This is a genomic window from Streptococcus sp. oral taxon 056 str. F0418, assembly GCF_000220065.1.
In the GTDB taxonomy this organism is placed as follows: domain Bacteria; phylum Bacillota; class Bacilli; order Lactobacillales; family Streptococcaceae; genus Streptococcus.
The window spans coordinates 1,317,672-1,779,044 of the sequence record NZ_AFQU01000001.1; the positions used below are offsets into that span (position 1 = coordinate 1,317,672).

General features: G+C 40.4%; 409 protein-coding genes, 1 tRNA gene, 1 other RNA gene and 25 pseudogenes (2 of these 436 running past the window's edge). 368 read left to right on the forward strand and 68 right to left on the reverse strand.

The annotated features are described in order from the left end of the window. Positions 1 to 842: the 5' portion of a sugar ABC transporter permease gene (locus HMPREF9182_RS06665; protein WP_009444032.1), read on the reverse strand. Its footprint begins 454 nt before the window's first position; 842 of the gene's 1,296 nt are visible here — the first part of the coding sequence; its start codon is at positions 840 to 842; its stop codon lies off the left edge, out of view. Positions 843 to 1,074: 232 nt separating this feature from the next. Then, positions 1,075 to 2,340: an extracellular solute-binding protein gene (locus HMPREF9182_RS06670; protein ID WP_009754333.1), complete on the reverse strand. Its 1,266-nt coding sequence runs from the start codon at positions 2,338 to 2,340 to the stop codon at positions 1,075 to 1,077. Between the two features lie 305 nt (positions 2,341 to 2,645). Here HMPREF9182_RS06670 and malQ point away from each other — a divergent pair, with 305 nt between their 5' ends. The 11 genes from malQ to HMPREF9182_RS06725 all read left to right on the forward strand — a co-directional run bounded on the left by malQ (position 2,646) and on the right by HMPREF9182_RS06725 (position 16,862). Beyond that, complete coding sequence (gene malQ, locus HMPREF9182_RS06675; protein WP_009754555.1) at positions 2,646 to 4,148, forward strand: 4-alpha-glucanotransferase; 1,503 nt, start codon at positions 2,646 to 2,648, stop codon at positions 4,146 to 4,148. Between the two features lie 34 nt (positions 4,149 to 4,182). Further along, positions 4,183 to 6,444 carry a glycogen/starch/alpha-glucan family phosphorylase gene (gene glgP / locus HMPREF9182_RS06680; RefSeq protein WP_009754769.1) on the forward strand — a complete coding sequence of 754 codons (2,262 nt, stop codon included), beginning with the start codon at positions 4,183 to 4,185 and terminating at the stop codon, positions 6,442 to 6,444. Between the two features lie 176 nt (positions 6,445 to 6,620). Then, on the forward strand, positions 6,621 to 7,373 hold the full coding sequence (locus HMPREF9182_RS06685) for an SDR family NAD(P)-dependent oxidoreductase (protein WP_009443736.1): 753 nt from the start codon (positions 6,621 to 6,623) through the stop codon (positions 7,371 to 7,373). Between the two features lie 54 nt (positions 7,374 to 7,427). Beyond that, on the forward strand, positions 7,428 to 8,384 hold the full coding sequence (locus HMPREF9182_RS06690; protein WP_009754736.1) for a 2-keto-3-deoxygluconate permease: 957 nt from the start codon (positions 7,428 to 7,430) through the stop codon (positions 8,382 to 8,384). A gap of 88 nt (positions 8,385 to 8,472) precedes the next feature. After that, positions 8,473 to 9,471, forward strand: coding sequence for a Holliday junction branch migration DNA helicase RuvB (ruvB, locus tag HMPREF9182_RS06695; RefSeq protein WP_009443085.1), 999 nt, complete (start codon positions 8,473 to 8,475; stop codon positions 9,469 to 9,471). An 11-nt stretch (positions 9,472 to 9,482) separates the two neighbouring features. Then, on the forward strand, positions 9,483 to 10,049 hold the full coding sequence (locus tag HMPREF9182_RS06700) for a nucleotidyltransferase family protein (RefSeq protein WP_009754359.1): 567 nt from the start codon (positions 9,483 to 9,485) through the stop codon (positions 10,047 to 10,049). A 245-nt stretch (positions 10,050 to 10,294) separates the two neighbouring features. Continuing rightward, positions 10,295 to 10,726: a low molecular weight protein-tyrosine-phosphatase gene (locus HMPREF9182_RS06705; RefSeq protein WP_009754398.1), complete on the forward strand. Its 432-nt coding sequence runs from the start codon at positions 10,295 to 10,297 to the stop codon at positions 10,724 to 10,726. Continuing rightward, positions 10,719 to 11,132 carry an MORN repeat-containing protein gene (locus tag HMPREF9182_RS06710; RefSeq protein ID WP_009443312.1) on the forward strand — a complete coding sequence of 138 codons (414 nt, stop codon included), beginning with the start codon at positions 10,719 to 10,721 and terminating at the stop codon, positions 11,130 to 11,132. The genes HMPREF9182_RS06705 and HMPREF9182_RS06710 overlap by 8 nt, the downstream gene beginning before the upstream one ends. Further along, positions 11,122 to 12,936, forward strand: a complete 1,815-nt coding sequence (locus tag HMPREF9182_RS06715) for an acyltransferase family protein (RefSeq protein WP_009754664.1) — start codon at positions 11,122 to 11,124, stop codon at positions 12,934 to 12,936. The genes HMPREF9182_RS06710 and HMPREF9182_RS06715 overlap by 11 nt, the downstream gene beginning before the upstream one ends. A gap of 326 nt (positions 12,937 to 13,262) precedes the next feature. Then, a complete protein-coding gene (adhE, locus tag HMPREF9182_RS06720) occupies positions 13,263 to 15,917 on the forward strand; it encodes a bifunctional acetaldehyde-CoA/alcohol dehydrogenase (protein WP_009754788.1) in 2,655 nt (884 codons plus the stop codon). 258 nt (positions 15,918 to 16,175) lie between these two features. After that, complete coding sequence (locus tag HMPREF9182_RS06725; RefSeq protein ID WP_009754653.1) at positions 16,176 to 16,862, forward strand: DUF6796 family protein; 687 nt, start codon at positions 16,176 to 16,178, stop codon at positions 16,860 to 16,862. Between the two features lie 345 nt (positions 16,863 to 17,207). On the opposite strand, the gene sthB is transcribed toward HMPREF9182_RS06725, so the two are convergent. Both sthB and sthA read right to left on the reverse strand, forming a co-directional pair. After that, positions 17,208 to 17,369, reverse strand: coding sequence for a class IIb bacteriocin STH2 (gene sthB / locus HMPREF9182_RS06730; protein ID WP_009443369.1), 162 nt, complete (start codon positions 17,367 to 17,369; stop codon positions 17,208 to 17,210). 141 nt (positions 17,370 to 17,510) lie between these two features. Continuing rightward, positions 17,511 to 17,684: a class IIb bacteriocin STH1 gene (gene sthA, locus HMPREF9182_RS06735; RefSeq protein ID WP_009754246.1), complete on the reverse strand. Its 174-nt coding sequence runs from the start codon at positions 17,682 to 17,684 to the stop codon at positions 17,511 to 17,513. A 439-nt stretch (positions 17,685 to 18,123) separates the two neighbouring features. On the opposite strand from sthA, the gene HMPREF9182_RS06740 reads away from it, so the two are divergent. The 9 genes from HMPREF9182_RS06740 to HMPREF9182_RS06780 all read left to right on the forward strand — a co-directional run bounded on the left by HMPREF9182_RS06740 (position 18,124) and on the right by HMPREF9182_RS06780 (position 26,406). Beyond that, a complete protein-coding gene (locus HMPREF9182_RS06740; protein WP_009443853.1) occupies positions 18,124 to 19,122 on the forward strand; it encodes an acetylxylan esterase in 999 nt (332 codons plus the stop codon). 240 nt (positions 19,123 to 19,362) lie between these two features. Then, complete coding sequence (locus HMPREF9182_RS06745) at positions 19,363 to 20,064, forward strand: N-acetylmannosamine-6-phosphate 2-epimerase (protein ID WP_009755111.1); 702 nt, start codon at positions 19,363 to 19,365, stop codon at positions 20,062 to 20,064. Between the two features lie 189 nt (positions 20,065 to 20,253). Beyond that, a complete protein-coding gene (locus HMPREF9182_RS06750; protein ID WP_009443646.1) occupies positions 20,254 to 21,576 on the forward strand; it encodes an ABC transporter substrate-binding protein in 1,323 nt (440 codons plus the stop codon). Between the two features lie 95 nt (positions 21,577 to 21,671). After that, complete coding sequence (locus tag HMPREF9182_RS06755) at positions 21,672 to 22,559, forward strand: carbohydrate ABC transporter permease (protein WP_009754489.1); 888 nt, start codon at positions 21,672 to 21,674, stop codon at positions 22,557 to 22,559. A gap of 28 nt (positions 22,560 to 22,587) precedes the next feature. After that, positions 22,588 to 23,403: a carbohydrate ABC transporter permease gene (locus HMPREF9182_RS06760; RefSeq protein WP_037602768.1), complete on the forward strand. Its 816-nt coding sequence runs from the start codon at positions 22,588 to 22,590 to the stop codon at positions 23,401 to 23,403. A 10-nt stretch (positions 23,404 to 23,413) separates the two neighbouring features. Then, on the forward strand, positions 23,414 to 23,866 hold the full coding sequence (locus HMPREF9182_RS06765) for a YhcH/YjgK/YiaL family protein (RefSeq protein WP_009443559.1): 453 nt from the start codon (positions 23,414 to 23,416) through the stop codon (positions 23,864 to 23,866). Positions 23,867 to 23,892: 26 nt separating this feature from the next. After that, complete coding sequence (locus HMPREF9182_RS06770; RefSeq protein ID WP_009755019.1) at positions 23,893 to 24,558, forward strand: DUF624 domain-containing protein; 666 nt, start codon at positions 23,893 to 23,895, stop codon at positions 24,556 to 24,558. 42 nt (positions 24,559 to 24,600) lie between these two features. Then, positions 24,601 to 25,488, forward strand: a complete 888-nt coding sequence (locus HMPREF9182_RS06775; protein WP_037602770.1) for an N-acetylneuraminate lyase — start codon at positions 24,601 to 24,603, stop codon at positions 25,486 to 25,488. A gap of 33 nt (positions 25,489 to 25,521) precedes the next feature. Beyond that, a complete protein-coding gene (locus tag HMPREF9182_RS06780; protein WP_009754236.1) occupies positions 25,522 to 26,406 on the forward strand; it encodes an ROK family protein in 885 nt (294 codons plus the stop codon). Positions 26,407 to 26,474: 68 nt separating this feature from the next. Here the strand turns inward: HMPREF9182_RS06780 and HMPREF9182_RS06785 are convergent, their stop codons facing one another. Beyond that, positions 26,475 to 27,326: a MurR/RpiR family transcriptional regulator gene (locus tag HMPREF9182_RS06785; protein ID WP_009754226.1), complete on the reverse strand. Its 852-nt coding sequence runs from the start codon at positions 27,324 to 27,326 to the stop codon at positions 26,475 to 26,477. A gap of 221 nt (positions 27,327 to 27,547) precedes the next feature. Here HMPREF9182_RS06785 and HMPREF9182_RS10975 point away from each other — a divergent pair, with 221 nt between their 5' ends. The 18 genes and pseudogenes from HMPREF9182_RS10975 (at position 27,548) to HMPREF9182_RS06875 (ending at position 50,528) form a co-directional block, all read left to right on the forward strand. Next, the gene (locus tag HMPREF9182_RS10975) at positions 27,548 to 27,748 is read left to right on the forward strand and encodes a hypothetical protein (RefSeq protein WP_009755078.1); all 201 of its coding nucleotides are present in this window, start codon (positions 27,548 to 27,550) and stop codon (positions 27,746 to 27,748) included. A 111-nt stretch (positions 27,749 to 27,859) separates the two neighbouring features. After that, positions 27,860 to 29,812: a V-type ATP synthase subunit I gene (locus tag HMPREF9182_RS06795; protein ID WP_009443892.1), complete on the forward strand. Its 1,953-nt coding sequence runs from the start codon at positions 27,860 to 27,862 to the stop codon at positions 29,810 to 29,812. 34 nt (positions 29,813 to 29,846) lie between these two features. Beyond that, complete coding sequence (locus HMPREF9182_RS06800) at positions 29,847 to 30,326, forward strand: V-type ATP synthase subunit K (protein ID WP_009754917.1); 480 nt, start codon at positions 29,847 to 29,849, stop codon at positions 30,324 to 30,326. A gap of 17 nt (positions 30,327 to 30,343) precedes the next feature. After that, positions 30,344 to 30,934, forward strand: coding sequence for a hypothetical protein (locus tag HMPREF9182_RS06805; RefSeq protein WP_009443358.1), 591 nt, complete (start codon positions 30,344 to 30,346; stop codon positions 30,932 to 30,934). 10 nt (positions 30,935 to 30,944) lie between these two features. After that, entirely contained in the window at positions 30,945 to 31,958 is a 1,014-nt protein-coding gene (locus HMPREF9182_RS06810) for a V-type ATPase subunit (RefSeq protein ID WP_009754727.1), read from the forward strand. Further along, complete coding sequence (locus HMPREF9182_RS06815) at positions 31,945 to 32,265, forward strand: V-type ATP synthase subunit F (protein ID WP_009443143.1); 321 nt, start codon at positions 31,945 to 31,947, stop codon at positions 32,263 to 32,265. The genes HMPREF9182_RS06810 and HMPREF9182_RS06815 overlap by 14 nt, the downstream gene beginning before the upstream one ends. 7 nt (positions 32,266 to 32,272) lie before the next feature. Beyond that, positions 32,273 to 32,968 carry a GNAT family N-acetyltransferase gene (locus HMPREF9182_RS06820; RefSeq protein ID WP_037602773.1) on the forward strand — a complete coding sequence of 232 codons (696 nt, stop codon included), beginning with the start codon at positions 32,273 to 32,275 and terminating at the stop codon, positions 32,966 to 32,968. A 165-nt stretch (positions 32,969 to 33,133) separates the two neighbouring features. Next, positions 33,134 to 34,924 carry a V-type ATP synthase subunit A gene (locus tag HMPREF9182_RS06825; protein WP_037603078.1) on the forward strand — a complete coding sequence of 597 codons (1,791 nt, stop codon included), beginning with the start codon at positions 33,134 to 33,136 and terminating at the stop codon, positions 34,922 to 34,924. Then, entirely contained in the window at positions 34,911 to 36,305 is a 1,395-nt protein-coding gene (locus HMPREF9182_RS06830; RefSeq protein WP_009444019.1) for a V-type ATP synthase subunit B, read from the forward strand. The genes HMPREF9182_RS06825 and HMPREF9182_RS06830 overlap by 14 nt, the downstream gene beginning before the upstream one ends. Next, positions 36,302 to 36,925 carry a V-type ATP synthase subunit D gene (locus HMPREF9182_RS06835; RefSeq protein WP_009754243.1) on the forward strand — a complete coding sequence of 208 codons (624 nt, stop codon included), beginning with the start codon at positions 36,302 to 36,304 and terminating at the stop codon, positions 36,923 to 36,925. The genes HMPREF9182_RS06830 and HMPREF9182_RS06835 overlap by 4 nt, the downstream gene beginning before the upstream one ends. Positions 36,926 to 37,579: 654 nt before the next feature. Continuing rightward, positions 37,580 to 39,063: pseudogene (gene thrC / locus HMPREF9182_RS06840) on the forward strand (threonine synthase). A 106-nt stretch (positions 39,064 to 39,169) separates the two neighbouring features. Further along, positions 39,170 to 40,447 (forward strand): MATE family efflux transporter, encoded by a 1,278-nt coding sequence (locus HMPREF9182_RS06845; protein WP_009443083.1) that lies wholly within the window; start codon positions 39,170 to 39,172, stop codon positions 40,445 to 40,447. Next, complete coding sequence (locus tag HMPREF9182_RS06850) at positions 40,444 to 41,058, forward strand: HAD-IA family hydrolase (protein ID WP_009754406.1); 615 nt, start codon at positions 40,444 to 40,446, stop codon at positions 41,056 to 41,058. Before HMPREF9182_RS06845 ends, HMPREF9182_RS06850 begins: the two co-directional genes overlap by 4 nt. Positions 41,059 to 41,284: 226 nt before the next feature. Continuing rightward, positions 41,285 to 44,862 (forward strand): annotated as a pseudogene (locus tag HMPREF9182_RS06855) (ATP-binding protein). 61 nt (positions 44,863 to 44,923) lie between these two features. Beyond that, positions 44,924 to 47,566: a DNA polymerase I gene (gene polA / locus HMPREF9182_RS06860; protein ID WP_009443791.1), complete on the forward strand. Its 2,643-nt coding sequence runs from the start codon at positions 44,924 to 44,926 to the stop codon at positions 47,564 to 47,566. 265 nt (positions 47,567 to 47,831) lie between these two features. Further along, positions 47,832 to 48,269 carry a CoA-binding protein gene (locus tag HMPREF9182_RS06865; RefSeq protein ID WP_009754880.1) on the forward strand — a complete coding sequence of 146 codons (438 nt, stop codon included), beginning with the start codon at positions 47,832 to 47,834 and terminating at the stop codon, positions 48,267 to 48,269. A 1-nt stretch (position 48,270) separates the two neighbouring features. Further along, complete coding sequence (locus HMPREF9182_RS06870; RefSeq protein WP_009443558.1) at positions 48,271 to 48,774, forward strand: kinase; 504 nt, start codon at positions 48,271 to 48,273, stop codon at positions 48,772 to 48,774. 287 nt (positions 48,775 to 49,061) lie between these two features. Beyond that, the gene (locus tag HMPREF9182_RS06875) at positions 49,062 to 50,528 is read left to right on the forward strand and encodes an alpha-L-fucosidase (protein WP_009443598.1); all 1,467 of its coding nucleotides are present in this window, start codon (positions 49,062 to 49,064) and stop codon (positions 50,526 to 50,528) included. Positions 50,529 to 50,552: 24 nt separating this feature from the next. Here the strand turns inward: HMPREF9182_RS06875 and HMPREF9182_RS06880 are convergent, their stop codons facing one another. Further along, complete coding sequence (locus HMPREF9182_RS06880; protein ID WP_009754708.1) at positions 50,553 to 51,392, reverse strand: DUF975 family protein; 840 nt, start codon at positions 51,390 to 51,392, stop codon at positions 50,553 to 50,555. Between the two features lie 139 nt (positions 51,393 to 51,531). Here HMPREF9182_RS06880 and tgt point away from each other — a divergent pair, with 139 nt between their 5' ends. From tgt to HMPREF9182_RS06925, 9 genes and pseudogenes are all read left to right on the forward strand, one after another. Next, the gene (gene tgt / locus HMPREF9182_RS06885) at positions 51,532 to 52,674 is read left to right on the forward strand and encodes a tRNA guanosine(34) transglycosylase Tgt (protein WP_008808170.1); all 1,143 of its coding nucleotides are present in this window, start codon (positions 51,532 to 51,534) and stop codon (positions 52,672 to 52,674) included. A gap of 24 nt (positions 52,675 to 52,698) precedes the next feature. Continuing rightward, complete coding sequence (locus HMPREF9182_RS06890) at positions 52,699 to 53,358, forward strand: uridine kinase family protein (protein ID WP_009754793.1); 660 nt, start codon at positions 52,699 to 52,701, stop codon at positions 53,356 to 53,358. 156 nt (positions 53,359 to 53,514) lie between these two features. Beyond that, on the forward strand, positions 53,515 to 53,982 hold the full coding sequence (gene tadA, locus HMPREF9182_RS06895; RefSeq protein WP_009444008.1) for a tRNA adenosine(34) deaminase TadA: 468 nt from the start codon (positions 53,515 to 53,517) through the stop codon (positions 53,980 to 53,982). A 12-nt stretch (positions 53,983 to 53,994) separates the two neighbouring features. After that, an RNA gene (ffs, locus tag HMPREF9182_RS09710) (signal recognition particle sRNA small type) lies at positions 53,995 to 54,092 on the forward strand. Positions 54,093 to 54,830: 738 nt separating this feature from the next. Beyond that, the gene (locus HMPREF9182_RS06905; protein ID WP_009443236.1) at positions 54,831 to 56,180 is read left to right on the forward strand and encodes a glucose-6-phosphate isomerase; all 1,350 of its coding nucleotides are present in this window, start codon (positions 54,831 to 54,833) and stop codon (positions 56,178 to 56,180) included. Between the two features lie 387 nt (positions 56,181 to 56,567). After that, positions 56,568 to 56,822, forward strand: a complete 255-nt coding sequence (locus HMPREF9182_RS09620; RefSeq protein ID WP_128080249.1) for a hypothetical protein — start codon at positions 56,568 to 56,570, stop codon at positions 56,820 to 56,822. Between the two features lie 168 nt (positions 56,823 to 56,990). After that, positions 56,991 to 57,901 (forward strand): annotated as a pseudogene (locus HMPREF9182_RS06915) (DMT family transporter). Positions 57,902 to 58,093: 192 nt separating this feature from the next. Beyond that, positions 58,094 to 58,633: a 5-formyltetrahydrofolate cyclo-ligase gene (locus tag HMPREF9182_RS06920; protein WP_009754381.1), complete on the forward strand. Its 540-nt coding sequence runs from the start codon at positions 58,094 to 58,096 to the stop codon at positions 58,631 to 58,633. Further along, a complete protein-coding gene (locus tag HMPREF9182_RS06925; RefSeq protein ID WP_009443154.1) occupies positions 58,617 to 59,300 on the forward strand; it encodes a rhomboid family protein in 684 nt (227 codons plus the stop codon). Before HMPREF9182_RS06920 ends, HMPREF9182_RS06925 begins: the two co-directional genes overlap by 17 nt. A 121-nt stretch (positions 59,301 to 59,421) precedes the next feature. On the opposite strand, the gene galU is transcribed toward HMPREF9182_RS06925, so the two are convergent. Then, the gene (gene galU / locus HMPREF9182_RS06930) at positions 59,422 to 60,321 is read right to left on the reverse strand and encodes a UTP--glucose-1-phosphate uridylyltransferase GalU (protein WP_009754458.1); all 900 of its coding nucleotides are present in this window, start codon (positions 60,319 to 60,321) and stop codon (positions 59,422 to 59,424) included. A 28-nt stretch (positions 60,322 to 60,349) separates the two neighbouring features. Further along, on the reverse strand, positions 60,350 to 61,366 hold the full coding sequence (locus tag HMPREF9182_RS06935) for an NAD(P)H-dependent glycerol-3-phosphate dehydrogenase (RefSeq protein ID WP_009443693.1): 1,017 nt from the start codon (positions 61,364 to 61,366) through the stop codon (positions 60,350 to 60,352). A gap of 183 nt (positions 61,367 to 61,549) precedes the next feature. Here HMPREF9182_RS06935 and HMPREF9182_RS06940 point away from each other — a divergent pair, with 183 nt between their 5' ends. From HMPREF9182_RS06940 to rsmA, 22 genes and pseudogenes are all read left to right on the forward strand, one after another. Further along, positions 61,550 to 63,256, forward strand: a complete 1,707-nt coding sequence (locus tag HMPREF9182_RS06940; RefSeq protein ID WP_009443871.1) for an ABC transporter ATP-binding protein — start codon at positions 61,550 to 61,552, stop codon at positions 63,254 to 63,256. Position 63,257: 1 nt separating this feature from the next. Beyond that, positions 63,258 to 63,396: pseudogene (locus HMPREF9182_RS11165) on the forward strand (ABC transporter ATP-binding protein); the annotation flags it as partial. Beyond that, positions 63,369 to 64,094, forward strand: a pseudogene (locus HMPREF9182_RS11170) (ABC transporter permease); the annotation flags it as partial. The pseudogenes HMPREF9182_RS11165 and HMPREF9182_RS11170, both read left to right, overlap by 28 nt. Positions 64,095 to 64,238: 144 nt before the next feature. Next, positions 64,239 to 65,027, forward strand: coding sequence for an ABC transporter ATP-binding protein (locus HMPREF9182_RS11175; RefSeq protein ID WP_441347891.1), 789 nt, complete (start codon positions 64,239 to 64,241; stop codon positions 65,025 to 65,027). Positions 65,028 to 65,199: 172 nt separating this feature from the next. Then, a complete protein-coding gene (locus HMPREF9182_RS06950; RefSeq protein ID WP_009754220.1) occupies positions 65,200 to 65,889 on the forward strand; it encodes a gamma-glutamyl-gamma-aminobutyrate hydrolase family protein in 690 nt (229 codons plus the stop codon). Positions 65,890 to 66,154: 265 nt separating this feature from the next. Further along, on the forward strand, positions 66,155 to 66,604 hold the full coding sequence (locus HMPREF9182_RS06955; RefSeq protein ID WP_009443182.1) for an 8-oxo-dGTP diphosphatase: 450 nt from the start codon (positions 66,155 to 66,157) through the stop codon (positions 66,602 to 66,604). An 85-nt stretch (positions 66,605 to 66,689) separates the two neighbouring features. After that, the gene (locus tag HMPREF9182_RS06960; protein WP_009443275.1) at positions 66,690 to 67,133 is read left to right on the forward strand and encodes a dUTP diphosphatase; all 444 of its coding nucleotides are present in this window, start codon (positions 66,690 to 66,692) and stop codon (positions 67,131 to 67,133) included. A gap of 1 nt (position 67,134) precedes the next feature. Further along, the gene (locus HMPREF9182_RS06965; protein ID WP_009754531.1) at positions 67,135 to 67,650 is read left to right on the forward strand and encodes a histidine phosphatase family protein; all 516 of its coding nucleotides are present in this window, start codon (positions 67,135 to 67,137) and stop codon (positions 67,648 to 67,650) included. 12 nt (positions 67,651 to 67,662) lie between these two features. After that, a complete protein-coding gene (radA, locus tag HMPREF9182_RS06970) occupies positions 67,663 to 69,024 on the forward strand; it encodes a DNA repair protein RadA (protein WP_080979193.1) in 1,362 nt (453 codons plus the stop codon). A gap of 119 nt (positions 69,025 to 69,143) precedes the next feature. Beyond that, on the forward strand, positions 69,144 to 69,854 hold the full coding sequence (locus tag HMPREF9182_RS06975; protein WP_009754753.1) for a TIGR00266 family protein: 711 nt from the start codon (positions 69,144 to 69,146) through the stop codon (positions 69,852 to 69,854). Positions 69,855 to 70,107: 253 nt separating this feature from the next. Then, a complete protein-coding gene (locus tag HMPREF9182_RS06980) occupies positions 70,108 to 70,593 on the forward strand; it encodes a GNAT family N-acetyltransferase (RefSeq protein WP_009443684.1) in 486 nt (161 codons plus the stop codon). Between the two features lie 304 nt (positions 70,594 to 70,897). Further along, positions 70,898 to 71,392: a beta-class carbonic anhydrase gene (locus HMPREF9182_RS06985; RefSeq protein ID WP_009754925.1), complete on the forward strand. Its 495-nt coding sequence runs from the start codon at positions 70,898 to 70,900 to the stop codon at positions 71,390 to 71,392. A 132-nt stretch (positions 71,393 to 71,524) separates the two neighbouring features. Then, positions 71,525 to 72,982, forward strand: coding sequence for a glutamate--tRNA ligase (gene gltX / locus HMPREF9182_RS06990; RefSeq protein ID WP_009754297.1), 1,458 nt, complete (start codon positions 71,525 to 71,527; stop codon positions 72,980 to 72,982). Between the two features lie 354 nt (positions 72,983 to 73,336). Then, the gene (rnpA, locus tag HMPREF9182_RS06995) at positions 73,337 to 73,696 is read left to right on the forward strand and encodes a ribonuclease P protein component (RefSeq protein WP_009754299.1); all 360 of its coding nucleotides are present in this window, start codon (positions 73,337 to 73,339) and stop codon (positions 73,694 to 73,696) included. Further along, positions 73,680 to 74,537 carry a YidC/Oxa1 family membrane protein insertase gene (locus HMPREF9182_RS07000; protein WP_037602781.1) on the forward strand — a complete coding sequence of 286 codons (858 nt, stop codon included), beginning with the start codon at positions 73,680 to 73,682 and terminating at the stop codon, positions 74,535 to 74,537. Before rnpA ends, HMPREF9182_RS07000 begins: the two co-directional genes overlap by 17 nt. Next, positions 74,510 to 75,475 (forward strand): RNA-binding cell elongation regulator Jag/EloR, encoded by a 966-nt coding sequence (gene jag / locus HMPREF9182_RS07005; RefSeq protein ID WP_037602783.1) that lies wholly within the window; start codon positions 74,510 to 74,512, stop codon positions 75,473 to 75,475. The genes HMPREF9182_RS07000 and jag overlap by 28 nt, the downstream gene beginning before the upstream one ends. An 88-nt stretch (positions 75,476 to 75,563) precedes the next feature. Then, positions 75,564 to 76,196, forward strand: a complete 633-nt coding sequence (locus HMPREF9182_RS07010; protein ID WP_009443650.1) for a hypothetical protein — start codon at positions 75,564 to 75,566, stop codon at positions 76,194 to 76,196. Positions 76,197 to 76,335: 139 nt separating this feature from the next. Continuing rightward, positions 76,336 to 76,470, forward strand: a complete 135-nt coding sequence (rpmH, locus tag HMPREF9182_RS07015; RefSeq protein WP_000831902.1) for a 50S ribosomal protein L34 — start codon at positions 76,336 to 76,338, stop codon at positions 76,468 to 76,470. Positions 76,471 to 76,570: 100 nt separating this feature from the next. After that, complete coding sequence (locus tag HMPREF9182_RS07020; RefSeq protein ID WP_009754248.1) at positions 76,571 to 77,341, forward strand: TatD family hydrolase; 771 nt, start codon at positions 76,571 to 76,573, stop codon at positions 77,339 to 77,341. Continuing rightward, the gene (rnmV, locus tag HMPREF9182_RS07025; RefSeq protein ID WP_037602784.1) at positions 77,313 to 77,903 is read left to right on the forward strand and encodes a ribonuclease M5; all 591 of its coding nucleotides are present in this window, start codon (positions 77,313 to 77,315) and stop codon (positions 77,901 to 77,903) included. The genes HMPREF9182_RS07020 and rnmV overlap by 29 nt, the downstream gene beginning before the upstream one ends. An 11-nt stretch (positions 77,904 to 77,914) precedes the next feature. Then, a complete protein-coding gene (locus HMPREF9182_RS07030) occupies positions 77,915 to 78,757 on the forward strand; it encodes an SDR family NAD(P)-dependent oxidoreductase (RefSeq protein ID WP_009754948.1) in 843 nt (280 codons plus the stop codon). 31 nt (positions 78,758 to 78,788) lie between these two features. Continuing rightward, the gene (gene rsmA / locus HMPREF9182_RS07035) at positions 78,789 to 79,661 is read left to right on the forward strand and encodes a 16S rRNA (adenine(1518)-N(6)/adenine(1519)-N(6))-dimethyltransferase RsmA (protein WP_009443350.1); all 873 of its coding nucleotides are present in this window, start codon (positions 78,789 to 78,791) and stop codon (positions 79,659 to 79,661) included. A 205-nt stretch (positions 79,662 to 79,866) separates the two neighbouring features. Here the strand turns inward: rsmA and HMPREF9182_RS07040 are convergent. Continuing rightward, a tRNA-Leu gene (locus HMPREF9182_RS07040) sits at positions 79,867 to 79,949 on the reverse strand. Positions 79,950 to 80,044: 95 nt separating this feature from the next. On the opposite strand from HMPREF9182_RS07040, the gene rsgA reads away from it, so the two are divergent. From rsgA to HMPREF9182_RS07175, 27 genes and pseudogenes are all read left to right on the forward strand, one after another. Continuing rightward, a complete protein-coding gene (rsgA, locus tag HMPREF9182_RS07045; RefSeq protein ID WP_009443686.1) occupies positions 80,045 to 80,920 on the forward strand; it encodes a ribosome small subunit-dependent GTPase A in 876 nt (291 codons plus the stop codon). A gap of 17 nt (positions 80,921 to 80,937) precedes the next feature. Continuing rightward, positions 80,938 to 81,597, forward strand: coding sequence for a ribulose-phosphate 3-epimerase (gene rpe / locus HMPREF9182_RS07050; protein ID WP_009443212.1), 660 nt, complete (start codon positions 80,938 to 80,940; stop codon positions 81,595 to 81,597). Continuing rightward, on the forward strand, positions 81,590 to 82,222 hold the full coding sequence (locus HMPREF9182_RS07055; protein WP_009754209.1) for a thiamine diphosphokinase: 633 nt from the start codon (positions 81,590 to 81,592) through the stop codon (positions 82,220 to 82,222). The genes rpe and HMPREF9182_RS07055 overlap by 8 nt, the downstream gene beginning before the upstream one ends. Before the next feature lies 1 nt (position 82,223). After that, positions 82,224 to 83,480, forward strand: a complete 1,257-nt coding sequence (locus HMPREF9182_RS07060; RefSeq protein WP_009755061.1) for a DNA recombination protein RmuC — start codon at positions 82,224 to 82,226, stop codon at positions 83,478 to 83,480. Beyond that, on the forward strand, positions 83,470 to 84,411 hold the full coding sequence (locus tag HMPREF9182_RS07065; protein WP_009443833.1) for a 3'-5' exoribonuclease YhaM family protein: 942 nt from the start codon (positions 83,470 to 83,472) through the stop codon (positions 84,409 to 84,411). Before HMPREF9182_RS07060 ends, HMPREF9182_RS07065 begins: the two co-directional genes overlap by 11 nt. A gap of 94 nt (positions 84,412 to 84,505) precedes the next feature. Further along, the gene (gene purR / locus HMPREF9182_RS07070) at positions 84,506 to 85,333 is read left to right on the forward strand and encodes a pur operon repressor (protein ID WP_009754268.1); all 828 of its coding nucleotides are present in this window, start codon (positions 84,506 to 84,508) and stop codon (positions 85,331 to 85,333) included. A gap of 9 nt (positions 85,334 to 85,342) precedes the next feature. After that, a complete protein-coding gene (locus HMPREF9182_RS07075; RefSeq protein WP_009443247.1) occupies positions 85,343 to 85,879 on the forward strand; it encodes a hypothetical protein in 537 nt (178 codons plus the stop codon). Between the two features lie 389 nt (positions 85,880 to 86,268). Beyond that, positions 86,269 to 86,682, forward strand: a complete 414-nt coding sequence (rpsL, locus tag HMPREF9182_RS07080) for a 30S ribosomal protein S12 (protein ID WP_008808225.1) — start codon at positions 86,269 to 86,271, stop codon at positions 86,680 to 86,682. Positions 86,683 to 86,701: 19 nt separating this feature from the next. Next, the gene (gene rpsG, locus HMPREF9182_RS07085) at positions 86,702 to 87,172 is read left to right on the forward strand and encodes a 30S ribosomal protein S7 (protein ID WP_009443075.1); all 471 of its coding nucleotides are present in this window, start codon (positions 86,702 to 86,704) and stop codon (positions 87,170 to 87,172) included. Positions 87,173 to 87,561: 389 nt separating this feature from the next. Continuing rightward, complete coding sequence (gene fusA / locus HMPREF9182_RS07090; RefSeq protein WP_009754780.1) at positions 87,562 to 89,643, forward strand: elongation factor G; 2,082 nt, start codon at positions 87,562 to 87,564, stop codon at positions 89,641 to 89,643. A 219-nt stretch (positions 89,644 to 89,862) separates the two neighbouring features. Then, positions 89,863 to 90,870 (forward strand): type I glyceraldehyde-3-phosphate dehydrogenase, encoded by a 1,008-nt coding sequence (gene gap, locus HMPREF9182_RS07095; protein ID WP_009443879.1) that lies wholly within the window; start codon positions 89,863 to 89,865, stop codon positions 90,868 to 90,870. A 230-nt stretch (positions 90,871 to 91,100) separates the two neighbouring features. Then, complete coding sequence (locus HMPREF9182_RS07100) at positions 91,101 to 92,603, forward strand: sugar ABC transporter ATP-binding protein (protein WP_009443569.1); 1,503 nt, start codon at positions 91,101 to 91,103, stop codon at positions 92,601 to 92,603. Then, positions 92,600 to 93,589 (forward strand): ABC transporter permease, encoded by a 990-nt coding sequence (locus tag HMPREF9182_RS07105; RefSeq protein ID WP_009443426.1) that lies wholly within the window; start codon positions 92,600 to 92,602, stop codon positions 93,587 to 93,589. Before HMPREF9182_RS07100 ends, HMPREF9182_RS07105 begins: the two co-directional genes overlap by 4 nt. A gap of 1 nt (position 93,590) precedes the next feature. Further along, complete coding sequence (locus HMPREF9182_RS07110; RefSeq protein WP_009754658.1) at positions 93,591 to 94,616, forward strand: ABC transporter permease; 1,026 nt, start codon at positions 93,591 to 93,593, stop codon at positions 94,614 to 94,616. A gap of 52 nt (positions 94,617 to 94,668) precedes the next feature. Further along, positions 94,669 to 95,778, forward strand: coding sequence for a substrate-binding domain-containing protein (locus tag HMPREF9182_RS07115; RefSeq protein WP_009755053.1), 1,110 nt, complete (start codon positions 94,669 to 94,671; stop codon positions 95,776 to 95,778). An 11-nt stretch (positions 95,779 to 95,789) separates the two neighbouring features. Further along, positions 95,790 to 96,671: a 3-hydroxy-5-phosphonooxypentane-2,4-dione thiolase gene (lsrF, locus tag HMPREF9182_RS07120; RefSeq protein ID WP_009443857.1), complete on the forward strand. Its 882-nt coding sequence runs from the start codon at positions 95,790 to 95,792 to the stop codon at positions 96,669 to 96,671. 119 nt (positions 96,672 to 96,790) lie between these two features. After that, positions 96,791 to 97,750, forward strand: a complete 960-nt coding sequence (locus HMPREF9182_RS07125; protein ID WP_009443257.1) for a sugar-binding transcriptional regulator — start codon at positions 96,791 to 96,793, stop codon at positions 97,748 to 97,750. Beyond that, a complete protein-coding gene (gene lsrK, locus HMPREF9182_RS07130) occupies positions 97,723 to 99,294 on the forward strand; it encodes an autoinducer-2 kinase (protein ID WP_009754270.1) in 1,572 nt (523 codons plus the stop codon). The genes HMPREF9182_RS07125 and lsrK overlap by 28 nt, the downstream gene beginning before the upstream one ends. A gap of 14 nt (positions 99,295 to 99,308) precedes the next feature. Continuing rightward, positions 99,309 to 99,656: a cupin domain-containing protein gene (locus tag HMPREF9182_RS07135; protein ID WP_009443157.1), complete on the forward strand. Its 348-nt coding sequence runs from the start codon at positions 99,309 to 99,311 to the stop codon at positions 99,654 to 99,656. Between the two features lie 180 nt (positions 99,657 to 99,836). Then, complete coding sequence (locus tag HMPREF9182_RS07140; protein ID WP_001096770.1) at positions 99,837 to 101,036, forward strand: phosphoglycerate kinase; 1,200 nt, start codon at positions 99,837 to 99,839, stop codon at positions 101,034 to 101,036. Between the two features lie 375 nt (positions 101,037 to 101,411). After that, a complete protein-coding gene (locus HMPREF9182_RS07145; RefSeq protein ID WP_009443366.1) occupies positions 101,412 to 101,939 on the forward strand; it encodes an FUSC family protein in 528 nt (175 codons plus the stop codon). Positions 101,940 to 102,059: 120 nt separating this feature from the next. Further along, positions 102,060 to 102,425, forward strand: a complete 366-nt coding sequence (locus tag HMPREF9182_RS07150; protein ID WP_009754624.1) for a MerR family transcriptional regulator — start codon at positions 102,060 to 102,062, stop codon at positions 102,423 to 102,425. Positions 102,426 to 102,455: 30 nt separating this feature from the next. Then, positions 102,456 to 103,801, forward strand: a pseudogene (gene glnA, locus HMPREF9182_RS07155) (type I glutamate--ammonia ligase). 55 nt (positions 103,802 to 103,856) lie between these two features. Then, positions 103,857 to 104,261, forward strand: coding sequence for a GNAT family N-acetyltransferase (locus HMPREF9182_RS07160; protein WP_009755015.1), 405 nt, complete (start codon positions 103,857 to 103,859; stop codon positions 104,259 to 104,261). A 105-nt stretch (positions 104,262 to 104,366) separates the two neighbouring features. Further along, positions 104,367 to 104,786, forward strand: coding sequence for a VOC family protein (locus HMPREF9182_RS07165; RefSeq protein WP_009443644.1), 420 nt, complete (start codon positions 104,367 to 104,369; stop codon positions 104,784 to 104,786). Next, positions 104,779 to 105,366, forward strand: coding sequence for a TetR/AcrR family transcriptional regulator (locus tag HMPREF9182_RS07170; RefSeq protein ID WP_009754684.1), 588 nt, complete (start codon positions 104,779 to 104,781; stop codon positions 105,364 to 105,366). Before HMPREF9182_RS07165 ends, HMPREF9182_RS07170 begins: the two co-directional genes overlap by 8 nt. Then, positions 105,350 to 106,123: a DNA alkylation repair protein gene (locus HMPREF9182_RS07175; RefSeq protein ID WP_009755060.1), complete on the forward strand. Its 774-nt coding sequence runs from the start codon at positions 105,350 to 105,352 to the stop codon at positions 106,121 to 106,123. The genes HMPREF9182_RS07170 and HMPREF9182_RS07175 overlap by 17 nt, the downstream gene beginning before the upstream one ends. On the opposite strand, the gene rnjA is transcribed toward HMPREF9182_RS07175, so the two are convergent. From rnjA to HMPREF9182_RS07190, 3 genes are all read right to left on the reverse strand, one after another. Further along, positions 106,120 to 107,802: a ribonuclease J1 gene (gene rnjA, locus HMPREF9182_RS07180; RefSeq protein ID WP_009443721.1), complete on the reverse strand. Its 1,683-nt coding sequence runs from the start codon at positions 107,800 to 107,802 to the stop codon at positions 106,120 to 106,122. The two genes, HMPREF9182_RS07175 and rnjA, sit on opposite strands and share 4 nt — an antisense overlap. Positions 107,803 to 107,805: 3 nt before the next feature. Beyond that, positions 107,806 to 108,036: a DNA-dependent RNA polymerase subunit epsilon gene (locus HMPREF9182_RS07185; protein WP_009443793.1), complete on the reverse strand. Its 231-nt coding sequence runs from the start codon at positions 108,034 to 108,036 to the stop codon at positions 107,806 to 107,808. Positions 108,037 to 108,268: 232 nt separating this feature from the next. Next, complete coding sequence (locus HMPREF9182_RS07190; protein ID WP_009754331.1) at positions 108,269 to 109,318, reverse strand: SDR family oxidoreductase; 1,050 nt, start codon at positions 109,316 to 109,318, stop codon at positions 108,269 to 108,271. A gap of 132 nt (positions 109,319 to 109,450) precedes the next feature. On the opposite strand from HMPREF9182_RS07190, the gene HMPREF9182_RS07195 reads away from it, so the two are divergent. The 12 genes and pseudogenes from HMPREF9182_RS07195 (at position 109,451) to HMPREF9182_RS07245 (ending at position 118,524) form a co-directional block, all read left to right on the forward strand. After that, positions 109,451 to 109,915: a MarR family winged helix-turn-helix transcriptional regulator gene (locus HMPREF9182_RS07195; RefSeq protein WP_009443070.1), complete on the forward strand. Its 465-nt coding sequence runs from the start codon at positions 109,451 to 109,453 to the stop codon at positions 109,913 to 109,915. Positions 109,916 to 109,924: 9 nt separating this feature from the next. Then, positions 109,925 to 110,611: a tRNA (adenosine(37)-N6)-threonylcarbamoyltransferase complex dimerization subunit type 1 TsaB gene (tsaB, locus tag HMPREF9182_RS07200; RefSeq protein ID WP_009754578.1), complete on the forward strand. Its 687-nt coding sequence runs from the start codon at positions 109,925 to 109,927 to the stop codon at positions 110,609 to 110,611. Continuing rightward, on the forward strand, positions 110,608 to 111,060 hold the full coding sequence (gene rimI, locus HMPREF9182_RS07205) for a ribosomal protein S18-alanine N-acetyltransferase (protein WP_009443378.1): 453 nt from the start codon (positions 110,608 to 110,610) through the stop codon (positions 111,058 to 111,060). Before tsaB ends, rimI begins: the two co-directional genes overlap by 4 nt. Continuing rightward, positions 111,050 to 112,060 carry a tRNA (adenosine(37)-N6)-threonylcarbamoyltransferase complex transferase subunit TsaD gene (gene tsaD, locus HMPREF9182_RS07210; protein ID WP_009443750.1) on the forward strand — a complete coding sequence of 337 codons (1,011 nt, stop codon included), beginning with the start codon at positions 111,050 to 111,052 and terminating at the stop codon, positions 112,058 to 112,060. The genes rimI and tsaD overlap by 11 nt, the downstream gene beginning before the upstream one ends. 9 nt (positions 112,061 to 112,069) lie before the next feature. Then, complete coding sequence (locus HMPREF9182_RS07215) at positions 112,070 to 112,765, forward strand: AzlC family ABC transporter permease (protein ID WP_009755116.1); 696 nt, start codon at positions 112,070 to 112,072, stop codon at positions 112,763 to 112,765. Then, the gene (locus HMPREF9182_RS07220; protein ID WP_009443692.1) at positions 112,755 to 113,087 is read left to right on the forward strand and encodes an AzlD domain-containing protein; all 333 of its coding nucleotides are present in this window, start codon (positions 112,755 to 112,757) and stop codon (positions 113,085 to 113,087) included. The genes HMPREF9182_RS07215 and HMPREF9182_RS07220 overlap by 11 nt, the downstream gene beginning before the upstream one ends. Positions 113,088 to 113,198: 111 nt before the next feature. After that, complete coding sequence (locus tag HMPREF9182_RS07225) at positions 113,199 to 113,945, forward strand: class I SAM-dependent methyltransferase (RefSeq protein ID WP_009754691.1); 747 nt, start codon at positions 113,199 to 113,201, stop codon at positions 113,943 to 113,945. Between the two features lie 119 nt (positions 113,946 to 114,064). Then, positions 114,065 to 114,607, forward strand: coding sequence for a PadR family transcriptional regulator (locus HMPREF9182_RS07230; protein WP_009443683.1), 543 nt, complete (start codon positions 114,065 to 114,067; stop codon positions 114,605 to 114,607). Positions 114,608 to 114,820: 213 nt separating this feature from the next. Further along, positions 114,821 to 115,993 (forward strand): MFS transporter, encoded by a 1,173-nt coding sequence (locus tag HMPREF9182_RS07235; RefSeq protein ID WP_009754792.1) that lies wholly within the window; start codon positions 114,821 to 114,823, stop codon positions 115,991 to 115,993. Positions 115,994 to 116,038: 45 nt separating this feature from the next. Continuing rightward, positions 116,039 to 117,267, forward strand: a pseudogene (locus HMPREF9182_RS07240) (P-loop domain-containing protein); the annotation flags it as partial. Then, positions 117,247 to 117,708 carry a hypothetical protein gene (locus HMPREF9182_RS11075; protein WP_369665119.1) on the forward strand — a complete coding sequence of 154 codons (462 nt, stop codon included), beginning with the start codon at positions 117,247 to 117,249 and terminating at the stop codon, positions 117,706 to 117,708. The pseudogene HMPREF9182_RS07240 and the gene HMPREF9182_RS11075, both read left to right, overlap by 21 nt. 75 nt (positions 117,709 to 117,783) lie before the next feature. Next, positions 117,784 to 118,524: a MerR family transcriptional regulator gene (locus tag HMPREF9182_RS07245; protein WP_009754283.1), complete on the forward strand. Its 741-nt coding sequence runs from the start codon at positions 117,784 to 117,786 to the stop codon at positions 118,522 to 118,524. A 64-nt stretch (positions 118,525 to 118,588) separates the two neighbouring features. Here HMPREF9182_RS07245 and HMPREF9182_RS07250 read toward each other — a convergent pair whose 3' ends face one another. Then, on the reverse strand, positions 118,589 to 119,764 hold the full coding sequence (locus HMPREF9182_RS07250; RefSeq protein ID WP_009444033.1) for an NAD(P)/FAD-dependent oxidoreductase: 1,176 nt from the start codon (positions 119,762 to 119,764) through the stop codon (positions 118,589 to 118,591). Between the two features lie 282 nt (positions 119,765 to 120,046). Between HMPREF9182_RS07250 and HMPREF9182_RS07255 the strand changes: the two genes are divergently transcribed. Both HMPREF9182_RS07255 and HMPREF9182_RS07260 read left to right on the forward strand, forming a co-directional pair. Then, positions 120,047 to 120,541 carry a DUF536 domain-containing protein gene (locus HMPREF9182_RS07255; protein WP_037602790.1) on the forward strand — a complete coding sequence of 165 codons (495 nt, stop codon included), beginning with the start codon at positions 120,047 to 120,049 and terminating at the stop codon, positions 120,539 to 120,541. 59 nt (positions 120,542 to 120,600) lie between these two features. Then, on the forward strand, positions 120,601 to 122,361 hold the full coding sequence (locus HMPREF9182_RS07260) for a glycerophosphoryl diester phosphodiesterase membrane domain-containing protein (protein WP_009443430.1): 1,761 nt from the start codon (positions 120,601 to 120,603) through the stop codon (positions 122,359 to 122,361). Between the two features lie 182 nt (positions 122,362 to 122,543). Here the strand turns inward: HMPREF9182_RS07260 and HMPREF9182_RS07265 are convergent, their stop codons facing one another. Beyond that, positions 122,544 to 122,843, reverse strand: a complete 300-nt coding sequence (locus HMPREF9182_RS07265) for a YbaB/EbfC family nucleoid-associated protein (RefSeq protein ID WP_009754466.1) — start codon at positions 122,841 to 122,843, stop codon at positions 122,544 to 122,546. Between the two features lie 52 nt (positions 122,844 to 122,895). Beyond that, positions 122,896 to 125,175 (reverse strand): Xaa-Pro dipeptidyl-peptidase, encoded by a 2,280-nt coding sequence (locus HMPREF9182_RS07270; protein ID WP_009443495.1) that lies wholly within the window; start codon positions 125,173 to 125,175, stop codon positions 122,896 to 122,898. A 103-nt stretch (positions 125,176 to 125,278) separates the two neighbouring features. Between HMPREF9182_RS07270 and gla the strand changes: the two genes are divergently transcribed. From gla to fni, 7 genes and pseudogenes are all read left to right on the forward strand, one after another. Continuing rightward, positions 125,279 to 126,130, forward strand: a complete 852-nt coding sequence (gene gla / locus HMPREF9182_RS07275; RefSeq protein ID WP_009754742.1) for an aquaglyceroporin Gla — start codon at positions 125,279 to 125,281, stop codon at positions 126,128 to 126,130. Between the two features lie 380 nt (positions 126,131 to 126,510). Continuing rightward, entirely contained in the window at positions 126,511 to 127,248 is a 738-nt protein-coding gene (locus HMPREF9182_RS07280; RefSeq protein WP_009443757.1) for a CppA N-terminal domain-containing protein, read from the forward strand. Further along, positions 127,245 to 128,179 (forward strand): annotated as a pseudogene (locus tag HMPREF9182_RS07285) (serine hydrolase domain-containing protein). The gene HMPREF9182_RS07280 and the pseudogene HMPREF9182_RS07285 overlap by 4 nt, the downstream one beginning before the upstream one ends. Positions 128,180 to 128,329: 150 nt before the next feature. Continuing rightward, positions 128,330 to 129,208, forward strand: a complete 879-nt coding sequence (mvk, locus tag HMPREF9182_RS07290) for a mevalonate kinase (RefSeq protein ID WP_009443208.1) — start codon at positions 128,330 to 128,332, stop codon at positions 129,206 to 129,208. Next, positions 129,190 to 130,137 (forward strand): diphosphomevalonate decarboxylase, encoded by a 948-nt coding sequence (mvaD, locus tag HMPREF9182_RS07295; protein WP_009754467.1) that lies wholly within the window; start codon positions 129,190 to 129,192, stop codon positions 130,135 to 130,137. Before mvk ends, mvaD begins: the two co-directional genes overlap by 19 nt. Further along, entirely contained in the window at positions 130,127 to 131,146 is a 1,020-nt protein-coding gene (locus HMPREF9182_RS07300; RefSeq protein ID WP_009443058.1) for a phosphomevalonate kinase, read from the forward strand. Before mvaD ends, HMPREF9182_RS07300 begins: the two co-directional genes overlap by 11 nt. After that, on the forward strand, positions 131,127 to 132,134 hold the full coding sequence (gene fni / locus HMPREF9182_RS07305) for a type 2 isopentenyl-diphosphate Delta-isomerase (protein WP_128080251.1): 1,008 nt from the start codon (positions 131,127 to 131,129) through the stop codon (positions 132,132 to 132,134). The genes HMPREF9182_RS07300 and fni overlap by 20 nt, the downstream gene beginning before the upstream one ends. Positions 132,135 to 132,173: 39 nt before the next feature. On the opposite strand, the gene HMPREF9182_RS07310 is transcribed toward fni, so the two are convergent. The 5 genes from HMPREF9182_RS07310 to pflB all read right to left on the reverse strand — a co-directional run bounded on the left by HMPREF9182_RS07310 (position 132,174) and on the right by pflB (position 138,476). Then, on the reverse strand, positions 132,174 to 133,448 hold the full coding sequence (locus HMPREF9182_RS07310) for a hydroxymethylglutaryl-CoA reductase, degradative (RefSeq protein ID WP_009443187.1): 1,275 nt from the start codon (positions 133,446 to 133,448) through the stop codon (positions 132,174 to 132,176). Then, entirely contained in the window at positions 133,445 to 134,623 is a 1,179-nt protein-coding gene (locus HMPREF9182_RS07315; protein ID WP_009443792.1) for a hydroxymethylglutaryl-CoA synthase, read from the reverse strand. Before HMPREF9182_RS07315 ends, HMPREF9182_RS07310 begins: the two co-directional genes overlap by 4 nt. A gap of 184 nt (positions 134,624 to 134,807) precedes the next feature. After that, positions 134,808 to 135,263 (reverse strand): threonine/serine exporter family protein, encoded by a 456-nt coding sequence (locus HMPREF9182_RS07320; RefSeq protein ID WP_009754668.1) that lies wholly within the window; start codon positions 135,261 to 135,263, stop codon positions 134,808 to 134,810. Between the two features lie 4 nt (positions 135,264 to 135,267). Next, positions 135,268 to 136,026, reverse strand: a complete 759-nt coding sequence (locus tag HMPREF9182_RS07325) for a threonine/serine exporter family protein (RefSeq protein WP_009443140.1) — start codon at positions 136,024 to 136,026, stop codon at positions 135,268 to 135,270. 134 nt (positions 136,027 to 136,160) lie between these two features. Then, positions 136,161 to 138,476: a formate C-acetyltransferase gene (gene pflB, locus HMPREF9182_RS07330; protein ID WP_009754851.1), complete on the reverse strand. Its 2,316-nt coding sequence runs from the start codon at positions 138,474 to 138,476 to the stop codon at positions 136,161 to 136,163. A gap of 241 nt (positions 138,477 to 138,717) precedes the next feature. Here pflB and dinB point away from each other — a divergent pair, with 241 nt between their 5' ends. The 3 genes from dinB to HMPREF9182_RS07345 all read left to right on the forward strand — a co-directional run bounded on the left by dinB (position 138,718) and on the right by HMPREF9182_RS07345 (position 141,051). Next, entirely contained in the window at positions 138,718 to 139,794 is a 1,077-nt protein-coding gene (dinB, locus tag HMPREF9182_RS07335; RefSeq protein WP_009443636.1) for a DNA polymerase IV, read from the forward strand. Between the two features lie 183 nt (positions 139,795 to 139,977). Further along, on the forward strand, positions 139,978 to 140,304 hold the full coding sequence (locus tag HMPREF9182_RS07340) for a hypothetical protein (RefSeq protein WP_009443858.1): 327 nt from the start codon (positions 139,978 to 139,980) through the stop codon (positions 140,302 to 140,304). Positions 140,305 to 140,406: 102 nt separating this feature from the next. Continuing rightward, positions 140,407 to 141,051: a TetR/AcrR family transcriptional regulator gene (locus HMPREF9182_RS07345; RefSeq protein ID WP_009754904.1), complete on the forward strand. Its 645-nt coding sequence runs from the start codon at positions 140,407 to 140,409 to the stop codon at positions 141,049 to 141,051. Positions 141,052 to 141,137: 86 nt separating this feature from the next. Here HMPREF9182_RS07345 and recD2 read toward each other — a convergent pair whose 3' ends face one another. The 3 genes and pseudogenes from recD2 to rnhC form a co-directional block, all read right to left on the reverse strand. After that, positions 141,138 to 143,507 carry an SF1B family DNA helicase RecD2 gene (gene recD2, locus HMPREF9182_RS07350; protein WP_009754249.1) on the reverse strand — a complete coding sequence of 790 codons (2,370 nt, stop codon included), beginning with the start codon at positions 143,505 to 143,507 and terminating at the stop codon, positions 141,138 to 141,140. A 75-nt stretch (positions 143,508 to 143,582) separates the two neighbouring features. Next, the gene (lepB, locus tag HMPREF9182_RS07355; RefSeq protein WP_009443397.1) at positions 143,583 to 144,185 is read right to left on the reverse strand and encodes a signal peptidase I; all 603 of its coding nucleotides are present in this window, start codon (positions 144,183 to 144,185) and stop codon (positions 143,583 to 143,585) included. Positions 144,186 to 144,188: 3 nt separating this feature from the next. Next, positions 144,189 to 145,078: pseudogene (gene rnhC / locus HMPREF9182_RS07360) on the reverse strand (ribonuclease HIII). A gap of 150 nt (positions 145,079 to 145,228) precedes the next feature. On the opposite strand from rnhC, the gene HMPREF9182_RS07365 reads away from it, so the two are divergent. The 6 genes from HMPREF9182_RS07365 (at position 145,229) to trxA (HMPREF9182_RS07390) (ending at position 151,401) form a co-directional block, all read left to right on the forward strand. Next, positions 145,229 to 145,534: a hypothetical protein gene (locus HMPREF9182_RS07365; protein ID WP_009443325.1), complete on the forward strand. Its 306-nt coding sequence runs from the start codon at positions 145,229 to 145,231 to the stop codon at positions 145,532 to 145,534. Beyond that, on the forward strand, positions 145,534 to 146,082 hold the full coding sequence (locus tag HMPREF9182_RS07370; protein ID WP_037603091.1) for a CvpA family protein: 549 nt from the start codon (positions 145,534 to 145,536) through the stop codon (positions 146,080 to 146,082). Before HMPREF9182_RS07365 ends, HMPREF9182_RS07370 begins: the two co-directional genes overlap by 1 nt. A gap of 54 nt (positions 146,083 to 146,136) precedes the next feature. Then, positions 146,137 to 148,470: an endonuclease MutS2 gene (locus HMPREF9182_RS07375; RefSeq protein ID WP_009443270.1), complete on the forward strand. Its 2,334-nt coding sequence runs from the start codon at positions 146,137 to 146,139 to the stop codon at positions 148,468 to 148,470. Positions 148,471 to 148,548: 78 nt separating this feature from the next. After that, positions 148,549 to 149,967: a C69 family dipeptidase gene (locus HMPREF9182_RS07380; RefSeq protein WP_009754836.1), complete on the forward strand. Its 1,419-nt coding sequence runs from the start codon at positions 148,549 to 148,551 to the stop codon at positions 149,965 to 149,967. A gap of 50 nt (positions 149,968 to 150,017) precedes the next feature. Beyond that, positions 150,018 to 150,803 (forward strand): hypothetical protein, encoded by a 786-nt coding sequence (locus HMPREF9182_RS07385; protein WP_009443828.1) that lies wholly within the window; start codon positions 150,018 to 150,020, stop codon positions 150,801 to 150,803. 283 nt (positions 150,804 to 151,086) lie between these two features. After that, positions 151,087 to 151,401, forward strand: coding sequence for a thioredoxin (gene trxA / locus HMPREF9182_RS07390; protein ID WP_009443623.1), 315 nt, complete (start codon positions 151,087 to 151,089; stop codon positions 151,399 to 151,401). Positions 151,402 to 151,707: 306 nt separating this feature from the next. On the opposite strand, the gene HMPREF9182_RS07395 is transcribed toward trxA (HMPREF9182_RS07390), so the two are convergent. Continuing rightward, positions 151,708 to 152,226: a DUF4865 family protein gene (locus tag HMPREF9182_RS07395; protein ID WP_009443933.1), complete on the reverse strand. Its 519-nt coding sequence runs from the start codon at positions 152,224 to 152,226 to the stop codon at positions 151,708 to 151,710. 108 nt (positions 152,227 to 152,334) lie between these two features. Between HMPREF9182_RS07395 and HMPREF9182_RS07400 the strand changes: the two genes are divergently transcribed. The 5 genes from HMPREF9182_RS07400 to HMPREF9182_RS07420 all read left to right on the forward strand — a co-directional run bounded on the left by HMPREF9182_RS07400 (position 152,335) and on the right by HMPREF9182_RS07420 (position 157,018). After that, positions 152,335 to 153,081 carry a LysR family transcriptional regulator gene (locus HMPREF9182_RS07400; protein WP_009755075.1) on the forward strand — a complete coding sequence of 249 codons (747 nt, stop codon included), beginning with the start codon at positions 152,335 to 152,337 and terminating at the stop codon, positions 153,079 to 153,081. Positions 153,082 to 153,180: 99 nt separating this feature from the next. Further along, positions 153,181 to 153,588 (forward strand): polyketide cyclase, encoded by a 408-nt coding sequence (locus tag HMPREF9182_RS07405; RefSeq protein ID WP_009443142.1) that lies wholly within the window; start codon positions 153,181 to 153,183, stop codon positions 153,586 to 153,588. 254 nt (positions 153,589 to 153,842) lie between these two features. Continuing rightward, entirely contained in the window at positions 153,843 to 155,282 is a 1,440-nt protein-coding gene (locus HMPREF9182_RS07410) for an APC family permease (RefSeq protein ID WP_009754425.1), read from the forward strand. A gap of 248 nt (positions 155,283 to 155,530) precedes the next feature. Continuing rightward, the gene (locus HMPREF9182_RS07415) at positions 155,531 to 156,370 is read left to right on the forward strand and encodes a mechanosensitive ion channel family protein (RefSeq protein WP_009754229.1); all 840 of its coding nucleotides are present in this window, start codon (positions 155,531 to 155,533) and stop codon (positions 156,368 to 156,370) included. A gap of 36 nt (positions 156,371 to 156,406) precedes the next feature. Continuing rightward, positions 156,407 to 157,018: a DUF4352 domain-containing protein gene (locus tag HMPREF9182_RS07420; RefSeq protein ID WP_009443422.1), complete on the forward strand. Its 612-nt coding sequence runs from the start codon at positions 156,407 to 156,409 to the stop codon at positions 157,016 to 157,018. A gap of 76 nt (positions 157,019 to 157,094) precedes the next feature. Here HMPREF9182_RS07420 and sstT read toward each other — a convergent pair whose 3' ends face one another. Beyond that, complete coding sequence (gene sstT, locus HMPREF9182_RS07425; RefSeq protein WP_009754524.1) at positions 157,095 to 158,312, reverse strand: serine/threonine transporter SstT; 1,218 nt, start codon at positions 158,310 to 158,312, stop codon at positions 157,095 to 157,097. A 759-nt stretch (positions 158,313 to 159,071) separates the two neighbouring features. On the opposite strand from sstT, the gene HMPREF9182_RS07430 reads away from it, so the two are divergent. Then, positions 159,072 to 159,974, forward strand: a complete 903-nt coding sequence (locus tag HMPREF9182_RS07430) for a DUF2268 domain-containing protein (RefSeq protein ID WP_009754882.1) — start codon at positions 159,072 to 159,074, stop codon at positions 159,972 to 159,974. Between the two features lie 62 nt (positions 159,975 to 160,036). After that, entirely contained in the window at positions 160,037 to 160,405 is a 369-nt protein-coding gene (locus HMPREF9182_RS07435) for an EXLDI protein (protein ID WP_009754889.1), read from the forward strand. Positions 160,406 to 160,455: 50 nt separating this feature from the next. Here HMPREF9182_RS07435 and HMPREF9182_RS07440 read toward each other — a convergent pair. From HMPREF9182_RS07440 to gdhA, 3 genes and pseudogenes are all read right to left on the reverse strand, one after another. Further along, positions 160,456 to 160,602: pseudogene (locus tag HMPREF9182_RS07440) on the reverse strand (NADP oxidoreductase); the annotation flags it as partial. An 18-nt stretch (positions 160,603 to 160,620) separates the two neighbouring features. Then, on the reverse strand, positions 160,621 to 161,106 hold the full coding sequence (locus HMPREF9182_RS07445) for a GNAT family N-acetyltransferase (protein ID WP_009754990.1): 486 nt from the start codon (positions 161,104 to 161,106) through the stop codon (positions 160,621 to 160,623). A 31-nt stretch (positions 161,107 to 161,137) separates the two neighbouring features. Further along, positions 161,138 to 162,484 carry an NADP-specific glutamate dehydrogenase gene (gene gdhA / locus HMPREF9182_RS07450; protein ID WP_009443958.1) on the reverse strand — a complete coding sequence of 449 codons (1,347 nt, stop codon included), beginning with the start codon at positions 162,482 to 162,484 and terminating at the stop codon, positions 161,138 to 161,140. Positions 162,485 to 162,717: 233 nt separating this feature from the next. Here gdhA and HMPREF9182_RS07455 point away from each other — a divergent pair, with 233 nt between their 5' ends. The 14 genes and pseudogenes from HMPREF9182_RS07455 (at position 162,718) to HMPREF9182_RS07515 (ending at position 177,631) form a co-directional block, all read left to right on the forward strand. Beyond that, positions 162,718 to 163,656, forward strand: coding sequence for a dihydroorotate oxidase (locus HMPREF9182_RS07455; protein WP_009443203.1), 939 nt, complete (start codon positions 162,718 to 162,720; stop codon positions 163,654 to 163,656). Positions 163,657 to 163,834: 178 nt separating this feature from the next. Next, positions 163,835 to 164,770 carry a peptide-methionine (R)-S-oxide reductase MsrB gene (gene msrB, locus HMPREF9182_RS07460; RefSeq protein ID WP_009754645.1) on the forward strand — a complete coding sequence of 312 codons (936 nt, stop codon included), beginning with the start codon at positions 163,835 to 163,837 and terminating at the stop codon, positions 164,768 to 164,770. Positions 164,771 to 164,895: 125 nt separating this feature from the next. Then, entirely contained in the window at positions 164,896 to 166,167 is a 1,272-nt protein-coding gene (locus HMPREF9182_RS07465) for a TRZ/ATZ family protein (RefSeq protein ID WP_009754703.1), read from the forward strand. A 294-nt stretch (positions 166,168 to 166,461) separates the two neighbouring features. Further along, positions 166,462 to 167,721: a CapA family protein gene (locus tag HMPREF9182_RS07470; protein WP_009443720.1), complete on the forward strand. Its 1,260-nt coding sequence runs from the start codon at positions 166,462 to 166,464 to the stop codon at positions 167,719 to 167,721. A 128-nt stretch (positions 167,722 to 167,849) separates the two neighbouring features. After that, positions 167,850 to 168,572, forward strand: coding sequence for a DUF554 domain-containing protein (locus HMPREF9182_RS07475; protein ID WP_009443715.1), 723 nt, complete (start codon positions 167,850 to 167,852; stop codon positions 168,570 to 168,572). A gap of 395 nt (positions 168,573 to 168,967) precedes the next feature. Further along, positions 168,968 to 170,617, forward strand: a complete 1,650-nt coding sequence (locus HMPREF9182_RS07480) for a MutS-related protein (RefSeq protein WP_009443930.1) — start codon at positions 168,968 to 168,970, stop codon at positions 170,615 to 170,617. Between the two features lie 18 nt (positions 170,618 to 170,635). After that, the gene (locus HMPREF9182_RS07485; RefSeq protein ID WP_009754450.1) at positions 170,636 to 171,463 is read left to right on the forward strand and encodes a Cof-type HAD-IIB family hydrolase; all 828 of its coding nucleotides are present in this window, start codon (positions 170,636 to 170,638) and stop codon (positions 171,461 to 171,463) included. 4 nt (positions 171,464 to 171,467) lie between these two features. After that, positions 171,468 to 172,100: an SGNH/GDSL hydrolase family protein gene (locus tag HMPREF9182_RS07490; RefSeq protein WP_009443632.1), complete on the forward strand. Its 633-nt coding sequence runs from the start codon at positions 171,468 to 171,470 to the stop codon at positions 172,098 to 172,100. 147 nt (positions 172,101 to 172,247) lie between these two features. Further along, on the forward strand, positions 172,248 to 172,643 hold the full coding sequence (locus HMPREF9182_RS07495; RefSeq protein ID WP_009754649.1) for a CopY/TcrY family copper transport repressor: 396 nt from the start codon (positions 172,248 to 172,250) through the stop codon (positions 172,641 to 172,643). Between the two features lie 18 nt (positions 172,644 to 172,661). Continuing rightward, the gene (locus tag HMPREF9182_RS07500) at positions 172,662 to 173,033 is read left to right on the forward strand and encodes a cupredoxin domain-containing protein (RefSeq protein ID WP_002901455.1); all 372 of its coding nucleotides are present in this window, start codon (positions 172,662 to 172,664) and stop codon (positions 173,031 to 173,033) included. 10 nt (positions 173,034 to 173,043) lie between these two features. Beyond that, positions 173,044 to 175,266, forward strand: coding sequence for a heavy metal translocating P-type ATPase (locus HMPREF9182_RS07505; protein ID WP_009443539.1), 2,223 nt, complete (start codon positions 173,044 to 173,046; stop codon positions 175,264 to 175,266). Between the two features lie 298 nt (positions 175,267 to 175,564). Continuing rightward, a pseudogene (locus HMPREF9182_RS10060) lies at positions 175,565 to 175,690 on the forward strand (family 1 glycosylhydrolase); the annotation flags it as partial. Positions 175,691 to 176,073: 383 nt separating this feature from the next. Beyond that, a complete protein-coding gene (locus HMPREF9182_RS07510) occupies positions 176,074 to 176,754 on the forward strand; it encodes a response regulator transcription factor (RefSeq protein WP_009754327.1) in 681 nt (226 codons plus the stop codon). Position 176,755: 1 nt separating this feature from the next. Next, the gene (locus HMPREF9182_RS07515; protein WP_009443809.1) at positions 176,756 to 177,631 is read left to right on the forward strand and encodes a sensor histidine kinase; all 876 of its coding nucleotides are present in this window, start codon (positions 176,756 to 176,758) and stop codon (positions 177,629 to 177,631) included. Positions 177,632 to 177,837: 206 nt separating this feature from the next. Here the strand turns inward: HMPREF9182_RS07515 and HMPREF9182_RS07520 are convergent, their stop codons facing one another. The 7 genes from HMPREF9182_RS07520 to HMPREF9182_RS07550 form a co-directional block, all read right to left on the reverse strand. Further along, positions 177,838 to 178,560, reverse strand: coding sequence for a lantibiotic ABC transporter permease (locus HMPREF9182_RS07520; protein WP_009754630.1), 723 nt, complete (start codon positions 178,558 to 178,560; stop codon positions 177,838 to 177,840). Next, positions 178,553 to 179,485, reverse strand: coding sequence for an ABC transporter ATP-binding protein (locus HMPREF9182_RS07525; RefSeq protein WP_009443118.1), 933 nt, complete (start codon positions 179,483 to 179,485; stop codon positions 178,553 to 178,555). The genes HMPREF9182_RS07520 and HMPREF9182_RS07525 overlap by 8 nt, the downstream gene beginning before the upstream one ends. Positions 179,486 to 179,629: 144 nt before the next feature. Beyond that, on the reverse strand, positions 179,630 to 180,325 hold the full coding sequence (locus HMPREF9182_RS07530) for an ABC transporter permease (RefSeq protein WP_009443603.1): 696 nt from the start codon (positions 180,323 to 180,325) through the stop codon (positions 179,630 to 179,632). A gap of 11 nt (positions 180,326 to 180,336) precedes the next feature. Continuing rightward, complete coding sequence (locus tag HMPREF9182_RS07535) at positions 180,337 to 181,245, reverse strand: ABC transporter ATP-binding protein (RefSeq protein ID WP_009754843.1); 909 nt, start codon at positions 181,243 to 181,245, stop codon at positions 180,337 to 180,339. A 142-nt stretch (positions 181,246 to 181,387) separates the two neighbouring features. Continuing rightward, positions 181,388 to 182,080: a lantibiotic ABC transporter permease gene (locus tag HMPREF9182_RS07540; protein WP_009444006.1), complete on the reverse strand. Its 693-nt coding sequence runs from the start codon at positions 182,078 to 182,080 to the stop codon at positions 181,388 to 181,390. A 37-nt stretch (positions 182,081 to 182,117) separates the two neighbouring features. Beyond that, positions 182,118 to 182,876, reverse strand: a complete 759-nt coding sequence (locus HMPREF9182_RS07545) for an ABC transporter permease (RefSeq protein WP_009754449.1) — start codon at positions 182,874 to 182,876, stop codon at positions 182,118 to 182,120. Positions 182,877 to 182,892: 16 nt separating this feature from the next. Beyond that, positions 182,893 to 183,801: an ATP-binding cassette domain-containing protein gene (locus HMPREF9182_RS07550; protein WP_009444013.1), complete on the reverse strand. Its 909-nt coding sequence runs from the start codon at positions 183,799 to 183,801 to the stop codon at positions 182,893 to 182,895. 268 nt (positions 183,802 to 184,069) lie between these two features. Here HMPREF9182_RS07550 and HMPREF9182_RS07555 point away from each other — a divergent pair, with 268 nt between their 5' ends. The 8 genes from HMPREF9182_RS07555 (at position 184,070) to HMPREF9182_RS07590 (ending at position 194,753) form a co-directional block, all read left to right on the forward strand. Further along, positions 184,070 to 186,037, forward strand: coding sequence for a PRD domain-containing protein (locus HMPREF9182_RS07555; protein WP_009755094.1), 1,968 nt, complete (start codon positions 184,070 to 184,072; stop codon positions 186,035 to 186,037). 12 nt (positions 186,038 to 186,049) lie between these two features. Then, positions 186,050 to 186,361 (forward strand): PTS sugar transporter subunit IIB, encoded by a 312-nt coding sequence (locus tag HMPREF9182_RS07560; protein ID WP_009443682.1) that lies wholly within the window; start codon positions 186,050 to 186,052, stop codon positions 186,359 to 186,361. A 1-nt stretch (position 186,362) separates the two neighbouring features. Then, on the forward strand, positions 186,363 to 186,692 hold the full coding sequence (locus HMPREF9182_RS07565; RefSeq protein WP_009754945.1) for a PTS lactose/cellobiose transporter subunit IIA: 330 nt from the start codon (positions 186,363 to 186,365) through the stop codon (positions 186,690 to 186,692). Positions 186,693 to 186,696: 4 nt separating this feature from the next. After that, positions 186,697 to 187,137, forward strand: a complete 441-nt coding sequence (locus HMPREF9182_RS09630; RefSeq protein WP_009443508.1) for a DUF3284 domain-containing protein — start codon at positions 186,697 to 186,699, stop codon at positions 187,135 to 187,137. Then, positions 187,137 to 188,504 (forward strand): PTS sugar transporter subunit IIC, encoded by a 1,368-nt coding sequence (locus HMPREF9182_RS07575; protein WP_009754875.1) that lies wholly within the window; start codon positions 187,137 to 187,139, stop codon positions 188,502 to 188,504. The genes HMPREF9182_RS09630 and HMPREF9182_RS07575 overlap by 1 nt, the downstream gene beginning before the upstream one ends. A gap of 275 nt (positions 188,505 to 188,779) precedes the next feature. Beyond that, on the forward strand, positions 188,780 to 191,029 hold the full coding sequence (gene metE, locus HMPREF9182_RS07580) for a 5-methyltetrahydropteroyltriglutamate--homocysteine S-methyltransferase (protein WP_009443313.1): 2,250 nt from the start codon (positions 188,780 to 188,782) through the stop codon (positions 191,027 to 191,029). Positions 191,030 to 191,099: 70 nt separating this feature from the next. Then, on the forward strand, positions 191,100 to 191,954 hold the full coding sequence (metF, locus tag HMPREF9182_RS07585; protein WP_009754575.1) for a methylenetetrahydrofolate reductase [NAD(P)H]: 855 nt from the start codon (positions 191,100 to 191,102) through the stop codon (positions 191,952 to 191,954). Between the two features lie 414 nt (positions 191,955 to 192,368). Further along, positions 192,369 to 194,753, forward strand: a complete 2,385-nt coding sequence (locus HMPREF9182_RS07590) for a phosphoketolase family protein (RefSeq protein ID WP_009754781.1) — start codon at positions 192,369 to 192,371, stop codon at positions 194,751 to 194,753. A 51-nt stretch (positions 194,754 to 194,804) separates the two neighbouring features. Here HMPREF9182_RS07590 and HMPREF9182_RS07595 read toward each other — a convergent pair whose 3' ends face one another. The 4 genes from HMPREF9182_RS07595 to def form a co-directional block, all read right to left on the reverse strand. Beyond that, the gene (locus HMPREF9182_RS07595) at positions 194,805 to 195,245 is read right to left on the reverse strand and encodes a hypothetical protein (protein ID WP_009443581.1); all 441 of its coding nucleotides are present in this window, start codon (positions 195,243 to 195,245) and stop codon (positions 194,805 to 194,807) included. Beyond that, on the reverse strand, positions 195,226 to 196,050 hold the full coding sequence (locus HMPREF9182_RS07600; RefSeq protein WP_009754864.1) for a phosphodiester glycosidase family protein: 825 nt from the start codon (positions 196,048 to 196,050) through the stop codon (positions 195,226 to 195,228). The genes HMPREF9182_RS07595 and HMPREF9182_RS07600 overlap by 20 nt, the downstream gene beginning before the upstream one ends. A 70-nt stretch (positions 196,051 to 196,120) precedes the next feature. Next, the gene (locus HMPREF9182_RS07605) at positions 196,121 to 197,170 is read right to left on the reverse strand and encodes a bifunctional glycosyltransferase family 2/GtrA family protein (RefSeq protein ID WP_128080252.1); all 1,050 of its coding nucleotides are present in this window, start codon (positions 197,168 to 197,170) and stop codon (positions 196,121 to 196,123) included. Positions 197,171 to 197,344: 174 nt separating this feature from the next. After that, the gene (gene def / locus HMPREF9182_RS07610) at positions 197,345 to 197,959 is read right to left on the reverse strand and encodes a peptide deformylase (RefSeq protein ID WP_009754969.1); all 615 of its coding nucleotides are present in this window, start codon (positions 197,957 to 197,959) and stop codon (positions 197,345 to 197,347) included. Positions 197,960 to 198,105: 146 nt separating this feature from the next. Between def and HMPREF9182_RS07615 the strand changes: the two are divergent. From HMPREF9182_RS07615 to rpsO, 4 genes and pseudogenes are all read left to right on the forward strand, one after another. Next, positions 198,106 to 199,262 (forward strand): annotated as a pseudogene (locus HMPREF9182_RS07615) (MFS transporter). After that, on the forward strand, positions 199,249 to 199,977 hold the full coding sequence (locus tag HMPREF9182_RS07620) for a pseudouridine synthase (RefSeq protein ID WP_009443104.1): 729 nt from the start codon (positions 199,249 to 199,251) through the stop codon (positions 199,975 to 199,977). The pseudogene HMPREF9182_RS07615 and the gene HMPREF9182_RS07620 overlap by 14 nt, the downstream one beginning before the upstream one ends. A 70-nt stretch (positions 199,978 to 200,047) precedes the next feature. Next, positions 200,048 to 200,779: a potassium channel family protein gene (locus tag HMPREF9182_RS07625; protein ID WP_009443577.1), complete on the forward strand. Its 732-nt coding sequence runs from the start codon at positions 200,048 to 200,050 to the stop codon at positions 200,777 to 200,779. Positions 200,780 to 200,904: 125 nt separating this feature from the next. Next, positions 200,905 to 201,174 (forward strand): 30S ribosomal protein S15, encoded by a 270-nt coding sequence (gene rpsO / locus HMPREF9182_RS07630; protein ID WP_001018251.1) that lies wholly within the window; start codon positions 200,905 to 200,907, stop codon positions 201,172 to 201,174. Between the two features lie 319 nt (positions 201,175 to 201,493). Here the strand turns inward: rpsO and HMPREF9182_RS07635 are convergent, their stop codons facing one another. Beyond that, the gene (locus HMPREF9182_RS07635; RefSeq protein ID WP_009444020.1) at positions 201,494 to 202,420 is read right to left on the reverse strand and encodes an alpha/beta hydrolase family protein; all 927 of its coding nucleotides are present in this window, start codon (positions 202,418 to 202,420) and stop codon (positions 201,494 to 201,496) included. A 191-nt stretch (positions 202,421 to 202,611) separates the two neighbouring features. On the opposite strand from HMPREF9182_RS07635, the gene HMPREF9182_RS07640 reads away from it, so the two are divergent. Together HMPREF9182_RS07640 and trxA (HMPREF9182_RS07645) are read left to right on the forward strand one after the other, a co-directional pair. Beyond that, positions 202,612 to 202,833: a DUF4649 family protein gene (locus tag HMPREF9182_RS07640; RefSeq protein WP_002899027.1), complete on the forward strand. Its 222-nt coding sequence runs from the start codon at positions 202,612 to 202,614 to the stop codon at positions 202,831 to 202,833. Positions 202,834 to 202,850: 17 nt separating this feature from the next. After that, positions 202,851 to 203,165 carry a thioredoxin gene (gene trxA, locus HMPREF9182_RS07645; protein WP_009443893.1) on the forward strand — a complete coding sequence of 105 codons (315 nt, stop codon included), beginning with the start codon at positions 202,851 to 202,853 and terminating at the stop codon, positions 203,163 to 203,165. A 226-nt stretch (positions 203,166 to 203,391) separates the two neighbouring features. Here the strand turns inward: trxA (HMPREF9182_RS07645) and pepF (HMPREF9182_RS07650) are convergent, their stop codons facing one another. Then, positions 203,392 to 205,188 carry an oligoendopeptidase F gene (gene pepF / locus HMPREF9182_RS07650; RefSeq protein WP_009754863.1) on the reverse strand — a complete coding sequence of 599 codons (1,797 nt, stop codon included), beginning with the start codon at positions 205,186 to 205,188 and terminating at the stop codon, positions 203,392 to 203,394. 609 nt (positions 205,189 to 205,797) lie between these two features. Between pepF (HMPREF9182_RS07650) and pnp the strand changes: the two genes are divergently transcribed. The 10 genes from pnp (at position 205,798) to HMPREF9182_RS07700 (ending at position 216,339) form a co-directional block, all read left to right on the forward strand. Next, entirely contained in the window at positions 205,798 to 207,996 is a 2,199-nt protein-coding gene (gene pnp / locus HMPREF9182_RS07655; RefSeq protein WP_009754625.1) for a polyribonucleotide nucleotidyltransferase, read from the forward strand. 95 nt (positions 207,997 to 208,091) lie between these two features. Continuing rightward, positions 208,092 to 208,709 carry a serine O-acetyltransferase gene (gene cysE / locus HMPREF9182_RS07660; RefSeq protein ID WP_009755071.1) on the forward strand — a complete coding sequence of 206 codons (618 nt, stop codon included), beginning with the start codon at positions 208,092 to 208,094 and terminating at the stop codon, positions 208,707 to 208,709. 54 nt (positions 208,710 to 208,763) lie between these two features. Then, positions 208,764 to 208,964, forward strand: a complete 201-nt coding sequence (locus tag HMPREF9182_RS07665) for a YdeI/OmpD-associated family protein (protein ID WP_009754428.1) — start codon at positions 208,764 to 208,766, stop codon at positions 208,962 to 208,964. Between the two features lie 13 nt (positions 208,965 to 208,977). Next, positions 208,978 to 209,742, forward strand: a complete 765-nt coding sequence (locus HMPREF9182_RS07670; RefSeq protein ID WP_009443425.1) for a nucleoside phosphorylase — start codon at positions 208,978 to 208,980, stop codon at positions 209,740 to 209,742. 8 nt (positions 209,743 to 209,750) lie between these two features. Beyond that, a complete protein-coding gene (locus HMPREF9182_RS07675) occupies positions 209,751 to 210,272 on the forward strand; it encodes a dihydrofolate reductase family protein (protein ID WP_000301974.1) in 522 nt (173 codons plus the stop codon). 17 nt (positions 210,273 to 210,289) lie between these two features. Beyond that, positions 210,290 to 211,633 (forward strand): cysteine--tRNA ligase, encoded by a 1,344-nt coding sequence (gene cysS, locus HMPREF9182_RS07680; protein WP_009443653.1) that lies wholly within the window; start codon positions 210,290 to 210,292, stop codon positions 211,631 to 211,633. After that, complete coding sequence (locus HMPREF9182_RS07685; protein WP_009443471.1) at positions 211,626 to 212,030, forward strand: Mini-ribonuclease 3; 405 nt, start codon at positions 211,626 to 211,628, stop codon at positions 212,028 to 212,030. The genes cysS and HMPREF9182_RS07685 overlap by 8 nt, the downstream gene beginning before the upstream one ends. Next, the gene (locus tag HMPREF9182_RS07690) at positions 212,017 to 212,892 is read left to right on the forward strand and encodes a helix-turn-helix domain-containing protein (RefSeq protein ID WP_009443183.1); all 876 of its coding nucleotides are present in this window, start codon (positions 212,017 to 212,019) and stop codon (positions 212,890 to 212,892) included. The genes HMPREF9182_RS07685 and HMPREF9182_RS07690 overlap by 14 nt, the downstream gene beginning before the upstream one ends. A gap of 108 nt (positions 212,893 to 213,000) precedes the next feature. Then, positions 213,001 to 214,131, forward strand: a complete 1,131-nt coding sequence (locus tag HMPREF9182_RS07695) for an ABC transporter ATP-binding protein (RefSeq protein WP_009754504.1) — start codon at positions 213,001 to 213,003, stop codon at positions 214,129 to 214,131. A gap of 360 nt (positions 214,132 to 214,491) precedes the next feature. After that, positions 214,492 to 216,339: an APC family permease gene (locus tag HMPREF9182_RS07700; protein ID WP_009754567.1), complete on the forward strand. Its 1,848-nt coding sequence runs from the start codon at positions 214,492 to 214,494 to the stop codon at positions 216,337 to 216,339. Positions 216,340 to 216,561: 222 nt separating this feature from the next. On the opposite strand, the gene HMPREF9182_RS07705 is transcribed toward HMPREF9182_RS07700, so the two are convergent. Continuing rightward, the gene (locus HMPREF9182_RS07705) at positions 216,562 to 217,527 is read right to left on the reverse strand and encodes an aromatic acid exporter family protein (protein WP_009443336.1); all 966 of its coding nucleotides are present in this window, start codon (positions 217,525 to 217,527) and stop codon (positions 216,562 to 216,564) included. Between the two features lie 144 nt (positions 217,528 to 217,671). Here HMPREF9182_RS07705 and rlmB point away from each other — a divergent pair, with 144 nt between their 5' ends. The 18 genes and pseudogenes from rlmB (at position 217,672) to HMPREF9182_RS07790 (ending at position 240,380) form a co-directional block, all read left to right on the forward strand. After that, on the forward strand, positions 217,672 to 218,400 hold the full coding sequence (rlmB, locus tag HMPREF9182_RS07710; protein ID WP_009755004.1) for a 23S rRNA (guanosine(2251)-2'-O)-methyltransferase RlmB: 729 nt from the start codon (positions 217,672 to 217,674) through the stop codon (positions 218,398 to 218,400). A 21-nt stretch (positions 218,401 to 218,421) separates the two neighbouring features. Continuing rightward, the gene (locus tag HMPREF9182_RS07715) at positions 218,422 to 219,285 is read left to right on the forward strand and encodes a DegV family protein (RefSeq protein WP_009443576.1); all 864 of its coding nucleotides are present in this window, start codon (positions 218,422 to 218,424) and stop codon (positions 219,283 to 219,285) included. 193 nt (positions 219,286 to 219,478) lie between these two features. Continuing rightward, positions 219,479 to 219,925, forward strand: a complete 447-nt coding sequence (gene rplM / locus HMPREF9182_RS07720) for a 50S ribosomal protein L13 (protein ID WP_009443163.1) — start codon at positions 219,479 to 219,481, stop codon at positions 219,923 to 219,925. A 19-nt stretch (positions 219,926 to 219,944) separates the two neighbouring features. Next, on the forward strand, positions 219,945 to 220,337 hold the full coding sequence (rpsI, locus tag HMPREF9182_RS07725; RefSeq protein WP_008808378.1) for a 30S ribosomal protein S9: 393 nt from the start codon (positions 219,945 to 219,947) through the stop codon (positions 220,335 to 220,337). A 360-nt stretch (positions 220,338 to 220,697) separates the two neighbouring features. After that, on the forward strand, positions 220,698 to 221,396 hold the full coding sequence (locus HMPREF9182_RS07730) for a class B sortase (protein ID WP_009754646.1): 699 nt from the start codon (positions 220,698 to 220,700) through the stop codon (positions 221,394 to 221,396). Continuing rightward, a complete protein-coding gene (locus HMPREF9182_RS07735) occupies positions 221,393 to 222,022 on the forward strand; it encodes a hypothetical protein (RefSeq protein ID WP_009755118.1) in 630 nt (209 codons plus the stop codon). The genes HMPREF9182_RS07730 and HMPREF9182_RS07735 overlap by 4 nt, the downstream gene beginning before the upstream one ends. Next, entirely contained in the window at positions 222,003 to 231,536 is a 9,534-nt protein-coding gene (locus tag HMPREF9182_RS07740) for a DUF6531 domain-containing protein (RefSeq protein ID WP_218015423.1), read from the forward strand. Before HMPREF9182_RS07735 ends, HMPREF9182_RS07740 begins: the two co-directional genes overlap by 20 nt. Continuing rightward, on the forward strand, positions 231,526 to 232,152 hold the full coding sequence (locus tag HMPREF9182_RS07745) for a hypothetical protein (RefSeq protein ID WP_009443442.1): 627 nt from the start codon (positions 231,526 to 231,528) through the stop codon (positions 232,150 to 232,152). Before HMPREF9182_RS07740 ends, HMPREF9182_RS07745 begins: the two co-directional genes overlap by 11 nt. A gap of 200 nt (positions 232,153 to 232,352) precedes the next feature. Then, the gene (locus HMPREF9182_RS10825) at positions 232,353 to 234,047 is read left to right on the forward strand and encodes an RHS repeat-associated core domain-containing protein (RefSeq protein WP_009754859.1); all 1,695 of its coding nucleotides are present in this window, start codon (positions 232,353 to 232,355) and stop codon (positions 234,045 to 234,047) included. Next, on the forward strand, positions 234,047 to 234,469 hold the full coding sequence (locus HMPREF9182_RS07755; protein WP_009443279.1) for a hypothetical protein: 423 nt from the start codon (positions 234,047 to 234,049) through the stop codon (positions 234,467 to 234,469). The genes HMPREF9182_RS10825 and HMPREF9182_RS07755 overlap by 1 nt, the downstream gene beginning before the upstream one ends. Positions 234,470 to 234,801: 332 nt before the next feature. Continuing rightward, entirely contained in the window at positions 234,802 to 236,991 is a 2,190-nt protein-coding gene (locus HMPREF9182_RS10980; protein ID WP_009754214.1) for an RHS repeat-associated core domain-containing protein, read from the forward strand. A 10-nt stretch (positions 236,992 to 237,001) separates the two neighbouring features. Beyond that, entirely contained in the window at positions 237,002 to 237,388 is a 387-nt protein-coding gene (locus HMPREF9182_RS07765; RefSeq protein ID WP_009443876.1) for a hypothetical protein, read from the forward strand. 60 nt (positions 237,389 to 237,448) lie between these two features. Continuing rightward, positions 237,449 to 237,748: a hypothetical protein gene (locus HMPREF9182_RS07770; RefSeq protein ID WP_009443286.1), complete on the forward strand. Its 300-nt coding sequence runs from the start codon at positions 237,449 to 237,451 to the stop codon at positions 237,746 to 237,748. A gap of 60 nt (positions 237,749 to 237,808) precedes the next feature. Then, complete coding sequence (locus tag HMPREF9182_RS07775; protein WP_009443659.1) at positions 237,809 to 238,303, forward strand: hypothetical protein; 495 nt, start codon at positions 237,809 to 237,811, stop codon at positions 238,301 to 238,303. After that, positions 238,290 to 238,670: a hypothetical protein gene (locus HMPREF9182_RS07780; RefSeq protein ID WP_009443654.1), complete on the forward strand. Its 381-nt coding sequence runs from the start codon at positions 238,290 to 238,292 to the stop codon at positions 238,668 to 238,670. The genes HMPREF9182_RS07775 and HMPREF9182_RS07780 overlap by 14 nt, the downstream gene beginning before the upstream one ends. A gap of 10 nt (positions 238,671 to 238,680) precedes the next feature. Then, positions 238,681 to 238,767, forward strand: coding sequence for a GH-E family nuclease (locus HMPREF9182_RS11080; RefSeq protein WP_083819067.1), 87 nt, complete (start codon positions 238,681 to 238,683; stop codon positions 238,765 to 238,767). A 7-nt stretch (positions 238,768 to 238,774) separates the two neighbouring features. Beyond that, positions 238,775 to 239,079, forward strand: a pseudogene (locus HMPREF9182_RS07785) (immunity protein Imm33 domain-containing protein). Positions 239,080 to 239,291: 212 nt separating this feature from the next. After that, positions 239,292 to 240,380, forward strand: coding sequence for an RHS repeat protein (locus HMPREF9182_RS07790; RefSeq protein ID WP_037602803.1), 1,089 nt, complete (start codon positions 239,292 to 239,294; stop codon positions 240,378 to 240,380). A 296-nt stretch (positions 240,381 to 240,676) separates the two neighbouring features. Here HMPREF9182_RS07790 and HMPREF9182_RS07795 read toward each other — a convergent pair whose 3' ends face one another. After that, positions 240,677 to 241,576: a tyrosine-type recombinase/integrase gene (locus HMPREF9182_RS07795; RefSeq protein ID WP_009755035.1), complete on the reverse strand. Its 900-nt coding sequence runs from the start codon at positions 241,574 to 241,576 to the stop codon at positions 240,677 to 240,679. 283 nt (positions 241,577 to 241,859) lie between these two features. On the opposite strand from HMPREF9182_RS07795, the gene pezA reads away from it, so the two are divergent. The 5 genes from pezA to HMPREF9182_RS07820 are packed head-to-tail and all read left to right on the forward strand — an operon-like array spanning position 241,860 to position 247,691. After that, positions 241,860 to 242,336 (forward strand): type II toxin-antitoxin system antitoxin PezA, encoded by a 477-nt coding sequence (gene pezA, locus HMPREF9182_RS07800; protein WP_009443065.1) that lies wholly within the window; start codon positions 241,860 to 241,862, stop codon positions 242,334 to 242,336. Then, complete coding sequence (gene pezT / locus HMPREF9182_RS07805) at positions 242,336 to 243,121, forward strand: type II toxin-antitoxin system toxin PezT (RefSeq protein ID WP_009754538.1); 786 nt, start codon at positions 242,336 to 242,338, stop codon at positions 243,119 to 243,121. Before pezA ends, pezT begins: the two co-directional genes overlap by 1 nt. Further along, on the forward strand, positions 243,111 to 245,150 hold the full coding sequence (locus HMPREF9182_RS07810; RefSeq protein ID WP_009443717.1) for an ATP-dependent nuclease: 2,040 nt from the start codon (positions 243,111 to 243,113) through the stop codon (positions 245,148 to 245,150). Before pezT ends, HMPREF9182_RS07810 begins: the two co-directional genes overlap by 11 nt. Then, the gene (locus tag HMPREF9182_RS07815; protein WP_009754750.1) at positions 245,132 to 247,057 is read left to right on the forward strand and encodes a UvrD-helicase domain-containing protein; all 1,926 of its coding nucleotides are present in this window, start codon (positions 245,132 to 245,134) and stop codon (positions 247,055 to 247,057) included. Before HMPREF9182_RS07810 ends, HMPREF9182_RS07815 begins: the two co-directional genes overlap by 19 nt. A 43-nt stretch (positions 247,058 to 247,100) precedes the next feature. Continuing rightward, positions 247,101 to 247,691: a hypothetical protein gene (locus HMPREF9182_RS07820; RefSeq protein ID WP_009444030.1), complete on the forward strand. Its 591-nt coding sequence runs from the start codon at positions 247,101 to 247,103 to the stop codon at positions 247,689 to 247,691. Between the two features lie 528 nt (positions 247,692 to 248,219). On the opposite strand, the pseudogene HMPREF9182_RS11085 reads toward HMPREF9182_RS07820, so the two are convergent. Next, positions 248,220 to 248,429: pseudogene (locus HMPREF9182_RS11085) on the reverse strand (site-specific integrase); the annotation flags it as partial. Positions 248,430 to 248,554: 125 nt separating this feature from the next. Here HMPREF9182_RS11085 and HMPREF9182_RS07830 point away from each other — a divergent pair. Further along, the gene (locus tag HMPREF9182_RS07830; RefSeq protein ID WP_009754835.1) at positions 248,555 to 249,067 is read left to right on the forward strand and encodes a GNAT family N-acetyltransferase; all 513 of its coding nucleotides are present in this window, start codon (positions 248,555 to 248,557) and stop codon (positions 249,065 to 249,067) included. 271 nt (positions 249,068 to 249,338) lie between these two features. Here HMPREF9182_RS07830 and HMPREF9182_RS07835 read toward each other — a convergent pair whose 3' ends face one another. After that, positions 249,339 to 250,178: a MerR family transcriptional regulator gene (locus tag HMPREF9182_RS07835; protein WP_009443730.1), complete on the reverse strand. Its 840-nt coding sequence runs from the start codon at positions 250,176 to 250,178 to the stop codon at positions 249,339 to 249,341. A gap of 87 nt (positions 250,179 to 250,265) precedes the next feature. Between HMPREF9182_RS07835 and HMPREF9182_RS07840 the strand changes: the two genes are divergently transcribed. The 29 genes from HMPREF9182_RS07840 to recG all read left to right on the forward strand — a co-directional run bounded on the left by HMPREF9182_RS07840 (position 250,266) and on the right by recG (position 288,724). Then, positions 250,266 to 251,300: an NAD(P)H-dependent amine dehydrogenase family protein gene (locus HMPREF9182_RS07840; protein WP_009443575.1), complete on the forward strand. Its 1,035-nt coding sequence runs from the start codon at positions 250,266 to 250,268 to the stop codon at positions 251,298 to 251,300. A 165-nt stretch (positions 251,301 to 251,465) separates the two neighbouring features. Further along, positions 251,466 to 251,732, forward strand: a complete 267-nt coding sequence (locus HMPREF9182_RS07845; RefSeq protein WP_009754642.1) for an ACT domain-containing protein — start codon at positions 251,466 to 251,468, stop codon at positions 251,730 to 251,732. 10 nt (positions 251,733 to 251,742) lie between these two features. Further along, positions 251,743 to 253,080: a PFL family protein gene (locus HMPREF9182_RS07850; protein ID WP_009443368.1), complete on the forward strand. Its 1,338-nt coding sequence runs from the start codon at positions 251,743 to 251,745 to the stop codon at positions 253,078 to 253,080. Positions 253,081 to 253,133: 53 nt separating this feature from the next. Beyond that, positions 253,134 to 253,826, forward strand: coding sequence for a histidine phosphatase family protein (locus HMPREF9182_RS07855; RefSeq protein WP_009754393.1), 693 nt, complete (start codon positions 253,134 to 253,136; stop codon positions 253,824 to 253,826). Between the two features lie 53 nt (positions 253,827 to 253,879). Continuing rightward, positions 253,880 to 254,575, forward strand: coding sequence for a histidine phosphatase family protein (locus tag HMPREF9182_RS07860; protein WP_037603108.1), 696 nt, complete (start codon positions 253,880 to 253,882; stop codon positions 254,573 to 254,575). Between the two features lie 134 nt (positions 254,576 to 254,709). Continuing rightward, positions 254,710 to 255,294 (forward strand): DUF3796 domain-containing protein, encoded by a 585-nt coding sequence (locus HMPREF9182_RS07865; protein WP_009443162.1) that lies wholly within the window; start codon positions 254,710 to 254,712, stop codon positions 255,292 to 255,294. Then, positions 255,294 to 255,506, forward strand: a complete 213-nt coding sequence (locus HMPREF9182_RS07870) for a helix-turn-helix transcriptional regulator (RefSeq protein ID WP_037602807.1) — start codon at positions 255,294 to 255,296, stop codon at positions 255,504 to 255,506. Before HMPREF9182_RS07865 ends, HMPREF9182_RS07870 begins: the two co-directional genes overlap by 1 nt. Positions 255,507 to 255,607: 101 nt before the next feature. Continuing rightward, a complete protein-coding gene (locus HMPREF9182_RS07875) occupies positions 255,608 to 255,931 on the forward strand; it encodes a PadR family transcriptional regulator (protein WP_009755062.1) in 324 nt (107 codons plus the stop codon). After that, positions 255,931 to 256,503, forward strand: coding sequence for a DUF2812 domain-containing protein (locus tag HMPREF9182_RS07880; RefSeq protein WP_009443301.1), 573 nt, complete (start codon positions 255,931 to 255,933; stop codon positions 256,501 to 256,503). The genes HMPREF9182_RS07875 and HMPREF9182_RS07880 overlap by 1 nt, the downstream gene beginning before the upstream one ends. 42 nt (positions 256,504 to 256,545) lie before the next feature. Beyond that, positions 256,546 to 257,385 (forward strand): ABC transporter ATP-binding protein, encoded by an 840-nt coding sequence (locus HMPREF9182_RS07885; protein ID WP_009754833.1) that lies wholly within the window; start codon positions 256,546 to 256,548, stop codon positions 257,383 to 257,385. After that, a complete protein-coding gene (locus HMPREF9182_RS07890; RefSeq protein ID WP_009754260.1) occupies positions 257,378 to 258,106 on the forward strand; it encodes an ABC transporter permease in 729 nt (242 codons plus the stop codon). The genes HMPREF9182_RS07885 and HMPREF9182_RS07890 overlap by 8 nt, the downstream gene beginning before the upstream one ends. 160 nt (positions 258,107 to 258,266) lie before the next feature. Then, positions 258,267 to 259,301, forward strand: coding sequence for a heat-inducible transcriptional repressor HrcA (hrcA, locus tag HMPREF9182_RS07895; protein ID WP_009443329.1), 1,035 nt, complete (start codon positions 258,267 to 258,269; stop codon positions 259,299 to 259,301). Between the two features lie 34 nt (positions 259,302 to 259,335). Next, a complete protein-coding gene (gene grpE, locus HMPREF9182_RS07900; protein WP_009443819.1) occupies positions 259,336 to 259,872 on the forward strand; it encodes a nucleotide exchange factor GrpE in 537 nt (178 codons plus the stop codon). A 447-nt stretch (positions 259,873 to 260,319) separates the two neighbouring features. Then, positions 260,320 to 262,143, forward strand: coding sequence for a molecular chaperone DnaK (gene dnaK, locus HMPREF9182_RS07905; RefSeq protein WP_009443097.1), 1,824 nt, complete (start codon positions 260,320 to 260,322; stop codon positions 262,141 to 262,143). 421 nt (positions 262,144 to 262,564) lie between these two features. After that, positions 262,565 to 263,197: a DJ-1/PfpI family protein gene (locus HMPREF9182_RS07910; protein WP_009755126.1), complete on the forward strand. Its 633-nt coding sequence runs from the start codon at positions 262,565 to 262,567 to the stop codon at positions 263,195 to 263,197. Positions 263,198 to 263,443: 246 nt separating this feature from the next. Further along, positions 263,444 to 264,574 carry a molecular chaperone DnaJ gene (gene dnaJ, locus HMPREF9182_RS07915; protein WP_009443867.1) on the forward strand — a complete coding sequence of 377 codons (1,131 nt, stop codon included), beginning with the start codon at positions 263,444 to 263,446 and terminating at the stop codon, positions 264,572 to 264,574. A 621-nt stretch (positions 264,575 to 265,195) separates the two neighbouring features. After that, positions 265,196 to 265,945, forward strand: a complete 750-nt coding sequence (truA, locus tag HMPREF9182_RS07925) for a tRNA pseudouridine(38-40) synthase TruA (RefSeq protein ID WP_009443490.1) — start codon at positions 265,196 to 265,198, stop codon at positions 265,943 to 265,945. 415 nt (positions 265,946 to 266,360) lie between these two features. Continuing rightward, on the forward strand, positions 266,361 to 272,201 hold the full coding sequence (locus HMPREF9182_RS07930) for an SIALI-17 repeat-containing surface protein (protein ID WP_009443582.1): 5,841 nt from the start codon (positions 266,361 to 266,363) through the stop codon (positions 272,199 to 272,201). 151 nt (positions 272,202 to 272,352) lie between these two features. Continuing rightward, positions 272,353 to 273,636 (forward strand): trigger factor, encoded by a 1,284-nt coding sequence (gene tig, locus HMPREF9182_RS07935; RefSeq protein WP_009443222.1) that lies wholly within the window; start codon positions 272,353 to 272,355, stop codon positions 273,634 to 273,636. A 157-nt stretch (positions 273,637 to 273,793) separates the two neighbouring features. Next, on the forward strand, positions 273,794 to 274,378 hold the full coding sequence (gene rpoE, locus HMPREF9182_RS07940) for a DNA-directed RNA polymerase subunit delta (RefSeq protein WP_009754494.1): 585 nt from the start codon (positions 273,794 to 273,796) through the stop codon (positions 274,376 to 274,378). 99 nt (positions 274,379 to 274,477) lie between these two features. Further along, positions 274,478 to 275,158: a B3/B4 domain-containing protein gene (locus HMPREF9182_RS07945; RefSeq protein WP_009443797.1), complete on the forward strand. Its 681-nt coding sequence runs from the start codon at positions 274,478 to 274,480 to the stop codon at positions 275,156 to 275,158. Between the two features lie 262 nt (positions 275,159 to 275,420). Beyond that, entirely contained in the window at positions 275,421 to 275,615 is a 195-nt protein-coding gene (locus HMPREF9182_RS07950; protein ID WP_009755083.1) for a hypothetical protein, read from the forward strand. A 491-nt stretch (positions 275,616 to 276,106) separates the two neighbouring features. Next, entirely contained in the window at positions 276,107 to 278,419 is a 2,313-nt protein-coding gene (locus HMPREF9182_RS09635) for a Spy0128 family protein (protein WP_083819056.1), read from the forward strand. After that, positions 278,416 to 281,265: a Cna B-type domain-containing protein gene (locus HMPREF9182_RS07955; protein ID WP_009443611.1), complete on the forward strand. Its 2,850-nt coding sequence runs from the start codon at positions 278,416 to 278,418 to the stop codon at positions 281,263 to 281,265. The genes HMPREF9182_RS09635 and HMPREF9182_RS07955 overlap by 4 nt, the downstream gene beginning before the upstream one ends. Positions 281,266 to 281,507: 242 nt before the next feature. After that, a complete protein-coding gene (secA, locus tag HMPREF9182_RS07960) occupies positions 281,508 to 284,021 on the forward strand; it encodes a preprotein translocase subunit SecA (protein WP_009754502.1) in 2,514 nt (837 codons plus the stop codon). Positions 284,022 to 284,048: 27 nt separating this feature from the next. Further along, a complete protein-coding gene (locus tag HMPREF9182_RS07965) occupies positions 284,049 to 285,080 on the forward strand; it encodes a 3-deoxy-7-phosphoheptulonate synthase (RefSeq protein ID WP_009443755.1) in 1,032 nt (343 codons plus the stop codon). A 115-nt stretch (positions 285,081 to 285,195) separates the two neighbouring features. Further along, a complete protein-coding gene (gene acpS, locus HMPREF9182_RS07970) occupies positions 285,196 to 285,558 on the forward strand; it encodes a holo-ACP synthase (protein WP_009755074.1) in 363 nt (120 codons plus the stop codon). Continuing rightward, complete coding sequence (gene alr / locus HMPREF9182_RS07975) at positions 285,548 to 286,654, forward strand: alanine racemase (protein WP_009443891.1); 1,107 nt, start codon at positions 285,548 to 285,550, stop codon at positions 286,652 to 286,654. The genes acpS and alr overlap by 11 nt, the downstream gene beginning before the upstream one ends. 54 nt (positions 286,655 to 286,708) lie before the next feature. Further along, positions 286,709 to 288,724: an ATP-dependent DNA helicase RecG gene (gene recG, locus HMPREF9182_RS07980; protein WP_009443282.1), complete on the forward strand. Its 2,016-nt coding sequence runs from the start codon at positions 286,709 to 286,711 to the stop codon at positions 288,722 to 288,724. Between the two features lie 432 nt (positions 288,725 to 289,156). On the opposite strand, the gene HMPREF9182_RS07985 is transcribed toward recG, so the two are convergent. Beyond that, the gene (locus HMPREF9182_RS07985) at positions 289,157 to 290,122 is read right to left on the reverse strand and encodes an asparaginase domain-containing protein (protein WP_037602814.1); all 966 of its coding nucleotides are present in this window, start codon (positions 290,120 to 290,122) and stop codon (positions 289,157 to 289,159) included. Between the two features lie 59 nt (positions 290,123 to 290,181). On the opposite strand from HMPREF9182_RS07985, the gene HMPREF9182_RS07990 reads away from it, so the two are divergent. Next, on the forward strand, positions 290,182 to 291,564 hold the full coding sequence (locus HMPREF9182_RS07990) for a Cof-type HAD-IIB family hydrolase (protein WP_009443476.1): 1,383 nt from the start codon (positions 290,182 to 290,184) through the stop codon (positions 291,562 to 291,564). Between the two features lie 131 nt (positions 291,565 to 291,695). Here the strand turns inward: HMPREF9182_RS07990 and HMPREF9182_RS07995 are convergent, their stop codons facing one another. Continuing rightward, entirely contained in the window at positions 291,696 to 292,148 is a 453-nt protein-coding gene (locus HMPREF9182_RS07995) for a universal stress protein (RefSeq protein ID WP_009754873.1), read from the reverse strand. A 285-nt stretch (positions 292,149 to 292,433) separates the two neighbouring features. On the opposite strand from HMPREF9182_RS07995, the gene HMPREF9182_RS08000 reads away from it, so the two are divergent. The 10 genes from HMPREF9182_RS08000 (at position 292,434) to HMPREF9182_RS08045 (ending at position 303,197) form a co-directional block, all read left to right on the forward strand. Continuing rightward, positions 292,434 to 293,648: a pyridoxal phosphate-dependent aminotransferase gene (locus HMPREF9182_RS08000; RefSeq protein WP_009443046.1), complete on the forward strand. Its 1,215-nt coding sequence runs from the start codon at positions 292,434 to 292,436 to the stop codon at positions 293,646 to 293,648. Positions 293,649 to 293,798: 150 nt separating this feature from the next. After that, entirely contained in the window at positions 293,799 to 294,587 is a 789-nt protein-coding gene (codY, locus tag HMPREF9182_RS08005) for a GTP-sensing pleiotropic transcriptional regulator CodY (RefSeq protein WP_009443579.1), read from the forward strand. Further along, complete coding sequence (locus HMPREF9182_RS08010; protein ID WP_037602817.1) at positions 294,587 to 295,144, forward strand: cysteine hydrolase family protein; 558 nt, start codon at positions 294,587 to 294,589, stop codon at positions 295,142 to 295,144. The genes codY and HMPREF9182_RS08010 overlap by 1 nt, the downstream gene beginning before the upstream one ends. A 287-nt stretch (positions 295,145 to 295,431) precedes the next feature. Continuing rightward, positions 295,432 to 297,168 carry an aspartate--tRNA ligase gene (aspS, locus tag HMPREF9182_RS08015; RefSeq protein ID WP_009443364.1) on the forward strand — a complete coding sequence of 579 codons (1,737 nt, stop codon included), beginning with the start codon at positions 295,432 to 295,434 and terminating at the stop codon, positions 297,166 to 297,168. Between the two features lie 203 nt (positions 297,169 to 297,371). Then, positions 297,372 to 297,674, forward strand: a complete 303-nt coding sequence (gatC, locus tag HMPREF9182_RS08020) for an Asp-tRNA(Asn)/Glu-tRNA(Gln) amidotransferase subunit GatC (protein ID WP_005591696.1) — start codon at positions 297,372 to 297,374, stop codon at positions 297,672 to 297,674. Continuing rightward, complete coding sequence (gene gatA / locus HMPREF9182_RS08025) at positions 297,674 to 299,140, forward strand: Asp-tRNA(Asn)/Glu-tRNA(Gln) amidotransferase subunit GatA (protein ID WP_009443160.1); 1,467 nt, start codon at positions 297,674 to 297,676, stop codon at positions 299,138 to 299,140. Before gatC ends, gatA begins: the two co-directional genes overlap by 1 nt. Then, positions 299,140 to 300,573, forward strand: a complete 1,434-nt coding sequence (gene gatB / locus HMPREF9182_RS08030; protein WP_009754339.1) for an Asp-tRNA(Asn)/Glu-tRNA(Gln) amidotransferase subunit GatB — start codon at positions 299,140 to 299,142, stop codon at positions 300,571 to 300,573. The genes gatA and gatB overlap by 1 nt, the downstream gene beginning before the upstream one ends. A gap of 85 nt (positions 300,574 to 300,658) precedes the next feature. Beyond that, positions 300,659 to 301,015 carry a hypothetical protein gene (locus HMPREF9182_RS08035; RefSeq protein WP_009443815.1) on the forward strand — a complete coding sequence of 119 codons (357 nt, stop codon included), beginning with the start codon at positions 300,659 to 300,661 and terminating at the stop codon, positions 301,013 to 301,015. A gap of 121 nt (positions 301,016 to 301,136) precedes the next feature. Then, complete coding sequence (locus HMPREF9182_RS08040) at positions 301,137 to 302,183, forward strand: 2,3-butanediol dehydrogenase (protein WP_009754707.1); 1,047 nt, start codon at positions 301,137 to 301,139, stop codon at positions 302,181 to 302,183. A 102-nt stretch (positions 302,184 to 302,285) separates the two neighbouring features. Continuing rightward, the gene (locus HMPREF9182_RS08045; protein ID WP_009443954.1) at positions 302,286 to 303,197 is read left to right on the forward strand and encodes a DMT family transporter; all 912 of its coding nucleotides are present in this window, start codon (positions 302,286 to 302,288) and stop codon (positions 303,195 to 303,197) included. Positions 303,198 to 303,391: 194 nt separating this feature from the next. Here the strand turns inward: HMPREF9182_RS08045 and HMPREF9182_RS08050 are convergent. Continuing rightward, a pseudogene (locus HMPREF9182_RS08050) lies at positions 303,392 to 304,017 on the reverse strand (TVP38/TMEM64 family protein). A gap of 196 nt (positions 304,018 to 304,213) precedes the next feature. Here HMPREF9182_RS08050 and HMPREF9182_RS08055 point away from each other — a divergent pair. From HMPREF9182_RS08055 to HMPREF9182_RS08220, 35 genes and pseudogenes are all read left to right on the forward strand, one after another. Continuing rightward, a pseudogene (locus tag HMPREF9182_RS08055) lies at positions 304,214 to 304,740 on the forward strand (YqeG family HAD IIIA-type phosphatase). A 2-nt stretch (positions 304,741 to 304,742) separates the two neighbouring features. Next, a complete protein-coding gene (gene yqeH, locus HMPREF9182_RS08060; RefSeq protein WP_009443084.1) occupies positions 304,743 to 305,849 on the forward strand; it encodes a ribosome biogenesis GTPase YqeH in 1,107 nt (368 codons plus the stop codon). A gap of 107 nt (positions 305,850 to 305,956) precedes the next feature. Continuing rightward, positions 305,957 to 306,268, forward strand: coding sequence for a ribosome assembly RNA-binding protein YhbY (gene yhbY, locus HMPREF9182_RS08065; RefSeq protein ID WP_002896287.1), 312 nt, complete (start codon positions 305,957 to 305,959; stop codon positions 306,266 to 306,268). 29 nt (positions 306,269 to 306,297) lie between these two features. After that, positions 306,298 to 306,930: a nicotinate-nucleotide adenylyltransferase gene (locus HMPREF9182_RS08070; protein WP_009443527.1), complete on the forward strand. Its 633-nt coding sequence runs from the start codon at positions 306,298 to 306,300 to the stop codon at positions 306,928 to 306,930. Beyond that, positions 306,927 to 307,529 (forward strand): bis(5'-nucleosyl)-tetraphosphatase (symmetrical) YqeK, encoded by a 603-nt coding sequence (yqeK, locus tag HMPREF9182_RS08075; RefSeq protein WP_009754546.1) that lies wholly within the window; start codon positions 306,927 to 306,929, stop codon positions 307,527 to 307,529. The genes HMPREF9182_RS08070 and yqeK overlap by 4 nt, the downstream gene beginning before the upstream one ends. Before the next feature lie 9 nt (positions 307,530 to 307,538). After that, positions 307,539 to 307,895, forward strand: a pseudogene (gene rsfS, locus HMPREF9182_RS08080) (ribosome silencing factor); the annotation flags it as partial. Positions 307,896 to 307,977: 82 nt separating this feature from the next. Beyond that, positions 307,978 to 308,712, forward strand: a complete 735-nt coding sequence (locus tag HMPREF9182_RS08085; protein ID WP_009754955.1) for a class I SAM-dependent DNA methyltransferase — start codon at positions 307,978 to 307,980, stop codon at positions 308,710 to 308,712. 38 nt (positions 308,713 to 308,750) lie between these two features. Next, positions 308,751 to 309,692: a hypothetical protein gene (locus tag HMPREF9182_RS08090; RefSeq protein ID WP_009443433.1), complete on the forward strand. Its 942-nt coding sequence runs from the start codon at positions 308,751 to 308,753 to the stop codon at positions 309,690 to 309,692. A gap of 21 nt (positions 309,693 to 309,713) precedes the next feature. Further along, positions 309,714 to 310,808: a nucleotidyltransferase gene (locus HMPREF9182_RS08095; protein WP_009754700.1), complete on the forward strand. Its 1,095-nt coding sequence runs from the start codon at positions 309,714 to 309,716 to the stop codon at positions 310,806 to 310,808. A 126-nt stretch (positions 310,809 to 310,934) separates the two neighbouring features. Beyond that, entirely contained in the window at positions 310,935 to 311,651 is a 717-nt protein-coding gene (locus tag HMPREF9182_RS08100; RefSeq protein WP_009443228.1) for a YebC/PmpR family DNA-binding transcriptional regulator, read from the forward strand. Positions 311,652 to 311,875: 224 nt separating this feature from the next. Beyond that, complete coding sequence (locus HMPREF9182_RS08105; RefSeq protein ID WP_009754511.1) at positions 311,876 to 312,991, forward strand: DUF5105 domain-containing protein; 1,116 nt, start codon at positions 311,876 to 311,878, stop codon at positions 312,989 to 312,991. Positions 312,992 to 313,136: 145 nt separating this feature from the next. Next, the gene (locus tag HMPREF9182_RS08110) at positions 313,137 to 314,270 is read left to right on the forward strand and encodes an amidohydrolase (protein WP_009754285.1); all 1,134 of its coding nucleotides are present in this window, start codon (positions 313,137 to 313,139) and stop codon (positions 314,268 to 314,270) included. 204 nt (positions 314,271 to 314,474) lie between these two features. Next, a complete protein-coding gene (locus HMPREF9182_RS08115) occupies positions 314,475 to 315,317 on the forward strand; it encodes an amino acid ABC transporter substrate-binding protein (protein ID WP_009443260.1) in 843 nt (280 codons plus the stop codon). A 25-nt stretch (positions 315,318 to 315,342) separates the two neighbouring features. Continuing rightward, the gene (locus tag HMPREF9182_RS08120) at positions 315,343 to 316,209 is read left to right on the forward strand and encodes a MetQ/NlpA family ABC transporter substrate-binding protein (protein ID WP_009754994.1); all 867 of its coding nucleotides are present in this window, start codon (positions 315,343 to 315,345) and stop codon (positions 316,207 to 316,209) included. A gap of 127 nt (positions 316,210 to 316,336) precedes the next feature. Next, on the forward strand, positions 316,337 to 317,710 hold the full coding sequence (locus HMPREF9182_RS08125; RefSeq protein ID WP_009443742.1) for a M20/M25/M40 family metallo-hydrolase: 1,374 nt from the start codon (positions 316,337 to 316,339) through the stop codon (positions 317,708 to 317,710). Continuing rightward, positions 317,703 to 318,767: a methionine ABC transporter ATP-binding protein gene (locus tag HMPREF9182_RS08130; RefSeq protein ID WP_009443595.1), complete on the forward strand. Its 1,065-nt coding sequence runs from the start codon at positions 317,703 to 317,705 to the stop codon at positions 318,765 to 318,767. The genes HMPREF9182_RS08125 and HMPREF9182_RS08130 overlap by 8 nt, the downstream gene beginning before the upstream one ends. A gap of 1 nt (position 318,768) precedes the next feature. Beyond that, positions 318,769 to 319,461: a methionine ABC transporter permease gene (locus HMPREF9182_RS08135; RefSeq protein ID WP_009443483.1), complete on the forward strand. Its 693-nt coding sequence runs from the start codon at positions 318,769 to 318,771 to the stop codon at positions 319,459 to 319,461. Between the two features lie 43 nt (positions 319,462 to 319,504). Beyond that, on the forward strand, positions 319,505 to 320,092 hold the full coding sequence (locus tag HMPREF9182_RS08140) for an MptD family putative ECF transporter S component (RefSeq protein ID WP_009754469.1): 588 nt from the start codon (positions 319,505 to 319,507) through the stop codon (positions 320,090 to 320,092). A gap of 188 nt (positions 320,093 to 320,280) precedes the next feature. Then, positions 320,281 to 321,129, forward strand: coding sequence for an SAM hydrolase/SAM-dependent halogenase family protein (locus tag HMPREF9182_RS08145; RefSeq protein WP_303659937.1), 849 nt, complete (start codon positions 320,281 to 320,283; stop codon positions 321,127 to 321,129). Between the two features lie 33 nt (positions 321,130 to 321,162). Then, positions 321,163 to 321,723, forward strand: coding sequence for an ECF-type riboflavin transporter substrate-binding protein (locus HMPREF9182_RS08150; RefSeq protein ID WP_009754213.1), 561 nt, complete (start codon positions 321,163 to 321,165; stop codon positions 321,721 to 321,723). Positions 321,724 to 321,860: 137 nt separating this feature from the next. After that, the gene (locus HMPREF9182_RS08155) at positions 321,861 to 322,067 is read left to right on the forward strand and encodes a hypothetical protein (RefSeq protein ID WP_009755001.1); all 207 of its coding nucleotides are present in this window, start codon (positions 321,861 to 321,863) and stop codon (positions 322,065 to 322,067) included. After that, entirely contained in the window at positions 322,051 to 322,245 is a 195-nt protein-coding gene (locus HMPREF9182_RS08160; protein WP_037602824.1) for a helix-turn-helix transcriptional regulator, read from the forward strand. Before HMPREF9182_RS08155 ends, HMPREF9182_RS08160 begins: the two co-directional genes overlap by 17 nt. 183 nt (positions 322,246 to 322,428) lie before the next feature. Beyond that, positions 322,429 to 322,920, forward strand: coding sequence for a DUF6773 family protein (locus HMPREF9182_RS08165; protein ID WP_009754633.1), 492 nt, complete (start codon positions 322,429 to 322,431; stop codon positions 322,918 to 322,920). Positions 322,921 to 323,310: 390 nt separating this feature from the next. After that, positions 323,311 to 324,045, forward strand: coding sequence for a CPBP family intramembrane glutamic endopeptidase (locus tag HMPREF9182_RS08170; RefSeq protein WP_037602828.1), 735 nt, complete (start codon positions 323,311 to 323,313; stop codon positions 324,043 to 324,045). Positions 324,046 to 324,186: 141 nt separating this feature from the next. After that, a complete protein-coding gene (gene trhO / locus HMPREF9182_RS08175; RefSeq protein WP_009754842.1) occupies positions 324,187 to 325,173 on the forward strand; it encodes an oxygen-dependent tRNA uridine(34) hydroxylase TrhO in 987 nt (328 codons plus the stop codon). Between the two features lie 15 nt (positions 325,174 to 325,188). Beyond that, positions 325,189 to 325,497, forward strand: coding sequence for a putative quinol monooxygenase (locus HMPREF9182_RS08180; protein WP_009443971.1), 309 nt, complete (start codon positions 325,189 to 325,191; stop codon positions 325,495 to 325,497). Between the two features lie 157 nt (positions 325,498 to 325,654). Then, positions 325,655 to 326,458: a helix-turn-helix transcriptional regulator gene (locus HMPREF9182_RS08185; protein ID WP_009755002.1), complete on the forward strand. Its 804-nt coding sequence runs from the start codon at positions 325,655 to 325,657 to the stop codon at positions 326,456 to 326,458. 56 nt (positions 326,459 to 326,514) lie between these two features. Further along, positions 326,515 to 326,928 (forward strand): VOC family protein, encoded by a 414-nt coding sequence (locus HMPREF9182_RS08190; RefSeq protein WP_002932455.1) that lies wholly within the window; start codon positions 326,515 to 326,517, stop codon positions 326,926 to 326,928. A 9-nt stretch (positions 326,929 to 326,937) separates the two neighbouring features. Continuing rightward, positions 326,938 to 327,297 carry a TfoX/Sxy family protein gene (locus tag HMPREF9182_RS08195; protein ID WP_009443131.1) on the forward strand — a complete coding sequence of 120 codons (360 nt, stop codon included), beginning with the start codon at positions 326,938 to 326,940 and terminating at the stop codon, positions 327,295 to 327,297. Positions 327,298 to 327,721: 424 nt separating this feature from the next. Further along, positions 327,722 to 328,330: a DJ-1/PfpI family protein gene (locus HMPREF9182_RS08200; RefSeq protein ID WP_009443454.1), complete on the forward strand. Its 609-nt coding sequence runs from the start codon at positions 327,722 to 327,724 to the stop codon at positions 328,328 to 328,330. A 302-nt stretch (positions 328,331 to 328,632) separates the two neighbouring features. Next, a complete protein-coding gene (locus HMPREF9182_RS08205) occupies positions 328,633 to 329,394 on the forward strand; it encodes a nucleoside phosphorylase (RefSeq protein ID WP_009754459.1) in 762 nt (253 codons plus the stop codon). A 10-nt stretch (positions 329,395 to 329,404) separates the two neighbouring features. Then, positions 329,405 to 330,256: pseudogene (locus tag HMPREF9182_RS11180) on the forward strand (DUF3744 domain-containing protein); the annotation flags it as partial. Positions 330,257 to 330,301: 45 nt separating this feature from the next. Next, positions 330,302 to 331,090 (forward strand): annotated as a pseudogene (locus HMPREF9182_RS11185) (energy-coupling factor ABC transporter ATP-binding protein); the annotation flags it as partial. Next, entirely contained in the window at positions 331,077 to 331,913 is an 837-nt protein-coding gene (locus tag HMPREF9182_RS08215; RefSeq protein WP_009754335.1) for an energy-coupling factor transporter transmembrane component T family protein, read from the forward strand. The pseudogene HMPREF9182_RS11185 and the gene HMPREF9182_RS08215, both read left to right, overlap by 14 nt. 8 nt (positions 331,914 to 331,921) lie before the next feature. Beyond that, positions 331,922 to 332,383, forward strand: coding sequence for a putative immunity protein (locus tag HMPREF9182_RS08220; protein ID WP_009444031.1), 462 nt, complete (start codon positions 331,922 to 331,924; stop codon positions 332,381 to 332,383). A 42-nt stretch (positions 332,384 to 332,425) separates the two neighbouring features. On the opposite strand, the gene rsmG is transcribed toward HMPREF9182_RS08220, so the two are convergent. From rsmG to HMPREF9182_RS08245, 5 genes are all read right to left on the reverse strand, one after another. Continuing rightward, positions 332,426 to 333,139, reverse strand: a complete 714-nt coding sequence (rsmG, locus tag HMPREF9182_RS08225; RefSeq protein ID WP_009754355.1) for a 16S rRNA (guanine(527)-N(7))-methyltransferase RsmG — start codon at positions 333,137 to 333,139, stop codon at positions 332,426 to 332,428. Positions 333,140 to 333,220: 81 nt separating this feature from the next. Next, positions 333,221 to 333,964, reverse strand: a complete 744-nt coding sequence (locus HMPREF9182_RS08230) for an ABC transporter ATP-binding protein (protein WP_009443719.1) — start codon at positions 333,962 to 333,964, stop codon at positions 333,221 to 333,223. Positions 333,965 to 333,974: 10 nt separating this feature from the next. Continuing rightward, positions 333,975 to 336,305 (reverse strand): FtsX-like permease family protein, encoded by a 2,331-nt coding sequence (locus tag HMPREF9182_RS08235; RefSeq protein ID WP_009754705.1) that lies wholly within the window; start codon positions 336,303 to 336,305, stop codon positions 333,975 to 333,977. Then, a complete protein-coding gene (locus HMPREF9182_RS08240; protein WP_009754554.1) occupies positions 336,280 to 337,569 on the reverse strand; it encodes an MFS transporter in 1,290 nt (429 codons plus the stop codon). The genes HMPREF9182_RS08235 and HMPREF9182_RS08240 overlap by 26 nt, the downstream gene beginning before the upstream one ends. 12 nt (positions 337,570 to 337,581) lie before the next feature. After that, a complete protein-coding gene (locus HMPREF9182_RS08245) occupies positions 337,582 to 338,184 on the reverse strand; it encodes a TetR/AcrR family transcriptional regulator (protein ID WP_009754841.1) in 603 nt (200 codons plus the stop codon). Between the two features lie 192 nt (positions 338,185 to 338,376). Here HMPREF9182_RS08245 and HMPREF9182_RS08250 point away from each other — a divergent pair, with 192 nt between their 5' ends. Continuing rightward, positions 338,377 to 338,946, forward strand: coding sequence for a LemA family protein (locus HMPREF9182_RS08250; protein WP_009443557.1), 570 nt, complete (start codon positions 338,377 to 338,379; stop codon positions 338,944 to 338,946). 1 nt (position 338,947) lies between these two features. After that, positions 338,948 to 339,841 (forward strand): zinc metalloprotease HtpX, encoded by an 894-nt coding sequence (gene htpX / locus HMPREF9182_RS08255; RefSeq protein ID WP_009754273.1) that lies wholly within the window; start codon positions 338,948 to 338,950, stop codon positions 339,839 to 339,841. A 191-nt stretch (positions 339,842 to 340,032) separates the two neighbouring features. Here htpX and HMPREF9182_RS08260 read toward each other — a convergent pair whose 3' ends face one another. Next, positions 340,033 to 341,256: an MFS transporter gene (locus HMPREF9182_RS08260; RefSeq protein WP_009443344.1), complete on the reverse strand. Its 1,224-nt coding sequence runs from the start codon at positions 341,254 to 341,256 to the stop codon at positions 340,033 to 340,035. 632 nt (positions 341,257 to 341,888) lie between these two features. Here HMPREF9182_RS08260 and HMPREF9182_RS08265 point away from each other — a divergent pair. The 5 genes from HMPREF9182_RS08265 (at position 341,889) to HMPREF9182_RS08285 (ending at position 347,966) form a co-directional block, all read left to right on the forward strand. Beyond that, entirely contained in the window at positions 341,889 to 342,419 is a 531-nt protein-coding gene (locus tag HMPREF9182_RS08265; protein WP_009754998.1) for a YceD family protein, read from the forward strand. 130 nt (positions 342,420 to 342,549) lie between these two features. Then, positions 342,550 to 343,974: an NADP-dependent phosphogluconate dehydrogenase gene (gene gndA / locus HMPREF9182_RS08270; protein WP_009443994.1), complete on the forward strand. Its 1,425-nt coding sequence runs from the start codon at positions 342,550 to 342,552 to the stop codon at positions 343,972 to 343,974. A gap of 8 nt (positions 343,975 to 343,982) precedes the next feature. Then, positions 343,983 to 344,672, forward strand: a complete 690-nt coding sequence (locus tag HMPREF9182_RS08275; protein WP_009443394.1) for a response regulator transcription factor — start codon at positions 343,983 to 343,985, stop codon at positions 344,670 to 344,672. 271 nt (positions 344,673 to 344,943) lie between these two features. Then, positions 344,944 to 347,133 (forward strand): PTS transporter subunit IIBC, encoded by a 2,190-nt coding sequence (locus HMPREF9182_RS08280; protein WP_009754424.1) that lies wholly within the window; start codon positions 344,944 to 344,946, stop codon positions 347,131 to 347,133. A 17-nt stretch (positions 347,134 to 347,150) separates the two neighbouring features. Then, positions 347,151 to 347,966 carry an endonuclease/exonuclease/phosphatase family protein gene (locus tag HMPREF9182_RS08285; RefSeq protein ID WP_009443741.1) on the forward strand — a complete coding sequence of 272 codons (816 nt, stop codon included), beginning with the start codon at positions 347,151 to 347,153 and terminating at the stop codon, positions 347,964 to 347,966. Between the two features lie 136 nt (positions 347,967 to 348,102). On the opposite strand, the gene HMPREF9182_RS08290 is transcribed toward HMPREF9182_RS08285, so the two are convergent. Next, entirely contained in the window at positions 348,103 to 348,579 is a 477-nt protein-coding gene (locus HMPREF9182_RS08290; RefSeq protein WP_255263267.1) for an excalibur calcium-binding domain-containing protein, read from the reverse strand. 254 nt (positions 348,580 to 348,833) lie between these two features. Between HMPREF9182_RS08290 and nrdR the strand changes: the two genes are divergently transcribed. The 13 genes and pseudogenes from nrdR to HMPREF9182_RS10985 all read left to right on the forward strand — a co-directional run. Further along, positions 348,834 to 349,307 (forward strand): transcriptional regulator NrdR, encoded by a 474-nt coding sequence (gene nrdR / locus HMPREF9182_RS08295; protein ID WP_009443770.1) that lies wholly within the window; start codon positions 348,834 to 348,836, stop codon positions 349,305 to 349,307. Further along, positions 349,308 to 350,462 carry a DnaD domain protein gene (locus HMPREF9182_RS08300; protein WP_009443565.1) on the forward strand — a complete coding sequence of 385 codons (1,155 nt, stop codon included), beginning with the start codon at positions 349,308 to 349,310 and terminating at the stop codon, positions 350,460 to 350,462. Continuing rightward, complete coding sequence (dnaI, locus tag HMPREF9182_RS08305) at positions 350,463 to 351,362, forward strand: primosomal protein DnaI (protein ID WP_009754832.1); 900 nt, start codon at positions 350,463 to 350,465, stop codon at positions 351,360 to 351,362. Further along, the gene (locus tag HMPREF9182_RS08310) at positions 351,359 to 352,075 is read left to right on the forward strand and encodes an NADPH-dependent oxidoreductase (RefSeq protein ID WP_009443844.1); all 717 of its coding nucleotides are present in this window, start codon (positions 351,359 to 351,361) and stop codon (positions 352,073 to 352,075) included. The genes dnaI and HMPREF9182_RS08310 overlap by 4 nt, the downstream gene beginning before the upstream one ends. 42 nt (positions 352,076 to 352,117) lie before the next feature. After that, entirely contained in the window at positions 352,118 to 353,428 is a 1,311-nt protein-coding gene (der, locus tag HMPREF9182_RS08315; RefSeq protein ID WP_009754915.1) for a ribosome biogenesis GTPase Der, read from the forward strand. Between the two features lie 186 nt (positions 353,429 to 353,614). Continuing rightward, positions 353,615 to 356,707, forward strand: a complete 3,093-nt coding sequence (locus HMPREF9182_RS08320; RefSeq protein WP_009755087.1) for a DEAD/DEAH box helicase — start codon at positions 353,615 to 353,617, stop codon at positions 356,705 to 356,707. Positions 356,708 to 356,758: 51 nt separating this feature from the next. Then, positions 356,759 to 357,409, forward strand: coding sequence for a hypothetical protein (locus HMPREF9182_RS08325; RefSeq protein ID WP_009443111.1), 651 nt, complete (start codon positions 356,759 to 356,761; stop codon positions 357,407 to 357,409). Between the two features lie 131 nt (positions 357,410 to 357,540). Beyond that, complete coding sequence (gene murC / locus HMPREF9182_RS08330) at positions 357,541 to 358,872, forward strand: UDP-N-acetylmuramate--L-alanine ligase (protein ID WP_009754508.1); 1,332 nt, start codon at positions 357,541 to 357,543, stop codon at positions 358,870 to 358,872. Between the two features lie 12 nt (positions 358,873 to 358,884). After that, entirely contained in the window at positions 358,885 to 359,382 is a 498-nt protein-coding gene (locus tag HMPREF9182_RS08335; protein WP_009443218.1) for a GNAT family N-acetyltransferase, read from the forward strand. A gap of 3 nt (positions 359,383 to 359,385) precedes the next feature. Beyond that, entirely contained in the window at positions 359,386 to 359,895 is a 510-nt protein-coding gene (locus HMPREF9182_RS08340) for a GNAT family N-acetyltransferase (RefSeq protein ID WP_009443622.1), read from the forward strand. 54 nt (positions 359,896 to 359,949) lie between these two features. Continuing rightward, entirely contained in the window at positions 359,950 to 361,575 is a 1,626-nt protein-coding gene (gene mltG / locus HMPREF9182_RS08345) for an endolytic transglycosylase MltG (RefSeq protein WP_037602832.1), read from the forward strand. A 93-nt stretch (positions 361,576 to 361,668) separates the two neighbouring features. Continuing rightward, entirely contained in the window at positions 361,669 to 362,151 is a 483-nt protein-coding gene (greA, locus tag HMPREF9182_RS08350; protein ID WP_009443744.1) for a transcription elongation factor GreA, read from the forward strand. Positions 362,152 to 362,455: 304 nt separating this feature from the next. Next, positions 362,456 to 362,686, forward strand: a pseudogene (locus HMPREF9182_RS10985) (IS5/IS1182 family transposase); the annotation flags it as partial. A 120-nt stretch (positions 362,687 to 362,806) separates the two neighbouring features. Here HMPREF9182_RS10985 and pbp3 read toward each other — a convergent pair. Further along, positions 362,807 to 364,048 (reverse strand): D-alanyl-D-alanine carboxypeptidase PBP3, encoded by a 1,242-nt coding sequence (gene pbp3 / locus HMPREF9182_RS08360; RefSeq protein ID WP_037602838.1) that lies wholly within the window; start codon positions 364,046 to 364,048, stop codon positions 362,807 to 362,809. Positions 364,049 to 364,309: 261 nt separating this feature from the next. On the opposite strand from pbp3, the gene HMPREF9182_RS08365 reads away from it, so the two are divergent. The 8 genes and pseudogenes from HMPREF9182_RS08365 (at position 364,310) to HMPREF9182_RS08400 (ending at position 377,707) form a co-directional block, all read left to right on the forward strand. Further along, positions 364,310 to 366,265, forward strand: coding sequence for a peptide ABC transporter substrate-binding protein (locus HMPREF9182_RS08365; protein ID WP_009754924.1), 1,956 nt, complete (start codon positions 364,310 to 364,312; stop codon positions 366,263 to 366,265). A 394-nt stretch (positions 366,266 to 366,659) separates the two neighbouring features. After that, positions 366,660 to 368,426 carry a peptide ABC transporter substrate-binding protein gene (locus tag HMPREF9182_RS08370; RefSeq protein WP_009443950.1) on the forward strand — a complete coding sequence of 589 codons (1,767 nt, stop codon included), beginning with the start codon at positions 366,660 to 366,662 and terminating at the stop codon, positions 368,424 to 368,426. Between the two features lie 348 nt (positions 368,427 to 368,774). After that, on the forward strand, positions 368,775 to 370,757 hold the full coding sequence (locus HMPREF9182_RS08375) for a peptide ABC transporter substrate-binding protein (RefSeq protein WP_009443916.1): 1,983 nt from the start codon (positions 368,775 to 368,777) through the stop codon (positions 370,755 to 370,757). Between the two features lie 476 nt (positions 370,758 to 371,233). Then, the gene (locus HMPREF9182_RS08380; protein ID WP_009754690.1) at positions 371,234 to 373,210 is read left to right on the forward strand and encodes a peptide ABC transporter substrate-binding protein; all 1,977 of its coding nucleotides are present in this window, start codon (positions 371,234 to 371,236) and stop codon (positions 373,208 to 373,210) included. Positions 373,211 to 373,275: 65 nt separating this feature from the next. Beyond that, positions 373,276 to 374,771 (forward strand): annotated as a pseudogene (locus HMPREF9182_RS08385) (ABC transporter permease). Further along, the gene (gene oppC, locus HMPREF9182_RS08390) at positions 374,771 to 375,697 is read left to right on the forward strand and encodes an oligopeptide ABC transporter permease OppC (protein WP_009443525.1); all 927 of its coding nucleotides are present in this window, start codon (positions 374,771 to 374,773) and stop codon (positions 375,695 to 375,697) included. The pseudogene HMPREF9182_RS08385 and the gene oppC overlap by 1 nt, the downstream one beginning before the upstream one ends. A gap of 8 nt (positions 375,698 to 375,705) precedes the next feature. Next, a complete protein-coding gene (locus HMPREF9182_RS08395; RefSeq protein WP_009754289.1) occupies positions 375,706 to 376,773 on the forward strand; it encodes an ABC transporter ATP-binding protein in 1,068 nt (355 codons plus the stop codon). Positions 376,774 to 376,783: 10 nt separating this feature from the next. After that, a complete protein-coding gene (locus HMPREF9182_RS08400) occupies positions 376,784 to 377,707 on the forward strand; it encodes an ATP-binding cassette domain-containing protein (protein WP_009754672.1) in 924 nt (307 codons plus the stop codon). Between the two features lie 99 nt (positions 377,708 to 377,806). Here the strand turns inward: HMPREF9182_RS08400 and HMPREF9182_RS09645 are convergent. Continuing rightward, a pseudogene (locus HMPREF9182_RS09645) lies at positions 377,807 to 378,879 on the reverse strand (transposase). Positions 378,880 to 379,056: 177 nt separating this feature from the next. On the opposite strand from HMPREF9182_RS09645, the pseudogene HMPREF9182_RS10995 reads away from it, so the two are divergent. The 10 genes and pseudogenes from HMPREF9182_RS10995 to HMPREF9182_RS08460 all read left to right on the forward strand — a co-directional run. Continuing rightward, a pseudogene (locus tag HMPREF9182_RS10995) lies at positions 379,057 to 380,074 on the forward strand (transposase); the annotation flags it as partial. Next, a pseudogene (gene tnpA, locus HMPREF9182_RS10105) lies at positions 380,059 to 380,371 on the forward strand (IS200/IS605 family transposase); the annotation flags it as partial. The pseudogenes HMPREF9182_RS10995 and tnpA, both read left to right, overlap by 16 nt. A 236-nt stretch (positions 380,372 to 380,607) precedes the next feature. Beyond that, on the forward strand, positions 380,608 to 380,886 hold the full coding sequence (locus tag HMPREF9182_RS08425) for an autorepressor SdpR family transcription factor (RefSeq protein WP_009443296.1): 279 nt from the start codon (positions 380,608 to 380,610) through the stop codon (positions 380,884 to 380,886). Beyond that, on the forward strand, positions 380,873 to 381,370 hold the full coding sequence (locus HMPREF9182_RS08430; protein WP_009754558.1) for a DUF1648 domain-containing protein: 498 nt from the start codon (positions 380,873 to 380,875) through the stop codon (positions 381,368 to 381,370). The genes HMPREF9182_RS08425 and HMPREF9182_RS08430 overlap by 14 nt, the downstream gene beginning before the upstream one ends. A 77-nt stretch (positions 381,371 to 381,447) precedes the next feature. Beyond that, on the forward strand, positions 381,448 to 382,131 hold the full coding sequence (locus tag HMPREF9182_RS08435; protein ID WP_009754765.1) for a Crp/Fnr family transcriptional regulator: 684 nt from the start codon (positions 381,448 to 381,450) through the stop codon (positions 382,129 to 382,131). Positions 382,132 to 382,553: 422 nt separating this feature from the next. Next, positions 382,554 to 383,783, forward strand: coding sequence for an arginine deiminase (gene arcA / locus HMPREF9182_RS08440; protein WP_009443773.1), 1,230 nt, complete (start codon positions 382,554 to 382,556; stop codon positions 383,781 to 383,783). A gap of 50 nt (positions 383,784 to 383,833) precedes the next feature. Further along, positions 383,834 to 384,850, forward strand: coding sequence for an ornithine carbamoyltransferase (argF, locus tag HMPREF9182_RS08445; RefSeq protein ID WP_008809518.1), 1,017 nt, complete (start codon positions 383,834 to 383,836; stop codon positions 384,848 to 384,850). 216 nt (positions 384,851 to 385,066) lie between these two features. After that, entirely contained in the window at positions 385,067 to 386,014 is a 948-nt protein-coding gene (gene arcC / locus HMPREF9182_RS08450; protein ID WP_009443711.1) for a carbamate kinase, read from the forward strand. Between the two features lie 184 nt (positions 386,015 to 386,198). Further along, entirely contained in the window at positions 386,199 to 387,683 is a 1,485-nt protein-coding gene (locus HMPREF9182_RS08455) for a YfcC family protein (RefSeq protein WP_037603123.1), read from the forward strand. Between the two features lie 17 nt (positions 387,684 to 387,700). Then, entirely contained in the window at positions 387,701 to 389,035 is a 1,335-nt protein-coding gene (locus HMPREF9182_RS08460) for a dipeptidase (RefSeq protein WP_009443963.1), read from the forward strand. Between the two features lie 68 nt (positions 389,036 to 389,103). Here the strand turns inward: HMPREF9182_RS08460 and HMPREF9182_RS08465 are convergent, their stop codons facing one another. Then, positions 389,104 to 389,574 (reverse strand): arginine repressor, encoded by a 471-nt coding sequence (locus HMPREF9182_RS08465; protein ID WP_009754549.1) that lies wholly within the window; start codon positions 389,572 to 389,574, stop codon positions 389,104 to 389,106. Positions 389,575 to 389,585: 11 nt separating this feature from the next. Beyond that, complete coding sequence (gene queA, locus HMPREF9182_RS08470) at positions 389,586 to 390,614, reverse strand: tRNA preQ1(34) S-adenosylmethionine ribosyltransferase-isomerase QueA (RefSeq protein ID WP_009754856.1); 1,029 nt, start codon at positions 390,612 to 390,614, stop codon at positions 389,586 to 389,588. 307 nt (positions 390,615 to 390,921) lie between these two features. Between queA and HMPREF9182_RS08475 the strand changes: the two genes are divergently transcribed. The 3 genes from HMPREF9182_RS08475 to HMPREF9182_RS08485 all read left to right on the forward strand — a co-directional run bounded on the left by HMPREF9182_RS08475 (position 390,922) and on the right by HMPREF9182_RS08485 (position 394,406). Continuing rightward, on the forward strand, positions 390,922 to 391,629 hold the full coding sequence (locus tag HMPREF9182_RS08475; RefSeq protein WP_037602843.1) for a glucosamine-6-phosphate deaminase: 708 nt from the start codon (positions 390,922 to 390,924) through the stop codon (positions 391,627 to 391,629). Positions 391,630 to 391,768: 139 nt separating this feature from the next. After that, complete coding sequence (locus HMPREF9182_RS08480; protein WP_009443269.1) at positions 391,769 to 393,148, forward strand: DUF1958 domain-containing protein; 1,380 nt, start codon at positions 391,769 to 391,771, stop codon at positions 393,146 to 393,148. 133 nt (positions 393,149 to 393,281) lie between these two features. Next, entirely contained in the window at positions 393,282 to 394,406 is a 1,125-nt protein-coding gene (locus HMPREF9182_RS08485) for an MFS transporter (protein ID WP_009754345.1), read from the forward strand. A 47-nt stretch (positions 394,407 to 394,453) separates the two neighbouring features. Here the strand turns inward: HMPREF9182_RS08485 and HMPREF9182_RS08490 are convergent, their stop codons facing one another. Then, positions 394,454 to 394,819: a hypothetical protein gene (locus HMPREF9182_RS08490; RefSeq protein WP_009444028.1), complete on the reverse strand. Its 366-nt coding sequence runs from the start codon at positions 394,817 to 394,819 to the stop codon at positions 394,454 to 394,456. A 197-nt stretch (positions 394,820 to 395,016) separates the two neighbouring features. Between HMPREF9182_RS08490 and HMPREF9182_RS08495 the strand changes: the two genes are divergently transcribed. The 7 genes from HMPREF9182_RS08495 to celB all read left to right on the forward strand — a co-directional run bounded on the left by HMPREF9182_RS08495 (position 395,017) and on the right by celB (position 401,471). After that, positions 395,017 to 396,450 carry a 6-phospho-beta-glucosidase gene (locus HMPREF9182_RS08495; RefSeq protein ID WP_009754756.1) on the forward strand — a complete coding sequence of 478 codons (1,434 nt, stop codon included), beginning with the start codon at positions 395,017 to 395,019 and terminating at the stop codon, positions 396,448 to 396,450. Positions 396,451 to 396,538: 88 nt separating this feature from the next. Then, a complete protein-coding gene (locus tag HMPREF9182_RS08500; RefSeq protein ID WP_009443379.1) occupies positions 396,539 to 396,778 on the forward strand; it encodes a SemiSWEET transporter in 240 nt (79 codons plus the stop codon). A 109-nt stretch (positions 396,779 to 396,887) separates the two neighbouring features. Beyond that, a complete protein-coding gene (locus HMPREF9182_RS08505) occupies positions 396,888 to 397,202 on the forward strand; it encodes a PTS cellobiose transporter subunit IIB (RefSeq protein ID WP_009754620.1) in 315 nt (104 codons plus the stop codon). 89 nt (positions 397,203 to 397,291) lie between these two features. After that, positions 397,292 to 399,244 carry a BglG family transcription antiterminator gene (locus tag HMPREF9182_RS08510; protein WP_050792357.1) on the forward strand — a complete coding sequence of 651 codons (1,953 nt, stop codon included), beginning with the start codon at positions 397,292 to 397,294 and terminating at the stop codon, positions 399,242 to 399,244. Between the two features lie 16 nt (positions 399,245 to 399,260). Then, complete coding sequence (locus tag HMPREF9182_RS08515) at positions 399,261 to 399,578, forward strand: PTS cellobiose transporter subunit IIA (protein WP_009754777.1); 318 nt, start codon at positions 399,261 to 399,263, stop codon at positions 399,576 to 399,578. Between the two features lie 31 nt (positions 399,579 to 399,609). Next, on the forward strand, positions 399,610 to 400,095 hold the full coding sequence (locus HMPREF9182_RS08520) for a hypothetical protein (RefSeq protein WP_009443681.1): 486 nt from the start codon (positions 399,610 to 399,612) through the stop codon (positions 400,093 to 400,095). Between the two features lie 20 nt (positions 400,096 to 400,115). After that, positions 400,116 to 401,471: a PTS cellobiose transporter subunit IIC gene (gene celB, locus HMPREF9182_RS08525; RefSeq protein ID WP_009754819.1), complete on the forward strand. Its 1,356-nt coding sequence runs from the start codon at positions 400,116 to 400,118 to the stop codon at positions 401,469 to 401,471. 68 nt (positions 401,472 to 401,539) lie between these two features. On the opposite strand, the pseudogene HMPREF9182_RS10110 reads toward celB, so the two are convergent. Further along, positions 401,540 to 402,174, reverse strand: a pseudogene (locus tag HMPREF9182_RS10110) (IS3 family transposase); the annotation flags it as partial. Between the two features lie 156 nt (positions 402,175 to 402,330). Here HMPREF9182_RS10110 and HMPREF9182_RS08530 point away from each other — a divergent pair. From HMPREF9182_RS08530 to HMPREF9182_RS11090, 7 genes are all read left to right on the forward strand, one after another. After that, complete coding sequence (locus HMPREF9182_RS08530; RefSeq protein ID WP_009444007.1) at positions 402,331 to 403,278, forward strand: competence protein CoiA; 948 nt, start codon at positions 402,331 to 402,333, stop codon at positions 403,276 to 403,278. Between the two features lie 35 nt (positions 403,279 to 403,313). Continuing rightward, positions 403,314 to 405,116, forward strand: a complete 1,803-nt coding sequence (pepF, locus tag HMPREF9182_RS08535; protein ID WP_009754216.1) for an oligoendopeptidase F — start codon at positions 403,314 to 403,316, stop codon at positions 405,114 to 405,116. A 1-nt stretch (position 405,117) separates the two neighbouring features. Continuing rightward, on the forward strand, positions 405,118 to 405,804 hold the full coding sequence (locus HMPREF9182_RS08540; RefSeq protein WP_009443216.1) for an O-methyltransferase: 687 nt from the start codon (positions 405,118 to 405,120) through the stop codon (positions 405,802 to 405,804). 194 nt (positions 405,805 to 405,998) lie between these two features. After that, entirely contained in the window at positions 405,999 to 406,946 is a 948-nt protein-coding gene (gene prsA / locus HMPREF9182_RS08545) for a peptidylprolyl isomerase PrsA (protein WP_009754510.1), read from the forward strand. A 235-nt stretch (positions 406,947 to 407,181) separates the two neighbouring features. Beyond that, positions 407,182 to 407,664 (forward strand): LURP-one-related/scramblase family protein, encoded by a 483-nt coding sequence (locus HMPREF9182_RS08550; protein WP_009754718.1) that lies wholly within the window; start codon positions 407,182 to 407,184, stop codon positions 407,662 to 407,664. 46 nt (positions 407,665 to 407,710) lie between these two features. Next, positions 407,711 to 410,329 (forward strand): alanine--tRNA ligase, encoded by a 2,619-nt coding sequence (alaS, locus tag HMPREF9182_RS08555; RefSeq protein ID WP_009754507.1) that lies wholly within the window; start codon positions 407,711 to 407,713, stop codon positions 410,327 to 410,329. Positions 410,330 to 410,656: 327 nt separating this feature from the next. Beyond that, the gene (locus HMPREF9182_RS11090; protein WP_009443271.1) at positions 410,657 to 410,851 is read left to right on the forward strand and encodes a hypothetical protein; all 195 of its coding nucleotides are present in this window, start codon (positions 410,657 to 410,659) and stop codon (positions 410,849 to 410,851) included. 372 nt (positions 410,852 to 411,223) lie between these two features. Here the strand turns inward: HMPREF9182_RS11090 and nrdF are convergent, their stop codons facing one another. The 3 genes from nrdF to nrdH all read right to left on the reverse strand — a co-directional run bounded on the left by nrdF (position 411,224) and on the right by nrdH (position 414,870). Then, positions 411,224 to 412,183, reverse strand: coding sequence for a class 1b ribonucleoside-diphosphate reductase subunit beta (gene nrdF / locus HMPREF9182_RS08570; RefSeq protein WP_009754416.1), 960 nt, complete (start codon positions 412,181 to 412,183; stop codon positions 411,224 to 411,226). Between the two features lie 166 nt (positions 412,184 to 412,349). Beyond that, a complete protein-coding gene (gene nrdE / locus HMPREF9182_RS08575; RefSeq protein ID WP_009443507.1) occupies positions 412,350 to 414,509 on the reverse strand; it encodes a class 1b ribonucleoside-diphosphate reductase subunit alpha in 2,160 nt (719 codons plus the stop codon). 142 nt (positions 414,510 to 414,651) lie between these two features. Next, entirely contained in the window at positions 414,652 to 414,870 is a 219-nt protein-coding gene (gene nrdH / locus HMPREF9182_RS08580; protein WP_009755113.1) for a glutaredoxin-like protein NrdH, read from the reverse strand. Between the two features lie 432 nt (positions 414,871 to 415,302). Here nrdH and HMPREF9182_RS08585 point away from each other — a divergent pair, with 432 nt between their 5' ends. The 16 genes from HMPREF9182_RS08585 to HMPREF9182_RS08660 all read left to right on the forward strand — a co-directional run bounded on the left by HMPREF9182_RS08585 (position 415,303) and on the right by HMPREF9182_RS08660 (position 433,197). Beyond that, positions 415,303 to 415,566 (forward strand): phosphocarrier protein HPr, encoded by a 264-nt coding sequence (locus HMPREF9182_RS08585; protein WP_006596636.1) that lies wholly within the window; start codon positions 415,303 to 415,305, stop codon positions 415,564 to 415,566. A gap of 1 nt (position 415,567) precedes the next feature. After that, on the forward strand, positions 415,568 to 417,301 hold the full coding sequence (gene ptsP, locus HMPREF9182_RS08590) for a phosphoenolpyruvate--protein phosphotransferase (RefSeq protein ID WP_009754680.1): 1,734 nt from the start codon (positions 415,568 to 415,570) through the stop codon (positions 417,299 to 417,301). A 261-nt stretch (positions 417,302 to 417,562) separates the two neighbouring features. After that, positions 417,563 to 419,464: a 1,4-alpha-glucan branching protein GlgB gene (glgB, locus tag HMPREF9182_RS08595; protein WP_009443940.1), complete on the forward strand. Its 1,902-nt coding sequence runs from the start codon at positions 417,563 to 417,565 to the stop codon at positions 419,462 to 419,464. Between the two features lie 184 nt (positions 419,465 to 419,648). Continuing rightward, positions 419,649 to 420,791 carry a glucose-1-phosphate adenylyltransferase gene (locus HMPREF9182_RS08600; protein ID WP_009443475.1) on the forward strand — a complete coding sequence of 381 codons (1,143 nt, stop codon included), beginning with the start codon at positions 419,649 to 419,651 and terminating at the stop codon, positions 420,789 to 420,791. Then, positions 420,781 to 421,920 (forward strand): glucose-1-phosphate adenylyltransferase subunit GlgD, encoded by a 1,140-nt coding sequence (gene glgD / locus HMPREF9182_RS08605; protein WP_009754521.1) that lies wholly within the window; start codon positions 420,781 to 420,783, stop codon positions 421,918 to 421,920. Before HMPREF9182_RS08600 ends, glgD begins: the two co-directional genes overlap by 11 nt. After that, positions 421,917 to 423,347, forward strand: a complete 1,431-nt coding sequence (glgA, locus tag HMPREF9182_RS08610) for a glycogen synthase GlgA (RefSeq protein WP_009754206.1) — start codon at positions 421,917 to 421,919, stop codon at positions 423,345 to 423,347. Before glgD ends, glgA begins: the two co-directional genes overlap by 4 nt. A gap of 215 nt (positions 423,348 to 423,562) precedes the next feature. Continuing rightward, positions 423,563 to 425,959, forward strand: coding sequence for a glycogen/starch/alpha-glucan phosphorylase (locus tag HMPREF9182_RS08615; protein WP_009754993.1), 2,397 nt, complete (start codon positions 423,563 to 423,565; stop codon positions 425,957 to 425,959). 142 nt (positions 425,960 to 426,101) lie between these two features. Then, positions 426,102 to 426,602 (forward strand): phosphatase PAP2 family protein, encoded by a 501-nt coding sequence (locus HMPREF9182_RS08620; protein ID WP_009443955.1) that lies wholly within the window; start codon positions 426,102 to 426,104, stop codon positions 426,600 to 426,602. Positions 426,603 to 426,907: 305 nt separating this feature from the next. After that, a complete protein-coding gene (locus tag HMPREF9182_RS08625) occupies positions 426,908 to 427,108 on the forward strand; it encodes a F0F1 ATP synthase subunit C (RefSeq protein ID WP_009443151.1) in 201 nt (66 codons plus the stop codon). Between the two features lie 35 nt (positions 427,109 to 427,143). After that, positions 427,144 to 427,860: a F0F1 ATP synthase subunit A gene (atpB, locus tag HMPREF9182_RS08630; protein ID WP_009754463.1), complete on the forward strand. Its 717-nt coding sequence runs from the start codon at positions 427,144 to 427,146 to the stop codon at positions 427,858 to 427,860. Positions 427,861 to 427,878: 18 nt separating this feature from the next. Further along, positions 427,879 to 428,373, forward strand: a complete 495-nt coding sequence (gene atpF / locus HMPREF9182_RS08635; RefSeq protein WP_009443413.1) for a F0F1 ATP synthase subunit B — start codon at positions 427,879 to 427,881, stop codon at positions 428,371 to 428,373. Next, positions 428,373 to 428,909, forward strand: a complete 537-nt coding sequence (locus HMPREF9182_RS08640; protein WP_009443551.1) for a F0F1 ATP synthase subunit delta — start codon at positions 428,373 to 428,375, stop codon at positions 428,907 to 428,909. Before atpF ends, HMPREF9182_RS08640 begins: the two co-directional genes overlap by 1 nt. A gap of 14 nt (positions 428,910 to 428,923) precedes the next feature. Further along, positions 428,924 to 430,429 carry a F0F1 ATP synthase subunit alpha gene (gene atpA, locus HMPREF9182_RS08645; RefSeq protein ID WP_009755021.1) on the forward strand — a complete coding sequence of 502 codons (1,506 nt, stop codon included), beginning with the start codon at positions 428,924 to 428,926 and terminating at the stop codon, positions 430,427 to 430,429. A 15-nt stretch (positions 430,430 to 430,444) separates the two neighbouring features. Next, a complete protein-coding gene (locus HMPREF9182_RS08650; protein WP_009443883.1) occupies positions 430,445 to 431,326 on the forward strand; it encodes a F0F1 ATP synthase subunit gamma in 882 nt (293 codons plus the stop codon). Positions 431,327 to 431,363: 37 nt separating this feature from the next. Further along, positions 431,364 to 432,770: a F0F1 ATP synthase subunit beta gene (gene atpD, locus HMPREF9182_RS08655; RefSeq protein WP_009443166.1), complete on the forward strand. Its 1,407-nt coding sequence runs from the start codon at positions 431,364 to 431,366 to the stop codon at positions 432,768 to 432,770. A gap of 7 nt (positions 432,771 to 432,777) precedes the next feature. Continuing rightward, complete coding sequence (locus HMPREF9182_RS08660; protein WP_111705876.1) at positions 432,778 to 433,197, forward strand: F0F1 ATP synthase subunit epsilon; 420 nt, start codon at positions 432,778 to 432,780, stop codon at positions 433,195 to 433,197. Between the two features lie 246 nt (positions 433,198 to 433,443). Here HMPREF9182_RS08660 and HMPREF9182_RS08665 read toward each other — a convergent pair whose 3' ends face one another. Then, on the reverse strand, positions 433,444 to 434,307 hold the full coding sequence (locus tag HMPREF9182_RS08665; RefSeq protein ID WP_009443937.1) for a YitT family protein: 864 nt from the start codon (positions 434,305 to 434,307) through the stop codon (positions 433,444 to 433,446). 194 nt (positions 434,308 to 434,501) lie between these two features. On the opposite strand from HMPREF9182_RS08665, the gene tmk reads away from it, so the two are divergent. The 7 genes from tmk to nth all read left to right on the forward strand — a co-directional run bounded on the left by tmk (position 434,502) and on the right by nth (position 438,724). Then, entirely contained in the window at positions 434,502 to 435,140 is a 639-nt protein-coding gene (tmk, locus tag HMPREF9182_RS08670) for a dTMP kinase (protein WP_009443907.1), read from the forward strand. Then, entirely contained in the window at positions 435,137 to 436,036 is a 900-nt protein-coding gene (locus tag HMPREF9182_RS08675) for a DNA polymerase III subunit delta' (RefSeq protein ID WP_009443094.1), read from the forward strand. Before tmk ends, HMPREF9182_RS08675 begins: the two co-directional genes overlap by 4 nt. Positions 436,037 to 436,047: 11 nt before the next feature. Next, positions 436,048 to 436,368, forward strand: coding sequence for a DNA replication initiation control protein YabA (gene yabA / locus HMPREF9182_RS08680; protein WP_009754367.1), 321 nt, complete (start codon positions 436,048 to 436,050; stop codon positions 436,366 to 436,368). A gap of 2 nt (positions 436,369 to 436,370) precedes the next feature. After that, positions 436,371 to 437,225 (forward strand): 16S rRNA (cytidine(1402)-2'-O)-methyltransferase, encoded by an 855-nt coding sequence (rsmI, locus tag HMPREF9182_RS08685; protein WP_009443500.1) that lies wholly within the window; start codon positions 436,371 to 436,373, stop codon positions 437,223 to 437,225. An 18-nt stretch (positions 437,226 to 437,243) separates the two neighbouring features. Next, positions 437,244 to 437,546: a YciI family protein gene (locus HMPREF9182_RS08690; protein ID WP_009443436.1), complete on the forward strand. Its 303-nt coding sequence runs from the start codon at positions 437,244 to 437,246 to the stop codon at positions 437,544 to 437,546. Positions 437,547 to 437,645: 99 nt separating this feature from the next. After that, positions 437,646 to 437,999: an arsenate reductase family protein gene (locus HMPREF9182_RS08695; protein ID WP_009754774.1), complete on the forward strand. Its 354-nt coding sequence runs from the start codon at positions 437,646 to 437,648 to the stop codon at positions 437,997 to 437,999. Between the two features lie 95 nt (positions 438,000 to 438,094). Then, entirely contained in the window at positions 438,095 to 438,724 is a 630-nt protein-coding gene (nth, locus tag HMPREF9182_RS08700) for an endonuclease III (protein WP_009443749.1), read from the forward strand. A gap of 180 nt (positions 438,725 to 438,904) precedes the next feature. Here nth and HMPREF9182_RS08705 read toward each other — a convergent pair whose 3' ends face one another. Further along, entirely contained in the window at positions 438,905 to 439,291 is a 387-nt protein-coding gene (locus HMPREF9182_RS08705; protein WP_009443465.1) for a bleomycin resistance protein, read from the reverse strand. Between the two features lie 11 nt (positions 439,292 to 439,302). Then, on the reverse strand, positions 439,303 to 440,130 hold the full coding sequence (locus HMPREF9182_RS08710; RefSeq protein ID WP_009754354.1) for an exodeoxyribonuclease III: 828 nt from the start codon (positions 440,128 to 440,130) through the stop codon (positions 439,303 to 439,305). 136 nt (positions 440,131 to 440,266) lie between these two features. Here HMPREF9182_RS08710 and HMPREF9182_RS08715 point away from each other — a divergent pair, with 136 nt between their 5' ends. The 12 genes from HMPREF9182_RS08715 (at position 440,267) to lacG (ending at position 452,095) form a co-directional block, all read left to right on the forward strand. Then, positions 440,267 to 440,722, forward strand: a complete 456-nt coding sequence (locus HMPREF9182_RS08715) for a DUF3290 family protein (protein ID WP_009443348.1) — start codon at positions 440,267 to 440,269, stop codon at positions 440,720 to 440,722. Next, on the forward strand, positions 440,719 to 441,351 hold the full coding sequence (locus tag HMPREF9182_RS08720) for a DUF421 domain-containing protein (RefSeq protein WP_002909170.1): 633 nt from the start codon (positions 440,719 to 440,721) through the stop codon (positions 441,349 to 441,351). The genes HMPREF9182_RS08715 and HMPREF9182_RS08720 overlap by 4 nt, the downstream gene beginning before the upstream one ends. Before the next feature lie 121 nt (positions 441,352 to 441,472). Then, positions 441,473 to 443,470 (forward strand): methionine--tRNA ligase, encoded by a 1,998-nt coding sequence (gene metG, locus HMPREF9182_RS08725; RefSeq protein WP_009754786.1) that lies wholly within the window; start codon positions 441,473 to 441,475, stop codon positions 443,468 to 443,470. Positions 443,471 to 443,647: 177 nt separating this feature from the next. Next, complete coding sequence (locus HMPREF9182_RS08730) at positions 443,648 to 444,403, forward strand: DeoR/GlpR family DNA-binding transcription regulator (protein WP_009754952.1); 756 nt, start codon at positions 443,648 to 443,650, stop codon at positions 444,401 to 444,403. 206 nt (positions 444,404 to 444,609) lie between these two features. Next, on the forward strand, positions 444,610 to 445,035 hold the full coding sequence (lacA, locus tag HMPREF9182_RS08735; protein WP_009443673.1) for a galactose-6-phosphate isomerase subunit LacA: 426 nt from the start codon (positions 444,610 to 444,612) through the stop codon (positions 445,033 to 445,035). A 16-nt stretch (positions 445,036 to 445,051) separates the two neighbouring features. Next, positions 445,052 to 445,567, forward strand: coding sequence for a galactose-6-phosphate isomerase subunit LacB (lacB, locus tag HMPREF9182_RS08740; protein ID WP_009754421.1), 516 nt, complete (start codon positions 445,052 to 445,054; stop codon positions 445,565 to 445,567). Positions 445,568 to 445,579: 12 nt separating this feature from the next. Next, the gene (locus tag HMPREF9182_RS08745) at positions 445,580 to 446,509 is read left to right on the forward strand and encodes a tagatose-6-phosphate kinase (protein WP_009443108.1); all 930 of its coding nucleotides are present in this window, start codon (positions 445,580 to 445,582) and stop codon (positions 446,507 to 446,509) included. A 3-nt stretch (positions 446,510 to 446,512) separates the two neighbouring features. Further along, entirely contained in the window at positions 446,513 to 447,493 is a 981-nt protein-coding gene (gene lacD / locus HMPREF9182_RS08750) for a tagatose-bisphosphate aldolase (RefSeq protein WP_009443381.1), read from the forward strand. A 197-nt stretch (positions 447,494 to 447,690) separates the two neighbouring features. After that, positions 447,691 to 448,524, forward strand: coding sequence for a PRD domain-containing protein (locus HMPREF9182_RS08755; protein WP_009443331.1), 834 nt, complete (start codon positions 447,691 to 447,693; stop codon positions 448,522 to 448,524). Positions 448,525 to 448,566: 42 nt separating this feature from the next. Then, a complete protein-coding gene (locus HMPREF9182_RS08760) occupies positions 448,567 to 448,884 on the forward strand; it encodes a PTS lactose/cellobiose transporter subunit IIA (RefSeq protein WP_009754858.1) in 318 nt (105 codons plus the stop codon). Beyond that, positions 448,884 to 450,590, forward strand: coding sequence for a lactose-specific PTS transporter subunit EIIC (locus HMPREF9182_RS08765; RefSeq protein ID WP_009443634.1), 1,707 nt, complete (start codon positions 448,884 to 448,886; stop codon positions 450,588 to 450,590). The genes HMPREF9182_RS08760 and HMPREF9182_RS08765 overlap by 1 nt, the downstream gene beginning before the upstream one ends. Positions 450,591 to 450,688: 98 nt before the next feature. Beyond that, positions 450,689 to 452,095 (forward strand): 6-phospho-beta-galactosidase, encoded by a 1,407-nt coding sequence (lacG, locus tag HMPREF9182_RS08770; protein WP_009755107.1) that lies wholly within the window; start codon positions 450,689 to 450,691, stop codon positions 452,093 to 452,095. Positions 452,096 to 452,274: 179 nt separating this feature from the next. Here lacG and HMPREF9182_RS08775 read toward each other — a convergent pair whose 3' ends face one another. Then, positions 452,275 to 453,459, reverse strand: a complete 1,185-nt coding sequence (locus HMPREF9182_RS08775; protein ID WP_037603131.1) for a DUF2974 domain-containing protein — start codon at positions 453,457 to 453,459, stop codon at positions 452,275 to 452,277. A gap of 97 nt (positions 453,460 to 453,556) precedes the next feature. Between HMPREF9182_RS08775 and HMPREF9182_RS08780 the strand changes: the two genes are divergently transcribed. The 8 genes from HMPREF9182_RS08780 to HMPREF9182_RS08815 all read left to right on the forward strand — a co-directional run. Further along, positions 453,557 to 454,243, forward strand: coding sequence for a response regulator transcription factor (locus HMPREF9182_RS08780; RefSeq protein ID WP_009755051.1), 687 nt, complete (start codon positions 453,557 to 453,559; stop codon positions 454,241 to 454,243). Beyond that, entirely contained in the window at positions 454,227 to 455,207 is a 981-nt protein-coding gene (locus HMPREF9182_RS08785; RefSeq protein WP_009754244.1) for a sensor histidine kinase, read from the forward strand. Before HMPREF9182_RS08780 ends, HMPREF9182_RS08785 begins: the two co-directional genes overlap by 17 nt. Before the next feature lie 8 nt (positions 455,208 to 455,215). Continuing rightward, positions 455,216 to 455,572 (forward strand): class Ib ribonucleoside-diphosphate reductase assembly flavoprotein NrdI, encoded by a 357-nt coding sequence (locus tag HMPREF9182_RS08790; protein WP_009443466.1) that lies wholly within the window; start codon positions 455,216 to 455,218, stop codon positions 455,570 to 455,572. Between the two features lie 319 nt (positions 455,573 to 455,891). Then, a complete protein-coding gene (locus tag HMPREF9182_RS08795) occupies positions 455,892 to 456,650 on the forward strand; it encodes a TraX family protein (protein WP_037603133.1) in 759 nt (252 codons plus the stop codon). Positions 456,651 to 456,881: 231 nt separating this feature from the next. After that, positions 456,882 to 457,661, forward strand: a complete 780-nt coding sequence (locus HMPREF9182_RS08800) for an ABC transporter ATP-binding protein (protein WP_009443351.1) — start codon at positions 456,882 to 456,884, stop codon at positions 457,659 to 457,661. After that, positions 457,642 to 459,642 carry an FtsX-like permease family protein gene (locus tag HMPREF9182_RS08805; protein WP_009443359.1) on the forward strand — a complete coding sequence of 667 codons (2,001 nt, stop codon included), beginning with the start codon at positions 457,642 to 457,644 and terminating at the stop codon, positions 459,640 to 459,642. The genes HMPREF9182_RS08800 and HMPREF9182_RS08805 overlap by 20 nt, the downstream gene beginning before the upstream one ends. Positions 459,643 to 459,822: 180 nt before the next feature. Further along, on the forward strand, positions 459,823 to 460,689 hold the full coding sequence (locus HMPREF9182_RS08810) for an ABC transporter ATP-binding protein (RefSeq protein ID WP_009443210.1): 867 nt from the start codon (positions 459,823 to 459,825) through the stop codon (positions 460,687 to 460,689). Continuing rightward, a protein-coding gene (locus HMPREF9182_RS08815; RefSeq protein WP_009754212.1) for an ABC transporter permease crosses the window boundary here: on the forward strand, positions 460,690 to 461,373 show its 5' portion. It continues 183 nt past the right edge of the window; only the first 684 of its 867 coding nucleotides appear in the window; its start codon is at positions 460,690 to 460,692; its stop codon lies beyond the right edge, outside the window. It begins immediately after the preceding gene.

Here is a 461,373-nt window from a genome sequence, read left to right on the forward strand (position 1 = left end):
GTTTTCCAAGGGATGAGGGTGTTATTCAAGAAAGGCAACACCTTGCTAAGTAAAGGAATAACTTGAGTGTTGATAGCACCAATACTGTCATTAAACATATTTGAGAAAGTCAAGATCGTAATGAAAGCTGGCACTGCCCAAGGAAGTAGGAAGATAACACCGAAGATGCGTTTTCCTTTGATAAAAGGCTGATTTGCAATGATAGCTGTGAAAATACCGATAACAATTTGTAAAGTAGAAGCACATAAAGCCCAAATAATAGTCCAAGATAAGACAGAACCAAAGGCTGAACGGAAAGTGCTGAGACTCCAAATATTGCTAAAGTTTGTCAAACCAACCCAGTCAAGCAATTTAGTTGGTGGCAAATGTTTGAAATCATAGTTTGTAAAAGCAATCAAAAGAGTGACCAATACAGGGAAAATGATAGCAAAAGTCATCGCCACATAAGAAGGAATGATGAGCAAGTATGGGAAACCATTCTCATAAATGCCGTGAACCATTTCTTTCAGAGTCGTATGAACTGGGATGCCATTATTCCAGCGTTTTGCAGTAGTGTGCGCATCTTTTAAGTTAAAAGCATAGAAAAGCAAATACACTAGTACAATAATCAAGTGGAATGCGCCACGAATCAGCATAAAGAGTGAGTTGTCGCGTCCACGCATTTCACCAAGTGAAATGAGATTGCTGAGCTCTAGAGAAGCAGTTGTAAAGAAATAGATAAGGAAGGCAAGTGTGACACCAAGGAAAATAACACCTTTGGCCTTCTGTTTATTGTAAATTTGTCCAAGACCTGGGATGAGGGATAGCAGTAAAGCTTTGCTTGGATTCTGTTGTCTAATCATGGTGGTCTCCTGAATAAGATATTAGGATATTAAGACGGCGTAGTAGCCCTTTAACCCGAGTTTAGTAGAATAAGATGCGAGGTGTTAAAAATATTGAAAGTAGACAATACAATGAATAGAACAATAAATAGTTGTCTTCTTTCAAGATTTTTAGGTCACCTTCAATCAATATGAAACCGCATTCTTTAATAGATAAGGGGCAGAGAAAATTCCCGCCCCAAACCGTCAGTCATTATTTGTCGCCGTATTTTTGAGCGATAGTATCTTTGATTAGTTTTACTGCGTCGTCAGCAGCAGTTTTAGCATCTTTTTTACCACTTACAGCATCGAACAACATTGTTTTAGCTGGATCCCAAACAGTACTCATTTCAGAGATGTTTGGCATTGGTTGAGCTGATTGGAATTGTTTAACAACTGCAGCTGTCAACTCATCGTTTTTACCAACTGCGTATTCACGAGCTTCTGTATTGGCAGGAACTTCGTTTGTAGTATCGTAAAATGCTTTTTGTTGATCTGTTGAAGTCAAGAAGTCAACGAATTTTTGAGCAACTTCTGGGTTTTTAGCACCAGTTGGGATAACCCAAGCTTTACCACCACCGAAGGCAGCGTATTCTTTTCCGTTTGGAAGAGTTGGGATAGTTGCTACACCGTAGTTGACTTTAGCTTCTTTCAAAGCAGATGCCTTCCAAGGGCCATCGATAATAGCAGCAGTTTTGCCTCCTTGGAATTGTGCTTGGATTAAGTTTCCAGCACCTTCAGTATCTTGCATACCTTTAGGCCATTTTGCATACCAAGTTTTAGCGTATTCGATACCTTTGATTGCGCCTTCGTTAGCAAGACCGATATCTTTAGGATCTTTACCACTGTCACCAAATACGTAACCACCGTTACCAGCTAGAAGTCCGTATGCATAGTAGAAGTTAGTCCAGTCAGCAAGGAATGCAGATGTTTTACCATCTTCACCAGCAAACGCATATTTGCTATCTTTTGCAAGTTCTTCCAATTCAGCAAAAGTAGTTGGAGCTTTTGAAACTAAATCTTTGTTGTAGTACATTACAAGTGTTTCGATAACAGCAGGAGCTCCGTAGACTTTTCCACCAGTTGTAACAAGTGATTCAGTTGTTTTGTCAGTTTTGCTACCTTTGCTAAGTTTTACTTCGTTTAATTGTCCATCAGTACCGAGGCTACCTACACGGTCATATGGCGCCATCAAAACGTCAGGAGCTTTACCAGATTGGTTGTCAAGTGAAAGGTTGTCCAATCCACCCATTTGGTCACCAGTTTTAATAGTGACTTTTGAACCAGTTTCTTTTTCAAAAGCTGCAGCAGCTTTCTCCATGTAAGCCTTGTACTGCTCTTCAACATAAACTGTAACGTTTTTATCACCAGACTCAGATGATTTAGTTGAAGAAGCCTTGCTACCACAAGCAGCTAAAATAAAGCTAGCTACAGCAACAGTACCCAATACAGCAGCACTTTTAAGAGCTTTGTTTTTCATGTTTATTCCTCCTAAGAATAAAAAAAGTAAAATTTATAGGAATACGATTGCGTAAAGCAAACGTTTTCTATAACTGAAATTTATTTTATCACAAAAAGTAACCGCTTGCAACAATTTCCTTTAAAATTTTTAAAAATTTTTTAAGAAACAGAGAAAATCTTTGATATATCAGTATTTTTCCAAAGCCTTATAAACTTTTTTCAAAAAACACTTGCACTCAAAAAAAAATAAGTTATAATCAACTCAACGCAAACGTTTTCATTGGATAAAAATGGAAATGTAAAAAATAATAGAGGTATATATAGATGAAAGAACGCCAAAGTGGTATTTTGATGCATATTTCTTCCTTGCCAGGAAAATATGGAATTGGATCTTTTGGACAAAGTGCTTACGATTTTGTTGATTTTTTGGTTCGGACTAAACAACGTTATTGGCAAATTTTGCCACTAGGAACAACGAGCTACGGAGATTCTCCTTACCAATCTTTCTCTGCATTTGCAGGAAACACACATTTTATTGATTTTGATCTTCTTATTAAAGAAGGATTGTTAGCAGAGGAAGATGTAACAGGATTAGACTTTGGCTCAGATAAAAAACGAGTTGACTATGCCAAAATTTTTAATGTGCGTCGTCCTTTATTGGAAAAAGCAGTTCAAAATTTCTTGCAACATGCAGATTTACAATCTTATCATGAGTTTGTAAAAGAGAACGCAAGTTGGTTGGATCTGTATGTTGAGTATATGGCTATTAAAGAGCATTTTGGTTTGGTTGCTTGGACTGAATGGTCAGATGAAGCAATTCGTTTGCGTAAGCCAGAAGCTTTGGCGGATTATCGTGAACGTTTAAGCAGCCAGATGGAATATCATCGCGTAACACAATATTTCTTCTTCCAGCAGTGGTTAGCACTTAAACAATATGCAAATGAGAACCATATCGAAATTGTTGGTGATATGCCAATCTATGTAGCTGCTGATAGTGCAGATGTTTGGGCGCAACCACATTTCTTTAAGACAGACGAAACTGGTAAGCCGACTTGTGTCGCAGGTTGCCCACCAGATGAATTTTCAGAGACAGGTCAGCTTTGGGGAAATCCAATCTATGATTGGGAAGCCATGGATAAAGATGGCTATACATGGTGGATTGATCGCTTACGTGAAAGCTTCAAAATTTATGATATAGTACGTATCGACCACTTCCGAGGCTTTGAATCTTACTGGGAAATTCCAGCAGGATCAGAGACTGCTGCCACAGGTAAGTGGGTTAAAGGGCCAGATTATGCTTTATTTAAAGCAGTTAAAGATGCGTTGGGCGATTTGAATATCATTGCTGAAGATCTAGGATTTATGACAGATGAAGTGATTGCTTTGCGTGAGCGTACAGGCTTCCCAGGAATGAAGATCTTACAATTCGCCTTTAATCCAGAAGATGAGAGTATTGATAGCCCACACTTGGCTCCACACAATTCTGTCATGTATACAGGAACGCATGATAATAATACGGTTGTTGGCTGGTATAGGGATGAAATTGATGATGCAACCCGTGAGTACTTAGCGCTTTATACAAACCGCAAAGAGTATGAAACAGTTCCCCACGCGATGCTTCGCACCATTTTTGCATCCGTTAGCTTTATGGCAATCGCAACGATGCAAGATTTATTGGAATTGAATGGTTCTGCACGTATGAACTTGCCTTCTACCATTGGAGGAAACTGGGAATGGCGGATGACAGAAGACGAATTGACAGAAGAAGTCGAGTCAGAATTACTCTCTTTAACAACAATCTATCGCCGTACCAATTCTAAGCTTTAATTTAAACCATAAAGGAAATTCTAAGGAGAAACAAATGTCAAACTTACAACAATATGTTCAAAATTCTTATCAAAAGAACATTGCAGACTGTAGCAATGAAGAGTTGTACACAGCTCTCTTGAACTACACAAAAGATTATAGCGCAACAAAACCAGTCAATGATTCTAAGAAAAAATTATATTACATTTCAGCGGAATTTTTGATTGGAAAACTCTTGTCAAATAACCTTATCAACTTGGGCTTGTATGAAGATGTTAAAAAAGAACTAGCAGCCGCAGGAAAAGATTTGATTGAGGTAGAAGAAGTCGAATTAGAACCTTCTCTCGGTAATGGGGGCTTGGGTCGTTTAGCTGCCTGCTTCCTTGATTCAATCGCAACTCTTGGTTTAAATGGAGACGGAGTGGGTCTGAACTACCACTTTGGTCTCTTCCAACAAGTTTTGAAAAACAATGAGCAAACAACGATTCCTAATTTCTGGCTTAGTGAGCAAAACTGGTTGGTAAAATCTACTCGTAGCTACCAAGTACCTTTTGCAAACTTCACACTGACTTCTACCTTGTATGACATCGATGTTCCAGGTTATAAGACAGAAAAGAAAAACCGTTTGCGCCTTTTTGATTTAGATTCTGTAGACTCTAGCTTGATTGAAGAAGGAATTGATTTCGACAAGACAGATATCGCTCGTAACTTGACCCTCTTCTTATATCCAGATGATAGTGACCGTCAAGGAGAATTGCTCCGTATTTTCCAACAGTATTTCATGGTATCAAATGCTGCGCAACTCCTGATCGATGAAGCTATTGAAAAAGGAAGCAATTTGCATGACCTTGCTGACTATGCAGTGGTACAAATCAATGATACTCACCCATCAATGGTTATTCCTGAATTGATCCGTCTCTTGACTGCACGTGGTATCGATTTTGATGAGGCAGTCTCAATCGTACGTAGCATGACTGCCTATACTAACCACACAATCCTTGCTGAAGCTCTTGAAAAATGGCCTCTTGAATTCTTGCAAGAAGTGGTTCCTCACTTGGTACCAATCATCGAAGAATTGGATCGTCGTGTGAAAGCTGAATACTCAGATCCAGCTGTCCAAATTATTGATGAGAGTGGACGTGTCCACATGGCTCATATGGATATCCATTATGGCTACAGTGTTAACGGTGTAGCTGCTCTCCACACTGAAATCTTGAAAAATTCAGAATTGAAAGCATTCTACGATATCTATCCAGAAAAGTTCAACAACAAAACAAACGGTATTACTTTCCGTCGTTGGCTCATGCATGCAAATCCACGTTTAGCTGCTTATATCGATGAGTTGTTAGGTCGCGGTTGGCACCATGAGGCTTCTGAACTTGAAGGTTTGCTTGAGTTTGTAGGAAATGCACAAGTTAAAGAAAAACTTGAAGGCATCAAAGCTCACAACAAACGTAAATTAGCTCGTCACTTGAAAGAGCATCAAGGGGTAGAAATTAATCCAAACTCTATCTTTGATATCCAAATTAAACGTCTCCACGAATACAAACGCCAACAAATGAACGCTTTGTATGTGATCCACAAATACCTTGACATCAAGGCTGGTAATATCCCTGCTCGTCCAATCACAGTCTTCTTTGGTGGTAAAGCAGCTCCTGCCTACACAATCGCTCAAGACATCATCCACTTAATCCTTTGCTTGTCAGAAGTGATTGCAAACGACCCAGCAGTAGCACCACACTTGCAAGTAGTGATGGTTGAAAACTACAACGTTACTGCGGCTAGCTTCCTTATCCCAGCATGTGATATCTCAGAACAAATCTCACTTGCCTCTAAAGAAGCTTCAGGTACTGGTAACATGAAGTTCATGTTGAACGGAGCTTTGACACTTGGTACTATGGACGGTGCCAATGTGGAAATCGCTGAGTTAGTTGGAGATGAAAATATCTACATCTTTGGTGAAGATTCAGAAACTGTTATCGATCTTTACGCGAAATCTGCTTATAAATCAAGCGAATTCTACGCTCGTCAAGAGATCAAACCATTGGTTGATTTCATCGTTAGCGATGCAGTGCTTGCAGTCGGAAATAAAGAGCGTTTAGAACGTCTTTACAATGAATTAATCAACAAAGACTGGTTCATGACTCTCCTTGACTTAGAAGACTATATCAAAGTGAAAGAACAAATGCTTGCTGACTACGAAAATCGCGATGCATGGTTGGATAAAGTGATTGTAAATATCGCCAAAGCTGGTTTCTTCTCAGCTGACCGTACCATTGCTCAGTACAATGATGAAGTATGGCATTTGGAAAAATAATCAAAAAAAGGCTGTAAATTCAGCCTTTTTTGATTCCTAAAATGAGATTTTCACTTGCGGATTGAAACTGATTGATTTATTTCTAAAAATTGTGGAAAAATTTACATTTTTTGCTTTCATTTTGAAAGTCAGAGTGCTATACTGAACGTGTAAAATAAAAGAAAGGATCTGATGATATGGATTTTTCAGGTAAAAAAGCGATTGTTACCGGTGGCGCAAATGGGATCGGTAAAGAAGTCGTTCGTGGTATTGTAGAAGGTGGCGGTTACGTCATTATTGCAGACATTAATCAGGAAGCAGCAGAACGTACGATTGCAGAGTTCGGTGCTGATCATACAAGCTTTACCTACATGGATTTGGGGAATCACGAGTCTATTGTAGAGGCGATGAACAAGATAATCGCAGAAGCTGGAAAGATTGATATTCTGGTTAACTGCGCAGGAGTCATCAGTGCGAAGCCGTTTGACCAGCTATCTTATGAAGAATGGGAACGAACCATTCGTATTAATCTTTCGGGTTGCTTCTCTACTATTAGCACGATTTTTCCGCATTTTATGGAGCAAAAAGGCGGACGTATCGTCAATGTATCATCCGTTGCCGCAAAGCTCGGTGGCGGCTTGTTGGGGACAGCGGCTTATGCTTCCTCTAAAGCGGGGCTCAATGGTCTAACCAAAGCTGTTGCTAAAGAAGGCGGGAAATATGGTATTGCTTGTAATGCAGTATGCCCATCCTTTACTCGCACTGATATGACGACAGTTTTATCAGAAGATCCTGAAAAGAGCCAACGTGTTATCAACATGATTCCACTTGGTCGCCGTGCGGAGCCTGTCGAAATCGCTCAAATGATCCTCTTCTTTGCGAGTGACTTGGCAAGCTTTGTATCAGGAGAAATAGGTGACTGTGACGGTGGTATCACACTGGATGGTTAAGGAAAGCCTTCTTTTGAACATTCTTATCAAGCATTGTTTAGTTATAGACAATACTTGAGGCTTTATAAGGAGAATCATTATGAAAATATTTGGAAAAAAATTAAAATTCCAGGTGATACCATCATTGTACCCATGTTTATAGGCTGTGTTATTAACACCTTCTTCCCACAAATGTTAAAAATCGGCGGCTTTACAACGGCAGTTGTACAAGGAGCGGGTCCTTTGGTTGGAGCTTTTCTTTTCTTCATTGGTGGAACCATCTCGCTTAAAAACACTCCTAAAGCAGTAGGTCGTGGGGCAGTGATTATTGCTTCAAAGATTGCTGTATCAGTGGTGTTGGGATTAATAGTGGCTAAGGTCTTCAATGATAATTTTTTAGGTTTGAGTGCTTTGGCTATTATAGGAGCTATGTCAGTGGCTAATAATGCCATGTATGCCGGTATCATAGAAGTGTATGGAAATGAGATCGATGCAGGTGCTGTGGGAATTACAACTTTAAGTGTCGGGCCTATGGTTACGATGGCCGCTCTTAGTAGTGCAGGCTTGGCAAATATTTCAATTTGGAGCCTTGTTGGAACGATTCTACCATTGGTTCTTGGGATTGCTCTAGGGAATGCTTTTCCTTACATGAAAAAAGCTCTGTCAAACGGGGTAACAGCCATCATCATTATTGTTGGCTTCTGCTTGGGAGCCAATATGAGCTTTGTACAAATTGTACAGGGTGGTTTACCAGGTATTTTGTTAGGTGTGATTACGACTTTAGTTGGTGGTTTCTTCGCTATTTTAGCCGATAAAGGAACAGGCGGCTCTGGGATTGCAGGTGCGGCGATTTCAAGTACAGCAGCCAGTGCTATTGCAACACCAGCTGCTTTATCTGCTGTAGATACATCCTTTAAGTCTGTAGAGGCGGCTGCGACAACGCAAATCACAGCATCTGTCATTGTCACAGCTATTTTGACACCACTCTTGACAGCTTGGGTTGCAAAACGTGTGAACTCAAAAAAACAGTAGTAAAATGTATAAAAAATCTTTGCTTTTTGATAGCAAAGATTTTTTGTTTGATAAAACCAAGATTTCATTATTTTGATATAATGGGAATATGAGTAGAATTTTAGATAATGAATTAATGAATGATGAGGAGATGGTGGAACGCACCCTCCGTCCACAATATTTACGAGAATATATTGGTCAAGATAAGGTTAAAGATCAATTGAAAATTTTTATAGAGGCAGCTAAGCTTCGTGATGAGGCATTGGATCACGCTCTATTATTTGGCCCTCCTGGACTGGGAAAGACGACCATGGCATTTGTGATTGCCAATGAATTGGGTGTGAATATCAAGCAGACTTCAGGACCAGTCATTGAAAAAGCAGGAGACCTAGTTGCCATTTTAAATGATTTAGAGCCAGGCGATGTCCTCTTTATCGATGAGATTCATCGTCTACCAATGGCGGTCGAGGAAGTGCTCTACAGTGCTATGGAAGATTTTTATATAGACATTATGATTGGTTCTGGTGATGCGAATCGCAGCGTACATTTGGACCTGCCTCCTTTTACCTTGATCGGTGCGACGACACGGGCGGGTATGCTGTCGAATCCTTTGCGAGCACGTTTTGGGATTACAGGTCATATGGAGTACTATGAAGTCGAGGATTTGACAGAAATCGTAGAACGGACGGCTGAGATTTTTGAGATGGATATTACCCATGAAGCTGCAAGAGAGCTTGCCCTTCGTAGCAGAGGAACCCCTCGAATCGCCAATCGATTATTGAAGCGTGTGCGTGATTATGCGCAAATTATGGGAAACGGCTTGATTGATGAGATGATTACGGATAAAGCTCTATCTATGTTAGATGTAGATGGTGAAGGACTAGATTATGTTGATCAGAAAATCCTACGCACTATGATTGAGATGTACGGAGGTGGTCCGATTGGTTTAGGGACTCTTTCTGTAAATATAGCTGAGGAACGCGAAACGGTTGAAGATATGTATGAACCTTATTTGATTCAAAAAGGGTTTATTATACGGACACGAACAGGACGGGTAGCGACACGTAAGGCTTATGAACATCTAGGCTATGAGTATATGGAAAAATGAATAGGAGCACGATGGACGAACGGACCATTCTGAAGTTTTTTAAAGCTAGTATTGATTTGATGAACATCTTAAGGATTATTCGTGATTTAAAATTAAAAGATTCATGGCTGGCTGCGGGTAGTGTTCGAAATTTCATTTGGAATATCCTATCTAATCAACCTGGCTTTGATCCCGATACAGATGTGGATGTGATTTTCTTTGATCCGACTGTTTCTTATGAAGCCACTGTACAGATAGAAGAAGACTTAAAGAAGCAATACCCACAGTACAAATGGGAAGTCAAAAATCAGGTCTATATGCATATCCATAGTCCTGGCACAAAGCCTTATACCAGCTCAAAAGACGCCATGAGCAAATACCCAGAGCGATGCACAGCCGTTGGTTTACGTTTATTAGAGGATGAAAAACTGGATTTATTTACGGCATATGGATTGGAAGGAATTATACGGTTTCAAGTATATCCAACACCGCATTTTTTAGAAAATAAAGAGCGGATGATTCTTTATACAGAACGATTGAAAAAGAAGGACTGGCATAGAAAATGGCCTCAGCTAACCTTTCATTTTCCAGAAAAATAAAAAACTAAAAGTACTTTAAGAAAATTTTAAGTTGATGGAGGTATACTATAGTCACAAGTTAAGGATGACTTAACTTGAACTCCTAAAACTTTTCTTTTTCATAATAATCTCCCTTTAGACCACCAAATTAGGTGGTCTTTTTACGTAAAAGTGGTCTCTTAAAAATAAAAAAAGCTAGCAATATTTTTAAAACTTCAAGACCTATTTGAGGTTGTTTTCTGTTATAATGAATAAGAGGTATTTCTATGAAAAAAGTAATGTTTGTGTGCCTGGGGAATATCTGTCGTAGCCCTATGGCAGAATTTGTAATGAAAAGTCTAACAGATGATTTTTATATCGAAAGCCGAGCAACATCTAATTGGGAGCATGGAAATCCAATTCATGAAGGGACTCAGAAGGCTTTAACGGATCATGCGATTGCGTATGACTTAGGAAAAACTTCTTTGCAGATTTCCGATAAAGATTTTGCAATATTTGACTATATTATCGGTATGGATGCGTCGAATGTAGCAGATTTGAAGAAAATTGCGCCTAAGAAATATCAAGACAAGATTTACCAATTTATGGATAAAAGTGTGCCAGATCCTTGGTACACAGGTGATTTTGAAGAGACTTATCGGCTAGTTCAGATAGGATGTAAGCACTGGCTGGAACGTTTGGAAGTTGAAAATGGATAAATTAAAAGAATTATACACTCGCTATCAGAATTATATCACACGAACTAATTTGGAATTAGTAGCTATAACTGTCATTGCTTTATCAGCAATTCTAGTTTTCACCTCTAATATTCCGAGTCATGGAATTTTAACATTGGATAAAGGAGCTATCAAATACGATGGTAGTTTAGTTCGTGGGAAAATGGATGGTCAAGGAAGCCTGACATTTAAAAATGGCGATCAATATAAAGGGAATTTCAAAAATGGACTGTTTGATGGTGAAGGAACCTTTACCTCCAAGAGTGGTTGGAAGTATGAAGGAGAATTTAAAAAGGGTCAAGCAGATGGTCAGGGAACTCTGACAACTGAGCAAAAAGTTGTCTATAAAGGAAAGTTTAAGCAAGGAATTTATCAAAATGCGCATTAAATGGTTTTCATTGGTGAGGATTGTAGGCTTATCTCTAGTCTTACTATATCATTTCTTTCAAGGAGTATTTCCTGGAGGGTTTATTGGTGTGGACGTTTTCTTTGCCTTTTCTGGTTTTTTGATTACATCGCTCTTGATTGATGAGTTTGCTAGAAGCCAAGAAATCGATATAAAAGGCTTTTTAATGAGGCGATTTTATCGAATTTTCCCACCTTTGGTGTTTATGATTTTGATAACCTTACCTTTCACGCTTTTTATTCGCAAGGACTTTGTGGCCAGTATCGGAACACAGATTGCGGGGGCATTAGGTTTTGTAACTAATTTCTATGAGATGCTATCAGGTGGTAACTATGAAAGCCAATTTATTCCGCATCTGTTTGTGCATACATGGAGTTTAGCTCTTGAAGTGCACTATTATATCTTATGGGCAATAGCGGTTTACTTCTTAGCGAAAAAAAGTCGGACTGTTGGCCAATTTCGAGGAATGATTTTCCTAGTTTCAACGGGAGTCTTCTTATTTAGCTTTTTGTCTATGTTTATTAGTGGTTTTTTCACTAAAAATTTCTCTCTAATTTACTTTTCTAGTTGGACACATATTTTCCCATTTTTTGCTGGGACAGCTCTAGCAACTATTTCTGGTGTGAAAAATGTTGGTGCTAACTTTAAGAAGCTAGAAAAATCATGGAGCTTGCAACAAACACTGGGAATGATAGTCGGTAGTTTTGTGGTGCTATTGCTACTAGGTTTCTTGCTCCGCTTTGATAATATCTTCACCTATTTAGTCGGATTCTTGCTTGCAACGATTGCAGCTCTTATCATGATTTTAGGTGCACGTGTTTTGCATGCAAAGACTCCTCAGCTAGAGGAGCCCATTTGGGTGACATTCATTGCAGATACTAGCTACGGAGTTTATCTTTTTCACTGGCCTTTTTATATCATTTTTAGCCAATTGGTGGGAAATATCTTTGCAGTGTTGATCACAACTATACTCTCTTTTGCCTTTGCTGCAGTCTCTTTTTATATATTAGAGCCTGTGTTAGCTGGGAAAAAGCAAGATTTATTTGGTATTCAGATGGATGTAAAATCCATTGCACGGCCTATTTTTTATAGTTTAATCCCTTTGGCTATCATTTGCTTCTTGATTACGGTTACGGCTCCAAAAGTGGGAGCTTTCGAAGAAGATTTAATGATCAATGCGCTCCATCAAGCAGATAGCAAATTACAGCTAACACGTAGTCAAGCTGATCAAACAACGGCAACGGACTATAATGTTGCGTCGGGAACGACTTTAATTGGTGATTCTGTTGCCTTGCGAGCGAATGAATGGCTGCAAGAGGCTATTCCTGGCATCCAATTAGATGCAGTAGTGAGCCGTAATTTAGAGTCAGGATTAGAGGTTTATCAGACTGATATCTCAAATAGAGTTTTATTACAAAACGTGGTCTTAGCTCTGGGAACCAACACAGTATCTAACTATGAGGAAGCTTTGAATAAGCTTGTCGAGCAACTGCCTAAAGGTCACCGATTGATTTTAGTAACACCGTATGATGGACGTGTTGTAGGAGATGCTAATAGCGATCTGATGAAAACACGCCAATACCAGATAGATTTGGCTAAGAAATATGATTATGTTTATGTTGCTGACTGGTATCAAACAGCAATGGATAACCCTGCTATTTGGTATGGGACAGACTACGTTCACTTTGGTGTAGATGCGACAAGTATAGCAGAAGGCGGTAGGCTGTATGCACAAACCATCAAAACAGCTTTAGAAGAAGCTGACAAAGGACCTGTAAAACCTTGATATTATCTATAAAGGCCCGAATATCGGGTTCTTTATAGGGTGCATATGTAAGCGCTTTCTAGAAAAACTAATCTATTTCAGGTAAAATATGTAAGCAAAGTATGTGAAATAAAATAAATTCAAAAAAATATTTCACAAAGTAAGTTGAAAAATGCTGTTCTAGAGAAATATTGATAAAAAATTCACAAAATAGAACGAAAAAGTTTGTGAAATGTTGTTGAAAGTGTTTACAAACATGGAGAAAAAGGTTATAATAAACTTGTGAAATAATTAACAAAGACTAGAAATCTTCGTCTAATCTTTAAATAAAACCCTTGGAGGATTATATGGTTGATAAGAAGAAAACAGCAGAACAAGAAGACAAGGTCTTAGCTGCAGAAAAACACGTTGATGAGCTCGTTCAAAAAGCTTTGGTTGCTCTGGAAGAAATGAGAAAATTAGACCAGGAGCAAGTAGACTATATTGTGGCGAAGGCCTCTGTTGCGGCACTTGATGCTCATGGCGAGCTAGCTTTGCATGCTCTTGAAGAAACGGGTCGAGGTGTATTTGAAGACAAAGCAACTAAAAACCTGTTTGCCTGTGAACACGTTGTAAATAACATGCGACATACTAAGACAGTTGGGATTATCGAGGAAGACGATGTAACTGGATTAACTTTAATTGCGGAGCCAGTAGGAGTTGTTTGTGGGATTACACCGACAACGAATCCAACTTCAACTGCAATTTTCAAAGCTTTGATTTCATTGAAGACACGTAATCCAATTGTCTTTGCTTTCCATCCATCTGCTCAAGAATCTTCTGCACATGCCGCTCAAATTGTACGGGATGCTGCTATTGCAGCTGGGGCGCCTGAAAACTGTGTGCAGTGGATTACTCAGCCATCAATGGAAGCGACTTCTGCACTTATGAACCATGAAGGGATTGCAACAATCCTTGCGACAGGTGGGAATGCCATGGTGAAGGCTGCTTATTCATGTGGTAAGCCAGCTCTTGGGGTTGGAGCAGGAAACGTACCAGCTTACGTTGAAAAATCAGCGAATATCCGCCAAGCAGCACACGATATCGTGATGTCTAAATCATTTGATAACGGAATGGTCTGTGCGTCTGAACAAGCTGTGATTATTGATAAAGAAATCTATGACGAGTTTGTCGCAGAGTTTAAATCTTACCATACTTACTTTGTAAATAAAAAAGAAAAAGCCTTGCTTGAGGAGTTCTGCTTCGGTGTGAAAGCTAACAGTAAAAACTGTTCTGGAGCTAAATTAAACGCAGCAATTGTAGGGAAACCAGCGACTTGGATTGCAGAACAAGCTGGATTTACAGTTCCAGAGGGGACAAATATTCTTGCAGCAGAGTGTAAAGAAGTCGGTGAAAATGAACCATTGACTCGTGAAAAACTTTCACCAGTGATCGCCGTACTAAAATCAGATTCTCGTGAAGACGGTATCAATAAAGCGCGCCAAATGGTAGAATTTAATGGTCTTGGTCACTCGGCAGCTATCCACACTGCAGACGAAGAATTGACGAAAGAATTTGGCAAAGCGGTCAAAGCGATTCGGGTTATTTGTAATTCACCATCTACTTTTGGTGGTATCGGGGATGTTTATAATGCCTTCTTACCATCACTGACACTGGGCTGTGGCTCTTATGGTCACAACTCTGTCGGTGATAATGTTAGTGCTATTAATCTCTTGAATATCAAAAAAGTAGGAAGACGTAGAAATAATATGCAATGGTTTAAAGTCCCTTCAAAAACATACTTCGAGCGTGACTCTATTCAGTATCTACAAAAATGTCGTGATGTTGAGCGTGTCATGATTGTTACTGACCATTCAATGGTTGAGCTTGGTTTCCTTGATCGCATTATTGAGCAACTGGATTTGCGTCGTAATAAGGTGACATACCAAATCTTTGCAGATGTAGAGCCAGATCCAGATATTACAACGGTTTATCGTGGTACAGAGCTTATGCGTGCATTTAAGCCAGATACGATTATTGCGCTTGGTGGTGGTTCTCCAATGGATGCTGCAAAGGTAATGTGGCTCTTCTATGAACAACCACAAGTCGACTTCCATGATTTAGTTCAAAAATTTATGGACATTCGGAAACGTGCTTTTAAATTCCCAGAACTTGGAAAGAAAACGAAATTTATCGGTATTCCAACAACATCTGGTACAGGTTCAGAAGTAACACCATTTGCGGTTATCTCTGATAAAGCAAACAACCGCAAGTATCCGATTGCTGATTACTCATTGACGCCAACAGTGGCAATTGTAGACCCTGCATTGGTGATGACCGTCCCAGGATTTATCGCAGCGGATACAGGAATGGATGTTTTGACACATGCTACAGAAGCGTATGTGTCACAAATGGCAAATGACTATACTGATGGTCTTGCTCTTCAAGCGATTAAATTAGTCTTTGAACACCTTGAAAGTTCTGTAAAAAATGCAGACTTCACTTCTCGTGAAAAACTGCATAACGCTTCTACAATGGCAGGTATGGCTTTTGCGAATGCTTTCTTAGGTATTTCTCACTCAATGGCTCATAAGATTGGTGCACAATTCCACACGGTTCACGGTCGTACGAATGCTATCTTGCTTCCATATGTTATTCGCTACAATGGTACACGACCAGCGAAGACAGCTACATGGCCTAAGTATAACTACTACCGTGCAGATGAAAAATATCAAGATATTGCTAAAATGCTTGGTCTTCCAGCTTCAACGCCAGAGGAAGGTGTGGAGTCTTATGCGAAAGCAGTCTATGAACTTGGAGAACGTGTTGGAATCCAAATGAACTTCAAAGCTCAAGGAATCGATGAAAAAGAATGGAAAAAACATTCTCGTGAATTGGCCTTCCTTGCTTATGAAGATCAATGTTCGCCTGCTAACCCACGTCTACCAATGGTTGATCATATGCAAGAAATCATCGAAGATTCTTACTATGGTTACAAAGAACGTCCAGGACGTCGGAAATAGATATATCGGCTGAAGGAATGAAGAACTTCTTGCTAAAAGTATAAAATCAGCTATCCCTCGCTCGAATGAGTGAGGGATTTTTGCAGATGGAATAGTGAAAATGTAGCTGGAAGTGGCAATAAGATAGAATATAGTCTGAATGCTTTTGATATTTTGATGATGAGTGCTTGTAAGATATTCTTTTATAAGCTATCATTTGTTTGTTTTTGAGCTTTATTTTATGCTAAGATAAGAGTAGAATGCGAAAAGGAGTATAGTATGGTATTATTATCGATATGTACCGGTTTGGTAAGTGGTATCTGCTGGCTCGTTGGAGATGTTTTATTGGTTGGCTTTGAAGTAGATCAGAAACGCTATAGTCAGTTTACTAAAGGAAGCTTGATTGGTAACAAGGAGTTGGCGATGCTGATGTTATCTGCTTCTAAAAAACGACTGCGTTGGGGTGCCTTGCTAGCTAATTTCTCTATTCCTTTGATGTTAGCTGGACTTTATAGTCTTTTTATGCTGGCTCATCTATCCATGTGGAATGGGTTGGCGATTTTATTTTTGGGGATTGGTTTTGTTTTGTCACCAGTGGCTCATGTTGCTTTTTACTATGTGGGGATTATTAGCAAGGCAGCTTATGAGCAGAGTGAGGGAAAGTCTTGTTCAGTTTCAAATGCAAAGCTTATTAATGAAGTAGTGTTGTTTTTGGATACAACTTGGCGTGTAGCTGTTGGGGTGACAGCTTTGGGCTGGCTGGTTTATTCTTTTCTCATCTTCACAAATCAGACTATTTTGCCATCTTATCTGGGAATTTTAACCCCCTTATTTGGTAGTTTGTGGGTGATTTTACTTGTTGAAAAGCTGAAAATAGGACGCCCATATCTGAATGGTGCTGCTTTCAATGTAGCTTTAACCATCTTTTTTATCCTTGTTTTGTGGTATTATCTTTATCCGCTTTAATGAACGTTAAAAGTCAGATCAGGCTTGATTCTTATTGGTAAATGTAAACGAAATTGTATTTGAATGTGACCTAGCGGTAGTTTATTATATACTTTTATATGTAGCGGTATTGCATAAGCTTTGACTAGTATGCTGAGGTAATACAAAAAGAGGCTGGGACAAAAGTCCTAGCCTCTCAATTGTCTTTGGATTGTCGAGCAAGACGCAGTGGTTGAGTGGGCTCTACTACGCTGATTTCATCAGCTTTTACAGCCCAACTCAACTGTGCGGAGGTGGGACGACGAAATCGAATTCTAACGAGTTACCGATTTCTGTCCCACTCTCATTTGTATCATGTGTCTTTTGTTAACCAAATAGACGTGCAAGTGTGTATCCACCGAAGAAACCACCGCCTAATCCGGCAACAATTCCTACTCCAATTAGAAATGGTGCAATTCCTCCAGCCGTATTTTCAAGTTCTTGTTCTGTTAAAGGTTGTAGAGATGTTGTATTGTCAAATTTAGTCATCATGTTCTCCATTCTTTTTAGTTAAAATGATTTAGACCGACGATAATACCTGCAAAAAATCCTAAAATCAAGGCAAGTGTAAAGGCAATCGCGTATCTATATTCGTAAACTTCTTTTAAAAATTGATTTTTCATCGTGAGTTTATTTTCTATTTACACGATTTAGACCTACAGCAATTCCTCCTGAGAAGCCTGCAGCAGTAGCAGCGCCCCAGATTGCCCAGATGGCTACGGGGATAACCCCTCCTTCTACATTCATCAATTCATTTTCAGTAAGGGCGAGGTAGTGATTTTCAAGTGTTGTCATATTTTCCATTGTATATTCTCCTTTTTATATAAGCTATAGATTTTAAAGATGGTAGGCATGAAACTAGTTTTAGGACTAGCGATTGAACTTTATGTGATCTTCTGTTTAGAGGATAATTAGTGGAAATCTGGAAGATCGTCGATTTCCTGAAGGGGCTTGGCGTTTAAAGAACCACAGAAAAGGAACAGCCATACCGCCACTCGTATTTTCTAACTCATGCTTTGTTAGAGATGTGAAAGACTTCATTTGCTTCTCCAATCTATTAATATTTGAAAGATAGAAGGCAGAAAATGATCATAAGGTCACCTGCTCCTCTAATTCAGTTTATGAAGCAATTTTGCTTACACTTAATTATTCGTAAGTTATTTAAAAAAAGAAAAATTTTAAAAAAATCAACTTGAAAATGTAAGCCTTATCATTTATACTATAAAAAACAGGAGGACTAGGAATGAAAAATCCACAATTACTAGCAGAGGCGAAGGATTATTTGGGACGTGATGAAATTCCCAGAGATTTTGATGCCTTTTGGGATAGGGAGCTAAGAAATCTGAAGCTACCTAAAGACTATCGCTTGATAGAAAAGGACTTTCGCATAGGAAGTGTGGCTTGCTACGAAATTGTCTTTGGTGGAACCAATAATGGTCAGGTCTATGCACGAATGGTTCTGCCAAAAGATGAAAAGAAGATACCGGTTATCTTCCATTTCCATGGTTATATGGCGCGTTGTTGGGATTGGGCTGATATGCTCCCATATGCAGCTGCAGGCTACGGGGTAGTCTCCATGGATGTGCGGGGGCAGTCTGGTTATTCAGTGGATGGAAGAGGACTGGTCCGAGGGAATACAGTTAAAGGCCAGATTATCCGTGGAGCGGTTGAAGGGCCGGACAACCTGTTTTTCAAGGATGTCTACTTAGATATTTATAGCTTAATTGAGATTGTAGCGGGCCTAGACTGTATAGATGGAGAGAATTTATGCAGCTATGGTGGTTCTCAAGGTGGTGCCTTGGCATTGGTAGCGGCTGCTCTGAATCCTCGAATTAAAAAAACAGTTGCCCTCTATCCTTTCTTGTCTGATTTTAGGAGGGTTTTAGAAATCGGAAATACCAGTGAAGCTTATGATGAGCTCTTCCGTTATTTTAAGTTTCATGATCCATTTCATGAAACCGAAGACCAGATTATGGAGACTCTTTCTTATATAGATGTGAAAAATATGGCTCATCGCATAAAAGGGAAGGTAGATATGGTAATTGGGCTGGAGGATACAGTTTGCTATCCCATCACACAGTTTGCGATTTACAACAGGCTGTCGGGTGAAAGAGCCTGTCACTTAATGCCAGAATACGATCATGAAGCATTGAATGTTTATGTCAGCGATTGTGTCTTAAACTGGTTATGTGGAACCAATATTTCGCACGAATCTATGCTAACTTTTTCTCCAGAAGACTAGAGATTTGTAGCAACAACTGTAATAGATAGCGATGATACTAAAGAAAGCGAAGTAGATTCTTTGCTTTTTTCTTTTGAAAAAATTTTTTGAGCTCTGAAACTACTTTCAGAGTTTTGAATAAAAATTGAAAAGTGGGAAACTAAATTCTAAATACCAGAATTTATTGAAAGCGCTTTAAAAATTATATATAATGACATTATAAAACAAACGGATCATTATTAGAAAAAGAGGAGATTGCCTATGGCACAGATTTCCAAAGAGGATCTAATCAAACAGATTAGAGATGGAATCATCGTATCCTGTCAGGCCTTACCGCATGAACCACTGTATACAGAAGCGGGCGGAGTAATTCCACTATTGGTTAAGGCTGCTGAGCAGGGCGGTGCAGTTGGTATACGAGCCAATAGTGTTCGGGATATTCGAGAGATAAAAGAGGTGACCTCTCTGCCCATTATCGGGATTATCAAGAGAGACTATCCACCGCAAGAACCTTTTATAACAGCTACCATGAAAGAAGTGGATGAACTAGCAGAATTAGATATCGAAGTCATTGCGCTGGATTGTACCAGAAGAGAACGTTTTGACGGTTTGACTATCGAGGAGTTCATCAAGGAAGTCAAGAAAAAATATCCGAGCCAGTTGTTGATGGCAGACATTAGTACTTTTGAAGAGGGAGTTGCTGCAGCTGAAGCGGGGGTTGATTTTATTGGAACCACCTTATCAGGCTATACTTCGTATAGTCCAAAAGTAGACGGTCCTGACTTTGAGCTCATCAAGAATCTCTGTGATGTAGGGTTGGACGTCATTGCGGAAGGGAAGATTCACTATCCTGCTGATGCCAAAGCGATTCATGACTTAGGAGTTCGTGGAATTGTAGTTGGCGGAGCGATTACTCGTCCTAAAGAAATCACAGAACGCTTTGTAGCAGCGGTGAGGAAATAAATATGTCTCAAACTAAAATAAACTGACTGACTTTATTTTAGACTGAATGAAAAGAATCCAAAGAAGGAGTGATATAGGGGTTTAGAATTAGAAAAGATTAAATTTAAAATCATTCATCTTCCAACTAATGAGGTAGGTAGAAAAAATAGCCTACAAGACTTAGACTGAAAATTTTAAGGAGAAAAACAAATGAAAATGAAGAAAATACTTTGTTCATTAGTAGCAGGAGCAGCTATACTTACTTTAGCAGCTTGTGGAAATAGTGGTGGTAGCTCAGATAAGGCTGCTAGCTCTGGCGATAAATCAGGAAAAACAGAGATTACCTGGTGGGCTTTCCCAGTATTCACTCAAGAAAAGGCAAGCGATGGTGTAGGAACTTATGAAAAATCTATTATTGAAGCTTTTGAAAAAGCAAATCCAGACATCCATGTAAACCTTGAAACAATTGATTTCAAATCTGGTCCAGAAAAAATCACCACAGCTATTGAAGCAGGAACTGCACCAGATGTTTTATTTGATGCACCAGGTCGGATTATTCAATATGGTAAGAATGGTAAGCTAGCAGATCTAAATGATCTATTTACAGATGACTTTGTCAAAGACGTAAATAATGATAATATCATTCAAGCTAGCAAGGCCGGTGATAAAGCCTATATGTATCCAATTAGTTCGGCTCCTTTCTACATGGCAATGAATAAGAAAATGTTAGAAGAAGCTGGTGTAGCTAATTTGGTTAAAGAAGGCTGGACTACTGAAGATTTTGAGAAAGTCCTTAAAGCGTTGAAAGAAAAAGGCTTTACTCCTGGTTCACTATTCAGTAACGGTCAAGGGGGAGACCAAGGAACTCGCGCCTTCATTGCTAATCTTTATGGTGGTTCTGTAACAGATGCAAAAGTAACTAAATATACAACTGATGATCCTAAATTTGTTAAAGGGCTTGAAAAGGCAGTTAGCTGGATCAATGATGGATTAATGATGAATGGTTCTCAATACGATGGTGGGGCTGATATCCAAAACTTTGCCAACGGTCAAACTTCTTACACAGTTCTTTGGGCACCAGCACAAAATGGTATTCAAGCGAAATTGCTGGAAGCAAGCAAAGTAGATGTAGTAGAAGTACCATTCCCATCAGACTCTGGTAAACCAGCTTTAGAATATTTAGTAAATGGTTTTGCAGTATTTAACAACAAAGATGATAAGAAAGTGGCAGCTGCTAAGAAATTTATCCAATTCATTGCAGATGACAAAGAGTGGGGGCCTAAGAACGTAGTTCGTACAGGAGCATTCCCAGTTCGCTCTTCATTTGGCAAACTGTACGACGACAAACGTATGGAAACAATTAGTGGCTGGACACAATACTACTCACCTTACTACAACACTATTGATGGTTTTGCAGAAATGAGAACACTTTGGTTCCCAATGTTGCAATCTGTATCTAATGGAGATGAAAAAGTTGAACCTGCTTTGAAGACATTTACTGAAAAAGCAAATCAGACTATTAGTAAAAAATAAGTAAGTTCTATATCTGCCCCTTTTTCTGTTGTCAGTCTAGTCAAAATAGGAAAAGGGGTATTTTTATCAAAAATATTAAAAGAGGGGGTTTCATTGTGAAAATAAATAAAATCAGAATGAAAGAAACCTTGGTATCGTATGCATTCTTGGCACCAGTTCTATTTTTCTTCATTATATTTGTTCTGGCGCCGATGCTTATGGGATTTGTAACCAGTTTCTTCAACTATACAATGACGTCATTTACATTTGTAGGATTTGACAATTACAGCCGTATGTTGAATGATCCAGTTTTTATTAAGTCATTGATTAATACGGTTATTATTGTAATTGGTTCGGTGCCAATTGTAGTACTATTTTCTTTGTTTGTAGCTTCGCAAACTTATCAAATGAACGCAATTTCTCGTTCCTTCTATCGTTTCGTCTTCTTCCTACCGGTAGTTACAGGTAGTGTGGCGGTAACAGTAGTCTGGAAATGGATTTATGATCCCCTATCTGGGATTCTGAACTTTGTCTTGAAGTCAGGTCATGTGATCAATCAAAATATTTCTTGGCTGGGAGATAAACATTGGGCGCTGTTGGCGATAATCATCATCCTTTTGACTACTTCAGTTGGTCAGCCGATTATTCTTTATATCGCCGCTATGGGAAATATTGACAATTCTTTGGTGGAAGCGGCGCGTGTAGACGGAGCTACAGAACTGCAAGTGTTTTGGAAGATTAAATGGCCTAGCCTTTTACCTACGACACTTTACATCGCTATTATTACAACCATCAATTCATTCCAGTGTTTTGCCTTGATTCAGCTCCTGACATCAGGTGGGCCAAACTACTCAACTAGTACACTCATGTACTACCTGTATGAAAAAGCCTTCAAGCTATCTGAATATGGCTATGCTAATACAATGGGAGTGTTCTTGGCGGTCATGATTGCCCTCATCAGCTTTGCTCAATTCAAGATTCTTGGAAATGACGTAGAATACTAGAAAGGAGAATCAATATGGAAACTAAAAAATTACAGCTTTTAAAGTTCTATCATCTGTTGTTTTGGCATTGTTGACGATTCTTTTTGTATTCCCTTTCTATTGGATTTTGACAGGAGCTTTTAAGTCTCAGCCTGATACGATTATGATTCCGCCTCAGTGGTGGCCATCTATGCCAACTATGGAAAACTTCCAGCAACTGATGGTTCAAAACCCAGCCTTGCAATGGATGTGGAATAGTGTCTTCATTTCACTAGCAACCATGCTCTTGGTTTGTGCAACTTCCTCTTTGGCAGGCTATGTCTTGGCTAAGAAACGGTTCTACGGACAGCGGATTCTCTTTGCTATCTTCATTGCAGCCATGGCTTTGCCTAAGCAGGTAGTGCTGGTGCCCTTGGTACGGATTGTTAACTTCATGGGAATTCACGATACCTTGGCTGCGGTTATCTTGCCTTTAGTTGGTTGGCCATTCGGGGTTTTCCTTATGAAGCAGTTTAGTGAAAATATTCCAACGGAACTTCTTGAGTCTGCTAAAATTGACGGTTGTGGAGAAATTCGGACCTTCTGGAGTGTTGCCTTCCCAATTGTCAAACCAGGGTTTGCTGCTTTGGCAATCTTCACCTTTATCAATACTTGGAATGACTATTTTATGCAGTTAGTCATGCTGACTTCACGTCAAAATCTAACAATCTCGCTTGGGGTTGCGACTATGCAGGCTGAGATGGCAACTAACTATGGTCTTATCATGGCTGGTGCAGCTTTAGCAGCAGTGCCAATCGTTACCGTCTTCTTAGTCTTTCAAAAATCCTTTACTCAGGGAATCACAATGGGAGCTGTCAAGGGTTAGGAAGTGGCATATGTTTTTTGATCAATTAGAGAATCTCCCTCGTTATCAAGGGGTACATAAAAATATTGATACGGCCATTGAATATCTTATGACTCATGATTTATCTAGTTTGGATTTGGGGCGCTACGATGTAGACGAGGATAGAGTTTTCTTCTTTCTGCAAGAAAACACACTCTGTCAGGAACAAGCTAATAGCTTTGAATTTCATGCCCGATATTTAGATTTGCATTTTCTCTTAGCCGGTCATGAGATGATTCAGTATGGCTGTCAAGAGAAGGAAGTTTTAGAAGCTTACGACGAGGAACGGGATATTGGCTTTGTAGCTTGTGACCAAGCTTATCCTTTGCTTTTAGACGGTGTTAATTTTGCCGCATTTTTGACTGGTGAAGCTCATCAGCCTAATCAATTTGCTGGTCAAGAAGAAATAGTAAAAAAATGTGTATTCAAGATCTTATTAGACTAAAGAGTAGAAAATAGAGAGGTCTAGCGATGAAAAAGAAAGGTTCTCAGTTAATAAAATCCATTTTTGATACAGATAATTTCTTTATGCAAATCTGTGAAAAAATTCTTGATTTGGTAACAGTGAACCTCCTTTTTCTAGTATCCTGTCTGCCAATACTAACCCTTGGCATAGCCAAAATGAGTCTCTATCAAACCTTGTTTGAAATCAAGAAATCTCGGCGAGTTAGAGTGGCATCGACCTATATGAAAGCATTTCGTGCAAATGCTAAGTTGGGATTGAAGCTGGGGTTATTAGAACTTGCGATTGTAGGGATTAGTCTCTTTGATTTATTACTCTTCTGGGGACAAGTGGCTCTTCCTTTTCAAGTATTAAAGGCAGTTTGCTTGGGATTTATTATCTTTACAGAACTGATTGCTCTAGGTCTTTATCCTTTGGCGGGACATTTTGACATGAGTTTAAAGGATAGTCTACAAACAAGTCTAATAGTGGTTAGTTTAAATTTCCCTTGGTTCTTTTTGATGATGGCTATCATGATAGCGATTATCATTGTGGTTTATAGTTCTGGTTTTGTTTTATTGCTAGGCTGGACGGTTTTCGTCTTTCTTGGCTTTGCAGGGTTAGGATTTCTACAAATTGGAATTTTAGAAAAGATTTTTGGGAAATATGAAAATGAGAAGTTTATAAAAGAGTAAATTGGAGAATAAGATGAAAAATTTAAAAAATATGAAGGTGTCATTCCGGCTTTTTACGCCTGCTATGACGAGGAAGGTAAAATCAGTCCAGAGAGGACTCGCGCTTTAGTGGAATATTTCATCGCCAAGGGCGTGCAAGGTCTTTATGTCAACGGTTCTTCGGGCGAGTGTATCTATCTGAGTGTAGAAGACCGAAAACAGGTTCTAGAAGAAGTGATGAAAGTTGCTAAGGGGCGTCTGACTATCATTGCTCATGTGGCTTGCAATAATACTAAAGACAGTGTGGAGCTGGCTCGTCATGCCGAAAGTTTGGGTGTGGATGCCATTGCAGCTATTCCGCCAATTTATTTCCGTTTGCCAGAGTATTCGGTTGCCCAATATTGGAATGACATCAGTGCGGCAGCGCCTAATACTGATTTCGTGATTTACAATATTCCTCAACTGGCTGGTGTAGCCTTGACTCCTAGCCTTTATAAGGAAATGCTCAAGAATGAGCGCGTGATTGGTGTGAAGAACTCTTCAATGCCGGTGCAGGATATTCAGACCTTTGTAGCTCTTGGGGGAGAAGATCATGTAGTCTTTAATGGTCCAGATGAGCAATTCTTAGGTGGCCGTCTCATGGGTGCTGCAGCCGGTATCGGTGGTACATACGGAGCTATGCCAGAACTCTTTCTCAAACTCAATCAACTGATTGCTGACAAGGAATTGGAACGTGCTAAAGAGTTGCAATATGCGATTAATGCCATCATCGGAAAATTAACCAGCGCCCACGGCAATATGTACGCTGTTATTAAGGGTGTTTTGGAAATTAACGAAGACTTGACCATCGGATCTGTCCGCTCTCCTCTGACACCAGTGCAAGAAAGTGATTGGCCAATTGTGGAAGAAGCTGCTCAGTTGATTAGACAAACCAAGGAGCAATTTTTATAAGCAACAGGATAAACACTAGAGAGAAGGTGTGCTATGAAAAACTATGTTGCTATTGATATTGGTGGTACCAATATCAAGTATGGCTTAATCGACGAGGCAGAAACCTTGGTGGAAGCACATGAAATGCCGACGGAGGCCCACAAAGGCGGTCCGGGAATTATGCAAAAGGTTGAAAGCATTGTTGCAGGCTATTTAGAAAAAGGACCTCTGGCTGGGATTTGTATTTCTTCGGCTGGCATGGTGGATCCAGACAAGGGTGAAATTTTCTATGCTGGGCCGCAGATTCCGAATTACGCTGGGACCCAGTTCAAAAAAGTGCTGGAAGAAAACTTTTCCCTGCCTTGTGAGATTGAAAATGATGTCAACTGTGCTGGTCTGGCGGAGGCTATGTCGGGCAGTGGCAAGGGAGCCCAGATTGCCCTTTGTTTGACAATCGGTACAGGTATTGGAGGTTGTCTGGTCGTAGATGGTCAGGTCTTCCATGGCTTTAGTAACTCTGCCTGTGAGGTCGGTTACCTGCATCTACCGGACGGAGCCTTTCAGGATGTGGCATCTACAACTGCTTTGGTCAATTACGTGGCTGAGCTACACGGAGAAGACGCAGAGCATTGGAATGGCCGTCGGATTTTCAAAGAAGCGACTGAGGGCAATAAACTCTGTATTGAGGGCATCGATCGTATGGTTGGCTATCTGGGTCAAGGAATTGCTAATATCTGCTATGTCGTTAATCCGGAAGTTGTTATTCTAGGAGGCGGCATTATGGGCCAAGAAGCTATTCTTAGGCCACGTATTCAGGCGGCTTTGCAGGAAGCTTTAGTCCCAAGCATTGCTGACAAAACCGAACTGGCCTTTGCTCATCATCAAAATACTGCGGGTATGTTTGGCGCTTATTATCATTTCAAGAATAGGCAAAATTAAAAGACCGAGGCAAATATTTGTCTCGGTTTTATTTTATATATGCTCCTTAATGAAGTTTTTGAAAAACTTTATCTTTTGTTGGTATTTCGGCGATAGTATCCATTTAATTTTTGATTTTCCCAAAAGCTATTAAAGATTTTTTCTTTCTTTTCCCGATTAATTTCCAGGAAGAAGGCGTAGATAAGATCAATCATTAACAACATGGGGAATTGCGCAGAGATTCGCAGGATAAACTCAGGATTATTCTGAATGGCAACAGCAACGACTTCGGTAAAATCTTCTTTAAATTTTTCAGGTAGTCCCGTTATCAGAACCGTTTTTGCTCCCATATTTTTAGCATCTATCAAGCTATCAATGATGGATTGAGTCTGTCCAGAGAGAGAAAATCCAATCACTAGACAATTTTCATCCAGAATACTAGTTGTCCAAGCAAAACCGTCTTGATCAGTCAGAGCTTCGCAAACGACCCCTAGTCTCATAAAGCGTAGCTTCATATCGCGTGCTACTAAGCCTGAGCTTCCAGTCCCAAAGAAGTAAACGCGATCTGCTTTTTCGATTAAGGAAGCGACTCTCTGAAGTTTTTCTTCATCGATCATCTCTTCTGTTTGAATTCGAATTTGTGTGTAATTTCGTAAGACTCGTCGTGATAAATCGTGATGTGGAGGAGTAAATTCTTCCTTTTTTTCTGAGATCTGTTGTTGATATTGAAATTTAAACTCTCGGTAGCCTATAAATCCGCATTTTTTAGCGAAACGAGTCAAGGCAGCTTGGGAAATATGCAGATGCTGACTAACCCGGAATGAAGATAAATCGTCTGAAATGTTTTGAGATTTCAAGAAATATTGAGCAATTTCCTTTTCTAAGTCAGTCATTTTGTCAAGATTATTTTCGATGATTTCTAAAACGTGTTTTTTATCCATTGATCCCCCTAAAAACAAAAAGAAAGCGCTCTATATGTTTATATTATAACATATTTGATGCGAATTAGTTGTATATTTTTAGTGGAAGAAAAAGGACTTTTAAGGTTTGTGTCGAAAGATAAATAATTAGAACAATCCATGAAAAGACTATGACGAATAAAGGGCAAATGTGCTATAATTTACACAAGTAGAACTTACAGCCCAAAGGAGATGATAGGGTTATGGAAAATACTACACTAGAAAAAATGCAAGAAATCGAGCAGGCGGCAGAAGAAGTGCTATCTGAATATGATAACCAAATAACAATGCTTCGAGATCAGCAGGAAGAAAAGCTGAAAAGTTTGAGTTTAGCCTATGATCAAGAGACAGCTGCCACTGTTCAGAGTTTGATAGAAAAGAAAAAAAGGAGATTGAAAGCTTAGAGCAAGATGTAGCTGTGACGATTCAAAAGAACCAGGAAAAAGTGGAAGCTGCACTAACAGATAAAAAAGCGGATTTAGTGCAAGCCATCGTAGATAAGGTGGTAAAGAGATATGGCCATTAGTGTAATGCAGCATTTGTCTTTGATTTTACCAAAAGAGCTGTTAGATCCACTTCTTTTTTATCTACAGGATCTGCAAATAGTACAGCTGAACGATTTACATCAAGAAAAAGATTGGCAGTCGGCTTTTGAGCGGTCCTTGGTTGGACGATCGGATGAAACTTTGACTTTACAAGAGTTAAAGAAGCGTCAGGAGCTGATAGAGAGGTTAATAGTAGATTTAGAGGCATTTGTACCTAAAAAAAAGTTATTTGAGAAGCTGTCAGAAAAGCCAATGGAGTTGTTTTTGTCGGATATAGAGAAAAAGGGAGCTGAGTGCGATGAGGAGTCTCTGGTCCAAAGTATTCGGCATCAGCTACAAACTTTAAGCCAACTACAAGATCAACTTGAAACGAACCAGTTAGAATATGAGGCCCTAGAAAAATGGGAAAATTTGGATATTACACCGTCAACTCTTCAGCAATTTAGGCATATTCGGGGGCTAGTAGGTGTTATTCCTAATCAAGCAGATGATTCGTGGCGAGTAGCTCTAGAAAATTACCCTGATTTAGACTATCAGGAAATATTTGTAAGGGACACAGAACGTGGTCTGGTACTCCTTTATCGTGGAGGTCAGTACGAGCAAATTCATCCTTTTTTACAAGATTTACAATTTAAGCAATTCGACTATGAGTATCCTGAATTACCGAGAGAGCGCTTAGCGATGCTCCAGCATGATATGAACGAGCAGATGGAGCGTATAGCTACTCTTAAAGCAAGTTTAGTCGCGTCAAAATCGCAACTTGATCAGTTGAAAATCCAGTTGGACTATATTTGTAATCTGTATTCTCGTCAAGAAATGAAATGCCAACTGGCTAGTACAAAATATCTTGTAGCCTTGGAAGGTTGGATCGAGAGAGATCAAGTTTCAGTTTTGGAGGCCTGCTTGAAGGAGCAGTTTGGCCAGAGTATTCTCATTCTGACGAGAGAGATCAGGTCAGATGAAGAATATAGAGTCCCAACTAAGCTCAAAAACAATGCCTTAGTTGAACCTTTTGAGCTGGTGACAGCGATGTATTCTCTGCCTAAATATGGCGACAAAGACCCCACACCTCTTGTATCCTTGTTTTATTTCATCTTCTTTGGCATGATGGTGGCAGATATTGGATATGGCCTATTGCTTTTTGTAGCAACCAGCCTAGCCCTGCGCTTCTTTTATGTCAAACCAGATTTGGCGAAGAGTCTTCGCTTTTTCCGACTGCTAGGAGTTGCGGTTATGATTTGGGGGTTGGTGTATGGTTCCTTTTTAGGATTTGAACTCCCCTTTGCCTTGATTAGCACCAGTACAGATATTATGACGATTTTAGTAATATCGGTGATTTTCGGGTTTATGACGATTTTAGCTGGCCTTTGGCTGAGTGGAACTAAGAACCTGCGTTTGAAAGATTATGGAGAGGCCTATAACAGTGGCTTTGCTTGGATTTTGATTTTGTTGGGGCTGCTTTTCATAGTCTTAGGAAAACTCTTTCCTGCCTTGGCTATCTTAGCTCCGATCGGTCAATGGCTAGCCATCTTAAATGCACTTGGTATTCTAGTAGTGTCGGTGGTCACGAGTAAGAAAATCACAGGTTTGATTGCCGGTTTGTTTAATCTCTATAATATTAGCAGCTATGTAGGAGATCTGGTTAGTTTTACTCGACTGATGGCCTTGGGGTTGGCTGGAGCGAGCATGGGCTCAGCTTTTAATTTGATCGTCAGTCTTTTCCCGCCTATCGGACGTTATACGGTTGGGATTGTGACCTTCGTCCTATTACATCTGGTCAACATGTCCCTGGCTTTTCTATCAGGCTATGTCCACAGTGCTCGTCTGATTTTTGTGGAATTCTTTGGTAAATTTTATGATGGCGGTGGCAAAGCTTTCACACCCCTAAAACCAGAAGAAAAATATATCAAACATAAAAAATAAGCATTCTATATGACTAGAAATGGAGTAACTATTTATGGAATCATTAGCATCATACTTTGGAACCTACGGTGGTTCTTTCTTCGCCTCACTTGGAATCGCTCTAGCTGTCTTTTTAAGTGGCATGGGCTCAGCCTTAGGAGTTGGATCAACTGGTCAGGCAGCGGCAGCTCTTTTGAAAGAACAACCTGAGAAGTTCGTAAATGCCCTTATCTTACAACTCTTACCTGGTACACAGGGACTCTATGGTTTTGCGATTGGCATGATGATTTTTATTAAAATCAAGCCTGAAATGGCCTTGCAGCACGGAGTTGCCCTCTTTTTAGCTTCTCTTCCTGTGGCTATTGTAGGGTTCTTTTCTGCTAAACATCAAGGCCGAGTAGCTACGGCGGGTATGCAGATTCTGGCTAAGCGCCCAGAAGAAAATACCAAGGGCATCATCTTGGCTGTTATGGTTGAGACTTACGCTATCCTAGCTTTCGTTGTCTCTTTGATGATGGTAAATGGTGTACAGTAAGCGTCAAGGAGGCCATTATGGGAAGTCATTCTGAACTCAGGACTTCTGTCTTGAAGCAGGCCCACGAAAAGGGGTGTCTGCTCTTGGCCGAGGCTACTGAGAAAATAGAACAGGAAGCCAAGGAACGTGAGGCTCAGCTGGTTCGGCAAAAACTTAGCCAGCGGGAGCAGCAGCTGAAAGAAATCAGCCGGCGCAGTCAGCGCGATATTCAGCAGCTGGAAAATCAAAAGCGCCAGTCTACTCTGGTCATCAAGCAGCGGGTTCTCAGAGAGCTTTTTGAGGAAGCCTATGCTCAGATGGCAGCTTGGTCACCAGCTGAAGAAGAGCATTTTCTGAAGAGTGTCCTGGCTAAATACCCAGAGAAAGAGTTGGCACTGACTTTCGGTGCTCTATCAGCTGAGAAATTTAGCTCCAGCCAGTTAGAAGACTTGAAAAAATCCTTTCCGCAAGTACACTTTTCAGACCAGTTTATAGCCGATCAGGCAGGCTTTGTGCTGAGCCAAGGTCGGGTGGATGATAGTTATCTCTATCGTGACTTGCTGGACTCTGTCTGGCAGGAGGAAAGCTACCGTCTGGCTCAGGATATTTTCAAAGACCAGGCAGAATAGGAGGCGGACCATGAGTGAAACAAGCTTCTCTCAAGTCAATACAGCCATTAGTGTGCAGGAGGCTTCCTTTTTGACGCCCCAGCAATATGAACAGTTGCTACAGGCTGACGATGCTGACAGCCGTTCAGCTCTTCTGCAGGGAACGGTCTATGCCATGGATGCTGAAGCGATTAAGGATCTCAATGCCATTGAGCAAGTACTGATGAAGCATTTGTATTCCGTTTATAATTGGGCGCTTGAGATCAGTCCTAGTAAGGAGCTGGTAGAGATTTTCACGCTCCGCTATACTTACCACAATCTCAAGGTTTTTCTCAAGGGTCGGGCGACAGGTCAGTCCTTGGAGCATTTGTTGATGCCGGTGGGGACCTATTCGCTGGAGGTTTTGGAGCACCTAGTCATGGCCTTTTCGGCTGAGTATTGTCCAGATTTCATGCTGGACGAGGTGCTTGCGACCTGGCAAGAATACCAGGATTATCAGGATGTGCGCGTGCTTGAGATTGGTATGGACATGGCTTATTTCCAGAATCTCAAGCGCCTGACACAGGAGCTGGAAGATGACCGTCTGTTGCAGCTGGTGAATCTGACTATTGATTTTTACAATGCTATCACCGTCAAGCGGGCTGTTGGTTTGGGAAAACCGCGCAGCTTTATGAGGCAGCTCCTGTCTGATGAGGGAAGTCTTTCTGCTGCCAACTGGATTGCCATGGCAGAGCAGGGGGATTTTTTGACCTGGTTTAGCCAGATCAATCCCTGTGGTTACGATCTGGAACTACGCTCCTATGAGGAAAAAATGCGGAACCAGACTTTGACGACGGTAGAGCTAGAATATCTAGCGGACCTCTTGCAGGCTAAGTTGCTGGCGGCTGGTCAGTTTGAGACAGATGGCCCGCTCCCTCTTGCCCGCTATTTGCTGGGTAAGGAGCTAGAAGTAAAGAATCTGCGGCTGATTTTGACAGGAATGGACAATCAGTTGCCAGTAGAGCTTATCAGAGAAAGGATGCGACCGATTTATGGACAAGACTAGCTACAAGATTGCTGTCGTGGGGAATCGTGATACTATTCTCCCTTTTAAGCTGATTGGTTTTCAGACCTTTCCGGTTAAGGAAGCTCAGGAGACGGTCCATACCCTGCGTCGGCTCGCCCGTGAAGATTTTGGCATTATCTATCTGACGGAGGATATGGCTGCGGATATTCCAGAAACCCTGGCCTACTATGATCAGTTGGAGATTCCTGCTCTTGTGCTCATTCCTACTCATAAGGGGAGCACGGGACTGGCTCTTTCGCGGATTCATGAAAATGTCGAAAAGGCTGTCGGACAAGATATATTGTGAGGTTTTTATGCGAATGAATGAACTAGGCCAACCCATTGGGGATGCTCTGCCGGATTTTCAGCCGGGGGACTTGCCCAATCTGGAGCGAATCGAAGGCCAGTATGTTATTATCGAGCGTTTGTCCAAGGATAAGCATGGAGCGGATTTATATGAAGTGTATGGACCGGATTCTCCTGCGGATATGTGGACCTATCTCTTTCAAAATCCTGCCCAAAATCAGGAAGAATGGTCCCAGAAGCTAGATCAGATGCTGGCGGCACAGGACCGTTTTCACTATGCGATTGTGGACAAGGAGAGCGGTAAGGCTCTCGGAACTTTTGCCTTGATGAGGATTGACCGAAATAATCGCGTTATTGAAGTGGGAGCTGTGACCTATTCGCCCAAGCTGAAGCGCACCAGACTGGCTACAGAAGCCCAGTACTTACTAGCACGCTATGTCTTTGAAGAGCTGGAGTATCGTCGCTATGAATGGAAATGCGACTCCCTCAATCAGCCGTCAAGGCGGGCAGCAGAGCGGCTTGGTTTCACCTACGAGGGTAGGTTTCGTCAGGCTCTTGTATATAAGGGGCGCAACCGAGATACTGACTGGTTGTCTATGATTGACAAGGATTGGCCGGCCGTCAAGAGCCGTCTAGAAAAATGGCTAAGCCCAGACAATTTTGACGAAAACGGTCAGCAAATAAAAGCCTTATCTGATTTTTAAAATAAAAAGAAACAATCCTTGCCCTAGAGCTAGCTAAGAAAGATTTCAAACTCGCGGCAAGAATCAAAAAAATACTCTTTGGAAATGAAATCCAAACTCTTGCTTAGTTTGCTCTTTGATTTTCATGGAGAAGCAAGAAAAATCTCCCAAGAATGGAGGAAGATTGTGAGTCAAGGAAAGATTATCAAAGTTTCTGGTCCTCTGGTGCTGGCATCAGGGATGCAGGAAGCGAATATTCAGGATATCTGCCGGGTTGGCGATTTAGGGCTGATCGGTGAAATTATTGAAATGCGGCGGGATCAAGCCTCTATTCAGGTTTATGAAGAAACTTCTGGCTTGGGTCCGGGAGAGCCGGTTACCACGACCGGAAGTCCTCTGTCCGTTGAACTGGGTCCAGGTCTGATTTCTCAGATGTTTGATGGGATTCAGCGGCCTTTGGAGCGTTTCCAGACCATCACGGAGAGCGACTTCCTCGTCCGCGGTGTTCAACTGCCAAATCTAGACCGAGAGACTAAGTGGGATTTTGTTCCAAGTCTGTCTGTCGGAGATGCGGTTGAGGCTGGCGATATTCTGGGAACGGTGCAGGAGACCAATCTTGTGGAGCACCGCATCATGGTGCCAGTCGGCGTTAGTGGACGCTTGGTCAATATCTCAGCTGGCAGTTTCACTGTTGAAGAGACTGTTTATGAGATTGAGCAGGCGGATGGGTCTATTTTTAAAGGGACTCTGATGCAAAAATGGCCAGTCCGTCGTGGGCGTCCTTTTGCTCAGAAGCTGATTCCAGTTGAGCCTTTGGTGACAGGTCAGCGGGTCATCGATACCTTCTTCCCAGTAACCAAGGGTGGAGCAGCTGCCGTACCAGGACCTTTCGGAGCCGGTAAGACTGTCGTGCAACACCAAGTAGCCAAGTTTGCCAATGTTGACATCGTTATTTATGTCGGCTGCGGTGAGCGTGGCAATGAGATGACCGACGTACTCAATGAATTTCCAGAACTGATTGACCCATCAACTGGCCAGTCCATCATGCAACGGACGGTGCTGATTGCCAATACCTCTAATATGCCAGTAGCGGCTCGGGAAGCGTCAATTTACACAGGGATTACTATTGCAGAATACTTCCGAGACATGGGCTATTCCGTGGCCATCATGGCGGACTCTACCTCTCGCTGGGCAGAAGCCCTGCGGGAAATGTCCGGCCGTCTGGAAGAAATGCCAGGTGACGAAGGCTATCCAGCCTATCTTGGCAGCCGGATTGCTGAGTATTATGAGCGAGCAGGCCGGGTCAAGACGCTCGGTTCGACTGCGCGCGAAGGATCTATAACTGCTATCGGAGCTGTATCACCTCCGGGTGGAGATATTTCTGAGCCGGTGACGCAAAATACCCTGCGGATTGTCAAGGTCTTCTGGGGCTTGGATGCTCAGCTGGCTCAACGCCGGCATTTCCCAGCTATCAACTGGCTGAGCTCTTATTCGCTCTACCTAGACGAAGTGGGAGCATATATCGACCAGCATGAAAAGATTGCTTGGGCGGAAAAGGTGACCAAGGCCATGAATATCCTGCAAAAGGAAAGTGAGTTGCAGGAAATCGTGCGTTTGGTGGGCTTGGATTCCTTGTCTGAGAAGGACCGACTGACCATGAATGCAGCCAAGATGATCCGCGAGGACTACCTGCAGCAGAATGCCTTTGATGATGTGGACACCTATACTTCTTTCAAAAAACAGGTGGCTTTATTGAGCAATATCCTAACCTTCGATGCGGAGGCCAATCGTGCCTTGGATCTGGGAGCTTATTTCCGGGAAATCATGGAAGGAACGGTGGAGCTGCGTGACCGAATTGCCCGCAGTAAGTTTATCCACGAAGATCAGCTAGAAAAAATCCAGGCTCTCAGTCAGACTATCGAGGAAACCCTGCACCAGATTCTTGCCCAAGGAGGACTAGACAATGAGCGTCATTAAAGAATACCGCACCGTCAGTGAAGTTGTCGGCCCTCTGATGATTGTCGACCAAGTCGCTGGCGTGCATTTCAATGAATTGGTAGAAATTCAGCTACATGACGGCAGCAAGCGCCAGGGCCAGGTTCTGGAAGTCCAAGAAGACAAGGCTATGGTCCAGCTTTTTGAGGGTTCTAGCGGAATCAATCTGGAAAAAGCCAAGGTCCGCTTTACCGGTCATCCGCTAGAGCTGCCAGTGTCAGAAGACATGGTGGGCCGGATTTTCAATGGGATGGGCAAGCCGATTGATGGTGGCCCAGCTATCTTGCCAGAAAAATATCTGGATATTGACGGTCAAGCCATCAATCCAGTAGCTCGCGATTATCCGGACGAGTTTATCCAGACTGGTATTTCAGCCATTGACCATCTCAATACCTTGGTTCGGGGGCAAAAACTGCCAGTATTTTCTGGCTCTGGTCTGCCCCACAAGGAATTGGCCGCTCAAATCGCCCGTCAGGCTACCGTACTCAACTCTGATGAAAACTTCGCCGTGGTCTTTGCGGCCATGGGGATTACCTTTGAAGAAGCCGAGTTCTTCATGAATGACCTCCGGGAGACAGGAGCCATTGACCGCTCGGTGCTCTTTATCAATCTGGCTAATGACCCAGCTATCGAACGGATTGCGACGCCGCGGATTGCCCTGACAGCAGCCGAGTACCTGGCTTATGAAAAAGACATGCACGTTCTGGTCATCATGACAGATATGACCAACTACTGTGAAGCCCTGCGGGAAGTTTCCGCAGCTCGTCGTGAGGTGCCGGGCCGTCGTGGGTATCCGGGTTACCTCTATACTAACCTATCCACCCTCTATGAGCGGGCTGGACGTCTGGTCGGCAAGAAAGGCTCAGTGACGCAGATTCCGATTCTGTCCATGCCAGAGGATGATATTACCCATCCGATTCCAGACTTGACGGGTTATATTACGGAGGGGCAGATTATCCTTTCACGCGATCTTTACAACAGCGGCTATCGTCCGCCCATCAATGTCCTGCCATCTCTGTCCCGTCTCAAGGACAAGGGCTCAGGTGAGGGCAAGACCAGAGGTGACCATGCTGCGACTATGAACCAGCTATTTGCCGCCTATGCGCAAGGCAAGCAGGCCAAGGAGCTGGCCGTCGTTCTGGGGGAATCCGCCCTGTCCGAAACGGACAAGCTCTATGTGCGCTTTACTGACCGCTTCGAGCAGGAATACATCAATCAAGGTTTCCAGACCAACCGAACCATCGAGGAAAGCTTGGATCTGGGCTGGGAACTCCTGTCCATCTTACCTAGAACAGAGCTTAAGCGGATCAAGGGCGATATGATTGACCAATACCTGCCGCAGACCAAGGAGGATGAAAGATGACACGACTCAATGTCAAGCCGACTCGGATGGAGCTGAATAACTTAAAAGCCCGTCTCAAAACGGCTGTTCGTGGGCATAAACTGCTTAAGGATAAGCGGGATGAGTTGATGCGGCGCTTCATTGAGTCTGTCCGTGAGAATAATCAGCTTCGCCAAAAGGTCGAATCCGCTCTGGTCGGTCATCTGCAGGATTTTGTCATGGCCAAGGCGCTGGAGAGCGACCTCATGGTCGAGGAGATTTTTGCCGTCCCTACGCGGGAAGTCAATCTGCATGTGGAGACTGAGAATATCATGAGTGTGCGCGTGCCCAAGATGCACGCCCATATTGACAATCCGCATACTGATGACGAGGGAGACGTGGTTTATAGCTATGTGGCGTCTAACAGTCAGATGGATGAAACCATTGAAAGCATGAGTGATCTGCTTCCTGATCTGCTGCGACTGGCTGAGATTGAAAAAAGCTGCCAGCTCATGGCGGATGAAATCGAGAAAACCCGCCGTCGGGTCAACGGACTAGAGTATGCTACCATCCCTGACCTCAAAGAAACCATCTACTACATTGAGATGAAGCTGGAAGAAGCCGAACGGGCTAGCCTCGTCCGGATGATGAAGGTGAAATAAGATGTGTAGGCGTTAAAAAACGAATGAAAAATAGGAACTAGACGATGGATTCGATGAATCCGATCCAGTTCTCTTTTTTCCGAGTTTTTAGCCGAAGCTCGATTTAGCTGAGCTAACCCAGAGTGAATAAATATATTCACAGCAAAAATAGGAAAATAGACGAAGAAGCGATAGCTTCTAGGAGATTTTGTCTTTTTTGCCAGGAGCTTAGGTCTGGTTCAATTTAACAAAATACTGATAAGAGATAGGAACTGGACGATGGATTCGATGAATCCGAGCCAGTTCTCTTTTTTCCGAGTTTTTAGCCGAAGCTCGATTTAGCTGATATAATCTAGAGTGAATAGATTTATTCACAGCAAAAATAGGAAAATAGACGAAGAAGCGACAGCTTCTAGGAGATTTTGTCTTTTTTGCCCAGAGCTTAGGTCGGGTTCAGTTTAGAAAAATACTGATAAGAGATAGGAGAACTGGACGATGGATTCGATGAATCCAAGCCAGTTCTTTTTTTGAGTTTTTAGTCGAAGCTCGATTTAGCTGAGCTAACCCAGAGTGAATAGATATCTTCACAGCAAAAATAGGAAAATAGATGCAAGCGAGAATTTTCTGATAAATTTTGGTATAATAAAGCGAACTACAGATAAAGGATGAGAGAGAATGACTTTAGTTTATCAGTCAACACGAGACGAAAAGAATAGAGTAACAGCCAGCCAGGCGATTCTGCAAGGTTTGGCGACAGACGGCGGCCTATTTACGCCCATTACCTATCCGCAGGTCGATTTGGACTTTGCCAAGCTCAAAGACGCTTCCTATCAGGAAGTAGCCAAGGTGGTTTTGTCTGCATTTTTGGACGATTTTTCTGAAGCAGAGCTGGACCACTGTATCAACCATGCCTATGACAGCAAGTTTGATGATGCAGCGATTGCTCCCTTGGTCAAGCTGGATGGTCAGTATAATCTAGAGCTTTTCCACGGGGCGACCATTGCCTTTAAGGATATGGCTTTGTCCATCTTGCCTCACCTGATGACAACCGCAGCCAAAAAAACGGCTTGGAAAACAAAATTGTCATTTTGACGGCAACTTCTGGCGACACAGGTAAAGCGGCTATGGCAGGCTTTGCGGACGCTCCAGGAACTGAGATTATCGTCTTTTATCCAAAAGACGGTGTCAGCAAGGTCCAAGAGCTGCAAATGACGACGCAGACAGGTGCCAATACGCATGTGGTGGGCATTGACGGTAACTTTGACGATGCCCAGACCAATGTCAAGCACATGTTCAATGACACAGACCTACGAGCTCGTCTCTTGGAGCACAAACTCCAGTTTTCATCAGCCAACTCCATGAATATCGGCCGTTTGGTGCCGCAGATTGTCTACTATGTCTATGCTTATGCTCAGCTAGTGAAGACGGGAGAAATCACAGCAGGAGATAAGGTCAACTTTACCGTTCCGACAGGGAACTTTGGTAATATCCTAGCGGCCTACTATGCCAAGCAAATCGGTCTTCCAGTTGGCAAGCTGATCTGTGCATCGAATGAAAACAATGTCCTGACGGACTTCTTCAAGACTAAGGTTTATGACAAGAAGCGGAGTTTCAAGGTGACGTCTAGTCCGTCCATGGATATTCTGGTTTCCTCTAACTTGGAGCGCTTGATTTTCCATCTGTCTGGTAATAGCGCTGAGAAAACAGCAGCCTTGATGGAGGCCTTGAATGAGCATGGACAGTATGAACTGACGGACTTTGATGCTGAGATTTTAGAGCTCTTTGCGGCTGACTACGCAACAGAAGAAGAAACAGCTACTGAAATCAAGCGGGTCTATCAAGCCTCTAACTACATCGAAGACCCTCATACAGCCGTTGCATCTGCTGTCTATCAAAAATATCTGGTAGAGACAGGGGATCAGCGCAAGACTGTTATCGCGTCTACTGCTAGTCCCTATAAATTCCCAGTCGTGGCTGTTGAGGCTGTGACTGGTCAAACAGGACTCAGTGACTTTGAGGCTTTGGACCAACTGCACGAACTTTCTGGCGTAACCCTTCCACCAGCTGTGGATGGTTTAGAAACAGCACCAGTTCGCCACAAAACAACGGTTGCTGCAGACCAAATGCAGGCAGCGGTTGAGCGTTATCTAGGATTGTAAAGATTGTTTAGAAAGCCTAAAATCAGCTGGATATCTGGCTGATTTTTTCTTGGGGTATCCTATGGAAAAGTGAAGTCGCTTATGTTTAAAAGGAAGAATATTCTCTATGACTAGTTATAAAAAAATCATGAATATCGCCCTGCCGGCAATGGCGGAGAATTTTTTACAGATGCTCATGGGAATGGTCGACAGTTATCTGGTGGCCAGTCTAGGGCTGATTGCGACCTCTGGTGTCTCGGTGGCTGGCAATATCATTACGATTTATCAGGCAATTTTTATCGCGCTGGGAGCAGCGATTTCCAGTCTCATCTCAAAGTGTCTAGCTCAGGGTGACAAGGAACGATTGGCCTATCATACAGCCGAAGCTATCAAGCTGACGCTACTTCTGAGTTTTGTATTGGGCATGATTTCCCTGCTCTTTGGCAGGCAGATGCTGGATCTTCTGGGGACAGAAAAAGCGGTAGCCGAAGCAGGTAGTCTTTATCTGGCTCTGGTTGGAGGGACTATTGTCCTTTTGGGCTTGATGACTTCTTTTGGAGCTCTAGTACGGGTCACAAGTAATCCAAGAGTCCCCATGTATGTCAGTCTTCTGACCAATGTCCTCAATGCTCTCTTTTCTGGCGTGGGAATTTACGTTTTTCATCTTGGAATTGTCGGTGTAGCACTGGGAACGGTGCTGGCTCGTTTGATCGGTGTGGTCATTCTCTGGCGAGAGCTGGATTTGTCCACGATTTGCTGGAGCTGGGGCTTAGATAGAGAGCTCTTGCGCCTGTCTCTGCCAGCTGCTGGAGAGAGACTCATGATGCGGGCGGGTGATGTAGTCATCATTGCTATTGTGGTTGTCTTTGGGACGGATGCGGTAGCGGGAAATGCTATCGGTGAAGTTTTGACGCAGTTTAACTACATGCCAGTCTTTGGTGTAGCGACAGCAACAGTCATGCTGGTAGCCCATGCAGTTGGGGAGGGAGATATGAAAGAGGTCGGTTTGATTGGTAAGCGGACCTTCTGGCTGTCTTTTACTTGTATGCTACCCTTAGCTTTAGGTATTTTTGTCCTTGGTCGGCCACTGACCTTTCTCTATACGGATAATAGCGGAGCTATCACCGCCAGCCTTTCGGTCATCCTCTTCTCCCTGCTGGGAACTCCTATGACAGTGGGAACCGTGATTTACACAGCTGTCTGGCAAGGGCTGGGCAATGCTAGACTGCCCTTTTATGCCACGACCGTTGGCATGTGGCTGATTCGCATCATTACAGGTTATTTGCTGGGTGTGACATTTGGCTTGGGCCTTCCGGGTGTCTGGGCTGGGACGCTCTTGGACAATGGCTTCCGCTGGCTGTTTTTAAAGTCTCTATATGATAGGAAAATGAGGGAAATCACATGACAACAGCTTTTATTTGGGATTTGGACGGCACCTTGCTGGACTCCTACGATGCTATTTTGGCAGGGATCGAAGAAACCTATACTCACTATGGTCTGGACTTTGACAGAGAAAGTATCCACAGCTATATCCTAAAGAACTCTGTCCAGAAGCTTTTGGAAAAAGTAGCTTCTGAGAAAGGACTGGACGCTACCGAGATGAATGCTTTTCGTGGAGCAAGCCTAAAGGAGAAGAATGCTCAGGTTCATCTGATGGAAGGAGCTGCGGAGATACTAGCCTGGGCTGAAGAGCAGGGTATTGCCCAGTTTGTCTATACCCACAAAGGACTCAATGCCCATCAAATCTTAAAAGACTTGGGAATTCATGACTATTTCACAGAAATCATCACAACAGCCAACGGCTTTGAGCGCAAGCCCCACCCAGAAGGTATCGACTATCTGCTCGAGAAATATGGCCTGGATAAGCAGGAAACCTACTATATTGGCGATCGGACACTGGATGTGGATGTCGCCGTCAACAGTGGCATCCAGAGCATTAACTTCTGTGACTACCGACCAGAAATCAATCAGAAAATAGAGAAGCTGATGGATATCAAGCAATTATTTACAAGATAAAAAGCAGACCAGAACTGATCTACTGTCAGTCTAGCCTGCTTTTTTTAGAAAAGATGAGTGATTTTTTAAAGATAGGAAAGTTGGAGATTTTCCCTAACAAAACTTTCTTTATGTGAACAAAATATGTGTAGTAAGTATTGAATAAAAAAGGTAATTGATAAGTTTATTGTTAGGTCAAGAGATGATATAATTTAATTAATTATAAAAATTTAAAAGAGGGAAGACCATGACCTTAGTTAATAAAATTGAAAATGCTATAAAAGAGTTAGAAGGAGGAAGGTTTCAAAAACTAGGAGATGAATACCTAAGAAAAAATACAATTTTAAAATTGTTTCATTAGGTTCACAAGAAGGAACAGATAAAACAACTAAAGGGACTCCAGATTCTTACGCTGAGGAAGATGGTAAATATGTTTATATTATGTATGGCACCCATAAGTCTGTAATATCTAAATTAGAAGGAGACATTCAGTCAGTTAAGGAAAAAATTTTAGATAAAAATATTGCTGAAGATAAAGTTAGGAGACTTATTTGTTGTCATACTTCTTCAAATATAACAATTAAACAAAAAGAAGATCTAGAAAAAATGGCTGAGCCTTACCAGCTGGAATTGATTGGAATTAATGAAATTGCTAATGATCTTAGAAAGCTAGATTTTCAATATTTAGCAAAAGAGTATCTATCAATCAGTGAATCTACAGAGCAAATTTGGTCTATCAATGACTTCATAAGAATTCATGATGAGAGTAAAACTAATGCTCCTATATCAAATGATTATATTGGAGATATAAGTGAAATTATAAATACCATTAAATCAAGTGAAAAACGAATTTTCTTAATATCTGCTAAGCCTGGAACAGGGAAAACTAGATTAGCAATTGAAATTTGCTCTTTGCTCGACCGAAATAAATATAACATTATTTGTGTTAAGAGCAACAATCAAGACATTTATCAAGATGTAAAACGCAATCTAAATTTACACAAAGAAAATATTATTTTTATTGATGATGTTAATACTACGCAAAATTATATTTCGACACTTGGGCTATTGAATACGAATACTAATATTAGGTTTATTCTTACCGTACGAGATTATGCTAAAAAAGATATAATCAATAACATAAAAGATTATGGTTACGATAATTTTGTTCCAACTCTTTTAAAAGATGATAATTTCAAAAAATTACTCAGTCAATTCTCCCAGACTGAGTTTACTCGTAAAGAAATTGAGCATATTAAAACGATATCTAAAAGTAACCCACGTATTGCAGTCATTGCAGCGAAGTTATCTAGTTCTCAGGATCTGATTAATTTTAATGATGAGATTGATATTTTAAAAGATTACTATGAAGAAATTTTAAATAAAAACAACATTATTTATGCAGAACAAAATACTTTATTTATTTTATCTTACTTAAAAAAGATTAGACTGGAAAGTTTAGAAGAGAACCAGGAATTCAATAAATTACTAAAAATAACTGATATAACAAATACTGACTTTAAGAGTGCAGTGGAGAAGCTTCATGAGCGAGAGTTGTGTAATATTTATAACGACAAAATTGTAAAGATAGCAGATCAATCATTAGATGATTATATAGTTATCAAGTTTTTAGTTAATCAGAAAATATCAATTTTAGAAGTTTTACATGAGTTATATCCAGTAAACGGTCAAAGAGTTGTTCAAATACTAAATCAATGTTCCAATTTTATTAGGAAAGAGAGTGATTTAGAAGGCGTTTCTGATGCAGTTAAATCATATTACAATGAAAATAATTTTGAAAGTGATGAACTTAAAGAAAAGTTTTTAATACAATTTGGAGTATTGCTTCCTTTAGAAGCAATTTCACACGTTAAAAATAAAATTGATAATATAGAGCCTCAGGCTTATACAAAGACTAATTTTATTAATCAGAAGGATAAAAAGGAATCTATTGAGGATTCAGTTTTAAATATTGTATTTGTAACTACACGGACAAAATATTGTAGTCAAATTCTCCAATTATTGTTAAAGTACTTTGATAAAAATCCCAATAAGATTTCTGAGGTTTATAGTATTCTTGAAGCAAACTACGGTTTGGTTACAGAAAGAGAATATATTGATTATACCTTAGCTGAAAATACCATTTCTGAACTTGCTAATCTTGATTTGACAAAAAGTTATAACCAAGAATTAATCGTGACAATTTTGAAGCAGTATCTTAAAATTGAAATCGAAAGAACAGAAGCTCATGAAGAGACATTTACATTTGGGCGCTATAAAGTCCCAGATAGTGAAAAATTAAAACAGTATCATAGAAGTATACTAAAACTTTTAGCGACTTTATATAATATAGGGAGTTATGAAACTAGATTTTATATTGAGAAAATGCTATATGATTATAGAATAAAAATTTTGACATATTCAGAAAGTCATTGTAATACTATCCTTGGAGATTTGAGAAATATTAGGAAATTATTTTTTAATGACATTAAAAACTTATCTATGATTGGAGAAAAAATAGTTTATGCTTTACATAAAGCTGAAGTGGAAAAAAACTTACCGAGTGTGTTTGATGATTATATGATTTCTGAGAGACAAGATATATATATTAATTTGACTAATCGTAATCATGCTTGGTTTTATAAGGATAATGTTGAAATAAGATTACAACAAATTGCAGATACCTATTCAAGCAATTTGCAAAATATTTTCAATTTTGCAAATCAATTTAAAAATAGCTTGTTTATGAATGATATTAATATTGAACTGGTGCTATTTAATATGTTTTTGCTATTAAAAAATGATAACAAGATAGAATTTTTAAATTCTATGTTTGAATCAAACTATCATTTTGAAAGCAGAACCCCTATTAGTTTTTTAGAAAATATTGAGAAAAGCTCAATGCAGTCTGTTATTGCCTCCTCCCCAGAATCAGAAAAATATGAATGGCAACTTGCCTATTTAACTCAACTTGAAAAAGTAAAAAATGAAGATTTACAAACATTAAAGAGTATTCTAGAAGCTAATTCTTTACCATGTTATTTTACAATTTTAAATTTTGAGAGATTGATTTTGAAAGATCCTAGTTTAAAAGAGTTGTTAATACAAAAAGCGGTGAATAATAATTTTGTTATTTTTGATTTTATAAGAGAGGAAGAGGTGCCAAAATTAATAAATCTAATTGGAGAAAACGATTTAAAGTCTCAGTATTTAATCAATTTAGGGAGCAGTAAGGATCACACCTATAAGCTTTTTCAAAAATTAGGAGAAAATGATATTAATTTTGCGGTAGAAGTATTGAAGAAAATTGATGAGCTAAAAATGGGAAGATCTAATTTAGGATACATGGTATTACATACTATAAATGGATTTAGAGATAAGAAAGAAATTTATAAAAAGTTTATCCGCTTTGCAATAAATAGGCCATATTACTACTATAACAATATGCTTGATGATATTCTAAAAAATGACAGTCAGATCATATTAGAAATGCTGGAGGCAACAAACAATGAGCAATTTGCAATTAGATTAGTCAATCTAGGTGTAGAAGTTATAGAAGATAGTAAGCAAAGATTACTATTATTTAAACTGCTCAAATCGAAAGAATTTGGTAAGAAGTCTTTTCAAGAAATACATTTTAGTCCATATTCATATTTATTTACTGGTAGTCACGTTCCGGTCTTAGAACTAGAAAAAGAACTCTTAGAAAAAATCAAAGAAATATTTGAAGATGATATAGACTACATTAACTTGCTAATATACTTGGATAAACTAATAGATGGCAAGCGGAAGGCGATTGAAAGAGAATTGGAAAAGGAGTTTTAAGTAGACTATTTTCCACGCTGCCTTTTCTGTCTTTGTCAGCCTTTCGTGTTATAATAAACCTATGGAAAATAAGAATAAGTTATTATTAATCGACGGTTCGTCCGTTGCTTTTCGCGCTTTTTTTGCGCTTTATAATCAAATTGACCGTTTCAAGAGTCCATCGGGCCTGCATACCAATGCCATTTATGGCTTCCACCTCATGCTCAATCATCTCTTGGAGCGCGTGCAGCCGACCCATGTCCTAGTAGCTTTTGATGCTGGCAAGACGACCTTCCGGACCGAGATGTACGCCGACTATAAGGCAGGTCGGGCCAAGACACCGGATGAATTTCGTGAACAGCTGCCCTTTATCCGAGAGATGCTGCAGCACCTAGGCATTCACTACTACGACTTGGCTCAGTACGAGGCGGATGACATTATCGGGACCTTGGACAAGATGGCTGAAAAGACAGCTGTGCCTTACGATGTGACCATTGTCAGTGGCGATAAAGATTTGATTCAGTTGACGGATGAAAATACCGTGGTGGAGATTTCCAAGAAAGGCGTGGCCGAGTTTGAGGAATTTACCCCAGCCTACCTCATGGAAAAGATGGGCATCACACCAGAGCAGTTTATTGACCTCAAGGCGCTGATGGGCGATCAGTCGGACAATATCCCTGGAGTGACCAAGATTGGTGAGAAGACTGGTCTCAAGCTCCTCTTGGAGTACGGCTCTTTGGAAAATCTCTATGAAAATATTGACCAGCTCAAGGCTTCCAAGATGAAGGAAAATCTCATCAATGACAAGGACAAGGCCTTCTTATCTAAAACTCTAGCTACCATTAATACTCAGGCTCCGATTGAAATCGGGCTGGATGATTTGGTTTATAAGGGTCCGCAGATAGAGACCCTGAGCAAGTTCTATGACGAGATGGGCTTCAAGCAGCTCAAGGCTCAGCTGGGAACTGCTCAGGAACTAGTAGAAGTCAAACCAATTGAATTTACCAAAGTGACTGAGGTGACAGCAGATATGCTGGCACCAGAGCAATTCTTCTATTTTGAAATTTTGGGTGACAACTACCACAAGGAAGAGGTTGTCGGTCTTGCCTGGGGCGATAGCCGTCAGATTTATGTCGGCTCTAGCGACTTACTGCAGCAGCCTCTCTTTCAGGATTTTTTGGCAAAAACAGCTCTGAAAACTTACGATATCAAGCGGGCCAAGGTATTGCTCAGTCATTATGGTGTCGAACTGCCAGCAGCAGCCTTTGATGCGCGCCTAGCTAAGTATCTGCTTTCGACGGTCGAGGACAATGAGCTGGCGACTATTGCTCGACTCTACGGCCAAACAATCCTGCCGACTGATGATGAGGTGTATGGCAAGGGAGCCAAGCGCGCTTTGCCGGAGCAAGAGCAGCTCTTTGAGCATCTGGCTCGTAAGGTTCAAGTATTGCTGGAAACAGAAGAACCGATGCAAGAGCAGCTTCGTTCCCACGACCAGCTGGATTTGTTGCTTGAAATGGAGCAGCCGCTGGCCTTTGTCCTAGCCAAGATGGAGATTGCGGGAATCAAGGTTGAGCGGGAAACCCTGCAGGGCATGCAGGCGGAAAATGAAAAGACGCTGGAAAGTCTGACTCAGGAGATTTATGATCTGGCTGGTCAGGAGTTTAATATCAACTCACCGAAACAGCTGGGAACCATTCTCTTTGAGGATATGGGGTTGCCGCTGGAGTACACCAAAAAGACCAAGACGGGCTACTCGACAGCGGTGGACGTGCTGGAGCGCCTAGCTCCCATTGCACCGATTGTGTCTAAGATTTTAGAATATCGTCAAATCAGCAAGCTCCAGTCCACTTATATCATCGGCCTGCAGGAGGCGATTGCGGCTGACGGCAAGATTCATACTCGCTATGTTCAGGATTTGACTCAGACGGGCCGCCTGTCCTCGGTTGACCCGAACCTGCAGAACATCCCCGTTCGTTTGGAGCAGGGGCGTCTTATTCGCAAGGCCTTTGTACCAGAGTGGGCAGACAGTGTGCTTCTCAGCTCGGATTATTCCCAGATTGAGCTGCGGGTGCTGGCTCATATTTCTCAGGACGAGCATTTGATTGGTGCCTTTCAGCATGGAGAAGATATTCATACGGCTACCGCCATGCGGGTCTTTGGTATTGAAAAGGCAGAGGATGTGACGCCTAATGACCGCCGCAATGCCAAGGCTGTCAACTTCGGAGTGGTCTATGGCATTTCCGACTTTGGTCTAGCCAATAATCTGGGCATTTCCCGTAAGGCTGCCAAGGACTACATTGAGACTTATTTTGAGCGTTTCCCAGGAATCAAGAATTATATGGAAACCATCGTCCGCGAAGCGCGTGATAAGGGCTATGTAGAGACCATTTACCATCGCCGTCGTTCTTTACCGGACATCAATTCCCGCAACTTTAACATCCGAAATTTTGCGGAGCGCACAGCTATTAACAGCCCGATCCAAGGCTCCGCTGCAGATATTCTCAAAGTTGCTATGATTAATCTGGACCGAGCACTGACAGAAAAGAATTTCAAGTCTCGCATGCTCTTACAGGTTCACGATGAAATCGTACTGGAAGTTCCAAATGACGAGCTAACAGCTGCCCGCCAGCTAGTCAAAGAAACCATGGAAGCCGCGATTGAGCTGGCCGTTCCACTAGTAGCAGATGAAAATGCCGGCCAGACATGGTACGAGGCGAAATAAAACAAGATACAAAGAGCGTCAAAACCGACTGAAAATTAGGCGGCCGGACGAAGGAGCGATGCTCCTAGAACGGATGATCTATTTTCCAAGGTTTTAGCTCGTGTTCAGTTTAAGATATCAAGGGCGTAAAACACAAAGTGAAAATAGAAAGCTGACACAGCATTCGATGAATGCAAGGAGGCTTATCTTTTTCATTAGCCCGGATTCAGTTAAGACGCAATACTTGCAAAATTATCCAGCTTTATTATGAATGAGGAGGAAGCCTATGACTTATCATTTTCAAAATCCCAGCGATGCCATCATCAAGCATTATTTGAAAAACAGCAAGGTAATTGCTGTTGTCGGACTGTCTGACCGTGAAGAAACGACCAGCAACCGTGTGTCCAAAGAGATGCAAGATCGGGGCTATCGCATTATTCCAGTCAATCCGCGAGCAGCGGGCTGTCAGATTTTTGGAGAGACTGTTTATGCAAGTCTCAAAGATATTCCTTTTCCGGTGGATATTGTCGATGTTTACCGTCGTAGCGAGTTTTTGCCAGATGTAGCGCGTGATTTTCTGGAAGCAGATGCCAAGATTTTCTGGGCTCAGTTGGGCTTGGAGAGTGAGGAAGCTGAGCAGATTTTGCGGGCAGCTGGTCGGGATGATATTGTCATGGACCGCTGTATTAAACGCGAGCATACACGCTTGATTCTGGGCGAATAAGATGGCCAAGTTAGTCATCATTCGTGGCAATTCCGGCTCTGGCAAGTCTAGTCTCGCTGGGAAACTGCAGACTCACTACGGCCGAGGGACTCTCCTGATATCGCAGGATACGGTTAGACGGGACATGCTCAAGGAAAAAGTCGAGCCTGGAAATTTGTCTATTGGCCTGACGGAGACATTGGCACGCTTTGGTTACGAACATGATTTGCTAGTTCTGGTTGAAGGGTTTTATGAGACGGACATTTACGGACAGATGCTAGAGCGACTGCGGAATTTGTTTGGTTCTCAGACTCTAGCGTATTACTATGATTTGACTTTTGAAGAAACGGTCCACCGTCATCAGACCAGAGCGAAGCAAGAAGAATTTCCACCAGCCGACATGAAGCGCTGGTGGAAAGACCGAGACTTCTTAGGCTGGGAAGAGGAAGCCTTTTTCACAGATGAGGATTCACTAGAGACAGCTTTTCAGCGGATTTGTCAAGATTTAGACAGAATGTTAAAATGAATCACAGGAGATAGAGATTCTGTGATTTTTATCACAATATTTCCATATTATGATCCCGCTTTTTTATGCAGGAGATAAAAAATCATCTTTTTTCAAGATTACCATCGTGTTAAGCAAGAGGATGAGATAACCCTGATATCTCATACGGAAGAGTATTTTTTTGATGGTAGTGAATATGATGGATAAGGAAGTTCAAAATCATTTTTTGCTAAAATAGTCTGTTAATTTTCCAAAAAACTGGTAGAATAAAAGAAAACGCTTTAATATAGATTTGCGAGGAAATCGTTATGAAAATCTCTCTAGAAGAAATTCAAAGAGTTGCGAATCAAGGCCCTTTTTATCCAGACTGGAACTCTTTGGCAACTTATCAAGTCCCCCAATGGTTTCAAGAAGCCAAGTTTGGGATTTTTATCCACTGGGGACTCTATAGCATCCCTGCTTTTGGAAGTGAATGGTATTCTCGTAATATGTACATACAAGGTACCGCTGAGTTTGATCATCATATCAACACTTATGGTCCTCATAAGGAGTTTGGCTATAAAGATTTTATTCCTCTTTTTACAGCAGAAGATTTTCGGGCAGATGAATGGGTGCGAATTTTTCAAGAGGCTGGTGCGCAGTATATTTTTCCGGTAGCTGAGCACCATGATGGTTTTCAGCTTTATAGTAGCCAGCTTTCCCCTTTTAACAGCGTAGAAATGGGGCCAAAGCGGGATATTTTACAGGAATTGAGTCAGGAAACTCAGAAAACTCCCTTGCATTTTTGTACTTCGTCACATCGAGCAGAGCACCATTTTTTCTTTTCTCATGGTAAGGATTTTGATAGTGATGTGACAGGAGAGGTTGGACGAGAAGAGCTTTATTGGCCAGCCATGCCAGAGCCAGAACATCATAGTCTTTTTACAAAGCCTTATCCAAGCAAGGAATTTTTAGATGATTGGTTACTGCGTACCTGTGAGCTTGTTCGGGATTATCAGCCAGAGATTTTGTATTTTGACTGGTGGATCCAACATGCGGCTTTTAAGGAACATTTAAAACTTTTTGGGGCTTATTATTATAATTTAGGTGTATCTACAGGTAAGCCAACAAGTATCTGCTATAAACATGATGCTATGGCTTTTGGTTCGGGGATTATCGAGATGGAACGTGGAGGTTTTGCAGAGATTCAACCATTTACTTGGCAGACGGACACTGCAATTGCACGCAATTCTTGGGGCTACACAGAGCAACTAGACTATAAATCTGCTAAGGAAATCATCCATACCTTGATTGATGTAGTCTCAAAAAATGGGAATCTATTACTCAATATAGGCCCTAAAGGAGACGGTTCAATTCCTAAAAAAGATCAAGAGATTTTAAGGGAGATAGGGGACTGGTTACAAATAAACGGGCAAGCAATTTATGGTTCACGTGCTTGGCGTCAGTTTGGCGAAGGACCTACACAGCCAGCTAGTGGTCCTTTCTCGGATGGCAACTGCATTGAATATACTAGTCAAGATTATCGCTTCACAGTCAAAGGAGGAGTCATCTATGCCTTTCTTATGGAGCCTTTTTCAGAGCAACAGGTGCTTATTCAAGCCTTAGCTGATGAAAGAGAAAATCCAATTTCTCATTTTCATGGCATTATAGAAAAAGTATCCTTGCTAGGAGATGAAAGATCACTTGAGTGGAAGCAGACACCACAAGGCTTAAGTGTACTGCTGCCAAGTATTTCATCGGACCTGCCCCTGGTTTTGGAGATTGCATTACGATAAATGAAAAAACACGTCTGGTCAAGATCAGATGTGCTTTTCATTATGTAAATCCTTTAAATTTTCATAGAAGAGAACGGAAGTGGTATGAATATAAGGAGTAACATAGATCCCTGCTATACCAAAGCTGATAAAAACAAGCAAGTGCCAGCCAAGAAGGCTGAGATCTAGTAGAAATCGCTGATCTTTATAGCCTCTCATCATGACTCGGCTTTGATGAAGGACATGAAGCGCTCCTTTATAGGTCCCTTCGTTCAGTTGATCGTAAAGGATATATTCTGCCTGAGAATAGGCATAGTATTGAGGTAACGCAATCACAAGCCCTAAAATGATCAGGAGTAAGCCAAGAAGCATAGCGGGTGAATAATTGATAATTTGCTGAGCAGTTTCCTCAGATAGCTGAGCAGTACCTGCTTTGGTATAAATATCAAGTACTCGATAGCTTGAAAACAAAGAGAGAGCAGATCCGATCCAAACCAAAGCTCCCCAACAAAATAACAGAAGTCGTTTGCAAAGCAATGTCAGGAAGACTTGAGTAAATATTTGACTCGAAAAAGCTCGTAGTGAATCTGAAAAAATAGCTTCGGAACGCTTTTTGCGAAGAATATCTATCAGAGTGAAAGAGGCAGATAAAACAAAAATAGATAAAATAAAGTTCAGGATTTGAGGAAAGAGATTCTGCTGAATAGCATTCACAATGATTTGTGGAATGGTGAGGAGCATTGGAGTATCTACTTCCTCAGGGCGTGTACGAGTGTAGAAACTGAGAGCAATCGGAACAATGATTGGAATGAGAAAGAGCGAGAAACAGCCACGTACTTGCTTCACCAGAAGCCAAGCCTCTGCCCGTAGTTGACGTAAATCCATAGAAACCTCCAGTAATGCTATCTATTATACCATACCTCGTGACAGACAGAGATTTTTTTGATAAAATCATACAGTATCTTGTGGGTTTTCCCACTAAAAATAAGATCTGGGACTGTCTTTCCCAGCATCGGAGGTAAAAATGTCAGATTCACCGATTCAATATCGATTGATCAAAAAAGAAAAACACACAGGTGCCCGCCTGGGAGAAATCATCACACCCCACGGCACCTTTCCGACGCCTATGTTTATGCCAGTCGGAACTCAGGCAACGGTCAAGACTCAGTCGCCAGAAGAACTTAAACAAATGGGTTCGGGTATTATCTTGGCCAATACTTACCATCTCTGGCTACGTCCAGGCGACGAGCTGATTGCTCGTGCGGGTGGACTGCATAAGTTTATGAACTGGGACCAGCCTATTCTGACGGATAGTGGCGGTTTCCAGGTTTATTCTCTAGCTGACAGCCGCAATATCACAGAAGAAGGCGTAACCTTTAAGAACCATCTCAATGGATCTAAGATGTTCCTTTCGCCGGAAAAGGCCATCTCCATCCAGAACAATCTGGGAAGTGATATCATGATGTCCTTTGATGAGTGTCCCCAGTTCTACCAGCCTTATGACTATGTCAAGAAATCCATTGAGCGGACCAGCCGTTGGGCAGAGCGTGGACTCAAAGCCCACAGCCGTCCGCACGACCAAGGTCTCTTTGGGATTGTTCAGGGTGCGGGCTTTGAAGATTTGCGTCGTCAGTCTGCTCAAGATTTGGTCAGCATGGATTTTCCAGGCTACTCAATCGGAGGACTGGCTGTAGGAGAGTCTCATGAAGAGATGAATGCTGTACTGGATTTTACAACGCCTTTGCTTCCTGAAAATAAGCCCCGCTATCTCATGGGAGTTGGAGCACCAGATAGCTTGATTGATGGCGTTATCCGTGGTGTGGATATGTTTGACTGTGTTCTGCCGACTCGGATCGCCCGAAACGGTACTTGTATGACTAGCGAAGGACGACTAGTTGTCAAAAATGCCCAGTTTGAAGAAGATTTCACGCCATTGGATCATAACTGTGATTGCTACACTTGTACCAATTACACAAGGGCTTATATCCGTCACCTGCTTAAGGCTGATGAAACCTTTGGACTCCGCCTGACTAGTTACCACAATCTTTACTTCTTAGTTAATCTCATGAAGAAAGTACGTCAGGCAATCATGGATGATAACTTATTAGAATTTCGTGAAGATTTTATGGAGCGCTATGGATATAATCGATCCAATCGGAATTTTTAAAAGCTCCATTTGAAAGGAGACACCATGTCTGATGAAGAGAGATTGTTGGAAAGCTTGATAACGTATCTGATAGATGACCAAAAACATACTATGCGTATCTACGGTCATGGTGCTTCAGGAAAGTCAACTTTTGCTCGAAAGCTCCAACTAATGTTGGGTGAAGAACGAGCCAACCTGTTGACAACAGATCATTATGTAATTTCTGGAACTTATCGAGATTTGCTTAGTTCTAAGGATTTTCCTCATCAAAAAGTAACAGCTTGCCTCCCAGCTGTTCATGAATTAAGCAGTTTGGAGCGAGATATTTGCGCCTTGCAGACTGGTCTGGACATTTTGACCATTGGCACATCTTGGTCACCCAGTTTGCGTTTATCAGCGCAAAAGCCAATTTTAATAGTAGAAGGTATGTCGGCTGCCTTTCTGCCAAAGAATCTGTTTGATTTATCAATTTGCTTTTACACGGATGATCAGACTGAGTTAAAGCGTCGCTTGGTAAGAGATGTGGCTGTACGGGAGCGCAAATCAGAGTGGGTAAAGCAGACGCATCTAGCTCGGCGAGAGCAATATAGGCGCTTTTATCAGATTTATGAAAAAGATGCAGATTTACTTATTAATCAATCCGGTGATCATTTTCTAGTAGAAAAACAAAGAAATATAGAAGCGACTGCTTTTGATCATTTCTAAAAAACTTTAAGTTTTCTTTAAGTAAGGGAATGTATGATATATCTATCCTAAAATTTTTCATAATCTCCTAAAAAGTTACCAAGATTCTTGGTGGCTTTTTTTGGCTCTAAACATTATAATAGAGCAGAAGAGAATTTGAAGGATAAAAGAAAACCTATGGATTATAGTCAAGAAGAAAAAGAATGCTTTATGCGAGAGGCTTTGAAAGAGGCTCAGATTGCTTTAGAAAACGATGAGATTCCAATCGGATGTGTCATTGTCAAAGATGGTCAGATTATTGGTCGTGGGCATAATGCACGTGAGGAATTGCAACGGGCAGTCATGCATGCGGAAATTATGGCTATTGAAGACGGAAATCGGCACGAAAATAGCTGGCGCTTGCTGGATACGACTCTTTTTGTGACCATTGAACCCTGTGTCATGTGTAGTGGAGCAATCGGTTTAGCGCGCATTCCCCATGTTGTCTACGGAGCAGCAAATCAGAAGTTTGGCGCAGCTGGCAGCCTTTATGATATTTTGACGGATGAACGTCTAAACCATCGAGTAGAAGTGGAGACAGGTGTTCTCCAAGAAGAGTGCGCTCAAATCATGCAAGATTTTTTCAGAAATCGTCGCCAAAAGTAAAAAAATATGATATACTATTCATGGAGCAACAGTTTTGCGTGAAGCGGGTCAGGGGAGGAATCCAGCAGCCCTAAGCGAAGTAAACTGTGTGCTCTTTTCTATTGCTCTTAATGAATCAAGCCTGAAAGGTGCAGATGAATCTTAGAGCTATGGATGCAGTTTTTCCCATAAGGGAAAAATCTGTAAACTGGATAGAGTCTTTTAGTGAATCAAGTCCAGAGGACGCAGATGAACTTAGGTACATTGATGCAGTTCGAGCAACGCGAGAACTACGTTCCAATATTGAATGAGTCAAGCCTGAAAGGCGCAGATGAATTTTAGAGCAATGGATGGGAGTGGAACAGAACTTTTGTTCGTAGTTCCACCCCCGCAAGGCTGATTAGGCTTTCTTCTAAACTTGTAAAGTGAAAGAAGAGCCAATCAGCTACTGCGTTAAACTGCTAGACTAATATTTTGTTGAGATGGAAGTAAGTCAATACTTGTAAACCGTATAAAAATCCTTAACGAATCAAGTCCAAAGGACGCAGATGAGCTTAGGAACATTGATGCAGTTCGAGCGAAGCAAGAACTAGATTCCGATTAGAAAGCCTCATTTGAGAATTTTCCATTGAGGAAATATATAAGAAATGTTCTGGTCTGGGATAGAATCTTAGGCTTTTTTCTATGAAGAGGAACCCTAAGCGGAGCAGGAGAAATTCAGTAAATTACGCAAACGATTGCTTTGAAGTGCCTATTAGCTTTTGCTAACTTGCAAAAAAATAAATTGGAAGCGTTTTAAAGCGAGGTTTTGCTTGCTAAAAAAGTCTTAAAGCGTTATCATATTAAAGAAAAGAAAATGGAGGAATATCATGTCACATATTAAATTTGACTATTCAAAAGTTTTGGAAAAATTTGTTGCTCCACATGAAGTGGAATACATGCAATCACAAGTAACAGCAGCAGATGAATTAATCCGCAAAGGAACTGGTGCTGGTAGCGACTTTTTAGGTTGGTTGGACCTTCCTGAAAATTACGACCGCGAAGAATTTGACCGCATCTTGAAAGCTGCTGAGCAAATCAAAGCAGACAGCGATGTCTTGGTTGTGATCGGTATCGGTGGATCTTATCTTGGTGCTAAAGCAGCCATCGACTTCTTGAACCATCACTTTGCGAACTTGCAAACAAAAGAAGAACGCAAAGCCCCACAAATCCTTTACGCCGGAAACTCAATTTCATCTACTTACCTTGCTGACTTGGTAGAGTACGTAGCAGACAAAGACTTCTCAGTAAACGTGATTTCTAAATCAGGTACAACAACTGAACCAGCGATCGCTTTCCGTGTCTTCAAAGAACTTTTGGTGAAGAAATACGGTCAAGAAGAAGCCAACAAACGGATCTACGCAACAACTGACCGCCAAAAAGGTGCTGTTAAGGTTGAAGCGGATGCGAACGGTTGGGAAACATTTGTGGTTCCAGATGACATCGGTGGACGTTTCTCAGTCTTGACAGCAGTTGGCTTGCTTCCAATCGCTGCATCAGGAGCAGACATCAAAGCCCTTATGGAAGGTGCAAATGCAGCTCGTAAAGACTACACTTCAGACAAACTTTCTGAAAATGAAGCTTACCAATACGCAGCCGTTCGTAACATCCTTTACCGCAAAGGCTACGCTACTGAAATCTTGGTAAACTACGAGCCATCACTTCAATACTTCTCAGAATGGTGGAAACAATTGGCTGGTGAATCAGAAGGAAAAGACCAAAAAGGAATCTATCCAACTTCAGCTAACTTCTCAACTGACTTGCACTCATTGGGTCAATTTATCCAAGAAGGAACTCGCATCATGTTTGAAACAGTTGTCCGTGTTGACAAACCACGCAAGAACGTGATTATCCCTAGCTTGGAAGAAGACCTTGACGGACTTGGTTACCTTCAAGGAAAAGACGTTGACTTTGTAAACAAAAAAGCAACTGACGGTGTTCTTCTTGCCCACACTGATGGTGATGTACCAAATATGTATGTGACTCTTCCGGAGCAAGACGCTTTCACTCTTGGTTATACTATCTACTTCTTCGAATTGGCCATTGCCCTTTCAGGTTACTTGAATGCCATCAACCCATTTGACCAACCAGGTGTTGAAGCATACAAACGCAATATGTTTGCACTTCTTGGTAAACCAGGATTTGAAGATTTGAGCAAGGAACTCAACGCTCGTTTGTAAAGCGATTAGAGATATAGATTTTATAAAGCTAGGACAGAGGTTCTAGCTTTTTTTGTATAAAATAGTCAAAAAGTTTTTAAATAGTTAATGTTAGAACATAAAAATATGGTAAAAAGGAGATTATTGATGAAACGAAATTTCAAAATAATAAGATTGTTGAGCTAATATTTTAATACTAACAGCTTGTGCTAAAACGGCAACACAATCGAAAAAACAGAAGGTAAGGATATAGCTTCCTCTACTAATTCTGTATCAAAAGAGAAGAAAACATATGGTATTGGGGATAAGATAACATTTGAAGGGAAAGCGGAATATACCATCACGAATGTTGAATGGACAGAAGAACGCAATCAATTTGAACAAAGCAATCCTGAAAAAGTCTTAAAAGTGACATACAATGTGACCAATTTATCGGATAAAGATGCAGTTGTGGGTATGGGAATGGACTTGTATGTGGGTGGCAAAAAAATGGAAACCTATGCAAATTCAAATACCACGGAAACGATTTCAGCAGGACGTAGTTATGAAGGAGCGGTCCAGCATTTTGGTGTGAATGGTTCAGGAAGTAAAGAACTTGAAATCAAACCTTTTATGGATTTTTCAGGAACTAAGCCGGCTATTGTTACTTTTGAACTTGATTAAATAAGCCTACGAATAGTTGATGATAGGATTACATTTCTTTAAGCCTAAGACAAGTACTGTCTAGGTTTTTTTAGCTTAAACGAATGTGATTTTATGCCCCTTACAGAAATTTTACAAATTTTTTTCTATCATCTTTTTTCTTGAAAATATTTATGTTACAATGGAAAAATGAATAAGTATCAGAAACAGATTTTTAAAGGGACTTTGTATGCCCTATTATCCGGTATTGTTTGGGGAATTTGTGGAATTTTAGGAGAATATTTTTTTGCTCACTATTCAGTGACTTCTGGCTGGATTACTTCTATGCGATTGGTTATTGCTGGGCTGGTTGTTCTAGTCATAGCTGCAATCCAAGATTCTAAAAAAATCTGGGGCATTTGGAAGAAAAAAAGAATATTTTCCCTTTTGTGACCTATGCTATTTTAGGTGTTTTTTCGGTTCAATTTTTCTTTTATCTCTGCATCCAGTATTCTAATGCTGTAACTGCGACGATTTTACAGTATATTAGCCCAGTTTTTATGTTGGTCTATGATTTTTTTATTGCCAAAAAACGTATTTCAAATACGGCTTTGATTTATGTGGTTTTAGCTATGGCTGGCGTATTTTTAATGACAACAAAAGGGGATTTGTCTAATCTCTCCATTACACCCCTAGCGCTTTTATTTGGTCTTCTCAGTGCTTTAGCAGTTGTATTTAATGTTGTCTTACCTCAACGCTTTGCTAGACGTTATGGCCTGCTTAATACTGTAGGTTGGGGGATGTTAACAGCCGGGCTACTTAGTAATTTTCTCTATCCGATCTACCATGTTCCATTTAAATTAGACGGTTTGAGTATTGCTATTTCTATTATCATTGCTCTTTTTGGAACGGCCTTTTCTTTTTTGATATCTATGAAGGCGGCTTCTTTGGTGTCACCTTTGATTGTAGCTGTTGTAGGAGCAAGTGAGCCTTTATCGTCGGCTGTATTGAGTGTCTTATTTCTTGGGATGGTTTTGGATATGCCTTTGGTGATTGCTATGCTACTGATTATTGTGCCGATGGCCCTCTTATCAATCGAGGAGTCTACACTAAAGAAATGATTTTTCAGTTATGGATCGTTAAATATAAAGAGGGTTTATGTTGGTATCAACCCTCTTTTTGATACATCAAGGCTAAGGTAAGACTTGTTATGTGTTATAATAAAAGCCAATAGATTGTAAACTTCTGCATCAGGATTTGTCCGACTAAAAGATAATGAAGCTGGACAAGAGCTTTGATAAAAGGGGATGAATATGGGAAAAAAGGAATTGAGACAGCTTGTTTTGAATCAAATGAAACAACTTTCTACGGATGAAAAAAAACTGGCTGACGACTGGCTAACGCAACGACTGCTTCAATCGACAGCCTATCAACAGGCAAAAGTAATTGCAACGTATCTATCTATGCCACATGAAGTAGATACTTCATCTTTTGTCATGCAAGCTCTGCTGGATGGCAAACAAATCTTGATACCTAAGACCTACCCTAAAGGGAAAATGATTTTTGTAGAATATGATGAGAAGTCTTTGCAAAAAAGCACTTTTGGTCTTCTAGAGCCAGTAAGTAGCCTTGCTGTGAATAAGGAAGAGATTGATCTTATCCATGTGCCTGGTGTGGTATTTAATCCTAAGGGATTTAGAATTGGCTATGGTGGTGGTTATTATGATCGCTATTTGGCAGATTTTAAAAAGCAGACGATCAGTACTATTTATCAAGTGCAGCAGGCAGGCTTTATTCCTGCAAAACATGATATTGCAGTAAAGGAGTTGATTACGTATGAAACAAATGTTTGATAGGGACTACCCGGTCACTAGTATCTTGCTTATTATTACAACGATTATATTTATTTTGATGTTTGCTTCCTACGGTTTCCAATATGAGGGACTGGAAGCTTTATATCAATTTGGAGCGGTACATGGCTACACCATACAAGCTGATCCAAGTCAATTTTGGAGAGTATTTTCTGCTATGTTTATTCATATTGGCCTCGAACATTTTGTTGTCAATATGCTGACGCTTTATTTCCTTGGTCGACAAATTGAGGCGATTTTTGGTTCTTGGAAATTCTTATTATTGTACTTGATGTCAGGTGTTATGGGCAATGTTTTTGTGATATATTTTTCGCCCGATACCCTGGCAGCAGGTGCGTCTACATCATTGTTTGGACTCTTTTCTTCGGTTATTGTATTACGATATACGACACGCAATTACTACATCCAGCAGTTGGGGCAATCCTATATGAGCCTACTGGCTGTCAATCTTATCATGAGTTTCTTGCCAGGAATCAGTCTTGCTGGACATTTAGGAGGTCTTGTAGGAGGAGCATTAGGTGCGGTGATTTTGCCGGTTTCAGGAGAACGCTATGCTTTTACTTTGTCTCAGAGATTAATGGCAACATTGGCTTATATAGGATTAGCGCTCTTTCTTATCTTTATGCTGTTTCAACGACCGTTTCATTAATTTAAGTTAGCGACTTATTAAAATAAGTTTTCAAGAAATACGCAACACAAATGGTATGAAATGCTTTTTGATCTTTTAAAAGAGAGTTGAATGTCTTGAGTCTCAAAATTAACTAAAAAAATTATTTTTGTTTGCTTTCTAATTTTTTGCCTAGATCAATAATGTACTGCTCTAAGTCATCTTTGACTTGAGGGTGTTTGAGAGCGTAGTCGATAGATGTCTTCATAAAGCCAAACTTATCACCGACATCATAACGATTTCCTTTAAACTCTCGAGCAAATACACGTTGCGTTTTATTCAGGGTGTCAATAGCGTCAGTTAACTGGATTTCGTTGCCAGCTCCTGGCGCTTGATTTTCTAAAATTTCAAAAATTTCAGGTGTTAATAAGTAGCGACCAATAATGGCCAAATCGCTTGGAGCTTCTTCAGGGCTTGGTTTTTCTACAAATTTCTCAACACTGTATAGACCATTGACGCCATCGCCTTGTGGTGCTATGACACCATAAGAGGATACTTCGTCGTGTGGTACTTGCATGACAGCAATAGTTGAAGCATGGGTTGCTTCATAATCATTCATCAGTTGCTTGGTTAGTGGGATCGATTTGTCATTGGTAATATCCATGAGGTCATCTCCCAACATGACAACAAAAGGCTCATTTCCGACAAAGGCTTTAGCTTGTAAAACAGCATCTCCTAGTCCACGCGGATGACTCTGGCGAATGAAGTGTAGTCCAATGCCAGTAGTCTCATCCACTAATTTTAGCAAATCGTTTTTCCCTTTTTCTTTGAGGTTGTATTCTAACTCAAAGTTGGAGTCAAAGTGGTCTTCGATTGAGCGTTTTGACTTTCCGGTTACGACTAAAATGTCATCGATACCAGATTTGAGCGCTTCTTCGACGATAAATTGAATGGTTGGCTTGTCTACAATAGGTAGCATTTCTTTTGCTAGAGCCTTGGTAGCAGGTAAGAAACGTGTACCAAGACCAGCAGCTGGAATGACAGCTTTTTTAACTTTTGACATTATTAAATCCTTTCTATATATAAAATGGTTAAGTCCATTCGTTTTCTGCTTTGAATTCATTGTTCATGATTTCAAAGATAGCATCTTTAATATCCTGATGTTCGTAGATAACTTTATAAATTGCCTGTGTGATAGGCATATAGACATCTAATTCTTGAGCCAGTTCATATGCAGCTTTGGTTGTAGAGATTCCTTCAATAACCATGCCCATATTGACTTCAATATCGGCTAATTTTTGACCTCGCCCGAGTGCGTCTCCTGCTCTCCAGTTACGTGAGTGAACAGATGTTCCAGTCACAATCAAATCACCAACTCCAGACAATCCGCTGTAGGTCAGTGGATTAGCGCCAAGTTTGACACCAAGTCGAGTGATTTCGGCCAGACCACGGGTAATAATAGCAGCTTTGGCATTGTCTCCATAGCCTAAACCATGTAGAGCACCAGCTCCGACAGCAATGATATTTTTTAAAGCCCCTGCTGTCTCAACGCCAACTACGTCTGTATTTGTGTAGAGGCGGAAGTAGTGATTGCTGAAGAGTTTTTGTACGTATTTAGCGGTCTCTAAGTCTTTGGAAGCAGCGGTAATGAGAGTGATGTCTCGAACGATGGTTTCTTCTGCATGGCTGGGACCTGAAACAACGACAATTTCACTGCGTAGGTTTGCTGGAATTTCTTCTTCCAGAATTGTTGAAATACGCTCATGACTGTCGGGTTCTAAGCCTTTTGAAGCATGCATGATCTTGACTTTATGATCAAGTATTTGAGCTACTTGTTTAGCGACCAGTCGTGTGACCTTAGTTGGTACAACAAATAAGACAGCATCTACGCCCTCTAAAGCCTCTTCTAAGCTATGGTAAGCTCTAATTTTTTCATCGAGTATGATATCTTTGAAATAACGTTTATTGGTATGTGCTTGATTGATTTCATCGATCTGCTCGGCAATATTTCCCCAGATTCGGACTTCGTGGCCGTTGTCATTTAATACTTGCGACAAGGCTGTTCCCCAAGAACCTGGACCGATTACAGCAACTCGTTGTTTATCCATTTTGTATTTTTCCATTTCTAACTAGACTATTCTCTTCTATTTTACCATATTAAAAGAAAAAATCGTTTACAAAGTAAAATGTGGTATCTTTTCTGTTAAAAGTTGGGCTTATAATTTTATTTTACTTTTATCTATGATATAGTTAAGAGAATACAAGAGAGAGGATAGAAAGATAGGGGAATTATGTTGATAAAGGCTTTATTTAAGTATAAGTGGTTTGTTTTGTGTTCAGTTGTAATGACAATTTTGATGATTACAAGTTCGCTCTTGCAACCGTGGTTATTAAAGCAGGTGTTGGATGCTTTGCAGGTGAGTGATGGAGATACGATTTATCGAACGGGTGGATGGCTCATTGGTATGGGGCTTGTTGGCCTAATAGCTGGAGGGATCAATGTAACGATGGCAGCTTATGTAGCTCAAGCCGTTTCATCTGATCTCCGAGAAAAGACTTTCCGAAAAATCCAAACTTTTTCCTATGCGAATATTGAGCAGTTTAATGCGGGAAATCTAGTTGTCCGAATGACCAATGATATCAATCAAATACAGAATTTGGTCATGATGATGTTTCAAATCCTTCTTCGTTTACCAATTCTATTTGTCGGATCGGTTGTTTTGGCGATTGCAACGGTACCGTCGCTTTGGTGGATTATTGCCCTTTTAATCATCATTGTGGCTAGTTTAACAGGCATTATGATGGGAATGATGGGGCCACGCTTTCAAAAATTTCAAATTTTATTAGAGCGCATGAACTCCATTGCTAAGGAAAATCTTCGGGGGGTTCGAGTCGTTAAGTCATTTGTGCAAGAACAAGCGCAGTTTTCTAAGTTTAAACAGGTTTCTGACGAACTTTTATCACAAAATCTGTTTATTGGCTATGCTTTTTCAGTTGTTGAGCCGATGATGATGTTTGTAGGCTATGGAGCCGTTTATATAGCTATCTGGGCTTTGTCTAGTATGGTATCAACTGATGCAGGAATTGTTAGTGCGATTGCTTCGTTTATCGGCTATTTAAATCAAATTATTTTCACTATTATTATGGTCGGTTTCTTGGGCAATGGTGTGACGAGAGCTATCATATCAATGCGCCGGATTAATGAAGTGTTAGGTACAGAACCGGCTATGACTTTTCAGGAAACAGCTGTTGAAGATTTGGAAGGTAGTATTAGCTTTGAGCATGTAAATTTCACTTATCCAACAGACGATACGCCTATTTTGAAAGATATTAGTTTTGATGTGGCGCCAGGTCAGATGATTGGAGTTGTTGGAGCGACAGGGGCAGGAAAATCGACTTTGGCTCAGCTGATTCCACGTCTTTTTGATCCTCAGGAAGGTGCTATAAAAATTGGTGGTAAAGACTTGCGAAATTTGAGTCAAGCAAGTTTGCGTAAGAATATTTCGATTGTTTTACAAAAGGCTATCCTTTTTAAAGGGACTATTGCTGACAACCTGCGTCAAGGTAAACTGGATGCTTCCTTGCCTGAGATGGAGCGAGCTGCTCAAATTGCCCAAGCTAGTGAATTTATCAATCGAATGAAGGAGAGTTTTGATAGTGAGGTAGAGGAGCGAGGAAGCAATTTCTCTGGTGGTCAGAAACAGCGCATGTCTATTGCTAGAGGGGTTGTTAGTCATCCCAATATTTTGATCCTGGATGATTCCACGTCCGCACTTGATGCTAAGTCAGAAAAGCTAGTTCAAGAAGCTTTAAACAAGGACTTGAAAGGGACAACTACGATTATCATTGCACAAAAGATTAGCTCAGTTGTGCATGCAGATAAGATTTTGGTCTTGGATCAGGGGCGACTGATTGGCCAGGGGACACATGCGGAATTGGTCGCATCTAACGATGTCTATCGTGAAATTTACGAGACACAAAAGGGAAAGGAGGAATAAAATGCGAACAATGCAATTCTTCTGGCAGTATTTTAAAAAATATAAACTATCATTTATCATTGTCATCCTGATGATGGTGGTTTCAACTGTTTTGCAAGTGCTTTTCCCAATTTATGTCGGCCAGGCTGTTCAGCATCTAGTGGAACTGGGGGCTGCTTTTTCTCGCGGAGAAGAAACGAGCTTGCTTTTAACAACTTTTGGTGCAATTATGGGAAATCTCTTTTTGATTTTTCTTTGTTTATCAGTTTCTAGTTTGATTTATATGGTCTTAATGACACGCGTGATTTCTCATTCCACTAATGAGATGCGCAAGGGACTCTTTGGGAAATTAGCTAAACTGACTGTTGCCTTTTTTGATCGTCATCAGGACGGGGATATCCTATCACGTTTTACGAGTGACTTAGACAATATTCTTCAAGCTTTGAACGAAAGTATGATCCAAGTATTGAGCAATGTTTTACTCTATATTTGTCTAGTGATCATCATGTTTGTCCAACATGCTAAATTAGCTTGGATTACAGTAGCAAGCACACCAGTGGCTTTTCTTATTTTAATTGCTATTGTACGTTTGGCACGAAAATACACTAACCTTCAGCAAAAAGAGGTTGGTCAGCTCAATGCCTTCATGGATGAGGTGATTTCTGGGCAAAAAGCGATTATCGTTCAAGGAATGCAAGAGGAAGTCATTCATAGCTTTGTTGCGCAAAATGATAGAGTTCGTTCAGCGACATTTAAAGGTCGAGCTTTTTCTGGGCTTCTTTTCCCAATTATGAATGGGATGAGCCTGATAAATACTGCTATTGTCATCTTTGCAGGCTCTGCTCTCTTACTGAATGACTCGAATATTGAGGCAGCTGTTGCGATTGGATTGATCACGACATATGCACAATTTTCCCAACAATATTATCAGCCTATCATCCAGATTGCAGCTAGCTGGGGCAGTTTGCAATTGGCCTTTACAGGGGCTGATCGGATTCAGGAGATGTTTGATGCACCAGAGGAAGTCCGGCCGGAGAATGCACCTGAATTCACAGAGCTTAAGGATGCGGTGGAGATCAAGCATGTAGACTTCTCCTATGTAGAAGGTAAACCTATCCTCAAAGATGTGTCTATCTTAGCGCCTAAGGGCAAGATGACAGCTGTTGTCGGCCCTACTGGATCGGGTAAGACGACCATTATGAATTTGCTAAATCGTTTTTATGATGTGGATAGTGGTAGCATTGAGTTTGATGGTCGCGACATTCGAGATTATGAGTTGGACAGCCTACGGAGCCGTGTGGGTATTGTCTTGCAGGATTCGGTGCTCTTTAGTGGCACGATTCGGGACAATATCTGCTTTGGTGTGCCGGATGCTAGCCAGGAAATGGTCGAAACTGCTGCGCGTGCGACCCATATTCATGACTATATTGAAAGTCTGCCTGACAAATACGATACCATCGTGGATGATGACCAGAATATATTCTCAACTGGGCAGAAACAGCTGATTTCCATTGCTAGAACTTTGCTGACGGATCCGCAAGTCTTGATTTTAGACGAAGCGACTTCCAATGTCGATACGGTAACTGAGAGTAAGATTCAGCAGGCCATGGAAACTGTTGTGGCTGGTCGAACGAGCTTTGTCATTGCCCACCGCCTCAAGACGATTCTCAATGCTGACCAGATCATCGTTCTCAAAGACGGAGAGGTTATTGAGCAAGGCAATCATCACCAACTCCTCAAACTGGGCGGCTTCTACTCAGAACTTTATCATAATCAATTCGTATTTGAGTAAGAAGTTCATCTATTCACTTTTCCCTTGTTTGAATGGTATTTCATTCAAGGGCTTTTTTTATTTAGCCCAATTTTGATAAATATTTTTTATAACCAGCTTTAAAAAAATTTATTGGACGGTTTAGCAATGCCGTGGTAAGATATACTATATCAAAATAAGGGGGGATCACGGTATGTGCAGAACAATTGTTGGAATTTCAGCCAATCTTTGCCCAGTAGATGAAACGGGAAAGAATATTCACACATCTGTTTCACGTAAATTTGTGGACGGCGTACGGTTGGCTGGTGGCCTGCCCATGGTGATTCCTCTTGGAGATAAAAGCTTAGTAGAAGATTATGTGGAAACGATAGACAGGCTGATTTTGTCAGGAGGACAAAATGTCCACCCGCAGTTTTATGGGGAAGAAAAGACTATTGATAGTGACGACTACAATATTGCCCGCGATGAGTTTGAGCTGGCACTCCTGAAAGAAGCTCTGCGCCAAAACAAGCCAGTTATGGCTATTTGCCGAGGTCTGCAGTTGGTAAATGTCGCTTTTGGTGGTACTCTTAATCAGCATATTGATCATCACTGGCAAGGAGCACCATTTGGCACTTCTCATTCTATTTGTACGGAGAAAGGAAGCGTTGTGGAGCGTTTGTTTGGTAGGGCAAGTCGGATTAACTCAGTTCATCGCCAAAGCATCAAGGACTTGGCTCCTAATTTTCGAGCGACAGCCTTTGATCCCAGAGATAATACCATTGAAGCCATTGAGTCAGTAGATGGTCGCCGGATCATCGGCCTTCAGTGGCATCCAGAGTTCTTAATAAATGAAGAAAAGGGCAATTTGGAGCTGTTTCAGTACCTCTTGCAAGAGCTGTAAAAAATTATTTCATTTTTTTAAGTTACTTTTAGGAAAATTTAAGATAAGTGTTCTATACTAAGACCATAAACAAAGACCTCCTAACTTTGTTTAGAAATCCTAAAACTTTTCTTTTTCATAATAATCTCCCTATAAGAACCGCCCAATTGGCGGTTTTTTTGCTTGAAAGGCTGAGAAATCTAGATTTTCATCAATTTGATGTCTTTTATGTTATAATGAGTCACAAGTAGGCCGAGCGGATCGGTCGATAGATGGAGGAGCAGAGATGTCAAGAGCGGAGCGAGTTATTTTAACAAATATGTGCATGGTTTATGATGAGGACCGCATTTTAGTGCAAAATAAAGTAAATGATGATTGGACCGGCCTTTGCTTTCCAGGCGGCCATGTTGAAAATCGTGAATCCTTTGTCAAATCAGTGATACGGGAAATCAAGGAGGAAACAGGTCTGACCATCTATGAGCCTAGGTTATGCGGTGTCAAGCAGTTTTATACCGAAAAGGATGAACGTTACGTCGTTTTTCTTTACAAAACCAATCGTTTTGAAGGAGAGCTGGTCTCGTCCGACGAAGGAGAAGTGTTCTGGATTAAACGCGAGGATCTTGATCACCACTCGCTGGCCTTGAGCTTTAAAGAAATGTATCAAGTTTTCACATCAGATTTGACGGAGCAATTTACCTATCTGAATAATGGAGAGATCATCAGAGATCTATACTAGGGAGAACCGCCCAATCGGCGGTTTTTTTGCTTGTTTTTTTCGAATTTAGTATAATAGGGACAGCAAAAATAGAAAAGAGAACTCTATGAAAATTCGTGGATTTGAGCTGGTTTCCAGCTTTACAAATAAAGATTTGCTGCCCAAGAGAGAGACGGCTCACGCAGCAGGTTACGACTTAAAAGTGGCAGAGCGCATCGCCATTGCGCCAGGGGAGATTGAGCTAGTTCCGACTGGTGTCAAAGCCTACATGCAGCCGGGCGAGGTGCTTTATCTTTACGACCGCTCGTCCAATCCTCGGAAAAAAGGTCTGGTCTTGATTAACTCCGTTGGAGTCATTGATGGCGACTACTATGGCAATCCAGGAAACGAAGGGCATATCTTTGCTCAGATGAAAAACATCACAGATCAGGAAGTCGTCCTCGAAGTTGGGGAACGTGTGGTTCAGGCTGTCTTTGCACCATTTCTGATTGCGGATGGAGATGAGGCTGAAGGCCTGCGGACCGGCGGATTTGGGTCAACAGGACATTAGTATGAAAATCATTTTCATCCGCCACGGAGAGCCAGATTATTCACTTTTGGAAGAGGCTGGTTACACTGGCTTTGGACTAGATTTGGCTCCCTTGTCGGCTGCTGGTCGCCGGATGGCGACAGAGGCCGCTGCTAATCCTTTGCTGGAACAGGCGGAAATTCTGATTTCATCTTCTGTGACGCGGGCTTTGGAGACGGCCTCCTATCTGATTCGAAACCGCCAACTACCGCTTTTTGTGGAGCCTTTTCTACATGAATGGCAGGTATATGAAAGTGGGACAGAAAAGTTTGAGCAGGCTCGGAAGTTATTTTTTGAAAATAAAGGCTCACTTCCTGTAGGAAGTTCTGTCTGGTATGAGACGGCTGAGCAGATGAAAGCCCGCTTTTTGCACACCATAAGCAAATACAGAGACTACGAGACGGTAGCTCTTGTAGCCCATCGTATGCTTATCCGCCAGTTTGTAGCTGATCAGCAGATTGATTTTTGCCAGTTTATTGAATGTGAATTAGAAATATAAAGGAGATATCTCATCGCTAAGAAAAAAACGACCTTTGTCTGTCAAAATTGTGAATATCATTCGCCCAAGTATCTAGGCCGCTGTCCTAATTGTGGAGCTTGGTCTTCTTTTGTTGAGGAAGTAGAGGCTGCTGAGGTCAAGCATGCCCGTGTTTCCTTGACAGGCGAAAAGACCCGGCCCATGAAGCTGGCTGAGGTCACTTCGATTGATGTCAACAGGACCAAGACGGAAATGGATGAGTTCAACCGTGTGCTGGGTGGTGGCGTCGTGCCTGGCAGTCTGGTCCTGATTGGTGGAGATCCTGGTATCGGGAAGTCTACCTTGCTTCTGCAGGTGTCCACTCAGCTTTCTCATCAGGGTACCGTCCTCTATGTCAGCGGGGAGGAATCAGCTGAGCAAATTAAGCTGCGAGCGGAACGGCTCGGTGATATTGATAGTGAATTTTATCTCTACGCCGAGACCAATATGCAAAATATCCGCACAGAGATTGAGAAAATCAAGCCAGATTTTCTGATTATTGACTCCATTCAGACGGTTATGTCGCCGGAAATTTCCAGTGTTCAAGGTTCTGTTTCTCAGGTTCGCGAGGTGACAGCTGAGCTCATGCAGCTGGCCAAGACCAATAATATCGCGACCTTTATCGTTGGTCACATGACCAAGGAAGGAACCTTAGCTGGTCCCCGAACGCTAGAGCACATGGTGGACACTGTGCTTTATTTTGAGGGCGAACGTCAGCACACTTTCCGTATTTTACGGGCAGTTAAAAATCGCTTTGGCTCGACCAATGAGATTGGCATTTTTGAGATGCAGTCTGGTGGGCTAGTTGAGGTTGTCAATCCAAGTGAAGTCTTTTTAGAAGAGCGGCTGGATGGCGCGACAGGCTCATCTATCGTCGTCACCATGGAAGGAACGCGGCCGATTTTGGCTGAGGTGCAGGCTTTGGTGACACCGACCATGTTCGGCAATGCCAAGCGAACCACGACTGGACTGGACTTTAACCGAGCCAGCCTCATCATGGCGGTTCTGGAAAAACGGGCAGGACTCCTCCTGCAAAATCAAGATGCCTACCTCAAGTCAGCTGGTGGAGTCAAGCTAGATGAGCCAGCGATTGATTTAGCAGTAGCGGTAGCCATTGCTTCCAGCTACAAAGATTTGCCTACCAACCCTCAAGAGTGCTTTATCGGTGAAATTGGCCTGACTGGCGAAATCCGTCGTGTTAATCGTATCGAGCAGCGCATCAACGAGGCAGCAAAACTGGGCTTTACCAAAGTCTACGCTCCTAAAAACTCTCTGAACGGCCTCAAAGTTCCAGACAGTATTCAAGTCATCGGTGTGACGACGATTGGGGAAGTGTTAAAGAAGGTATTTTCGTAAGATAGTTGCTTTAGATTTGAAGAAAAAACTTACCAGTGCTATAATCGTGATAGATAGGTCAAGAGGCCAAGGGAGACAATAAACTAGCCTCCTCAAAAAGAAATAAAAGGAGAAAACAGATGTCAGATAACCGCATGAATTTTACTATTGAGAATAATAGTCAATTTCCTTTTGTAGAAATAGCGCTAGATAAAGGTGAAAAAGCCTATATTCAGCGTGGAGGGATGGTGTATCATTCTCCAAGCGTTAAGTTAAATACGAAACTGAATGCCAAGGGCTCTGGTCTTGAGAAGTTAGTCAAAGCAGTCGGCCGTTCTATGGTATCTGGTGAAAGTACTTTTATCACTGAGGCTACTTCGGAGGTTGACGGTGGTGTACTTGCTTTAGCGCCAAATGTTCCAGGTCAAGTTATGGCATTAGAAATAGGTGACCATCAATACCGCTTAAATGATGGTGCCTTTCTAGCCTTAGATGGCTCGGCCTTTTATACTATGGAACGTCAGTCTTTTGGACGTGCTCTATTTGGTGGCCAAGGTGGTTTCTTTGTTATGACAACAGAGGGTGAAGGAACGCTTTTGGTCAATGCTTTTGGAGCCATCAAAAAGATCGAATTGCAAGACCAAGAAATGACGATTGACAATGCCCATGTTGTTGCATGGAGTAAGGAACTGACTTATGATATTCATCTAGAAAATGGCTTTTTACAGTCAGTTGGTACAGGTGAAGGTGTCGTCAATACTTTCCGTGGAACGGGAGAAATCTATGTTCAAAGTTTGAATGTAGAAACCTTTGCCAAAGTTTTGGGGACATATATTTCTACCAGAGAATAAAAATGAAGATTTTTCATGTAGTAAGCGTCAGTTCTGATAAACGATACCAAAGGTGATAAGATTAATTTATTTGAAAATCAAATTAATAATCTAAAAAACAATCCAGAGGTGAATATGTCATATTTTGAAAATTTTATAAAGGTCGATCAACCCTTGAAAAGTCAATGCCGCCTTTATAATGTGGCTGTTCGCACCGACGGATGCGAACTCGTTCGTGATATTTTTGGCGGATTCAAGAAACGTGAGGAAAAAAGTGACAATTACTATAAAACTTTACCAGAAATCGTATAAAGAGGCTGTTTTAGAATTGTCAATACAGGCTTGGTCTCCAGTTTTTCCAAAAATGGAAAAAGGAGTTCCTAAGTTTGTTTATGATAATTTTTATCCTCAAGGGTGGGAAACAAGACAAATCAATGATCTAACAGCAGTCTTAGATGAAGAAGGTCAGTTTGCCTGGCTAGCTTTTTTGGAGGAAGAGTTAGTCGGCTGGATTCACATTCGCTTGCACCCTGAGGATAAGATGGGAGAGATTTATATACTAGCCGTTTCTCCAAGCTATCAGCGTCAAGGTGTCGGAAAAGCACTCATGACCTATGCTTGTGATCAGATTAAACAAAAAGGAATGGAAATGGTCATGGTTGAGACGGGTGGTGATCCAGGCCATGCACCAGCCCGTAAAACCTATGAGAACTTTGGTTTTGAACAGTGGCCTGTTGCTCGCTACTTTAAAAAGTTATAACTAATAGCTCTTTGTCAACTTGAGTGGGTGATAAAAGCTAGCATAGAGAACCGTTCATAAAGGTTCTCTCTTTTTTTGAAGTTAGGGAAGTTTTAAGGTCAAAGCTTGGTTGTTTGATATCCTTCATAAAGCCGTTAGTTGCTTTCAGATTGGCATTGGAGAAGGATTTGTCAATATTTTCTGTGGAACTGGTGAATCCATATCCAAAGCTTTATTGCTGACAAAGTGGCGTGAAGCTGGTATGATAAGATTAATTTATTTGAAGTTCAAATTAATAATCTAAAAAAACAATCCAGAGGTGAATATGTCTTATTTTGAAAATTTCATAAAAGCTAATCAAGCCTATGTTGACTTACATGGAACGGCTCACTTGCCACTAAAGCCGAAAACAAAAGTAGCGATTGTGACTTGTATGGATTCCCGTCTTCATGTAGCACCAGCTTTGGGATTGGCGCTGGGAGATGCTCATATTTTGAGAAATGCTGGTGGACGGGTAACAGATGACATTATTCGGTCATTAGTAATTTCTCAGCAGCAAATGGGAACAAGAGAAGTGGTGATTTTGCACCATACAGATTGTGGAGCCCAGACTTTTAACAATAAAGATTTTGTGGAGCATCTTCGACAAGTGTTAGGTGTTGATGCTAGTAGTCAAGACTTTTTGCCTTTTACAGATGTGAGAGAAAGTGTGCTAGAAGATATGGCTTTGTTACGTCAGTCAGACTTGATTCCAGAAGACATAGAAATTTCTGGAGCCATTTATGATGTTGATACTGGGCGAATTCACGAAGTTATATAGATCATCCAGAGGTGTAAAAAAAGATTGCTTGCAGGTAATCTTTTTTTCTACTTATGCTATAATAGAAACGATTGAAAAGAGGATGCTTCACTCCTCAAATAGAAAAATAGAAGAAAATAAAGGAGATTTGTTTTGGCAAAAGCTATTCGTGTGCGTTATGCACCAAGTCCGACCGGGCTCTTACACATCGGAAATGCGCGGACTGCGCTCTTTAACTACCTCTATGCTCGTCATCATGGTGGGACATTCATTATTCGTATCGAGGATACTGACCGTAAGCGCCATGTAGAAGACGGGGAACGCTCACAGCTTGAAAATCTGCGCTGGCTGGGTATTGACTGGGATGAAAGTCCTGAGACTCACGAAAACTACCGCCAGTCTGAGCGCTTGGATATTTACCAAAAATATGTCAATGAACTCTTGGACAAGGGTTTGGCCTACAAGTCCTATGTGACTGAGGAAGAATTAGCAGCTGAACGTGAACGTCAAGAAGCAGCTGGTGAAACACCGCGTTATATCAATGAATATTTAGGGATGTCTGACGAGGGAAAAGCAGCCTATATCGCTGAGCGCGAAGCAGCGGGAATCATTCCGACTGTTCGTCTGGCTGTCAATGAAGCTGGCGTTTACAAGTGGACGGACATGGTCAAGGGCGACATTGAGTTCGAGGGTGGCAATATCGGTGGTGACTGGGTTATCCAGAAGAAAGATGGCTACCCAACCTACAACTTTGCCGTGGTTATTGATGACCATCTGATGGAAATTTCTCACGTTATTCGTGGGGATGACCACATTGCCAACACACCTAAGCAACTCATGGTCTATGAAGCCCTCGGCTGGGAAGCACCAGAATTTGGGCATATGACCTTGATCATCAACTCTGAAACAGGCAAGAAGCTATCCAAACGTGATACCAATACCTTGCAGTTTATCGAGGATTATCGCAAGAAGGGCTATCTGCCAGAAGCAGTCTTTAACTTTATTGCACTGCTGGGCTGGAATCCTGGAGGCGAGCATGAAATCTTCTCTCGTCAAGAATTAATCGAGCTTTTTGATGAAAAACGTCTCAGCAAGTCTCCAGCTGCTTTTGACCAGAAGAAGCTGGACTGGATGAACAACGAATACATCAAGAATGCAGATTTTGACACAATCTTCGCTTTGGCCAAACCGTATCTTGAAGAAGCGGGCCGTTTGACAGATAAGGCAGAAAAGCTTGTAGAGCTCTACAAACCACAAATGAAGTCTGTGGATGAAATCGTACCGCTGACAAACCTCTTCTTTGCGGACTTCCCAGAGTTGACAGATGCAGAGCGTGAGGTCATGGCTGGTGAAACAGTACCGACTGTGTTGACAGCCTTCAAAGAAAAGCTAGAAGCTATGTCTGATGCAGATTTTGTGACGGAGAATATCTTCCCGCAAATCAAGGCTGTCCAAAAAGAGACAGGAATAAAAGGTAAAAACCTCTTCATGCCGATCCGAATTGCCGTTTCAGGTGAAATGCATGGACCAGAGCTACCAGATACGATTTATCTATTAGGCCGCGAAAAATCCATCCAGCATATCGAGAACATGCTCAAAACTATTCAATAAAAATAGACCCGCAATCATGTTTGCGGGTTTTTACTTGGAATCATGATTAATTAAGTATATTTAGTGTTTGATGAACAAATTAAACCGGGAGTCGTAGTTAGTAGGAGAGGTGGCTATTGTAGATTTTGACTTGCTGTTTCTTTCTGTTCTTTTTTTAAAAGAATTTGTTGAATGGATGCAAATTAATCTGTGTGAAGAAAGCTGAAATCTAAGAAAAAGATAGGAATAACAAGCTTTTTATGCTTGTAAATATAAGGCGGAAAAATGTGAGAAAATCTTGTAAATGCCTGCTAAAATTGGATTTTTTGAAAAATATGGTATAATAGATATAATTTTGGTAGATGGAGTTGAATTTTGAGAAAAAGCTATCGCGTCAAGAGTGAGAAAGACTTTAATGCAATTTTTAATGATAAACAAAGTGTGGCTAATAAACGATTTGTCATCTATAAATTGAATAAAGATCAAAAACACTTTCGTGTAGGGCTTTCAGTCAGTAAGAAACTGGGCAATGCTGTTACGAGAAATAGCATTAAGAGAAAATTACGTCATGTCTTAATAGAATATGGGAAGAAGTTGCAACCAGTTGACTTTGTAGTTATTGCTCGTAAGGGAGTGGAAGAGCTGAATTACAAAGAAATTGAGAAAAATTTGCTGCATGTGCTGAAACTAGCTAAAATCTATCAGGAAGGGACTATTAGTGAAACAGAAGAGTAAAATGGCAGGTGTCCTGCTCCTATCCTCACTTGTATTGACCGCTTGCGGAACGAATGAAGTTACAACACAATCGACTGATTTATGGGAGAGATTTGTTTATTTCTTCGCTGAAACGATCCGATTTTTATCTTTTAATGGTAGCATAGGAATTGGAATTATCCTCTTTACAATTATTATCAGAACAGTTCTTTTGCCGGTTTTCCAGATCCAGATGAACTCATCTAGAAAGATGCAAGAAGCACAGCCTCATATTAAGGCCTTGCAGGCTAAGTATCCTGGAAAAGATATGGAGAGTCGAAATCGCCTAGCAACAGAGACTCAACGACTTTATAAAGAGCTAGGTGTAAATCCACTTGCATCCTTTATTCCTCTGTTCATCCAGATGCCGGTTTTGATTGCCTTGTATCAAGCGTTGACACGAGTTGCTTTCTTAAAGACAGGACATTTCCTATGGCTTAATCTAGCAGAAACGGATCCTTATTACATTCTGCCAGTATTGGCGGCCCTCTTTACTTTTTTAAGTAGCTGGCTGAATAATAAGGGACTGGCTGAAAGAAATGGCGCGATGACCGCAATGACTTATGTGATGCCTTTGATGATTTTTTGGTTTGCCCTGACTTTCTCCAGTGGTGTAGCCCTATATTGGATGGTATCAAATGCTTATCAAGTGGTTCAGACATTAATTTTGAGCAATCCTTTTAAGATGATTGCAGAACGTGAAGCTAAGCTTAATGCAGAGCGTGAACAAGAAGAAAAGAAAAAACGTGCTTTCCGAAAAGCACAGAAAAAGAAAAATAAGGAGGTCTCTTGCAAATGGTTGTATTTACAGGAGCGAGCGTAGAAGAAGCGATTCAAGAAGGATTGCGTCAATTAGATATTCCTCGAATGAAAGCACATATTACTGTTATTTCTCGTGAGAAAAAAGGTTTTCTAGGTTTATTTGGTAAAAAGCCTGCCCAAGTTGATGTAGAGCCTATTAGTGAAACAACGATGGTTAAAGCGAATCAAAAAGCTGTTAAAGGTGTGCCTGATGAAATCAATGCAAAAAACGAACCCGTTAAAAGCGTCAGCGAAGAAACAGTTGATTTAGGACGAGTTGTTGCAGCGATTAAGAAAATTGAAGGAGAAGGTGAGAAAGTTTCAGATGAAGTGAAGGCTGAGATTCTCAAACATGACAAACAGGCCAACACTATTCTGGAAGAAACAGGAACAATTGAACTCATTAAAGATCAGGTACAAAATGGCGAACCAGAAGAACCAACAAATCTGACGAAACAAGACTTTGCAGATCTTGGTATTGAAGTAGAAGAAGAAAGCTATAATATCGATGAGGTTGTAGCGGAAGTCACTGATTATGTACAAGAAATCGTTAATGAAATGGATGTTGAAGCGAGCTTGACATCGAACTACAACCGCCGTACGATCAATATGCAGATTGATACCAATGAACCAGGACGTGTCATTGGCTATCACGGAAAAGTTCTTAAAGCCTTGCAATTATTGGCTCAAAATTACCTCTATGTTCGTTATGAGAAAAGTTTCTATATTTCAATCAATGTTAATGATTATGTAGAACACAGGGCTGAAGTGTTGCAAAGCTATGCGCAGAAATTGGCGAATAGGGCGTTGGAAGAACGCCGTAGCCAGCCGACTGATCCAATGTCTAATAACGAACGCAAAATTATTCACCGCATTATTTCTAAAATGGATGGAGTTACCAGCTATTCAGAAGGCGATGAACCAAATCGCTATGTCGTTGTGGATATTGATAGCGAATAAAGTAAATTTGAACGAACCTACTTTTTAGCATGATGTTACAAAGTACGTTCGTTTTTTATCATTACGTATTTTAGAAGAAGGAATTGATATGTCATTGTTCCCAGCTATAAAAGCCTATCTTCCCTACCAAGGGACTAAGTATATTGCGCCAGAAAAAGCAAAAGATCTTCGGGAAGTCATGTTGGATTTGAAATCTAAAGGCCAAGTGGCTCGTAAAGAGTTTATGGATTTGGCTAAAGATTTTCAAATGCTTTATCCAAATTTGAGTTTGGAGAGAGCGAGCCAATGGATGAACCAAGCCCAAATCTTGCGCCCTCACTTTTGGAATTATGTGAAAGGTTATGGAGAGATAACAGAACCCATGTTTGCCTTGCGTTTATATGGAACTGCAGAAGATTTTGGAGTATCACTTGAGGTTAGCTTCATGGAACGAAAAAAAGACGAATATAGTCTTTCAAAGCAAAATCGTATCTTACAGGTGCCGATTAAAGAGCCAGTGTATTATTTTGCACAGGAAAAGGGAGTTAGTCAGAGGTTTGATGGAACGGAAGATAATCGCCAATTATTGATAAAAAAGGTTCAAGAAGGCCAGATCCGCAAGGTCTTGGCTAAATACGATATCAATCTGTCTAGAGCCAATTCTAAAGAAGAGGTTTTGTCTGATTTACAAGAAGCAATGTCTGCCTTGATTCCATTTTATGAAGCAACAAGGCCTCTATGATTACGTTCTCAAAAGGAAACTTATTTTCTGGAACTATTGACAAAAGGATTAGAATCATATAGAATAGTAAAGTATGTTTAGTAACTGATCACAACTAGCCGGCTAAACGAATACAAGAATCTAAGAGGAGGTATTCATCGTGAAACGTACTTATCAACCAAGTAAAATCCGTCGCGCGCGTAAACACGGTTTCCGTAATCGTATGTCTACTAAAAACGGTCGTCGCGTACTTGCAGCTCGTCGTCGTAAAGGACGCAAAGTTTTGGCTGCTTAATCAAAACGATTATAACAAGAAAAATCAGTGGAAACTCGAGACCACTGATTTTTTGTTTAGCTTTTGGTATAATAGTTAGAAGAAAAGGCAAGGGTAAAAAATGAAAATTTTTGACACACACACACATTTAAATGTGGATGAATTCTCAGGTCGGGAAGCAGAAGAACTGCAACTGGCTAAAGAACTTAGTGTTACTGCGCACAATGTTGTTGGGTTTGATCAACCGACTATTGAAAGAGCGCTTGAGTTAGCTGACCAGTACCCAGAAGTCTATGTAACCTTGGGCTGGCATCCGACTGAGGCTGGGACTTATGATGAGGCGGTGGAAGCCTATCTGCTGGACAAACTTCGTCACCCCAAGGTGCTGGCTCTGGGTGAGATTGGGCTGGACTATCACTGGATGACAGCACCTAAAGATGTTCAGGAGCGGGTATTCCGCCGGCAAATCCAGCTCTCAAAAGAGCTGAACCTGCCCTTTGTCGTTCACACACGTGACGCATTGGAGGACACCTATGAGATTATCAAGAGTGAGGGCGTAGGTCCTCGTGGTGGCATCATGCACTCTTATTTGGGTTCTTTGGAAATGGCAGAGCGCTTTATTGAGCTAGGGATGATGATTTCTTTTTCCGGAGTTGTCACTTTTAAAAAAGCGACGGATATTCAGGAAGCGGCGCAGCGTATACCTTTGGATAAAATCCTCGTTGAGACGGATGCACCTTACTTGGCGCCAGTTCCCAAGCGTGGTCGAGAAAATAAAACGGCCTATACTCGCTATGTGGTAGAGAAAATTGCTGAGCTGCGTGGACTGCCTGTCGAAGAAGTGGCACAAGCAACCTATGATAATGCAAAGAAGGTGTTTGGGCTTGACTGAGAAGATAAAAATCCCTCAGGTAATCGTCGTTGAGGGCAAGGATGATACAGCTAATCTTCAGCGATTTTACCAAGTTGATACTTACGAGACGAGAGGATCTGCAATCAATGAAGAAGATCTAGAGCGGATAGAGAAACTGCACCAGCTACGTGGTGTTATTGTCTTTACCGATCCAGATTACAATGGTGAGCGTATCCGTCGAATGATTATGGAGGCTGTGCCAACTGCTCAGCATGCCTTTCTCCGACGAGATGAGGCAACTCCCAAGTCTAAGAACAAAGGTCGGTCGCTCGGAGTAGAGCACGCTTCATTTGAGGATTTACAGCAGGCATTGGCTGGGCTGGTCGGATATTTCGATGATGAGGATAATTTTGATATCACCAAAAGCGATCTTGTGCGACTAGGTCTGCTTATGGGAAGCGACAGCCGTCAGCGTCGAGAGTATTTGGGTGAGCAGCTTCGTATCGGCTATTCCAATGGCAAGCAGCTCCTCAAACGCTTGGAATTGTTTGGGGTGACCTTGGTGGAAGTGGAAGAAACTATGTGTAAATATTCAAATTAACGGAGTCAGAAATGAAAAAAGTAATTATTACAGGTGGCAATAGTGGTATTGGCTATCAGGCTGCAAAACAATTAGCTGAAAAGGGCTGGTCAGTGACCTTGTTTTGCCGGCGGAAAGAAGCTGCTGAGCAAGCCTGTGAGGAAATCCGCCAACAAACAGGAAATCCACAAGTAAATTATATCTTGGCTGATTTATCTGATTTGGAGAGTATCAAGAAAGCGGTAGAACAGTATATCCAAAAAGAAGAGACATTAGATATTTTAATTAACAATGCGGCTGATTTTGATTTATCAATCAAAAGTCCCGTGATGACCAAAGATGGATTAGAAAAGCAGTTTGCTACAAATGTAGTTGCTCCCTTTTTGCTTTCTACCTTATTGAGAGGCTTGCTAGAAAAGTCTGAGAACGGTCGGATTATTAATATTTCTTCTCAAGGGCTGATGCTGTATCCTTTCATAAAGCTTGATTTTGAAAATTTATCTGGCCAAAAACACTACAGTCCTGCTAAGACCTATTATCAAAATAAACTAGCCTTGTTGATGCTGTCACTTTATATGCGGAAACAGTGGAAAGGTATTAAGGTACAGGCAATCCGTGTGACCAATGTCAAAGTAGATATGCGCCGCTATGATCATCTCAGCGCTTTTATGAAAAATCTGTATAAAATTAAGTCAAAATTTTCAATTAGCCCGGAAGAAATGGCGAAAGTCTATACAGCCTTATCTACAGAAGATGACTATGAGGGCTTTTTGTATGACGAGAAATGTAGAGAAGTAAAGGCTAACGCATCTGCGTACAAGGAAGAAGACCAGAAAAAACTCTACACCTTGCTAGAGCAAATAACCAACTTTTAAAAGATAAATAAAGAAATAGAAAAGAGAGAGCATGCGTATTGCAGACCATAGTGTGACCCGTGCCATTCTGGAGCGTCACGGTTTCACCTTTAAAAAATCTTTCGGTCAGAATTTCCTGACGGATACTAATATCCTCCAGAAGATTGTGGACACAGCCGAGATTGATAAAAAGGTCAATGTCATTGAAATTGGTCCTGGTATTGGGGCATTGACGGAGTTTTTGGCAGAAAATGCTGCGGAGGTCATGGCTTTTGAGATTGATGATCGGCTGGTGCCGATTTTAGCGGATACCCTGCGCGATTTTGACAATGTGACAGTGGTCAATCAGGATATTCTCAAGGTTGATCTGGCTCAGTACATAGCAGAGTTTAAGAGTCCAGACCTGCCTATCAAGGTAGTGGCAAATTTGCCCTACTACATCACGACGCCGATTCTCATGCATTTGATTGAGAGCGGAATTCCTTTTAGTGAGTTTGTCGTAATGATGCAAAAAGAAGTAGCGGATCGGATTTCGGCTCAGCCGAATACCAAGGCCTATGGTAGTTTGTCGATTGCGGTGCAGTATTACATGACGGCCAAAGTTGCCTTTATCGTGCCACGGACAGTCTTTGTGCCAGCGCCAAATGTGGACTCGGCTATTCTCAAGATGGTGCGCAGAGACCAGCCTGCAGTTGCGGTACAGGACGAGAAATTCTTTTTCAAGGTTTCCAAGGCCAGCTTTGTCCACCGTCGGAAGACTCTCTGGAATAACCTGACTAGTTATTTTGGAAAGTCAGAAGAGATTAAAGCGAAGCTTGAAAGAGCCCTTGAAACGATAGATTTAGCGCCCAATGTTCGTGGAGAATCGCTTGATTTAGAAACATTTGCTCGTTTGAGTGACGCTTTAAAAGCTGAAGGTCTCTAATAGAGTATGGAAAAGAAAAAGAGGCTGGGACAAAAGTCCTAGCCTCTCAATTGTCTTTGGATTGTCGAGCAAGACGCAGTGGTTGAGTGGGCTCTACTACGCTGATTTCATCAGTTTTTACAGCCCTACTCAACTGTGCGGAGGTGGGACGGCGAAATCGAATTCTAACGAATTACCGATTTCTGTCCCACTCTCTTTTGTCTTATGCGGAGGAAGGGATTTGAACCCTCACACCCGTACGGGCACATGCGCCTGAAGCATGCGTGTCTGCCGTTCCACCACCTCCGCTTGCTTTCTATTATAACATATTTTAAAAAAATGCCAATGAGAAAGCAATAGACATTTTATGGTATAATGGAGGTACTAATCTTAAAGGAGTTCTCTTGCAAGGAAAAATTATTAAGTCCCTAGCTGGCTTTTATTATGTAGAAAGCAATGGGAAAGTTTATCAAACCAGAGCTCGTGGTAATTTCCGAAAAAAAGGACAGACGCCATATGTTGGAGACGAAGTCGAGTTTTCAGCTGAAAAAGATTCAGAAGGCTATATTTTAAAAATAGCAGAACGCAAAAACAGCCTTATTCGACCGCCCATTGTGAACATTGACCAAGCAGTTGTCATTATGAGCGCAAAAGAGCCGGATTTTAACGCCAACCTGTTAGATCGCTTTCTAGTTCTTTTGGAACATAAAGGGATTCATCCGATTTTGTATCTCAGCAAGCTGGATTTACTAGAGGTGAGAGATGAGCTTGATTCCTTCTTACAAGTTTATCGTTCTATTGGCTACGATGTGGCAAGGAGTGTGGGTGAACTGTTGCCTCTTTTATCAATGAAAACTACCGTTTTTATGGGGCAAACAGGTGTTGGGAAATCTACGCTTTTAAATAAAATTGCGCCAGATTTGCAACTGGAAACAGGAGAGATTTCCGAGAGTTTAGGACGTGGTCGACATACAACACGAGCAGTTAGCTTATACAATCTAAATGGAGGAAAAATAGCGGACACACCGGGTTTCTCATCAATAGATTATGAAGTAAGCCAGGCAGATGAATTAAACCAGGCCTTCCCAGAAATCGCAGAACGGAGTTGTTCCTGTAAGTTTCGAACTTGCACTCATACGCATGAACCAGGTTGTGCAGTCAAGCCAGCAGTCAAAGATGGCCAAATAGCATCTTTTCGCTTTGATAATTATCTCCAATTTCTCAGTGAGATTGAAAATCGTAGAGAAACATATAAGAAAGTAGCAAAAAAACTAAAATAAATAGATAGAGGAAAAATATGACACAATATAAAATCGCACCATCCATTCTTAGTGCAGATTATGCAAACTTTGAAAGCGAGCTTAAAAGACTGGAATCAGCAGGAGCAGAATATGCCCATATCGATGTAATGGATGGCCACTTTGTCCCTAATATTACATTTGGAGCAGGTGTAGTGGCGAGTATGCGTCCGCATAGCAAGTTGGTTTTTGATTGCCACTTGATGGTATCTAACCCAGAGAAGCATATAGAAGAATTTGTTCGAGCTGGTGCAGATATTATCGGTATTCATGTTGAAGCAACTCCACATATCCATGGCGCTCTACAACAAATCAGAGCTGCAGGTGTTAAGGCTTGCGTTGTATTGAATCCAGGGACGCCAGTTCAAGCGATTAGGCATGTATTGAATCTAGTTGATCAGGTTCTAGTTATGACTGTTAACCCAGGTTTCGGCGGACAAGCATTCTTACTTGAGACTTTGGTCAAGATACGTGAACTTGCGAGCCTTCGTGAGCAAGAGGGGCTACAATTTGACATTGAAGTCGACGGAGGCGTTGATAATCAAACGATCAAATTGGCTAAGGAAGCAGGAGCTAACGTTTTTGTGGCAGGAAGCTACGTATTTAAAGGTGATGTCCATCACCAAGTTCAAACTTTACGGGAAGCATTACATGACTAAGATTGCTGTGGTTGCCGGTGGTCAGCTAGAGACACTTCCCACAGATGTTGATATTTGGATAGGCGTGGATCGTGGGAGCCTCTATCTGATAGATCGAGAGATTGATCCAGATTTGGCTGTGGGAGATTTTGATTCGGTAACGCAGGATGAATTTCAGCGGATTCAGGAAAAGGCTGGAGCTATAATACAGGCTCAACCAGAAAAAGATGATACAGATTTAGAGTTGGCAGTTATTGCCTGTTTCGAACGTTATCCAGACGCCAACCTAATGATTTATGGTGCTTTTGGCGGTCGAATGGATCATGCACTGGCCAATGTTTTTCTCCCTAGTAACCCGGCCATATCCCCTTTTATGGAACGAATCTTTTTGGTGGATGAACAAAATGTGATGACCTATCGGCCGTCAGGGAAGCACCTGATTGATCCTGTAGATAGCATGAAGTACATTGCGTTTATGCCGACGAATGACATCCACTTGATAATTGAAGGAGCAAAATATCCTTTAAATGAAACAAACTTTTTCTTTAAAAAAGTTTATGCTTCTAACGAATTTATAGGTAAGCCCATTTCTTTGTCTTTTGACTCGGGATATGTGGTGATAATATATAGCAAAGATAGGAAATAAAATGGATATATTGATCATCATTCTGTTAATTGCTAACATCCTCTTTCTCTTCTTCATTTGGCAAGGGCAAGCGAGGCAAAAAAATAAGGTAAAACGACTATTGGAAGAAGAATCAGATCGCTTGTCAGATCAAATTGATTACCGTTTGGAACAACAGACCCAGCAGGCATTACTGCAACAAAAAAACTTAGAAATAAGTTTAGGAGATCGTTTTAGTTCTCTTCACACAAGTTTGCATAGGGATTTGACAGATTTACGGACAGAAATCAGTGATAATTTGACCAAGAACCGTGATAAGACAGATGAACGCATGAAACAGATTCAAGAGTCTAATGAATTACGTTTAGAGCAAATGAGGCAGACAGTAGAAGAAAAACTGGAGAAGACTCTTCAAACTCGCCTTCAAACCTCTTTCGAGTCTGTTTCTAAGCAATTAGAGTCAGTCAATCGAGGCTTGGGAGAGATGCAGCATATTGCGCGTGATGTAGGAACACTCAACAAAGTACTTTCAAACACTAAAACCCGTGGGATTATGGGGGAATTGCAACTCGGTCAGATCATCGAGGATATTTTGACAGCTAATCAGTATGAACGGGAATTTGCAACGGTGGCTGGCTCCAATGAACGTGTAGAATATGCTATCAAATTACCAGGTCAGACAGAGCATGATTATGTTTATTTACCAGTTGACTCTAAGTTTCCATTAGCAGACTATTATCGCTTAGAAGAAGCCTATGAGTCGGGGAATAAAGAAGAAATTGAGTTCCACCGAAAATCTTTATTAAATAGCGTGAGACGTTTCGCAAAAGATATTCGCAGCAAATATCTAGCTCCACCTAGGACTACGAATTTTGGAATAATGTTTTTACCTACTGAAGGGCTTTATTCAGAAGTGGTTCGTAACCCTGAATTTTTTGATAGCCTCCGTAGAGATGAGCAGATCGTGGTGGCAGGTCCATCTACCTTGTCAGCTTTGTTAAATTCCTTATCTGTTGGTTTTAAAACACTCAATATCCAAAAGAGTGCAGATGATATTAGTAAGGTCTTGGGAAGCGTCAAGTTAGAGTTTAATAAGTTTGCAGGGATCCTAATCAAAGCTCAAAAACACTTGCAGCACGCTTCGGGTAATATAGATGACTTACTGACTCGTAGGACAAACGCTATTGAACGTACATTACGCCAGATTGAATTGTCTGATGAAGATTTACATCTGGATTTACTAGATATATCAGAAGAAGGGGAAAATCATGAAAATTAGCCAAATGAAAAAAGATGAACTGTTTGAAGGGTTCTATTTGATCAAATCGGCCGAAGTACGTCAGACGAGAGCTGGAAAAGACTATATTGCTTTTACATTTCAAGACGATACTGGGGAAATCGAAGGGAAACTATGGGACGCTCAACCACATAATGTTACAGAATTTACAGCAGGAAAAGTAGTCCATATGCAGGGGCGCAGAGAAGTGTATAATAACACCCCTCAAGTGAACCAATTAGTTTTACGCCTTCCTAAAGCTGGTGAACCAAATGATCCAGCTAATTTCAAAGAGAAGCCACCAGTAGATCCTAAAGAATTGCGTGATTATCTTGCACAAATGATTTTCAAAATTGAAAATCCGGTTTGGCAACGTGTTGTTCGTGCTTTATATAGTAAGTATGACAAGGAATTTTATTCCTATCCAGCTGCTAAGACCAATCACCATGCTTTTGAATCTGGTTTGGCTTTTCATACAGCTACGATGGTTCGTCTAGCGGATGCGATTGGAGACATTTATCCGCAGCTGAACAAGAGTTTGCTTTTTGCAGGAATCATGCTTCATGACCTGGCCAAAGTGATTGAATTGAGCGGACCAGATGATACTGAATATACTGTTCGGGGGAATTTGATTGGCCATATTGCTTTGATCGATGAGGAAATCACCAAAATTCTCTTAGAGTTGAAAATTGATGACAATAAGGAAGATGTTGTTGTATTACGTCACGTTATCCTGAGCCACCATGGTTTGCTGGAGTACGGTAGTCCAGTTCGTCCAAGAATTATGGAAGCAGAAATCCTCCATATCATTGACAATTTGGATGCCGAAATGATGATGATGACGGCCGCTCTGGCAAAGGTAGGCGCAGGTGAGATGACAAGCCGTATTTTTGCAATGGACAATCGTTCATTTTATCAACCAGATTTGGACTAACTAAAAAACGAAAAACGAGCAGTCTATTTGTAATAATGTTCGTTTTTTTGGTAGAGTATGGTATAATGAAGAAAAATAATAAAATGGTGAACATATGAAATTAAGACGAAGTGATCGTATGGTAGTAATTTCAAACTATCTTTTAAATCACCCTTACGAATTAACAAGCCTCAATACCTTTGCTGAAAAATACGAATCTGCTAAATCTTCTATTTCAGAAGATATTGTGATCATTAAACGAGCCTTTGAAGAAATTGAAATTGGTACAATAGAAACTATTACAGGTGCAGGTGGAGGAGTTATTTTTACGCCTTCCATTTCAGATAAGGAAGCCAAAACGATTGTAGAAAAATTGCGTGATCAACTATCAGAAAGTGATCGAATTTTACCGGGAGGTTATATTTATTTATCGGACCTCTTGAGTACCCCGTCGATTTTAAACAGCATTGGTAGAATTATCGCTAAAGCTTTTAGAGGACAGAAAATTGACGCAGTCATGACAGTAGCGACAAAAGGTGTACCATTAGCAAATGCTGTTGCAAATACACTAAACGTCCCTTTTGTCATTGTGCGCCGAGATTTAAAAATTACAGAAGGCTCCACTGTTAGTGTGAATTATGTATCTGGTTCAAGCGATCGGATTGAAAAGATGTTTCTATCCAAACGGAGTCTAAAAGCCGGGAGTCGTGTTTTGATTGTAGATGACTTTTTAAAAGGTGGCGGTACGATTAATGGGATGATTAGCTTATTAACAGAGTTTGAATCAGAACTAGCAGGAGTAGCCGTTTTTGCAGATAATGCTCAAGAAAAAAGAGATCAGTTGGCTTACAAGTCATTGCTAAAAGTCACAAACATCGATGTGAAAGAAAATAAAATCGATGTAGAAGTTGGTAATATTTTTGATAATGAGATAATGAAGTGAGAAAATACAATGAGAAATATTTTTGATAAATTTGATCAAAGCCCAATTTGGATTAGACTATCAGTTCTATCTATGTTGGTTGTTGTCTTAGTGGCAGGCCTACTTTTTGTTAAACCAGATAATAAGATTGCAAAGCAAACAACGACTCCCACTAGTTACAGCAAACGTTCTAGTGCGAAAGCTAGCACAACAGATAAAGTGGCTGCGGATAAAACGAAAGCAGCCCTTACCCAAACTGTTACTGATGCTGAGGAGGCAGTTAAAACCTTGGAAGCTGAGCAAACAGAAGCAAATGCAACTGCTGCTCAAACTGCTGTTGATAAAGTAAAAGATGAGGAAGCTAAAGCAAGACTCCAAGCAAGAATCCAACTAGTCAAGGAAGCTATGGCTGCAGCTCAAGCTTCGGCAGTTCAACAAGCGCCTGTGCAACAGCAACAACCTGTATATCAAGCACCAGCTGTTCAAACACCTGCTGCTCCAGTAGAAGCGCCTACCCAAAATCCTGAAACACCATCTACAAGTACAACACCACAACAACAGCAATAAAGAGAGTGGGACAGAAATCGGTAATTCGTTAGAATTCGATTTCGTCGTCCCACCTCCGCACAGTTGAGTAGGGCTGTAAAGGCTGATGAAATCAGCGTAATAGAGCCCACTCAACCACTGCGTCTTGCTCGACAATCCAAAGACAATTGAGAGGCTAGGACCTTTGTCCCAGCCTCTTTTTTGGATAAACATAAGAATGTTCCTGTAAAAATAATAAGAAATCTATTGACTCGTCACATGCATCATGCTATAATGATAGACGGTACTTTTTACTTTTGGTCTCTCAAAAGTGTACAGAGACGTGCTGACAAATGTTGCAAAAGTACACGCAGATGATAGCTGTCACCAAGTGTATCATCACCAAAATTAAAAAATACAGGAGAATGTAGATGCCTACAATTAACCAATTGGTTCGCAAACCGCGTAAATCAAAAGTAGAAAAATCTAAATCACCAGCATTGAACGTTGGTTACAATAGTTTGAAACGTGTTCCAACTAACGAAAGCGCACCTCAAAAACGTGGTGTAGCAACTCGTGTCGGAACAATGACACCGAAAAAACCTAACTCAGCCCTTCGTAAATTTGCTCGTGTACGTTTGAGCAACCTGATCGAAGTAACTGCTTATATTCCAGGTATTGGTCACAACTTGCAAGAGCACAGTGTTGTGCTTCTTCGTGGTGGACGTGTAAAAGACCTTCCAGGGGTACGTTACCATATCGTTCGTGGTGCACTTGATACAGCAGGTGTTACTGACCGTAAACAAGGCCGTTCTAAATACGGTACTAAAAAACCAAAAGCATAAGGAAAGGGGATAAAGAGAAATGAGTCGTAAAAACCGTGCGCCTAAGCGCGAAGTATTGGCGGATCCGCTTTACAATTCAAAATTAGTTACTCGTCTTATCAACCGCGTTATGCTTGATGGTAAACGTGGTACAGCAGCTTCTATCGTATATGGAGCATTCGAGCAAATCAAAGAAGCTACTGGAAATGACGCACTTGAAGTATTCGAAACAGCTATGGAAAACATCATGCCTGTTCTTGAAGTACGTGCTCGTCGTGTTGGTGGATCTAACTACCAAGTCCCAGTTGAAGTTCGTCCAGAACGTCGTACAACACTTGGACTTCGTTGGTTGGTAACAATTGCTCGCCTTCGTGGTGAACACACAATGCAAGATCGTCTTGCAAAAGAAATCATGGACGCAGCTAACAATACTGGTGCAGCTGTTAAAAAACGTGAAGACACTCACCGTATGGCTGAAGCTAACCGTGCCTTCGCACACTTCCGTTGGTAATATAGGATGTGAAAGCGTTAAGAAAGTCCCAGAGAAAATAGGGAATCGAAGCAGGTTGCGACTGCAACCGATGAGATTCATCTTTTTCTCCAGACTTTTAGCTTGAGCTCAACTAGATCATAATGCTAGGAATCCAAGGGCGCAAAGCAAAAATAGGAAACTGATGCAGTGTTCCGTGAACACAAAGCAGTTTATCTTTTTGCGAAGAGCCTCGCTCGGGTTCAAATTAGCTAAATCGATTGGTATTAGCTACAACCCAACTTACTATTTCGTAAGTTGAAACCAACAAAAACAGATAAACATTTGAAACGGGTAGGTCCTGCCTATCCGTTTTTGCTAAATCATGTTATAATAGATTGTAAAATAAATTAATAGGAGAAAACAACCTCATGGCACGCGAATTTTCATTAGAAAAAACACGTAATATCGGTATCATGGCTCACGTCGATGCTGGTAAAACAACAACAACTGAGCGTATCCTTTACTACACTGGTAAAATTCACAAAATCGGTGAAACTCACGAAGGTGCGTCACAAATGGACTGGATGGAGCAAGAGCAAGAGCGTGGTATCACTATCACATCTGCTGCGACAACAGCTCAGTGGAACAACCACCGCGTAAATATCATCGACACACCAGGACACGTGGACTTCACAATCGAAGTACAACGTTCTCTTCGTGTATTGGATGGTGCGGTAACGGTTCTTGACTCACAATCAGGTGTTGAGCCACAAACTGAAACAGTTTGGCGTCAAGCAACTGAGTATGGAGTGCCTCGTATCGTATTTGCTAACAAAATGGATAAAATCGGTGCAGACTTCCTTTACTCAGTAAGTACTTTGCACGACCGTCTTCAAGCAAACGCTCATCCAATTCAATTGCCAATTGGTTCAGAAGACGACTTCCGTGGTATCATTGACTTGATCAAGATGAAAGCTGAAATCTATACGAACGATCTTGGTACAGATATTTTGGAAGAAGATATCCCAGCTGAATACCTTGAGCAAGCACAAGAATACCGTGAAAAATTGGTAGAAGCAGTTGCTGAAACTGATGAAGAATTGATGATGAAATACCTTGAAGGTGAAGAAATCACTAACGAAGAATTGAAAGCTGGTATCCGTAAAGCGACTATCAATGTTGAATTCTTCCCAGTATTGTGTGGTTCTGCCTTCAAAAACAAAGGTGTTCAATTGATGCTTGATGCAGTTATTGACTACTTGCCAAGCCCACTTGACATCCCAGCGATCAAAGGTATCAACCCAGATACTGATGAAGAAGAAACTCGTCCTGCATCCGATGAAGAGCCATTTGCAGCTCTTGCCTTCAAGATCATGACTGACCCATTCGTAGGTCGTTTGACTTTCTTCCGTGTTTACTCAGGTGTTCTTCAATCAGGTTCTTACGTATTGAACACTTCTAAAGGTAAACGTGAACGTATCGGACGTATCCTTCAAATGCACGCCAACAGCCGTCAAGAAATTGACACTGTTTACTCAGGTGATATCGCTGCTGCCGTTGGTTTGAAAGATACGACAACTGGTGACTCATTGACAGATGAAAAAGCTAAGATCATCCTTGAGTCTATCAATGTTCCAGAACCAGTTATCCAATTGATGGTTGAGCCAAAATCTAAAGCAGACCAAGATAAGATGGGTATTGCCCTTCAAAAATTGGCTGAAGAAGATCCAACTTTCCGTGTAGAAACAAACGTTGAAACTGGTGAAACAGTTATCTCTGGTATGGGTGAGCTTCACTTGGATGTCCTTGTTGACCGTATGCGTCGTGAGTTCAAGGTTGAAGCAAACGTAGGTGCTCCTCAAGTATCATACCGTGAAACATTCCGCGCTTCTACTCAAGCACGTGGATTCTTCAAACGCCAATCTGGTGGTAAAGGTCAATTCGGTGATGTTTGGATTGAGTTCACTCCAAACGAAGAAGGAAAAGGCTTTGAGTTTGAAAATGCTATCGTTGGTGGTGTGGTTCCACGTGAATTCATCCCAGCGGTTGAAAAAGGTTTGATTGAGTCAATGGCGAATGGTGTCCTTGCTGGCTACCCAATCGTTGATGTGAAAGCTAAACTTTACGATGGTTCATACCACGATGTCGACTCATCTGAAACAGCCTTCAAGGTTGCAGCTTCACTTGCATTGAAAGAAGCAGCTAAGACTGCACAACCAGCTATCCTTGAGCCAATGATGCTTGTAACAATCACTGTTCCTGAAGAAAACCTTGGTGATGTTATGGGTCACGTAACAGCTCGTCGTGGACGTGTTGATGGTATGGAAGCACATGGTAACAGCCAAATCGTTCGTGCTTATGTTCCACTTGCTGAAATGTTTGGTTATGCAACAGTTCTTCGTTCAGCATCACAAGGACGTGGTACCTTCATGATGGTATTTGACCACTACGAAGATGTACCTAAGTCAGTACAAGAAGAAATTATTAAAAAACATAAAGGCGAAGCTTAATTGCTAGCCCAGCACCTCGCTTAGAGGTGCTTTTTTATTTATGAAAACTTCTATGAAAAAGCTTTGAAAGAATGAATAAGTTTCTCTTGTGATGATGAAATCAGTTGCATTTTGAGCTAAATAGGTATATAATAGAAATGTTGAAAGGTGATTTGTAGTGATTCAAGTTACTATTTTCACAATAAAATTTTTTTGATTTTCATAAGGAGGAAATCACGAATGGTAGTTAAAGTTGGTATTAACGGTTTCGGACGTATCGGTCGTCTTGCTTTCCGTCGTATCCAAAACGTAGAAGGTGTTGAAGTTACTCGTATCAATGACCTTACAGACCCTGTTATGCTTGCACACTTGTTGAAATACGACACAACTCAAGGTCGTTTTGACGGTACTGTTGAAGTAAAAGAAGGCGGATTTGAAGTTAACGGTAAATTCGTTAAAGTTTCTGCTGAACGTGATCCAGAACAAATTGACTGGGCTACTGACGGTGTAGAAATCGTTCTTGAAGCAACTGGTTTCTTTGCTAAGAAAGAAGCAGCTGAAAAACACCTTAAAGGTGGAGCTAAGAAAGTTGTTATCACTGCTCCTGGTGGAAACGACGTTAAAACAATCGTTTTCAACACTAACCACGACATCCTTGATGGTACTGAAACTGTTATCTCAGGTGCTTCATGTACTACAAACTGTTTGGCTCCAATGGCTAAAGCACTTCAAGACAACTTCGGTGTTGTTGAAGGTTTGATGACAACTATCCACGCTTACACTGGTGACCAAATGATCCTTGACGGACCACACCGTGGTGGTGACCTTCGTCGTGCGCGTGCTGGTGCTGCTAACATCGTTCCTAACTCAACTGGTGCTGCTAAAGCAATCGGTTTGGTTATCCCAGAATTGAACGGTAAGTTGGACGGTTCTGCACAACGCGTTCCAACTCCAACTGGATCTGTTACTGAGTTGGTAGCTGTTCTTGAAAAGAACGTAACTGTTGATGAAGTAAACGCAGCTATGAAAGCAGCAGCTAACGAATCATACGGTTACACTGAAGACCAAATCGTTTCTTCAGATATCGTAGGTATGGCTTACGGTTCATTGTTCGACGCAACTCAAACTAAAGTTCTTGATGTTGATGGCAAACAATTGGTTAAAGTTGTATCATGGTACGATAACGAAATGTCTTATACTGCACAACTTGTACGTACTCTTGAATACTTTGCGAAAATCGCTAAATAATTCATAAATGTAAGAGGCCTGTAAAGGCCTCTTTTTCTTATGTAAACGTACGATTGTTGTTACTTTGTTTTATTCCAAGAAGAAGGACGAGATAAATGAATGGCTGTGTTATATTTTCTAAATAATAATAAAACTTTGTTAAAAAAATTGACAACGCTTTCAAAAAGTAGTAGAATAAAGGTATAAACAAAAGTTTGGTGCATAAACATTTGTAAAAGGAGGCGGTGTTAATGGGAAGTGGATTGTTACTTAATTGTAAAGATATCTATAAATCATTCGGTGATAATCACGTTCTTAAGGGAATTAATTTGAGTCTATCACGAGGAGAGGTGTCTGCTATTATTGGGGGCAATGGAGCCGGAAAAAGTACCTTAATGAAAATTATAATGGGTATTTATAAGGCTGATAGAGGAGAAATTGTTGTAGAAAATACTAGCTATAAATATATGACACCAACAATGGCTTTGGCAAATGGTATTTATCTGGTTCCTCAAGAACCGATGTTATTTAAAAATATGACAGTTTTAGAAAACATTTTGCTTGGCCTTTCTGGAAATAAGAATGAATTGAGAAATAAATTAAAAGGAATAATCGAAGAACTAAAATGGGAAATTAATTTAGAACGCAAAGCAGACACTCTTACAATAGCTGAACAGCAATTAGTAGAAATTTTAAAAGGTCTAATACGTGATGTGAAAATTTTAATCTTAGATGAACCTACAAGTTCTTTGACTTTTAATGAAACTGAATCTCTATTTGTATTAATTGAAAAATTAAAGGCTGAAGGTGTGGGTGTGATTTACATTACTCACCGTCTAACAGAAGTATTTGAGATTGCAACAGACATCATAATAATGCGTGACGGCATAATAAGTTTAGTAGGTAAAACACATGAATTTACGAATGAAATGCTTATTCAAGCATTGTTACCAGATGGAGCGAGTGTCGATGCTGTAAGGCATAATAAGTCTTACGATATTGATCGGACCTGCACAGAACCTGTTTTTAAAGTTGAACATTTTACTGGTAATGGTTTTAAAAATGTAAGCTTTGATGTGTATCCAGGAGAAATTCTAGGTCTTGCAGGAGTAGTGGGTGCGGGTAGAACAGAATTAGCTGAGACGATTTTTGGAAAAGATGAGGTTCATGAGGGAAGGGTCTTTCTAGGAACAATGGATATAACAGGTAAATCAACAAATGAAGTAATTCATCTTGGCTTGAATTATGTTCCTGAAGATCGTTTTAAGAATGGAATTTTTAAAATCAGTGATATCGGCATGAATATATCGGCTTCTGCATTACAATCTGTTGGTAAATATTTTGTGGATAGGAATAGAGAAAAAGAGTTGTATGATTATTTTAAACGATCTTTCAATATCAAGACGATGGATATGAGCGATGAAATTGGTAGTTTATCGGGTGGAAATCAACAGAAAGTTGTTATTGCAAAATCCATTGCATCTATGCCAAAATTATTGATTTTAGATGAACCAACTAGAGGAATTGATGCAGGCGCTCGTGGAGATGTTTATCGAATAATTCAAGAACTTAAATCTCGAGGGTTGGCTATTTTGATGATTTCATCAGATATGGAAGAAGTTGTTCAACTGTCTGATCGAGCAGTAACAATGTACCATGGAAAGTTGAATGCTGAATTTATAGGAGATGATATTAATCAGGAAAATCTAATGAGTGCTTCGTTTGGTGTAGTTAAGGAGGCGAGTGTTTCATGAAAAATCTTTTGAAGCAAAGAGAGATGGTTTCGGTATTATTCATAGTAACATTATTTATTGTTGTTGGTTTGTTTAATTCAAAATTTCTTGAGTTAAATAATGTTTTTCAAATTATTAATAATAGCGCAATTTATTCAATAGTAGCATTGGGAATGTGCTTTGTGCTATTTACTGGAGAAATTGATGTTTCTATAGGGGCAACTGTTGGTTTAACAGCAGCCATTACGGGGAAGTTACTAAATTCAGGAGCTTCTATTTGGGTAGTATTTTTAATGGCTCTTCTAGTAGGTGTAATTGTAGGAGCTATCAATGCAGTTGGCATTGTATTTTTTAAGATTCCATCTATCATCATGACTTTAGGAATGATGGGAATTATTCGTGGAACGCAATATATTTATACAAATGGTCAATGGTTACAAAACTTCCCTAATGAATTTCTAAGGTTATCTCAAAACCGCATAGGAGGTACAATTGGAGTTGTTTTTGTAAGCGCTTTAATAATTGCGGCTTTGCTTCATTTATTTATAAAAATGACAATGACTGGTAAAAGTTTTAAGGCTGTTGGAGATAATATTGATGGTGCGAGATTGATTGGTATTCCGGTAGATAGGATTAAATTTCTTAGTTATATCATTTGTGGAGGGTTTGCAGCAGTTGGAGGAGTTCTCTATGCAAGTCGTATTGGATTTGTCACTCCAATTGATGGAACTGGTTATGAGATGACTGCAATTGCGGCTTGTGTTATAGGAGGAGTTGCTTTGGAGGGCGGCCAAGGATCAACATTTGGTTCTATTATAGGCTCGATTCTTATGACATCTATTAGTAGCATTTTAGTCTTTCTTAATTTTCCTTCTACTTTTAATAATACAATTACAGGGGGTATTCTAATTGCTATCGTGGTAATTGGAGCATTATCGAATCATCGTTCTGCTGAGAAGGTTCGGAAGGAGCGATTACGAGTGAGAGTTGAGCAAGGAGGGGAATAAAGTGGAGAAAATAAAGTCAATTTTAAATCATTTTAGTTGGCGATGGGAATATTTTTTGATTGTCCTTTTAATTGCTGAATTTATTATATTTGGTAGTATGAATCCTAGATTTTTAAACCCATTTATCCTGATGAATTCCATCAATAATTTTATTCCTGTTTGTATCGTGTCGCTATTTGTAACTTTTGTAATTATTACGGGAGGAATGGATATTCAGGCTGGATCTATCATGGGGCTGACTTCCATTTGTGTTGGCGTGTTTTGGCAAAAAATAGGACTTAATATCTGGATGGCAATTTTGCTTGGATTTGTAGTAGGAGCACTTTGTGGATTATTTAGTGGTATTTTAATTGCCTATACAAAAGTTCAACCAATGGTAATAACTTTAGGAGGTTCTTTCCTTTATTCAGGTTTGGCTCTAGTGGTACCAGCTTTAGCTCAAGTAGTTTCATACCAAGGGATTACAAATTTTCCTAGTGAATTTCAATCCATTTCAAATGGGAACCTATTTGGAATTCCTAATCAAGTTATTGCCTTTATAGCTTTAACTATAATTGCATATTTGATTCTTCATCGAACAAAGTATGGAAGGAAAATTTTTCTTATAGGGGTAAATAGAAATACGGCTGAATATTCAGGGATTAGATCTGCAAGAGTAGTCATGAGTACCTATATTTTTTCAGGGATTGCTGCGTCAGTTGCAGGTGTTCTACTAACCTCTTACCTAGGAACTGCTAAACCAGATTTTGGTGCAGATTTAACATTGCCGATTATTACAGCAGTAGTGCTTGGGGGGACCTCGATTTATGGAGGGAAAGGAAACGTATTTGGGACTGCTTTGGCGGCACTGATTATTGGTTTCATGAAATTTGGTCTGACTTTAGTTGGAGTGAATGCACAGTATCAAGATATTCCTGTAGGTATCCTATTGATTATTTCTTTGATCGTTAACTTTTTGATTAATGGGAATATATTACAAAAGTTAATAAAAAAATACGAAAGGAAGTATGAAATGGACAGTTCATAAGGTAAAGTATAGAGAATGTTTTGGTCGTTGTAGCTTATAATAAGGAGAAAAGATGATGAAAATAAAAAAATTATTAACTTATAGTGCTTTACTTGGCGTAGCAGCGATTGCTTTGGTTGCTTGTGGAAATTCAAATTCGAATTCTAGTTCTGATTCGAGTTCTAAGTCTTCAGGAAATAATGGAGGAAAAGTAGTGTTTGTGCCAAAAGTCACGGGGAATTCTTTCTTTGAATCAGGGAACTTAGGTGCACAAGAAATGGCTAAAAAAGAAGGTTTTACAGTTGACTATAACGGAAATTCTGTGGCTTCTGTGGCAAATCAGGTAACAATTATTAATAATGCTGTTCAAACAGGAGCGGGTTCTATTGCGATTTCCTCAGTAGATCCAACTGGTTTGGATAATGCCTTGAAACAAGCACAACAAGCTGGTTTAAAAGTAGTAACATGGGACTCAGATGTTTCACCTGATGCACGTTCTCTAATGGTATCACAAGGAACACCGCAACAATTAGGTGAAATGCTTGTTAAAATGAGTGTGGATGCCCTGGAAAAACGTGGTAAAGATCCGAAAAAAGATGCTATTAAATATGCATGGCACTATTCATCTTCTACTGTTCAAGACCAAAATTCGTGGCAAAAAGTTGGAGAAGAATATATTAAGAAAAATTATCCAAATTGGGTTAATGTAAATAAATCAAATTATTATAGTAATCAGGATGCTCAGGAAGCATTGAATGTTGGACAATCTATTCTTTCAGCACATAAAGATATCGATTTGGTTATCTGTAATGATTCTACTGCCCTTCCAGGCCAATTGCAAGCTGTTCAAAATGCGGGATTAACTAAGAAAGATGTGACTATTACTGGCTTTTCAACTCCAAACTCTATTAAGAAATATGCTAAAGATAATATTATTGAAGAATGGGGCTTGTGGGATGTAAAGGTCCAAGGAGGAATGGCAGTTTATTTAGCAAACTATTTGGCTTCAGGGAATGAGGTAAAAGTAGGTGATAAAATTGATATTCCTGGTATTGGAAAAGTTGAAGTTCAAAATAATACAGTTTTAGATCCAAAATATAAGAATAGCGAAAAGAGTGGAGTTGTTCTGCTTCCAGAAAGAACGGTTTTCACAACTGAAAATATGGATAAATATGATTTTTAAGGAGAAAATAAATGGCAGATTTAGAAGGATTAAAAGTTTCTAAGGATTACTATGTAGACACACCTGTGAAAACTTTAGAACAGTTTTATGTTAAAGGTGCCCATAATTTAGATTATGGCATGAAAAAGCATTTATCGAATATTTTCAATCCAAAAAGCGGTAATTCAGTGATGTTTGCATTTGATCACGGCTATTTCATGGGTTCAACAGCAGGATTGGAGCGTTTGGATATTATTTTACCTAAAATTGCACCGGAAGTAGATTGTTTGATGGGAACTCGTGGAGCGATTCGAACAAGTGTTGATCCGAGTTGGCGTAAGTCAACAGCCCTTCGTGTAACATCAGGTTCAACCATGTTGAATGATGATCTGAGTCATGAAATTTTAGCAGTGGACATTGAAGAAGCGATTCGATTGAATGCGGATTGCTTGGCTGTACAAACGTTTGTGGGTGCAGATGGTCAGTTATCGAGTCTTGAAAATTTATCTAGAGCAATTAATCTCGCCAATCGTTATAGCATTCCAACAATGGGAGTTGTAGCAGTTGGAAAGGATATGGAAAGGACAGATCGATTTTTCAAGTTGGCTACGCGAGTAGTTGCTGAGTTGGGTGCAAATTTAGTCAAGTCCTATTATTGTGAAAATTTTGAAGAAGTTGTAGCCGCTTGTCCTGTTCCAATTGTTGTGGCAGGTGGGAAAAAACTTCCTGAGAAAGAAGCTTTGGAATTAGCATATAAAGCTATTAGTGGTGGTGCTAAAGGTTTAGATATGGGAAGGAATATTTTCCAAAGTCTACATCCTACCGAAATGGCGAAAAGTATTTCTAAAATTGTTCATGAGAAATTCACAGATAAAGAAGCATTTGAATATTATACCGATTTAATTAATAAATAAGTCATTTATGAAATTTAATTAGTAAATTTAGGGGAGTAAATGGTTATTTATTTCCCTAAATGTTGTTTATAGTGTATAATTTTATTTTAGTTAAGATATTTGCTAAGAGGTGCAAGATTATGGATTTTTCAGAAAAAGATGAATTATATAAAGATTCAATGCTATATAAGGTTGCGTGGCTATATTATATAGATGGCTTGACTCAAAAAGAAATTGCAGAAAAGCTTTCCGTTAGTCGCATGAAAATTATAAAAATGCTAGAAGAATCCAGAAAACGAAAAATCGTTCGATTCCACTTCTCAACATTATACAGAAATAAAAATACTACTGAAAAACAATTAATTCATAAATATCAATTAAAAGATGTCTTTGTTGTGCCTTGGAGCAGTAGTGATAAGTTGCCAGAAAATCTGGGTCAGGCTACTGCTATGTATCTGAATGATTTGATTCAAGATGACTCTCTTGTAGGTGTAGGTTATGGAGAAACTATGGGGGCTTTCTTAAAGAATTTATCCAAAATGACAGATAAAAATGTATCTGTTGTTTCCATGACCGGAGGAGTCATGCCGTATATCAAACAAATTGGGAACGGCATCATTGATTTGAAACATTATCTAATTCCAGCTCCGCTTATTGTGAGTAACAAAGAATTGGCTGGAGCTATTATGAACGAAAAAGCGGTTAGCGATATTATGGATATGACGAAAGAGACAAAGGTAGTTGTTACTAGCCTTGGAGGAATGGAAGAAAATTCAACTGTTTTAAGGACAAGACTTTTAACAACCGAACGTTTCAAAAAATTAAAATCCGCAGGTGCTATTGGTGATATGTTGATGCACTTTATTGATAAAGATGGACATTTGGTAGATGATGAAATTGAAGAGCGTATCATCAGTACCAAACTGGAAGATCTTAAGATAAATGATTATATTATTGCCGCGGCGGGTGGAGAAGAAAAACTTTCGATTATTCATACAGCTATAACGCATGGTCTGGTCAATGTTCTCATCACTGATGAAGTCACAGCAGAGCTCTTGTTAGGAGCGAATGAATGGAAGGAACAAAAGAATACTTATTAGCATTGGATGGGGGAACAGGTAGTTTTCGCGCTATTCTGTTTGATAAATTTGGACATCAAGTGGCTATTGAGCAAATTGAATGGGAACATCCTGTAGATGTCCGCTATCAAGGAAGCATTGGGTTTGACTTTGAAAAAGATTGGGAGATTATTAAGCAGTGTCTTCAAAACCTCCTCACAAAAAACGCCATTAACCCAACTGATATCAAAGGGATTTCTTCAGATTCTATGAGGGAAGGCTTCGTTTTATATGATGAAAATCAAAAAGAGTTGATTGGTTTTTCTAATATTGATGCAAGAGCTAAAGAGGAAGCTGTCTATCTAAAAAGGAGCAATCCTGACTTGGAAATGGACATTTATCTAAAGACGGGGCAAACTTTTGCTTTAAGTGCGCTACCGCGGCTTTTATGGGTGAAAAATCATGAGCCTGAAATATATGAAAAAACGAAATTTATCAATATGATAAATGACTGGATTATTTATAAATTAACCGGTAAAATCGTTTCTGAACCAAGCAATTCTTCAACGAGTGGTCTGTTTAACTTAAAGGAGCGTAAATGGCTTCCAGAAGTGGCTCAAAAATGTGGCTTGAAGTCGGATATTTTTCCTCCTGTTTTTGAAAGTGGTGAACCTGTTGGTTATGTGACGACTCTTGCTGCACGTGAAACCGGTTTATCTGAATCAACTGTTGTTGTCTGTGGTGGTGGAGACTCGCAGCTTGGCTGTATCGGCTTAGGTTCTATCAAAAATAATCAGGCAGCTTTGTTTGGCGGAAGTTTCTGGCAATATGAATACAATACAGACCAGCCTTATGTTGATGTAAAAGGTCGGGTTCGTGTGAATTGTCATGCTGTTGCTTCCACTTGGCAACAGGAAGCCATTGCTTGGAGTTCAGGTTTGGTCATGCGTTGGTTTCGTGATGCTTTCCTTTCTTTAGATAAGGAAAAAGCAAAGGAATTGGGAGTTTCTGTTTATGCGTTGATGGATGGAAAAGCAAAGGATATCCCAGTTGGATGTTACGGTATGGCTTCAACTTTTGCAGATGTGATGAATTTTAGGAATCTCAAACATGCAGCACCAACCTTTACGAATTTTATGATTGATCCAGACAGGTTTAATAAATACACTTTTTATAAGTCCATTATGGAAAATGCAGGCTTAATAACCTTAGGGCACTTAAAAATGGTAAAGGAAATCACGGGATATATGCCCGATGAGATTTTCTTTGCAGGCGGTTCTGCTTATAGTTCGTTATGGAGTCAGATAATTGCTGATATCTTAGGGATTCGGTTAATCACACCAAAAGAAAAAGAAGCTACAGCGTTGGGAGCGGCCTTTTTGGCAGGTGTCGGTAGCGGTGTTTATCAAAGTTTAGATGAAGCGATTCAGCATGTGCAGATAGATAGGATTTATGAACCGAATATGAAGAATCATCAGGAATATCTAAAAATTTTTGAAAAGTGGCAGGCAATCTATAAAGAACAGCTGACATTATCAGATCAAGGTCTGACAGATTATATGTGGATTGCAGCAGGTGCAGAGTGAGAAAGGAGCATGTGATGAAAATCGTAGATGAAAAAGATAGAGATTATCGCTTCGGCGACAGTGGCCCCAAATACTTGATGAAAGGCCCTCGCTCAAATTTTGCGGTGGTGAGGTTCAATCCCGGACAAGATTTTCCCGCCCATTATCATGAAGTCATGGAAGAAAATTTTTATATCCTAGAGGGGAAGATAGATATTTATGTGGATAAAGCCAAATACACTCTTTCAAAAGGGCAGTTTATCCATATTGAACCTGGCGAAGTGCACTATGTCAAAAATGCTTATGATGAGCCAATTGTTATGGTGTCAACCTTAGCACCTTATCAGGAAGTTGATAAAGTTGAAGTGCCAGATGCCTATTGAAAATAGGTCATATCATTTCAGAGACTGAGATTTTTTCCAGCCTCTCCTTTTTCTTTTCTTTGCTTTGAAGAAGAGATTTCTCGCCCCCCTTTTTTGTGAAAAATTTCTTTAGAGCAAGAAAATTACTGAAAAATGTGTTATAATAGTTGCGTATAAAATAGAAAAAGGAGTTTTTGTAACATGGCAAAACTTACTGTTAAAGACGTTGACTTGAAAGGGAAAAAAGTTCTCGTTCGTGTTGACTTCAACGTACCTGTTAAAGATGGCGTGATTACCAATGACAACCGTATCACTGCAGCTCTTCCAACTATCAAGTACATCCTTGAACAAGGTGGACGTGCAATTCTCTTCTCTCACCTTGGACGTGTAAAAGAAGAAGCAGACAAAGAAGGTAAATCACTTGCTCCTGTAGCTGCTGACTTGGCTGCTAAATTGGGACAAGAAGTTAAATTTATCCCAGGTGTTACACGTGGTGCTGAATTGGAAGCCGCTGTTAACGCTCTTGAAGATGGACAAGTTCTCTTGGTTGAAAACACTCGTTTCGAAGATGTTGACGGCAAGAAAGAATCTAAAAATGATCCTGAACTTGGTAAATACTGGGCATCACTTGGAGATGGTATCTTCGTAAACGATGCATTCGGTACAGCTCACCGTGCACACGCATCTAACGTTGGTATCTCAGCAAATGTTGAAAAAGCAGTTGCTGGCTTCCTTCTGGAGAACGAAATTGCCTATATCCAAGAAGCAGTTGAAGCTCCAGAACGTCCATTTGTAGCGATCCTTGGTGGTTCAAAAGTTTCAGACAAGATCGGTGTTATCGAAAACTTGCTTGAAAAAGCTGATAAAGTCCTTATCGGTGGTGGGATGACTTACACATTCTACAAAGCACAAGGTATCGAAATCGGTAACTCACTTGTAGAAGAAGACAAATTGGATGTAGCGAAAGCACTTCTTGAAAAAGCAAACGGCAAATTGATCTTGCCAGTTGACTCAAAAGAAGCAAATGCTTTTGCAGACTATACTGAAGTAAAAGACACTGAAGGTGAAGCGGTTGACCCAGGATTCCTTGGATTGGATATCGGTCCTAAATCTATCGCTAAATTTGATGAAGCGTTGACTGGTGCGAAAACTGTTGTCTGGAATGGCCCTATGGGTGTATTTGAAAACCCTGACTTCCAAGCTGGTACAATCGGTGTCATGGACGCTATCGTGAAACAACCAGGCGTGAAATCAATTATCGGTGGTGGTGACTCAGCTGCTGCAGCCATCAACCTTGGTCGTGCAGACAAGTTCTCTTGGATCTCTACTGGTGGTGGAGCATCAATGGAACTCCTTGAAGGTAAAGTATTGCCAGGATTAGCTGCCCTTACAGAGAAATAATTTCAGTTCGCTAATTTTTATAAAATCCTGATTTTGTAGAAAAGCAACAATGAAATACTAGCAAAAAGGTGACAATGTCACCTTTTTGTGTTAGTGTGGCTAATTGTGATGCGGTGATAGAATCCCAATGAAATTAGTAAAAGGTAAAGTTTGCAGCATTGACTGAAAAAATTGTAGCTTTCTAGACCTTCGGCTATCCTGTTTTATAGGTCTTAAATAGTTAAAAGGTGGTGGGGCAGTTCAAGATTCTCATCCTTTCTATCTAGTTAGTAGGATTAGACGAAATTTCTTATTCTAATACAAAACTGTCATTTTAGAAGAAACCCAACTTTTGCTTCTAAATATGTTACAATGAGATAAGAAGGTGAAAGGGATATGAATTATTTCAGTAAGTATAAGTTTGATAAATCAAAATTCAAATTAGGAATGCGCACGCTGAAGACAGGATTAGCTGTTTTTATTGTGCTACTTCTATTTAACCTATTTGGCTGGAAGGGTCTTCAAATAGGTGCTTTGACAGCTGTCTTTAGTCTACGAGAAGACTTTGATAAAAGTGTACATTTTGGGACATCACGTATTTTGGGAAATAGCATTGGTGGTCTATATGCTTTGCTTTTCTTTTTGTTAAATAAGTTTTTTCAAGACCAGCTTTGGGTAACATTGCTTTTTGTACCTATTTGTACAATGCTGACGATTATGACAAATGTGGCGATGAACAATAATGCTGGTGTAATCGGGGGTGTATCTGCTTTGCTGATTATTACCCTGTCTATCCCTGAAGGAGATACAATAGTCTATGTATTTGCTCGTGTTTTCGAGACTTTTCTAGGTGTTTTTATTGCGATGCTGGTTAATTATGATGTTGACCGTCTGCGAGCTTATTTACGAAAACAAGATAAGTAAATATGATGTAAGAAAAACTGACATTTATTCTTGACAGAATAGCTGTTTCGACATATAATAGTTTTAATATTGGCCACAAAAGACTAAAAGCTTGACTTGGCTGACTGAAAGGAGGTTGCAATGAAAGAAAAGGAGCTTCGTCGTAACTTGGCGATTTTTCCTATCGGAAGTGTCATGAAATTAACAGATTTGACGGCACGCCAGATTCGCTATTATGAGGACCAGCAGTTGATTACTCCAGAACGAACAGAAGGCAATCGTAGGATGTACTCGTTGAATGATATGGATCGTTTATTGGAGATAAAAGACTATATTGCAGAAGGACATAATATTGCAGCTATTAAGCGTGAGTATGCTGAGCGTGAAGTGAAGGCTAAGAAGCTAGTAAGCGAAAAAGACGTTCGTCGTGCATTGCATAACGATATTGTCCAACAGAGTCGATTTGCATCCTCAACCCCAACTTTTGGGCCTTTAAAAAGACCCTAGCTATGTGTTTGATTCCATAAGGAGATAATCATGTCCATTACAGTTGCTGATATTAAGCGTGAAGTAAAAGAAAAAACGTAACCTTTATTCGTCTGATGTTCTCTGATATTTTGGGGACAATGAAAAATGTAGAGATTCCTGCAACAGATGAGCAATTAGAAAAAGTGTTGTCGAATAAAGCCATGTTTGATGGCTCTTCTATTGAGGGGTTTGTTCGGATTAACGAGTCTGATATGTACCTTTATCCTGATTTGGATACATGGACTGTTTTTCCATGGGGGGATGAAAACGGTAGTGTTGCAGGTTTGATTTGTGATGTCTATACAACAGAAGGGGTTCCATTTCAGGGAGATCCGCGCAGTAACTTAAAGCGTGCCCTTAAACACATGGAGGAGCTTGGTTTTCAATCCTTTAACTTAGGTCCTGAACCAGAATTTTTCCTCTTTAAATTGGATGAGAATGGAGATCCGACGCTAGAAGTGAATGATAAAGGTGGCTATTTTGATTTGGCGCCGACAGATTTAGCTGATAACACTCGTCGAGAGATTGTGAATGTTCTGACAACTATGGGATTTGAAGTAGAAGCTAGTCACCATGAAGTTGCGGTTGGACAACACGAGATTGATTTTAAATATGATGAAGTGTTACGTGCTTGTGATAAAATTCAGCTCTTTAAGTTGGTTGTGAAGACAATTGCTCGTAAGCATGGTTTGTATGCAACTTTTATGGCCAAGCCTAAGTTTGGGATTGCAGGATCAGGCATGCACTGTAATATGTCTCTCTTTAATCAAGATGGGACAAATGCCTTTTTTGATCCGGAAGATCCAAGGGGGATGCAATTATCTAAAACAGCTTACTATTTCTTGGGTGGTTTGATTGAACACGCGTATAACTATACAGCTATCATGAATCCGACGGTTAACTCTTATAAACGATTGGTTCCGGGTTATGAAGCTCCAGTTTATATCGCTTGGGCTGGTCAAAATCGCTCTCCTTTGGTGCGTGTTCCGGCTTCGCGAGGTATGGGAACGCGTTTGGAACTTCGTTCTGTAGATCCGATGGCCAATCCTTACATTGCGATGGCTGTTCTCTTAGAAGTTGGTCTTCATGGAATAGAAAACAAAATCGAAGCTCCAGCACCTGTTGAGGAAAACATCTATATCATGTCTGCAGAAGAGCGCAATGAAGCAGGTATTACAGACTTACCATCAACTCTGCACAATGCTATAAAAGCTCTGACAGAAGATGAAGTGGTTAAGGCGGCGCTTGGGAACCACATCTATACTAGCTTTGTTGAAGCAAAGAGAATTGAGTGGGCTAGCTATGCGACTTTTGTATCGCAATGGGAAATTGATAATTACCTAGATTTATACTAATTATTTAGCAGGGATGTTTGTATAGAAACCCTGCTTTTTTATAGAGAGGGAAAAAATGCTAGATTTTCAAGATTTTGTAAAACAAATTTTTAATGAGCAATATGAGAAGACATTTGGCTCAACTCTGCTAGAAAAACTTGAAGCGCGTGATTACTTCTTTAAAAGAGAAGAAAATGGGAACTTAATTGCCCTTCTACATGCTCAGCAAGTGCTGGAAAATATTCATATCAAGGCCTTAGTAGTGGAGCCCAACTATCAAAAGCAAGGTTTGGGAGCAAGCCTATTGGCTGAATTAGAAGAAAAAGCGATGGCAGAGGGAGTTAGTAGTATTACCTTATCCACTAAATCCTATCAAGCCAAAGATTTCTATCTCAAACAGGGCTATGAAATCTATGCAAGTCTAGAAGATGTTCCGCAAAAGGGGATTACCAAATATCATTTTATCAAGCGATTGAGCTGAGATTTTCTCAATTAGATGGAAGTCAATTTGGCTTCTGTTTTTAAACATTCATTTTGCATACATACTGAATGTATGTTAAAATAAAACTTAAGAAAAGGAGAACAAATGATTACTAGTTTATATACAGTTTTAATGAGTGAAGATGTCCATCAATCAGCACAATTCTTTATTGATTATTTCCAATTTCAGGAAACCTTCCGTTCAGATTGGTATATTAGTTTAAAGAATATCGAGAGTAATTTTGAGCTTGCTTTTATTGATAGCAAGCATGGGACAGTGCCACAAGCCTACCAGTCTAAGGCGAGTGGCCTAATCATCAATATCGAAGTTGACAATGTGGATTGTCTTTATGAAAAATTGCGTCAGCAAGAAGAAATGGAGTTCCTTCTTCCCATTAAGAGTGAAGATTTTGGTCAGCGCCATTTCATTGTGGAAGCGCCGGGTTCTGTTTTGGTTGATGTAATTCAAGTCATTTCACCTAACGCTGAGTTTGTGGCAAATTATTTGGAGAGTGAAGATGAATAAAAAACAGCAGGCTTCCTTAGAGACAAGCAAGAAAATATTAGCTATCGCTCGGCAACATTTTTCTTTAAAGGGTTATGCAGAAGCTTCCTTGGAAGATATTGTAGATGAGTTGGGAATGACAAGAGGCGCACTTTATCATCATTTCGGAAATAAAAAGGCTTTGTTTATTGCGGTATTGGCACAAATTCAATCCGAACTGGGATCTTATGTAGAAAAAAACGCCCTGGAAGCACACGATTCTTGGGAGCAGTTGGTGGAAGGCTGTGTTGCTTTTGTTCGTTTTGCTACTTTGACAGAAAATAAGCGCATTCTCTTGCTTGATGGACCTAATGTTGTTGAATGGAAAGAGTGGCGCAGTCAGGACGAGGCTAATTCTTTCTTTCATTTGAGAGAACAATTAGACATTTTATCTAATGAAGGGAAACTTATCTCTATTGATCTGGATATGGTGGCTCATATGATTTCAGGTGCCTTGAATGAGTTGTCTCTATTTCTGGCTGAGAAAGAGAAAAAAATAGAAGTCAGAGAAGCGGTGAGAAGTCTTTTAAGGGGATTTAAAAATCATGGCGAAGAAGGTTAAAGATTATTATGATTTGGTTTATGCGGAGGACTTGAGCCGTTGCTTGCAAGAAGTCACAGATAAATTTGATGCTCAGCATTTTATGTCTCTAGTTGAAAGCGACTTAGAGACTTTGGAATTTACTCAGCGTCAGGAGCTGCTGGCAAGGAGTATTAAAGAATGCTTGCCGCTTTCTTATGCTGATTCTCTTAAGGTTTTTGAGCAGATACTTGGTCCAGAGTTAGAGGGCGGCTTGGGGATGTTTTCAGAAGGGTACTGGTTGTGGCCGATTGGTAAATACGTGGAACTTTACGGAAGTCAGGAATTTGAGCTGAGTGCAGCCTTCAGCAAGGAATTAACCAAGCGATTTACTGGAGAATTTTCCATGCGGCCCTTGCTGGCTAATTTTCCTAAAGCTACAATGGATTTACTGCTGGCGTGGAGTAAAGATGAGAACATGCGTGTCCGCAGATTAGCCAGCGAGTGTATGCGGATTCGACTACCTTGGTCTAAGAAGCAAACTGTGGTCTTAGATTATTTTGATGAGTTTACCGCTATTTTAAGGAATTTAAAAGACGATAGGGATAAATCAATCCAAAAAAGTGTCGCTAATAATCTGAATGATTTATATAAAGAAGATCCTGAAAAATTTGAGAGTATCATCCAAGCTTGGCAGGAGGAAGAGCTGAGTTCGAGCTGCGCTTGGATTATCAAGCATGCTTCTAGGACAAAAAATAAAACAAAAAATAGCTTTGCCTATTGGCAAAGCTTATTTTAATTGTCTTCGTCTGGTGTCAAAATCATCGGAATAATAATTGGTTCGCGCTCGGTACTTTCGTAGAGGAAAGGACGTAAGGCGTTGACGATAGCACCGTTGACAGACTGGATATTGGCATCCTTATTTTTGAGGGCAATGCGGATGGCATTGAAAAGGAGACGCTGGCTTTGGCGAATCAAATCACCAGACTCACGCATATAGATGAAGCCGCGGCTGAGAATATCTGGTCCTGCTAGAATCATTTGTGATTCAAAGTCGACAGTAGCGACAGCTAATACGACACCATCCTCTGATAGATCTTTACGGTCACGTAAGACGGCAGCACCAATTTCGCCAATGCGGTTTCCGTCGACATAAATATCTTGAGCGTTGAAGCTACCAGCTATACGAGCTGAATCAGCTGTTAATGCTAAGACGTCACCATTGCTCATGATAAAGATATTATCCTTTGGAACTCCCGTATCAACAGCTAGACCGGCATGGAGTTTTTGCATGCGGTACTCACCGTGGACAGGCATGAAATATTTTGGTTTAATCAAGCGGAGCATCAGTTTTTGCTCTTGTTGACCACCGTGTCCGGAGGTGTGTATGTTGTTAATCTTACCGTGGATAACTTCTACACCAGCCTCAGAGATAATATTGATTAGTTTATTTACACTAGTAGTGTTACCAGGAATTGGGCTAGAGGAGAAGATGACAGTATCCCCAGGCTGTAGCTGAACCTGACGGTGAGTTCCATTAGCAATGCGAGACAAGGCTGCCATAGGTTCCCCTTGGCTTCCTGTACACATGATTAAAACTTCACTGGCAGGATAGTCCTTAATCTCATTGGGTTCGATAAAAGTATCTTTTGGCACTTTTATGTATCCAAGTTCAATCCCGTTGATAATGGCTTTCTCCATGGAGCGACCAAAAACAGCAATTTTACGTCCAGCTTTGACTGCGGCTTCTGCAGCTTGTTGGAGACGGAAGATATTAGAGGCAAAGGATGCAAAGATAATACGTCCGTGGATGCCTTCGATAATCTTCATGATGGACTGACCAACAACTTTTTCGGAATTTGTAAAGGTTGGAACTTCAGCGTTGGTAGAGTCGGATAGGAGGCAGAGTACGCCTTCTTCTCCTAGAGCTGCCATGCGGTGCAGGTCAGCAGGCTCACCAACGGGAGTAAAGTCAAACTTAAAGTCACCGGTACAGACAATCTTTCCTTGAGGTGTATGGATAACAATCCCCAAGGGCTCCGGAATAGAGTGAGTCGTCCTAAAGAAAGTCGCTTTTAAGTTTTTAAATGTTAACTCAGTGTTCTGATTGATTTCATAGAGTTTGGCATCACGTAGGAGGCCATGTTCTTCTAACTTGCCACGGATGAGCGCCAGTGCTAAAGGACCGGCATAGATAGGGACATTAGCTTGTTTTAGTAAGAAGGGAATACCGCCGATATGGTCTTCGTGACCGTGAGTAATCAACACACCTTTGACACGGTCAATATTTTCTACAATGTAGGAGTAGTCAGGGATAACGTAGTCGATCCCAAGTAGATCATCTTCTGGAAACTTAATACCAGCATCAACGATAATAATCTCGTCTTGATATTCGATTCCGTAGGTGTTTTTACCAATTTCCCCTAGACCACCAATAGCAAAAACGCCAACTTCATTTGGTTTCAAAGTATAGGACATGGTTTAAAACTCCGTTACTTCAAAGATGCCTGACTCTTTTTCATATTCTAAGTGTTTGTCAGACAAAAGTTCGATAAATTCGATGTTATAGCTTGTATTTTCTTCTACAAGTTTCCGAGCCTGGATGCGTCCTTCTAGTTCATTGCTAGCGTCAATATCTAAATAAAGAGAACGAGTGTTCTCACGACGTGGGCTACGGTCTTTTGTTTCTTGGTAAAAAACTTTGTAAATCATTACATTTCCTTTCATATTTTCATGATTAACCTGCAGAAAACAACAGCTGATTAGCTGTTTTCTTTTATTCAATTCTGAGTAGTAGATTAATCCTGATTCGTTACAATTATAATGATTATAACATAAAATAAGGGAATAGTAAAAGGTGGAGATAAGAAAATGTAAGAGTGATTTAGTCTGAAAGCATTCGGATTCCATATTCCTGAAATGCCTGTTCCGGATACTTTTAATCTTATGATAGATAGCCGTGCTTGCGGTACCAATCTACCACGTCAGCTAAGCTTTCTTCGAGAGGGCGATGCTGTCCGCCTAGCTCGCTCTCGGTTTTGGCAAAGCTAAAATTACTTTTGAGATATTCTTCGGCCATGAGATGAGCGAGCTCATTGGTAACCAAAATTGGTTTTTTGGTGAGCCGGTGGTAGAGCTCACTTGCTTGGGCATAGATTTTGACGAAAAGAGGGGAGATCTTGCGCTTGGGGGCGGGAACGCCAGTGATTTTTTCCAGTATTTGGTACAATTCTGTCATGGTCACTTGCCGTCCAACTGCCAGATAGCGCTCCTTTGAGCGTCCGTATTTCATGGCGCGTAGATGAATATCTGCTACATCTCTAGCATCCACCATATTATAGCTAGCCTTTAAGATACCTGGAAGTTTTTGCTCTACAAAATTGATAATCAGCTGCCCACTGGAGGTCGGACCAAGGTCTCTAGGACCCAACATTACACTCGGCAAGATAAAGCAACCGAAAACATCTGAATGCTTGTCCAAGAAATCACGAACGGCCTCTTCACTCAAAATCTTGCTGCGATAGTAATCAAAAGGAGTATCTTTTGAGCGAGACATGCTTTCATCGATTAGCTGATTGGCCTCACCTTCCAGTACGACACAGGAGGAAGTATGTACAAATTGGCGGATACCAGCCTCGTAAGCAGCTTCTAGGAGGTTATTTGTGCCTATAATATTAGTGTCGTAGAGCTCCTGCCAGTGCTTGCCGCCTTTATAATTATCGCGGAAAAAAGCAGCGGTATGAAAGAGGCTGTCGCAGCCTGCTAGATAGTCACGATAGCTTTCGGGCTCTAAAATATCCCCCTTGACAATCTGGATAGGCAGGTCGGCAAATTGTTTGCGCGCTTTTTCCTCGGAGCGAACGAGAGCGGTCACTTGAATGTTTTCTTTTAGCAGAGCACACACGAGATTATTTCCTAAAAGACCGGTCGCACCAGTCACAAAAGCGTGGGTCATTGTTCTAGCTGGTTTTTGATTTGTAGGGTTTGGGGTCATCCGTTTTTCCTCCTTTTGCAAATAGATGATATATCATCTATTTAAGATTTTATATTTTTTAACTAAAATTGTCAACAATTTACCTAATCTAGTGTAAAATAGTATAGAAGTGATTTTTGAAAGGAGAGCAGCGTGGTAGCAGAAGGAATTCGATTTGGCTATTTGTTTAGAAGTGCAGAGAGCTTAGCGACGAGAGAATATGGGAAGTTGCTAGAGCCTTTGGGAATTACGCCCAATCAAAGCGAGGTCTTGCTCGTTTTGGGCGAACATGCTCCGCTGTCTCTCAAGGGCTTGGGGGAATTCCTGATTTGTGAGGAAAAAAGCCCTAGTCGCTTGGTGCAGGCTTTGATTAAAAAAGGCTTGGTCAAGAAGGAAATTTCTAGCAAGGACAAGCGCAGTTCTCGCTTGAGCTTGACTGCTGCTGGAGCGGATTTGCTGCCCAAGATTGCTGAGCAAGAAGCGATTTTTGGAAAACACTTGGCGCAGCAAGTGCCTAATTTGGAGGCTTTTAGCCAGATTTTAGAGGAATTTTTGGTAGATAGTTTCTACGAAGACAAATTAAAACGCCGCTCACTTTGGCGGCAAGAGGAAAAATAGAGGATAAGCATGAAGATTGCAGCTTTTGATACGTCAAGTAAGGCGCTGACGCTCGCGATTTTAGAGGACGAGACCTTGCTGGCGCAGATGACTTTAAATATAAAGAAAAACCACAGCATTACCCTGATGCCGGCTATTGATTTTCTGATGAATAGTCTGGACATGAAGCCGACGGATTTGGATCGTATCGTAGTTGCTCAGGGTCCGGGCAGCTACACAGGTCTGCGAATGGCGGTGGCGACAGCCAAGACTCTGGCCCATACCCTCAAGATTGAGCTGGTTGGTGTGTCTAGTTTGCTGGCTTTAGTCCCAGAGCAGGCGGAAGGCTTGGTCATTCCTATCATGGATGCCCGCCGCAATAATGTTTATGCTGGCTTTTACCAGTCTGGTCAGGTTGTACGGCCGGAAGCTCACCTGCCTTTGGCAGAGGTTTTGGAAATAGCTGGCGCTACTAACCAGCCGGTCACCTTTGTCGGAGAAACGACAGCTTTTGTGGAGCAGATTGAAGCGGCTCTTCCTCAGGCTGCCATTCAGCCGACCTTACCAGACGCAGCAGCTATTGGTCGTCTCGGTTTAGACCTGCCAGCCCAGTCCATTCATGACTTTGTTCCTAACTATCTCAAGCGAGTAGAGGCTGAGGAAAACTGGCTCAAGACCCATCAGGAATCCAGTGATTCTTACATTCAGCGCCTATGATTGAGATGAGAAAATGGAGCGCCAGCTCGGATGTGGACGCGGCAGCTCTTGCAGAAAAGCTGGAAGAGCTCCTACTTGCAGTCTATGGAATTAGCCCCTGGGCGATGGGGCAAGTGGAAGAGGTTCTGCGTTCGGATGTGAACAGTTGTATGCTAGCAGAAGATGGGGAACAGCTTGTCGGCTTTTTAGTCTGGCAGGAGACAGACTTTGAAGCAGAAGTCCTGCAGATTGCTGTATTGCCTAGCTATCAGGGGCAGAAAATCGCGACAGCCTTGTTTGACTTTTTGCCAGCAGATAAAGAAATTTTCCTCGAAGTGAGGGTGTCCAACAAGCCAGCTCTGCTATTTTACAAAAAAGAAAAATTTGAAGAAATCGCGCGGCGGAAGGCCTACTACCATGCGCCGGTGGAAGATGCGATTGTCATGAAAAGAGAGATCCATGAAAGATAGATATATTTTAGCTTTTGAGACATCTTGCGACGAGACCAGTGTGGCGGTTCTGAAGAATGAGACGGAGCTTTTGAGCAATGTCATTGCCAGCCAGATTGAGAGTCACAAGCGTTTTGGCGGAGTGGTACCGGAAGTGGCCAGCCGTCACCATGTGGAGGTCATTACGGTTTGCATTGAGGAGGCCTTGGCAGAAGCAGGGATTAGCGAAGAGCAAGTCACAGCAGTGGCCGTTACCTACGGTCCTGGTCTGGTTGGGGCGCTTTTGGTTGGCTTAGCCGCGGCCAAGTCCTTTGCTTGGGCTCATAATATTCCCCTGATTCCAGTCAATCATATGGCCGGGCACCTGATGGCAGCCCAGAGTGTGGAGCCCTTGGAGTTTCCCTTGCTGGCTCTTTTGGTCAGCGGCGGTCATACTGAGCTGGTCTATGTCAGTCAGGCTGGTGATTATAAGATCGTAGGAGAAACCCGTGATGATGCGGTCGGTGAAGCCTATGATAAGGTCGGTCGCGTTATGGGGCTGACCTATCCAGCAGGCCGGGAAATCGATCAGCTGGCTCATGAGGGACAGGATATTTATGATTTTCCTCGGGCCATGATCAAGGAGGACAATCTGGAATTTTCTTTTTCCGGTCTTAAGTCGGCCTTTATCAACCTACATCACAATGCCCAGCAAAAGGGAGAGGTCTTGTCTAATCAAGACCTGTCAGCAAGCTTTCAGGCAGCGGTCATGGATATTCTCATGGCCAAGACTAAGAAAGCGCTGGAAAAATATCCAGTCAAGAATCTGGTCGTGGCGGGCGGTGTTGCTGCTAACCAAGGTTTAAGAGAACGCTTGGCAGCTGAGATCCAAGATGTTAAGGTGATTATTCCGCCTTTGCGTCTTTGTGGTGATAATGCTGGTATGATTGCCTATGCTAGCGTTAGCGAGTGGAATAAGGAAAACTTTGCTGGACTAGATCTGAATGCAAAACCTAGTCTAGCATTTGAAATGATGGAGTGAAGGAGAAGCATGGGAGGACAAACATTTAAGCAAGGAGCACAGGCTGCTATTCCTACTGCCTTAGGTTATGTCAGTATTGGTCTAGCTTGTGGGATTATGGCTGCACCTTATATGAACCCCTTTGAAATGGGTCTGATGAGCCTTTTGGTTTATGCCGGCAGTGCTCAGTTTGCCATGATTGGTTTATTTGCTCAAGGAGCTCCTATCTTGTCTATTACTCTGACAGTCTTTTTAATTAATTTACGTTTGCTTTTGTTGAGCTTACATGCTTCGACTATCTTTAGAGATTTTAGTATGGTGCAAAATATCGGCATGGGTAGTCTTTTAACAGATGAGACTTATGGTGTTTTGATGGGAGAGCGAGTACATAGCCAACAGATTTTACCTCAATGGATGCATGGAAATAACCTACTGAGTTATGTAGCGTGGTTTGTTGGTACAGTGCTTGGTACCGCCCTAGGTGGCCTCTTGCCAAATCCTGAAAACTTTGGATTGGACTTTGCTTTAGTTGCCATGTTTATTGGAATTTTTGCATCTCAGTTTGAGATTATGCTACGCCGAGTAAAAATCAATAAACTTTTTATAGTCTTGACTGTTGTAGGATGTTCCTATCTTTGTTTGACAATCTTGGTTCAAAATTCTTTGGCCGTTTTATGTGCAACTTTATTGGGCTGTACAGTGGGGGTGCTATTAGATGATAAGTAACTACATTTTGATGGCTATTATTTTTTCGGGTTTAGCGACTTGGTCGTCTAGGATTATTCCCTTTGTCTTAGTAAAATATCGTGGACTTCCGCCAGTTGTAGAACGTTTTTTGAAATATTTGCCGGTTTCTATTATCTTTGCTTTGATTTTATCGAGTGTGAGTAATGCTCAGATTGGTCAGTTTCCTAGCTTCAAGTGGCTGGACTTAGTAGTTGTTTTCCCGACGACTTATGTAGCATTTAAGTATAAAAATCTCATCCTAACGGTTATTTTTGGAGTTATTCTGATTGCCTTATTACGATTTGGAGTACAATTTTTATAAGATATCAATAAAATTCTTCTATCTTTCTAGAAGGATTTTTAATTTATAAGAATTGTCAGAAAATCTCATAAATGTGCTATAATGAAGATAGTAGATACTAGGAGGTGTATCATGGCAGAAGCAGGTCATAAATTTTTAGCAAAATTAGGAAAGAAACGCCTTCGTCCAGGTGGTAAGCTAGCTACTGATTGGCTGATTGAACAAGGGCAATTCTCTAGTGATAAGAAGGTACTGGAAGTAGCTTGTAACATGGGAACAACAACGATTGAGCTAGCTAAAAAATATGGCTGCCAGATTACAGCAGTGGATTTAGATACCAAGGCACTGGCGCAGGCGCACCTTGCAGCAGCAAAGGTAGGGGTAGAGGAGTTTGTGACTTTTGAAAAAGCCAATGCTATGAAACTTCCCTACGAAGATGATACTTTTGACATTGTTATTAATGAAGCCATGCTGACTATGCAGACAGAAAAAGGAAAAGCCAAGTGTATGGAGGAGTATTATCGTGTACTGAAGCCAGGCGGTGTTCTTTTGACTCATGATGTTATGCTCAAACAAAAAGATGAGGCTGTACGGGTAGAACTGTCTCGTGCGATTAATGTGAATGTCGGTCCTTTGACAGAAGGTTCTTGGATTCAACTCGCACGTTCTCATCGATTTGACCGAGTGGACACTTTTGTTGGGGAGATGACTTTAATGAGTGTGAGCGGAATGATTTACGATGAAGGTCTAGGTGGCACCTTGAAGATATGTTTTAATGCTCTAAAAAAGGATAATTATAGTCAATTCATGAAAATGTTTAAGATGTTTCAAAAAAATCAGGAAAAGCTGGGCTTTATTGCTATGGCTTCTTGGAAATAGAGAATTAACTTTCTGGACTAGATCTAGGAGGTTAATTTTTTGTTGGGATACTTGACATCTTTTATGAAACTTGTTATACTTTTTCCAAAATATTCAATGTTGATTATAGGTGTGAGATGATGACAAAATTATTAGTATTAGCTATCTTGGATATGAAAGCAATGTCGGGATATGATATTCAGCAAATGATGCAGACGACAGATGCTCAAAGATGGGGAGCTGTTCAAGTAGGCTCTATCTATCATGCTCTAAAGAAATTAGAGCATGAAGGATTTATTACTATTTCTAGTGTCGAGCAGACAGGTCATCGCCAAAAAGTGGTTTATCAGATAACAGATCAGGGGAGAGTTTATTTAAAAGAACTTATTCGTGAAGCTTTAGAAAGTCCAGTCCTTACTTATCCTTCGGCTTTATATGCTGGTTTGTCTTTTTATGAGCAATTATCAGATGATGAGGTGAGCTTAGCCCTGCAGGAGCAGGAAAATAAGTTAGATCGGGAAGAAATGATTATTTTACAGGGATGGGAACAAAAGCGAGAAGCGTTGAACAATCAAATATCGCCTATGGTACAACTAATTTTTGATCATATGTTGGCGATGGTTCGTGCCCAACGAGATTTTATCAAGCAGGCTCAAGACTATTTGCAAACTGAAGAGGAGTAGAGGGTTAGAAAACATTCTAACTCTTAAAAACTACTCTTATATTCAATATAGAATATACAACAAGGAATAAAAATGAATGATTATCAAAAAAGGATGCTGTTGTTTCAGAGTTTTAAGCAGTTAACTGAAATGATTGTTATCGGTGGTGGGGGGAAGCTAGCAGCGGTGGTTTGACAATACAATCTAAAAATTTATATATTGAAAGGAATCACTATGAAAAAACAAGAAAATTTAAATACCAATCGAAAAAAAGCTTTATTTGTTGTTGCTTTAGCCGTTTTTACAGACATGTTTATTCATGGTATGATTGTGCCAATCCTACCAATTTACGCAGCTTCTTTAGGGATTTCCCAGACAGCTTTGGGCTTTCTATTTGGAAGCTATGCTTTAGCCCTATTAATCACAACTCCTATTTTTGGAATGATTTCTGATAAGCTTGGCCGTAGAGGGCCGATGCTTTGGGGAATTCTTGGTTTGGCAGCTGCAACTCTACTCTTTGCTTTTGCAAATACTTTTTGGTTTTTGCTTTTAGCTCGTATTTTACAAGGCTGTGCTGCTGCAATCACATGGACAGCTGGTTTGGCTCTCTTGGCAGATTTTTATCCATCTGAAGAGAGAGGTCAAGCTATGGGAATTGCCTTATCAGGTCAAGCTATGGGGATTCTTGTTGGCCCAAGTCTGGGTGGCTGGCTCTACCAAATCGGTGGGTATATGTTTCCATTTTTTGTAGCAGCAGGTATGGCTGTTTTAGATGGTTTGCTGCGTCTTCTTTTATTGAAAGAAGAGCCGCATAGAGGGAAACAAACAGAACAACAGCCATTTGAGCTGTTAAGAAATCAGCAGTTTCTATTGATAGTCGGCGCTGTCATGATTGGTGCTGCGGTTCCAAGTGCCCTGCAGCCGACTTTACCCGCTAGATTTGAAGCGGTATTTCAGGCTACACCACTTGTTATAGGATTACTTTTTGCTGTGCCTACGATTGCTTATGCAGTCATTGCTCCTCTGATTGGGAGACTCTCTACAAAATTAGGTCATGCAAGGATGACTGTTCTAGGTTTCATTATCACTGCGCTAGCTATGGCATTTGTCACTCTTCCTAGTAATATCTATTTAGAAATAGCCGCTTTGAGTCTGATTGGCATCGGTATGGGAATGATTCTTGCACCGAGTCTGCCTCGTATGGCTGATTTAGCTCAGGAAAAAGAAAATGCAAGCTATGGTTTCACATTTGCGATTTATAATACAGCTTATTCTGTCGGCATGATGATGGGCCCTGTATTGAGTGGTCTTTTATCTGAAAACTTTGGTCTACAATGGGCTTATGTTATTTTGGCAGGTGCTATCGTTCTTTATATGATAGTTTTTGCAAGTCGCTTAAATCATTAAAAAGGAGGTTTCGTTTTGAAAGAATATAAAAAACTTCAGCAGCTATTGCTGTCTATAGATGGGCAAAGCTACTCAGGTTATAAAAGAATAAAAGGTTTTTATCAGTTTCCTGATTATATTTTAGCGATTGATCATGTTCAGGTAGATCCTTACGCTCCACCATCAAAGATGAGAATTCTTATACAGCGTGAAACAGTGGACATTCCCAAAGAGTACATCAATCAAAAGAATAAGAGAATTGCTGTTTCGGATTTTTTAACACGAAACTTTTATAAACAAAGCCAAAAATTTAATCATTCAGTAAAAGGGACAGGTACCAGCGGTCTCATTATGATTGACCGCTGTGGCCAAGAAATGTTGGAGCGAACAGCTGTTTTAATAAAAGATAATCAGATTGAAGTTCGTTTTGAAGTTGGTCTACCGGCTGCTGGGAGACGCATTTTAGGAAAAGCGGCAAATCGAATTTTTCAAGATATTCTTCCAGAAATCATTAAGCAAGCTCTTTTCTATCGTCATCTAAATCAGACAGCTTTACGAACTCAGATTGATCTTATTTTGGATCAAAAATATCTCAGAGAAGAATTACCTAAACAAAATTCAGTCGCGTTTATAGCAAATGGATCAATTTTACCAAGAGAAAGCGGAATTTCAGATAAGCCTTTGATAGGAGCCAAACCTTTTCAAAGTCCGGCCAATCTGGAAATAGAATTTCATTTACCAAGCGGAAAAACTGTGACTGGAATGGGCATAAAAAAGGAATTACCTTGCTCGTGGGTGGTGGTTTTCACGGAAAGTCGACAGTTTTGCAGGCACTTGAACGTGGTGTTTATAACCATATTCCCAATGATGGTCGTGAATTTGTACTAACGGTTTCTGATGCAGTAAAAATTCGTGCAGAAGATGGCCGCTCTATTCAAAAGGTAGATATCAGTCCCTTTATTAATCATTTGCCTGGTAATAAAGATACAAAACAATTTTCAACCATGAATGCCAGCGGCAGTACTTCGCAGGCTGCGAATGTTGTGGAAGCATTGGAAGCTAGGGCATCTTTGCTTCTCATTGATGAAGATACATCGGCTACGAATTTTATGATTCGTGATAGAAGGATGCAGCAGCTGATTGTCAAAGAAAAAGAACCAATCACACCTTTTGTTGATAGAGTACAATCCCTCTATAAAGATTTAGGAGTATCAACTATTTTAATTATTGGCGGCTCAGGCGATTATTTTGAAAATGCTGACAGAGTTATTATGATGGATGAATACCTACCTAAAGATGTCACGGCTAAGGCAAAAAATATTGCAGCAGCTGATTCTTATAATCGGGAAGATTCTGTGGAACCCTTTGAAATCCTTAGTAGGCGGGTTCCTCTTAGTTCTAGTTTCCCTTTATCTGGTAAGGAAGATCGTCTAAGAGCCAAGGGAAGATTGCATCTTCTTTATGGCTGGGAAACGATTGATTTATCTGGGTTGGAGCAGTTAGTCGATGACAGTCAAACGAATGCTCTTGCTGTTATGTTAGCCTATTTTAAAAATCATTTTTTAAATGACCATTCTTCTTTATCAGAAGCGATTGAACAACTTTATCAACACATTGAAAATTTTGGATTAGATGCTGTCTCACCTTATACTGGACATCCTGGCAACTTAGCTTTGCCAAGAAAACAGGAATTTTATGCTATGATTAATCGTTATCGAGGTTTGAAAATAAAGTAACATGTAGAAAAATTTTTTAAAATTTGCCCTTCCCTGAGGTCATAGTATATACTAGTTAGGCAAGGAGGCAATTACATGTACCATATCAAAAAAGCTGCCCAGCTTTCGGGTGTCTCTGTCAAAACCCTACATCATTACGATAAAATCGGGCTTTTAGTACCCGCCAAATCAGAAAATGGCTACCGAACCTATAGTCAAGCTGATTTAGAGCGCCTACAAGTCATCCTTTACTATAAGTACTTGGGCTTTTCCTTGGAGAAAATAGCAGAGCTGCTGAGTCAGGATGAACAGGCTTTATTGCCGCATCTGGTTAGGCAGTTAGAGTATCTGCAGCAGGAAAGAGATCGCTTGGATACCTTGATTTCCACCTTACAAAAAACCATCCAAGACGAAAAGGGAGAAAGAAAGATGACAATGAAAGAAAAATTCGCAGGTTTTACCTACGAAGACAATCACAAATACCATCAAGATGCTGTCGAAGAATACGGTCGAGAAGTCATGTCAGAAGCATTGGCTCGTCAAAATGGACGGGAAGAAGAATCTGCCGCAGCTTTCAATCAAGTTTTTCAAAGTCTAGCAGAGAACATGCAACAAGGCTTGCCGATTGAAGCAGCAGAAAATCAGGAGCAGGCAGCGCGTCTCTTACAAGCCATTCGCACTTACGGCTTTGATTGCTCATTACAAGTCTTTGCCCACATCGGTCAAGGATATGTCTATAACCCAGAGTTTAAGGAAAACATCGACAAATTTGGAGTTGGCACAGCTCAGTACACATCAGATGTGATTGCAGCTTATGTACGAAGGAATGTAGAATAAAAACTGGCGAGGATTTTCCTCGACCAGTTTTTTAATGATTTTAATCCTTTAAATAGTTTGTTAATCACTCATAATGCAAGCTCCCTGCTACCCAGCCAGTGCAGAGGGCAGATGTGATGTTGAAGCCGCCCGTATGGGCATTGATGTCTAAGACCTCTCCAGCAAAGTGGAGGCCAGGAACCAGTTTGCTTTCTAGGGTTTTGGGATTGATTTCTTTGAGGCTGACGCCACCTTTGGTTACAAAGGACTTGGCTAGGGACATTTTGCCAGTGACAGGGATGGGTAGTTCTTTGATTTGTTTGATGAGAGCCTCTTTTTCACTGATATGGAGTTGTTTGGCTTTATCGGGGAATGGCTGCGCTAAAAAGTCTGCTAAGCGCTCAGGTAGGAGGATTTTCAGGCAGTTCTTCAGTGATTTTTCCCGATGTTCTTCTAAAAAGCCCGCCAAATCCTGCTGACTCATCTGTGGCAAAAGGTCCAGATAGATGGTTTCGCCACCCTTGACAAAGCTAGACAAGCGCAGGGCTGCCGGACCTGATAGACCAAAGTGGGTAAAGAGTAGGTCGTGAGTAATGCTATGCTTGCTGTAGCTTAGGGTCACATCGTCCAGTGAAATCCCCTGAAGCGCTTTGTGGGGAAAGTCAGTTAGGAGAGAACTTTCAGCCGCTTCCAGGTCAGTCACCGTGTGCTTGAAGTGTCGGGCAATATCGTGACCAAATCCTGTCGAGCCAGTTGAAGGGTAGGACTTGCCACCAGTTGTCACAATCAATTTTTGACAGGTCCAAGTCTGATCGCTAGATCTGACAATGAAAAGATCATCAGTTTTTTTGACAGAGACGATTTCAGTATTGGTGATGACAGTGCCACCCAGCTCTGCAATTTTCTTTTCCAAAGCTTCGATAATAGTGCGGGACTTGTCTGTCGCTGGGAAAACACGGCCGTGGTCTTCAACCTTGAGTTTGACGCCGTTCTCAGTGAAAAAGTTGATGATGTCATGGTTGTCAAACTGTGAAAAGACGCTGTAAAGAAAGCGCCCGTTGCCTGGAATGCCAGCCATGAGATCATCCAAGTTTCCATTGTTAGTCACATTGCAGCGCCCGCCGCCTGTTCCGGCTAGTTTCTTGCCTAGTCGTTTATTTTTCTCAAGGAGCAGGGCCTTCTGTCCGTAGAAAGAACTGGAAATGGCAGCCATCATGCCAGCCGGTCCACCGCCAATGATGATTGTGTCGAAATGGTTCATTTGCTTTTTCCTTTCGTGGAGAGTGTTTTTTGTCTGTGAGTTGGTAGTCTTATAATGTTTTACTGTCTTGCAATCATTTTTGAACGATTGTAGCTAAGAATATCCAGGACTCTCAATCATTCGTTTTTTAATTCCTTTGCTAGACTAATCTGTCTCATTGTATCACAAAAAAGGGCAAAAAAGATAGAAGGCAGACTTAAAAAATATTGCGAAATTTGACAGGTAAGCCTTGATATGATAAGATTTAGGTATCTATATCTAGAAAAAGTTTTTGAGGAAATTATGGCAATTGAAAAGACAGTCAGTGAGTTAGCTGAGATTCTCGGAGTTAGTCGTCAAGCGATTAACAATCGTGTCAAGGCGCTTCCGCCGGAAGATACTGAAAAGAACGATAAAGGGGTCACAGTAGTGACCCGTAGTGGTTTGATTAAGCTGGAAGAAATCTATAAAAAGACTATTTTTGAAGATGAGCCGGTCAGTGAAGATGTTAAGCAGCGAGAGCTGATGGAAATTTTGGTAGATGAGAAGAATGCTGAGATTGTGCGTCTCTATGAACAGCTTAAGGCCAAGGACAGCCAGCTAGCTAAAAAAGATGAGCAGCTGCGTATCAAGGATGTTCAGATTGCTGAAAAAGACAAACAGCTGGATCAGCAACAACAGTTGACAGCAAAGGCCATGAGTGAGCGTGAGACCTTGCTGTTGGAACTGGATGAAGCTAAAGAGCAAGCTCAAAAACAAGAGAATAAAGGCTTCTGGGCGCGTTTGCTTGGGAAGTAAAAAGAGGGCTGGGGCAGAATTGTCTCAGCCTTACCTTATTATGAAAAGAAAGGAACAGAATGAGACCACATAAGCTAGGTTTAAGGCGACTTTACCGAAATTTAGATCGAATATTATTACTATTTTTCATTGTATTTATGATGATGGAGTTTGCTTGGATACCTTTTACATCTTGGGCAGCTGAGTCACTTCTTAAGCAGACAGGTTATGAGTTCTTGTCTTACAATAATGCGGTGAGCGTTTTTTCAGCAAATTGGCTAGTGACGACTCAATTTGTGATCCTCTTTTTAGTAAATTTATTGGTTGCTTATTCTCAAATTGGAATAATCTTTATGGGGGTTCGCAATCTATTAGACGAAGAAGAACGCACTCATTTTGGTTTTCTCAAAGCGACTTTTCGTGATAGCTGGGTAATGTTGTTGCGAGCAAGGCCCAGTAAGGTTCTCTTTATTGTTTGCTATATGGGAATTCTATTTCCTTTTATGCGACAAATTTTGAAGATCTATTATCTAAATAAGCTATTAATTCCAGACTTTATTGTGACCTATCTGGAAAATCAGTATTATTTAGGTATTGCTATCAGCATCTTCGTTCTTATTTTATTTCTAATTGCTGTGCGCTTGATGTTTGCAGTTCCTAAAATTTTCTTAGAAAAGATACCCGTTCGTAAGGCCATCCAGTTTAGCTTGGATAAGACGCGAAAACGACTGCTCCATTATTCTTGGCACTTGTCTTGGATTATTTTTAAAAGTCTCTTTATTTATGCTTTTTCTATTTTAATGCTAATCTTCTTACAGCATTATGCTGATACTCAGTCTAATATGATTAGCCTTGGAATTGGGATTTTTAACTTTATTTTGATGAAATTAGCTTATTATTTTATGTTGAGCTATTTTCTGATCAAATTCCTTTCTTTTTTGACGGACAAAGCTTTAGCCGATTATCCTCAGAAAAAAGGGAGTCCTTGGTTGCGAGGTTTTGTTTTACTGATATCCTGCTTGGTATTTGCAGCAGAAGGCTTGATTTATTTGCATTTTCCTTTGCAAACGATTCCGAAAACCATCTCGCACAGAGGAGTTTCAGATGGAAATGGTGTGCAAAACACAGTTGAGTCGTTAGAAAAGACGGCTCTACTCAAGCCAGATTATGTCGAAATGGATGTTCAGGAAACGAAGGATGGGCAGTTTGTCATGATGCACGATACGACTCTAAAAAATTTAGCTGGTATAGATAAACGCCCTCAAGAGTTAACCCTGGCGGAATTGACTGCGTTGGATATTTACGAGAATGGCTATCGGACTAAAATATCTAGTTTTGATACTTATTTAAAACGAGCGAATCAACTGGGCCAAAGGCTTTTGATTGAAATAAAAACGAGTAAGCTAGATTCTAGTGATATGATGGATCGTTTTTTGAAAAAATATGCGGCAACGATAAAAATTTATGGTCATCAAATGCAATCTTTAGATTACCATGTGATTGATAAAGTGTTGGATTATGATAAGGATATACAAGTCTTCTTTATCTTGCCTTATAATACGATTTTTCCTCGTACTCAGGCATCAGGCTATACGATGGAATATTCGACGTTAGATGATAATTTTGTCAATAAAATATGGCAATCGGATAAGTACCTCTATGCTTGGACGATTAATACAGAAGATGCAACAGCGAAATCCTTTAGATTAGGAGTAGATGGGATTATCACAGATGATGTTTCCTATATCCAAAACTCGATTAAAGAGCTAAAAGATAATCCTAAATATGCTACTTTGCTAGAAAATAAGGCAAAGGATCTACTTAATTTTCCTGGTAATTAAGAGAGTGGGACAGAAATCGGTAATTCGTCAGAATTCGATTTCGTCGTCCCACCTCCGCACAGTTGAGTAGGGCTGTAAAAGCTGATGAAATCAGCGTAGTAGAGCCCACTCAACCACTGCGTCTTGCTCGACAATCCAAAGACAATTGAGAGGCTAGGACTTTTGTCCCAGCCTCTTTCTGCTTAAAATGGTAATTTTCCTGCGAATGCGCCCATTTTCTTTTTAGTTGCCTCATCGATTTGTTCAAGTGCATGGTTCAGAGCTTGAACAGTCATATCAGATAGGGTTTCAAGGTCATCTGGGTCAACAACTGCAGCCTGGAAATCAATCTTGACGACTTTTTTATCGCCAGTCAAAGTTGCAGTGACTAAATCTTGAGCAGATTTTCCGATAAATTGTGTTGCAGCTAATTCTGCTTGGTTTTGTTCCATTTGTTTTTGAAGTTTCTGTGCTTGTTTCATCACTGATTGCATGTTCATCATCTTATTTTTGTCTCCTTTTATTAAGGGTGAAGCCTTGTTTGTTTTCTCTTGACTATTTTACCATATCTGGTAAATCTAAGCTAGATTTTTCTAGGTCAATGGTCAGTTTGTAATCTGTCTTATCCCGTACAGTATGTTCAAAGTCTGTTGTGTAAAGTACGAGGCGTAATTTGGCACCTTTTGCCATCTTGTAAATAGTTGGTTGAAGTTCAAAAGATAGCTCCATCCATTGATTAGGGATGACTTCTTCAACAGTTAAGAGTTCTGTCCTATTTTGCAGGTTAAGGAAGCCTTTAGTGATGACACGATGTGGTGTATCTGCAAAAGGTAACTCCATTAGATTATCCAGCATATAGTAGCGACCATTATCCATGGCTCTGGGCTCTATTGGGCTAGGAATTGGCGTGAGTCGTTTTGTAGAGCCATAGTCCAAAAGTTGTGCAGAAATTAGCCCCTTATTTGTGCTTGATTTGAGATGAAGGTTGAGTCTGACGGACCCATTAATAAATAGGTCATCTTCTAGTGGTAGATCAATGGTGATTTGTTGTGCTTTGTCTTCAAACAGCTCATTTTTAAAGATTTGATAGCTTTTTGCAAAGCGATTGTAGTCTTCGTCAGAATAATGATTTTGGATCTCTTGAGAGCCTTTACCAAGATGGAAATGAGCGTAGTTCTCTTGATTTCCAAAATCGTCTAGGCTCATCCAGTTTTGCGCCTGGCTATTGTCTTGCCAGATAACAGGTGGTAAGTCAAAGCTGGATGAATAGTTTAGTAATTTTTTAGATAAAAGGGCATTCATGCTTTCACGGAAGTCAATGGATTGCCAGTTATTCATGTAGACGTGAGCACCATTATGGAAGAAAAGATGCTTTTTGATGTGAGATGGCAGAGCATGAAACATCTGGTAGACATGGAGTGGCTTGACATTCCAGTCTTGGGAGCCGTGAGTGAAGACAACCTCTGCTTGAACCTTATCTGCATGGATCAGATAATTTCGATCATGCCAGAATTGGTTGTAGTCTCCAGTTTCCCTTTCTAAGTCACGCCTTTGCTTATCTAGACTTGCTTGGTAGGTATCGTTATGGCGCAAGTATTCGCCAGCTCTTAGGTTGCGAGAATAAGTTAGCTCAGTTAGAGATTCAAAGTCTTCTCCAGGATAGCCACCAGGACTAGTGACTAGACCATTTTCACGGTAGTAGTTGTACCAAGATGAAATACCAGCTTCAGCAATGATAACCTCAAGTCCATCTACACCAGTTGTGGCTAATCCGTTTGACATGGTTCCTAGGTAAGAAATACCAGTCGTAGCTACTTTTCCATTTGACCAAGTCGCTTTGATTTCTCGTTGGCGGCTATGATCAGTGAAAGCACGGCAACGACCATTAAGCCAGTCAATGACATTTTTGTAGGCTTCGATCTGGTGATAATCACCACTAGTCATCAATCCTTCAGAGTCCTTGGTTCCAACACCAGATACGTAGAGATTGGCAAAACCACGCGGAAGCAAATAATCATTGAGGGTATAAGTGCCTATATGGCCCAGCTTTTCTTCAGATGTCTCAACCAAGTTTGCCTGTCCTTGGGATTCGACTGTTTGGATGATTGACTCTTGAAGCGTAATTTTTTTAGGTGTTTTGCAAGCTAAGTCTACATTCATATTGTGGAGTGCTTTATCACTTGCTTTGTCATTAGTCCCTTGATGATAGGGGCTAGCTGTCATGACTGCTGGGATATTTCCTTCAAATCGAGGGCGAATAATACTGACTTTTATCAGATCAGGTCGCCCATCGCCATCTGTATCGACGCGAGACTCAACATAGACGACTTCACGGATAGCATCATGACTACTAAAAGTTGCGAGGCTCTTGCCGTTAAAATAGTGATATTGATTGTCTTCAGGGATTAATCCTTCACTGACCAGCTGATCAACTAAAATATTTCCAGATTTTGTTCGAGTATTGAGGAGATGGTATAGATTTTCAAGGTTATTTCCGTAAGTAATCGGGAAGTTAATCTCTTTACAGAAGTCTGCTACATTTTCAAAATCTACGAAGGGAGTGAAGCCCAAAAGCTGCAAAGCTATGGTGTAGAAAACCACATCTGTCAGTTCACGATTGGACTCAAAAAAAGTCAATAGATCAGTTTCATTGTCTGCTACCATGTTGGACAAAATAGTATCTATGTTTTGGTAGCCGAATAGAGCTCTTTTTAAAAAGAGTAGAAGATTCTCTTTTGGAGAGTTTGTTGCTTGGAAATCAAAGCCAAGATTGCTCAGTTCGGTTAACATGGTTTCTGTGGATGCTTTGGTATAGCTGTACTGATTATAACGCATGTTTTTACTCCTTTTTTGTATTTATCTAAAATTGACCTTTACATTCTCCATTATAACTGATACAATAAAGTTTGTCTAAAAATTTTATAAGGAGATTGAACACATGGATGTTACATGGATGGCGAAATACATCACAGAATTTCTGGGTACTGCCATTTTGATTATTTTAGGAAACGGTGCTGTTGCCAACGTTGAGTTGAAAGGCACTAAGGGTCACCAAAGTGGGTGGTTAGTTATTGCAGTTGGTTATGGAATGGGTGTTATGATCCCCGCTCTTATGTTTGGAAATGTTTCAGGAAATCACATTAACCCAGCTTTCACCTTAGGTTTGGCTGTTAGTGGTTACTTTGAATGGGGACATGTTGCTCCTTACATTGCAGCTCAGATTTTGGGAGCGATGTTTGGACAAGCTCTTGTGGTTGCGACTCACCGTCCTTACTATTTAAAAACTGACAATGCAAATCATATCTTAGGAAGTTTCTCAACTATTTCAAGCCTCGACCATGGAACACCTGAGTCTCGTAAAGCAGCAACTATTAATGGTTTTATAAATGAGTTTGTTGGTTCATTTGTGCTTTTCTTTGCAGCTCTCGCTATGACAAAGAATTATTTTGGTGCAGAAGTTGCTAAGTTTGCAACAACTCAAGGCGTAGATGCTTCTACTATTCAAGGTAAAGTACAAATTGGGCACTATGTCAACAGCGGTTTGGCTGTTTCTCACTTAGCGCTTGGTTTCCTTGTGATGGCTTTGGTGACTTCACTTGGTGGTCCTACAGGTCCTGGTTTGAACCCTGCACGTGACTTTGGTCCTCGTTTACTTCATGCTATCTTACCTAAATCAATCCTTGGTGAGCACAAAGGTGATTCAAAATGGTGGTATGCTTGGGTACCAGTCGTAGCACCTATCCTTGCAGGTATCACTGCTGTTATGTTATTTAAACTTATCTACGGATAATCAAGAGGGCGCAAGCCCTTTTTATTTTATTCTTTTAAATGAAAAGGCGAGATGGAGCATAAAATGAAAGCTAAGTATTTTGAGTGGGACCACTTAAATGGATGTAGATGATGCTTTTTTACTTTGAACTTATTTGATTATTAGCCAGGCCTGACTGCTATTTTGAAGAGAGGGCTGGGACTCATCAAAACTATTTACAGTATGAATTCGAATCTGCCAATGGTTTGGTTGTTGCCCACAATGTTTATTGTTGATTTACTAGTAGCAGGAATAACCTGCTACTTTTTGTTTAAGCTTGTGTTTGTTTTTCTCGAAATTTTGTATAATTATTTGTAAAATGAGCCAAAATTTTCTACAATAGAAGAGACTTGGAGGAATTTATGACAACGAATGATCAGATAATAAAGACAGTTCCAGTATTAAAAGTAAATAACCGTCGCTTAAATCTTGAATTTTATTGCCGCACATTGGGAATGAAAAACCTTCTGGAGGAGGGAGCGATTGTTAGTCTAGGGGATCAGACGAAGAGTGAAAAGCTTGTGATTGAAGAATCCCCAAGCATGCGTACACGTAAAGTAGAAGGACCGAAAAAAATTGCTCAAATCACCTTGAAAGTTGTGGATCCAAAAGAAATCGAAGCTTTGTTACATCAAGCGCCTCAAATTCATCAAATCTATAAAGGAAAGAAAGGCTATGCTTTTACAGCCATCTCTCCAGAAGGGGATTTTTTCTTTGTTCATGCAGAAGACGATGTAGCTACGTTAGAGGCTATCTCAGATTTGCCAGTATTTGAATTGCAGGAACATTTTGTTGGTTTAACTCAGTTTCACATTGAGGAAATTGTGCTGCATGTTCCAAATAAGGCAAAGGCAGAATCTTATTATCAAGCAATTAGCTTAACTCTTCCGCTTGCTTTTAAAGAAGAAATAGGACCAGATTTGTTGGTGAATAATGATATTACATGGGACTTGTCTATGTTAAAATTTTCTGTGGAATCGTTTGATGTAGATGAATTATCTGGTTTATTTGAAGAACGAGATTTATTTATACCAAAGTCTAAGAAGTTTCTTTTGACGACCGATGATAGTCGTATTGAATTGTGGTTTGAAAAGGCATGACAAAACAAAAGATTTTTGAGAAAATCGAAGACCAGATTGAACAAGGGATTTATCCTGGAGCGAGTCTGGCCTTGTACCAAGCTAGCCAGTGGCAGGAATCATATTTTGGTTTGGCTAATCCGCAAGAAAAAAAGCCACTCAAGCTGGTTTGGTCTATGACTTGGCTAGCGTCAGCAAGGTGGTCGGAGTCGGAACTCTGGCAGCCTTTTTGTGTGAGCAAGGCAAATTGGATCTGGATTTGCCCTTACAGCATTATTATCCGGCCTTTCATCGAGAAGATGTAACTGTGCGTCAGCTCTTGACTCACACATCAGGACTGGATCCCTTTATTCCCAATCGTGATCAGCTGACAGCTCCTGAGTTGAAAGCAGCGCTCAATCATTTGACGGTGCTTGAAGATAAGACCTTCCGCTATACGGATGTGAATTTTCTGCTCTTGGGCTTTATGTTGGAAGAGATCTATGGTCAAGCTTTGGATCAGATTTTTCAAAGTCAGATTTTCCAGCCTTGGGGTTTGGCTGAGACAGGTTTTGGACCAGTTCCAGGTGCTGTGCCGACCATTCGCGGTGTTCAGGATGGTCAGGTTCATGATCCCAAGGCGCGTGTTCTAGGCATTCATGCTGGCAGTGCTGGCTTATTTTCAACTCTCAGGGATTTGGAGATATTTCTGGAACATTATCTGGAGGATGACTTTGCGGCCAATTTGACCCAGAATTTTTCCAAGGAGCCAGGCAAAAGGCGCGGTCTAGCTTGGAACTTAGAGGGCAGCTGGCTGGATCACACTGGCTACACGGGAACCTTTATCATGTATAATCGCAAGGAGCAAAAGGCAGCTATTTTCCTGTCTAACCGGACCTATGAAAAAGACGAGCGAGCTCAATGGATCTTAGATCGTAACCAGCTGATGGATCTAATAAGAAAAGAACTTTAAAAAACTCCGGCTGTAAGCCCCGGAGTTTTATCATGTCTGCCTATAAAAATATCGGCCTCTAGCTCCAGTGATTTTCTCTTAATAAAAATCGCTTTTTTTGCTAAAGTATATTAAAATAAGATAGAGAGAATCTACAAACAAGAGAAGAATATGACAAAAGAAATTGGTGTCGGCAAGGCACATAGTAAAATTATTTTAATGGGAGAGCATTCGGTTGTCTACGGATATCCTGCCATTTCCCTGCCTCTTAATCGTATTGAAGTAACCTGTCAGGTCTTTCCGTCTGATCAAGTCTGGACCCTCTACGCCGATGATACGCTGTCTATGGCTGTTTTTGCCTGTCTAGAACATCTAGGCAGGCAAGGGGCTAAGATTCGCTGTCAGGTGGAGTCCATGGTCCCTGAGAAGCGGGGGATGGGGTCTTCAGCCGCAGTCAGTATTGCGGCTATTCGGGCGGTCTTTGACTACTTTGAAGAAGAGCTGGATGACCAGACGCTGGAAATTCTAGCCAATCGGGCGGAGATGATTGCCCATATGAATCCCAGCGGCCTTGATGCCAAGACCTGCCTCAGCGATGTGGCTATTAAGTTTATCCGCAATTTCGGTTTCAGTGAAATTGAGCTGGATCTGGGTGCCTTTTTAGTGATTGCAGATACGGGCATTCACGGCCATACCCGTGAAGCTATCCGTGCTGTAGAAAGTCAGGGTCAAAAGGCTCTGCCTTTGCTCCAAGAATTGGGGAATTTAACGAAAATCCTTGAGAAGGCTATTTCTATCAAGGACTTGATGACAATGGGACAAGCTATGACAAAAGCTCATGAGAAGCTAGCCAAGCTAGGAGTGTCTTGCCAGAAAGCAGATGAGCTGGTGGCGGCAGCGCTTGAAAATGGAGCTTTGGGTGCTAAAATGAGTGGCGGTGGCCTGGGTGGCTGTGTCATTGCTCTTGTAAGAGAAAAAAGTCAGGCGGAGGCCTTAGCCGCCTTATTGAGAGAGAAAGGGGCCATTAACACATGGATCGAAAGCCTGTAAGTGTCAAATCCTATGCCAATATTGCAATTATCAAATATTGGGGGAAGAAAGATGCAGCAAAGATGATTCCGTCTACCAGCAGTATCTCGCTGACACTGGAAAATATGTACACCGAGACCCAGCTGAGTCCTTTACCGGCTACAGCGACTGGAGATGAGTTTTATATTGACGGTCAGCTACAAAGTCCGGCAGAACATGCCAAAATCAGTAAGATTATTGACCGCTTCCGCTCTCCAGAAGATGGTTTTGTCCGCGTTGATACCAGCAACAATATGCCGACAGCAGCGGGTCTGTCTTCCAGCTCCAGTGGTCTATCTGCCTTAGTCAAGGCCTGCAATGCTTATTTTCAGACGGGCTATCAGACGCAAGAGCTGGCTCAGCTGGCCAAGTTTGCTTCAGGGTCGTCAGCTCGGTCTTTCTTTGGTCCGCTAGCGGCCTGGGATAAGGACAGCGGAGCCATTTATCCAGTCAAGACGGATTTGAAGCTAGCCATGATTATGTTGGTTCTGTACGATGAGAAAAAGCCCATTTCCAGCCGTGACGGTATGGAGCTCTGTGCTAAAACTTCCACCATTTTCCCAGATTGGATTGCCCAGTCTGCCTTAGATTATCAGGCCATGCTAGGCTATTTGCAGGACAATGATTTTGCCAAGGTAGGTCAGCTGACGGAAGAAAATGCTCTTCGAATGCATGCTACGACTGAAAAAGCTTATCCTCCGTTTTCTTATCTGACAGAGGAGTCTTACCAAGCTATGGATGCTGTCAGAAAGCTGCGGGAGCAGGGGGAGCGCTGCTACTTTACCATGGACGCAGGGCCCAATGTCAAGGTACTCTCCTTGGAGGAAGATCTAGACCATCTGGTGGCCATTTTTGAGAAGGACTATCGCCTTATTGTCTCCAAAACAAAGGACTTGTCAGATGAAGACTAGTGCAAGAGTTCAAACCTGTGGCAAGCTCTATCTGGCGGGTGAATATGCAGTGCTGACGGCCGGTCAGCCGGCCATTATCAAGGCCATTCCTATCTATATGACGGGAGAAATCCAGGCAGCGCCTGACTATCGCTTGACATCAGATATGTTCGAACACAGTGCTAACCTAGAGACAGACCCTGATTATGCCTTGATTCAGGAGGCGGTAGGGGTTATGAACACTTATCTGCTAGCCTTAGGATACCAACTTCAGCCTTTTTCTCTAAAAATTAGTGGCAAGATGGAAAGGGATGGCAAGAAGTTCGGGATTGGCTCCAGCGGTAGTGTGGTTATTCTGACCCTTAAGGCCATGGCAGCACTTTATGAACTGGACTTAGAGCCAGAGCTACTCTTTAAGCTGGCTTCTTACGTCCTTCTCAAGCGCGGAGACAATGGCTCCATGGGAGATCTAGCCTGCATTGCTTATGAAGATCTGATTTACTACCGGTCTTTTGATAGAGAGCTGGTCCGCAAGTGTATGGGCAAAGTTGATTTACAGCAATTATTAGCAGAGAATTGGGGCTTTGAAATTCGCAGCATTAAGACTTGCTTAGCCATGGATTTTCTGGTTGGTTGGACCAAGCAGCCGGCGATTTCTAAGGACTTGGTCAATCAGGTCAAGTCAGCTATTTCAGAGTCCTTTTTGACAGGCAGTAGGACGCAGGTCGATGCCTTGGAGAAGGCTTTATTAGCAGGAGAGAAGCTTGCTATTCAGTCTAGTCTGGAAAAGGCTAGTCAGCTCTTAGAAATGCTCAGCCCAGCTATCTATATAGACAGACTGAAGGCTCTAAAGGAAGCAGCAGAGGGACTGAACTGCGTGGCTAAGAGCAGTGGTGCCGGCGGTGGCGACTGCGGGATTGCTCTTAGCTTTGATGCCGCATCTAGCAAGCAACTGATTCAAGCTTGGCAAGCAGCTGGCATTGAGCTATTATACAGAGAAAGGATGGACCATGATGAGCCAGAATCGTAAGGATGACCATATCAAATACGCTTTAGAGCAGCGTCCAGGTTACAATAGTTTTGATGAAATGGAACTGATTCATCGTTCTTTGCCCAAGTATGATTTGGCGGAGATTGATTTATCTACTCACTTCGCTGGTCGTGATTGGGAGTTCCCTTTTTATATCAATGCCATGACTGGTGGCAGCCAAAAAGGCGGTCAAATCAATGAAAAGTTGGCTCAAGTATCTGAAAGTTGTGGTCTTCTTTTTGTGACTGGCTCTTACAGCGCAGCCTTGAAAAATCCTTCTGATCCTTCCTATCGGGTGGCGACTGGTCGGCCTAATTTATTGCTGGCTACCAATATCGGCTTGGACAAGCCTTTTCAAGCCGCTCAGCAGGCAGTAGCTGATTTGCATCCCCTCTTTTTGCAGGTCCATGTCAATCTCATGCAGGAATTGCTGATGCCAGAGGGCGAGCGAGAGTTTCGTTCTTGGCGCCAGCACTTAGAAGATTATGGTCAGCGATTAGAAATTCCTCTAATTCTTAAAGAAGTTGGCTTTGGCATGGATCGCTCTACTGTCGAAGAAGCGCGCTCCTTGGGGATTCAGACTTTTGATATTTCCGGTCGGGGTGGCACTAGCTTTGCCTATATTGAAAATCAGCGGAGTGGCAATCGTGACTATCTCAATGATTGGGGGCAATCTACTCTGCAGAGCCTGCTAGCTCTTCAGCCACTTCGCGCTGAGGTCGAACTTTTGGCTAGTGGAGGTGTCCGTCATCCTTTGGATATGATCAAAGCCCTTGTCTTAGGAGCCAAGGCGGTCGGCCTCTCTCGCACCATGCTGGACTTGGTGGAAAATCACTCTGTGGAAGAGGTTATTGCTATTGTAGAAGGCTGGAAATCGGATCTGCGCCTCATCATGTGCGCCCTGTCTTGCCGAAACTTGCAAGAACTAAAGAGTGTTCCCTATCTACTCTATGGGCGGCTGAAAGAAGCTCAGGAACAGATTAAATAAATAGCATAAAGACATACAAAAAAGGCCATCAAGGCCTTTTTACTTGTCCTGTTTTCGTAAGTCAGCTAGTATTTCCTGAGCAGCAGCGAGGTTGAAAGTCTTCTTAGCTGTTAAGTGACGGACTACAGCAGCAATTTCTTCGCCTTGGGCTCCAGCTTGTAATGCTAAAGATTTGGCTTGCAATTTCATATGTCCGGCTTGGATGCCAGTGCTGACTAGGGCTTTTAGGGCAGCGAAGTTTTGCGCCAATCCGACAGATACGATGAGGGATGCCAAGTCCTTAGCCTGAGGTTGCCCTAGCAAGTCAAAGCTGGCTGCCACTGCGGGATTGAGGCCGATGGAGCCTCCCTTAGTCGCAATGGGCATGGGCAGGGTCATCTGGCCATGAAGCTGGCGTTTGTCTGGGTCTGCCGTCCAAGTAGAGAGGCCGCGGTAGCTTCCTTCTCGGCTGGCATAGGCATGGGCACCGGCTTCTACAGCCCTCCAGTCATTTCCAGTAGCCAGCACCAAAGCATCAATACCATTAAAGATACCTTTATTGTGGGTAGCTGCCCGGTAAGGGTCAATCTGGGCTAGCTTGCTAGCCAGCTGCATCTTATCTGCAAGAAGTTCCGCCTCGGTCTTATCTCGGCTGAGAAAGCGATAGTCGATGACACAGCGGGCTGTTACCAGGCTATCTGTTGCATAGTTTGACAGGATAGCCATCAGACTCTTACCGCCAGTCAGCTCTTCCAGAGGAAGGGTGAGAGCCTCTAGCATAGTGTTGAGCATATTGGCTCCCATAGCTTCCTGCGTATCCACAGATAGATAGAAAATGAGAAAGTCATCCTTTTGCTCCAGCCAGAGGTCTCTAGCTCCACCACCACGAGCAACAATCGATGGATAGGCTTGGTTGGCCTGTTCCAGCAACTCTTTCTTTTTCTTGAGAACATCTTTGATGGCTTGGTCGACCTTTTCAACCTGATAGAGGGCAATTTGCCCAATCATCTGGCGTTTGTGAACCTCGGTTTCAAATCCGCCTGAACGTTTGATAATCCTAGCTGCAAAGCTAGCCGCTGCTACCACAGATGGCTCTTCTGTCACAAAAGGAACTTGATAGCTTTTGCCATCCACCAGAAAGTCTGGCACCAGAGAGTAGGGCAGGGCCAGAGTGGCCAGGACATTTTCACTCATCTGGTTGGCTGTTTCCAGAGGCAAAGTCTGCTGACTGTCTAACAGCTGCCAGTGTTCATCTTGTAATATTCCCTTTTCTTTCAGCATCTGCAGCCGTTCAGCAGGAGTTTTTTTGGAAAATCCAGTCCAGTTTACTTTCATGATGATTTCTCAACTTTGATATACTTACGCTGGTGCTCTGCAATTTCTGCCAGAGCAAAGCTTTGGTTTTCATAGCCAGAGAAACTGGCATTGCCCTCCGCATCCAGCTCCGCTTCTGCAAAAAAGATGTGCTCGTATTCTTCAACAGAAAGGGCCTGACGCTGGTCTAATTCCTCTAGGCGTGTCTGGGATAGATGCTTTTCATAGCCTTCTACCAAATTGGCACTGAAGATTTCAGAGACAGCTCCGCTACCATAACCAAAGAGAGCAATTCGATCGCCGGCCTTGAGGTTGTCAGAGTTTTCTAAAAGAGACAGAAGGCCTAGAAAGAGGGATCCTGTATAGATATTTCCAACTTTTTGACTGTAAAGAATGGAGGCTTCAAAGTTTTTCTTGAGCTGTTCTTGCTGCTCTTGAGGCAGGCTTTTATCCATGATTTTATTGAGACCTTTAAGAGCTAGTTTTGGATAAGGCAGATGGAAGCAATAGGCCGCAAAATCTTTGAGAGTGAGCTTGTGGCGTTTCTGGTACTCCGCCCAAGTTGTCTTTAAGCTATCCAGATATTGCTGGGTCGAATAGAGACCATTCACATAAGGTGTTGTCGAGTAATTTGGGCGCCAAAAATCCATGATATCGCGTGTCTGAGCTACATTATCATCATTGAAAGCGAGGATACGAGGATTGCTGCTAATCAGCATAGAAATAGCTCCCGCTCCCTGCGTTGGCTCGCCAGGAGTGTTAATGCCATACTTGGCAATATCGCTAGCTAACACCAAAACTTTGCTGTCTGGATGTTTTTCGATATGGAGCTTGGCATAGTCCAGTGCAGCAGTCGCCCCATAGCAGGCTTCCTTGATCTCAAAGCTGCGAGCAAAAGGCTGGATGCCCAAAAGGCCGTGAATAAAAATGGCTGCTGCCTTGCTCTGGTCAATCCCTGACTCAGTGGCCACGATGACCATATCAATCTTTTCTTTGTCCTCTGTTGTCAGGATGGGTTCTGCTGCCGCCGCTCCCAGGGTAACAATATCCTCAGTCAGAGGAGCAATGCTTAGTTCTTTGAGCAAGAGCCCCTTGCTAAGCTTTTCCGGGTCAGTCCCACGAGCTACCGCTAAATCATTTAATTTTAAGACATAATTGGATGTTGCAAATCCAATTTTATCAATTCCAATTTTCATACTAAAACCTCATATCTTGATAAGACAATCAAGAGTATTTCAATCTCTATTTTATCACAATTTAATATAAAACTGATAGAAAAGACCTATCTTAAAAAGATAGGTCAAAAGAAAAAGGTAGTGAGAACACCTGATTTTTCAGTAAATTACTCTGGTGTTTCAAATTTTATAGCCCGCAAGGGTTTTAATCAACGACTCGCTTCCTTTTCTCAATATATTTATAAAGTTTAAGGGCAACCGTTCCACTGGCCATACCAATGGAGATGACTAGAGCTAGAATGACGACCAATGTCGCATGAACCATGGCTTGACTGTAGTTACCAGTGACAAAGAAGGCAGTCGTCCGATAAGATATGTAGCCCGGGACCAGAGGCGCTAGAATAGCCAAAATAAAAACAACAGCAGGTGTTTTGTAGATGATGCTGAGAATTTGGCTGATGCAAGACCCAACGATTGCTGCTACAAATGTTGCTACAATAACATTTGTAGGTCCTTTCAAAAGGAGGTAAAGTAACCAGACAGCCATCCCAAGTATACCACCCGGTATCAGCATGCTACGTTGAACATTTAAAACGATAAGAAATGTGATGATTGCTAATAGGCTAGCTAGAGCCTGTAATAAGAATGTTAATATTGTCATAGCTTTATTTCATTAAAACGAGGGCAACGGAAGTACCCGCACCGAGCGCAAGCGTAATGAGAAGAGATTCAAAGAGTTTGCTCATTCCTGAGTTGATATGGTTGGTCATAATATCTCTGACAGCATTGGTCAGTGCAATACCAGGAACAAAAGGCATCACAGCTCCAGCAATAATTAAGTCCGCTGTCGAGTCAAAACCTGAATAGCGAGCCCATATTTGAGCTAGTAAACCAAAAACAAATGCACCAGCAAAGGCGCTTACAAAGGGAATACGAACATATTTTTCGGCGTAAAGAGAAAAAGTAAAACCAAAAAATGTAGCGATAGCAGCACCGATTGCATCATAAAAATTACCTCCAAACATGATGGAGAAGAAGGGGGCACTAAGAGTTGCCGCAATCGTTAGTTGTTTTTTGTTGTAGGGAAGACTCTTATTTTTCAAGCGAAGTAAGCGGTGATAAGCTTCTTGTAAAGTCAATTCTCCACTAGTCAACTGTCGTGATACTTGATTGACATCACAAACTTTTTCTATATTGTAGTTTGAATGAACAATACGTTTCATACGAGAAATATTCGTATTCTCGATAGAGAAGAAAATAGCAACAGGCATTGCTAATGCATTGCAATCAATAATCCCTTGCGAGTGTGCAATGCGAATCATAGTATCTTCTACACGATATATTTCAGATCCGCTTTGTAGTAAGAGGGTCCCTGCTAGCATGATGACATCCACTGCTAGATTAAAATCTTTTGGCTCTTCCATAATCTCTTTCCAAGTATTTCTAAACTTTCTTTTATTATAGCAAAATTCAGAAGCTTCTTCATAAAAATTTTGTGATAATGTTAAAAAGAAGACTGGAGAACATCCAATCTTCTTTTCTTTGATGACTTATTTCATTAGCTCAAGGCGTCATCCATTGAAAGAACTTCGTGGAAGACACGTTGTGTCAATTCAGTTTTTTGTTCAGGAGTGAGGTACTTAGTATTTACACAGTAACCAGAGATACGAACGATAACGTCTTCGCCAGACATAATCTTGTCGTAAACGTCCTTCAAGTCCATAACGTTCAAGTTAACGTGTTGTCCACCATTTTCAAAGTAACCGTCAAGGATTGTTACCAAGTTATCCACTTGCTCATCATGAGTCTTACCAAGCGCACGAGGTGATACTTGAGTTGTCAATGAGATACCGTCAGCTGCATAACTGAAGTCCAGACTAGCAAGTGAGTTCAAGTTTTGCAACCAGCCACCTTTTGCCTTGTTAGATGGGTTCGCACCTGGTGAGAAGAACTCAAGTTTAGACAAGTTCACAGTACCGTCTTCGTTGAGGTAAACTCCTTTATGGACTGGTGAGTTACCAGTTTGTTTAGAGTAAGCAACGTTAGATGTGATTGTCAAGAGTGATACTGTAGCTTCAGCGTTCTTGTAAAGTTTGTGGCTACGCAAACGAGTTGTGTAAGCTTCAACTAACCATTCAGCCAATTCGTTTGAACGAGGATCATCTTCACCCCAACGTGGGTATTCGCCGATTGTTTCGTAATCGTAGATGTAGCCATTTTCGTCACGGATTGGTTTAACGGTAGCGTACTTGATAGCTGACAATGTATCAACAGTGTTAGCAAATCCACAGATACCGAATCCCATGTTTGCACGTTGGTGAGTAGGCAAGAAGGCCATTTGAACAGCTTCGTAGTTATACTTATCAGTCATGTAGTGGATGATGTTCAAAGCATCTACATAAGTGTCTGTCAACCAGTCAAGTGATTTTTCAAAGTTCGCTTTAACGGATTCAAATTCAAGGACTTCATCACGGATAGGATCGATGTCAAATACCTTGTAGTCTTTATGTACATCGTCGTAACCACCGTTGAGACCTGTAAGAAGAGCTTTCAGAACGTTTACACGAGCACCGAAGTACTGGATGTTGTGGCGTTGTTCTTCATTTTCTGGGTCAAGTGGAGATACACAACATGAGATACAGCTCATTTCGCCGTATCCGTCTTTCGCCATTGTTGTTACACCTTCGTATTGGATAGAAGAGTGTTTGTGGCTCATGTGCATACAGTAGTGACGGAAGTTGTAAGGTAATTTGTCAGTCCAAAGAACTGTCAAGTTTGGCTCTGGAGAGTTACCGATGTTGTCAAGAGTGTTCAAGAAACGGTAGTCCATCTTCGTAACACGGTGACGACCATCGTTACCCATACCTGCCATAGAAGTGGTGATAAAGGTTGGGTCACCTGAGTACAATTGGTCGTAAGCTTTTGTACGAGCAAATTTAACAGTACGAAGTTTCAAAACGAAGTCATCGATAAATTCTTGGATTTCGCTTTCAGTGTATGTTCCACGAGCAAGGTCGCGTTCTGCAAAGACATCAAGAACGATTGGCACACGTCCAAGAGAAGTTGCAGCACCGTTGATGACACGGCAGACTGCCATGAAGGCAATGTTTGTCCATTGAACAGCTTCTTTTGTATCAAAGGCTGGTCGGCGAACATCAACTCCATAAAGGTCACCTAATTTAACAACTTCGCCAAGCGCTTGGTATTGCAAATTGATTTCTTCACGAAGACGAATTGTTTCTTCGTCAATTTCTGTCAAAGCGTTCCAGTCGTTCACTTTTTCAGCCATCAAGTAGTCAGCACCGTACAAGGCCAAACGAGCGTAAACCCCGATGATACGTCCACGAGAGTATGCGTCTGGAAGACCAGTAACTGTGTGAGCGTGGCGAGCACGACGAATGTTTGAAGTATAAGCACGGAAGATACCATCATTTACTGTTGTCACGTACTTAGTAAAGATTTCATGAACAGCAGGATCTGGTTCGTATCCATTTTCTTTCAAAGTAGTTTCAGCCATACGGATACCACCTTTTGGCATGAAGTTCAATTTGAAGAGTTCGTCGTTTTGGATACCATAGATAAGTTCGTTATCTTTGTCGATATAACCAGCTGGAATACCAGCGATAGAAGCTGGGCGAGTATCCATTGGGAAGCGAGTTGCTTCATAATGCGCTTTGGTTTCTTCGATAATCTTTTTGATGTGAAGAGAACGCTCAGTTGGACCGGCTAAGAAGCTTTCATCTCCATCATAAGGAGTGTAGTTAGCTTGAACAAAGCGTGAAATACTTGCTTTTTCTTTCCAATCTTCACCTTTGAAGCCTTCCCAAGCTTTGTCAAAAATATCTTGTGCTTCGACAACAGTTTTAACAACCATGTTAAATTCCTCGTTTTTCTTTCTAGCAACAGGCATCTGTTACATTTATATAGATAAAGTATAGCATATAGTAACCGTTTACACAAAGGTTTTTCAGGTATTCACGAGCTTTTCTTTTATAATACAGTTTTTTATTTTGTATGATGTGTACTATATCGTTTGAGTTGGCATTTTCTAATAGTTGGGTAAAGAGGAGAAAAACGATATAATAGTATGAGAAAATAAAAAAGAGGCAGACAAGATGTTGATTTTCCCTTTAATGAATGATACATCCAGAAAGATCATTCATATAGATATGGATGCTTTTTTTGCTGCAGTTGAGATTAGAGACAATCCTAAGCTTCAGGGGAGGCCTGTAATCATTGGTCATGATCCACGTTTAAATGGGGGGCGAGGCGTTGTTTCTACATGTAGTTATGAAGCTAGAAAGTTCGGAGTTCATTCGGCTATGAGTACTAAAGAAGCCTATGAGCGTTGTCCACAAGCAGTTTTTATTTCAGGTAATTATGAGAAATATCAAGAAGTAGGACGTCAAATTCGAGAAATCTTCAAACGCTATACAGATAAGATTGAGCCAATGAGTATTGATGAGGCTTATTTGGATGTGACGGAAAATAAATTGGGGCTGAAATCAGCGGTTAAGGTTGCAAAACTTATTCAACACGATATCTGGAATGAACTGCGCTTAACAGCTTCAGCAGGTGTTTCTTACAATAAATTTTTGGCTAAAATTGCTAGTGATTATGAAAAACCACATGGTTTGACGGTTATTTTACCGGAGGAGGCGCAGCAGTTTTTAGCGCCTTTAGACATTGCTAAATTTCACGGAGTGGGGAAAAAAACTGTAGAAAAACTCCATCAAATGGGAATCTTTACAGGAGCAGATTTACTTGAAATACCTGAGATGGTCTTAATTGACAAATTTGGTCGCTTTGGCTTTGATCTTTTCCGAAAAGCACGTGGAATCAGCAATAGTCCAGTCAAGTCTAATCGTATACGAAAGTCTATCGGTAAGGAACGCACCTATGCCAAGCATCTCTATCGTGAGGAAGATATCAAAAAAGAGCTCGCTCTTTTGGCTCAAAAAGTTGCTCAGAGTTTAGAGAAACACCAAAAATCAGGGCGAACAGTCGTTTTGAAAGTTCGCTATGAGGATTTTAAGACATTAACCAAACGCAGAAGCTTGCCACAGGCAGTAAAAGAAGCAGAGCAAATTGAGCGAATAGCACATGAAATTTTCGATAGTCTAGAAGAACAGTCACGTCGCGGTATCCGTCTATTGGGGGTAACCGTCACAGGTTTTGATGAAAAATATTGAGTAATATCAGAAAGCCTTTCGGGAGTCTAAAGAAATGAAAGAAGAAGCAAAATCTTAGATTGTAAGCCTTAAATGATTTCATTTTACTTTATTTTTACTAAATGCTAGACAAAGGAAATTTTGTCTGCTATACTAGCAATAAATAAAAACCGACCGGTAGGTTTTTAAAAAGAGAGGATCAAAATGAAAAAATCAGTATTAGAAAGAACAAATGAACATATTGTTAATTTAAACAAAAATACAAATCAACAACTAGAAAAACAAAAAGCTTTTATTAGACGACAAAGAGACATTCAGAAGAAACAAGTCTATCAATTAACTCAGGGGGAGAATGCGCTTCGCTATACCAAGTGGGGAATGAAGGTAGGCTATGTGGTGCTTGCTGGCGGACTTGTTACAACTCTTTTTAGTCCTTGGCGTGGGCTGGGAGTGATGGCAGTAGGAGGTGTGTCGCTTCTTTCTAACTTTTATCATACCAAGCGCTTGGAAGAGAAAAAGAAGAATAAATAGCTTGAGTGATTTCGCTGATATGTCGATGGTAAGGTGATACCATTGTCTTTTCTTATTTTTTTGATAAAATAAATGAAAGCAAAGAAAGATGAAAGGATAGTAATGGTAACGAGGAAAGACAAATCTCAAGCAATGATTGACAAGATTTTGGTAACAGCTTCTCATCTTTTTGTTCAAAAAGGTTATGAAAAAACCAGCATGCAAGATATAGCTCAAACAGCCGGGATTTCAAAAGGAGCTATTTATCACCATTTTCAATCAAAGAGCGATATTATCTTTGCAGTCTTGAAACAGCGCTATCAACTTATGGAAGATGATTTGACGAACTGGCTGAAGACTACGGAACACCTGACAGGAAAAGAGCAACTGAAGGCTATTTTTCAGTTTAGTTTAGAAAGTCAGGGGGCATATCGGAATATGCTCGATGAAGAGTCTTTTGACGCTGAATTTATGTTGACAATGATGCGCTATAATCTTCGCATCGGTACACCTCTTATTGCGGACATTATTAAGAAAGGGATGAATGATAGCTCTATCCAGCATATTCAGTTTCCAGATGAGGTGGCTGAGGCTATTTTACTTTTGACAAATTTCTGGTTAGAAGGCAGTATGTTTGAGAATTCAACTGAAAGAATAGCCGATCGGATTTATTTTCTGCAATTTATGCTTGAATCAATCGGTTTGGATATTTTTGATGAGACGCTAATCAAGCAAATCTTACATCGCCAAATAGTAAAGAAAAAGTAGGTTAGGACTAGATGTCCTAACCTACTTTTTAGAGATTGGTGTCATCCACTTGGAACAATCGAGTAGATTATGTTAGATTTTAGCTATTATTTTTTAAAAAATTCCGAAATATCTTCTTCTCTCAGCCCAATCATAGGATCTATTTCTAGATAGTTGTCTGTGGTTAGAATAAAGTTTTCAGGTTCGTTAAACTGCTCTTTATCGGTTAAATTATTAGTATTAGCAGTTTCGGAAATGTTATTTTCCACAAGATCATCAAAACGATGAATAAGATATGTTTTACGAGCTGTTCCTGTATTTTTTGCTGCATAGTCGAAAGCCGTTAGTTCCCCTAGAAGAATGAGCTTACTCTTAGCACGTGTAATAGCTGTGTAGATGAGATTGCGTTGCAACATACGATAGCTACTTCTGGTAATTGGCAGAAGTACAACAGGAAACTCGCTTCCTTGTGATTTATGAATACTCATAGCATAGGCTAGGCGAATTTTATACCATTCACTGCGCGGATAGATGATCTCGTTTCCATCAAAGTTAATGGTCAGTTCATCTTGCTTAGAGTCAGTATATTTTGCAGGTAATAGATCCGTTATGTAACCTAAATCGCCATTAAAGACATTATTTTCAGCGTCGTTGACCAGGTGGATGACCTTATCTCCTTGTCGATATTGGCAGTCTGGTGCTTCAAAGATTAATTGATCATTTTCTGCTGGATTGATTAAGTCCTGCATGAGCTGGTTAATGTGATCGATTCCTGCAGGTCCTCTGTACATAGGAGCTAAAACCTGGACATCTTGGGCAGCAATGCCACTGCGGATGGCGGCTGCCACAATTTTTTTAATCATATCAGGAATGTATTCGCTAGGCGCCTCAAAATAAGAACGGTCTGCCTTTTTTTCTGTAAAGTCAGCAGGTAAGACTCCTTGTTGGATTTGACTGGCTAGAGTGACGATCGTTGAGTCTTCGCTTTGGCGATAAATTTTTGTTAGCTTGGTCTGCGGCAGTATGGGAATTTGTAGGAAATCTGCTAAAACTTGCCCAGGACTGACAGAAGGAAGTTGGTCTGCATCACCGACTATTAGGATTTTGCTATTGGAGGAGATGTTACTGAGAAGCTGATTGGCTAGCCAGGTATCGACCATCGAAAACTCATCTACAATGATGAAATCGGCATCTAGATAATCATCAAGATGGCTAATGTCATCGTCTCCAGTCATCCCAAGGTGGCGATGAATCGTAGCACTAGGGAGCCCTGTTAGTTCATTCATACGTCGGGCAGCGCGTCCAGTTGGAGCGGCAAGTAGGATTGGTAGTTCTTGTTTTTTCTTTAAATCTAGTTGGTGTAAGGCAGCATAAGTAGCAATAATCCCGTTAATAACAGTCGTTTTACCAGTACCTGGACCACCTGTTAAGATAAATACTTTATGGTTAATGGCGTCGCAAATGGCTTTTTTCTGTATTTGATCGTATTTGATTTTAAAATCTTGTTCGACCTGAGCGATGATTTTCTCGATTTTAGAAATTTCAAAACTTTCCTGTTTACCTTTTTCTAAAATACGTACAAGATTACTTCGAATACCTTCCTCGGCAAAATAAAGGCTGTTCTCAAAGATTTTTGTATCAACATTTTGAACTTTATCTTCTTCTATCAAATGGGCTAATTCGTCAGCAACCTTGGCTGGGTCAATTTCAACCTGGCGGGCTTTTTCAAGAAGGTCAATAGTGTATGCCAATAAATCGCGAGCCTCCAGGTAAGTGTCACCTGTCTCCATGGATTGCTGAAAAAGGGTGTGGACAAGCCCTGCACGAAAACGTTCTGGAGCATCGCTTTCAATACCGAGTTGCTGAGCTAATTGGTCAGCAATTTTAAAGCCAATACCTTGAATATCTTCTACAAGCCGGTAAGGATATTGTTGAATAATTTCTAATGTTTCTTCTTTGTAAGTATCTTGAATTTGAAGCGCAAGCTTGTTAGGAATGCCATATTCAGCTAGTTTAGCAAGCATCATTTCTGTGCCATAATTGAGATGGAGTTTGCTGACAAATGCTTCGCGATTCGCTGCAGATAGTCCGTTAATAGTAGTCAAACGACTGGGGTCAGCCAAAATTTCATCGATAGTATTGTCGCCATAGAGATCCACGATCTTTTGGGCCGTTTTCATACCGATGCCTTTAAAATGATCGCTAGCGAAATATTTGACTAAACCTTTGCTAGTTGGTTTAGCTCTTTCGTAGCGCGTGACTTTTAGTTGCTCACCATATTTAGGATGCTGTACAATGGTTCCCCAAAATGTATAGTCTTGTCCTTCCATGATGTCAGCCATGGTTCCTGTTACGATGATTTCAAAATTATCAAATTCTGCATCCGTATCATCAATATCTAGTAGCAAAATACGAAAGAAGTTGCTGGGATTTTCGAAAATAATCCGTTCAATTGTACCTGAAAAATAGAATTCCATCTCTCTCATCCTATACAAAAAAGAGCAGACAAGCCAATAAAAATGCTGTCCTGCCCTTGCTTTATAAATTTCTAATTAGAACAATCCAATCTTATTAAGTGGCCAGAAGCGTAATTTTGCTTCCCCCTCGATTTGACTTGCTTTGAAAGTACCAACATCACGACTATCTCTTGAGACTAGGCGATCATCACCTAGTAAGAAATAGTGTCCTTCAGGAACTTCAACAGTAAATGTTGAGCGTCCTAATGCGTCCTGGGTGAAGGAGTCAGCTTGTGATGCAATTTGTTGGAATAGTTTTCTGTAAGAGTAAGTTGACTGAAGCTTGTCTTTTTTAAACTTAGCGATATATTCTTTTAGATAGGGTTCATCAGTTTTTTTACCATTGATATAGAGCTGATCATTTTCATATTTAATGGTATCCCCTGGCATCCCAATAACTCGCTTCACAATGCGTTTTTCTTGACCGTTTTCGTCTGTTTCTTTTGCAACAACAATATCAAAGCGGTCAATAGGCAGATAGCGTATTTCAAGGAGATATTCGCCATTAGCCAAGGTTGGATCCATAGAATGACCACTTACTAAGAAGGGAGACCATAGAAAGAGGCGAGAGAGTAGAAGAGCTGCCATAAAGAGGATAAAAAATCCCCATTCAAACATAAATTTTTTAAAGCTTCGCATAATTTACCTTTCTAGTAATTTTCTGGCTTTTTCAGTATTTTTGAAATGTAGTTTAGCACAGGTATCAAGCCCTGCTAAGCCATAAGTTTTCAGGATTTGACAAGCTACCTGGTCACTTTTTTCTCCAGCTCCACTAGGTAGGATATAACCAAGCTCTTGGCTGAGATTTTCTAGATTCTCTAGAAAAAGGTCACGAGCAATGATGGAGCTGACTGCTACAGCCAGGTACTTATTTTCAGCCTTTTCTTCCAAATGGATGACTTGACTGACCTGATTGCGTTCTTGTGCGACATATCGTTGATAGTTTTTAGTCGAAGTGAAGGCATCAATGATGATGCGATCCGGCTGAACCCCTTTTTCAAGCAGAAGATAAATGGCTTGATTATGGAGTGCTACTTTGACGGAGACAGCGTTATATCCCGAATCAATCACTTCATTGTATTTTTTAGGGGATAAGAGCAAGGCTTGATGCGCCACTTTTTCTTTTAAGAGAGGTGCTAGTTGACGAATTTTTTGGTCCGTCAATGTTTTGGAGTCTCCTACGCCTAGGCTTCTCAGAAAATCTTCTTGCTCTTTCGTGACAAAAGAAGCAACAACTGCGAGGCCACCAAAGTAAGAACCATTTCCAACTTCGTCTGTCCCAATCATAGAAGAGTAGGCCATTTGTTCCTCATTTTCTACGACATTTTCGGCCTCTTTAAAAAACTTTGCATAAGTAGCTGCTTTCTCCCCTTGTAAGAGAACTTTTCCGGAAGTATAAATGCTCGCCGTCGCCTGATCCAAACGGAAAAAAAGCGAACATAAGGATTTTTACTAGGGGTGAGCTGATTTTGGTGTGCTTTTACAAATGCTTTTATTTCTTGCTCGCTTGGAGTTAAGCTAAACTGTCCCATGCCTTCTATTGTAACATAAAAAGGTGCAAAATTGAAAAAAGAGTCAATGAATATTTTAGAGGAAACATATTTTTGGATTAGAATCGCAATTTGATGAGCCCCAATCTGACAAAAAGCTTGATATTTGGTATAATACACTGAGGTGATTTTATGGCAAATTTGAATCGATATAAATTTACATTTGGAAATAAGACCATGACTTTGACAACAGGATTTGATAATTTATTTATGGAAGAAGTCGAAAAGGTTGCAACAGAAAAATACCAAGCAATTAAGGAAAGAATGCCTCAAGCAGATGATGAAACATTGGCGATTCTGCTGGCAATTAATAGTCTATCCACTCAGCTGAGTCGCGAGATTGAGTTTGATGATAAAGAAAGAGAATTAGAAGAATTGCGCCGTAAAGCTTTGACGGACTTAAAAGAAAAATCCTTGCAAACAGAGGGACCCTTATGATTATTTCAATACTGATTTTATTAGTTTTGGCATGGAGTTTTTATATTGGCTACACGAGAGGGATTGTTCTTCAAGGTTACTACTTGCTTGCTTCTTTGATTGCGGGCATCATTGCTAGTCAGTCCTATCAAGGTCTAGCCAAATTTTTGAGTCTATGGGTGCCCTATGCGAGTGCAACAGAAGGAGCTACCAACTATTATTTCCCAAGCAATCAGCTCTTCCATCTAGATAAAGTGTTCTATGCGGGTCTTGCATTCTTTATTGTCTATGCGATTGTTTATGCGGTTGCACGTTTTGTCGGTATTTTCATTCACTTGGTTCCAAAAGGTAATACAGATTCACGCTGGTACAATATAGCAAGCGGAGTGATGTCTGTTTTGGTTTCCTTATTTGTCATCGAAATGTTTTTGACGATTTTTGCAACAGTGCCACTAGCCTTTGTACAAAATCATCTAAATCACAGTGGTTTAGCAAGCTTTATTATTAACCATACCCCGATTACTTCTGGCATCTTAAAAAATCTTTGGGTGACGAAGGTAATCGGATAGAAACGACTCAGTTGGCCTGCTAGCTGGGTTCTTTTTCACTAGGATAGATAAGATATGAATACAAAAATTTTAGAAACCTTAGAATTTAACAAGATTAAAGAGTTGTTTGCTGTTCATTTGCAAACTGAACAGGGAAAATTAGAGTTGCAAAATCTACTGCCTCTCAGTAAAAAAGAAACGATTGAAAAAGCTTTTTTAGAAATAGTAGATATGGAGCAAATTTTAATTGAAAGCCCTCATTTTTCTATAGGCTCAACAAGAGATGTCGCAGCTATTACGAAACGCTTAGAGTTGGAAGGCGACCTGAATATTGAAGAGCTGCTTATTTTGAAGCGAATATTGCAAGTTTCGCAGGATCTAGCGACTTTTTATACAGATTTGGAAAACATTAGACTACAAGAATTGAATCGTGTTTTTGAGAATTTGGAAGTTTTTCCAGCGATTCAAGGGAGTTTTCAAGCTGTTAATGATGGTGGTTTTATAGAAAACTTTGCCAGCGAGGAACTAGGACATATTCGTCGAAAAATCCAGGAGAATGAAAACAAGGTTCGTGAACTCCTGCAAGACATCCTTAAGAATAAAGCAGAAATGTTGGCAGATCAGGTTATTGCTAGTCGGAACGGTCGTAATGTGCTACCTGTCAAGAATACCTACCGCAATAGGATTCCGGGAGTGGTACATGACATTTCTGCTAGTGGAACGACCATTTATATCGAACCAAGGGCAGTGGTTAACCTTAATGAGGAAATTTCTAACTACAAGGCGGACGAGCGCTATGAACTCTTACGCATCTTGCAAGAACTATCTGCTATGATTCGTCCGCATGCAGCTGAAATCGCCAACAATGCTTGGATTATCGGTCATCTGGATTTCATTTTGGCTAAATTGACCTTTATGAGAGAACGAGGTGCAGTAGTACCGTCACTGTCTGATACACAGGACATTCAGCTGCTACAGGCTCGCCATCCCCTAATTGAAAATGCCGTGGCTAATGATCTACATTTTGGCTCGAATTTGACAGAAATTGTCATTACCGGTCCTAATACTGGTGGTAAGACCATCATGCTGAAGACCTTGGGGCTGGCTCAAATCATGGCTCAGTCAGGTCTTCCGATTCTGGCGGACAAGGGGAGTTGTGTCGGGATATTTAGTCAGATTTTTGCAGATATTGGGGATGAGCAGTCGATTGAGCAGAGTCTATCGACATTCTCCAGTCACATGACTAATATCGTCTCTATTTTAGAGCAGGTCGATAGCGACAGTCTAGTTTTACTAGATGAACTAGGAGCTGGGACTGACCCGCAAGAGGGTGCAGCTCTGGCTATTGCTATCTTGGAAGATTTAAGACTGCGACAGATTAAAACCATGGCGACGACTCACTATCCTGAGCTCAAAGCCTATGGGATTGAGACGGACTGGGTGGAAAATGCCAGCATGGAATTTGATACAGATAGTTTGCGTCCGACCTATCGCTTTATGCAGGGCGTACCTGGACGCTCCAATGCCTTTGAAATCGCTCGGCGTTTGGGCTTGTCGGAAGTTATCGTTGGTCATGCCCAAGAGCAGACCGACACAGACAGTGATGTCAATCAGATCATTGAGCGCTTAGAGGAGCAAACGCTGGAAAGCCGCAAGCGCTTGGACAATATCCGCGAGGTAGAGCAGGAAAATCTCAAATTTAACCGAGCCCTCAAAAAACTATACAATGAGTTTAATAGGGAGAAAGAGACTGAGCTCAATAAGGCGCGCTTGGAAGCCCAGGAAATCGTTGATTTGGCTTTGTCAGAGAGTGAGAGCATTCTCAAAAATCTCCATGATAAGTCCAGCCTCAAACCGCATGAGGTCATTGAGGCCAAAGCTCAGCTTAAAAAATTGGCACCAGAAGTAGTTGATTTATCAAAAAACAAGGTACTCAAGCAGGCCAAGAAAAATCGGGCGCCCAAGGTGGGAGATGATATTCAAGTCACTAGCTATGGCCAACGGGGAACCTTGGTCAAGCAACTCAAAGATGGACGCTGGGAAGCTCAGGTTGGTCTCATCAAGATGACTTTAGAGGAGCAGGAATTTAATCTCCTCAAGGCTGAAAAGGAACAGCAACCTAAGCGCAAGCAGGTCAATGTGGTCAAGCGTGCTAATTCTGCTGGACCAAGAGCTAGACTAGATTTGCGAGGTAAGCGTTACGAAGAAGCTATGAAAGAGCTAGATGAATTTATCGATCAGGCTCTTCTTAATAACATGGCTCAGGTGGATATTATCCACGGTATAGGGACAGGTGTTATCCGTGAAGGAGTGACAAAATATCTCAGCCGCAACAAGCACGTTAAGTCCTTCGGCTATGCACCACAAAATGCTGGTGGTAGCGGTGCAACGATTGTGATCTTTAAGTAGGATGAATAAAGAAAAATGGCTTAGTTAGCCATTTTTTGTGCTATAATGTAGGCGTATAATAGATTGGAGGAAGAATCTATGAAATTTAATCATTTATCAGATTCCTGCACGACTATTTTGGTAGGCAAGAAGGCCAGTTATGACGGCTCAACCATTGTGGCTCGTACAGAAGATTCACAAAATGGGGTCTTTACAGCCAAGAAATTTGTCGTAGTAGAACCACAAGACCAGCCCCGCCATTATCAGTCTGTTTTGACGTCTTTTGAGATGGATTTACCAGATGATCCAGTCCGCTATACGGCAGTGCCTGACGCAGTTCCCAAAGACGGGATTTGGGGAGCTGCTGGGATTAACAGCTACAATGTTGCTGTTAGCGCAACGGAGACGATTACGACCAATAGTCGTGTGCTGGGAGCTGATCCGTTAGTCGAGTTAGGTATTAGCGAAGAGGATATCCTTACGCTGGTTCTTCCCTATATCAAGACCGCTCGTGAAGGGGTTCTACGCTTAGGGAAAATCCTAGAGGAGTACGGCACTTATGAGTCCAATGGGATTGCTATCTCAGATGTCAATGAGATCTGGTGGCTAGAAACCATTGGTGGCCACCATTGGATGGCGCGTCGGGTGCCAGATGATGCCTATGTGACCAATCCCAATCAGCTGGGCAGTGATTATTTTGAATTTGACAATCCAGAACACTTCCTCTGTCATCCAAATCTTAAAAACTTTATCGAGGAAAACCATCTCAATCTGAATTATTCGGATGAGGGTTTTAATCCTCGCTATGCTTTTGGCAGTCAGAAGGATAAGGACCGCCATTACAATACACCGCGAGCTTGGGATATCCAGCGTTTTCTCAATCCAGAAGTGGAGCAAGATCCAAGGAGTTTCTTTATTCCATGGTGCCGCAAGCCTTACCGCAAGATCACGATAGAAGATGTCAAGTATGTCCTGAGCAGCCACTATCAGGATTCGCCTTATGATCCTTATGGAGCAGAAGGGGACCACCATAGTAGACGGGCATTTCGGACTATCGGGATCAATCGGACCAGTCAGACAGCCATCTTGCAGCTGCGCCCTAACCAACCGCAGGAAACGACAGGTATCCAGTGGCTATCCTATGGCTCCATGCCTTACAATACGGCTGTTCCTTTCTTTACTCAGGTCTCAACTACACCAGATTACTTTGCCAATACGACGGACAAGGTTTCGACGGATTCTTTCTACTGGGCCAATCGACTGATTGCTGGGTTGGCTGATGCTCATTTTAGCAGTCATGTCGGAGACTTGGATGATTATCAGGAAAAGACTATGGCCTGGGGTCATGAAATGATTGGTCGGATAGACCGAGCTCTGGCTAAGGGCGAGGCTGTTGACTTTGAAGCTGAAAATCAAGCTATGAGCGACAAGGTGCAAGAAGCGACAGACCAGCTCTTGGAGAAAGTACTCTTGGATGCCAGCAATCTCATGACCAACCACTTCTCACTGAGTGACTAATAGGCAATGGTTGTTAAAGTATAATGTTGTTTTAGGGGGAAAGGCTTACTATGGAAGAACTATTTAAACAATTATTAACTCCTGCTATTATTACAGTTTTTACAGCCCTAATTTCAGGAATATATGCATACTTTCAAAAGAAAAAAGAAGTATACAGAAAATATGTCTACGAAAATAAGCAAGAGGATTTTAAAAAACTAATAGTCTATGCTGAAGAAATTGCAGAACTTAGTCCAGAAAGTTCTGAGAAGATCAAGAAACTCTTATTTAAAATTTCTCAAAGGATAAACCCTTATGGACGAAGGATTAAAACATTTGGATTATACCAATGGGTAAGAGATGATGGTTATATTTGGTTTAAAATAGATGATATTGGTAAGAAAATAAAGGAAGGGAGCGTTGAGCCTGAGGATTTAGAAGAATTAGCACATCGTATACAAGTGTCAAAGAGACTATTAGATGTGAAAATAGAGAAAGATACCTCATCAATTAGTAGTTCGCAACTTTGGCTCTATTTTTTACAGTACTCTATGTTGTTGCTTCAATTTTTATTAGGCTATTTTCTATTTCAACAATGGTCTAATACAAAGGATGAATATCTGATAACGTCAATCCTTTTTCTATCATACTGCTTACTTGTTTCTATTGTTAGCCTTCTACTTCTTCCAGAACTTGTAGTTGGAAGTGGAAATAGTGATAGAAAAACTCCTATACTGTATTCTATACTTATCTCAGTTATTGATGCTTTAGTTGTTCGAGTTATATGCAAAGATATAATTGGTGTTGAGAGAAGTAATTTTTTAGGGGTAGTATCATTTTTTTATTTTTGTTTATAATTTTGCTGATTGTGGTTTTGAAATCTACAATCTTTGGAAAAAGTGAAGTTGGAAAAGTTTCCACAATATATAAATTTGAATATGCTTCTTTACAGTCTACTAAAGAAAAAGGAGTGTGGAAAAGTTTTATAGAAAATAACAAATTTTGTAAAAAAGGAAATAGGGTGGAATAAGATATAAACAGGAATTTCAATCTATATGTAGTAACCGTAGCAAATATTTTTCTTTCTCTTGTTTTTGGTGTAAAATGTTATCAAAAGTAAGCTATTAAAGGAGAAGATTTATGGTAGCAGCAGTTACAGATGCAACATTCGCAGAAGAAACAAAAGACGGATTGGTTCTGATTGACTTTTGGGCAACTTGGTGTGGCCCATGTCGTATGCAGGCGCCTATCTTGGAGCAGTTGGCAGGAGAAGTCCATGAGGACGAACTAAAAATCCTTAAAATGGATGTGGATGAAAATCCAAATACTGCCCGTGAATTTGGCATTATGTCCATTCCGACTCTTCTGTTCAAAAAAGATGGTCAAGTTATTAAGCAAGTCGCAGGTGTTCACACAAAAGACCAGCTTAAGGCTATTATCGCTGAATTGAGTTAATATCATAGCTAAAAGAGGCTGGGACAAAAGTCCTAGCCTCTCAATTGTCTTTGGATTGTCGAGCAAGACGCAGTGGTTGAGTGGGCTCTACTACGCTGATTTCATCAGCTTTTACAGCCCTACTCAATTGTGCGGAGGTGGGACGGCGAAATCGAATTCTAACGAATTACCGATTTTTGTCCCACTCTCTTTCATTTAGCTGATGACAGTAAAGGTTATACAGAAGAGCAAGTACACTCTCATAGTGTGCAAAATAGCATTGAAGAAGTGTTTGCTCAGGCGTTTCCCATAACTTATCATAAGCGCTTATTGTGAAATGTGCAAAATTTCAAATGTTGGTAGTTGTGTATCGGGTTTATTGGTATAAAAAGTAAAGATACATTTTTTCCATTTATCAGGATTGAAAATAACGGCTTTGCCACTTTCGTTGTTTTGCATTTGCTCGTGAATGGTAAAGGATTTTAAACTTTCAGACGCTTCTATATCAATGACTTCTAATGTAGCATATTTACTTGAGTCAAAATGATCAGATATTTCGACTGATGAAGTTATTCCGATTTCAATATTTTGCCAGCCAAACGAATTTAAAATATGATCAAAGTAACCATCAAATATGAATTTTGTCATTCCGTTGGTATTTTTCCAAATATATAGCGGACAGTAACTGTTAAATAATTGGCCTTCAGATTTTTCAGAGATTAAATAAACTTTGAAAAACAAATCGTCGAATCCATCCATTAAATGACCTGTATTTCGGACACGTTGTCTAATGATATCCATATCATAATCTGATGGTAATTTTATAGTATATTGCATTGCTTGCATAGCAGTACCCCTTTTCTAATGAACTATTGATAGTATAAATGATTTATATCATGTTGAATAATACTTAAAAATGATATAATTATCATAAAAAGTGATAGGGTGGTTTAAATGAATTTTAATGATATGAGCATTTTTGTGACAATCTATGAGACAAGGTCAATAAACAAAAGTTCAAAGATCTTACAATATGCGCAATCTAATCTCAGCGCTAGATTGAAAGTGCTTGAAACTGAATTAGATACAAAATTATTTTACAGAAAATATAATGGTTTAGTTCCGACAGAAAGTGGAGACTTATTTTATCAATTTTGTAAGGAAACTTCTAACAATTTAGAGAAATTAAAAAAGAAATGTGAAACCTCGAAAATATCCATCTTAATTTCAGAATTATTATTCAATCACGATATTAATAATTCACAAACAATTGATTTGGATAAAAGTGAGATTAATATCCAAAAAACTTCGGATATACCAATCATTGCTCATCAGGAAGACTTTGATAAAATTTTTTGCTTTCAAAAAATTGAAAATTTAAGGCATTATGATGAGACTATCGGACATATCGAGTCGGTTTATGCTTGTTCGAGCAATATAAAGGCTAGTGAGGAAATGCCTATATTCGTTAATAAAGATAAAAATTGCCCTTTTAGAAAACAAAGCTTAATGAAGTTTGCACATTTAAAATCAGTTGTAGAAATTGATTCTTTTGAGAACATTATCGGCTTAGTTGAAAACGGGAAAGGAATCGCACTATTGCCGAAATGGTTAAATAAGAGAGCGAAAATCAAGCCATACGATCAAAAGATCGTTCTTATCCCATTTTATCAGTATGAAAAGAGGAACCAAAGCAGGTAGCCCATTTAGAAGAAATGCTAATGCTAGAGTGGAAAACCATTTGACAAATTTCGTAAATATATTTATAATAAGTGTACATATTATGAAGGAGGTTTTGGAATGGAATTTAGTTTTAGTTTAACCATAAAAGCATCAAAAGAAGATGTATGGGCCTACTATGAAAATATTGAAAAGTGGTATGACTGGGAAGAAGATTTAAAAAATATTACATTAAATGGTGGATTTAAGACAGGATCTTGTGGGATAATGGAACTCGAAGGAATGCCCCCAATGGAATATCAGCTGACACTTGTCAAGCCCTTTGAGGAATTTTGGGATAAAACAGCGACTCCGTTTGGAGATATCCTTTTTGGTCATCAGATCATCGAGAACAATGATGGCACTGTAAATGTTAAGCACACCGTAGCTTTAGATAGCAAAGATCAGCAACATTTGGGATTTTTAAGCCAAGTTTTCTCAGATGTTCCTCAATCGATTTTTATTTTAAAAAATTGTTTGGAAAAATAAGAATTCTCTGGTTAGCTAGGGAATTCTTTTATTTTTCTAAATATCGAGAAGGACCTAGCAAGAGATGCGGATGCTTTATTGCTTTTATGCTATTTTTTAATGAAGAATAGAAAAGATAACAAAATTTTGAAAACGCTTTATTTTAAAATTTAAAGTGTTATAATAATGGGGGAATATACTAATAAATTAGTGGATTCTTGTTTTTAGTGGGAGGCCTTGTAGCTTTTTTGACGATTAGAAGGAGGAAAATCGTTATGGAAGAAAAGGATTCTAAACAGTTAAGTTGGCTTATGATTGCTCTCATAGCCTTTAATATTGTCTGGGGGCTGGGGAATGTTGTCAATAATTTTGCGCAACAAGGAATCGTAGTGATTACCTCGTGGATTTTACTACTGATTATTTATTTCATTCCTTACACCCTAATGGTCGGACAATTAGGTTCAACTTTTAAGGATAGCGAGGGAGGTGTAAGTGACTGGATTAAATTTACCTCGACCAAGCGCTTGGCTTTCTTTGCCGCTTGGACCTACTGGGTTGTGCAGATTCCTTATCTAGCTCAAAAGCCTCAAACGATTCTAATTGCCTTAGGTTGGGTTTTTCAAGGGAACGGGAAAATCTTAGATAATCTGTCCATGCCTGTAATTGTTCTGCTTTCTTTGATCACATTTTTAATATTACTTTATATCTCGACCAAAGGATTAAAGGCCTTGAAATTTTTAGGAACACTGGCTGGAGGGGCTATGCTAGTCATGTCTGTCCTCTTTATTTTACTTGCGATCGGTGTTCCTTTTATCAAGCCTGATTTACAGTTGGCTACGCAACATATGGATCGTTTGTCTACTTATATTCCTAAGTTTGACTTTTCGTATTTTACAACGATTGCTCTGTTAGTATTTTCGGTGGGCGGAGCAGAAGCCATCTCACCTTATGTTAATAAGGTAAAGAACCCAGCCAAAGGATTTCCAAAAGGCATGATTGCGATGGTAGTCATGATTGGCTCTTGTGCCATTTTAGGTTCGTTTGCAATGGCCATGATTTTTGATAGCAATCACATTCCGAATGACCTGATGCGAAATGGTGCTTATCAAGCGCTAGCTGTTTTAGGAAAACATTGGGGAATTGGGAATATCCTAGTGACAATTTATGCTATTACGCAATGTATCAATCAATCTGCTACTCTTGCAATTTGTATTGATGCCCCTCTTCAAATCTTTTTGGGTAGTGCAGATAAAGACTTTATTCCAAACTGGCTACGCAAGCGGACCAAATCAGGGATGTTGCTAAATGGGTATATCCTGACAGGTGTTTTGGTTGGCATCATCATTGTTCTACCACTTTTTGGATTGAAGGAAATTGATACTTTGGTTGTTTGGATGACTAATCTGAATGCAATAGTTTCTCCAATGTGCTTTTTGTGGGTATTCTTAGCCTTCATGCTTTTATACAGGCATTGGGACCGTTTCAAAAATGCAGAATATAAATTTATTAAGAATCCTAAAATAGGCTTCTGGGTAGGTGCATGGGGCTTTGCCTTCACTGCTTTTGCTTGTATTTTAGGAATGTCACCTCAGGTTGAGCTAGCCAAACATCCGACAGAATGGTGGTTTACGCTGGCAACAAATATTATTACACCGATTGCACTTTTGGGACTTGGGCTGATTTTACCGTGGGCAGCTCGTAGAGAAAAGAAATAAATAAAGGAGGCTGGGACAAAAGTCCTAGCCTCTCAATTGTCTTTGGATTGTCGAGCAAGACGCAGTGGTTGAGTGGGCTCTACTACGCTGGTTTCATCAGCTTTTACAGCCCTACTCAACTGTGCGGAGGTGGGACGACGAAATCGAATTCTAACGAATTACCGATTTCTGTCCCACTCTCTTTTTTAAGGAGTGGCTTTGTGTTATAATAGACTACGTGTAGAATAAATAAACTGATGAGGTAAGATATGTATTTTGCGAGTAACATTTTTTCACGCTACTTTAAACAGTTTGATTGGGTTGCTATCTTGGACGAGATTTTTTCTAAATTTATTTCGTTATTTTTCTTAATTATTTTATTTTATGTTGCCAAACAACTTCTTCATGTATTTGTCAGAAAAGTCATATCCCCTTCGCTGAAACTGTCTAGTAGTGATCTTGCTCGTCAAAAGACTATTAGCCGCTTGATAGAAAATGTTCTTAATTATACCTTATACTTTCTCTTGATTTATTGGATTTTATCTATTTTAGGTCTTCCAGTGTCAAGTCTATTGGCTGGTGCAGGGATTGCTGGTGTAGCTATTGGTATGGGAGCGCAAGGATTTCTATCGGATCTGGTCAATGGTTTTTTCATCCTTCTAGAACGACAGCTAGATGTGGGTGATAGCGTACGCTTGACCAATGGCCCAATCAATATAGCTGGAACAGTGGTCAGTGTCGGGATTCGAACAACTCAGGTGCGAGATGCAGATGGCTCACTCCACTATATTCCTAATCGTAATATTATGGTTGTTAGCAATCTCTCGCGTGGAGATATGCGGGTTTTGATTGATATTCCGATTAATGCGCAAACAGATTTGGATGTTATTGCTCGTGTGATTGAACAAGTCAACCAAGCGTCCCTTAAAGATTATCCTGAAATTTTACAGGCACCTGATATTTTGGGACCTCAATTAGAAGAAAATAGTCAGTTTGTGTTTCGAGTTAGTATGATGGTTCAAAGTGGTAGCCAAACTAAAATCTACCATTCCTTTTACCGACTTTATCATGAAGCTTTGCTAAAGGAAGGCATTGACCTGCCAAATTAATATCTTAAAGCTAGTCCTTCAGACAGAGGAGAAATTATGAAACAGCATTCCCCCCGTCAAATCACGAATGATGGCATTCTCTATCAAATCAAACTCCCTCTTTACAAACAACCTTTATTTTGGACGACGATCGTCAGCCTTGGTTTAGTTTTCGTTTTATCTATAGTTGTAGTAGGCTTGTCGGTGCTTTATCTCAGTCAGACCGAAGAAGGAATGCAGCTTAATGGCAGGACGGATGGCATGTATCGTTCTTATGATTATAAAAATGAACATTCAAATCAGTATTTTGGAGAAGCAGCTTTCTTTCGTAATGGAGCTAAAATCGTCGTTCAGTCCGCTAGAGTTGATACTGATAGAAAAATGAGTGATGATGCAACTGGTGTAGCAGTGGTCGTATCCGTGCAAATAAAAAACACCTCTAATCGCAGCCTTTTAGTGAGCCCTTATGACTTTGATTTATACGATGAAAAAGAGGGGCTCTATATCTTAGATGACTCAACCTTTGATAATAATCAGATCGGAACAAATCTAGCACCAGGAAAGGAAGTTCAGTTTGACCTCGTTTTTGACGGTGAAAGAGGTGATAAGCGATCCTATATAGTAGCCTATGAACAGACAAAATGGTCCAATGGCAAGTTGAAAAAATAACGCGCATGGATAGGATTCTACTAAAATAAATAAAAAATCCCAAGACACTCTCGTAAAAAAGTGCACTTGGGCTTTTTTATATGTGCTTGTCTCTGGACCAATTTTTCATCTCAGCCACTGCTGTAAAGAGCACATCAGTAGAGGAATTAAGGGCAGTTTCACAGGAATCTTGGATGACCCCGATGACAAAGCCAACGCTGACGACTTGCATGGCTATATCATTAGAGATACCAAAAAGACTACAAGCAACTGGGATTAATAAGAGAGAACCACCAGCCACTCCGGAAGCACCACATGCAGAAATAGCTGCAACAACACTTAAAACAAAGGCTGTACCAAAGTCTACTTGTATACCTAAAGTATGAACAGCAGCAAGGGTTAATGTATTGATAGTTACAGCAGCGCCAGCCATATTGATGGTGGCTCCTAAAGGGATGGAGACTGAGTAAGTTTCAGGATTTAGCTTCAAATCTTGACAAAGCTTCATGTTGACGGGGATATTAGCGGCAGAGCTGCGCGTGAAGAATGCTGTAACTCCACTGACTCTAAGACAACGCCAAACCAAAGGATAAGGATTTCTTCGTAACATAATAAAAGCAATCAGTGGATTGATAATTAATGCTACAAACAGCATGGTTGCTATTAGAAGTAAGAGAAGTAGACCATAGTTTTGTAGAGCCTGAAGTCCTCTACTAGAAATTGTCGTATAGACTAAACCCAAGATACCAAAAGGAGCAAGATTAATAATCCATTCGACAATCTTAGAGGTAATATCTGCCAGAGTTTGTAAGAGTTCTTTGCTGTGTTGACTGGCCTCACGCATAGCCATTCCAAAGATAACTGCCCAAGATAATACCCCAATATAATTTGCTGAAACGAGGGCATTGATTGGGTTATCAACAAGCTTTAGCAGAAGATTACTAAGGACCTGTCCAATACCATCTGGAGATGCAATGGTTTGCTTTGTTTCGGTTAAATCAATGCTAATTGGAAAGATAAAACTGGCTAAAACGGCAACGATAGCCGCAGCAAAAGTGCCTAACAGATAAAGAACAATAACCGTTCTCATATTGCTCTGTTGTCCTTTTTTCTGCTGAGATAAGGCGTTTGATACCAAAGAAAAAACCAAGAGAGGTGCAATGGCCTTCAGTCCACCTACGAAAATCTCTCCCAAGAGTCCAAAAGCAGATGCTTTTGGGAAAAGGATTGCTAGTAAAGCACCACAGAAAATTCCAAGTGAAATTCGCTTGATTAGGTTGGTTTTTTTCCAAGTTAGAATGATTCGACGAAGCATGGAAATTCCTTTCTATAGACAAAAAAATTTGAAAAGCCATTGATTATTATAAGATTATCGGAGCTTGGGATTAAAGTATTAATCAACGTCAGTATATGATAAGTATAAAAATAGAGTATTTGTTTATTATACGATAGAAAGGAATTGAAAGCAACAAGAGATTGTACACTTCTTTTTTATAAAAAGGCTATAACGGAGCAAGGGGCGGGATATGGAGACTAGAATAGCATAGTCATCAGGAATGCACCGAGACGATTGATAAGAGACCGATTAAACGCTTGGCAGATTTTGTGGTTATACCAAAGGAGCTGAAATATGTGCGAGATACAAGACGCCGTCTGGGAGCTTGTCTCATCAGCTGAACGGGGTGATTTTACTGAAAGAAAGCCTAGCTCTAGAATATAAATGGAAGGATCTCGGCGACATCTATCTATCTTTCTGCGGTCGCACTAGAGAATACTGAGGCTGGATGAGCAGGGCACGAGGTTGTAGAAAGTGGCCTTAGCAATCTACATGGCTAGCTAGTTTATCTGAGCAAGAGTAGCAAAAATGGGTCATTAGAAAAGCTAGCTGGCCTTTATGAAAATGGACTCCTATCAACACTGTGTCTCTCTTTACTAATTTTAGCCCCCAGATTCGTAAATGAAAACACCTGATTTCATAGATAAAGAAAATTTGAGACGAAAGTTTTAGATCTTTTTCTTGACTCTAACCCTAGGGGAGGGTGTATACTAGTGGAAACTAGAAAAGGAGATCACTATGCAAATTAATATTATTCGCTCTGATAAAGTTTATCAGGAGTTGCTTGAACTTCCATTTGATAAAAGGGAGGGCTGTTTCCGGGCTAAGATTTTAGCACCTTTTGCAACAAAATATCAAACACAACACATTCCTTTAAAAGCAAAGTATCCTGGAGGATTTGATGCTCTATTTCTACTTGGCTTTATGAATCAACTTCCTGCAACTCTCTCAGAAAAGGATAGACCGGCGATCGACGCTCTGAGTTCTGATCAACTCTGGCAAGACTGCCAGGATACCATCAAGAGGAGTATTGGTCTTTTCGAGCAGGCTGGCTATGACTTAGAGGTTGAGGATTACCATTTTACTATTTTATTGGGCAATCCAGAAAAGCCCATGCTCCAGCTCAATAAGGGTTACAGCGGAGATGGAGGAATTCCAGGCTACCTCATGCTTAGTCTGCTACCAAATGACTATACTTTGCCACGTGTGCAGGCTGCGTTAGCCCACGAGTGCAATCACAATATCCGTTTTCAATTTATCAAATGGAACCAGCAGACGACACTAGCAGACTGGGTAGTCAGTGAAGGATTGGCAGAGTCTTTCGCTGCTGAGCTCTATGGTAAAGAGCTCATTGGACCTTGGGTCACTTCAACCAGTCCAGAGCAATTAGAGGAGATTAAGCCCATCATCTCAAGTCAGCTTCAGCTAACAGGGATGGCGGAAGTGGCTCCTTATCTCTACGGTGATGAAATCGCTGAGATCCAAGGCCAAATACCAGTCGGTATGCCTTATGCTGCGGGCTATGCTTATGGCTATCATTTGATACAAGCCTATCTGAAAAATACTGGCAAGAGCATTATTGAAGCGACAGTAACACCGACAGAAGAGATTCTAGAGGCGACGAAAGACTTTTGGCAATGACACTTTTGCTTGAAAATCTGTCAAAACTTGATATAATGTAGGTAATTTCTGGAGGTGGCTATATGCACTATAAAAGGATCGAATTAAAAGTCACAAAGCAAGGTATCCATGAGCGTAAGATTTTTCAAGGGGTTAAGATTTTCAGTCGCAGCAAACTGTCCAAAGATCAGAAAAGCATTCTCACACAGAAGCTTTACCTGACACCGAAGCAAAACATCGTTTACTATCAGCGAACAGATGTTAATTATGACCAGAACTGGCATCATAATAAGGACTATTACAAACTAACTTATGGACAGTTGGACAGAGAAACTGTCTTTAAAGTTTGCCAAGGTTTTGACGAACTAAGTCCTTTTCTGGAGAATGAGCTGCTGGAGAAGCTAAAAGAAAAGCAGGTAGCAGGCAAATTTTTTGAAAAATTAGATATATAAAAATCCGACTGCTTTTATAAGCAGTCGGATTTATTCTAGTTTAATTGTGCTTAAACAATACCTTGCGCAATCCTAGCCTTGGCTAGGTTTTTGCAAGTGGCGATAGTAGAATCAGCCAGATAGTCTTTGCTAAGTCCGTAAGTTTCAGTGGTAGTTTTAGCTGTGTTGAGGATGTTGGTCATGATGTCCTTGAGACGGGCAGAGTATACTGGCATCTATTCATCTGATAAGAGGGATTTTATCATCCAGATATTCATAGCTGGGTGACCGGCAGCGTTAGAAAGTGGTTGGTTCAATGATGTAAAACCATAGTGTTGATAGACAGCTACGGCCGTAGCCAGTTCAGTAGTGGTTTCTAGATAAAGCTGTTCATAACCTGCTAGACGGGCTTCCTGGAATATCCGTTTTATCAGCCGACTGGAATAACCTTTGCCACGACTGTTTTTAGTGACATACAGTTTTTGTAGTTCAGCAATCTTATCAGACACAGGTGCAAAGCCACCACAGCCAACGAGCTGTCCTTCATCTTCCAAAACAAAGTAAGCTGCCCTCTCTTGCTGTTGATAGTAGTCGGCCAAATGATCTAGATGAGGATCAAAGTAGACAGTTCCTGGCTTGTCAAGACCAAATTCTTCTAGGCTAGCTCGAATGAGCTGCGCTACAGCTGGATTGTCTCTCATTTCCATGAGCCGTAAGTTCATGATTTGTCCTCCGATAGGATGTACCGATTAATTAAACTAATCCTTGCGCAATCATAGCATTGGCTACATTTTCAAAGGCAGCGATATTTGCTCCAGCTAGGTAGTCTTTGCCAAGTCCGTAAGTTTCAGCGGTAGTTTTAGCTGTGTTAAAGATATTGGTCATGATGTCTTTGAGACGGCCGTCAACTTCTTCACGAGTCCATGACAGACGAAGGCTATTTTGACTCATTTCAAGGGCTGAAACAGCTACACCACCAGCATTAGCTGCTTTGGCAGGTCCATAGTAGATACCATTTTCTTTGTAAACTGCGATAGCATCTAGGTCGCTCGGCATGTTGGCACCTTCAGATACACAGATAACTCCCTGAGCTACCAAGCGTTTCGCAGCTTCGCCATTGATTTCATTTTGTGTCGCACATGGCAGAGCGATGTCATATTTCTCAGCATAAGTCCATACAGAACCTTCGTAGTAGGTAGCAGTAGCTTTTTCAGCGGCATATTCTGTCAAACGGGCACGGCGATTATTTTTAATATCTGTCAAGAGGTCAAAGTCAATACCGTTTTCATCGATAACATAGCCGTTTGAGTCAGATACAGAGATAACAGTTGCACCAAGCTCAGTTGCTTTTTGAAGAGCGTATTGAGCTACGTTACCAGAACCGGAAATAACCACTTTCTTGCCAGCAAAGCTTTGGCCGTTAGCCTTAAGCATTTCTTCAGTATAGTAAACCAAACCGTAACCAGTTGCTTCTGGGCGAATCAAGCTGCCGCCAAATCCAAGGGGTTTACCAGTCAAGACACCTGCATCAAATTGACGAAGACGCTTGTATTGGCCGTAGAGGTAGCCGATTTCACGTCCACCGACACCGATATCACCAGCTGGGACATCAAGTGATGGTCCAATGTGTTTTTGCAATTCTGTCATAAAGCTTTGGCAGAAGCGCATGACTTCAGCATCGGTCTTACCTTTCGGATCAAAGTCAGATCCACCTTTACCACCACCAATTGGTAGGCCAGTCAAGACGTTTTTAAAAATTTGTTCAAATCCGAGGAATTTCAAGATCCCTTGATTTACAGTAGGGTGGAAACGAAGTCCACCTTTATAAGGACCAACTGCTGAGTTAAATTGCACACGGTAACCGCGGTTGACTTGTACGTTACCTTCGCGGTCTACCCAAGGAACACGGAAAGAAATGATACGCTCAGGCTCTGTAATACGTGCTAGGATGTTTTCTTCGATGTATTCTGGGTGTTTTTCAAAAACAGGCTCCAGAGTATTGAGAAACTCTTCAACAGCTTGGAGGAATTCTGCCTCGTGTCCGTTGCGGGCTTTTACGGTCTCGAAAGTGCTTTGGATATATTCTTTAGCAGTTGTCATGATGGTTCTCCTTTGATCGGTTATTTTATTACGGGGTCAATTATAGCAGAGTTTTTCATACTTGTAAAGAAAAAAGCCGAATTTTCAGAAAATTTCCATAATTAAATTCATGATTGAAATACCGAACTTTTTTATGAAATCTTGAGTCTAAAAATTACAAAATTGTCCACCAATGATATAATAAATAAAACAGATTTATGCACAGAACTATCATCGCAAAAAGGAGCATTGAAATGGTTTCTACACATACACACATTGCTGGATTTTCATTTGACAACTGCCTGATGAATGCAGCTGGGGTCGCCTGCATGACAAAAGAGGAACTAGCAGCAGTCAAAGATTCTGCTGCGGGAACGTTTGTGACAAAGACAGCGACGCTGGAATTTCGTCAGGGAAATCCAGAGCCACGCTATCGGGATGTTTCGCTGGGCTCTATCAACTCCATGGGCTTGCCTAATAATGGTTTAGACTACTATCTGGACTACCTGCTGGAACTTCAGGAAAGTGAACCAAATCGGACTTTCTTCCTTTCTTTGGTCGGTATGTCTCCGGAAGAAACGCACACCATTCTCAAAAAAGTGCAGGCAAGCGACTTTAAAGGGATTACTGAGCTCAATCTCTCCTGCCCTAATGTCCCTGGAAAGCCACAGATTGCCTATGACTTTGAAACGACGGATAAGCTTTTGGCAGAGGTTTTTGCTTATTTCAAAAAGCCACTAGGCATCAAGCTGCCTCCTTATTTTGACATCGTGCACTTTGACCAGGCCGCTGCGATTTTTAACAACTATCCGCTCAAGTTTGTAAATTGTGTAAACTCTATCGGAAACGGTCTTTATATAGAAGATGAGTCAGTGGTTATTCGTCCCAAAAATGGTTTTGGAGGTATCGGAGGTCAGTACATCAAGCCGACCGCTTTAGCCAATGTCCATGCTTTTTACCAACGCCTGAAACCAGAAATCCAAATCATCGGAACAGGTGGTGTCTTGACGGGGCGTGATGCCTTTGAGCATATCCTCTGTGGTGCCAGTATGGTGCAAGTAGGAACAACCCTTCATAAAGAAGGAGTAGCAGCTTTCGAGCGCATCACTGCAGAACTCAAGGCAATTATGGAAGAAAAAGGCTATGAAAGCCTAGAAGATTTTCGAGGAAAATTGAAGTATATAGAGGGGTAATCTTCTATCTAAAAAGATTTAATGCAAGAGTTATTGTGATTTGAAATGAAGAACATGGCTGGGTTGATAGTCATTAAGACCCAGTTTTTTCATATCAATTTGAAGAAAGTCCTAATCAAATTGCTATAATTTCGATTCCTTTTATGAGAAAATAGACGCAAAGAAATGAGGTGTTTTTATGGCAAAAATTTATTTAGCAGGTGGATGCTTCTGGGGATTGGAAGAGTACTTTTCTCGTATTGAAGGTGTTAAGAAAACGACAGTTGGCTACGCCAATGGTCAGGTGGAAGCAACCAACTACCAGCTGATTCATCAGACGGACCATGCAGAGACGGTTCATCTCATCTATGATGAAAAGCGGGTCAGTTTGCGGGAGATTCTGCTCTATTATTTCCGAGTTATTGATCCTCTGTCTGTCAATAAGCAGGGAAATGATGTAGGACGTCAGTATCGGACGGGTGTTTATTATACAGATGAAGGAGATAAGGCAGTCATTGAGCGGGTCTTTGCTGAGCAGGAAAAGCAGCTGGGATACAAGATTGCTGTTGAGCTGGAACCCTTACGACACTATGTATTAGCTGAAGACTACCATCAGGATTATCTCAAGAAAAATCCTGGTGGTTACTGTCATATCAATGTCAATGATGCCTATCAGCCCTTGGTCGATCCAGGCCAATACGAGAAGCCTACAGATGTGGAACTAAAAGAGCAGCTGACGGAAGAGCAGTATCAGGTGACCCAGCATAGTGCGACAGAGCGTCCTTTCCATAATGCCTACAATGCCACTTTTGAAGAAGGGATTTATGTTGATGTGACGACTGGTGAGCCCCTCTTTTTTGCTGGAGACAAGTTTGAGTCTGGTTGCGGCTGGCCTAGCTTTAGCCGGCCTATTGCCAGAGATGTTCTTAAATACTATGAAGACAAGAGTCACGGTATGGAGCGGATCGAAGTTCGTAGCCGTTCTGGCAACGCCCATCTGGGTCATGTCTTTACTGACGGCCCAGAAGCTGCAGGCGGTCTTCGCTACTGTATCAACTCAGCAGCTCTGCGATTTATTCCAAAGGAGAAAATGGAAGAAGAGGGCTATGGTTATCTGCTAGCCTATATGAAATAATGGCGGTTTTAAACCGTATCGTCTTTACTTTAAATAGTTTAGAAAATCCCTTGTACTATTTTTCTAAGCTTGTTATAATAGCTAAAATCTCTTTGATGTAAGTGTTGGGAAAGTGAGAAATTGAGATGAAAGTTTATACGAATGTCAATCTGGTAACCTGTGATAGCAAATTTCATATTTATCATGACGGTTTGCTAGTGGTGGATGGTAGTCAGATTGCTTACTGTGGGGATCATGATGAAGTTTGGCTAGCCAAATGTAGAGAAGTTGTGGATTATGAGGGAGCCTGGATTATGCCAGGTCTAGTCAACTGTCATACCCACTCTGCCATGACCCTGCTACGTGGGATTCGAGATGACAGCAATCTACATGAATGGTTGGAGGACTATATTTGGCCTGCAGAGAGCCAATTTACAGCCGATGTGACTACTAAAGCTGTCCAAGTAGCTTTGGCTGAGATGCTACAGTCGGGGACAACAACTTTTAATGACATGTATAATCCTCAGGGAGTGGATATTGACCAGATTTATCAGGCTGTGCGGCAGTCTGGTATGCGCTGTTATTTTTCTCCGACACTCTTTAGCTCAGCTTCTGAGACAGCAGAGGAGACACTAGCCAGAACACGGAGTATTATTGAGAACATTCTATCTTATCATGATGAAAATTTTCAAACCATGGTGGCGCCCCATTCGCCTTATGCCTGTGATGAAGATCTGCTCAAGGGCAGTCTTGAGTTAGCGCGTGAGCTGGATTTGAAGCTTCATATCCATGTAGCAGAAACGAAGGAAGAAAATAAAATTATCTTGGAGCGCTATGGTAAGCGACCACTGGCTTTCTTGAAAAGCTTAGGTTACTTGGAGCAGCCAGCCGTTTTTGCCCACGGAGTTGAGCTGAATCCGTCAGAGATTACGGATTTGGCGATTTCACCAGTCAGTATTGCTCATAATCCTATCAGTAATCTTAAGCTAGCATCTGGAATAGCTCCGGTGACCGACTTACTAGCCGCTGGGGTGACCGTTGGTCTAGCAACAGACTCTGTCGCTTCGAATAATAATCTAGATTTGTTTGAAGAAAGTCGGACAGCCGCGCTCCTTCAGAAAATGCGTACGGGTGATGCAACTCAATTTCCTATTGAGCAAGCCCTGAAAACCATGACCATTGAGGGTGCCAAGGCTTTAGGTTTTGAAGATAGAATTGGAAGCTTAGAAGTTGGAAAGCAAGCAGATTTTATTGTCATTCAACCAAAGGGGCGTCTCCACCTCTATCCTTTAGAAAATATGTTATCGCATCTCATTTATGCGGTTAAGGGAAGTGATGTTCAAGATGTCTATATTGCTGGCCGTCAGGTTGTCCGAGATGGCCACGTGCTCACAGTTGATGTAGGTAAATTATTTTAGCTCTAAGTATTTTAGCAATTTAGATCTCCAGAAGAAGGATAAGTACATTGACCAACCATGATACGAGGTTAGAACTGTAAAGTTCTAGCCTCGTTTTGTTATTCCTTAAGAAAATAGGATCAGAACCTGATTTGGACTTTTAGCAAGAGCCTGAAAGTGAGTAAATGTAAAAATATACTTGATTATAGTCGAAATAGGTATAAGATAGGCTGTGAATAGTGTATTTCGTGCTATTTTAATATTTACTATATTATATAGTTTATGTTACAATGGCTGTATCAGGAGGTGATAGATATGAGGCGATCTGATAGGAGAAAAGCTAGGCTCAAGAAACAGTGGTTTATCCTTGCTTTGTTGAGTACAGTTTTTATCTCTGCTAGTCTGATTTTGTTTTTTCAAAAGGAGATAGATGCTCATAAACAAAATAGAATAACAATCACTCCAAAGAAAGCTAAATCCTCTAAAATTCATTCTGAAGCTCGAACACAAACAGCTCGTATCATGGCAAATGGTGATTTACTCTATCATGACGGCCTTTATATGAGTGCTTTAAAAGCGGATGGGACTTATGATTTTTCGGAAAATTTCCAATATGCTAAGGAATGGCTGCGCCAAGCAGATCTTGTAATTGGAGATTTTGAAGGGACGATTAACCCAGATTTTCCATTAGCAGGCTATCCTCTTTTTAATGCACCAGAATCAGTTGTGCTAGCAATAAAGGATGCAGGTTACCAAGTGGTTGATTTAGCCCATAATCATATTTTAGATTCACAATTAGCAGGTGTCTTTTCGACAGCTCAAATGTTTGAAAGCAAGGGGATAACACCAATCGGTGTTTACACACATGAGCAGCGCAATCAGGCTCCATTGACAATAAAAGAAGTAAATGGCATAAAAATTGCGATGTTAGCTTATTCTTATGGTTTTAATGGTATGGAAGCTAATCTTAGCCAAGAAGAATATAATCAACATTTATCGACTCTCGATGAGGAAAAAATGCAGGCAGAGATTGAGCGAGCTGAAAAAGAAGCAGATATAACAGTTGTTATGTCACAGATGGGAGTTGAGTATCAGCTACAACCCACTGAAGAACAGGTGGCTCTTTATCACAAAATGATAGAGTGGGGAGCAGATATTATTTTTGGTGGGCATCCTCATGTAGTACAGCCGTCAGAAATTCTGGAAAAAAATGGACAGAAAAAATTGATTATTTACTCTATGGGGAACTTCATCTCCAATCAGCGGATCGAAACGATGGACGGGGTTGAGAATGCGCAGTGGACAGAGAGAGGGGTTCTGATGGATGTGACTGTTGAGAAAAACAAAAATGGTACCCAAATAAAAACAGCTCAGGCGCATCCAACATGGGTGAGTAGAAGAGAAAAAGGAAGCTATTCACCTGAAGGTTACCCACTGTATACCTATCAAACGCTTATTTTAGAGGATTTCATCGAAGGTGGGAAATACCGTCAACAGTTGGATGATGCGACTAAAGAGAGAGTTGACAGCGCTTATCAAGAAATGAAAGAACACATAGGTTTGCATTGGCCGTAAATAGTGTAGTAGCTTAACCAGAAGCATAAGGCTTCTGGTTTTTAAAGTCGTTATGGTAGGCTATCTAGTATAGGCATGGTATAATAAAGTCGTTCATGTGAAATAGTTTTAAAAGAAAAAGGAAGTATATGTTAGGATTAGGAACACTTTTTAATGCAGTAGGTGTCGTAGCTGGTGGCTTACTTGGTTTGACGATTGGTCATGTCTTGTCATCTAGAATTCAGGAGTCTTTGATGAAAGTTGCAGGTGTGTCTGTCTTGTTTTTAGGAGTGGCAGGCACTCTTGAAAAAATGTTGCAAGTGAGCAATGCTCAGCTCAAAGTCAATGGAGCCATGTTGCTAATTATTTGTTTGCTTACAGGGACGCTCATAGGGGAGATTCTCAATATTGAACGGGGCTTTGAACGTTTTGGCGAATGGCTCAAAAAAACAACCAGGAATGAGAAAGATTCCAGCTTTGTCGATGCTTTTTTAGTAACCTCATTAACGATTTGTGTCGGTGCTATGGGAATTGTGGGAGCTATACAAGATGGGCTAACTGGAGATTATTCTATTTTACTAGCTAAGGCAGTGTTGGATGCTATTGTTGTTTTAATTTTAACGGTTTCTGAAGGAAAGGGTGCCATCTTTTCTGTGATCCCACTTATTATCATTCAAGAGGGGATAACCTTATTGGCACAATTAATTTCGCCGATTATGACGATAGAAGCATTGGCTAATCTTTCGATGGTGGGCTCTGTTCTCATTTTTTGTGTAGGGACGAATCTTATCTGGGGAAAAATGTTCAAGGTTGCCAATATGTTGCCAGCTGTTATTTTAGCTATTCTCTGTAGTTTCTTACCCTTTTTTTGATAAATCAAAGAGGTTGGGACAAAAGTCCTAGCCTCTCAATTGTCTTTGGATTGTCGAGCAAAACGCAGTGGTTGAGTGGGCTCTACTACGCTGATTTCATCAGCTTTTACAGCCCTACTCAACTGTGCGGAGGTGGGACGACGAAATCGAATTCTAATGAATTACCGATTTCTGTCCCACTCTCTATTCACATTGTCATGAAAAAAAGAGATAGTCAAATGTTTCTAGAAGAAGCAATCATAGATATGGAATGAGCAAACTTGTGATGATAGGGTTGGGAGATTAGGTACTATATGAGCTAATTGTACGTTGTTCGATAGTGTGTACTGTTTTGATTTTTAATATATTAAGTAGTATAATGAGGGAAATGATAGGTTCTCTGTGAAGGAGTTTATATGTTGGATTCGTTTGTGAGACTAATTCTTTTTATTTCTGGAGCTTTTTTCCTCATTTTTATGATTGGTTTTATAAGTAGACGACGCTTCAAGCAAAGGTTAGAGGCTCATTGGGGAAGTCGTAAGCGTTTGGCTAAGGCTGATAGTGAAGCAAGTTTATATGAGTCTATGCTACTGGATATGGATTTGCAGCATTATGATAGTTTGATTGATGATCAAACTTGGAATGATTTGGATTTAGAAGCTATTTTTCAAGAAATTGATGCTGCTGCTCAGTCTAGTCTAGGATCGGAATATCTTTATAGCAAGCTTCGTTTGCAAAGCTTTGAGTCTGATTTGGTATTTGAGCAATTACAGATTTACTTACAGAAACATCCTAAAGAGCGTCTACAGTTACAATTTTTATTTGCCCAGTTAGGCAAGAAGAACTACAATCATGCTAAAAAATTAGTTTTGCGTCCTATTAAGCCGAATTATTGGTGGCCATTTTATATCTTACTTGGCTTGTTACCTCTTATTTCTTTAGGAATCATTTTTGTGGCTGACTCGCTAGGTCTCACTCTTTTTCTACTTAGTTTAGTGATGAATATTATTTTTTCGGCTCTGACCTGTTGGTCCTTGTCTATGCAGTTAGAAAATATGAGCTATCTGGTGCGGATTTTTTATGTAGCCGAAAAAATGAAAAAAATGGATTTTCCAGGACATGAAAAATTAAAACTCGCCCTCAAACCTTTTCATGCTTCACAGATTTTTGGCTCTGTTTTTAAAAATCAATCAGGAGGGTCTGAGCTAGAAATTGTATTGCTTTATCTAAATATGATTTTCTTAATTCCTCAAATGGCGCAGGCTTATATTTCTAGACAGATTTTGCATTACCAGCAAAGTGCTCAGTCAGTATTGGATATTTTAGGAAGGTTAGAAGCAGCGATCACTGTCTTAAACTACAAGGAATCTTTGCCATTTTACAGTAAGCCGTGCTTTTGTGAACAGGAAGGTGTTGAAGGGACAAAACTCTATCATCCTTTACTCCATCATCCTGTCTGCAATGATGTCAGCTTTTTGAAAAATATGATGATTAGTGGGGATAATGCTTCTGGAAAATCCACTTACCTGAGGACTGTTGCCGTTAATGTGATATTGGCGCAGAGTTTGAACTTTGCCTGTGCAGAAAGGATGAGCCTAGCATATGGATCCGTATTGACAGCGATGGATGTGACGGATAGCATCGAGGCAGGAGATAGCTATTTCATTGCAGAAAGTAAAACGATTAAACGAATGCTAGACAGCTTGGAGCAGGGTGGCATTCACTATTTGTTTATCGACGAGCTGTTTAAAGGTACGAATACTGTTGAGCGGATTGGAGCAGGGCTAGGTATAATAAAATGGCTAGCACACTGCCCATGTCTTTATATGATTTCTAGTCATGACGTTGAGTTAGTAGCGACATCATCGGATGTAAATGATCAGTTTCACTTTGATAGCCAATATCAGGATGGTGAGATTGTGTTTGATTATCAGATTAAACCAGGGAGCGCCTTGACTAAAAATGCAGTGAATACTTTAGAAAGTTTAGATTATCCTGAGGAAATTACGAATGGAGCGAGAACGATTATCGAGCAGTATGAAGAAAGTGGTCAATGGAGTCTATAGACAGGAAGGTAGAAAGCAATGGATATTAGAATGATAGCAACAGATATGGATGGAACTCTGTTAGATGCCCAAGGTCAGTTTGATAACAATCGTTTTGAAAAAATCTTAGACCAATTAGAAGAGCGTCACATTAAATTTGTCGTAGCAACTGGAAATGAAATTGGGCGTATGCGCAAGCTTTTTGGTCAAGATTTGATGGGGCGGATGACCTTTGTTGTGGCTAACGGTGCTCGAATTTTTGAAGGGAATAGCTTGCTTGCTGAGCAACACTGGGACAAAGCTTTGGTACAGGACGTTTTGGCATATTTTGCTGGCAAAGAACGAGACTATCATTTGGTTGCGAATCTTCATGATGGTGCTTATGCTCTGGAGGGGATGACTTTTCCAATGGTAGAGAAGTTTATGACTCAGGAAATGGCCAAGGAGTTTTACAAGCAGATTCATTTTATTAAAAATTTTCAAGAGCTAGACCAAACAGCAATTATTAAGATGAGCCTGGTAGTGGATGAGGAACAGGCCAGTCAGGTGACACGACAAATCAATCGACAATTTGAAGAGAAACTAAATGCGGTTACTAGTGGTTTTGGTGCAATTGATTTACTGCCGATAGGAATCCATAAAGGCTGGGGACTTCGTAACTTGATGAAACGTTGGAATATTGAGGAGCATCAAATCATGGCTTTTGGTGATAGTGAAAATGATGTGGAAATATTAGAGCTGGCGGGTTTTTCTTATGCAATGAAAAATGCTGAAAATAAGGCAAAAGAGGCCGCTAGATTTCAGGCACCAGCAAATACTGAAGCAGGAGTGCTACAAGTAATCGAACAATATTTAAAAGAAAGTTAAGGAAATGGCTGTACAGTTATTAGAACAATGGCTCTTAAAGGAGCAAGCAAAATTACAGGAAAACTACCGTAAGCTAAATCAGATTTCTGTGAAAGAGCCAGATATCATCTTTATTGGGGACTCCATTGTGGAATACTATCCACTCCATGAGCTGTTGCAGACGGATAAGACGGTTGTCAATCGTGGTATTCGAGGCTACAAGACAGATTTGCTTTTAGAAAATTTGGATGCCCATCTTTTTGGCCACGCCGTAGATAAGATTTTTCTTCTGATTGGAACTAATGATATTGGAAAGGAGATGGAGCAAGCAGAGACGTTGGGTAATATGGAAGAGATCATACAGTTTATTTCTCGCAATTATCCTCTAGCTCAGATCCAACTACTGTCTGTTTTGCCGGTCAATGAAGATCCCGCCTACAAGAGCACGGTCTATGTCCGCAGCAATGAAAAGATTCAGGCCCTGAATCAGGCCTATCGCCAGCTGACTAACGCCTACATGAACGTCCAGTTTATCGATCTCTACGATGCTTTTCTGGATGAGGAAGGTCAGCTTCGCCCAGACTACACAAGGGACGGCCTCCATCTGACCATTGCTGGCTATGCAGCCCTGTCCAAGGCTTTGCAGGAGATGTTATAGAGATAAAAATAGGGAGCGAAAAAAGCCCAACCAGACAAATCTTTAAAGGAAGATTTGTTTTTTAAAAACTTTTTGTTGACAAATGTAAATCTTAGGTGTAAAATAGCATCATAAGATTTACAAATGTAGATTTAGAAAGGAGAAGCCATGCAAATTTCCAATGCGGAATGGCGCATCATGAAGATTATCTGGATGGAAGGCAAGCAGACCAGCAGGGATTTGATCGCCGTCTTGTCCGAGCGCTTTGACTGGTCGAAGTCGACCATCAAGACCCTCTTGACGCGCTTGGTGGAGAAAGGATGTTTGACTAGAGAAAAATCAGGCAAAGCCTTTGTTTACTCGGCTTTGTTGAAGCAGGACCAGAGTTTAGACTTGGTCGTTGAGGATGTGAAAGACAAGGTTTGCTCCAAAAGGATTGTCCAGGTGCTTGAAAACTTGATTCAGGCGAGTGACTTTACGCTTGCAGATCTTAATCAGCTGCAGCAGGTCCTGGAAGAAAAGAAAGCAGAGGCTGTCGAAACAGTCCCTTGCAATTGTATGTAATAGAAAGAAGGAAATTCCATGTTTGGATTGTTGATTAGTATTGTTTGTTTACTTGTGGTTGCTTTTATTGCTTGGTGGTTCTTTGCAGAGCATGAAAAGGTAAGCGGCCACGCTCGTCAGAAATCAGGTTATCAAGAAATTGAAGTCGAAGTCATGGGGGGCTATTCGCCTGAAACCATTGTCCTGAAAAAGAATGTTCCAGCCCGGATCATCTTTAATCGCAAGGATCCATCTTCATGTCTGGCTCAAGTGATCTTTCCAGATTTTGGCGTTCATGAAGATTTGCCTTTAGGTGAAAAACATGTCATTGAAATTACGCCAGAAAAAGCGGGTGAATATGGGTATTCATGTGGAATGAACATGATGCATGGTCACATGATTGTGGAATAAAGGAGTAGGTATGGTAGAAAAACAAAAAGCAGTTGTGGAAAACGGAGTGCAAAAGATCCGTATTACAGCAGAAAAGGGCTATAGTCCCAAAGAATTTCAACTTCAAAAAGGGATCCCTGCTGAAATCACCTTCCATCGGGTCAATCCTTCCGGCTGTTACAAGGAAATTTTGTTTGAAGATCAGGGGATTTTAGAGCCTTTGGAAGTCGGTGTGGATAAGGTGATATCCTTTACTCCGACAGAAACAGGGGACTTCGAGTTTTCATGTGGAATGAAGATGCAAAAGGGTTCCTACACGGTTGTGGAAAAACGCCGTCGTGTCTTAAGTTTACGGGATCGCTTTTGGATTACTAGTATCTTTACCCTTCCTTTATTGATCTTGATGATCGGGATGATGGCAGGATTTGTATCCCATACAGTCAGTCGCTGGGGGACTTTTCTAGCGACAACGCCGATCATGTTGGTAGCAGGAGTTCCTTTTATCAAGAGTGCCTGGGCCTCATTTAAGAAGCACCATTCCAATATGGATACCTTGGTAGCTCTTGGAACCCTGGTAGCCTATGTCTATAGTGTATTTGCCCTTTTTACTGGTCAGCCAGTATACTTTGAGGCTGCGGGTTTTATCATCTTCTTTATCCTCTTAGGGCAAATCTTTGAAGAACGGATGCGTAACAATGCCTCCGAGGCTGTGGAAAAGTTGTTGGATTTGCAGGCAAAAACGGCTCAAGTTCTCCGTGATGGGAACTATGTCGAGGTGGCGGCAGAAGATATCCAAATTGATGACTTGATTCGGGTCCGTCCTGGGGAAAAGATTGCGGTTGATGGGACGATTGTAGAAGGAAGTACGACCATTGATGAGTCGATGGTGACAGGTGAAAGCTTGCCTGTGGAAAAATCAGTTGGTGATGCAGTTATCGGCTCCACTATCAACAGCAATGGGACCATTCTCTTTAAGGCTGAAAAAGTCGGTAGTGAGACCCTCTTATCTCAAATTGTGGACTTTGTCAAAATGGCCCAATCCAGTCGTGCTCCTATTCAAGATTTGACGGATAAGATTTCAGGTATCTTTGTTCCAGTGGTGACGATTTTGGCCATTGCGACTTTCTGGGTTTGGTCCGTGCTTCTGGGCGCGTCGCTTCAAGAGGCCATGCTCTATGCAGTCTCTGTCCTCATTATTGCCTGTCCTTGTGCCCTTGGTTTAGCAACCCCAACAGCCCTGATGGTCGGAACCGGCCGTAGTGCCAAGATGGGGGTTCTGATTAAAAATGGAACAGTTCTTCAAGAAGTGCAAAAGATTCAAACCGTTGTGTTTGATAAGACAGGGACTATTACCATTGGCCAACCACTTGTAACCGATGTTGTAGGAGATGAAGCGCGTGTCTTGACACTGGCTGCTAGTCTTGAAACTTTTTCAGAACATCCACTAGCCCAAGCGGTGTTATCCCAAGCAGAAGAAAAAGGTTTGGTGTTATTCCCTGTGGAAAACTTCCAAGCGATTGAAGGAAAAGGGGTCCAAGGTCAGATCGACCAGCAGTTGGTGACCTTGGGAAATGGCAAACTTCATGACGGGACAGCGATGGATCCGGAGCTTGAAAAACGGATGGTAGAGTTGCAAGAGCAGGCCAAAACAGTGATCAGTTTGTCTGTGGATGGGCAAGTGATTGGCTTGATTGCCATTCAAGATGCTCCGAAGGCCAGCTCAAAAGAAGCGATCAAAAAGCTCAAAGAACGGGGCTTGAAAACGGTCATGTTAACGGGGGATAATGAACGGGTGGCCCAAGCTATTGCTAAGCAAGTGGGAATTGACACCGTCATTGCTGATGTCCTTCCTCAAGAAAAAGCTAGCGCAATCCAAAAACTGCAAGAAGCTAGCAAGGTCGCCTTTGTTGGAGATGGGATCAATGATGCTCCAGCTCTCTCGATCGCGGATGTGGGGATCGCTATGGGATCTGGAACGGATATTGCGATCGAGTCCGGTGGCATCGTGCTCACGCAAAATGATTTACTTGGCGTTGTGCGCGCCTTTGACATGAGTCAAAAGACCTTCCGCAGGATCTTACTCAATCTCTTCTGGGCCTCTATCTACAATATCCTTGGGATTCCAATTGCTGCTGGAGTCTTTGTAGGACTGGAATTGACCCTCAATCCAGAACTAGCAGGTCTTGCTATGGCCCTTAGTTCTTTGTCTGTTTTGACTAGCTCGCTGCTTCTCAATGTTGAGAAAATTGATTAAATGAAATGAAAAGTGATACAGAATTTTGTATCGCTTTTTGTTTGATTTCCTACAGCTACAAGTCTTAGAGGTGCATGCAAATTATAATAAAATATCCTATTCTACTATAGCTTGTGAAATTTTCTCAAAAAAAGAGCATCTGTTATGTAATAGGGATTGAGCATCTCTGAGCAGATTCTTATATATGTGAATCTCTTTGTGATAAATTAATACTGTAATCGTTTTGTAAATCGTTTTCATGAGAAATGTCAGAAAAAACTCATTTTCAAAACGAAACCTGATCGCAAAGATGGAGTAGAAGCGCTACGGCTTTATCTATGTGGACCGGGACAATGAAGGCAGTGGAACACTCAAGCGCTCTAAGAAAAAATCCTTTGACTGGTACAAGGAAGTCATCGCGACTAACGGAGCGTCTGTGAAATAGAAACAAGGCTGAGATATGAATGTCTCAGCCTTGTTTTTGATTTGTCCCCATTCCGATCTTAGACTGATTTGGATGAGGACTGGGAAAGTTTTAGCGTTACGATCCCAACAAGAAATAGTATAAATGAATTTTCCTTTTATAAATCCTCAATAGCGAATCTTATACTTCTAAAGATAACTCTACAAAATACTCTAATCATTCTTTGCTTCCTTTCTACGTGTAATCCAGAAATATTGCTTTCTTTCATTGTAAGGAACAGGTTTCAAATATTCTTCAAGAAATTCTAAAATATTTCTAAAGATTTGTCCGAAGACGGCATTTCATTGACTTACGGCTTTTTCCTTGCTACACTAATAGTAAAAATGGAACAGAGGAGAAGGACTGTGGCTAGAATTCTGGTGATTGAAGACAATAATGATATTCATGCGATTCTGACAAGTCTGTTTGAGAAAGAACATGAAGTTTACTCAGCCTATTCGGGAACAGAAGGGCTGGCTGTTTTTGAGCGGGAAAAGCCTGATCTGGTCTTGCTGGATATCATGTTGCCTGGTAAGAATGGTGACCAAGTATTGAAGGAAATTCGCAGGACTAACAGCCAAGTGCCTATTCTGATGCTGACGGCGTTGGGAGAGAAGTCTTTGGTCAGCGAGTACCTTTTAAATGGAGCCAATGACTATATTGTCAAGCCCTTTAATCTGGATGAGGTCTTTGCCCGAGTGACAGTCCAGTTGCGCAGTCAGCATACCTCATCGGCTGAGGAAGAAAGTCTTTGTTTTAAGAATATTCAATTGTTGCCAGCAACTTTCCAGGCTGTTTGTGGAGAGCGAGAAGTTCGTTTGAGTAAAAAAGAATTTCAAATTTTTCAACTCTTGCTCCGCCATGCTAAAAAAATCTTTACTAAAGAAGCTTTGTTTGAATCTGTATGGGAAGAAGCCTATCTTCCTGGGGACAATACCCTCAATACTCATCTTAGCAACCTACGTAAAAAGCTGGCTCAGTTAGATCCATCCGAAGAGTACATTGAAACAGTTTGGGGCTTAGGTGTAAGACTCAAGGAGGACTGAAATGGGAGTTCTTGCATTTCTATTGGTCATTATCTGTTTGCTTTTGCTCCTCGTTTTGGTACGTTATCATATAGCAGTTAAGGATATAGCCCAGCAAATTCGCAAAAAGCGTCAACAGGCTAGTTCTAGTAGACTAGCTCCATCGGTCCATCTAGCAAGTATTCTAGAGCTGACTGAAGAGGTTGAAGAGGTCTTTCAGGAGCTGGATAAAACAACCTTTGTGGTTCAGCAAGAAAAGAAAACTTTGGATATGACAATTAGTAACATTGCTCATGATATTCGCACTCCTCTGACCATTGCTAGTGGCTATACCCAGCAACTACTTAAGGAAAACAGTCCAGAAAGTCAACAGTTAGTCAAAATTGCAGATAGTTTGGGTATGGTATCTAAACGCTTAGAGGCTTTGATGGAGTACCGCCGGTTGATGGAAGGTGCCATTCGACCAAGACTTGTTAAGGTGGATCTCACTCAGCTTGTGACCCAGCAACTTTTTGCTTACTATGATGCTTTTCAAAAGGCTCAGATTGATTTGGATCTTGATTTGACGGAAGGATTGTTTTTGACAACGGATCCTGAGATTTTAGAACGTATTATACAAAATATGATTAGCAACGTTCTGAAGCATGGGCGTAGGACAGCTAATATCTCTCTGAAAAAAGAGGGGGAACACTGCATTTTTACTGTCAAAAATATCGTCCAACAACCGATCTTACACCTAGATAAACTAACCAACCGTTTCTATTCAGAAAATCTCTCCAGCAGTGAGGAGTCCTCTGGTCTAGGTCTTTATATCACCCAGCAGCTAGTTGAAATCCTAGGGGGGGACTTGACCATGAAAGCAGAAGACGATTGGTTTGAACTAAGGGTTAGTTTGTAATAGTTGTGAAAATAGAAAAAAGAGAGTGGGACAGAAATCGGTAATTCGTCAGAATTCGATTTCGTCGTCCCACCTCCGCACAGTTGAGTAGGGCTGTAAAAGCTGATGAAATCAGCGTAGTAGAGCCCACTCAACCACTGCGTCTTGCTCGACAATCCAAAGACAATTGAGAGGCTAGGACTTTTGTCCCAGCCTCGTTTTTGCTTTTATAAGTCTCTCTTCTTGAGTGTAGCCAGTCCTGCGATGGTAAAGATCGTGATCAGACTGAGAGCAAAGATAGCTGTTTTGGTGATGACACCTGGTATTGAAGCGTCTTCGTAGAAGAACTCCATCTTGATAGCCTTGAACCATTCATTATTGGCATCGATCATTTGACTAGGGAGACTGAGCAAGATGTAGGTCATGATGTAGGTGATAAAGACGACACTATAGTTTCGAGTCAAGTAGAGGACAAAGCTGGTAATGCAGTACCAAGCATAGGTACAGATGACCTGCATGACAAAGAGTATTGCGAATTGTCCCCAGAAATTAGCTGGCAGGCTTCCCATATTACCGCCGGTTCGGACAAATTCGATGACAATACCAAAAATGTAGAGTAGTATGAACTGCATAGGAAGTAAGCTACCGATAGTCAGTGATTTAGAGAAGTAATACTGGGTCCGAGTCTTGCCTGTAGTCAGGTTATTGTGATAAAGTTTGTCATTGAGATCAACACCGAGAAGCAAGCTAGTCATGACATTGCAGGCAATAAAGATCATGCCAATGTTGTAGGAGACGACATCTATGGCAAAAAAGATACCGTTGTCGGAACTGACGGCCGTGGAAGTGAAAATGGCGAGGAGAATTCCAAAGATGCAGAAAGCCTGCACTCCCCAGAATCCTACGGAGCGGAAGAGACGGTAGTAATCCGCCTTGATACTATTAAACATGAGTGTTTCCTCCTTGTTGGTTGATTAAGTCTGTAAAGTATTTTTCTAAGTCTTTGTGGGCGTAGTAGATTTCCCCGATTGGGATGTCGGCTAGGACTAATTCCTTGGCAATCTTGCGAATTTCTTGTACTTGGCCGGAAATATGTAGCTCATCTTCCTTGTTGCTTGGTCTGAGTTGGTAGCCGAGCTTGTCTTGCACTAAATGAGCAGCTTGCTTGATATTATCCGTTTTGAGGATGATATAGTCGCCACTTTCTCGGTCAAATTCTTCTTTGGACAGCTCTTTGATGAAACGCCCTTGATTGATAAAGCCAAAGCGAGTTGCTACTAGATAGAGCTCGGACAGGATATGGCTGGAAATGATGATGGTGATGCCCAGTTCTTGGTTGAGGCGCTTGACCATTTCTCTAAATTCCTGAATCCCAACTGGGTCTAAGCCATTGATGGGCTCGTCCAGAATGAGCAAGTCGGGACGCCCCAAAATGGCAATGGCAATGCCCAACCGCTGTCTCATCCCCAGAGAGAAATTACGGAATTTCTTCTTTCCAGTATCAGTCAGGCCGACGTACTGCAGGGTTTCTTTGATGACTTTGTCAGCATTTGGAATGTCCCGGTCGGTACAGTAGTAACGCAGATTTTCATAGGCCGACATGTGGGCATGGGCTACAGGGGTTTCGATGACAGATCCAGTATGGCTGAGGGCTTTGGTCCATTCTTGATGGTTCTGAGAGTCTAGGACAGATACGGTTCCTCCGCTAGGATAGATGACTTGCGTGATGATTTTGATCAGCGTGGTCTTACCAGCACCGTTTTTACCGATGAGACCGTAGATCTCTCCTTTTTTGATGGAAAGACTGACATCTTTCAGAGCATACTGATCGCCGTATTTTTTAGTCAGTCCTTTCACTTCTAAAACATTTTGCATGATGTTTCTCCTTTAATTCTTTTGTTTATACTTTTAGTATACAAACTAAATTTCAAATATTTCTAAAGACTTTTTAAAGTATTTCTAAAGAAATATGAAATGAAAAAATTAATAGGAGCCAGTTAAGAACCAGCTCCTTTTTTACTATAAATCCTTTTTGTGGAAAGTATAGAGACTTGCTGCGGTGAAGACTGTTCCTAAAACCAAGGCGATTAGAACAATTCTTAAGGTTACGCCACTGCTCTGAAGCGTCTCAAAGTCAAAGCTCATGGTAAAATGCTGTAGCCATAAAGATTTGGGATAAAGTTGCGCAAGTGCGCCGGTTAAAGATGCGCAGAAAAGGTAACCTCCCAGGGCAGCAATCATAGATTTACTCAGATAAAGAATAAAGGAAATAATGGCTGTCCAAGCAATGACAGTTAGGCACTGCATAAAGAATAGAAGAATAAACTGAAGCAGGAAGGTGGCGGAAAACTCACCGATACCGTTTAGGATAGCAGCTAGGATAAAGTTGATGCTATAAAAGAGAGCTAGCTGCAGGAACGTTACGCAGACCATGACTAGGGCTTTAGAGACGAAGAAACTGGTACGGGAAACACCGCTGGTTAATGTGTTCTTGTAAAGCTGCTTGTTCAGATCTGTTCCAATGACGACCATAGAGAGGATAATGATGATAAAAGTATTATTACCGATAGCGTTGGACACCGCTTGTATCAGCTGGACGGCATTTAATTTGCCAAAGACTGCGCTCAAGGTCGTCAGTAGAAAAATGAATTCGGTAATCCAAACAGCCTTGGAACGAAAGAAACGGTAAAAATCTGCTTGAAAAGTATGTAACATGTTTTTTCTCCTTACTGGACTAAATCTGTAAAGTATTTTTCTAAATCTTTGTGAGCTGCATAGATACCATTGACATGAATGTTGGATAGGACCAACTCCCTGTTGATGTCATTTAATTCCTGTTCTTGGGCGACAATGTGCAGCTCATCAGATTTATCAGCATCCTTGAGTTGATAGTAGAGCTTACCTTGGATGAGATTGGCAGCCTGGTCTCTATCGCTGGTTTTGAGGACGATATAATCTTCGCTGGCTCGGTCAAAGTCGTCTTTGGTGAATTCTGCAACAAGCCGTCCTTGGTCAATCACCCCAAACTTGGTGGCTACCAGATAAAGCTCGGATAAGATGTGGCTGGAAATAATAAAAGTGATTCCCAACTCTTGGTTGAGTCGCTGAATCATCAGTCGGAATTCCTTGATGCCAAGAGGATCTAGGCCGTTGATAGGTTCGTCTAAAATCATGAGTTCAGGCTTGTTTATAAGGGCAATAGCGATTCCCAAGCGCTGCTTCATTCCTAGCGAAAAGTTACGGAATTGCTTTTTACCAGTATTGCTCAATCCGACATAGGCCAGGGTTTCCTTGATGAGCTGGTCGGGCTGGGCAATCTGGTGGACCTTGCAGTAGTAGTTGAGATTTTGATAAGCAGTCATTTGATTGTAAGCGACCGGTGTTTCGATGACGGTTCCTATCTTACGCAGGGCTTCATTCCATTCCTTAGAGTTCTGCGAACCAAAGACAGACACGGTTCCGCTGTTGGTGTGAATGAGCCGGCTAATGGTCTTGAGAAGAGTGGTTTTGCCAGCTCCATTCTTGCCGATTAAACCGTAAATTTCGCCTTTCTGGATCGAAAGACTCACATGATCAAGGGCATATTGCTGGCCATATTGTTTGGTAACTTGCTTTACTTCTAAAACAGTTTGCATGGTATATTCTCGCTTTCTTAGGTTTAACTATAGTATACAAACTAAATTTCAAATATTTCTCAAGTCTTTTTAAAGTATTTCTAAAGAAATACGAAATGCAAAAACAAACAAAAAGAGCTAGTCAGGGACTAACTCGGTATATTTATAAGTCTTGATGTTGGAAGGCCTGATAGCCCCCAAAAAGGGATCCGGCAAGGATCAAGAATGTGAAGAAATCGGAATTTAGTTGAGGGGAAATAGCGTGGAGACCAGCCTGAAGCATTATCAGGACAAAAAAGGTTAGATAACTGGCTAAGGTGGAGTAGGTCAGGTAGAGTAAGCAGGCAAAGGCAGAACTACAGGCCATGATAAAGACGTAGGCACGAAAGAAGGATAGAGAAAAACTTTCAAAGAAATCTATGGGCATGCTCCCAGGCCCATGAAAGATGCTTCCCAAGATAAAAGCTGTGGCAAATACGGTAACCAATTGAATAAGACTGGTAGTTGCAAGGGTAGCAGTTTTAAATAGATAAAATTCTTTTCGCGAAAGACCACTAGCCAATGTATTCTTGTAGAGTTTTTTAGTCAGGTCTCGCCCCAATAAAGAAGTAGTGAGGACAAGAACTACAATCATGACAAAGGGGAGGAAATCGTGAGCGACTTGATTGAGGGCTTGAAATCCTGTCCATCCTTGACTGACTATTTCATCCTGTCTAGAAGGTATAGAAACATATAAGCTAAAGCGAGCTTCTCCAAAAGAACTAACGAAGATGAGGAGGAAGAGCAGACCCTCTATTATCAAAAAAAGTTTGGAACGGGTGAGCTGGAAGAGTTCCGCCTGAATGATGTGTAACATGGAATTTCCTCCTATTGTTTAAAATACTACTAGCATCTTATAAATTTTTTGTTTTAAAAATCTTCAGTCCCCCAATGAGAAAGAGGAAGGTAACAGCTGATGTTGTAAGGATGGCCTTGATGACAGTTCCTCCATCAGCTGCCATAGCAGTGTTGAAACGTAGAGTGAGATAGAGGAGCCATTCATTATCAGGATAAAAGATAAGAGGAATAGATAGTAGGGCTCCACCAATAAAATAGGTTAAAAAGCTAGATACGATAGAGTGACTGGCATAGAGGACCAAAGAGATGATACTAATCCAAGCGATGGTGCTGAGAAATTGAACGAAGAGAGCAGCACCCAACTGACTCCAAAAGTGGCTAGGTGCGGTTCCCATTCCGTTGGATAGGCTAGCAGTCACAAAAGAGATAGATAAAATAAGCAGGAAGTGAAAGGCTGCGATGCTAACACAAACAAAGAACTTAGAAAAATAATAGCTGAGTTTAGAGATGCCGTAGCTGAGGCAGTTTTTGTAGAGCTTTCGTGATAGATCCACCCCAAGGACCATACTGATAATAATGATGGTGAAAAAGAGCAAACTGTCTGTATTACCTGCAAAGTAGTTCAGGGCTTGAATCCCAGTTAACTTTCCCAAGGTTTGAGTAGCAGTTTCGTGGTAGGAAATATTTGCTCCAAAACGGATATTTGATTGAAATAGGGTTCCCAGAGACATGACACAAAATAGTGCAAATTCTGTAATCCAAAAGCCTTTTGAATGTATAAGCCGGTAAAAATCGGCACGAATGAAGTCTTTCATAATGAGCCTCCCTTTGTTATTCAACTAAATCCGTAAAGAAATTTTCCAGATTTTGACGTGCATAGTAGATTTCTTGCACAGGTAGACCTGCACCTACAAGTTCTTCTACAATCTTGCTGATTTGGTGCGAATGAGTGAAAATATGAATTTCGTCAGAAGCATTGACCACCTTAATACGATAATTGAGCTGGTCATGAATAAGCCGGCTGGCTTCTTCTAATTTGGAAGTTTTAAGAACAATATAGTCTTCGCTTTGCTCTTCAAACTCAGACTTAGAAATTTCTCGAATTAGTCGGCCTTGTTCGATGATGCCAAACTTTGTTCCCACTAAATAGAGTTCAGATAAGATGTGGCTGGAGATGATAAAGGTTATCCTCAATTCTTCGTTGAGCCGTTGGACCATTTGACGGAATTCTTTAATACCGACTGGGTCTAAACCGTTGATCGGTTCGTCTAGAATCATCAAATCTGGCTTAGATAGCAAAGCGATAGCAATACCCAAACGTTGCTTCATACCGAGTGAAAAATCTCTGAATTTCTTCTTGCCAGTATCCGTTAAGTTTACGTATTCCAAGGTTTCTTGGATAACCTTGTCAGCATGAGGGATATGGCGGAGTTTGCAGTAGTAGTTGAGATTTTCATGGGCTGTCAAGTGGTTGTGAGCAACCGGAGTTTCGATGACAGACCCGACCCGCTTGAGGCCTTGCATCCATTCTTTTTGATTTTGAGAACCAAAAAGAGAAACACTGCCATTATCTACCTCTAGTAACTGAGCGATAATCTTAATGAGGGTCGTTTTTCCGGCTCCATTTTTCCCGATAAGACCGTAAATGTCACCTTTTTTGATGGTCAGACTAACGTCGGTCAAGGCATATTGTTGGCCGAATTTCTTGCTAACTTGCTGGATAACCAAAATATTTTCCATGATGAGTTCTCCTTGTATAGATAGGGAGAGGAAGCTCTCTTTTCACTATTCAGTATAGTACCAATCTTTCAAATAATTCTCAAGCATTTCTAAATTATTTCTAAAGTTTTTTAAGGAGAGATATTCTAAAAATTCCAGCCCTATAGGGGAATTATTGGAAATTTTTATGTATGTTATTCATTTAAAGTGCATGATATAATAGAACAAAAGAACATGTAATCGATTTCATTTTAAATAGAAGCTATGAATTTCAATCAGGGGGGAATGAGTGAATAAACGGGAGATTAAATTACTCAACTGTCTACTAACTAGTCAGAGAGAATATATGAATGGCTCTGAATTGGCAGAACAGCTAGCAATTTCAGAGAAAACGCTTCGTAAAATCATCAAAGACTTTAATGATTGTTTTTATCACATGGCAGAAATTCAATCTTTACAAGGGAAAGGTTATCGTTTGTTGATTCAAGATGAACAAGTATTCTACGAAGTACTTCAGAAAGAACAAACCTTGGCTACAAGTTTTGAAGATGTAACGCGTATTGAAGAGGAGGAAGATAGAAAACATTATATCTTCTATCAACTCTTTTTCCAAGAACGGTCTTTAGTGACAAACGACTTGATGGAAGAGCTTTATATTAGCCAGTCTAGCTTATCCAAGCTTCTGACTTCTATCAGAGAAAAATTAGCGACCTACCGATTATCTTTGGAAAAATATTCAGGAAAACTTGTTGTTTTGGGGGATGAAAGAGATCAGCGACGCTTTATGATCGATTATTTTCTGTCAAAGCAAATCGAACAATTTTCCTTACAGCATTTAACAGATTTAAGTCTTTTTAATCAGTTGGATGTAAAGGAATTGTATGATATTGTCTTAGAAGTGAGCTGGGAGGAACAAATTTATTTATCAGACTACTCTTTAATGAATTTACTTATTCATTTGGCTTTGGCTATTAAACGTTTAAAAGATGGACATCGTTTAGAAATTTTACGATTAGATAGTAATGAAGCTCAGAAAAAAGCAGAAGCAGTTTCGCAGAAAATTATTAAGCAAATTAAGGGAAGGGTTGGTATTGCTTTACCGCCAGAAGAAGCATCTTATATCGCACTGCATTTGCTTGGTAAGGGGAGTAGTGCTGTGGCACAATCGTTGTATCCAGTAGATGTGGATAAAGTAATTGAGATGGCTTTGAAAAGTTTAAACAAGGAGTTTCCTGGTCTGCTTTCTTTAAATGATGAAATTTTACAAAAAGGACTGAAGGAGCATTTTGGACCGTTGCTATTTCGATTGAAAAATGGAATTCAGCTGACGAATCCTCTGTATGAGCAATTATCAAGGGATTATTCAGAATTAATTATGATAACAAAAAAGACGTTTCAAGATTTACCTTTGTTTAAGAAATATTCGGTTTCTGATCATGAATGGTCTTATATTGTGTTACACCTTCTAGCAGCAATGGAGCGAAAACAAAAACAACCTTTCGTAAAGGTACTAGTCGTTTGTGCGACAGGCATCGGCAGTGCTCAGGTGTTAAAAAATCGCTTGGAGAGTCGTTTTAGTAATCGGATGAGAATTGTAGACTGCATTAGTTTTCATGAGATGTCTCAGTACCCTCTGGAAAAGATTGATTTAATCATTTCTTCGATTGATTTGACGGGTACTTTTTTTCCTAAACCGGTTATTCATGTCAGCGTCTTGCTAAATGAAAATGATATTATCTGTTTAGAGGAATATCTTGGCTCTTCTAAGCAATCGAGAGATTCGGCTTGTGCCAATAATCGAATAGTCCTTCATCAGGCATTTGAACATTGTTTTTCACCTAAAAAATTTTTAATAATTCAGCATCAGCTTAAGAAAGAAGATGTTATTAAAAAAATGATTGCATGTCTTGCTAGCGATAATCATTTAGAATTTCAAGAAGAAATGTTGAGACAGATTCATTTAAGAGATGAGATGGGGACGGTTGCTTTTAGCCGTTACTTAGCTATTCCTCATCCTGCTAGATCGCTTTCTCATCATGAAGAAATTGTTGTTGCAATCTGCACAGAGGGGATATATTGGGATGATGAGCATCCTGATATAAAGTTACTTTTCTTGATTTCACCTTCAAAATGGAAGAATCAGCAAATACGTCACTTATCGCAACCCATCGCGCATTTTGTACAAGATGAAGAAGCTCAGAGGAAACTGTTAGAAAATCCCACATTAAATTATTTCAAAAAAATATTACTTAGATAATGGAGGAAAATTATGATAACAATTATGTTAGTTTGTAATGCCGGTATGTCTACCAGCTTACTAGTGACAAAAATGGAGAAGGCTGCAGAAAATAAGGGGATAGAGGCCACTATTTTTGCTGTCCCAGTATCTGAAGTTGAAGGTGAAATGTCAAGCAAGAAAATTGATGTTTTATTAATTGGACCTCAAGTGCGGTTTATGTTAGATGAATATCAAGAAAAGTATGGAGACACAACAAAAGTAAGTGATATCAATATGGCTGATTATGGAATTATGAATGGTGAAAAAGTGTTTGCTAGTGCCATGCAGTTATTGGAGGGATGATATGAATGAAGATTCTGGACTAATGGAAGGCATCATGCAGTTAATTATGTATGGTGGCGATGCAAAAGGAAAGGCAGTTGAGGCTATTCGTGCTGCGAAGAAATTTGATTTTGATGTTGCCAAAGCCAAATTGATAGAAGCCAATCAATCCTTGAGTCAAGCGCATCATGCTCAGACAAACATGTTAACACAAGAGGCTCGTGGAGATAGTATTGAGGTTACTCTTTTAATGGTCCATGGGCAAGACCATTTGATGAATGCAATTACCTTTATTGATTTGGCTAAAGAAGTTATCGATGTTTATAAAAAATTACAAGAAAGGAGTGCTTGAGTAAATGGAAGTATCTGAACGTTTTGCCGGATGTGCAAGCAATGTATATCAAACATTACTTGACTTATTTAAGCAGGATTACCAAGAGTCAACAGGCAAAAAAATAGTAGACAGTCAAATTCGAAATGGACTTCACTATCAAAAAAAGTTCGGAAAAAGAAACGAAAATTCGGTACGTGTCACTGTTGGAGAGATGATTAGCAATCATCAATATTCTGTTGCTATATCTTCAAATAGAGGTGTTCAGTGGTTAACTTATCTATGTGAAGATACTGGGATAAATGAAGTTCGTATTACATATTTGGAAGAATATTTGCCAGAAGGTAAGCTCAATGGCTGGAATTATAAATTTATGTTGCCTTTTATGAAAAAGAATTTGGAGAAGCGTATGCGACTTCAAATTAGAAAATTAGCGGAATTTGCAAAAAATAAGGAGGTTCAATAATGATGAACAGTTTTATGAAAATTGCTGGTAAAATAGGAGCGCAGAAGCATTTAGTAGCGATTCGTGATGCTTTTGTGGCTATGTTACCCTTAACGATGGCCGGTTCAGTTGCCGTTTTACTTAATGTATTCTTCAGAGACATTCCAAACAACTTGGGATGGACTAGCTTTTCAGAAGCTATGAAACCATTAATTGAATTAAATGGTTATGTTTATTTCGGAACGATTGCTGTTATGGCACTAATTTTTGCTTTTGCACTTGGTTATAATCGCGCTCAACATGAGAAGGTTAATCCGATTGCAGGTGGTCTAGTAGCATTTGGTGCCTTTGTGGCAACTATTCCACAAACTGTAAAAATCATTACAGAGCTTGCAGGAGTAGACAAGACTGTCATTGAAGCTTTGAAAAAACTTGGATTAACTCTTTTACAAGAAGGTGGAAAAACAAATTTAGAAACCTCTCAGTGGGGGGCTATTACAACTGCATACGCAGGAGCTACAGGTTTGTTTACAGCTGTTTTCATTGGCCTAATTTCTTCTGAAATTTATTGTTTCTTAATGAATAAAAAATTGATTATTAAGATGCCTGAAAATGTGCCACCTGCTGTTAATAAAGCTTTTGCTGCTATTATTCCAGGGACAATTGCAATTTACGTATCAGCTCTTCTTGGTTATTTACCAGCGATACTTGCGCATATTCCATTAAATGACCTTATTTCGAGCTATGTCCAAAAGCCATTGATGGGATTATCACAAGGTTTAGGTAGTGTCGTCTTATTGTCCTTCCTAGTCCAGCTTTTCTGGTTCTTTGGATTGCACGGCCACAATGTACTGGGCCCTGTATTAGATGGTATTTATTTGCCGGCTTTATTTGAAAATACAGCTGCTTATGAAGCAAGTAGAAGTGTAGAGCATTTGCCATATATCTGGACAAGGGGATCATTTGACGCATATGCTCAAATGGGTGGTTCAGGTGTAACGATTGCGCTTATTATTGCCATTTTTATCTTCTCTAAGAGAAAAGAATACCGTACAGTAGCACAACTTTCTGCTCCAATGGGAGTATTTAATATTAACGAACCAGTCACTTTTGGTATTCCAATGGTGTTGAATCCACTCTTTGCAATTCCATGGTTGATTGTACCACCAATTTGTTGTGCGATTGCTTATTTAGCGACAGTTTCAGGCTTGATTCCACCGGTTTACCAACAAATTCCATGGATTACTCCTCCAGGTCTTTATGCTTTTTTAGCAACAGGAGGTAATATCATGGCTGCTTTGGTATCACTTTTCAATATTTTTGTAGCCTTTCTAATTTGGACACCGTTTGTCATTGCTGCCAATAAAGTAGAGGCAGTTGAGGATTGAGGAGCCTATCCTAAAGTAGAATAATAGAAGAAAAAGAGTGAGTAGAACTAAATGAAATAACTATTTAGTTTACTTCACTCTTTTTTTAATGTTATATATAATTTTTAACTATACCAATCCATGACTTTTAAAAATAGATGTTTATTTACAAGGGGTTGGCTAGGTTTATAAAAATAGGTATAGTTTAAAACTATATGAAATGCACTTAAATTCCAATTATACAGAGGGCTTCTTTTTTGCTAAGATAAAATCAAGAAAAATTTTGGAGGGCGCTTATGTCAACGACTATCATTGGTTTCCCACGTTTGGGTGAATTCCGCGAATTAAAATTTACAACAGAAAAATACTTTAGACATGAAATCTCAGCAGAAGAGCTTTTGGCTGTGGCCAAAGAGCTACGTGCTAAACACTGGAATATTGTTAAGGAAAAAGGAATCTCTGAGATTCCGTCAAATGACTTTTCTCATTATGACAATGTGCTGGATGCGGCCTTTCTCTTTAACGTGGTGCCGTCATCTGTGCAAGGGTTGGAGTTGACTGCCTTGGAGCGTTATTTTGCCTTGGCTCGTGGCTATCAGGGAGAAAAAGGGGATGTCCGTGCCCTTCCGATGAAGAAATGGTTCAACACCAACTACCACTATATCGTTCCTAAATTTGAAAAAGAAACCCAAGTCAAACTGACTGGCCATAAAATTTTTGATGAATTTGCTGAAGCTAAAGAGTTGGGCTTGGTGCCCCGTCCAGTTGTGGTTGGCCCATTCACCCTTTTGCAAGTATCTGACTTTGAAGATGGTGTAGCGCCGGCTGACTTTGTAGATGCACTTGTTGCAGCTTATCAAGAAGTTTTTGCAAAATTAGCAGAGCTAGGTGCAGAGCGTATCCAGCTGGATGAGCCAAGTCTGGTCAAAGACCTATCAGCTGAAGAAAAAGCTCTCTTCTTGGACCTTTATAAGAAGCTTTTGGCTGACAAAAAAGGTCTTGAAGTCTTGCTTCAAACATACTTCGGTGACGTTCGTGATATCTATGCAGACCTTGTACAGCTGCCAGTAGATGCGATTGGTTTGGACTTCGTTGAAGGTAAGAAAACACTTGAGCTTGTCAAAGGTGGCTTCCCAGCTGACAAGACTCTCTATGCAGGTATCATCAATGGTAAGAACATCTGGCGCAACAATTACGAAAAGAGCTTGGCTATTCTTGAGCAAATCCCAGCTGAAAACATCGTATTGACAAGCTCATGCTCACTTCTTCATGTGCCATTTACAACTGCTAATGAAGAATTTGAACCAGCAATTTTGAATCACTTTGCCTTTGCAGTTGAAAAATTGGAAGAACTTCGTGACTTGGATGCTATCCGCAATGGACAAGGTGCAGAAGCTCTTGCAACCAACAAAGAACTCTTTGCGACGGAGCGTGTGGGTGAAAATGCGGAACTTCGTGCTCGAATCGCTGGCTTGACAGACGCTGACTACACTCGTTTGCCAGCCTTTGCAGAACGCGAAGCTATCCAAGAAGAAGCCTTCAAACTTCCAGCCCTTCCTACAACAACTATTGGTTCATTCCCTCAAACAAAGGAAGTTCGTGCCAAACGCTTGGCCTTCCGTAAGGGTGAATTGTCAGTAGAAGACTATGACAAGTTCTTGGCAGAGCAAATTGATGAATGGATAAAGTGGCAAGAAGAAGTTGGCTTTGACGTGCTGGTGCACGGTGAGTTCGAGCGTAACGACATGGTTGAGTACTTCGGTCAAAACTTGTCAGGTTACCTCTTCTCTAAGAATGGTTGGGTACAATCATACGGTATGCGTGGGGTGAAACCACCAATCATCTGGGGCGATGTCACTCGTCTCAACCCAATCACTGTCAAGTGGTCTAGCTACGCACAAAGCCGTACTGACAAACCTGTCAAAGGTATGTTGACTGGACCGGTTACTATCCTCAACTGGTCATTCCCACGTGAAGACATCTCTATCAAGGATTCAACTCTTCAAATCGCACTTGCCATCAAGGACGAAGTACTTGACCTTGAAGCTGCTGGCGTGAAGATTATCCAAATCGATGAGGCTGCTCTTCGTGAGAAATTGCCACTCCGTCGTAGCGACTGGTATGAAGACTACCTTGACTGGGCAATCCCTGCCTTCCGCTTGGTACACTCTACAGTAGCGCCAGACACTCAAATCCACACTCACATGTGTTACTCAGAATTTACAGATATCATCCCAGCTATCGACAACATGGATGCGGACGTTATTTCCTTTGAAGCAAGCCGTTCAAACCTTGAAATCTTGGATGAACTCAAAGCGAAAAACTTCCAAACAGAAGTGGGACCTGGTGTTTACGATATCCACTCACCACGTGTGCCGAACGAAGGCGAAATCGACCACACCATCGAAGCTATTCTTGCCAAAGTACCAAGTAAGAAAGTTTGGATCAACCCTGACTGTGGTTTGAAAACACGCGGTATTCCAGAAACAAAAGCTAGCTTGGTGCGTTTAGTTGAAGCAGCCAAAGCAGCTAGACAGAAATTGTAAGATTCATAGCTAACCCTATAAAAGTAAGTAATGTTTGGTTGAGCTAAGATTAGAAAGGAACTCGTTTGTTATGACTCGTCATACTCCCTCTCTTTCATTTGAGGTATTTCCTCCAAATCCAGCAGCAGGCAATGAAAAAATTGTGAAGGCTCTTAGGGAAATGCAAGATATTGCTCCTCATTTTATAAGTGTGACGGCTAGCAATAATAAGTTTAATATTGAGGAAACGACGGTTCGCTTGGCAGACTTTATCTATAATGATTTGAGGATTCCTACCATAGCTCACTTACCTGCAGTTTATTTAACGAAGGAAATGGTATCGACTATTTTACATGCCTTGGATAAGGTTGGCGTGCACAATATTTTAGCTTTACGCGGGGATATTTTCCCGGATGCAGCACCGAAAAATGATTTCAAATATGCAACGGATTTAATTGAGTATATCAAGGAAGAAGCTCCGCATTTTGATATTATTGGTGCTTGCTATCCAGAAGGTCACCCCAATTCGCCAGACTGCGTGTCGGATATTAAAAATTTGAAAAAGAAAGTAGATGCAGGCTGTTCCAGTCTTGTTACACAGCTCTTTTTCGATAATGAACGTTTCTATAATTTCCAAGAAAAATGTGTCCTAGCCGGGATTGACGTTCCGATTCATGCAGGGATTATGCCAGTCTTAAATAGAAATCAGGCCTTGCGTTTGCTTAAAACATGTGAAAATATTGAATTACCAAGAAAGTTTCGAGCTATCTTGGACAAGTATGAGCATGATCCAGAATCGCTTCGATCGGCTGGATTAGCTTACGCGATTGATCAGATTGTTGATTTAGTAACGCAGGATGTGGCTGGAATCCATCTCTATACAATGAATAATGCAGCGACTGCCCATCATATTTACCAAGCAACCCATACATTTTTTGCGAAATAATAAAAGACTCTATCTTGCCCTATTTCCTTTCTTAAACGTTGAAATAGGCATCAGATAGAGTTTTGATTTTTTAGCAATCCTATTCAGGTAGAATCGAGGAATAGCAAGCTTGTAAAGTTTGGACTTGTATTTTAGGCTTCATGTGATAAATTCTTTGCTAAATATTTCAAAAAGTATGGTAAAATGATAAAGTAGGAGTTTTAAATTCATTTAAAGGACTTCTTAGTGAATAGCACTTGAGTGATTAAAATTCACGCTTTTATTCGGTGAGAAAAAAGTAAGGGGGAGAAATGGCTGTAACCAGTTCTATTTTTATCCTTTTACATGAGAATGATTGAGGCAATCATCAAGGTGTTGATTCATATCAGGGGTTAGTCTTTACTAAATATCCCAAAATAGAAAAGCGAGGAAAACATGACAACAGATTATAATTCTAAAGCTTATTTAGACAAAGTTGACGCTTGGTGGCGTGCGGCTAACTATATTTCAGCGGCTCAAATGTACCTGAAAGACAATCCACTTTTGAAGCGAGAAGTGGTAGCAAATGATCTGAAAGCACACCCAATTGGACACTGGGGAACAGTACCAGGACAAAACTTTATTTATGCTCACTTAAATCGGGCGATTAATAAATATGATCTAGATATGTTCTACATTGAAGGGCCAGGTCACGGTGGTCAGGTGATGGTTTCAAACTCATACCTTGACGGTTCATACACAGAGTTAAATCCAAATATCCCTCAAAATGAAGAAGGATTCAAACATTTATGTAAGATTTTCTCATTCCCAGGTGGTATTGCTTCTCACGCAGCGCCTGAAACACCAGGTTCTATCCACGAAGGTGGAGAACTAGGTTATGCTTTATCTCACGCAGCAGGAGCTATTTTGGACAATCCGGATGTGATTGCAGCAACTGTTATTGGTGATGGTGAGGGAGAAACAGGTCCATTGATGGCAGGTTGGTTGTCGAATACCTTTATTAATCCTGTTAACGATGGTGCAGTGTTACCAATCTTCTATCTGAATGGTGGTAAGATTCATAACCCTACTATCTTCGATCGTAAAACAGATGAAGAATTGGCTCTATTTTTTGAAGGTTTGGGCTGGAAGCCGATTTTTGCTGATGTGACTGCTATTTCAGATAATCATGAAGCAGCTCATGCACTTTTTGCAGCTAAATTGGACGAAGCAATCGAAGAAATCAAGAAAGTACAGGTAGAAGCTCGCAAAGGTTCAGCTGAAGAAGCAACTCAAGCAGTTTTCCCTGTATTGATTGCACGTATTCCAAAAGGTTGGACTGGACCTAAGTCATGGGAAGGCACGCCAATTGAGGGTGGTTTCCGTGCTCACCAAGTACCAATTCCAGTAGATTCGCATCATATGGAGCATGTTGACGCTCTGCTTGACTGGTTGCAATCTTACCGCCCAGAAGAATTGTTTGACGAATCTGGTAAAATCTTACCAGAAATTGCAGCAATTGCTCCAAAAGGTGACCGTCGTATGGCGATGAACCCAATCACCAATGCGGGTGTCATCAAGCCGATGAATACTGCTGATTGGAAGAAACATGCTCTGAAATTTGAAACACCAGGTGAAATCATGGCTCAAGACATGATTGAGTTTGGTAAATATGCTGCTGATTTGGTAGATGCTAACCCAGATAACTTCCGTATCTTTGGTCCAGACGAAACGAAATCAAATCGTCTACAAGAAGTCTTCACTCGTACCAACCGTCAATGGCTAGGTCGAATGAGACCTGAATATGATGAAGCGTTAAGCCCAGTGGGACGTGTCATTGATTCTCAGTTGTCAGAGCATCAAGCAGAAGGAATGTTGGAAGGTTATGTTTTAACAGGTCGTCATGGCTTCTTTGCTTCTTACGAATCATTCCTGCGTGTTGTCGACTCTATGATTACACAGCACTTCAAGTGGTTGCGTAAGTCTAAAACTCATACAACATGGCGTAAGAACTATCCAGCTCTGAACTTAATTGCGACGTCTACTGTATTCCAACAAGATCATAATGGTTACACTCACCAAGATCCAGGCATCTTGACTCACTTAGCAGAGAAGACTCCAGAGTACATCCGTGAGTATTTGCCAGCTGATACAAATAGTTTGTTGGCTGTTATGGACAAAGCGCTTAAAGCAGAAGATAAGATTAACTTGATTGTCACTTCAAAACACCCACGTCCGCAATTCTATTCAGCTGCAGAAGCAGAAGAATTGGTACGTGAAGGTTATAAGGTTATCGACTGGGCTTCAACTGTGTCTAACAATGAAGAGCCAGATGTTGTCTTTGCAGCAGCGGGAACTGAGCCAAACTTAGAAGCTCTTGCGGCAGTATCTATTCTCCACAAGGCCTTCCCAGATCTTAAGATTCGCTTTGTCAATGTAGTTGATATCTTGAAACTTCGCCATCCATCTGTAGATGCGCGTGGACTTTCAGATGAAGAATTTGACAAAGTCTTCACAACTAATAAGCCAGTCATCTTTGCTTTCCATGGCTATGAAGGAATGATTCGTGACATCTTCTTCAATCGTCACAACCACAACCTCCGTGTTCACGGTTACCGTGAAAATGGAGATATTACGACTCCGTTTGATATGCGCGTTATGTCAGAATTGGATCGCTTCCACTTGGCTCAAGATGCAGCAAATGCAGCACTTGGTGCAGCAGCGGCTGGATTCTCTGCTAAAATGGATGAAACAGTGGCTTACCATAATGCATACATTCGTGAGAATGGTGATGATATCCCAGAAGTTCACAACTGGAAATGGGAAAATATTAATAAATAAACATAAAAGGCTTGGAATGAAAATTCCAGCCTTTTTGTTATTTGCATAATATTAGAGATGAGCGGAAGGGGTTTGAGTTCCAGTACTTGAACTTTCGGTTACCCATACGCTTCTAGTGAATAACATTGAAATAATAGCTAAGGTAAGAAAGCCAAGGCTAGTATAGATATAGGGCTGATCCAGCGTCGTGGAACGTCCAGATAGATTAACAATGCCTCGGAAAAGGACGCCCGCCGTGAGAGTAGCAACTGCTGAGTTCCAGAGGTTGAGGCTGAGCCGAGAGAGGTTGGGAATGATCTTGAGAATGATCAATAGAAGAAGGCCTCCAACCAAAGGAACTGCATAGAGATAGTGCATATAGATAGAGGTTTCGCCAAAGCTGAAAGACTCATAGATACGGCTAAAGGCAAAGAAGAAGATACTTAAGAGAGTATAGACAAGAGCTGTCTTTTTGAAACGTTTTTTGCTTGGATTAGTAACCGATGTAGACAATATCGCTCACCGCCCTTTCTGAAATATTTCCGTTGGTCGTTGGTTTATTGATTACCTGACCATTGAAGTAGAGTGTAGAAGATCCGCCACCGTCAAGGTTATAAGCTGTTTTGACACCATATGATTTCATGACTTCGGCTAACTCATAGAGGGATAGTCCCTGACTTTCTGAGGTTCGGCCATCTGACACAATAATGATATAGTGGTTTTCATCGATAATACCGATAGCTGTACGGGGGTTGGAAGCCATGGATTGACCGACTTCAGAGTTGGTATTTACGACAATTTCACCATTTTCAACTAAAGATGGACCAAAGGCAAGAAGATTTACAACTCCATCTTTCACTAGCTGTTCTGCAGATGTTTCATCCTCATAAATGATCTTAAAGGAGCCGTCCTTGTAAATCGCCAAATCACCATTACTGGAGTCTTCTCGGACAGTATCACGGTAGACAACCCCGTTGCGGATAACATAGCCAGTAGAGTTAGCCCCGTAGTAGTCACCGTTGACAGCTAAAATAGCATTGTTGTTGGCGGCAGTGACTGATGTTTTGGCAGTGACATTGGTTCCATAAGTGTTTTGAGCCAAAGCAGTTTTTAGATATTCAGCAGAGCTGACCGTTATATCAGCAATATAAACCTGGGTATTGCTGACTGTTTTTTCCGTTAGTGTAATGGAGATATTATCGTCGCTGTAGCTAGTATCAGACGTGCTGACATTGGTTGCAGTTGTACTGGTGCTACTGCTTGTAGTGTTGGCTTTGACAGTTGTGATGGACTCTGATAAGACAAAGGTCTTGAGCATGGAGTAGCTAAAGGATGCAGTCAACAATAAGCCAAAAAGACTAGCATAGGCGTAAGATTTTTTAAAATTTTCATGATATAGGATGCGTCCTTTCTTTAAAAACGAATTTCTTTTGAATGAACCAAGAGAGAGAAAATAGTAGTATGCCAACCAGAATTTTGATGAGTAAGAGATTGCCATTAAAGATAGTGTAGAAAAGTCTGATGAGGGCAGTATCTAGGATAAATAAGCCTATAGCTAGTCCTAAATAGCTACTTCCCGTTTTCAATAGACTATCTTCATTTTTAAAGACGAGCTTTTTATTAGTTGAATAGTTAAAGACGGAGCTTGTGACACGAGCAATTCCATTAGCCAGGAGAATCCGAAGAGTAATCGGAACAGCAACTAGAAAGAGTAGGGCGATAGCGTAGACCAGATAGTCCACAATAAAGCTACTCAGTGAAGATAAGGCGAACTTAAACATATCCTTGTAAATCATCAGGCCATCTTGAATGGGTCTAAAATGAGAAGTTTTATTATCATCGATGTAGATTGTTTCGATAGGCACTTCTACAATGGGATAGACTTTACAGGCTTGTAGGAGTATATTCATTTCGTATTCGTAGCGTTGTCCTTCTATGGAGAGCATAAATGGAAGCATATTACTGGTAAAGGCACGAAGGCCGGTCTGGGTATCCGAAACAGCAACGCCGGTTTGTTGTTTAAAGAGCAGACGGGTCAAACTATTTCCGAATCGGCTTCGTAGTGGGACCTTTCCGGTAAATGCTCGTGCCCCTAAGATTAATTTCTGAGGTTGCTCTTGAGCACAGTTGGCAACTCTGAGAATATCCCAAAGTTTATGCTGCCCATCTGCATCTGCTGTGACAACGATACCGTAATCATTTTGAGACTGGATGTAGTGGAAAGCTGTTTTAAGAGCTTGCCCTTTTCCCTGATTGGTAGAGTGATGTAAGACTGTGGCATAGTGTGACGCTTGCTCGAAGATTCGATTACATGAGGCAGAGCTACCATCATTGATTACAATTAAATTAAAATCGCTTTTTTCACGAACTTTTTTAAGTAGGCGGATGAGATTGAAATCTGGTTCATAAGCAGGAATAACGAGATAGTCCATAAACAGTACCTCTTTCTTAGATGTTTAGTAGATAGTATATAGACTGCTCCTTAAAGCTAACTGATATCAGTTAGCTTTAAGTTTGGTTTAATATTTGTTTAAGGAAAAATATACAAAAACACCCTAGAAATTAGAGTCTCTATCTAACTTCTAAGGTGTAATACGAGTTGTTTAAATGACTTATTCTAGAATCAGCATATCATCTTTAATAGCAAATGGATCAGCTTCATTGATGCGATCATAGAACATAATGCCGTTTAAGTGATCTATTTCATGTTGGACGACAATGGCCTTGTAGCCTTTGAGTTTGATACGATGTTTTTCGCCATTTTTATCAAAATAATCTACAGTAACACGAGCGTGGCGAACGACGTAACCAGGGACATCACGGTCAACAGACAAGCATCCTTCACCATCAGCTAAGGCAGCATCTTGAACGGAGTGAGCTACGATTTTGGGATTATACATGACTTCTCTTAAAGCGTAAGCCTCTTTTGGTGGTTTGCCATTTTCATCATCAGGATTTGGCAAAAGTACTGCAATAATACGCTGAGAGACATCTAGCTGTGGTGCAGCTAATCCTACACCGCCACGCAGACCTAGTTTTTCTGCCATGACAGGATCTTGTGAGTTATGTAGGAATTGCATCATTTTTTCACCTAAAAGGATCTGCTCGTCTGTTAGGGGAAAAGAAACTTCCTCTGCAATAGCACGCAAAGTAGGATTTCCCTCTCGAATAATATCCTTCATATCAATTAAATGAGCCGGTTTAATCAAATTTTCAATTACAGACATTTTCTCTCCTCGTTCTTTCTATATGATACTATAACATAAAATAGTTGAGAAAGAAAGGAAGGGGAGGCTATTTTTCTTCCAAATAGATTGCTTCTTTCTACAAAAAACTGTATCATACTAATAGTGTGATTTTGAAGGGAAATAAAATGAAGAAAATAATGGAGAAAATCAGTATCTTGAGTCTGTCTTTGGTACTGACAACGTCTTTTTCAATCTCTAGTGCTTTGCCAGCTATGTTTGATTTCTATAAGGGTTATCCTGCTGATAAGGTAGAGTTATTGGTATCTCTGCCTTCTGTCGGAATCATGGTAATGCTTGTGCTAAATAGCTTTTTAGAGCGTTTCTTATCAGAGAGAACGATGATTGTGACTGGCTTGCTTGTCATGTCACTTTGTGCCTTTGTTCCATTGTTCAATCAGTCTTACAGTGTTGTCTTTCTATCTCGTTTGATTTTTGGGCTAGGAACAGGGATGATCAATGCGAAGGCGATTTCCATTATCAGTGAACGATACCATGGGAAGGAACGTGTGCAGCTGTTAGGCTATCGAGGGTCAGCAGAAGTGGTAGGAACAGCACTTTTAACCTTGATTGTTGGTCAGCTCTTGCGCTTTGGCTGGACTGTAACTTTTCTTGCTTATAGTTTTTGCTTTTTAGTCTTAGGGCTTTTCCTTTTCTTTGTTCCTTATGAGAAAGGGGAAGACTATCATAATGAGCAAGGTAAAAAAGAAAAATGACATCTCATCAGCTTCGCCTAACCTTACTTTCTGCTTTAGTATCTGGAGTTATTGTTTTATGTAATACAACGATCAATTTACGCGTACCTAGTTTGGTTGTTTACCATCAGATAGGTACACCAGAGGTGGCTAGTTTGGTTTTGAGCGCTATGCAATTAATTGGAATTGTGGCGGGAATTAGCTTTGCGACGATGGTAGGTATTTTTAAAGGACGTTTGCTCACGATTGTAGGGATCTGTTTTGGGCTTGGTTTAATTTTGATTGGGCTTTCTCAGAATATTTGGTTCCTGGGGGTTAGTACTTTATTTGCTGGTTTTACATATAGTACCTCTCTGACAACAGTCTTTCATGTTTTATCTGAAAAAATCCCTCTACATCAAGTCAATCAAGCAGTTTCTATCACTGTTCTAGGCTGTAGTGGTGGTGCTTCAATTACGACTTTTGTCCTCTCTTTTATTGGTGGATTATCATCAGATCCTATCTTCATCTTTTCTGTTCTGGGAATCATGATGATGGGCATGGCTATTATCTCTCACTTTATAACGAAGGAAGAACATGCGTCTAGATAAATTTTTAGTTGAAAATGGTCTTGGTTCACGCACTGAAGTCAAACAACTTCTAAAAAAGGGCTTGGTGTTGGTCAATGGCAGAGCAGAGAAATCACCTAAGACTCAGATTGATGAGGCGGCAGATGATATTATCGTTTCGGGTCAAAAACTGAGTTATGAAAAATTCGTCTATTATCTTCTTAACAAGCCACAAGGGGTCATTTCGGCGACAGAAGATAATCACCACAAGACGGTTCTAGACTTGCTAGATGCTACTGCCCATCAGAAGGCGGTTTTTCCGGTGGGTCGCTTGGATATTGATACTCACGGCTTACTCCTTTTGACTAATAATGGTAAATTGGCTCATGCCATGTTATCTCCTAAAAAGCATGTTGAGAAAATCTACCGAGCTCACGTTGCTGGCCTGATGAATCACGAAGATATAGAGCGTTTTGCTGCAGGAATAGAACTGAAGGATTTTGTCTGCCAGCCAGCTCAGCTTAAGATTTTAGAGATAGATGAGGAAAAAGAAACCTCTCTCGTCGAGATTATCATTGCCGAAGGCAAGTTTCACCAAGTCAAGCGCATGGTTGCAGCTTGTGGGAAAGAAGTCACAGATTTGGAGCGCATCTCCATGGGGCCTCTGTGTTTGGACACTACTTTGGCTCTCGGAGAATGGCGGAGATTGACTGAAGAAGAGTTAGGAGCTTTGGAAATTTTTGAAGTGGAATTGTAAGAGAACCAGCGCATGAAGTGCTGGCTTTTCTAATGATGCCATCTATAAAGGACATGGGAAGGACATGACAATGCAAAAAGAGGCAAAACAAAGGATTTATGAGCAGAGCATTATCTTTTTAGCTGTGATTTCTATCTGTTTGGTTCTATTAGATTTTATCGGGTTTATTGATATTTATGTAGCACCTTACATTTGGTTAGATGGAGCGATTACACTAATTTTTGCTATAGATTATGGAGTGGGTTTCTACCTGGCTCCAGACAAGTGGCGTTTCTTCAAAAGTCATATTTTTGATCTGTTAGCGATTATTCCTTTTAGTTTGTTTTTCACTTTTTTCCGTCTTGGTCGAATTGCACGTTTAGCAAAATTAAGCAAATTATCGCGCTTAATTGGTTTGAGCAATAAGCTCAAACGATACCTAGAGCGTTTTCTTCTTAAAAATGGTTTTTTGCATTTGTTTTATATCAATGTATTGCTCCTTTTTATTGGCAGTGCAATTATTTCATATGTTGAACAAAAGCCTTTTATTGACTCGCTTTGGTGGGCCATAGCAACGGTTACCACGGTCGGTTATGGTGATGTCGTCCCAACGACTATTATTGGTAAAATGATTGCGATTATCTTGATGCTGAGTGGTATTGGGACGTTAGGCTTGCTTACTAGCTCCTTAACTAATTTTTTTGTTAGAAATGAGAATCTCACTGAGGAGAAACTTCTGAAAATTGAAAAGGAGTTGGCAGAACAACGAAAAATATTAGAAGCCATTCACTCCTATTTACAAAATAAGGAAGATTCAAGATAGAATCATTTGACAAAGCTAGACCTTCTTGGTAGAATAGGAATGTCTAAAAGGCAAATAACTTCTTCTTGGTTGCAGGCCATGCCAAACCTGCCACTCGGATGAAGCGTAAAGAAAAGGAGAATATCATGGCAATCTCAAAAGAGAAAAAAAATGAAATCATTGCACAATATGCACGTCACGAAGGTGACACTGGTTCAGTAGAGGTACAAGTTGCTGTCCTTACTTGGGAAATCAACCACCTAAATGAACACATCAAACAACACAAAAAAGACCATGCTACTTACCGTGGTTTGATGAAAAAGATTGGTCGCCGTCGTAACCTTTTGGCTTACCTTCGTAAAAACGATGTTAACCGTTACCGCGAGTTGATCAACTCTCTTGGACTTCGTCGTTAATCTTGCGTCTAAAAGGTTCCTATACTTCGTTGACTTTGCCTTGATGTACCATCAGTACAATCTTCGGCTCGCGTCGCCTTGTCTAGAAACATTTTATCCTGCAAGAATGGAGCACTCTTATTTGTAGAGTGCTTTTTCTTTTTCACTGGGATTTTAGCCCGAGCTCAAATTGGCTCTCTGGTTTTAGAGACTTTTTTATTCATCATTCATCTTAGTTCGTTTTAAGATGTTCAAATGTCGTTTCCTAGTCTAATTCTTCTAATTTTTCCAAATAAAAAGTTCTTCCATAATTTTAGAAGAACTTTTTCTATCATCGGCTTTACTCTTTCAAGAATTTTTGGATTGCAGGAGCGGCAGTGATAGCAAATTTTTCGTCGATGCGATGCTCCCCGCCTTCTACAGTGACCAGCTCTGCATTTGGAATGGTCTGACTCGCTTCGACCGCATACTGGTAGGGAACGACTGCATCATCAGTGCCATGGATAATGAGGGTCGGAGCTGTGATTTTGGTCTGCTCTGCTTGGATGTCAATGTTTAAGGCATCGATTAGATAAATCTTGCCCAGGGTAGCATTGCGGTGTGTCAGGCTATCAGGAAGTTGATTTAGGTCTGGACTTCCCAGCTGACGGTAGGTCTCCTGCACATCGTCGAACAGAACGAAGGCTGGAAAGATGAGCATGAGTTTGTGCACGCGGTCCGGATAAGCAGCAGCATAGAGACTGGCAACGACACCACCTTGGCTAGCACTGAATAAACTTATTTTGCTCTTATCTACAAAGGTCTCAGAACGAAGCTTTTCCATGACTTGAGTCAAGTCTGTGAGTTCGGTCTTGACCGACATATTCAGCATATCTTGTCCACCGCTTTTCGATTGGCGGCTGCCGCCGTAGAAATCAAAGCTGTAAACTAGATAACCTTGCTTTGCTAGCAGCTGGCTGTATATTTCATATTGCTCAAGGGTGTTGTTGAATCCATGCGCGATAACAATAGTCGGCAATTTTTTACTCTTGTAGTCACGAGGAGCAGTAATCTTTCCGTAGAGTTGCTTGTCATCGTATGAAATACTGTACTCTTCGGATACGATGTCTTCTGTCGGAGTCGGTTGCTTGTCGCTCTTCTCGCTAGAGGCTGTCTGTGTGGTTTCTGGTTTAGGAGGGGTAGGATTCGGTTTGGTCTGGAAGTGCCAGAAGAACAGAGCCAGTCCTGTCAAGCTCAAGGTTGCTAAGAAAGCCCAAATATACTTCATAGTTCTCTCCTTTCAGTATTTGTAGTATTATAGCGGAAATGAATGTATTTTACAAGAATAGAGATTGGGGATATTCTTTATTTTATGATGAGCCTAAAATGAGAAGCAAAATATTTGACAGATGTAATCAAAGTCATTACAATTAAATCATAAAATAAAAATTGCAAGAGTAATTTGAAAAAGGAGAAGTTATGATTGAAATTACTTATTTGGATGCTGTCAAGCAGGAGCGGAAGATGACCTTTGAGTCTTATCAGGAGTTTGAGCAGTCCCAGCAAGCCTGCTTGATTGGTGTGGCGGATTATTACCCGGTTAAAAAATTGACTTATAAAGGTCATGATTTGAACTATCAGGGTACTTACGGCGACGTCTTCTTTTTCCTGATGAAGCAGGATTTGACAAAATTTGACTGAGAATAAAGGAGAAAAAAATGGTAAAAGCAATCACAGATGCAACATTTGAACAAGAAACAAAAGACGGTTTAGTCTTGGTAGACTTCTGGGCGACTTGGTGTGGGCCTTGTCGCATGCAAGGGCCGATCCTTGACAAACTCTCAGAGGAACTTTCCGAAGATGAGCTCAAGATTGTCAAGATGGATGTGGACGAAAATCCAGCTACAGCAAGAGCTTTTGGCATCATGTCTATCCCGACCTTGCTCTTTAAAAAAGACGGTCAAGTCGTCAAGCAGGTAGCGGGTGTTCACACAGCCCAGCAGATTAAAGCCATTGTGGCGGAGTTGGGATAAAGTAAGATGACGGTTAGATAGGCCTGTTTTAAAATGAGACTGCTCTTGTGTTGGAGCGGCCTTTTTTATTTCGGTTATAACAATAAGAAGTTAATTTAAATCTTTGTTTGAGAATGTATATAAATATTTTTGCAATAATTGGAAATATAGATTTGATTTTGTTCTTTAAAAGAACTAAAAATCAGACCCAGATGAATAATCCGAGTCTGATTCTAAATATATGGGCTTACTCCCCCAACTCCTCACTATAGGCAATAATCTGATCTACAGTATCAGAGAGGAATCGGATGGTGTCACGGAGTGGTTTGTCCGTTGAAATATCTGCTCCGATAATCATAGCTGACTCAAGTGGAGTCTTGCTGCCGCCAGATTTGAGTAGCTCAAGCCAGTCACGGGCACCATTTTCGTCATTTTTCAGATGTAGGTAGCCGGCAGTAGAGATGACCAATCCTGCAGAGTAAGTGTAGCTGTACAGCCCCATGTAGTAGTGAGCTTGGCGCATCCAAGTCAGGGCAGCGTCGTCGTCGATTTCCACGGCATCGCCCCAGAAGTCCGTCAAGACTTCTTTCATGATAGCGTTGAGTTTGCTTGCGCCGAAAGTTCCGCCTTCTTCAATCAAAGTATAGACCTTGCGTTGGAAGGCAGCTTCCAGCAAGTGAGTGATGAAGTTGTGGAAGTAGGTATCTGTCAGACGGTGAGCCAGAGCAAATCGTTTCTGACGAGGATTATCAAACTGGCGTTCTAGATAATCACTGAGCAGGAGCTCATTAAAGGTAGATGGTGCTTCCACATAGTAGGTGGACATGTGGGCGTTGAAATAGCTTTGGTGATTGTCAGAGAAGATAAACTGACCGGAGTGTCCAATCTCGTGAATCAAAGTATAGACATCACTCATGCGGCCAGTCCAGCTCATGAGGACATAAGGGTGAACCCGATAAGGATCAGCTGCATAGCCTCCAGAGTCCTTTCCGGCATTGGCCGCAAAGTCGACCCAGCGTTCTTCCTTATAGCGGGCAACTTCTTGATAATACTCTTGTCCGAGTGGCTCGACTGACTTCATGACGAGGTCGTAGGCATCATCAATGCTGACTTCGGGATTGAGCTCGCTGTCCAAGTCCAGTTTCCAGTCGGCGAAGGTCATTTTCTCAAGTCCGTTTACCTTAGCGACATGCTTGAGGTATTTCTGAGCTACTGGGGCAAATTCGCTCATAATCAAGTCAATCTGCCGATCAAACATAGAGCGATCAACTTCTTGCTCAGCTAGCAAATAGTCAAAGACAGAGTCATAGCCTTTCATGTCAGCCAGCAGTTTTTCAGATTTGACCTGAGCCAGATAGGCAGCTGCGGCAGTGTTTTGATGCTGACGAAGGCCTTCAGAGAAAGAGCGGAAAGCTTTTTCGCGGATTTCTGCATTTTCATGGTTTTGATAGAAATTCTCATAGGTGACAAAGCTGTTTTTGTAAACTTTGCCGTCTACTTCAAAGTCAGCCATGGCAAAGTCACCGGCCCGCATCTTGGTGTAAATATCCTGTGGACTGTAAAAGACCTCGCCCAGATTGGTCAAGGCTTTTTCGACATCTGCTCCTAGATAGTGGGCTTTTTTGATTTTAGCCTGGCGGATAGCTGAAGTCAGATGGGGCTCTTGACCTAGCCTCTCCAAGACAGCCTCGTCTGCACCGACCAGGGCGTCGTCAAAGAAGCTGAGTGCGACATTGGCCTCGGTCTCAAACTCCATAGCTGCTTGGGCAATTTGCGCAAAGCTCTCGTCACCAAAATCAGTGGTCTGTGGCATAAAGCCGTAGTTACCGATGTGGCTGATTTGGATATAAATCTGCTCTAACTCAGCAAAAGCCCGCTCAAAATCTTCGAAAGTGTCGAGCTTGCCTTGGTAATCACGGACGAATTTTTGGATGTCCTCTCTGGCCTTCTCAATGGTCCGCAGGAAGTCCTCTTGGTCTTGGTAAAGGGCTGTTAGGTCCCAGAGTTCATTTTCTGGAAATTCAGAACGATGTTTTTGTTCCATAGTCTACTCCTTTTATGATATATAAAAATAGTATAGCAAAAAAGTCTATCATAGTGAAAAAAATACATTTGATACGTATGGGAAGAAAGAACGGATGAAATGTGACTTTATGCGTCATTATTCTAGTTATGTAAAAAGTTCATTAATTTTAGTGGATTTGTAGAAAAGCTGTTTCTGAGCTTTTTCTTTTGCCTGAAATTGTGGTAAAATAAGGTCTGTACGTGCTTGATACAAAGATGAGGATATAATAAGCTACTAAGACCATGAAATTAAAGTCAAAGTGCTAACTGAACACGTCCTATGAGTTGCTTAAGGTCTTAGTATCTTGATGAACTGAACACGCCCTAAAAGCTGTGTAAAAAAGATAAACTGTCTTGTCTTCATCGAAGACTTCGCCAGTTTCCTATTTTTACGTTGCTTTTGACGGTCTTAGTATCTTGAGAATTGAACACGCCTACAACTCTGTGGAAAAAGATAAATCTATCTAGGAGCAGTCGCTCCGTAGCTCGCTTTCCTATTTTCCTTTGAATTGCTTAAGGTCTTAGTATCTTGATCTTTGTAGCCAAGACGTATGAAAAAAATTGAGCATGTGCTCGGCAAGGAGTCTTTATGACAAAACAAGTTTTTAAAACCGTTTTTGCAGGTCGTGAGCTGGTAGTTGAAACCGGTCAGGTTGCAAAGCAGGCAAATGGCAGCGCCGTTGTTCGATATGGAGAAAGTACCGTTTTAACTGCGGCAACCATGTCCAAAAAGATGGCTACTGGTGACTTTTTTCCATTGCAGGTCAACTATGAGGAAAAAATGTATGCGGCTGGGAAATATCCTGGCGGCTTTAACAAGCGCGAAGGCCGTCCGTCAACAGATGCGACTTTGACTGCCCGCTTGATTGATCGTCCGATTCGTCCTATGTTTGCGGAAGGTTTCCGCAATGAAGTTCAGGTTATCAATACTGTTCTTTCTTATGACGAAGATGCTTCGCCTCAAATGGCTGCTATGTTTGGTAGCTCTCTGGCTCTTTCTATCTCAGATATTCCTTTTAACGGCCCTATTGCAGGAGTTCAAGTCGGCTATGTAGATGGTGAATTCATCATCAATCCTAGCAAGGAGCAAAAAGAAGTTTCACTTTTGGAACTGACAGTAGCTGGTACCAAAGATGCTATCAACATGGTAGAGTCTGGAGCCAAGGAACTGTCTGAAGATGTCATGCTGGAAGCTCTTCTCAAAGGGCACGAAGCGGTCAAAGAATTGATTGCCTTCCAGGAAGAAATTGTTGCTGCAGTTGGCAAGGAAAAAGCAGAAGTAGAATTGCTGCATGTTGATGAAGAGTTGCAAGCAGAGATTATCGCAGCCTATAACAGCGATTTGCAAAAGGCTGTTCAGGTAGAAGAAAAGCTGGCGCGTGAAGCAGCAACTCAGGCTGTCAAAGATCAAGTCACAGCAGTTTATGAAGAGAAATACGCAGACCACGAAGAATTCGACCGTATCATGCGTGATGTGGCTGAAATCTTGGAGCAAATGGAGCATGCGGAAGTGCGCCGTTTGATCACCGAAGATAAGGTCCGTCCTGATGGTCGTAAGGTTGATGAAATCCGTCCGCTGGATGCGGAAGTGGATTACCTACCGCGCGTGCATGGTTCAGGACTCTTTACCCGTGGGCAAACCCAAGCCTTGTCTGTCCTGACACTAGCACCAATGGGCGAAACGCAAATTGTGGACGGTTTGGATCCAGAATACAAGAAACGCTTCATGCACCACTATAACTTCCCGCAATACTCTGTCGGTGAGACAGGTCGTTATGGGGCTCCTGGCCGTCGTGAAATTGGACACGGTGCTCTTGGGGAACGTGCCTTGGAGCAAGTCTTGCCTAGCTTGGAAGAGTTTCCTTACGCTATCCGTCTGGTAGCAGAAGTCTTGGAGTCAAACGGTTCTTCCTCACAGGCCTCTATCTGTGCGGGCACTTTGGCTCTGATGGCCGGTGGTGTGCCGATTAAGGCACCGGTTGCCGGAATTGCCATGGGATTGATTTCAGATGGCAGCAACTATACGGTTCTGACGGACATTCAAGGTTTGGAAGACCATTTTGGTGATATGGACTTTAAGGTAGCTGGTACTCGCGAAGGGATTACCGCCCTGCAGATGGATATTAAGATTGAAGGGATTACAGCTGAGATCTTGACAGAAGCTCTGGCTCAGGCTAAGAAAGCCCGCTTTGAAATTCTGGACTTGATTGAAGCGACGATTCCAGCTCCACGTCTTGAGTTGGCTCCAACTGCTCCGAAAATCGACACCATCAAGATTGATGTGGACAAGATTAAGATTGTCATCGGTAAAGGTGGGGAAACTATCGACAAGATTATCGCTGAGACCGGTGTTAAGATTGACATTGATGAAGAGGGTAATGTATCCATCTACTCTAGCGATCAAGACGCGATTAATCGTGCTAAGGAAATTATTGCTGGCTTGGTCCGCGAAGCAAAAGTGGATGAAGTTTACCATGCTAAGGTTGTTCGGATTGAGAAATTCGGTGCCTTTGTCAATCTCTTTGACAAGACGGATGCACTGGTTCACATTTCAGAGCTAGCTTGGACTCGGACTAATAATGTCGAAGATGTCGTACAAATCGGTGATGAAGTGGATGTCAAGGTTATTAAGATTGATGCCAAAGGTCGGGTAGATGCTTCTATGAAAGCTCTTTTGCCACGTCCGCCTAAACCTGAAAAATCAGACAAGCACCATGATAATCATCCAGAAAGCAAGCAAGGCCATAAAAAGGATGAAGAGATTCCTCGTACTAAAGTAGAAGAATAATGAAAAAGGGTGTTGGATTCAGCTACGTTGTAAAGTTCTTCGTGAAGAAATATGAGCTGATCCCCCCTATTTTTACAACAGGAAAGGAGAAAAAGATGGGGTGGTGGAAAGAATCCATTGACATTGTAAAAGAAAATGATCCAGCAGCACGGACAACGCTGGAAGTTCTCTTGACTTACCCAGGAATTAAAGCCTTGGCAGCCCATCGTCTTTCTCATTTTTTATGGAAGCATGGCTTTAAATTATTGGCACGTATGCATAGTCAATTTTGGCGTTTTTGGACGCAAATTGAGATTCATCCAGGAGCACAGATTGAACCTGGAGTATTCATCGATCATGGAAGTGGTTTGGTGATTGGAGAAACAGCGATTGTAGAAAAAGGTGTCCTCCTTTACCATGGAGTCACTCTAGGAGGTACTGGTAAAGACATTGGTAAGCGGCATCCAACTGTTCGTAGAGGTGCTTTGATTTCTGCCCACGCCCAGCTCATTGGCCCTATCGAAATCGGAGAAAATGCCAAAGTGGGGGCGGCAGCAGTTGTCGTATCGGATGTGCCAAGTGATGTGACGGTTGTTGGTGTTCCAGCTAAGATTGTCAGAGTTCACGGTCAAAAGGATGAACCGACTATTCATGAAGTAGAGGAAAAACGAGAATATTATCTAGATAAGCTGGAGAATGCTCGTGAAGCGAGTTGCCATTCATCTGGTCTTTAAAAAACATGAGCTTAGTCAAGTTATCAAAGTAAAATCCGACAGAAAAAAGCGACGATGTCAGATTTATCAGATGCAATTTTGAACCAGGTAGTCCTTGAACTAAAAGATGACTTGGACGGTCCTGCCAAGGAGCGCTTTACAAAACTGCTACCTAGCCACCAGCGCGAATGGGCTCGCTATATCAGTGAAGCTAAAAAAGATGAAACCAAGCTGTGCCACATAGAAAAGATGAAGATGGATTTGCTGAAGCCTTAAAGAAAGAGAAGTTATGCTATTAGAGGAATTTGAAGATGTCGCAGCAGTCATTGAGCCAACTGAAAAGCCAGTCCATGACAAGGGTGAGGTGTGCGAAACCATCATCCTGTCCTTTAATGGAGAAATTCTGAAACGTTTGATTGAGTCAGAGGAAGTCTATCCAGGAGGCTATTTGAAAAGCATAAACGGCCAGCATCCATGGTATATTTATGGCCAAGGACCTAGCAAGCTGGCAGTTATGTTGGCTCCGATTGGGGCTCCCATGATAGTCGGCCAGCTGGAGGAATTGGCAGCTAGAGGCTTCAAGAATTTCATCATTCTAGGCTCCTGTGGCGTTTTGGATCGCTCAATTGAGGCGGATAAGATTATCTTGCCGTCTGCTGCTTTGCGAGATGAAGGGACTAGCTATCACTATGCTCCACCGGGTGACGAAGTAGCCTATGACGACTCTCTGTTAGTTAAGCTAGAAGCCATCTTTGACAAGCACGATATTGAACATATCCGCACCAAGTCCTGGACGACTGATGCTTTTTACCGAGAAACACCTGAGAAAGTCAAGCGTCGCTTGGCTACTGGTGCCCAAGTGGTGGACATGGAAGCTTCGGCGATCATGGCTTGGAGCCAATTTCGCAAGACCAAGGTCTATCAGTTCTTCTACACAGCTGACTATGTGGATCACCATAACCGAATCTGGGATGCTCGTCATGAAGAGCGGACAGCTGATGTCATGACTTTTTTCACGATCGCTTTGACAATAGCAAAGGAACTAGAAAGGTAACTACAAGAATGGCAGTATATTTTTACGGCTGTATCACCATGGATGGCTACTTGGCAGACAGCCAGCACAGGATAGACTGGCTGCATCAGCTTGGTTCTGTAGAGGATACAGGCTATGATGACTTTTACAGGCAAATGGATATCACCATCATGGGCAAGCGGACCTTTGAGGAAATCCAAGATTTGCAAGATGTAGAAAGTTTTTATCAAGCTACGGAAAACTATGTCTTTACGCATGATAGGCACCTGCCTGTCAGCAATTACCAGCCAGTAGCTGGGGATGTGGTGGACTTTGTTCACCAGATTGACAAAGGCAAAAATGTCTTTGTGATTGGTGGTAATTCCTTGGTAGGACCGCTCTTGGATGCGGATCTTTTCGACCACCTCATTATTCAGATAGCGCCCCTTATCCTAGGAAAGGGGGTTCCCCTCTTTACCCAAGAGGAAGGGCAGCGCTTTTACCAACTGGATAGCCTCAGACAATTTGGTCCTTTTGCAGAGCTGGTTTTCAGCCGAAAAAGTCAGAAATAGAGAAGGGAGTGGACCGCATGATTAAAATTTACGACACCATGACCCGCAGCCTACGTGAATTTGTGCCCATTGAAGAGGGCAAGGTTCGCATGTATGTCTGCGGTCCGACGGTTTATAACTATATCCATGTCGGCAATGCCCGCTCAACAGTAGCTTTTGACACGGTTCGTCGCTATTTTGAGTATCGGGGATTTGAAGTCAACTATATTTCCAATTTTACAGATGTAGATGATAAGATTATCCATCGGGCTAAGAAAGAGGGCATTACTCCCAAAGAAGTAGCTGATAAGTATATCGCAGCTTTTCATGAGGATGTCACAGCTCTGGGCGTTAAGCCGGCTACTCAGCATCCGCGTGTGATTGACTTTATGGAGGCGATCATTGACTTTGTGCAGGCTTTGGTGGACAAGGGCTATGCCTATGAGTCAGAGGGCGATGTCTACTTCCGTGTCGAAAAATCTCACAATTATGCCAAACTAGCTAACAAAACCTTGGCAGACTTGGAGTTGGGTGCTTCTGGTCGAACAGATGAAGAGACCGCCCGCAAGGAAAATCCAGTGGACTTTGCTCTCTGGAAAGCGGCTAAACCAGGTGAGATTTCCTGGGACAGTCCTTGGGGAGCAGGCCGTCCGGGCTGGCACATCGAGTGTTCAGTCATGTCAACGGAGATTTTGGGTGATACTATTGATATTCATGGTGGCGGGGCAGACCTAGAGTTTCCTCACCATACCAATGAAATCGCCCAGTCAGAGGCCAAGACTGGTCAGACTTTTGCTAACTACTGGATGCACAATGGCTTTGTCAACATCGATGACGTCAAGATGTCCAAATCTCTAGGCAATTTTATCACTGTTCACGATGCCCTTAAGACCATTGATGGTCAGGTGCTGCGTTTCTTCTTTGCTACCCAGCATTATCGCAAGCCGATTAATTTCACAGAAAAAGCTGTTCATGATGCAGCGACTAATCTCAAGTATTTGAAGAATACCTATGAGCAGCCTTTCATTGGCCAGGCAGATTCTGCTCAGCTTAAGGCCTTTCTGGACAAGTTCACCGCTGCTATGGACGAAGATTTCAATGCAGCCAACGGTATCACGGTTGTCTTCGAGTTAGCCAAGTGGATCAACTCTGGCAATTACACCGCTGAAGTCAAGGCAGCCTTTGCCAAGCTCTTAGAAGTTTTTGGTATCGTCTTTGTAGAAGAAGTCCTAGATGCGGATATTGAGCGTATGATTGAGGAACGCCAAGAAGCGCGTGCTAATCGGGATTTTGCGACTGCAGACCGTATTCGGGATGAGTTGGCCGCTCAGGGCATCAAGCTTTTGGATACTAAGGATGGAGTGAGGTGGACGCGTGACTGATGTCAACCTGATTAACGGTATTGCCCTCGCCTTTGAGGGAGATGCTGTCTACTCCATGTATATCCGGCGTCACCTGATTTTTCAGGGGCTCACTAAGCCCAATCAGCTGCACAGGGAAGCGACAAAGTACGTTTCTGCCAAGGCTCAGGCCAATCTTATCTCTCTCATGCTGGAAGAAGGGATTCTGACGGAAAAGGAAGAGGATATCTACAAGCGTGGCCGCAATGCCAACAGCCACACCAAAGCCAAAAATGCGGATATCGTCACCTACCGTATGTCTACAGGCTTTGAGGCGGTCATGGGCTACCTGCATATGACCGGAGCAATCGAACGCTTAGAAGAATTAATTGACTGGTGCATCAAGCGAGTGGAGGAAGCTACTCATGAAAACAAATGAACTACTAGCTTTGTTTCCAAAGGCTAGTCTACAAAACAAACCCAGTCAAGATAGCCAAAAAATCTCGCTTCGTCTTGACCAGCAACATTGGTTGGTTTTGGCGACAGAAGATTTAACAGATCGAGAACAGCAACTACTCGCTCTACTGACAGAAAAAGAGTCCGTTTTTTCACAAAATCCCTGGTATAGATATTTAGCATCAGAGTCCGAAGAAACACTACCTCATGAGGTTGAGGCGCTACAGTTTATTCATTGCCACCTTTTTCATTATGAGACAGAATCTATTGCGGCCTGGCTAGATATGATGCGAACTCTTTTGACCAATAAGGTTGCTTACTTTCAGACCAGCCCACAAGACTACGTTTTTGTTCTTGATCAGGGGCAGCAGTTGGCTGTTAAAGAGTTGCTGAGGGATGTCTTGTCAGCTGTCGAATATGATTTTAATCTGCGATTGGCTGTTTTGATTGGGCAAGTCTGGCCGAAATCGGTGAAAGATGAGTTGCCACAACTTTATCGAGCTGAGAGTAGCCTCTTCACCCAATGGTTAAATCGCTATCAGCAGTCTTTAGTTATACCTTTCTCACAGCTCTTTTTATGGGGGTTAGACGAGGCAAAGGATAGCCTTCTTCCTTTGAAGAGAAAATTGCATCAGCTTATAGAGGGACAAGAGCAACTGTCGGAAATTATCATTGCCCTGTGGGAAAATGGAGCAGTTGTGACCAAGGCGGCTCAGCAACTTTATATTCACCGAAACACCCTCCAATATCGCTTGGATAAGTGGGAAGAATTAACTGGTTTGCAGTTGAAGGAGTTGACGGATTTATCGCTCTGCTATCAAATTATTTTAAAAGATCTATTTTGATGTTTTGTGCAAACTGCACAAAACATTTTTAAATTTTTAGGCAATTTGCCATAGTATTGTAAAACGCTTTCAAATATAATAAAACTATAAATTTAAAAGGAGCCTATCATGGTAGAATTAAACCTAAAAAATATTTACAAAAAATATCCAAATAGTGAACACTATTCTGTTGAAGATTTCAACTTAGAAATCCAAGACAAAGAATTCATCGTATTCGTAGGACCTTCAGGATGTGGTAAATCTACAACTCTTCGTATGATTGCTGGACTTGAAGACATCACAGAAGGTGAATGTTCAATCGATGGCCGAGTGGTTAACGATGTAGCACCAAAAGACCGTGACATTGCCATGGTTTTCCAAAACTATGCCCTTTACCCTCACATGACTGTATACGATAACATGGCCTTTGGTTTGAAATTGCGTAAATACAGCAAAGATGATATTGACAAACGTGTCCAAGAAGCGGCTGAAATTCTCGGTTTGAAAGAATTCTTGGATCGTAAACCAGCTGACCTTTCAGGTGGTCAACGTCAACGTGTTGCCATGGGACGTGCGATTGTCCGTGATGCAAAAGTGTTCTTGATGGACGAGCCTTTGTCAAACTTGGATGCTAAACTTCGTGTATCTATGCGTGCTGAAATCGCTAAAATCCACCGTCGTATCGGAGCAACAACTATCTACGTAACGCACGATCAAACAGAAGCGATGACTTTGGCTGATCGTATCGTTATCATGTCAGCGACTAAGAACCCATCGGGAACTGGTACAATTGGTCGCGTAGAGCAAGTTGGTACACCACAAGAACTTTACAAGCACCCTGTCAATAAATTTGTTGCCGGCTTTATCGGAAGTCCAGCGATGAACTTTATTAATGTCACTCTCAAAGATGATGAAATCTATGCAGAAGGCATCAAATTAAAAGTTCCAGAAGGAATCTTAAAAGTCTTGAAGGAAAAAGGCTATGAAGGTAAGGAATTGATCTTTGGTATTCGTCCAGAAGACATCAATACAGAACCAGCCTTCCTTGAAACTTTCCCTGACTCAGTAGTTCACGCAACGATTTCTGTATCAGAGTTGCTTGGTTCAGAGTCTCACTTGTATTGCCAAGTCGGTCAAAATGAATTTATCGCAAAAGTAGATGCACGCGATTACTTGCAAACAGGTGCAGGCATCGATCTTGGATTTGACTTGAACAAAGCGCACTTCTTTGATAAAGAAACTGAAAAAACAGTTTACTAATTTTAAGAAAAAAGATATGTAGTTATCAAAAATGATCATGGTAAACCGTGGTCGTTTTTTGCTTTCATGTATGGCCGATGAATCCTTACTTGGTAGGAGAAAAGGCATCATAACTAAAGAAGGGAATGCTGAGCGAGAGCATGAATGAAGATCAAAGTAGATTTGCTAAGTTAGGATGATTTACGGTGCGTTGATTTTTATAGTTAAATAGTGTGATAGTAGCTGACTTCTTATATGCCACTAATTGTGATTATCTTATACTATGGAAGTTTGAGGATCGTGAGAATAAAGTTATAAAAAACTATTGACATGTTTTCTAAAAAAGGGTAGAATAGCCATATTTTGATTGAGGAGGAACTTATGTTTTCCAAGCTAAAAGGATTTTTTATTGGGCGCCCATTAAAATCCGGTAAAGATGGAGAGGATGGTCATTTATTGACCAAGCTACAGGCCTTGGCTATGCTCTCTAGTGATGCCTTGTCATCTATTGCTTACGGACCAGAGCAGGTTGTTTTGGTCTTAACTTCTGTTTCTATTGGAGCGATTTGGTGGTCTATTCCGATAGGAATCCTTGTATTGGTTTTATTGGCGAGTTTAACCATTTCCTATCGTCAGGTTATCCATGCTTACCCTCAAGGAGGAGGGGCTTATATGGTGACGACAGAAAATCTTTCTCCGACAGCAGGTTTAATTGCAGGTGGAAGTTTATTGGTTGATTATATGCTGACAGTAGCGGTTTCGGTCGCGTCAGGAGCAGATGCCATTACCTCAGCAATTCCTGTCTTGCACCCTTACAATTTACACATCTCGGTTTTATTAGTCCTCTTATTGATGCTCATGAATCTTCGAGGGCTAAAAGAGTCTGCGACATCCTTAATGATTCCTGTCTATCTTTTTATTGTCAGCACTTTGCTGTTGATTGCTTTTGGTTTTGTGCAAATCATGACAGGAAACTTGGAGTATCAGGCAACTGCCCATCTCGGGACTTCTATTACTGGAGTAAGCATGATCTTGTTGCTCCGAGCATTCACCAGTGGCTCTGCTTCTTTGACAGGAGTGGAGGCCATATCTAATTCGGTTCCCTTTTTCAAGAAGCCGAAAGCTCAAAATGCTGCAACAACCCTATCTATTATGGCTTTAATCCTAGGAGTCATGTTCGCAGGAATTACTTTTTTAAATTATTGGGTTGGGATTGTTCCTGTCAAAGGTGTAACCACCTTGGCTCAGATGGCTCAGGCAATCTTGGGAAGTTCTCCACTTGGTCGTATTTTATTCTACGTTTTTCAATTGTCAACAGCTTTGATCTTAGCAGTTGCGGCTAATACAGGATTCTCAGCTTTTCCAGTGCTTTCCTACAATATGGCTAAGAATAAATATATGCCACATATGTATATGGAAAAAGGAGATCGACTCAGCTATTCAAACGGAATTTTCACATTGGCCTTTGGGGCTATTGCCCTTTTGTGGATTTTTAAAGGGAATACGGAGCGCTTAATCCCACTGTATACTATTGGTGTATTTGTACCATTTGCACTCTCCCAGACAGGTATGGTTCTCCATTGGAAGAAAAAGTTTGGAAAAGATTTCTTGAAGCATTCAGTTGCGAATATTCTTGGTGCTGTTATTTGTTACGGGATTGTCCTTATTTTACTTTTATTCCGTCTCGGCGATATTTGGCCCTTCTTTCCAATTATCATTGTCTTGACATGGCTGTTTTTAGCTATTAAACAGCACTACAACAGAGTCGCAAGACAGTTGAGATTAGAAGAACATATCGAGCGTCAGAATTACACGGGCAATACCGTGATTGTACTAGTCGGTAATGTCACTCGCGTCAGTATTGGAGCAATGAGCTATGCTCGTAGCATCGGAGACGATGTCGTCGCAATGCACGTCTCAACAACTGAGACTGCTAAAAAGGATGCTGAAGTTGCAGAGGAATTTGCAGACTACTTCCCTGATATCCGATTTGAGACAGTTACAACTAGCTACCGCAATATCATCAGTCCGACAGTTCAGTATGTGATCAAGGTGGCAAAGAAAGCTAAAAAAGAAGGACGAACAGTGACAGTTTTAGTCCCTCAATTTATTCCTAAAAAGAGCTGGCAAAATATTCTACATAATCAGATGAGCTTAAAATTGAAATATTATTTAAAATGGTACGAAGATGTTGTAGTTGCAAGTTATTCTTACCACTTAAAGGAATGAGTAATACCATTATTAAAAGAGGCTGGGACAAAAGTCCTAGCCTCTCAATTGTCTTTGGATTGTCGAGCATGACGCAGTGGTTGAGTGGGCTCTACTACGCTGATTTCATCAGCTTTTACAGCCCTACTCAACTGTGCGGAGGTGGGACGACAAAATCGAATTCTAACGAATTACCGATTTCTGTCCCACTCTCTTTGTATTTTATTTATGAGCGTTGAAGCACTAGCCTACTTGTTCCTCTTTATAATTAGTGTAAAAGTTCACTTTTAATTCAATAAAGGTTTGCAGATCCCTCAGAAGTTGGAGAAGTGTTGCTCTGGTTTCAAATTCTAATCTAGTTTTAGGAAGAGGTCGTTTGCGGAAGGCTGCTAGATAGCGATCAATTTCATCTAATAAATCATGGCCGGGATTTTCCTGGCTCAGTTGCTGGGCTGTTTTTGAAAAGAGTTTCGCTAAAATGATGCTTTCACTAGCGGCCAGACGACAGTTATTGATATTGCTAGCCATATCCAGCAAGATATGATTTTGAGCTCGTCGCATTTCAAAATAGTGGATGTGGTAGTTGGTTTGGTGAAAGAGGTGGTTAGAATGATCTAAGTAGACAAGTTTTAAAGCTTGTTCCAGAGTGTCATCAAGTTCTTTTATTAGGGTCGCGTCGTTTCGCCCATCTCCAGATTTTAAGAAATATTCAAAGCGAAGCAAAATTTTTTTCAGTTGTTCTTCGACTTGTTCGTGATAGCTGTCAATCTCCTCTTGATGCGAGGGCATATAGAGATTGGCTAAGAGTGCAAAGCCAGTTCCAATGAGAAACAGAGCTAGTTCATTGCTAAGAAGTGGCCAGGAAGTGGATTTTTCTAAAAGCAGATGGGTGACCAGGACAGTACTGGGTGTAATGCCGATTTCCCAACCTAGATGAAAGGCTAGAGGCACATAGACTGTAATATAGAGGGCTAACGCTATGAGGTTGAAGCCCAGAAAGTGAAAGGATAGGCTGCCAACAGCAAGAGCCAGCAGGGTGGATAAAAAGCGATTCTGTGCAAGTTTTAAAGTGCTTCGGCGAGTATCTGAGATGCTGAGAATAGCAATAATACCAGCCGAGGTTGAGTAGGCTAGACCTAAAAAGTTCGCCGCCCAGGCAGCTAGACAGGTTGCCAGGACTAGTTTGATAGTCCGATGAAGAAGGGGCATAGATTGTGTTCTTCCTTTTTTAGAGTTCTTTTATTATACCATGACTTGATAGAAAAGCGGGATAGAGAGATTGCGTGATCAGGATTTTGTCTCAGCTGAATGACTTCTGCTTTTATTTTGAAAGCTTTATGATATACTAGATTTATGGAAAAAAACGATATTGTCTATGGTGTACATGCAGTGACAGAGGCTCTCGTAGCTAACACTGGAAATAAACTGTATATTCAAGAAGATTTGCATGGTAACAAGGTTGAAAAAATCAAGAATCTAGCAGCGGAAAAAAAGGTTTCCATCTCCTGGACGCCTAAGAAGACCTTGCAGGAAATGACCGATGGTGCAGTTCATCAAGGCTTTGTCCTGCGGGTTGCGGAGTTCGCCTATACTGACTTCGGGGAGCTACTGAAAAGAGCGAAGGAGGAGGACAATCCTCTCTTATTGATTTTGGACGGGCTGACTGACCCGCACAATCTAGGCTCTATCTTGCGGACAGCTGACGCGACCAATGTGGCTGGAGTCATCATTCCTAAACACCGTGCGGTCGGTGTGACACCAGTCGTAGCTAAAACCTCTACTGGCGCTATTGAGCATATTCCCATTGCCCGTGTGACGAATATCAGTCAAACACTGGACAAGCTCAAGGAAGCTGGTTTCTGGATTTTCGGGACAGATATGCAAGGGACACCTTCTCATAAGTGGAATACAGCTGGTAAGCTTGCCCTCATCATTGGCAGTGAAGGGAAAGGGATCTCAAGCAATATCAAGAAGCAGGTGGACGAGATGATTTCCATTCCCATGAATGGGCATGTACAAAGTCTCAATGCTAGCGTCGCTGCGGCCATTCTCATGTATGAAGTGTTTAGAAATCGTCTATAACAAGAAATAATGGAGAAAAAAATGACTTTTAAAATTTTAACAGACTCAACAACAGATTTATCAGAAAAATGGGCTTTAGAGCATGATGTTGCTATCGTAGGACTGACGATTCAGTTAGATGGAGTAACCTATGAGACAGTTGGAGAGAATAAACTCACCAGTAAAGTCCTGCTTGATAAGATGAATACTGGTAGCCAACCTACAACTAGCCAGATTAATGTTGGCCAATTTGAAGATGTTTTTAAAAAATACGCAAAAGCTGGCGAGCCACTTTTGTATGTTGCTTTTGCTTCTTCATTGTCCGGCACATATCAAAGTGCTGTTATGGCTAAGGATATGGTCTTAGAAGAATATCCTGAAGCAGTGATTGAAATTTTTGATAGTCGTGCTGCTTCTATGGGTGAAGGCTTACTTGTAATGGAAGCAGTTATGGCGCGTGCAGAAGGAAAGTCACTGACAGAGACGGTAGATTTACTTTTGAATCTACGTTCTAAAGTACAAACTTATTTTTTAGTGGATGACTTAAATCATTTGGTACGTGGTGGTCGTATTTCAAAAGCTGCTGCTGTGATTGGGAGTTTAGCAAGTATTAAGCCAATCATCACGGTGCAAGCAGATGGAAGTTTGAAGCCGATTGCTAAAGTTCGCGGCAAGAAAAAGGCTCAGACAGAATGCGTGCGGATGCTATTGGAAAATATTGCAGACGAGCGAGCTGTTATTGCACATGCAAATGCAGTTGATGCGGCCGATAATTTGAAAGAATTGCTGTTAGCTGATGGACGGGTAAAAGAAGTGTTGATAGAACCACTTGGACCAGTCATTGCAACCCACGTTGGGCCTGGGACATTAGCTTTATTTGGCTTTTCGACAGATGATCGAGAGTAGATGACGTCTGAAAGCGAAATCAGAGCAAAAAGTGAAATATTTCCTACAAATATATTGACTTTTACCCTAAAAATTTGGTATGATAGTAGGCGGTATTGTTTACCCCATTTGTAAGGCCCCGGAACCTTTCAAATAACTTGCGGACCGGAACATCCGCCCTGTAAACAAAAACGATATTCATATAGGAGAAATCATGAACAAAACAACATACATGGCTAAGCCAGGTGAAGTTGAACGCAAATGGTATGTAGTAGATGCTACTGATGTACCTCTTGGACGCCTTTCTGCTGTTGTAGCAAGCGTACTTCGTGGAAAAAACAAACCAACATTCACACCGCACACTGATACAGGTGACTTTGTTATCGTTATCAATGCTGAAAAAGTTAAATTAACTGGTAAAAAAGCTACTGATAAAGTTTACTACACTCATTCATTGTATCCAGGTGGATTAAAATCTATCACTGCTGGTGAACTTCGTTCTAAGAACGCTGTTCGTTTGATCGAGAAATCAGTTAAAGGTATGCTTCCACACAATACTCTTGGCCGTGCTCAAGGTATGAAATTGAAAGTATTTGTAGGCGCTGAGCACACTCACGCTGCACAACAACCAGAAGTTCTTGATATTTCAGGACTTATCTAAGGAAAGGAACAAATAAGCTATGTCACAAGCACAATATGCAGGTACTGGACGTCGTAAAAACGCTGTTGCACGCGTTCGCCTTGTTCCAGGAACTGGTAAAATCACTGTAAACAAAAAAGATGTTGAAGAGTACATCCCACACGCTGACCTTCGTTTGGTTATCAACCAACCATTTGCAGTTACTTCAACTGCTGGTCAATACGACGTTTTCGTAAACGTAAACGGTGGAGGCTACGGTGGTCAAGCAGGAGCTATCCGTCACGGTATCGCTCGTGCACTTCTTCAAGTAGACCCTGACTTCCGCGATTCTCTTAAACGCGCTGGACTTCTTACTCGTGATGCTCGTATGGTAGAACGTAAGAAACCAGGTCTTAAGAAAGCTCGTAAAGCTTCACAATTTTCAAAACGTTAATTCGAGAGAATTACTATACTTACAAAGAGCACCTTTCTTGGTGTTCTTTTTTATATTTCTATACTAAATTGGTGCAATTGACACAGTTGTTGCAACTTTAGTCGCTTACAAATGTGGCTGCAAACTGGCAGAGTCAGTTGCCTCAAAACGTTAATCAATACGATTATATCAACGTTTCGAAACACTTCATGGTTCACACCATGAGCCTCTTTTCTGTTAAAAAGTAGATATCAAACAGGTAATGAAACGATATATATGTATATGATTATCAAAATATCTTAATAAAAGTATAATTTTCAAAGGGGAGTGTATTTACAAGGGTTATAGGGGTCTGATATAATGATGACATAGGGGGATTACATGAAAATTTTAAGGTTTAGTTTATCACTAATTGCAATGACTGCAGTTTTATTTTTAGGTCTAAAGATCTTGGCTGGATTCGAACAGACGAATGTGGAGCAACATTCCCAAAATGCAGTGAAGACGAGGTTTCATCAGAATCCAGATATCTTTGCTTGGCTAACAGTCGAAGGGACTCGAATTGATTATCCAGTCGCTCAACATTCAAGGGATGATACTTATTACCTATCTCATGATATAGATGGTGAAGAGACCTATTATGGAGCTATATTTACAGAGCTGGTTAACAAAAAAACATTTGAAGATCCTGTCACTATTATTTATGGACATGCTATGTTAGATGATTCTATGTTTGGGTCTTTAGATTATTTTGCGAAGCCAGCTTTTTTTAATGAGCATGAGAGCATCAAAATCGATACGTTGACTCAACATTTTGAATATGAGGTACTGGCAGCCCATTCTTATACAGATGCTCATCTTTTTCATACATTCGAATTAGGAAGTCGAGAAGGCCTCAGATATTATTTAGATACATTAAAGACAAGAACATCAGACTATGGGGGATTCTATCGCCAGATAGCCACTGACCCTCAAAAAGACCGATTTTTAATCTTGTCAACCTGTGATGCTACTGGAAATGACCAACGATTTGTGGTTACTGCTCGTTTAAAAAGTGTCAAAGAAAGGACAAGTAAATGATGAAAACATTAAGATTCTCAAGGTTCTGGAGGCTAGCTACTGGCTTACTGTTTTTAGGAATGGGGCAACGCCTTCTATATACAGGTGTGATTTCTCCTGTGGTAGTCGAGGAAGGCTTATCGCTCATTCTGACCTCACTCAGCCTACTATTTTTGATTATAGGGATAGTTCTTATTTTTCCAATAGCTATCTGGTTTTATAGGCAGTACCGATCAGATAAACGTTTAAATCACACTATTCTGATTTACTTGTTTAGTGCGATTTTATGTGGCATCCTCATCGGTGGCTTTGGTCAAATTTTATACGATAATACGAGTTTGGAGTACGACCATGTTAAGACTGCTATCTGGGCTTTTACTACAATTATACAAACTTTTTTTAAAGTAATCTTATCCTACAGCTTGGTTAGTATTTACAAAGTTTTACCAATTAAAAGTAGGGTAGAGCAATTGCGACTACCTGTTCTAATATCAACGATTCTTGTTGCCTTTTGTTTAGCTATCGCTACTTGGTTCCCAATACTAGGTTCCTTCATTTTATCTATCAGTGATGCTTTTATTTTAATTTTTACACTTTATTATTTTATTTATCTTGCAAAGGAGAATAATGATGAAAAAACTTCGTAAGACCATACAGTGGTTATTATTGCTGAGTTTATTTGTTTCCAACACCCCACTTATTTATGCAGAAGAAATAATTCATGCAATTAAACAAGGTCAGGCTGAGGACGCTTATAAAAAAGCTGTTACAGAAGCGAGTAGCCAGACTGTAGGTTCTGAGAATGCGAATACGGAAGGTTCGACAAGTGCTGATGCTTCAAAACCAGCAAAAGACAGTGGAGATGCTTTACAACAACCAAAAGTGGTCAACGAAGAGAGTAAAGCAGAGGCAGAACTAAAGAAACAATATGGAGAACCGGTAGCGGTTAGTGGGCAAGAACAACTGTTTCGGGTAGATGAAACCCACTTTGTGACGCATATTGGGAGCGATATTAAAACCTATATTGATCAAGAAGGGGCGGAAGTTCCTGTTGACTTATCTCTCTATTCTTATCATGCCAATGGGAAACACTATTATTTACCTAAAGAATCTCCAGTAGGCGTAGTTCTTCCGAGCGAAGTCAAAGAAGGGACTCCTATTGATATTACACATAAGGATGACAAAATTTCCCTGTATCCGCTTGATAAAACATACGATCAGGCAACTGTAGAAAAGAATGCCATCTTATACAATAATGTTGATGGCAAAACAGACGTACAATATACGGTACAGTCTAATGGTGTAAAAGAAGAGATCATTCTAGCAGAGTGGAGTGGGAAGAACACCTTCACTTATGGTTTGGATGCATCTAAGTACGATGTCACCTTGAAGGACAATCAAATCCTTGTTCGTGAAAAGGGCAAAACGAAGATTCTCTTTGTACTCACTGCCCCAATGATGGTGGATAGTGCCGGTGCTACAAGCACTGCCTTAACCCTTGGTTTGAAAAAAGGGGATGGACGCCATGAAGTTACCGTCACAGCTAGTAAAGAATGGTTGTCTGCTTCAGACCGTAAGTATCCTGTTCGGATTGACCCGACTGTAACTGTTCCACGAGAAAAAATCCTTGATGTTGTTACTTCATCCGTACATGGACAGTACCAAGGTTATGCCTATGGGTATGTTGGGTATATGACAGCTGAGATGATGGGGATGACTGGTGTTCTAGGTGTTCGTGATATCGGTCGCGCAAGGATGTACTTTAAAATCAACTATGATTTTCAAAAGAACATTCCTAAGGAAGCGCGTATCGATAGTGCGAGTTTGAATATCTATGAATACACTGCACCAGAATCTCAATCAACTCAGTTTGCGGCTTACCGCTTGAAGCAAGATTTTGATATCAATGCCCTCACATGGGATACTTCTGTAGGGCTCAATATGGAAATTGCAGGAAAGAATGCGACCAGTGGCAAGAAGATTGGGATGCATAACTTTGATATCCGTGAGACTGTAAATGCATGGGTTCAAGGTTTAGAACCAAACTATGGTCTAGTTGTGGCCGCAACCGATGAGGGCTCAGATGGTGGTGCCTTCTATACAACTGAAGCTACTGCAGATAATGCAGGACAGATTGGGTTTACTCCAGATAAGGCTCCGAGTTTGACGATTAATTGGTTTGTTCCAAATCCAGTTGATATTAGTTATCCAATCGGGAACACTACTATCAATCTTCGGACAATGGTGAAGACAGATAAGAAAGGAAAGTTGCAATTCCAGGGAGTTTTTGCGGATGGTCTGACAACACCAGGTGCTCAGGTTGATTATAACCTTAGTGACACTGCGAAAGACTACAAAGGTCAAAGTTCTGCAAGTTTTTCTCACAAATACCCCGATAGTAGTCCCTTTGATGCTGCTTTTGAAAAAGGAACGACCAAATATAAAGACAAGCTCTCAAACTGGCAGACTCAGGTGCCTTTCACAGAGCCTGAACTAAACAAGCTTTATACGATTGACGTAGAGAGTAAAAAGGATGGTCAGACCAGTGGTAAAAAATCAAGTGATACTTTCTTGATTTACAAAGTTACCCAGTTTGATACCCTTCCAAAGATTGCGGCTTATTATGGAGTACCACTGAATCAAATTGCCTTTGATAATCGTATCCAAGATATGATGGTTGTGAAAAATAATACCCTTTTTATTCGCAATCCAAGAAAGAATGCTGATAAACCTTATAATCCACCAGCCTTGACATCTAATACTAAGGCAGAAATAGACAGGCTTTTAATGGGACGTGGCCTTCACTGCGAGTTCGGATTTGAACCTATCAATCTGAACACAGGGAATTTCTACCTCGATCGAACAGATGTTTCTATCACAGATGTTGACGGCAAGTTTGAAATTACTCGTGCTTATAACTCTAAAGCAGCGGGCATCAATAGTCTTTTTGGTCGTGGTTGGTCATTTGCCTTTAATGAGCAGTTATCAAGCGATGAAGACCAAAATCTTTACTATACTCGTACAGACGGTTCTATTCTTAAGTTTACGAAGGATAGTGATGGTTATCGTGCTCCAAGTGGTTATGACCTCACTCTCGAAGTAAAAACAGTTGAAACAAAGAAAGGTGACTTTGGTGGAGGCGAAAAAGAAGACTATGATATTAAGGAATATCGGATTGTTGATCACAATCATCAAAAGAAAATCTTTAACTATCACGGCCTTTTAACGAGCCAGACAGATGAAAAAGGTAATAAAACAAGCTTTGATTATAATGAAAATTACCAGCTGACCAAGATTACATCTCCTACAGGCTTGGTTTATAGTCTCACCTATAACTCAGACGGTTATATTGGTGCGATTCAAATCCCAAATGGCTCAACTTTGACGTATGAATATGACGCGAATGGCCATTTGATTACCTATACGGATGCGACAGGAGTTCCCACTCGTTATGAATATGACGATAAGGGACGCATGACAGCTTGGTATGATGGAAATGGCACCAAGGTTATCCAAAACGAGTACGACGAGGAGAATCGTGTCATCAAGCAAACAGATGGTGCAGGTGCTGTTTCAACTCTTTCTTATAGTGAAGGTCAGACGATCACTACCGATGGAAATGGTAATCAAACCATATATACTTACGATGAGCAATATCGTACAACGGGCATTCGCTATGCTGATGGAACTAGTGTCTCAAAAACGTATGATGACAACAATCGTCTGTCAAGCGTGACGAATGAAGCGGGGCAAACAACTCGCTACACCTATGATAGCAATGGCAATAACTTGACAGAAACGCGTTTTGACGGTGCAGTAAAAACTTCTAGCTATGATGAGAAGAATCATCTTCTGTCTCTCACTGATTTTAGTGGTGCGTCGACAGCCCATAGCTATGATGCAAAGGGGAATCTAATTCAAACGACATTGCCAGATGGATCTAAGATTACCTATACTGTCGATCAGCAAGGGCGCATTTTATCTACGACAGATGCGGCTGGTCATACAGTTTCCTTTACCTATGAAGGTGCAAATCTAGTAAAAATCACAAATCCTTTAGGAGGCGTGTCAACCTTTACCTATAATGCACATAATCAGGTTACTAGCATTACAAACCCTCTCGGTGGGACAAAGACTTTTACCTATGATGCAGAAGGTCGTAAACTGAGCGAAAAAGATGCAGATGGTGTTGGGACGAGCCATACTTTTGACAAGGCAGGTCAAGTGACCGCTGTGACAGAAGGCAATGGTAATACTACTACCTTCACCTATGATGGTTTCGGTCGTAAAATAGGTGCTTCAAATGGAGAAGGTGGAACTTATAGCTACACCTACGACGGTGTTGGAAATCAGCTTTCCGTTACTGATGCAGCAGGTCGAACCACAAGCTATACTTATGATAGCAAAGGTCGTTTTCTAACAGAAACCAATGCTTCCCGTCAAACAACTACCGTAACACGTGATGCACTGGGACGAATCGTCAATCGAACCAATGAAGCGGGCAATAGCAGTAGCTTGACTTATGATGATAGAAATGATGCCGTTAAAACCATCACAGACGCTTTAGGTCAAGTTACTCAAAACACCTATGACGCATCAGGAAAGTTGACCTCAGTTTCTTATCCTATCGGCACAAAGGCAGAAACTACTTATGATATCATGGGTCGTGTGCTATCTTACACCGATGAAGCAGGGCAAACAGTATCTTACACTTATGACAGTGTTGGAAATAAACTCAGTGAAACCAAAGGCCAAAAGACGACTAGTTATACCTATGATGCAGCGGGAAATGTGACTGGTGTTACCTATCCAGATGGTAGCAGTGTTTCATATGTGTTGGATGCGATGGGGAATATCCTGTCTATGACAGATGCCCTTGGAAACAAAACGACCTATGAATACAGCAAGGCAGGCCGCTTGATTGCAACAACCAATGCCTTGGGTCACCGCACCAGCATGACCTATGATGCTAATGGGAACCAAAATAGCCTAACGGATGCGGCAGGCTATACTGCTAGCACGACTTATACTGGTCAAAATCAAGTGTCCAGTATTACAGATGGTTTGGGCAATAAGACTACGATGACCTACAACCAGATGGAACAGCTGACTGAGTTGACAGATGCCCTGGACGGCAAGACTCAATATACCTATAATGATCTGGGCTATCCGATTCAGGTCACCGATGCCAATGGCAATGTCACTAAGATGACCTATACCACAACGGCTCAATTGGAAGAAGTGACTCTTCCAGATGGAACCACCGTAAGGCAAGAATACGATGCTCTTGATCGTCTCATCAAGCAGACGCATTCTAGTGGGTTGGTAACGGAGTACAGCTATGATGCCGCTAACCGTGTAGTGAACAAAAAAGATAATCAGGATCTCAATGAGTCCTACACCTACGATCAGGCAGGAAATCGTCTCACTTTAACAAATAGCTTGGGTGAAGTTACCCAATACAGCTATAATAGTGACAACCAACTGACTAAGGTGGTCTATGCAGATAAGACCAGCGAAACCTTCACCTATGATGTCATGGGCAATGTCGCAAGTTCAACCGACCAAGAAGGTAAGACCAAGACCTATCACTATGATCAAAATGGTAATCTGCTCAAGACCGTCGATCATCTAAAACGTGAAACCAAATATAGTTACGATGCCCTCAATCGAGTGGTGACAGAGTCGGATGCGGATGGTAATACCTCTACTTACGAATATGATGTCCTTGGCAACCTATCTAAAATGACCGACGCCAATGGTCATTCAAGTAGCTATGGTTATGATGCTAATAAGAAATTGGTACTCTATACAGATCCAAATGGTCAAGCGACAGCCTTTAAGTACGACCCATTAGGACGGATCATCGAAACAGTAGCTCCGACAGGAAGCACGCAAAGCTTCACCTACGATGCTTTGGGAAATCGCTTGAGCGAAACCAGCGGTGAAGGACATACAACGACCTACAGCTATGACAGTATGAACCGTGTCAGCAGTCAGAAACGTCCAACGGGCGGAGTGACTCAGTATGCCTATGATGCTACAGGGAGCTTGGCGAAAGAAACAGACGCCAACGGTCATAGCACCAACTATGTCAATGACCTTTATGGCCGTGTAACAAAACGCACTTTGCCAAATGAGGCGGCTTACACTTATGCCTATGACGCCTTGGGCCGTCTCACCAAGCAAACAGGTCCACAAGGTTTATCAAAAACCTATAGCTATGATGTATCTGGGAACTTGGTGAAAGAGACAGACCAATCCGATCGAAGTAATCGCTATAGCTATGACAAGGCGGGCCGTCTCTTAACAGCTAAGAATGCCCTTGACCTTGAAACCAAGTATAGCTACGATGAAGCGGGGAATCTAGCCAAAGTGACGAAACCATCAGGCGCTACAACCACTTTTGACTATACGACCCTTGATCAACTAAAAACGATCAAAACGCCAACTGGTCGAACGGTAGAATCAAGCTACGACCCAGTCGGTCAGGTGACCAAACGAACGATCAATGGCAAGCGCGAAACGACCTATACCTATGACCCGAATGGTAATCTCCTTGAGGAGACGAATCCTCTCGGTCAGGTGACCAAACGGACCTATGATAGCCTCAATCGTCTCACCTCAGAAAGTGATGCGGCAGGCCAGTGGACCAAGTATAGCTATGACCATGATAACCATCTCACTAAGATCACAGATGAGGCTGGTGGCGTCGCAAGCATGACCTATGATGCCAATGGCAATCTCACCAGCGTCACATCTGGAACCAAGCGTGTCAAGACCTACACCTATGACCTAAAGGATCAGTTGCTTACAGCGACGCAAGGAAGTGGAGAGAAGGCTTCTACTTCAAGCTATACCTACGATAGCGTGGGCAATGTCACTTCGGTTACGAATGGAAATGGCAAGGTCACAAGCTACAGCTATGATCAGCTTTCCAATCTAGTGGAACGCATGACCAGTCTCGGAGATAAGGAGACTTATACCTACAATATCAATAACCAGCTAGAAAAAGTGACCAAGTCCGATGGGAAAACCATCAGCTATGACTACAACAAGCTGGATCAACTGCTCAAGGTAGATTACTCTGAAAAGCAAGAGGGTCAAGTCCTCTATACCTATGATGCGGATGGCCGTCGGGTGTCTATGAGTGACCTGACAGGAACCAGTCAGGTCGCGACCAACGAAGAAGGCGAGATCACTGGTGTTCGTCAGGGAGATGGTAGCCTGATTCAGTACGAGTATGATGCTTATGGCAATATCTCGAAGATGATTTACCCAGATGGCAGTAAAGTCTCCTACACTTACGATGAATTGGATCGCCTCACTTCCGTGACAGATGTCAAGGGACAAAAGACCAGCTATAGCTATAACCAAGCAGGGGATTTGACGGAAGTTGATCGGGGAGATGGAAGCAAGAGCTTCTTGACCTATGACAAGGCTCACCGCCTCACCGAACTCCGCCATGTAGATAAGCAGGATAAACTCATCTCTAGCTATGGCTATGCCTATGATGACGGAGGCTATATCGCCAAAGAAACCATCAAGCAGGATGGCGAAACCTTAGTCCATACCTATACCTATGATACTCTCGGTCAAGTGGAAAATATGACCGTATCGGATGGAGCTGGCAAGGAACTCTCCAAACTCTCTTACACCTATGACCTAGCGGGTAATAAACTGACCAGCACCGAGACAGTCGATGGTAAGGAGAGTCAGACACGCTTTACCTATGATGACCATAACCGCTTGACCAAACTAGAAGGTCCAGATGGCACGATTACCTACACTTACGACAAGAATGGCAATCGCATCGCTTCTGAAAAGAACTCAGAAAAGCTAAACTACATCTACGACACAGAAAATCGCTTGCTTGCGATCAAGGACAAGAAAGGCCTTCTCATGGCTGCGCTCTATGATGGGGATGGTAACCGTGTCTTCACTGCTAGTCGCAAGGAAGGCAAGAACACCTATCAGCTCTTCCAACGCAAGAAAAGTCGTAAGTCGCCATACACAGCCTCAAACGGGGATCAACACTCCCTCTTCTGGTATGGCTTCACTCAGAATGTCCTTCAAGCTCTATCTGCTCTACCACAGACAGTAGGAAGTATTTGGCACAGCATCTTTGACGATGTGTCGACAGCCTACCACCAGAAAGTGGCTAAGGATCGAGCAACCAAGGAGGGTATCGTCGTCAACCCACCAAAACTTGGCAACTTACCTGGACGGGGAGACGTGACCTATGCCAGTCAGGTTCAGGATGTCCTGATCCCTTACACCACACGAGAGGACACCTACAACTACTACGAAGAACGCAACTATGTCAACGATGTCAATCGTGAACATACAGAAGTCCTTGAAACCTATGACCATGATGGCAAGGCTCGTGAGACCTATAGCTATGGCAAGGGAAGAGCTAGCTACCTCAATAACCAAACAGGCGACAGTTACAACTACTTGACCAACCAGTCAGGCTCTGTGACAGGCTTGACCAAGAATGGACAAGCCGTCGCATCTAGTCGCTATCATCTCTATGGTGCACGAAAGACAAGCACAGACAGGACAGGTCAACCCTTTGCCTATAACGGTGAAGCCCGTGATGATACCGAACTTGACTATTTACGAGCAAGATATTATGATAGTCAGGGAGGTACTTTCCTAACAGAGGATAGCTACCCAGGTGAGGCGACAGATCCTCTCAGCCAGAATCGCTATAGCTATGTGCAGAATAATCCCGTCAACTATACCGACCCGAGTGGGCATTTCTGGAACAGTCTCAAAAAAGGCTGGAACTATGTTAAAAAGACGGCCTCTAATGCTTGGAATAGTGTTAAACGAGTCGCATCTAATACCTGGAATACAGTGAAAAGAGTGGCCTCAAACACCTGGAATAGTGTGAAGAGTTTCGCCTCTAAGGCCTGGAATGCGACCACGAGTGCTTTCAACTATGCGACCAACTGGGTCGGCACCCAATTCAACCGTGCATCGAATTGGGTTGGCAGACAGTGGAATAAGGTTCAAACGGCCTACCATACTGCCAGTGACTATGTGCAAACCCAATACCAACGAGTAGCGGCGCAGATAGAGGCTAAGCGCCAACAAGTGGTTCGCTCTGCCTATGCCCTGGCAACAGGCTCGAACTCTTCTCCGACCATCCGAGAAGGCATGAATCTCCTCCGCAACTGGGGCACAGCCTTGCAAAATACCTTGAAACATATCTGTACGACAGCCGAACGGATCAAGAATCAAGTCGTTGATTTCGTGAAACATGTCGACTGGAAGAAGGTTGCCGTAACTGTGGGAGCTATCGGTGTTGGTATGGCTCTTACCGTAGCGACTGGAGGTCTTGGAGCACCTGTAGCGATGGCTATTGGTGGTGCAGCCTCTGGCGCGATCGTATCAGGTTACGATGCCTATCGTTCTGGCCAACGTGGATGGGACTTAGTTGGTTCGATTGCCAAAGGGGCAGGAACAGGAGCTATCTCAGGGTTTATTGGTGGTCAATTTATGGGAGTTGGGACGAATCTAGCAACCAATGTGACCCAAAATATTGGCAATCAGGCAGTCCGACAAGTTGCACGGATTGGAGTAGAATCTGCGGTTGAGACTGCGATTGACACAGGGATTGATCTGGCTACAGGAAATAAGATTACTGGTCAAACAGTCGCCATGAACTTTGCCTTTAACACCTTTACCAATGGAGTAGGTAGTGTGTCTTCTAAGAAGGCTCCTAAGGCTGAGGTAGGGACGACGAAGCCTGCAGGTGGACGTCTACCAATGACAGTAGATAATCTCCAAATGTTTGCGGAGAAGTCTAAGGCTAAGTCTTCTGAGATTGTTCAAGGAAATAGAAGCTGGGCTACAGGTACACGACCACCTAACTTATCACCAGAAGGGGCTGGAAGAAAAGGTGCTTTTAATGAGGCAAAAAGACATAGTGGGATTCCCACTAGTCAAAGTCCTGACAGGGTAGAACCGAATTTTGATAGAAGAGGTCGTAGACAGCCGGGTAGAACTTATGAATTTGATCAAATTCAAAATGGTAGAAAGAATACTATAACTATCAGAGATGATGCTGGAGGACATATTTATCTGGATGACCCGTCTCAGAACAGAGGACCTCACTTTAATGATATGGAAGGGAATCACTATGATTATTAGGAAAGAAATTGATGTAAAAACTTTACCTTTTGATTTGATGATAAATCAAAGGATAAATGCTATACGTTGGGAGATTGTTGGTGACTATAGAAGAAGGGAGGAGTATTTACAGTATTTGATTTCGGAATTATATGACTATTCAACTAAAAATAATTTTAATCTATACTTAGTATTAGGGGATGATTGCTTTAATGATAATAGTAGGATAATCCAATATTATAAACTTTGGAAATTGCTAAAAAAGCAACACCTAGAGGTTAGGAATGCAATTTATTCTGATGAGATTATGATCACGAAGAATAATAAAGTAAAATTTTTTGGTGGAATTCAAATATTAGATAGAGAATCTGTTCCAGACATTGTTTCAATCTTGATAGCAAAACTAACAGCTCATTTATTATTGTTGCCAGAGAAACTTAAGGTTACAACTTTTTTACAGTCAGGTTTTTCAAAGACAATAGCTGAAAATAGCGAGTATATTGAGAATGTGGTCAGTAGTGGTGGAATAGTGTTATTCCGTGAAGGATACTTTGACGATAGGAACACAGGTTTTATAGGATTTGGAAGATCGACCTTAATTACTAAAGATTTATTCGGAAAATCTGAAATAGATTAAATATCATTTCATTGAATATGGATATTATCGACTATTAATTAACATTAAAAAATCTCTTGAAGAATTTCTTCAGGGGATTTTACTTATGGCTCACTATAAAGTTTACTTCTAGCTGACTATATTGATACCAACATCGCTTCTGAGAAGAACTCAGAAAAGCCAGCTACCTCAACAAGCAAACAGGTGACAGCTACAACTACTTGACCAATCAGTCAGGCTCTGTGACAGGCTTGACCAAGGATGGACAAGCCGTCGCATCTAGTCGCTATCATCTCTATGGTGCAAGAAAGACAAGCACAGATAGGACAGGTCAGCCCTTTGCCTATAACGGTGAAGCTCGTGATGATACCGAACTTGACTATTTACGAGCAAGGTATTATGATAATCAGGGAGGTACTTTCCTAACAGAGGATAGCTACCCAGGTGAGGCGACAGATCCTCTCAGTCAGAACCGTTATAGCTATGTGCAGAATAATCCCGTCAACTATACCGACCCGAGTGGGCATTTCTGGAACAGTCTCAAAAAAGGCTGGAACTATGTTAAAAAGACGGCCTCTAATGCTTGGAATAGTGTTAAACGAGTCGCATCCAATACCTGGAATACAGTGAAAAGAGTGGCCTCAAACACTTGGAATAGTGTGAAGAGTTTCGCCTCCAAGGCTTGGAATGCGACCACGAGTGCTTTCAACCACGCGGCCAACTGGGTCGGCACCCAATTCAACCGTGCGGTTAATTGGGGTAGTAGGCAGTGGAGTAAGGTTCAAACGGCTTACCATAGTGCCAGTGACTATGTACAAACCCAATACCAACGAGTAGCGGCACAGATAGAAGCTAAGCGCCAACAAGTGGTTCGGTCTGCCTATGCTTTGGCAACAGGCTCGAGCTCTTCTCCGACCATCCGAGAAGGCATGAATCTCCTCCGTAACTGGGGCACAGCCTTGCAAAATACCTTGAAACATATCTGTAATCCAAAAACGACTAGTGCCTCCGATAAGGAAGAAACTAAAGTCCCATCTATCGCAGATTTTAGAAAGTATGAAGATGCGGCAAAACATGGACTAACTGTTTCTGAAAAAGCTAGTATTGATTCAAGTTCTCTTAGTGACCTGAAAAATAAATATGGCAATGTTCTAGGCAATTATAGTACCTATCAAGGTACAGGTTACTTTAATCCGCTTGGTTCAGCTAAAAATAGATATATTATTTCTCGCTATAAAGAATTAAAGGCGATTGAAGATGCCAAGGTAGCTCAAAAAGTAGCTGAGATGAATAAGTATCACTATACTAACCTATACAAGCATATCGCTGAGACAGAAAATCGGATAGACGGGACACCAGCGAGTGATTTAGAGAAAGCTATCGCTCCATATGTGCCGTGGATTGCGCCGATTCAAGATGTTGCGGTTGCGGTTGCCGGTAGACAGATCACTAAGTACAATTCTAGTGTTCCGACTGGTAATGGTATGAAGTGGGGAGCGGTGAAAGCCACGAAGGCAGTGGATAAGGCGTCAGGTGCTTCGAAAACTGCAAAGGCGGTAGATAAAACATTAGATGTTGCTCGTGTGACGGATAAAATATATGATGTTAAAGATGCTAATAAAGTAATGAAGAGTATTGATGAGCTTTCTCCTAAGGAATTGCAAAATATGACTCTTGATGAAATCAAAAGTACTATACCTGATAATAGCGGATGGGCTGTTTATGAGCATAATGGTTTTGTACATATTAAGAAAAATGGTGTAGACAGGATAAAATTGGATCCTCCAGATAAGGTTACAACCTACCCTCATATGCATATATATGATGAAAATAAAAATTTATTAAACATTGACGGAGAAATTGTTGGTAGAAAAAATCCAGCTGGTCATATACCGTGGAACAATGGAGGTAGTTAATGAATATTTTAAAAATTCAAGAACAGATTGATAGTACAAATTACTGTGATGCCTATGCGTTAGACTTTAGAGCTTCATTTTTCGGGGATGAATGTAAACTCTATATCGAGATTGAAAATGGCAAATCGGATCAGTATTGCTGGGAGATAGTTTTCTACCGTTGTTTTAAGGTTGACTATGAGACGGATGCTGGTTGGACGTGTTGGGAAAGTGAGGCTGGCACAAGAAATTTCAATATGAAAGATATTCCTTTTGAAAATCTCATGTCTCATACTGTACATGACATTAGACTTATCAAAGAGAAAAATAATATGATACAAGCTATAATTACTTTATCAAGTATGTTAATTGACATTGTATGCCAAGATATTCAAGTCTCTAAGGTTTTAGTGAGTGACCAGAACTTTTTTTGGAATTATTAGACGAGATAGTGCATTATTAAGAGACAGGTATAATTTATAGATTAATATAAAAAATTTTTTATAGTGATTTAGTTTACAAAGTTTTTCCAAATTAGTTTAGCATTATGTAAATGGGTAAGGTGGTAATATACAGTTAAAACTAAGAACAAACTGTTTGTTAGTGAAGAACTTTTCTCATAATTAGATTTGTTAAAATCTCTTGAAGAATTTCTTCAGGAGATTTTACTTATGGTGCATTATAAAGTTTACTTCTAGTTGACTATATTGATACCAACATCGCTTCTGAGAAGAACTCAGAAAAGCTAAACTACATCTACGACACAGAAAATCGCTTGCTTGCGATCAAGGACAAGAAAGGCCTTCTCATGGCTGCGCTCTATGATGGGGATGGTAACCGTGTCTTCACTGCTAGTCGCAAGGAAGGCAAGAACACCTATCAGCTCTTCCAACGCAAGAAAAGTCGTAAGTCGCCCTATACAGCCTCAAACGGGGAAAAACACTCCCTCTTCTGGTATGGCTTCACTCAGAATGTCCTCCAAGCCCTGTCTGCTCTACCACAGACAGTAGGAAGCATCTGGCATAGCATCTTTGACGATGTGTCGACAGCCTACCACCAGAAAGTGGCTAAGGACCGAGCAACCAAGGAGGGAATCGTCATCAACCCACCAAAACTTGGCAATTTACCTGGACGGGGAGACGTGACCTATGCCAGTCAGGTTCAGGATGTCCTGATCCCTTATACCACACGAGAGGACACCTACAACTACTACGAAGAACGCAACTATGTCAACGATGTCAATCGCGAACATACAGAAGTCCTTGAAACTTATGACCATGATGGCAAGGCTCGTGAAACTTATAGCTATGGCAAGGGACGAACCAGCTACCTCAACAAGCAAACAGGTGACAGCTACAACTACTTGACCAATCAGTCAGGCTCTGTGACAGGCTTAACCAAGGATGGACAAGCCGTCGCATCCAGTCGCTATAACCTCTATGGTGCACGAAAGACAAGCACAGACACGACAGGTCAACCCTTTGCCTATAACGGTGAAGCTCGTGATGATACTGAACTTGACTATTTACGCGCAAGGTATTATGATAGTCAGGGAGGGACTTTCCTAACCGAGGATAGCTACCCAGGTGAGGCGACAGATCCTCTCAGTCAGAACCGCTATAGCTATGTGCAGAATAATCCCGTCAACTATACCGACCCGAGTGGGCATTTCTGGAACAGTCTCAAAAAAGGCTGGAACTATGTTAAGAAGACAGCTTCTAATGTTTGGAATAGTGTTAAAAGAATCGCCTCTAATACCTGGAATACAGTGAAAAGAGTGGCCTCAAACACTTGGAATAGTGTGAAGAGTTTCGCCTCCAAGGCTTGGAATGCGACCACGAGTGCCTTCAACCATGCGGCCAACTGGGTCGGCACCCAATTCAACCGTGCGGTTAATTGGGGTAGTAGGCAGTGGAGTAAGGTTCAAACGGCCTACCATAGTGCCAGTGACTATGTACAAACCCAATACCAACGAGTAGCGGCGCAGATAGAAGCCAAACGCCAACAAGTGGTTCGGTCTGCCTATGCCCTGGCAACAGGCTTGAGCTCTTCCCCAACCATCCGAGAAGGTCTCAATCTGTATCGTAACTGGAATACGGCTTTACAGAATACATTGAAGCATGTATGTAATCCAAAAACGACTAGTGCCTCCGATAAGGGAGAAACTAAAGTCCCATCTGTCGCAGATTTTAGAAAGTATGAAGATGCGGCAAAACATGGACTCAGACTAGATCAGAAAGAGCGAATTGATAGGATGACATTGGAGGAGTATCTAAAAGCACCCCCAATGACTCCTGAGGAAAATGCCTATGCAGCTAATGTAAAATTTGCAAAGTTTAACCAAGAAAATAAAGCTAAACTTCCAACTTTAGCTGCTGAATTAATAGGTTGGAATAATGGAAAACGTTTAGTTACAGGGAAAGATCCTCTAACGGGCGAAGACGCAAATCGTTGGGTAGCAGGTGCAGAGCTAGCTGTTGATATTGCAAGTAATTTCTATCCTATAGCTAAGGCTAGCAAATTAAGGAAACTTGAAAAAACACTCGATGCAGTAGACGCAGTCAATGATGCATCAAAAGCTACAAAGGCAGTGGATAAAGCTAATGATGCTTCAAAAGCTACAAAGGTAGCTGATAAAGCATCAGATATAGTAAAAATAGTTGATGTAGATAGAATTAGTGATACTGCTAATATAATTAGAAACAGCGGAGGAGAAACTATAGCAGGCCATGCTTTACAAAAGCACGCTGGCAGAAATCCGCAGATTTGGGGCGCAGTAAAAGGAAATTCAGAGTCAATAAATAGACAAGCCATGGAACATATAAATGATATAATTAAATCACCAGGGGACTTTATGACTCATACAACTGATAGAGGTATTAGTTTTCTTGAGAAAAAATTACCTGATGGACGGGGGATGAGATTAAATATGGATGGTTCTTTCAAGGGATTTATTGATAAATAGGAATGAAATTATGGTAAACATTGAATTGAGAATAGCGGTAGTAGATTTAGCTATTATAGATAGATTATTGAAATTGTTAGATATTAGTCAGCAGATAATTAATTCTCATTTTTATTATAAAAAACAGGATATAAACTATTCAAATGATATAAAATGGGGGCAGTATTTTTCTAGTCCATCTACAGGATATTTGCATGTAGGACAAATATTTTTAGGAAAGTTTTTTAAGGATGCTATGATTATTATTTCAGGCAATGAAAATATAGTCGATTTTATTATTGAGTTCCAAGTTGAATATATGACAGATGAGGATATAAATAATATAAAAAAATTTATCCTAAAATCTAATCTAGATATTTCAGATAAAGATATTGAAGTTATCTGTGAAGAGTATTAAGTTTTTATCAGTTATTAAAAGTTAACTAAAACAATAGATTGGATACCTACTTTCTTATGGTTGAAAGCAGATAAATATGCTTTTGTATTTAACAATTATAATTTTTTCTTAGCGGATGATCTTGTTTCGAAGGGGCTATTTTTAGAAATTCTGAAAGAAGAAGTGTTGCCCTGGTGGGAAAATGATGCTAAAAAATATGTAGTAGGAGGAGTTGCTAAAGCGCTTGAAGACTTCAATTCATTAAATTTAGAAAATGTAACGGAAATTAATACTTCATTTGGTAAAGGGTATAGGGGTGCTTTAGATGATGGAACAAAGGTTGTTGTTAGACCAACTAACAAAGAGGGAATTCAACATTAGAGTTTCAGTTTAAAGCTCCTTATAAATTTAGATACTAATAATATTAGTAAGAGGTATAACATGTCTGATATATTAAAACGAATAGGTTCGGCTACCCGCTCTTTTATTTCTGACAAATCAAGAAGTGAAAAGTACGTAAAAAATGAGAAATGCATAAAATGGGGAAATTTTTTTGAGGATAGATATGAGTCCGAAGCAGAATTCAGTGAAAATACCGATTATGAACTAGCTACTATTTTTTTAAAAGGGAGTAAGCATTCGTTAAATTTAAAATTTCCTTTTAGCCATTGTTATCAAATAATGGACAGAAGAATCTTTTCAATATTTTGTCAAACTTCTCATTTAAATAAATTAGATAAAGACTATCCTATTTATCGAATAGAAAATAGTTCTTTAATTGAATATATTATTCATAGTTCAGGAGGCTTATTAGAAAAAAATGAATTGGAACACTACCGAGTTGTTTCTAGTAATTTGATTTTTGACATAATTTTGTGTCAAGGGGAAGAGATTCAAGTTAATATAGATGAGGTGGAAGATAGTGAATTGGGTTAACATCGGAAATAAGATTGAAAGTGATTGGTATGAATTACGTTGTAAATTAGACAAAGGAACTCACTTAAAGATTTATCTAGATGGATTAAAGAATCAGGATAATCATTTTTATATTGATTTTGGTAATGTACTCTTTTGTAAAGCTATTGATGAAAGTTGGGATTTAAATCCTAGTGAGATTTTAGATGATAACAATATGAAATCTATTGCTAAAGGAGTTCTTGTTGAACTTACTCATAGTCAGTTAAGTGATAAATTACAACAAATATATTTCAAATCTTTTCATCATTATCAAGTAATTGGTATTAATTTTGGGATAGATGTAATTTCTGAGAAGTTTCCTGTTGTTTTCAAGTTGGAAGAGTGATTGTTAATTAATATCAGAGTTTTTAGAATGGTATAGAGATCTATTTAATTATAGACCAGAATCACCTAGTACAAATAGAGGTCATAAATATGAATAAAACAGGAATGGGATTAGGTGCTTCAATAGTGTCTAATAATATTTTAAAAAATAAGGCGAATATAAAATGGATATTCCGAGAGGATTCCGTTGATGAACTAGACAATGGATGGCGTTTTTTTCCAAAATAGATACTGAAGAGTATCTATCACATTCAGAAAATATGTCGGTATGTGACTGGAGTACAATTGTTGAAATAGAACCTGCAGTCTTACCAATTTTTAACATGCCTATTGGAACAGAACTCATACTTATTTACGAAGGTGAGAAGAAGTATTTCTTAGATTCAAATACTGGCGAAAAAATTTTTTAATAGAATAGGTATAGATTTAAGGATATTGAAAAATTAATATAAATCTCTTATTGAAAACCTAGTTTATTAAAACACTTTATAATAATTAAATATTACTTAAGAATGTGAGCTATTTTAAATTAACCTCTTCTTTTGTAATACAAACATGCAAAAACTCTCGAGGAAGGATTTCTTCGAGAGTTTTATGTCACACCTATGACCTAAAGGATCAGTTGCTTACAGCGACGCAAGGAAGTGGAGAGAAAGCTTCCACTTCAAGCTATACCTACGATAGTGTGGGCAATGTCACTTCGGTTACGAATGGAAATGGTAAGGTCACAAGCTACAGCTATGATCAGCTTTCCAATCTAGTAGAACGCATGACCAGTCTCGGAGATAAGGAGACTTATACCTACAATATCAATAACCAGCTCGAAAAAGTAACCAAGTCCGATGGGAAAACCATCAGCTATGACTACAACAAGCTGGATCAACTGCTCAAGGTAGATTATTCTGAAAAGCAAGATGGTCAAGTCCTCTATACCTATGATGCGGATGGCCGTCGGGTGTCTATGAGTGACCTGACAGGAACCAGTCAGGTCGCGACCAACGAAGAAGGCGAGATCACTGGTGTTCGTCAGGGAGATGGTAGCCTGATTCAGTACGAGTATGATGCTTATGGCAATATCTCGAAGATGATTTACCCAGATGGCAGTAAAGTCTCCTACACTTACGATGAACTGGATCGCCTCACTTCCGTGACAGATGTCAAGGGACAAAAGACCAGCTATAGCTATAACCAAGCAGGGGATTTGACGGAAGTTGATCGGGGAGATGGAACCAAGAGCTTCTTGACCTATGACAAGGCTCACCGCCTCATCGAACTCCGCCATGTAGATAAGAAGGATAAACTCATCTCTAGCTATGGCTATGAGTATGACGACGGCGGCTATATCGCCAAAGAAACCATCAAGCAGGATGGCGAAACTCTAGTCCATACCTATACCTATGATACCTTAGGTCAAGTGGAAAATATGACCGTATCGGATCTAGCTGGTAAGGAACTCTCCAAGCTATCTTACACCTATGACCTAGCCGGTAATAAACTGACCAGCACCGAGACAGTCGATGGCAAGGAGAGCCAGACACGCTTTACCTACGATGACCATAACCGCTTGACCAAACTGGAAGGTCCAGATGGTACGATTACCTACACCTACGACAAGAATGGCAATCGCATCGCTTCTGAGAAGAACTCAGAAAAGCTAAACTACATCTACGACACGAAGAATCGCTTGCTTGCGATCAAGGACAAGAAATGACGGAGATGAGAAGAAATAAAAGAATAGGATGTAACGATTTTAGAGGGGGCCATAATAGTATTGGAGTTAATCATGAAGGTATTATCATGGTTTCGCCTCAAAATGCACTTTTTCATTTGATTCAAAGAAAGGTTTCAAAATGAAGATCAAGAATGTATCAAATACAAAGGTTAAGTTTAAAATTCAAGTGAGTTATGACTAGCATGAGTAAGATTATCATTATCTTTGTTAAAATTTAATCATCAGAGCTATAAAAAAGATGGCATTAGAATAGGACTACCTCAATGAAGGTAGCCCTATTTTTTTGACTGTGAATGAATCAAAGCGATGGGATTGCACAGAGTTAGAATTTCTTTTTGCTTTGATTGAGATACATGAGTATAGATTTGTGTGACTGAGATAGAACTATGTCCGAGAATTTGTTGAATATATCGAATATCTACATCACTATCTAGAAGCATCGTTGCGAAACTATGTCTAAACATATGGGGGGTAATAGGTGTGGTTAAGTTATGTTGTTCAATAAGATTATTTAGAATTAAACGTACACTTTGCTCTGACAATGGTTTGAGAGAATATTTTCCAGGGAATAGGTAGTCACTAGGTTGAAAGCAGTAGTTATTTATATATGTTTCTAGTAAGCTAAATGTTATTTGATCCCCTAAAAATAGGATACGTTCTTTCTTGCCTTTTCCCATAATATGCAGAGTCCTATTTGAAAGATTAATATTCTTGAGATGAATATGACAAAGTTCGGAAATCCTAATACCAGTTGAAAGCAATAGGGAAATGATTAGCAAATTTCTTTCAGCTTTTTGTTTTTGATATTTAGTTTTTGAACAGATAACTTTCTGTTCTAGATGTGAAAAAATACTTTTCAAAGTATCATAGGGAATCGTTTTTGGTAATATTTTTTCCGTTCTAAATTGAAAACGTAATTGATTAAAAGGATTCTCATCAACTAAATTATGATACTTTAAATAGCTATAAAACACCTTTAAACTAGCAATTTTCCTACGTAATGTATTGGATTTAATATTGGATTGCGTCAAATGTTCAACATAGGCTTCCACACTAGTGTAATTTGAATTGTAAAACTGCAAAAGATCATTTTGATAAGCTCGAATTGTATGTGAACTTAAGCGTCTATGAGTTTTACAGTAGTCTAAGAAAGTAGAAATAAGCTTATAATCCATGAATAACTCCTTTAACAATAATCATGCTATTATAAACTTATTTAGATGCTTTGTATAGTGATAATAAATAGTTATCGGTAGTATACCATAGATTCCTATCTCTGATATATTTTCGATTGTAGTTTTCTTATTTTTTTATACTCTCGAAGACTTTTTGAAAACTCTCATAGTGCTTTTTCTTCAATAACTGAATGTGTGATATTTTATCTACGGCAACAACAACGCACCAAAAATGGTGCATTTCTCTTTTTTGTGCTATAATAGAAATAAAAGGAGGGTTCTCATGATTGGAGAAAATATTAAAGCGTTACGTAAAACACATGACCTAACCCAGCCTGAGTTCGCAAAGATTGTTGGCATCTCTCGAAATAGCCTGAGTCGTTATGAAAACGGGATAAGTTCAGTTTCGACAGAATTAATAGATCGTATTTGTCAGAAATTTAATGTTTCCTATATCGATATTGTAGGAGAGGAAAAGATGCTCACACCAGTAGAAGATTACCAGCTAACCCTGAAAATTGAAGTAATTAAAGAACGAGGGGCGAATATCTTAGCGCAACTTTATCGTTTTCAAGATGAACAAGGAATTGCATTTGATGATACTTCTAATCCTTGGGTTCTAATGAGCGATGATTTGTCTGATTTGCTGAACACGAAGATTTATCTTGTGGGGACTTTTGATGAAGTAGAGCGATATAATGGCTATTTGGATGGCATTGAACGGATGCTAGAACAAGCTACTCATCTGGTGATCGCTTAATGAAACTAAAAGAATTTAGTCAAGATGATTTTGAACGAGCATCCAAACGACTCGTTCGTTCTTTAACTTGTGGAAAAACAACCTCATCTCAGCCTAAAGCTATTTTGCTCGGTGGACAGAGTGGTGCTGGTAAGACAACGATTCATCGTGTGAAACAAAGGGAATTTCAAGGCAATATCATTATCATTGATGGAGATAGTTACCGCTCTTTTCATCCGAACTACCTTGGCCTACAGGAAAAGTATGATAAAGATAGTGTGGATTATACCAAAGTATTTGCGGGACAAATGGTTGAATATCTCATAGATGAATTGAGTAAACAAGGTTATCATTTGTTAATCGAGGGCACCTTGAGAACAACAGAAGTTCCCCGAAAAACAGCACAATTATTAACAACTAGAGGTTATCAAGTATCACTTGCGCTGATTGCGACGAAGCCAGAATTGTCCTATCTCAGTACCTTGATACGTTATGAAGAGCTCTATGCTATAGATCCTAGTCAAGCTAGAGCGACTCCCAAAGAGCACCATGATGGAATTGTAGAACATTTAGTTGATAACTTACGAGAGTTAGAAAATGATCAGCTATTTAATCAAATTCAAATTTACCAAAGAGATCAATCGTGTATTTATGATTCGGAAGTAGATCAAATCTCAACAGCAAAAGTTCTACAAGAATGCCTCTTCGGAAAATGGAGTAAGGTGGAGGAAGAGATGTTTAAGATGGGGCAGGAACGGTTGAGAGAATTAATGGAAATGAAAAAAGGTATAATTGATGGAAATTAAAAAAATCTATATTCAACATTATCGTTTATTAAACGATTTTTCTTTAGAGTTGAAAAATGATTTATCCTTAATTGTGGGTAAGAATAATTGTGGCAAGACTTCGGTTTTATCTGTGTTAGAAAAAATATTCAATAAAAATTCCAATCGCAATTTGGTATGGGAAGATATTAATTTAAATCATAGGAGGGAAATCTTTGAGAATATAAAGAGAGTCTCTGATATTCCTGATTCGGAATTATCGTCTATTTTAGGGATTAATCTTCAAATTTGGATTCAATACTCAGAATTAGATTCTTATCAAAATATCCAAGGATTTATGATGGATTTAAATCCCGAAAATAATTTTATTATTCTTGAATTTTCGTATATAATTCCTACTCAAAAGCTTCGCGAGATAAGTAGTTTGACTTGTGATTTTGCAGATGATTTTTCAAAATTTGAATCATTTATGAAGAAAAATCTGAATAAATTTTTCGAAATACAGATTTATTCACGTGGATATAATCCTATTACTCAAGCAATGACAGAAGAAAAGTCTGATTTACATGAAATGAAAGATGTTCATAAAATTATTAAAGTAAGAGGGATTAGTGCTAGTCGAGAAGTATCTAATAAAGAAAATAACCATTCATTATCTAAGACATCAAATCGATTTTATAAATTAAATAATGGCGAAGAAATTAACAGTAAAGCAAATAATTTACTGCAATCTGCTATTTTAAAGGCAGATGAAACTTTAACCAGAGCATATAGTGGTGATGATAGCGTCGAAGGAATTTTTACTTCAGTCTTTGAACGCGTCAGAAGATTTGGTGGAAATGATAGTGAAGCAGAGTTAGCAATTCATTCATCACTGTCTGAGAAAGATATTTTAAGTAATAATACGACACTGTATTATAAGCATGACGATAGTCTATTACCTGAAGCATATAATGGTTTGGGATATTTAAATTTATATGGAATTATTTTTGAAATTGAAACTTTAATGGCAGATATAAAAAACGAACCTGCTGATATTAACCTAATATATATTGAAGAACCAGAATCACATACACATCCACAATTACAGTATATTTTTATCAAGAATATTAAAGATTTGCTAAAGGAACAGAATGATGAACTAAAAGAAAGTGGAGATTTTAGTTGTATTCAAACTTTAATTACAACTCATTCCTCTCATATAGTTTCTGATTGTAACTTTGATGATCTAATTTATTTTAAACGTGATAACGGTACAGCAGTATCAAAGGCTTTTAATTCATTGAAAGAAGAATATGGTGATGAACAACTAGGATATAAATTTGTAAAGCAGTACCTTACTCTCAATAGTAGTGAATTATTTTTTGCTGATAAAGTCATTTGTGTTGAAGGTGATACAGAAAGGATTTTAATTCCTACGATGATGAAAAAGGTAGATACAATCAATCCAATAAATCAAGCTTTTAATACAATGCCATTGCTTTCTCAAAATATTTCAATCATTGAAACAGGTGCCCATTCACAAGTTTTTAGGAAGTTATTTGATTTTTTAGGAATAAAAGTATTGATAATTACGGATATTGATCCAGCAAATAGAAATGAAAGGAATCGCTTGACTTCTTGCTCAGCAGTAGATGCTACCTCTACGACAAATACTTCAATTAAAAATTTTTTTGATATTTCTGGAGATGAGGTTTTTTCAATAGTAGCCCAAAAGAGTTTTGCAGAAAAAACAACATCAGACGATAGAATTCGTATTGCATATCAAATTCCCGAAGATGAAAATGGTTATCAGCCTGCTAGTTTTGAGGATGCTTTTATCAGTTTAAATAAACAATTCATTATTGATCAAAAAGCTGGTTTTATTCAATTTGAAGCTTTAAAAGACTTTGATGATAGTGAAATAGAAGATTTCTATAAATTTGCTAGGGATAAAGTAAACAAAAAATCTGCATTTGCATCAAGTTTATTATATTTTGAAGGTGAAGAAAATACTTGGAAAGTACCTAACTATATTTCGGAGGGATTATTATGGTTGAGAGAAAAGTAGAACCAGAGGTAGAAAAAGTATTTGAAGTAATAAAACAAGGTCAAAATTTTATTCTTGAGGGTGGTGCTGGGAGTGGGAAAACTTATTCATTAATTTCCGTTATTGAAAAAATATCTATGGAAGAACCAAAAAAATCGATTGTATGCATCACTTATACTAACAATGCTGTTGCAGAGATTAGAGCTAGAATCATTAATGATAATTTACGGGTTTCAACAATTCACGATTTTATATGGCATGTCATTGAAAATTTCCAAAAAGAGATTAAAGAATGTCTTGTTGAGTTAATAAATGATGATGCACAAATCTTATTTGTTGCTCCAAAGGAAGTATTAGGTGAGGAACTTATTTCGCTTGATTACTTTGATGGTGTTCGTGTTGAATATACTGAATGGTATTCTATGAGCATAACTGAGCAAAATAAAGTTCAAATAAGTCATGACCATATTCTTATAGTTGCTGAAAAATTGTTTTCTACATATCCTAAGTTATGCGACATTTTGATCGATATAGCTGAGTATATTTTTGTAGATGAATATCAAGATACTAGTCCGTTAGTTGTAAAAATTTTATTGGAATATATACAGAATAGAACTAAGAAAAATATTGTAGGATTTTTTGGAGATTCTATGCAAGCCATCTATGACTCAGGAGTAGGAGACTTAAGTTCGTATAATCTAATAAAGATAGCAAAAGCTCAAAATCGTCGCAATCCTAAAAAAGTTATTGATTTAGCTAATAAATTTAGAGATGATGGATTGGTTCAAACTCCGTCCAACGATGATACAGCACCTAATATGGATAATGGGAGTATCATTCCAGGAATAGTGAAATTTGTCTATGGGAATGATATTAATCAACTTGAAATTCTTAGAGGTAGTCAACTTTATAGAAAGTTAGAATTTAATGTACCCTCAAAAACAAAAGAATTGCGCCTGACACATAAACTTAATGCAGAAATGGCAGGTTTTTCTAAGTTATTTAAGTTATATAATACTGATTTATTTGTAAAATTAATTACAGGTATAAAGAAAAAAATCAATGAGAACAAGATAGATGATAATGGAAAATTATTTAAAGATTTAGTAGAAGAAGCTCAAATAGTTGTTATAAGGGGTGGCCCCTTAATAGTCGATGAGATTAAATCCAATTCAGAACTATCAGCTTTTTATGATGAAATTAAAACGTGCTCGTTTGAAGAAGTTAGTAGTAAGAGTAAAGTTAATAAAGAATCGCTATTATCTTATAAATTTAATGGATTAAGTAGTAGATATGAAGCGGGCACAGATAGGGATAGGATTCTTAAAAGGTTGGATTTAGTCTATGAGCTAGTAGAACTATATAAAACAGGTAAGCATAATGAATTTTTACGTATTACTAAGTTTAAAATAACTTCGTCCAAAGATAAAATTAGTCTATCAAATGTTATGACAGAAATCTCTGCTGATGATATCACAATTGGAAGAGTAATAGAGCTTGCAGAGGAATGTGAACTAATTTCAAAGGATGACTTATTTACTAATTTTATTAAAAATAGAGGACATTATTTATGGTCGCGACTTAAGATAATGCCATTTCAAGAATATGTAAATAGTATTGATTATCTCAGAGAATATGTATCTGTTATAACGCAGCATAAGGTTAAAGGCAGTGAATATGAGAATGTCTTAGTTTTATTAGATAATGGGAAATGGAATCAATATAATTTTGATACCTTGTTTGGAAAAGGTTCTTCTAATGAGAACGTTCAAAATAGAACTAAGAGGTTATTCTATGTTGCAATTACTAGAGCGATGAAAAATTTAATTGTTTACATGCCGAGTAATGATCGTCAGATTATTGAAAAAGCAAAAGATTATTTTGAGGAGAGTGATATTGTTGATGTTCTGTCATTAGTTGATGAGTAAATAAACTTTAACAATTGTTGAACTGAAAGTTGAAGGAGCAATTATGATTACATTGGAAAATGATTTACTTGAATTTGATATTACAGGAATTTTAGGCTATGAAATCAATCAACATATTGATTTTTATAATACTGGAGTCGAAGAAGCTTATGCTGCAATAAAAAATAAAGATGACAGAACAGCACTGTCCATTTTAAGAATATTAAAATCACAACTAGATATAGAGTATAAGTATTTTGATTCTAAAAGGTTTTGGGATTTTGGTAAATTAAATGATGCTTACAGTTATGTTGATGGTATATGTAAAGCAAGTCGAAAATTAGTTGGGGCACCAAATTATCAAAATATGAGATCCATGCTTTATGATATTCGAGATTATATGACTAGAACAAGATTTGACGATGATAGGTATTATGGAAATGTATTCGCTTTAGCTGTTGACAAATATTTAGATGAGATGACAGCCTCGGGACGTCATTCGCGTTTTGGAATATTCCTTCAAGGGATTAGAACATTTTACCATCGACCAGGAAAAGGTACAGCAAAACAATGCCTTACTCTATCTAAAGGTCTCACTCATAAAGATATAGAACCTTTTATCTTCATAGAATATATTGAGAGATATTTGCGATAATTTATATTGCATTCCGTATATCAACTGTACAAAACAATAATAATTCAAATGGTGTGAACTTTTTGGTAAAATCTAGCTCAATTTGTGTATTTTTAGGGTAAAATTCACACCATTCAACTGAAATTTATTCAAATTAGATGGAATTCTGTTTTCTGTAAATGTGGGAAAACATTGATTTTAAGCGGATATTGAAACTTATTCAAATAAAAGTGTTTCCAACCAGGTCTTAAGAAAGCTCGTAAAGCATCACAATTTAGTAAACGTTAATTCGAAAGAATTACTATACTTACAAAGAGCACCTTTCTTGGTGTTCTTTTTTTATATTTCTATACTAAATTGGTGCAATTGACACAGTTGTTGCGACTTTAGTCGCTTATAAATGTGGCTGCAAACTGGCAGAGTCAGTTGCCTCAAAACGTTAATCAATACGATTATATCAACGTTTCAAAGCACTCAAGAGTTTACCTCATGGGTGCTTTTTTTATGTTTTTTAAAAAAGTTCACCTCAAAGTTTACCTTATTTTTACCTTATTGTTTTAGAGACTTTAAGGCAAATTCACCGACTGCCATAGGGACTGCATTAGAAGTATTGACAGAAATCTGTGTTGTACCTGTGTCGCTATGTGTTAGAGCTTCGAAAATAGCTTCTAAGCTCATTCCCGCTTGTTTAGCAAGTATTACTCTTGCATGTCGCAGTTTATGAGGCGAAGCATGTTTTAATCTTGGATATTGTTTTTGTCAATAGTCTTTTGTGTTATAATGTAGAAACAATATGAAAAAAAGTATTTGTTTATATTCTGTAAATTTTACTTTGTGTAAACATGAGAAGGTTTGAATGTAGATATAATGGGAGATTGTTTACGATGATAAGTTTAGAGTTGATGTCTGAAGAAAATAGTATAGATGTCTATTCTTTTGAAATAGAAAATCGGGAATATTTTGAGCGAAATTTACCTCCTAGACCAGGTAACTATTTTGATCTAGAAGGTTTTAAGGAAATTACAAAGGAATTGTTAACGGAACAAGAGAATCATGACGCCTACATGCATCTTATTAGAGATTCACAAGGTATTGTGGTTGGAAGAATCAATTTAAATGTTTTAGAGAGTGATAGAAAAACAGCGGAACTTGGATATAGAATTGGGGAAAATTTTACTAATTTAGGCTATGCAAGTAAAGCAGTTAAACTTGTTTTAGATAAGGCGTTTCATACTTATGGTTTAGATAGAATCATTGCGGGAACGGCAATGGATAATCTGGCCTCTAAAAGAGTGCTTTTAAAAAATGGTTTCACATTTAGTAGGGTCATAGAAAATGACTTTCAAATTAATAATGAGTGGGTTCATACAGCAGTATTTGAGATAACGAATCCATAGTATCATCATTCCAAATTTACTGATAGGATAAAAGGAGTCATCAATCTTAACAGACATTCAAGAATTTTCTCTTGTATGTCTTTTTTATCTAAAAACGAAGAGTTTACCTAAAAAATTTTTTGGAATTTATCTGAATCATTTTTCGAGATTTCTAAAAGCAGTTTTTCCAACTGCTTGATTTATATTAACACGCGCTTTTGTTAGTTATTTATTTCTTTTAGTTGAGGCTCCAGAAATGGACTGTAGTAATACACCAGATTATTTTGCAATCTCATCTTTGTGTAACTCTTACTTGCATTCGGATAAACATATCGCGTTGTCCTTCTTGGATCTGAGGTTGCTCATGGATCACTTCGCAGATATAGTCGCTTATAGGAGTGTAGCCTGCTTGGGTCAAGGTTTGATGAAATGAAGGTAAGGATTTTAATTCATCGGAAAAAGAGGAGCAATAAGCAATAGCGTAATCGCCTTCGGGTAGTAATGTTTTGTTTAGGTGAGGAAGTTCGTTGGGGCTGTGGTGAAAGAGGCAGAGTTGAGTGGAAATCCAATTTTTTTGCTGGAAATCTTCTTGTTTCATAATGGATCCGACACGGCTGAAGTGAGTAAAAAAGGGACTGTAGCGGAGAATTTCTTGTTTAAAGTATCGAAGTGCGAGTTCGTATTCTTCTGAGTTCATTTGATAGATGTTTTGCTCGATATCAAAGACGAGTAGCTGTCGTTCAGGGAAAGTTGCAATTTCTAGATTTTTGCCCTTTTGTTTTTCTCCATAAATTTGTACACCAGACCGAAAGATTTCGATTTCTTGGATCTGCTTTTCAATATTCTCTTTTTCACGTAGAAGGCGTTGGTAGCGATCTTCAACAATCTGATGTAGATGGAAATGGTCTCTATCAGAAAGGATTTCTTTGATCTCTTCCAGGGAGAAATTCAACTGACGGAGGTACTGAATAGAGTCGACCAGCGAAGACTGATTGATGTGATAATAACGATAGTTGGTTTCGGGATCGATCCTATAAGGTTTTAAAAGATTGATTTGATCGTAAAACCGTAAAGTTTGGATGGAAATTTGATTGATTTTGGAAAATTCTCCGATACGTAAAATTTTTTTCATTTTTTTAAAACTCTCTATTGACTCTCTAGTTACTAGAGACATTATACTATAATTGTGAAGAAAATAACAATAAACGGAGGGTGTGCTATGAGAAATACAAAAATTCGTGCTGTTCAGTACGGCTGTGGTAAGATGTCTAAGGTTATTTTTAAATACCTTATGGATCACGGCGTGGAAATTGTAGGTGCTATTGACAATAATCCTGCTGTCGTGGGTCAAGATGTCGGAGATTTTGCAGCGCTTGGTTGCAAAACAGGAGTCATCATTTCGGATGATGCAGAGCGTGTTTTTGATGAATGCGATGCAGATATTGCCATTGTTACAATTGCTTCCTATATGCCTGAAATGTATGACTTTTTTGAAACCGCAATTAGACATGGTGTCAATATTATTACGACATGCGAGGAAGCTATTTATCCTTGGACGACTTCACCATCTGAGACGAATCGTCTTGATAAATTAGCCAAAGAATATGGCGTCACGATTATGGGGTCTGGTATGCAGGATATTTACTGGATTAATATGCCTTGTTTAGCCATGTCTGGACTGAATCACATTCAAAAGGTGAAAGGTGTTGCTAGTTACAATGTAGAAGATTATGGTCTAGCCCTTGCAGAAGCACATGGTGCGGGTTATGATGTAGAACGATTTGACAAAGAAATTGCTTCAGCAGAAAGTCTGCCTTCTTATATGTGGAACGCCGCAGAAGCAATCTGCTCCAAGATGAAATGGACTATTCGTGATATTTCACAAAAAAGTGTTCCTTATATTTTGGATGAAGATGTTTATTCGGAGACTTTGGGACGTACGATTCCAGCTGGTCAGGTGACGGGGATGTCGGCTGTAACGACTATTCACACACACCAAGGTGTCGAAATAGAAGTGGAATGTATTGGTAAGGTCTATCGTGAACATGATGGCGACATGTGCGATTGGGAAATCACTGGAGAGCCTAACCTTGTTTTCTCTGTCAGCAAGCCTGATACTGTAGCGTTGACATGTGCAACGATTGTCAATCGTATCCCGTCAGTTTTAGAAGCACCGTCTGGTTATGTGACTTCTGAGCTTGCGCGTGAATTGACCTATCCGACCTATCCGCTCCACACATATGTCGAATGGTAAAATGAATTAAAATAAAGTTTACTCGAGACTTGATTTTGAGGCGAGATGGAACTAATTTTTTGAGGTTAGTTCTAGTCTTGTCTCTTTTCCTTTCTTTAAAGAAAGCATGCAAAAAGTCTTGTTTTATGCTACAATAATACAAATAAAGTAGGATTGGAGTTAGTGATGAAAGCAATAATTACGGTTGTTGGGAAAGACAGAACAGGTATTGTGGCAGGCGTATCTGCTAAGATTGCAGAATTAGGGTTAAACATTGATGATATTTCACAAACAGTCTTGGATGAGTTTTTTACCATGATGGCTGTTGTTTCAAGTGATGAAAAGAAAGATTTTGCGGCTCTTCGTAGCGAATTTGAGGCTTTCGGACAAGAGCTCAATGTCAAAATCAACATTCAAAGCGCAGCCATTTTTGATGCCATGTACAATATCTAAGGAGTGAAGGATGGATATTAGACAAGTTACAGAAACCATTGCCATGATTGAGGAGCAGAATTTTGATATTCGGACCATCACCATGGGCATTTCACTCTTAGACTGCACCGACACAGATATTGATCGGGCGGCGGAGAAGATTTACCAAAAAATCACGACCAAAGCGAAAGATTTGGTAGCGGTTGGAGATGAAATCGCAGCAGAGCTCGGGATTCCTATCGTCAACAAGCGGGTCTCAGTGACTCCGATTTCGCTGATTGGGGCAGCGACAGACAGTAAAGACTACGTGCCTCTGGCAAAAGCTCTAGACAAGGCAGCCAAGGAAATCGGTGTTGATTTTATCGGCGGCTTCTCGGCCTTGGTCCAAAAGGGCTATCAAAAAGGTGATGAAATTCTCATTAACTCTATTCCACGCGCTTTGGCGGAGACGGACAAGGTCTGCTCCTCTGTCAATATCGGCTCAACCAAGACCGGCATCAATATGACGGCAGTTGCAGATATGGGACGCATTATTAAGGAAACAGCTCAGTTATCTGACATGGGTGCGGCCAAGCTAGTCGTCTTTGCCAATGCGGTGGAGGACAATCCTTTCATGGCGGGTGCCTTCCATGGTATCGGTGAAGCAGATGTGGTCATCAACGTCGGTGTTTCAGGACCTGGTGTTGTCAAGCGGGCTTTGGAAAAGGTCCGTGGTGAGAGCTTTGATGTGGTGGCTGAAACAGTCAAGAAAACGGCTTTCAAAATCACACGTATCGGTCAGTTGGTTGGTCAGATGGCTAGCGAGCGCCTAGGTGTTAAGTTCGGGATTGTTGACTTGAGTTTGGCTCCAACGCCAGCGGTCGGAGACTCAGTAGCTCGTGTCTTAGAAGAAATGGGCTTGGAAACAGTTGGCACTCATGGTACGACAGCGGCACTTGCCCTGCTCAATGACCAAGTCAAAAAAGGTGGGGTCATGGCCTGCAATCAGGTGGGCGGACTGTCTGGTGCTTTCATTCCTGTGTCAGAAGACGAGGGCATGATTGCGGCTGTGCAAAATGGCTCGCTCAATCTAGAAAAGCTAGAAGCTATGACAGCTATCTGCTCGGTCGGTTTGGATATGATTGCCATCCCTGAGGCGACACCAGCTGAAACCATAGCAGCCATGATTGCGGATGAGGCAGCGATTGGTGTCATCAACCAAAAGACGACAGCTGTGCGGATTATTCCGAAGGGCAAGGAAGGCGACATGATTGAATTTGGCGGACTCTTGGGAACAGCTCCGGTCATGAAGGTCAATCAGGCTTCGTCAGCTGCTTTTATCGCGCGGGGGGGTCAGATTCCAGCACCGATTCACAGTTTTAAAAATTAATAAGAAAATCAGGTCTGTGCAGACAGGCCTTTTCGATTGAACAAGGAGAAAAGATGGCAAAAACAAAATTATTTATCATTCGACATGGGAAAACCATGTTTAATACAATTGGTCGGGCTCAAGGTTGGTCGGATACTCCTCTGACAGCAGAAGGTGAGCGAGGGATTCGTGAGTTGGGAATTGGATTAAAAAAATCTGGTCTTTCCTTTGTAAAAGCTTACTCAAGTGACTCGGGGCGCACCATTCAGACTATGGGGATCGTTTTGGAGGAGTTGGGGATTACAGATCAGATTCCCTACATCTATGATAAACGTATCCGTGAATGGTGCTTTGGTAGCTTTGATGGGGCCTATGGTGGAGAACTCTTTCATGGTGTCATTCCTCGTGTTTTGAAGACGGATGACTATAAGGAACTCAGTCTGCCGGACTTGGCAAATGGCTTGGTAGAAGTGGATACTGCCGGTTGGGCAGAGCCGTGGGATAAGCTCAGTGGTCGAATTTTAGAAGGTTTTGAAGCCATTGCAAAAGATGTTGAGGCTTCAGGTGGTGGCAATGCTTTGGTGGTTAGTCATAGCATGACAATCGGAGCTTTTGCTTATCTGATTGATGAAGAGATTACAAAGAATCCTGGCGTGCAAAACGGTAGTGTGACAGTAGTGGAATACGAAAATGGCCGATTCACCATCCAGGTGTTGGGAGATATGTCATATCGCCAAGTGGGAGCAGCAATATTGGATGCTCTCTAAGGATGAGTAGATAGAAAAGTGGTATAATGAATGGAGAAAGTGGAGGTAAGAAAATGCCCAAAACGAGATTATATATCGTCCGTCATGGAAAAACCATGTTTAATACCATTGGCCGAGCTCAAGGTTGGTCGGATACCCCTCTGACAGTTGAAGGTGAACGAGGAATTCGAGAGTTAGCATTGGGTCTGAAAGATGCTGGTATAGACTTTAAGCGGGCTTATTCTAGCGATAGTGGTCGGACTATTCAAACCATGGGAATCATTCTAGAAGAGCTAGACTTGAGAGATAAGATCCCTTACCGTACAGACAAGCGCATCCGTGAATGGTGCTTTGGTAGCTTTGATGGGGCCTATGACGGTGAACTCTTTATGGGTGTTATGCCCCGTGTCTTTCATGTCGAACATGTTCATCAACTTAGCTATCCCGAATTAGCAGAAGGATTGGTAGAAGTGGACACAGCGGGCTGGGCAGAATCTTGGCCTAAACTCAGTGGCCGTATTTTAGATGGTTTTGAGAGTATTGCTAAAGAAGTTGAGTCGCTAGGAGGAGGAAATGCTCTGATTGTCAGTCATGGTATGACGATTGGAACCTTCGCTTGGTTGATTGACCACGCAACACCTCGAGGTTTAGGTTTGCACAACGGCAGTGTAACTGTAGTGGGCTACGAAGATGGTAAGTTTACGATTGACCGGATTGGTGATATGTCTTATCGTGAAGTGGGAATTCATTTGATCAATCAAGAAGAATAAAGAATATTATAGAATATTATAGAAAAGTCGAATTTTCGGCTTTTTCTTTATCAGAACACTTGTTTTTTCTTTTGTTATGTGATATATTTATAACACGGATGTGATATATTTATAACATAACAGGAGGTTTTGCCATGAAAATAAGTCAAAAACTAGTCTTGTTACTACCTTTGTGGATTCTGGTCTTATGCGGAGATTGGGCGGTTTTATCTGGGGTTGTTCGATTTAGCTTGCTGCAAAAGTTAATATTGATTGGTGGTACAGGGATTGGTCTATTTTTTACTACTTGGGGTGCTTTAAAAAGCAAACAAAATGAAGTTAGGGAAAGGCAGAGCTTCTCTATTAAAGAAAAATTAAATGGAGTCCTCGTTTTATCTGCTTCGTCCATCTATACTCTAGGCATCTGGCTCAGTACGCCATCTGCAGGTCTTTTAAAGGAAACAGTGATGGCAGTAGGTCTTCTAGTGCAGCTGATTTTTCTTGCTTACTTTATCTCAAGAAAAGCAGATGAAGAAGCAGATGAGCGTTTTTATGCAAATCTATCTAAGGCTGCCATGACAGCATTTGCTAGCAGTATCATCTTTCTGCTAACCCTAGCCTTGCTTTTAACGATTGTGAGGGGGCTGTATGTTCCAGGAGGTATCTTTTTTATAGTGGCTGGTATGCTGGTCTTGCTTTTCAATTTTGTATTCATGTATTTGGAAAGTAGAGGGGCATGATGGGGAAAGCAAGCAATCTTATTACAAGTTTGAAGTTTACTCGTGAGGCTCGTGGCATGACCCAGCAAGAGTTGGCAGAGCGTATCGGTGTCAGGCGAGAGACCATTTTGCATTTAGAAAATAATCGTTACAATCCCTCTCTTGAAATGGCTCTAAAAATTGCACAAGTCTTTGATTTGAAGATAGAGGATCTATTTGAGCTGAAAGAATAATTTAACCAAGATTCCTATAGAAACTCTTGACAACTATATCGTACTGCGATATAATATTTATGTCGAGATCCGATATATCGAAGTGAAAGGTAGATGCGAAGATGAGTGGATTGACAGAAAAGCTCCGGCGAGTCTATGTGCCGATGACGGAGACGGGATTCTATATTCTCTTTTGTCTCCAGAAAGAAAGACATGGCTACAGTATTACTCAAAAAGTCAAGGAATTGACAGAAGGTCAGTTGTCAATTAGTCCAGGAACCATGTATGGAACCTTGTCCAAAATGGAAAAGGATGGTCTGATTGTTTTTGTTCGCGAGGAAGAAAAGAGGAAACTCTACCAGATTACAGAACTTGGACAGAAGATTTTAAGCTTGGAAATCCATCGGATTGAGCGCCTTTACCGCAATAGTAAGGAGGATGTTTGATGGAAATGAAAGTCGTCTACAGGATCTTCACCATTGCAGACTATGATAGAGAAGCGGCCTATTTTAAAAAGATGCATGGCCAGGGCTGGAAGTTGAAAAAAGTAAGTTATTCTCCTTTTCTTGTTGCGGTTCGCTATACTTTTGAAAAGACTTCACCTCAGGAAATGGCCTATCAGTTAGATTTTCGCCCTATAAAGAAGGCGGAGCGTGACTCCTATTATCAACTATTTAAAGATTGTGGTTGGGAGCATATTACAAACTTTAATCAATTTTCCTATTTCCGCAAGCCAGCTTCTCAGCTTGATGCGGAAAGTGACCTTGAGATCTATAATGATGCCTGGTCTAAGCTAGAAATGGTCAAGCGTTTGCTTATATGGCGGTTTTTGCCAGCCCTTGTATCTTTGTTTTTTGCTACTTATTTAGTTTTAAGTGTAGCTCAAAAAGGTTCAGATGTAAGTTGGCCTGTAAAGTGTGCCTTACTAATAGATACTGTATTATTGCTCATTTTATTTGGTCAACTGGTTCATATCGGCTTGAGTTTCTGGAGAATGAAGCAGGAGCTCAAGAGCTGATGAGCCCCTTATCAACTGTTTTTTATGAAAGTGAGGATAATGATGAAAAAAACGATAATTGAAGTTCAGGGCTTGAAAAAGAAGTTCAAGGAACAAGAAGCCTTGGCAGGGATTGATTTTTCCATCCAAGAAGGAGAGATTTTTGGTTTTCTAGGACCGTCTGGATCAGGAAAAACCACGACCATTAATATCTTGACTGGGCAACTTAAGGCAGATGCTGGAACAGCTCATGTGCTGTCTGAAACGGTTGAGGATTTAAAGGTAGAAGTCCTAGAGCAGATTGGGATTGTCAGTGATACGAGTGGCTTTTATGAGAAGATGTCGCTCTACAACAATCTCAAGGCATATGCTATGATCTTTGGTGTTGATATGAAGAAAGTTGATGAGCTTCTTCAAAAAGTGGGGCTCTATGATAGTCGCAACAAGATAGCTGAAAAATTATCTACAGGTATGAAACAACGGATGCTATTGGTCCGTGCCTTGATTAATCAGCCTAAATTGCTCTTTTTGGATGAGCCGACCAGTGGTTTGGACCCGTCAACTTCCCGGACAATCCATGATTTGCTACTGGAACTAAAAGCTCAGGGAACAACTATTTTTCTGACGACACATGATATGCAGGAAGCTACTCTTTTGTGTGATCGCTTAGCTTTGCTGCATAAGGGTGAGTTAGTCGAAGTGGGTAGCCCGCATGAGATTATCCAAAAGTACAATACAGATAAGAAAGTTCGTTTAGAATATGTAGATTTGACGACGAAGACAGTTATCTTTGAGGAACTACAAGGAGGCGTAGATTTGTCAAATGTTATCAGTATTCATTCTTGCGAACCAACTTTAGAAGATGTTTTCATTACTTTGACAGGAGGAACCTTAAATGTCTAATAAGTTAAAAGGGATGATTTGGCTGAGGGGCCAAGCGACATTAGCTAATAAAAGTGTTTTTTTACAAGTTCTCATGCCGGTCTTCTTTATTCTTCTCTATAAATTTATGTTTTCTCTGAATGGAGCAGGACAAAAACTAGGAGCAGATAGACTGGCTACGATGCTACTCAATATCTCCCTGCCATTTTCCTTAGCCTTGGCTATTGGGACGCCTATTATCATCATTCTAGCTGAGGAGAGAGAAAAACATAATTTGCAAAGCTTGCGCTTGGCAGGTGTGACAGCTGGTCAATACATTCTTTCAGCTTTAATCTGGCCAGTGATTATTGGGATTTTTTATATCATCATCACCCCGATTTTGGTAGGAGCTAAGCTTTCTAATCAGGTATTCAGTTATGGTTTGGTTCTCTTATTGACCATGTTGGTCTTAATTTTCTTCTTTTTAATGGTTGGCTTGCTTTGTAAAAATCAAGTTATGGCACAATCCCTTAGTGTTCCAGCCATGCTCTTGGTAGCTTTTATTCCTATGTTTTCAAATATGAGCGAGGATTTATTTAAAGTTCTTCGTTATAGCTTTTTAGGTTTATTTACTAGCTATATGAGAGATTGGTCTCATTTCCATTTATGGAGTGGAGAACTTTTGGCTCTCGTTCTCTGGCTACTTCTTTTTGCAGGAATTTCTTTCTACTTAATGAGAAACCTGAAAGTCTTGGATGATTAAACTAGGTCTTTAGATCGATTTTTAGCACTCTTGAAAAAAGAGTGCTAATTTTTTGAGTTTTTGTCTTGACTTTAGTGCAAAAGAGTGTATAATAGAATCATAAGTTAGCACTCATGTTATTAGAGTGCTAATAAAATTGATCTGAATTGGAGGTGGAATTTTGGTAACAAAACGTCAAAATGAGATTTTAAATTTGATTATTGATATCTTTACCAAGACTCACGAGCCAGTTGGATCAAAAGCCCTGCAAGACTCTATCAAATCTAGTAGCGCCACTATTAGAAATGACATGGCTGCTCTAGAAAAACAGGGGTTGCTAGAAAAAGCGCATACGTCTAGTGGGCGTAAGCCTAGTGTGGCAGGGTTTCAATACTTCGTCAAGCATTCGCTGTCTTTTGATCGACTTGCTGAAAATGAACTCTATGAAGTTATCAAGGCTTTTGATCATGAGTTTTTCAATTTGGAGGACATTCTTCAACAGGCAACCGATCTTCTAGCTAAACTGAGTGGATGCACCGTTGTTGCGCTGGATGTAGAACCCAGTAGGCAACGATTGACTGCATTTGACATCGTAGTGCTCAGTCAGCATACGGCTCTAGCAGTCTTTACACTGGATGAGTCCAATACTATTACCAGTCAGTTTATGATCCCACGAAACTTCCTCGGAGAAGATCTGGATAAGCTTAAAGGCTTAGTAAGGGAGCGCTTCTTGGGTCAGACAGTGCTGGATATCCATTACAAGATTCGAACGGAAATTCCGCAGATTATCCAGCGTTATTTCACTACGACGGACAATGTCATTCAGCTATTTGAACATATCTTCGGTGATATTTTCAAGGAAAATGTCATGCTTTCCGGCAAGGTTCAGTTGTTGGAATTTTCGGATCTGGCGACTTACCAGTTTTTTGATAATCTGCAGAAAGTAGCTTTCGAGATCCGCGACAGCTTGGCCGAGGATCAGATGCAAAGCGTACGCGTGGCAGATAGCAGGGAAAGCTGTTTGGCTGATTTGACACTGATTTCCAGCAAATTCCTGATTCCATATCGAGGATTTGGGGTGTTGGCGGTGGTTGGTCCAGTCAATCTTGACTACCAGCGGCTGGTCAGCCAGATGAATGTTGTCAACTGCGTGCTGACCATGAAATTGACCGACTTCTATCGCTACCTTAGTAGCAATCATTATGAAGTCCACTAATACAGTATAATCATTCCTAAAAAGGAGGTGCCCTGTGGCAAAACATAAACAAGAAGAACATCCAGAAGATGTAGAAGTAAAAGAGGAAGCTGTAGAAACAGCTGAGCAGACTGAATCAGAAAGTCCTGAAAAATCTGAATTAGAACTAGCCTATGAGCGAGCAGAAGATTTTGAAAACAAATATCTTCGTGCTCATGCAGAAATGCAAAATATCCAGCGCCGTGCCAATGAAGAACGCCAGCAATTACAAAAATATCGTAGCCAAGATTTAGCAAAAGCAATCTTGCCTTCTTTGGATAATCTTGAGCGCGCATTGGCAGTTGAAGGATTGACAGATGATGTCAAAAAGGGACTGGAAATGGTGCAGGAAAGCTTGATTCATGCTCTCAAAGAAGAGGGAATCGAAGAAATTCCAGCTGATGGAGAATTTGATCATAACCATCATATGGCTATCCAGACAGTTCCTGCTGATGACGAGCATCCAGCAGACACCATCGCACAAGTCTTTCAAAAAGGCTACAAACTCCATGAGCGTGTCCTTAGACCAGCAATGGTGGTGGTTTATAACTAAGATATAGAGTCCGTAAAAAGCTCACAGTAAAAATAGGAGATTGACGAAGTGTTCGATGAACACAAGGAAATCTATCTTTTTTACCCAGAGCTTAGGGCGAGTTCAATTAGGCGGTAAGTCAGAAATCTGTGATTTCGTTGACGCACCCCCGCAAGGGTGATTAGGCTGGTCACGAGCGTTTGCGAAGTGAACTGCCAATCAGCTACTGCGTAAACTTGTCCGAAACGACAATAAACTATGAAGAAAGATAAAATGTGTTTAGCTTTGCAATAGTGAGCGAAGCGAACCAAAGGGGATACTTTTCGCCGTGGCGTTATTTGCGCAAACTTTGAGACCTTAGGCTCAAAGTTTAGTCAAAGAGATTGATAAAGTCAAGCTCTGACGGCGCCGTCACCTAATAAGAGTATCAAAAAGAAAATAGAATATAAAATTTAAGGAGAAAAACACATGTCTAAAATTATCGGTATTGACTTAGGTACAACAAACTCAGCAGTTGCAGTTCTTGAAGGAACTGAAAGCAAAATCATCGCAAATCCAGAAGGAAATCGCACAACTCCATCTGTAGTGTCATTCAAAAATGGCGAAATCATCGTTGGTGATGCTGCAAAACGTCAAGCAGTAACAAACCCAGATACTGTTATCTCTATCAAATCTAAAATGGGAACATCTGAAAAAGTTTCTGCAAATGGTAAAGAATACACTCCACAAGAAATCTCAGCAATGATTCTTCAGTACTTGAAAAGCTATGCGGAAGAATATCTTGGTGAAAAAGTAACCAAAGCAGTTATCACTGTACCAGCTTACTTTAACGACGCACAACGTCAAGCGACAAAAGATGCTGGTAAAATTGCTGGTCTTGAAGTAGAACGTATCGTTAACGAACCAACCGCAGCAGCCCTTGCTTACGGTTTGGACAAGACTGACAAAGAAGAAAAAATCTTGGTATTTGACCTTGGTGGTGGTACATTTGACGTATCTATCCTTGAATTGGGTGATGGTGTCTTCGATGTATTGGCAACTGCAGGAGACAACAAACTTGGTGGTGACGACTTTGACCAAAAGATTATCGACCACATGGTTGCAGAATTTAAGAAGGAAAATGGTATTGACTTGTCTACTGACAAGATGGCTCTTCAACGTTTGAAAGATGCTGCTGAAAAAGCTAAGAAAGACCTTTCAGGTGTGACTTCAACTCAAATCAGCTTGCCATTTATCACTGCAGGTGAGGCTGGACCTCTTCACTTGGAAATGACCTTAACTCGTGCCAAATTCGACGATTTGACTCGTGATCTTGTAGAACGTACAAAAGTTCCAGTTCGCCAAGCCCTTTCAGACGCTGGATTGAGCTTGTCTGATATTGACGAAGTAATCCTTGTCGGTGGTTCAACTCGTATTCCAGCTGTTGTAGAAGCTGTTAAAGCTGAAACTGGTAAAGAACCAAACAAATCGGTAAACCCTGATGAAGTGGTTGCCATGGGTGCTGCCATCCAAGGTGGTGTCATCACTGGTGATGTTAAAGACGTTGTCCTTCTTGATGTAACTCCACTATCACTTGGTATCGAAACAATGGGTGGCGTTTTCACAAAACTCATTGACCGCAACACAACGATTCCAACATCTAAATCACAAGTCTTCTCAACTGCAGCAGATAACCAACCAGCCGTTGATATCCACGTTCTTCAAGGTGAACGCCCAATGGCAGCGGATAACAAGACTCTTGGACGTTTCCAATTGACAGACATCCCAGCTGCTCCTCGTGGAATTCCTCAAATCGAAGTAACCTTTGACATCGACAAGAACGGTATCGTGTCTGTTAAGGCTAAAGATCTTGGAACTCAAAAAGAACAAACAATTGTCATCCAATCGAACTCAGGTTTGACGGACGAAGAAATCGACCGCATGATGAAGGATGCAGAAGCAAACGCTGAAGCAGATAAGAAACGCAAAGAAGAAGTTGATCTTCGCAATGAAGTTGACCAAGCTATCTTTGCGACTGAAAAGACTATCAAGGAAACTGAAGGTAAAGGCTTCGACGCAGAACGTGACGCTGCCCAAGCTGCCCTTGATGACCTTAAGAAAGCGCAAGAAGACAACAACTTGGACGACATGAAAGCAAAACTTGAAGCTTTGAATGAAAAAGCTCAAGGCCTTGCTGTTAAACTCTACGAACAAGCCGCAGCTGCTCAACAAGCTCAAGCAGGAGCAGAAGGCGCACAAGCAACAGGAAACGCAGGCGATGATGTCGTGGACGGAGAGTTTACTGAAAAGTAAGATGCAAAGCCCGTTAAAACCTCACAGTGAAAATAGGAAATCTGACGCAGAAACTTTAGTTTCTAGAAAGATTTGCACCTAAAGGTAGCCATATCTGTAGTTCGCTAAAGCGAAAACAGCCACGTCTCTTTTTCACCAAGAGGTTAGGGTGTGCTCGATTCGGTAAGATGTTGAGGCGTTAAGAAAACGAAAGAAAAATAGGAAGCCATCGCCTTGTGCGATGCACAAAAGATGGTTTATCTTTTTTCCGAAGTTTTTAGTCGAAACTCAATTCAGCCTAACTCGGTAAGAATGACGAATCGATAAAGTGATTGTTATTCTACAGCAATCGCTATGATGACTTTTGCGTTGTAAGTATAAGAAGAAATCCAGAGGTTGCAACCCAGCCTCTGTTTTTCGGTAAACTAGAGGGGTGACGCTTATGAAGAAAGTGCTCTGCTTAATTTATCCTAATTTTTCACTTTATGAAGTAGTTAGCCTCACCAGTACTTTAACTCTATCTTTTGGTGTTGAGGTTGATTATATTGGTTCAGATAGAAATGTTATAACATCGGAAGATGGATTAGCCTGTCAACCTACTAGAACACTGAATGAAGTGGTCATTGAAGACTATTCTTGTGTCATTTTGCCAGGAATGATAGATATTGTTCCTGCTTTGCATGATGAAAAATTGATTTCTTTCCTAAGAAATCTGAAGCAACAAGAGATTTTGATTGCAGCTATTTCATCAGCACCAATTTTATTGGCGAAAGCAGGTTTATTGAAGGGAACTAAATTTACTGGTGGGATTTGGCAAAACTTCTTCGACTATTTTGAATTTCTTCCACGTGAGAATTTCAAAGCTCAAGCTGTTCTGCAAGATAAAAACATCATTACAGCTGTTGGCTTTTCACATCAAGCGTTTGCGAGAAAAGTGCTTCTTAGTCTAGGTTTGGTAGATAATGCTGACAACTATTTTAAAGAACGGAATCAGTATTCGGAAGAGGACTTGATATTCACTTTATCCGACGAAGAGTTTGCTGAAATGAAGCATGAATTTGAAAATACCCCCTGATCAATATTTTCTAAAATTTTAAAAAGGAATTGAATCCGACCTAAATCGTGGTTTGATTCAAACATCAATAGAAAGGAACATGAGTGTTCGCAACTGAACACGGGTTCCAAAAATTTTGACTCAATATAAAAGAAAGGAACTGAACCCGACCTAAATTCTCGGAAAAAAGAGAAATCAGCCTAGGAGCATCGCTCCGTCGCCTGATTTCCTATTTTTCAGTCGAATTTTACGGTCTTGGTATCTTACATGAACAATACAGAATATTATGACCGTCTAGGAGTCTCAAAGAGTGCTTCTCAGGATGAGATCAAGAGAGCCTATCGGAAATTATCTAAAAAATACCACCCAGATATTAATAAAGATCCTGGGGCAGAAGAAAAATATAAAGAAGTCCAAGAAGCCTACGAGACTTTGAGTGACGACCAAAAACGTGCGGCCTATGACCAATATGGTGCAGCAGGTGCTAACGGTGGCTTTGGTGGTGCTGGCGGTTTCGGTGGTTTTGATGGTGCTGGCTTTGGCGGATTTGAAGACATTTTCTCCAGCTTCTTTGGTGGAGGAGGTACACGAAATCCGAATGCACCACGTCAAGGAGATGACCTTCAATATCGCGTTAATCTTAAGTTTGAAGAGGCGATTTTCGGAACTGAAAAGGAAATTAAATATAATCGGGAAGCCTCTTGTCGAACATGTAATGGTTCTGGTGCTAAGCCAGGTACTAGTCCTATTACTTGCGGACGTTGTCATGGTGCTGGTGTTATCAACGTGGACACTCAGACACCGCTTGGGATGATGCGTCGTCAAGTAACCTGTGATGTTTGCCATGGGCGAGGTAAGGAAATCAAAGACCCATGTGCGACATGTCACGGTACTGGCCATGAAAAACAAGCCCATAGCGTACATGTAAAGATTCCTGCTGGTGTGGAAACTGGCCAGCAAGTCCGCCTGACTGGTCAGGGTGAGGCTGGTTTTAACGGTGGTCCTTATGGTGATCTTTATGTTGTTGTAAATGTTGAACCAAGTGACAAGTTTAAGCGAGATGGTTCTACCATTTACTATAATCTTAATCTAAATTTTGTTCAGGCAGCCCTTGGAGATAGTGTAGATATTCCAACCGTTCACGGTGATGTGGAATTAAATATCCCAGAAGGGACGCAGACCGGTAAACGTTTCCGTTTACGTGGCAAGGGAGCGCCGAGCCTACGTGGTGGAAACATGGGTGATCAGTATGTCACTGTCAATGTCGTCACACCGACTGAACTTAATGATAGACAAAAAGCAGCTCTCAAAGAATTTGCAGCTGCTGGTAATATCAGTGTGAATCCTAAGAAAAAAGGTTTCTTTGACAAAGTAAAAGATGCCTTTGAAGGAGAATAAATAAGTAAAAGAAGCTGGGACAAAAGTCCTAACCTCTCAATTGTCTTTGGATTGTCGAGCAAGACGCAGTGGTTGAGTGGGCTCTACTACGCTGATTTCATCAGCTTTTACAGCCCTACTCAACTGTGCGGAGGTGGGATGACGAAATCGAATTCTAACGAATTACCGATTTCTGTCCCACTCTCTTTTTATTGAATTGTGGATAAGGGACTTGAAATTGTCCGCAACTTTTTTGTTGACATCCAGCCCATAAAAGTGGCAAAGATTGTAGATAGTTCCCGCCCTACCACTCGCTACAACGATAGCAAGAAATATCCAATTTGCATTTGAGAAAAAGTCTGATTAAAGATTCCTTCTTATAGGAATAATCGGTAAATACGCTACCAGATAATCAATTTTTCGGTTTATAATCTTCGCCTTCTGTATAAAGTGTAGTCCAATAATCAAGGTCAGTATAAGAAGGATAAATTTTTCTTGTTGGAAAAAGTATAAAACAAGTACAAGAAGCAAATACTTGTATAGCGAAAGCATTTTTTATCTTTCTTATGACAACAGTATAGTACATTTTAAGGGGAGATGAGTTTGATTGCAGGTTTGCTTTTTTCTTGCTAAAATAGAGGTATGACAAGATATAAAGCGATTATTTCCTATGATGGCTATGGATTTGCTGGTTTTCAGCGGCAGCCCCATGCTAGGAGTGTTCAGGAAGAAATTGAAAAGACCTTGACCCGTATCAATAAAGGTCAGACTGTGGTCATTCATGGAGCAGGTCGAACTGATAGTGGTGTTCATGCTTTGGGGCAGATCCTACATTTTGATTTGCCTGGGGAAAGGGATGCAGAAAAATTGCGTTTTGCCTTAGATACGCAGACGCCAGCAGATATTGATTTTATTAGTGTTGAGAGAGTGGCTGAGGATTTTCATGCCCGTTATAATAAGCATAGCAAGACCTATGAATTTTTAGTGGATATTGGCCGTCCTAAAAATCCTATGATGCGCCATTATGCCACACATTATCCATATCCTTTAGAGTTGGAGCTAATAGAAGAAGCGATTGTGCAACTAGAGGGAACGCATGATTTTACGGGTTTTACTGCATCGGGGACCAGTGTGGTAGACAAGGTTCGGACCATCACTGAGGCTAAGGTCCGCTATGATGCAGAGCGCAATTTTCTAGTTTTTACCTTTTCGGGGAATGGCTTTCTCTATAAGCAGATTCGTAATATGGTTGGTACTTTGCTAAAAATTGGGAATAAACGTATGCCGGTGGAGCAAATTCAGCGAATCTTAGATGAAAAAAATCGGAATTTGGCAGGCCCGACAGCGGATCCTAATGGCCTTTATTTGAAAGAAATTCGTTATGAAGAGTGAGGTTGGGACTGATATGTCTCAACTTCATTTTATTACGTACAACTTTTTACATAATTCAAATCATTGATTGGAGGTTGTAGGTGTATATCAAGATATTAGTAGGTCATCTTAGAAGCAAATCAAGTTGTAGAAACAAATGGTTTTGGTTTGTTTTTTTGCGTTATGAAGGATTTTCTTTGTGAAAATTTTGTTTCGTTGTTCATTAAAGACGGCTACCTGGATTTGGAAATGCGATGAGAACTGTGCAAGAGCTTTAGTCTGGGATTTTATTTGTTAAAAGCATTTTCTAGAGAAATAAATTGTAAAAAATACTCAAAAAGTTTATGATAATACTAGATGCAACAGCCAAGCTACTCTATGTAAGATATGGTTTAGAAAAGCATGGAAGATTTTTTATAAAATGAAGAGGTTAATAGTGAAAAGAGTTGGGAAAGCACAGGAGAAAATTCAAAAATATTCGATTCGTAAATTGTCTGTAGGCATAGGATCGGTTGTCATTGCAGCTATGATTTTTGGAAGTTTTTTGTCCAGTTCGATTGTTGCTGCAGATGAAGTGGGAGGCAGTGAGACCGCTCACTATACCTTTATCGAAGAGCAAGAACTAACAGAACAGGAAAAAGGGCTGATTAAGCAAGGTCTTCCTGAAAATCTGCAAACAGGAGAAAACTATTACCTGATTTATAGAAAGCAAGATGAGAAAACTGTCTTGCCACGTACCGGAAATAATGGTCAACCGCTTCTCGGCTTATTTGCGGGAACGGCTATTTTGGCTGTCTTGGTATTCTCACGAAAGAAATCAGGCAAGTTGTTAGGAGTGCTTCTATTAGGTAGCTTGGGACAGGCCGTATTACAGTCTCCTCAAGTGTTTGCTCTAGAAAATCGGGAGTTGCTTTCTTATAACCGTCAAGTTACGGTTTCGTCGGCGGTTTCTGAAGAGGATGTAACCATTGCGGGTTATAACTACATCGGTTATTTTACCGCTTCTGACTTGCTGGCTTTGACAGGAACCAAGCCAACTTCTTTGCCAGCTGGTCAAGAAGCTCGAGGGCAAGCAGAATTATCAGAAGCTGCAAAAGAGGGCTCCGATGCGAATGATCAAGTTGCTCAGTCAGGATTGCTAGATCAATTAAATTCTGCTACGAGTGATTCGGAACAGACAGGAGAACATTTAGCTCCAAATTCTAGCCCAGCTCCAGCTCCTCAATCGCCAAATTCAGCTATAGAGACAGCGAAAGGGGGAAGTGTACAAGAGCCCGCCTTACCAGAGTACAGCGGTGCCACTAATGGTGAATCGCTAATTCAAGCGGAAAAACCAGTTTATACTGCCCCAGTCGATACATCAGGAGATACAGCCCCAGTCGAGCCCGCTCTTCCAGCATACACAGGATCTGTGAATGGCGAACCAGAAGTTCAACCGGAGAAACCAGCCTATACCGGACCGGTTGGAACAGCGGGAGATATAGCCCCAGTCGAGCCTGCGCTTCCAGCATACACAGGTTCTGTGAATGGCGAGCCAGAAGTCCAACCGGAGAAACCAGCCTATACCGGACCGATAGGTACATCAGGAGATACAGCCCCAGTCGAGCCTGCGCTTCCAGCATACACAGGATCTGTGAATGGCGAACCAGCAGTTCAACCGGAGAAACCAGCTTATACAGAGCCGATAGGTACAGCAGGAGATACGGCCCCAATCGAGCTTGCGCTTCCAGAATACACGGGTGGTGTTAACGGGGAATCAACAGTTCAAGCTGAACTGCCTAGTTTGCATACAGATGTCAAGCTAGAAACAATTGAACCAAAGATTGTTCACAAAACTGATGATAGCAAGTATCTTGATGAAGAGGCAACTGTAGAAGGAACTCCAGGCCAAAAAGAAATTGTAACCAGCTATGAAGTCTTGGATGGCAAGCGGATATCGGAGCCACAAACAACTGAAAGAATCTTGCATGAAGTAGTTGATACAGTGGTCACTCGAGGTAGCAAGGCTCGCATCAATAAAGAAGAATTGAGCAAGCAGCTAGCTTTAGCAGCGGCTGTGGATCCAGGAGTTTACACCAATCAATCCTACCAGCAATTGCAAGCGATCAAGAATATGGCTGAGTCGGTTTATCAAACTTCGTCTAGTCAAGATGAAGTAGATGCGGGTGTCAACCAACTCAAGCAGGCTTTGGCTGACTTATTGGCCCTTAAAGCAGCGCCAACTCTGACTGTTTCAGGGGTTAAGAAGGATGAATTGCAGAAGTCAGTTCAGATTCAATACCAGCTGACGGACAGGGATCAAGCCTTTACCAGTGCCCATGTTCGTCTGAAGAAGGATGGCCAGCTGATAGCAGAGCAGAACTTGGCGGCAGGCCAGCTGACTACTAGCTTCAGTGGTTTGGATTACTATACACCGTATAAGATTGAGACGACCCTGTCCTATGACTTAGGAAATGGCTCTGAAAGCAAAGAATTAGCTCAAGAGACAGTCCAGCTTGACCTGAAGAAGGTGGAGCTCAAATCCATCACTAATGTCGCTTTGATGAAGGTTGAGAATGGTCAGACAAAATTGATGCCTACTTTGGCTGAAAAACCAGCAAATCTGGACCAATATTATCTGCACTTTACATCAGACCAGTTCAAGGATACTGTCCTGCCAGTTACCTCTATCGAGGAAGTGGTCGTTGATAACCAGCCTGTCTTCAAGATCCAGGCTCAGCTGCCAGACTTGCTGCAAAGAAGCGCAACCGGTCTTCAAAACAGCTTTGACTTCTATCTGGAAAAGGCCAAGAAGCGTGAAGGAAATGTCTACTATGACTTCCAAGACCTTTTGGACGGCATCAAGGAAAATCCTTCTGGAACCTTTATTCTGGCCCGCAGTATCAGTGCCAAACTGATTGATAAACCTGCCAACAGCAAGTCTTACCTGCCAGGTGAATTCAAAGGTCAGCTGATTGGTAGTCAAAATGGCGAGCGCCATGCGATTTTAGACTTGGCGCATCCTCTATTTGATACGATTACGAGCGGAACGGTCAAGGATATTGACTTTAAGCGGGTCAATATGGTTTATCCAGATTCGCAAGCGGGCGATACAATTGCGACAATTGCTGCTCGTTTGAAGAATAAAGGAGTAATCGAAAACGTTAATGTCCAAGGATATTTGGAAGGAAGAGACCATATTGCCGGTTTGGTTAACAATATAGAAGGCCAATCTCGAGTTGAAAATGTCTCCTTTAAGGGTCAGATTAAGTCCAAGGGTGGAAACTCTGTCACAGCTGGTATCGCTGGCACCAACGCCATGTCCTTGGTAAGCCGAGCTTATGTCGAAGCAGATATTTGGGTCAAAAGTGGCCAAAATGCAGGTATGCTGGTCGCTCAAAACTTCACTAACTATTCAGGTGCAGGCTGGGGTAATTGGGGCAAGCTCACTCAGTCAGTTGCCAAAGGTAAGTTAGAGGATGCGGGCTCAAGAAATGCAGCTGGTATCGCTGCTTCCATTTGGCCGTATGGAACTATCAATGACACTGTCAGCTATGCTACAGTAGTGAACGGAAAAGAGCTCTTTAGCTCAGATAATGAGATTACCGATGCTTGGATGGGGCAAAAACTCCAAAACCTTTTTGGTGTTAAGGGACAAAGCTCTGGAACCAAGACAGGAAAAGATGCCAAGTTCCGTCGCTTGACAGAAGCTGAAGCGGAGCAAAAAGTCAAGAGCTATCGGATTACAGCTCTTGAACAAACCAGCGCAAATGAAGTAACAACTGAGAAGCTAAATGCTGCTATCCTGAGAACAAGTACTTATCAAGATAAGCCAGGTTACAAGGCAGAAAATGAACAGCTTTATCAGAACCTAGAACGCTTTATGCCTTTCTACAATCAAGAGTTCTTGATTCATGAGGCTAATAAGCTGGTGGACGCTGGTAAGGCGGGCGACCTGTTGACTAAGAAAGTTCTATCAGTTCAAGCCCTGAAAGGCAATCAGTTTGTTGCTGGCGGAACGGATGCAGATAAGATCTTAGTCCATTTTGCAGACGGAAGCAAGACCATCTTCAATCTTCAAAATCAAGCACGATTTGAACAGACGGCTCTGCCGGAATATCAGATTGCAGAGCTTGGTACAGTCTATACTCCAAATCACTCAACGGCAGTCAAAGAAAACTTGCTGACTCAGCTGACTGAGAGCTTGAAGAGTTTTGAACTATACAGTGATGAAGTCTATCGTTCTGTTGGTCTTCCTAATGATAATGATAGGGTCAACAAAGTGAAGCGCCTCTTCCTGGATGAATCTCTAGCTGAAGTGAAAGCCAACTTGCAGGATATGATTAGTAAGCTTCTGGCTAATGAATGGACAAGATTCCATGCTGATAATCCAGCAGCTAATGAAGCTCTGAAAGCTAAAATCGAAGAGAATAAGACCGCTATCATGCTCGGTCTGACCTACCTCAACCGTTATTACGATCTCAAGTTTGGCGACTACAACCTTAAGGAGCTGGTGCTCTTCAAACCAGACTTCTATGGTGAAAAAGTACCATTGCTGGATCGCTTGATTAAGATTGGTCGTTCGACAGAAAATCAACTGAAAGGGGCAGACAATGTCAATATGTTTGCACGTCAGTTGAAAGCTGAGTCCAAGTCTAATGATTTGGTGGCTTACTTGGATTACAACCGTCGACTGCTGACTGATTTTGCGGATATGGATTCTTGGTTCAAGGATGCGACTCGAGGCTTTATTCAGTTCGAAGAACGCCAGTCAGAAGTAGAGGAGATCAAGTCTGCTAAGTATCGTGTCTTTGACAACCTCAACTCTGAATATTTCAGCAACTATATCCTTCCGCTGCTAACCTTGAAGAATACGCGTTTAGCTATTCTGTCGAACTATAGCACGATGGCCTTTGTCAACAGAGACAAGCGCCGCTCATGGTCTGATGAACGATTTGACGCGCGCATCAAGGAAGTAGCGACCCAGCATCGCAATCACGTAGATACTTGGTACAAACTGCTCTCAGATGATATCAAGTCCAGAATGGTCAAGCAAAATGTAACGGCTGTATGGGATGGTTTCGATGTGGAAGGACGTGGCTGGATTGATGTCAACGGAAATGATAATAAGGGCAAGCCTTATGCACCATCCCGCGAGTTCTTCAACCTAGTTGGCGGCAGAGCTGGTGGCTGGTACAAGTCAAATGGCTACGGTGCCCATGCTGCTGGTTCAATTCGTGTGAACTTCGAGGCCTTTGACCTCTTGACGGAATACGGTGTGTCCGTCTTCACGCATGAGCTCACCCACGTCAATGACAGCTATATTTACCTGGGCGGACATGGCAGACGACAAGGGATCGGACCAGAAGGCTATGCCCAAGGGTTGCTCCAATCACCTGTTCCTGGTCAGCCAGGCTGGGGTGCTTTGGGTCTCAATATGGCCTTTGAACGTCCAAATGATGGTAGTCTCATTTTCAATAGCTCGCCAAGTCTCTTCAAGAACCGAGCTGACATTGACCATTACATGAAGGGTTATAATGATACTCTCATGCTGCTGGATTATCTTGAGGGTCAAGCGGTTGTGGATAAAGGAAATGCAGCCGCAGCTAAATGGTTCAAGAAGGTTGAGCCAAAGGTTGTGGATGCTCGGACTCAATATGATGTCGTGAGAGAGTTGACAGCAGAGGAGAAAGCGGCCATGTCAGTTTCATCTGTAAATGACTTGGTTGACCAAGGCTTGCTTTCTAACCGTGCGGTTGACAATCGAACTTATAACCCTGCTGATTACGACTCTAGTTACATTGCGATCGACTTTATGACGGGTATCTATGGTGGCGGTCAAAACAATACTGGAGCACCAGGCGCCTTGATGTTCAAGCATAATACCTTCAGAATCTGGGGCTACTATGGCTATGAAAAAGGCTTCATAAGCTATGCTTCTAATAAACACCGTAAGACGGCCAATGAGCAAGGTGTGACTGGTTTGAGCGATAACTTTATCATCAATCAAATTTCTGGAGGCGAATTTCAAACCATGGAAGCCTTCAAGAAAGCTTACTTCAGAAAAGTTGTGGATAAAGCACAAACCTCAGGTATTAAATCAGTGACAATCAACGGAAAAGTCTACAGTACTTATGAAGAGCTGAAAGCTGGCTTTGCAGAAGCTGTTGACAAGGATCTGAAGAAGTCTCGTGTCGATGAACGGGCAACCAAGGACTTCAAATACGCTGTCTTTACGCAGTTGCTGAAGAACACCAACAGCTTTATGGATGAAAACTCCATTTGGGGATCTAAGTAAAAAAGAGACTTTGTTTTAAGAATCATGAATGTCTTTTGAAATTTCAGAAAAGATGTTGTTTTTGTTAGAAAAACTAGAATTCCATTTTGAAAAAAGAGCTGAATGTGATATAATAGCGTGTACTCAATAAATTTTAAGGAGAAATGACAGAATGTCTGTATCATTTGAAAATAAAGAAACAAACCGTGGTGTCTTGACTTTTTCAATTAGTCAAGAACAAATTAAACCAGAATTAGACCGTGTGTTTAACTCAGTAAAGAAAACAATTAATGTGCCAGGTTTCCGTAAAGGTCATCTTCCACGTCCTGTTTTCAATCAAAAATTTGGTGAAGAAGCGCTTTACCAAGACGCTTTGAACAACTTGCTTCCAACTGCCTATGAAGCTGCTGTTAAGGAAGCTGGTATTGAAGTAGTTGCACAACCCAAAATTGATGTTGTATCAATGGAAAAAGGACAAGATTGGACTATTTCTGCAGAAGTTGTAACGAAACCAGAAGTGAAACTTGGTGCATACAAAAACCTTGAAGTGTCTGTAGATCTTTCAAAAGAAGTAACAGACGAAGATGTTAACGCACGTATCGAACGTGAACGCAATAATTTAGCTGAGTTGGTTCTGAAAGATGGAGCAGCAGCTGAAGGCGATACTGTTGTTATCGATTTCGTTGGCTCTATTGATGGTGTAGAGTTTGACGGTGGTAAAGGTGATAATTTCTCACTTGGACTCGGTAGCGGTCAATTCATCCCAGGTTTTGAAGAGCAGTTAGTTGGTCATAAAGCTGGTGAAACAGTTGATGTGCTTGTTACATTCCCAGAAGACTATCAAGCGACTGACCTTGCAGGAAAAGAAGCTAAGTTTGTCACAACTATTCATGAAGTAAAAGAAAAAGAAGTTCCAGCACTTGACGATGAGCTTGCTAAAGACATTGATGAAGAAGTGGAAACTCTTGATGAATTGAAAGAAAAATATCGTAAAGAATTAGCTGAAGGAAAAGAAGCAGCATACAAGGATGCAGTTGAGTCAGCAGCGATTGATCTTGCAGTAGAAAATGCAGAAATCGTAGAATTACCAGAAGAAATGGTACATGAAGAAGTTCACCGTTCAGTAAACGAGTTCCTTGGAAATATGCAACGTCAAGGTATTTCTCCAGACATGTACTTCCAAATCACTGGTACAACTCAAGAAGATCTTCACAAACAACATGAAGCTGATGCTGAAGCTCGTACTAAGACAAGCCTTGTAATTGAAGCAATCGCTAAAGCAGAAGGTTTTGAAGCAAGTGCAGAAGAAATTGAAGCAGAAATCACTTCACTTGCAGCTGACTACAACATGGAAGTAGAACGTGTTCGTCAACTTCTTTCAGAAGATATGCTAAAACATGATATTGCAATCAAGAAAGCTGTTGAAGTTATCACAAGTTCAGCAAAAGTAAAATAATATTGTGAAAGCCCTAGTTTAACTAGTGGCTTTTCTTTTTCTTTAAAGGAAAAAGAGCGAAATTCTTTTGACGAAAGCAAAAAAATATCGTACAATAGAAAGTAGCGAAAAAATGCAAGAGGGCTAAGGCCTTTATCAGTTTAAAAGGAGACCAACTTTGGAATTAGAAGTATTTGCTGGACAAGAAAAAAGTGAGCTTTCTATGATTGAGGTAGCACGTGCTATTTTAGAATTGCGCGGTCGTGATCATGAGATGTACTTTAATGACCTTGTCAATGAAATTCAAAATTATCTAGAAAAATCAAACAGCGAAATTCGTGAAGCCCTGCCTTTGTTCTATACAGAATTAAATGTTGATGGAAGTTTCATTCCACTCGGAGATAATAAGTGGGGACTACGTTCATGGTATGCGATTGATGAAGTAGATGAAGAAATCATTGCACTTGAAGAGACAGATGACGAAGATACACCAAAAGCACGTAGAAAGAAACGTGTGAATGCCTTTATGGATGGTGATGAAGATGCCATTGATTATAGCGATGATGATCCAGAGGACGAAGATTCTTACGAAGCAGACCCTGCACTCAACTATGATGAAGAAAATCCGGACGATGAAAAGAGTGAAGCAGAAGCTTATGATGCTGAAATCAACGAGATAGCGCCGGACGATTTAGATGAAGATGTCGATATTAATGAAGAAGACGATGAGTTTTCAGATGACGACACTGAAAATGAAGAATAGATTAGCTGAAAAGAAGCAAAGTGTAAAGTGCTTCTTTTTTTATTGACTTTATGGTTGAAAGATATATAATAAAGAAAAAATGAGTGGAGGACTCATACTATGGAATTTATCGTTGATAAAAGTCTGAGAGACTTAGGGATTGAAAGTGTTGTGGTTGGGATTGCGAAACATGTCAATCCAAATGCTGATCTATCTTCGAATTTTTTGAAAAAGAAAAAAGAGATGGAAGAGTGGGCTTTGAATTGTAATCTAGAGGAACTTCTAAAATCGCCAGTTATTCAAGGATATACTGATATGTTGCAGCGTGTAGGGCGTAGTATTAAGAAAAATCCTCCGACTGTCCCAGCTTTGATCCGAAATATCCAACACAGAGGTTCTCTTCCGCATATTAACAGTATTATTGATATTTATAATGTGGAAGCTCTACATTCTTTATTAGCCATTGGTGGACATGATTTTGATAAAATTGAGGGTAACTTAGAGTTTACAGTGAGCCAGAAAGAAGATGTTTTTCTCCCCATCCTTTCAACTGAAAAGCATGTTTCAAAGACGGACTATGTTTACCGTGATGCTAAAGGAGTTTTGGCGTGGTTAGATGTTCGAGATAGTGAGCATTATAAATTTGATGATGAGACTCAAAATGCTATTTTTATTATCCAAGGGAATGCGAATACCTCAGTAGAAATGCGTTTAGATGCATTGGAAAGGATTCGGAAAGACTTGATAGAATGTATGTCAAATATAGAATTTTCAACTTATGTTATTCAGACAGAGGAATAGTCGTAAAAGATTTTCCTTTCTACTGTAGAAACCAGAAAAGATTAGATGGATTTCTAATCTTTTTTTGTATAGTTATTGGTAAGGTAGATTGATAGTAAAAAACAAAAAATCGACGCCATTTATTTAAAATGAGTTAACAAAAGATTGATTTAGATTGAAAAATAAATAGTCAAGAAAGATGCGAAAATTCAGGAGAAATGAACAAGGAGATTTGTCAATACTACCGTTACTTTTTTTGAGAAAAGGATTTTAAGAGACGATAATGAAAGATGTGATTGCTAAAGTTAGGATGAGTCAGCAATTGCAGCTTGTTGTTGACGTGAACTATGGTGTGAAGAACTATATACGTGTAAAAGAGATGATAAATATCTTCTCGCAAGGAGATCTAGTTTTAGTGGGTGTCTTTTTGATGATGACCATCATCTTCTCTATTCAAATTTTAGAATTTTTGGTTTAAAGACTACAAATTTAGCGTAGGTGTCCAATCGTTATAGGATATTTTATATGGAATAAAGGTTATAATTATTACATTTTTAAGCGACTGGCAATGAGAAAAAGCGAGTATTATTGTGTTTTTTTGCAATGATTTCTATTTGTTCCATGTATAGCTGTTTTACCAATAATATTTGGAATTTCAGTTGTTTAGTTTCTTCAGCCACCGGTAGACATTATAATGATTTTTATCGTTGTATTAATAATGGTGAATGAACTAAAAATAACAGGAAGGTTAGAGTTGATAAAAGAGGAGGATTTCAGTGTTTATAGATTATAAAATCAGAATGCATTGTGTTAAGATATCCTAGGTTTTTGTTATTAATTTATATAATGGTATATTTGATTTGAAGTTTAAAACAAAAAGGTTTGAAAAATAGAAGTAATATAGAATAAAAATTAGTTTTTTATGGTATAATAAAATGATGTATTATGTAATATAATAGATGGGGAAAAATGATGAAAAAATTATTTGCTTTGTTTAAGACCTTTACTGTTGTAACATTGACATTTTTGAGTGTCTTTTTTATGGTACAAAAAGTTGAGGCCAAAGAGCTGACTAAAGTAAAATTTCCAAGGACAGAAATTTTATCTAACGGGAATGCTTTTAAAACAGATCCTGTTACTCTTCAAGTCAATGGTTTATATACTTTAACGACTGACTTTGATTTGACGGATTATGACAATAATTTAGAGGATGGGGATTACTTTACTTATGATATTCCTGCACCAATGTCAGTGGACGCGCGAACCATGGAAATTGAAGATGAGCATGGTTGGAAAGTTGCTGATGTCGTTATTACCTCTAACGGAGAGCATGCTGGCGGTAAGGTCATGGTCACCATGAAAAATCTAGATAAGTATAAGCAAGCCTCTCTTTCTATTACTAGTGTTTCGGGGAATATAAACTCGACATTTAGGATAAAAAAGGCTGTGCCAATAGCCACGCCACTTCCTTTAAAAGGATATGGTAAAAATGATAGGGTAAATATTATTGCTAAGAGTTCCCAAGGTGGAGCCTATGATACAACAATCCAAAATTTTTCAAAAGCAGGCGGTGTTATCCAGAAGAAAGAATGGACATCAGCAGCATTAGGGCGTTCAGGCTCTTACTGGCATCCGTGGAACGTTTATGTCAATACAAATAAAACAGATCGTAAAAACTTTGTTTTAAAAGATACACTGAAAACAGAAGGTTATCAATTTATCCCAGAAACTTTCAAACTGATTCGTGGAACACTGCGTACTGATACACGTGGTTATATCAATCAAAAAGGTCAGTTTGAAGTAGTGGATATTACTCAATTTTTATCGTTTAACTCGGATTATACACAATTTACACTAGACCTAGGAAATATTGGTACAGAACAATATTTTTTGACTTATTCGACCACGGCTAAAAATGTCCAAGGGACAACGATTACCAATTATTTGGAAGCGACAGAAAACGGGGAGTTGGTAAAACCATTTACTAATCGAAGCAATGTGGCTTCTAGCGCTACGCAATCATCCGTTGATACTTCAGGAGCTTCTATCACGATTAAACCCGCACGTTCGATCATTCTTTATAAACGGGATAAGGAGACGGGACGTGGATTAAATGGTGTAAAATTCCGCTTGACGGATCCAAATGGAGTGTCAACGGAGTTTGTCACTGCGGATAATTCGCAAAAAGATCCAGGAGTTTATCAAACTCCTCGTCTAACCGAAGGAGAATATACTCTAGAAGAAATTGAAACTCTCCCGGGCTACAAGTTAGATACAACTCCACGTAAGATTAATGTGACCCAGGATGGTCAGGTTGTTTATTGGGATAACCTTTATGCTCCGACACCGGTGGAAGCGACGATCACAGCAAAAAAAGCTTTGGCTAATCGTGCTTTAAAGGCAAATGAATTTACTTTTATATTAAAAAATGCAACATCTGTTATAGCAAGAGCAACGAATGATGCAGATGGGAATATTACGTTTTCTAATGTTAAGTTTTCCCGCCCTGGAACTTACCACTATACTATTTCGGAACTTAACAATAATCTGCCGGGAGTAACCTATGACACTAGTGTGAAAAATGTTGAAATAGTTGTTGCAGATGATGGGACAGGCAAGTTAGTTGTAACCTCTATCACTGGAGCGGGCGACACGGATGCACTCTTTACAAATACTTATCAGGCCAAAAAGACAAAGAAAAAACTGACAGCTAAGAAAATTTTGAGTGGTCGTAGCTTAAAGGCAAATGAATTTGAGTTTGTTCTGAAAAATCAAGACGGTACAGTTGTCTCAACCACTAAAAATAAAGCTGATGGGTCCATTGAATTTCCTGAAATTACATATGATAGAGCAGGAACTTATCAATATAATATTGAAGAAGTAGTAGGTTCTGAGCCTGGTATAACTTATGATTCAACACCAATTGAGGTAACTGTTGAAGTTACGGATGATTTATCTGGGAATTTGACGACCTCTCTGACCTACAAAGATTTGCGTGACACTTTTTCTAATATTTATGTAAAGCCAACAAGAGTAATTTCCATCACCAAAACATGGTCAGATGTAGATAATCAAGATGGGAAGCGTCCAAGCTCTGTAGAAGTTGAGTTGCTAGCAGATGGGACTAGGACAGGTCAGAGTCTTACGCTAGATGCTTCTAACAATTGGCAAGCTAGTTTTTCTAATTTGGATAAGTACGATTCATCTGATAATGAAATAGCTTATACTGTTGCAGAAAAACAGTCCCAACAGGCTACCGATCAACCGTCACAGGAGATATGACAAGTGGTTTTGTAGTGACCAATAGTCATACCCCTGAAACACTAACGGTCGCAGGTACTAAAACGTGGGATGATGCAGACGACCAAGATGGTCTTCGCCCAGCAAGTATAACTGTTCGCTTGATGAAGTCAGTTGATGGTAGTCAACCTGTTGAGGTTGCTAGTCAAACAGTTGGTCAAGCAGAAGACTGGAAATACAGCTTTAAAAACCAACCTAAGTATGAAGGTGGTAAGGAGATTGCCTATAGTATCACAGAAGATGCGGTCGCAGATTACCAGTCGACCATCACAGGCTATCAAGTGACCAATACACATACTCCAGCCAAGCGTACAGTATCCGTAACCAAAGCTTGGGATGATGGCAATGACCAAGATGGGAAGCGCCCAAGCACTGTTAAGGTTCAGCTTTATGCGGACGGTCAAAAGTCAGGAACAGAAGTCACCCTGAAAGCCGAGGATGGTTGGAGCCATACTTGGAGTGATTTACCAGTGAAAAAATCTGGCCACGAGATTGATTACACAGTAAAAGAAGTCAGCAGTCCATCTGGCTACACAGCTAGTGTGACAGGTGATATGTCTACAGGGTTTACGATTACCAATAGCCATACTCCAAGTACTACTCAGTTTGAAGTTACGAAGGTCTGGAAAGATAAAAGCAATCAAGATGGGAAACGTCCAGCTACGATTACAGTAAATCTTCTAGCAGATGGAGAAAAAGTATCTGATGCGACATTTGGTCCAGATGGAGATGGCAACTGGAAGCACACCTTCACCAATCTTCCAGAATATAAAAATGGAACTAAGATTGTTTACAGTGTGAGCGAGGAAGCGGTGGCCGGTTACACCAGCAAGGTTAAAGACCATACGATCACCAATAGTTACACACCGGAAACCGTGACAATCGCTGGTGAGAAAACTTGGAATGATAGCAATGACCAAGACGGGAAACGACCAAGTAAGATTACAGTCAACTTGATGAAGTCCGTTGATGGTCAAGCACCAAGCAAGGTAGCTTCTAAGGAAGTTAGCCAAGCAGATGATTGGAAGTATAGCTTTAAAGATCAGCCTAAGTATGAGGGTGGAAAAGAAATCACTTATTCAATTAGTGAGGAAACAGTTGCTCACTATACGAGCCAGATCAATGGCTATAACTTGACTAATAGCTATAGCCCAGAAAAAACAGAAGTTTCTGGAAGCAAGACTTGGGATGATGCGGATAACCAAGATGGGAAGCGTCCTGCTTCTATCACAGTACGTTTGTTAGCGAATGGTAGCTTGGTAGACAGTAAGACAGTCTCTGCTGCAGATGCTTGGTCTTATCGTTTTAGCGATTTACCAAAATACAAGAATGGGGAAGTTATTACTTACTCTATCAGTGAAGCTAGTGTAGCAGGTTATACGACAAGAGTTGATCAGTTTAATTTGACTAATAGTTACACACCAGAAAAGATGGACATCACAGTCAAGAAGAATTGGAATGATGCTCAGAATCAAGATGGGAAACGTCCGTCTGAAATTACCGTTCACCTCTTAGCAGATGGACAAAAAGTAGCCAGCAAGAAAGTGACAGCTGATTCTGAAGGGAAATGGACCACTACTTTTGTGGCTCAACCGAAGTATAAAGCAGGTCAAGAAATCAAGTATACGATTTCTGAAGATACTGTGGCAAATTACACTACGGAAATTAAGGACTTTGACATTACTAACTCCTATCAACCGCAAGTCGTAGACTATGAAGTCATTAAGAAATGGGATGATGAGGAAAATCAAGATGGTAAACGCCCCGATAAGATTACGATTCACTTGATGAAGACGGTGGCAGGTACAACTACAGAAGTAGAGAGTAAGGAAATCAGCTCCGCTGATAACTGGCGTTACCGTTTTAGCCAACTTCCGAAATATGAAGCCGGCCAAGAGATCACTTATTCTGTTACAGAAGACAGCGTTGCAGGCTATACCACAAGCATCAATGGTCGTGAAATTACCAACAGCCATACACCAGAGACTGTTCGTATCCTTGGAAAGAAAATATGGGAAGACGACAATAACCAAGCAGGCAAACGTCCAACCTCTATTACTGTTGAAATCCGAAAAGGTAGAGAAGTAGTGGATACTATCACAGTGAGTCCAGATGGAGATGGTAACTGGAACTTCGTTTCAAAAGAGCTTCCGAAATACGAAGCCGGCCAAGAGATTCGTTATCAAGTTTTTGAGACAAGTCGTGTTGCAGGCTATGAAGAGGGACTTGTGTCTGAAGAGAATGGTCAATATACGATAACCAATAAGCTGACACCAGAGCAGAAGATATCTGTCACAGGAGAAGTGATTTGGAATGATGATGGCAATCAGTCAGGTAAACGTCCAAGCACAGTGAATATTCACTTGATTGTGGATGGACGAGTGAAAGAGAGCAAGGTTGTTCGAGCGGATTCAGAAGGCAAGTGGCGTTATGAATTTAAGGATTTACCACGCTATAAGGATGGTAAAGAGATTGTTTATAAGATTTCTGCCGATACGGTAGATGGTTACCAGTTGCGAGTGGATGGTACGACTGTAATCCATACTCGCCAATCTGGTTCGAAAGCACAACCGAATTCATCCCCAAGTTCGACTCCTTCAGTTCCGAATGGTAAGCCTCAAGGTTTGGATAAGGGAGCATTGGTTACTCCTAATCAAAAACCGGATAAGACAGGGGTGAGTGAAGGTATCAAGCTTCCAAAAGAGGAAGTTCAGCAGGTTGTTCGTCGAGGACATCGATTACCATTAACAGGTACAAGTGTGAGTCTTTTAGTACTGATTGGACTTTGTCTATTAGGAGGAGTTTTCTATCTCAAGTGGAAACACTAATGTAAAAATTCATAACCCCCATGTCACTTTGACATGGGGGTATTTGATTATTTTAAAACGAAAACTTGTTTGGCAGGAATGGTGTAATGAGTGATTGATGAAGCTATAAATTGATTGTTTGCTCTATGGTTTTATAGTAATGCTCTTATAAAAAAGCCTCTTGTTTGTTGAAAGATACGGGTAAAAATGCTATAATGAAAAGAACATTCTAAAATCAAAAAGATTATAAAGTAAGGAAAAAAATGGCAAATATTTTAAGAACAATCATCGAGAATGATAAAGGTGAAATAAGAAAATTAGAAAAAATGGCGGATAAGGTTATTTCATATAGTGACCAAATGGCTGCCTTGTCCGATGAACAATTAAAAGCAAAAACGGAAGAATTTAAACAACGCTATCAAAAAGGTGAAACTTTGGATCAGCTGTTATATGAGGCTTTTGCTGTTGTTCGTGAAGCAGCTAAGCGTGTCTTAGGCTTGTATCCTTATCCAGTTCAGATTATGGGTGGAATTGTTCTGCACCATGGAGATGTGCCTGAAATGCGTACAGGTGAAGGAAAAACACTGACAGCGACTATGCCCGTTTATTTGAATGCCTTAGCAGGAGAGGGTGTACACGTTGTCACGGTTAATGAATACTTGAGTGAGCGTGATGCGACTGAGATGGGGGAATTGTATTCATGGTTAGGTCTTTCGGTAGGGATTAACCTGGCTGCAAAATCACCAGCTGAAAAACGTGAAGCCTACGCTTGTGATATTACATATTCAACAAACTCAGAGATTGGGTTTGACTACCTTCGTGATAACATGGTTGTACGTGCTGAAAATATGGTTCAACGCCCGCTTAACTATGCGTTAGTGGATGAGGTGGATTCTATTTTGATCGATGAAGCTCGTACCCCTTTGATCGTATCTGGCCCAGTTTCATCTGAAATCAATCAGCTGTATCATATGGCAGATAGTTTTGTAAAAACTTTAGAAAAAGATGACTATATCATTGATGTTCAGTCTAAGACAATCGGACTTTCGGATTCAGGTATTGATAAAGCCGAAAGTTATTTCAAGTTAGACAATTTATATGATATTGAAAATGTGGCCTTGACCCACTTTATTGATAATGCTCTTCGTGCCAACTATATAATGATTTTAGATATTGACTATGTGGTTAGTGAAGAGCAAGAAATCTTGATTGTTGACCAGTTTACTGGTCGTACGATGGAAGGTCGTCGCTACTCAGATGGTCTTCACCAAGCGATTGAGGCTAAGGAAGGTGTGCCGGTTCAGGATGAGACCAAGACATCGGCTTCTATCACTTATCAAAATCTTTTCCGTATGTATAAAAAGTTGTCTGGAATGACTGGTACTGGTAAGACTGAGGAGGAAGAATTCCGCGAAATTTATAACATTCGTGTTATTCCGATTCCAACTAACCGACCAGTAGCACGTATTGATCATCCAGATTTGCTTTATCCTAGCTTAGAGTCTAAATTTAGAGCAGTAGTAGAAGACGTTAAAGAACGCTATCAAAAAGGCCAACCAGTTCTAGTTGGTACCGTAGCGGTTGAAACCAGTGATTACTTGTCTAAAAAGCTAGTAGCTGCAGGAGTTCCACATGAGGTTCTGAATGCTAAAAATCACTATAAAGAAGCGCAAATTATTATGAATGCTGGTCAGCGTGGTGCGGTGACCATTGCGACAAATATGGCTGGTCGTGGTACAGATATTAAGCTTGGAGAAGGTGTACGTGAGTTAGGTGGACTCTGTGTTATTGGTACAGAACGACATGAGAGCCGTCGGATTGACAATCAGCTTCGTGGACGTGCAGGTCGTCAAGGTGATCCAGGTGAGTCACAATTTTATCTTTCGCTTGAAGATGAATTGATGAAACGTTTTGGATCAGAAAGGATCAAAGCTGTCCTTGAACGCTTTAATCTAAGTGAAGAGGAATCAGTGATTCGATCTAATATGCTGACTCGTCAAGTCGAAGCAGCACAGAAGCGAGTAGAAGGAAATAACTACGATACTCGTAAACAAGTCCTTCAATATGATGATGTTATGCGTGAGCAACGTGAAATCATTTATGCTGAAAGACATGACGTCATCACAGCTAATCGTGATTTGGCACCTGAAATTCATGCTATGATGAAACGGACGATTGATCGATTTGTAGATGGCAATAGCAGAGCACCTCAAGAAGAAAAGCTAGAAGCCATTGTAAACTTTGCGAAATACAATCTAGTTCCAGAGGATTCCATTACTACAGCTGACCTTCAAGGAATGACTGATAAGGAAATTAAGGCAGACCTTTACGAACGAGCTTTGAAAGTCTATGATAGTCAGATTGCTAAACTTCGTGATGAAGAGGCAGTTCAAGAGTTCCAAAAAGTATTGATTTTACGTGTTGTAGATAACAAGTGGACAGATCATATTGATGCATTAGATCAACTTCGTAATGCTGTTGGACTTCGTGGTTATGCTCAGAACAATCCTGTAGTTGAATACCAAGCAGAAAGTTTCAGAATGTTCAACGATATGATTGGTTCTATCGAGTTTGATGTTACACGCTTGATGATGAAAGCGCAAATTCATGAACAAGAACGTCCACGTGCAGAGCATAACATTGTAACGACAGCAACTCGAAATATTGCTGCACAAGAATCAGATGTGCCATCTGGTGTAGATTTATCAAAAGTTGGTCGTAATGAGCTATGTCCATGTGGCTCAGGTAAGAAATTCAAAAACTGCCACGGCCGTTAAAAAAGATTGGACAGAAAGAGGAGTACAATGACCTTTACAACAAGAGGTTCAGTGGTGGACTTGGAACAAGTGCGTAGCTTGTCGCAACTAGATGACCAAACTCGCGAAAAAAAGCAACAGCGAGATCAAGAATTAGCCGCCATTATCCGTGGTGAAGATCAGAGACTTTTATTGATTATCGGTCCGTGCTCTTCTGATAATGAAGAAGCAGTTTTGGAATATGCTGGGCGTTTGGCTGCTTTACAAGAAAAGGTTAAAGATCGTATCTTTATAGTGATGCGTGTTTATACAGCTAAGCCACGTACCAATGGCGATGGGTATAAGGGGTTGATTCATCAGCCTAAAGCTTCAGAAGGACCGAATCTGATGGATGGTATTAAAGCTGTTCGCAATTTGCACCATCGTGTCATTACAGAAACAGGATTAACAACTGCAGATGAAATGCTTTACCCAGAGAATGTTGCACTAGTAGATGATTTGGTATCCTATATGGCTGTAGGCGCTCGCTCTGTCGAGGATCAGCAACATCGATTTGTAGCATCAGGTTTATCCACTCCAGTTGGGATGAAAAATCCAACCTCAGGCAATTTGTCTGTGATGTTCAATGCGATTTATGCTGCTCAGAATCAGCAGACCTTCCTCTATCGTTTTCAAGAGGTTGAAACATCAGGCAATCCACTTGCTCATGCAATCTTGCGTGGAGCTATTCATGCCAATGGTAAGAATGAGCCAAATTATCATTATGAGCAACTTCTCGAGACACTTAGCGCTTATGATAAGTTAAATCTACAATATCCTTTTATTGTGGTTGATACAAATCATGACAATTCTGGCAAACAACATTTTGAACAGGAACGAATTGTTCGTGAGACGCTACTTAATCGCGATTGGAATGAAAAAATTAAGCAGACTGTTCGTGGCTTTATGATTGAATCTTATTTGGAAGATGGACGACAAGATCAACCAGAAGTTTTTGGAAAGTCAATTACAGATCCCTGTCTAGGTTGGAGCAAAACCGAACAGTTGATTCAAGGCATTTATGCTCATCTAGACAAGTAATTTTATTATAAAAATGAAAGGAATCTGCTTGGTGATGAAGGAATGACCAAGAGATCGGATTGTAGCAAGCTCAGTTGGTCGCCCAGCTGAGTTTTGTCTCATTCCTAGATAAAGAATGATTATAGGACATGGAATCGATATAGAAGAGTTGTCTTCTATTCAGCAAGCTTATACTAAACATGCTCGTTTTGCTCAAAAAGTACTAACAGAGGCAGAGTTAAGACGCTTTGAAACACTTTCTGGTAAACGGAAAATAGAATATTTAGCAGGGCGCTGGTCTGCTAAAGAAGCCTTTGCTAAGGCCTGGGGAACAGGGATTGGCAAGGTTGGTTTTCAAGATTTAGAGATCTTAAATGATGAAAAAGGTGCGCCAATCTTTACTCGGTCTCCCTTTTCTGGTAAGGTCTGGGTGTCGATTAGCCATGCAGGAAATAGTGTCATGGCTAGTGTAATTTTGGAGGAAAAAAATGAGAACTAGTTTACATAGACCGACTCGAGCTCTTGTGGATTTATCGGCCATTTATTTTAATATTGAGCAGTTGTCGGCCCATCTACCTCAAACGGTTGAAAAATGGGCTGTTGTAAAAGCGGATGCCTATGGACATGGTGCTGTAGCAGTGTCCCATCATATTGAAGAAATCGTAGATGGATTTTGTGTTTCTAATATTGATGAAGCTTTGGAGCTGCGAGAAGCAGGACTTAGTAAGAAAATCCTAATTTTGGGTGTGTCTGCCATTGAAGCTGTTTCGCTTGCTATCCAGCATCGGATTACATTGACTGTGGCTAGTTTAGAATGGTTGGATTTACTAGAAGACTCTGGCTTGTCTCTGAACGGATTAGTGGTCCATATGAAAGTCGATTCTGGAATGGGACGAATTGGATTTCGAGATGAAAAATCTCTTCAGAATGCGATTGATAGATTGCAGGCAGCAGGAGTACAGGTAGAAGGGATCTTTACCCATTTTGCGACTGCAGATGAGGTAGATAGTAGCAAATTTGAAGCGCAACTCGCTTGCTTCAAGAGAATCTTGAATGGATTGAATGAGGTTCCTCCGATTGTTCATGCTAGTAATTCGGCAACCTCTCTTTGGCATAGTGATACTGTGATGAATGCTGTGCGTTTGGGTGATATTATTTATGGCTTGAATCCAAGTGGTAGTACGCTGGATCTTCCTTACGAGGTAAAGCCTGCTTTGAGTCTCGTATCTGAATTGGTGCATGTCAAAGAGGTGGAAGAGGGAGCAAATATTGGATATGGAGCAACTTATACGGCAACAGATTCTCAATTCATTGGAACGATCCCTTTGGGGTATGCTGATGGCTGGACTCGCGATATGCAAGGGTTTGATGTGTTGATTGATGGCTATCGTTGTCCAATTGTTGGTCGAGTTTCAATGGACCAAATCACAGTGCGATTGCCAAGAAAATATCCTTTAGGAACACCAGTTGTTTTTATTGGAAATAGCGGAGCAGAAACAATAACTGCGACAGATGTGGCGGCAAAACGAGAAACGATTAACTATGAGGTTCTTTGTCTTCTTAGCGATCGTGTGCCAAGGATTTATAAGGCTTAAATATCGGCTGGTCACACTAAGGGATTCTAAAAATATGGAACTGAAAGAGGAACTATGAATTTACACCAATCTTTATCGGTTCTGCCTGGAGTAGGACCGAAATCAGCGGAGAAGTTTGCTAAATTAGGTATTGAGACCTTACAGGATTTGCTACTCTATTTTCCTTTTCGCTATGAAGATTTTCAAAGCAAGCAAGTATTTGATCTAGAAGATGGTGAAAAAGCTGTTATTTCAGGAATTGTTGCTACTCCAGCGAATGTTCAATACTATGGATTTAAACGCAATCGTCTGCGTTTTTCTATCAAGCAAGGAGAAGTGGTATTAGCAGTTAATTTTTTTAATCAACCTTATTTGGCAGACAAAATCGAGGTTGGTGCTACTGTTGCGATTTTTGGGAAATGGGACAAGGCTAAGGCCAGTCTGACTGGCATGAAACTTTTAGCTCAGGTGGAGGATGATTTACAACCAGTTTACCGAGTAGCTCAAGGGATCAGCCAGACTAGTCTCGTAAAGTTGATTAAGACAGCCTTTGATCAGGGTCTGGACTTATTAATTGAGGAAAATCTCCCAGGAGTATTGCTAGAGCGCTATCAGTTGCTTTCAAGAGTAGAAGCTGTACGAGCCATGCATTTTCCGAAAGACTTATCAGAATACCGCCAAGCGCTTCGTCGCATTAAATTTGAAGAGTTGTTTTATTTTCAAATGCAGTTGCAGGTTTTGAAAATGGAGAGCAAAGATACAAGTAATGGTCTGAGTATTGATTGGCAGAAGGCGTTGTTACAAGAAAAGAAAAAGCAACTGCCATTTTCATTGACAGAAGCTCAGGAACGTAGTCTGAGCGAAATTTTATCTGATCTGAAATCACCTGCTCATATGAATCGACTATTACAAGGAGATGTAGGAAGCGGGAAGACTGTAGTTGCTGGCTTGGCGATGTATGCTGTCTATACCGCAGGTTACCAGTCTGCTCTGATGGTACCAACAGAAATCTTGGCTGAACAACATTTTGAGAGCCTAGGTCAGCTATTTCCTGAGCTAAAGCTAGCTTTGTTGACAGGGAGCATGAAGGTAGCAGAGCGTAGGGAAATCTTGTTAGCGATTGAGACAGGTACAGTGGATATGGTGATTGGAACCCATGCGCTAATTCAGGACAGTGTTCGTTACCATCGTCTGGGACTTGTGATTGTGGATGAGCAGCATCGCTTTGGAGTGGCGCAACGTCGGATTTTACGTGAAAAGGGTGACAATCCAGATGTTCTGATGATGACAGCGACGCCTATTCCACGGACTTTAGCTATTACAGCTTTTGGAGATATGGATGTATCAATCATTGATCAGATGCCAGCCGGTCGCAAGCCGATCATTACACGTTGGGTGAAGCATGAGCAACTAGAAGTTGTCCTTGATTGGATCAAAAAGGAAGTTCTAAAAGGAGCTCAAGTGTATTTCATTTCTCCGCTTATCGAGGAGTCAGAGACTTTGGATTTGAAAAATGCCATTGCTTTAGAAGAGGAACTAAGGACTTATTTCACAGATATTGCCCATGTTTCTTTACTTCATGGAAAAATGAAGAGCAATGAAAAAGAAACGATTATGCAGGCATTTAAGGATAAAAAAGTAGATATTTTAGTTTCTACTACAGTTATCGAGGTTGGAGTCAATGTGCCAAATGCAACCATTATGATTGTTATGGATGCGGATCGTTTTGGTCTCAGTCAACTTCATCAATTACGAGGGCGTGTGGGACGTGGAGATAAGCAATCTTATGCAGTTCTTGTCGCCAACCCGAAGACAGAGTCTGGGAAGCAGCGCATGAAAATAATGACAGAGACAACAAATGGCTTTGTATTGGCAGAAGAAGATCTGAAAATGCGTGGATCAGGAGAGATTTTTGGCACTCGCCAATCAGGAATTCCAGAATTTCAAGTAGCTGATATTATCGAAGATTTTCCTATCTTGGAAGAAGCAAGAAAGGTAGCGGGTCAGATTGTGCAAAAGACAGATTGGCGCAATGATTCTGACTGGCACCTAGTAGCTCTTCATCTAGAAAAACAAGATTACTTAGATTAAGGTTTTTGAAAGATTTCTATAAGAAAACCTTAAGACTTTCTGTCTATAATAAAACCAATCAAAAGAAATGAGGTATTGATTATGACAGTAAGTATCAAAGTAGACTATAATAAAAATTTCAAGGTCTCAAATAAAAAATTTTCTACTTACGGTAAGTAAGTAGCCCTCCTATTTTTCATCAGCCCTCCTTTTAAACGCCATATGAAAAATAAGAAAACGAGAGTGGGACAGAAATCGGTAATTCGTTAGAATTTGATTTCGCCGTCCCACCTCCGCACAGTTGAGTAGGGCTGTAAAAGCTGATGAAATCAGCGTAGTAGAGCCCACTCAACCACTGCGTCTTGCTCGACAATCCAAAGACAATTGAGAGGCTAGGACTTTTGTCCCAGCTTTTTTTAAGAATCTTTGATTGCTGTCTTATCTATGGCTTTTCTATCCTTCTATGTAATTCCTTAAATCGTTTCCTTCTAGCCCAGCATTAAGAGCGATAAGGAGCTTGATTCTGGCTTTAGGTGCATTTAGTTCCTTAACAAAGAAAATCCCTGCATCATGAAGTTGGACACCTCCACCAGGATAGGCATAGACTGGCTCAGCAATGCCGTTGAAGCAACGAGAAACTAAGGCAATGGGGACTCCCTGGCTCGTGATTTGGGCCAGTTTTTCTGCTACTTCATATGGAAGATTGCCGGCGCCGAATGCTTCAATGATAAGTCCATCTATAGTATTGAAATCAAGCATGTCGAGTATTTCAGTTTTCATGCCGGCGTAGGCGGTTATGATAGGAACAAGTCCATCTATACAGCCTAAATCAAAGTGAACACGGGGTTCAGCGGTTTTGAAATAAAGAATTTCGTGCTTCATAATCAAACCAAGTGGTCCATGTGTTGGAGTTTGAAATGTACTGACATTTGTTGTATGGGTTTTAGTGACATACTTGGCAGCATGCACTTCATCATTCATAACAACTAAAACACCTTTTCCAAGTGATTTTTCGTATGCTGCTACTCTTAAGGCAGATAGATAATTATAAACACCATCGCTACCAAGCTCATTAGAGCTACGCATAGCTCCAGTTAAGACAACTGGAATATTCGGTAATTTCATCGTATCTAGGAAATAAGCTGTTTCTTCCAGCGTGTCTGTACCGTGGGTAATAACGATTCCATCAAAATCTTTCGCCACTGTCTTTATGTGTTGATAGAGCTTGAGCATATGCTGTGGTGTTATATGGGGGCTTGGAATGTTGAAAAAGTCTAAAGCGGTAACTTGGATGCCATCTAGAGGTATAGAAACGTGATTCATAGGGTTCACATCGTTGGTTACGACCTTCCCTGTTCCGTCGGCTTGCATAGAAATAGTTCCGCCGGTGTGCAATACTAATATTTTTTGTTCATAGATGAGCTTCTTTCCGAATTGTGTTATAATTTATTTTATCATAAAAGGAAAGAATTAGATTCATGGAAGTAAAAGCTGTTTTTTTCGATATCGACGGTACTTTGGTCAATGATAGCCGAACTGTTCTCAAATCAACAGAGCAAGCTATTCAAAATTTGAAACAGCAGGGTATCTTGGTTGGTCTGGCGACAGGAAGAGGTCCTTTTTTCGTCCAATCCTTTATGAAGGATTTGGATTTGGATTTTGCTGTGACCTATAATGGCCAATATATCTTCTCAAAAGAAAAGGTTATTGCAGCGACACCTATTGATAAAGCAAGTCTTCGTGCTATTATTGATTACTCACGAACACATAAAAAGGAAATTGCGCTGGGAACTGAAAATGATATGATTGGCAGTCATATCATGCGTTTTGGAATGAGCCCATTTTCACAATGGGGGAGTCAATTTGTACCTAAACGTTTGGCTCGTTATATTAGTCATGGTTTTAATCGTTTTGTTGGCAAGATTATTTCTCAGAAAAAAGAAGATTTGATAAATATCTCAAGAGAGCCAATTTATCAAGTGGTTATGCTAGCGACTCCAGAAGAGACACAACATTTAGAGAAGGAATTTCCTGATTTGAAGTTTACACGTTCGAGTCCTTATGCTGCAGATATCATTAATGCCAATACTTCAAAATTACAGGGAATTGAGCGAGTAGGAAGGGAATACGGATTTGACATCAACCAAGTCATGGCCTTCGGAGATTCGGACAATGACCTTGAAATGCTATCGGGAGTAGGCATGTCTATTGCTATGGGCAATGGGACTAGTAGGGTCAAAGAAGTAGCCAAACACACTACGACAAGTAATAGCCAAGACGGTATTCATAAAGCACTAGAGCACTTCGGTATTTTGGCTAGCGAGAAGGTCTTCACTAGTAGTGATCATCATTTTAACAAAGTCAAAGAATTTCACAGTGTCATGGATGAGACGACACAAGAGGAGCCGATTCCTTGGACACCTGAGGGAGCACGCCATCGAGCATCTTTCAAATTAGAAGAATTGGTTGAATTTTTACGAGCTGCCAGCGGGTCAGAAGAAGAGTTTGAAGATGCGGTCTCATCTCTACATGCTGCACTTGATAAAGCAGCCACTAAGGTCAAAAGCAAACATAAGGCTGATATTTCTCTTGTTGGTCAAGTTGATGCATTGATTGATACTCTTTATTTTACTTATGGAAGTTTTGTTTTGATGGGAGTGGATCCTGAGCGGGTTTTTGATATTGTCCATCAGGCGAATATGGGAAAAATTTTTCCAGACGGTAAAGCTCATTTTGATCCTGTGACCCACAAAATTTTGAAACCAGATGATTGGGAAGAAAAATATGCACCGGAACCAGCCATTAAGAAGGAATTAGAACGGCAAATTCAGGCATATAAGAAAAATAATGATTCAAAATAAAAGCGATGTTTAAGTGTCTTATTTGAGAGTGCTGAGATTAAAATCAAGGGATTTTTCTCGTCCCCTCTTGCTACATCATATATAAAAATAGGTTAAGATATTTCTATCTCAACCTATTTTTGTTTCGTTTTTTACATTGTTTTTTCGCTGTCGCGAACAATGAGTAAATCTACTTTTGCATGGCGTAGGATATATTCTGATGAAGAGCCAACCAATAAACGTTCAAAAGCATTGAGTCCAGTAGCTCCTACCATGATAAGATCGGCCTTTTGTGCATCTGGGATTTCAGTTGCTAATAAAGTTTTAGGGTTTCCGAGTTCTACGACGGTAACAACATCGTTGACTCCAGCTTCACGAGCCTTATTTTCGTATTCAGTAACTAATTGTTTGGCGTCTTTTTGCAAGTCTTCATAAACTTCAGCATCAAATGTAGATACGCTTTGTAAGGCACGCGTATCAATAACATGGGCAATTGTCAAACGAGATTTGTTTCGTAATGCTACATTAACTCCTTTTTCAAAAGCCAATTCAGCTTCACGAGAGCCATCAATCGCAACTAGAATGTTTTCATATTTTTGTAACATAAGACTACCTCCATAAAGATGCTAAGGCTGTTTCAACAATCGTGGAAGTGTTGAAACACTTTCTACACTTATATTGTAAACCTTTTCATGAAAGATGTAAAGCCTTTTCTGATAGAAGGTAAAGAAAATGAAGAAATAAAGTGAAAGCCATAGAACTTCCATAAAACAGACCAACAGAAGCATTCGTCGTTTTACTAATTTCTCCCTAAATTTTCGTGATATTTTTTGGATTTTTGATAAAAATTGCGTTATAATAAGACGATTGATTGAAATGAGGAATTCAAAATGAAAGAATACAACAAATCTGTCAAATTAGAACATGTGGCTTATGATATTCGTGGTCCAGTGCTAGAAGAAGCTATGCGAATGAGAGCAAACGGAGAGCGTATTTTACGTCTGAATACAGGTAATCCTGCAGAATTTGGTTTTACTGCTCCAGATGAAGTGATTCATGATTTAATCATCAACGCTCGTAGCAGTGAAGGGTATTCGGACTCAAAAGGTCTTTTTTCAGCACGTAAAGCGATTATGCAGTATTGTCAGCTGAAGCATATTCCAGATGTCGGTATTGAAGACATTTATCTGGGAAATGGTGTCAGTGAGTTGATTGTGATGTCCATGCAGGGCTTGCTTGACAATGGCGATGAAGTCTTAGTTCCGATGCCAGATTATCCATTATGGACTGCAGCGATTAGCTTAGCAGGTGGAAATGCAGTGCATTACCTTTGTGATGAGGAAGCAGACTGGTATCCTGATATAGATGACATTAAATCAAAAATCACGTCAAATACAAAAGCGATTGTCGTCATTAATCCAAATAATCCAACTGGTGCTCTATATCCAAAGGAAATCTTAGAAGAAATTGTTGAAATCGCTCGTCAAAATGGTTTGATCATTTTTGCAGATGAAATTTATGATCGTTTGGTCATGGATGGTGAAAAGCATACAGCTATTGCGAGCTTAGCGCCAGATTTGTTCTGTGTTAGCATGAACGGTTTATCAAAATCTCATAGGATTGCTGGTTTCCGTGTTGGATGGATGGCCTTGTCAGGGCCTAAAAAGCATGTTCAAGGTTATATTGAAGGATTAAACATGCTTTCAAACATGCGGCTTTGTTCAAATGTGTTGGCTCAGCAAGTGGTTCAAACTTCTCTGGGTGGACATCAATCTGTAGACGAATTGTTGCTACCGGGTGGTCGCATTTATGAGCAACGAAACTTTATTTACAAAGCTATCAATGATATTCCAGGCTTGTCTGCGGTTAAGCCTAAAGCAGGACTTTATATTTTTCCAAAGATTGACCGAGAAATGTATCAGATTGATGATGATGAACAGTTTGTCTTGAATTTCTTAAAACAAGAGAAAATTTTGTTAGTACATGGCCGAGGATTTAATTGGAAAGATCCTGACCACTTCCGCATCGTATATCTTCCTCGTGTGGATGAATTAGCTCAAGTTCAGGAAAAAATGACTCGCTTCTTGCGCCAATACAAAAGATAATATACAAAGGCTAAAATATTATTTTTGGCCTTTTTTATCGAGAAAATCACAGAAAGTAAAAAATTGTTTTTCAATAAACAATTTTCAGATAATTGTTGAAATTTCTGTCAATTTGTGGTATAATCAAGCGGACTAAAAACGAGGTGGCTTATGGCACATTTATTAGAAAAAACAAGAAAAATTACGTCTATTTTGAAACGTTCTGAGGAGCAACTTCAAGAAGAATTGCCATACAATGATATTACAAGACAGTTAGCGGACATTATGGATTGCAATGCCTGTATCGTCAATAGCAAAGGGCGTTTGCTGGGTTATTTCATGCGATATAAAACCAATAATGACCGTGTAGAGGCTTTTTATCAGACAAAGACATTTCCAGAAGACTATATTCGTTCGGCAAATCTGATTTATGATACGGAGGCCAATCTACATGTGGAGCATGAGTTATCCATTTTCCCAGTTGAAACGCAGGCAGATTTTCCAGATGGTTTGACGACAATTGCACCGATTCATGTTTCCGGAATTCGTCTGGGTTCTTTAATCATTTGGCGAAATGATAAAGAATTTGATGATGACGATTTGGTCTTAGTAGAAATTTCTAGCACTGTTGTAGGGATTCAATTGCTCAATTTCCAACGCGAAGAAGATGAAAAGAATATTCGACGTCGGACCGCAGTGACCATGGCAGTGAACACTTTATCTTATTCAGAACTGCGTGCGGTTTCAGCAATTTTAGGTGAGTTAAATGGAAATGAAGGGCATTTGACGGCTTCTGTCATTGCAGACCGTATTGGTATTACTCGCTCGGTCATTGTCAATGCTCTACGTAAGCTGGAAAGTGCTGGAATTATTGAAAGCCGCTCGCTGGGGATGAAGGGAACTTATTTGAAAGTTCTGATTCCTGATGTTTTTGAGGAAATTAAAAAGAGAGACTACTAATGACAAAAGCACTGATTTCCATTGATTATACGGTTGATTTTGTGGCTGATGAGGGCAAGTTGACAGCAGGAGCACCAGCACAGGCAATTTCAGAAAGCATTGCTCGAGTAACTGAGGTAGCCTTTGAGCGAGGTGATTACATCTTCTTTGCTATTGATGCCCATGATGAGGATGACGCCTTTCATCCTGAAAGCAAGTTGTTTCCACCTCACAATATCAAAGGGACTAGCGGTCGCAATCTTTACGGTCCTTTGGCTGATTTTTATGAGAAGCATCAAGCAGACTCTCGGGTCTTTTGGATGGATAAACGTCATTATTCTGCCTTTTCTGGCACGGATTTGGATATTCGACTGCGAGAAAGAAAGGTAGATACGATTATTTTGACAGGAGTCTTGACAGATATTTGTGTTCTGCATACAGCGATTGATGCCTATAATCTAGGTTATCAGATTCAAGTGGTAGAGCCAGCTGTTGCCTCTTTGTCAGAGGAAAATCACAAATTTGCCTTAAATCACTTGCAAAATGTCTTAGGTTCGTCTATAATGGATACAATTTAAAAGTAAAAGAGAAACAGAGTAGGCTTGCTGACTTGTACAGAGAGTGCTGATGGCTGAGAACAGCACCAAGAAAGCAAAAACCGAAGAACATGTTTCATAATCTTTTGTGTGATAAAGCACAAACGTTGCTCACGTTACGAGTTTAGAGGCTGCCTTTTAAGGCGGCAAATAACAGTGGTACCACGGCTTTCGTCTGTTTTAAGACGGAAGCTTTTTGTTTTTTGACTATGTAACTAGGTGATAGATATGCTTATTTTCATGGCTTTGTACTGATGAGGGAGGAAAATATGAAAGAAATTTTTATTGGAAACTACGGTTTAGAACAGGTAGGACAGACCATGACTGCAACTGGATGGGTGTCCAATGTCCGTAACCATGGTAAGCTAGCCTTTATTGAATTGCGAGATCGTGAGGGCTTACTTCAGGTTTTTGTTAGCGGTGAGCTTGAAGATTTTGCTAAGCTAGAAGTGATTGGCAAGGAAGATCTTATTGCGGTGACAGGACAGGTTGTTCAGCGGGAAGAGCGTTTTGTCAACAAGACCATTAAGTCTGGTCAGGTTGAGCTGAGGGCTGAGAAAATTGAGATTATTGCTAGCAGTAAGGCCTTGCCTTTTGAATTAGATAAGCACGCTCACACTGGTGAGGATCTGCGTCAGAAATATCGCTATCTAGACTTGCGTCGTGAGAAGATGACACATAACCTCAAACTTCGTCATCAGGTCACCTCAACTATTCGAGAATATTTGAATGGTTTGGACTTTTTGGAAGTGGAGACGCCTTATCTGACCAAGTCGACACCAGAAGGGGCTAGGGATTTCTTAGTTCCTAGTCGGGTCTTTAAAAATCAGTTCTACGCCTTGCCTCAGAGTCCGCAGATGCTCAAGCAGTTGCTGATGGGAGCTGGTCTCGAGCGTTATTATCAGATTGTTCGTTGCTTCCGCGACGAAGACTTGCGAGGCGATCGTCAGCCAGAGTTTACCCAGGTGGACTTAGAGTTGAGCTTTGCTAGCGAGGAAGAAATTCGAGCTCTAGTTGAAGCCATGCTCAAGGCAATTGTCAAGAAAACTCATGGTTTAGAGTTGAAGCAAGATTTCCCAACTATCAGCTATGAAGAGGCTGTGAGTCGCTTTGGCTCAGACAAGCCGGACACACGCTTTGGTTTAGAGCTGAAGAGTTTGACGGATTTGTGCCAGTCCAATGTCTCGCTTCTTATCAAGAAAGTCTTGGACAACCAAGAGGAAGTGATGGGAATCTGTGTGCCAGATGCGGCTAGTGCTTTTAGCAAAAAGCAACTCAGTCACTACTACCAAGAAATGAAGGATTTTGGTTGTAGCCGTTTTGTCAGTCTCAAAGTTGAGAATGGTCAGTTAGTTGGAGATTTAGCTAGTACCTTTGAAGCTGAGACTCAGGAGTTGCTGTCACGCTTTGAAGCCAAGGATGGAGATTTAATCCTGTTAGTCATGGCCAAGAAGCGTCGAGCTCAGGAAGCTTTGGGACATTTGCGTCTAGAAGTCGCGAAAGCTTTAGATTTGATTGATCCGAGTCTGCTTCATTTCCTCTGGGTTGTGGATTGGCCACTGCTGGAGTGGAATGAAGATCAAGATCGCTACCAAGCCATGCACCATCCTTTCACACAGGGAATTTTTGAAGATGGACAGGAGCCAGACCAATTCCGCAGTCATGCTTACGACATCGTCTTGAATGGCTATGAAATTGGTGGAGGCAGTCTTCGGATTCATGACCGGAAGGCTCAAGAAGCGATGTTTGAGCTATTAGGCATGAGCCGGGAAGACTATGAGCGGGACTTTGGTTTCTTCCTTGAAGCCTTAGAATACGGCTTCCCACCACATGGCGGTCTAGCTCTAGGCTTGGATCGTCTAGTTATGATCTTGGCTGGAGAGCAAAATATTCGCCAGGTCATCGCCTTTCCAAAAAATGGTACGGGCTTTGACCCGATGCTGGAAAGTCCAAGTTTGGTTGACCAAAGACAGCTCAAAGAACTGCATTTGGAATTGAAGAACTAGCCTGAAATATGGTAAAATGAAATGATGCGATTTCCTGAAGGATAGCAGGAATAAGCCAAAGAAAGAGGTCGTAACTATTAAAGGAGTTTGCGTCTCTATCTTAACAAAAAAGATGAGCAAAACTTGAAAATAAAAAATCTTTTCTAGGTTTGTCGTTTTCGGTCAGTATTCAAAGCTCATATATCTTAAGAAAGGAATCAGAGATGAAGATTACTCAAGAAGAAGTAAGTCACGTAGCTAAGCTGTCAAAGTTGGCTTTTTCACCAGAAGAAACAGCTGAGTTTGCAACGACTTTGTCTAAGATTGTCGACATGGTCGAATTACTTAATGAAGTAGACACAGAAGGAGTGCCTTTTACTTCCAATGTAGCTGCCAATATCAACTATATGCGAGAAGATGTGGCTCAGCCGGGCTGGAATCGGGAAGAACTGTTTCAAAATGTACCTGAAAAAGAGCGGGGCTACATCAAAGTGCCTGCTATCCTAGATGACGGAGGAGATGCCTAATGACTTTTAATCACAAGACCATTGAAGAACTGCACGACTTGCTGGTCAAGAAAGAAATTTCTGCGGTTGAGTTAACTCAGGCAACTTTGGCGGATATTAAAGAACGTGAAGGAGCTGTGGACAGTTTCATTACTATCAGCGAAGAAGAAGCTTTAGCAAAGGCTGCGGCTCTGGATGCTAAGGGCATTGATGCTGACAATCTCATGAGCGGAATTCCGCTAGCAGTCAAGGATAATATCTCAACCAAGGGAATTTTGACAACAGCTGCATCAAAAATGCTCTACAACTACAAGCCAATTTTCGATGCGACCAGTGTAGAGAAGCTCTATGGTAAGGATATGATTATCGTTGGGAAGACCAACATGGACGAGTTTGCCATGGGTGGTTCTAGCGAAAACTCCTACTTTAAGACGACAAAAAATGCTTGGGACAGTAGCAAGGTTCCTGGTGGATCATCTGGTGGTTCAGCGACATCTGTTGCCTCTGGTCAGGTTCGTCTGTCACTAGGGTCTGATACTGGTGGTTCTATTCGCCAGCCGGCTTCCTTTAACGGTGTAGTCGGCCTCAAGCCAACCTATGGACGGGTTTCGCGTTTTGGTCTCATTGCTTTTGGTTCTTCTTTAGACCAGATTGGACCTTTCTCTCAGACAGTTAAGGAAAATGCTCAGCTCTTGAATGTTATTTCTGGTAATGATCCTAAGGATTCTACATCATCACAAGAAGCAGTGCCAGACTTTACCAGCAAGATTGGCCAAGACATAAAGGGAATGAAGATTGCCCTGCCTAAGGAATACATGGGTGAGGGAATTGACAGCAAGGTCAAGGAAACGATTCTGGCAGCAGCGAAGCACTTGGAAAGTCTAGGAGCTATTGTTGAAGAGGTCAGCCTGCCTCACAGCAAGTACGGCGTGGCAGTCTACTATATCATTGCTTCTTCTGAAGCTAGTTCTAACCTGCAGCGTTTTGACGGTATTCGCTATGGCTACCGCGCAGAAGACATTGAAAATCTAGAAGATGTCTATGTCAAATCTCGCAGCGAAGGTTTTGGTGAAGAGGTGAAACGCCGCATCATGCTGGGAACTTTCAGTTTGTCATCTGGTTACTACGATGCTTACTTCAAGAAAGCTGGTCAGGTTCGGACCTTGATCATGCAAGATTTTGCAAAGGTATTTGAAAAATATGATTTGATCTTAGGCCCAACTGCACCAACTGTTGCTTATGATTTGGGCAGTCAAAACCAAGATCCAGTGGCCATGTATCTGGCTGACCTTTTGACCATTCCAGTCAATCTGGCTGGCCTACCAGGCATTTCAATCCCAGCTGGCTTTGTAGATGGTCTTCCTGTCGGTTTGCAGCTGATTGGTAACCACTTCGATGAAGCGACCATCTATCAGGCAGCTGCAGCATTTGAAGCGACGACTGACTACCACAAACAGCAGCCAGTTATCTTTGGAGGTGAAAAATAATGAACTTTGAAACAGTTATCGGACTGGAAGTCCATGTTGAATTGAAGACCAATTCAAAAATTTTCTCACCGGCTCCAGCTCACTTCGGTGAAGATCCCAATGCCAACACCAATATCATTGACTGGTCCTTCCCAGGTGTTCTGCCTGTTATGAATAAGGGCGTCATTGACTATGGTATCAAGGCTGCTCTGGCCTTGAACATGGATATTCACCAGAAGATGCACTTTGACCGCAAAAATTACTTCTATCCGGACAATCCCAAAGCCTATCAAATTTCTCAGTTTGATGAGCCGATTGGCTACAATGGCTGGATTGAGATTGAGCTAGAAGATGGCACGACCAAGAAAATCCGTATCGAGCGGGCCCACTTGGAAGAAGATGCAGGAAAAAATACCCACGGTAGCGATGGCTACTCTTATGTGGACCTCAACCGCCAAGGTGTGCCATTGATTGAGATTGTATCGGAAGCGGATATGCGCAGTCCAGAAGAAGCTTATGCCTACCTGACTGCTCTCAAGGAAATCATCCAGTACACGGGCATTTCTGATGTCAAGATGGAAGAGGGCTCCATGCGTGTCGATGCCAATATTTCTATCCGTCCGTACGGCCAGGAAGAATTTGGTACCAAGACTGAGCTGAAAAACCTTAACTCCTTCAATTTTGTTCGTAAGGGTCTAGCATTTGAGGAAAAACGTCAAGCAGAAATCCTACGCAGTGGCGGTCAAATCCGTCAGGAAACCCGTCGTTATGATGAAGCGACTGGCGAAACCCTGCTCATGCGGGTCAAGGAAGGATCAGCGGACTACCGTTACTTCCCAGAGCCTGATCTGCCAATCTTTGAGATTGAAGATGCTTGGATTGAGCAAGTACGTAGCAGTCTGCCAGCCTTTCCAAAAGAACGCCGGGCTAAGTATGTGGGCGATTATGGTCTGTCTGACTACGATGCCAAGCAGTTGACAGCGACTAAGGCTGTGTCAGACTTCTTTGAAGCAGCTGTTGCCACAGGCGGTGATGCCAAGGCTGTCTCTAACTGGCTCCAAGGAGATGTGGCTCAATACCTCAATGCCGAAGGCAAGACCATCTCTGAGATTGAGCTGACACCTGAGAACCTGACGGAGATGATTGCTCTGATTGCAGACGGAACGATTTCCTCTAAGATTGCTAAGAAGGTCTTTGTCCATCTGGCTAAAAATGGTGGCTCTGCCAAGGAATATGTGCAAAAAGCTGGCCTGATTCAAATCTCAGACCCTGCGCAGCTTTTGCCAATCATCCAAGAAGTATTTGCCAACAATGAAAAAGCTATCAATGACTATAAGGGCGGCAACAAGAATGCGGCCAAGTCCTTAATTGGTCAGCTCATGAAGGCCACTAAGGGTCAAGCCAACCCACAAGTAGCACAAAAACTGCTCAATGAAGAGTTGGAGAAATTATAGAGCCGAGAAAACCAGTCGTGAGGCTGGTTTTTTATTCTCTTTAATCATCTATTTTGTTAAAATATAAAAAGCAAAGGAGCCTTTTATGTCAGAAATTAAAATTAAACGTGGGACAGGTTTTGTAGGGATTATTGGAAAGTTTCCAATCTTTATCAATGATCGGAAAGTTGGAGCAATTAAGAATGGTGACGAGGCTGTCTTTCCTATTGAGGGAGAAGAAGCTGTTGTTCGTGTAGGAGCAGCTCCTATGAAAACCAAGCCAGTGACAGTTAAAGCAGGAGAAACCCTGCTGATAGAAACAAATTTTACTAATTTTTCTATTTGTTTGGGAACTTTAATAGTTGCTCTTATATTTGGCGGATGGCTCTGTGTGATTCTCTTGATTCTTTATATAATTTTAATGTTTGTTCTTCCATTTTACTCAGCTAGAATTGTAGAATAAGTCTACGACTAGCTGATGCTGGTTTTTTGTATATTATTTTTTGAAAATATAGCTAATCTTTTGACAAGATTTATGAAAGGGTTTACAATTAAGCTGACAAATTATAAAGCGAGGTGTTTTTATGGAGAAAATGAATGCTGCGCGTTGGTATGGTGCTAAAGATGTCCGTATTGAAGAAGTGGATGTACCAGAAGTCAAACCGCATCAGGTTAAAATTGCAGTCAAGTTCACTGGAATCTGTGGAACTGACTTGCATGAATATCTGGACGGGCCGATCTTTATTCCGACAGAAACAGAGCATGTCTACTCTGGACAAAAGGCACCTGTAACCTTGGGGCATGAGTTTGCTGGGGAAATTGTTGAAGTTGGAAGTGGCGTAACACGGGTCAAAGTTGGCGATCGGGTAACAGTTGAGCCTATTTTAGCTAAGCATAATCTTGTCGGTGATTACAATCTGGACCCTAATCTAAACTTTGTCGGTTTGGCGGCTGATGGTGGTTTTGCCAAATATTGTGTTTTGGATGGAGATATTGTTCACAAAGTTCCAGATAGTCTTAGCTATGAGCAGGCAGCCTTGACAGAACCTGCTGCTGTGGCAGTTTATGCAGTTCGTCAGTCAGCTCTTAAAACGGGCGATACAGCGGTTGTATTTGGTTTGGGACCAATCGGGCTCTTGATTGTTGAAGCTTTGCGGGCGGCCGGAGCCTCTAAGATTTATGGTGTCGAGTTATCTCCAGAGCGCCAAGCAAAAGCAGAGGAGCTTGGGGCCATCATTGTGCGACCAGAAGAAGGTGAAGATGTGGTAGCTGCTATCCAGCGTTTAACGGGTGGTGGAGCAGATGTGTCTTATGAAGTAACTGGAGTGCCAGTTGTGCTGGGACAAGCTTTAGCTGCTGTCCACAAGGCTGGAGAATGTATGGTGGTTTCTATCTGGGAACGAGAAGCCAGCATTAATCCAAATGAATTTGCTATTCAAGAAAAATCACTCAAGGGTATCATCGCCTATCGGCATATATTCCCTAAGGTGTTGGAACTGATGGAGCAGGGCTATTTCTCTGCAGACAAGCTTGTGACCAAGAAAATTAAACTGGAGGATATTGTGCAAGAAGGCTTTATCGAGCTGACCCAGGATAAGACACAGATCAAGATTTTAGTATCGCCAGAATAAATTTTTGCTTAAATATGATATGAGAATCAGCTGAAACTGGCTGATTTTTCTTTGTGTCTTGTGCTATAATAAACATAGAAATAGAAAGGATTTAGAGCTACCATGTCAAAGATGTTAAAAGGAACGATTTATACGTTAGTAGCTGGAATTGCCTGGGGACTTTCTGGAACAAGTGGGCAATATCTGATGGTGCATGGTTTTTCTGCTTTAAGTCTCACGAATGTTCGCTTGTTATTAGCTGGTCTATCCTTGATGGGAGTGGCTTATTTTTCTAATCCACTCTCCTTTCGTTTGATATGGAAAGATAAGCAATCGCTCACTTTGATTTTGATTTTTGCATTGTTCGGACTCTTTCTTAATCAATACGCTTATTTGGAAGCTATTCACGAAACTAATGCAGGAACTGCGACAGTTTTACAATATCTTTGCCCAGTTGGTATCTTGGCTTATACTTGTATCAAAGACAAGGTTGCTCCGACTGTCTCAGAAATTTTCTCTATGATTTTAGCGGTTGGAGGAACGTTCTTGATTGCAACGCACGGTCAGTTGAATCAGCTCTCTATGACTCCAAAAGGCCTGCTAATTGGTTTGTTTTCAGCCTTTACCTACTCTCTTTATATTCTTTTACCCATTGACTTGATTAAGAAGTGGGGAAGTATGTTGGTTATTGGGATTGGCATGACAATTTCAAGCGTTTTTTTGTTACCTTTTAGTGGCCTTATGCAGCATCAGTGGTTATTTCGATTGGATATCCTTCTAGCGTTGATAGGAATTATTGTTATTGGTACTATCTTTGCCTATACCTTATTTTTGAAAGGAACAACCATTGTGGGACCGGTGAAATCTAGTCTTTTGGCTTCCATAGAACCTATTTCAGCCGTTTTCTTTGCATTTTTGATTATGCGGGAACATTTTTATATTTTAGATATTGTGGGGATGGCCATGATTCTTATGGCAGTTCTGCTGATTTCTTTGAAAGATTTATGGATTCAAAAGAAAAAAGGCATTCTTTAAACAGATAAAAACGAGAGTGGGACAGAAATCGGTAATTCGTTAGAATTTGATTTCGCCGTCCCACCTCCGCATAGTTGAGTAGGGCTGTAAAAGCTGATGAAATCAGCGTAGTAGAGCCCACTCAACCACTGCGTCTTGCTCGACAATCCAAAGACAATTGAGAGGCTAGGACTTTTGTCCCAGCCTCGTGATTTTTATTTTGGAACCATCTGCCAGAAGATGTCAATGATATATGTTAAGCCATAAGTATAGACAACTAAGGTAAAAGGTTTACAAAGGAGAATGATGATCATATAACGCTTGAAGGTCATTTTGGTTAAAGCTGCCAGCATACATAAGAAGTCAGCGGGGCTAATAGGCCAAATCATCATAAAGATAAAGAAGCGTTCAAAGCGATTTCCTTCATCTAGCCATCCGATATACTTGTCATAAGTCTTTTTGCTAACAACCGATTGGACAAAGGCTGGACCATATAGGCGAACGAGATAGAAAATGATGGCACAACCAATGACAATGCCGATATAGTTATAAATTGTACCAACAATATGGCCATAAATAAAAACACCTGCTACAGAAGTTAGAGCGCCAGGGATAATGGGTACAACTGTTTGTAAAATTTGCAAAAAATAAAAAATGGAGGTCCCCAGATGCCAGCTTGTTTGATAAAGGCAGAAAGAGTTTCTTTAGAATCTAGTATGCCTGCCTGGTATGCCCAAATACAAAAGACAACCGTAGCGAGGGCTCCTATTATAGAAGACCAATTAATGACTTTTTGTAAAAAAGGGGATACAGCTTGAAACTGTCGGTTTTTTCCTGTCATAATCTCCTCCGATGAAAAAATCTAATTCTACTATATCATGTTTTGAAGTAGAATGGGCAACTGAACTAGTGAAATGTCGAAAATCAGTCTTCAGATGTATCTTTGATTAGATGATTTAGTGAAAGAAGCAGAGTCATCCGTGCGAGAACGCTTATTTTGTGCTATAATAATAAGACTACGAATTTTGGAGAGAGATGTGACGATTGAAAATTACATGCCCGATTTTGCTATCGAGGCAGTTTATGATTTAACAGTAGAGAGTTTAAAAAACAAGGAATCAAGGCAGTTCTAGTAGATTTGGACAATACCCTCATTGCTTGGAATAATCCTGACGGGACTCCAGAGATGAAGAAGTGGCTCCATGATCTACGTGATGCTGGGATTCGGATTATTGTAGTGTCTAACAATACCAAAAAAAGAGTCAAGCGGGCTGTTGAAAAATTTGATATTGACTATGTCTACTGGGCAATGAAGCCTTTCACTTGGGGAATTGACCGAGCGCTCAAGCTTTTCCATTTTGAAAAAAAGGAAGTGGTCATGGTGGGCGATCAGCTCATGACGGATATTCGGGCAGCTCATCGGGCCGGGATTCGCTCGATTTTGGTTAAACCACTGGTCGAGCACGACTCTATCAAGACTCAGATCAATCGGGCGCGTGAACGCTGTGTGCTCCAGAAAATCACTGAAAAATACGGTCCAATTCAATACAAAAAAGGAATTTAAGTATGGAAGAACTTCTCTGTATCGGCTGTGGAGCCCCTATTCAGACTGAAGATAAGGGCAAGCTAGGCTTCACGCCCCAGTCAGCTCTAGAAAAAGGCTTGGAGACAGGCGAACTCTATTGTCAGCGCTGTTTCCGCCTGCGCCATTATAATGAAATCAGCGATGTTCAGCTGACGGATGATGACTTTCTGCGGCTTCTCCACGAAGTTGGAGATAGCGACGCCTTGGTCGTCAATGTTATCGATATTTTTGACTTTAATGGATCTGTCATCCCTGGCCTGCCTCGCTTTGTCGCAGGAAATGATGTTCTCTTGGTTGGGAATAAAAAGGACATTTTGCCTAAGTCGGTTAAGGATAGCAAGGTGACCCAATGGCTGACAGAGCGGGCTCACGAAGAAGGCCTGCGTCCAGTCGATGTGGTCCTGACCTCTGCTCAAAACAAGCAGGCGATTAAGGACTTGATTGACAAGATTGAGCACTGCCGCAAGGGACGTGATGTTTATGTGGTCGGCGTGACCAATGTGGGCAAGTCCACTTTGATTAACGCCATTATTCAGGAAATCACGGGCGATAAGGATATTATTACGACTTCGCGCTTCCCGGGAACAACTCTGGACAAAATCGAGATTCCTTTAGCAGACGGCAGTCATATCTATGATACGCCGGGGATTATCCATCGTCACCAGATGGCTCACTATCTATCAGCTAAGAATCTCAAATACGTCAGTCCCAAAAAGGAAATCAAGCCCAAAACCTATCAACTCCATCCGGAGCAAACCCTCTTTTTGGGTGGTTTAGGTCGCTTTGACTTTGTGGTAGGTGACAAGCAGGGCTTTACAGCTTATTTTGACAATGAACTTAAGCTCCACCGGACCAAGTTGCAAGGCGCTAGCGATTTTTATGACAAGCATGTCGGCAGTCTCTTGGTGCCACCAGTTGGCAAGGAAAAGGAAGAGTTTCCAGCCTTGGTCAAGCATGAATTTACCCTCAAGGACAAGACAGATATCGTCTTCTCTGGCTTGGGCTGGATTCGCGTTAGTGGACCTGCTCAAGTAGCCGGCTGGGCGCCAGAGGGTGTGGCGGTTGTCACTCGGAAAGCTATTATATAATACTCAAGAAACAAAGAGGAATAAATCCCCTTAAAACAAGGAAGGAAAAGACCATGAGCAGTGAGGAGACAAGCAGGTCCCAACTGTCTCAAGCCTTATAGAAAAACATGACACTAACATCAAAACAACGGGCCTTTCTCAACAGTCAGGCACATAGTCTCAAACCCATCATTCAGATTGGGAAAAATGGACTCAACGACCAAATCAAAACCAGCGTCCGTCAGGCACTGGACGCGCGAGAGTTGATTAAGGTCACGCTCTTGCAAAATACGGATGAGAATATCCACGAGGTTGCGGAGATTTTGGAAGAAGAGATTGGAGTGGATACAGTGCAGAAGATTGGCCGGATCTTGATTCTCTACAAGCAGTCCAGCAAGAAAGAAAATCGCAAACTTTCTGTGAAAGTCAAGCAAATTTAAGGAAAAAATTTCTGTGGAGATGTCAGCCTATGGCTATTGAATTACTAACCCCCTTTACCAAGGTGGAATTAGAACCAGAAGTTAAAGATAAAAAACGCAAGCAGATTGGTATTTTAGGCGGGAATTTCAATCCTGTCCACAATGCTCATTTGGTCGTGGCGGATCAGGTTCGTCAACAATTAAGCTTGGATCAGGTCTTGCTCATGCCAGAGTATGAACCACCTCATGTAGATAAAAAAGAAACTATCGACGAAAAGCACCGGCTGAAAATGCTGGAGCTGGCTATTGAGGGCATTGAAGGCCTAGGAGTTGAAACCATTGAGCTGGAGCGCAAGGGGATTTCCTATACCTACGACACTATGAAGCTCCTGACAGAGCAGCATCCAGATACAGACTATTACTTTATCATCGGTGCGGATATGGTGGACTACCTGCCCAAGTGGTACCGGATTGATGAGCTGGTTGAGCTGGTTCAGTTTGTCGGTGTTCAGCGGCCACGCTACAAGGCGGGGACTTCTTACCCTGTCATCTGGGTGGATGTGCCGCTTATGGATATTTCCTCCAGTATGGTGCGGGATTTCCTGTCTCAGGGACGGACTCCTAATTTCCTGTTGCCTCAGCCAGTTTTAGACTACATCGAGAAAGAAGGGCTTTATCTATGACCTATGAAAGCTATATCAGTATGAGTCGTGAGGCCTTATTGGCTAAGATGGGAACTGTTATGCCTGAGAAGCGCCTGCGGCATTGTCTAGGCGTGGAAAAGGCAGCCCGTGAATTAGCGGAGCGCTTCGGTCTTGACGTCGAAAAAGCCGGTCTAGCAGGCCTTCTACACGATTATGCCAAAAAGGTATCGGACGAGGATTTTCTATCCTTGATTGACAAATATCAGCTGAATCCTGACCTGAAAAACTGGGGCAATAATGTCTGGCATGGCATGGTGGGCATTTACAAGATTCAGGAAGATTTAGGTGTGAAAGACGCTGAGATTCTCCGAGCCATCGAGATTCATACGGTGGGCAGTGGCACCATGTCTGAGCTAGACAAGGTCGTCTATGTGGCCGACTACATTGAGCACAACCGGGACTTTCCAGGAGTGGACAAGGCCAGAGAGCTGGCTCAACGGTCGCTCAACCAAGCTGTGGCCTACGAAACAGCAAGGACTGTGGAGCACTTGGCTCACAAAGGGATGCCCATCTATCCGCAGACCTTGGAGACTTACAATGCCTTTGTAGGGTATTTGAAGGAAATAGAAGAAAATTAAAGAGGAACTATGAAAGAACAAGAATTATTAGAACTGGTCGTGAAGGCGGCCGATGAAAAGCGTGCAGAAGACATTGTAGCTTTGGACTTGCAAGGTCTGACTACTGTGACAGATTACTTTGTCATCGTCAGCTCTATGAACAGTCGTCAGCTGGATGCGGTAGCTGAAAATATCCGTGAGAAAGCTGCTGAAGCTGGCCTTTCTGCTGGACATGTTGAGGGAGACGCAGCTGGTGGCTGGGTTCTCTTGGACTTAGGTGGCGTCGTTGTCCATGTCTTTTCTGAGGAAATGCGGGCGCATTACAATCTGGAAAAACTCTGGCACGAAGCAACTGGTGTGGATGTTGCAGCTTTATTGGAAGAAAAAACAAGTGATTTTTTGCCCTTAGGTAGAAAGCAGAATTCGGCTCAGTCAGCCTGCTGGCTGGGCTATTTTTGAAAGGAAAAGTATGGCAACTTATGAAACCTTCGCGTCGGTTTACGATGCGATTATGGATGATTCTTTGTATGAGAAGTGGACGGATTTCAGCTTGCGTCATTTTCCCAAGGATAAGAAAAAGCTGCTGGAGTTAGCCTGTGGTACGGGCATTCAGTCTATTTATTTTAAGCGGGCAGGTTTTGATGTGACGGGATTGGACCTGAGTCAGGAAATGTTGGATTTGGCAGAGAAGCGTAGCAGAGAGGCCGGTTTGGATATCCCCTTTATCCAGGGCAATATGCTGGATTTGAGTGACGTTGGTCAGTTTGATTTGGTGACTTGTTATTCAGACTCGATTTGCTATATGGAGAACGAAGTAGATGTTGGTCAGGTCTTCACTCAAGTTTACCAGCATCTAAATGAGGGCGGTCGTTTTATCTTTGATGTGCACTCGATTTACCAGATTGATGAGGTTTTTCCAGGCTATTCCTATCATGAAAATGCTGAAACCTTTGCTATGGTCTGGGATTCCTATGCGGATGAACCGCCTCATTCCATCGTGCATGAGCTGACCTTCTTTGTCCAGGACGAGGATGGGCGCTTCACGCGCTATGATGAGGTGCATGAGGAGCGGACCTATGAGATTCTGACCTATGATATCTTGCTGGAGCAGGCTGGTTTTAAGAATGTCAAGGTTTACGCGGACTTTGAGGAAAAGGAGCCGACTGACAAGAGCGCTCGCTGGTTCTTTGTGGCGGAGAAATGAGATGGCTGAATGATTTGGCAAAATAGATTGAGGTAATAATGTTAGAATTCTTTTTGATTGTGGTTGTGGTCATATTAGAGTATATTATGATTAAGAACTTTCTTTCAATGAATTTGAAAGAGTATCAAGGTTTTAGTACGAGATTTTTTTCTTCTTCCAGCATAGATAAAATTAGTACGAATGGCATAATCTTTTGGATATTTATTTCGCCATTGTTTTCTATTCTAGGCTATATTTGTTCTTTATTTTTGAATTCTGTTTTTAAAACATGTCATGTTTCATATAATTATTTATGGACAATAAGTTTAGTATTTTGGATAGTTATATATCTGATAATTCTGATGCTAGGTCGTCGAAAATTAGTGAATCACTTATTTATTTTAATAATAGCGATAGCTTCAATTGTTTTAGACTGGTACATTGCTCGAATAGCTTTTACAGGAGATGTAAATGATATTTTACCCGATTCAAGTAATACGGCGTTTCAATTCTATTTAGCTATAGGACTATCTCTAATTTCGATTGTACAAGTGATATACGAAAGAGATAACTACATTTTGAGACGTACACGTTATGTTAGTGAGAAAATTCAAAAGTATTTACGAAAATACAAAATATTATATTCTCTGGAAGGAAATTTGGAATTACTTTATTTGTCACTTGCAATTTTGGTACTAGAGGATTTTGAACGACCTAAAATTTTTAGAATTATGGAAAATAAATTGAGAGCAAAAACAAGAAATATTGCTCAAAATGATTCTATTGATGATGTTCATAGCGTTTTTATTCTTGTGAAACAACTTCAAGATTTGGCTTTTCGTTCAAAAGAAAATGATAAAAGAAAGAAATTGGAGTTTATTATTAAGGAGATAAATTGTTCTAATCAATATGTTAGTAATGTTATGGAATTGTTTAATACAATTTCTCAATTAGACAACGATTTTAAAATAGTTGAAGCTAATAAATATAGTGAGAAGTAATGTCTAGTAAAAGGAGTTACCATGACAGTTACCGGTATTATCGCAGAGTTTAATCCTTTTCATAATGGGCACAAATATTTGCTGGAGCAGGCTTCTGGCTTGAAAATTATCGCTATGAGTGGTAATTTTGTTCAGCGTGGGGAGCCGGCTATCGTGGACAAGTGGACTCGGGCACAGATGGCTTTGGAAGCTGGAGCGGATCTGGTTCTTGAGCTGCCTTTCTTGGTCAGCGTTCAGGCGGCAGACTTTTTCGCTAAGGGGGCGGTAGACATCTTAGAGAGACTAGGCATCGAACAGCTGACTTTTGGGACTGAGGAAGTGCTGGACTACGAGAGTATTTCGAAGGTCTATGGCGAAAAGGCAGAGCAGATGGAGGCTTACCTGTCTAGCCTGCCTGATTCCCTCTCCTATCCTCAAAAGACTCAGGCTATGTGGCAGGAGTTTGCAGGGCTCAATTTTTCAGGATCTACTCCCAATCATATCTTGGGCTTGGCTTATGCCAAAGCTGTGGCGGGAAAAGATATAAAGCTGTGCCCGATTCAACGTCAGGGGGCTGGCTACCATTCCTTATCAGCTAATCAGGAATTCGCCTCCGCAACTGCCCTTCGTCAGAGTCTGGATCAGCCAGATTTTCTCAAGAAATTCACGCCAGCCCATCACTTGCTTGAAACGGCTCCCAAGGTGACCTGGTCGGACCTCTTTCCTTATCTCCGTTACCAGATAGTGACCTGTCCGGATTTGACAGATCTTTATCAGGTCAATCAGGAATTGGCTGTTAGGATTAAAGAAGCATTGAAAAGCAGTGAGACCATAGAAGAGCTAGTTGAACAGGTGGCGACCAAGCGCTATACCAAGGCTAGGGCCCGGCGTCTGCTGACCTATATCCTGGTCGGAGCTAGACAAGAAGAGCTTCCGTCGGGCATCCATATTTTAGGCTTTTCTGAGCAGGGGCGCCAGCATTTGTCCCAGCTTAAGGGAAAAGTTGAATTGGTCAGTCGTATTGGCAAGGAGCCATGGGATAGTCTAACCCAGCAGGCTGATAAGGTCTATCAGCTAGGAAATCCTGCACTTATGGAACAAAATTTTGGACGGGTTCCAATACAGGTAAATTTGTGAATTTTGCAGGCGATAGTATTAAGAAATCACCTTTTATAAGAAAAGCTTTTTCAGCTAGTGAAATTCAAAAAGACTTGTGTTATAATATGTAAGGTTAAAATGTAAAAAAATAAAGGAGATAATCCAATGGGACGTAAATGGGCCAATATCGTGGCAAAGAAAACCGCTAAAGATGGTGCAAACTCAAAAGTTTATGCGAAGTTTGGTGTGGAAATCTATGTAGCAGCTAAAAAAGGAGATCCAGACCCAGAAACAAACTCAGCTCTAAAATTTGTTATTGACCGTGCAAAACAAGCTCAAGTACCAAAGCATGTTATTGATAAAGCTATTGATAAAGCTAAAGGTAATACAGACGAAACCTTTACAGAAGGACGTTATGAAGGTTTTGGACCAAATGGTTCCATGCTGATTGTAGATACTTTGACATCAAATGTAAATCGTACAGCAGCGAATGTTCGTGCAGCTTTTGGTAAAAACGGTGGAAACATGGGAGCAAGTGGATCTGTATCTTATTTGTTTGATAATAAAGGTGTAGTTGTTTTTGCAGGAGACGATGCAGATAGCATTTTTGAGTTGCTTTTAGAGGCAGATGTTGATGTAGACGATGTAGAAGCAGAAGAAGGAACAATTACAGTCTATACAGCACCAACGGATCTTCATAAGGCTATAGTAGCTTTGCGTGAGTCAGGTATCGAAGATTTTCAAGTGACAGAGCTAGAGATGATTCCACAATCTGAAATCGAATTGTCAGGGGATGATTTAGCTATTTTTGAAAAACTTGTTGACGTCTTAGAAGATGATGAAGATGTCCAAAAAGTTTACACAAATGTTGAAGGATATTAAAAACTGAGTGTCTCGAATGGTACTCCAATTGTTAGATAATCTATCTAATTTTTGGGGTATTGTTCGAACCTCAGTTTTTTTGATGTATGATTACTTGAAATTTAATTATGATGGCTTCAAAATGTTCTAAGTAATGTTTACATCACTCAACAATTATGTTAGAATAACACTTAGTTAACAAAAAAAGGGATTATAATGAAAAAAATTTTCAGAATGTTGTCCTTATGGTCGCTGTCCTAGCACTTGCAGCTTGTGGTGCTAAAAAAGCAGAAAATGAAGCAGGCAATAACGAAGTAGATATCAAAATCAAGGGTGGAACATACGTTGTGCCACGAGATGAAGCTAGTGATTCTAAATACCTAGCTTTGAAAGTGGAAATCAAAAATAAGAGCAACCAGAAATTGAATATTTCAGAAGGGGACGTGACTCTTTATGACTCTGAAGGTGAAAAAATTTCCGCTGTAAATGTTTATGATTCTAGTGATAAATTTAAAACTTTAGGATATGAGAGTCTTTCAAAAGATAAGACTTTGAGTCGTTATACTGTCTTTGAAGTGGATCCAGAAGAAGAGTACGAGTTGCACTACTCACCTAAATTTATAGATGGCTTAGCTAAAGATCGCAAAGAAATTGAGATTAAGGTGAAGCCTTCTAAATTTACTGACCAAACAGATGACATTGTTGATGTGGTGAAGGAATATGTTAACAAAGTTTTCTTGAGCGGAGATGCCTCAGGAGATGCTACAAATGTTGCAAGTGCTTCATCGGATAAATCTGTAACGCTTTTGGCGAAGAAAGATAAGAAAAAATCAAAAGATGATGAAAAAGGTGGTTCAGATAAGTTTGTATTAGGTGGTGAGTTAGAGAAAGATAGAGCTGCTTTTGTTAAAAAGTTTGGTACTGAATTTGCAGATAAATTCTCTTACTACAAACCATCTGATGCTGAATTACGTACCTTTATTGAAGCTTATACAAAAGTAAATGCGAAACGTGCGAAAGTTAGCTATTCTATCAAGGAATTTTTACCAGAAAGTGCGACTATTTATGTTCGTCCAGAAACTATTGGTTTGGAAAATATCAGAACATATGATCTAGTTTCTAAGTTCGCTAATGAGCACCGAGCAGAATACTCTGATTATAAAGATGCTTATTCAGCAGCTGAGAAATATATTTTAGAACAAGCACCAAGTCAATTTGATAGTCTTCCACTTGTGACAAATAAATATATGGACAGTGAAGGGTATGAGTTGAAATTAGTTAAGAAGAATAAAAAATGGGTTGTAGATACAACTGAAAGCAATTATGATTCATTAGTTCGTATTTTCAGTGGAAATATCTAATAAAATGAATAAGAAGAGAGTCGAATGATTTCGGCTCTTTTTATATGAGTATGGGAGTAAATCTATTTTGATTTGCATGGTAATAGATTAGAAATGAAAAAGTATGTTATACTTTTCTTCAGAAATAGACTTTAAGGAGCCAAACATGAATGAATTTTATCAAAAATTGACGCAAATACGCCATTATCTTCATCAACATCCTGAGTTATCTGGTCAAGAGTTTGAAACGACCCATTTTCTTCGCAATCATTTAGAAAAATTAGATATTAGAATTTTGGATTCTGGTCTTAAGACGGGCTTAATTGCAGAGATAGGGCAGGGGGAACCTATTATTGCCCTTCGGGCAGATATTGATGCCCTGCCTATTTTAGAAAAAACAGGGCTTTCTTATGCTAGTCAAAATCCAGGGGTCATGCATGCCTGTGGCCACGATTTTCATCAGGCAAGTCTGTTGGGCGCGGCAGAGTTATTGAAAAAAATGGAAAAGCAACTAGTGGGCACGGTTCGCTTGATTTTTCAGCCAGCTGAAGAAAGTTCTTGTGGAGCGTTAGAAGTCTTATCGACGGGTTGTTTAGATGATGTGAAGGCTATTATTGGTTTTCATAATATGCCTCAACTTAAGGCGAATCAATTAGCTTTGAAGTCGGGAGCAGTGATGGCTGGAGTAGAAAAATTTAAGGTAGAAGTAGAAGGCGTTAGTAGTCATGCTGCGCGACCAGATTTAGGTGTTGATACCGTTTTGACTTTGACAAGTATGATCCAGGCTTTGCAGGTTCTAGTAGCTAGAACAGTTTCTCCTTTTGAAGCAAATGTTTTATCGATTACACATATTGAGGCAGGTTCTACTTGGAATGTCTTGCCACAAAATGGTTTTTTTGAAGGAACCATTCGGTCGTTTAGTCCTAATTCTCAAAAACAGTTAAAAGCTGATTTTATCAACATTGTAGAGAATATTGCTAAAAATTTTGGTGCAAAAGTCATGATTTCTTGGGATCAAACGCCACCAGTTACTTATAATGATGAATCCTTAACACCGCTTTTGTTTGAATGCGCTCAAAAATTTGCAGAAGTTCTTGAAGCTAATCCTTCCACAGCTGGTGAAGATTTTGCGTTTTATCAGGAGAAAATTCCGGGAGTCTTTGCCTTTATTGGCTCAAATGGAGAAGCTGATGCGCCAGACTTGCACCATGATACAATGACAATCAATGATGAAGCGTTTAAAGTGTCAGTCCCTTACTATGTCGAAAGTGCACTACTGCTGTTGCAGAGATATAAGTAATAACTATATCCCTATATAAAAAAAACCAACTAGGCAAAACTCTCTAGTTTTGATATGATAGAACAGTGGCAAGGGGATTTTGTTATTGTCTTTAAAAAAAGTAGCAATAAACAAAAACTATACCCCCGATAAAAAATATATACTAGCCAAGTCTAGAAATATTTGTTATCATAGGGCTACTTTAAGAAGAATAGGAGAATTTCTTTGAAAAAATTAGTTAAATATTCCACCCTTGTTGTCCTTGGACTCGCAGCTATTGGTACGTTGGTGGCTTGCTCGTCTTCAACTTCTAAGTCTGATTCAGGCAAAACAAGTGAGACTAAAAAAACAACGATTGAAGTTGGAACTGTTGGAACAACTCGTCCTTTTTCTTACGATGATGAAGATGGTAAGTTGACAGGGTATGAAATTGAAGTACTTCGAGAAATCTTTAAAGGCTCTGATAAGTACGAGGTCAATTTCAATAAAGCAAAATGGACTTCTATGTTTGCTAGTCTAGATAGCGATCGCTTCCAAATTGCTGCAAATAATATCAGTTATTCAAAAGAGCGTGATGGAAAGTATCTTTATGGAAATCCATACGCTAAGAATCCAACGGTTTTAGTTGTTCGCAAAGGAACTGGTATCAAGTCTTTGGATGATATTGGTGGGAAGTCAACGGAAGTTGTGCAAGGAACATCTACAGCCAAGCAGCTAGAAGATTATAACAAAGAGCATGCGAATAATCAGACAAAAATCAATTATACAGACGGAACGATTCAGCAAATCCTTGTGAATTTGAATGAAGGCCGTACAGATTATAAGGTTTTTGAACGAATTACGGTTGATGCTATTGTTAAGGCGCAAAAATTGGATAATGTTGAAGTTATCGAACTTCCAAGCGATCAGCAACCATATGTGTATCCGTTGTTCGCCCAAGGTCAAGAAGAACTTAAAAACTTTGTTGACAAACGAGTGAAGGAATTGTATCAAGACGGCACGTTAGAAAAATTGTCTCAAAAATACTTTGACGGCAGCTATCTTCCAGATGCTAAAGATATTAAATAAGGTTTAAATAAAAGGAGATTATAAAATGAAATTAACAAAATGGTTTGGTGTAGCAGCACTTGCAACTGCAGTCGTTGGTTTGGCAGCGTGTGGCGCTTCTGAGAAGAAAGCAGACAATAATACGAAGGACAAAACAGTAACAATTAAAGTTGGAACAATGACGATCGATAACGATGAACAACAACGTTGGGATCTTATTGAGAAGAAACTTGAAAAAGAAAATGTAAAACTTGAATTTACTCAATTTACAGAGTACCCACAAGTAAATAAAGCTGTTGCTGATGGTGAGTTGGATGTCAATGCTTTCCAACACTACTACTACCTTAACAACTGGAATAAAGAAAACAACCAAGATTTAGTAGCTATTGCTGACACTTATCTTGCACCTATCCGTCTTTATTCAGGTACTAAAGATGGCAAAAATAAATATACAAAAGTTGATGAGCTTCCAGATGGAGCAGAAATCGCTGTACCAAATGATGCAACAAATGAAAGTCGCGCTTTGAACTTACTTCAAGCAGCAGGTCTGATCAAATTGGACAAATCTGGAAATGAGCTTGCTACAGTTGCAAATGTGAAAGAAAATCCAAAGAAATTGAAAATTACAGAATTGGATGCTAGCCAAACAGCTCGTTCATTGACATCAGTAGATGCTGCTGTTGTAAATAACACATTTGTTAATGAGGCAAAATTAGACTACAAGAAGGCTTTGTTCATCGAGCCAAAAGATAAAAACTCTAAACAATGGTACAATATCATTGCAGCTAAGAAAGACTGGGAAAAGTCTGACAAAGCTGATGCAATTAAGAAATTGATTGCAGCATACCACACTGATGAAGTGAAAGAATTGACAGAAAAAACTTCTGATGGTTTGCTTGAACCAGTATGGTAAGAGGCTAAAAACTGACAGTAGGCACGGGTCTTGGTGAGTGATTCAACAGGACAAGACCGAATGTGTGAGACAGAACTCAGTTGGGAAGACCAGCTGAGTTTTGTCGCCTTATATACGAGGGAGAAATATGGTTTTTTCGAGTGAACAAGAACAACTCAAAAAATTTGAAGAAGATGTCATTGCTCAACAGTATTTTGAAGTCCTACGCAAGTTAATTGCAAAAAAATCGATTTTTGCGCAACAGATCGGTTTGAAAGAAGTAGCGATTTATTTACAAGAAATTTTTGAACAAGCGGGTGCAGAAGTGACGGTGGATGATAGCTATCTTGCTCCTTTTGTGATTGCCCGATTTAAGAGTTCAAATCCTAGTGCTAAGACAGTCATCTTCTACAATCACTATGATACAGTTCCTGCTGATAACGACCAACCGTGGACAGAGGATCCGTTTACATTATCTGTGCGTGATGGAGTCATGTATGGACGTGGTGTTGATGATGACAAGGGGCATATTGTGGCTCGTTTGACAGCCCTTCAGAAATATGTAGAGGCGAAAAAAGATTTGCCAGTGAATATTACCTTTATCATGGAGGGGGCAGAGGAATCTGCATCCACAGATCTAGATCGTTATTTGGACAAGTATAAAGAGGAACTTCTCGGTGCTGATTTATTGGTCTGGGAACAAGGAAGTCGTAATGCATTGGGACAACTGGAAATCACGGGTGGCAATAAAGGAATTGTAACTTTTGATGCTAAGGTTAAAAGCGCAGATGTAGATATTCACTCTAGTTTTGGTGGTGTGATTGATTCAAGTGCTTGGTACTTGATTAATGCTTTGACCAGTCTAAGAGGAAAAGATGGTCGAATCTTAGTCGAAGGAATCTATGATCAGGTTATTGAGCCAAATGAACGCGAATCTGCTTTGGTTGAAGAGTTTGCTCGTCGTAGACCGGAAGAGTTAAAAGAAATTTACGGCTTAGAATTACCCCTGTTAGAAGAAGAGCAATCCAAATTTTTACGTCGTTATTTCTTTGAACCAGCGCTAAATATTGAAGGCATTTCATCGGGTTATCAAGGTCAAGGAGTAAAGACGATCATACCATCGCAGGCCCAAGCTAAACTAGAAGTACGCTTGGTGCCAGGGTTGGAACCACAAGATGTATTGGAAAAAATTCACCAACAGCTAATTAGAAATGGTTATCCCGAGGTAGAGTTAACATATACTTTAGGGGAAATGAGTTACCGTAGTGACATGAGTTCCCCGTCTATTTTGAATGTTATTGACTTAGCTAAAAAGTATTACCGAGAAGGGGTGGCTGTTTTGCCCACTTCTGCTGGTACTGGTCCGATGCATATTGTTTATGATGCCTTACAAGTGCCGATGATGGCCTTTGGTTTGGGACATGCCAATAGTCGGGATCATGGTGGCGATGAAAATGTTCGCTTATCAGATTATTACACCCATATAGAATTAATAGAGGAGCTGATTGCAAGTTATGAGTAAAGAAATTATTACATTAGATAAAATTGATGTAACCTTCCAGCAGAAAAAACGTCAGATTCAGGCAGTCAAGGATGTCAGTATACATATCAACCAAGGAGATATATATGGCATTGTAGGTTACTCAGGTGCTGGGAAATCTACCCTTGTACGAGTGATTAACTTATTACAAGTACCAACTGGAGGTACCATTACCGTAGATGATGATATTATTTTCAAAGATAAAAAGGTACAGTTATCAGCTGCGCAGTTGCGCCAGAAACGTCAGGATATTGGCATGATTTTCCAACATTTTAATCTGATGAGCCAGCTCACGGCTGAGGAAAACGTAGCTTTCGCTTTGAAACACTCTGGTTTATCTAAAGAAGAGAAAAGAGAAAAAGTGAAAAATTTGCTAGAGCTTGTTGGTCTGGCGGATAGAGCAGAAAACTATCCATCACAACTTTCAGGTGGACAAAAACAACGTGTTGCGATTGCCCGTGCTTTAGCTAATGATCCTAAAATTCTGATTTCGGATGAAGCGACATCAGCGCTAGATCCGAAAACGACTAAGCAGATTCTTTCTTTATTACAAGATTTGAATCAAAAGCTAGGATTGACCATTGTTTTAATCACCCATGAGATGCAAATTATCAAGGATATCGCTAATCGCGTAGCCGTGATGCAAGATGGTCAGCTGATTGAGGAAGGCTCTGTTCTTGATATCTTCTCTCATCCAAATCAAGATTTGACCAAGGACTTTATAACGACAGCTACAGGTATTAATGAAGCAATGGTCAAAATTGAAAAACAAGATATTGTCCGAAACTTAGCACCGAATAGTCTTTTAGTTCAGTTGGAATATGCGGGTGCAGCGACAGATGAGCCTATTCTCAATGAAATTTATAAAAAGTACCAAGTAACGGCTAATATTTTATATGGTAATATCGAAATTCTAGACCATACACCTGTAGGAGCTTTGGTGGTCGTACTATCAGGTGAAGCTGAGAGTCTAGCTGCCGCTAAAGATGCGATTCAAGAAGCTGGAGTTCGTCTGACTATTTTAAAGGGAGGTGCATAAGATGCTAGAATTTATTGAAACTTATTTACCAAATGTTTATCGGATGGGCTGGGACGGTCAAGCAGGCTGGGGAACAGCTATCTATATGACGCTTTATATGACAGCTATTTCTTTTGTTATCGGAGGATTCTTTGGTTTAGTGACGGGACTTTTTCTCGTTTTGACTAAGCCTGGGGGTGTACTTGAAAATAAGATCGCTTTTTGGATTTTAGATAAGGTGACATCTGTTTTCCGTGCCATTCCTTTCATTATCTTGCTAGCTGTGTTATCACCGTTCTCTCACTTTATTGTGGGAACGGGAATTGGTCCAAATGCAGCGATTGTTCCTCTTTCTTTTGCTGTGTATGCTTTTTTTGCTCGTCAAGTGCAGGTCGTCTTGTCAGAGTTAGATGGTGGAGTGATAGAGGCTGCTCAGGCTAGTGGCGCAACCTTATGGGATATTATTGGAGTGTATCTAACAGAGGGTCTTCCAGATTTGATTCGTGTTACAACAGTTACCTTGATTTCCTTAATTGGTGAAACAGCTATGGCTGGTGCCGTTGGTGCGGGCGGAATTGGTAATGTGGCAATCGCTTATGGATTTAATCGTTATAATCACGATGTTACTATTCTGGCGACGGTTGTTATTGTAGCAATTATCTTTACTATTCAATTTGCTGGGGACTTTTTGACCAAGAAATTAAGTCATAAATAGTATTTTAAAAGCCAGATCAGATGGAAAAGAATGAGGAGATTAAATGAATCGATGGCATTTACGTGAGTGGAAGATAGTAGGGCTTTATGCCCTCCTCTACTTCTTTTGTGTAGGTTTGGGAGTTCTTGTAGGCACACTTTTTGACCGTGCAGGCAATATGTTTTATGCGCCAGCGTTTGCTGCTTTATTTGGCGGAACGGTGTACATGTTTTTGCAAAGTAAGGTACAAAAGTTTGGAGCAATTAGCTTTCTCGGAATTATGATGGGCTGCTTTTTCTTCACGGCAGGACATTTCTTTATTTCCTTTTTACCAGGTTTGCTATTTGGCTTGGTGGCCGATTTTATTGCAAAAGCAGGCAATTATAAGAGTAGGAAGCTGAGTTTTCTTTCCTTTATCGTTTTTTCTTTCGTCAATTCTGGTCCGATTATCATGATGTGGCTAGCACGATCAACTTATATTGCTAGTTTAGTAGCGCGTGGTAGAAGCTCGGATTATATTGAGCGGGTTATGGTACCTGCAAATGCTCAAACAATTAGCTGGTTTGTTTTGACGATTCTTTTAGGTGCTGTTTTGGGTGCTTTAATTGGTCAATTTGTCGTACAAGCTCATCTTTCTAAAAAATTGAGATGATCATTTGTAGCAGAAAACTTTATCTAGCTTTCCCGTTCTATTTTTGGTATGATAGAGAAGTGTGCGCTAGGTTTAGACCTAGTATATCCATTGAAGGCTAAATAGTATAAACAGCTGATGCAGAAGTTTTCTGATAAGGCTATGAAATTCTATTTTACCTGTTTTTCAATCAAACAAAAAAGGGAGAGATTATGAATAATATACTGGTATTACAATCTGATTTTGGATTAGTGGATGGAGCTGTATCAGCTATGATCGGAGTAGCACTTGAGGAGTCTGCTACATTAAAAATCCATCACTTAACTCATGATATCACGCCTTATAATATCTTTGAAGGTAGTTACAGACTGTTCCAAACGGTTAATTACTGGCCGGAAGGCACGACTTTTGTTTCTGTTGTCGATCCTGGTGTAGGATCTAAGCGCAAGAGTGTAGTTGCAAAAACAGCTCAAAATCAATACATTGTCACACCAGATAATGGAACACTATCTTTTATCAAGAAGCATGTTGGTATTGTAGCGATTCGTGAGATTTCTGAAGTGGAGAATCGTCGTAAAAATACTGAACACTCTTATACTTTCCATGGTCGGGATGTTTACGCTTATACAGGTGCAAAATTAGCGAGTGGTCATATCACTTTTGAAGAAGTAGGACCTGAACTCAGTGTGGACGAAATTGTCGAAATTCCAGTAGTTGAAACGACCTTTGGAAAAAATTCCGTTAGTGGTGCAGTTGATATTCTAGATGTCCGCTTTGGTTCTCTTTGGACCTCTATCACAAGAGAAGATTTTCAGCATTTGGCTCCTCAATTTGGAGAGCGTTTTGAAGTTACTATCTACAATAATGATATGCTAGTTTATCAAAACCAAGTAACCTATGGCAAGTCCTTTGCGGATGTTCGCATCGGCCAGCCTATCCTTTACATCAACTCCCTCTATCGGGTCGGCTTAGCGATTAACCAAGGTTCCTTTGCTAAGGCCTATAATGTTGGCGTCGGTGCCCAGTGGCATATTGAAATTAAACGTATTGACAATTAGTTATATAAAATGACATAGAAAAAGGAGATTATAATGAAAAAATTATTGGATACAACTTTTACAATTAGAGAAGTCGTAGCGACTGGTATTGGAGCGGCACTTTTTGTTGTTATCGGGATGATTAGCATTCCGACACCGGTGCCAAATACGAGCATTCAGTTACAATATGCTGTACAAGCATTGTTTAGTGTAGTCTTTGGACCAATTACTGGTTTCTTGACTGGATTTATCGGTCATGCATTGAAGGACTCTCTCCAATACGGTAATCCTTGGTGGACTTGGGTTATAGCTAGTGGTCTATTTGGATTTGTCGTTGGTTTGTTTAAGAATCAATTACGAGTGGCAGAAGGAGTTTTTGAAGCTAAAGATATTGTTTGGTTTAATGGTGTGCAATTTTTGGCAAATGCTCTTTTGTGGATTGTCATCGCTCCAATTGGTGATATTTGGATTTACAATGAACCGACAAATAAAGTTTTCACGCAAGGCGTTGTAGTAGCAATCTCTAATGGCTTGACTGTTGCAGTGGCAGGTACCTTACTCTTGATTGCGTATGCTCGAACTCAGACAAAGAGTGGCAGTCTTAAAAAAGATTAAATCATGCAATAAGTATCAAAAGATCGGGATTTTTCTCGATCTTTTTTTGTTAAAAATAAAATACTTTTTGAAATTTATATATTGCATTTTAAAAAATATATTGTATAATAGACTTATAAAAATGAAGGAGAACCGATATGAAAAATATGAAAAACATAAAAAATATCTATTCCCCCCTTATTTGGCTTGTTTTAGGTGTAATTTGTTTGATGATTGGACTGATCAACCACAATCAGACTTTTCTTCTTTTTGCTGGCTGTGATATTGCAATTGGTTGCGCACTTTTAAGCATAGCAACTGAGAAGAAAAATGATAAGGGCGATGATCATGGGAAAAAATCTTAAGCTAAAGATGGCACGAGTGGAGCATGATATGACTCAGGGCGACTTAGCAGACGCAATAGGCGTGACTCGTCAGACTATTGGCCTGATTGAGGCGGGTAAGTACAATCCCAGCCTAGCACTTTGCATCGCCATATGTAAATGTCTCAATAAGACGCTGGATCAATTGTTTTGGGAGTAAAAATGTCCGGGGGACATTTTTAGCCTGAGCCGAAAAACACGAAAGCGAGGGAATGTCCGGGGGACATTTTTAGCCCGAGCCTAAAAAACGTGAAAGCAAGGGAAAGTCCGGCAATAGTTGAAGAGCAATTTTCGCAAAAAGATTAAATAGGGATAGAATTTTAAGCAAAAGAGGAAAATATATATGGAATCTAAGGTTAAACAAGAGATCTTTAAAGATGAGCGTACGGTACAGATTGAACATAAAATAGGAAATGAACTCGCTTTTTTAACGATCTTTCTATTACTCTTATCTATTTTGGTGAAACTTGTTTTTTGGAGACTGGATTGGCAAGCTTGTGTGCCTGAAATTATCATTATTTTCACTTTAGAAATTTATGCTGGTGTACGCAGTTGGCAACTTGGCCTAGATATTAGGCGTAGTGATACAACTGGTAGTAGTAGAAGATTCAGAAGTCGTCTGGCTACAGGAGTATTCCTAGCAGCTTCCTTCTTGCTTGTTCAAATTCTGAATGGAGACTCAAAAGAAAAACCATCATTTAGTCAGAATCCTGTTTTGCAATTTATTTTTATTTTAGTTTTGATAGTTGCCTTTTCTAGTATACTTGATCAGCTGGTCAATTATTTTTATCGGAAGAAACAGACAAAGTTAGAGAAAGAATTAGAAGAAAATTAGCCTTGTTCCTGAAATGCCTTATTTTGTTCCTTAATGATCAGCTGTTAGGGGGCTTTTTGTCATTTGAGGAACAAATATGATGTTTTTAGGAATAAAGATTACATCAAGATTCATCTGAGATATAATGATGATACAAGAAAAGCTTTCCTTGTTTGTGAATAAGGTAATGTAACAAACCTGTAAAAAGAGAGGATACAATGATGAAAACAACAAGGAATTTCACTCTTCTCACAGATGAAGAATGATGTGTTAACCAAGGTGGGTATATTATTACGTGGGATTACTATTTTGAACGCCCAATAGGATACGTACGAAACAAATATTCTGAAAGAAATATTTTAGATTATTTTGGTAATCGGGATGGTTTCCCAAGTTTAAGAAGATATTAAGTTGGAAGAAAAAAATAATTTAGAGGTTTTTATGTCTGTAAAAGTTTGGGGAAAGAGGCTATATCTGTTATTACTTCCCGTTGTGATTAATCTTTTATATATCAGAATTGGTTTGCGTTGGTTTTTGAGTGTGGTCAATAATGATTCTCCCATCATTTATGATTCAGTAAGACTAGCTCGGATTGCAGTTGATGTAGTTTTTATTCTGCTTTCAGTTTTTATTTTTTATAAACTAAAAGAACTTGAAATATTTAAGCCTAAGTGGAAAATACGCCATTTTATCTATCTTGGCTTGAGTTTCCTTCTCCTTTTTTATTTGCAACATGCAGTTAGTTTTTTGAGAGGACAAGTCAGTTACAATCAACAAAGCATTGATTATATGATTGCCAGCAGTCAAGGAGAATACTTTGCGCCGTTGTTCTTGTTATCAACCTGCATAACTGGTCCAATTATAGAAGAGTTGATTTGTCGGGGGCTTGTCATGAGGACTTTTTTCAAAGACTCAAGGTACGGTCTAGATATCGTGGCATCTGGCTTGGTTTTTTGTATGGGACATATACTTGGGTTGCCGTGGTCGGTTTTAGATTTTCTGGGATTTTTTATTGGTGGAATGGTTTTTGCAGGACTATTTAGACTGACAAAGTCTATTGTTTATCCTATTCTTTTGCATGTCATTTGGAACAGTTTTCTTAGCTGGAATCTCATTCTAACCTTTATTTATTTTAATATTTTTTAGTGATGGATAGTCAGGCTCGGTGGGAAGCTTGGCTTTTATTTTTCAATCAAATAAATTGCCCAGCTCTTTTGATAAGTTTATAATGGAATAGATGAATTAAAAATTCAGAAAATTTTATAGAGAAAAGAGAGTTGAAATCTTATGGCAAAAGATATTCGCGTCCTACTTTACTACAAATATGTTCCGATTGAGAATGCTGAGAAATTTGCAGCTGACCACCTGGCCTTCTGTAAATCCATCGGTCTTAAAGGCCGTATCTTGGTGGCAGATGAGGGAATCAATGGAACGGTTTCTGGTGATTATGAAACCACTCAAAAATACATGGATTATGTGCACAGCCTTCCGGGCATGGAAGACCTTTGGTTCAAGATTGACGAAGAAAACGAGCAAGCTTTCAAGAAAATGTTTGTTCGCTACAAGAAAGAAATTGTGCACTTGGGCTTGGAAGACAATGATTTTGATAATGACATCAACCCGCTGGAGACGACAGGAGCTTACTTGTCACCTAAGGAATTTAAGGAAGCTCTCTTGGACGAAGACACTGTTGTCCTAGACACTCGTAACGACTATGAGTACGATTTGGGACACTTCCGCGGTGCCATCCGTCCAGACATCCGCAACTTCCGCGAATTGCCGCAATGGGTCCGTGATAACAAAGAGAAGTTCATGGACAAGCGCGTGGTTGTTTACTGTACCGGTGGTGTTCGCTGTGAGAAATTCTCAGGCTGGATGGTTCGTGAAGGCTACAAAGATGTTGGTCAGCTTCATGGCGGTATCGCGACTTACGGCAAGGATCCAGAAGTTCAAGGTGACCTTTGGGACGGCAAGATGTATGTCTTTGATGAGCGTATCTCTGTTGATATCAATCATGTCGATCCAGTTGTGATTGGGAAAGACTGGTTTGACGGTACTCCTTGCGAGCGCTATGTCAACTGTGGCAATCCAGAGTGTAACCGCCGCATCCTGACTTCAGAAGAAAATGAAAACAAGTACCTTCGTGGCTGTTCTCATGAATGCCGTGTTCACCCTCGCAACCGCTATGTGGCTGAAAACGGCTTGAGCCAAGCAGAAGTGATGGAGCGTTTGGCTGCGATCGGTGAAAGCTTGGAAACAGTGGTGGCTCAGTAATAAGGAGAGATCCTAATGGAAAAATTTTGTGTTTATGGGAAATTAATGGCCCAAGAAGGAAAGGTGCAGGAACTTACTGCTTACATGCAAGAAGTTGTCAAAGAAATGCAAAATCTTGACACTTGTTTCTGCTATATCTTAGGTGAGAAGGCAGATGAACCCAACAGCATCTATATTTACGAAGTTTGGGAGAGCGAGCAAGCTCACAATGACAGTCTGAACTTGGAAGTTTTTCAAAATCTCATTGCAAAAGCTAGACCCATTATTGCAGGCATGGAAAATTTGCATAAGCTGACTATTTTTGATGGTAAGGCAAGTTTCTAAATTCCTAAGAAAAACTAAAAACTTTAGACGATTCAAACGTCTAAAGTTTTTTCATTATTTATTTGTAGCTTAGCTTTTCTTTATAGAGTTTTGATTTTTTGTCCTTTCTTTATGATGTGATATAATGGGCTTAAATAAATGGGAAAGGAGCAAGTCTATGTCTAAAGCTATCATGGAAGAAGTGGCAGCCTATCTGCGTCAGCATGCAGATCAAGAGCTGAGTCTGACCGATTTGGCTCATCATTTCCATTATAGTCCTTCCCATCTATCCAGAACTTTCAAGAAAAAGATGGGCTTTTCTATCAAGCAATATATGGAAGCTCTTAAGATGGAAAAAGGGATTCAGGAAATTGTGGAAGGACGGCAAAATGTGACTGAGACCTCTATGGAAGCTGGTTATGATAGTCTAGGCAGTTTTTCCAATACGTTTAAGCGGCATACTGGACTTTCGCCTAAAAAATATTATCAGGAATCAACCAAGGCTTATGATTTTATAGTCAAACAGCTGGATGAGAAGGGAGCTTTCTTGCATCAGGATCCCGACTGTAAAAGTGGCAATCGGTTGACTGTGGCCTTATCTTATCCCGAGGGGTATGAGCCACGCATTAGTTGTGTCGGGCTTTTTAAAACCCGCATACCCAAAGAAGAGCCGGTTATCGGAGTAGCACTGAGTCAGGAGAGGCAGTTTATTTTTGAAAATGTACCGGATGGTCACTACTATCTTTTGGCCTGTGAATTACTGGAGGATTTACGCCTATCTAAAAACTATGTCTTGAAGCATAACTTTCGCTGGGGCAGTGATGAGCCACTCACCTTTTCAGGTCATAGCATCTATCAGGAGAAAATCAGCATGCGCAGGCCCTTGCCCAGCGATCCCCCTATTACAGTTAATCTTCCAGTTTTAATCATGCGTTCCCTAGTCAAACAAGCGCAATTGAGAATAAGAAAATTTTTATCCTAATTGATAAACTGATGATAGAGATTTATTCTCAGCTATAAAAAATTGGAGAAACAATAATGAAATTAGACGTGTTTTTAAGTTTTAATGGTCAGGCAGAAGAAGCTTTTCGTTTTTATGCTGACCTTTTTCAGACAGAGATTAAGGGACTTGTCCGAGCCAGTGAGATGATGGATCCAGCAAACCTTCCTGCAGAAAAACGGGATAAGCTTGCCTGGATTGCCTTAGATACGGAAAACTTAACCCTGCATGGTGAAGATGTAGGCATTTTTAACGACCTATCTATTCCTAGCAATCATCAGCCCAATCAATGGTTAGTTCTGAGCCCAGACAGTAGAGAAGAAGCTGATGAGCTTTTTGCTAAGCTTGCTGAAGGTGGTCAAATTCTCTATCCTTTAGAGGAACAAGCTTTCGCAGAGTTTTATGGCCGCTTGATTGACCGTTTTGGTATCGGCTGGGATGTGATGAAATGAGGTAGAAGGATGGCTTATAGTGAATCCTTAGCCCAGCAAGTCCGTGCCATTTTAGCTACTGAACTTCCTCCTCATGTTTTTGAAGAAGAGGTAGAAGAGAAGAAGATGTTTGGTGGTTTGGCTTTTATGGTCCGAGGTAAGATGACCATTACTGTGAGTTCGAGAAGTCAAGAGCTTGTCATGGTACGCATCGGTAAGGAAATGGAAAAGCAAGTCCTGCCTAAAAATGGTGCTAGTGTGACGTTAATGAAGGGCAGGCTTTACCATGGCTATATTGATTTAGATGCCGAAGGACAAAAGGAACTGTCTTACTGGATCAAGCTAGCTTTGGCCTACAATCATGAGTTGAGCCAATCGTCTGAAACTTAATAAAGAAAGAATAAAGAAGAAAGTCTAGCTAAATTTTGATTCAGCAGGCCTATCTTCTTTTTTAGTACAAATGTTTATATACTTTTGCACTAGATACCCCGTTAATCGAGAGTCTAGAAGATTATTAGACTGGCTGGTATAAAAAATGAGTTTTACCTTACTATGATATGCTAAGAATAAGTAAAAACTATCCCAATCTTGTGATTTTAGGTATAATAGTAGCCAGAGGTGATTATGGGAATTCTATTATTTCTATTTCTTTTAGGTTTAATCTTTTTATTCTATTTTGTAGGTTTTATAATTAAGTTGATTCTAGGGATCGTCTTCTTTGTTATTGGTTTGGTGGTACTTTTATTCCTACTAGGTCGTTATCGAAAGTAGAATAAATGACTACTACGAATCAATAGAAAATGAGAGGAAATCAATGTTAAAAATAGAGCAACCAATTACGATTGTTTCATTTCTTTTTGATGATTTTGAGACCCTAGATTTGATGGGGCCGGTAGAGTTTTTAGCTGCTTTACCAAATGTGGAGATGAACTATGTCTCTCTTGCTGGTGGTCTGATTTCTAGTCGGCAGGGTTTTCAAATCAATACAGAGCTCTTAGAAGATTTACCCTTAAACAGTATTTTACTTTTACCTGGTGGTCAAGGTGTCAGGAAAATGGTAGAGGATAAAGTCTTTTTGACTCGGCTTGAACGAGCTATCCAGCAGGCGGATTTAGTCTTAAGTGTCTGTACAGGAGCAGCTTTTTTAGCTCAGCTTGGTCAGCTCAAAGGGCGTCTCGCAACGAGCAATAAGAGGGCTTGGTCTTGGGTGACTTCGTTTGATAGTGAGGTCCGTTGGCAACGTCAGGCGCGCTGGGTCGTAGATGGAAAGTTTTATACTTCGTCAGGTGTTTCAGCTGGAATGGATATGACTTTGGGCTTCATTGCTGATTTTTGGGGGCAGTCTTTAGCTGAAGAATTAGCTCAAAAAGCTGAATATAACTGGCATCGAGAATCTGATCAGGATCCATTTTACGATAGATGATAGAAAAGAGAGTGGGACAGAAATCGGTAATTCGTTAGAATTCGATTTCGTCGTCCCACCTCCGCACAGTTGAGTAGGGCTGTAAAAGCTGATGAAGTCAGCGTAGTAGAGCCCACTCAACCACTGCGTCTTGCTCGACAATCCAAAGACAATTGAGAGGCTAGGGATTTTGTCCCAGCCTCTTTTTGCTAAAGCGCTTATTTTTAAGTGGAAACTCAGTGAAAATTTTCTTTGAATCATAGGTTGATAGGCAAATTATGATACAATAGAAAGGACAAATTCAGTAAGGAGAGAAGTTCGGTATGATATTGGAAGAATTTGATCAAAATCGTAAGGCGATTATAAATCCAGAAGATCTAATTGAGGCGATTTCGGACTTTCCTTCCACGGCAGTTTCTTGTTTTGCAAGAGAAACTTTCAAGCGCTTATTAGAGAATTTTAATCATGAATGGATCACAACGACTTCGATGGCCAACATCGACATTCCCATTTATCGGATTTTTGTAGGTGGACGAGAGCTAGCCTTGTTCAATGCTCCGGTCGGTGCTTCAGCTTGCGTAGCAATTTTGGAGGATTTGATTGCTTTTGGAATGAAAAAAATGGTTTTATTTGGAACATGTGGTGTTTTGGATGAGGACATTAAGGAAACTTCAATCATCATACCAACGGCGGCCATACGTGATGAAGGGACTAGTTACCATTATCAGGTGGCGTCTGATGAGATTGAGGTAAATGCTGATGTGCTGGACTGTTTGCTTAATTTTTTGGACAAAGCAGGAATTTCCTATAGCAAAGGCAAGGTCTGGACGACAGATGGTATCTATCGTGAGACGATAGACAAGCTTCGCAGGCGAAAAGATGCAGGTGCAATTTGTGTAGACATGGAATGCTCAGCTGTGGCTGCTTTGGCTGCTTTTCGCGGTGTATCTATCTGCCATTTCTTTTATGCGGCAGATCATTTATCAGAAGAAAAATGGGATATGAGAAGCTTGCCTAATCATGCAAATTTAGATGAGAAAGATAAAATAGCAGATTTGGCAGTTCAAATCGCTTTAGCATTATAAAGAGAGTATGATGAAAAAACCTATTATTCAGTTTGAAGATTTTACATTTCAGTATCAGGCTCAACTAGAGCCTACTTTAAAAGATATTAATCTAACTATTTATCAAGGCGAGAAAGTTCTGATTGTCGGACCTTCTGGTTCGGGAAAGTCAACTTTAGGTCAATGTTTAAATGGCATCATTCCTAATATTTATAAAGGGCAGGTCAAGGGTCAGCTAAAGATCCAAGGACAAGATAGATTTTCTGATAGTATTTACGATAAATCTAATTTGGTTAGCACTGTCTTGCAGGATACGGATGGTCAATTTATCGGTCTTAGTGTAGCAGAAGACCTGGCTTTTGCGCTGGAGAATGATATGATTGAATTGTCAATCATGAAGGAAAAGGTTCAACATTGGGCTGAAAAACTGGAGCTTGCCAACTTTCTTCAACATCGACCCCAAGATTTATCTGGTGGGCAAAAACAGCGAGTCAGTTTAGCAGGTGTATTGATTGATGAGAGTCCGATTTTACTTTTTGATGAGCCATTAGCGAATTTAGATCCAAAAACTGGTCAGGATACGATTGATATGATCGACCAGATTCATAAGGAAGCTGGGACGACGACTATTATCATTGAACATCGACTAGAGGATGTCCTTTATCGTTCTGTTGATCGATTGATCTTAGTCAATGATGGACGGATTCTATTTGAAGGCCATCCAAATCAGTTATTACAGACAACGTTATTAAATGAAAATGGGATTCGAGAACCATTGTATCTGACTACCTTGCGTCAGCTTGGATTGGAATTGAATCAGATGGATTATTTGTCTGATTTGGAGAAACTTGATGTGCCAGCTTTGCCATTTTCAAAAGAAGTTAATATGGAGGTTGACTCTAAGGCTGTCTCCCCTCTCTTTTCAGTAGAGAATATTAGTTTTTCTTATGGTGAGCGTCCGGTTTTGAAAAATATTTCACTCCAGTTTTCAAAGGGGGAGCGGATAGCCATTGTAGGAAAAAATGGAGCCGGAAAGTCTACTTTAGCGAAGGCACTTTGCCAGTTTGTTCAGACTGATGGGAATTATATCTGGCGGGAAGAGGATATTAAGGCCGATTCTATTAAGGAGAGAGCAGAGCGGATTGGCTATGTTCTACAAAATCCAAATCAGATGATTTCTGAAACGATGATTTTTGATGAAGTGGCTTTAGGACTGCGCTTACGTGGAGTCGCTGAAGAAGAAATAGAAGAGCGAGTCTTATCAGTTTTGAAAACTTGCGGTCTATATGAGTTTAGGAAATGGCCTATTTCAGCTCTTTCATTTGGACAAAAGAAGCGGGTAACAATCGCCTCTATTTTGGTCTTGGGACCAGAGATTATCCTTTTAGATGAGCCGACAGCGGGGCAGGATCAGCGAAATTATACCGAAATTATGAATTTCTTAGATGAATTAAATCAACAAGGTCATACCATTATCATGATTACTCATGATATGCAGCTAATGCTAGATTATTCAGATCGTGCAATTGTAGTGGTGGATGGGAAAATCTTGGCGGATAAATCCCCTGCTCAGGTGCTGACGGATAAGAACTTGATTGCAGAAGCAAATCTGAAAGAAACTTCGATTTTTACTTTAGCTAAAAAGCTGGGTGTTGATCCGCTAGCCTTGACAGAATTTTATATGCAAGAAAAAGGGAGAAGTCATGTTTCAAGATAAAAAAATTATTGGTTATCATGCCGGGACTGGCTTTATTTACCACTTGTCAGGAGCAAGTAAATTATTGTTTTTTATTCTTGTGTCTGTGTCGGCTATGATTAGCTATGATACTCGATTTTTAATGCTCATTGCACTTTTATCTCTAAGTTTATTTAGGATTTCAGGGATTCGATTGCGTGATGTTCGTTTTGTTTTGGTTTTTGCATTGGTTTTTGCAGTGCTCAATATCTTGATGGTCTATCTTTTTGCACCCCAGTACGGTCAAGATATTTATGGAAATGAGACGCTATTGTTAGATGGCATTGGAATCTATAATGTAACATTAGAAGAGTTATTTTACCTTTTTAATATGGCATTGAAGTATGTCTGTACGATTCCATTGGCAGTACTTTTTCTCATGACGACCCATCCGAGTCAGTTTGCTTCCAGTCTCAATCAGATTGGGGTTCCTTATAAAATTGCTTATTCTGTTAGTTTGACCTTGCGTTATATTCCAGATTTACAAGAGGAATTCCATCTGATTAAGATGTCGCAAGAAGCGCGTGGATTAGAATTGTCATCAAAAGCTAAACTGAGTCAGAGGATTAAGGGGAACTTACAGATTATTATTCCCTTGATTTTTAGCTCCTTAGATCGTATTGAGACGATTGCGACTGCTATGGAGTTACGTCGCTTTGGTAAAAATAAAAAACGGACCTGGTATACATATCAAGTATTTAATCGGATAGATATTGCGGTTATCATCCTTTCTCTTACTTTCTTGCTGGTCAGTTTTGCTCTATTTTTTGTCAATCACGGCCGCTTCTATAATCCGTGGAGGTAGGACAGAAAATGGATATCTATGCTTATCAAAAACCTTTGGGGAAAATAGAGGATGCTCCAGACTTGAAGAAAGACTTTATTAAAGTTTATGAAGAAAAAACACATCAAGAAGTAGTTCGATTTTGCCAAGTTTATGCCGTTCATCTTTCGGAGTTAACTGCTTTTGCATTTACAGAAGAGATGAAACAAGCCCTTACTGCTATGGATGACTGGTTAGCTGGGGAGAGTTCTTATCATGCCGCTAGAAATCTGAGCTTTGAGATTTCACGTTTCGCAAAAAAGGAAGATGATGTAGTTAAAGTGAGATTCTATCGAACGATGGCTCAGCTTGTAGCTAGTCCCCATGTTAAATATCATGGCCTTTGGGCAGCAGATTTTGCTATTACCCTGATCAACAAGATATATCCAGGAGATATTGATGCTGTTAAAAAAGAACGCCTGAAGCAAATTGAGTTATTGAAGATGATATAAAAAACCAGATAAGGTGCACTGCATCTTACCTGGTTTTTCTTCTTATAATGGTCTTTTGTTTGGCATGCCGGCTTTTCGTGGGTATTTATTGGGAGTTTCTTTCTTCTTTTCCACCACTGTGATAAAGCGGGGATCGCCGTTTGGTAAGGAATAGCTGAGGTTGTCTTGAACCTTGCTAAATAGGAGGGTCAAGGCATTTTTTGATTCTTCCAGTTCTTCTGGAGCATTTGAAGCCTTGAGCGCCAAGAGCTTGCCACCAACTTTTAGATAGGGAATGGTCAGTTCAGATAGGACCTGCATCCGAGCGACTGCACGGGCGGTGACCAGGTCAAATTGAGCTCGAAAGGCCTTGTCCTGAGCAAAGTCTTCTGCGCGTCCGTGGTAGAAGTGAACCTTGTCCAGCTCCAGCTCCTCTGCCAGCAGTTTGAGGAAGTTGATGCGTTTGTTGAGCGAGTCAATGATAGTCACATCCAGTTTAGGGCAGATGATTTTCATAGGGAGACTGGGAAAGCCGGCCCCGGCTCCGATATCTAGCAGCTTAAGCTCCTGGTTATCAATCAGGCATTGCAAAACGGGCGCTATTGAATCATAGAAATGCTTGAGATAGACTTCATTTTTTTCTGTGATAGCTGTCAGATTGATTTTTTCATTCCATTCGACCAAGAGTTCAAAATAACGCTCAAACTGATCTTTCTGGCGGTCGTCCAGCTCGATTCTCTGCTGGATCAAGAGCTGGTAAAATTCTTGCGGTGTCATAGTTTCATCCTTGTTTGTCAGTATTCATCCTATTATATCATAAAAAGGAGACCCCAGCATTCTGCTGAAGGGTCTCTTTTCTTATATGCCAATCTGATTGAGCTCCGCCAAGAGCAGCTGGCGACGCTCGTCCTGATTAGCAGCTGGGTCAAAGAGAACTTCTTTTTTGATCTTGCCATCTAAAATGAGCAGGACCTTGTCGGCATAGGTAGACACGCTGGCATCATGCGTCACTAGGAGAATGCTTGCGCCTTGCTGGTGGAAGTGCTGCATGAGTTCCATAGCTTGACGGCCAGCCTGAGAGTTGAGGGCTCCTGTCGGCTCGTCAGCAAAAATGATTCGAGGCTGGTTCATGAGAGCTCGGCATATGCCGGCTCGCTGGAGCTGGCCGCCCGATACCTGATGGATAGAGCGGTGACCAATGTCCTTAATACCAGTCAGAGCCATTAACTCCTTGGCTCGCTCATAGGCTGCCTTTCGCTCACTGCCTTTCTTACCAATGATACTCGGTAGGCAGATATTGTCTAGGATATTGAGATTTTTCAGAAATGTTGCCTGCTGGAAAACGAAGCCAAAAGCTTCTCTGCGAAGGCGGTCCAAGTCTTTGTCTTTCATAGCCAGCAGGTTCTTTCCCTCGTAAAGAATCTGGCCTTGATCAGGTCTGTCAATGGTGGATAGAAGATTGAGCAGAGTGGATTTTCCGCAGCCAGATGGCCCCATGATGGCGATGAATTGGCCGCTTTCAATCTCCAGCGACAAATCACGGAGAATGGGTTCCTGATTTCCCTGATAGCTTTTGATGAGGTTATGAGCTTCTAATAACATAGGCTTCTCCTTAGTGTAAATAGGGGGCTAAGTCCAGCTTTTTAATACCTCCAATAATCAAGCGAGTGGCGCATAACCCGCTCACTAGTATGCTAAGAGGAATGAATAGGAAGCTTTGCTGGAAGTCTAAAATAAGATGAAGTTGACTAATTCCAAAATTGTTTAGCAGAAGATTGCAGAAAGCTTGCCCCAAGCTAAGTAGCAAAATTAGGGCAAGTAAGAAGCTAACCATGATGACCAAGCTAAAGGCTAGCAAGTAGTAGCTTATCAGTGCATGTTTGCTGAAACCTAAGAGCCGATATAAGGCTAAATCTTTTCTGTCCTTAATATAAATCATATAAATAAAGAGGCTGGTCAAAATAAAGACTAAAATATTCCCTAGCCAAAAGACCCCAAGCTGAATCTCCTTTATCCTTGCTAGAGTATCTCCAAAAGTCTGATAAAAGAAATCATCAACATCTGTAATTTTGTAGTCAGGATAGTTATTTTGTAGCTTCTGAAGGATTTTCTTTTTTTGGATACTTTCTTTTATTTGAATGGTTACCAGACTATTGAGAGCGACTTGATCTTTTACTTGGAAAGTGGCCTTAGCCGTTTTGCCACCATATGTTAAGTCAGAGTATATTCCAACTAATTTCATTTTCTTTTTCTTGCTATTTACCAGCATTTCCAATGAATCTCCAAGATTTAGGTTTAGATCATTGGCTTGAAGTTTGGACAGGGCGATTTCTTGATCATTTTTTGGAAACCTTCCCTGGCTATACTTAACTGGAAAAGAAGAGTGGTTTCCTACACTAACACGAAGTTCTCTTATCTGTCCCTTCTTATCTTTATATGCTATATTGTAGACTATTTGAGTGTTGAAGCTTTCTATTTCATGATTCTGACTTAATTCTTTGACTACTTGCTTGGTTTTTTCTTCGATCTTCTCTGTTTGAAAAAGATCCATTCGTATATCAGATTTTCCAACTCCTATATACTGAGTAAATTCTTTGTCAGTCAGTGTGCGATGGAGATTGGTCGGTAGGAGTAGGACAAATCCAATCAAAGATAGAATGAAAAGCATGGTTAAATAAAGTTTTTTATGTTGGCAAAGTTGCTTCCAAGAAAAATAGAGAGTATCTATAAAACGATGACTAGGAAGTCTTTTTTTAGTTGGATTCTTTGTCTTTTCTTGTTTTTGTGACTTTTGAGAAGATAGGGCTTGGCCAGGTGTTAGCTTTTTGAGTGATTTGAGCGGTTGCGAGGTAATCCAAGCAATCAAGCCAGATAAGATGGCGGTCAAAGCTATTTCTAGTAAATAACTATAAAAAGGTGTCCTGCTTTTCCCCATAGACATTTCCATCTTTTTGAGCACAGGTTGAGTAAGGGGATAAGCAGTTAACCAGCTGAGAATAATAGCCAGCAGCATGCAAGCATAATATTTGGCTAGATAAACATTTTTAATAAAGGTTTGGGGGAGCCCCATGACTTTCATGATTGCTATTTGCTGAAAGTCCTCTTCAATCTTTGCTAGAAGGGCAAAACGCATACAGAGGAGAGTGATAAAAATCAGGGTCAAACTAAGGAGGAGATATACAAGAATAACAAGAGCATCATTGATTCCATTAATCATTTTAATGACAGAATAGCTAATGATGGGAGGTCCGTTACTCTCTAATCTAGCTGCCTGGTAATCCGTTTCTATTTTAGAAATTTGGCTAAGTCTTTGGAGTCTAAAAGCGATTAAGAATTCAGTAGATGTTCCTTTCTCTTCTTTCAAAGCTTTTAGGTCATCTGGATGGATGAGAAATCGCTTAGAAGAAACAAGACCTGCATTCATAAGGGCATCCCGTACATACCCTTTAACAGTCAAGTTTAATCTTCCAATGTTGATTTGGTCTCCAGGTTTGATATTACCCTTTTGATAAAAATAGAGCGGGATGTATACTTGTCCTTTTTCAGGTTTGATAATTTCATTATTTTGATTGAGTAAAAAATCAAAATGCTGATTTTGGCTGGAGAAACCTAAATCTTGAGAATTGTCTTGCAAACTCGCTTTACCATTAATCTTAAGAGTTGACTTTTCGACATTTATGAAATCAGAAATCTGATAGTTTGAAATATCAGGATGCTTTTTTACGAATTTTTCTAATCTCTCTCTATCGATAGGACCACTGTGCATTTGTAGCAAGTGGGGGCTTTTAGTAGTTTGCACAAACTCTTCGATAGATGTCAGTAAACTGGTGCTGAGGCGAGTTGCAGAAATCACTACAGTCATGCTAAAAAATAGAAAGAGAGCAATGACTAAGACGCTGATTTTATTAGCTTTAACATCATTTCGGATTAATCTTAGAAACATATTCGAGCTCCTTAATTGCGGATTGGCGGTAGAGAAAGAGAGCGCTAATACTGATACAAAATCCTGCAAGGATGAGAAGAAGTCCATAACCACGACTGCTTCCTGTTCCGATGATAGGACCGATCCAAGTGGCTAATGCTCCTTTTGGGAGGAGGAGTGGTTTAAAGAAGCTATCGGCCACCCAGCCCATGCTGGCATAGGCGATGACGTAGCCGAACTGTGAGATGATTCCGATTGTGCCCCAGGCTTTCCCTTGCTCACTCTTATCTATATTTAAGCGAATCAAATAATCAATAGCCGTATTCGCAAAAGGTAGAGACATAAACAGTAAGAAGCCAAAAAAGCAAATCCAGACTAGGTTTTCCTTGCTGCCCATACCTGCCATAAAGATTCCCAATAGACCAAGCGATAGACTAAGGATCATATGAAAATGCTCCTTGATAGAAAAGATACCTAAGATAAGTCCGCCAAGTAGCATACCGCTACTGGAAATAGCCATGGTCCAGCCGACTTCCTGACTAGAGGCAAAGCCAATAATCATAGGAGTAAGCAAGATCTCAACGGTTCCTAGAAAGAAAGAGAAGGCCGTTCCCAGCAAAACCAAGAGCCATATTCCTCTTTTTTCATGGATGATTTGAAATCCTCGTATAAATTCACTCCAGAAAGGATGAGGTGTAGCCTTTATCGGAGCTTTGATATGGCGACGAGCGACCAGATTACAAATAACAGTCACAAAAATAGTCGAAAAATCAATTAATAGAATCAGACCAATTGTCCCCTGAGCCAAAAGAAGGCCGGCAAGGCTAGGAGAAATGAGGTAGCGAGCAATGCCGTTAATCTGTGACAGGCCAGTTGCTTTGGAAATCTGATCCTCCGGAACCAGGTCGGAAATGGTGGCTCGAAAGGCTGGATTAACTAGAGAAGAAAAGACAGAACTAATTGCAGCACCAAGGCAAATCTGAGGTATGGAAGGTTGATGAACCTGTAAACTAAAATAAATCCAGAGGACTCCCAGACCTGATAGACCATCTCCCAAAGCCATTAGAAGGCGACGATCATAACGATCAGCTAAAATTCCAGCCAAGGGTGTCATTAAGAGCCCAGGTAAAAAAGCACAAAGGGTGACTAGGGCAGAAGAAGCAGCCTGTCCAGTCAGCTGGTAGGTGTAAATTCCTAGCGCAAAAGAGGTCATGCCCGTTCCGATTTCAGAAATAAACGTTCCTAGCCATATCAGGAGGTAGATTTTAAAGCCACTATGTTTCATAAGGAGCCTCCTTTAGTGGATTAATTGCGCCAAAGAAGCAAAATACCCTTCTTTTGTCTGAAAAATTTTTTCTAATAAGTAGATGAATGCTTGAATCTTTTGATCTTGTTCAGCTCTCTCTAATTTCTGGAAGGAGTTGTCAAAAATCTGCAGGGAATAAGTGAGCATCATTTCGATACTCTCGTAAAGATAAGCAGTTTGCATCTCACCAGCTTGAAGACCTTCTTGAAAAAGAGGATAGAGAATTTGAGGAGCATTGCTTAATAGGATTTGATTGCTTTTTTCGTGAAGAAGAGCATTTTGGGGCTCATGTAAGTGTTCCAAAAATTCTTGTCCATTTTTTTTCAAATTCAATGAAGCTAGAGCACCCATTAGTCGTTCAATAATTGAGAGATGTTTCCTCTCTACCCAGATGCGCATTTGCTCAAAAGATTGTTCAATCCAACGTTCGATAATGGCATCCATGATTTCTTCTTTTGATGTGAAGTAGTAATAGAGGGTTCCTCTTGCAATCTGGGTTGCATCGAGAAGTTGAGAAATGGAAGTTTGGTCAAAGCCTTGTTCCACAAACATTTTTTCTGCGGTATCTAAGATAAACTCTTTTTTATTTGTCATGAGAAGCTCCTAAATTTTATAAACCGACTGTCGGTCTATAGTTCTACATATAGTATACTCCTTTAAAAAAGATTGTCAATTATTTATCTACTTTTCCGAAATTTTGTTATAATAGCTACAACAGGCAGTGATTATTCTGCCTAGATCTAGGTGTGAGATATTTTCACTCCTATAGGTTAAAAGGAGAATACTATGACACTTATTATTACTATTGCGATTACAGTTGTATTGGCTTTGTTTGTAATCTCTGTCTATAATGGTTTAGTAACAAGCCGTATGCAGACTCAAGAAGCTTGGAGTCAGATTGATGTTCAACTTAAGCGTAGAAATGACTTGCTTCCTAATCTGATTGAGACAGTGAAAGGATATGGTAAGTATGAGCAAGAAACACTGGAAAAAGTAACCCGATTACGCAGTCAAGTTGCCGACGCATCATCTCCAGCGGAAATAATGCAGGCTAGTGATGCCTTGTCTCGTCAAATTTCAGGAATCTTTGCTGTGGCTGAAAATTACCCAGATCTGAAGGCAAATACTAACTTCCTAAAATTACAAGAAGAATTGACCAATACGGAAAATAAAATTGCCTATTCTCGTCAGCTCTATAACTCAGTGACTAGCAACTATAATGTGAAATTACAAGCTTTTCCAAGCAACGTGATTGCTGGGATCTTTAGTTTTAAACCAGCAGATTTCTTGGTAACACCAGAAGAAGAAAAAGCAGTTCCAAAGGTTGACTTTGGCAGTAATGGTCTAGGTGATTAATATGCTTTTTGATCAAATTGCTGCAAATAAAAGACGAACTTGGCTTCTCTTGGTCGCCTTCTTTACTCTTTTAGCTGTGATTGGTGCAGCTGCAGGCTATCTTTGGTTGGGTTCTACTTTCGGTGGCGTAATCATCGCATTTATAATTGGTGGCATTTATGCTTTTAGCATGATTTTTCAGTCGACTGAGGTTGTTATGTCAATGAACGGGGCACGTCAAGTATCGGAAGATGAGGCTCCAGAGCTTTATCATATTGTACAAGATATGGCCATGGTCGCACAAATTCCTATGCCACGGGTTTATATTGTAGATGATATGTCTCCTAATGCTTTTGCAACGGGCTCTAAGCCAGAAAATGCGGCTGTTGCAGTGACGACGGGTCTTTTAAATCTTATGAATCGGGAAGAATTGGAAGGTGTTATTGGCCATGAGGTCAGCCATATCAGAAATTACGATATCCGTATTTCGACGATTGCAGTGGCTTTAGCCAGTGCGATTACAATGATTTCTAGTATTGCCGGCCGAATGATGTGGTTTGGTGGCGGAAGAAGACGAAGCGATCGTGATGATGACAGTGGCCTAGGCGTTTTGATGTTGATTTTCTCACTTATTGCAATTATCTTAGCTCCGCTGGCAGCGACTTTGGTGCAGTTGGCTATTTCGCGTCAACGAGAATTTCTAGCAGATGCTTCCAGTGTGGAATTAACCAGAAACCCTCAAGGAATGATAAATGCTTTGTTAAAGCTGGAAAATAGCGAGCCCATGCACCGTCATGTAGACGATGCGAGTGCAGCCTTGTATATTAGCGATCCTAAAAAGCAAGGAGGACTGCAAAAGTTATTTTTTACACATCCTCCGATTTCAGAAAGAGTGGAACGCTTAAGACATATGTAAGAGAGTGGGACAGAAATCGGTAATTCGTTAGAATTCGATTTCGTCGTCCCACCTCCGCACAGTTGAGTAGGGCTGTAAAAGCTGATGAAATCAGCGTAGTAGAGCCCACTCAACCACTGCGTCTTGCTCGACAATCCAAAGACAATTGAGAGGCTAGGACTTTTGTCCCAGCCTTTTTGTGAATCTTGAAATTATCTATTTTTTACGCTTAATAGAAGACAGATACCACCAATAATTGAGAACACCATCCAAGCAATTTCCATATTCCATAGAGCTAGGCTGGTAAAAATCATACTACCTAGTGGAATTGAAAAAGTAAAGATCATTGTGAGGAAATTGGATGTTTGCGCTAATACATCTGCAGGCAATTTGCTTAGTAGCATACTATTGAGTTTAGGATTTATTTTTCCTGAGATATACATAAGGAAGCTAAGCGCAATGATTCCCAAAAGAGCTGGTGCTTGGAGTAAGTTGCAGAGACCTAAAATAAAGATAAAAAGAGAACCCCAAACCATTAGTTTTGTCAGTGGAAGTTTAGCAAAGTAATCATTTGGAAAGGCACTTGCTGCAATAATTCCAATTACTAAACATGATTGAATAACCAAAATGGACTGACTGAGATCGAGTCCCCAAAATGGATGGTCCAATAAATAGAGATTATAAAGTGCCATTATAGAACCGCCAAGAGCATTTAATAGTAAGACCTGAAGCAACACTAAAATAAAATTTCCTACTTTTTCATGCTCGAAAATCATTTGTACATTTGTATAGAGGCTTTTCATTTGTGTTTTGAAGGGTGTTTTTTCAGTTTTTACGATGACGGCATCATGAGTAAGCTTTTTACGAACCAGGTAAAGGGTGCTAGAAGATAGAAGGAAGCAAAGAGCATTGATTAGGGCTACTATGGCAAAATTTTGTTGGCTGATATTGAGTAGCCAAACACCCAAAGCTTGGCCAGCAAAGCTTCCAAGATAAGATAGAAGCTGAGTGAAAGAGTAAGCCTCCATCAAATCTTTTTCAGCAATATTTTTTTGTAAAATAGGCATTTGCAGACCGCTTCGATAGTCGCTCATGATATCAGAAAATATATTGAGGAAACAAACAGTAGCAAAAGCTAAGTAAGATGTGGATTTGGTTAAAAAGGCAACTAAAATAAAGAGAAAAGCTTGTAGATATCCTAGATGAATGAGCCAGCGTGCTTTGTTTACAGTTTTATCTGCTTTCATACCAACAAAGATAGTAAAGAAGGTTGGTACAAGTACAATAAAATTGGCGATACCAACTGCGAATTTAGGCTGGGGCATGCTAGATGCGAGTACAACAAAAACAATATTATAGATAGAAGCACCCAAAGTATTAAAGATACGTGAGAGACTGATAAAAGCAAACAATTTATTTTTTAAAGCAAGTTTCATATAAATCTCCTTCGATAGTGGTTGTATTAGAAAGATTTCTAAAGGGATGTGATACAAGATCTTGATGTTATGATTATAGCAGGATAAAGTAGACTTTCAATAGGTTCTATTTAAGTGGTGAGATGATCTTAGTAAGTGGTAAGAAAAGAGGAGTGACTTGCAAGGTTTTTGTCTAAACGTTTTTTCATACTTTTGATGACGCAAAGATAAGATTTGATAGATTCTACATCTCATCAGCAGCTTGTCATGTTTACTTCTTGTTTGATCTTTTCTAGAGGGGCTAGCAGACTCGTTTTCAGTGATTCTGACTTTGATTATGTATTTTCTGGTGAGAAGGATAAGCGCTGATGACAGTCTTAGTTGTAAATCCTTTTGTCTTTGCAGGAATGAAACGGATAGTCTTGAAAAATTTTTGAGCGGATCATTCGCTTTGTTTTTGCAAAACGAGAGATAGATTTTGAGGCGATCTATCTGTATTTTTTGATAAAGACAGAGGATTTATGTCACAGAAATATGTAAAAAACAATCTTACATGTTCCTTGTTACTTTTCTTTTTTATTTAATAAAATATTTTTCCTCTACAGAAGGACAGACAATCATGGTATAATAAAAGAAAAAGCAAAGAGGAACTTATGTTAAATATACAAGAAATTCGCAAAAATCCAGATGGCTTGGCTTTTGAAAAAAAGTTTGACTTGGCAGAAGAACTAAAAGAGCGCAGTGTGGATATTTTAAATGTTCAAGATATTTTGGCTAGCGGAAAAGTTCAATATGAAGATGGACTTTATTTTTTGGACTATGAACTCTCTTACACGATTACACTCTCGTCAAGTCGGAGCATGGAACCGGTGGAGCGCAAGGAATTTCATCTAGTGAATGAGATTTTTATGGAAGAGGGGCAATACTCCTCAAAAGAGTTGATTGATCAAGATTTGGTATTGCCGATTGAAGATGGAGAAATCCATCTGGCTGAAAGCGTGGCGGATAATATCTTATTGCATATTCCGTTGAAAATTTTGACTGCCGAAGAGGAAGCAGGTAGCGAATTGCCAACAGGAAATAACTGGCAGGTCATGACTGAAGAAGATTATGAGCAATATCAAGCAGAAAAAAAAGAAGCCAATAATCCTTTTGCAAGTTTGCAAGGGATGTTTGAAGAATAATTTGATTGCACAGCAACTGCATCAATAAATATGTATATATTTATTGATGTGATGAGGTCGCAAATAATATTTACTTTCTTTTCACTTGTAAACATGGTAAAATATAACAAACTAACTATAGGAGAATGAAATGACTAAAGCAAATTTTGGTGTTGTTGGTATGGCCGTTATGGGTCGTAACCTTGCCTTAAATATTGAATCTCGTGGCTACACGGTTGCCATATACAATCGTAGTAAAGAAAAAACAGAAGATGTGATTGCTTGCCATCCTGAAAAGAATTTTGTGCCAAGCTATGACATTGAAAGCTTTGTAAACTCAATCGAAAAACCTCGCCGTATTATGCTCATGGTTCAAGCTGGACCTGGTACAGACGCAACTATTCAAGCCCTTCTTCCGCATCTTGACAAGGGAGATATCTTAATCGATGGAGGAAATACTTTCTATAAAGATACTATCCGTCGTAATGAAGAATTAGCCAACTCAGGTATCAACTTTATCGGTACTGGTGTTTCTGGTGGTGAAAAAGGTGCCCTTGAAGGTCCGTCTATCATGCCTGGTGGCCAAAAAGAGGCCTATGAACTGGTAGCAGATGTCCTTGAAGAAATCTCTGCTAAAGCGCCTGAAGACGGAAAGCCATGTGTGACGTATATCGGTCCTGATGGAGCTGGTCACTATGTAAAAATGGTCCACAACGGTATTGAGTACGGCGATATGCAGTTGATTGCAGAAAGCTATGACCTTATGCAGCATTTGCTCGGTCTTTCTGCAGCAGATATGTCTGAGATTTTTACAGAGTGGAACAAAGGCGAGCTTGATAGCTACTTGATTGAGATTACAGCAGATATCTTGAGCCGCAAAGACGATGAAGGTCAAGATGGTCCAATCGTAGACTACATCCTTGATGCAGCAGGAAACAAAGGAACGGGTAAATGGACCAGCCAATCAGCACTTGATCTCGGTGTCCCATTGTCACTCATTACTGAATCCGTATTTGCCCGCTACATCTCTACTTACAAAGAAGAGCGTGTACATGCTAGCAAGGTGCTTCCAAAACCAGCTGCCTTCAAGTTTGAAGGCGACAAGGCTGAATTGATCGAAAAGATCCGTCAAGCCCTTTACTTCTCAAAAATTATTTCATACGCACAAGGTTTTGCTCAATTGCGTGTAGCTTCTAAAGAAAACAACTGGAACTTGCCATTTGCCGATATCGCATCTATCTGGCGTGATGGCTGTATCATCCGTTCTCGTTTCTTGCAAAAGATCACAGATGCTTACAACCGTGATGCAGACCTTGCTAACCTTCTTTTAGATGAGTACTTCTTGGATGTAACAGCTAAGTACCAACAAGCGGTGCGCGATATCGTAGCTCTTGCTGTCCAAGCTGGTGTACCTGTACCAACCTTCTCAGCAGCTATTACTTACTTTGATAGCTACCGTTCAGCTGATCTTCCAGCCAACCTAATCCAAGCACAGCGGGACTATTTTGGTGCGCATACGTATCAACGTAAAGACAAAGAAGGTACTTTCCACTATTCGTGGTACGACGAAAAATAATATAAATCATGGCGAAGCGAATTTTATTAGTAGAAAATGAAAGAAATCTAGCGCGGTTTGTCATGCTAGAGCTACAAAAAGAGAATTTTCAAGTAGATTTAGTTGAAACGGGTCAAGATGGCCTAAAGTTGGCTAAAGAGAATGATTATGACCTACTTTTGCTCAGCTACCAACTATCTGATGGCAAGGCTTCGTATTTTGCAAAAGAATTGAGTCTTGTTAAGCCTGCTACAGTGATTATCGTCATGGCAGATCGTGAGGAAGTGGCAGATTCTACTGAAGAAATTCAGCGTTTTGCGGTCTCTTATGTAGTCAAGCCTTTTAGCATTAGCGATTTAATTGATAAAATCTCTGCGATTTTTCGAGGTAGAGATTTTATTGATCAGCATTGTAGCAAGCTGAAAATGCCAACAGCCTATCGCAATCTTCGGGTTGATTTGAAAAACCACATTGTTTATCGTGGTGAAGAAATTATTGCTTTGACTAGACGTGAATATGATCTGTTAGTGACGCTAATGGGGAATAATAAGGTCATGAGTCGTGAGCAACTGTTGGATCAAGTTTGGAAATATGAAAGTCCCTCAGAGACAAATGTGGTAGATGTCTATATTCGCTATCTTCGTAGTAAAATCGATGTCCCTGGTCAAGAAAGTTATATCAAGACAGTGCGTGGCAAAGGTTATGCTATGCAAGGATAAATCAATAACCTCTGACTTTTAGTAAAAGTCAGAGGTTTTTTGTCCGACAGATGCAATCGTTTGCTCATATTGTGCCTTCTTGAAGGATAAAAAATAGAAACTGTCAATGTATATAAAAAATGTTTGATATAGTATACATCAACAAATAACAAAGAAATAGAATATTTTAACAAATTTTATAAAAACGCTTTACAAAATAAAAATTCGTGGTAGAATAGTAATGTAAATGCAAACGATTTCATAAACGTTTGCAAAAAAATAAGGGGGATGGATGATGAAAAAATCATTCAAAAATATTTTAAGTTTTGAGTTTTGGCAAAAATTCGGTAAAGCTTTAATGGTTGTTATTGCAGTTATGCCAGCTGCTGGTCTTATGATTAGTATTGGTAAGTCACTACCAATGATTAACCCTAATCTAGGTATTTTAGTAACGACCGGTGGTGTCTTGGAGCAAATTGGTTGGGGAGTTATTGGTAACCTCCATGTCTTGTTTGCCCTTGCAATTGGTGGTAGCTGGGCTAAAGAACGTGCCGGTGGTGCTTTTGCGGCTGGACTTTCTTTCATTCTGATTAACCGTATCACTGGTGTGATATTTGGTGTTTCAGGTGACATGTTGAAGGATCCAGAAGCAACCGTGCGAACACTGCTAGGGGGCACTATTAAAGTTTCTGACTACTTCATTAGTGTTTTGGAGTCTCCAGCCTTAAATATGGGAGTTTTTGTCGGAATCATTGCAGGTTTTGTTGGGGCAACTGCTTACAATAAATATTACAATTTCCGTAAGCTACCAGATGCACTCTCTTTCTTTAACGGAAAACGCTTTGTACCATTTGTCGTGATTCTGCGCTCTGCAATCGTTGCGATTGTCCTTTCTTTCGTATGGCCTGTCATTCAAACAGGAATTAATAACTTTGGTATCTGGATTGCAAATTCACAAGATACGGCTCCTGTTTTTGCACCTTTCTTGTATGGTACTTTAGAGCGTCTCTTACTTCCATTTGGATTGCACCATATGTTGACAATTCCGATGAATTATACGGCTCTTGGTGGAACATATGAAGTGTTAACTGGTGCTGCGAAAGGTACACAAGTATTCGGACAAGACCCACTTTGGCTTGCTTGGGTAACTGACCTTGTTAACCTTAAAGGTTCAAATATGGCAAGCTACAATCAATTACTTGAAGCTTTCCATCCAGCTCGCTTTAAAGTTGGGCAAATGATTGGTTCATTTGGAATTTTGATTGGGGTAGCAGCTGCAATTTACCGCAATGTAGATGCTGACAAGAAACACAAATACAAAGGTATGATGATTGCCACTGCGTTGGCAACCTTCTTGACAGGGGTTACTGAGCCAATCGAGTACATGTTCATGTTTGTTGCAACTCCACTTTACCTGGTTTACTCAGTTGTTCAAGGTGCGGCTTTTGCAATGGCTGATATTGTTAATCTTCGTGTACATTCATTTGGATCAATTGAATTTCTGACTCGTACTCCAATGGCTATCAATGCTGGTCTTGGTTGGGATGTTGTTAACTTTATCTGGGTGTCAGTTGTTTTTGGAGTAGCAATGTACTTTATCGCTAACTTCATGATTCAAAAATTCAAATTTGCGACACCTGGTCGTTTAGGAAATTATGAAACTGCTGAAGGTTCTGACGATGCATCAGTGAGCTCATCAGATACCAAGGTTGCAGAAGCTTCACAAGCTGTTAATATCATCAACCTTTTGGGCGGTCGCGCTAATATCGTAGATGTAGATGCATGTATGACTCGTCTGCGTGTTACTGTTAAGGAAGCCGATAAGGTCGGAAATGAAGAACAGTGGAAGGCCGAAGGAGCTATGGGCTTAGTTATGAAAGGAAATGGCGTTCAAGCTATCTACGGGCCAAAAGCTGACGTATTGAAGTCTGATATTCAAGACCTTCTTGACTCTGGTGAAGTCATTCCTGAAACACTTCCTAGCCAAAAAGCAGAATCAACAGCTGTTGAAGTTGCCTACAAAGGTGTGACGGAAGAAGTAGAAACTGTTGCCGATGGTCAAGTCATTGCGATTACAGATGTTAAAGATCCTGTTTTCTCACAGAAAATGATGGGCGATGGATTTGCTGTAGAGCCTGAAAATGGTAAGATTTACTCACCAGTTGCTGGTACAGTAACGAGCGTATTCCCTACGAAACACGCTTTAGGACTTCTAACTGAAAATGGTTTGGAAGTACTAGTTCATATCGGATTGGATACTGTTAGCTTAGAAGGTAAGCCATTTGAAGTTCATGTGTCAGAAGGTCAGAGAGTTGTAGCAGGAGAACTTCTTGTGACAGCTGATTTGGAAGCTATCAAGGCGGCTGGTCGTGAAACTTCAACTGTTGTTGTCTTCACAAATGCAGCAGCTATCAAGTCTGTAACAGTAGAAAAACTTGGTCAAGCAGCAGTGAAGACAGTTGTTGCCAAGGTTGAATTGTAAAATAGAAAAGAGAAATCATGGCAAAATTCCTGACATTAAATACTCATAGTTGGATGGAAGAAGAGCAGGAAACCAAGCTAAATCAGTTGGTAGAACGCATTCTTCAAGAAAAATATGATGTCATTTGCCTGCAGGAAGTCAATCAATTAATGGAGTCTGAACAGGTTGTTCAGGCTCCTTTCTATCAGGCTGTTGAAGGGGCGATTGCGATTCATCAAGATCACTTTGCCCTTTGTCTAGTAGAAAAATTGGCAAAAGCAGGACTGGACTATCATTGGTCCTGGGCTTATAATCATATTGGTTTTGACATTTATAATGAAGGTGTGGCTATCCTATCTAGAAATCCTTTGTCTCCTAGAGAAGTTTTAGTCTCAGAAGTGAATGATCCTAGGGATTACCACACACGTAAGGTCTTAATAGCTGAGACAGAAGTAGAAGGTCAATTAATGACAATCGCTTCTTGTCATCTATCTTGGTGGGACAAGGGCTTCCAAGAAGAATGGGAGCAGCTTGAAGCTGAGCTTCTCAAGGTTTCAAGTCCAGTTGTTCTTATGGGAGATTTTAACAATCCAGTCGATTATGAAGGTTATCAGCATATCATGCGAAGTCCTCTTAAACTACAAGATAGCCACAAAGTGGCTGAAAGGATCGTTGGGAAAGCTACCGTTGAAGGAGCAATCGCTGGTTGGGATGGTAATCAAGACGCTCTGAAGATTGACTATATCTTTACAAGTCAAGGTATCCAAATTGAAAGCTCTGCCGTAGTCTTTGACGGAAAGGAAACACCGGTAGTTAGTGATCATTTTGGTTTAGAGGTACTTGTTCATTTGTAAAAAAATACTGAGACGGTAGTTGTCTCAGTATTTTTTACAAATGGTATCATTAAAAGGTGCTTTGAAAATCTTTTTCGATTTAGCTAGAGACTGCATTGGTAATTGCTTGCGGTTTAAGCGAGTTAAAAAGCTTTTCTTATTCACATGCTACTCCGTCATGGTCGCGATCTAAGTGAGGAGCGTAACCAGCTTGTCCTTCGTAAATTGGGGTTACGCCTGCAGCTCTGGCTTCAGCACAATTTCTGAAAGGACCGACTGTTGGAGTAGGCGCTTGCGCAGGTGCTTCGGCTATAGCCTGTTGAGTAGTAGCTTCTTGCTGAGCTTGTGCAGCGGCTTCGGCTTCCTGTTGAGCTCGAGCAGCTTCTTGTTGCTGCGCTTCGGCTTGTTTTTGTTCGGCTTCAAGCTTTTCTTTTGCGATTCGTTTTTCTTCCGCTTTTTTCTTAGCTTCTTGTTGTTTTAGTTCAGCTTCTGCCTTTTCTTTACTTTCTTTAATTTTCTTTTCTTCGTCTTCTTTTTTCTTACTAGCTTCTGTTTTGTCAGTGGAGCTTTCTTTGCTAACTACTTCTGTAGATTCTGTTGTTGTGGATTTTTCTGTGTCCGAAGAACAAGCCACAAGACCTAATAGAGAAATGGCCAAAAAGCAGAGTAAAGCTGAGTTTTTTATAAACTATTTCATAAGTAATCTCCTTTTGAGCATTTAAATTGATAACGCTTACGTATATTATATACAATATTTTTGCAAAAGTAAATATGGTTTTTGGCGAGCTTTGAAAATAAGAGAATACGGGTGGATTTTGAGTTTTCTCTACTTTTGTTATCCATGAAAATATGGTAAAATAGAGTATTAAGATTTGAGGAGGGAATCATATGCGTTGTCCAAAATGTGGTGGTAGCAAATCGAGTGTTGTAGATAGCCGGCAAGCTGAGGATGGGAATACGATTCGCCGCCGCCGTGAGTGTGATGATTGTCATCATCGATTTACAACTTATGAGCGGGTAGAAGAAAGGACCTTAGTTGTTGTCAAAAAGGATGGCACGAGGGAGCAATTTTCTAGAGATAAGATTTTTAACGGTATCATTCGTTCTGCGCAGAAACGTCCTGTATCAAGTGATGAGATAGAAGCACTAGTCAATCGAATTGAACAGAAGGTTCGTAGTAGTAGTGATAGTGAAATTAGCAGTGATTTTATTGGAAATTTAGTAATGGATGAACTGGCTGAGCTAGATGAAATTACCTATGTTCGCTTTGCGAGTGTCTATCGAAGTTTTAAGGATGTTGGTGAGTTGGAAAATCTTCTCAAACAAATCACCAAGGGTGTTAAAAAGAAGAGAGAGCAATAGATGAAACCAAATGATCTATTTTCATTTGTGAAAAATAATCTGGTGAGCCACGATACGAATAATCTCATACGCTTATATTTACCCATTATTGGTAGAGAAGCAGTTGATCTTTATTTATATTGTTTAGCTTTCTGGGACAATGGACAGCAGGCATACCCCTTTGGACATATTCTCAATCATTTAAATCTGGGCATGGAAACACTTCAAACAGGATTTGAACGACTGAGTGCCTTGCATTTGCTAGAACTTTATCAAGAAGATTCGGCTTATCAAATAAAATTGTTTGCCCCTCTTTCAACGGATGAGTTTTTCCAACATCATGTTTATAAGCGATTACTAGAAAAGAAAATTGGGGAAGTAGCTGTAGAATCCATGCTGATGAGTCAGCCTCGAGGACGACTTTTAGCTAGTAAATTATCTGCTGTTTTCGAAGTAGAAGATGATGTATCTATTGTTCGTCAGAAGCAAGAAGATTTTGATTTGGCACATTTCAAGCAAAGAATGGCACAGGACAATCTACGTTTTGCAGATGAAAAGGAAGATTTGTTAGAGTTGTTTTCAATAGCAGAGCAAAAAAATTGGACTTGGTATGAGGTGTATGTCTTAGCAAGAGAAACAGCTGTTTCACAGGTTATTTCTGTGAATCGAATGAAGCAAAAATTGGCTCAGAAAACGCTGGCAGGAGATTTTACACAGCAAGAGCAATCGATTATTCGAGCAGCAAAGAGTAAGACGCCCATGCTTTTCTTGGCAGAAATAAAAAAGACTCGTCAAGCAACCATTACGCAGTCAGAGCGTAGGATTTTACAAGAATTAGCGAACCTGGGTTTGTTAGATGAAGTGATTAATATTATCTTGCTATTGACCTTTAATAAAGTGGATTCGGCAAACCTAAATGAGAAATACGCTTTAAAAGTCGCCAATGATTTTGCCTATCAAAAGGTGACTAGTTCTGAAGAAGCTGTGATGAAAATCCGCGAGCGCAATCAGCAAAGTCAGAGTAGACCAGCTAAAGCTAGCCAGCCAGTTACTAAAAGTAATGTGCCTGACTGGAGCCAACCAGATTATAAAAATGAAACAAGTGCAGAGAAGCAGGCTGAGCTTGAAGAGCAAAAACGCCGCTTGCTTGCTAAGATAGAACAAGGAGGTGACTAAATGGAAAAGATTGGAGAGACCCTTTCGCATAAAAATCCTGCCCGTCAATTCAACTATGAGGAGTTGGTTCGTCAAATCGTAGAAGATCCTGATGTGGCGGCTTTTATCCAGCAGGAGAAACTTAGTCAATCTGAAATTTCCCGAAGCATCTCGAAGTTTAATCAGTATATTAGTGAGCGAAATCGATTTTTGCTGGGGGATGAAGCCTATATCGCCAAGGGCTATAAACCGATTTTGATCAAAAATGCAGGCTATGCGGATGTTTCCTACGAGGAGACTCCAGAGCTAGTCGAGCAGCAAAAGAACGAAGCAATTAAGAGTAGACTTAATCTAATCAATTTGCCTAGTAGTCTCAAGGAAGCTAGTCTGGCACAGGTAGATCTGGATGATGTTGGTCGCTATAAGGCTTTTGAACTGTTGACCAACTTCGTTGCTGAGTTTCCACATTACCAGAAAGCTGTTTATCTTTACGGGGATTTTGGAGTGGGTAAGAGCTACATGATGGCTGCTCTGGCGCATGATTTATCAGAAAAGCGCAGTGTTTCAACGACTTTGCTACATTACCCAAGCTTTGTTTTAGATGTTAAAAATGCAATCAGTTCCGGTTTGGTCAAGGAGAAGATTGACCAGGTCAAGACAGCTCAAGTGCTGATTTTGGATGATATCGGTGCAGAGCAGTCTAGCCCTTGGATGCGAGATGAGATTTTGCAGGTCATTCTCCAGCACCGTATGCAGGAAAATCTGCCAACTTTCTTTACTTCTAACTTTAGTTTTGCAGATTTGGAGCGTCATTTTGCTAGCTCTAAGAATGGCGATGAGACTTGGCAGGCCAAGCGAGTTATGGAGCGGATTAAGTTTCTAGCTCAGGAGGTACGCCTAGAAGGAGAGAATCGTCGATGAATGAAACGATTTACTTGATGAGGGCTCACACGTCTGTTCGTCGCTTTACGGAGGAGCAGATTTCGGATAAGGAATTACGTGCCATCATTGATGCGGGACGAGCCGCTTCCAGCTGGAAGAATTTCCAGTCCTACTCTATCATTGTGGTGCGAAGCAAAGAGAAAAAAGAAGCCCTCTTTGACTTGGTGCCCCAAGAAGCTATTCGGCAGTCTTCGGCCTTCCTGCTTTTTGTCGGCGACCTCAATCGAGCTCAAAAGGGCGTTCACATGCATACGGAAGACTTTTATCCTGAGGGAACAGAAAATCTCCTGATTAGTTCAGTAGATGCTGCTTTGGCGGGGCAAAATACTCTCTTAGCAGCTGAAAGTTTGGGTTATGGCGGAGTAATCATTGGATTGGTTCGTTATGTTGCCAGTCAAATAGCGGAGCTTTTCAAGTTGCCAGACTACACTTATCCAGTTTTTGGGATTGTTCTGGGGACTCCCGACCAGAACCATGCAGTTAAGCCACGTCTGCCTTATGAAGCAGTGGTCTTTGAGGAAGGATATCGTGAACAGAATCGTTCAACTATCCAAGCCTATGACCGCGTTCAGACTGAATATGCCGGCGAGCGAGCTAAGGAAACCTGGAGTCAGCGCCTAGCAGCTCAATTTGGTCGGGAGCCTAATCAGGCTATCAATCAACTATTCAAAGAAAAGAAATTAGAAAAATAGGACGGAGTTTGTCTCTGTCCTAAAGAATGAAAGAGGAAAAACATGGCCTTACCAACTATTGCCATTGTCGGCCGTCCCAATGTCGGCAAGTCAACACTCTTCAATCGGATTGCCGGTGAGCGGATTTCCATTGTGGAAGATGTCGAAGGGGTGACCCGCGACCGAATTTATGCGACAGCAGACTGGCTTAACCGCAAGTTTAGTATTATTGATACGGGCGGAATCGACGATGTTGACGCACCTTTTATGGAGCAAATCAAACACCAGGCTGAGATTGCCATGGACGAAGCAGATGTCATTGTTTTTGTCGTGTCTGGCAAGGAAGGTATTACAGATGCGGACGAGTATGTAGCTCGAATGCTTTACAAGACTCATAAGCCGATTATTTTAGCGGTCAATAAGGTTGATAATCCTGAAATGCGCAATGAGATTTTTGATTTCTATGCGCTGGGCTTGGGTGATCCATTCCCGGTTTCTTCAGTTCATGGGATTGGTACTGGGGACGTTCTCGATGCTATCGTTGAAAATCTACCAAATGAAGAAGTAGCCGAAAATCCTGATATGATCAAATTCAGCTTGATTGGCCGTCCTAATGTCGGTAAGTCTAGCTTGATCAATGCTATCTTGGGTGAGGAGCGTGTTATTGCCAGTCCTGTTGCCGGTACGACGCGTGACGCTATTGATACGGTCTTTACAGACAGTGAAGGTCAAGAATTTACCATGATAGATACGGCTGGTATGCGCAAGTCAGGCAAGGTCTATGAAAATACAGAGAAATACTCGGTCATGCGGGCCATGCGGGCGATCGATCGCTCAGATGTCGTTTTGATGGTGCTCAATGCCGAAGAAGGAATTCGTGAGTACGACAAGCGAATCGCTGGCTTTGCACATGAAGCAGGTAAAGGAATGATCATCGTTGTCAATAAGTGGGATACGCTAGAAAAAGACAACCATACTATGAAAAACTGGGAAGAAGATATTCGTGAGCAGTTCCAGTACTTGTCTTATGCCCCGATTATCTTTGTCTCTGCCTTGACCAAGCAGCGTCTCCATAAGCTGCCGGATATGATTAAGCAAATCAGTCAGAGTCAGAATACCCGTATTCCGTCAGCGGTGCTCAATGATGTTATCATGGATGCTATTGCGATTAATCCGACGCCGACTGACAAGGGCAAACGTCTCAAAATTTTCTATGCGACTCAGGTGGCGACTAAACCGCCAACCTTTGTCATCTTTGTCAACGAAGAAGAGCTCATGCACTTTTCTTACCTGCGTTTCCTGGAAAATCAAATCCGCAAGGCCTTTGTCTTTGAAGGAACCCCGATTCACTTGATTGCACGAAAACGGAAATAATGTGAAGCTGATGAAAGACAGCATGTTTTAGTACGAGATCTTGAGTGATTATACCACCAAGACAGAAAAGTAACAGTTAGGTAAGAATAGTACCTATCTACAGAAAAAGAAGCAAGCAAACCAGCTTGCTTTTTTCTTTATCTGCATTCTATGGTATAATGAAGAGATAAATGTAAGGTGGTAATTATGGCGAAATTGATTCCGGGGAAAATTCGGATGGAAGGAATGACTTTTTACGAAAAGGGTCAAATTAAAATTGTTGAAGTCAACAATCGTATTATTTATAGTAGGGTTGCAGACTATAATTTACGATACAGTCTGGCAGATGAAGCTGTTTTTTGTTCGTGCGAATTTTTTCAAGAAAAGCATTATTGTGCCCATCTGGCTGGACTAGAGTATTTCTTGAAAAATGATACAGAAGGAAAAGAAGTATTAGCAAGGCTAGAGCTGGAAGAAACAAGCCAAAAAGAAACGCAGGGTCGTGTGTCATTTGGCAGTCTTTTCTTAGATCGTATTTTGCCAATAGAGGAGGAAGAGCCCAAGTATCGACTCATTGCTCTTGGGCAAGAAGATACTTATACAGGTGATTTTTTATGGACTTTGAGACTTCGACGTATACCAGATGAGCGTTCTTATGTTGTAAGAGATATTCGTGCCTTTTTACAGACAATTCAAAAAGAAGGGTATTACCAGATCGGAAAAAGCTATTATGAACCTCTCTATTTTGATGCTTTTGACGCAGCCAGTCAAGAGTTCATTGTTTTTTTACGAGGTCTCATGGTAGATGGAGAAGATTCTTCCTTGATTTTCAAAAATGCTGCCCGCCATCTTTTCTTTCCAGCGGCGCTCTTTGAAGAGGGCGTGTCCCGCTTGATGGAATTGGAAAATTTTCGCTTAGAGTATAGTGTATTCGATTATTCACAAGTCTATTTTCAAGATTTACATGAAGATGCAGGGATTTTTTCTTTTGAAATAAAAGAACACGAGGGCTATATAGAATTAGAAATTGTAGAACAGCACTATAAACTCCTTTATAATGGTGAATTTCTATTTTACGGTGATACTTTTTTTCAACTGAATTACCAGCAACAGCGCATTCTTTTGGCCTTACGAGAATTACCAGTAGACTCTGATCGAAAAAAACGTTTGCAGTTTGATAGTGCAGACCAGGGAAAGCTTGCAGCCAGTTTGATCGAGTTCAAAAAAATGGGACGACTATCAGCTCCCAAAGAGTTCGTGATTCATGATTTTCATCCCACTTTTTCCTTTGATTTATTAAAAACGGGCGAATTAGAAGTGAAGCTTGTATTTGCTTATGATTCTCTACAAGTAAGCAGTAGAGTAGAGCTCGATTCTTTACCTTTTGCTAGCAATTTTAAGCGTGAACAACAAGTTTTTCAAACGCTGTTACAAGCGGGCTTTGAAGCAGATTTTGAAAGCCATCGTTCTGCTTTATTGCCTCAAGAAATCTATGCCTTTTTTACTCATACTTTGGATCGTTTTCGTGCTTTGGGAAATGTGAAGATAAGCGCTGCTTTAGAGTCACTTTATCAGGTAGAAAAACCTAAAATGGCTATTGAGACAAAAGGAAGTCTCTTAGAGATTGGTTTTGACTTTGCCAATATTGATCAGACAGAAGTCGATGATGCTTTATTAGCTCTTTTTGAAGCTCAGGACTACTTTATCAGTCAGACAGGCAAAGTTTTGATTTTTGATGAAGAAACCAAAAAAGTCAGTCAAACTTTACAAAAATTAAGAGCCAAGAAGGTACGAGAAGGTCATGTGGCTACCCATCGTTTGGCAGCATTTCAGCTAGCAGAAGTGTTAGACAAACAAGAAAATGTAAGGTTCTCTGAAGAATTTAAAAAATTAGCTTATGATTTAAGACATCCTGAGGAGTTTACACTTGGCACTTTAAATATCGAGGCGGAACTGAGAGATTACCAAGAAGTAGGGATTAAATGGCTTGCCATGTTAGATCATTATGGTTTTGGTGGGATTCTAGCAGACGATATGGGACTTGGAAAAACCTTACAGGCCATATCTTTCTTGTCCACAAAATTGACTGATAACAAGAATGTCTTGATTTTGGCCCCATCAAGCTTGGTCTATAACTGGCAGGAGGAGTTTGCTAAATTTACACCAGACCTAGATGTAGCAGTGGTATATGGTTCAAAATCTACTAGAGATAGTCTGATTGCAGAACAGCACCAAGTGATGATTACTAGCTACACTGCTTTCCGACAAGATGTGGAAGAATACGAGCGCTTGTCTTTTGACTATCTAATTTTAGATGAAGCGCAGGTGATGAAGAATGATCGAACGAAAATTGCGCAGCACTTGCGAAAATTTGATGTAAAGAATACTTTTGCCTTATCTGGGACACCAATTGAAAACCATTTAGGTGAGTTGTGGTCTATTTTTCAAATCGTATTGCCTGGATTGTTACCAAGTAAAAAAGAATTTCTTAAAATGCCTACAGATTTAGTGTCGCGTTATATTCAGCCTTTTATTATGCGCCGTAAAAAAGAAGATGTTTTACAGGAATTGCCTGAGCTGACAGAAGTTGTCTATCGCAATGATTTGGTAGATAGCCAGAAAGCTATTTATCTAGCTCAGCTGCAACAGATGCAGGAGCGAGTGCTCCACGCTACAGATGAAGAACTGAATCGCAATAAAATTGAGATTTTGTCTGGTCTCATGCGTTTGCGCCAAATCTGTGACACGCCGGCTCTCTTTTTGGAAAGTTATCAGGGGGATAGTGGCAAGCTAGATAGTTTGCGTGAGTTACTGGAACAGATTCATTCTAGCAATCATCGAGTTCTGATTTTTTCTCAGTTTAGAGGAATGTTAGACTTGATTGAGCAAGAATTACACCATCTGGGAATGGGGGCATTCAAAATAACTGGTTCGACTCCTGCTAAGGAGCGCCAGGAAATGACAATGGCTTTTAATGGAGGAGAAAAAGATGCTTTTTTGATCTCATTAAAAGCTGGAGGAGTCGGTTTGAATTTAACTGGTGCGGATACAGTGATTTTAGTAGACCTTTGGTGGAATCCAGCTGTAGAAGCACAAGCGATTGGTCGCGCTCATCGTATAGGACAAGAGCGGAAGGTTGAAGTTTATCGTATGATTACTCGTGGGACCATCGAAGAAAAAATTCAAGATCTTCAAGACAATAAAAAGAATTTGATTTCGACCATTTTAGACGGAACAGAGTCTCGCTCGAGTCTATCTATGGCAGAAATTCGTGAAATCTTAGGAATTTCAGCAGAATAGTTTTCAAATTGGTCAGAATAGTTTATAATGAAGTGTTGAAAGGAAAAAAGCATGACAAATACGAAATTTCCTCTAGTTTCTGATAATGAGGTGATTTTATCAGAAGTGCCTTACATGAATCTTTATGATGAAGCTGATTTTATCAGTAATATCAAAGGCGATTACCAAGATAAAAACTATTCTGAAGAACGGACTCCAAGTGCAGCAACAATGCCACATGGCGATTTTTCACAAGCAGAAAAACGCAAGCAAGCACTTGCAAGCAAGCTTAGCCGATCATTTGGTTCTGAAAGCCCAGAAAAGAGTTATGCCGAGTTAGCGCGTGAAGAAGCACGGGCTGATTTAAAGAAAAAACGGTCGGCATCTTATTTGACTAGTGATGTGGTACCTAAAAAACACCGGAGTACACTAGGACTTTCACCACGGAAATCAACGACTACTAAAGTACAACCAACGGCTTTCTTCCAAAAAGAAAACCCAGGTGAATTTGCTAAATATGCTCAACATTTAAAACAAGATGATTATATCGTAGTAGATTTGCCGGCTAACGATGTAGTGTCAGAAGAAGCGCCTGTAGTTGAAAAGAAAAATAATTATGACTTTTTGAAGACAAGCCAAGTTTATAACAATCAAGAGATACAAGAGAAAAAAGAACATACAGTTGCAACAGAATTAAACTTGACGCACTTTGATCAAGTCTGATATATCAAAAGATTTGTGGAGCTTGATATGACCATCTCATGTCAAGTTTCGTTTTGCGCTTAATAATTTGAATGATGAAGAAATTGAAGAGGGCTTTTGCAACCTCAATATGAAAGGAATGGATGAACCACATGACCAAAATCTATCATTTTATCGGGATTAAAGGCTCAGGAATGAGTGCCTTAGCATTGATGTTGCACCAGATGGGACACAAAGTCCAAGGAAGCGACGTGGATAAATATTATTTTACTCAGCGAGGACTTGAACAAGCGGGGATTGAGATCTTACCTTTTGACGAGAAAAATATCAAATCTGAGTATGAAATCATCGCAGGCAATGCTTTCCGTCCAGATAATAATGTAGAAATCGCCTATGCGAATGAACATGGGATTAGCTATAAACGTTACCATGAGTTTTTAGGAAGCTTCATGCGTGATTTTGTGAGCTTTGGTGTGGCAGGCGCTCATGGAAAAACTTCCACAACAGGTATTCTATCTCATGTTCTCTCAAATATCACAGATACTAGCTATTTGATTGGAGATGGGACTGGTCGTGGCTCAGCTGGTGCTAAGTATTTTGTTTTTGAATCAGACGAATATGAGCGCCATTTTATGCCTTATCATCCTGAGTATTCTATTATTACCAATATTGACTTTGACCATCCGGATTATTTCACTAGTCTGGAAGATGTCTTTAATGCCTTTAATGATTATGCGAAGCAAATTACAAAAGGACTTTTCATTTATGGCGAAGATGAGCAGCTACGCCGCATTACTTCTGATGCACCGATTTACTATTACGGTTTTTCAAAGGAAAATGATTTTATCGCTCACGACTTACTACGCTCAACAACGGGATCTACATTCAAGGTTTCCTATCGAGGGGAAGAACTAGGCGAATTTCACATTCCGACTTTTGGACGCCATAATATCATGAATGCTACAGCGGTTATTGGCTTGCTGTATGTATCAGGATTTGACTTGAATTTGGTAAAAGAACATCTGAAAACTTTTGCCGGAGTGAAACGTCGTTTCACAGAGAAAGTTGTTAATGGAACGGTGATTATTGATGATTTTGCTCATCATCCAACTGAAATTATAGCAACATTGGATGCTGCGCGCCAAAAATATCCAAGTAAAGAAATTGTTGCAATTTTTCAACCGCATACCTTCACACGAACAATTGCTCTCTTAGATGAATTTGCCGATGCCTTGAACCAAGCAGATGCAGTTTATCTGGCACAAATTTATGGTTCTGCTCGAGAAGTAGATCATGGAGATGTTAAGGTAGAAGACTTGGCAGAGAAAATCGTTAAACGAGTACAAGTGATTAGCGTAGACAATGTATCTCCGCTGTTAGACCATGATAATGCTGTCTATGTTTTTATGGGAGCAGGAGATATCCAAACATACGAATACTCGTTTGAACGCTTGCTATCTAACTTAACTAGCAATGTGCAATAATAAGGAGTTGAAATGGAATCACCTATATGTATTAGACAGGCGCAATTAGCTGACGTAGAAGAGCTTGCTTATATTGAAGGTTTAAATTTTTCAAAAGAAGCATTTCAACCCGAAACGTTAAAAGAGTTGATGGTTGATACTTTTTTGATAGCAGATTTGAATGGAGAAATCGCTGGTTACATTATTGGATCAGCGGTTTCTTCGCATTCTCTCTTAAAAGGGGATTTGATGGATGTTGTGAAGAATCCCCTACAATCAGATTTTCTGAGACTGCAGAGATTGTCCGTTCATCCCAACTTTCAAAAGCAGGGGATCGGAACCTTACTGATAGCATCCTTAAAAGAAATGGTTGCTTTAAAAGAACATGAAGGCATTCTTCTTTCTTGCACTGAGTCTTTGCTCTCCTACTATGAAATGAATGGTTTTGTAGATATAGGCTTGCTTGAGATACTTCATTCACAAGAGCCTTATTTTGAAATGATTTGGGAAAATCCCTATTGTAAGGAGTGAGTCATGGAAATTCGTACAGCAAATTTATCTGATTTATCAGCAATCTATGCAATCGAACTAGAAAATTTTAGTTCAGAAGAGGCTATTGCACACGAAATATTAGCTAGGCATATAGAGCTATTCCCAACTACCTTCTTGGTAGCCGAACAAGATGGTCAAATATTAGGTTTTTTAGAAGGCCCAGTTAGACCAGAACGTCATTTACAAGATAGTTCTTTTACACTTTCCGTTGAAGATTATAGCTCTCAATCTGGTGGTTATATTTCGATTACTAGTCTATCTGTATCCAAAGAAGCACAGAAAAAGGGAGTGGGTAAACAGTTGCTAGAAGCAATGAAAAAAATAGCCATAAAAGATAGACGTGCTGGCATTAATCTAACTTGTCATGACTATCTGATTCCTTATTATGAAAAGCATGGTTTTATCAATGAAGGCCTCTCCCAATCGACCTATGCGGACGAAATCTGGTATGATATGGTTTGGGAGCCTTATTTAGAATCTACAAAAATTTAGTATATTATGAAAGAACCCCTCATCTTATTGCATTTATCAAAGTTTTAAGATATAATGTTATGGATTATGAAGAAGGAGGTCAATTTTTTGACTGAAAATTCACAAGATAATGATAAGCAATTAAGCTTTAAAGAACAGATTTTAAGGGATTTAGCAAATGCGAGGAAAGAACAACAGTCTCCTTCGCATTTGGATGGTTTTCCTCCATCAGAAGAAAGAAATATAACAGAAACAAATAAAGATTTTTCCTTTTCTGATAACTTGCAAAAAGACCAGTTTTCAAGAGAAACGATGCCAGGGAACGAACCACCAGTAGTTCCTGCTAGCAAAGAAATAAAAGTCAACAGCCAAACTACTACAGAGTCTACTCAATTCAAGCCAGATAATTTAACAAGAGTTCCTGTTGAGATTTCTTATCAAAGTAAAAAAGAACCGACAAATGAGGAAGAAACCTTGGCTCGAACGGCTACCTATCGTAGAACAGATGTTGACAAGGGCGAATCCTTATCCAGATCAGCAAAAGACCAACAAACCGACAAGAAAAAACGTCAAAACAGCGTCGCAAAAAGAATTGTTTGGACGATTGTTGGGATATTATTCATCAGTTTGGCTGTGACAGGTGTCTTTGTTTATACTTATATTGATTCTGCCTTGAAACCTGTTGATGCAAAGTCAACAGAGTATGTGACAGTAGAGATTCCTTCGGGATCAAGTGCTAAGGAAATTGGTAGTATTTTAGAAAAACAGGGACTGATTAAGAGCAGTCAAGTTTTTAATTATTATACAAAGTTTAAGAGCTATGCTAATTTCCAATCTGGCTACTATAATCTTCAAAAGAGTATGAGTCTTGATAGCATTGCAAAGGAATTACAAAAAGGAGGAACAGATACTCCTCAGCCACCAAGTTTAGGTAAGTTAACGATTCCTGAAGGTTACACTTTGGATCAAATTGCTCAAGCGGTAGAAAAGAGCAGTAATAAAAAAGTATCTATCAGTGCTCAAGACTTCCTAGCAAAAGCTCAAGATGAAGCTTTTATAACAAAAATGGTGGCAAAATATCCTAAACTTCTGAGTGGCCTGCCAACAAAGGATAAGGGAGTCAAATATCGCTTAGAAGGTTATCTCTTCCCAGCGACTTATCACTATACAGCAGATACCACGGTTGAAAGTTTAATTGAGCAGATGTTGGCAGCTATGGATAGTAACCTTAGCAAGTATTACGATACTTTGTCTAGTAAGAATCTAACAGTTAATGATGTCTTAAGTGTTGCTTCTTTGGTTGAAAAAGAAGGTTCCACGGATGAAGATCGCAAAAATATTGCTAGTGTCTTTTATAATCGATTAAATCAAGGCATGCCCTTGCAGAGTAATATCGCTATTTTGTATGCGCAAGGTAAACTTGGCCAAAAGACTACTTTAGCAGAGGACGCAGCTATTGATACAAATATTGATTCTGCATTTAATGTTTATAAAAACCCTGGCCTAATGCCTGGTCCAGTAGATAGTCCAAGCTTATCAGCTATCGAAGCCACTATCAATCCAAATAAAACAGATTATTTATATTTTGTGGCGAATACCGAAACAGGTACAGTCTATTATGCAACAACCTATGAAGAACATGCTAAAAATGTTGAGGAACATGTCAATAGTAAATTGACAAAGGAAAGTAGTTCGAATTAACAATTGGGAGTGGGTTAGAACACTAAAGTTTCGTTCGCCGTGCCCACCCTCAATTTTATTTTAAAGATTTTATAGAAAAGAAATGAGAGAAAAATGGCAGAAAAAACATATCCAATGACCCTTGCAGAAAAGGAAAAATTAGAAAAAGAATTAGAAGAATTAAAATTGGTTCGTCGCCCAGAAGTTGTCGAACGAATTAAAATTGCTCGTTCGTATGGGGACTTATCTGAAAATAGTGAATATGAGGCAGCGAAAGATGAGCAAGCCTTTGTTGAAGGTCAGATTTCTAGCTTAGAGACCAAAATTCGTTATGCTGAAATTGTAGATAGTGACGCAGTTGCTAAAGACGAAGTAGCGATTGGAAAGACAGTTACTATTCAAGAAATCGGTCAAACTGAAAAAGAGGTCTATATTATTGTTGGCTCAGCAGGTGCAGATGCGTTCGCGGGTAAAGTTTCAAATGAAAGCCCTATTGGTCAAGCATTGATTGGTAAGAAAAAAGGTGATGTAGCGACAGTAGAAACGCCAGTTGGTAGCTATGATGTCAAGATTCTTAAAGTCGAAAAGACTAAATAACTTTTAAAAACGAGCTTGAGCTCGTTTCAGATTTAAGATAAAGTCCTTAGAATACAAGATTTCAAGGGCTTTTCTTGATGTGAAATCATATAATAGAATCAAGAAGAGTTGTGAGGTGGTCCTTATGTTTCACAAAGAAAAACTTGATTATAATCCGCCACTCGTCGACAACAAGTAGATTCGAAGATTGATAATGCTTTTATAGCATTCACTCTATGCTCCAAACCATTAAAGAAATTGAAGCAAACGTAGTCTATCGTTGGTTTCTTGTTCTGATCTTGAATGATAAGGCCTCTCATTTTACCACATATGGAAAGAAGATCTTGAATATTGTGAAGAGATTCGGTATCAAAGAGGGATGAAGGAACTCTATAAGAAACTCAAAGAAACAATTAAACTCTTCTTTGGGACTGCTAAGGAGCACCATAACTTGAGATATAGCAGAGAGAAAGAAAAATTTTGGCTTACTTTGGTGTATTTAAATATTAAAAAATTAGTGAAATGGATAGCGAATATCCCTTTTTATTTTCTCTAAATCAGATTTTGGGATAGAGTATTATATAGTGAAGAAAATATTTTCGAAAAGAAAAAAATACAAACCTCCATGACGTTTGTATTCAATCTGAACAACGCAAATATTTTATTTGCGTTGTTTTTATAATTTCTCATTTACAAATTCAACAAAGTCATGCCACCAGACTTTCAAGAAGAATCCCATAGAAACCTCTTTTTCGCTCTGCATGACGACGCTTGGTTCTTTTTCCAAGTAGCCCTTACCAATGAGGTCGGTATCTTTGTAGCTTAAAGTTCCGATAGGAGTACGGGCTGCAAGGGGAGCTTTGTAATTGCTTTTGTATGTTTTGAAAGTTACTTTAGGTTCCAAATCACTTCCAATTCGTTGGATGATCTTTAAATCTTTTGTAGCGATAGCGTTGATTTTGTCTTCATTTCCATTAATAACTGCAATAGAACTATTCTCATAAGGTTTTCCTTGTTCGGCTAAAGTAGTCACTACGAAGTTATTAGCAATGTAATCCATAATGTTAGCTGCAGCTGAAAAACGTGCCTTAATATCCTCTGCTGCATTTTCTACATTTAAAACGATTGTGATAAGGCGCATCTCTCCTTCTTTAGCAGAAGCAATGAATGAGATGCCACCTTGATCAGAAGCACCAGTCTTGAGCCCGTTGACCCCTTTGCGATAAGAAGGCATGTCTTTTAACATGTAGTTAGAAGTTTGGACCTCAAGACCATCAAAAATAAAGCTTGTTTTTTCAGTGATGTTCAAAACTTGTGGGAAGTCTTCTAATAGGTGATAGGAGATAATAGCTAGAGCATAAGCACTTAATTGGTTTTCATCATCTTTTTTAGAGCCGGGATAGATATGGTCTCCTAGGTAAGAGTTATTTAAACCAGTAGAGTTGACGATTTTAGCATTTGTGATTCCCCATTCTTTTAGTTTGTTTTTCATCATATCGACAAACTTTTTTTCGCTTCCGGCGATTTTTTCAGCCAGAGAAATAGTCGCGCTATTGGCATTTGCGATGAGAGAAGCTTCTAATAGCTCTTCTACAGTGTAACGTCCCTTATCTAAAGGGAGATTGCTGATATCGTAATTTGTTGTCAGATTTAAGGAATAATCTGAAATGTCAACAGGGCTATCCATAGTGATTTTTTCCGCTTGTATGGCATCATATACTAAATAGGCGGTTAGTAGTTTACTGAGACTACCAACGGGAACTGGAGTATCGGCCTCTTTTTCGTAAAGAATCTTTCCTGTGTTGCTATCAAATGCAATAGCATTTTTCGCGGCAGCATCAAAACCATCAGCTAACGCAACGGAACTATAATAAAAGCAAATAAAAACAGCAATGAATAAAGTAAAAAATTTCTTCATATCTTTTCCTTTGATTGGAGTTGCTTCTATTGTACCATAAAATGAAGTGAGCATCTAATGGAAGACTAATAGATTGAATAAATATACCATATAAATATACATAACAATTCTAATGATTCTCTTTTTTATATTTTAAAGACCTATATTTTAGATATTTTATTCAAAAAAGTAGACAAAATTTAAAAATAATTTCAAAAAATACTTGTTTTTATAAAAAAATAGAGTATAATAATACAAACAACAATTAAAGGAGATAGGCCAATGAAAAAAATAGCAGTTATGGGGATTGCTTTTGCTTCTATTTTTGCTTTAGCAGCTTGTGGGAACTCCACTAAATCAGGAGCAGCAACAAGTTATTCTTATGTTTATCAGACAGATCCAAATACGTTAGATTATACAAATTCAAATCGAGCTTCTACGTCTGATGTCATTGCAAATCTGGTCGATGGACTTTTGGAAAATGATAAATACGGAAATCTTGTGCCATCATTGGCTAAAGATTGGACGGTATCAAAAGACGGCTTGACTTATACTTATAAGCTTCGTAAAGATGCGAAGTGGTATACTTCAGATGGTGAAGAATATGCTGGAGTGACAGCCAAAGACTTTGTGACAGGATTGAAGCATGCTGCAGATAGCAAATCGGATGCTCTTCCTATTGTTCAAAACTCTATCAAAGGATTAGATGCCTATGTGAAAGGTGAAAATAAAGACTTCTCAACTGTTGGAGTGAAAGCAGTTGATGATTATACGGTGCAATATACACTCAATCAACCGGAAAGTTTTTGGAATTCTAAAACGACAATGGGAATTCTCTTCCCTATAAATGAAGAGTTTTTAGCGTCTGCTGGTAAAGATTTTGGTGCTGTTAAACCTTCTGGAATTTTATATAATGGAGCTTACCTACTGAAGTCTTTTACTTCAAAATCATCTATTGAGTATAAGAAAAATGACAACTACTGGGATAAGGAAAATGTAAAAATCACTGACATTAAGTTAACCTACTATGATGGCTCAGATCAAGAATCTCTTGTTCGTAATTTCAGTGATGGTACTTATTCACAAGCTCGACTGTTTCCTACTAGTTCTAGCTATGCTTCAGTGAAAAAACAGTATAAAGATAATATTGTCTACTCACCACAAGATGCAACTACTTTCTTCTATGCCTTCAACTATAACCGTAAAGCGTATAATTTCACTGCCAAAACAACAGATGTGCAGAAAAATTCTGCAACTGCAGCTATGCTAAACAAGGATTTCCGTCAAGCTATTAACTTTGCATTTAATCGTAAAGCTTATGGTGCACAACAAAATGGTGAAGATGGAGCAACTAAGATTCTTAGAAATAGCTTAGTTCCGCCGACATTTGTCCAAATTGGTGAAAAGAGTTTTGGTTCAGTTGTTGAAGGAAATCTTGCTAGTTATGGTGATGAATGGAAGGATGTCAAACTTGATGATGCACAAGATGGTCTTTATAATGCAGATAAAGCAAAAGCAGAATTTGCAAAAGCAAAGGAAGCTCTTCAAGCACAAGGAGTAGAATTCCCTATTCATTTAGACTTACCAGTTAGCCAAACGAATAATGTCTTAGTTCAACAAGCTAATTCCTTCAAACAGTCCGTCGAAGAGACTCTTGGAAAAGAAAATGTTTTGATTGATGTGCAGCAAATGTCTGAAGAAAACAAAGACAACGTTACATATTTTGCTGAAACAGCTGCCCAAAAAGACTATGATATTAACTTGGCAGGATGGGGTCCTGACTACCAAGATCCGTCGACTTATCTAAATATTTTCGACCCAGAAAAGGGAGATATGCTGCAGAACATTGGTTTGGAACCTGGGCAAAATGCTGACATAACAGAAAAACTAGGCCTTAACGAATTCAAGAAGTTGAATGAAGCTGCGGATGCTGAAAAACAGGATACAGCAAGCCGTTATACAAAATACGCTGCAGCCCAAGCTTGGTTAACAGATAGTTCAGTGATTATCCCGGTTATGTCTAATGGCGGAAATCCGACGATTCGTAAGACAACTCCATTTACGAAAGCATACTCACTCGTTGGTATAAAAGGAGATACCTATGTCTTCAAATACATGGAGCTTCAAAATGATATCGTTACAGCGAAAGATTATGAAGCTGCAGAGAAAAAATGGTCAAAAGAAAAAGAAAAATCAAATGCAGAAGCTCAAAAAGATTTGGCAAAGCATACTAAATAACAAAAAAATCTCCATGCTAATTAAGTATGGAGATTTTTATGTTATGTTTTCTAACACAAAAATTAAAAAATAAGCTTTTTTGACTCGAAATGATTTTATTTTTATTAAAAATAAAGTATAATAGAAAAAACAACATAAAAATGTAGTGAAGTTCAAGAGAAAATCTTCCAAGGATTCTTGACTACCTCAGTTTTGAAAGGATATTTTATGAAAAAGACAAAAAAATAGCAATTGCTAGCCTTGTTTTTTTACAGCGGTCTTAGCAGCTTGTAGTTCATCTGTATCAAGCTCGCAAACCTATTCTTATGTATATAGTGGAGATCCAGATTCTTTAGATTATGTCATTGCGAATCGAGAAACAACATCGAGTGTAACTGGCAACTTAGTTGACGGTTTGCTGGAAAATGATAAATATGGGAATCTTGTTCCGTCATTAGCGGAAAAATGGACAGTATCGAAAGATGGCTTGACTTATACCTATACGCTACGTAAAGGAGCTAAATGGTATACCTCTGACGGTGAAGAATATGCAGATGTAAAGGCTCAAGATTTTGTTACGGGATTAAAACACGCTGCAGATGGAAAGTCAGAAGCACTTTACCTTGTCCAAAATTCAATCAAAGGTTTGGATGCGTATATTAAGGGTGAAAGCAAGGATTTTTCGACGGTTGGAGTTAAAGCGCTAGATGACCATACTGTTCAGTATACTTTAAATCAGCCGGAAAGTTATTGGAATTCTAAAACTACTAGTGGTATCTTATTTCCTGTGAATGCGGACTTTCTTGCATCGCAGGGAAGCGGATTTGGTGCTGCTAAGCCATCAAGTATCTTGTACAACGGCCCTTATCTACTGAAGTCTTTAACAGCAAAATCTTCTATAGAATACAAGAAAAATACGAATTATTGGGACAAAGATAATGTTCTGATCGAAAATGTGAAATTATCTTATTATGACGGTTCGGACCAAGAATCTCTGGTTCGCAATTTCACAGATGGAGCTTATACCTTGGCGCGTGTTTTCCCGAATAGTTCGAATTACGCGTCAGTTAAAAAGAAGTATGCTGACAATATTACTTATTCGCAACAAGGAGGCACTTCTTTCTTCTATGTCTTCAACGTAAATCGTCAAGCTTATCATCATACTGCAAAGATAGACGATAAGCAAAAAGCAGATACCAAAGCTGCTATCTTAAACAAAGATTTTCGTCAAGCGGTTGGGTTTGCATTTGACCGAAAAGCATATGCTGCTCAGACAAATGGAGAAGACGGAGCAACCATGGTGCTGCGAAACCTAGCTGTTCCTCCAACGTTTGTACAAATTAAAGATAAAAATTTTGGTGAAGTTGTCCAAGAAAAATTAACCACTCTAGGTCAAGAATGGTCTTCTGTGAAATTGGACGATGCCCAAGACGGACTCTATAATGTAGAAAAAGCAAAAGCGGAATTTGCAAAAGCAAAAGCAACTTTAGAAGCGCAAGGTGTGAATTTCCCTATTCATTTGGATATGCCGGTAAGTCAAGCGGATAAAGCAGGAATTCAGCAGGCTAGCTCTTTCAAGCAGTCAGTCGAATCGGCTCTAGGAAAAGAGAATGTGATTGTAGATCTTCAACAAATGTCTGCGGATGATTTTAATAATACAGGCTATCTGGCAAACACTGCCGCACAAAAAGATTATGACTTATCAACCAGCGGATGGACACCAGACTATCAAGATCCTTCTACTTATTTAGATGTATTTGATCCGACAAAGGGTGGACTTCTAACAAGTATTGGACTTGAAGCTGGGCAAAATCAAGATATAGTATCAGCGTTAGGATTAAACGAATACAAAGATTTGAATGATGCAGCAAATAAAGAAATCTCAGATGTGAATGCGCGGTATGAGAAGTATGCAGTATCACAGGCTTGGTTGACAGACAGCGGTTTGACGATACCAAGCATTTCAAATGGTGCGAATCCTTTGATTCAAAGATCGGTTCCGTTTACTCGTGCCTATTCTTGGATTGGAACAAAAGGAACTGTCACTAATTATAAATATTTGAAATTGCAGAAAGATGTCCTGACAACAAAAGAGTACACCAAAGCTTTTGAAGATTGGACGAAAGAAAAGAAAGAATCTAACGAAAAAGCGCAAAGTGATTTGGTAAACCATGTGGAATAAATGATAAATAAAAATAAAGAGAGTGGGATAGAAATCGGTAATTCGTTAGAATTCGATTTCTATCCCACCTCCGCACAGTTGAGTAGGGCTGTAAAAGCTGATGAAATCAGCGTAGTAGAGCCCACTCAACCACTGCGTCTTGCTCGATAATCCAAAGACAATTGAGAGGCTAAGACTTTTGTCCCTGCTTCTTTTTGTTTTAAAAAGTTGGAGTCGATGTGGACAAATGTTATAACTAGTTATAAAAAATAATTATAACAAGATGTTGAATTTTTTAATAAAAAAGTTTTCATTCTATTTGATAAGTGTTATAATCGTACGTGAAACTAACTTTAATAGGAGAAAAATATGAAAAAACGCAATGTTTTAGCCATGGCAGGTATTTCTTTGCTTGCAGTTGGTGTATTGGCTGCTTGCTCTGGTTCAAAGTCTGGTTCTTCAAAAGCAAGTGTTAATTTCACTTATGTTTATCAAACAGATCCAGAAACTTTAGATTATACTTTATCTGCAAAAACATCTACACATGATATCACGTCAAATGTTATTGATGGTTTGTTTGAAAATGACCAATATGGTAATCTTGTACCGTCAATAGCTAAAGATTGGACAGTATCTAAGGATGGTCTGACTTATACCTATAAATTACGAAAAGATGTAAAATGGTATACATCTGAAGGTGAGGAGTATGCAGATGTTAAAGCGCAAGACTTTGTAACAGGTTTGAAGCATGCAGTAGATAAGAAATCAGAAGCCCGTTACATGGTAGAAAATTCTGTGAAAGGATTGGCAGCTTATATCAAGGGGGAAACAAAGGATTTCTCTACAGTAGGTATCAAAGCAGTTGATGACTATACATTGCAATTTACTTTGGAACGCCCAGAGAGCTTCTGGAACTCTAAATTAACTATGGGAATCTTGTTCCCTGTTAATGAAGAGTTTTTGAACTCTAAAGGAGATAAGTTTGGTCAAGCAACAGATCCAACAAGCCTCCTTTATAATGGTCCGTTCTTGCTTAAAGGTTTGACTTCTAAGTCTTCTATTGAATATGCAAAAAATACAAACTATTGGGATAAAGATAATGTTCATGTAGATAATGTTAAATTAGCTTTCTTTGATGGACAAGACCAAGAATCTTTGATTCGTGGATTTAAAGATGGTTCTTATAGTAAAGCACGTGTTTATCCACGTAGCTCTAACTATGCTTCAGTAGAGAAAGATTATAAAGACAATATTATCTTTTCACCTCAAGGTTCATCATCTTTCGTAGTATTCACAAATATTGATCGTCAAAGTTATAACCATACTTCAAAAACGACAGATGCACAAAAATCATCTACTAAGAAAGCAATTTTGAACAAAGACTTCCGTCAAGCGTTGAACTTTGCTTATGACCGTAAAGCATATTCTGATCAAGTAAATGGTGAAGAAGGAGCGCTTAAATCTGTTCGTAACCTTTACATACCACCAACATTTGTTCAAGTTGGCGATAAGACTTTTGGTGATGTTGTAAAAGAAGATGTTGTGAAATATGGCGATGAGTGGAAAGATGTTGATTTTTCAGATGCTACGAACGGACTTTACAATCCAGAGAAAGCCAAAGCAGAATTTGCCAAAGCTAAAGCTGCTCTTCAAGCTGAAGGGGTTGAATTCCCTATTCATCTAGATATTCCAGCTATCCAAACAAATACTCTCGGAGTCAAACGTGTTCAATCAATGAAACAGACTATTGAGAAAAGTTTGGGAACAGATAATGTTGTAGTTGATATTCAGATGTTGTCTCAAGAAGATGTTCAAAACATCACTTACTACGCTCCAAATGCAGCTGCTTTAGATTGGGATATTACAGACCAACTTGGTTGGACACCAGATTTCCAAGATCCGTCATCATACCTAGAAATTTTGCACCCAGAAACAGGTGATAATACTAAATCTTTCCTTGGATTTGAAGCCGGTAGTGGAAACCAGGCTGCAAAACAAATCGGCATGGATGAATTTGGAAAATTGTTGGATGAAGCTGCTGCCGAAAAGACAGATGTAAATAAACGTTATGAAAAATACGCAGCTGCTCAAGCATGGTTAACAGATAGTTCAATCTTACTTCCAAGTAGTTCTAATGGTGGTGGCGCTGGTGTGACAAAAGTCGTACCATTCACAGCTCCATTTGGTTGGACTGGAAATAAATCGGATGGCTCTGTCCTTTATAAATACATCAAACTTCAAGACAAACCTGTGACGAAGAAAGAGTATGAAGAAGCTCAGAAGAAATGGGCTAAAGAAAAAGAAGAGTCAAATAAGAAAGCGCAAGAAGAACTTGCGAAACACGTGAAATAATTCGTGAAACAAAATGGAGCACGAGTAATTCATACGAGTTATCTATCGGCTTACTCAAGTTAAGAGAGAGTGGGACAGAAATCGGTAATTCGTTAGAATTCGATTTCGTCGTCCCACCTCCGCACAGTTGAGTAGGGCTGCAAAAGCTGATGAAATCAGCGTAGTAGAGCCCACTCAACCGCTGCGTTTTGCTCGACAATCCAAAGACAATTGAGAGGCTAGGACTTTTGTCCCAGCCTCTCTTTTTTGTATAAATGAGAGAATAAGATTTTTTATAAAAATTGATTTTTTTGACAAAAGGTGTATAATATAAACCATTCTCTTTTATTTATTGAATATTTAATCATATAAATTTCAACAACAATAGAGATTGTGAAATAGACGAATATCACAAAATATTCTGACAATTCAGGTTTACTTTTAAATTATTATGTGATATAATCTTAAACAAAACTAAAATTGAAATGGAGATAAGGATGAAGAAAAGCAAAGTTCTTGCATTGGCAGGAGTAACTCTTTTAGCTGCTGGATTTCTTGCAGCTTGTTCTAGTTCCAAGTCTAGCTCATCTAGTACAGATAAGACTCTAAATTATATCTATGAAGTTGACCCAGAAAACTTAAACTATCTGATTTCTGGTAAAGCCTCTACAACTGATTTGACAGCAAATGTGATTGATGGTCTTTTGGAAAACGATAACTATGGAAATTTAGTACCATCAATGGCAGAAGATTGGACAGTATCTCAAGATGGATTGACGTATACTTATACTCTTCGTAAAGATGCAAAATGGTATACATCTGAAGGGGAAGAATATGCTGATGTTACGGCCAAAGACTTTGTTGCAGGTTTGAAGTATGCAGCAGATCATAAGTCAGAAACGATGTATCTCGTTCAAAAATCTATTAAAGGCTTAGATGATTATGTCAATGGTAAAACGAAAGATTTCTCAACAGTAGGCGTAAAAGCAGTAGACGACCATACAGTCCAATATACTTTAAATGAACCAGAGAGTTTTTGGAATTCCAAAACAACAATGGGAATACTTTATCCTGTAAATGAAGAATTTGTTACTTCTAAAGGTGATAAATTTGCTCAGTCAACAGATCCAACAAGTCTCCTTTATAATGGACCGTTCTTGCTTAAGTCTATTACATCAAAATCTTCTATTGAGTTTGCTAAAAATACAAACTATTGGGATAAAGACAATGTTCACCTAAGTGATGTAAAATTGAGCTACTACGACGGACAAGATCAAGGTAAGCCTGCTGAGCAGTTTGCTAAAGGAGCTCTCAGTGTTGCCCGCTTGGCTCCAACAAGTGCAACATTCTCTAAAATTCAAGAAAAATTTAAAGAAAATATTGTTTACACTCCGCAAGATTCTACAAGCTATTTGGTTGGGGTAAATATTGATCGTCAGTCTTACAATCATACATCTAAGACAAGCGATGCCCAAAAATCTGCAACTAAAAAAGCGCTTATGAATAAAGACTTCCGTCAAGCTTTGTCATTCGCTTTTGATAGAACGGCCTACGCATCGCAAGTCAACGGTAAAGAAGGCGCAACAAAAATGCTTCGCAATCTTTACATCCCACCTACTTTTGTTCAGGCAAATGGTAAGAGCTTTGGTGAGCTTGTAAAAGAAAAAGTTGCAAGTTATGGTGACGAATGGAAAGATGTGAACTTTGATGATGCGCAAGATGGTCTTTATAACAAAGAAAAAGCAAAAGCAGAGTTTGCAAAAGCAAAAGCAGCACTACAAGCAGAAGGAGTTGAATTCCCAATTCACTTGGATATGCCTGTAGAACAAACAGCAACTGCAAAAGTTCAACGTGCTCAATCTTTGAAACAATCAGTTGAAAACTCACTTGGTACTGATAATGTTGTTGTTGACATTCACCAAATGAAAACAGATGATGTTTTGAATATTACTTATTATGCTGCTTCGGCTGCAGAAGAAGATTGGGACATCTCGGATAATGTAGGTTGGTCACCAGATTATCAAGACCCATCTACATACCTTGAAGTTATTAAACCGGGTGGTGAGAACACAAAGACTTTCTTAGGATTTGAAGGGAAGGAAAATGCTGCCGCAGCTCAAGTTGGATTGAATGAATATGCTAAGTTGATCGAAGAAGCTGCTGCTGAAAAAACAGACGTAAACAAACGCTATGAAAAATATGCTGCAGCTCAAGCATGGCTAACAGATAGCGCTTTGTTGATTCCAACTACAAGTAAAACTGGTCGTCCAGTTTTGACAACTGTTGAACCTTTCTCAGCACCATTTGCTTGGTCTGGTGCAAAAGGTCGTGATATGGCGAGCTACAAATATATGAAATTACAAGACAAGCCAGTTACAACTAAAGAATATCAGGCTGCACAAGAGAAATGGAATAAAGAACGTGTGGAATCAAATCAAAAAGCACAAGATGATTTAGCAAAACACGTGAAATAACCAATCATCAGAACTTTCTCTATAAAGAGGGGAAAGTTCTTTTGGGATTTTAAAGGAAACGATAAATGAAGAAATATATATTTATGCGTATCTTACGCTCCCTAGTGTCGATTTTCTTAGTAACGGCCTTGACCTATACCATTATTTATACAATGGTTCCTAGAAAATTGATTTTTAAGCAAGACCCGAATTATAATAAAATAGCTACGACTAAAGATAAAAAATAAATTATGAAAATACCATCTATGAGCGTATGGGCTATGTAGACTATTACGACACAAAAGAGTTGCAGGAAAAAGTTAGCAAAGAAGATAGTTCTGTGACAGTCGAAGGGACAGCTGAAAACAAGAAAAAATACGAAGCTTACATCAAAAAATTAGGCAACGGATGGAAATTATACCAGTTTGAAGAAAACAAGCAATTTTATGCTGTTCGTGAGGTGCCTGTACTAGAACGAGTTCTTGGGTTTTATGGCAATTTGATTCAAATTGATCATCCAGGTGTGATTAAGGATGATTCAAATCCTAACCTTAAGCGTTATATCCGTATTGAAAACGATCCAGCCATTGGTTGGTCAGTGGTTGGCTCTGGTACAAAGCATAAATACTTGCTCTACTTCAATAGTCAATTTCCTTTTATTCATCAAAACTTTATTTCATTAAACTTAGGTGAATCTTACCCAACATATGCGAATATTCCTGTTTTACAAGTTATCTCACAAGGACAAGGACAGACGAAAACTTCGGAAGTTCAATTCCCAACAGGAAAGAAAACATCATCTGTTAATATTTATTCAAGAACATATAAGTCACCAAGCAAAGCTGATTCGCGCGACGTGGCTAACTATGGAAAAGACGATCCTTATACTGCTACAGAAAGCAACTATCAATACCCTTCAATGCTTGTAAGCTCAGCTATTGTTGGTTTGATTGGTATCACTATTTCGTACCTCATTGCTATACCGCTAGGTTCTTACATGGCTCGTTTTAAGAATACATGGATTGACAGTAGTTTAACTGGCTTATTAACATTCTTACTTGCTTTGCCAACAATCGCTTTGGTGTATATCATTCGATTGGGTGGCTCATCAGTAGGTCTACCAGATTCATTTCCAATTCTAGGAGCTGGAGACTGGCGTTCTTATGTCTTACCTGCAGTTATCCTCGGTCTCTTAGGTGCTCCAAGTACAGCGATTTGGATTCGTCGCTATATGATTGACTTACAGTCGCAAGACTTTGTCCGCTTTGCGCGTGCGAAAGGTTTATCTGAAAAAGAAATTTCTAACAAGCATATTTTCAAAAATGCTATGGTTCCTTTGGTATCAGGGATTCCTGGGGCAGTCATTGGTGTTATCCAAGGGGCGACATTGACAGAAACTGTTTTTGCCTTTCCTGGTATGGGGAAAATGCTGATTGACTCAGTTAAAGCATCTAATAACTCTATGGTAGTGGGTCTGGTGTTTATCTTCACTGCTTTGTCTGTCTTTGCCTTGCTTTTAGGTGATGTTCTGATGACAATGCTTGATCCACGTATTAAATTAACAGCAAAAGGAGGTAAATAATGGCTTCTATTGATAAAAATAAGTTTCAATTTGTCAAACGCGATGATTTTGCCTCTGAAACAATTGATGCACCAGCATATTCATACTGGAAATCGGTAATTCGTCAGTTCTTTAAAAAGAAATCGACAATTATCATGTTGGCAATTTTATTGACCATTATATTAATGAGCTTCATCTATCCGATGGTATCAAACTTTGACTACAATGATGTGAGTAAAGTAAATGACTTTAGCGCACGTTATATTGCGCCGAACGGAGAGTTTTGGTTTGGTACAGATAGTAATGGTAAATCACTTTTTGATGGAGTATGGTTTGGTGCCCGAAATTCTATTTTAATTTCGGTAATTGCGACAGCGATCAACTTAGTTATTGGTATTATTGTCGGAGGAATTTGGGGAATCTCCAAGTCTGTCGATCGAGTGATGATGGAAGTATACAATGTCATTTCTAATATCCCTCAACTCTTAATTGTTATTGTTTTGACATACTCAATCGGAGCTGGTTTTTGGAATTTGATTTTTGCCATGACGATTACATCGTGGATTGGGATTGCTTACTTAATTCGTGTGCAAATTATGCGTTATCGTGATTTAGAGTACAACCTTGCCAGCCGTACACTAGGTACCTCTACATTTAAAATTGTTGTGAGAAATATCATGCCGCAATTAGTGTCCGTTATTATGACAACTAGTTCTCAAATGTTGCCGACACTTATTTCATACGAAGCCTTTCTATCCTTCTTTGGTCTAGGGCTTCCTGTCACTGTTCCAAGTTTGGGGCGTTTGATTTCTGATTACTCGCAAAACGTAACAACTAACGCTTATCTCTTCTGGATTCCGTTAACAACGTTGATTTTAGTTTCCTTGTCTCTCTTTATTGTAGGACAGAATTTGGCGGATGCAAGTGACCCACGTACACATAGATAGGAGTAAATATGACAAATAATAAAAATGTAATATTGACTGCTCGCGATATTGTCGTGGAATTTGACGTTCGTGATAAAGTCCTAACAGCTATTCGTGGCGTTTCGCTTGATCTGGTTGAAGGAGAAGTGTTAGCACTAGTAGGTGAGTCTGGATCTGGTAAGTCTGTATTGACTAAGACTTTTACTGGAATGTTAGAAGAAAATGGGCGAATTGCTCAAGGGTCTATTGATTACCGTGGTCAAGATCTTACAGTTCTTAAGACAAATAAAGATTGGGAAAAGATCCGTGGAGCAAAAATTGCTACAATTTTCCAAGATCCGATGACTAGTTTGGACCCGATTAATACAATCGGAAGCCAAATTACTGAGGTAATTATCAAACACCAAGGAAAAGATGCAAAAGAAGCTAAAGAACTAGCAATCGATTATATGGAAAAAGTTGGTATTCCCGATGCAAAACGCCGTTTTGACGAATATCCGTTCCAATATTCTGGTGGGATGCGTCAGCGGATTGTTATTGCTATTGCCTTAGCTTGTCGTCCAGATATTCTTATCTGTGATGAGCCAACAACTGCTTTGGATGTGACTATCCAAGCTCAAATTATTGATCTTTTGAAGTCATTGCAAGACGAATACCATTTTACAACAATCTTCATTACTCATGATTTAGGTGTAGTTGCAAGTATTGCTGATAAGGTTGCAGTTATGTATGCAGGTGAAATTGTAGAGTATGGAACAGTGGAGGAAATATTCTATGATCCGCGGCATCCATATACATGGAGTTTGCTTTCAAGCTTGCCTCAGTTAGCAAATGACCACGGAGAGCTGTTCTCTATTCCAGGTACACCACCATCGCTTTATACTGAGTTAAAAGGTGATGCGTTTGCTTTGCGTTCTGATTATGCTATGCAGATTGACTTTGAAGAAAAAGCACCAAAATTCAAAGTGACAGATACTCATTGGGCTAAAACTTGGTTGCTTCATGAAAACGCACCAGAAGTTCACAAACCAGAAGTCATTGAAAATTTGCATGAAAAGATCCGCTTAAACATGGGCTTCACTCAGTTAGAAGATTAGGAGGAAGGAAATGTCTGAAAAATTAGTAGAAATTAAAGATTTGGAGATTTCCTTTGGCGAAGGGAAGAAAAAATTCGTTGCTGTCAAGAATGCGAATTTCTTCATTAACAGAGGTGAAACTTTTTCACTCGTAGGTGAATCTGGATCTGGTAAGACAACTATTGGACGTGCGATCATTGGTTTAAATGACACTAGCAAAGGTGACATTATCTTTGATGGAAAGAAAATCAATGGCAAAAAATCTGGACAAGAGTCAGCAGAGATTATTCGTAAAATTCAAATGATTTTCCAAGATCCTGCTGCCAGTCTTAATGAACGTGCAACAGTTGATTATATTATTTCTGAAGGATTATATAATTACCACCTTTTCGAAAATGAAGAGGAACGCGTACAAAAAGTTAAAAATATCATCCAGGAAGTTGGTTTGCTAGCAGAACATTTGACTCGTTATCCACATGAGTTCTCAGGTGGTCAACGCCAACGTATTGGAATTGCTCGGGCTTTAGTAATGCAACCGGATTTTGTCATAGCTGATGAGCCAATTTCAGCTCTTGATGTATCAGTTCGAGCCCAAGTTTTAAATTTGCTTAAGAAGTTTCAAAAAGAGCTTGGTCTGACTTACTTATTTATTGCTCACGATTTATCAGTGGTTCGCTTTATTTCGGATCGCATTGCGGTGATTTATAAAGGGGTAATTGTCGAGGTTGCAGAAACAGAAGAACTTTTTAATAATCCAATACACCCATATACGCAGTCGTTATTATCAGCTGTTCCAATTCCAGATCCAATTTTAGAACGTAAAAAAGTTCTAAAAGTTTATGATCCAGAACAGCATGATTATTCTGTTGATAAACCTGAAATGGTTGAGATAAAACCAGGGCATTTTGTTTGGGCAAATCAAAAGGAAGTTCAAAAATATAAAGAAGAATTATAAAATAAAAGGCAAAGCTAGGATTTGACATGCATCCTAAAAGTTAGACAAAAAAGATCTAACTTTTAGACTCTTTGTCAACTGTAGTAAATTTATGAAACGCTACAATCTGGAGAGGACTAAATTTGTCCTCTTCTTTTTGATGTTCAAAGCGATGAGGATTCTAGTTTTAAAGTTTTCAAAGTTCGGAAAGCCAAAAGCGTTTCGCTTGATGATCTTGATGAGGTTGTTAGTAGCTTCTAGTTTTGCGTTTGAGCAGAGCAGTTCCAGTGCGTTCGTAATCTTATCCTTATCTTTCAAAAAGTTCTTAAAAACAGTTGGAGAGATAAGATTTGCACAAGAAATTGTATCTTCAATGAGACCAAAGACCTGCTCTGCCTATTTCTCTTGAAAATGAAAAAGCAAGAGTAGTGTTCTCTGATCTTTTGCGAGTAAGAGAGAATTTTTTCAAGAATCTCTTTATTAGTTAAGTGCATACGAAAAGTTGGGCGATAAAATCGTTTATGGCTGAGTTTACGGAATGAGTTTCCAGTAACGTTTGAATGTTTTATATTCATGCGATTTTCTATCCAACTGATTCATGATTTAGATACGAAGCAGGTTCATAGCTCGGCCTAGGTATTGTACAATGTAAAAGCGATATCATAGTGAAGTCTAAACATGTCCATTGTAATGAATTTTACTAGGCTTCTCACCTGTCTAGAATAACGAAGGAAATGATTGCGAATAGTCCCTTGTGTCCGCCCATCTAAGATAGCTACAATCTTTCTTGAATCAAAATCCTGTGCAATGAAGCTCATCTTGCCTTTTAGGGATAGCTGTCATAGGGACTTTCTCGATTAAATTTTGAGTGATTTTCTGGTTGACTATGGTCGCGATTTGATGGTTTTTCTTGACTAAAGAAGTCTCAGCGACAGCTACTTTCCTACATACTTTCTTTACATTGAAAACGGTCAAATCAGCGTTTTGTATCCCGCACACTCTAGATAGGGAATTTTAGATTCTTTTGTGAAGCCATATTGAACCATTTGTCCTTGACAGTGGGGACAGTTAGGAGCAGGATAATCTAGTTTAGCGATGATTTCTTTATGAGTTCCAGTATCTAGAACATCCAAGATTATGATGTTCTTGTCTTTCATTCTGAGTAAGCTTTTGATAAAATTTTGTCGTTCCATAAGATTCTTTCTAATGATGGTTTGGTCACTTTTCATTATAGGTCTTATGGGACTTTTTTTCTACAACAAAATAGGTTCCATAGTTCCTATGGTGGATTTATCTACTACAGAAATTATAAAGCAATAATAGAGTTAAGAAGAGTTGAGGGTTGTTCCTTAGGTTTTACAAAGAAAAACTTGATTATAAGCGCCACTCGTCGCCAATATGGCTTTTACTTGCTAGATAAATTGGTCCCAAAAAATTATGTAGATTCGAAGATTGATTCTGATTTTATCTATGACTCGTTTGAAGATACCTATAGCTCGGATAATGGCCGTCCTAGTCTAGATCCTGTCATGTTAGTTAAAATCTCTCTGGTCCAATGTTTTTAAGGCATTCGCTCTATGCGCCAAACCATTAAAGAGATTGAAGTCAATGTAGCCTATCGTTGGTTTCTTGTTCTAACCTTGAATGATAAGGACTCTTATTTTACCATATATTAGAAGAAATACAACTGTGGCTTTCAAGAGAAAGAACTGATTTCTGATATTTTCTTACAGATCCTCAACCAAGCTTTATGTGGTGATTTAATTGATCTTTCAGAACTATTTGTGGATGGTGCCCATAACAAAGTAGTAGCTAATAGCCACAAGTATCGTAAGGAAATCGTTGAGCAACAAGCAAAATTTATGAGTGATCAATTGAAAGTTGAGATTGATTTAGATTAGAGAAAACATGGGAAAAAGTTCTTAAAGCTTGCAAAAGAAATTGAGGATAAGGAAAAGAAAATCTCAACGATAGACGCCGAATGTGGTTGATTCCAAAAGGGGGAGCACAAGAAAGTATTTGCCTATTCTTTCCAATTAGCTTGTGATAAGCATAGTTGTGTCTTGACTTATATGGTTGAGGCATGACATGTTCATGATAGCCAGGCTTTTCTTTCTCTTTTTTCAAAGTTAGAACTTTTCTCACGCCGCTACATTATTGCGGAATCAGGCTACAAGACCCTAGCTATTGCCCGGTATTTTATTAAAGAGAAATATCGTCCCTATTTTCTTTTGGACTCGTCCCAAAGGAGTTAAGGGAAACTCAAGACTCAATGACTTTGTTTATGATGACTACTATGATTGTTATCTCTGTCCAGAGAATCAGGTATTAACCTATCTCACTACTACACAAGAAGGTTATTGTGAGTATGGGAGTACTCCCAAGTTGAAATAATCGAGGATCATTTGATGCCGGATCATATACATATATTAGTGAGTATTTCACTAGGGTAAGTGTTTTCAGTTTCATGGGGTATTTAAAAGGGAAAAGTGCTCTTAAGATGCCAATCTCAAGTATAAGTTTAGGAACCGCTATTTCTGGGCAGAAGGCTGTTACGTTAGTACAGTAGTGCTTAATGAATCTACCATCAAAAACTATATTCAAGATCAGGAAAAGCATGATATAGCACTAGATAAATTGAGTGTAAGAAATATGAGGATCTTCTTTAGGGATAGTGGCAAGTAATACCAAAGCCTCTTTAAGAGTCAAGAGCAATGAAACTTGAACAAAGTGAAAGCTAGCATCTTTAGGCGCAGGCTGATTTTGGGCTTACAGCCCTGGTGCAAACCACCTGTTAGACTGATGGTTATGATTTTAGAATAGACCTATTTAGAATTTTTTCTAAATACTACTTGCATTCTAAATAAAAAGGTGTATAATCTATTTAGAAATATTTCTAAATACCATCAAAGGAGGAAAAAATGGGAATAAGCGAAACAATGAAAGCTTTGGCAGATCCAGTTCGACGCAATATTTTAGAAATGTTGAAAAGTGGGCCTAAGTCAGCTGGAGAAATTGCTCAGGTTTTTGATTTAACAGCTGCCACTGTTTCCTATCATTTATCACAATTAAAAAAAGCAGGATTGTTATTAGAAGAACGACAGAAAAACTTTATTTATTATCGTTTAGATATGACGATTTTTGAGGAAGTATTAGCCTGGGTTCGCTCGCTAGGAGGAAATGAAAATGAAGAAAAATAGTTTACAAGAATTAGGTTGGGCACTTGGCGTCATGCTCTTGCCAGTTTTATATGCCGTATGGATCTATCCAACATTACCAGAAAACCTGGCTATTCACTTTGACTTATCTGGAAAAGGAAATGCTTTTTTACCTAAGTTTTTAGTAGTTTCGGCTTTTCCAATTGTCATGATGCTGCTAGAAGTTATGATTTACTGGACAACCATTGCCAAAGATATCTTGAATAGAACCTTTAAGCACTTTATTCGCTGGATAATCCCTTTTACCTTTGTTTCGCTGTATCTAGCTACCATTTATCGGGGGTTAAATGAGGAATTTGATATCCGTAAAATAGTAGCCATGGTGGTTGCTTTGGTTTTCATAATTGTAGGCAATTACTTGCCCAAAAAAGTACAGGCGGACAAACAGCCTTTAAACAGGAAATGGGCTTATTTGTGTCTTTTATTTGGACTTGTTTTAATGCTTGTTAGTTTATTTATGTTGTAACGACATTTACATAGATATATCTTTTTTTGTAAGCGGATTTATGGTATACTATCATTATCAAACAAAAAAGGCTAAGTATGATTAATAAGGAACATTATCAGTTTATTCGTCAGCATTCTGCATTTGAGAATTTGCCAGTGGAGTCTTTTGATAAGTTAGCTATTGAGATCCAATTTCATAAAGTACCAAAAGGCCAGATTATCTTTTTTGCTGGAGATCGTAGAGACCGTCTTTTTCTTCTTTATGATGGTTATGCACGAATTGAGCAATACGATGCTACAGATACCTTTTCTTACACAGACTATATCAAAAAGGGAAATGTTTTTCCTTATGGTGGGATGTTTTTTGATGAGCGTTACCATTACACAGCTAGTGCTGTGACGCAAATCGAATTTTTTAGTATCCCAATGGATTTGTTTGAGAGTTTTTCTAAAAAAAATGTCAATCAATTACTATTTATTACACAAAAATTATCCAAAATATTAGAATTTCAAGAATTGAGGCTACGCAATGTCGTTGCAGCAAGTGCCACAGATCGAGTCGTTCAATCATTGTCTATTTTATGTATGGACCTTTGTAGAACAGAAAATGTTTTACCTTTTCCTATCAGTATGAAAGAATTAGCCAAGCTGGGCGCTACGACTCGGGAAACAGTCAATCAAGTGTTGAAAAAGTTGAGAGAAGAAAAACTCATCAAATATGAACATAAAAAACTAACTTTTATAGACAAAGAATATTTTATGAAATATTTTGAAGGATAGAAAGAGGCTGGGACAAAAGTCCTAGCCTCTCAATTGTCTTTGGATTGTCGAGCAAGACGCAGTGGTTGAGTGGGCTCTACTACGCTGCTTTCATCAGCTTTTACAGCCCTACTCAACTGTGCGGAGGTGGGACGACGAAATCGAATTCTAACGAATTACCGATTTCTGTCCCACTCTCTTTTCTTATATTTATAAATATATTATATCAAAAAATAAATATCCATTAAAATCATAAAATAGATATTTTATGCAAAGAAAACGCTTTAGAAACGAATAATATGAAAGATTTTATGAAAAAGTGATAAGGATTTGGCAATCACACTGTCAGTTTTTTTGTGAAAACGCTAATAATAAATGCTAGAATAATAGATGTAAACGGGATTAGGAAAACCTAAACCGCAAAGAAAAAAGGAGGAAAGTAGATGTCTACACATCCCATTCATGTTTTCTCAGAAATTGGAAAACTGAAAAAAGTTATGTTGCATCGGCCTGGTAAAGAGCTTGAAAACTTGATGCCAGACTATCTTGAACGTCTTCTTTTTGATGATATTCCATTTTTGGAAGATGCACAAAAAGAACACGACGCATTTGCTGAAGCGCTTCGCAAAGAAGGAATTGAAGTGCTTTACCTCGAAAAACTGGCTGCTGAGTCATTGACTTCACCAGAAATTCGTAATCAATTCATCGAAGAATATCTTGATGAAGCAAATATTCGCGGTCGCCAAACAAAAGTGGCTATTCGTGAGTTGCTTCAAGGTATTAAAGATAATCAAGAATTGGTTGAAAAGACAATGGCTGGTGTTCAAAAAGCTGAGCTACCAGAGATTCCTGAAGATGCAAAAGGTTTGACAGACTTGGTAGAATCAGATTATCCATTCGCTATCGATCCAATGCCAAATCTTTACTTCACTCGTGACCCATTCGGTACGATTGGTAATGCGGTATCTCTTAATCATATGTATGCAGATACACGTAACCGTGAAACTCTTTATGGTAAATACATTTTCAAGTATCACCCAATCTATGGTGGTAAAGTAGAATTAATCTATAACCGTGAAGAAGATACACGTATCGAAGGTGGAGATGAGCTTGTTCTCTCTAAAGATGTGCTTGCAGTTGGTATTTCTCAACGTACAGATGCAGCATCTATTGAAAAATTGCTGGTAAACATCTTCAAGAAGAATGTTGGCTTTAAGAAAGTGTTGGCTTTTGAATTTGCTAATAATCGTAAATTCATGCACTTGGATACAGTTTTCACTATGGTGGACCATGATAAATTCACAATTCACCCAGAAATCCAAGGAAATCTTCGCGTCTTCTCTGTAACTTATGAAAACGAACAGTTGAAGATTGTCGAAGAAAAAGGCGATTTGGCTGAACTTTTGGCAGCGAACTTGGGTGTTGACAAGGTGACTTTGATTCCATGTGGTAATGGCAATGCAGTAGCAGCGGCTCGTGAACAATGGAATGATGGTTCAAATACATTGACTATCGCACCAGGTGTAGTAGTTGTATATGATCGGAACACCGTAACCAATAAGAAATTGGAAGAATATGGACTTCGTTTGATCAAGATCCGCGGAAGTGAGTTGGTTCGCGGTCGTGGTGGACCTCGTTGTATGTCTATGCCATTCGAACGTGAAGATATTTAAAAAATCCAATATCTTCGTATAATCCAAAGATAGAAAGAGGAAATGATAGAATGACAAATTCAGTATTCCAAGGACGTAGCTTCCTTGCAGAAAAAGACTTTACTCGTGCAGAGTTAGAATACCTTATCGGCCTTTCAGCTCACTTGAAAGACTTGAAAAAACGCAACATTGAGCACCGCTATCTTGCTGGTAAAAATATTGCTCTTTTGTTTGAAAAAACATCTACTCGTACACGTGCAGCCTTTACTACAGCAGCTATTGACCTTGGCGCACATCCAGAATACCTTGGTGCAAATGACATTCAGTTAGGTAAAAAAGAATCTACTGAAGATACAGCTAAGGTTTTGGGACGTATGTTTGATGGTATCGAATTCCGTGGCTTTAGCCAACGCATGGTTGAAGAATTGGCAGAATTCTCAGGTGTTCCAGTTTGGAATGGTCTGACTGACGAATGGCACCCAACTCAAATGTTGGCTGACTACTTGACAGTTCAAGAAAACTTCGGACGTTTGGAAGGCTTGACATTGGTATACTGTGGTGACGGACGTAATAATGTTGCCAACAGTTTATTAGTAACAGGTGCTATCCTTGGTGTCAATGTTCACATTTTCTCACCAAAAGAACTCTTCCCAGAAAAAGAAATCGTTGAATTAGCAGAAGGATTTGCAAAAGAAAGTGGCGCTCATATCTTAATCACTGAAGATGCTGACGAAGCTGTGAAAGGTGCTGATGTACTTTACACGGACGTTTGGGTATCTATGGGTGAAGAAGATAAATTTGCAGAACGTGTTGCCCTTTTGAAACCATACCAAGTAAATATGGATTTGGTTAAGAAAGCTGACAACGAAGACTTGATCTTCTTGCACTGCTTGCCTGCTTTCCACGACACAAATACTGTCTATGGTAAAGATGTTGCTGAAAAATTCGGCGTAGAAGAAATGGAAGTGACTGACGAAGTATTCCGCAGTAAATACGCTCGTCACTTTGACCAAGCAGAAAACCGCATGCATACAATCAAAGCGGTTATGGCGGCAACCTTAGGTAACCTATACATTCCAAAAGTTTAACCTACCTAATTATTAAACTGTAATACCAACAGCTATGAGGGCTGCGACTATAGCTTTAGTCCGGCCCTCATTTTTCATAGTTAGCTTATTTGTATCTTATTCTATTCTAAATGTAGTTTGTAAATTTAAGTGACACTTGTGACTTATTATATAGAATGAAAGCAAATAAGGAACTCTATTGCTCTAAATGTATAATAGATGCCAAAGGAGGAATTTATGGCAAATCGTAAAATCGTGGTAGCGTTGGGAGGGAATGCGATTCTCTCTTCAGATCCATCAGCAAAAGCACAGCAGGAAGCCTTGGTGGAGACTGCGAAGCATCTTGTAAAATTGATTAAAAATGGTGATGATCTCATCATTACACATGGGAATGGCCCTCAAGTAGGAAATCTGCTCTTGCAACATCTAGCAGCTGACTCTGAAAAGAACCCTGCATTTCCACTCGACTCTCTCGTAGCTATGACAGAAGGAAGCATTGGCTTCTGGTTGCAAAATGCTTTGCAAAATGCCCTATTGGATGAAGGGATTGATAAAAACGTAGCATCAGTTGTGACACAAGTAGTCGTAGATAAGAATGATCCAGCTTTTGTTAACCTTAGTAAACCAATCGGTCCTTTCTATTCAGAAGAAGAAGCAAAAGTCGAAGCTGAAAAGAGCGGAGCAACTTTCAAAGAAGATGCAGGTCGTGGTTGGCGTAAAGTCGTTGCTTCACCAAAACCTGTTGACATTAAAGAAATTGACACCATTCGCACTCTCTTAAATGATGGCCAGGTAGTTGTAGCTGCTGGTGGTGGCGGTATTCCTGTTGTTAAGGAAGACAATGGTCACCTTTCAGGAGTTGAAGCTGTTATCGATAAAGACTTTGCTTCACAACGTTTGGCAGAGTTGGTTGAAGCTGATCTCTTCATCGTTTTGACAGGAGTAGACTATGTCTTTGTAAACTACAATAAACCTGATCAGGAAAAATTAGAACATGTGAATGTTGCTCAGTTGGAAGAGTATATCAAACAAGATCAATTTGCTCCAGGAAGTATGCTTCCAAAAGTTGAAGCAGCTATTGCTTTTGTTAACGGACGCCCAGAAGGAAAAGCAGTCATTACTTCATTAGAAAATCTTGGAGCATTGATTGAATCTGAAAGTGGAACAATTATCGAAAAAGATTAAGTTTGTTCTAAAAATTATAAAATTAACCTTTAAAACAATAGTTTTTTAGCGGTTAATATGATAAAATAGTTATAAATAGAAAACGCTTTCTTGAATTAATTTTTAAGAACGCAACTTGGTTTTTTGCACTTTGTTAGATTTTAGGAGGAGAAAACAATGAGTGAAAAACAAAAAAGGGTTTAAGATGCCATCATCTTACACCGTATTGATCATTATCATTGCCCTTATGGCGGCTTTGACTTGGATTATCCCAGCTGGTCAGTATGATACAGACAAAGCTGGAAACCTAATTGCTGGCACTTATAAAACAGTGGCGTCAAACCCTCAAGGTATATGGGATGTCTTGATGGCACCAATTCGGGCTATGTTGGGTCATGAACCGACTAAAGCGGCAATTGATGTATCTTTCTTCATCTTGATGGTTGGTGGTTTCCTCGGCGTTGTGAATGAAACTGGAACGCTGGATGTAGGGATTGCTTCTATCGTGAAGAAGTACAAAGGCCGTGAAAAAATGTTGATTGTTGTCCTCATGCCTTTGTTTGCCCTTGGTGGTACAACGTATGGTATGGGTGAAGAAACAATGGCCTTCTACCCATTACTAGTTCCTGTTATGATGGCTGTTGGATTTGATAGTATTACAGCGGTAGCTATTATCTTGCTTGGATCTCAAATTGGATGTTTGGCTTCTACACTGAACCCATTTGCAACAGTTATTGCGTCAGATACAGCAGGAGTACCAACAGCAGAAGGTTTGGCACTTCGTCTCATTTTCTGGTTTGTCATGGTTGCGATGAGTACTTACTTTGTCTACCGCTATGCAGACAAAATCCAAAAAGACCCAACCAAGTCTTTGGTGTACAACCAACGTGAAGAAGACCTCAAACACTTCAACGTATCTAATAATGAAGATGCGCCATCTGTTTTGAGTAAGAAACAAAAACATGTTTTGTATCTCTTTATTGCAACATTTGTCATCATGGTTGCCAGCTTTATTCCATGGACAGATCTTCATATCACTCTTTTTGAAAACTTAAATGCTTGGTTGACAGGACTTCCTGTAATTGGTAAAATCATAGGTTCTTCTGCAGCAGCTCTAGGTACTTGGTACTTCCCAGAAGGTGCAATGCTCTTTGCAGTAATGGGCATTATCATAGGTGTAGTTTACGGACTGAAAGAAGATAAGATTATTTCTGCCTTTATGAATGGTGCTGCTGACTTGCTGAGTGTAGCTCTTATCTGTGCAGTTGCGCGTGGTATTCAAGTTATCATGAACGACGGTATGATCACAGCAACTATTCTTCATTGGGGTGAAGAAGGCTTGAAAGGTCTATCATCTCAACTATTCATTATCTTGACTTACATTTTCTACTTGCCTATGTCATTCTTGATTCCATCTTCATCTGGTCTTGCCAGCGCAACAATGGGTATCATGGCACCTCTAGGAGAATTTGTAAATGTGAAAGGAAGTTTGATTGTTACTGCTTACCAATCTGCTTCTGGTGTTCTAAATCTTGTGGCACCAACTTCTGGTATCGTAATGGGAGCTCTTGCTCTTGGACGTATCAGCCTTGGAACTTGGTGGAAATTCATCGGTAAATTGATTGTAGCAATTATCGTTGTCAGCATCTTACTCCTTCTCTTGGGAACATTTATCCCAGCAATAGGATAAGAATGTGAGGTGTTTCCATGAAAAATTATCTAACAGAACAAATTAAAGAAGATTTTCTTGCATCATTAAAACTTCTGATTTCCTACCCATCTGTTCTCAACGAAAATGAAAATGGAACACCTTTTGGACAAGCTATTCAAGATGTCCTAGAAAAGACTTTAGAGATTTGTCAAGGTTTAGGTTTTAAGACGTACCTTGATCCTAAAGGATATTATGGATATGCAGAAATCGGCCAGGGAAAGGAACTCCTGGCCGTTCTCTGTCATTTGGATGTTGTTCCATCAGGTGATGAAGCAGATTGGAAGACACCGCCATTTGAGGCGATCGTAAAAGACGGCTATATTTTTGGTCGCGGTGTACAAGATGATAAAGGTCCTTCTATGGCCGCATTATATGCGGTGAAAGCCCTGCTTGATAGTGGAGTGGTCTTTCAAAAAAGGGTGCGCTTTATCTTCGGTACAGATGAAGAAACGCTTTGGCGGTGCATGGGCCGATACAATGAATTAGAAGAAACAGCTACTCTTGGCTTTGCCCCTGACTCATCTTTCCCTTTGACTTATGCTGAAAAAGGCCTTTTACAGGTCAAACTACATGGACCAGGTTCTGACTTCCTTCAGTTGGAAGCAGGTGAAGCCTTTAATGTCGTTCCAGCTAAAGCAAGCTATCAAGGAGCTTTTTTAGAAAAGGTTATTGCAGGTTTACGAGCTGCTGGTTTTGACTATGAAGAAACGGCTGATGAAGTGACTGTTCTTGGAGTACCAAAGCATGCCAAGGATGCAGCGCAAGGAGTCAATGCTATTGTCCGCTTGGCTAAAGTTCTTCAATTACTGGCTCCGCATCCGGCTCTATCATTTATAGCAGACGCTGTTGGTGAGGATGCCACAGGAAGTCGCTTGTTTGGTCCAATTTTAGACGAGCCATCTGGCAGTCTTTCATTTAACATTGCTGGTTTGACAATTACACCAGAAAGATCAGAAATTCGGATTGACCTACGGATTCCAGTATTAGCAGACAAAGAGGACTTGGTAAGGATTTTGTCGAAGAAAGCAGCAGACTATCAGTTGACTTACGAAGAGTTTGACTACTTAGCGCCACTTTATGTACCAAAAGATAGCGAATTAGTTAGCACTTTGATGGGTATTTACCAAGAAAAAACAGGAGATACTAGCCCTGCTATGTCATCAGGAGGTGCGACTTTTGCTCGGACAATGCCAAATTGTGTAGCTTTTGGGGCACTATTTCCAGGTGCAGAGCAGACAGAACACCAAGCTAATGAACGTGCAAAATTAGATGATCTATACAAAGCAATGGATATTTATGCTGAGACGATTCGACGTTTGGCTGGGGAATAAAAAAAGAGTTTGGGAATGTACAGTTCCCAAACGCTTTTTCTATCTATAATATAATAGGTGGATAGAGTCTATTTACTAAAGAAAAATGGTGGTGCAAATTCTTTAAGTTTATCGAAGCAATCAATTGCTTCTTGCTCATTCTCACAGATAATCAAGCAGACATCATCGCCACAGACGGTTGCGATGATTTGTGGCAATTCGAGAGCATCTAAAATAGCACCGAAAGATTGGGCTAAGCCAGGTAGTGTCTTCATGACAACCTGATTTTGAACTGGTCGGAGCATGATAAGGGCATCTTCCATATAGAAGCGGAGGCGTTTTTCCCATCTAGATGGGGCAATGCTATTAATGACATAATAAGAAATATCATTTTCTGTTACCTTGACTAGATTGAGCGCCTTCATATCACGTGACAGAGTGGATTGTGTCACAATAACGCCGTTAATCTCGAGGAGCTCCTGTAATTCTTGCTGAGTATGGACTTTCTTTTCCATAATAAGAGAACGGATCAAACGATGTCTACTTTCGATTTTGTTCATAAGGTCACCTATTATTTAATAAACATGGCGTCTCCAAAGCTAAAGAAGCGGTAGCGCTCAGAAATTGCGTGTTCGTATGCTTTTAAAGTCAGTTCCCGACCGGCAAAGGCTGAAACGAGCATAACTAAGGTTGATTTTGGCAAGTGGAAGTTAGTTGAAAAAGCGTCGACAATCTGCCATTGATAGCCAGGCTTGATAAAGATATTGGTCCAGCCAGAGTCTGCCTGAATCTCTCCGTTAAATTTATTTCCAATAGTCTCCAAAGTGCGAATAGAAGTTGTTCCAACAGCAATGATACGGTGACCATTAGCCTTGACATTTCGGAGTGTAGTTGCTGCTTCTTCAGATAAAGTATAAAATTCAGAATGCATTTCATGATCTTTTAGATTATCCACCGAAACAGGTCGAAAAGTTCCAAGGCCGACATGAAGGGTTAAATAAACGAGCTTCACCCCTTTTTCTTCGATTTTGGTAAGTAATTCTTTTGTAAAGTGCAGTCCAGCTGTGGGAGCGGCGGCAGAACCATTTTCTTTTGCATAGACAGTTTGGTAGCGTTCGCGATCTGCTAATTTTTCATGAATGTAGGGCGGCAATGGCATCTCACCTAAGCTTTCAAGGACTTCTAAGAAAATTCCCTGATAATCAAAGCGGACTATCCGGCCTCCATGCTCTAACTCTTCTGTAATCGTTGCAGTTAAACGCCCGTCGCCAAAGACTACTTGTGCTCCGACTTTTAAACGTTTAGCTGGTTTCGCTAAGACTTCCCAGAAGTCTCCTTCAGTATTTTTTAAAAGAAGAAGCTCGACATGACCACCTGTACCTGGCTTTTCACCATATAAGCGGGCAGGTAAGACACGGGTATTGTTCATCACAAGAGCATCGCCGGGTTCTAGCTGGTCGATGATACTATCAAAATGCTGATCAGAAAACTCTCCAGTCTCACGATTAACGACCAATAAGCGAGAAGCATCTCGCTTTTCAAGCGGTGTCTGAGCAATTAGCTCCTCTGGTAAATGAAAATCAAAATCTGCTGTGTTCATTATATCTCCTTAAACTGTCCAAATCGTCCATAAAAAGTAGGCGCAAAATAAAATTGGAAGGCTACTTAGAAGTATTCCCATACTAAAGGCGATGATTTTTAGAATTTTTATATCTCTGAAAAACAATCCCATAACGAGAAAGAGAACACCTAGTAAGAATAAAAGTAATAAATACAATAACATTCTTACATTATATCATGAATTGCGCTTTCTTTGACAGACAAAAAGTTAAATATGTAAATTTCTATCTTGACAAAAATTGGTCTATACCATATAATAAAACTAGGAACACACAGGAGGAAAAATGATGAAAATAATTCAAGTATCTGACCAATTAGAAGGTGGAAAAGTAGCTGTAGATATTTTGAGAAGAAAGTTAGCTGAAGGAGCAAAAACACTTGGCTTAGCAACAGGAAGTAGCCCACTGACTTTCTATAAGGAACTGGTTGATAGTGATATTGATTTGTCAAATCTTGTCAGTGTCAATTTAGATGAGTATGTAGGACTTACAGAGGATGATCCTCAATCTTACCACTACTTCATGAAAGAGAATTTATTCTCTCATAAACCTTTTAAACACAGTTTCCTGCCAAATGGAACAAGTCATAACGCGGAAGAGGAAACAGAGGCTTATAATCGCATTTTAGCGGAGAATCCAGTTGATTTTCAAATTTTAGGAATTGGCACAAATGGCCATATCGGTTTTAACGAGCCGGGGACTAGCTTTGACAGTCAGACACATTTAGTTGATCTAACGCCATCGACAATTGAGGCTAATGCACGTTTCTTTGAAACAATTGATCAAGTACCAACTCAAGCAATTTCAATGGGAATTGCCAACATTATGGCTGCGAAATCAATCCTTCTCTTTGCATATGGCAAATCCAAAGCTCAAGCTATTGCAGGAACTGTCTCAGGACCTGTTACAGAAGAGCTCCCAGCAAGCGTTCTTCAAAATCACGCTGATGTGACCATCATTGCAGATGCAGAAGCACTAAGCTTGTTGAATAACTAAGGATTTCCTGCCTGTTCTTCAGGCGGGATTTTTCAACTTTCTCAAATCTGTTTTTCGGATATATTTTTTAAATAATTATAAAAATTGTTTCTAAAGTATGGTATAATGCTTAATGGTGATAAAAATTAGGAGGTTTTTAATGAAGAAGAAATGGCTCGCATTTGTTTGTTTGTTGTCTTTGTTTTTGGGGGCTGTTTCAGCTAGTGCAGATGAATTGATGGATATCACTCGTAAATCCTATCCTGAAGCACGTGAAATCAATCGTCCAAGGTCTTCTTTGATCATGGATGGGAATACAGGTGATATCATTTGGCAGGACAATATTGATGAAGTCCGAGACCCTGCAAGTATGAGTAAGCTTATGACACTCTATCTTTTGTTTGAAGCGATGAGTCAAGGCAAGCTTTCAGAAGAAACGGTCATTAAAGCAACCCAGAATGATCAAAAGATTGCAGAGATTTATGAAATTTCAAATAATAAAATCGTTGCAGGAGTTGATTATACAATTTCTGAATTGATTACCATGACAGTAGTTCCATCCTCAAATGCGACAACTGTCATGATTGCGAATTATTTGTCTAACAATGATCCAGATGCTTTTTTGGATCAGATGAATAGTAAAGCCAAAGAATTGGGAATGACAAATACCCATTGGTTTAACGCTAGTGGGGCAGCTGCGGCTTCTTTTAAAGGCTTCTACACGCCACAACGCTATGATAATAATGCAGCAAACCAAACAACTGCGCGTGATTTGGCTATCTTAGCCTATAACTTTGTAAAAAATTATCCAGGCATTCTCAACTATACCAATAAGCCAGTTGTTACGGTCAAAAAAGGTACACCATATGAAGAAACCTTTGAAACCTATAACTATTCTATTCCAGGAGCTAAGTATGGAATTGAAGGTGTGGATGGACTGAAAACAGGTTCTAGTCCAAAAGGGGCTTTCAACTACATTGCGACGGTGAAACGAGGAAATCAGCGTATTATCAGTGTTATTATGGGAGTAGGAGATTGGGCTGATCAGGATGGTGAGTACTACCGCCACCCATTTGGAAATGCCTTGATTGAAAAGGCCTATGCTGATTATGACTACAAGAAATTATTGACTGCTGGTGAGCAAGAAATTAATGGTCGACGTTATAAGTTAGAAAAAGATTTTTATGGGACTGTCAAAAAAGGTACCGATCCAAAATTGGTTGTCAAAGATGGTATTTTAGAAGTGGACAATGGGCTGTTTACTCCAACAACACTCATAAGTGACGGTATGAAAGTTGAAGAAGTTGGCGGTGCTGGTTTATTTGATACCAAACAGAATGAAAAAAAACAATCAAACTCAAGTAGCTCGAAATCAGGTTTACTACTCGATCATAAATTACTTTTGCTTGTTCCTATTGTAGTAGTTTTGATTATTATTGTGCTTGAGGTAAGACGTAGACAGAAGCGAAATCAATATGTGGATCCACATGATGTCACAGAAGATGATTTGCAAAATTATTCACGCCGTAATAGATATTAATTCACCCATAAGGCTGGAACCAGAGGTATCCAGTCCTTTTATAATTTTGAATAGATTGATAAAAAATGTTAATCTAATGTGATGAGGAGACGATGATAAAAAATTTTATAATAGCTATTTTGCTTATTTTTTAATGTATAATTTTTATTTTTTGTCCTATGCTTTATTTTCTAGCTTGATTTCTATTTATATGTTAGGGCTTGGTTTTTCAGCTGGACAAGTTTCGGTGGTTGTATCCGTTTCTTTTTTTGCGTCCATGTTGATTCAACCTCTCATTGGAGTGTTAAATGATCGTTTTAATATAAAAAAGGTTACATTGTTTAGCTTTGGAGCGATTATCATTTTTGCGATTTACTTCATGCAGGTAAAAGATATACTTGGTTTAACCATTAGTTATAGCTTAGTGATTATGCTGGTGAACGGTGTTAGTCCTGTCATGGATGTATTAGCAGCGCGTAGCCCTTATACATACGGAAAAATTCGCATCTGGGGAACGATTGGCTATGCTATCGGCTCTCAGCTTGCAGGTATTCTTTATCAATATGTATCGCCAATGGCGATTTTCATTGCTTTCATTCTAACCATGTTAATCACGATTGTCGGTACGCTAGGGATTAGGATTCAGCAGGATTCTAAAAAGAATCAGTCGGATACGAAGAAAGATTCTTATATTGGCCAAATTTTAACGAATAAGACCTATTTGTACTACTTACTCATTGTAGCTCTGTATTCAGGTGTTGGAAATGCAGGGCATACTTATATTCCTGCTATGTTACAGCACAGTGGTTTGAGTGTTGGGATGACTTCGACAGTTGTATCTATTTCAGTCATTTGTGAATCTCCTTTGATTTTCTATTCCTATCTGTTTATGGATAAAATTTCAGTCAAAAAGCTATTATTGCTACCCTTGGTGATTATGCTTGCGCAGTATATTATTTATGGTTTGAATTTGGGATTAGCGACAAAAATACTCCTCACATTAATTGCAAAGCATGCGACAGGAATGCTCCTCATCATGGTTACGTTAAAAATTGTAGCTACAATTGTAGATGGGAAATACTTAGTAACGGCTATTGCCTTGGTTCAGACAGTACGAAGTGTAGGATCTATCTTTATTCAGCATCTTGCAGGAGCTATTATTGATACTTCAGGATATGATATGATGAACTTCTTTTTAGCGGGTTTAATGGTCTTGGTAATAACTTTAGCTTGGTTTTTAAAGGTGCCTGAAAAGGAAGATCAGAAGTTGTTCTCATAAAAAAGGAGCTAGGATTTACCCTAGTCTCCTTTTTCTATTCTTAAGATTTAGAATCTGATTGCGGCAGAAGCAACTTTCATTGTTTCTGGTACAGTTACAAGCACTTGACCAGGATTCAGATGATATTCTTTTTCTATCCAGTTTTGAAGCTCTCTGTCTGAGAGTTTTGAGAATCCTTTGAAGTAATTAGCTTCAGGGAAGTATTCCCATTTACCAGTTTTAAGGAAATTTGGATTGTCTAGTAAGGGAGGAATGCTGTCTAAATGCTCAAATCGAATCAGAGTATAGTAGGTATTTCCCCGCGATAGTATATTGCTTTTTAAGAGAATGGATAGCTTAAAAAATCCGTAACAAATAGCAGATATCAGAATGACCATTCCTAAAAAACTAAATAAAAATGTTAAGAAAGACATAATTTTAAAACCACCTTTCCTTTAGTCTATTTATGTTGAGAGCATTATAGCACTTCCTGAAAACGCTGTCAACTCTTTGCTTTTTTTGTAGAGTAGAATAAAAGTCTTTTTCCGTTTCAATATGGAAAATAACGCTATTCAAAATAGCGCTTTCTTTTCCTATAATGGAATTAATAAAAACTAGGAGGAAATGCAAAATGTCAACATTTAAAGATGGATTTCTCTGGGGTGGAGCTGTTGCTGCTCACCAATTAGAAGGGGGATGGAAAGAGGGTGGAAAGGGGATCAGCGTGGCTGATGTTATGACTGCTGCTCGCCATGGAGTTCCTCGGGAAATTACGCCGGGCGTCTTAGAAGGTAAGTATTATCCTAACCACGAAGCTATTGATTTTTATCACCGTTACAAGGGGGATGTTGCTCTTTTTGCAGAGATGGGCTTCAAGTGTTTCCGGACTTCCATTGCCTGGACGCGGATTTTCCCCAAAGGGGATGAAATGGAACCTAACGAAGCCGGCCTGCAATTTTATGACGACCTTTTTGATGAATGCCTCAAGTATGGTATTGAGCCTGTTATAACTTTGTCTCACTTTGAAATGCCTTATCATTTGGTAACTGAGTACGGAGGTTGGAAAAATCGTCAAGTGATTGACTTCTTTGTCCGCTTTGCAGAAGTTGTTTTTGAGCGTTATAAGGATAAAGTCAAATACTGGATGACTTTCAATGAAATCAATAACCAAGCTAATTATCAGGAGGATTTTGCTCCCTTCACTAACTCTGGGATTGTCTACAAGGAAGGTGATGATCGCGAAGCAATCATGTATCAGGCTGCTCACTATGAGCTAGTGGCTTCAGCACGAGCAGTTAAGGTTGGTCACGAAATCAATCCTGACTTCCAAATCGGCTGTATGATCGCCATGTGCCCTATTTATCCGGCTACTTGCAATCCGAAGGATATTCTCATGGCTATGAAAGCTATGCAGAAGCGTTATTACTTCACTGATGTGCATGTCTTTGGTCGATATCCTGAGCATATTCTCAAATACTGGGAAAGGAAGGGAATCAAGGTGGACTTTAGCGAGCAGGATCAAAAAGACTTGCTAGAGGGCACTGTTGACTATATTGGTTTTAGCTACTACATGTCCTTTGCTATTGACTCCCATCGGGAGAATAACCCTTACTTCGACTATATAGAGACTGAAGACTTGGTTAAAAATAACTTTGTCAAGGCTTCTGAATGGGAATGGCAGATTGACCCAGAAGGCCTGCGCTATGCTCTCAATTGGTTTACCGATCATTATCATCTACCGCTTTTCATTGTGGAAAATGGTTTTGGAGCTATTGACCAGGTGGAAGAAGATGGTATGGTTCATGATGATTACCGGATTGACTATCTGGGCTCCCATATCCGCGAGATGAAAAAGGCCGTAGTAGAAGATGGTGTGGATCTCATGGGCTACACGCCTTGGGGTTGTATTGACCTAGTATCAGCAGGTACAGGTGAAATGCGCAAACGCTACGGATTTATCTATGTCGACAAGGATGATGATGGCAAGGGAACGTATGAACGCTCACCGAAGAAGTCCTTTAACTGGTATAAGGAAGTTATTGCATCAAATGGGGCTAATCTATAGTTGAGCCTGAGATTACTATAAAATACAGAGGGGGAGACGACAAATTAGCTGCTTTCCGCCTCTTTTTTTGGAAAAATTAGGAGAAAGCATGATTGGAAGTATTGCAGCAGTTTTAACAACATTCGCCTTTTTGCCCCAGGTCATTAAAGTCATCAAAACCAAGGATACCGAATCTATAGCGTTTGGCATGTATCTTATGCAGGTCCTAGGAATCGCATTATGGTTAGCACATGGTCTAGTCATCCATGATTTACCGCTCATTTTAGCTAATAGTGTTTCTTTTATTCTTTCAGGAACAATTTTAGTCTATAAAATAAGATATAAGTAGCTGTTTAGAAACCATTTCCGCTTCGATACGGAAAAAGGTCAAATGGAGGTTGGTAGCGTTTTCATATATAATTGAGTTATCAAAAATAAGTTTTAAAAGGAGAATGATCATGTCAAAAGCATTAATTATCTGTGCGGCAGGGATGTCTTCATCACTAATGGCAAAGAAAACAACAGAGTTTTTGAAAGCAAAAGGAGAAGATGTTGAAGTAGATGCCATTAGTGCGACTGAAGGTGGTAAAGCTATTGCAGATGCAAACTTTGATCTTTATTTAATTAGTCCGCAAACTAAAATGTACTATAAACAGTTTGAAGATGCTGCCGCTAAAGTAGGAAAACCAATCGTTCAAATTCCTCCTCAAGCCTATATCCCAATTCCAATGGGGATCGAAAAAATGGCTAATTTGATTCAAGAAAATATTTAAGTGGTAAACTAGAGGTAGTGACAACTGATTTTGTAAAGAAGGAGGATAAGTGTTTTGCATCAAAAAGAAAAATAATTCTTCAGTATTTGATGGATAATGCCGACCAATACATCACTAGTATGGAATTGGCTACACACTTAACCTGTTCGGATAGAACTGTTAGAAACTACCTCAAAAGTTTAATCGGGATGCCTACTAGTCAAACAGGCTGGAAAATTATTGCCAAGCAGGGGCATGGCTATCGATTCGTTATTGATAATAAAGACTTATACCAAAAATTTCTTCAAAAAGAAGTATTTAGAGAGACGTCAACTGAAGCTATCGAAGGAATTGATGATCGCTATAATTATATCCTAAATAAGCTCCTATTTGAGCAGGAATCCATTTATCTCGATGATTTGGTTGATGAATTATATGTTAGTCGATCTACCTTGTCTTCTGATTTTAAAAAGATTCGACAGGATTTGGCCAAGTACGACTTACAAATCGAAAGTAAGCCTAAACGTGGTGTCTATGTCACAGGTGATGAGTGTAATATTAGACGGTTTATTATTGATTTTTTCTTTCATGATAAATTTTTCCATATTCTTCATAATTATATCAAGATAGAGGTTTCTGGTAGACCAATTAGTCTTGAAGAATTAACGATTATCGTTCTTGATGAATGCCGGGAAGGTCGGTTAAAACTCTCCGATTTTGTCATTCAAAACTTAGTCATTCACATAGCTCTTTCTCTCAAAAGAATTGGAGAAGGCTTTCAGATTAAGCAATTAGATAGTTGGTCAATGGATGAATATAGGGAAGAAGGAAAAATTGCAGAGAAGATCTTAAAACGCGTCTATCATTTAACTGGCCTCGAATTTCCAAAAGAAGAAGTGGATTATATAACTCTGCACTTGGTTTCGAAGGGGAATGTTCAAACGAATAAGTGTGAGAATGAGGATGTCGCCCAGCAAATCAGAAAACAATTATTATCGGTTCTAGAGCAAAGGAGTTTTACGCATAAATACCCTTTTAAGAATGATTTTCAATTGATAGAAGGTTTGGTTGCCCATTTATCTACTCTATTTGTACGATTGAAAAATCATGTCAAAATGGTTAATCCTCTTTTGGCAGAAATCCAAGGTCAATATGCGGGAATCTTAGAAATGACGGGCAATATTTTATCGGCTATGCCGATATTTGCTAACGAAAAATTGTCTGACGATGAAGTGGCTTATGTAGCTCTACATTTTATGACTTCTTTGGAGCGCCTGAAAGAAAAACAAAAGTTTAATATACTAGTCATCTGTGCAACTGGCTATGGTTCAGCCCAAATGCTTAAACATCGAATCGATAATGAGTTGGGTAATATAGTTCGTATTATTGATGTAATTGGTTACTATGAAATAAATGACGAATGTCTGAAAAATATCGATTTTATCATATCTTCTATAGATTTATCAAACTTAGTCTTTAATATTCCAGTTTTTACTGTCAGTATCTTTCTTAATTCGGATGAAATTAGGGAAATCAGACATAAAATTTCTCTGTTAAAACCGATAAAAAACTACAGGTTAGAGCAAGAAACTGATGTAGTTGACTCGGATCAAGAGAGAATATTTGATAGATATTTCTCACCTGAATGTTTTACTGTACTTCATGAAGTTAGTAAAGATCAAGTAATAGACAGTCTTTTGCAAAGAATGTCCCAGGGAGAAGATGAACAATTTGTGCCTCAAATGAAAGATTTGATTGAGCAAAGGGCAGGGATGAGTTCGATTGTTTTTTCTGATACAGTTGCTGTTCCCCATCCAATCAAAGCTTATGCGAAAGGCCATAAGATTGGAGTTGCACTCATACCTGAAGGAGTAGTTTGGTCTTCAGAGTATCCAGATATAAAGCTGGTATTTCTGCCCTCACCTTCTATCTATGGCAACGAAGACTTATCTAGCCTGACTTCCAAAATTGTCCTCTTGCTTGAGCAAGAAGAGCTACAAGAACAGATGATCAACTGTCAAACTTTCACAGACTTTAAAAAACTATTTCTCAGAATTCGATAACGTAAGGAGGATTTTTATGAATCAAGAAGAGCTACAAGTTGCCGCTTTTGAAATTATTTTGAATAGTGGCAATGCTAGAGCGATTGTCCATGAAGCATTTTCGGAAATGCGTGAAGGTCATTACGCTGAGGCAGAGGAGAAATTAGAGCTAGCTAATACGGAATTAGTAGAAGCCCATCGAGCTCAGACAAAGTTACTGCAGGATTATGCAAGTGGAATTGAGATGAAGATGGAAATCATTATAGTTCATGCTCAAGACCATCTTATGACAACCATGACGCTGCGGGAAGTGGCTATAGAGATGCTGAATCTGTATCGTAAGGTTGAACAATAAATAAGACAAACTGGATGAAGGGGAGCGAAACATGCAAGCACAAGAGCAAAAACGGAAAGAAAATAGCTTGAAATCGACTTATTTCAACCGTTATTTGATGCTAAGATACTCTTTAGCAGCTATGTTTTTTGGGAATTTGTACTGGTTGCTTGTCCAGCTCTTTAACTGGACTTTATATGTAGTCGTGCCAATCATTTTGCTGTTCTTTGCAGTATTAGCAATCGCTGAGCAGTTTAAAATGTATGGTACAAAAGAAGTTTATTTGACTAAAACAAGAATGTTTTTCAATTTACAATCAATCGTTCAAATTCTACTGATCGCTCTTGTATTATGCACTGATCAAATCTCAATTATCTTTCCTATCTTCACTGCTAAGCTAAATAGCAAATTATTTATTGCTTTCGTACTGGGTTTAGGCCTGTTGATTAGTCTTTTTAGCCTTTACAGAATAAGATTAATTTTGGAAGGTCGCGATCGAGCTTTGTTAAGGCTTCAGAAATTAGAAAAAATAATGTAAAAATATAAGGAGGTTTCGTTATGGAACAACAAGGAGGACTATTTGGTTTCTTAGAGAAATATTTTATGGGACCAATGGGGAAAATTGCTCAGTACAAAATAGTGCGGGCAATCACAGCTGCAGGCATGGGAGCAGTACCATTTACCATTGTTGGCTCAATGTTTTTGGTATTTAGTGTGCTGCCACAATCCTTCTCATTCTGGCCAATCGTTGCAGATATTTTTGCGGCTTCATTTGATAAGTTCCAATCGCTCTACATGATTGCTTTTTTTGCAACTATGGGTGTCTTATCACTTTATTTCGTTCTAACTATGGGCTATGAATTGACAAAAATTTATGCCGAAGAAGAAGGTCTAAACATGAATCCGCTCAACGGAGCAATGTTGTCTCTCTTTGCCTTCATCATGACCATTCCTCAAATTGTCTTTGAAAAAGGTGCTATGACAGCAGTGACTAGCCTCAAAGAAGGTGCTGTGATTGCTGATGGTTGGGCAATTAATAATGGAGTGGCTCGTTTTGGCACAACAGGTATTTTCACAGCCATTATCATGGCAGTGGTAACAGTTCAGCTCTACCGTCTCTGTCTCAAGAAAAACTGGGTTATCAAGATGCCTGAAGCTGTTCCGGAAGGTGTGTCTCGCGGTTTCTCTGCATTAATTCCCGGTTTTGTAGTTGCCTTTACAGTTCTCTTCATCAATGGTGCTCTGGTGATGATGGGGACAGACATCTTCAAAGTGATTGCGATTCCTTTTAGCTTCGTAACTCACTTGACCAATTCATGGATTGGTTTGATGGTTATCTATTTCTTGACCCAATTGCTATGGATTGTTGGGATTCACGGTGCAAACATTATCTTTGCCTTTGTTAGTCCAATTGCCCTTGCAAATATGGCAAGTAATGCATCAGACGGAACCCGTTTCATTGTAGCCGGCGAGTTTTCTAATATGTTTGTTATTGCAGGTGGTTCTGGTGCGACTCTAGGTCTATGTATCTGGCTTGCAACTCGTGCCAAATCTGAGCAATTAAGCGCTATTGGTAAGGCTTCAATCGTTCCTGGTATCTTTAACATCAATGAGCCCCTTATTTTTGGTATTCCTATCATCTACAACCCTACACTAGCTGTACCATTTATTTTGGCGCCAATGACATCTGCGACTATCTACTACTTAGCGATGGAGCTAAACTTGATCAAGGCGGTCTTTGCACAAGTTCCTTGGCCAACTCCTGTAGGAATTGGTGCCTTCTTGGGAACAGGTGACCTAAAAGCGGTAATTGTAGCCCTTATCTGTGCTCTAGCAGCCTTCCTAGTCTACTATCCATTCATCCGTGCTTATGACAAGAAGCTTCTTAAAGAAGAACAAGGAGCAAGTCTTTAGTAAGTGCAGTTTGATATAGAGAAAGAGAAACTTGATATGTACTGACCCCAAAAAGTTAGATAATTAATTTAAGTAAAGGATTTAGTTCTGTATTGCACAGGACTAAGTCCTTTTAGTTTGACCTTAATTAGTTTATTGTTATAGTAATCAATATAGTCTATAATAGCTTGTTCCAGTTGTTTAAGAGACTGAAATGTCTTCTCATAACCGTAAAAATTTCCGATTTCAAAATGCCAAAGAAAGATTCCATTATACCATTGTCTGGGCTGTTCCCTTTACGTGACATAGATGGTTGTCTCTAGGAAGCGATGATAAGAATCGTGTTGATATTGCCAGCTCTAGTCACTATGGAGAATAGTATTTGTGTAATGGTCCTCTGTGAAGGCCTGTTCTAGCATGGCTTTCACTTGTTCCAAGTTCGGTGAAGTAGAAAGATTAAAAGCGATAATTTTGCTGTTAAAGCCATCTAAAACTGGCGATACGTAAAGTTTTTGTGTACTGCTTGGAATGGAAAACTCGGTCACATCCGTATAGCACTTTTCCGTTGGCTTCTATGCTTCAAACTGTTATCAGCTTTCTTGTCAATCTCTTCTTGGTATGAAGAATACTTCCGTTTCCGACGAATTCAAGCCGTTAAACCAAGAACTTTCATCAGACGTTGAACCCTTTTATGATTGACCACAAATTCACGATTTTTTAGTTCATAGATCTGAACTTTATTATTGTATGTCAATTTTATAATACCTCCCCAAAAAAGTTAGATTTTTTCTGTCTAACTTTTGGAGTGCAGGTCAGTTTTCTGACGAGCTCTTTTTTGCGAATAAAGAAATAAAAGGAAGTAAGGAAGTAAAGAAAAGAGATGTTTTCTGCACGTGATAAAAATGGCCAAATAAGGCATTTACTTGTAGATACTCAAGTTCCGAAAGGGGAGTATTTTTGCCCAGTTTGTAATGGATTGGTTCGACTAAAGAAAGGTGAGATAATGCAACCGCACTTTGCGCATGTCAGTCTTTCTAACTGTTACTATCATTTTGAAAATGAAAGCAAAGAGCATTTGAACCTAAAAGCAGCGCTGTTTCGTTGGGCAAAGAAAAATGAGAAGGTAGAGGTGGAAGCCATTATACCCGAATTAGATCAAGTGGCGGATATCCTTGTTGCTGATCGAATTGCTTTAGAGGTCCAATGTAGCCCGCTTTCTAAAACTCGCTTGTGGCAACGAACTAAGCAATACCAACAAGCTGGCTACCAAGTTATTTGGTTATTGGGAGAAAAATTATGGCTTAAAAAAACGCTGACTCCCTTGCAAAAACATTTTCTCTATTTTAGCCAAAATATGGGATTTCATCTCTGGGAATTAGACGAAAAAAGATCTTTGCTACGATTGAAATATTTGATTCATGAGGATTTACATGGGCAAGCCCAATACATAGAAAAAGAGTTTGCATTTGAAGAGGGGGAGCTGTTGGATATTTTTCGATTGCCTTTTCAAAAGCAACTTCTTGCAAGCTTTTCAGCGAAAACAGATACGAATATTTGCCACTATATCCGTCAGCAACTTTATTATCAAAATCCAAAATGGATGAAGCGCCAGGAAACTTGCTACCAAAAGGGAGAAAATCTCTTGTCCAAATCAGCAGACGATTTTTATCCCCAGGTGAGACCAGTCAGAGCAGATGAACCATTTTGTCAGATTTATCAAGATTTGTCTGCCTATTATGAAAATTTTCTGCGTTATTATCAAAAGGCTCAAAACAAAAAGAGCCAAATAGTTTATTCACCAGCATTTTATACGAGGAATTTACATTAAAATATGATAAAATAGGAAGGACGGAGGATTTTTTTATGGCAAAACAAAGAAATGAAATTGAAGAAAAATATACTTGGAATTTAAGCACGATTTTCCCTACAGATGAGGATTTTGAAGCGGAGCTGGCGCAGGTATCAAAAGAATTAAAAAAAGCGACTGGTCTTGCTGGGCATCTGCTGGATTCAGCGGATAGCCTTTTGACAACGACAGAAGTACAGTTGGATTTGATGCGTCGAATTGAAAAATTGTATTCCTATGCCCACATGAAGAACGACCAGGATACTCGTGTGGCAAAATATCAGGAATACCAAGCTAAAGGAATGGCTATTTACAGTGAGTTTGGTCAAGCTTTTGCTTTTTACGAGCCAGAATTTATGGCGATCACAGAAGACCAATACCAAGCCTTTCTAACTGAAAAGCCAGAGTTGCAAATCTATCAACACTATTTTGACAAGCTCTTGCAAAAGAAGGAACATATCCTGACTCAGCGTGAGGAAGAGTTGCTGGCTGGTGCTGGAGAAATTTTCAGCGCGGCCAGTGAAACCTTTGCCATTTTGGATAATGCGGACATTGTCTTTCCTGTGGTTCATAATGAAGCAGGTGAAGAAGTCCAGTTGACACATGGGAATTATATCTCTTTAGTAGAGTCTAAAAATCGGGAAGTTCGTAAGGAAGCTTACGAAGCTCTTTATAGCATTTACGAGCAGTATCAACACACCTATGCGAAAACTCTTCAGACAAACGTTAAAGTTCAAAATTATAACGCTAAAGTGCGGAAGTTTTCATCTGCTCGTGAAGCGGCTTTGTCTGCTAACTTTATTCCAGAGAGTGTATACGATAGCCTTGTTTCAGCTGTCAATAAACACCTACCACTTTTACAACGCTATATCGCACTTCGTTCAAAGATTTTGGGGATTTCTGATCTGAAGATGTATGATGTTTATACACCACTATCAGAGACAGATTACAAGTTTAGTTACGAAGAAGCCTTGGCTAAGTCTGAGGAAGTGTTGGCAGTTTTGGGTGAGGATTATCTAGGACGAGTGAAGCAAGCCTTCTCAGAGCGCTGGATTGATGTTTATGAAAATCAGGGCAAGCGCTCAGGAGCCTATTCAGGTGGATCTTATGATACCAATGCTTTTATGTTACTAAACTGGCAGGATACATTGGATAATCTCTTTACTCTAGTACATGAGACAGGACACAGTATGCACTCCAGCTATACTCGTGAAAATCAGCCGTATGTTTACGGAGATTATTCTATCTTCCTAGCTGAAATTGCTTCAACAACTAATGAAAATATCTTAACAGAGAAACTCTTAGAAGAAGTAGAGGATGATGCGACTCGTTTTGCGATTCTCAACCACTTCTTGGATGGCTTCCGTGGTACAGTTTTCCGTCAAACCCAGTTTGCAGAGTTTGAGCATGCGATCCATAAGGCTGACCAAGAAGGTCAAGTTCTAACTAGCGAATTTCTCAATGATCTCTATGCTGAGCTTAATGAGAAATACTATGGTTTGAAAAAAGAAGATAATCAGCAGATTCAGTATGAATGGGCTCGAATCCCGCATTTTTATTACAATTATTATGTTTTCCAATACTCTACGGGATTTGCGGCCGCTTCGGCCTTAGCCGAAAAGATTGTCCATGGTAGCCAAGAAGACAAGGACAAGTATCTGGACTATCTCAAAGCTGGGAACTCTGACTATCCACTTAATGTCATCAAAAAAGCAGGTGTGGATATGGAAAAAGAAGACTATCTAAATGCTGCATTTGCTGTCTTTGAACGTCGCTTGGACGAATTTGAAGCCTTGGTAGAAAAGTTGGGCTTAGCATAAGATGGTCGAGACTTATAATCAAAACTCCAATCCTAATATGCGCCGACCAGTAGTCAAGCAAGAAATAGTGGACTTTATGCGGCAACGTCTTCAGCCAGTTACAGGTGGTCTTAAGGCCTTAGAAGATTTTGCGAGATCTGAAAATGTGCCTGTGATTCCTCATGAGACAGTCGCTTACTTCCGTTTGCTACTCGAAAGCCTCCAACCAGAGAAAATTTTAGAAATTGGAACGGCCATTGGTTTTTCCGCTCTTTTGATGGCAGAGCATGCGCCTCAGGCTCAGATTACGACGATTGACCGTAATCCGGAGATGATTGCACTGGCTAAGGCTAATTTTGCTAAGTACGATAGCAGACAGCAAATCACTTTGTTGGAAGGAGATGCAGTGGACCTGCTTGAGACATTAGAGGATTCCTATGATCTTGTCTTTATGGACTCTGCCAAGTCCAAGTATGTGGTCTTTTTACCTCAGGTCCTCAAACGTCTCAATCCTGGTGGCTTGGTGCTTATTGATGATGTCTTTCAGGGGGGAGATGTAGCCAAACCGTTTGAGGAAATCAGGCGGGGGCAACGGGCTATCTACCGTGGTTTGCACAATCTATTCGATGAGACTTTGGATAACCCAGATTTGACAGCCAGTCTTCTTCCCTTAGGAGATGGCCTACTTATGATTAGAAAACGTAGTTAAACTGTAGATTTATAGGAATTTATCTAATTTTTAGGAAAATTTAAGCCATCAAATTTATTTTGTGGTACAATAGGAAAAGTGAGTAAATCAAGCTAGTTCATGCTCTTTAAGAAAAAAGCTAGCAACTCAATAAACGATTTTAGACAAAAAGAAACTTTAGAGTCTAGATATTTTACAAAGGAGTTTTCATCACAATGAAGAAAAAAATAATTATTGGAGCAGTGACCCTTTTATCAGTAGCTGTGCTAGCCGCTTGTGGAAAATCAACAAATGGTAACACAGACATTATCACAATGAAAGGTGATACCATTACAGTTTCTGAATTCTATGAGAAAGTAAAAACAAATGCCTCAGCGCAACAAGTACTTTTGAATCTCACAATCAAAGAAGTTTTTGAAAAAGAGTACGGCAAAAAAGTATCGGATAAAGAAGTCAGCGAAGCATTTGATAAGAGTGCAAAAACATATGGAGATAATTTTGCACGTGTCCTAGCTCAAGCAGGTATGACAGAAGAGACTTATCGTGAGCAAATCAGAACCAATAAATTAGTAGAATACGCTGTAAAAAAAGCTGCTGAAAAAGAGCTAACTGATGAAGCTTATAAAACTGCATATGATAACTATACACCAGAAGTAACAGCGCAAATTATCAAGCTTGATAGTGAAGATAAGGCCAAAGAAGTTTTAGAAAAGGCTCGAGCAGAAGGTGCTGATTTTGCACAGTTAGCTAAGGAAAATTCAACAGATAATGATACCAAAGAAAAAGGTGGCGAAATCAAGTTTGATTCTACAGCTACAAATGTTCCTGATGCTGTGAAAAAAGCAACGTTTGGTCTTGAAGTAAATGGTATTTCAGATGTTGTGACTGTTCGTAGTGCTCAAGGTGCAACAAGTTACTACATTGTAAAATTAGTTGCGAAGTCAGAAAAATCATCAAAATGGCAAGATTACAAAGAAAAACTGAAACAAGCTATCTTGACTGAAAAACAAAACAATACAAGCTTTATCCAGAGCGTTGTAGCAAAAGAATTGCAAGCAGCTAACATTAAGGTAAAAGATGCTGCATTCCAAAATCTCTTCTCTCAATATATTCATACAGATGGCTCATCAACAAGTGAAAGTTCATCTTCTAAGTCAAAATAAGTTGACGGCTAAGAGAGAAGCAGGTATAATAAAAAAGGTGAGAATTGATTTTTTCAAGTTCTTAGTTCAGAGAAATGGCGGTGCTGCGAGCCATCTGAGACGGAAAATCATGCTACTCATCTTAAAAACAGAATAAGAAATGAGAATGACAAGTTCATTGAATGAAGGTGGTACCGCGGTTTTTCGCCCTTCGTACAAGGAACTTGTCTTTTAAGTTGATTTTGGAGGTCAAGAGATGAAAACATATCTGGTCAAGCAAAAATTCCGCTTAGGCGGGGAGAGATTTGATATCAAGGATGACCGAGGAAATGTGGATTATCAAGTGGAAGGCTCTTTTTTTCGGATTCCTAAGACCTTTAGCATTTATGATGCGCAAGGACAGGTTGTTAGTCAAATTACCAAATCGATTATGACTCTCTTGCCTCGTTTTGTGATCAAACTTCGGAGTGGTCATCACTTTTATATCCGTAAGAAACTGACTTTTTTCCGTGATAAGTATGAGTTTGATCAACTGGGCTTGCGAGTAGAAGGGAATATATGGGATTTAAACTTCCGTTTGTTGGATGAACAAGACCAAACGGTTGCTGAAATTACCAAGGAAATTTTTCATCTAACTTCCACTTATCAGGTAACTGTATATGATGAAGCCTATGTAGACCTTGTCATTTCCCTCTGTGTCGCCATTGACTATGTAGAAATGCTGGAAAGCTCATCATAGGAACAATATTGAAAAGATTTTAAAAAAGAATGAAGGAGAAAAACATATGAAACAATTATCTAGCACTCAAATTCGCCAAATGTGGCTTGATTTCTGGGCAAGTAAAGGCCACTCTGTAGAACCATCGGTCAGCTTGGTTCCTGTAAATGACCCTACTCTTTTATGGATTAACTCTGGGGTAGCCACTCTTAAAAAATACTTTGACGGCACCATTATCCCCGAAAATCCACGGATTACTAATGCACAAAAAGCCATTCGTACTAACGACATCGAAAATGTCGGGAAAACAGCTCGTCACCATACCATGTTTGAAATGCTGGGGAATTTCTCTATCGGGGATTACTTCCGTGATGAAGCCATCACTTGGGCTTATGAGCTTTTGACTAGCCCTGAGTGGTTTGACTTCCCGAAAGATAAACTTTACATGACTTACTATCCAGACGATAAAGATTCTTACAACCGTTGGATTGAAGTAGGAGTGGATCCAAGTCACTTGATTCCAATCGAGGACAACTTCTGGGAAATCGGTGCGGGACCTTCAGGACCTGATACTGAGATCTTCTTTGACCGTGGAGAAGCTTTTGACCCAGAAAATATTGGAATCCGTCTTCTTGCAGAAGATATTGAAAACGACCGTTACATCGAAATTTGGAACATCGTCTTGTCTCAATTTAACGCTGACCCTGCTGTTCCTCGTAGCGAGTACAAGGAATTGCCTCACAAGAACATTGATACGGGCGCTGGTTTGGAGCGTTTGGTGGCAGTTATCCAAGGGGCTAAGACAAATTTTGAAACAGACCTCTTCATGCCAATCATTCGAGAAGTTGAGAAATTGTCTGGTAAAGTCTACGATCAAGATGGCGACAATATGAGCTTTAAGGTCATCGCTGACCATATTCGTTCGCTTTCCTTTGCTATTGGTGATGGCGCTCTTCCTGGAAATGAAGGTCGTGGTTATGTCCTTCGTCGTCTTCTCCGTCGTGCTTCTATGCACGGTCAAAAATTGGGCATCAACGAGCCTTTCCTTTACAAACTGGTTCCAACTGTTGGAAAAATCATGGAAAGCTACTACCCAGAAGTGCTTGAGAAACGCGACTTTATCGAAAAAATCGTCAAGAGCGAAGAAGAGTCATTTGCCCGTACCCTCCACTCAGGTCAACACTTTGCCCAAGGCAACGTAGCTGATTTGAAAGAAAAAGGCCAATCTGTCATCGCTGGTTCAGATGTCTTCAAACTCTATGATACATATGGATTCCCAGTGGAATTGACAGAAGAAATCGCTGAAGAGGCAGGTATGACGGTTGACCGTGAAGGTTTTGAAGCAGCCATGAAAGAGCAGCAAGAACGTGCGCGTGCATCAGTTGTCAAAGGTGGCTCAATGGGCATGCAAAATGAAACCCTTCAAAATATCACGGTGGAAAGTCGCTTTAACTACAATGCGAGTCAATTGACTTCTAAATTGGTCGCTATCGTTTCTGAAAATGCTGAAGTAGCAGCTGTATCTGAAGGAACTGCCTCTCTCATCTTTGCTGAAACCCCTTTCTACGCTGAAATGGGTGGACAGGTAGCAGACCATGGACAAATCTTGGATGCTGCAGGAAATGTTGTGGCTAAGGTGACAGATGTACAGAAAGCACCAAACGGACAACCATTGCACACAGTTGAGCTTCTTTCTCCACTTGCTTTGAACCAAGAGTACACATTGGCGATCGATACCAATCGTCGTCATCGAGTCATGAAAAACCACACAGCAACTCACTTGCTCCATGCGGCTCTTCACAATATCCTTGGAAGCCATGCAACCCAAGCAGGATCTCTTAATGAAGTCGAATTCCTTCGCTTTGATTTTACGCACTTCCAAGCCGTAACTCCTGAAGAATTGCGTGCTATTGAACAGCAAGTCAATGAGAAAATCTGGGAAGCTATCGCAGTGGAAACTGTTGAAACTGATATCGAGACTGCTAAAGGAATGGGAGCCATGGCCCTCTTTGGTGAGAAATACGGTAAGGAAGTCCGTGTCGTGACGATCGGCGACTACTCTATTGAGCTTTGTGGTGGTACACACGTAGGCAACACTTCTGAGATAGGTCTCTTCAAGATTGTCAAAGAAGAGGGGATTGGTTCAGGTACTCGCCGTATCTTAGCGGTAACTGGTAAGGAAGCCTTTGAAGCCTACCGTGAGCAAGAAGACGCTCTGAAAGCAGTAGCAGCTACTTTGAAAGCACCTCAACTCAAGGAAGTACCTCACAAAGTTGAAGGTCTTCAAGAGCAACTCCGTCAACTTCAAAAAGAAAATGCAGAATTGAAAGAAAAAGCTGCTGCAGCTGCTGCAGGTGATCTCTTCAAGGACGTTAAAGAAGCAAACGGACACCGTTACATTGCAAGCCAAGTTTCTGTATCAGACGCAGGAGCTCTTCGTACCTTTGCGGATAACTGGAAACAAAAAGACTACTCTGACTTGCTTGTCCTAGTCGCAGCCATTGGTGACAAAGTCAATGTCCTCGTAGCCAGCAAGACGAAAGACCTCCATGCAGGCAACCTTGTCAAAGAATTAGCTCCAATCGTTGATGGACGTGGCGGTGGGAAACCGGATATGGCCATGGCAGGAGGAAGCAATCAAGCAAACATCCAAGAATTGTTGGATGCAGTTGCTGGAAAATTGTAGAATATTTTTAAGATCAGGACTGAACGGCACCCCAAAAGTTAGATTTTTCTGTCTAACTTTTTGGGGTCAGTACAATCCTGGTCTTTTTATTTTTAATAGGATTGAAAGGTGTGGCAAATATCTATGCTTTTTTGACCAGTATAATTGTCAAAAGGAAGGAGATTTGCTACAATGATTTTTAACGACAATGGAGGGCGATTTATGAATATATTCTTATGGTTCTTATTTCCCCTGGCTTTTGTGCTGTGGATTGAATCTTTTAGTAAACAAAAGCGAATGCGAAGGCGAATAAAAACTTTGGAAAAAAATAGAAAAGGAGAGAAGAAAATGTCACGTTTTTTAAAAGAGATGATTGGAAAGAAACCGACGATTAAGGGGGAATTAAGTGAAATAACAGACTGGTTTGTGATGGATGTGGATGAAGACTGGGTTAAGCTTAGCAAGACAAATAAAAAAGGTCAGAAAGAAACAAAACTTATGCGTATTGAAGACATTCGGTCTGTTGAATTGCTGGAGGACTGAATAGAAAGAATTGAGTAATATGAAAAAATGGTTTTATTTATTCTATTAACACTAATCTCTGTAGCTATCTTCTATTACACTGATATACTTCTTAAGCGAGGATTTGTTTGGTAGATGCTAGGACCATTTTTGGTTTATCTAAGTTTTGGTATTGTCTAAAAAAAGAATATTTTTAAAGTGATATTTGATAATACTCAGAACAAGCATTCTCGCTAGATATGACTGAGCCATGCAAGACTAAATCATAATATTTTAAAGACTGGAAATTATTAAAGAGAACAGTCTATTTTGGATCATCTCAATAATAAAAACTCCTCAGAATGCTTGCTCACATGAGTATTCTGAGGAGTTGTTTTTTATAAAGCTAATAGATTATAATCCATAATTATAATCGTCATCTTGCATGGCTTCAACTTCACCGAGGAGATAGCCGTTGCCGACTTGAGAGAAGAAGTCGTGGTTAGAAGTACCGGTAGAGATACCGTTCATAACGATAGGGTTTACATCATCAGCTGTATCTGGGAAAAGCGGATCTTGTCCCAAGTTCATTAAGGCTTTATTGGCATTATAACGTAGGAACGTTTTGACTTCCTCGGTCCAGCCAACACCATCGTAGAGCGTTTCTGTATATCCTTCTTCATTTTCGTAGAGTTTGTACAACAAGTCATACATCCATTCACGGAAAGTATCTTGTTCTGCTTCAGGAAGCTCATTAAAGCCAAGTTGGAATTTGTAGCCAATATAGGTTCCGTGGACAGACTCGTCACGAATAATCAACTTGATAATTTCTGCGACGTTAGCCAGTTTATTGTTACCTAGATAGTAGAGAGGCGTAAAGAAACCAGAGTAGAAAAGGAAGGTTTCTAAAAATACACTGGCTACTTTCTTCTCAAGAGGAGTACCGTTCAGATAGATCTCATTGATGATTTCGGCTTTTCTCTGCAAATAAGGATTGGTATTTGTCCATTCAAAGATTTCATCAATTTCTGATTTGGTGTTGAGTGTAGAAAAGATAGAAGAATAAGATTTGGCGTGAACGGATTCCATAAATTGGATGTTATTGAAAACAGCTTCTTCATGAGCTGTGCGGACATCCTTACGTAGAGCGTCCACACCAGACTCAGACTGGAGGGTATCTAGCAAGGTCAGGCCTCCGAAGACTTTACCGACTAGATCTTTTTCTTTATTCGATAGCTTTCTCCAGTCGTCCAAATCATTAGACAGGGGAATTCGGGTATCCAGCCAGAATTGTTCTGTCAATTTTTCCCAAGTTGATTTATCGATAACATCTTCGATAGCGTTCCAGTTAATGGCTTTGTAGTATGTTTCCATTTGAAATCTCTTTCTGTAGTTGTGATGTGATAAAGAATCATTATTATTTTATCACAATTTTATAAGGGGATCGAACAAAAAGTCGGCGAACCGACTTTTGAGTTGTTAGCTGATGATGGTAATCAAGTCAGTAAGTAAAAACGAGATGACTGTTTCCTACCAACAATTAGATCACACAGCTTTCACACTGGTTGGCACCTACTTCGCCACCATCATCGGTGAAGGTACGGACGTAGTAGATGGATTTGATTCCCTTGTTGAAGGCGTAGTTACGCAGGATAGAAAGGTCACGGGTTGTTTGCTTGCTTTCTTTTTTCCACTCGTAGAGACCTTTAGGAATGTCACTGCGCATAAAGAGGGTCAGAGAAAGACCTTGGTCCACATGCTCAGTTGCGGCTGCATAGACATCAATCACCTTTCGCATGTCCATGTCATAAGCGCTGGTGTAGTAAGGGATAGTCTCAGTTGACAGACCAGCAGCAGGATAGTAGATCTTACCGATTTTCTTTTCCTGACGTTCCTCGATCCGTTGAGTGATTGGGTGGATTGAAGCAGAAACATCATTGATGTAGCTAATAGACCCATTTGGTGCAACGGCTAGGCGGTTTTGGTGGTAGAGACCATCAGCCTTGACTTTGTCGCATAACTCTGCCCAATCCTCTGCAGATGGGATAAAGATGCCTGCGAAGAGATCTTTGACACGCTCAGACTTAGGTACAAACTCACCTGTCAGATATTTGTCAAAGTAAGTACCGTTAGCATAGTCAGATTTTTCAAAGTTATGGAAGGTCACACCACGCTCACGAGCGATATTGTTAGACTCAACTAGAGTCCAGTAGTTCATGAGCATAAAGTAGATGCTAGTGAACTCAACAGCTTCTGCTGAACCATATTCAATCAACTGCTGAGCTAAGTAGCTGTGTAGCCCCATAGCGCCTAAACCAAAAGTATGAGCCAGGCTATTTCCGTGATCGATAGAAGGAACAGCTGTAATGTGTGAACTATCAGTGACAAAAGTAAGGGCGCGTGTCATAGTTCGGATGGATTTTCCAAAGTCAGGAGAAGTCATCATGTTGACAACGTTGGTAGAACCCAAGTTACATGAGACATCTGTTCCCAAGTGGAGATACTCTTGTGCATCATTCAAGAGACTAGGTTCTTGCACTTGCAGGATTTCAGAGCAAAGGTTGCTCATGATAATTTTACCGTCAATTGGATTTGAACGATTAGCTGTATCAATGTTTACGACATAAGGATAGCCGGATTCTTGTTGGAGTTTGGAGATTTCTGTTTCCAAATCACGTGCTTTAATCTTCGTTTTGGTGATCTTAGGATTTGCTACTAGTTCATCATATTTTTCAGTGATGTCAAGGTAGGCAAATGGTACGCCGTACTCACGTTCAACAGAATAGGGACTGAAGAGGTACATTTCTTCGTTTTTACGAGCTAATTCGTAGAATTTATCTGGAATGACGACACCAAGCGAGAGAGTTTTAACCCGAACTTTTTCATCCGCATTTTCTTTCTTAGTAGAAAGGAAAGCGATAATATCTGGGTGGAAGACATTGAGGTAAACAACCCCAGCTCCCTGACGTTGGCCCAGCTGGTTAGAGTAGGAGAAACTATCTTCAAACAGTTTCATAACAGGAACAACCCCAGATGCAGCTCCTTCATAGCCTTTGATAGGCGCTCCAGCTTCCCGTAGATTGCTAAGGGAAATACCGACCCCGCCACCGATACGAGAGAGTTGCAAGGCAGAGTTGATGGAGCGACCGATTGAGTTCATGTCATCTGTTACTTGGATGAGGAAACAAGAAACCAATTCACCACGACGAGCACGGCCAGCATTGAGGAAGCTTGGCGTAGCCGGTTGATAGCGCTGGTGGATGATTTCATTGGCAATATCCTTGGCAATAGCTTCGTCTCCATTCGCGAAATAGAGGGCGTTGAAGAGAACACGCTCTTCCATTCCTTCTAGATAGTATTCTCCATCATTTGTTTTTAGAGCATATTGGTTGTAGAACTTGTAGGCTGCCATGAAAGATTTGAATTTAAAATCTTGTGCATGGATAAAAGCTGCTAATTCTTCAATATATTCGGGAGAATAGAGCTCGATAAATTCTTTTTCTAAATAATTTTCTTCAATTAAGTACTGGATTTTTTCAGTAATAGAGGCAAACTGTTTGGTATTTGGTTCAACATTTTCTTTGAAGAAAGCTTTTAAGGCTTCTTGGTCTTTGTGAAGCATGATTTGACCATTGACAGGACGGTTAATTTCATTGTTCAGACGGAAGTAAGTAACATCTTCTAAGTGTTTTAAACCCATAATTGATTCCTTTTTCTAATTCTTTTGTACAAAAGAAAGTGCTCCTATAGATTCATAGAAGCTCCTTTGTTTTCCATAAACTACTCAATAAATTGTTTTTTGCTACGAAAGTATCGCAGAAAAACAAGTCACTGTGCCATTTTTATGAAAGTTGTTTTAATTTGCTTGGTTGGAAGCCAGAGAAAGCTTCGGTTGCAGTTTGCACTACTGGTGCAGCATTAAAACCCAGTTTTTTTACCTGCTCAATATATTCTGGCTGTTCATCAAGATTGATTTCTTGGTATTTCACATTGTTTGTATCCAAGAAACGTTTGGTCATTTTGCATTGAACACAATTATTTTTTGAGTAAATCGTTACCATACAAGGGAACTCCTATTATTTTTTAATACTTACTAAGTATATCTCAAAGGAAAATGATTGTCAATGGATTGAACTAAATATTGTGTTGATTTTTGTTATAAAACAATTATCGATACAATATATGGTATTTATGTAAAGTGCGGAAATATCACTAAAATGAGGAAAAATAGGCATATTCAGCTTTGAAAAGATAGAAAAAATGAGCTTAAGGATGTTTTTGAGATATAAATAAATCATAAAAATGATGTATTAAATGATTTATTTTAATAAGAAAAAACTCCTATTCTATGAGACTAAAACCTGAAAAAATAATGCTTAATTTTGAAAAATCTAGTACTGATTCTTGAAAAAGATTTCAAAAAATGATATAATGACAAATTGTAAGGGTTATCAATTAGCCTGACAAAGAATTATTTAAAGGAGAGTCTAATTATGGCTTCTAAAGATTTCCACATTGTGGCAGAAACAGGTATTCACGCTCGTCCAGCAACTTTGTTGGTTCAAACAGCAAGCAAATTTGCTTCTGATATCACTCTTGAATACAAAGGTAAATCAGTAAATTTGAAATCAATCATGGGCGTAATGAGCCTTGGTGTTGGTCAAGGTGCAGACGTAGTTATCTCTGCTGAAGGTGCAGACGCTGACGACGCACTTGCAGCAATTGCAGAAACAATGGAAAAAGAAGGATTGGCATAATATGACAGAAATGCTTAAAGGAATTGCGGCATCTGATGGTGTTGCTGTTGCTAAGGCATATCTATTAGTCCAACCGGATTTATCGTTTGAGACTGTTTCAGTCGAAAATACGAATGCAGAAGAGGCTCGTTTGGATGTAGCTCTTGAAGCTTCACAGAACGAGCTTTCTGTTATCCGTGAAAAGGCAGTAGATAGCTTAGGGGAAGAAGCAGCCCAAGTATTTGATGCACATTTGATGGTTCTGTCCGATCCAGAAATGGTTGGTCAAATTAAGGAAACAATCCGTACTAAAAAGGTAAACGCAGAGGCTGGCTTAAAAGAAGTAACCGACATGTTTATTACGATTTTTGAAGGTATGGAAGATAATCCATATATGCAAGAACGTGCGGCGGATATTCGCGATGTAACAAAACGTGTATTGGCTAATCTTTTAGGTAAAAAATTACCAAACCCAGCATCTATTAATGAAGAAGTGATTGTTATTGCTCATGACTTAACTCCATCTGATACAGCACAGCTTGACAAAAACTTTGTTAAGGCTTTTGTGACGAATATCGGTGGACGGACTAGTCACTCAGCGATTATGGCACGTACGCTTGAAATCGCAGCGGTATTGGGAACTAATAATATTACTGAGTTGGTAAAAGACGGAGATATTATTGCTGTTAATGGTATCACTGGTGATGTAATCATCAACCCAACTGAAGAGCAAATCGTAGCATTCAAAGCAGCTGGTGACGCTTATGCTAAACAAAAAGCTGAATGGGAATTGCTCAAGGATGCCCAAACTGTAACAGCAGACGGCAAGCACTTTGAACTCGCTGCTAATATCGGTACGCCAAAAGACGTTGAAGGTGTTAATGCTAATGGTGCAGAAGCTGTCGGTCTTTATCGTACAGAGTTCCTTTATATGGATTCTCAAGACTTCCCAACAGAAGATGAGCAGTACGAAGCGTATAAAGCTGTACTTGAAGGCATGAACGGAAAACCAGTGGTTGTTCGCACTATGGACATCGGTGGAGATAAGGAACTTCCTTACTTTGATATGCCACACGAAATGAACCCATTCCTTGGTTTCCGTGCTTTGCGTATCTCTATCTCTGAAACTGGCGATGCTATGTTCCGTACACAAATCCGCGCCCTATTGCGTGCTTCTGTACACGGACAATTACGTATCATGTTCCCAATGGTAGCTCTTCTGACAGAATTCCGTAAGGCTAAAGCTGTCTATGAAGAAGAAAAAGCTAAGTTGCAGGCTGAAGGCGTTGCAGTAGCAGATAATATCCAAGTGGGTATCATGATTGAAATCCCAGCGGCAGCGATGCTCGCGGATCAGTTTGCCAAGGAAGTAGACTTCTTCTCTATCGGTACCAACGACTTGATCCAGTACACTATGGCAGCTGACCGGATGAATGAGCAAGTCTCTTACCTCTATCAACCATATAACCCATCTATCCTTCGCTTGATTAACAATGTTATCAAGGCAGCGCATGCTGAAGGCAAGTGGGCTGGTATGTGTGGAGAAATGGCTGGCGACCAAACAGCTGTGCCATTGCTTGTAGGTATGGGCTTGGATGAATTCTCTATGAGTGCAACTTCAGTTCTTCGGACTCGTAGCCTCATGAAGAAACTTGATACTAAGAAGATGCAAGAACTGGCTCAACGTGCATTGACTGAATGTGCAACAATGGAAGAAGTTCTTGAGCTTGAAAAAGAGTATGTAAACTTTGATTAATTAATATAATAGAGCGGGCAATCGCTCTTTTTTAGAACCATTTTCAAAAATGGTTCTTTCTTTAAATTTTGTTCGTAAAAAAAGTGCTTTAAATATGGATAGAAATGAATCAACAGTAAATTAGCTGCTAATAAAACGGATATGAAGCAATCGTTCAGTTTTTGAAAAAAATGATAATATTTATGAAATTTACTTGAAAATATGTCAAATTTAGGATAAAATAAAAATATAGAAAACGCTTACAAATAGAAAGGTGATTGCATGGATAAGAACGAAGCATTAAGAACCTTTACAACAGGTGAAAACTTTCATTTGCAGCATTATCTAGGGGCGCATCAGGATGAAGTAGACGGCAAGTCTGGCTACTCTTTCCGCGTTTGGGCGCCTAATGCTCAGAGTGTACATTTGATTGGAGATTTCACCAATTGGTATGAAGAGCAGATTCCTATGGTCCGAAATGAAGCGGGCGTTTGGGAAGTCTTCACGGAGCTACCTAAAGAAGGAGATATTTACAAGTACAATATCAAGCGTAGCAGTGGTCAGGAAATTTTAAAAATTGATCCTTTAGCTATCTATTTGGAAGAGCGTCCAGGTACTGGAGCAGTTATTCGGACTATTCCTGAGAAGAATTGGAAAGACGGTCTTTGGTTGGCACGCCGAAAGCGCTGGGGCTTCTTCTCTCGGCCGGTCAATATCTATGAAGTGCATGCTGGCTCGTGGAAACGCAATGAAGACGGCAGTCCTTATAGCTTTGCCCAGTTAAAAGAAGACTTGATTCCTTATCTGGTGGAGATGAACTATACACATGTGGAATTCATGCCGCTTATGGCTCATCCGCTGGGGCTTAGCTGGGGTTATCAGCTCATGGGCTACTTCGCCTTTGAGCACACCTATGGCACGCCTGAGGAATTTCAAGACTTCGTCGAAGAATGTCACTTAAACAATATCGGGGTCATCGTGGATTGGGTGCCTGGCCATTTCACTATTAATGATGATGCGTTGGCCTACTATGATGGGACACCGACTTTCGAGTATCAGGACCATGACCGGGCCCATAACTATGGTTGGGGTGCTCTCAACTTTGATTTGGGCAAGAATCAGGTTCAGTCTTTCTTGATTTCCAGCATTAAATTCTGGATTGATTTTTACCATCTGGATGGGATTCGGGTTGATGCTGTCAGCAATATGCTCTATCTGGACTATGACAGTGGTCCTTGGCAGCCAAATAAAGATGGAGGCAATCGCAACTATGAAGGCTATTACTTCCTGCAACGCCTCAATACGGTTATCAAGTTAGCCCATCCTGATGTTATGATGATTGCGGAGGAAAGTTCCTCAGGGACCAAGATTACTGGCATGAGAGAGCTGGGTGGTCTTGGATTTGACTACAAGTGGAATATGGGCTGGATGAATGATATCCTTCGTTTCTACGAAGAAGATCCGATTTATCGTAAGTACGATTTTAATCTAGTGACCTTCAGCTTTATGTACGCTTTCTCTGAAAACTTCCTCCTGCCATTCTCACATGATGAAGTGGTTCATGGCAAGAAGAGTCTCATGCACAAGATGTGGGGTGACCGTTACAATCAATTCGCAGGGCTCCGCAACTTGCTGACTTATCAAATCTGCCATCCGGGCAAGAAATTGCTCTTTATGGGTTCAGAATTTGGTCAGTTCCTAGAATGGAAGTCAGAAGAGCAACTAGAATGGTCGAATCTGGACGATCAGATGAACAAGAAGATGCAGGGCTTCACTGCTGCACTCAATGCCTTCTATAAAGACAATCGTCCGCTTTGGGAAATTGATCTGAGCTACGATGGCATCGAAATCATTGATGCGGATAATACTGATCAAAGTGTTCTCTCCTTCATCCGTAAGACGGAAAAAGGAGATATGTTAGTTTGTGTATTCAATATGGCACCGGTAGAGCGGAAGAACTTTACCATCGGTGTTCCAGTGGCAGCCATTTATGAAGAAGTATGGAACACTGAATTAGAAGAATGGGGAGGTGTTTGGAAGGAACATAACGAAACAGTTCAGTCTCAAGAAGGACTTTGGAAAGATTATCCGCAGACCTTGACCTTCACACTGCCAGCTCTTGGAGCTAGCGTCTGGAAGATCAAACGTCGCATTAAATCAAAGTCGACTAAAAATAAAAAATAGGGTTATCCCATTTGTTGTAATTGAACTTGTATTAAAATATCGGAGAAAGATGCGCAATTTGCGAAATGAAATGAGCCATAAGTTCGGATGCTGTAAGGTATAAGTCTTCCTTGGAGTACCGTTCCGTCAACCCATTTCCTGTTTTTGATGTTTAATGCACTCGAACCTTAGCAAGGAGTAGTCTATGAAGAATGAAATGCTAGCTTTGATTCTTGCCGGCGGGCAAGGAACACGTCTTGGAAAGCTTACACAGAGTATTGCAAAACCTGCAGTACAGTTTGGTGGACGATATCGTATTATTGACTTTGCCCTGTCTAACTGTGCTAATTCCGGCATTCACAATGTCGGTGTCATTACTCAATACCAGCCTCTGGCTTTGAATAGCCATATTGGAAATGGATCCAGCTGGGGATTAGATGGCATTAATACAGGAGTGTCCATTCTTCAGCCTTATTCTGCTAGTGAAGGGAATCGCTGGTTTGAAGGAACTAGCCATGCAATATTCCAAAATATTGATTACATTGACAGCATTAATCCAGAATATGTCTTGATTTTGTCTGGAGACCATATCTACAAGATGGATTATGATGATATGCTCCAGTCTCACAAGGACAATAATGCCAGCTTGACAGTAGCTGTTCTGGATGTGCCTCTCAAAGAAGCCAGCCGTTTTGGTATTATGAATACAGATGCCAATAATCGGATTGTTGAATTTGAAGAAAAACCAGAAAATCCTAAGTCAACCAAGGCTTCTATGGGGATTTATATCTTTGACTGGCAGCGTCTGCGTAATATGCTGGTAGCTGCTGAAAAGAGCAATGTGGACATGTCCGACTTTGGTAAGAATGTTATCCCTAACTACCTGGAATCTGGCGAAAGCGTTTATGCTTATGACTTTGCAGGCTATTGGAAAGACGTTGGTACAGTTGAGTCTCTCTGGGAAGCCAACATGGAATACATCAATCCGGAAAATGCTCTGGATAGTCGCAATCGTCGCTGGAAGATTTATTCTCGCAACTTGATTTCTCCGCCAAACTTTATCGGTGAAAATGCTCACGTGGAAGACTCGCTGGTCGTTGATGGATGTTTCGTTGACGGTATAGTAAAACACTCTATTCTATCTACTAGTGCTCAGGTCAAAAAAGGTGCAGTCATTGAAGATTCTGTTATCATGAGTGGAGCTGTTATTGGTAAAGACGCTAAGATCAAGCGGGCCATTATCGGAGAGGGTGCTATCATCTCTGATGGTGTAGAGCTTGATGGTACAGAGGAAGTATATGTTGTCGGATATAACGAGAAAGTGGGGATAATAAAAGATGAAGATTGATAAATACTCAGCAATTTTAGGAAATACAGTCGGATTCCATGATATGTCGACTCTAACAAAACATCGTCCAGTAGCTAGCTTGCCATTTGGTGGGAAATACCGTTTAATTGACTTCCCGCTTTCAAGTCTTGCCAATGCTGGTATTCGCAGTGTTTTTGGCATCTTCCAGCAGGACAATATCAGCTCTGTCTTTGACCATATTCGTTCCGGTCGTGAGTGGGGGCTGTCTACCTTGCTCAGCCACTATTACCTAGGGATTTACAATACTCGTGTAGAAAGTTCTACAGTCGGTGAGGAATACTATGATCAGCTTTTGACCTATCTTAAACGTTCTGGTTCCAATCAAACTGTCGCACTTAACTGCGATATCTTGGTTAATATTGACCTCAATCAAGTTTTCCATTTGCACAATATAACAGAACAACCAATTACAGTTGTCTATAAGAAATTGAATAAGGAGAATATCTCAGATGTGAATGCTGTCCTAGATATTGACGAAACAGACCATGTCAGAGGACATAAACTCTTTGATGGCCGAGAAGATGCCGAGCTCTTCAATATGTCTACGGATATCTTTGTTGTGGATACTCCATGGTTAATTGAAAAGTTGGAGGAAGAGGCTAAGAAAGACCACCCTCAAAAGCTTCGCTATGTCCTACGTGATTTAGCGGTTGAAGAAGGTGCTTTTGCCTATGAATATACTGGCTATTTGGCAAATATCTACTCTGTAGCAACATACTATCAGGCTAACCTCGATATGTTAGAAAGCAAAAAATTCTATTCACTCTTTAGCCCAAATCAAAAAATATATACCAAGGTTAAGAATGAGGAACCTACCTATTATGCTCCTTCTTCAAAGGTGTCTCGCGCCCAATTTGCATCTGGAAGTATTGTCGAAGGGGAAGTTGCTAATTCAGTGATCTCACGTAACACTAATATCAAAGCTGGTAGTCAAGTGAAAAATAGCATTCTATTTCCTCGAGCTGAAATTGGTGCAAATGCAACAGTTGAATATGCTATTCTTGACAAGGGAGTTGAGGTAGCAGAAGGTGTTGTAATACGTGGAACAGAGGATAATCCAATTGTTGTTAACAAAGGTCAAAAAGTAACAGAGGACATGATTCGATGAAGATTTTATTTGTAGCAGCTGAAGGAGCACCTTTTTCGAAAACAGGTGGTTTGGGAGATGTGATTGGAGCTCTACCAAAATCGCTGGTCAAACATGGACATGAAGTTGGTGTTATTCTCCCTTATTATGATATGACGGATGCTAAATTTGGTGATAAGGTAGAGGATCTCTTCTACTTTGAGGTTAGTGTTGGTTGGCGACGTCAGTATGTTGGAGTAAAGCGACTGGTTTTGAACGGTGTGTCCTTCTATTTTATAGACAATCAATATTATTTCTTCAGAGGCCATGTTTATGGGGACTTTGACGACGGGGAACGCTTTGCCTACTTCCAGCTAGCAGCGGTTGAGTTGATGGAGCGGATTGATTTTATTCCAGATGTTCTGCATGTTCACGATTACCATACAGCTATGATCCCTTTCTTGGTTAAGGAAAAATACCATTGGATTCAAGCATATCAGAATATCAAAACTGTCTTAACCATCCATAATCTGGAATTCCAAGGTCAATTCCCTGACAGCATGCTTTGGGAACTGTTTGGAGTGGGCTATGAGCGCTATGCAGACGGAACTCTGCGTTGGAATGACTGTCTTAACTGGATGAAGGCGGGTATTCTATATGCGGACCGAGTGACGACTGTATCACCAAGCTATGCAGGTGAAATCCGTACGCCAGAATTTGGCTGCCATTTGGATCAAATTCTGCGGATGGAGTCTGGTAAGCTGGTCGGAATTGTCAACGGTATTGATACGGATATCTATAATCCAGAAACGGATCCACTCTTAGCTCATCACTTTGACAAATCTGACTTATCTGGTAAACTAGAAAACAAGCGGGCTTTGCAAGAGAGAGTTGGTCTGCCTGTGCGTGATGATGTGCCTGTTGTTGGGATTGTTTCTCGCCTGACGCGTCAGAAAGGCTTTGACTTGGTAGTGGAAGAGCTGCACAATCTCCTCCAAGAAGATGTGCAAATTATCTTATTGGGAACAGGCGATCCAGCTTTTGAGCAGGCTTTCGCTTGGTTTGGCCATGCCTATCCTGATAAGCTTTCAGCCAACATCCTCTTTGATGTGACCTTGGCTCAGGAGATCTACGCTGCCAGCGATATTTTCCTCATGCCAAGCCGCTTCGAACCTTGTGGCCTGTCACAAATGATGGCTATGCGCTATGGAACCTTGCCTTTGGTACATGAAGTGGGTGGCCTGCGTGATACCGTAGAGCCTTACAATGTCTATACAGGACAGGGAACTGGCTTTAGCTTCAATAACTTTTCTGGCTACTGGCTGACTTGGACCTTCAAGGAAGCGCTCAAGCTCTATGCCGATGACAAGGAAGTTTGGAAATCTCTGCAAGAGCAGGCGATGGAGAAAGACTTCTCTTGGGATACAGCCAGCAAGGCATACAGTGATTTGTATCAATCACTTTTATAACATTTACTTCGGAATCAGTATAAGCAAATCCTCTCTTGTCCATGGGACAAGGGAGGATTTCCGTGAGAATTACATTTTTATATATTATCATACTGTGTTGGAGCTCTGTTTTCAGCTTGTGGCTGAAGCGAGTGATTTACATCTTGATTGAAAAAAAGTATTCCTGCGTTAAAAAACTGTTTCCCGCTATTAAGAAAGGGAGATAACCACCCACCATGGAACTGACAAAAGAACATTTTATTAGAAATTTTAAGGATATTCTACATGAAAGACAGCTGATTAAGGTTGCCGATGCGACTTCAGTGGAGCTTTTTCAGGCTTTGGCCAGCACAGTCCGCAAGTATATCACGCCCCTGTGGCTGGAGCGCCGTAATCAGTTGATTGAGCAGCAGCAAAAGACAGCTTATTACTTTTCTATCGAGTTTCTTCCAGGACGCATGCTGGAAACCAATCTGCTCAACTTAGGTATCCTTGATACGGTCAAGGAAGGCTTTGCCGAGTTGGGAGTTGACTTTGAGGATGTTAAGAATGCTGAGTATGACATGGCCTTGGGAAATGGCGGTTTGGGCCGCTTGGCGGCTGCCTTTATGGACTCGCTAGCAACCACTGGCTATCCAGGATTTGGAAATGGGATTCGCTATCGCTATGGACTCTTTAAGCAACGCATCGTAGATGGCTATCAGGTAGAAATTCCTGATGCTTGGTTTGGCAGTCTGGGCAATGTCTGGGAGACCCGTAAGGACCATGATATTGTCGATGTTAAAATCTTCGGAAATGTTTCCCTCCATGCTAATGAAAAGGGCCGAATTGTGCCACTTTATGAGAATTCCAAAACCTTGCGGGCCGTTCCTTACGATGTGCCGCAGATTGGCTTTGGCAATGATAATGTCAACAATCTCCGGCTTTGGGATGTTGAAATTCCAGAAGAGTATGAACTGGACTATCCGACCATTGAAGCTCGTCGCCGTGTGCAAGATATCACTGCCATTCTCTATCCAGACGACTCTAGCTACGAAGGAAAAGAGCTGCGCTTGATCCAGGAATACTTCATGACCAGTGCAGGTCTGCAGACCATTATCAAATCCTACCTCAAGCAAGGTCGCCCGCTCAAGGATATTCATGAGAAGGTCTCTGTCCATATCAACGATACTCACCCAGCTGTTGCACCGGCTGAGTTTATGCGTCTCTTGGTGGATGAGTACGACCTGGAATGGGCAGATGCTTGGAATGCTACGGTTAAAACCATGAGCTATACCAACCATACCATTCTGTCTGAAGCCTTGGAAAAATGGGATGCAGAGCTCTTTAAGAATGTCCTGCCGCGGGTTTATCAGATTATCCTAGAGATTGACAACCGCTATGTAGCTGAAATGGCTGGGCGTGGCCTTGATCCGCAAGTCATCGAAAACACTCGGATTGTCAAGGACAATCAAATCCACATGGCTCACTTGGCTATCATCGGTGGTCATTCAATCAATGGTGTTGCCAAACTCCACACAGAACTGCTCAAAGAAGATACTTTGCGTGATTTCTATAGCATTTACCCAGAGAAGTTTAATAACAAGACCAATGGGATTATCCAGCGCCGCTGGCTGCAAATTGCGGACCAGCCTCTGTCAGCTGAGATTGATAAGCTGATTGGTAAGGGCTGGCGAAGTGATATCCATGAGCTGCGCAAGCTTTTGGAATTCAAGGACAATCAGCAAGTGCTGGGTGATTTTTATCGAGTGAAGCAAGAAGCCAAGGCTCGTCTGGCTGACTTCATCAAGGAATCAACAGGAGTGGAAGTTTCTACAGAAGCCATCTTTGATGTGCAGGTGAAACGGCTCCATGCTTACAAGCGTCAGCTGCTCAACCTGCTTCATATCATCAAGCTTTACTGGAACCTCAAGGACAATCCTGACAAGGATATGGTACCACGCGTCTTTATCTTCGGTGCCAAGGCTGCTCCAGGCTACCACTTTGCCAAGTCTGTTATCAAGCTAATCAATGAAGTAGCCAATCTGGTCAACAAGGATGAAAGCCTGCAAGGCAAACTCAAGGTTGTTTTCCTAGAAAACTACCGGGTCAGCCTGGCTGAGCTCATCATTCCGGCTGCGGATGTATCAGAGCAGATTTCTCTGGCTTCCAAGGAAGCTTCTGGTACTTCCAACATGAAGTTCATGATGACAGGTGCCATTACCCTAGCTACACTGGACGGAGCCAATATCGAAATCAAGGACGAAGTCGGTGACGACAACATTGTCATCTTTGGGATGGACAAGGACCAAGTTTACGAGCATTATGCCCGCCATGATTATTACTCACGCGGTGTCTATGAAAGCAATCCAGATATTCGCCGAGTGGTCGATACTTTTGTCAACGGCACTATTCCAAACGTCCGTGAAGAAGGCTCTGAAATCTACGAAGCCCTCATCACCCACAATGATGAATACTTCCTCTTGGAAGACTTCCATGCCTACGTGGAAGCTCAAGAGAAGATTGATGCTCTCTATCGTGACAAAGAAAAATGGGCCCGCATGAGCTTGATTAATATCGCTACATCTGATAAGTTTACCTCAGATGATACCATTGAGCAATATGCCAAGGAAATCTGGAACTTGGAGAAATAATACTCCTGAGAAAACATGAATAATAAGAGATTGGGTCTTGGGTCTCAGTCTCTTTTGCTATCTATCTACCATCTTGTCTAGAAATATGCTATAGTAGAGAAAGTATGAGAGTCCAACTTTTAGAAAAGCAGGGTAAGAAAGCATGAAAGACTACACGATTTTTTATCAACAATTAACAGCTCCCTTTCGTAGCCGCCCTCAATGGCTGAAAGGGTTGGTTTACTTCAATCGGGGAATGACCCTCTTCATACCTATCGTTTATGGTCTCGTTCTAATCAGTGTCTTTCTGACGGAAGGCTGGAAAGGGTTGCTTACTTTTTTCTTCTTACCAGCTATCGGATTTGGTCTGCTGTCGGCTATTCGTAAACGGCTGAATCAAGCACGCCCTTACGAGAAATGGGCTATTCAACCCTTGCTGACCAAGGATACATCAGGCAAGTCCATGCCCAGCCGCCATGTCTTTTCGGCGACAGTGATTTCCATGTGCTTGCTCTACTTTTTCTGGATGCCGGGGCTTATCTGCCTCTTACTTTCAGCAGGACTTGCCGCAGTGCGCGTGATTGGCGGAGTGCACTATCCAAAGGATGTGCTAGTAGGCTATCTTTGTGGCATTTGCTGGGGAAGTATTCTTTTCATATTTTAAAATGTCTACGGAGCTTTCGATTTTTCTACCGCTAACCTAAATAAAGAAATTTAGAAGCAGTTGTCAATTTATTATTGTTTATTTGACAAAAAAGAACAGTTTTAGCACTTTTGTCCTATTTAGAAGCCAGTTTTCAGGAAAAAAGAGAAAGAAATGGCGATAAAGAGCGGGTTTTATTTACCATATTCAATGAAGAAAAGAGTAATAAATTAAAATCGCTTACATTGTGAGAAAACATTTGACAAAATAGTTTTTTAGGACTAAACTAAGTAAGTAATTTTAAAAACAAAAAAGGAGAATTCATCATGAATTTAATATTTTTAGGACTATGTTTTGCCTGCTTTGGCGTATCTATCGCTGAAGGAATGATTATGAGTAACTTGTTTAAAGCTGCATCTCGTCAACCAGAAATTATCGGCCAACTAAGAAGTTTATTGATCCTTGGGATTGCCTTTGTCGAAGGTACTTTCTTTGTAACACTGGCAATGGCTTTTGTTATTAAATAAGAAAGTTTTCTCTTTAGAAAAGGGGGTGTCATCTGTTGGAAGAAAGTATCAATCCAACGATCAATATTGGTCCTGTGACCTTTGATTTGACCCTGCTAGCCATGACTTTGTTAACGGTTTTGGTGACATTTGGTCTTGTTTATTGGGCCAGTCGTAAAATGTCTATTAAGCCGTCAGGAAAGCAAAATGCTCTGGAATATCTCTATGATTTTGTTGTAGATTTTACTAAGGGGAATATTGGCGAGCACTATATGAAGAATTATTCGCTCTTTTTATTTTCCCTCTTTCTTTTTGTCGCTGTCGCTAATAACTTAGGATTAATGGCTAAGTTACAGACAACAAACGGCTTTAATCTTTGGACATCACCAACGGCCAATCTCGCTTTTGACTTGGGCTTCTCTCTTTTAGTGACAATTATTTGTCATGTGGAAGGGATTCGCCGTCAAGGGATTAAAGGATATTTAAAAGGTTTTGTGACACCAGGTATCATGACTCCCATGAATATCTTGGAAGAATTTACTAATTTTGCTTCCTTGGCCTTACGTATTTATGGGAATATTTTTGCAGGTGAGGTTTTGGCCGGCTTGCTATTAGTGTGGTCTCATCAAGCGTTTTACTGGTATCCGGTTGCATTTGTGATGAATATGGTCTGGACGGCTTTTTCGATTTTTATCTCTTGCATTCAGGCCTACGTTTTTACCATGTTGACCTCTATGTACCTTGGTAAAAAGATTAATGGTGAGGAAGAATAAAAAGAAAGGACAGATAAGATGAATATAACCATAGGTGAAATTATTGGGAACTTTATCCTGATTGCGGGCTCCTTTCTTCTTTTAGTATTTCTCATTAAGAAGTTTGCCTGGGACAATATTGTTGGGATTTTGGACCAACGAGCTCAAAAGATTTCTGATGATATTGACAGTGCAGAAATTGCTCGTAAGAATGCAGAAGCTTTGGAGCAAAAGCGTGAAGAAGCCCTGGCAGGAAGTAGGGCAGAAGCTACTACTATTGTTGAAACTGCTAAAGAAACGGCTGAAAAAAATAAAGCGGGTATTTTAGCGGATGCAGCAGAAGAAGTGAGTCGTTTGAAGCAAAAGGCTAATCAAGAAATCGCTCAATCAAAGGCCGATGCTTTAAAGGCCATTAAGAGTGATGTGGCGGACTTATCAATAAATTTAGCGAGTAAAATACTTGGTCAAAGCTTAGATAAGGAAGCGCAGAGTCAATTAATTGACAATTATATCGATAAGCTAGGAGATGACTAATGGACAAGAGAGGCTATGCTATCATTGAAAAATATACTGCTCCATTTGTCCAATTAGTGCTTGAAAAAAATCAGCAAAGAGATGTATTTATAGAATTAAGTCAGATTAAGGAGATTTTTGAAGAAACTCATCTTGCTGACTTTTTATCTCATATTGGCGTCAATCAGGCTGAAAAAAGCAAGGTTCTTCGCTTGTTCCAGACATGCGATACGGTTTTAGTTAATAATCTGATTGAAGTCCTAATTGCAAACGGACGAGAAGAGCTTTTTTATCCAATTTTACTTGATAGTTTGAAAAAAATCGAGAAGCAAACCAATGAATTTGAGGTAGTCATTCACTCAGTAGAAGGATTATCAGATGAGCAAAAAGCTCGTTTGATTCCTTTGATTGAAAAGAAGATGGGCCTTAAGGTTCGCTCTATAAAAGAACATTTGGATAAAAGTTTGATTGGTGGCTTTGCTATTACAGCCAATCATAAGATAATTGACACAAGTATTAAGCGTCAGCTAAAAGCAGTAAAAGAAAAATTGAAATAGAAAGTGGTGTTCTTTTGGCAATTAACGCACAAGAAATCAGCGCTTTAATTAAGCAACAAATTGAAAATTTCCAACCAGATTTTGATGTCACTGAAACAGGTGTTGTAACTTATGTTGGTGATGGTATTGCGCGTGCGCATGGTTTGGATAATGCCATGAGTGGTGAGCTTTTGATTTTTGAAAACGGCTCATATGGTATGGCACAAAATTTGGAATCAAATGATATTGGTATCATTATTCTTGGTGATTTTACAGATATTCGTGAGGGTGATACTATCCGTCGCACAGGTAAAATTATGGAAGTTCCTGTAGGAGAAGCTTTGATTGGCCGGGTTGTAGATCCGCTTGGTCGCCCTGTTGATGGTTTGGGTGAAATCAAGACGGATAAAACGCGTCCAGTTGAAACTCCTGCCCCAGGTGTTATGCAACGTAAGTCAGTATCTGAGCCTTTACAAACAGGTCTCAAAGCGATTGATGCTTTGGTTCCGATTGGACGTGGACAGCGGGAACTGATTATCGGTGACCGTCAAACAGGTAAGACAACTATTGCTATTGATGCGATTCTGAACCAAAAAGGTCAGGATATGATTTGTATCTATGTGGCCATTGGACAAAAAGAATCAACTGTCCGTACACAAGTAGAGACACTTCGCCAATATGGTGCTTTGGATTATACGATTGTCGTGACAGCATCTGCTTCACAGCCTTCTCCGCTACTTTACCTAGCTCCTTATGCAGGGGTAGCAATGGCAGAAGAGTTCATGTACAATGGCAAACATGTTTTGATTGTTTATGATGACTTATCTAAGCAGGCGGTGGCTTATCGTGAACTATCTCTTTTGCTTCGTCGTCCGCCAGGCCGTGAAGCTTTCCCTGGAGATGTTTTCTATTTGCATAGCCGTCTTTTGGAACGTTCAGCTAAAGTTTCTGACGAGCTGGGCGGTGGTTCAATCACAGCATTGCCATTTATCGAGACGCAGGCTGGAGATATCTCAGCCTATATCGCAACGAACGTGATTTCAATCACGGATGGACAAATTTTCCTCAGCGATAGTCTTTTCAATGCTGGTGTTCGTCCAGCCATTGATGCGGGTTCTTCTGTATCACGGGTTGGGGGCTCTGCCCAAATCAAGGCTATGAAGAAGGTAGCTGGAACCTTGCGTATTGATCTTGCTTCTTATCGGGAGTTGGAGGCATTTACTAAGTTTGGTAGTGATTTGGATGCGGCAACACAAGCTAAATTGAATCGTGGTCGTCGTACAGTAGAAGTGTTGAAACAACCTGTTCATAAACCCCTTCCTGTGGAAAAACAGGTAGTCATTCTCTATGCTTTGACTCATGGTTTCTTAGATAGTATTCCAGTTGATGATATTCTTCGTTTTGAGGAAGAATTGTTTGCTTATTTTGATGCACATCAAGAAGGAATTTATGAGACAATCCGTACAACAAAAGACCTTCCAAGCGAAGACGTTCTTGATGCCGCTATTACTGAGTTTATCAACCAGTCTAGCTTTAAATAAGAATAGAGGTGTCAGATGGCAGTTTCATTAAATGATATAAAAAATAAAATTGCATCCACTAAAAACACCAGTCAAATCACCAATGCTATGCAGATGGTTTCAGCTGCTAAATTAGGTAAATCTGAAGAAGCAGCTAAGAACTTTCAAGTTTATGCTTCTAAAGTACGTAGATTATTGACCGACTTGCTTCATGGACATGAAGCAGAAAATGCGAAGTGCCATCCAATGTTAGTAAGTCGCCCTGTTAAAAAATCAGCCTATATTGTCATTACTTCAGACCGAGGCTTGGTTGGGGGCTACAATGCGACGATTCTTAAAGCCTTAATGGAAATGATAGCTGAATATCATCCTGAGGGCAATGATTTTGAGATTATCTGTATTGGTGGAGTCGGAGCTGATTTCTGTCGTTCTCGTGGGATTCAGCCGCTTTACGAATTACGTGGATTGGCCGATCAACCAAGCTTTGAAGAAGTTCGTAAGATTATTTCAAAGACCATTGAGATGTATCAAAGTGAGCTTTTTGATGAGTTATATGTCTGCTATAATCACCACGTCAATAGTTTGACGAGCCAAATGCGGGTGGAACAGATGTTACCCATCATTGACTTAGATCCCAATGAAGCGGATGAAGATTATACAGTAAATCTAGAATTAGAATCTAGTCGGGAAGCTATTTTGGATCAGTTGTTACCTCAGTTTGCTGAGAGTATGATTTATGGTGCTATTATAGATGCCAAAACGGCTGAAAATGCAGCTGGAATGACTGCTATGCAGACAGCAACGGATAACGCTAAAAAAGTCATTAATGATTTGACCATTCAGTATAACCGTGCTCGGCAAGCAGCCATTACACAGGAAATTACTGAAATTGTGGCGGGTGCAAGCGCTTTGGAATAGATCACAAAATAATTAGAAATTAAACGAGGAAAAAAACATGAGCTCAGGTAAAATTACTCAGGTTATTGGTCCGGTTGTAGACGTTGCGTTTGCCACTGGAGACAAACTACCTGAGATCAATAATGCACTTGTAGTCTATAAAAATGATGAGAAAAAATCAAAAATCGTCCTTGAAGTAGCTCTTGAGCTTGGTGACGGTGTAGTGCGTACCATTGCTATGGAGTCAACCGATGGTTTGACACGTGGTTTAGAGGTGTTAGATACAGGACGTCCAATCTCTGTGCCAGTTGGTAAAGAGACACTAGGACGGGTGTTCAATGTTCTTGGTGACACTATTGACTTGGATGCACCTTTTGCAGAAGATGCGGAGCGCCAGCCGATTCATAAGAAGGCGCCGACTTTTGATGAGTTATCAACTTCATCAGAAATTTTAGAAACAGGGATCAAAGTTATTGACCTCTTAGCTCCTTATCTGAAAGGTGGGAAGGTCGGCCTCTTTGGTGGTGCCGGAGTAGGGAAGACTGTCCTTATTCAGGAATTGATTCACAACATTGCCCAAGAACACGGTGGTATCTCAGTATTTACTGGTGTTGGTGAGCGGACACGTGAAGGAAATGACCTTTACTGGGAGATGAAAGAATCTGGCGTTATCGAAAAAACAGCCATGGTCTTTGGTCAGATGAATGAACCACCTGGAGCACGTATGCGTGTTGCCCTAACTGGTTTGACAATTGCCGAATACTTCCGTGATGTGGAAGGCCAAGATGTGCTTCTTTTCATTGACAATATCTTCCGTTTCACTCAAGCTGGTTCAGAAGTATCTGCCCTTTTGGGTCGTATGCCTTCAGCCGTTGGTTACCAACCAACACTTGCTACGGAAATGGGGCAACTCCAAGAACGGATTACGTCAACTAAGAAAGGCTCTGTAACTTCAATTCAGGCTATCTATGTGCCAGCGGATGACTATACGGATCCAGCACCAGCGACAGCTTTTGCCCACTTGGACTCTACGACTAACTTAGAGAGAAAATTGGTTCAGTTAGGTATCTACCCAGCCGTGGATCCACTCGCTTCCAGCTCTCGTGCCCTTTCTCCTGAGATTGTTGGAGAAGAGCACTATGCAGTTGCAGCTGAGGTTAAGCGGGTGTTACAACGCTATCACGAATTGCAGGATATTATTGCTATCCTTGGTATGGATGAGTTGTCTGATGATGAGAAGACTCTGGTCGCTCGTGCACGTCGGATCCAATTCTTCCTATCACAAAACTTTAATGTGGCGGAGCAATTTACCGGTCAACCCGGCTCTTATGTACCAGTAGCTGAAACAGTTCGTGGCTTTAAAGAAATTCTCGAAGGTAAGCATGATAAGTTACCAGAAGATGCCTTCCGTGGAGTTGGTTCTATTGAGGATGTTCTGGCTAAGGCGGAAAAAATGGGATTCTAAGAGGTGAATGATGGCTCAAATGACAGTACAAATCGTGACACCGGATGGTCTTGTCTATGACCACCATGCTGCATTTGTTTCCGTAAAGACCATTGATGGTGAACTGGGGATTTTGCCTCGTCATATCAATACCATTGCTGTTTTAGAAGTAGATCAGGTTAAGGTGCGCCGAGTTGATGATGACAAGCATATCGACTGGATTGCGGTTAATGGCGGAATCATTGAAATTGCTGACAATGTCATTACCATTGTGGCGGACTCAGCTGAGCGCGAACGTGATATTGATATTAGTCGGGCCGAGCGAGCTAAGCTTCGTGCTGAACAAGAAATCGAAGAAGCACATGATAAGCACTTGATTGACCAAGAGCGACGAGCTAAGATCGCCCTGCAGCGAGCAATTAACCGGATCAATGTCGGAAGTAAATAATAGAATTGAGAAGATAATTCTTTAAAAATAAAACGAGGCTGGGACAAAAGTCCTAGCCTCTCAATTTTCTTTGGATTGTCGAGCAAGACGCAGTGGTTGAGTGGGCTCTACTACGCTGATTTCATCAGCTTTTACAGCCCTACTCAACTGTGCGGAGGTGGGGCGACGAAATCGAATTCTAACGAATTACCGATTTCTGTCCCACTCTCTTTTTTTATGATAGGTTACTTTATGGGAAAGAAATCTTTAGCGTACAATTGGTTGCTTGTTTTCATCAAGTGTGAAACCTTCTCCCATAATTTCGTGTGCTTCTGTGATCGTTATAAAGGCATGTGGATCGATGCGGTGGATAATTTCTTTCATTTGTTGCATTTCATTACGAGCCAGTACGCAATAAACTACTTTGTAATCTTGTTTGCTGTAGAAACCAGTACCATTTAACAAGGTAACGCCTCTACCCAACTCTTCTATGATAGCTTGAGCTAATTCTTCTGACTTTTCAGAAACGATGAGGAAGCCTTTTCCTGCGTAGCCACCTTCTGCAATGAGATCAATAACACGAGATGCAATAAAGACGAAAACGAGGGTGTAGGTTACAAGACGTAAATCTTTAAAGACAATGACAACCAAAAGAAGGACGCAAAAATCAATGGCAAACATGAGTTTTCCAATGGATATGTGAGTGTATTTATTTAAAATACGGGCTACGATATCAGATCCACCAGTAGTGCCACCTGCGTTGAAAATAATACCAAGACCTGCTCCTAGGATAATCCCAGCTATCAGCGATACGATAACCAAATCGCCATCGAGATCAACAACGAAAGGGATTTTTTCAAAAATAGCTAGCCAGCCAGAAACAGAAAACGTTCCAATCAGACTGTAATAAAGAGATTGCTTTCCTAGGAGTTTCCACGCGAAGAAAAACAAAGGGAAATTAATGACTAAGTTCATGATAGAAACAGGAAGCTTGAAAAGATAATAGGTGATAAGGGTAATCCCAGTAACTCCACCTTCAAATAGATGATTAGGGATAGCTAAATAGTTAATTCCAAAAGCAAAAAGTCCTGCTCCGAAAACAATCGATAGTATATTTTTTAATCGTAGCATGTCAACCTCCAATGAGAATCTTATCTTTATTGTATCAAATGTTTCCGGCTTATGTAATGAATTAAATGATTTTTTTTGATAAAATAGAAAAAGAATTATAAAAATGATGAAGCAAAGACTCTTCGTGAAACAGGACGCTGAGAACGTCAAAATGAATCATTAAAATTTTAAAAAGTATTTAGAAAAAGGATTGTATGAAAAAAGGATTATTAGTTTCTCTAGAGGGACCAGATGGCGCTGGGAAATCCAGTGTATTAGAGGCTTTAGTACCGATTTTAGAAGAAAATGGTCACCAAGTAGTGACAACACGAGAGCCTGGAGGAGTGCCGATTTCAGAAGCGATTCGAGAAGTGATATTGGATCAGAAAAATACGGAAATGGATGGTAAGACGGAGCTTTTACTTTACATTGCAAGTCGTAGGCAACATTTGATTGAGAAGGTACTACCCGCTTTAGAAAGTGGGAAATTAGTCATCATGGACCGTTTTATCGATAGTTCAGTTGCTTATCAAGGATTTGGACGTGGTTTAGGCGTTTCAGACATTGAGTGGCTTAATCGATTTGCCACAGATGGTTTAAAGCCAGATGTGACTTTATATTTTGATTTAGATGTCGAAGAGGGACTGGCTCGTATCGCTCGAAATAAAAATCGTGAAGTCAATAGGCTAGATCTAGAAGGGCTTGATATGCATAGACGAGTTCGACAAGGCTATCTTTATGCTTTCGAAAATGAGCCAGACCGTATAGTCAAGATTGATGCAAGTCAAACTTTAGAAAGTGTTGTGCAAGATAGCTTGGCTGTCTTAAACAAACGATTAAATGACAAATCATGAAAATAGATGAATTAAGAAATCTCCAACCACAGGTTTTTGAACGTTTTGAATCTATACTAGCTCAAAATAAACTAAATCACGCTTATCTTTTTACGGGAAATTTCGCAAGTTTTGATATGGCGCAAACAATAGCGAAAAGCCGTTTTTGTCAAGATAAGAAAGGGGTTTGGCCTTGTGGTGAGTGTCGTGCTTGTCGCTTGATTGCTGAAGAGGATTTTTCTGATGTGATAGTAGTGCGACCACAAAATCAAATCATTAAAACTGAGCGTGTCAGAGAGCTATTGAAGAATTTCTCACAAAGTGGTGTGGAAGGAAATGAGCAAGTCTTTATCATTTGTGAAGCGGAAAAAATGCATATCAATGCGGCTAATTCACTTCTTAAGGTGATTGAGGAGCCCCAAAGCGAGGTCTATATATTTCTTTTAACAAGCGATGAAAATTTGATTTTGCCAACGATTAAGAGCCGTACACAGGTCTTTCATTTTCCCAAAAATGAGTCTGATCTCTCATCCATGTTGGAAAATGCAGGGATGTTGAAAGATCAGGCAAGCTTGTTAGCTGCCTTCAGTCAAACCCTTGAGGAAGCTGAAAGTTTGCAATCGAGTCAGTTTTTCTTTGATTTAGTAGGACTGAGCCAACGTTTTGTAGAACTGTGTCTATCCAGAAATGATATGGCTTTTTTACAGGTGGCTAAGCTTACTAGCTTATTAGATGATAAAAAAAAGCAGGATCAAGCTTTTCGTATCTTGGAAATTTTATTTTATCAGCAGATACAGACAGCTCTTGGGCGGACTTGCTTAGATGGACTATTTCATGCCCGTAAAATGTGGCAAGCAAATGTGAGTTTTCAAAATGCTTTGGAATATATGGTTTTGCAATCAATAGAGCGGGGATAACAGGAGTATATATGGATAAAAGACAATTATTTGATGCTTTGGATGATTTTTCTCAAAATTTACTTGTGACTTTAGCTGAGGTGGAAGCGATCAAAAAGAATCTAAAAAGCATTGTAGAGGAAAATACTGTTCTACGTTTGGAAAATGATAAGTTACGTGAACGACTCGGAGAAGTGGAAAGAACGACACCAAACAAAGGTGGTCAGGGACGCGAGAATCTTGAGCGGATTTATTTAGATGGATTTCATATTTGTACAGACTTCTATGGCCAACGTCGAGATAATGATGAAGAAGAATGCGCTTTTTGTAATGAGTTGTTATTCAGGGAGTGATCATGCAGGTTCAGAAAAGTTTTAAAGGCGAGTCAGTCTATGGAAAGCTCTATCTAGTAGCCACACCAATTGGCAATATGCAGGATATGAGTAGTCGGATGATAGAGACTCTCCAAAAGGTTCATTATGTAGCAGCTGAGGATACACGAAATACAGGTAGATTATTGGATTATTTTGATATCTCTACTAAGTTAGTCAGTTTTCATGATCATAATTCTAGAGCTAGGATTCCAGAAATCATTGCACTTTTGAAAGAGGGAAACGATGTTGCTCAGGTGTCAGATGCAGGACTTCCCTGTATTTCTGATCCAGGTCATGACTTAGTAAAGGCAGCTATTGCAGAGCATATTGCGGTCATAACAATTCCTGGTCCTTCAGCTGGAATCTCTGCTTTGATTGCGAGTGGGTTAGCTCCTCAGCCTCATATTTTTTATGGTTTTTTGCCACGAAAAAAAGGGCAACAAAAAGAGTTTTTTGAGAGTAAAAAAGCCTATACTGAGACACAGATCTTTTATGAATCGCCGCATCGTGTAAAAGACACCTTGGAAAATATGATAGAGGTGTATGGTGATAGACGTGTGGTTTTAGTTCGTGAATTGACGAAGATTTACGAAGAGTACCAGCGTGGTTTCATTTCAGAATTGATAGAATCGATTGGAGATGCGCCACTTAAGGGTGAGTGTATGATCATTGTAGATGGTGCGAGTGAGGACAAAGTTGAGAAAACCGAAGAGGAATTACTCGCTGAAATTGATTTTCTTATTGAAACTGGGAGTCAAAAAAGTAAAGCCATTAAAGAAGTGGCAAAAAAATACGGCTTACATAAAAGTGATTTATATGCTAAATATCATAAGTAAAATATCATAGGATTTGTCATGTTTATTATTGATTTAACTTATAAAAAAGACCTAGTAGAAGTTGAAAAATATTTATCAGAGCATATTTCTTTTTTAGATAAATATTATGCATCTGGCCATTTTATCGCATCAGGACGGAAGAATCCTCGGACTGGTGGGATTATTTTAGTGAATGCAGATAGTAAAGAAACTGTTCAAAAGATTATTTCAGAAGATCCTTTTTATATTCAAGAGATTGCAGCATATACTTTCACCGAGTTTTATCCGACAAAGTATTTGCAACACTTCGAGAAAATATTAAATGAGGGCGATGTCTTGTAGAGGAAGCATTTGCTTTCTTTTATAGTAAACATAGAAGTTTCAAGCTATTTTGGAATTTTAGACCACAAAGGCTAGAGATTAATAAGAATAGAGGTAAGTATGTTAAAATTTATCGAATATCCTAAATGTTCTACATGTCGCAAAGCTAAGGCTGAGCTCAAAGAATTAGGCCAGGATTTTGAAGCGGTGGATATTGTCCAAGATACACCTAGTCGGGACCAACTCTTAGATTGGATCCAGAACTCAGACTTTGAGCTCAAGGCCTTTTTCAATACCAGTGGTCTCAAATACCGTGAGCTGGGTCTCAAGGAAAAGGTGCCACATTTGACAGCCCAGGAAGCCGCTGATTTGCTGGCGACTGATGGTATGCTGATTAAAAGACCGGTCTTAATCCGAGATAATCAGATCTTGCAGATTGGCTACCGAAAAGGATATGCAGAATTGGAATTATAAAGAGAGCTGAGTGACTAGCTTTCGTGGGTTGGCTGACTTGCTCAGTTAAGCTTTCACGATCAAATGTCAGTAACTTAATCTTAGAAAGAAGAATCATGGTTTTATCAAAAAAACGGGCTCGTCATGTGATTGAAGAGATTATTGCTCTTTTCCCTGATGCTAAGCCTAGTCTGGATTTCCGCAATCACTTTGAGCTTCTAGTAGCGGTCATGCTGTCAGCTCAGACGACAGACGCTGCGGTCAATAAGGCAACTCCCGCTTTGTTTGAAGCCTATCCAAGTCCTCAAGACATGGCTGCGGCTGGTGAAGCAGAGATTGCCAAATATATCTCCCGCCTAGGGCTCTATCGCAACAAGGCTAAGTTTTTGAAGAAATGCGCCCAGCAGCTTTTAGACGACTTTGATGGCCAAGTACCACAAACGCGGGCGGAATTGGAAAGTCTGGCCGGAGTTGGTCGCAAGACGGCCAATGTAGTCATGAGTGTGGGATTTGGCATTCCAGCTTTCGCTGTCGATACCCATGTGGAGCGTATTTGCAAGCATCATGATATCGTTAAAAAGTCGGCAACGCCACTAGAGGTAGAAAAGCGAGTTATGGATGTCCTTCCGCCGGAACGTTGGCTGCCAGCCCATCAGGCAATGATTTACTTTGGACGTGCCATCTGCCATCCTAAAAATCCCGAGTGCGATCACTATCCGCAACTCTATAACTTTAAAGACATTTAAAAGAGAGTGGGACAGAAATCGGTAATTCGTTAGAATTCGATTTCATTGTCCCACCTCCGCACAGTTGAGTAGGGCTGTAAAAGCTGATGAAATCAGCGTAGTAGAGCCCACTCAACCACTGCGTCATGCTCGACAATCCAAAGACAATTGAGAGGCTAGGACTTTTGTCCCAGCCTCTTCTTATTCACTAAATCTTAAAAAATAACCATCTGGATCCAAAATCGCAAATTCATGAGGGTAAATAAAGCTATCTCCTACTCGAAATTCTCTTTTTGTCAGCGGACGATGGATGGGATAGTCAGCTTCCAGCAGTTTTTGGTGGAGCTGAGGAACATCCGCAATGCCAAAGGAAATATTGACACCGCGCCCGAAAGGATAGGTTAGCTGAGCTAATTCTTCTGCGCTGCCTTCTTCTAGCATAAGTTGGCAGTCTTCAAGCGAGAGGAAGAGAAATTTCTCCTCTGGACGCTCGTATTCGACAGAGAATCCCAGCAAGTTGCAGTAGAAGTGGCGCGACTTTTCGATGTCAGATACCACGAATTCGGGAATGATAGCTTGATAGTCCATTCGTTTTCTCCTTAGAGTTCAATCTCCATGACAATGGGTGTGTGGTCTTGGCGCGCACCGGAGTCAATCATATCAGACTTGGTTACCTTGTTAGCTACACGGTTACTGGTCAGCCAGTAGTCGATTCTCCAGCCTGTATTGTTGATTTTAGAAGTCTTGCTGCGCTGTGCCCACCAAGTGTATTGGTTAGGGATATCGCCGTGTAAGTGGCGGAAGGTGTCGGTGAAGCCTTTAGCCAGCAGGTTGGTGAAGCCAGCACGTTCTTCGTCAGTAAAGCCTGGTGAACGGCGGTTGTTGGCTGGATTGGCCAAGTCGATTTCCTTGTGGGCCACATTGTAGTCGCCAGTAGCGAGGACTGGTTTTTGTTCATCTAGTGTTGCCAAGTATTCAGCGTATTTGGCATCCCAGACTTGACGGTCATCCAAGCGTTTGAGGCCATCGCCAGCATTAGGCGTATAGACCTGTGTGACAAAGAAACCGTCAAATTCCAGCGTAATGATGCGACCTTCGACATCCATGGTTGATGGAGCGCCGATTTCAGGGAAGGTTACGGTTGGCGTCAGTTCTTTTTTGTAGAGGAACATGGTCCCTGCATAGCCTTTTCGGGCGGGCTCTTGAGAGGAGCGCCAAGTGTTTTTGTAGTCTGGAAAAAGATTTGTCAAAATCTCCAAGTGCTTTTTAGTCGGTCCTGTTGCAGACAGTTTTGTTTCCTGAATGGCAATAATATCTGCATTTTCTGCTTGCAAGGTTTGAAGGACAGCTTGAGAGAGCTGGGCACGAGCAGAGTCGCTGGTCAATGCAGCATTGAGAGAGTCAATGTTCCAAGAGATGAGTTTCATAAAATTTCCTTTTCTAGTAAAATTTACTGAGTTTATTATAACAAAATTTAGGAATGATTTATAGCGAAGAGATTGTAAGAGACTTGAAAAAGTAGGAAAGATTTTCTATAATAGAGCGAGAAAATAGGGGGAAGCCATGAAATTCTATTCTTATGATTATGTTTTGAGTCAGATTAGCCAGCAAAACTGGGTGACAGTTGCGCTTTCTGTCTTGTTGCTGCTTGTGACAGGATTTTTTGCTTTTAAGGCCTATCGCAATAAGCGCGATTCAAAATTTCGAGAATTAGCCATTATTTCTGTTTTGGCCTTGGTGGCTATGGTCTTGATTGGTATTAGTAATTTTCAAACTGACCAAGCCTCTAATAACCAGTTTCAAACCTCTCTGCATTTTATCGAGGTCATTTCAAAAGACTTGGGTGTAGATAAGTCGGAGGTCTATGTCAATACTTCAGCCGCGACGGATGGGGCGATTTTGAAGGTCGGAAAGAACTTTTATCGGGCTATGAGCGGCAGTGAGCCGGATAAATATCTGCTTGAAAAAATTGACTTGCATAAGACGACGGATATTGAAATAGTGGAGGTTGAAAAATGACATTGAATTTTCTTGAAATCCTAATTAAGCTAGCGCTGGGTCTTTTCTCGCTGGTTTTTGTTATCAATGTGACCGGGAAAGGAAATCTGGCACCCAATTCAGCGATCGACCAGATTCAAAACTATGTCCTTGGTGGTATTATCGGTGGGGTGATTTATAATAGCTCCATTAACATTCTTCAGTATGCAGTCATTCTCATCATGTGGACTATCTTGGTCTTGACCCTAAAGTGGCTCAATAATAATGTCCGTGCGGTTAAGCATTTGATTGATGGCAAGCCGACAACGTTGATTCAGCATGGGAAATTGAGTCCCGAAGCCTGCCGTTCTGTTGGTCTTTCAGCAGCAGATGTAGCTTTGAAGCTGCGCAGCCAAGGTATTTTCCAGCTCAAGCAGGTCAAACGGGCAGTTATAGAGCAAAACGGCCAGCTGATTATTGTACAAGCTGGTGAAGAGAATCCTAAATATCCCCTTATCACAGATGGTGTTGTCCAAATTGATATTCTGGAGTCTATTGATAAAACAGAAGAGTGGCTGGTGGAGAGACTGGCTAAAGATGGATACACCGATATTTCAAATATCTTCATTGCAGAATATGAGAGTGGAAATTTGAATGTTGTGACCTATTAAACCTAGGATTTTTTCTAGGTTTTTATTTATGTTATAAATGAATGTCTTTTCGCAATCCCTACAAAATATGGTATAATGAAGTGTTATCAAAAAGGTTTCATTAGCCTTGAAAGGATTAAAAATGACTACAAAACAACCATTTTATATTACAACCCCTATCTACTATCCGTCTGGTAAACTTCATATCGGGTCTGCCTATACGACCATTGCCTGTGATGTTTTGGCTCGCTACAAGCGCCTCATGGGCTATGATGTCTTTTATCTGACAGGTCTAGATGAGCATGGACAGAAAATTCAGCAGAAAGCGGAAGAAGCTGGTATCAGTCCTCAAGCTTATGTAGATGGTATGGCAGTTGGAGTCAAGGAACTCTGGAAACTGCTGGATATTTCGTATGATAAATTTATCCGGACAACCGATGATTACCACGAAAAGGTTGTGGCTGACGTCTTTGAACGTCTCTTAGCTCAAGATGATATCTACTTGGGTGAATATTCAGGCTGGTATTCTGTATCTGATGAGGAATTCTTTACTGAAAGCCAGCTGGCTGAAGTCTTCCGTGATGAAAATGGGAAAGTAACTGGCGGAATTGTGCCATCTGGACACGAAGTGGAGTGGGTATCAGAAGAGTCTTACTTCCTCCGACTCAGCAAATACCAAGACCGCTTGGTAGAATTTTTCAAATCTCAACCAGACTTTATCACACCTGACGGTCGTCTTAATGAAATGTTGAAAAACTTCATCGAGCCAGGCTTGGAAGACCTAGCCGTATCTCGGACAACCTTTACTTGGGGCGTGCCTGTGCCATCTAATCCTAAACACGTTGTCTACGTTTGGATTGATGCCCTGCTCAACTATGCGACGGCCCTTGGCTACGGTCAGGATGATCATGCTAACTATGATAAATTCTGGAACGGAACAGTCTTCCACATGGTAGGAAAAGACATCCTTCGTTTCCACTCTATCTACTGGCCAATCCTGCTCATGATGCTGGATATTAAGCTACCTGATCGCTTGATTGCCCATGGTTGGTTTGTTATGAAGGATGGCAAGATGTCCAAGTCTAAGGGAAATGTCGTCTATCCAGAAATGCTGGTAGAACGCTATGGACTAGACCCTCTTCGTTACTACCTCATGCGTAGTCTTCCTGTTGGTTCAGACGGAACTTTTACACCTGAGGACTATGTAGGTCGTATCAACTATGAATTGGCTAATGACCTTGGAAACCTCCTTAACCGTACTGTTTCCATGATTAACAAGTACTTTGACGGTCAAGTACCAGCCTACGAAGAAAATGTGACAGACTTTGATGGAGCGCTGGCTCAGGTGGCAGCTGAATCTATCGCTGACTACTACAAAGACATGGATGCAGTAGACTACCCACGGGCGTTGGAAGCAGTCTGGACGCTCATCTCCCGCACCAATAAATACATCGATGAAACTGCTCCTTGGGTTCTGGCTAAGGATGAAGCCAAGGTCAAAGAACTGGCAGCAGTTATGAGCCACTTGGCAGCTAGCCTTCGTGTTGTTGCTCACATGATTGAGCCATTCATGATGGAAACGAGCAAGGCTGTCCTCAGTCAACTAGGCTTGCCTCAAGCTACGTCTCTGGAAAACCTAGCAATTGACCAGCTCCCAGCAGGTCTGACAGTCGTAGAAAAAGGAACACCAATCTTCCCACGTCTCGATATGGAAGAAGAAATTGCTTATATCAAAGAACAAATGGAAGGCAACAGACCTGCGGTTGAAAAAGAATGGAATCCAGAAGAAGTCGAGCTCAAACTTAACCGCAAGGAAATCAAGTTTGACGACTTTAATAAGGTAGAAATCCGTGTCGCAGAAGTCAAAGAGGTATTTAAAGTTGAAGGATCTGACAAGCTTCTTCAGTTCCGCTTGGACGCAGGAGACGGTGAGGATCGTCAAATCCTCTCAGGTATTGCTAAATACTATCCAAATGAACAAGAACTGGTTGGTAAGAAAGTTCAAATCGTAGCCAACCTCAAACCCCGCAAAATGATGGGCCGTATCAGTCAGGGTATGATTCTATCAGCCGAGCACGGCGACCAACTGACTCTCCTTACCGTGGATGAGAAAGTCCCAAATGGAAGTTTGATTGGGTAGGAACTTGATGTTTAAAGCTATTCCAATGCTTTCTTGAAGATGCTTTAATGAACTTCCCCCTCAGCATATGCTAGGGGGTTTTAAATATCGTATTTTGTTTAAAACAAACAAATAATATGGAAAAAAACAGAAAAAAGAGTTATAATAAACAAAACCAGAGTGTAGAGAGGCTAAAGTATGGGCAAAAGTAAGAGACAGGATGAAATAGTTAAGCTGGTTGATCGAGCTGGGACAGTGACGGTTGCTGAGATTGTAGAGTGTATGAAGGTTTCAGATATGACGGTTCGTCGGGACTTAATTGAGCTGGAAAACAAAGGACTTCTGACTCGTGTTCACGGTGGGGCTAAAAGTAATCAGCACCTCAAGTACAGAGAGATTCCTCATGAAGAGAAGCTTTATCAGAATATCGAGGCCAAGCGGACAGTTGCAAAAAAGGCTGTGGAGTTGATTGAAGATGGCGATACTATTTTTCTTGGACCAGGGACTTCTGTGGAGGTGCTGGCTGAGGAAATCAGCAATCAGAATTTGCGCGTTATTACCAACTGTCTGCCGATTTTTCACGACCTTTTAAAAAAGAAGTCGGATACCTTCAAAGTCTTTCTCCTTGGTGGGGAGATGCGGGAAGCGACTCAAGCCTTTGTCGGCGAGATGACCAATGCCATCATGGATAAGATGTACTTTACTAAGATGTTTTTCAGTGGCAATGGTATTAAAAACGGGCAGATTATGACCTCTTCTTTTGAAGAGGCCTATACTCAGAAGCTAGCTTTGGATCGTTCGACAGAGACCTACCTGCTGATTGATTCTTCTAAGATTGGCAAGGAAGATTTCACTTCTATCTGTCCTTTGGCTGATATTACAGCTGTCATCACAGACCAGGTGTCTGAAAATGCTCAGGAAGAACTGGAAGTTTATACCAAGATTATTTCCTAGATTATTTAAATGAATAAAAAAATTATCAGAAAGCTCTTTTTAGAGCTTTTTTGTTTATTTTAATCATCTTTAAAAATATTTTGATTAAAACAAACAAAAATCTGTTGACAAATAACTTTTAAAGGAGTATAGTATGCTTATAGGAAACAGAAAATGTTTTTTATAAACAATATTCTGTGCAAAAAATCAAACAAAGGAGAATGCTCATGGCAATTGTTATTGGAGCAGATGCTGCTGGAAGCAAGCTGAAAGATGTGGTCAAGGATTTTCTCGTCGGAGAAAACTTTGAAGTGGTGGATGTGACGAAAGAAGGTCAGGATTTTGTTGATGTGACCCTTGCAGTTGCGGCTGAGGTGAATAAACAAGAGGAAAATCTTGGTATTGTCATTGATGCTTATGGTGCTGGTCCATTTATGGTAGCGACCAAAATCAAAGGCATGGTAGCGGCGGAAGTCTCAGATGAACGCTCTGCCTACATGACTCGCGGCCATAACAACTCTCGCATGATTACGATGGGAGCTGAAATCGTTGGTGAAGGGCTGGCTAAGAACATTGCCAAAGGCTTTGTCAATGGTAAATACGACGGCGGCCGTCACCAAATCCGGGTCGACATGCTCAACAAGATGTGCTAAGAAAAGGAGAAATCAAATGAAAATTGCAATTGGATGTGATCATATCGTTACCAATGAAAAAATGGCAGTCTCAGATTTTCTAAAATCAAAAGGCTATGAAGTTCTTGATTTTGGTACTTATGACCATACTCGTACTCACTATCCAATCTTTGGTAAAAAAGTAGGAGAAGCAGTTGTTAGCGGACAAGCTGATATTGGTGTTTGTATTTGCGGTACAGGTGTCGGTATCAACAACGCTGTAAATAAGGTGCCTGGTGTTCGTTCAGCTTTGGTACGTGACATGACTTCAGCTCTCTATGCTAAGGAAGAACTCAACGCCAATGTTATCGGTTTTGGCGGAAAAATCACTGGTGAGCTCCTCATGTGTGATATCATCGAAGCTTTCATTCATGCTGAGTACAAGCCGACTGAAGAAAATAAAAAATTGATCGCAAAAATTGAGCACGTTGAGACTCACAACGATCATCAAACAGATGCCAACTTCTTTACAGAATTTCTTGAAAAATGGGATCGTGGAGAGTACCACGATTAGAGAGGTAGCTAGATGATTCTTACAGTGACCATGAATCCTTCTATCGATATTTCCTATCCCTTAGAAGAATTGAAAATAGATACTGTTAATCGTGTTTCAGAAGTCAGTAAGACAGCGGGGGGCAAGGGTCTCAACGTAACCAGGGTCTTGGCGGAAATTGGAGACAATGTCGCTGCGACGGGACTGATTGGTGGGACTAACGGAGAGTTCTTATTACAAAACCTCCATTCTAATGTGAGACAATGCTTTTATAATATTTCGGGAGATACGAGAAACTGTATTGCTATCTTACACGAAGGTAAACAAACAGAAATCCTGGAAGCCGGTCCGACTATTACAGCAGATGAGGCAAGGGATTTCCAAGAGCATTTCCGGTCTTTGATGGCTGAGGCGGATGTTGTCAGTATCTCGGGCAGTCTGCCATCGGGCTTGCCGACTGAATACTATATCCAGTTGATTGAAATGGCTAATCAAGCTGGCAATAAGGTGGTGCTGGATTGCTCCGGAGCAGCTCTGGAAGCTGTACTCAAATCAGATGTCAAACCAACTTCCATCAAACCAAATAACGAGGAACTTTCTCAGTTATTGGGTCGCGAAGTTTCCAAAGATTTGGATGAGTTAAAAGCTGTCCTTTCAGAACCGCTCTTTGATGGAATCGAGTGGATCATCGTATCACTCGGTGCAGATGGAGCTTTTGCTAAGCACTGGGATACTTTCTATAAAGTAGATATTCCTAAAATCCAAGTGGTTAATCCAGTTGGATCCGGCGACTCAACTGTTGCAGGGATTTCTTCGGCTCTGAGTCTTCGCTTAGATGATGCTTCCTTATTGAAGAAAGCAAATGTTCTGGGCATGCTCAATGCCCAAGAAAAAATGACTGGACATGTCAATGTCTACAATTATGATAATTTATATAATCAAATTACAGTAAAAGAGGTATAAAGAATGGTATTAACAGAACAAAAACGCAAGTACATGGAAAAACTTTCTGATGAGAATGGCATCATTTCTGCTTTGGCATTTGACCAACGTGGTGCTTTGAAACGCCTCATGGCTCAACACCAGGAAGCAGAACCAACAGTAGCTCAAATGGAGGAGCTGAAAGTTTTGGTCGCAGAAGAACTGACTCCTTATGCTTCGTCTATGCTGCTGGATCCTGAGTATGGACTGCCTGCTACTAAGGCTTTGGACAAGAATGCTGGCTTGCTATTGGCCTATGAAAAGACAGGCTATGATACTTCTAGCACCAAGCGCCTGCCAGACTGTCTGGATGTTTGGTCTGTAAAACGCATCAAAGAACAAGGTGCGGATGCGGTGAAATTCCTCCTTTACTATGATGTAGACAGTTCTGAAGAACTCAACCAGCAAAAGCAGGCTTATATCGAGCGTGTGGGTTCTGAGTGTGTGGCAGAAGATATTCCTTTCTTCCTTGAAATCTTGGCTTACGATGAAAAGATTGCGGATGCTTCCAGCGCTGAATACGCTAAAGTGAAACCTCACAAGGTTATCGGTGCTATGAAGGTCTTCTCAGATCCACGTTTCAATATTGATGTCTTGAAAGTGGAAGTTCCAATCAACGTTAAATATGTTGAAGGCTTTGGCGATGGTGAAGTAGTGCATACTAAAGAACAAGCTGCTGCTTTCTTCAAGGAACAAGATGAGGCAACGAACTTGCCATATATCTACTTGAGTGCGGGTGTATCTGCTAAACTCTTCCAAGAAACACTTGTGTTTGCTCATGAGTCAGGTGCTAACTTCAACGGCGTTCTTTGTGGACGTGCGACTTGGGCTGGCAGTGTCAAAGACTACATTGAGCAAGGCGAAGAAGCAGCTCGCAAGTGGCTTCGTACAACAGGATTTGAAAATATTGATGAACTCAACAAGGTTCTTCAAAAAACAGCAACCTCATGGAAAGAAAGAGCTTAAAAATAATTGAAAAATAAACAAAGAAAGGGTTTACATTCTTTTTCTGATATGCTATAATAAAACCAGAAATTGAATAGGGTGAGCGTTACTAAGTTAGATTAGGCGTGACCGCAAATAAATTGAGGGAAAAGAATAGCCTTAGTTTGTTTGTGGTCTTTTTGTTTTATCAAAACCCTAGAAAATGAAGAGGAGGAGATATGTATCGAATCATACATCCTATGAACAACAATGTTGCTCTAGCCAAACATGAAAATGGTGAAGAGGTTGTTCTGATTGGCAGTGGCATAGCCTTTAATAAAAGGAAAGGTGATCTCGTTCTGGAAAGTAAGATTGAAAAAATCTTTCGCCTAAGAACGGAAGAATCTAAGGAAAACTTTGTGGCCTTGCTAAAAGATGTTCCGCTGGATTTTATCACAGTAACTTATGATGTGATTGATACCCTTTCTAAGAAGTATGATTACCCTGTTCAGGAGTACATCTATGTCACGCTGACGGATCACATCTACTGTTCATATCAGGCTGTGCAACAGGGACGGTACAAGGAGAGTGACCTACCGGATGCTTCGGACAAATATCCGATTCCTTATCAGATTGCTCAGGAAGCAGTAGCGATATACCGTGAGCGGTTGTTGAATCATTTTCCTAGTGACGAGGTCAATCGCATTGCTTATCACTTTATCAATGCCGAAGGGGAGACCAATCCTGAGGGGCAAAGTCACTTGGGCAGGCGAAAAGATATTCTGGCTGCTGTTGAGGCAGAGTTAAAGAAAAAGGATATTAAAAGAAATTCAGAAAACAGCAACTTTTATGACCGTTTTATGATTCACTTGAACTACTTTTTAGACTATCTAGACAGAAGCCATGACGACAATGTTTCTTTGCTGGAAATGGAAAAACAGATCCAAATGACCTATCCCCAAGCCTACCAAATTGGAAGCGATATTTACCAAATTATTGCCCAGAAGACGGGAATTGATCTCTACCGTAGCGAACGAGTCTATTTGGTGCTACATATACAACGGCTTTTATAGAGAAAAATCGAATCTTATATAAAATTAAAAGGAGGATTTCTCATGAATAGAGAAGAAGTAACATTACTTGGTTTTGAAATTGTAGCCTACGCTGGTGATGCTCGCTCCAAGCTCCTAGAAGCTTTGAAAGCCGCAGAGGCTGGGGATTTTGCTAAGGCAGATGCCTTGGTAGAAGAAGCCAATAGCTGCATCGCCGAAGCTCACCACGCTCAGACCAGTCTCTTGACAAAAGAAGCGGCTGGCGAGGACTTGGCTTACAGTGTAACCATGATGCACGGGCAAGACCACCTAATGACTACCATCTTACTAAAAGATATGATGCACCATTTAATTGAACTATACAAAAGAGGAGTAAAATAATGAACAAACTCATCAAACTTATTGAGAAAGGGAAGCCTTTCTTTGAGAAGATTTCTCGGAATATTTATCTTCGTGCTATTCGGGATGGCTTTATCGCTGGTATGCCAGTTATCCTCTTCTCATCTATCTTTATCTTGATTGCTTATGTGCCAAATGCTTGGGGTTTCCACTGGTCTAAGGACATTGAAACTTTCTTAATGACCCCCTATAGCTATTCGATGGGGATTCTGGCTTTCTTTGTGGGTGGAACCACTGCTAAGGCGCTGACAGACTCTGTCAACCGCGACCTGCCTGCGACAAACCAGATTAACTTCTTGTCTACTATGCTGGCTTCTATGGTCGGCTTCCTCTTGATGGCAGCTGAACCTGCCAAGGAAGGTGGCTTCCTAACTGCCTTCATGGGAACCAAAGGTCTTTTGACAGCTTTCATCGCAGCCTTTGTTACGGTTAATGTCTACAAGGTTTGTGTGAAAAATAATGTCACCATTCGCATGCCAGAAGAAGTTCCACCAAATATCTCGCAAGTATTTAAAGACTTGATTCCATTTACTGTCTCAGTCGTTCTGCTCTACGGTTTGGAACTGCTTGTTAAAGCAAGTCTGGGAGTAACCGTTGCTGAATCCATCGGAACGCTTCTTGCTCCACTCTTCTCAGCGGCAGATGGCTATCTGGGAATCACGCTTATCTTTGGCGCTTATGCTTTCTTCTGGTTCGTGGGAATTCACGGTCCGTCTATCGTTGAGCCTGCCATTGCTGCCATTACTTATGCCAATATCGATGCCAACTTGGCTCTGGTACAAGCTGGTCAGCATGCGGATAAGGTCATCACTTCTGGTACTCAAATGTTCATCGTTACCATGGGTGGTACTGGTGCGACCTTGATTGTTCCATTCCTTTTCATGTGGATCTGTAAGTCCGAGCGTAACCGTGCAATTGGACGGGCATCTGTTGTCCCAACTTTCTTTGGTGTCAATGAGCCTATTCTCTTTGGAGCACCAATCGTACTGAATCCGATTTTCTTCATTCCATTTATCTTTGCACCTATCGCAAATGTATGGATTTTCAAATTCTTTGTTGATATGTTAAACATGAACTCCTTCTCAGCCAACCTTCCTTGGGTGACACCTGGACCTCTGGGAATTGTGCTGGGTACCAACTTCCAGCTTCTGTCCTTTGTTCTTGCAGCTCTTCTTGTCGTAGTGGATGTGATTATTTACTATCCATTTGTCAAGGTTTATGACGAACAAATCCTAGAAGAAGAACGTTCTGGCAAAGCCAACGATGCTCTTAAAGAAAAAGTAGCAGCTAACTTTAATACTGCTAAAGCGGATGCTATCCTTGAAAAAGCAGGAGTGGATGAAGAAGCTCCAGCTCAAAACAATATCAGCGAAGAAACCAATGTTCTGGTGCTCTGTGCAGGTGGTGGTACCAGCGGATTGCTGGCCAACGCTTTGAATAAAGCAGCAGCTGAATATAATGTTCCTGTCAAAGCAGCAGCTGGCGGCTACGGTGCTCACCGTGAAATGTTGCCTGAGTTTGACCTGGTTATCTTGGCTCCTCAAGTTGCTTCAAACTTTGAAGACATGAAGGCCGAAACTGATAAATTGGGTATCAAGCTGGCTAAGACTGAAGGCGGCCAATACATCAAACTAACCCGTGATGGCAAAGGAGCACTGGCCTTTGTTCAGGAGCAATTTAACAACTAATTTGTTAGTTCATTTGAGGTGAAGCAAAGTTCAATTCCCCTGTTATTTACCTATTTACTTACTTGTTTCGCCTCAAATGCTATTGAAAGGAAAATAAGATGACAAAAAGCTTACCTAAAGATTTTATTTTCGGTGGTGCAACAGCAGCCTATCAAGCTGAGGGAGCAACCCACACAGATGGAAAAGGACCTGTTGCCTGGGATAAATACCTAGAAGATAACTACTGGTACACGGCAGAACCTGCCAGCGACTTTTACCACAAATACCCTGTGGATCTGAAATTAGCTGAGGAGTATGGTGTCAATGGGATTCGGATCTCCATTGCTTGGTCACGGATTTTCCCGACAGGCTATGGCGAGGTCAATCCAAAAGGTGTGGAATTTTACCATAATCTTTTCGCAGAATGCCACAAGCGTCATGTAGAACCCTTTGTGACCCTTCACCATTTTGATACACCAGAGGCTCTTCATTCAAATGGAGATTTCCTCAATCGGGAAAATATTAAGCACTTTGTGGACTATGCGGCTTTCTGTTTTGAAGAATTTCCAGAAGTTCGCTACTGGACGACTTTCAATGAAATTGGCCCCATTGGTGATGGTCAGTACTTAGTAGGAAAATTCCCTCCAGGTATCCAGTATGACTTGGCCAAGGTTTTCCAATCCCATCATAATATGATGGTCTCCCATGCTCGTGCTGTTAAGCTCTATAAGGACAAGGGCTACAAGGGTGAAATTGGTGTTGTTCATGCACTTCCGACAAAATATCCTTACGATCCAGAAAATCCAGCAGATGTCAGAGCGGCAGAATTGGAAGATATTATTCATAACAAATTTATCCTAGATGCGACTTATCTGGGGCACTATTCAGATGTAACTCTGGCAGGAGTGAATCATATCCTTAAGGTCAATGGTGGTCAGCTGGATCTGCGAGATGAAGACTTTGCAGCTCTAGAAGCAGCTAAAGACCTCAATGACTTCCTCGGCATCAACTACTATATGAGTGACTGGATGCGCGACTTTGACGGTGAAACAGAAATTATCCATAACGGAAAAGGCGAAAAGGGAAGCTCTAAGTACCAGATTAAGGGAGTAGGGCGCAGAGAATCTCCAACTCATATACCAAAAACTGATTGGGATTGGATTATCTATCCGCAAGGTCTCTATGACCAGATCATGCGGATTAAGAAAGATTATCCAAACTACAAGAAGATCTATATCACAGAAAATGGTCTGGGTTATAAAGATGAATTTGTGGACAATACGGTTTACGACGATGCTCGGATTGACTACGTCAAGCAGCATTTGGAAGTTTTATCCGATGCGATTGCGGACGGGGCTAATGTTAAGGGCTACTTTATCTGGTCTCTGATGGATGTCTTTTCTTGGTCTAACGGTTATGAAAAACGCTACGGTTTATTCTACGTAGACTTTGAAACCCAGGAACGCTATCCAAAGAAATCCGCTCACTGGTATAAGAAACTTGCTGAAACACAAATGATTGAATAGGCAAAAAAAACTCCCATCCTTAGCTGAATGAAATCGGCTAGGACGGGAGTTTTTTTATTCTTCATCATCTGTCAAATAATCAGAGCATCCAAGAGGAGGTAAAGCTCAGACCAGTGTTAAAAGAGAAGGAAAGTGTATGTTTAACTTTTCATATAGTCTCAGGCACAACTAAGTTTATTTTATGATTTATCATTATGAAAAGGCAAATTTTTTGTGATTTCTGATAAATTATCTTTGACATCTTGAACGAATTTTCCTGGATGAAGGAGGGATATATCATCTTTCAAAGACTGATACCTCATGTCTACTAAGAGCTTGGTGAGGCGTGTTAGCATTTCTTTTTCTTCAGGTGATAGCGCACCGGCATTTTTAAAAATATCCAGCACCTTTCGAGCATTTTCTATTTTTGAAAAATCATTAATCGAAGTGATGCCTGCATCTAAAATCAAGCCAAAAAAGAGATCGAAAAAGTCTTTTAATTCAGCGTCAGATGTGTCTTTTACCCATCTTTTCAGTGTTCGGTCAGTTTGAAGGCTATCAGGATTGAGGCGATCAAGTAAGACAAAGTTTTCGTCCTTGATTTGCCAAGAAAAGGTATCATGCTGAGAAATACCCCCAATAGCCGTACTTTTGACAATCTCCATTTCCTTTGGAGTTTCTAGCATCATGCCTACAATGGAGCCTTGAGGAATAAAAGAATGGATTTTGGAGACGATTGCTTTATATCCTGAGCTTTCAATGATCGAACGATTCAGACCAGGAGCGTCATAGCTATAGATGCTTTGGATTCTTTTTTGTAAATGGGCTTCAACTTGACTAGCAGCGTAGGAAGCAAGATTTCCTCCTTTGGAATGACCGGTCAAGATAAAGTGGCCATCTAGCGAGCGTAGGGCTTTTTGTAGATATTTTTTAGCGTTTTTTTGAGCAGGCACATGATCCATATAGGTCATATGGAAATCTTCTTTCCAACCAATAATCGAGTCATCGGTTCCACGATAGACTAATACATAAGTAGCTGGCTTTGATTGGATGCAATAGAGCATGGCAGCAAATTGTTTTTCAATATCAGGGTCAATATCATTTACATAGCCAAAGAGCTTGATATTTTTAAAACGTTTGGATTGGCTAGCTTTTTCTAATAATTCTAAACGATTACGAGTATGAAGCATAGAAATCTCTTGTGAAACATTCTTTGCTGCTTCACAGAGACGCTTGCTCAAATCGAGCTTTAATTCACTTTCCACTATCCCATCAAAAGAAAGATAAGTCAATTCCGTTAAAATAAGTAGATCCAGTTCGTTGAAGGGGCGGTCGTAGATACTGTCATATTGTACTTGGTTTAGATAATCAAGAATATTACTCATAAACATAATGCCTTTCTAGAAGAGTTTACTGTTAGTATAGCACATTTTACTGTGTCTTTGCTATAATAGAGGGAGAACTGTTGAGAGGACATAGAATATGCATAAAATAATGTTGGTAGAGGATGATTCAGTCATTCGTCAAATGATCAAAAAAATGCTGGAACAATGGGGCTATCAGGTTTTAGTGATAGAAGATTTTATGGAAGTATTGACTACTTTTGTCAAGGAAGAGCCCCAACTAGTCTTGATGGACATTGGACTCCCGCTTTTTAATGGCTATCATTGGTGTCAGGAAATCCGCAAGATTTCAACGGTCCCGATTATGTTTTTATCCTCAAGAGATCAAGCCATGGATATTGTCATGGCGATTAATATGGGGGCAGATGATTATGTTACCAAGCCTTTCGATCATAATGTATTTCTAGCAAAAGTTCAGGGACTTTTACGGCGTTCTTATGAATTTGGTACGGATCAGAACCTCTTAGAGCATCGAGGAGTCATTCTAAATCTAAAGTCGATGGACCTGATGTATCAAGGACAAGTCATTACACTCACTAAAAATGAATTTCAAATTTTACGTATTTTATTTGAGCGAGCAGGGAGCATTGTTGAGCGGGAAGACTTAATGAAAGAGTTGTGGAATAGTGATTTTTTCATTGATGATAATACTTTGTCGGTTAATGTAGCCCGACTTCGAAAAAAACTAGAGGAGTCTGGTTTGGCAAACTTTATTGAAACAAAAAAAGGAATTGGGTACGGTCTAACAAATGGACATGCGGAATAATGTTTTCTTTATCAGATATTATCTTTATTCAAGGCGGTATTTCTTTTTACAATATCTGATTTTCTTTGGCATACTTGTATTTTTTAATTTTTTATTTGAAGATAGCCGCGTGATTCTCCAGTATGTCTTGATGGTTTTACTATTCTTATCCTGTTTGATTCTTTGGATGGATGTTTGGGTGTCTTTTAAAAACTTTCGTTCTCAGTGTTTATATGAGGAAAGCAGAGCCCAAAGCGCTATAGAAGCATTGTTGTTAGAGAAGGTTCAAAGATTGGAAGTAAAAGAGCAGGAGAAAACGGCTCTTGAGCGAGAACGCTATAATGATTTGATGGACTATTATACTTTGTGGGCTCATCAGATTAAAACTCCCATTGCAGCAAGCTCTTTATTGGTACAAGATTTAGAAGAACAGGATACCAAAAAACAGCTAGGACAAGAGCTTTTTAAGATTGAATCTTATGTCAATCTAGTCTTACAGTATCTACGTTTGGAGAGCTTTCATGATGACTTGGTATTGAACAAGGAAAATCTAGAAGATCTCGTCAAAGAAGTGGTTAAAAAATATGCGATTTTCTTTATTCAGAAAGGCCTGACATTAAATCTTCATGATTTGAATAGAACGATTGTGACCGATAAAAAGTGGTTTATGATTATCTTAGAACAGGTTCTGTCCAATAGTCTAAAGTATACTCAAACAGGTGGAATAGAGATTTATTGTCAAGGGGATACTCTGTACTTGAAAGATACAGGCCTTGGAATTAAAGATAGTGATATTTTACGTGTCTTTGAACGAGGATTTTCCGGGTATAATGGTCGGTTGACCCATCAATCATCTGGCCTAGGTCTCTACTTATCTAAGAAAATTGCAAATCAGTTGGGAAACTCTCTAGCACTGGAGTCACAGGTAGGGGAGGGCACTACTGTAAAAATTGGATTAGCTGAAAAGCGATTAGTGATCGAGTGAGGGAAGGTATGCTAGTTGTATATGATAGTTTAACAGGATGTGGAAAGGAATTTGCTAAAGACTTGGGACAACCCACTCAGTCTGTTTTAAAGCGGCTCGATCAACCTTGTATACTAGTTACACGCAATAGTGGTTTGGGCCAAATTCCTTGGACGACTAAGCGTTTTATCAAAAAGTACGCACCATTGATTCGTGGTTTTGTCATGAATGGAGACCAAAAGCGCTATCCAAAAACCTTTTGTGGAGCGACAGATAAGATTAGAGAACAATACGGTTTACATCATATCTGTAATATCCATCGCTCAGGGGATGAGAAGGATCGAACCTTTGTCAAAGAATGGTTAATGGCAAATATTCTAGACTAATCCGGTATTTATGTTTAGAAATAGGATAAAAGACAGAGAGTGGGACAGAAATCGGTAATTCGTTAGAATTCGATTTCGTCGTCCCACCTCCGCACAGTTGAGTAGGGCTGTAAAAGCTGATGAAATCAGCGTAGTAGAGCCCACTCAACCACTGCGTCTTGCTCGACAATCCAAAGACAATTGAGAGGCTAGGACTTTGTCTTCAATCTGAACCTTACAAGATTGTAAGGTTTTTCTTTAAAATTGAAAGGTTATGTTATGGTGCGCCTTCTTTTTTTCTTGTATGATAGAGTCAGAAAGAAAAAGGAGAAGATAGATGATGAAAAAAGTAAAAGGTTTTGACAGTTTTCAAATCAAACTTGTCATGGCGCTATTGATGGTGCTTGATCATATTGATAAGATTCCAGGGTTATTGACTGGGGATTGGGCGGGTATTTTTCATGCAGTGACTCGCTGTGTAGGTGTCTGGTTTGCATTTGCTGCGGTAGAAGGCTTTATCCATACGCGCAGTCGCATACTTTACAATGCGCGCCTCTTTTTATGGGCAACGATCATGTTTGTAGGAAATAAGGTTTTAGATTTATTATTCTATTCAAAAGGCATTTACAATTCCAATAATATATTTTTGACACTGGCTTGTGGTGTCTTGACATTGGGAATTTTCTTTGGATTTTCTAAAAATGACAGAAAAGTTTTTCCTATCAATAAGTGGGTTCGGTATAGCTTAGGTGTTTTAATACTTGGAGTAGCAGCCTTTTTAACAGAAGGTGGTATGGTGCTTCTACCTTTTATGCTCATTACCTATGCTTTTAGGGAAAAAGAAAGTTTACGCAATCTACTCTATCTAGCATTGGCCTTCCTGCTTTTTTGCATGAGTATACAAGTTTATCCGACTTTAGGAGAAACAATTTCGATGATGCTGTATAATTCAGATTGGTTATTTATCACTGTGTTGCCTTTCTTATATGTCTACAATGGCGAGCGCGGTTATACTGGAAAGTGGGGGAAATATTTCTTTTATATTTTTTATCCAGCACATTTGTGGTTGATTTCCTTGATCGCTTTTTTAGTCAAATAAATCGAATCTTACAAAAATGTAAGATTGTAGACTATAATGTAAGGAAAAGTCATGGATAAGTGGGCCTATATTCGATAAAATAGAGTAAAGATGTAAAAAGATTTTTTATGGTGAGGTAAAAGAGAAATATCTCAAGTGCCTCCTCGCAAAGAAATCGAATTGACAAAGTTTGGCTATGAAGTTAGCCAATCCGCTCAACAGCTGTATGTAGGATTTTAAAAAGGAGAAAAGATGACACTACTAGATGTACAACATGTGAAAAAAGTTTATAAAACACGCTTCCAAGGCAATCAAGTCGAAGCGCTCAAGGATATTCATTTTACAGTGGATAAAGGCGACTATGTAGCCATCATGGGTGAGTCAGGCTCAGGTAAGTCGACACTGCTCAATATTTTAGCCATGCTGGATAAGCCAACAGAAGGCCAAGTCTTTCTGAATGGAACCGATACAGCGACCATCAAAAATAGCCAAGCTTCAAGCTTTCGTCGTGAAAAACTAGGCTTTGTCTTCCAGGATTTCAACTTGCTGGATACCTTGTCTGTAAAAGATAATATCCTCTTGCCATTGGTCTTGTCCCGTCGCCCCATCACAGAAATGATGAAAAAGTTGGTCGTGACATGTAACGATTTGGGGATTAATAGTCTGCAAGAGAAGTATCCATACGAGATTTCAGGAGGACAGAAGCAACGGGTAGCGGTTGCGCGTGCCATCATCACAGATCCAGAGATTTTGTTAGCGGATGAGCCAACAGGAGCGTTAGATTCTAAATCTTCCGCCGCTCTTCTAGATGTTTTTGATGACATCAATGACCGAGGACAAACCATTCTCATGGTGACCCACTCAACGTCAGCAGCAAGTAGAGCAAAGCGTGTACTCTTTATCAAGGATGGAATTCTTTATAATCAGATTTTCCGAGGCGATAAGACGGAACGTCAGATGTTCCAAGAGATTTCAGATACTTTGACCGTTATGGCAAGTGAGGTGGGTGACTATGTTCAAACTAACCAGTAAGCTAGCTCTTTCAAATCTTATTAAGAATCGCAGTTTGTATTATCCATTTGCTTTGGCGACGGTACTGGCAACAGCGATTTTGTATAGTTTTGTTTCACTGGCTCATAGCCCTAATATGGAGAGCTCTTATGGTGGTACAGCAGCTCGCATGACCTTGCAGTTTGGTATCTATGTCATTCAGATTGCCGTCCTTATCCTCATCACCTATGCCAATAGCTTCGTCATGAAAAACCGTTCCCGAGAGTTGGGTGTCTATAGTCTGCTGGGCATGGAGAAAAAGCATCTGCTAGTCATGACCTTCTTTGAACTCTGTGTCTTTTATCTGGCTACAGTTGGTCTGGGTATCTTGTCTGGCCTAACTTTAGATAAGATGCTCTACGCAGTCCTTTTGAAATTGATGGGAATGCCGGCAGTTCTTGCCTCGACCTTCCAATGGCAGAACATCTGGATGACTCTAGTCAGTCTAGGTGTCGCTTTTGCGGTGATTTTGTTGCTCAACTCTACGCGTCTTTTACGCTATAGCTCTCTTAACCTAATGAAAGAAAAGAAAGCAGGCGAAAAGAAGGGACGCTTCCTTTTGCTACAAACTTTGCTTGGGCTCTTACTCATGGGTGTGGCTTATTATATGGCTTTGACTGTTACCAAACCTGTCGCTGCAATCGGCAATTTCTTTATAGCTGTGGTCATGGTTATTCTAGCGACCTATCTGCTTTTTAATGCAGGTTCGATTACACTATTACAATTTCTCAAAAAGCGCAAAGGCTACTACTACAAAACGCAGAATTTCATTTCTGTTTCCAATCTTATCTCGCGGATGCGTAAAAATGCGGCAGGATTGGCAACTATCTCCATTCTATCTACCATGCTCTTAGTGACTCTGGTTGGTACAATCAATACCTATGTTGGGGGTCAGGATTATATTACTACCTTGCATCCAAAGGATTACAATGTCAGCATCGTCTTGCCGAAATCGACCGACCAGACGGAAGCTCTGTTGGACAAGGTCCAGCAAGTTGCACAGGAAACAGGTCTGAAGAAGCCAAACTATACTGCCTATCTCTACCAATCATCCTTCATCATGAAACTAGCTGGTAATGATATTACTGTTCCAGCGCAAAGCGAGCTGGATTCGGATCCAAGTATCTTGACCAAGTCTGCTGGCACGATTACGGTTATCAATCGTCAGGATTATGAAAAAATGACAGGGGAAAAGATAGACTTGGCAGACGATGAAACCCTTGTCTATGGAAAAAATATTTCCTTAAATAAGGACAAGCCTCTCCGAGTGAATGGCAAGGACTGGAAGATTAAGCAGATTTTACCGTCGAATTTCACGCATGGGGAAATCCCTAATCCAAACGACGTTGCCATGGAGCAGGGTCTCTATATGGTGGTCAATGATAGTAAAGAAGTAGGGCTTAATGTTGCACATTATTACTACATTGGAGTTGCTTCAGAGACTAAGGGCAGTAAGAAATTTGTCGAGCAAGTCCAGCTGGGACTGAGGGATACTTTGGATCAGGGACAGGCCCAAGATGGCAGCTACGCAATGGCTAGTGACCGTCATAGCGCAGAAAAGAGCTATCAGGAACTTACTGGAACCTTGCTCTTCATTGGTGTCTTCCTATCCGTTATTTTCCTTCTAGGAGCTGTTCTAGTGATTTACTACAAGCAGATTTCTGAAGGCTATGAAGATCGTGATGGCTTTATCATCTTGCAAAAGGTTGGTCTTGATGAGAAGCAAACCAAACGTACCATACGTAAGCAAATCGTAACAGTGTTCTTCTTACCACTTATTTTTGCTTTCTGTCATGTTGCAGCTGCTTTTCATATGCTCAGTTTGATTGTGGCGCTCTTAGGTGTGACCAATACACCTTTGTTAATTCAGACAACCATTGCAACTTGTGGCGTCTTTTTACTGGTTTATATCTTAGTTTTCTTATTGACTTCACGAAGTTATCGCAGGATTGTAGCAAGATAATTGAAGGCTGTGGGCCAAATTTTCATGATGATATTCATCATGGGAGTTTGCCCCAGCTTTTTTATATGGTGAGATTTTTACCGCTTGTCTTTTTTATGCTACCGCTTATCTAAAAAGCGGAGATTTTTTCAAGGAATCTTGTTATCATGGGCTCATAAGTTAAAGATTGGAGAAAATATCATGTTAGTCCAAGTAAAAAATCTGACCAAAGTTTATGGCGATAAGGTGGCAGTTAATAAACTCGATATTCAGATTGAGAGAGGAAGTTTTACAGCTATTCTAGGCCCTAATGGTGCAGGAAAGTCGACAACCATTCAGATGTTGATTGGACTTTTACAGCCGACATCAGGACAAATTACTTATGCAGAACAAACAAAGCTGGGGGTAGTCTTTCAAAATAGTGTGCTAGATGCCAATTTGACAGTAGTTGAAAATCTGCAAATTCGTGCCAAGCAGTACAAGCAGGTGAAAACAGGCAAGATTGAGCAGTTGATCGAGCAACTGGGGCTGACTAGCTTTGCCAAACAACGCTATGGGACACTTTCTGGCGGACAAAAAAGACGAGTCGATATTGCACGCGCTCTGCTCAATAGTCCCGATCTGCTTTTTTTAGATGAGCCAACGACAGGCTTGGATATCCAGACGCGCGAAAGCATCTGGGATCTTCTTAAGAAACTGCAACAAGAAGAAAAAATGACGATTGTATTAACAACACATTATCTAAATGAGGTCGATGATGCTGATCAGATTTATATTATAGATCATGGTCGCCTTATTGCAGAGGGGGCAGCTGATGCTATTAAGGCTCGCTATGCACAACATGTCCTACGCATCGTCAGTCAACAGGCTGATAGAGTCAAGCAAATTGTAGAGATGGAAAATGGGTATGAAGAAGTGGGGAAAGGAGTTTTTCTTTTTTATCCCGAGACGACGAGACAAGCTTTGGAATTATTAGAGCAGCTAGGTCTATATATTCAGCATTTTGAATTTCATCCTGGGACGATGGATGATGCTTTTATGGCAATAACAGGAAGAGAGGTACGGTAAATGTTGGCATTAGTAAAGAGAAATTTCTTGCTTTATTTTAGAAATCGTAGTGGAGTCATCCACTCCTTATTTGGTGCGATTATTCCTTTTGTTTTATATTTGGTTTTTTTAGGGAATAATATGAAAAAAGCATGGTCAATTGGTGGTGATCTTGTTGGATTACTGGATTTTTGGCTAATTGGTGGGACCTTGGCTGTTACAGCGTTGACAACAACTTTATCTGCTTTATCGCAGGCAACAAAAGACCGCGAAAACAGAGTGACTGATGATCTCTTTATTACTGATTTAGGTCAATGGGGGCTTCAAACGAGCTATCTCATGAGCAGTATTTTGATTGGTTTTTGTATGCAGCTTTTTATGTTTGTCCTTATGACAGTTTATTTCATGATAACAGATCAGATCGTTTTTGATTGGGGTCTGGTTTGGGAGTTGTTCATGTTACTACTTTTCAATAGCTTTCTATCGACCTTGGTTAATGCCTTGTTTATTCACTATTTCAAATCAGTGGATAGTTTGGGAAGATTCGCAACCATAGTTGGTACTGCCTCAGGATTCCTAGTTGGCACCTATATCCCTATCGGCACATTACCAAATTTTGCTCAATTTTTGATGAAACTCACTCCATCTAGCTACATAGCCTCTCTCTTTAGACAAGTCTTGATGGGGAATGACCTGACAAATATA

Excerpts from the sequence above, each read along its gene's own strand:
- HMPREF9182_RS07540 (WP_009444006.1), bottom strand. The coding sequence starts at position 182,080 with ATGTTACACATCATTCAGGCGGAACTCTTCCAGCTCACCCGTTCCAAA.
- gla (WP_009754742.1), top strand. The coding sequence starts at position 125,279 with ATGGATGTTACATGGATGGCGAAATACATCACAGAATTTCTGGGTACT.
- HMPREF9182_RS07220 (WP_009443692.1), top strand. The coding sequence starts at position 112,755 with ATGATAAGTAACTACATTTTGATGGCTATTATTTTTTCGGGTTTAGCG.
- HMPREF9182_RS07400 (WP_009755075.1), top strand. The coding sequence starts at position 152,335 with ATGAATTTTAATGATATGAGCATTTTTGTGACAATCTATGAGACAAGG.
- HMPREF9182_RS07600 (WP_009754864.1), bottom strand. The coding sequence starts at position 196,050 with ATGCTCAAGACCTTTGTCTTATCAGAGTCCATCACAACTGTCAAAGCC.
- HMPREF9182_RS07635 (WP_009444020.1), bottom strand. The coding sequence starts at position 202,420 with ATGAAGTATATTTGGGCTTTCTTAGCAACCTTGAGCTTGACAGGACTG.
- HMPREF9182_RS08810 (WP_009443210.1), top strand. The coding sequence starts at position 459,823 with ATGTTAGTCCAAGTAAAAAATCTGACCAAAGTTTATGGCGATAAGGTG.
- HMPREF9182_RS08040 (WP_009754707.1), top strand. The coding sequence starts at position 301,137 with ATGGAGAAAATGAATGCTGCGCGTTGGTATGGTGCTAAAGATGTCCGT.
- HMPREF9182_RS07995 (WP_009754873.1), bottom strand. The coding sequence starts at position 292,148 with ATGTTACAAAAATATGAAAACATTCTAGTTGCGATTGATGGCTCTCGT.
- HMPREF9182_RS07910 (WP_009755126.1), top strand. The coding sequence starts at position 262,565 with ATGAAGAAAGTGCTCTGCTTAATTTATCCTAATTTTTCACTTTATGAA.
- atpF (WP_009443413.1), top strand. The coding sequence starts at position 427,879 with ATGAATATAACCATAGGTGAAATTATTGGGAACTTTATCCTGATTGCG.
- HMPREF9182_RS07875 (WP_009755062.1), top strand. The coding sequence starts at position 255,608 with ATGAGTGGATTGACAGAAAAGCTCCGGCGAGTCTATGTGCCGATGACG.
- tadA (WP_009444008.1), top strand. The coding sequence starts at position 53,515 with ATGGATTATAGTCAAGAAGAAAAAGAATGCTTTATGCGAGAGGCTTTG.
- ptsP (WP_009754680.1), top strand. The coding sequence starts at position 415,568 with ATGACAGAAATGCTTAAAGGAATTGCGGCATCTGATGGTGTTGCTGTT.
- HMPREF9182_RS08780 (WP_009755051.1), top strand. The coding sequence starts at position 453,557 with ATGCATAAAATAATGTTGGTAGAGGATGATTCAGTCATTCGTCAAATG.
- HMPREF9182_RS07705 (WP_009443336.1), bottom strand. The coding sequence starts at position 217,527 with ATGCCCCTTCTTCATCGGACTATCAAACTAGTCCTGGCAACCTGTCTA.
- HMPREF9182_RS07235 (WP_009754792.1), top strand. The coding sequence starts at position 114,821 with ATGAAAAAACAAGAAAATTTAAATACCAATCGAAAAAAAGCTTTATTT.
- HMPREF9182_RS07115 (WP_009755053.1), top strand. The coding sequence starts at position 94,669 with ATGATGAAAATAAAAAAATTATTAACTTATAGTGCTTTACTTGGCGTA.
- HMPREF9182_RS06890 (WP_009754793.1), top strand. The coding sequence starts at position 52,699 with ATGTCTGATGAAGAGAGATTGTTGGAAAGCTTGATAACGTATCTGATA.
- HMPREF9182_RS06705 (WP_009754398.1), top strand. The coding sequence starts at position 10,295 with ATGAAAAAAGTAATGTTTGTGTGCCTGGGGAATATCTGTCGTAGCCCT.
- HMPREF9182_RS07315 (WP_009443792.1), bottom strand. The coding sequence starts at position 134,623 with ATGAAAATTGGAATTGATAAAATTGGATTTGCAACATCCAATTATGTC.
- truA (WP_009443490.1), top strand. The coding sequence starts at position 265,196 with ATGACAAGATATAAAGCGATTATTTCCTATGATGGCTATGGATTTGCT.
- purR (WP_009754268.1), top strand. The coding sequence starts at position 84,506 with ATGAAATTAAGACGAAGTGATCGTATGGTAGTAATTTCAAACTATCTT.
- HMPREF9182_RS08110 (WP_009754285.1), top strand. The coding sequence starts at position 313,137 with ATGAATGAATTTTATCAAAAATTGACGCAAATACGCCATTATCTTCAT.
- HMPREF9182_RS07415 (WP_009754229.1), top strand. The coding sequence starts at position 155,531 with ATGTATTTTGCGAGTAACATTTTTTCACGCTACTTTAAACAGTTTGAT.
- HMPREF9182_RS08365 (WP_009754924.1), top strand. The coding sequence starts at position 364,310 with ATGAAAAAAATAGCAGTTATGGGGATTGCTTTTGCTTCTATTTTTGCT.
- yqeH (WP_009443084.1), top strand. The coding sequence starts at position 304,743 with ATGGAAGAACTTCTCTGTATCGGCTGTGGAGCCCCTATTCAGACTGAA.
- lepB (WP_009443397.1), bottom strand. The coding sequence starts at position 144,185 with ATGCGAAGCTTTAAAAAATTTATGTTTGAATGGGGATTTTTTATCCTC.
- HMPREF9182_RS08500 (WP_009443379.1), top strand. The coding sequence starts at position 396,539 with ATGATTGGAAGTATTGCAGCAGTTTTAACAACATTCGCCTTTTTGCCC.
- HMPREF9182_RS06810 (WP_009754727.1), top strand. The coding sequence starts at position 30,945 with ATGAGTGAAACAAGCTTCTCTCAAGTCAATACAGCCATTAGTGTGCAG.
- HMPREF9182_RS07860 (WP_037603108.1), top strand. The coding sequence starts at position 253,880 with ATGCCCAAAACGAGATTATATATCGTCCGTCATGGAAAAACCATGTTT.
- HMPREF9182_RS06685 (WP_009443736.1), top strand. The coding sequence starts at position 6,621 with ATGGATTTTTCAGGTAAAAAAGCGATTGTTACCGGTGGCGCAAATGGG.
- celB (WP_009754819.1), top strand. The coding sequence starts at position 400,116 with ATGGAACAACAAGGAGGACTATTTGGTTTCTTAGAGAAATATTTTATG.
- HMPREF9182_RS07590 (WP_009754781.1), top strand. The coding sequence starts at position 192,369 with ATGACAACAGATTATAATTCTAAAGCTTATTTAGACAAAGTTGACGCT.
- HMPREF9182_RS07515 (WP_009443809.1), top strand. The coding sequence starts at position 176,756 with ATGGGAGTTCTTGCATTTCTATTGGTCATTATCTGTTTGCTTTTGCTC.
- HMPREF9182_RS10975 (WP_009755078.1), top strand. The coding sequence starts at position 27,548 with ATGGAAAATACTACACTAGAAAAAATGCAAGAAATCGAGCAGGCGGCA.
- HMPREF9182_RS07470 (WP_009443720.1), top strand. The coding sequence starts at position 166,462 with ATGAGGCGATCTGATAGGAGAAAAGCTAGGCTCAAGAAACAGTGGTTT.
- HMPREF9182_RS07405 (WP_009443142.1), top strand. The coding sequence starts at position 153,181 with ATGGAATTTAGTTTTAGTTTAACCATAAAAGCATCAAAAGAAGATGTA.
- HMPREF9182_RS07375 (WP_009443270.1), top strand. The coding sequence starts at position 146,137 with ATGAATACAAAAATTTTAGAAACCTTAGAATTTAACAAGATTAAAGAG.
- nth (WP_009443749.1), top strand. The coding sequence starts at position 438,095 with ATGGTTTTATCAAAAAAACGGGCTCGTCATGTGATTGAAGAGATTATT.
- HMPREF9182_RS08720 (WP_002909170.1), top strand. The coding sequence starts at position 440,719 with ATGACATTGAATTTTCTTGAAATCCTAATTAAGCTAGCGCTGGGTCTT.
- polA (WP_009443791.1), top strand. The coding sequence starts at position 44,924 with ATGGAAAATAAGAATAAGTTATTATTAATCGACGGTTCGTCCGTTGCT.
- HMPREF9182_RS07150 (WP_009754624.1), top strand. The coding sequence starts at position 102,060 with ATGAAAGAAAAGGAGCTTCGTCGTAACTTGGCGATTTTTCCTATCGGA.
- pflB (WP_009754851.1), bottom strand. The coding sequence starts at position 138,476 with ATGGTTGTTAAAACTGTTGTCGAAGCACAAGATATTTTTGACAAAGCT.
- HMPREF9182_RS07665 (WP_009754428.1), top strand. The coding sequence starts at position 208,764 with ATGTCAGATTTATCAGATGCAATTTTGAACCAGGTAGTCCTTGAACTA.
- HMPREF9182_RS07755 (WP_009443279.1), top strand. The coding sequence starts at position 234,047 with ATGAATATTTTAAAAATTCAAGAACAGATTGATAGTACAAATTACTGT.
- HMPREF9182_RS07795 (WP_009755035.1), bottom strand. The coding sequence starts at position 241,576 with ATGGATTATAAGCTTATTTCTACTTTCTTAGACTACTGTAAAACTCAT.
- HMPREF9182_RS08275 (WP_009443394.1), top strand. The coding sequence starts at position 343,983 with ATGGCGAAGCGAATTTTATTAGTAGAAAATGAAAGAAATCTAGCGCGG.
- HMPREF9182_RS08010 (WP_037602817.1), top strand. The coding sequence starts at position 294,587 with ATGACAAAAGCACTGATTTCCATTGATTATACGGTTGATTTTGTGGCT.
- HMPREF9182_RS07505 (WP_009443539.1), top strand. The coding sequence starts at position 173,044 with ATGGTAGAAAAACAAAAAGCAGTTGTGGAAAACGGAGTGCAAAAGATC.
- HMPREF9182_RS07395 (WP_009443933.1), bottom strand. The coding sequence starts at position 152,226 with ATGCAAGCAATGCAATATACTATAAAATTACCATCAGATTATGATATG.
- ruvB (WP_009443085.1), top strand. The coding sequence starts at position 8,473 with ATGAGTAGAATTTTAGATAATGAATTAATGAATGATGAGGAGATGGTG.
- HMPREF9182_RS07865 (WP_009443162.1), top strand. The coding sequence starts at position 254,710 with ATGAAAATAAGTCAAAAACTAGTCTTGTTACTACCTTTGTGGATTCTG.
- HMPREF9182_RS07545 (WP_009754449.1), bottom strand. The coding sequence starts at position 182,876 with ATGAAAGACTTCATTCGTGCCGATTTTTACCGGCTTATACATTCAAAA.
- gatA (WP_009443160.1), top strand. The coding sequence starts at position 297,674 with ATGACTTTTAATCACAAGACCATTGAAGAACTGCACGACTTGCTGGTC.
- HMPREF9182_RS07255 (WP_037602790.1), top strand. The coding sequence starts at position 120,047 with ATGGCAATTGAAAAGACAGTCAGTGAGTTAGCTGAGATTCTCGGAGTT.
- HMPREF9182_RS07230 (WP_009443683.1), top strand. The coding sequence starts at position 114,065 with ATGACAAAATTATTAGTATTAGCTATCTTGGATATGAAAGCAATGTCG.
- HMPREF9182_RS06880 (WP_009754708.1), bottom strand. The coding sequence starts at position 51,392 with ATGGATTTACGTCAACTACGGGCAGAGGCTTGGCTTCTGGTGAAGCAA.
- rplM (WP_009443163.1), top strand. The coding sequence starts at position 219,479 with ATGAACAAAACAACATACATGGCTAAGCCAGGTGAAGTTGAACGCAAA.
- HMPREF9182_RS08120 (WP_009754994.1), top strand. The coding sequence starts at position 315,343 with ATGAAATTAACAAAATGGTTTGGTGTAGCAGCACTTGCAACTGCAGTC.
- HMPREF9182_RS07480 (WP_009443930.1), top strand. The coding sequence starts at position 168,968 with ATGTTGGATTCGTTTGTGAGACTAATTCTTTTTATTTCTGGAGCTTTT.
- pepF (WP_009754216.1), top strand. The coding sequence starts at position 403,314 with ATGGCAAAACAAAGAAATGAAATTGAAGAAAAATATACTTGGAATTTA.
- HMPREF9182_RS08510 (WP_050792357.1), top strand. The coding sequence starts at position 397,292 with ATGGATAATGCCGACCAATACATCACTAGTATGGAATTGGCTACACAC.
- HMPREF9182_RS08790 (WP_009443466.1), top strand. The coding sequence starts at position 455,216 with ATGCTAGTTGTATATGATAGTTTAACAGGATGTGGAAAGGAATTTGCT.
- HMPREF9182_RS08765 (WP_009443634.1), top strand. The coding sequence starts at position 448,884 with ATGAACAAACTCATCAAACTTATTGAGAAAGGGAAGCCTTTCTTTGAG.
- HMPREF9182_RS08160 (WP_037602824.1), top strand. The coding sequence starts at position 322,051 with ATGGGAAAAAATCTTAAGCTAAAGATGGCACGAGTGGAGCATGATATG.
- HMPREF9182_RS07445 (WP_009754990.1), bottom strand. The coding sequence starts at position 161,106 with ATGAACTTACGGCTCATGGAAATGAGAGACAATCCAGCTGTAGCGCAG.
- HMPREF9182_RS07420 (WP_009443422.1), top strand. The coding sequence starts at position 156,407 with ATGAAACAGCATTCCCCCCGTCAAATCACGAATGATGGCATTCTCTAT.
- HMPREF9182_RS07765 (WP_009443876.1), top strand. The coding sequence starts at position 237,002 with ATGGTAAACATTGAATTGAGAATAGCGGTAGTAGATTTAGCTATTATA.
- HMPREF9182_RS07160 (WP_009755015.1), top strand. The coding sequence starts at position 103,857 with ATGCTAGATTTTCAAGATTTTGTAAAACAAATTTTTAATGAGCAATAT.
- dnaJ (WP_009443867.1), top strand. The coding sequence starts at position 263,444 with ATGAACAATACAGAATATTATGACCGTCTAGGAGTCTCAAAGAGTGCT.
- HMPREF9182_RS06925 (WP_009443154.1), top strand. The coding sequence starts at position 58,617 with ATGAAACAAATGTTTGATAGGGACTACCCGGTCACTAGTATCTTGCTT.
- HMPREF9182_RS08485 (WP_009754345.1), top strand. The coding sequence starts at position 393,282 with ATGTATAATTTTTATTTTTTGTCCTATGCTTTATTTTCTAGCTTGATT.
- HMPREF9182_RS07745 (WP_009443442.1), top strand. The coding sequence starts at position 231,526 with ATGATTATTAGGAAAGAAATTGATGTAAAAACTTTACCTTTTGATTTG.
- HMPREF9182_RS07955 (WP_009443611.1), top strand. The coding sequence starts at position 278,416 with ATGACAAGTGGTTTTGTAGTGACCAATAGTCATACCCCTGAAACACTA.
- nrdE (WP_009443507.1), bottom strand. The coding sequence starts at position 414,509 with ATGGGTTTAAAACACTTAGAAGATGTTACTTACTTCCGTCTGAACAAT.
- HMPREF9182_RS08710 (WP_009754354.1), bottom strand. The coding sequence starts at position 440,130 with ATGAAACTCATCTCTTGGAACATTGACTCTCTCAATGCTGCATTGACC.
- HMPREF9182_RS09630 (WP_009443508.1), top strand. The coding sequence starts at position 186,697 with ATGGAAGTATCTGAACGTTTTGCCGGATGTGCAAGCAATGTATATCAA.
- HMPREF9182_RS08130 (WP_009443595.1), top strand. The coding sequence starts at position 317,703 with ATGAGTAAAGAAATTATTACATTAGATAAAATTGATGTAACCTTCCAG.
- HMPREF9182_RS11090 (WP_009443271.1), top strand. The coding sequence starts at position 410,657 with ATGTCACGTTTTTTAAAAGAGATGATTGGAAAGAAACCGACGATTAAG.
- yhbY (WP_002896287.1), top strand. The coding sequence starts at position 305,957 with ATGACACTAACATCAAAACAACGGGCCTTTCTCAACAGTCAGGCACAT.
- rnjA (WP_009443721.1), bottom strand. The coding sequence starts at position 107,802 with ATGTCCTATACTTTGAAACCAAATGAAGTTGGCGTTTTTGCTATTGGT.
- HMPREF9182_RS07380 (WP_009754836.1), top strand. The coding sequence starts at position 148,549 with ATGAAATTTAATCATTTATCAGATTCCTGCACGACTATTTTGGTAGGC.
- cysE (WP_009755071.1), top strand. The coding sequence starts at position 208,092 with ATGGGGTGGTGGAAAGAATCCATTGACATTGTAAAAGAAAATGATCCA.
- HMPREF9182_RS07310 (WP_009443187.1), bottom strand. The coding sequence starts at position 133,448 with ATGAAAGTAAACTGGACTGGATTTTCCAAAAAAACTCCTGCTGAACGG.
- jag (WP_037602783.1), top strand. The coding sequence starts at position 74,510 with ATGGTTGTATTTACAGGAGCGAGCGTAGAAGAAGCGATTCAAGAAGGA.
- HMPREF9182_RS07170 (WP_009754684.1), top strand. The coding sequence starts at position 104,779 with ATGAATAAAAAACAGCAGGCTTCCTTAGAGACAAGCAAGAAAATATTA.
- HMPREF9182_RS08265 (WP_009754998.1), top strand. The coding sequence starts at position 341,889 with ATGTTAAATATACAAGAAATTCGCAAAAATCCAGATGGCTTGGCTTTT.
- HMPREF9182_RS07965 (WP_009443755.1), top strand. The coding sequence starts at position 284,049 with ATGACCTTTACAACAAGAGGTTCAGTGGTGGACTTGGAACAAGTGCGT.
- HMPREF9182_RS07850 (WP_009443368.1), top strand. The coding sequence starts at position 251,743 with ATGGATATTAGACAAGTTACAGAAACCATTGCCATGATTGAGGAGCAG.
- HMPREF9182_RS06710 (WP_009443312.1), top strand. The coding sequence starts at position 10,719 with ATGGATAAATTAAAAGAATTATACACTCGCTATCAGAATTATATCACA.
- fusA (WP_009754780.1), top strand. The coding sequence starts at position 87,562 with ATGGCACGCGAATTTTCATTAGAAAAAACACGTAATATCGGTATCATG.
- HMPREF9182_RS07455 (WP_009443203.1), top strand. The coding sequence starts at position 162,718 with ATGGTTTCTACACATACACACATTGCTGGATTTTCATTTGACAACTGC.
- HMPREF9182_RS08650 (WP_009443883.1), top strand. The coding sequence starts at position 430,445 with ATGGCAGTTTCATTAAATGATATAAAAAATAAAATTGCATCCACTAAA.
- HMPREF9182_RS08400 (WP_009754672.1), top strand. The coding sequence starts at position 376,784 with ATGTCTGAAAAATTAGTAGAAATTAAAGATTTGGAGATTTCCTTTGGC.
- HMPREF9182_RS08755 (WP_009443331.1), top strand. The coding sequence starts at position 447,691 with ATGTATCGAATCATACATCCTATGAACAACAATGTTGCTCTAGCCAAA.
- HMPREF9182_RS08585 (WP_006596636.1), top strand. The coding sequence starts at position 415,303 with ATGGCTTCTAAAGATTTCCACATTGTGGCAGAAACAGGTATTCACGCT.
- HMPREF9182_RS08465 (WP_009754549.1), bottom strand. The coding sequence starts at position 389,574 with ATGAACAAAATCGAAAGTAGACATCGTTTGATCCGTTCTCTTATTATG.
- nrdH (WP_009755113.1), bottom strand. The coding sequence starts at position 414,870 with ATGGTAACGATTTACTCAAAAAATAATTGTGTTCAATGCAAAATGACC.
- tgt (WP_008808170.1), top strand. The coding sequence starts at position 51,532 with ATGTCAGATTCACCGATTCAATATCGATTGATCAAAAAAGAAAAACAC.
- HMPREF9182_RS07870 (WP_037602807.1), top strand. The coding sequence starts at position 255,294 with ATGGGGAAAGCAAGCAATCTTATTACAAGTTTGAAGTTTACTCGTGAG.
- metE (WP_009443313.1), top strand. The coding sequence starts at position 188,780 with ATGTCAACGACTATCATTGGTTTCCCACGTTTGGGTGAATTCCGCGAA.
- HMPREF9182_RS07270 (WP_009443495.1), bottom strand. The coding sequence starts at position 125,175 with ATGCGTTATAATCAGTACAGCTATACCAAAGCATCCACAGAAACCATG.
- rimI (WP_009443378.1), top strand. The coding sequence starts at position 110,608 with ATGATTGAGATGAGAAAATGGAGCGCCAGCTCGGATGTGGACGCGGCA.
- secA (WP_009754502.1), top strand. The coding sequence starts at position 281,508 with ATGGCAAATATTTTAAGAACAATCATCGAGAATGATAAAGGTGAAATA.
- HMPREF9182_RS06955 (WP_009443182.1), top strand. The coding sequence starts at position 66,155 with ATGTCAAGAGCGGAGCGAGTTATTTTAACAAATATGTGCATGGTTTAT.
- HMPREF9182_RS08705 (WP_009443465.1), bottom strand. The coding sequence starts at position 439,291 with ATGGACTATCAAGCTATCATTCCCGAATTCGTGGTATCTGACATCGAA.
- greA (WP_009443744.1), top strand. The coding sequence starts at position 361,669 with ATGGCAGAAAAAACATATCCAATGACCCTTGCAGAAAAGGAAAAATTA.
- HMPREF9182_RS08310 (WP_009443844.1), top strand. The coding sequence starts at position 351,359 with ATGAATGAAACGATTTACTTGATGAGGGCTCACACGTCTGTTCGTCGC.
- HMPREF9182_RS07105 (WP_009443426.1), top strand. The coding sequence starts at position 92,600 with ATGAAAAATCTTTTGAAGCAAAGAGAGATGGTTTCGGTATTATTCATA.
- HMPREF9182_RS08520 (WP_009443681.1), top strand. The coding sequence starts at position 399,610 with ATGCAAGCACAAGAGCAAAAACGGAAAGAAAATAGCTTGAAATCGACT.
- lacD (WP_009443381.1), top strand. The coding sequence starts at position 446,513 with ATGGTATTAACAGAACAAAAACGCAAGTACATGGAAAAACTTTCTGAT.
- lsrF (WP_009443857.1), top strand. The coding sequence starts at position 95,790 with ATGGCAGATTTAGAAGGATTAAAAGTTTCTAAGGATTACTATGTAGAC.
- HMPREF9182_RS07640 (WP_002899027.1), top strand. The coding sequence starts at position 202,612 with ATGATTGAAATTACTTATTTGGATGCTGTCAAGCAGGAGCGGAAGATG.
- HMPREF9182_RS06765 (WP_009443559.1), top strand. The coding sequence starts at position 23,414 with ATGTTTTTTGATCAATTAGAGAATCTCCCTCGTTATCAAGGGGTACAT.
- HMPREF9182_RS08600 (WP_009443475.1), top strand. The coding sequence starts at position 419,649 with ATGAAGAATGAAATGCTAGCTTTGATTCTTGCCGGCGGGCAAGGAACA.
- HMPREF9182_RS07885 (WP_009754833.1), top strand. The coding sequence starts at position 256,546 with ATGAAAAAAACGATAATTGAAGTTCAGGGCTTGAAAAAGAAGTTCAAG.
- HMPREF9182_RS06740 (WP_009443853.1), top strand. The coding sequence starts at position 18,124 with ATGAAAAATCCACAATTACTAGCAGAGGCGAAGGATTATTTGGGACGT.
- sstT (WP_009754524.1), bottom strand. The coding sequence starts at position 158,312 with ATGCTTCGTCGAATCATTCTAACTTGGAAAAAAACCAACCTAATCAAG.
- rsmA (WP_009443350.1), top strand. The coding sequence starts at position 78,789 with ATGCGTATTGCAGACCATAGTGTGACCCGTGCCATTCTGGAGCGTCAC.
- HMPREF9182_RS08715 (WP_009443348.1), top strand. The coding sequence starts at position 440,267 with ATGAAATTCTATTCTTATGATTATGTTTTGAGTCAGATTAGCCAGCAA.
- lacA (WP_009443673.1), top strand. The coding sequence starts at position 444,610 with ATGGCAATTGTTATTGGAGCAGATGCTGCTGGAAGCAAGCTGAAAGAT.
- HMPREF9182_RS07065 (WP_009443833.1), top strand. The coding sequence starts at position 83,470 with ATGAAAATTAGCCAAATGAAAAAAGATGAACTGTTTGAAGGGTTCTAT.
- HMPREF9182_RS06805 (WP_009443358.1), top strand. The coding sequence starts at position 30,344 with ATGGGAAGTCATTCTGAACTCAGGACTTCTGTCTTGAAGCAGGCCCAC.
- HMPREF9182_RS07435 (WP_009754889.1), top strand. The coding sequence starts at position 160,037 with ATGCACTATAAAAGGATCGAATTAAAAGTCACAAAGCAAGGTATCCAT.
- HMPREF9182_RS08215 (WP_009754335.1), top strand. The coding sequence starts at position 331,077 with ATGTTTCAAGATAAAAAAATTATTGGTTATCATGCCGGGACTGGCTTT.
- htpX (WP_009754273.1), top strand. The coding sequence starts at position 338,948 with ATGCTTTTTGATCAAATTGCTGCAAATAAAAGACGAACTTGGCTTCTC.
- HMPREF9182_RS08495 (WP_009754756.1), top strand. The coding sequence starts at position 395,017 with ATGTCAACATTTAAAGATGGATTTCTCTGGGGTGGAGCTGTTGCTGCT.
- rnmV (WP_037602784.1), top strand. The coding sequence starts at position 77,313 with ATGCAAAGAAGGTGTTTGGGCTTGACTGAGAAGATAAAAATCCCTCAG.
- rpsI (WP_008808378.1), top strand. The coding sequence starts at position 219,945 with ATGTCACAAGCACAATATGCAGGTACTGGACGTCGTAAAAACGCTGTT.
- metF (WP_009754575.1), top strand. The coding sequence starts at position 191,100 with ATGACTCGTCATACTCCCTCTCTTTCATTTGAGGTATTTCCTCCAAAT.
- HMPREF9182_RS08675 (WP_009443094.1), top strand. The coding sequence starts at position 435,137 with ATGAAAATAGATGAATTAAGAAATCTCCAACCACAGGTTTTTGAACGT.
- lacG (WP_009755107.1), top strand. The coding sequence starts at position 450,689 with ATGACAAAAAGCTTACCTAAAGATTTTATTTTCGGTGGTGCAACAGCA.
- mltG (WP_037602832.1), top strand. The coding sequence starts at position 359,950 with ATGTTATGGATTATGAAGAAGGAGGTCAATTTTTTGACTGAAAATTCA.
- mvaD (WP_009754467.1), top strand. The coding sequence starts at position 129,190 with ATGGATCGAAAGCCTGTAAGTGTCAAATCCTATGCCAATATTGCAATT.
- HMPREF9182_RS07185 (WP_009443793.1), bottom strand. The coding sequence starts at position 108,036 with ATGATTTACAAAGTTTTTTACCAAGAAACAAAAGACCGTAGCCCACGT.
- HMPREF9182_RS08100 (WP_009443228.1), top strand. The coding sequence starts at position 310,935 with ATGGGACGTAAATGGGCCAATATCGTGGCAAAGAAAACCGCTAAAGAT.
- HMPREF9182_RS08460 (WP_009443963.1), top strand. The coding sequence starts at position 387,701 with ATGAAAAATTATCTAACAGAACAAATTAAAGAAGATTTTCTTGCATCA.
- HMPREF9182_RS06745 (WP_009755111.1), top strand. The coding sequence starts at position 19,363 with ATGGCACAGATTTCCAAAGAGGATCTAATCAAACAGATTAGAGATGGA.
- HMPREF9182_RS06770 (WP_009755019.1), top strand. The coding sequence starts at position 23,893 with ATGAAAAAGAAAGGTTCTCAGTTAATAAAATCCATTTTTGATACAGAT.
- HMPREF9182_RS07145 (WP_009443366.1), top strand. The coding sequence starts at position 101,412 with ATGAATTATTTCAGTAAGTATAAGTTTGATAAATCAAAATTCAAATTA.
- HMPREF9182_RS07365 (WP_009443325.1), top strand. The coding sequence starts at position 145,229 with ATGGCAAATTTGAATCGATATAAATTTACATTTGGAAATAAGACCATG.
- HMPREF9182_RS08505 (WP_009754620.1), top strand. The coding sequence starts at position 396,888 with ATGTCAAAAGCATTAATTATCTGTGCGGCAGGGATGTCTTCATCACTA.
- HMPREF9182_RS08205 (WP_009754459.1), top strand. The coding sequence starts at position 328,633 with ATGATATTGGAAGAATTTGATCAAAATCGTAAGGCGATTATAAATCCA.
- HMPREF9182_RS08425 (WP_009443296.1), top strand. The coding sequence starts at position 380,608 with ATGGGAATAAGCGAAACAATGAAAGCTTTGGCAGATCCAGTTCGACGC.
- HMPREF9182_RS06935 (WP_009443693.1), bottom strand. The coding sequence starts at position 61,366 with ATGGATAAACAACGAGTTGCTGTAATCGGTCCAGGTTCTTGGGGAACA.
- tsaD (WP_009443750.1), top strand. The coding sequence starts at position 111,050 with ATGAAAGATAGATATATTTTAGCTTTTGAGACATCTTGCGACGAGACC.
- HMPREF9182_RS07060 (WP_009755061.1), top strand. The coding sequence starts at position 82,224 with ATGGATATATTGATCATCATTCTGTTAATTGCTAACATCCTCTTTCTC.
- HMPREF9182_RS08135 (WP_009443483.1), top strand. The coding sequence starts at position 318,769 with ATGCTAGAATTTATTGAAACTTATTTACCAAATGTTTATCGGATGGGC.
- HMPREF9182_RS06985 (WP_009754925.1), top strand. The coding sequence starts at position 70,898 with ATGTCTTATTTTGAAAATTTCATAAAAGCTAATCAAGCCTATGTTGAC.
- HMPREF9182_RS08035 (WP_009443815.1), top strand. The coding sequence starts at position 300,659 with ATGTCAGAAATTAAAATTAAACGTGGGACAGGTTTTGTAGGGATTATT.
- HMPREF9182_RS08325 (WP_009443111.1), top strand. The coding sequence starts at position 356,759 with ATGACAAATACGAAATTTCCTCTAGTTTCTGATAATGAGGTGATTTTA.
- alaS (WP_009754507.1), top strand. The coding sequence starts at position 407,711 with ATGAAACAATTATCTAGCACTCAAATTCGCCAAATGTGGCTTGATTTC.
- HMPREF9182_RS07430 (WP_009754882.1), top strand. The coding sequence starts at position 159,072 with ATGCAAATTAATATTATTCGCTCTGATAAAGTTTATCAGGAGTTGCTT.
- HMPREF9182_RS07055 (WP_009754209.1), top strand. The coding sequence starts at position 81,590 with ATGACTAAGATTGCTGTGGTTGCCGGTGGTCAGCTAGAGACACTTCCC.
- fni (WP_128080251.1), top strand. The coding sequence starts at position 131,127 with ATGATGAGCCAGAATCGTAAGGATGACCATATCAAATACGCTTTAGAG.
- HMPREF9182_RS07410 (WP_009754425.1), top strand. The coding sequence starts at position 153,843 with ATGGAAGAAAAGGATTCTAAACAGTTAAGTTGGCTTATGATTGCTCTC.
- tmk (WP_009443907.1), top strand. The coding sequence starts at position 434,502 with ATGAAAAAAGGATTATTAGTTTCTCTAGAGGGACCAGATGGCGCTGGG.
- HMPREF9182_RS08625 (WP_009443151.1), top strand. The coding sequence starts at position 426,908 with ATGAATTTAATATTTTTAGGACTATGTTTTGCCTGCTTTGGCGTATCT.
- HMPREF9182_RS08240 (WP_009754554.1), bottom strand. The coding sequence starts at position 337,569 with ATGAAACATAGTGGCTTTAAAATCTACCTCCTGATATGGCTAGGAACG.
- HMPREF9182_RS08455 (WP_037603123.1), top strand. The coding sequence starts at position 386,199 with ATGCCATCATCTTACACCGTATTGATCATTATCATTGCCCTTATGGCG.
- mvk (WP_009443208.1), top strand. The coding sequence starts at position 128,330 with ATGACAAAAGAAATTGGTGTCGGCAAGGCACATAGTAAAATTATTTTA.
- glgA (WP_009754206.1), top strand. The coding sequence starts at position 421,917 with ATGAAGATTTTATTTGTAGCAGCTGAAGGAGCACCTTTTTCGAAAACA.
- sthB (WP_009443369.1), bottom strand. The coding sequence starts at position 17,369 with ATGACTAAATTTGACAATACAACATCTCTACAACCTTTAACAGAACAA.
- HMPREF9182_RS08220 (WP_009444031.1), top strand. The coding sequence starts at position 331,922 with ATGGATATCTATGCTTATCAAAAACCTTTGGGGAAAATAGAGGATGCT.
- HMPREF9182_RS08435 (WP_009754765.1), top strand. The coding sequence starts at position 381,448 with ATGATTAATAAGGAACATTATCAGTTTATTCGTCAGCATTCTGCATTT.
- HMPREF9182_RS07075 (WP_009443247.1), top strand. The coding sequence starts at position 85,343 with ATGAGAAATATTTTTGATAAATTTGATCAAAGCCCAATTTGGATTAGA.
- HMPREF9182_RS06920 (WP_009754381.1), top strand. The coding sequence starts at position 58,094 with ATGGGAAAAAAGGAATTGAGACAGCTTGTTTTGAATCAAATGAAACAA.
- HMPREF9182_RS06820 (WP_037602773.1), top strand. The coding sequence starts at position 32,273 with ATGCGAATGAATGAACTAGGCCAACCCATTGGGGATGCTCTGCCGGAT.
- murC (WP_009754508.1), top strand. The coding sequence starts at position 357,541 with ATGACCAAAATCTATCATTTTATCGGGATTAAAGGCTCAGGAATGAGT.
- HMPREF9182_RS08320 (WP_009755087.1), top strand. The coding sequence starts at position 353,615 with ATGGCGAAATTGATTCCGGGGAAAATTCGGATGGAAGGAATGACTTTT.
- HMPREF9182_RS06750 (WP_009443646.1), top strand. The coding sequence starts at position 20,254 with ATGAAAATGAAGAAAATACTTTGTTCATTAGTAGCAGGAGCAGCTATA.
- HMPREF9182_RS07565 (WP_009754945.1), top strand. The coding sequence starts at position 186,363 with ATGAATGAAGATTCTGGACTAATGGAAGGCATCATGCAGTTAATTATG.
- HMPREF9182_RS07345 (WP_009754904.1), top strand. The coding sequence starts at position 140,407 with ATGGTAACGAGGAAAGACAAATCTCAAGCAATGATTGACAAGATTTTG.
- HMPREF9182_RS08795 (WP_037603133.1), top strand. The coding sequence starts at position 455,892 with ATGAAAAAAGTAAAAGGTTTTGACAGTTTTCAAATCAAACTTGTCATG.
- HMPREF9182_RS08775 (WP_037603131.1), bottom strand. The coding sequence starts at position 453,459 with ATGAGTAATATTCTTGATTATCTAAACCAAGTACAATATGACAGTATC.
- gap (WP_009443879.1), top strand. The coding sequence starts at position 89,863 with ATGGTAGTTAAAGTTGGTATTAACGGTTTCGGACGTATCGGTCGTCTT.
- HMPREF9182_RS07700 (WP_009754567.1), top strand. The coding sequence starts at position 214,492 with ATGTTTTCCAAGCTAAAAGGATTTTTTATTGGGCGCCCATTAAAATCC.
- HMPREF9182_RS07835 (WP_009443730.1), bottom strand. The coding sequence starts at position 250,178 with ATGAAAAAAATTTTACGTATCGGAGAATTTTCCAAAATCAATCAAATT.
- dnaI (WP_009754832.1), top strand. The coding sequence starts at position 350,463 with ATGGAAAAGATTGGAGAGACCCTTTCGCATAAAAATCCTGCCCGTCAA.
- HMPREF9182_RS08665 (WP_009443937.1), bottom strand. The coding sequence starts at position 434,307 with ATGCTACGATTAAAAAATATACTATCGATTGTTTTCGGAGCAGGACTT.
- HMPREF9182_RS08195 (WP_009443131.1), top strand. The coding sequence starts at position 326,938 with ATGGCTTATAGTGAATCCTTAGCCCAGCAAGTCCGTGCCATTTTAGCT.
- pnp (WP_009754625.1), top strand. The coding sequence starts at position 205,798 with ATGACAAAACAAGTTTTTAAAACCGTTTTTGCAGGTCGTGAGCTGGTA.
- HMPREF9182_RS07740 (WP_218015423.1), top strand. The coding sequence starts at position 222,003 with ATGATGAAAAAACTTCGTAAGACCATACAGTGGTTATTATTGCTGAGT.
- rpsG (WP_009443075.1), top strand. The coding sequence starts at position 86,702 with ATGAGTCGTAAAAACCGTGCGCCTAAGCGCGAAGTATTGGCGGATCCG.
- queA (WP_009754856.1), bottom strand. The coding sequence starts at position 390,614 with ATGAACACAGCAGATTTTGATTTTCATTTACCAGAGGAGCTAATTGCT.
- HMPREF9182_RS07950 (WP_009755083.1), top strand. The coding sequence starts at position 275,421 with ATGAAAGATGTGATTGCTAAAGTTAGGATGAGTCAGCAATTGCAGCTT.
- HMPREF9182_RS06725 (WP_009754653.1), top strand. The coding sequence starts at position 16,176 with ATGGTATTATTATCGATATGTACCGGTTTGGTAAGTGGTATCTGCTGG.
- HMPREF9182_RS07100 (WP_009443569.1), top strand. The coding sequence starts at position 91,101 with ATGGGAAGTGGATTGTTACTTAATTGTAAAGATATCTATAAATCATTC.
- HMPREF9182_RS08000 (WP_009443046.1), top strand. The coding sequence starts at position 292,434 with ATGAAAGAATACAACAAATCTGTCAAATTAGAACATGTGGCTTATGAT.
- HMPREF9182_RS07670 (WP_009443425.1), top strand. The coding sequence starts at position 208,978 with ATGCTATTAGAGGAATTTGAAGATGTCGCAGCAGTCATTGAGCCAACT.
- msrB (WP_009754645.1), top strand. The coding sequence starts at position 163,835 with ATGGCAAAAATTTATTTAGCAGGTGGATGCTTCTGGGGATTGGAAGAG.
- HMPREF9182_RS08690 (WP_009443436.1), top strand. The coding sequence starts at position 437,244 with ATGTTTATTATTGATTTAACTTATAAAAAAGACCTAGTAGAAGTTGAA.
- adhE (WP_009754788.1), top strand. The coding sequence starts at position 13,263 with ATGGTTGATAAGAAGAAAACAGCAGAACAAGAAGACAAGGTCTTAGCT.
- HMPREF9182_RS08515 (WP_009754777.1), top strand. The coding sequence starts at position 399,261 with ATGAATCAAGAAGAGCTACAAGTTGCCGCTTTTGAAATTATTTTGAAT.
- prsA (WP_009754510.1), top strand. The coding sequence starts at position 405,999 with ATGAAGAAAAAAATAATTATTGGAGCAGTGACCCTTTTATCAGTAGCT.
- pepF (WP_009754863.1), bottom strand. The coding sequence starts at position 205,188 with ATGGAACAAAAACATCGTTCTGAATTTCCAGAAAATGAACTCTGGGAC.
- HMPREF9182_RS08235 (WP_009754705.1), bottom strand. The coding sequence starts at position 336,305 with ATGTTTCTAAGATTAATCCGAAATGATGTTAAAGCTAATAAAATCAGC.
- HMPREF9182_RS07165 (WP_009443644.1), top strand. The coding sequence starts at position 104,367 with ATGATTACTAGTTTATATACAGTTTTAATGAGTGAAGATGTCCATCAA.
- HMPREF9182_RS08785 (WP_009754244.1), top strand. The coding sequence starts at position 454,227 with ATGGACATGCGGAATAATGTTTTCTTTATCAGATATTATCTTTATTCA.
- gatB (WP_009754339.1), top strand. The coding sequence starts at position 299,140 with ATGAACTTTGAAACAGTTATCGGACTGGAAGTCCATGTTGAATTGAAG.
- HMPREF9182_RS06795 (WP_009443892.1), top strand. The coding sequence starts at position 27,860 with ATGGCCATTAGTGTAATGCAGCATTTGTCTTTGATTTTACCAAAAGAG.
- glgB (WP_009443940.1), top strand. The coding sequence starts at position 417,563 with ATGGATAAGAACGAAGCATTAAGAACCTTTACAACAGGTGAAAACTTT.
- HMPREF9182_RS07535 (WP_009754843.1), bottom strand. The coding sequence starts at position 181,245 with ATGCAAACTGTTTTAGAAGTAAAGCAAGTTACCAAACAATATGGCCAG.
- cysS (WP_009443653.1), top strand. The coding sequence starts at position 210,290 with ATGATTAAAATTTACGACACCATGACCCGCAGCCTACGTGAATTTGTG.
- arcC (WP_009443711.1), top strand. The coding sequence starts at position 385,067 with ATGGCAAATCGTAAAATCGTGGTAGCGTTGGGAGGGAATGCGATTCTC.
- HMPREF9182_RS07300 (WP_009443058.1), top strand. The coding sequence starts at position 130,127 with ATGAAGACTAGTGCAAGAGTTCAAACCTGTGGCAAGCTCTATCTGGCG.
- HMPREF9182_RS08695 (WP_009754774.1), top strand. The coding sequence starts at position 437,646 with ATGTTAAAATTTATCGAATATCCTAAATGTTCTACATGTCGCAAAGCT.
- HMPREF9182_RS08045 (WP_009443954.1), top strand. The coding sequence starts at position 302,286 with ATGTCAAAGATGTTAAAAGGAACGATTTATACGTTAGTAGCTGGAATT.
- glgD (WP_009754521.1), top strand. The coding sequence starts at position 420,781 with ATGAAGATTGATAAATACTCAGCAATTTTAGGAAATACAGTCGGATTC.
- HMPREF9182_RS08190 (WP_002932455.1), top strand. The coding sequence starts at position 326,515 with ATGAAATTAGACGTGTTTTTAAGTTTTAATGGTCAGGCAGAAGAAGCT.
- HMPREF9182_RS06865 (WP_009754880.1), top strand. The coding sequence starts at position 47,832 with ATGACTTATCATTTTCAAAATCCCAGCGATGCCATCATCAAGCATTAT.
- HMPREF9182_RS08155 (WP_009755001.1), top strand. The coding sequence starts at position 321,861 with ATGAAAAATATGAAAAACATAAAAAATATCTATTCCCCCCTTATTTGG.
- rlmB (WP_009755004.1), top strand. The coding sequence starts at position 217,672 with ATGGAAAAAAACGATATTGTCTATGGTGTACATGCAGTGACAGAGGCT.
- HMPREF9182_RS07190 (WP_009754331.1), bottom strand. The coding sequence starts at position 109,318 with ATGACCCCAAACCCTACAAATCAAAAACCAGCTAGAACAATGACCCAC.
- HMPREF9182_RS07030 (WP_009754948.1), top strand. The coding sequence starts at position 77,915 with ATGAAAAAAGTAATTATTACAGGTGGCAATAGTGGTATTGGCTATCAG.
- HMPREF9182_RS07550 (WP_009444013.1), bottom strand. The coding sequence starts at position 183,801 with ATGGAAAATATTTTGGTTATCCAGCAAGTTAGCAAGAAATTCGGCCAA.
- HMPREF9182_RS08805 (WP_009443359.1), top strand. The coding sequence starts at position 457,642 with ATGTTCAAACTAACCAGTAAGCTAGCTCTTTCAAATCTTATTAAGAAT.
- HMPREF9182_RS11075 (WP_369665119.1), top strand. The coding sequence starts at position 117,247 with ATGGATGAATACCTACCTAAAGATGTCACGGCTAAGGCAAAAAATATT.
- HMPREF9182_RS07010 (WP_009443650.1), top strand. The coding sequence starts at position 75,564 with ATGTCATTGTTCCCAGCTATAAAAGCCTATCTTCCCTACCAAGGGACT.
- HMPREF9182_RS08540 (WP_009443216.1), top strand. The coding sequence starts at position 405,118 with ATGGTCGAGACTTATAATCAAAACTCCAATCCTAATATGCGCCGACCA.
- HMPREF9182_RS07465 (WP_009754703.1), top strand. The coding sequence starts at position 164,896 with ATGAAAGTTTATACGAATGTCAATCTGGTAACCTGTGATAGCAAATTT.
- HMPREF9182_RS07125 (WP_009443257.1), top strand. The coding sequence starts at position 96,791 with ATGGATTTTTCAGAAAAAGATGAATTATATAAAGATTCAATGCTATAT.
- der (WP_009754915.1), top strand. The coding sequence starts at position 352,118 with ATGGCCTTACCAACTATTGCCATTGTCGGCCGTCCCAATGTCGGCAAG.
- HMPREF9182_RS07560 (WP_009443682.1), top strand. The coding sequence starts at position 186,050 with ATGATAACAATTATGTTAGTTTGTAATGCCGGTATGTCTACCAGCTTA.
- aspS (WP_009443364.1), top strand. The coding sequence starts at position 295,432 with ATGAAAGAAATTTTTATTGGAAACTACGGTTTAGAACAGGTAGGACAG.
- HMPREF9182_RS07690 (WP_009443183.1), top strand. The coding sequence starts at position 212,017 with ATGAAAACAAATGAACTACTAGCTTTGTTTCCAAAGGCTAGTCTACAA.
- yqeK (WP_009754546.1), top strand. The coding sequence starts at position 306,927 with ATGACCTATGAAAGCTATATCAGTATGAGTCGTGAGGCCTTATTGGCT.
- trxA (WP_009443893.1), top strand. The coding sequence starts at position 202,851 with ATGGTAAAAGCAATCACAGATGCAACATTTGAACAAGAAACAAAAGAC.
- HMPREF9182_RS07730 (WP_009754646.1), top strand. The coding sequence starts at position 220,698 with ATGAAAATTTTAAGGTTTAGTTTATCACTAATTGCAATGACTGCAGTT.
- HMPREF9182_RS07485 (WP_009754450.1), top strand. The coding sequence starts at position 170,636 with ATGGATATTAGAATGATAGCAACAGATATGGATGGAACTCTGTTAGAT.
- recD2 (WP_009754249.1), bottom strand. The coding sequence starts at position 143,507 with ATGGAATTCTATTTTTCAGGTACAATTGAACGGATTATTTTCGAAAAT.
- HMPREF9182_RS08730 (WP_009754952.1), top strand. The coding sequence starts at position 443,648 with ATGGGCAAAAGTAAGAGACAGGATGAAATAGTTAAGCTGGTTGATCGA.
- HMPREF9182_RS09635 (WP_083819056.1), top strand. The coding sequence starts at position 276,107 with ATGATGAAAAAATTATTTGCTTTGTTTAAGACCTTTACTGTTGTAACA.
- nrdF (WP_009754416.1), bottom strand. The coding sequence starts at position 412,183 with ATGGAAACATACTACAAAGCCATTAACTGGAACGCTATCGAAGATGTT.
- HMPREF9182_RS06815 (WP_009443143.1), top strand. The coding sequence starts at position 31,945 with ATGGACAAGACTAGCTACAAGATTGCTGTCGTGGGGAATCGTGATACT.
- HMPREF9182_RS08090 (WP_009443433.1), top strand. The coding sequence starts at position 308,751 with ATGTTAGAATTCTTTTTGATTGTGGTTGTGGTCATATTAGAGTATATT.
- HMPREF9182_RS08285 (WP_009443741.1), top strand. The coding sequence starts at position 347,151 with ATGGCAAAATTCCTGACATTAAATACTCATAGTTGGATGGAAGAAGAG.
- HMPREF9182_RS08150 (WP_009754213.1), top strand. The coding sequence starts at position 321,163 with ATGAAAAAATTATTGGATACAACTTTTACAATTAGAGAAGTCGTAGCG.
- HMPREF9182_RS06905 (WP_009443236.1), top strand. The coding sequence starts at position 54,831 with ATGTCACATATTAAATTTGACTATTCAAAAGTTTTGGAAAAATTTGTT.
- atpD (WP_009443166.1), top strand. The coding sequence starts at position 431,364 with ATGAGCTCAGGTAAAATTACTCAGGTTATTGGTCCGGTTGTAGACGTT.
- HMPREF9182_RS08245 (WP_009754841.1), bottom strand. The coding sequence starts at position 338,184 with ATGACAAATAAAAAAGAGTTTATCTTAGATACCGCAGAAAAAATGTTT.
- HMPREF9182_RS07340 (WP_009443858.1), top strand. The coding sequence starts at position 139,978 with ATGAAAAAATCAGTATTAGAAAGAACAAATGAACATATTGTTAATTTA.
- HMPREF9182_RS08070 (WP_009443527.1), top strand. The coding sequence starts at position 306,298 with ATGGCTATTGAATTACTAACCCCCTTTACCAAGGTGGAATTAGAACCA.
- HMPREF9182_RS06715 (WP_009754664.1), top strand. The coding sequence starts at position 11,122 with ATGCGCATTAAATGGTTTTCATTGGTGAGGATTGTAGGCTTATCTCTA.
- HMPREF9182_RS07695 (WP_009754504.1), top strand. The coding sequence starts at position 213,001 with ATGGTAGAATTAAACCTAAAAAATATTTACAAAAAATATCCAAATAGT.
- HMPREF9182_RS07325 (WP_009443140.1), bottom strand. The coding sequence starts at position 136,026 with ATGGAAGAGCCAAAAGATTTTAATCTAGCAGTGGATGTCATCATGCTA.
- dnaK (WP_009443097.1), top strand. The coding sequence starts at position 260,320 with ATGTCTAAAATTATCGGTATTGACTTAGGTACAACAAACTCAGCAGTT.
- HMPREF9182_RS07880 (WP_009443301.1), top strand. The coding sequence starts at position 255,931 with ATGGAAATGAAAGTCGTCTACAGGATCTTCACCATTGCAGACTATGAT.
- HMPREF9182_RS06700 (WP_009754359.1), top strand. The coding sequence starts at position 9,483 with ATGGACGAACGGACCATTCTGAAGTTTTTTAAAGCTAGTATTGATTTG.
- HMPREF9182_RS08230 (WP_009443719.1), bottom strand. The coding sequence starts at position 333,964 with ATGTTATTAGAAGCTCATAACCTCATCAAAAGCTATCAGGGAAATCAG.
- oppC (WP_009443525.1), top strand. The coding sequence starts at position 374,771 with ATGGCTTCTATTGATAAAAATAAGTTTCAATTTGTCAAACGCGATGAT.
- gatC (WP_005591696.1), top strand. The coding sequence starts at position 297,372 with ATGAAGATTACTCAAGAAGAAGTAAGTCACGTAGCTAAGCTGTCAAAG.
- rpsO (WP_001018251.1), top strand. The coding sequence starts at position 200,905 with ATGGCAATCTCAAAAGAGAAAAAAAATGAAATCATTGCACAATATGCA.
- HMPREF9182_RS08800 (WP_009443351.1), top strand. The coding sequence starts at position 456,882 with ATGACACTACTAGATGTACAACATGTGAAAAAAGTTTATAAAACACGC.
- HMPREF9182_RS07735 (WP_009755118.1), top strand. The coding sequence starts at position 221,393 with ATGATGAAAACATTAAGATTCTCAAGGTTCTGGAGGCTAGCTACTGGC.
- HMPREF9182_RS08165 (WP_009754633.1), top strand. The coding sequence starts at position 322,429 with ATGGAATCTAAGGTTAAACAAGAGATCTTTAAAGATGAGCGTACGGTA.
- nrdR (WP_009443770.1), top strand. The coding sequence starts at position 348,834 with ATGCGTTGTCCAAAATGTGGTGGTAGCAAATCGAGTGTTGTAGATAGC.
- lacB (WP_009754421.1), top strand. The coding sequence starts at position 445,052 with ATGAAAATTGCAATTGGATGTGATCATATCGTTACCAATGAAAAAATG.
- pbp3 (WP_037602838.1), bottom strand. The coding sequence starts at position 364,048 with ATGAAGAAATTTTTTACTTTATTCATTGCTGTTTTTATTTGCTTTTAT.
- HMPREF9182_RS08375 (WP_009443916.1), top strand. The coding sequence starts at position 368,775 with ATGAAAAAACGCAATGTTTTAGCCATGGCAGGTATTTCTTTGCTTGCA.
- HMPREF9182_RS06960 (WP_009443275.1), top strand. The coding sequence starts at position 66,690 with ATGAAAATTCGTGGATTTGAGCTGGTTTCCAGCTTTACAAATAAAGAT.
- HMPREF9182_RS08095 (WP_009754700.1), top strand. The coding sequence starts at position 309,714 with ATGACAGTTACCGGTATTATCGCAGAGTTTAATCCTTTTCATAATGGG.
- HMPREF9182_RS06670 (WP_009754333.1), bottom strand. The coding sequence starts at position 2,340 with ATGAAAAACAAAGCTCTTAAAAGTGCTGCTGTATTGGGTACTGTTGCT.
- HMPREF9182_RS07225 (WP_009754691.1), top strand. The coding sequence starts at position 113,199 with ATGGCAGAAGCAGGTCATAAATTTTTAGCAAAATTAGGAAAGAAACGC.
- HMPREF9182_RS07820 (WP_009444030.1), top strand. The coding sequence starts at position 247,101 with ATGATTACATTGGAAAATGATTTACTTGAATTTGATATTACAGGAATT.
- HMPREF9182_RS06950 (WP_009754220.1), top strand. The coding sequence starts at position 65,200 with ATGTGCAGAACAATTGTTGGAATTTCAGCCAATCTTTGCCCAGTAGAT.
- HMPREF9182_RS07890 (WP_009754260.1), top strand. The coding sequence starts at position 257,378 with ATGTCTAATAAGTTAAAAGGGATGATTTGGCTGAGGGGCCAAGCGACA.
- codY (WP_009443579.1), top strand. The coding sequence starts at position 293,799 with ATGGCACATTTATTAGAAAAAACAAGAAAAATTACGTCTATTTTGAAA.
- HMPREF9182_RS06940 (WP_009443871.1), top strand. The coding sequence starts at position 61,550 with ATGTTGATAAAGGCTTTATTTAAGTATAAGTGGTTTGTTTTGTGTTCA.
- trhO (WP_009754842.1), top strand. The coding sequence starts at position 324,187 with ATGGCAAAAGATATTCGCGTCCTACTTTACTACAAATATGTTCCGATT.
- HMPREF9182_RS08620 (WP_009443955.1), top strand. The coding sequence starts at position 426,102 with ATGAAAGACTACACGATTTTTTATCAACAATTAACAGCTCCCTTTCGT.
- HMPREF9182_RS07385 (WP_009443828.1), top strand. The coding sequence starts at position 150,018 with ATGGAAGAACTATTTAAACAATTATTAACTCCTGCTATTATTACAGTT.
- HMPREF9182_RS08335 (WP_009443218.1), top strand. The coding sequence starts at position 358,885 with ATGGAATCACCTATATGTATTAGACAGGCGCAATTAGCTGACGTAGAA.
- HMPREF9182_RS07855 (WP_009754393.1), top strand. The coding sequence starts at position 253,134 with ATGGCAAAAACAAAATTATTTATCATTCGACATGGGAAAACCATGTTT.
- HMPREF9182_RS07495 (WP_009754649.1), top strand. The coding sequence starts at position 172,248 with ATGCAAATTTCCAATGCGGAATGGCGCATCATGAAGATTATCTGGATG.
- arcA (WP_009443773.1), top strand. The coding sequence starts at position 382,554 with ATGTCTACACATCCCATTCATGTTTTCTCAGAAATTGGAAAACTGAAA.
- argF (WP_008809518.1), top strand. The coding sequence starts at position 383,834 with ATGACAAATTCAGTATTCCAAGGACGTAGCTTCCTTGCAGAAAAAGAC.
- HMPREF9182_RS06870 (WP_009443558.1), top strand. The coding sequence starts at position 48,271 with ATGGCCAAGTTAGTCATCATTCGTGGCAATTCCGGCTCTGGCAAGTCT.
- HMPREF9182_RS08380 (WP_009754690.1), top strand. The coding sequence starts at position 371,234 with ATGAAGAAAAGCAAAGTTCTTGCATTGGCAGGAGTAACTCTTTTAGCT.
- malQ (WP_009754555.1), top strand. The coding sequence starts at position 2,646 with ATGAAAGAACGCCAAAGTGGTATTTTGATGCATATTTCTTCCTTGCCA.
- HMPREF9182_RS08745 (WP_009443108.1), top strand. The coding sequence starts at position 445,580 with ATGATTCTTACAGTGACCATGAATCCTTCTATCGATATTTCCTATCCC.
- HMPREF9182_RS08640 (WP_009443551.1), top strand. The coding sequence starts at position 428,373 with ATGGACAAGAGAGGCTATGCTATCATTGAAAAATATACTGCTCCATTT.
- HMPREF9182_RS07845 (WP_009754642.1), top strand. The coding sequence starts at position 251,466 with ATGAAAGCAATAATTACGGTTGTTGGGAAAGACAGAACAGGTATTGTG.
- trxA (WP_009443623.1), top strand. The coding sequence starts at position 151,087 with ATGGTAGCAGCAGTTACAGATGCAACATTCGCAGAAGAAACAAAAGAC.
- dinB (WP_009443636.1), top strand. The coding sequence starts at position 138,718 with ATGTTGATTTTCCCTTTAATGAATGATACATCCAGAAAGATCATTCAT.
- HMPREF9182_RS07020 (WP_009754248.1), top strand. The coding sequence starts at position 76,571 with ATGAAAATTTTTGACACACACACACATTTAAATGTGGATGAATTCTCA.
- gndA (WP_009443994.1), top strand. The coding sequence starts at position 342,550 with ATGACTAAAGCAAATTTTGGTGTTGTTGGTATGGCCGTTATGGGTCGT.
- HMPREF9182_RS07140 (WP_001096770.1), top strand. The coding sequence starts at position 99,837 with ATGGCAAAACTTACTGTTAAAGACGTTGACTTGAAAGGGAAAAAAGTT.
- lsrK (WP_009754270.1), top strand. The coding sequence starts at position 97,723 with ATGGAAGGAACAAAAGAATACTTATTAGCATTGGATGGGGGAACAGGT.
- HMPREF9182_RS07715 (WP_009443576.1), top strand. The coding sequence starts at position 218,422 with ATGACTTTTAAAATTTTAACAGACTCAACAACAGATTTATCAGAAAAA.
- HMPREF9182_RS06850 (WP_009754406.1), top strand. The coding sequence starts at position 40,444 with ATGACAACAGCTTTTATTTGGGATTTGGACGGCACCTTGCTGGACTCC.
- HMPREF9182_RS06975 (WP_009754753.1), top strand. The coding sequence starts at position 69,144 with ATGTCAGATAACCGCATGAATTTTACTATTGAGAATAATAGTCAATTT.
- HMPREF9182_RS08490 (WP_009444028.1), bottom strand. The coding sequence starts at position 394,819 with ATGTCTTTCTTAACATTTTTATTTAGTTTTTTAGGAATGGTCATTCTG.
- HMPREF9182_RS08085 (WP_009754955.1), top strand. The coding sequence starts at position 307,978 with ATGGCAACTTATGAAACCTTCGCGTCGGTTTACGATGCGATTATGGAT.
- HMPREF9182_RS08660 (WP_111705876.1), top strand. The coding sequence starts at position 432,778 with ATGATGGCTCAAATGACAGTACAAATCGTGACACCGGATGGTCTTGTC.
- HMPREF9182_RS08185 (WP_009755002.1), top strand. The coding sequence starts at position 325,655 with ATGTCTAAAGCTATCATGGAAGAAGTGGCAGCCTATCTGCGTCAGCAT.
- HMPREF9182_RS07520 (WP_009754630.1), bottom strand. The coding sequence starts at position 178,560 with ATGTTTAATAGTATCAAGGCGGATTACTACCGTCTCTTCCGCTCCGTA.
- glgP (WP_009754769.1), top strand. The coding sequence starts at position 4,183 with ATGTCAAACTTACAACAATATGTTCAAAATTCTTATCAAAAGAACATT.
- HMPREF9182_RS08340 (WP_009443622.1), top strand. The coding sequence starts at position 359,386 with ATGGAAATTCGTACAGCAAATTTATCTGATTTATCAGCAATCTATGCA.
- yabA (WP_009754367.1), top strand. The coding sequence starts at position 436,048 with ATGGATAAAAGACAATTATTTGATGCTTTGGATGATTTTTCTCAAAAT.
- HMPREF9182_RS08200 (WP_009443454.1), top strand. The coding sequence starts at position 327,722 with ATGTTAAAAATAGAGCAACCAATTACGATTGTTTCATTTCTTTTTGAT.
- HMPREF9182_RS07815 (WP_009754750.1), top strand. The coding sequence starts at position 245,132 with ATGGTTGAGAGAAAAGTAGAACCAGAGGTAGAAAAAGTATTTGAAGTA.
- recG (WP_009443282.1), top strand. The coding sequence starts at position 286,709 with ATGAATTTACACCAATCTTTATCGGTTCTGCCTGGAGTAGGACCGAAA.
- HMPREF9182_RS08615 (WP_009754993.1), top strand. The coding sequence starts at position 423,563 with ATGGAACTGACAAAAGAACATTTTATTAGAAATTTTAAGGATATTCTA.
- HMPREF9182_RS07945 (WP_009443797.1), top strand. The coding sequence starts at position 274,478 with ATGGAATTTATCGTTGATAAAAGTCTGAGAGACTTAGGGATTGAAAGT.
- HMPREF9182_RS07625 (WP_009443577.1), top strand. The coding sequence starts at position 200,048 with ATGCAAAAAGAGGCAAAACAAAGGATTTATGAGCAGAGCATTATCTTT.
- rpe (WP_009443212.1), top strand. The coding sequence starts at position 80,938 with ATGACACAATATAAAATCGCACCATCCATTCTTAGTGCAGATTATGCA.
- HMPREF9182_RS08180 (WP_009443971.1), top strand. The coding sequence starts at position 325,189 with ATGGAAAAATTTTGTGTTTATGGGAAATTAATGGCCCAAGAAGGAAAG.
- pezA (WP_009443065.1), top strand. The coding sequence starts at position 241,860 with ATGATTGGAGAAAATATTAAAGCGTTACGTAAAACACATGACCTAACC.
- HMPREF9182_RS08475 (WP_037602843.1), top strand. The coding sequence starts at position 390,922 with ATGAAAATAATTCAAGTATCTGACCAATTAGAAGGTGGAAAAGTAGCT.
- HMPREF9182_RS08760 (WP_009754858.1), top strand. The coding sequence starts at position 448,567 with ATGAATAGAGAAGAAGTAACATTACTTGGTTTTGAAATTGTAGCCTAC.
- HMPREF9182_RS07500 (WP_002901455.1), top strand. The coding sequence starts at position 172,662 with ATGTTTGGATTGTTGATTAGTATTGTTTGTTTACTTGTGGTTGCTTTT.
- HMPREF9182_RS07490 (WP_009443632.1), top strand. The coding sequence starts at position 171,468 with ATGGCTGTACAGTTATTAGAACAATGGCTCTTAAAGGAGCAAGCAAAA.
- HMPREF9182_RS07840 (WP_009443575.1), top strand. The coding sequence starts at position 250,266 with ATGAGAAATACAAAAATTCGTGCTGTTCAGTACGGCTGTGGTAAGATG.
- HMPREF9182_RS07675 (WP_000301974.1), top strand. The coding sequence starts at position 209,751 with ATGGCAGTATATTTTTACGGCTGTATCACCATGGATGGCTACTTGGCA.
- HMPREF9182_RS07830 (WP_009754835.1), top strand. The coding sequence starts at position 248,555 with ATGATAAGTTTAGAGTTGATGTCTGAAGAAAATAGTATAGATGTCTAT.
- HMPREF9182_RS07135 (WP_009443157.1), top strand. The coding sequence starts at position 99,309 with ATGAAAATCGTAGATGAAAAAGATAGAGATTATCGCTTCGGCGACAGT.
- HMPREF9182_RS06835 (WP_009754243.1), top strand. The coding sequence starts at position 36,302 with ATGACACGACTCAATGTCAAGCCGACTCGGATGGAGCTGAATAACTTA.
- HMPREF9182_RS07575 (WP_009754875.1), top strand. The coding sequence starts at position 187,137 with ATGATGAACAGTTTTATGAAAATTGCTGGTAAAATAGGAGCGCAGAAG.
- HMPREF9182_RS07250 (WP_009444033.1), bottom strand. The coding sequence starts at position 119,764 with ATGAACCATTTCGACACAATCATCATTGGCGGTGGACCGGCTGGCATG.
- rsmG (WP_009754355.1), bottom strand. The coding sequence starts at position 333,139 with ATGACACCGCAAGAATTTTACCAGCTCTTGATCCAGCAGAGAATCGAG.
- metG (WP_009754786.1), top strand. The coding sequence starts at position 441,473 with ATGACTACAAAACAACCATTTTATATTACAACCCCTATCTACTATCCG.
- HMPREF9182_RS07280 (WP_009443757.1), top strand. The coding sequence starts at position 126,511 with ATGACAACGAATGATCAGATAATAAAGACAGTTCCAGTATTAAAAGTA.
- gdhA (WP_009443958.1), bottom strand. The coding sequence starts at position 162,484 with ATGACAACTGCTAAAGAATATATCCAAAGCACTTTCGAGACCGTAAAA.
- HMPREF9182_RS08260 (WP_009443344.1), bottom strand. The coding sequence starts at position 341,256 with ATGAAACTTGCTTTAAAAAATAAATTGTTTGCTTTTATCAGTCTCTCA.
- HMPREF9182_RS07245 (WP_009754283.1), top strand. The coding sequence starts at position 117,784 with ATGTACCATATCAAAAAAGCTGCCCAGCTTTCGGGTGTCTCTGTCAAA.
- HMPREF9182_RS07320 (WP_009754668.1), bottom strand. The coding sequence starts at position 135,263 with ATGACAATATTAACATTCTTATTACAGGCTCTAGCTAGCCTATTAGCA.
- HMPREF9182_RS07530 (WP_009443603.1), bottom strand. The coding sequence starts at position 180,325 with ATGTTACATACTTTTCAAGCAGATTTTTACCGTTTCTTTCGTTCCAAG.
- HMPREF9182_RS07260 (WP_009443430.1), top strand. The coding sequence starts at position 120,601 with ATGAGACCACATAAGCTAGGTTTAAGGCGACTTTACCGAAATTTAGAT.
- HMPREF9182_RS08530 (WP_009444007.1), top strand. The coding sequence starts at position 402,331 with ATGTTTTCTGCACGTGATAAAAATGGCCAAATAAGGCATTTACTTGTA.
- def (WP_009754969.1), bottom strand. The coding sequence starts at position 197,959 with ATGTCTGTAATTGAAAATTTGATTAAACCGGCTCATTTAATTGATATG.
- galU (WP_009754458.1), bottom strand. The coding sequence starts at position 60,321 with ATGTCAAAAGTTAAAAAAGCTGTCATTCCAGCTGCTGGTCTTGGTACA.
- HMPREF9182_RS06875 (WP_009443598.1), top strand. The coding sequence starts at position 49,062 with ATGAAAATCTCTCTAGAAGAAATTCAAAGAGTTGCGAATCAAGGCCCT.
- HMPREF9182_RS07620 (WP_009443104.1), top strand. The coding sequence starts at position 199,249 with ATGCGTCTAGATAAATTTTTAGTTGAAAATGGTCTTGGTTCACGCACT.
- HMPREF9182_RS06780 (WP_009754236.1), top strand. The coding sequence starts at position 25,522 with ATGAAAAACTATGTTGCTATTGATATTGGTGGTACCAATATCAAGTAT.
- HMPREF9182_RS07475 (WP_009443715.1), top strand. The coding sequence starts at position 167,850 with ATGTTAGGATTAGGAACACTTTTTAATGCAGTAGGTGTCGTAGCTGGT.
- HMPREF9182_RS07775 (WP_009443659.1), top strand. The coding sequence starts at position 237,809 with ATGTCTGATATATTAAAACGAATAGGTTCGGCTACCCGCTCTTTTATT.
- HMPREF9182_RS07990 (WP_009443476.1), top strand. The coding sequence starts at position 290,182 with ATGGAAGTAAAAGCTGTTTTTTTCGATATCGACGGTACTTTGGTCAAT.
- HMPREF9182_RS07175 (WP_009755060.1), top strand. The coding sequence starts at position 105,350 with ATGGCGAAGAAGGTTAAAGATTATTATGATTTGGTTTATGCGGAGGAC.
- HMPREF9182_RS11175 (WP_441347891.1), top strand. The coding sequence starts at position 64,239 with ATGTTTGATGCACCAGAGGAAGTCCGGCCGGAGAATGCACCTGAATTC.
- sthA (WP_009754246.1), bottom strand. The coding sequence starts at position 17,684 with ATGGAAAATATGACAACACTTGAAAATCACTACCTCGCCCTTACTGAA.
- rpsL (WP_008808225.1), top strand. The coding sequence starts at position 86,269 with ATGCCTACAATTAACCAATTGGTTCGCAAACCGCGTAAATCAAAAGTA.
- HMPREF9182_RS08300 (WP_009443565.1), top strand. The coding sequence starts at position 349,308 with ATGAAACCAAATGATCTATTTTCATTTGTGAAAAATAATCTGGTGAGC.
- HMPREF9182_RS06965 (WP_009754531.1), top strand. The coding sequence starts at position 67,135 with ATGAAAATCATTTTCATCCGCCACGGAGAGCCAGATTATTCACTTTTG.
- rsmI (WP_009443500.1), top strand. The coding sequence starts at position 436,371 with ATGCAGGTTCAGAAAAGTTTTAAAGGCGAGTCAGTCTATGGAAAGCTC.
- HMPREF9182_RS08550 (WP_009754718.1), top strand. The coding sequence starts at position 407,182 with ATGAAAACATATCTGGTCAAGCAAAAATTCCGCTTAGGCGGGGAGAGA.
- HMPREF9182_RS08140 (WP_009754469.1), top strand. The coding sequence starts at position 319,505 with ATGAATCGATGGCATTTACGTGAGTGGAAGATAGTAGGGCTTTATGCC.
- HMPREF9182_RS06830 (WP_009444019.1), top strand. The coding sequence starts at position 34,911 with ATGAGCGTCATTAAAGAATACCGCACCGTCAGTGAAGTTGTCGGCCCT.
- HMPREF9182_RS08395 (WP_009754289.1), top strand. The coding sequence starts at position 375,706 with ATGACAAATAATAAAAATGTAATATTGACTGCTCGCGATATTGTCGTG.
- HMPREF9182_RS06800 (WP_009754917.1), top strand. The coding sequence starts at position 29,847 with ATGGAATCATTAGCATCATACTTTGGAACCTACGGTGGTTCTTTCTTC.
- HMPREF9182_RS08430 (WP_009754558.1), top strand. The coding sequence starts at position 380,873 with ATGAAGAAAAATAGTTTACAAGAATTAGGTTGGGCACTTGGCGTCATG.
- HMPREF9182_RS07265 (WP_009754466.1), bottom strand. The coding sequence starts at position 122,843 with ATGATGAACATGCAATCAGTGATGAAACAAGCACAGAAACTTCAAAAA.
- HMPREF9182_RS08125 (WP_009443742.1), top strand. The coding sequence starts at position 316,337 with ATGGTTTTTTCGAGTGAACAAGAACAACTCAAAAAATTTGAAGAAGAT.
- tig (WP_009443222.1), top strand. The coding sequence starts at position 272,353 with ATGTCTGTATCATTTGAAAATAAAGAAACAAACCGTGGTGTCTTGACT.
- HMPREF9182_RS07215 (WP_009755116.1), top strand. The coding sequence starts at position 112,070 with ATGGGAGGACAAACATTTAAGCAAGGAGCACAGGCTGCTATTCCTACT.
- HMPREF9182_RS06785 (WP_009754226.1), bottom strand. The coding sequence starts at position 27,326 with ATGGATAAAAAACACGTTTTAGAAATCATCGAAAATAATCTTGACAAA.
- HMPREF9182_RS06845 (WP_009443083.1), top strand. The coding sequence starts at position 39,170 with ATGACTAGTTATAAAAAAATCATGAATATCGCCCTGCCGGCAATGGCG.
- HMPREF9182_RS08105 (WP_009754511.1), top strand. The coding sequence starts at position 311,876 with ATGGTCGCTGTCCTAGCACTTGCAGCTTGTGGTGCTAAAAAAGCAGAA.
- HMPREF9182_RS08280 (WP_009754424.1), top strand. The coding sequence starts at position 344,944 with ATGATGAAAAAATCATTCAAAAATATTTTAAGTTTTGAGTTTTGGCAA.
- HMPREF9182_RS07525 (WP_009443118.1), bottom strand. The coding sequence starts at position 179,485 with ATGCAAAATGTTTTAGAAGTGAAAGGACTGACTAAAAAATACGGCGAT.
- HMPREF9182_RS07810 (WP_009443717.1), top strand. The coding sequence starts at position 243,111 with ATGGAAATTAAAAAAATCTATATTCAACATTATCGTTTATTAAACGAT.
- tsaB (WP_009754578.1), top strand. The coding sequence starts at position 109,925 with ATGAAGATTGCAGCTTTTGATACGTCAAGTAAGGCGCTGACGCTCGCG.
- alr (WP_009443891.1), top strand. The coding sequence starts at position 285,548 with ATGAGAACTAGTTTACATAGACCGACTCGAGCTCTTGTGGATTTATCG.
- pezT (WP_009754538.1), top strand. The coding sequence starts at position 242,336 with ATGAAACTAAAAGAATTTAGTCAAGATGATTTTGAACGAGCATCCAAA.
- HMPREF9182_RS08480 (WP_009443269.1), top strand. The coding sequence starts at position 391,769 with ATGAAGAAGAAATGGCTCGCATTTGTTTGTTTGTTGTCTTTGTTTTTG.
- HMPREF9182_RS08250 (WP_009443557.1), top strand. The coding sequence starts at position 338,377 with ATGACACTTATTATTACTATTGCGATTACAGTTGTATTGGCTTTGTTT.
- acpS (WP_009755074.1), top strand. The coding sequence starts at position 285,196 with ATGATTATAGGACATGGAATCGATATAGAAGAGTTGTCTTCTATTCAG.